The sequence below is a fragment of the Pseudomonas sp. A214 genome (assembly GCF_900156295.1).
In the GTDB taxonomy this organism is placed as follows: Bacteria; Pseudomonadota; Gammaproteobacteria; order Pseudomonadales; family Pseudomonadaceae; genus Aquipseudomonas; species Aquipseudomonas rhizophila.
The window spans coordinates 4,561,160-5,022,532 of the sequence record NZ_LT707062.1; the positions used below are offsets into that span (position 1 = coordinate 4,561,160).

General features: G+C 60.4%; 400 protein-coding genes, 1 tRNA gene, 1 other RNA gene and 6 pseudogenes (2 of these 408 only partly in view). 193 read left to right on the forward strand and 215 right to left on the reverse strand.

The genetic code is table 11. The features are described from left to right. From argE to BW979_RS20380, 11 genes are all read right to left on the reverse strand, one after another. A protein-coding gene (gene argE, locus BW979_RS20330) for an acetylornithine deacetylase (RefSeq protein WP_076385402.1) crosses the window boundary here: on the reverse strand, positions 1-788 show its 5' portion. It extends 370 nt beyond the left edge of the window; the window shows 788 of its 1,158 coding nt (coding positions 1-788); its start codon is at positions 786-788; its stop codon lies beyond the left edge, outside the window. Beyond that, on the reverse strand, positions 785-1,939 hold the full coding sequence (locus tag BW979_RS20335) for an NAD(P)/FAD-dependent oxidoreductase (RefSeq protein WP_076385404.1): 1,155 nt from the start codon (positions 1,937-1,939) through the stop codon (positions 785-787). The genes argE and BW979_RS20335 overlap by 4 nt, the downstream gene beginning before the upstream one ends. Next, positions 1,936-3,327 (reverse strand): FAD/NAD(P)-dependent oxidoreductase, encoded by a 1,392-nt coding sequence (locus tag BW979_RS20340; RefSeq protein WP_076385406.1) that lies wholly within the window; start codon positions 3,325-3,327, stop codon positions 1,936-1,938. Before BW979_RS20340 ends, BW979_RS20335 begins: the two co-directional genes overlap by 4 nt. Beyond that, positions 3,309-3,617 carry a (2Fe-2S)-binding protein gene (locus BW979_RS20345; protein WP_076385408.1) on the reverse strand — a complete coding sequence of 103 codons (309 nt, stop codon included), beginning with the start codon at positions 3,615-3,617 and terminating at the stop codon, positions 3,309-3,311. The genes BW979_RS20340 and BW979_RS20345 overlap by 19 nt, the downstream gene beginning before the upstream one ends. Further along, positions 3,614-5,458, reverse strand: coding sequence for an ABC transporter ATP-binding protein (locus tag BW979_RS20350; RefSeq protein WP_076385410.1), 1,845 nt, complete (start codon positions 5,456-5,458; stop codon positions 3,614-3,616). Before BW979_RS20350 ends, BW979_RS20345 begins: the two co-directional genes overlap by 4 nt. A gap of 1 nt (position 5,459) precedes the next feature. Then, positions 5,460-6,335: an ABC transporter permease gene (locus BW979_RS20355; protein WP_076385412.1), complete on the reverse strand. Its 876-nt coding sequence runs from the start codon at positions 6,333-6,335 to the stop codon at positions 5,460-5,462. Further along, on the reverse strand, positions 6,332-7,288 hold the full coding sequence (locus BW979_RS20360; RefSeq protein ID WP_076385414.1) for an ABC transporter permease: 957 nt from the start codon (positions 7,286-7,288) through the stop codon (positions 6,332-6,334). The genes BW979_RS20355 and BW979_RS20360 overlap by 4 nt, the downstream gene beginning before the upstream one ends. Positions 7,289-7,333: 45 nt before the next feature. Then, positions 7,334-8,977, reverse strand: coding sequence for an ABC transporter substrate-binding protein (locus tag BW979_RS20365; RefSeq protein ID WP_076385416.1), 1,644 nt, complete (start codon positions 8,975-8,977; stop codon positions 7,334-7,336). An 86-nt stretch (positions 8,978-9,063) separates the two neighbouring features. After that, a complete protein-coding gene (locus BW979_RS20370) occupies positions 9,064-10,338 on the reverse strand; it encodes an NAD(P)/FAD-dependent oxidoreductase (RefSeq protein ID WP_076385417.1) in 1,275 nt (424 codons plus the stop codon). A gap of 36 nt (positions 10,339-10,374) precedes the next feature. After that, a complete protein-coding gene (locus BW979_RS20375) occupies positions 10,375-11,043 on the reverse strand; it encodes a haloacid dehalogenase type II (protein WP_076385419.1) in 669 nt (222 codons plus the stop codon). Between the two features lie 430 nt (positions 11,044-11,473). After that, on the reverse strand, positions 11,474-12,358 hold the full coding sequence (locus tag BW979_RS20380) for a LysR family transcriptional regulator (protein ID WP_076385421.1): 885 nt from the start codon (positions 12,356-12,358) through the stop codon (positions 11,474-11,476). A gap of 94 nt (positions 12,359-12,452) precedes the next feature. Between BW979_RS20380 and BW979_RS20385 the strand changes: the two genes are divergently transcribed. The 3 genes from BW979_RS20385 (at position 12,453) to BW979_RS20395 (ending at position 15,713) form a co-directional block, all read left to right on the forward strand. Then, a complete protein-coding gene (locus tag BW979_RS20385; protein WP_076385423.1) occupies positions 12,453-13,589 on the forward strand; it encodes a DSD1 family PLP-dependent enzyme in 1,137 nt (378 codons plus the stop codon). Beyond that, positions 13,579-13,977, forward strand: a complete 399-nt coding sequence (locus BW979_RS20390) for a RidA family protein (RefSeq protein ID WP_076385425.1) — start codon at positions 13,579-13,581, stop codon at positions 13,975-13,977. The genes BW979_RS20385 and BW979_RS20390 overlap by 11 nt, the downstream gene beginning before the upstream one ends. Positions 13,978-14,252: 275 nt before the next feature. Further along, positions 14,253-15,713, forward strand: a complete 1,461-nt coding sequence (locus BW979_RS20395) for an aldehyde dehydrogenase family protein (RefSeq protein ID WP_076385427.1) — start codon at positions 14,253-14,255, stop codon at positions 15,711-15,713. Positions 15,714-15,728: 15 nt separating this feature from the next. On the opposite strand, the gene BW979_RS20400 is transcribed toward BW979_RS20395, so the two are convergent. Both BW979_RS20400 and BW979_RS20405 read right to left on the reverse strand, forming a co-directional pair. Beyond that, positions 15,729-16,121: a GFA family protein gene (locus BW979_RS20400; RefSeq protein ID WP_047227679.1), complete on the reverse strand. Its 393-nt coding sequence runs from the start codon at positions 16,119-16,121 to the stop codon at positions 15,729-15,731. A gap of 33 nt (positions 16,122-16,154) precedes the next feature. Continuing rightward, a complete protein-coding gene (locus tag BW979_RS20405; RefSeq protein WP_076385429.1) occupies positions 16,155-17,081 on the reverse strand; it encodes a LysR family transcriptional regulator in 927 nt (308 codons plus the stop codon). A gap of 131 nt (positions 17,082-17,212) precedes the next feature. On the opposite strand from BW979_RS20405, the gene BW979_RS20410 reads away from it, so the two are divergent. After that, on the forward strand, positions 17,213-17,617 hold the full coding sequence (locus BW979_RS20410; RefSeq protein ID WP_076385431.1) for a RidA family protein: 405 nt from the start codon (positions 17,213-17,215) through the stop codon (positions 17,615-17,617). Positions 17,618-17,778: 161 nt separating this feature from the next. On the opposite strand, the gene BW979_RS20415 is transcribed toward BW979_RS20410, so the two are convergent. The 3 genes from BW979_RS20415 to BW979_RS20425 are packed head-to-tail and all read right to left on the reverse strand — an operon-like array spanning position 17,779 to position 19,342. Then, positions 17,779-18,258: a VOC family protein gene (locus BW979_RS20415; RefSeq protein ID WP_047227682.1), complete on the reverse strand. Its 480-nt coding sequence runs from the start codon at positions 18,256-18,258 to the stop codon at positions 17,779-17,781. 60 nt (positions 18,259-18,318) lie between these two features. Continuing rightward, the gene (locus BW979_RS20420; protein WP_047227683.1) at positions 18,319-18,564 is read right to left on the reverse strand and encodes a hypothetical protein; all 246 of its coding nucleotides are present in this window, start codon (positions 18,562-18,564) and stop codon (positions 18,319-18,321) included. Beyond that, complete coding sequence (locus tag BW979_RS20425; protein WP_076385433.1) at positions 18,557-19,342, reverse strand: MlaA family lipoprotein; 786 nt, start codon at positions 19,340-19,342, stop codon at positions 18,557-18,559. The genes BW979_RS20420 and BW979_RS20425 overlap by 8 nt, the downstream gene beginning before the upstream one ends. Positions 19,343-19,603: 261 nt before the next feature. Between BW979_RS20425 and BW979_RS20430 the strand changes: the two genes are divergently transcribed. From BW979_RS20430 to kefC, 4 genes are all read left to right on the forward strand, one after another. Then, a complete protein-coding gene (locus tag BW979_RS20430) occupies positions 19,604-20,314 on the forward strand; it encodes a response regulator (RefSeq protein ID WP_076385435.1) in 711 nt (236 codons plus the stop codon). After that, positions 20,311-21,657 carry a sensor histidine kinase gene (locus BW979_RS20435; RefSeq protein ID WP_076385437.1) on the forward strand — a complete coding sequence of 449 codons (1,347 nt, stop codon included), beginning with the start codon at positions 20,311-20,313 and terminating at the stop codon, positions 21,655-21,657. Before BW979_RS20430 ends, BW979_RS20435 begins: the two co-directional genes overlap by 4 nt. A 102-nt stretch (positions 21,658-21,759) precedes the next feature. Then, the gene (kefF, locus tag BW979_RS20440) at positions 21,760-22,281 is read left to right on the forward strand and encodes a glutathione-regulated potassium-efflux system oxidoreductase KefF (protein ID WP_047227687.1); all 522 of its coding nucleotides are present in this window, start codon (positions 21,760-21,762) and stop codon (positions 22,279-22,281) included. A gap of 1 nt (position 22,282) precedes the next feature. Further along, entirely contained in the window at positions 22,283-24,109 is a 1,827-nt protein-coding gene (kefC, locus tag BW979_RS20445; RefSeq protein ID WP_076385439.1) for a glutathione-regulated potassium-efflux system protein KefC, read from the forward strand. A 14-nt stretch (positions 24,110-24,123) separates the two neighbouring features. On the opposite strand, the gene BW979_RS20450 is transcribed toward kefC, so the two are convergent. Continuing rightward, positions 24,124-25,200: a GlxA family transcriptional regulator gene (locus BW979_RS20450; protein WP_231990592.1), complete on the reverse strand. Its 1,077-nt coding sequence runs from the start codon at positions 25,198-25,200 to the stop codon at positions 24,124-24,126. Between BW979_RS20450 and BW979_RS20455 the strand changes: the two genes are divergently transcribed. Then, a complete protein-coding gene (locus tag BW979_RS20455) occupies positions 25,186-25,968 on the forward strand; it encodes an MBL fold metallo-hydrolase (RefSeq protein ID WP_076385441.1) in 783 nt (260 codons plus the stop codon). The genes BW979_RS20450 and BW979_RS20455 overlap by 15 nt on opposite strands. Here BW979_RS20455 and BW979_RS27480 read toward each other — a convergent pair. Continuing rightward, positions 25,968-26,171 (reverse strand): annotated as a pseudogene (locus BW979_RS27480) (aldo/keto reductase); the annotation flags it as partial. The gene BW979_RS20455 and the pseudogene BW979_RS27480 overlap by 1 nt on opposite strands. 131 nt (positions 26,172-26,302) lie before the next feature. Here BW979_RS27480 and BW979_RS20465 point away from each other — a divergent pair. Both BW979_RS20465 and BW979_RS20470 read left to right on the forward strand, forming a co-directional pair. Next, entirely contained in the window at positions 26,303-26,683 is a 381-nt protein-coding gene (locus tag BW979_RS20465; protein WP_047227689.1) for a RidA family protein, read from the forward strand. A gap of 290 nt (positions 26,684-26,973) precedes the next feature. After that, positions 26,974-27,528, forward strand: a complete 555-nt coding sequence (locus BW979_RS20470; protein WP_047227690.1) for a thioesterase family protein — start codon at positions 26,974-26,976, stop codon at positions 27,526-27,528. A 68-nt stretch (positions 27,529-27,596) separates the two neighbouring features. Here BW979_RS20470 and BW979_RS20475 read toward each other — a convergent pair whose 3' ends face one another. Beyond that, positions 27,597-27,932 carry a lipoprotein gene (locus BW979_RS20475; protein WP_047227691.1) on the reverse strand — a complete coding sequence of 112 codons (336 nt, stop codon included), beginning with the start codon at positions 27,930-27,932 and terminating at the stop codon, positions 27,597-27,599. Between the two features lie 237 nt (positions 27,933-28,169). Here BW979_RS20475 and BW979_RS20480 point away from each other — a divergent pair, with 237 nt between their 5' ends. Further along, the gene (locus BW979_RS20480) at positions 28,170-28,826 is read left to right on the forward strand and encodes a polysaccharide lyase family 7 protein (RefSeq protein ID WP_076386707.1); all 657 of its coding nucleotides are present in this window, start codon (positions 28,170-28,172) and stop codon (positions 28,824-28,826) included. 15 nt (positions 28,827-28,841) lie between these two features. Here BW979_RS20480 and BW979_RS20485 read toward each other — a convergent pair whose 3' ends face one another. From BW979_RS20485 to BW979_RS20495, 3 genes are all read right to left on the reverse strand, one after another. Next, positions 28,842-30,074: a nucleoside permease gene (locus tag BW979_RS20485; protein ID WP_076385443.1), complete on the reverse strand. Its 1,233-nt coding sequence runs from the start codon at positions 30,072-30,074 to the stop codon at positions 28,842-28,844. Positions 30,075-30,268: 194 nt separating this feature from the next. After that, positions 30,269-31,369: a sugar phosphate isomerase/epimerase family protein gene (locus tag BW979_RS20490; RefSeq protein ID WP_076385445.1), complete on the reverse strand. Its 1,101-nt coding sequence runs from the start codon at positions 31,367-31,369 to the stop codon at positions 30,269-30,271. Then, positions 31,366-32,532: a Gfo/Idh/MocA family protein gene (locus BW979_RS20495; protein ID WP_047227694.1), complete on the reverse strand. Its 1,167-nt coding sequence runs from the start codon at positions 32,530-32,532 to the stop codon at positions 31,366-31,368. The genes BW979_RS20490 and BW979_RS20495 overlap by 4 nt, the downstream gene beginning before the upstream one ends. 178 nt (positions 32,533-32,710) lie before the next feature. On the opposite strand from BW979_RS20495, the gene BW979_RS20500 reads away from it, so the two are divergent. The 4 genes from BW979_RS20500 to BW979_RS20515 all read left to right on the forward strand — a co-directional run bounded on the left by BW979_RS20500 (position 32,711) and on the right by BW979_RS20515 (position 37,278). Then, complete coding sequence (locus tag BW979_RS20500; RefSeq protein WP_047227695.1) at positions 32,711-33,730, forward strand: LacI family DNA-binding transcriptional regulator; 1,020 nt, start codon at positions 32,711-32,713, stop codon at positions 33,728-33,730. Between the two features lie 112 nt (positions 33,731-33,842). After that, positions 33,843-34,793: a TAXI family TRAP transporter solute-binding subunit gene (locus tag BW979_RS20505; protein WP_047227696.1), complete on the forward strand. Its 951-nt coding sequence runs from the start codon at positions 33,843-33,845 to the stop codon at positions 34,791-34,793. Positions 34,794-34,873: 80 nt separating this feature from the next. Continuing rightward, positions 34,874-36,901, forward strand: coding sequence for a TRAP transporter permease (locus tag BW979_RS20510; protein WP_076385447.1), 2,028 nt, complete (start codon positions 34,874-34,876; stop codon positions 36,899-36,901). Next, the gene (locus BW979_RS20515; RefSeq protein ID WP_076385449.1) at positions 36,898-37,278 is read left to right on the forward strand and encodes a DUF1850 domain-containing protein; all 381 of its coding nucleotides are present in this window, start codon (positions 36,898-36,900) and stop codon (positions 37,276-37,278) included. Before BW979_RS20510 ends, BW979_RS20515 begins: the two co-directional genes overlap by 4 nt. 114 nt (positions 37,279-37,392) lie before the next feature. Here BW979_RS20515 and BW979_RS20520 read toward each other — a convergent pair whose 3' ends face one another. Both BW979_RS20520 and BW979_RS20525 read right to left on the reverse strand, forming a co-directional pair. Beyond that, positions 37,393-38,484: an SMP-30/gluconolactonase/LRE family protein gene (locus BW979_RS20520; RefSeq protein ID WP_047227698.1), complete on the reverse strand. Its 1,092-nt coding sequence runs from the start codon at positions 38,482-38,484 to the stop codon at positions 37,393-37,395. Positions 38,485-38,581: 97 nt separating this feature from the next. Then, complete coding sequence (locus BW979_RS20525) at positions 38,582-39,712, reverse strand: sensor histidine kinase (RefSeq protein WP_076385451.1); 1,131 nt, start codon at positions 39,710-39,712, stop codon at positions 38,582-38,584. Between the two features lie 300 nt (positions 39,713-40,012). Here BW979_RS20525 and BW979_RS20530 point away from each other — a divergent pair, with 300 nt between their 5' ends. Further along, entirely contained in the window at positions 40,013-40,984 is a 972-nt protein-coding gene (locus BW979_RS20530; RefSeq protein ID WP_076385453.1) for an EamA family transporter, read from the forward strand. 56 nt (positions 40,985-41,040) lie between these two features. On the opposite strand, the gene BW979_RS20535 is transcribed toward BW979_RS20530, so the two are convergent. The 3 genes from BW979_RS20535 to BW979_RS20545 are packed head-to-tail and all read right to left on the reverse strand — an operon-like array spanning position 41,041 to position 43,505. Continuing rightward, on the reverse strand, positions 41,041-41,673 hold the full coding sequence (locus BW979_RS20535) for a Vgb family protein (protein WP_076385455.1): 633 nt from the start codon (positions 41,671-41,673) through the stop codon (positions 41,041-41,043). A gap of 34 nt (positions 41,674-41,707) precedes the next feature. After that, positions 41,708-42,934 carry an HTH domain-containing protein gene (locus BW979_RS20540; RefSeq protein ID WP_076385457.1) on the reverse strand — a complete coding sequence of 409 codons (1,227 nt, stop codon included), beginning with the start codon at positions 42,932-42,934 and terminating at the stop codon, positions 41,708-41,710. A gap of 37 nt (positions 42,935-42,971) precedes the next feature. Further along, a complete protein-coding gene (locus tag BW979_RS20545; protein ID WP_076385459.1) occupies positions 42,972-43,505 on the reverse strand; it encodes a cysteine hydrolase family protein in 534 nt (177 codons plus the stop codon). A gap of 201 nt (positions 43,506-43,706) precedes the next feature. On the opposite strand from BW979_RS20545, the gene BW979_RS20550 reads away from it, so the two are divergent. Then, entirely contained in the window at positions 43,707-44,141 is a 435-nt protein-coding gene (locus tag BW979_RS20550) for a GNAT family N-acetyltransferase (protein WP_076385461.1), read from the forward strand. 178 nt (positions 44,142-44,319) lie between these two features. Here the strand turns inward: BW979_RS20550 and BW979_RS20555 are convergent, their stop codons facing one another. Beyond that, positions 44,320-44,670: a hypothetical protein gene (locus tag BW979_RS20555; protein ID WP_047227705.1), complete on the reverse strand. Its 351-nt coding sequence runs from the start codon at positions 44,668-44,670 to the stop codon at positions 44,320-44,322. A gap of 142 nt (positions 44,671-44,812) precedes the next feature. Between BW979_RS20555 and BW979_RS20560 the strand changes: the two genes are divergently transcribed. The 8 genes from BW979_RS20560 to BW979_RS20595 all read left to right on the forward strand — a co-directional run bounded on the left by BW979_RS20560 (position 44,813) and on the right by BW979_RS20595 (position 48,973). Continuing rightward, positions 44,813-45,073, forward strand: coding sequence for a hypothetical protein (locus BW979_RS20560; RefSeq protein ID WP_047227706.1), 261 nt, complete (start codon positions 44,813-44,815; stop codon positions 45,071-45,073). 2 nt (positions 45,074-45,075) lie between these two features. Further along, on the forward strand, positions 45,076-45,411 hold the full coding sequence (locus BW979_RS20565; protein WP_076385463.1) for a DUF6388 family protein: 336 nt from the start codon (positions 45,076-45,078) through the stop codon (positions 45,409-45,411). 91 nt (positions 45,412-45,502) lie between these two features. Beyond that, positions 45,503-45,895, forward strand: a complete 393-nt coding sequence (tusD, locus tag BW979_RS20570; protein WP_076386709.1) for a sulfurtransferase complex subunit TusD — start codon at positions 45,503-45,505, stop codon at positions 45,893-45,895. Next, positions 45,895-46,257 carry a sulfurtransferase complex subunit TusC gene (tusC, locus tag BW979_RS20575; RefSeq protein WP_076385465.1) on the forward strand — a complete coding sequence of 121 codons (363 nt, stop codon included), beginning with the start codon at positions 45,895-45,897 and terminating at the stop codon, positions 46,255-46,257. The genes tusD and tusC overlap by 1 nt, the downstream gene beginning before the upstream one ends. Then, positions 46,257-46,550, forward strand: coding sequence for a sulfurtransferase complex subunit TusB (tusB, locus tag BW979_RS20580; RefSeq protein WP_076385467.1), 294 nt, complete (start codon positions 46,257-46,259; stop codon positions 46,548-46,550). The genes tusC and tusB overlap by 1 nt, the downstream gene beginning before the upstream one ends. After that, positions 46,547-46,882: a TusE/DsrC/DsvC family sulfur relay protein gene (locus tag BW979_RS20585; RefSeq protein WP_076385469.1), complete on the forward strand. Its 336-nt coding sequence runs from the start codon at positions 46,547-46,549 to the stop codon at positions 46,880-46,882. The genes tusB and BW979_RS20585 overlap by 4 nt, the downstream gene beginning before the upstream one ends. Continuing rightward, positions 46,879-47,880: a glycosyl transferase family protein gene (locus BW979_RS20590; RefSeq protein ID WP_076385471.1), complete on the forward strand. Its 1,002-nt coding sequence runs from the start codon at positions 46,879-46,881 to the stop codon at positions 47,878-47,880. The genes BW979_RS20585 and BW979_RS20590 overlap by 4 nt, the downstream gene beginning before the upstream one ends. Before the next feature lie 88 nt (positions 47,881-47,968). Continuing rightward, the gene (locus BW979_RS20595; protein ID WP_076385473.1) at positions 47,969-48,973 is read left to right on the forward strand and encodes a glutathione S-transferase family protein; all 1,005 of its coding nucleotides are present in this window, start codon (positions 47,969-47,971) and stop codon (positions 48,971-48,973) included. Between the two features lie 139 nt (positions 48,974-49,112). On the opposite strand, the gene cysG is transcribed toward BW979_RS20595, so the two are convergent. From cysG to BW979_RS20625, 6 genes are all read right to left on the reverse strand, one after another. Next, entirely contained in the window at positions 49,113-50,507 is a 1,395-nt protein-coding gene (gene cysG / locus BW979_RS20600) for a siroheme synthase CysG (RefSeq protein WP_076385475.1), read from the reverse strand. After that, positions 50,508-51,788, reverse strand: a complete 1,281-nt coding sequence (gene serS, locus BW979_RS20605) for a serine--tRNA ligase (protein WP_047227714.1) — start codon at positions 51,786-51,788, stop codon at positions 50,508-50,510. 15 nt (positions 51,789-51,803) lie between these two features. Further along, on the reverse strand, positions 51,804-52,178 hold the full coding sequence (gene crcB / locus BW979_RS20610) for a fluoride efflux transporter CrcB (protein WP_047227715.1): 375 nt from the start codon (positions 52,176-52,178) through the stop codon (positions 51,804-51,806). After that, on the reverse strand, positions 52,175-53,500 hold the full coding sequence (locus tag BW979_RS20615) for a replication-associated recombination protein A (RefSeq protein WP_047227716.1): 1,326 nt from the start codon (positions 53,498-53,500) through the stop codon (positions 52,175-52,177). Before BW979_RS20615 ends, crcB begins: the two co-directional genes overlap by 4 nt. Before the next feature lie 200 nt (positions 53,501-53,700). After that, a complete protein-coding gene (gene lolA, locus BW979_RS20620; protein ID WP_047227717.1) occupies positions 53,701-54,324 on the reverse strand; it encodes an outer membrane lipoprotein chaperone LolA in 624 nt (207 codons plus the stop codon). A 58-nt stretch (positions 54,325-54,382) separates the two neighbouring features. Then, complete coding sequence (locus tag BW979_RS20625; protein WP_076385477.1) at positions 54,383-56,788, reverse strand: DNA translocase FtsK; 2,406 nt, start codon at positions 56,786-56,788, stop codon at positions 54,383-54,385. Positions 56,789-57,106: 318 nt separating this feature from the next. Here BW979_RS20625 and trxB point away from each other — a divergent pair, with 318 nt between their 5' ends. The 4 genes from trxB (at position 57,107) to infA (ending at position 59,901) form a co-directional block, all read left to right on the forward strand. Next, the gene (gene trxB, locus BW979_RS20630; RefSeq protein WP_076385479.1) at positions 57,107-58,066 is read left to right on the forward strand and encodes a thioredoxin-disulfide reductase; all 960 of its coding nucleotides are present in this window, start codon (positions 57,107-57,109) and stop codon (positions 58,064-58,066) included. Positions 58,067-58,136: 70 nt separating this feature from the next. Beyond that, positions 58,137-58,817 carry a leucyl/phenylalanyl-tRNA--protein transferase gene (aat, locus tag BW979_RS20635; RefSeq protein ID WP_047227754.1) on the forward strand — a complete coding sequence of 227 codons (681 nt, stop codon included), beginning with the start codon at positions 58,137-58,139 and terminating at the stop codon, positions 58,815-58,817. Between the two features lie 57 nt (positions 58,818-58,874). Continuing rightward, on the forward strand, positions 58,875-59,582 hold the full coding sequence (locus BW979_RS20640) for an arginyltransferase (RefSeq protein WP_047227720.1): 708 nt from the start codon (positions 58,875-58,877) through the stop codon (positions 59,580-59,582). 100 nt (positions 59,583-59,682) lie between these two features. Beyond that, on the forward strand, positions 59,683-59,901 hold the full coding sequence (gene infA, locus BW979_RS20645) for a translation initiation factor IF-1 (protein WP_002553999.1): 219 nt from the start codon (positions 59,683-59,685) through the stop codon (positions 59,899-59,901). Between the two features lie 277 nt (positions 59,902-60,178). On the opposite strand, the gene clpA is transcribed toward infA, so the two are convergent. Then, positions 60,179-62,449, reverse strand: coding sequence for an ATP-dependent Clp protease ATP-binding subunit ClpA (clpA, locus tag BW979_RS20650; RefSeq protein ID WP_047227721.1), 2,271 nt, complete (start codon positions 62,447-62,449; stop codon positions 60,179-60,181). 29 nt (positions 62,450-62,478) lie between these two features. Then, positions 62,479-62,841 carry an ATP-dependent Clp protease adapter ClpS gene (clpS, locus tag BW979_RS20655; protein ID WP_015094394.1) on the reverse strand — a complete coding sequence of 121 codons (363 nt, stop codon included), beginning with the start codon at positions 62,839-62,841 and terminating at the stop codon, positions 62,479-62,481. A 227-nt stretch (positions 62,842-63,068) separates the two neighbouring features. Between clpS and cspD the strand changes: the two genes are divergently transcribed. Further along, positions 63,069-63,341: a cold shock domain-containing protein CspD gene (cspD, locus tag BW979_RS20660; RefSeq protein ID WP_047227722.1), complete on the forward strand. Its 273-nt coding sequence runs from the start codon at positions 63,069-63,071 to the stop codon at positions 63,339-63,341. An 81-nt stretch (positions 63,342-63,422) separates the two neighbouring features. On the opposite strand, the gene icd is transcribed toward cspD, so the two are convergent. Beyond that, positions 63,423-64,679 carry an NADP-dependent isocitrate dehydrogenase gene (icd, locus tag BW979_RS20665; RefSeq protein WP_047227723.1) on the reverse strand — a complete coding sequence of 419 codons (1,257 nt, stop codon included), beginning with the start codon at positions 64,677-64,679 and terminating at the stop codon, positions 63,423-63,425. A 481-nt stretch (positions 64,680-65,160) separates the two neighbouring features. On the opposite strand from icd, the gene BW979_RS20670 reads away from it, so the two are divergent. The 9 genes from BW979_RS20670 (at position 65,161) to aceA (ending at position 75,951) form a co-directional block, all read left to right on the forward strand. Further along, a complete protein-coding gene (locus BW979_RS20670; RefSeq protein WP_047227724.1) occupies positions 65,161-67,386 on the forward strand; it encodes an NADP-dependent isocitrate dehydrogenase in 2,226 nt (741 codons plus the stop codon). A gap of 198 nt (positions 67,387-67,584) precedes the next feature. Then, a complete protein-coding gene (locus tag BW979_RS20675) occupies positions 67,585-68,031 on the forward strand; it encodes an NUDIX hydrolase (RefSeq protein ID WP_047227725.1) in 447 nt (148 codons plus the stop codon). 59 nt (positions 68,032-68,090) lie between these two features. Then, on the forward strand, positions 68,091-69,215 hold the full coding sequence (gene mnmA / locus BW979_RS20680; RefSeq protein WP_047227726.1) for a tRNA 2-thiouridine(34) synthase MnmA: 1,125 nt from the start codon (positions 68,091-68,093) through the stop codon (positions 69,213-69,215). Beyond that, complete coding sequence (gene hflD, locus BW979_RS20685) at positions 69,212-69,835, forward strand: high frequency lysogenization protein HflD (RefSeq protein WP_047227727.1); 624 nt, start codon at positions 69,212-69,214, stop codon at positions 69,833-69,835. Before mnmA ends, hflD begins: the two co-directional genes overlap by 4 nt. A 258-nt stretch (positions 69,836-70,093) precedes the next feature. Further along, entirely contained in the window at positions 70,094-71,464 is a 1,371-nt protein-coding gene (gene purB / locus BW979_RS20690) for an adenylosuccinate lyase (protein WP_047227728.1), read from the forward strand. Positions 71,465-71,547: 83 nt separating this feature from the next. After that, the gene (locus BW979_RS20695; RefSeq protein WP_047227729.1) at positions 71,548-72,714 is read left to right on the forward strand and encodes a ribosomal protein uL16 3-hydroxylase; all 1,167 of its coding nucleotides are present in this window, start codon (positions 71,548-71,550) and stop codon (positions 72,712-72,714) included. Next, complete coding sequence (locus tag BW979_RS20700) at positions 72,707-73,132, forward strand: GNAT family N-acetyltransferase (RefSeq protein WP_047227730.1); 426 nt, start codon at positions 72,707-72,709, stop codon at positions 73,130-73,132. Before BW979_RS20695 ends, BW979_RS20700 begins: the two co-directional genes overlap by 8 nt. A gap of 274 nt (positions 73,133-73,406) precedes the next feature. Further along, a complete protein-coding gene (locus BW979_RS20705; RefSeq protein ID WP_047227731.1) occupies positions 73,407-74,168 on the forward strand; it encodes a secretin N-terminal domain-containing protein in 762 nt (253 codons plus the stop codon). A 457-nt stretch (positions 74,169-74,625) separates the two neighbouring features. Further along, positions 74,626-75,951, forward strand: a complete 1,326-nt coding sequence (gene aceA, locus BW979_RS20710) for an isocitrate lyase (protein WP_014337679.1) — start codon at positions 74,626-74,628, stop codon at positions 75,949-75,951. Positions 75,952-76,172: 221 nt separating this feature from the next. Here the strand turns inward: aceA and BW979_RS28190 are convergent, their stop codons facing one another. Together BW979_RS28190 and BW979_RS28195 are read right to left on the reverse strand one after the other, a co-directional pair. Then, complete coding sequence (locus BW979_RS28190) at positions 76,173-77,090, reverse strand: methyl-accepting chemotaxis protein (RefSeq protein ID WP_371516483.1); 918 nt, start codon at positions 77,088-77,090, stop codon at positions 76,173-76,175. Beyond that, positions 77,076-78,095, reverse strand: a pseudogene (locus BW979_RS28195) (methyl-accepting chemotaxis protein); the annotation flags it as partial. The pseudogene BW979_RS28195 and the gene BW979_RS28190, both read right to left, overlap by 15 nt. Positions 78,096-78,969: 874 nt before the next feature. On the opposite strand from BW979_RS28195, the gene BW979_RS20720 reads away from it, so the two are divergent. The 15 genes from BW979_RS20720 to BW979_RS20790 all read left to right on the forward strand — a co-directional run bounded on the left by BW979_RS20720 (position 78,970) and on the right by BW979_RS20790 (position 95,825). Further along, the gene (locus tag BW979_RS20720; protein ID WP_011062185.1) at positions 78,970-79,383 is read left to right on the forward strand and encodes an NADH-quinone oxidoreductase subunit A; all 414 of its coding nucleotides are present in this window, start codon (positions 78,970-78,972) and stop codon (positions 79,381-79,383) included. A 10-nt stretch (positions 79,384-79,393) separates the two neighbouring features. Beyond that, the gene (locus BW979_RS20725; RefSeq protein WP_024779314.1) at positions 79,394-80,068 is read left to right on the forward strand and encodes a NuoB/complex I 20 kDa subunit family protein; all 675 of its coding nucleotides are present in this window, start codon (positions 79,394-79,396) and stop codon (positions 80,066-80,068) included. 72 nt (positions 80,069-80,140) lie between these two features. Further along, positions 80,141-81,925 carry an NADH-quinone oxidoreductase subunit C/D gene (gene nuoC / locus BW979_RS20730; RefSeq protein ID WP_076385481.1) on the forward strand — a complete coding sequence of 595 codons (1,785 nt, stop codon included), beginning with the start codon at positions 80,141-80,143 and terminating at the stop codon, positions 81,923-81,925. Positions 81,926-81,927: 2 nt separating this feature from the next. Then, on the forward strand, positions 81,928-82,425 hold the full coding sequence (nuoE, locus tag BW979_RS20735) for an NADH-quinone oxidoreductase subunit NuoE (RefSeq protein ID WP_003203372.1): 498 nt from the start codon (positions 81,928-81,930) through the stop codon (positions 82,423-82,425). Further along, on the forward strand, positions 82,422-83,780 hold the full coding sequence (gene nuoF / locus BW979_RS20740) for an NADH-quinone oxidoreductase subunit NuoF (protein WP_076385483.1): 1,359 nt from the start codon (positions 82,422-82,424) through the stop codon (positions 83,778-83,780). The genes nuoE and nuoF overlap by 4 nt, the downstream gene beginning before the upstream one ends. A 139-nt stretch (positions 83,781-83,919) precedes the next feature. Continuing rightward, positions 83,920-86,634 carry an NADH-quinone oxidoreductase subunit NuoG gene (gene nuoG, locus BW979_RS20745; protein ID WP_076385485.1) on the forward strand — a complete coding sequence of 905 codons (2,715 nt, stop codon included), beginning with the start codon at positions 83,920-83,922 and terminating at the stop codon, positions 86,632-86,634. Then, entirely contained in the window at positions 86,631-87,638 is a 1,008-nt protein-coding gene (gene nuoH, locus BW979_RS20750) for an NADH-quinone oxidoreductase subunit NuoH (RefSeq protein ID WP_047227737.1), read from the forward strand. Before nuoG ends, nuoH begins: the two co-directional genes overlap by 4 nt. Before the next feature lie 11 nt (positions 87,639-87,649). Further along, positions 87,650-88,198, forward strand: a complete 549-nt coding sequence (gene nuoI, locus BW979_RS20755) for an NADH-quinone oxidoreductase subunit NuoI (protein WP_047227738.1) — start codon at positions 87,650-87,652, stop codon at positions 88,196-88,198. 9 nt (positions 88,199-88,207) lie between these two features. Next, positions 88,208-88,708, forward strand: coding sequence for an NADH-quinone oxidoreductase subunit J (gene nuoJ, locus BW979_RS20760; RefSeq protein ID WP_047227739.1), 501 nt, complete (start codon positions 88,208-88,210; stop codon positions 88,706-88,708). A gap of 4 nt (positions 88,709-88,712) precedes the next feature. Continuing rightward, positions 88,713-89,021 (forward strand): NADH-quinone oxidoreductase subunit NuoK, encoded by a 309-nt coding sequence (nuoK, locus tag BW979_RS20765; RefSeq protein ID WP_044463936.1) that lies wholly within the window; start codon positions 88,713-88,715, stop codon positions 89,019-89,021. Further along, positions 89,018-90,871 (forward strand): NADH-quinone oxidoreductase subunit L, encoded by a 1,854-nt coding sequence (gene nuoL, locus BW979_RS20770; protein WP_047227740.1) that lies wholly within the window; start codon positions 89,018-89,020, stop codon positions 90,869-90,871. Before nuoK ends, nuoL begins: the two co-directional genes overlap by 4 nt. Before the next feature lie 39 nt (positions 90,872-90,910). Next, positions 90,911-92,443: an NADH-quinone oxidoreductase subunit M gene (gene nuoM / locus BW979_RS20775; RefSeq protein WP_047227741.1), complete on the forward strand. Its 1,533-nt coding sequence runs from the start codon at positions 90,911-90,913 to the stop codon at positions 92,441-92,443. A 7-nt stretch (positions 92,444-92,450) separates the two neighbouring features. Next, positions 92,451-93,914 (forward strand): NADH-quinone oxidoreductase subunit NuoN, encoded by a 1,464-nt coding sequence (gene nuoN, locus BW979_RS20780; protein WP_047227742.1) that lies wholly within the window; start codon positions 92,451-92,453, stop codon positions 93,912-93,914. Positions 93,915-94,043: 129 nt separating this feature from the next. Continuing rightward, positions 94,044-95,147 carry an NAD(P)/FAD-dependent oxidoreductase gene (locus BW979_RS20785; protein WP_076385487.1) on the forward strand — a complete coding sequence of 368 codons (1,104 nt, stop codon included), beginning with the start codon at positions 94,044-94,046 and terminating at the stop codon, positions 95,145-95,147. A gap of 201 nt (positions 95,148-95,348) precedes the next feature. Beyond that, positions 95,349-95,825, forward strand: coding sequence for a hemerythrin domain-containing protein (locus BW979_RS20790; RefSeq protein ID WP_047227744.1), 477 nt, complete (start codon positions 95,349-95,351; stop codon positions 95,823-95,825). A 55-nt stretch (positions 95,826-95,880) separates the two neighbouring features. On the opposite strand, the gene BW979_RS20795 is transcribed toward BW979_RS20790, so the two are convergent. The 7 genes from BW979_RS20795 to BW979_RS20825 all read right to left on the reverse strand — a co-directional run bounded on the left by BW979_RS20795 (position 95,881) and on the right by BW979_RS20825 (position 102,617). Then, on the reverse strand, positions 95,881-96,759 hold the full coding sequence (locus BW979_RS20795) for a LysR family transcriptional regulator (RefSeq protein ID WP_076385489.1): 879 nt from the start codon (positions 96,757-96,759) through the stop codon (positions 95,881-95,883). A 250-nt stretch (positions 96,760-97,009) separates the two neighbouring features. Next, on the reverse strand, positions 97,010-97,645 hold the full coding sequence (ycaC, locus tag BW979_RS20800) for an isochorismate family cysteine hydrolase YcaC (protein WP_076385491.1): 636 nt from the start codon (positions 97,643-97,645) through the stop codon (positions 97,010-97,012). 58 nt (positions 97,646-97,703) lie between these two features. Beyond that, positions 97,704-99,542, reverse strand: coding sequence for an amidohydrolase (locus tag BW979_RS20805; protein WP_076385492.1), 1,839 nt, complete (start codon positions 99,540-99,542; stop codon positions 97,704-97,706). A 144-nt stretch (positions 99,543-99,686) separates the two neighbouring features. Next, positions 99,687-100,313: an antibiotic biosynthesis monooxygenase gene (locus BW979_RS20810; protein ID WP_047229367.1), complete on the reverse strand. Its 627-nt coding sequence runs from the start codon at positions 100,311-100,313 to the stop codon at positions 99,687-99,689. Beyond that, a complete protein-coding gene (locus BW979_RS20815; protein ID WP_047229366.1) occupies positions 100,306-100,719 on the reverse strand; it encodes a DoxX family protein in 414 nt (137 codons plus the stop codon). The genes BW979_RS20810 and BW979_RS20815 overlap by 8 nt, the downstream gene beginning before the upstream one ends. Continuing rightward, positions 100,716-101,663: a LysR family transcriptional regulator gene (locus BW979_RS20820; protein ID WP_047229365.1), complete on the reverse strand. Its 948-nt coding sequence runs from the start codon at positions 101,661-101,663 to the stop codon at positions 100,716-100,718. Before BW979_RS20820 ends, BW979_RS20815 begins: the two co-directional genes overlap by 4 nt. Before the next feature lie 132 nt (positions 101,664-101,795). Then, the gene (locus tag BW979_RS20825; protein ID WP_047229364.1) at positions 101,796-102,617 is read right to left on the reverse strand and encodes an alpha/beta fold hydrolase; all 822 of its coding nucleotides are present in this window, start codon (positions 102,615-102,617) and stop codon (positions 101,796-101,798) included. Between the two features lie 381 nt (positions 102,618-102,998). On the opposite strand from BW979_RS20825, the gene BW979_RS20830 reads away from it, so the two are divergent. Continuing rightward, entirely contained in the window at positions 102,999-105,809 is a 2,811-nt protein-coding gene (locus BW979_RS20830) for an ATP-binding protein (protein WP_047229363.1), read from the forward strand. Here the strand turns inward: BW979_RS20830 and BW979_RS20835 are convergent. Next, positions 105,756-107,234: an ATP-binding protein gene (locus BW979_RS20835; protein WP_076385494.1), complete on the reverse strand. Its 1,479-nt coding sequence runs from the start codon at positions 107,232-107,234 to the stop codon at positions 105,756-105,758. The genes BW979_RS20830 and BW979_RS20835 overlap by 54 nt on opposite strands. Before the next feature lie 183 nt (positions 107,235-107,417). Then, entirely contained in the window at positions 107,418-108,368 is a 951-nt protein-coding gene (locus BW979_RS20840) for a GlxA family transcriptional regulator (RefSeq protein WP_076385495.1), read from the reverse strand. A gap of 320 nt (positions 108,369-108,688) precedes the next feature. On the opposite strand from BW979_RS20840, the gene BW979_RS20845 reads away from it, so the two are divergent. Continuing rightward, entirely contained in the window at positions 108,689-109,411 is a 723-nt protein-coding gene (locus BW979_RS20845) for a pirin family protein (protein ID WP_047229360.1), read from the forward strand. A 29-nt stretch (positions 109,412-109,440) separates the two neighbouring features. Here the strand turns inward: BW979_RS20845 and BW979_RS20850 are convergent, their stop codons facing one another. After that, complete coding sequence (locus BW979_RS20850; protein WP_076385497.1) at positions 109,441-110,484, reverse strand: GlxA family transcriptional regulator; 1,044 nt, start codon at positions 110,482-110,484, stop codon at positions 109,441-109,443. Positions 110,485-110,763: 279 nt separating this feature from the next. Between BW979_RS20850 and BW979_RS28200 the strand changes: the two are divergent. Both BW979_RS28200 and BW979_RS28205 read left to right on the forward strand, forming a co-directional pair. Continuing rightward, positions 110,764-111,846 (forward strand): annotated as a pseudogene (locus tag BW979_RS28200) (HAMP domain-containing protein); the annotation flags it as partial. 93 nt (positions 111,847-111,939) lie between these two features. After that, positions 111,940-112,707, forward strand: a complete 768-nt coding sequence (locus BW979_RS28205) for a methyl-accepting chemotaxis protein (RefSeq protein ID WP_372241386.1) — start codon at positions 111,940-111,942, stop codon at positions 112,705-112,707. A gap of 134 nt (positions 112,708-112,841) precedes the next feature. Here BW979_RS28205 and BW979_RS20860 read toward each other — a convergent pair whose 3' ends face one another. After that, complete coding sequence (locus BW979_RS20860; RefSeq protein WP_076385501.1) at positions 112,842-113,744, reverse strand: glycine betaine ABC transporter substrate-binding protein; 903 nt, start codon at positions 113,742-113,744, stop codon at positions 112,842-112,844. A 359-nt stretch (positions 113,745-114,103) separates the two neighbouring features. On the opposite strand from BW979_RS20860, the gene BW979_RS20865 reads away from it, so the two are divergent. Beyond that, positions 114,104-116,140 carry an NADH:flavin oxidoreductase gene (locus BW979_RS20865; protein WP_076385503.1) on the forward strand — a complete coding sequence of 679 codons (2,037 nt, stop codon included), beginning with the start codon at positions 114,104-114,106 and terminating at the stop codon, positions 116,138-116,140. A gap of 284 nt (positions 116,141-116,424) precedes the next feature. Here BW979_RS20865 and BW979_RS20870 read toward each other — a convergent pair whose 3' ends face one another. Together BW979_RS20870 and BW979_RS20875 are read right to left on the reverse strand one after the other, a co-directional pair. Further along, positions 116,425-117,210: a pyrroline-5-carboxylate reductase family protein gene (locus BW979_RS20870; protein WP_076385505.1), complete on the reverse strand. Its 786-nt coding sequence runs from the start codon at positions 117,208-117,210 to the stop codon at positions 116,425-116,427. Then, entirely contained in the window at positions 117,200-117,904 is a 705-nt protein-coding gene (locus BW979_RS20875) for a TetR/AcrR family transcriptional regulator (protein WP_076385507.1), read from the reverse strand. Before BW979_RS20875 ends, BW979_RS20870 begins: the two co-directional genes overlap by 11 nt. A 226-nt stretch (positions 117,905-118,130) precedes the next feature. Between BW979_RS20875 and BW979_RS20880 the strand changes: the two genes are divergently transcribed. The 4 genes from BW979_RS20880 to BW979_RS20890 all read left to right on the forward strand — a co-directional run bounded on the left by BW979_RS20880 (position 118,131) and on the right by BW979_RS20890 (position 121,151). Then, complete coding sequence (locus BW979_RS20880) at positions 118,131-118,802, forward strand: class I SAM-dependent methyltransferase (protein WP_047229357.1); 672 nt, start codon at positions 118,131-118,133, stop codon at positions 118,800-118,802. Positions 118,803-118,932: 130 nt separating this feature from the next. Next, positions 118,933-119,196, forward strand: a complete 264-nt coding sequence (locus BW979_RS20885) for a hypothetical protein (protein WP_047229356.1) — start codon at positions 118,933-118,935, stop codon at positions 119,194-119,196. An 80-nt stretch (positions 119,197-119,276) separates the two neighbouring features. After that, positions 119,277-119,363 carry a hypothetical protein gene (locus BW979_RS28210; protein ID WP_442793071.1) on the forward strand — a complete coding sequence of 29 codons (87 nt, stop codon included), beginning with the start codon at positions 119,277-119,279 and terminating at the stop codon, positions 119,361-119,363. A gap of 210 nt (positions 119,364-119,573) precedes the next feature. Further along, positions 119,574-121,151, forward strand: a complete 1,578-nt coding sequence (locus BW979_RS20890) for a lactate dehydrogenase (RefSeq protein WP_231990593.1) — start codon at positions 119,574-119,576, stop codon at positions 121,149-121,151. Here the strand turns inward: BW979_RS20890 and BW979_RS20895 are convergent. From BW979_RS20895 to urtA, 9 genes are all read right to left on the reverse strand, one after another. Then, positions 121,096-122,202 (reverse strand): AAA family ATPase, encoded by a 1,107-nt coding sequence (locus BW979_RS20895; RefSeq protein WP_231990594.1) that lies wholly within the window; start codon positions 122,200-122,202, stop codon positions 121,096-121,098. The genes BW979_RS20890 and BW979_RS20895 overlap by 56 nt on opposite strands. Before the next feature lie 3 nt (positions 122,203-122,205). After that, the gene (locus BW979_RS20900; protein WP_076385510.1) at positions 122,206-123,249 is read right to left on the reverse strand and encodes an aliphatic amidase; all 1,044 of its coding nucleotides are present in this window, start codon (positions 123,247-123,249) and stop codon (positions 122,206-122,208) included. 14 nt (positions 123,250-123,263) lie between these two features. Continuing rightward, the gene (locus tag BW979_RS20905; protein WP_047229352.1) at positions 123,264-123,611 is read right to left on the reverse strand and encodes an FmdB family zinc ribbon protein; all 348 of its coding nucleotides are present in this window, start codon (positions 123,609-123,611) and stop codon (positions 123,264-123,266) included. Between the two features lie 36 nt (positions 123,612-123,647). Next, positions 123,648-124,877, reverse strand: a complete 1,230-nt coding sequence (gene fmdA, locus BW979_RS20910) for a formamidase (RefSeq protein WP_076385512.1) — start codon at positions 124,875-124,877, stop codon at positions 123,648-123,650. A 155-nt stretch (positions 124,878-125,032) separates the two neighbouring features. Next, entirely contained in the window at positions 125,033-125,722 is a 690-nt protein-coding gene (urtE, locus tag BW979_RS20915; RefSeq protein WP_047229350.1) for an urea ABC transporter ATP-binding subunit UrtE, read from the reverse strand. 10 nt (positions 125,723-125,732) lie between these two features. Beyond that, the gene (gene urtD / locus BW979_RS20920) at positions 125,733-126,491 is read right to left on the reverse strand and encodes an urea ABC transporter ATP-binding protein UrtD (RefSeq protein ID WP_047229349.1); all 759 of its coding nucleotides are present in this window, start codon (positions 126,489-126,491) and stop codon (positions 125,733-125,735) included. Next, positions 126,488-127,675 carry an urea ABC transporter permease subunit UrtC gene (urtC, locus tag BW979_RS20925; RefSeq protein ID WP_047229348.1) on the reverse strand — a complete coding sequence of 396 codons (1,188 nt, stop codon included), beginning with the start codon at positions 127,673-127,675 and terminating at the stop codon, positions 126,488-126,490. Before urtC ends, urtD begins: the two co-directional genes overlap by 4 nt. A 10-nt stretch (positions 127,676-127,685) precedes the next feature. Continuing rightward, positions 127,686-128,603 (reverse strand): urea ABC transporter permease subunit UrtB, encoded by a 918-nt coding sequence (gene urtB, locus BW979_RS20930; RefSeq protein ID WP_047229347.1) that lies wholly within the window; start codon positions 128,601-128,603, stop codon positions 127,686-127,688. A 110-nt stretch (positions 128,604-128,713) separates the two neighbouring features. Further along, a complete protein-coding gene (urtA, locus tag BW979_RS20935; RefSeq protein WP_047229346.1) occupies positions 128,714-129,958 on the reverse strand; it encodes an urea ABC transporter substrate-binding protein in 1,245 nt (414 codons plus the stop codon). Between the two features lie 320 nt (positions 129,959-130,278). On the opposite strand from urtA, the gene BW979_RS20940 reads away from it, so the two are divergent. Next, positions 130,279-133,671, forward strand: a complete 3,393-nt coding sequence (locus BW979_RS20940) for an ATP-binding protein (RefSeq protein ID WP_076385514.1) — start codon at positions 130,279-130,281, stop codon at positions 133,669-133,671. Continuing rightward, positions 133,646-134,338, forward strand: coding sequence for a response regulator (locus BW979_RS20945; RefSeq protein WP_047229344.1), 693 nt, complete (start codon positions 133,646-133,648; stop codon positions 134,336-134,338). The genes BW979_RS20940 and BW979_RS20945 overlap by 26 nt, the downstream gene beginning before the upstream one ends. Before the next feature lie 145 nt (positions 134,339-134,483). Here the strand turns inward: BW979_RS20945 and BW979_RS20950 are convergent, their stop codons facing one another. The 4 genes from BW979_RS20950 to BW979_RS20965 form a co-directional block, all read right to left on the reverse strand. After that, positions 134,484-136,106 (reverse strand): acyl-CoA synthetase, encoded by a 1,623-nt coding sequence (locus BW979_RS20950; protein WP_076385516.1) that lies wholly within the window; start codon positions 136,104-136,106, stop codon positions 134,484-134,486. Between the two features lie 123 nt (positions 136,107-136,229). Next, the gene (gene gcvPB, locus BW979_RS20955) at positions 136,230-137,786 is read right to left on the reverse strand and encodes an aminomethyl-transferring glycine dehydrogenase subunit GcvPB (protein ID WP_076385518.1); all 1,557 of its coding nucleotides are present in this window, start codon (positions 137,784-137,786) and stop codon (positions 136,230-136,232) included. Next, positions 137,783-139,186: an aminomethyl-transferring glycine dehydrogenase subunit GcvPA gene (gene gcvPA / locus BW979_RS20960; RefSeq protein ID WP_047229341.1), complete on the reverse strand. Its 1,404-nt coding sequence runs from the start codon at positions 139,184-139,186 to the stop codon at positions 137,783-137,785. Before gcvPA ends, gcvPB begins: the two co-directional genes overlap by 4 nt. A 36-nt stretch (positions 139,187-139,222) precedes the next feature. After that, the gene (locus BW979_RS20965) at positions 139,223-140,389 is read right to left on the reverse strand and encodes an ATP-NAD kinase family protein (RefSeq protein WP_076385520.1); all 1,167 of its coding nucleotides are present in this window, start codon (positions 140,387-140,389) and stop codon (positions 139,223-139,225) included. Between the two features lie 161 nt (positions 140,390-140,550). Between BW979_RS20965 and BW979_RS20970 the strand changes: the two genes are divergently transcribed. The 6 genes from BW979_RS20970 (at position 140,551) to BW979_RS20995 (ending at position 146,045) form a co-directional block, all read left to right on the forward strand. Then, the gene (locus tag BW979_RS20970; RefSeq protein WP_047229339.1) at positions 140,551-141,156 is read left to right on the forward strand and encodes a TetR/AcrR family transcriptional regulator; all 606 of its coding nucleotides are present in this window, start codon (positions 140,551-140,553) and stop codon (positions 141,154-141,156) included. Between the two features lie 198 nt (positions 141,157-141,354). After that, a complete protein-coding gene (locus tag BW979_RS20975; RefSeq protein ID WP_047229338.1) occupies positions 141,355-141,594 on the forward strand; it encodes a hypothetical protein in 240 nt (79 codons plus the stop codon). Positions 141,595-142,012: 418 nt separating this feature from the next. Further along, positions 142,013-143,119, forward strand: coding sequence for a hypothetical protein (locus tag BW979_RS20980; RefSeq protein ID WP_047229337.1), 1,107 nt, complete (start codon positions 142,013-142,015; stop codon positions 143,117-143,119). A gap of 91 nt (positions 143,120-143,210) precedes the next feature. Beyond that, positions 143,211-144,902, forward strand: coding sequence for an esterase/lipase family protein (locus tag BW979_RS20985; RefSeq protein ID WP_197685213.1), 1,692 nt, complete (start codon positions 143,211-143,213; stop codon positions 144,900-144,902). A 225-nt stretch (positions 144,903-145,127) separates the two neighbouring features. Continuing rightward, a complete protein-coding gene (locus tag BW979_RS20990) occupies positions 145,128-145,463 on the forward strand; it encodes a hypothetical protein (RefSeq protein WP_047229335.1) in 336 nt (111 codons plus the stop codon). 45 nt (positions 145,464-145,508) lie between these two features. Continuing rightward, complete coding sequence (locus BW979_RS20995) at positions 145,509-146,045, forward strand: hypothetical protein (protein WP_047229334.1); 537 nt, start codon at positions 145,509-145,511, stop codon at positions 146,043-146,045. A 539-nt stretch (positions 146,046-146,584) separates the two neighbouring features. Here the strand turns inward: BW979_RS20995 and BW979_RS21000 are convergent. The 9 genes from BW979_RS21000 to thrS form a co-directional block, all read right to left on the reverse strand. Next, positions 146,585-146,661 (reverse strand) — tRNA-Pro (locus BW979_RS21000). Between the two features lie 89 nt (positions 146,662-146,750). After that, entirely contained in the window at positions 146,751-147,107 is a 357-nt protein-coding gene (locus BW979_RS21005) for a MerR family transcriptional regulator (RefSeq protein ID WP_003179985.1), read from the reverse strand. Beyond that, positions 147,088-147,390: an integration host factor subunit alpha gene (ihfA, locus tag BW979_RS21010; RefSeq protein WP_002553164.1), complete on the reverse strand. Its 303-nt coding sequence runs from the start codon at positions 147,388-147,390 to the stop codon at positions 147,088-147,090. The genes BW979_RS21005 and ihfA overlap by 20 nt, the downstream gene beginning before the upstream one ends. 3 nt (positions 147,391-147,393) lie before the next feature. Beyond that, the gene (gene pheT, locus BW979_RS21015; protein ID WP_076385522.1) at positions 147,394-149,772 is read right to left on the reverse strand and encodes a phenylalanine--tRNA ligase subunit beta; all 2,379 of its coding nucleotides are present in this window, start codon (positions 149,770-149,772) and stop codon (positions 147,394-147,396) included. 36 nt (positions 149,773-149,808) lie between these two features. Beyond that, positions 149,809-150,825 carry a phenylalanine--tRNA ligase subunit alpha gene (gene pheS, locus BW979_RS21020; protein WP_047229332.1) on the reverse strand — a complete coding sequence of 339 codons (1,017 nt, stop codon included), beginning with the start codon at positions 150,823-150,825 and terminating at the stop codon, positions 149,809-149,811. A gap of 109 nt (positions 150,826-150,934) precedes the next feature. Then, positions 150,935-151,291: a 50S ribosomal protein L20 gene (gene rplT / locus BW979_RS21025; protein WP_002553161.1), complete on the reverse strand. Its 357-nt coding sequence runs from the start codon at positions 151,289-151,291 to the stop codon at positions 150,935-150,937. A gap of 30 nt (positions 151,292-151,321) precedes the next feature. Further along, positions 151,322-151,516, reverse strand: coding sequence for a 50S ribosomal protein L35 (gene rpmI / locus BW979_RS21030; RefSeq protein WP_002553160.1), 195 nt, complete (start codon positions 151,514-151,516; stop codon positions 151,322-151,324). A gap of 60 nt (positions 151,517-151,576) precedes the next feature. After that, on the reverse strand, positions 151,577-152,128 hold the full coding sequence (gene infC / locus BW979_RS21035) for a translation initiation factor IF-3 (RefSeq protein WP_169432615.1): 552 nt from the start codon (positions 152,126-152,128) through the stop codon (positions 151,577-151,579). Continuing rightward, a complete protein-coding gene (gene thrS / locus BW979_RS21040; protein ID WP_003203626.1) occupies positions 152,128-154,050 on the reverse strand; it encodes a threonine--tRNA ligase in 1,923 nt (640 codons plus the stop codon). The genes infC and thrS overlap by 1 nt, the downstream gene beginning before the upstream one ends. A gap of 373 nt (positions 154,051-154,423) precedes the next feature. On the opposite strand from thrS, the gene BW979_RS21045 reads away from it, so the two are divergent. After that, positions 154,424-154,726, forward strand: a complete 303-nt coding sequence (locus BW979_RS21045) for a hypothetical protein (protein WP_047229331.1) — start codon at positions 154,424-154,426, stop codon at positions 154,724-154,726. Between the two features lie 289 nt (positions 154,727-155,015). After that, complete coding sequence (locus BW979_RS21050) at positions 155,016-155,228, forward strand: cold-shock protein (RefSeq protein ID WP_047229330.1); 213 nt, start codon at positions 155,016-155,018, stop codon at positions 155,226-155,228. 66 nt (positions 155,229-155,294) lie between these two features. On the opposite strand, the gene BW979_RS21055 is transcribed toward BW979_RS21050, so the two are convergent. Together BW979_RS21055 and BW979_RS21060 are read right to left on the reverse strand one after the other, a co-directional pair. Next, complete coding sequence (locus BW979_RS21055) at positions 155,295-155,609, reverse strand: I78 family peptidase inhibitor (protein WP_047229329.1); 315 nt, start codon at positions 155,607-155,609, stop codon at positions 155,295-155,297. A gap of 163 nt (positions 155,610-155,772) precedes the next feature. After that, on the reverse strand, positions 155,773-156,078 hold the full coding sequence (locus BW979_RS21060) for a hypothetical protein (RefSeq protein WP_047229328.1): 306 nt from the start codon (positions 156,076-156,078) through the stop codon (positions 155,773-155,775). A 131-nt stretch (positions 156,079-156,209) separates the two neighbouring features. Here BW979_RS21060 and BW979_RS21065 point away from each other — a divergent pair, with 131 nt between their 5' ends. Further along, the gene (locus tag BW979_RS21065; RefSeq protein ID WP_047229327.1) at positions 156,210-156,407 is read left to right on the forward strand and encodes a hypothetical protein; all 198 of its coding nucleotides are present in this window, start codon (positions 156,210-156,212) and stop codon (positions 156,405-156,407) included. A gap of 44 nt (positions 156,408-156,451) precedes the next feature. On the opposite strand, the gene BW979_RS21070 is transcribed toward BW979_RS21065, so the two are convergent. From BW979_RS21070 to BW979_RS21105, 8 genes are all read right to left on the reverse strand, one after another. Next, on the reverse strand, positions 156,452-157,480 hold the full coding sequence (locus BW979_RS21070) for a nucleoside hydrolase (protein ID WP_076385524.1): 1,029 nt from the start codon (positions 157,478-157,480) through the stop codon (positions 156,452-156,454). 29 nt (positions 157,481-157,509) lie between these two features. Beyond that, positions 157,510-157,914: a D-ribose pyranase gene (gene rbsD / locus BW979_RS21075; RefSeq protein ID WP_076385526.1), complete on the reverse strand. Its 405-nt coding sequence runs from the start codon at positions 157,912-157,914 to the stop codon at positions 157,510-157,512. Then, positions 157,911-158,825 (reverse strand): ribokinase, encoded by a 915-nt coding sequence (gene rbsK, locus BW979_RS21080; RefSeq protein WP_076385528.1) that lies wholly within the window; start codon positions 158,823-158,825, stop codon positions 157,911-157,913. The genes rbsD and rbsK overlap by 4 nt, the downstream gene beginning before the upstream one ends. A gap of 23 nt (positions 158,826-158,848) precedes the next feature. Then, complete coding sequence (locus BW979_RS21085) at positions 158,849-159,868, reverse strand: LacI family DNA-binding transcriptional regulator (RefSeq protein ID WP_076385530.1); 1,020 nt, start codon at positions 159,866-159,868, stop codon at positions 158,849-158,851. A 3-nt stretch (positions 159,869-159,871) separates the two neighbouring features. Next, a complete protein-coding gene (locus BW979_RS21090) occupies positions 159,872-160,849 on the reverse strand; it encodes an ABC transporter permease (protein WP_076385532.1) in 978 nt (325 codons plus the stop codon). Next, positions 160,846-162,399 carry a sugar ABC transporter ATP-binding protein gene (locus BW979_RS21095; protein ID WP_076385534.1) on the reverse strand — a complete coding sequence of 518 codons (1,554 nt, stop codon included), beginning with the start codon at positions 162,397-162,399 and terminating at the stop codon, positions 160,846-160,848. Before BW979_RS21095 ends, BW979_RS21090 begins: the two co-directional genes overlap by 4 nt. Before the next feature lie 58 nt (positions 162,400-162,457). Beyond that, positions 162,458-163,414, reverse strand: a complete 957-nt coding sequence (locus tag BW979_RS21100) for a sugar ABC transporter substrate-binding protein (protein WP_047229320.1) — start codon at positions 163,412-163,414, stop codon at positions 162,458-162,460. Between the two features lie 168 nt (positions 163,415-163,582). After that, positions 163,583-164,029: a hypothetical protein gene (locus BW979_RS21105; RefSeq protein ID WP_047229319.1), complete on the reverse strand. Its 447-nt coding sequence runs from the start codon at positions 164,027-164,029 to the stop codon at positions 163,583-163,585. Positions 164,030-164,162: 133 nt separating this feature from the next. On the opposite strand from BW979_RS21105, the gene BW979_RS21110 reads away from it, so the two are divergent. Beyond that, positions 164,163-164,462 (forward strand): DUF1654 domain-containing protein, encoded by a 300-nt coding sequence (locus tag BW979_RS21110; RefSeq protein WP_076385536.1) that lies wholly within the window; start codon positions 164,163-164,165, stop codon positions 164,460-164,462. Positions 164,463-164,467: 5 nt separating this feature from the next. Then, positions 164,468-165,157, forward strand: coding sequence for an endonuclease (locus BW979_RS21115; RefSeq protein WP_047229317.1), 690 nt, complete (start codon positions 164,468-164,470; stop codon positions 165,155-165,157). 157 nt (positions 165,158-165,314) lie between these two features. Here BW979_RS21115 and BW979_RS21120 read toward each other — a convergent pair whose 3' ends face one another. After that, positions 165,315-165,680, reverse strand: coding sequence for an SPOR domain-containing protein (locus tag BW979_RS21120; protein WP_047229316.1), 366 nt, complete (start codon positions 165,678-165,680; stop codon positions 165,315-165,317). 248 nt (positions 165,681-165,928) lie between these two features. Between BW979_RS21120 and csrA the strand changes: the two genes are divergently transcribed. Next, complete coding sequence (gene csrA, locus BW979_RS21125) at positions 165,929-166,123, forward strand: carbon storage regulator CsrA (protein WP_003179932.1); 195 nt, start codon at positions 165,929-165,931, stop codon at positions 166,121-166,123. Positions 166,124-166,325: 202 nt separating this feature from the next. Here csrA and BW979_RS21130 read toward each other — a convergent pair whose 3' ends face one another. From BW979_RS21130 to BW979_RS21140, 3 genes are all read right to left on the reverse strand, one after another. Further along, the gene (locus BW979_RS21130; protein WP_076385538.1) at positions 166,326-166,781 is read right to left on the reverse strand and encodes a DUF2214 family protein; all 456 of its coding nucleotides are present in this window, start codon (positions 166,779-166,781) and stop codon (positions 166,326-166,328) included. A 193-nt stretch (positions 166,782-166,974) separates the two neighbouring features. Continuing rightward, positions 166,975-168,357, reverse strand: a complete 1,383-nt coding sequence (cysS, locus tag BW979_RS21135) for a cysteine--tRNA ligase (RefSeq protein WP_047229314.1) — start codon at positions 168,355-168,357, stop codon at positions 166,975-166,977. Positions 168,358-168,378: 21 nt separating this feature from the next. Further along, positions 168,379-170,076, reverse strand: coding sequence for a glutamine--tRNA ligase/YqeY domain fusion protein (locus BW979_RS21140; RefSeq protein ID WP_076385540.1), 1,698 nt, complete (start codon positions 170,074-170,076; stop codon positions 168,379-168,381). 249 nt (positions 170,077-170,325) lie between these two features. On the opposite strand from BW979_RS21140, the gene BW979_RS21145 reads away from it, so the two are divergent. After that, a complete protein-coding gene (locus BW979_RS21145) occupies positions 170,326-170,829 on the forward strand; it encodes a peptidylprolyl isomerase (RefSeq protein ID WP_047229369.1) in 504 nt (167 codons plus the stop codon). Further along, positions 170,826-171,575, forward strand: coding sequence for a UDP-2,3-diacylglucosamine diphosphatase (locus BW979_RS21150; RefSeq protein ID WP_076385543.1), 750 nt, complete (start codon positions 170,826-170,828; stop codon positions 171,573-171,575). Before BW979_RS21145 ends, BW979_RS21150 begins: the two co-directional genes overlap by 4 nt. A gap of 144 nt (positions 171,576-171,719) precedes the next feature. Here the strand turns inward: BW979_RS21150 and BW979_RS21155 are convergent, their stop codons facing one another. The 7 genes from BW979_RS21155 to BW979_RS21185 form a co-directional block, all read right to left on the reverse strand. Further along, positions 171,720-173,249 (reverse strand): DHA2 family efflux MFS transporter permease subunit, encoded by a 1,530-nt coding sequence (locus BW979_RS21155; RefSeq protein ID WP_076385545.1) that lies wholly within the window; start codon positions 173,247-173,249, stop codon positions 171,720-171,722. Positions 173,250-173,449: 200 nt separating this feature from the next. After that, the gene (locus tag BW979_RS21160) at positions 173,450-174,652 is read right to left on the reverse strand and encodes an efflux RND transporter periplasmic adaptor subunit (protein ID WP_047229310.1); all 1,203 of its coding nucleotides are present in this window, start codon (positions 174,650-174,652) and stop codon (positions 173,450-173,452) included. 15 nt (positions 174,653-174,667) lie between these two features. Continuing rightward, the gene (locus BW979_RS21165; protein WP_076385548.1) at positions 174,668-176,137 is read right to left on the reverse strand and encodes an efflux transporter outer membrane subunit; all 1,470 of its coding nucleotides are present in this window, start codon (positions 176,135-176,137) and stop codon (positions 174,668-174,670) included. Next, positions 176,134-176,607 (reverse strand): MarR family winged helix-turn-helix transcriptional regulator, encoded by a 474-nt coding sequence (locus BW979_RS21170; protein WP_047229308.1) that lies wholly within the window; start codon positions 176,605-176,607, stop codon positions 176,134-176,136. Before BW979_RS21170 ends, BW979_RS21165 begins: the two co-directional genes overlap by 4 nt. Positions 176,608-176,830: 223 nt before the next feature. Continuing rightward, on the reverse strand, positions 176,831-180,517 hold the full coding sequence (locus tag BW979_RS21175) for a translocation/assembly module TamB domain-containing protein (protein WP_076385550.1): 3,687 nt from the start codon (positions 180,515-180,517) through the stop codon (positions 176,831-176,833). Then, the gene (locus BW979_RS21180) at positions 180,514-182,241 is read right to left on the reverse strand and encodes an autotransporter assembly complex protein TamA (RefSeq protein ID WP_076385552.1); all 1,728 of its coding nucleotides are present in this window, start codon (positions 182,239-182,241) and stop codon (positions 180,514-180,516) included. The genes BW979_RS21175 and BW979_RS21180 overlap by 4 nt, the downstream gene beginning before the upstream one ends. 66 nt (positions 182,242-182,307) lie before the next feature. Then, positions 182,308-182,970, reverse strand: coding sequence for a GNAT family N-acetyltransferase (locus BW979_RS21185; protein WP_076385554.1), 663 nt, complete (start codon positions 182,968-182,970; stop codon positions 182,308-182,310). Positions 182,971-183,146: 176 nt separating this feature from the next. On the opposite strand from BW979_RS21185, the gene xthA reads away from it, so the two are divergent. The 7 genes from xthA to BW979_RS27900 all read left to right on the forward strand — a co-directional run bounded on the left by xthA (position 183,147) and on the right by BW979_RS27900 (position 191,382). Then, positions 183,147-183,959 (forward strand): exodeoxyribonuclease III, encoded by an 813-nt coding sequence (gene xthA / locus BW979_RS21190; protein WP_047229304.1) that lies wholly within the window; start codon positions 183,147-183,149, stop codon positions 183,957-183,959. A 215-nt stretch (positions 183,960-184,174) separates the two neighbouring features. Continuing rightward, entirely contained in the window at positions 184,175-185,509 is a 1,335-nt protein-coding gene (locus tag BW979_RS21195; protein WP_076385556.1) for a substrate-binding domain-containing protein, read from the forward strand. 354 nt (positions 185,510-185,863) lie between these two features. After that, on the forward strand, positions 185,864-186,205 hold the full coding sequence (locus BW979_RS21200; protein WP_076385558.1) for a DUF6124 family protein: 342 nt from the start codon (positions 185,864-185,866) through the stop codon (positions 186,203-186,205). 212 nt (positions 186,206-186,417) lie between these two features. Beyond that, a complete protein-coding gene (locus tag BW979_RS27895) occupies positions 186,418-186,720 on the forward strand; it encodes an IS3 family transposase (protein ID WP_047230570.1) in 303 nt (100 codons plus the stop codon). Continuing rightward, positions 186,717-187,553, forward strand: coding sequence for an IS3 family transposase (locus BW979_RS21210; RefSeq protein WP_047230569.1), 837 nt, complete (start codon positions 186,717-186,719; stop codon positions 187,551-187,553). The genes BW979_RS27895 and BW979_RS21210 overlap by 4 nt, the downstream gene beginning before the upstream one ends. Before the next feature lie 881 nt (positions 187,554-188,434). Further along, positions 188,435-190,798 (forward strand): NB-ARC domain-containing protein, encoded by a 2,364-nt coding sequence (locus tag BW979_RS21215; RefSeq protein WP_076385560.1) that lies wholly within the window; start codon positions 188,435-188,437, stop codon positions 190,796-190,798. A gap of 368 nt (positions 190,799-191,166) precedes the next feature. Next, a complete protein-coding gene (locus BW979_RS27900) occupies positions 191,167-191,382 on the forward strand; it encodes a hypothetical protein (protein ID WP_076385562.1) in 216 nt (71 codons plus the stop codon). Positions 191,383-191,629: 247 nt separating this feature from the next. Here the strand turns inward: BW979_RS27900 and BW979_RS21225 are convergent, their stop codons facing one another. The 4 genes from BW979_RS21225 to BW979_RS21240 form a co-directional block, all read right to left on the reverse strand. Next, entirely contained in the window at positions 191,630-192,808 is a 1,179-nt protein-coding gene (locus BW979_RS21225; protein WP_156893519.1) for a hypothetical protein, read from the reverse strand. 60 nt (positions 192,809-192,868) lie between these two features. After that, positions 192,869-193,150 carry a hypothetical protein gene (locus tag BW979_RS21230; protein ID WP_076385566.1) on the reverse strand — a complete coding sequence of 94 codons (282 nt, stop codon included), beginning with the start codon at positions 193,148-193,150 and terminating at the stop codon, positions 192,869-192,871. A gap of 224 nt (positions 193,151-193,374) precedes the next feature. Next, positions 193,375-194,652, reverse strand: coding sequence for a translesion error-prone DNA polymerase V subunit UmuC (gene umuC / locus BW979_RS21235; RefSeq protein WP_076385568.1), 1,278 nt, complete (start codon positions 194,650-194,652; stop codon positions 193,375-193,377). Beyond that, positions 194,645-195,070, reverse strand: a complete 426-nt coding sequence (locus BW979_RS21240; protein ID WP_076385570.1) for a LexA family protein — start codon at positions 195,068-195,070, stop codon at positions 194,645-194,647. Before BW979_RS21240 ends, umuC begins: the two co-directional genes overlap by 8 nt. 237 nt (positions 195,071-195,307) lie before the next feature. On the opposite strand from BW979_RS21240, the gene dusA reads away from it, so the two are divergent. Both dusA and tal read left to right on the forward strand, forming a co-directional pair. Further along, positions 195,308-196,303, forward strand: a complete 996-nt coding sequence (dusA, locus tag BW979_RS21245; protein ID WP_076385572.1) for a tRNA dihydrouridine(20/20a) synthase DusA — start codon at positions 195,308-195,310, stop codon at positions 196,301-196,303. A gap of 178 nt (positions 196,304-196,481) precedes the next feature. Continuing rightward, entirely contained in the window at positions 196,482-197,408 is a 927-nt protein-coding gene (gene tal, locus BW979_RS21250; protein WP_047227233.1) for a transaldolase, read from the forward strand. A gap of 188 nt (positions 197,409-197,596) precedes the next feature. On the opposite strand, the gene rssC is transcribed toward tal, so the two are convergent. The 3 genes from rssC to BW979_RS21265 form a co-directional block, all read right to left on the reverse strand. After that, entirely contained in the window at positions 197,597-198,079 is a 483-nt protein-coding gene (gene rssC, locus BW979_RS21255) for an anti-sigma factor antagonist RssC (RefSeq protein WP_047227232.1), read from the reverse strand. Next, complete coding sequence (gene rssB / locus BW979_RS21260) at positions 198,079-199,260, reverse strand: two-component system response regulator RssB (RefSeq protein ID WP_076385574.1); 1,182 nt, start codon at positions 199,258-199,260, stop codon at positions 198,079-198,081. Before rssB ends, rssC begins: the two co-directional genes overlap by 1 nt. 345 nt (positions 199,261-199,605) lie before the next feature. Further along, on the reverse strand, positions 199,606-200,295 hold the full coding sequence (locus BW979_RS21265; RefSeq protein ID WP_076385576.1) for an MlaA family lipoprotein: 690 nt from the start codon (positions 200,293-200,295) through the stop codon (positions 199,606-199,608). A gap of 199 nt (positions 200,296-200,494) precedes the next feature. On the opposite strand from BW979_RS21265, the gene BW979_RS21270 reads away from it, so the two are divergent. After that, positions 200,495-201,115 carry a phosphatase gene (locus tag BW979_RS21270; protein WP_076385578.1) on the forward strand — a complete coding sequence of 207 codons (621 nt, stop codon included), beginning with the start codon at positions 200,495-200,497 and terminating at the stop codon, positions 201,113-201,115. A gap of 109 nt (positions 201,116-201,224) precedes the next feature. After that, entirely contained in the window at positions 201,225-201,488 is a 264-nt protein-coding gene (locus BW979_RS21275; RefSeq protein WP_047227228.1) for a DUF4404 family protein, read from the forward strand. A gap of 169 nt (positions 201,489-201,657) precedes the next feature. Here BW979_RS21275 and queF read toward each other — a convergent pair whose 3' ends face one another. Beyond that, complete coding sequence (gene queF / locus BW979_RS21280; RefSeq protein ID WP_076385580.1) at positions 201,658-202,488, reverse strand: NADPH-dependent 7-cyano-7-deazaguanine reductase QueF; 831 nt, start codon at positions 202,486-202,488, stop codon at positions 201,658-201,660. Positions 202,489-202,549: 61 nt separating this feature from the next. After that, positions 202,550-203,071: a copper-resistant cuproprotein CopI gene (gene copI / locus BW979_RS21285; RefSeq protein ID WP_047227226.1), complete on the reverse strand. Its 522-nt coding sequence runs from the start codon at positions 203,069-203,071 to the stop codon at positions 202,550-202,552. A 151-nt stretch (positions 203,072-203,222) separates the two neighbouring features. Between copI and BW979_RS21290 the strand changes: the two genes are divergently transcribed. Beyond that, a complete protein-coding gene (locus BW979_RS21290; RefSeq protein ID WP_047227225.1) occupies positions 203,223-203,903 on the forward strand; it encodes a heavy metal response regulator transcription factor in 681 nt (226 codons plus the stop codon). Further along, positions 203,900-205,252 carry a heavy metal sensor histidine kinase gene (locus BW979_RS21295; protein ID WP_076385582.1) on the forward strand — a complete coding sequence of 451 codons (1,353 nt, stop codon included), beginning with the start codon at positions 203,900-203,902 and terminating at the stop codon, positions 205,250-205,252. Before BW979_RS21290 ends, BW979_RS21295 begins: the two co-directional genes overlap by 4 nt. A 193-nt stretch (positions 205,253-205,445) precedes the next feature. Here the strand turns inward: BW979_RS21295 and BW979_RS21300 are convergent, their stop codons facing one another. The 3 genes from BW979_RS21300 to BW979_RS21310 all read right to left on the reverse strand — a co-directional run bounded on the left by BW979_RS21300 (position 205,446) and on the right by BW979_RS21310 (position 208,695). Further along, a complete protein-coding gene (locus tag BW979_RS21300; RefSeq protein ID WP_076385584.1) occupies positions 205,446-206,690 on the reverse strand; it encodes a lipoprotein-releasing ABC transporter permease subunit in 1,245 nt (414 codons plus the stop codon). Between the two features lie 63 nt (positions 206,691-206,753). Continuing rightward, positions 206,754-207,437 (reverse strand): lipoprotein-releasing ABC transporter ATP-binding protein LolD, encoded by a 684-nt coding sequence (lolD, locus tag BW979_RS21305; protein ID WP_162843734.1) that lies wholly within the window; start codon positions 207,435-207,437, stop codon positions 206,754-206,756. A gap of 7 nt (positions 207,438-207,444) precedes the next feature. Then, a complete protein-coding gene (locus BW979_RS21310; protein ID WP_047227222.1) occupies positions 207,445-208,695 on the reverse strand; it encodes a lipoprotein-releasing ABC transporter permease subunit in 1,251 nt (416 codons plus the stop codon). A 94-nt stretch (positions 208,696-208,789) separates the two neighbouring features. Between BW979_RS21310 and BW979_RS21315 the strand changes: the two genes are divergently transcribed. Further along, a complete protein-coding gene (locus BW979_RS21315; RefSeq protein ID WP_076385586.1) occupies positions 208,790-209,386 on the forward strand; it encodes a PilZ domain-containing protein in 597 nt (198 codons plus the stop codon). Next, positions 209,383-210,105, forward strand: a complete 723-nt coding sequence (locus tag BW979_RS21320) for a glycerophosphodiester phosphodiesterase (RefSeq protein WP_047227220.1) — start codon at positions 209,383-209,385, stop codon at positions 210,103-210,105. Before BW979_RS21315 ends, BW979_RS21320 begins: the two co-directional genes overlap by 4 nt. A 42-nt stretch (positions 210,106-210,147) precedes the next feature. Here BW979_RS21320 and sthA read toward each other — a convergent pair whose 3' ends face one another. After that, the gene (sthA, locus tag BW979_RS21325; protein ID WP_047227219.1) at positions 210,148-211,542 is read right to left on the reverse strand and encodes a Si-specific NAD(P)(+) transhydrogenase; all 1,395 of its coding nucleotides are present in this window, start codon (positions 211,540-211,542) and stop codon (positions 210,148-210,150) included. Positions 211,543-211,752: 210 nt separating this feature from the next. Further along, positions 211,753-212,751 carry an FAD:protein FMN transferase gene (locus tag BW979_RS21330; protein ID WP_231990595.1) on the reverse strand — a complete coding sequence of 333 codons (999 nt, stop codon included), beginning with the start codon at positions 212,749-212,751 and terminating at the stop codon, positions 211,753-211,755. A gap of 225 nt (positions 212,752-212,976) precedes the next feature. On the opposite strand from BW979_RS21330, the gene BW979_RS21335 reads away from it, so the two are divergent. Then, positions 212,977-214,275, forward strand: coding sequence for an MFS transporter (locus tag BW979_RS21335; RefSeq protein ID WP_076385588.1), 1,299 nt, complete (start codon positions 212,977-212,979; stop codon positions 214,273-214,275). Between the two features lie 152 nt (positions 214,276-214,427). Here BW979_RS21335 and BW979_RS21340 read toward each other — a convergent pair whose 3' ends face one another. Then, on the reverse strand, positions 214,428-215,891 hold the full coding sequence (locus BW979_RS21340; RefSeq protein ID WP_047227217.1) for a glyceraldehyde-3-phosphate dehydrogenase: 1,464 nt from the start codon (positions 215,889-215,891) through the stop codon (positions 214,428-214,430). A 168-nt stretch (positions 215,892-216,059) separates the two neighbouring features. Between BW979_RS21340 and mfd the strand changes: the two genes are divergently transcribed. Genes mfd through BW979_RS21355 form a run of 3 tightly spaced genes read left to right on the forward strand, consistent with a single transcriptional unit; the run spans position 216,060 to position 222,791 of the window. Then, a complete protein-coding gene (gene mfd / locus BW979_RS21345) occupies positions 216,060-219,509 on the forward strand; it encodes a transcription-repair coupling factor (protein ID WP_047227216.1) in 3,450 nt (1,149 codons plus the stop codon). Between the two features lie 10 nt (positions 219,510-219,519). After that, the gene (locus tag BW979_RS21350; protein WP_047227215.1) at positions 219,520-220,086 is read left to right on the forward strand and encodes a CsiV family protein; all 567 of its coding nucleotides are present in this window, start codon (positions 219,520-219,522) and stop codon (positions 220,084-220,086) included. 11 nt (positions 220,087-220,097) lie between these two features. Then, entirely contained in the window at positions 220,098-222,791 is a 2,694-nt protein-coding gene (locus BW979_RS21355; protein ID WP_076385590.1) for a DEAD/DEAH box helicase, read from the forward strand. 1,396 nt (positions 222,792-224,187) lie between these two features. On the opposite strand, the pseudogene BW979_RS28215 reads toward BW979_RS21355, so the two are convergent. The 5 genes and pseudogenes from BW979_RS28215 to BW979_RS21370 form a co-directional block, all read right to left on the reverse strand. Further along, a pseudogene (locus tag BW979_RS28215) lies at positions 224,188-224,331 on the reverse strand (hypothetical protein); the annotation flags it as partial. 60 nt (positions 224,332-224,391) lie between these two features. Next, positions 224,392-225,132, reverse strand: coding sequence for an S-methyl-5'-thioinosine phosphorylase (locus tag BW979_RS21360; RefSeq protein ID WP_047227213.1), 741 nt, complete (start codon positions 225,130-225,132; stop codon positions 224,392-224,394). An 11-nt stretch (positions 225,133-225,143) separates the two neighbouring features. After that, positions 225,144-226,142: a beta-N-acetylhexosaminidase gene (gene nagZ, locus BW979_RS21365; RefSeq protein WP_172833827.1), complete on the reverse strand. Its 999-nt coding sequence runs from the start codon at positions 226,140-226,142 to the stop codon at positions 225,144-225,146. A gap of 8 nt (positions 226,143-226,150) precedes the next feature. Next, the gene (locus BW979_RS27975; protein WP_268990177.1) at positions 226,151-226,279 is read right to left on the reverse strand and encodes a hypothetical protein; all 129 of its coding nucleotides are present in this window, start codon (positions 226,277-226,279) and stop codon (positions 226,151-226,153) included. A gap of 46 nt (positions 226,280-226,325) precedes the next feature. Further along, a complete protein-coding gene (locus BW979_RS21370; RefSeq protein WP_047227211.1) occupies positions 226,326-227,033 on the reverse strand; it encodes a TetR/AcrR family transcriptional regulator in 708 nt (235 codons plus the stop codon). A gap of 240 nt (positions 227,034-227,273) precedes the next feature. Here BW979_RS21370 and lexA point away from each other — a divergent pair, with 240 nt between their 5' ends. Together lexA and sulA are read left to right on the forward strand one after the other, a co-directional pair. Further along, positions 227,274-227,882 carry a transcriptional repressor LexA gene (gene lexA / locus BW979_RS21375; protein WP_047227210.1) on the forward strand — a complete coding sequence of 203 codons (609 nt, stop codon included), beginning with the start codon at positions 227,274-227,276 and terminating at the stop codon, positions 227,880-227,882. 10 nt (positions 227,883-227,892) lie between these two features. Beyond that, positions 227,893-228,366 carry an SOS-induced cell division inhibitor SulA gene (sulA, locus tag BW979_RS21380; RefSeq protein ID WP_047227209.1) on the forward strand — a complete coding sequence of 158 codons (474 nt, stop codon included), beginning with the start codon at positions 227,893-227,895 and terminating at the stop codon, positions 228,364-228,366. Positions 228,367-228,437: 71 nt separating this feature from the next. Here the strand turns inward: sulA and BW979_RS21385 are convergent, their stop codons facing one another. From BW979_RS21385 to BW979_RS21420, 7 genes are all read right to left on the reverse strand, one after another. Beyond that, positions 228,438-228,671: a hypothetical protein gene (locus BW979_RS21385; RefSeq protein WP_047227208.1), complete on the reverse strand. Its 234-nt coding sequence runs from the start codon at positions 228,669-228,671 to the stop codon at positions 228,438-228,440. A gap of 106 nt (positions 228,672-228,777) precedes the next feature. Further along, the gene (locus tag BW979_RS21390; RefSeq protein ID WP_076385594.1) at positions 228,778-229,302 is read right to left on the reverse strand and encodes a DUF6586 family protein; all 525 of its coding nucleotides are present in this window, start codon (positions 229,300-229,302) and stop codon (positions 228,778-228,780) included. 247 nt (positions 229,303-229,549) lie between these two features. After that, complete coding sequence (gene topA, locus BW979_RS21395; RefSeq protein ID WP_076385596.1) at positions 229,550-232,162, reverse strand: type I DNA topoisomerase; 2,613 nt, start codon at positions 232,160-232,162, stop codon at positions 229,550-229,552. 115 nt (positions 232,163-232,277) lie between these two features. Then, positions 232,278-232,514: a DUF1653 domain-containing protein gene (locus tag BW979_RS21400; protein WP_047227205.1), complete on the reverse strand. Its 237-nt coding sequence runs from the start codon at positions 232,512-232,514 to the stop codon at positions 232,278-232,280. 109 nt (positions 232,515-232,623) lie between these two features. Then, positions 232,624-233,799 carry an acetyl-CoA C-acyltransferase FadA gene (fadA, locus tag BW979_RS21405; protein WP_025212747.1) on the reverse strand — a complete coding sequence of 392 codons (1,176 nt, stop codon included), beginning with the start codon at positions 233,797-233,799 and terminating at the stop codon, positions 232,624-232,626. Positions 233,800-233,829: 30 nt separating this feature from the next. Next, a complete protein-coding gene (gene fadB, locus BW979_RS21410; protein WP_047227204.1) occupies positions 233,830-235,977 on the reverse strand; it encodes a fatty acid oxidation complex subunit alpha FadB in 2,148 nt (715 codons plus the stop codon). A 489-nt stretch (positions 235,978-236,466) separates the two neighbouring features. Further along, complete coding sequence (locus BW979_RS21420) at positions 236,467-236,904, reverse strand: hypothetical protein (protein ID WP_076385600.1); 438 nt, start codon at positions 236,902-236,904, stop codon at positions 236,467-236,469. Positions 236,905-237,014: 110 nt separating this feature from the next. Here BW979_RS21420 and BW979_RS21425 point away from each other — a divergent pair, with 110 nt between their 5' ends. Continuing rightward, on the forward strand, positions 237,015-237,455 hold the full coding sequence (locus tag BW979_RS21425; protein ID WP_047227202.1) for a universal stress protein: 441 nt from the start codon (positions 237,015-237,017) through the stop codon (positions 237,453-237,455). A gap of 168 nt (positions 237,456-237,623) precedes the next feature. Here BW979_RS21425 and BW979_RS21430 read toward each other — a convergent pair whose 3' ends face one another. After that, positions 237,624-239,543, reverse strand: coding sequence for an ATP-binding cassette domain-containing protein (locus BW979_RS21430; protein WP_076385602.1), 1,920 nt, complete (start codon positions 239,541-239,543; stop codon positions 237,624-237,626). Positions 239,544-239,756: 213 nt separating this feature from the next. Between BW979_RS21430 and BW979_RS21435 the strand changes: the two genes are divergently transcribed. Beyond that, positions 239,757-241,685: a transglycosylase SLT domain-containing protein gene (locus BW979_RS21435; protein WP_076385604.1), complete on the forward strand. Its 1,929-nt coding sequence runs from the start codon at positions 239,757-239,759 to the stop codon at positions 241,683-241,685. 207 nt (positions 241,686-241,892) lie between these two features. On the opposite strand, the gene BW979_RS21440 is transcribed toward BW979_RS21435, so the two are convergent. Beyond that, positions 241,893-243,671, reverse strand: a complete 1,779-nt coding sequence (locus BW979_RS21440; RefSeq protein WP_172833801.1) for an ABC transporter transmembrane domain-containing protein — start codon at positions 243,669-243,671, stop codon at positions 241,893-241,895. Between the two features lie 249 nt (positions 243,672-243,920). Here BW979_RS21440 and BW979_RS21445 point away from each other — a divergent pair, with 249 nt between their 5' ends. Continuing rightward, positions 243,921-244,100, forward strand: a complete 180-nt coding sequence (locus tag BW979_RS21445; protein WP_003199629.1) for a PA1571 family protein — start codon at positions 243,921-243,923, stop codon at positions 244,098-244,100. Positions 244,101-244,304: 204 nt separating this feature from the next. On the opposite strand, the gene pdxB is transcribed toward BW979_RS21445, so the two are convergent. Further along, positions 244,305-245,447 (reverse strand): 4-phosphoerythronate dehydrogenase PdxB, encoded by a 1,143-nt coding sequence (pdxB, locus tag BW979_RS21450; RefSeq protein WP_076385608.1) that lies wholly within the window; start codon positions 245,445-245,447, stop codon positions 244,305-244,307. Positions 245,448-245,690: 243 nt separating this feature from the next. On the opposite strand from pdxB, the gene BW979_RS21455 reads away from it, so the two are divergent. Then, positions 245,691-247,133, forward strand: coding sequence for an MATE family efflux transporter (locus tag BW979_RS21455; RefSeq protein ID WP_223194611.1), 1,443 nt, complete (start codon positions 245,691-245,693; stop codon positions 247,131-247,133). Here BW979_RS21455 and tusA read toward each other — a convergent pair. Together tusA and rlmM are read right to left on the reverse strand one after the other, a co-directional pair. After that, positions 247,130-247,381, reverse strand: a complete 252-nt coding sequence (tusA, locus tag BW979_RS21460; protein ID WP_047227197.1) for a sulfurtransferase TusA — start codon at positions 247,379-247,381, stop codon at positions 247,130-247,132. The two genes, BW979_RS21455 and tusA, sit on opposite strands and share 4 nt — an antisense overlap. A 187-nt stretch (positions 247,382-247,568) precedes the next feature. Next, the gene (rlmM, locus tag BW979_RS21465) at positions 247,569-248,642 is read right to left on the reverse strand and encodes a 23S rRNA (cytidine(2498)-2'-O)-methyltransferase RlmM (RefSeq protein ID WP_076385610.1); all 1,074 of its coding nucleotides are present in this window, start codon (positions 248,640-248,642) and stop codon (positions 247,569-247,571) included. Between the two features lie 172 nt (positions 248,643-248,814). Between rlmM and acnA the strand changes: the two genes are divergently transcribed. From acnA to BW979_RS21480, 3 genes are all read left to right on the forward strand, one after another. After that, positions 248,815-251,556, forward strand: coding sequence for an aconitate hydratase AcnA (gene acnA / locus BW979_RS21470; RefSeq protein WP_047227195.1), 2,742 nt, complete (start codon positions 248,815-248,817; stop codon positions 251,554-251,556). Between the two features lie 125 nt (positions 251,557-251,681). Next, positions 251,682-252,470, forward strand: a complete 789-nt coding sequence (locus BW979_RS21475) for a CPBP family intramembrane glutamic endopeptidase (RefSeq protein WP_047227194.1) — start codon at positions 251,682-251,684, stop codon at positions 252,468-252,470. A gap of 76 nt (positions 252,471-252,546) precedes the next feature. Beyond that, on the forward strand, positions 252,547-254,112 hold the full coding sequence (locus BW979_RS21480) for a methyl-accepting chemotaxis protein (RefSeq protein ID WP_076385612.1): 1,566 nt from the start codon (positions 252,547-252,549) through the stop codon (positions 254,110-254,112). A 412-nt stretch (positions 254,113-254,524) separates the two neighbouring features. Here the strand turns inward: BW979_RS21480 and BW979_RS21485 are convergent, their stop codons facing one another. Then, positions 254,525-255,211, reverse strand: a complete 687-nt coding sequence (locus BW979_RS21485; protein ID WP_076385614.1) for an alpha/beta family hydrolase — start codon at positions 255,209-255,211, stop codon at positions 254,525-254,527. A 96-nt stretch (positions 255,212-255,307) separates the two neighbouring features. Here BW979_RS21485 and ccoN (BW979_RS21490) point away from each other — a divergent pair, with 96 nt between their 5' ends. The 20 genes from ccoN (BW979_RS21490) (at position 255,308) to BW979_RS21585 (ending at position 277,549) form a co-directional block, all read left to right on the forward strand. After that, on the forward strand, positions 255,308-256,732 hold the full coding sequence (ccoN, locus tag BW979_RS21490) for a cytochrome-c oxidase, cbb3-type subunit I (RefSeq protein WP_014339375.1): 1,425 nt from the start codon (positions 255,308-255,310) through the stop codon (positions 256,730-256,732). A gap of 10 nt (positions 256,733-256,742) precedes the next feature. Further along, a complete protein-coding gene (ccoO, locus tag BW979_RS21495; RefSeq protein WP_076385616.1) occupies positions 256,743-257,351 on the forward strand; it encodes a cytochrome-c oxidase, cbb3-type subunit II in 609 nt (202 codons plus the stop codon). 4 nt (positions 257,352-257,355) lie between these two features. After that, entirely contained in the window at positions 257,356-257,559 is a 204-nt protein-coding gene (locus tag BW979_RS21500) for a cbb3-type cytochrome oxidase subunit 3 (protein WP_047227189.1), read from the forward strand. Then, on the forward strand, positions 257,556-258,509 hold the full coding sequence (gene ccoP, locus BW979_RS21505; protein WP_047227188.1) for a cytochrome-c oxidase, cbb3-type subunit III: 954 nt from the start codon (positions 257,556-257,558) through the stop codon (positions 258,507-258,509). The genes BW979_RS21500 and ccoP (BW979_RS21505) overlap by 4 nt, the downstream gene beginning before the upstream one ends. A gap of 481 nt (positions 258,510-258,990) precedes the next feature. Continuing rightward, complete coding sequence (gene ccoN / locus BW979_RS21510) at positions 258,991-260,433, forward strand: cytochrome-c oxidase, cbb3-type subunit I (protein WP_047227187.1); 1,443 nt, start codon at positions 258,991-258,993, stop codon at positions 260,431-260,433. Then, positions 260,433-261,041 carry a cytochrome-c oxidase, cbb3-type subunit II gene (ccoO, locus tag BW979_RS21515; protein WP_014339380.1) on the forward strand — a complete coding sequence of 203 codons (609 nt, stop codon included), beginning with the start codon at positions 260,433-260,435 and terminating at the stop codon, positions 261,039-261,041. Before ccoN (BW979_RS21510) ends, ccoO (BW979_RS21515) begins: the two co-directional genes overlap by 1 nt. Positions 261,042-261,046: 5 nt before the next feature. Continuing rightward, positions 261,047-261,232 (forward strand): CcoQ/FixQ family Cbb3-type cytochrome c oxidase assembly chaperone, encoded by a 186-nt coding sequence (locus tag BW979_RS21520; protein WP_003183474.1) that lies wholly within the window; start codon positions 261,047-261,049, stop codon positions 261,230-261,232. Continuing rightward, entirely contained in the window at positions 261,229-262,212 is a 984-nt protein-coding gene (gene ccoP / locus BW979_RS21525; protein ID WP_076385618.1) for a cytochrome-c oxidase, cbb3-type subunit III, read from the forward strand. Before BW979_RS21520 ends, ccoP (BW979_RS21525) begins: the two co-directional genes overlap by 4 nt. A gap of 148 nt (positions 262,213-262,360) precedes the next feature. Then, complete coding sequence (locus tag BW979_RS21530; protein ID WP_076385620.1) at positions 262,361-262,615, forward strand: type II toxin-antitoxin system Phd/YefM family antitoxin; 255 nt, start codon at positions 262,361-262,363, stop codon at positions 262,613-262,615. Beyond that, positions 262,615-263,025, forward strand: a complete 411-nt coding sequence (locus BW979_RS21535; protein ID WP_076385622.1) for a type II toxin-antitoxin system VapC family toxin — start codon at positions 262,615-262,617, stop codon at positions 263,023-263,025. The genes BW979_RS21530 and BW979_RS21535 overlap by 1 nt, the downstream gene beginning before the upstream one ends. A gap of 90 nt (positions 263,026-263,115) precedes the next feature. Beyond that, positions 263,116-267,519, forward strand: a complete 4,404-nt coding sequence (locus BW979_RS21540; protein WP_231990596.1) for an RHS repeat-associated core domain-containing protein — start codon at positions 263,116-263,118, stop codon at positions 267,517-267,519. A gap of 6 nt (positions 267,520-267,525) precedes the next feature. Further along, positions 267,526-268,536 (forward strand): hypothetical protein, encoded by a 1,011-nt coding sequence (locus BW979_RS21545; RefSeq protein WP_076385624.1) that lies wholly within the window; start codon positions 267,526-267,528, stop codon positions 268,534-268,536. 487 nt (positions 268,537-269,023) lie between these two features. After that, entirely contained in the window at positions 269,024-270,439 is a 1,416-nt protein-coding gene (ccoG, locus tag BW979_RS21550) for a cytochrome c oxidase accessory protein CcoG (RefSeq protein ID WP_047227182.1), read from the forward strand. Positions 270,440-270,450: 11 nt separating this feature from the next. Next, a complete protein-coding gene (locus tag BW979_RS21555; RefSeq protein ID WP_047227181.1) occupies positions 270,451-270,990 on the forward strand; it encodes a FixH family protein in 540 nt (179 codons plus the stop codon). 147 nt (positions 270,991-271,137) lie between these two features. Continuing rightward, positions 271,138-273,588 (forward strand): heavy metal translocating P-type ATPase, encoded by a 2,451-nt coding sequence (locus tag BW979_RS21560; RefSeq protein WP_076385626.1) that lies wholly within the window; start codon positions 271,138-271,140, stop codon positions 273,586-273,588. Between the two features lie 24 nt (positions 273,589-273,612). Next, positions 273,613-273,831 carry a cbb3-type cytochrome oxidase assembly protein CcoS gene (gene ccoS, locus BW979_RS21565; protein ID WP_047227179.1) on the forward strand — a complete coding sequence of 73 codons (219 nt, stop codon included), beginning with the start codon at positions 273,613-273,615 and terminating at the stop codon, positions 273,829-273,831. Then, positions 273,824-274,507, forward strand: a complete 684-nt coding sequence (locus BW979_RS21570) for a sulfite exporter TauE/SafE family protein (RefSeq protein ID WP_076385628.1) — start codon at positions 273,824-273,826, stop codon at positions 274,505-274,507. The genes ccoS and BW979_RS21570 overlap by 8 nt, the downstream gene beginning before the upstream one ends. Before the next feature lie 207 nt (positions 274,508-274,714). Then, the gene (gene hemN / locus BW979_RS21575) at positions 274,715-276,097 is read left to right on the forward strand and encodes an oxygen-independent coproporphyrinogen III oxidase (RefSeq protein ID WP_047227177.1); all 1,383 of its coding nucleotides are present in this window, start codon (positions 274,715-274,717) and stop codon (positions 276,095-276,097) included. A 93-nt stretch (positions 276,098-276,190) separates the two neighbouring features. Beyond that, positions 276,191-276,925, forward strand: a complete 735-nt coding sequence (gene fnr / locus BW979_RS21580) for a fumarate/nitrate reduction transcriptional regulator Fnr (RefSeq protein ID WP_047227176.1) — start codon at positions 276,191-276,193, stop codon at positions 276,923-276,925. A gap of 75 nt (positions 276,926-277,000) precedes the next feature. Beyond that, positions 277,001-277,549 (forward strand): adenine phosphoribosyltransferase, encoded by a 549-nt coding sequence (locus BW979_RS21585; protein ID WP_041020481.1) that lies wholly within the window; start codon positions 277,001-277,003, stop codon positions 277,547-277,549. 132 nt (positions 277,550-277,681) lie between these two features. On the opposite strand, the gene recR is transcribed toward BW979_RS21585, so the two are convergent. The 4 genes from recR to dnaX form a co-directional block, all read right to left on the reverse strand. Continuing rightward, the gene (gene recR / locus BW979_RS21590; protein WP_047227281.1) at positions 277,682-278,284 is read right to left on the reverse strand and encodes a recombination mediator RecR; all 603 of its coding nucleotides are present in this window, start codon (positions 278,282-278,284) and stop codon (positions 277,682-277,684) included. 66 nt (positions 278,285-278,350) lie between these two features. Next, positions 278,351-279,385: an NADP-dependent oxidoreductase gene (locus tag BW979_RS21595; RefSeq protein ID WP_076385630.1), complete on the reverse strand. Its 1,035-nt coding sequence runs from the start codon at positions 279,383-279,385 to the stop codon at positions 278,351-278,353. Between the two features lie 273 nt (positions 279,386-279,658). Beyond that, entirely contained in the window at positions 279,659-279,997 is a 339-nt protein-coding gene (locus BW979_RS21600; RefSeq protein WP_003183512.1) for a YbaB/EbfC family nucleoid-associated protein, read from the reverse strand. Between the two features lie 64 nt (positions 279,998-280,061). Further along, positions 280,062-282,122, reverse strand: a complete 2,061-nt coding sequence (gene dnaX, locus BW979_RS21605; RefSeq protein WP_076385632.1) for a DNA polymerase III subunit gamma/tau — start codon at positions 282,120-282,122, stop codon at positions 280,062-280,064. A gap of 143 nt (positions 282,123-282,265) precedes the next feature. Here dnaX and BW979_RS21610 point away from each other — a divergent pair, with 143 nt between their 5' ends. Continuing rightward, the gene (locus BW979_RS21610) at positions 282,266-283,033 is read left to right on the forward strand and encodes a substrate-binding periplasmic protein (protein ID WP_076385634.1); all 768 of its coding nucleotides are present in this window, start codon (positions 282,266-282,268) and stop codon (positions 283,031-283,033) included. Here the strand turns inward: BW979_RS21610 and BW979_RS21615 are convergent. Beyond that, positions 282,985-284,727, reverse strand: a complete 1,743-nt coding sequence (locus BW979_RS21615) for a putative bifunctional diguanylate cyclase/phosphodiesterase (RefSeq protein WP_076385636.1) — start codon at positions 284,725-284,727, stop codon at positions 282,985-282,987. The two genes, BW979_RS21610 and BW979_RS21615, sit on opposite strands and share 49 nt — an antisense overlap. A 338-nt stretch (positions 284,728-285,065) precedes the next feature. Between BW979_RS21615 and BW979_RS21620 the strand changes: the two genes are divergently transcribed. Beyond that, positions 285,066-285,380: a helix-turn-helix domain-containing protein gene (locus BW979_RS21620; protein ID WP_076385638.1), complete on the forward strand. Its 315-nt coding sequence runs from the start codon at positions 285,066-285,068 to the stop codon at positions 285,378-285,380. A gap of 105 nt (positions 285,381-285,485) precedes the next feature. Here BW979_RS21620 and BW979_RS21625 read toward each other — a convergent pair whose 3' ends face one another. From BW979_RS21625 to BW979_RS21640, 4 genes are all read right to left on the reverse strand, one after another. Further along, entirely contained in the window at positions 285,486-285,776 is a 291-nt protein-coding gene (locus BW979_RS21625; protein ID WP_076385640.1) for a type II toxin-antitoxin system RelE/ParE family toxin, read from the reverse strand. Further along, positions 285,769-286,014 (reverse strand): type II toxin-antitoxin system ParD family antitoxin, encoded by a 246-nt coding sequence (locus tag BW979_RS21630; RefSeq protein WP_047227170.1) that lies wholly within the window; start codon positions 286,012-286,014, stop codon positions 285,769-285,771. The genes BW979_RS21625 and BW979_RS21630 overlap by 8 nt, the downstream gene beginning before the upstream one ends. Before the next feature lie 258 nt (positions 286,015-286,272). Further along, an RNA gene (ffs, locus tag BW979_RS21635) (signal recognition particle sRNA small type) lies at positions 286,273-286,369 on the reverse strand. A gap of 147 nt (positions 286,370-286,516) precedes the next feature. Further along, positions 286,517-287,677, reverse strand: coding sequence for a zinc-binding metallopeptidase family protein (locus tag BW979_RS21640; protein WP_047227169.1), 1,161 nt, complete (start codon positions 287,675-287,677; stop codon positions 286,517-286,519). Between the two features lie 419 nt (positions 287,678-288,096). Between BW979_RS21640 and BW979_RS21645 the strand changes: the two are divergent. Next, a pseudogene (locus BW979_RS21645) lies at positions 288,097-288,455 on the forward strand (DUF6124 family protein). Positions 288,456-288,633: 178 nt separating this feature from the next. Here BW979_RS21645 and ligA read toward each other — a convergent pair. The 4 genes from ligA to BW979_RS21665 all read right to left on the reverse strand — a co-directional run bounded on the left by ligA (position 288,634) and on the right by BW979_RS21665 (position 296,502). Beyond that, the gene (ligA, locus tag BW979_RS21650; protein WP_076385642.1) at positions 288,634-290,991 is read right to left on the reverse strand and encodes an NAD-dependent DNA ligase LigA; all 2,358 of its coding nucleotides are present in this window, start codon (positions 290,989-290,991) and stop codon (positions 288,634-288,636) included. 256 nt (positions 290,992-291,247) lie between these two features. Further along, complete coding sequence (gene zipA / locus BW979_RS21655) at positions 291,248-292,093, reverse strand: cell division protein ZipA (protein WP_047227166.1); 846 nt, start codon at positions 292,091-292,093, stop codon at positions 291,248-291,250. 258 nt (positions 292,094-292,351) lie between these two features. Further along, complete coding sequence (gene smc, locus BW979_RS21660; protein ID WP_047227165.1) at positions 292,352-295,840, reverse strand: chromosome segregation protein SMC; 3,489 nt, start codon at positions 295,838-295,840, stop codon at positions 292,352-292,354. A 2-nt stretch (positions 295,841-295,842) separates the two neighbouring features. Beyond that, a complete protein-coding gene (locus BW979_RS21665; protein WP_047227164.1) occupies positions 295,843-296,502 on the reverse strand; it encodes a GntR family transcriptional regulator in 660 nt (219 codons plus the stop codon). 382 nt (positions 296,503-296,884) lie between these two features. On the opposite strand from BW979_RS21665, the gene xdhA reads away from it, so the two are divergent. The 4 genes from xdhA to guaD all read left to right on the forward strand — a co-directional run bounded on the left by xdhA (position 296,885) and on the right by guaD (position 303,020). After that, on the forward strand, positions 296,885-298,339 hold the full coding sequence (xdhA, locus tag BW979_RS21670; protein ID WP_047227163.1) for a xanthine dehydrogenase small subunit: 1,455 nt from the start codon (positions 296,885-296,887) through the stop codon (positions 298,337-298,339). Further along, positions 298,332-300,725 carry a xanthine dehydrogenase molybdopterin binding subunit gene (gene xdhB, locus BW979_RS21675; RefSeq protein WP_076385644.1) on the forward strand — a complete coding sequence of 798 codons (2,394 nt, stop codon included), beginning with the start codon at positions 298,332-298,334 and terminating at the stop codon, positions 300,723-300,725. The genes xdhA and xdhB overlap by 8 nt, the downstream gene beginning before the upstream one ends. Before the next feature lie 128 nt (positions 300,726-300,853). Further along, the gene (xdhC, locus tag BW979_RS21680) at positions 300,854-301,696 is read left to right on the forward strand and encodes a xanthine dehydrogenase accessory protein XdhC (protein WP_076385646.1); all 843 of its coding nucleotides are present in this window, start codon (positions 300,854-300,856) and stop codon (positions 301,694-301,696) included. Between the two features lie 19 nt (positions 301,697-301,715). Then, positions 301,716-303,020: a guanine deaminase gene (guaD, locus tag BW979_RS21685; RefSeq protein WP_076385648.1), complete on the forward strand. Its 1,305-nt coding sequence runs from the start codon at positions 301,716-301,718 to the stop codon at positions 303,018-303,020. Positions 303,021-303,151: 131 nt separating this feature from the next. On the opposite strand, the gene BW979_RS21690 is transcribed toward guaD, so the two are convergent. Further along, on the reverse strand, positions 303,152-303,916 hold the full coding sequence (locus tag BW979_RS21690; protein ID WP_003183531.1) for a GntR family transcriptional regulator: 765 nt from the start codon (positions 303,914-303,916) through the stop codon (positions 303,152-303,154). 240 nt (positions 303,917-304,156) lie between these two features. Between BW979_RS21690 and BW979_RS21695 the strand changes: the two genes are divergently transcribed. Beyond that, entirely contained in the window at positions 304,157-305,347 is a 1,191-nt protein-coding gene (locus tag BW979_RS21695; protein ID WP_047227159.1) for a benzoate/H(+) symporter BenE family transporter, read from the forward strand. Positions 305,348-305,506: 159 nt separating this feature from the next. Here BW979_RS21695 and BW979_RS21700 read toward each other — a convergent pair whose 3' ends face one another. Further along, the gene (locus BW979_RS21700) at positions 305,507-305,851 is read right to left on the reverse strand and encodes a YggL family protein (RefSeq protein ID WP_047227158.1); all 345 of its coding nucleotides are present in this window, start codon (positions 305,849-305,851) and stop codon (positions 305,507-305,509) included. Between the two features lie 232 nt (positions 305,852-306,083). Here BW979_RS21700 and dacB point away from each other — a divergent pair, with 232 nt between their 5' ends. Continuing rightward, positions 306,084-307,550: a D-alanyl-D-alanine carboxypeptidase/D-alanyl-D-alanine endopeptidase gene (dacB, locus tag BW979_RS21705; RefSeq protein ID WP_076385650.1), complete on the forward strand. Its 1,467-nt coding sequence runs from the start codon at positions 306,084-306,086 to the stop codon at positions 307,548-307,550. A gap of 125 nt (positions 307,551-307,675) precedes the next feature. On the opposite strand, the gene BW979_RS21710 is transcribed toward dacB, so the two are convergent. Together BW979_RS21710 and rlmKL are read right to left on the reverse strand one after the other, a co-directional pair. Beyond that, complete coding sequence (locus tag BW979_RS21710) at positions 307,676-310,060, reverse strand: sensor domain-containing diguanylate cyclase (protein ID WP_076385652.1); 2,385 nt, start codon at positions 310,058-310,060, stop codon at positions 307,676-307,678. A 143-nt stretch (positions 310,061-310,203) separates the two neighbouring features. Then, the gene (rlmKL, locus tag BW979_RS21715) at positions 310,204-312,474 is read right to left on the reverse strand and encodes a bifunctional 23S rRNA (guanine(2069)-N(7))-methyltransferase RlmK/23S rRNA (guanine(2445)-N(2))-methyltransferase RlmL (protein ID WP_076385654.1); all 2,271 of its coding nucleotides are present in this window, start codon (positions 312,472-312,474) and stop codon (positions 310,204-310,206) included. Between the two features lie 531 nt (positions 312,475-313,005). Between rlmKL and rmf the strand changes: the two genes are divergently transcribed. Beyond that, positions 313,006-313,221 (forward strand): ribosome modulation factor, encoded by a 216-nt coding sequence (gene rmf, locus BW979_RS21720; RefSeq protein WP_003223300.1) that lies wholly within the window; start codon positions 313,006-313,008, stop codon positions 313,219-313,221. Positions 313,222-313,528: 307 nt separating this feature from the next. Here rmf and BW979_RS21725 read toward each other — a convergent pair whose 3' ends face one another. Then, positions 313,529-314,548 (reverse strand): quinone-dependent dihydroorotate dehydrogenase, encoded by a 1,020-nt coding sequence (locus BW979_RS21725; protein WP_047227154.1) that lies wholly within the window; start codon positions 314,546-314,548, stop codon positions 313,529-313,531. Between the two features lie 238 nt (positions 314,549-314,786). Between BW979_RS21725 and BW979_RS21730 the strand changes: the two genes are divergently transcribed. From BW979_RS21730 to cobA, 8 genes are all read left to right on the forward strand, one after another. Next, positions 314,787-315,998: a CmpA/NrtA family ABC transporter substrate-binding protein gene (locus BW979_RS21730; protein WP_076385656.1), complete on the forward strand. Its 1,212-nt coding sequence runs from the start codon at positions 314,787-314,789 to the stop codon at positions 315,996-315,998. A gap of 14 nt (positions 315,999-316,012) precedes the next feature. Then, on the forward strand, positions 316,013-316,588 hold the full coding sequence (locus tag BW979_RS21735; protein ID WP_047227152.1) for an ANTAR domain-containing response regulator: 576 nt from the start codon (positions 316,013-316,015) through the stop codon (positions 316,586-316,588). Positions 316,589-316,975: 387 nt separating this feature from the next. After that, complete coding sequence (locus BW979_RS21740) at positions 316,976-318,187, forward strand: nitrate/nitrite transporter (RefSeq protein WP_047227151.1); 1,212 nt, start codon at positions 316,976-316,978, stop codon at positions 318,185-318,187. 9 nt (positions 318,188-318,196) lie between these two features. Continuing rightward, positions 318,197-319,867 (forward strand): bifunctional protein-serine/threonine kinase/phosphatase, encoded by a 1,671-nt coding sequence (locus BW979_RS21745; RefSeq protein WP_076385658.1) that lies wholly within the window; start codon positions 318,197-318,199, stop codon positions 319,865-319,867. Between the two features lie 426 nt (positions 319,868-320,293). Next, positions 320,294-322,747, forward strand: a complete 2,454-nt coding sequence (gene nirB, locus BW979_RS21750) for a nitrite reductase large subunit NirB (RefSeq protein WP_047227149.1) — start codon at positions 320,294-320,296, stop codon at positions 322,745-322,747. Continuing rightward, a complete protein-coding gene (gene nirD / locus BW979_RS21755) occupies positions 322,744-323,061 on the forward strand; it encodes a nitrite reductase small subunit NirD (RefSeq protein WP_047227148.1) in 318 nt (105 codons plus the stop codon). The genes nirB and nirD overlap by 4 nt, the downstream gene beginning before the upstream one ends. After that, positions 323,061-325,778: a nitrate reductase gene (locus BW979_RS21760; RefSeq protein ID WP_076385659.1), complete on the forward strand. Its 2,718-nt coding sequence runs from the start codon at positions 323,061-323,063 to the stop codon at positions 325,776-325,778. The genes nirD and BW979_RS21760 overlap by 1 nt, the downstream gene beginning before the upstream one ends. 10 nt (positions 325,779-325,788) lie before the next feature. Next, positions 325,789-326,544 carry a uroporphyrinogen-III C-methyltransferase gene (gene cobA, locus BW979_RS21765; protein ID WP_047227146.1) on the forward strand — a complete coding sequence of 252 codons (756 nt, stop codon included), beginning with the start codon at positions 325,789-325,791 and terminating at the stop codon, positions 326,542-326,544. Positions 326,545-326,747: 203 nt separating this feature from the next. On the opposite strand, the gene BW979_RS21770 is transcribed toward cobA, so the two are convergent. The 8 genes from BW979_RS21770 to ppsA form a co-directional block, all read right to left on the reverse strand. Further along, complete coding sequence (locus BW979_RS21770; protein ID WP_076385661.1) at positions 326,748-327,782, reverse strand: OmpA family protein; 1,035 nt, start codon at positions 327,780-327,782, stop codon at positions 326,748-326,750. A 107-nt stretch (positions 327,783-327,889) separates the two neighbouring features. Next, complete coding sequence (sigX, locus tag BW979_RS21775) at positions 327,890-328,480, reverse strand: RNA polymerase sigma factor SigX (RefSeq protein ID WP_042729583.1); 591 nt, start codon at positions 328,478-328,480, stop codon at positions 327,890-327,892. A 91-nt stretch (positions 328,481-328,571) separates the two neighbouring features. Then, positions 328,572-329,396, reverse strand: coding sequence for a mechanosensitive ion channel family protein (locus BW979_RS21780; RefSeq protein ID WP_047227144.1), 825 nt, complete (start codon positions 329,394-329,396; stop codon positions 328,572-328,574). A 2-nt stretch (positions 329,397-329,398) separates the two neighbouring features. Then, the gene (locus BW979_RS21785) at positions 329,399-329,644 is read right to left on the reverse strand and encodes a hypothetical protein (RefSeq protein WP_014337331.1); all 246 of its coding nucleotides are present in this window, start codon (positions 329,642-329,644) and stop codon (positions 329,399-329,401) included. Between the two features lie 63 nt (positions 329,645-329,707). Next, a complete protein-coding gene (locus BW979_RS21790) occupies positions 329,708-330,703 on the reverse strand; it encodes a zinc transporter ZntB (RefSeq protein ID WP_047227143.1) in 996 nt (331 codons plus the stop codon). A gap of 25 nt (positions 330,704-330,728) precedes the next feature. Then, positions 330,729-331,220: a ribonuclease E activity regulator RraA gene (gene rraA / locus BW979_RS21795; RefSeq protein WP_047227142.1), complete on the reverse strand. Its 492-nt coding sequence runs from the start codon at positions 331,218-331,220 to the stop codon at positions 330,729-330,731. Between the two features lie 127 nt (positions 331,221-331,347). Further along, positions 331,348-332,337: an alpha/beta fold hydrolase gene (locus BW979_RS21800; RefSeq protein ID WP_047227141.1), complete on the reverse strand. Its 990-nt coding sequence runs from the start codon at positions 332,335-332,337 to the stop codon at positions 331,348-331,350. A gap of 213 nt (positions 332,338-332,550) precedes the next feature. Beyond that, on the reverse strand, positions 332,551-334,926 hold the full coding sequence (gene ppsA / locus BW979_RS21805) for a phosphoenolpyruvate synthase (protein WP_047227140.1): 2,376 nt from the start codon (positions 334,924-334,926) through the stop codon (positions 332,551-332,553). A 179-nt stretch (positions 334,927-335,105) separates the two neighbouring features. On the opposite strand from ppsA, the gene ppsR reads away from it, so the two are divergent. Next, complete coding sequence (gene ppsR / locus BW979_RS21810) at positions 335,106-335,924, forward strand: posphoenolpyruvate synthetase regulatory kinase/phosphorylase PpsR (RefSeq protein WP_003199510.1); 819 nt, start codon at positions 335,106-335,108, stop codon at positions 335,922-335,924. Between the two features lie 138 nt (positions 335,925-336,062). On the opposite strand, the gene BW979_RS21815 is transcribed toward ppsR, so the two are convergent. From BW979_RS21815 to BW979_RS21835, 5 genes are all read right to left on the reverse strand, one after another. Next, complete coding sequence (locus BW979_RS21815; RefSeq protein ID WP_047227138.1) at positions 336,063-336,290, reverse strand: MbtH family protein; 228 nt, start codon at positions 336,288-336,290, stop codon at positions 336,063-336,065. An 84-nt stretch (positions 336,291-336,374) separates the two neighbouring features. Continuing rightward, positions 336,375-337,787, reverse strand: a complete 1,413-nt coding sequence (locus BW979_RS21820) for an aspartate aminotransferase family protein (RefSeq protein WP_047227280.1) — start codon at positions 337,785-337,787, stop codon at positions 336,375-336,377. Between the two features lie 118 nt (positions 337,788-337,905). Continuing rightward, positions 337,906-338,412, reverse strand: coding sequence for a GNAT family N-acetyltransferase (locus BW979_RS21825; RefSeq protein WP_076385663.1), 507 nt, complete (start codon positions 338,410-338,412; stop codon positions 337,906-337,908). Between the two features lie 116 nt (positions 338,413-338,528). Then, positions 338,529-339,854, reverse strand: a complete 1,326-nt coding sequence (locus tag BW979_RS21830; protein ID WP_047227136.1) for an ATP-binding protein — start codon at positions 339,852-339,854, stop codon at positions 338,529-338,531. Continuing rightward, positions 339,851-340,531: a response regulator gene (locus tag BW979_RS21835; RefSeq protein ID WP_047227135.1), complete on the reverse strand. Its 681-nt coding sequence runs from the start codon at positions 340,529-340,531 to the stop codon at positions 339,851-339,853. Before BW979_RS21835 ends, BW979_RS21830 begins: the two co-directional genes overlap by 4 nt. 175 nt (positions 340,532-340,706) lie before the next feature. Here BW979_RS21835 and dsbD point away from each other — a divergent pair, with 175 nt between their 5' ends. The 3 genes from dsbD to dsbG are packed head-to-tail and all read left to right on the forward strand — an operon-like array spanning position 340,707 to position 344,046. After that, positions 340,707-342,434, forward strand: a complete 1,728-nt coding sequence (gene dsbD, locus BW979_RS21840) for a protein-disulfide reductase DsbD (RefSeq protein ID WP_076385665.1) — start codon at positions 340,707-340,709, stop codon at positions 342,432-342,434. Then, entirely contained in the window at positions 342,434-343,303 is an 870-nt protein-coding gene (locus tag BW979_RS21845) for a TlpA disulfide reductase family protein (RefSeq protein WP_076385667.1), read from the forward strand. The genes dsbD and BW979_RS21845 overlap by 1 nt, the downstream gene beginning before the upstream one ends. Further along, on the forward strand, positions 343,279-344,046 hold the full coding sequence (dsbG, locus tag BW979_RS21850; protein ID WP_076385669.1) for a thiol:disulfide interchange protein DsbG: 768 nt from the start codon (positions 343,279-343,281) through the stop codon (positions 344,044-344,046). The genes BW979_RS21845 and dsbG overlap by 25 nt, the downstream gene beginning before the upstream one ends. 122 nt (positions 344,047-344,168) lie before the next feature. Here dsbG and BW979_RS21855 read toward each other — a convergent pair whose 3' ends face one another. After that, positions 344,169-344,975 carry an alpha/beta fold hydrolase gene (locus tag BW979_RS21855; RefSeq protein ID WP_076385671.1) on the reverse strand — a complete coding sequence of 269 codons (807 nt, stop codon included), beginning with the start codon at positions 344,973-344,975 and terminating at the stop codon, positions 344,169-344,171. 198 nt (positions 344,976-345,173) lie between these two features. Next, positions 345,174-358,160: a non-ribosomal peptide synthetase gene (locus BW979_RS21860; RefSeq protein ID WP_076385673.1), complete on the reverse strand. Its 12,987-nt coding sequence runs from the start codon at positions 358,158-358,160 to the stop codon at positions 345,174-345,176. Positions 358,161-358,485: 325 nt separating this feature from the next. Here BW979_RS21860 and BW979_RS21865 point away from each other — a divergent pair, with 325 nt between their 5' ends. Then, positions 358,486-359,034, forward strand: a complete 549-nt coding sequence (locus tag BW979_RS21865; RefSeq protein ID WP_025212663.1) for an RNA polymerase factor sigma-70 — start codon at positions 358,486-358,488, stop codon at positions 359,032-359,034. Positions 359,035-359,170: 136 nt separating this feature from the next. Here the strand turns inward: BW979_RS21865 and BW979_RS21870 are convergent, their stop codons facing one another. The 3 genes from BW979_RS21870 to BW979_RS21880 all read right to left on the reverse strand — a co-directional run bounded on the left by BW979_RS21870 (position 359,171) and on the right by BW979_RS21880 (position 361,784). Next, positions 359,171-360,184 (reverse strand): GNAT family N-acetyltransferase, encoded by a 1,014-nt coding sequence (locus tag BW979_RS21870; RefSeq protein ID WP_076385675.1) that lies wholly within the window; start codon positions 360,182-360,184, stop codon positions 359,171-359,173. 70 nt (positions 360,185-360,254) lie between these two features. Continuing rightward, positions 360,255-361,037, reverse strand: coding sequence for a substrate-binding periplasmic protein (locus BW979_RS21875; protein WP_172833829.1), 783 nt, complete (start codon positions 361,035-361,037; stop codon positions 360,255-360,257). 123 nt (positions 361,038-361,160) lie between these two features. Then, a complete protein-coding gene (locus BW979_RS21880; RefSeq protein WP_047226408.1) occupies positions 361,161-361,784 on the reverse strand; it encodes a TetR/AcrR family transcriptional regulator in 624 nt (207 codons plus the stop codon). 181 nt (positions 361,785-361,965) lie between these two features. Between BW979_RS21880 and BW979_RS21885 the strand changes: the two genes are divergently transcribed. From BW979_RS21885 to ppnP, 6 genes are all read left to right on the forward strand, one after another. Further along, on the forward strand, positions 361,966-363,756 hold the full coding sequence (locus BW979_RS21885; protein WP_076385679.1) for an acyclic terpene utilization AtuA family protein: 1,791 nt from the start codon (positions 361,966-361,968) through the stop codon (positions 363,754-363,756). A gap of 43 nt (positions 363,757-363,799) precedes the next feature. After that, positions 363,800-365,416 (forward strand): geranyl-CoA carboxylase subunit beta, encoded by a 1,617-nt coding sequence (gene atuC / locus BW979_RS21890; RefSeq protein ID WP_076385681.1) that lies wholly within the window; start codon positions 363,800-363,802, stop codon positions 365,414-365,416. Positions 365,417-365,460: 44 nt separating this feature from the next. Then, the gene (gene atuD, locus BW979_RS21895; protein ID WP_076385683.1) at positions 365,461-366,618 is read left to right on the forward strand and encodes a citronellyl-CoA dehydrogenase; all 1,158 of its coding nucleotides are present in this window, start codon (positions 365,461-365,463) and stop codon (positions 366,616-366,618) included. Positions 366,619-366,699: 81 nt separating this feature from the next. Beyond that, the gene (locus BW979_RS21900; protein WP_076385685.1) at positions 366,700-368,670 is read left to right on the forward strand and encodes an acetyl/propionyl/methylcrotonyl-CoA carboxylase subunit alpha; all 1,971 of its coding nucleotides are present in this window, start codon (positions 366,700-366,702) and stop codon (positions 368,668-368,670) included. A 62-nt stretch (positions 368,671-368,732) separates the two neighbouring features. Beyond that, positions 368,733-369,275, forward strand: coding sequence for an exonuclease domain-containing protein (locus BW979_RS21905; RefSeq protein WP_047226403.1), 543 nt, complete (start codon positions 368,733-368,735; stop codon positions 369,273-369,275). Between the two features lie 95 nt (positions 369,276-369,370). Beyond that, on the forward strand, positions 369,371-369,655 hold the full coding sequence (gene ppnP / locus BW979_RS21910) for a pyrimidine/purine nucleoside phosphorylase (RefSeq protein ID WP_047226402.1): 285 nt from the start codon (positions 369,371-369,373) through the stop codon (positions 369,653-369,655). Between the two features lie 126 nt (positions 369,656-369,781). Here the strand turns inward: ppnP and BW979_RS21915 are convergent, their stop codons facing one another. Beyond that, entirely contained in the window at positions 369,782-370,591 is an 810-nt protein-coding gene (locus BW979_RS21915) for an MOSC domain-containing protein (protein ID WP_076385687.1), read from the reverse strand. Positions 370,592-370,662: 71 nt separating this feature from the next. Further along, positions 370,663-371,586 carry a chemotaxis protein CheV gene (locus BW979_RS21920; RefSeq protein WP_076385689.1) on the reverse strand — a complete coding sequence of 308 codons (924 nt, stop codon included), beginning with the start codon at positions 371,584-371,586 and terminating at the stop codon, positions 370,663-370,665. Positions 371,587-372,066: 480 nt separating this feature from the next. Here BW979_RS21920 and BW979_RS21925 point away from each other — a divergent pair, with 480 nt between their 5' ends. The 3 genes from BW979_RS21925 to BW979_RS21935 all read left to right on the forward strand — a co-directional run bounded on the left by BW979_RS21925 (position 372,067) and on the right by BW979_RS21935 (position 374,320). After that, positions 372,067-372,537, forward strand: coding sequence for a hypothetical protein (locus BW979_RS21925; protein ID WP_047226399.1), 471 nt, complete (start codon positions 372,067-372,069; stop codon positions 372,535-372,537). Between the two features lie 233 nt (positions 372,538-372,770). After that, the gene (locus BW979_RS21930) at positions 372,771-373,664 is read left to right on the forward strand and encodes a sensor histidine kinase (protein ID WP_076385691.1); all 894 of its coding nucleotides are present in this window, start codon (positions 372,771-372,773) and stop codon (positions 373,662-373,664) included. Further along, positions 373,661-374,320 (forward strand): response regulator, encoded by a 660-nt coding sequence (locus BW979_RS21935; protein ID WP_047226397.1) that lies wholly within the window; start codon positions 373,661-373,663, stop codon positions 374,318-374,320. Before BW979_RS21930 ends, BW979_RS21935 begins: the two co-directional genes overlap by 4 nt. Here the strand turns inward: BW979_RS21935 and yegS are convergent. After that, positions 374,304-375,221, reverse strand: coding sequence for a lipid kinase YegS (gene yegS / locus BW979_RS21940; protein ID WP_047226396.1), 918 nt, complete (start codon positions 375,219-375,221; stop codon positions 374,304-374,306). The genes BW979_RS21935 and yegS overlap by 17 nt on opposite strands. Positions 375,222-375,564: 343 nt before the next feature. Here yegS and BW979_RS27905 point away from each other — a divergent pair, with 343 nt between their 5' ends. After that, positions 375,565-375,873 carry a hypothetical protein gene (locus BW979_RS27905; RefSeq protein ID WP_225248412.1) on the forward strand — a complete coding sequence of 103 codons (309 nt, stop codon included), beginning with the start codon at positions 375,565-375,567 and terminating at the stop codon, positions 375,871-375,873. A 62-nt stretch (positions 375,874-375,935) separates the two neighbouring features. Here the strand turns inward: BW979_RS27905 and BW979_RS21950 are convergent, their stop codons facing one another. Beyond that, on the reverse strand, positions 375,936-377,123 hold the full coding sequence (locus BW979_RS21950) for a molybdopterin molybdotransferase MoeA (protein WP_160892037.1): 1,188 nt from the start codon (positions 377,121-377,123) through the stop codon (positions 375,936-375,938). A 22-nt stretch (positions 377,124-377,145) separates the two neighbouring features. Next, entirely contained in the window at positions 377,146-377,685 is a 540-nt protein-coding gene (gene moaB / locus BW979_RS21955; protein ID WP_047226393.1) for a molybdenum cofactor biosynthesis protein B, read from the reverse strand. Positions 377,686-377,763: 78 nt separating this feature from the next. On the opposite strand from moaB, the gene mobA reads away from it, so the two are divergent. Continuing rightward, the gene (mobA, locus tag BW979_RS21960; protein WP_076385695.1) at positions 377,764-378,366 is read left to right on the forward strand and encodes a molybdenum cofactor guanylyltransferase MobA; all 603 of its coding nucleotides are present in this window, start codon (positions 377,764-377,766) and stop codon (positions 378,364-378,366) included. A 76-nt stretch (positions 378,367-378,442) separates the two neighbouring features. Beyond that, positions 378,443-378,664 (forward strand): YgdI/YgdR family lipoprotein, encoded by a 222-nt coding sequence (locus tag BW979_RS21965; RefSeq protein ID WP_047226391.1) that lies wholly within the window; start codon positions 378,443-378,445, stop codon positions 378,662-378,664. Positions 378,665-378,743: 79 nt separating this feature from the next. On the opposite strand, the gene BW979_RS21970 is transcribed toward BW979_RS21965, so the two are convergent. The 3 genes from BW979_RS21970 to BW979_RS21980 form a co-directional block, all read right to left on the reverse strand. Next, a complete protein-coding gene (locus BW979_RS21970) occupies positions 378,744-379,634 on the reverse strand; it encodes a pseudouridine synthase (RefSeq protein WP_076385697.1) in 891 nt (296 codons plus the stop codon). Between the two features lie 70 nt (positions 379,635-379,704). Continuing rightward, positions 379,705-380,025, reverse strand: coding sequence for a transcriptional regulator (locus tag BW979_RS21975; protein WP_047226389.1), 321 nt, complete (start codon positions 380,023-380,025; stop codon positions 379,705-379,707). A gap of 92 nt (positions 380,026-380,117) precedes the next feature. Next, positions 380,118-380,357, reverse strand: a complete 240-nt coding sequence (locus tag BW979_RS21980; protein WP_047226388.1) for a glutaredoxin family protein — start codon at positions 380,355-380,357, stop codon at positions 380,118-380,120. Positions 380,358-380,548: 191 nt separating this feature from the next. Here BW979_RS21980 and BW979_RS21985 point away from each other — a divergent pair, with 191 nt between their 5' ends. Beyond that, positions 380,549-382,261 carry a cation:proton antiporter gene (locus BW979_RS21985; protein ID WP_076385699.1) on the forward strand — a complete coding sequence of 571 codons (1,713 nt, stop codon included), beginning with the start codon at positions 380,549-380,551 and terminating at the stop codon, positions 382,259-382,261. A gap of 2 nt (positions 382,262-382,263) precedes the next feature. On the opposite strand, the gene BW979_RS21990 is transcribed toward BW979_RS21985, so the two are convergent. Continuing rightward, positions 382,264-383,472, reverse strand: coding sequence for an ammonium transporter (locus BW979_RS21990; protein WP_076385701.1), 1,209 nt, complete (start codon positions 383,470-383,472; stop codon positions 382,264-382,266). A 337-nt stretch (positions 383,473-383,809) separates the two neighbouring features. Here BW979_RS21990 and BW979_RS21995 point away from each other — a divergent pair, with 337 nt between their 5' ends. The 7 genes from BW979_RS21995 to BW979_RS22025 all read left to right on the forward strand — a co-directional run bounded on the left by BW979_RS21995 (position 383,810) and on the right by BW979_RS22025 (position 393,964). Further along, on the forward strand, positions 383,810-384,124 hold the full coding sequence (locus tag BW979_RS21995; RefSeq protein ID WP_047226385.1) for a DUF883 family protein: 315 nt from the start codon (positions 383,810-383,812) through the stop codon (positions 384,122-384,124). A gap of 2 nt (positions 384,125-384,126) precedes the next feature. Beyond that, positions 384,127-384,516, forward strand: coding sequence for a phage holin family protein (locus tag BW979_RS22000; RefSeq protein ID WP_047226384.1), 390 nt, complete (start codon positions 384,127-384,129; stop codon positions 384,514-384,516). After that, complete coding sequence (locus BW979_RS22005) at positions 384,513-384,848, forward strand: hypothetical protein (protein ID WP_047226383.1); 336 nt, start codon at positions 384,513-384,515, stop codon at positions 384,846-384,848. The genes BW979_RS22000 and BW979_RS22005 overlap by 4 nt, the downstream gene beginning before the upstream one ends. Positions 384,849-384,932: 84 nt before the next feature. Then, on the forward strand, positions 384,933-386,261 hold the full coding sequence (locus BW979_RS22010; RefSeq protein ID WP_047226382.1) for a deoxyguanosinetriphosphate triphosphohydrolase: 1,329 nt from the start codon (positions 384,933-384,935) through the stop codon (positions 386,259-386,261). Positions 386,262-386,639: 378 nt separating this feature from the next. Beyond that, positions 386,640-387,266, forward strand: a complete 627-nt coding sequence (locus tag BW979_RS22015) for a response regulator transcription factor (protein ID WP_047226381.1) — start codon at positions 386,640-386,642, stop codon at positions 387,264-387,266. Positions 387,267-387,277: 11 nt separating this feature from the next. Then, positions 387,278-390,898 carry a transporter substrate-binding domain-containing protein gene (locus BW979_RS22020; RefSeq protein WP_076385704.1) on the forward strand — a complete coding sequence of 1,207 codons (3,621 nt, stop codon included), beginning with the start codon at positions 387,278-387,280 and terminating at the stop codon, positions 390,896-390,898. A gap of 117 nt (positions 390,899-391,015) precedes the next feature. After that, on the forward strand, positions 391,016-393,964 hold the full coding sequence (locus BW979_RS22025) for an HD domain-containing phosphohydrolase (protein WP_076385706.1): 2,949 nt from the start codon (positions 391,016-391,018) through the stop codon (positions 393,962-393,964). 69 nt (positions 393,965-394,033) lie between these two features. On the opposite strand, the gene BW979_RS22030 is transcribed toward BW979_RS22025, so the two are convergent. Together BW979_RS22030 and BW979_RS22035 are read right to left on the reverse strand one after the other, a co-directional pair. Beyond that, positions 394,034-394,516, reverse strand: coding sequence for a GAF domain-containing protein (locus BW979_RS22030; protein WP_047226378.1), 483 nt, complete (start codon positions 394,514-394,516; stop codon positions 394,034-394,036). After that, the gene (locus BW979_RS22035; protein ID WP_047226377.1) at positions 394,513-395,403 is read right to left on the reverse strand and encodes an ATP-binding protein; all 891 of its coding nucleotides are present in this window, start codon (positions 395,401-395,403) and stop codon (positions 394,513-394,515) included. The genes BW979_RS22030 and BW979_RS22035 overlap by 4 nt, the downstream gene beginning before the upstream one ends. 163 nt (positions 395,404-395,566) lie before the next feature. On the opposite strand from BW979_RS22035, the gene BW979_RS22040 reads away from it, so the two are divergent. Further along, complete coding sequence (locus BW979_RS22040) at positions 395,567-397,888, forward strand: hybrid sensor histidine kinase/response regulator (protein ID WP_076385708.1); 2,322 nt, start codon at positions 395,567-395,569, stop codon at positions 397,886-397,888. Here BW979_RS22040 and BW979_RS22045 read toward each other — a convergent pair. The 3 genes from BW979_RS22045 to msrB all read right to left on the reverse strand — a co-directional run bounded on the left by BW979_RS22045 (position 397,872) and on the right by msrB (position 399,395). Next, positions 397,872-398,333 carry a MarR family winged helix-turn-helix transcriptional regulator gene (locus BW979_RS22045; RefSeq protein WP_047226375.1) on the reverse strand — a complete coding sequence of 154 codons (462 nt, stop codon included), beginning with the start codon at positions 398,331-398,333 and terminating at the stop codon, positions 397,872-397,874. The two genes, BW979_RS22040 and BW979_RS22045, sit on opposite strands and share 17 nt — an antisense overlap. After that, positions 398,330-398,815, reverse strand: a complete 486-nt coding sequence (locus BW979_RS22050; RefSeq protein WP_047226374.1) for a glutathione peroxidase — start codon at positions 398,813-398,815, stop codon at positions 398,330-398,332. Before BW979_RS22050 ends, BW979_RS22045 begins: the two co-directional genes overlap by 4 nt. A 184-nt stretch (positions 398,816-398,999) precedes the next feature. Then, positions 399,000-399,395, reverse strand: coding sequence for a peptide-methionine (R)-S-oxide reductase MsrB (gene msrB / locus BW979_RS22055; RefSeq protein WP_047226373.1), 396 nt, complete (start codon positions 399,393-399,395; stop codon positions 399,000-399,002). A gap of 220 nt (positions 399,396-399,615) precedes the next feature. Here msrB and BW979_RS22060 point away from each other — a divergent pair, with 220 nt between their 5' ends. Then, entirely contained in the window at positions 399,616-400,827 is a 1,212-nt protein-coding gene (locus BW979_RS22060) for a pyridoxal phosphate-dependent aminotransferase (protein WP_047226372.1), read from the forward strand. A 299-nt stretch (positions 400,828-401,126) separates the two neighbouring features. Then, a complete protein-coding gene (gene htpX / locus BW979_RS22065; protein ID WP_047226371.1) occupies positions 401,127-402,014 on the forward strand; it encodes a protease HtpX in 888 nt (295 codons plus the stop codon). Between the two features lie 193 nt (positions 402,015-402,207). Here the strand turns inward: htpX and BW979_RS22070 are convergent, their stop codons facing one another. Next, a complete protein-coding gene (locus tag BW979_RS22070; protein WP_076385710.1) occupies positions 402,208-402,861 on the reverse strand; it encodes a thiopurine S-methyltransferase in 654 nt (217 codons plus the stop codon). Positions 402,862-402,965: 104 nt separating this feature from the next. Here BW979_RS22070 and BW979_RS22075 point away from each other — a divergent pair, with 104 nt between their 5' ends. Further along, entirely contained in the window at positions 402,966-403,733 is a 768-nt protein-coding gene (locus tag BW979_RS22075) for a DODA-type extradiol aromatic ring-opening family dioxygenase (RefSeq protein WP_076385712.1), read from the forward strand. 184 nt (positions 403,734-403,917) lie between these two features. Here the strand turns inward: BW979_RS22075 and BW979_RS22080 are convergent, their stop codons facing one another. Continuing rightward, complete coding sequence (locus BW979_RS22080; protein ID WP_047226368.1) at positions 403,918-405,591, reverse strand: DEAD/DEAH box helicase; 1,674 nt, start codon at positions 405,589-405,591, stop codon at positions 403,918-403,920. 338 nt (positions 405,592-405,929) lie between these two features. Continuing rightward, entirely contained in the window at positions 405,930-406,685 is a 756-nt protein-coding gene (locus BW979_RS22090; RefSeq protein ID WP_047226367.1) for a spermidine synthase, read from the reverse strand. Positions 406,686-406,820: 135 nt separating this feature from the next. Between BW979_RS22090 and BW979_RS22095 the strand changes: the two genes are divergently transcribed. After that, a complete protein-coding gene (locus BW979_RS22095; RefSeq protein ID WP_047226366.1) occupies positions 406,821-408,167 on the forward strand; it encodes a class II 3-deoxy-7-phosphoheptulonate synthase in 1,347 nt (448 codons plus the stop codon). 133 nt (positions 408,168-408,300) lie between these two features. Here BW979_RS22095 and BW979_RS22100 read toward each other — a convergent pair whose 3' ends face one another. Beyond that, complete coding sequence (locus tag BW979_RS22100; RefSeq protein WP_047226365.1) at positions 408,301-409,530, reverse strand: winged helix-turn-helix domain-containing protein; 1,230 nt, start codon at positions 409,528-409,530, stop codon at positions 408,301-408,303. A 64-nt stretch (positions 409,531-409,594) separates the two neighbouring features. Then, positions 409,595-409,816, reverse strand: coding sequence for a DUF1127 domain-containing protein (locus BW979_RS22105; protein ID WP_047226364.1), 222 nt, complete (start codon positions 409,814-409,816; stop codon positions 409,595-409,597). Between the two features lie 97 nt (positions 409,817-409,913). On the opposite strand from BW979_RS22105, the gene BW979_RS22110 reads away from it, so the two are divergent. Next, positions 409,914-410,768, forward strand: coding sequence for a LysR substrate-binding domain-containing protein (locus tag BW979_RS22110; RefSeq protein WP_171061402.1), 855 nt, complete (start codon positions 409,914-409,916; stop codon positions 410,766-410,768). On the opposite strand, the gene BW979_RS22115 is transcribed toward BW979_RS22110, so the two are convergent. Continuing rightward, positions 410,758-411,492, reverse strand: a complete 735-nt coding sequence (locus BW979_RS22115; RefSeq protein ID WP_047226362.1) for a sulfite exporter TauE/SafE family protein — start codon at positions 411,490-411,492, stop codon at positions 410,758-410,760. The two genes, BW979_RS22110 and BW979_RS22115, sit on opposite strands and share 11 nt — an antisense overlap. A 161-nt stretch (positions 411,493-411,653) precedes the next feature. On the opposite strand from BW979_RS22115, the gene BW979_RS22120 reads away from it, so the two are divergent. The 3 genes from BW979_RS22120 (at position 411,654) to BW979_RS22130 (ending at position 413,939) form a co-directional block, all read left to right on the forward strand. Continuing rightward, positions 411,654-412,115: a MarR family winged helix-turn-helix transcriptional regulator gene (locus BW979_RS22120; protein WP_047226361.1), complete on the forward strand. Its 462-nt coding sequence runs from the start codon at positions 411,654-411,656 to the stop codon at positions 412,113-412,115. A 355-nt stretch (positions 412,116-412,470) separates the two neighbouring features. Continuing rightward, entirely contained in the window at positions 412,471-412,890 is a 420-nt protein-coding gene (locus BW979_RS22125; RefSeq protein WP_047226360.1) for an organic hydroperoxide resistance protein, read from the forward strand. 35 nt (positions 412,891-412,925) lie between these two features. Continuing rightward, the gene (locus BW979_RS22130; RefSeq protein ID WP_076385714.1) at positions 412,926-413,939 is read left to right on the forward strand and encodes an alpha/beta hydrolase; all 1,014 of its coding nucleotides are present in this window, start codon (positions 412,926-412,928) and stop codon (positions 413,937-413,939) included. 208 nt (positions 413,940-414,147) lie between these two features. On the opposite strand, the gene BW979_RS22135 is transcribed toward BW979_RS22130, so the two are convergent. After that, positions 414,148-414,717, reverse strand: coding sequence for an elongation factor P (locus BW979_RS22135; RefSeq protein WP_003199385.1), 570 nt, complete (start codon positions 414,715-414,717; stop codon positions 414,148-414,150). A 48-nt stretch (positions 414,718-414,765) separates the two neighbouring features. After that, positions 414,766-415,899: an elongation factor P maturation arginine rhamnosyltransferase EarP gene (earP, locus tag BW979_RS22140; protein WP_047226358.1), complete on the reverse strand. Its 1,134-nt coding sequence runs from the start codon at positions 415,897-415,899 to the stop codon at positions 414,766-414,768. Between the two features lie 124 nt (positions 415,900-416,023). On the opposite strand from earP, the gene BW979_RS22145 reads away from it, so the two are divergent. Both BW979_RS22145 and BW979_RS22150 read left to right on the forward strand, forming a co-directional pair. Beyond that, on the forward strand, positions 416,024-416,410 hold the full coding sequence (locus BW979_RS22145) for a hypothetical protein (protein WP_076385716.1): 387 nt from the start codon (positions 416,024-416,026) through the stop codon (positions 416,408-416,410). A 2-nt stretch (positions 416,411-416,412) separates the two neighbouring features. Then, positions 416,413-416,895, forward strand: coding sequence for a GreA/GreB family elongation factor (locus BW979_RS22150; protein ID WP_047226356.1), 483 nt, complete (start codon positions 416,413-416,415; stop codon positions 416,893-416,895). A gap of 10 nt (positions 416,896-416,905) precedes the next feature. Here BW979_RS22150 and cysB read toward each other — a convergent pair whose 3' ends face one another. The 4 genes from cysB to BW979_RS22170 all read right to left on the reverse strand — a co-directional run bounded on the left by cysB (position 416,906) and on the right by BW979_RS22170 (position 420,469). Then, complete coding sequence (gene cysB / locus BW979_RS22155) at positions 416,906-417,880, reverse strand: HTH-type transcriptional regulator CysB (protein ID WP_018603112.1); 975 nt, start codon at positions 417,878-417,880, stop codon at positions 416,906-416,908. 111 nt (positions 417,881-417,991) lie between these two features. Beyond that, positions 417,992-418,492 carry a universal stress protein gene (locus BW979_RS22160; RefSeq protein WP_047226355.1) on the reverse strand — a complete coding sequence of 167 codons (501 nt, stop codon included), beginning with the start codon at positions 418,490-418,492 and terminating at the stop codon, positions 417,992-417,994. 96 nt (positions 418,493-418,588) lie between these two features. Continuing rightward, positions 418,589-419,494, reverse strand: coding sequence for a 5'-nucleotidase (locus BW979_RS22165; RefSeq protein WP_047226354.1), 906 nt, complete (start codon positions 419,492-419,494; stop codon positions 418,589-418,591). A gap of 21 nt (positions 419,495-419,515) precedes the next feature. Continuing rightward, entirely contained in the window at positions 419,516-420,469 is a 954-nt protein-coding gene (locus BW979_RS22170; RefSeq protein ID WP_047226421.1) for a putative 2-dehydropantoate 2-reductase, read from the reverse strand. A gap of 293 nt (positions 420,470-420,762) precedes the next feature. On the opposite strand from BW979_RS22170, the gene BW979_RS22175 reads away from it, so the two are divergent. Beyond that, complete coding sequence (locus BW979_RS22175; RefSeq protein WP_003199364.1) at positions 420,763-421,839, forward strand: 3-deoxy-7-phosphoheptulonate synthase; 1,077 nt, start codon at positions 420,763-420,765, stop codon at positions 421,837-421,839. A gap of 136 nt (positions 421,840-421,975) precedes the next feature. Here BW979_RS22175 and BW979_RS22180 read toward each other — a convergent pair whose 3' ends face one another. Then, the gene (locus BW979_RS22180; protein ID WP_047226353.1) at positions 421,976-422,257 is read right to left on the reverse strand and encodes a GNAT family N-acetyltransferase; all 282 of its coding nucleotides are present in this window, start codon (positions 422,255-422,257) and stop codon (positions 421,976-421,978) included. A gap of 632 nt (positions 422,258-422,889) precedes the next feature. Between BW979_RS22180 and oprI the strand changes: the two genes are divergently transcribed. Further along, positions 422,890-423,141, forward strand: coding sequence for an outer membrane lipoprotei OprI (oprI, locus tag BW979_RS22185; protein ID WP_011335311.1), 252 nt, complete (start codon positions 422,890-422,892; stop codon positions 423,139-423,141). Positions 423,142-423,268: 127 nt separating this feature from the next. Here the strand turns inward: oprI and BW979_RS22190 are convergent, their stop codons facing one another. The 3 genes from BW979_RS22190 to BW979_RS22205 all read right to left on the reverse strand — a co-directional run bounded on the left by BW979_RS22190 (position 423,269) and on the right by BW979_RS22205 (position 425,439). Further along, positions 423,269-424,240 (reverse strand): L,D-transpeptidase family protein, encoded by a 972-nt coding sequence (locus tag BW979_RS22190; protein WP_047226352.1) that lies wholly within the window; start codon positions 424,238-424,240, stop codon positions 423,269-423,271. Positions 424,241-424,483: 243 nt separating this feature from the next. Further along, entirely contained in the window at positions 424,484-424,777 is a 294-nt protein-coding gene (locus tag BW979_RS22200; protein ID WP_047226351.1) for a hypothetical protein, read from the reverse strand. Positions 424,778-424,833: 56 nt separating this feature from the next. Beyond that, entirely contained in the window at positions 424,834-425,439 is a 606-nt protein-coding gene (locus BW979_RS22205; RefSeq protein WP_047226350.1) for an arylesterase, read from the reverse strand. 10 nt (positions 425,440-425,449) lie between these two features. On the opposite strand from BW979_RS22205, the gene BW979_RS22210 reads away from it, so the two are divergent. Genes BW979_RS22210 through greB form a run of 3 tightly spaced genes read left to right on the forward strand, consistent with a single transcriptional unit; the run spans position 425,450 to position 429,169 of the window. Beyond that, a complete protein-coding gene (locus BW979_RS22210; protein ID WP_047226349.1) occupies positions 425,450-426,133 on the forward strand; it encodes an ABC transporter ATP-binding protein in 684 nt (227 codons plus the stop codon). Continuing rightward, on the forward strand, positions 426,133-428,637 hold the full coding sequence (locus BW979_RS22215; RefSeq protein ID WP_076385720.1) for an ABC transporter permease: 2,505 nt from the start codon (positions 426,133-426,135) through the stop codon (positions 428,635-428,637). Before BW979_RS22210 ends, BW979_RS22215 begins: the two co-directional genes overlap by 1 nt. A 34-nt stretch (positions 428,638-428,671) precedes the next feature. After that, positions 428,672-429,169 (forward strand): transcription elongation factor GreB, encoded by a 498-nt coding sequence (gene greB / locus BW979_RS22220; protein ID WP_047226347.1) that lies wholly within the window; start codon positions 428,672-428,674, stop codon positions 429,167-429,169. Positions 429,170-429,216: 47 nt separating this feature from the next. Here the strand turns inward: greB and BW979_RS22225 are convergent, their stop codons facing one another. The 3 genes from BW979_RS22225 to BW979_RS22235 form a co-directional block, all read right to left on the reverse strand. Further along, entirely contained in the window at positions 429,217-429,525 is a 309-nt protein-coding gene (locus BW979_RS22225) for a hypothetical protein (RefSeq protein ID WP_047226346.1), read from the reverse strand. A 252-nt stretch (positions 429,526-429,777) separates the two neighbouring features. Beyond that, on the reverse strand, positions 429,778-430,212 hold the full coding sequence (locus BW979_RS22230; RefSeq protein ID WP_047226345.1) for a DoxX family protein: 435 nt from the start codon (positions 430,210-430,212) through the stop codon (positions 429,778-429,780). 99 nt (positions 430,213-430,311) lie between these two features. Further along, the gene (locus tag BW979_RS22235; RefSeq protein ID WP_076385722.1) at positions 430,312-431,733 is read right to left on the reverse strand and encodes a transglycosylase SLT domain-containing protein; all 1,422 of its coding nucleotides are present in this window, start codon (positions 431,731-431,733) and stop codon (positions 430,312-430,314) included. A 235-nt stretch (positions 431,734-431,968) separates the two neighbouring features. On the opposite strand from BW979_RS22235, the gene BW979_RS22240 reads away from it, so the two are divergent. The 3 genes and pseudogenes from BW979_RS22240 to BW979_RS22250 form a co-directional block, all read left to right on the forward strand. Further along, entirely contained in the window at positions 431,969-432,775 is an 807-nt protein-coding gene (locus tag BW979_RS22240) for a TatD family hydrolase (RefSeq protein WP_076385724.1), read from the forward strand. Positions 432,776-432,984: 209 nt separating this feature from the next. Continuing rightward, positions 432,985-434,466 (forward strand): methyl-accepting chemotaxis protein, encoded by a 1,482-nt coding sequence (locus BW979_RS22245; RefSeq protein WP_076385726.1) that lies wholly within the window; start codon positions 432,985-432,987, stop codon positions 434,464-434,466. 254 nt (positions 434,467-434,720) lie between these two features. Continuing rightward, a pseudogene (locus tag BW979_RS22250) lies at positions 434,721-434,939 on the forward strand (terminase); the annotation flags it as partial. 8 nt (positions 434,940-434,947) lie between these two features. On the opposite strand, the gene BW979_RS22255 reads toward BW979_RS22250, so the two are convergent. From BW979_RS22255 to BW979_RS22265, 3 genes are all read right to left on the reverse strand, one after another. Next, on the reverse strand, positions 434,948-435,745 hold the full coding sequence (locus BW979_RS22255) for an acyl-CoA thioesterase (RefSeq protein WP_047226341.1): 798 nt from the start codon (positions 435,743-435,745) through the stop codon (positions 434,948-434,950). A 233-nt stretch (positions 435,746-435,978) separates the two neighbouring features. Then, complete coding sequence (locus tag BW979_RS22260) at positions 435,979-436,740, reverse strand: CHAD domain-containing protein (protein WP_076385730.1); 762 nt, start codon at positions 436,738-436,740, stop codon at positions 435,979-435,981. Positions 436,741-436,846: 106 nt separating this feature from the next. Further along, on the reverse strand, positions 436,847-437,137 hold the full coding sequence (locus BW979_RS22265; protein WP_039588883.1) for a hypothetical protein: 291 nt from the start codon (positions 437,135-437,137) through the stop codon (positions 436,847-436,849). Positions 437,138-437,345: 208 nt separating this feature from the next. Between BW979_RS22265 and BW979_RS22270 the strand changes: the two genes are divergently transcribed. Further along, positions 437,346-438,383, forward strand: coding sequence for a patatin-like phospholipase family protein (locus tag BW979_RS22270; RefSeq protein WP_047226339.1), 1,038 nt, complete (start codon positions 437,346-437,348; stop codon positions 438,381-438,383). Between the two features lie 101 nt (positions 438,384-438,484). Here the strand turns inward: BW979_RS22270 and BW979_RS22275 are convergent, their stop codons facing one another. The 6 genes from BW979_RS22275 to kdpF form a co-directional block, all read right to left on the reverse strand. After that, a complete protein-coding gene (locus BW979_RS22275; protein WP_076385732.1) occupies positions 438,485-439,183 on the reverse strand; it encodes a response regulator in 699 nt (232 codons plus the stop codon). Between the two features lie 48 nt (positions 439,184-439,231). Beyond that, on the reverse strand, positions 439,232-441,883 hold the full coding sequence (locus BW979_RS22280; RefSeq protein WP_076385734.1) for a sensor histidine kinase: 2,652 nt from the start codon (positions 441,881-441,883) through the stop codon (positions 439,232-439,234). 68 nt (positions 441,884-441,951) lie between these two features. Continuing rightward, positions 441,952-442,497 carry a potassium-transporting ATPase subunit KdpC gene (gene kdpC / locus BW979_RS22285; RefSeq protein ID WP_047226336.1) on the reverse strand — a complete coding sequence of 182 codons (546 nt, stop codon included), beginning with the start codon at positions 442,495-442,497 and terminating at the stop codon, positions 441,952-441,954. Positions 442,498-442,660: 163 nt separating this feature from the next. Beyond that, positions 442,661-444,715 (reverse strand): potassium-transporting ATPase subunit KdpB, encoded by a 2,055-nt coding sequence (gene kdpB, locus BW979_RS22290; RefSeq protein ID WP_076385736.1) that lies wholly within the window; start codon positions 444,713-444,715, stop codon positions 442,661-442,663. 10 nt (positions 444,716-444,725) lie between these two features. Continuing rightward, positions 444,726-446,420, reverse strand: a complete 1,695-nt coding sequence (gene kdpA / locus BW979_RS22295) for a potassium-transporting ATPase subunit KdpA (protein ID WP_076385738.1) — start codon at positions 446,418-446,420, stop codon at positions 444,726-444,728. Positions 446,421-446,428: 8 nt separating this feature from the next. Next, positions 446,429-446,518: a K(+)-transporting ATPase subunit F gene (kdpF, locus tag BW979_RS22300; RefSeq protein ID WP_047226333.1), complete on the reverse strand. Its 90-nt coding sequence runs from the start codon at positions 446,516-446,518 to the stop codon at positions 446,429-446,431. 405 nt (positions 446,519-446,923) lie between these two features. Between kdpF and eat the strand changes: the two genes are divergently transcribed. Continuing rightward, positions 446,924-448,288, forward strand: a complete 1,365-nt coding sequence (eat, locus tag BW979_RS22305; RefSeq protein WP_076385740.1) for an ethanolamine permease — start codon at positions 446,924-446,926, stop codon at positions 448,286-448,288. A gap of 119 nt (positions 448,289-448,407) precedes the next feature. Continuing rightward, on the forward strand, positions 448,408-448,575 hold the full coding sequence (locus tag BW979_RS22310; protein WP_014337248.1) for a DUF2897 family protein: 168 nt from the start codon (positions 448,408-448,410) through the stop codon (positions 448,573-448,575). 93 nt (positions 448,576-448,668) lie between these two features. Here BW979_RS22310 and BW979_RS22315 read toward each other — a convergent pair whose 3' ends face one another. From BW979_RS22315 to BW979_RS22355, 9 genes are all read right to left on the reverse strand, one after another. Next, on the reverse strand, positions 448,669-449,520 hold the full coding sequence (locus tag BW979_RS22315; protein ID WP_076385742.1) for an urea carboxylase-associated family protein: 852 nt from the start codon (positions 449,518-449,520) through the stop codon (positions 448,669-448,671). A gap of 160 nt (positions 449,521-449,680) precedes the next feature. Next, positions 449,681-450,016, reverse strand: a complete 336-nt coding sequence (locus BW979_RS22320; protein ID WP_076385744.1) for a ComEA family DNA-binding protein — start codon at positions 450,014-450,016, stop codon at positions 449,681-449,683. 114 nt (positions 450,017-450,130) lie between these two features. Further along, the gene (locus tag BW979_RS22325; RefSeq protein ID WP_076385746.1) at positions 450,131-452,125 is read right to left on the reverse strand and encodes a polysaccharide biosynthesis protein; all 1,995 of its coding nucleotides are present in this window, start codon (positions 452,123-452,125) and stop codon (positions 450,131-450,133) included. A gap of 102 nt (positions 452,126-452,227) precedes the next feature. Then, complete coding sequence (locus BW979_RS22330; RefSeq protein WP_076385748.1) at positions 452,228-453,256, reverse strand: MraY family glycosyltransferase; 1,029 nt, start codon at positions 453,254-453,256, stop codon at positions 452,228-452,230. Between the two features lie 475 nt (positions 453,257-453,731). Further along, positions 453,732-455,699, reverse strand: coding sequence for an acyltransferase family protein (locus BW979_RS22335; protein ID WP_076385750.1), 1,968 nt, complete (start codon positions 455,697-455,699; stop codon positions 453,732-453,734). A 601-nt stretch (positions 455,700-456,300) separates the two neighbouring features. Continuing rightward, positions 456,301-457,560, reverse strand: a complete 1,260-nt coding sequence (locus tag BW979_RS22340; protein WP_076385752.1) for an O-antigen ligase family protein — start codon at positions 457,558-457,560, stop codon at positions 456,301-456,303. A gap of 23 nt (positions 457,561-457,583) precedes the next feature. Next, on the reverse strand, positions 457,584-458,969 hold the full coding sequence (locus tag BW979_RS22345) for an undecaprenyl-phosphate glucose phosphotransferase (RefSeq protein ID WP_076385754.1): 1,386 nt from the start codon (positions 458,967-458,969) through the stop codon (positions 457,584-457,586). A gap of 166 nt (positions 458,970-459,135) precedes the next feature. After that, positions 459,136-460,554 (reverse strand): mannose-1-phosphate guanylyltransferase/mannose-6-phosphate isomerase, encoded by a 1,419-nt coding sequence (locus tag BW979_RS22350; RefSeq protein WP_076385756.1) that lies wholly within the window; start codon positions 460,552-460,554, stop codon positions 459,136-459,138. 136 nt (positions 460,555-460,690) lie between these two features. Further along, positions 460,691-461,373 carry the 3' portion of a glycosyltransferase family 4 protein gene (locus tag BW979_RS22355; protein ID WP_076385758.1) on the reverse strand. Its footprint extends 445 nt past the window's final position, so only the last 683 of its 1,128 coding nucleotides appear in the window; its start codon lies beyond the right edge, outside the window; it ends in the stop codon at positions 460,691-460,693.

Consider the following 461,373-nt stretch of genomic DNA (forward strand, 5'->3'; position numbering starts at 1 on the left):
GCCGGCAGGTTGCGCACTTCGAAATCCAGGGTGCACAGGTTTGGCACGATGTTCAGCGCCTTGCCACCGACAATCTGCCCGACGTGCACGGTGCTGTAGGGCACGTCGTAATCGGCGTCCCGGGCGCCCTGCTCTTGCAGCTGCTGCTGGCTCTGGCGCAACGCGGCGATGAAATCGCAGGCCACATGAATCGCATTGACCGAACGCGGCGCCAGGGACGAGTGCGCCTCCAGGCCACGGCAGTAAGTGCGATAAGAGCCTTTGCCCTTGTGCCCGAGCACGAACTGCATGTTGGTCGGCTCGCCGATCACGCACAAAAACGGCCGCACCGGTGCCAGGTGCAGCACGTCAAGCAAGCGGCGTACACCCACGCAACCGATTTCCTCGTCATGGGAGAGCGCCAGTTGCAGCGGTCGGTTCAGGGGATGGTCGGTGGCATCGAGCATGGCATCGATGGCCAAGGCGATGAACCCTTTCATGTCGCAACTGCCACGACCGTACACCCGCCCGTCCCGCACCGTCGCCTGGAACGCCGGAACGGTCCAGGCCTGCCCCGCCGCTGGCACCACGTCGGTATGTCCGGACAGCAGAATCCCCGGCAACTCCCGTGGGCCGATGCTGGCGAAGAGGTTGGCCTTCTTGCCGCTTTCATCCTTGACGATCAGCGACTCGATGCCCTTGCTCAGCAGCAGCTCGCGCACGTACTCGATCAGGGCCATGTTCGACTCTGAAGAGACCGTTTCAAACGCCAGCAGGCGTTCGAAAATAGCTAGCACGCGAGGTTTCATGAGGCTTTGCTCCGTTGCTCGGCAGTGGGGGCGAATCGGCGAATGGAGAACGGTTCGATCGAGGTGCTGGTACTGCCGGTGCTGATCAGCTCGGCCATGACGTCGCCAACCCCTGGCCCGAGCTGAAAGCCGTGGCCGCAGAAACCGAACGCATAATACAAGCCGTCCACGTTGCCGCTGGGGCCCATCACCGGCAGGGAATCGGGCAGATAACCTTCGATGCCGCTCCACACGCGAATGATGTTCAGGTTGCCGACGCCTGGGAGCAAGCGACGCATCTGGTCAAGCTGGTTGAGAATGCTGCGCGGCTCGACATAGGCCCGGCGGTTGAGCATGTCCGGCTTGCTGCGATAGCCGCCACCGATGACGATGTTGCCCCTGGGGATCTGCCGGAAATAGATCACTTCCTCAGGAATTTTGGTGTACACGCCGATCACCGTCGGCAAGGCATAAGGCACCGGTTCGGTGACGGCCATCTGTGGGCCGTTAGTGTCCAGCGGCACCGGCTCACCAAACTGCGCCGAGAGTTTCTGCCCCCAGGCACCCGCCGTAATCAGCAGTTGAGCGGCGCTGAACTGACGGCCATCGGTGGTTGTGACACTGAAATCACCATTGGCCTTCTGCACTTCAGCCACTTCGGTCCGCTCCTCGATGCGTGCGCCGAGTCGCCGCGCCGCCCTGGCAAACGCCGGGGCCGCCAGACGCGGGTTGGCGTGACCGTCGTGCGGCGCATAGGAGCCGCCCTTGACGTCTGGCCCGAGGAACGCAAAACGCTCGTGCAGCTCAGCGCCACGAAAGATCTTCAAGTCCAACTGCTCTGCCTCAGGGGCGTCGGCATAGGCTTGCAGTTCGGCGATCTCCTCTTCGCGATAACACACGCGCATATGCCCGCTGGCGATGAACTCCAGATCGTCGTCGATCAGTTCCGGCAGGCGCTTCCACAGCGCCCAGGAACGATTCGCCAGCTCCAGCTGGCCGAGAAAACGCCCCTGGCGCCGCACGTTGCCGAAGTTCACGCCACTGGCGTACTGACCGATCTGGTCACGCTCCAGCAGGATCACCGACTGGCCCCGCTGACGCAGGAAAAATGCCGCCGCCGAGCCCATCAAACCACCGCCGACGATGACCACATCAGCTTTATTGACCGTCATGGCGTCACCTCCCGAGTGAGCATCGAAAGCGGTTTGACCGGCGCCTGTCCGCGTTGCCGGCCCACTTCCTGAACGTGGACACCGGCGGCTGCGGCAATGACCTCGGCCCCGGCCTGAGAGCAATAACGCCCTTGGCAGCGGCCCATGCCCACCCGACTGAAGGCCTTGGCCCGGTTGACTTCACAGGCGCCCTTTTCACTGACGGTACGGCGCAATTCGCCGGCGCTGATCATCTCGCAGCGGCAGACAATGGCCTCATCCGGCAAGGCTTTGGCTTGCGCGGCGGGCCAGGGAAACGCCTGGGCCAGACCGAGACGAAATTGATCCATGACGTTGAGCGCCTGACGCTGCGCGGCGACCTGCGCGACGTCCACCGGTTGCTGCAAATCGCTCAACAACGCCAGGGCGACCAGGCGCCCGGCATGCTCGGCGGCATCAGCACCACGGATCTTCGACCCATCTCCGGCGGCATAAACACCGCTGACCGAGGTCCGGCCGTCTTCGTCCGTGTCCAGCCACCATTGGCCTGAAGCCTCGTCAAAACGCAGAGCACAACCGGCCAGGTCGGCCAGCTGGGTTTCCGGGCGCAGGTGATAACCCAGCGCCACCGCGTCGCAATCCACGGTCAAGGTTTCACCGGCCGCCGTGCTTACCCGCACGCCACTGACGCCGGAAGTCGCCTCACCCAACACTTGCAACGGAGAGACACCCAGGTGCACCGGGATTTTCGCCCGATACAATTGAGCCAACAGCTTCATGCCGGTAAACAGCAATCCGGGGCGCGCCATGAGTTTGGGCAAGGCTTTGATGCGCAGGCCCAGCGGCGCGGTGTCCAGCACCGCCGCCACGTTGGCACCGGCCTTGAGGTATTGGCTGGCAACCAGATACAGCAGCGGCCCGCTGCCCATGAACACCACGCGGTGGCCGATGGACACCGCCTGGGCCTTCAAGGCTATCTGCGCCCCACCGAGGCTGTAGGTACCGCCCAACTGCCAGCCCTCGATCGGCATCAAGCGGTCAGTGGCGCCGGTGCAAAGAATCAATGCATCGTAATCCACCGTCGAATGCAGGCCCTGGCTGACGCAGCACAGTTGCCCGGGCGTAAGGTTCCACACCAGCGTGTCCGGACGATAGTCAATCTGTGGGCGCAAACGGTCGAAGCTTTCGTGCAAGTCCCGGGCTTTGTCCGCCTCGGTGCCGTAAAGCGTGGCGTAGTTACGAGTGAAGCCTTCAGGCTGGCGCCGGTAGATCTGTCCGCCGTCACGACGGTTTTCGTCGATCAGGACCGGCTTGAAGCCCGCCGCGACCAGGGTTTGGGCGCAACGGATGCCGGCAGGCCCGGCGCCGACAATGGCGACTCGATGATTGCTCAGCCGCGCAGTGGCCATATCGCCTCCGGTTGCTTGGTGATGATGTCCAGCCCTTCGCGCACTTCATTGGAACAGGCACGCAGCCGTTCGCCGCTGCGGGTCCAGACCCAGCAATCCTGGCAGGCGCCCATCAGGCAGAAACCGGCCCGGCTGCCAGGATCGAACTCCGACTGGCGCAACGCCGGGCCCCGAGTCAGCAATGCGACCATGAGTGTGTCCCCCTGCAAGGCTTCGATGGGTTCGCCATCGACTTTCAAATGGACGATGGGCCGGCCCTGCTCGGCCAACCTCACGAAACGAGCGTTCATGCGTAGGCTCCCATGATCATGCTGTTGGCATCCTGTTGGCTCTTGAGCAGCTCGGCGCTGTCGTGATGGCAGAGGACTTCACTGCCGCCGTCGATGATTCGCCGGGGTGGCGCGGTGTGGTTGCACAGGCCATCGACCCGCACCGGGCAGCGATTGAGGAACGTGCAGAGCCCCGGCTCAGTGGCCTTTGCTCCCAAAGCGGGCAGCGTGCCGCAGGTGGTGGTGCCACAGTTTTCCAGCCAGCCCTGGCGCAATTCCGGCACCGAATGGATCAGCAGGTCGGTGTAAGGATGAAAGGGTGGCTGGGCGAACGATTGCCGGGTGCCCTCTTGAACCTTGTGGCCGCTGTACATCACCACAATGTCGTCGCACAGCGCCCGCACCGTGGAGATGTCGTGACTGATGAACAGGTACGAAACCCCCAATTGCTGGCGCAGGTCGCGCAGCAGCTCGAGGATGGCCGCGCCGACCACCGTATCGAGTGCCGAGGTCACTTCATCGCACAGGATCAGATCCGGCTTGGCCGCCAGCGCCCGAGCCAGGTTGACCCGCTGTTTTTGCCCGCCTGAGAGTTCGCTCGGGCGACGTTCGGCCAGGTCCCGAGGCAAACGCACCAGGTCCAGCAACTCGCCGATACGTTCACGTAGCGCCGCGCCCTTGAGGCCGAAATACATCTTCAGTGGCCGGCTCAGAATGTTGCTGACGCTGTGCATCGGGTTGAGCGCGGTGTCGGCGTTCTGGAAGACCATCTGGATGCGCCGGAATTGCTCGTCAGTGCGTTCGGACAGGCTGCCGCCCAAGGGTTGACCGTCAAACGTCAACCCGCCGAGGGCCGGGGTCAACAGCCCCGCCACCACCCGGGCCAGGGTTGATTTGCCCGAGCCCGATTCGCCGATCACACCGATGGCCTGGCCCCGGCGCACGGTCAGGTCGATGTCTTCCAACACCCGGATCGACGGCATGCCCTGTTGATTCTTGTTGCCGTAGCCAGCGGTCAAGCCTTGGATAGTCAGCAGCGGCGCATCGCCAGCCACGCCGCAGGGCGGACGAATCGTCGTATCCGGCCGCGCCGCCGCCAGCAGGCTGCGGGTGTAGGCGTGAGCCGGGCCTTTGAGCAGTGGCGCAGTGGCGCTCTGCTCGAAGATCTGCCCGCCGTTGAGCACCACGATCTGATCGGCCATCTGCGCGACGACCGCCAGGTCGTGAGACACATAGACCGCCGTCGCGCCCCGCTCGCGCACAACGCGCTTGAAAGCGCGCAACACGTCGATCTGGGTGGTCACGTCCAGGGCTGTAGTCGGTTCATCGAGCACCACCAGCAGCGGATCGCTGATCAGCGCCATGGCCGCCATCACCCGTTGCAGTTGCCCGCCGGAGACTTGATGGGGATAGCGTTGGCCGATGCGCTCGGGATCGGGCAGCGCCAGGTCGCGGAACAGTTCGATGGCCTTGGCTTCCAGTACGGGCCGGCTGCCCAGGCCATGAATCAACGCCCCTTCCACCACCTGGTCGATGAGTTTTTTCGCCGGGTTGAACGCCGCGGCGGCGCTTTGGGCGATATAGGACACACGATTGCCGCGCAGACTTTGCAGCTCGCCTTCGCTCAACGCCAGCATGTCATGTTCGCCAATCTGCACCACGCCACCGGCCAGGCGACAGCCGCGCCGGGCATAGCCGAGCAACGCCAGGGCTATGGTGGTCTTGCCGGAACCGGACTCGCCGATCAGCGCCAGCACCTCACCTTTCTCCAGGGAGAAGCTCACGCCCTTGACGATCTCCACCTCACTGCGCTCGCCGCAAGCGACTACCCGCAGGTTTTCGACTCGGATCAACTCGCTCATTTCAATGCCCCCCCGTACGTCGACTACGTCGCGAAGACAGGCGGTCGATAAACAGATTGACGCCAATGGTCAGGGTGCCGATGGCCAGGGCCGGAATCACGATGGCCGGCGCTCCCTGATTGAGCCCGCCAATGTTTTCGCGCACCAGCGAGCCCAGGTCGGCATCCGGTGGTTGCACACCCAGGCCGAGGAAGCTCATGCCGCTGAGCAGCAGCACGATGAAGCCGAAACGCAAGCCCAAGTCAGCCAGCACCGGGTTGAGCATGTTGGGCAGGATCTCCACGCAAGCGATGTACAGTCGACGTTCGCCACGGGTGCGGGCCACTTGCACGTACTCCAGCGCCTCGATGTTCACCGCCATGCTGCGGGCAATACGGAACGCGCCCGGCGAGTAGCTCAGCACCGCCGTACACACCAGCAAAGTCACCGACGAGCCAAATGCCGAGACCATGATCAACGCCAGCATCTTGCTCGGGATCGAAATAAAGGCGTCCATCAGGCGACTGATCAGCTCATCCAGCCACTTGGGTGATACCACCGACAGCAGTGCGCAACTGGTCCCCAGCCCACTGGCCAGGACCGCAGCCACCAGCGCCAGGCCCACGGTGAACTGTGCGCCGACCAGCACGCGACTGAGCATGTCGCGGCCCAGGTAATCGGTGCCTAACGGATAAGCGACACTGAGGCTGTCGAAAACATTGTCAGAGACCACTTCCCCCACCGGGTGCGGTGCCAGCCACGGACCGAAGATCGCCACCAGCAACCAGAAGACACACATCGCGGCGCCCACCAGTCCCAGCCAGGACGTGGCGTGAGCGTCTTTGCCCAACGCCAGAGCGACCGCCGCGGTCGGGGATTTTCCAATGAGATTGTTCATTGATTTCTCAGCCTCGGGTTGGAAAGGATCGCGCACAGATCAGCAATCAACACCAATGTCAGGTACGCGGTACAAAACAACATGGTGCAGGCCTGGACCAACGCCATATCACGGTTGGTCACGGCATCGACCATCAGGCTGGCAATGCCGGGATAGTTGAAAATTGTCTCGACGATCACCACCCCGCCCAGCAGGTAGGACAGACTCAAGGCGATGGCATTGGCGATAGGCCCGATGGCGTTGGGCAACGCATGACGCAGTACCACCCGCACCGGGCTCACACCTTTGAGACGGGCCATCTCCACGTAGGGGCTGTCGAGTTGATCGATCACCGCCGCCCGGGTCATGCGCGCCATTTGCGCGATGATCACGCAACACAGGGTCATGACCGGCAAGGCGTAGGTGCGCATGAATTGCCACGGTGAGGTGATCTCGCTGGAATAGGACAACGCCGAGAGCCAACCCAGGTTCACCGCGAAAATCAACACTGCCAGGGTGGCGACCAGAAACTCCGGTACCGCCACCATCATCAAGGTAAAAAAGCTGATGAAGCTGTCGACGCGACCACCACGCCCCATCGCCGAACCAATGCCCAGGGTCAGTGCCACTGGCACCGATACCAGCGCTGTGGCGGCCGCGAGCATCAGGGTGTTGGGCACCCGTCCGGCCATCAGTTCCGTGACCGGCACGGCGTTGGACACCGACACGCCCATGTCGCCGCTGAGCAGGCTCGTCAGCCAATGCAGGTAACGCAACACACCCGGCTGATCGAGGCCCATTTTCACCCTCAGGGCCGCCACCTGCTCCGGCGTGGCGAACTGTCCCAGGGCCTGTTGCGCCGCGTCTCCCGGCAACACCGCCGTGATGGCGAACACCACCATCGAGACGATCAACAACGTCACGATCGCGGCGCCCATGCGCCGGCCGATCAACCAAAGTGTGCTGCTATTCATCAGCCTGCCCTCCTGCCCTGTCACCCAGCCAATACCCGGCGTTCATCAGACGTCCAGCCAGACTTGCTCGGAGAACATGTAGCCCATGAAACCGCCCAGCGGGTTGGTGCCATAGCCTTTGACGCGCTGATCGACACCGTCGATGTTGCTGATAAACACCGGGATGCCGATGCCGCAGTGGTCATGCACCAGGGTCTGCATGTCGGCGTACATCTTGCCGCGCTTGACCTCATCAGTTTCGCCGCGGGCCTGGACCAATAGCTGATCGAACTGCGGGTTCTTCCAGGCGGACTCATTCCACGGCGCCGTGGACTGGAAGAACTGCGAGAACAGCATGTCGGCGTTGGGCCGCGGGTTGATATTGCCGAAGCTGATCGGGTGCTTGGCCCAGTGGTTGGACCAGTAGCCATCGCTCGGCAGGCGGTTGACATTGAGCTTGAGCCCGGCCTCCTTGGCCGATTGCTGCAGCAACACGGCAACGTCCACCGAGCCGGTGGCAGCCGGCGAGCACATCACCGGCATGGTGATACTTTCCATGCCCGCCTTCTTCAGCAGGAAACGCGCTTTTTCCGGGTCATAGGTCCGCTGTGGCAGGTCAGCATTGAAGAACCGTGCGCCGGGGGCGATCGGATGATCGTTGCCGACCCTGGCGTAACCACGGAAGATTGCCGACTTGATCTGTTCACGGTCCAACAGCAACTTCATCGCCTGAGTGAACTCCGGGCTCTGGCCCGGCATCTGGTCCTGACGAATGATCAAGTCAGTGTAGTTACCCGACGGCGAGTCCACGACCCGATGGCCAGCGCTGTTCTTGATACGAGTGGTGGAGCGCGGGTTGACCTCGTTGACGATCTGCACATCGCCCGATAGCAGCGCGTTGATCCGCGATGGCTCGTCAGGAATGCCGATGAACTCGATCTCGTCCAGATACGGCAGGCCGGGTTTCCAGTAATTGGTATTGCGCGCACCGATGGAACGCACTCCCGGCTTGAATTCCTTGACCTTGAACGGACCGGTACCGATGCCCTGGCTGAAATCGCTGGTGCCTTCAGGCACGATCAACAGATGGGAGATAGCCAGGACCGATGGCAGCTCGGCATTCGGGCCGCTCAGGCGTATCTGTACTTCATGGCTGCCGTTGGCCTTGACCTCGGCGAACTGCGACGCCAGCGGCAAGACCTTGGATCCCGTGATCGGATCCTTGTGTCGCAACAGGGAAAACACCACGTCAGCGGCGGTCAGCCCCTTGCCATTGTGGAAAGTCACTTCCTTGCGCAGGGTAATCACCCAGAGCGTGGCGTCTGTCGTGTCGATGCGCTCGGCCAGTTCGAGTTGCGGCACCATGTGACTGTCGAAGCGCGTCAGGCCGTTGTAGAACATGTAATGACGCACGTAGTCGGTGGACGATGAGCCTTTGGCCGGGTCCAGGGTGTCGGCGGTGGAACTGGAGATGCCGGCGACGCGGATACGCCCGCCCGGCTTGCCTTTGCCCGGGCTTGCCGCTTCTTCGGCGAACAGCTTGCCGGCGGCGCCGAAGAGGCTGCCTGCACCTGCTGCGGCCACACCTGCCAACCCCAGCATCTGCAATGCATTGCGGCGAGACATGCCGCGATTGAGCCCTTCGAAAACACGCAGACTTTCTGTACCGGTGATCAACTGGTCTTCAATGCCATTTTTGTTGTCAGTCATGTCAGTTCTACCTTTCGGAAAATGATAGGGCTCGATTGCGCACGATTAACGCAACGTGGTTGAAACGCCAAACAACGCCATGAAACTCAGTGCAGGTAGTCCTGCAGGCGGTAATACGCGCCTACCAGCGGCAGGAACCAGGGTTTGCCGAAATGCCCGGGAATGGCCGGCCAATCCAGCTCGCGCCAAGGGTTGGCCTCGACCTCGCCGGCCATGACCTGGGCCATGACCTGCCCCATGTGCACCGACATCTGCACGCCGTGGCCGCTGTAGCCCATGGAGTGATACACCCCCCCATGCTGGCCGGCCCGGGGTAAACGGTCGGACGTCATGTCCACCAACCCGCCCCAGCAATAGTCGATCCTGACGTGGGCCAGCTGCGGGAACATCTGCACCATCGCCGCTTGCAGCACCTTGCCGCTCTTGGCGTCGGAAACGCTGTCAGACATGGCAAACCGCGCCCGACCGCCAAACAACAGCCGGTTGTCCGGCGTCAGGCGAAAGTAGTTACCGATCATGCGGCTGGTGACGTAGGAGCGACGCGCCGGCAGCAAGCTGTCGATCAGCGCCTGGGGCAACACTTCGGTGGCGATGACGAAGCTCCCCACCGGTACGATTCGCCGCCGGTACCAGCCCAATCCACCTTGCTGACAGGTGCCGGTGGCCAGCAGGATCTGCGAGGCCTGCAGCGCGCCCTTGCTGGTGTTGACCTGATAGCCGCCTGTGTTCGCCTTCCAGTCCTTCACCGACACGCCCTGGAACACCAACGCCCCGTGACGGGCCGCCGCCTCGGCCAGGCCGACACCGAAGCGCCCGACATGCATCTGCACGCCGTTGCGCTGCAGCAGGCCACCGTGGAACTGGGCCGAATTGACCTCCGCCCGCACCGCTTGGGCAGACAGCAACTCGACGTCGGCATCGACTTCCTTGCGGATCAACTCACAGGTGCGCGCCAGTCCTTCGTAGTGCAACGCTTTGGCGGCCAGTTTGAGCTTGCCATGGCGAGTGAGATCGCAGGCAATCGCTTCCTGCTCCACCAGCGAAACCACACTCTGTACGGCGCTTTCATAGGCCAGGTAATAAGCCCGCGCTTTATCGGCGCCGAGGCTGGCGGTGAGTGACGCGTAGTCCTGGGCAACGCCGGTGTTGCACTGACCGCCATTGCGCCCCGACGCTTCGCCAATCACCCTGCCTGCTTCCAGCACCGCCACGCTGGCCCCCTTCAAGGCCAGGGCCCGGGCCGCCGCCAGACCGGTGAAACCACCACCGACAATGGCCACGTCTACCCGCCCGGGCAATCCGCCGAGCTGGGCACCGGTGAAGGCCGGTGCGGTATCGAGCCAATAAGACTCACTGCCCATGTCTAACCCCTTTTCACCTTGAAGAGTGCGCTCAACTCAGAGCCCGACCAGACCGGCCAAACCGCCGATGTCCGGGATTTGGTGGTAGCCATACACAGCGTTCGCCGGCTGCTCATGACCGCGGGCGACGAAGGCTTTGTTCTTGATCTTCATGTCGTGGGCCGACATCAGGTCGTAGCGAAAGCTGGACGAGACATGCAGCACATCCTCCGGCCCGCAGCCGAGGTTATCGAGCATGAATTCGAAGGCCGCCAGGCGCGGCTTGTAGGCCTGGGCCTGCTGGGCGGTAAAGACTTTATGGAAAGGCGCGCCAAGCTTGTCGACGTTGGACATGATCTGTTCGTCCATCGCGTTGGAAAAAATCACCAGGGGAATCTTGTCGGCGATTTTCGACAGACCCGCCGGTACATCGGCGTGAGGGCCCCACGTGGGCACGGCGTCGTAATAGAGCTGGCCTTCGCCCCGATATTCGACACCCCAGCGCTTGCAGACCCGCATCAGGGACGTCTTGATGATTTCATCATAGGGCCGCCACTCGCCCATCACCTGATCCAGACGATAAGCGGAGAAATCCTTGACGAACTGGTCCATCTGCCCGGCATCGACACGATCGGCGAACAGCTCGCGGGTCATGGTGCCCATTTGGAAGTTGGTCAACGTGCCGTAGCAGTCGAAGGTGATGTACTTGGGTCGAAGAAAGCTCATGAGTGCGGTCCTGGATTTGTTGTTGAAGGCAATGCCGAGGCAAACATTGATGCCGTTCGTGAAGCACCGGTACAACGCTGCATCACGTTTTTATTACAACACCATGAGACCGTGGATAAACGGTTAAAAATACCGGCCGCTTGGTACAAACCACCGTTTTGCAGGGCTCGCTCAGCAGACTTTGCGGGATGCTCCAGACACGGGCGTTGCACCCGTGTTTCTGTGGGTTTGCGGACAGTTATGGTGCGTCTGGCGACGCAGTGAAGGCCGCTTTGCGGCAGAATCTACGCCTGCAGCGGGCCGTTCCAGCATCCAGGTTGAACGGGCCGCCGCTATCGCGAGCAGGCTCGCTCCCACAGGGTTTTGATGGGGCAGCCACCTTTGTGTTTGCCACAGATTCATTGCCGGAGTGAGCCTGCTCGCGATGACGTCAGGCTTTCAACTCAGCCTCAAGAAAACTCACCAACGCCTGCACCCGAGCGCTGCGAACTTTGCGCGACGGCACCAGCAGGTTGATCGGTGCGCTGTCGAATTGCCAATCAGCGAGCACCCGGACCAGGTTGCCCTCGGCGATGGCTCTGCTGACATCCCATTGCGAGCGCAGCACCAGGCCCAGCCCCTCTTCGGCCCAGCGTCGGGCCACGCTGCCGTCGTTGCTCAGCAATGCTGGCTGGATGCGCAGGGTCTTGCGCTCCTGCTCATTGTGCAGATGCCACAGCGTGACGTCCTCATCGTTTTCGCGAATGCAAATACAGCGGTGCTCAGCCAGTTGCTCCGGTGAAGACGGCGTGCCGTGCCGCTCCAGGTAGGCGGGGCTGGCGCACAACCAGCGGGCATTGTGGCTCAGGGGCCGGGCGACCCACTGGCTGTCACTGAGGTTGCCGATGTGAATCACCGCATCACTGTCGTGACGATCAGGCCAGGGCGTTTCCCGTAGATCCAAGTGCAGGCACAACTGTGGGTGCAACCTGGCAAAACGCGCCAGCAACGGCGCGATGCGTTGCCGTCCATAGCCGAACGGCGCCGCCAGCCTGAGGGTGCCGGCCAGTTGATCGTCCGGCTGTTTGAACGATTCGGGAAGCGCCTCCAGTTGCTCCAGCAACAGCGCGCTCTGGCGGGAGAAGCGCTCGCCATCGGCGGTGAGGCTCAAGCGCCGAGCATCGCGGTTGGCCAGGGTCAGGCCGAGCAGTGTCTCCAGTTTGCGTAAGCGCATGGACAACGCAGGTGGCGAGACATTGAGGGCCCTGGCCGCTGCGCTCAACGACTCGGAGCGCGCCAGCGTCACGGCCATGCGCAGGTCTTCGATGCTAATCATTCAGTTCAACTTAATGATTGATGACGCAACATTGAACCACGACTTCACGATCACTGAGTAGAGTCGCCCTGTCCCTATCCATCGAGTGCTGCTCATGACCGCCTCAATTCCCCTCCTTGATACCCCTGTCGCGCTCATCGATGTACCGCGCATGCAGCGCAACATCCAGCGCATGCAGCAACGCATGGACACCTTGGGTGTGCGTCTACGGCCCCACATCAAGACCAGTAAATGCCTGCCCGTGATTCAGGCGCAGATCGCCGCGGGCGCCAACGGTGTCACCGTGTCTACCTTGAAGGAGGCGCAACATTGTTTCGCAGCCGGCATCCAGGACATTTTCTACGCCGTGGCCATGGCGCCCGGCAAACTGGCCCAGGCCCTGATGCTCAAGCGCCAAGGCTGTCGCTTGAGCATCCTCACGGACAGCCTGACGGCGGCCCGGGCCATCGTCGATTTCGGCCAGCAGCACGATGAGCGGTTCGAGGTCTGGATCGAGATCGATTGCGACGGCCATCGGTCCGGCGTGCGGGTCGAGGACGATTCACTCGTGGGCATCGCCCGGCTACTTGATGAAGGCGGCATGCAGCTTTGCGGCGTGATGACCCACGCCGGCTCCAGCTACGAACTCGATACGCCAGACGCGCTGCAAGCCTTGGCCGAACAGGAACGCAACCTCTGCGTTCGTGCAGCCCAACGCATTCGCGAGGCCGGGCTGGCCTGCCCTGAGGTGAGCATCGGCTCCACACCCACGGCGCTGTCGGCACAGAACCTGGAAGGCGTCACCGAAGTTCGCGCAGGCGTCTATGTATTCTTCGACCTGGTGATGCACAACGTCGGCGTCTGCCAGGCAGGCGAACTGGCGCTGAGCGTGCTGACCAGCGTCATCGGTCATCAACAGGAAAAAGGCTGGATCATCACCGATGCCGGCTGGATGGCCATGAGTCGTGACCGGGGTACGCAGCGCCAGTCACGGGACTTCGGCTATGGACAAGTGTGTAGCGAAACCGGCGACTGGATCGACGGCGCGCTGCTCACCAGCGCCAATCAGGAGCACGGCATCATCACCCTGACGAACGCCGAGCACGTGGATATCACCGCGCGGTTTCCCATCGGCAGCCGCCTGCGCATCCTGCCCAACCATGCTTGTGCCACTGGCGCACAGTTCCCTCATTACGTCGCCTGTGATGCCACGGGCCAAGTGCACAACTGGAGCCGTCTGCATGGCTGGTGAAATCGGGTTTATCCATACCACTCACGCCGCAGCGCCGGGTGGACATTACGCCCAGGCGCTGTCGTACCAGGGCGTCCTGTATGTGTCCGGGCAATTGCCGGTACGCGCCGATGGCAGCCACAGCGTCGACCAGCCCTTCGAGGTCCAGGCCGCCATCGCCCTGGAAAACCTGCTGGCGATTCTCGACGCCGCTGGCCGGGGACCGAGGGATCTGGTGAAGGTGACGGTCTATGTCGCCGGCATCGAACACTGGCCGGCCTTCGACCGAATCTATGCCCGCTATCTGGGCGAGCACCGCCCCGCACGCGCCGTGGTGCCCGTCCCGGCGCTGCATCATGGCTACCTGATTGAAGTCCAAGCGCTGGCGCGCGACGCAAGCCATTCCTAAGGGAAGTGGATGCCCCTGTGGAGCGGGATCGAAAGCCAATGCCTGAATCGGCCAGCGTCGCCAGCACTGGCAAGCTTGTCTGAACCCAAGGGCTACGCCCTGAAACGGATGCCGCTACGTTTTTGCCAAGTTAGCGCGCCAGATACAGCAGATTCTCCTTTGCCAAGGTCGAGAACGGCACAATTGATCAGGGCCGCTTTGTTAGTTTATTGAGCAGACACGGCATAGCGACCTGCTGCAGGCCATGCCATAAACGCTCTATGGGAGCCCGTTGGATGACAACCCGATCTTCGAACAGCTACACCCTTGATCCGCACACAACCAGACAGCTTTATATCAATGGTGACTGGTCGTCCCCGGCACATGCGGCCACCTTGCCGGTGATCAACCCGGCCACCGAAGAGGTTGTTGCCCAAGTCGCCCAAGGGTCGTGTGAGGATGTTGATCGGGCGGTCGCGGCGGCGCGTGCGGCCTTCCCCGGCTGGTCCTCGACTTCGCCAGCTTCGCGCGCGCTGGTGATCGGCAGAATCCATGAACTGATCCTTGAACGAAAGGAGGCGCTGGCCCAGGCGCTCTCTCTGGAAATGGGCGCGGCCATCGGTTTTGCCCGGGCGATGCAAGTGCCACTGGCGGCCGAGCACGTGCGCGTGGCCCGCGATGTGCTGTCCAGCTATTGTTTCCAGAAGGTCGAAGGCGGCACAGCCATTACCCGCGAACCCATCGGCGTCTGCGGTCTCATTACGCCGTGGAACTGGCCGCTGTATCAGATCACCGCAAAAGTCGCTCCGGCCATTGCGGCGGGTTGCACGGTCGTTCTCAAACCCAGCGAACTGTCGCCCCTGAGCGCCCTGCTCTTCGCGCAACTGGTGCATGACGCGGGCCTTCCTCCCGGTGTCTTCAACCTGGTGAACGGCAGCGGTGCCGAGGTCGGTGCGGCCATGGCGGCGCATCCCGATATCGACATGATCTCCATCACCGGCTCGAACCGCGCAGGCGCGTTGGTGGCCCAGGCGGCCGCCCCGACGGTGAAACGCGTGACCCAGGAGTTGGGCGGCAAGTCACCGAACGTGCTGCTGCCAGACGCTGACTTCGACAAAGCCGTGCCACCGGGGGTGATGTCGGCGTTTCGCAATGTCGGCCAGTCATGCAGCGCACCAACCCGCATGATCGTGCCAAGAAACAGGTTAGCGGAGGTCGAAGCCCTGGCTGCCGCCACCGCCAATGCGATCATCGTCGGTGATCCGCAATCGGAAGAAACCATCCTCGGTCCCATCGCCAATCAAGCCCAGTTCAAGCGCGTGCAGGCCATGATCGAAGTGGGCCTGAACGAGGGTGCAAAACTGCTGTGTGGTGGGCCAGGCCGCGTGCAGGGTTTTGCAAAAGGCTTCTACACGCGCCCCACTGTGTTCTCCGAGGTGGACAGCGCCATGCGCATCGCCCAGGAAGAAATCTTCGGCCCGGTGCTGTGCATCATCCCCTATGACACGGTGGATGAAGCGGTCGCCATCGCCAACGACACCGTCTATGGGCTAGGCGCTCACGTTCAGGGTCAGGACCTTGAACAGGCGCGCAGCGTTGCCTCGCGTATCCGCGCAGGGCAAGTGCTGTTGAACTATCCGGCGTGGAATCCGATGGCGCCGTTCGGTGGCTACAAGCGTTCCGGCAATGGCCGTGAGTATGGTCTCCATGGGTTTGAGGAGTACCTGGAGATCAAGGCGATTGTGGGCTTTGGCTAAGACCCGCTACCGCGCCTACTCCTCGGAGCGCCCCTTACCCTCACGATCATGCGGGTAGTGCCTGGTGAACGGAAACGCCGGCAACCAGGACTCACGGCGCACGGTCCAGCTTTCGTAGGTGGGCATCAGTTGATCCGGGGCATCCAGCGTTCCCAGGTTCACTTCCACCTCGTCGCCGCTACGGGCAAACACCGACGAGCCGCAGCGCGGGCAGAAGAAGCGCCCGGCGTAGTCCCGGGTTTCGCCCTCGATCGTCACGGCATCCTGGGGAAACACGGCGGAGGCGTAGAAGAGCGCCCCGTGATGCTTGCGGCAGTCGAGGCAGTGGCAAAGACCAACCCGGTACGGGCGCCCCGAGGCTTGGATGCGAACGTTGCCGCACAGGCAACCGCCGGTGAATTGGTCCATGGTACGTCTCCTCTGCAGTCATGTGGTCGGGTTTCATGACCCGGATCGGTCGAGAACAGGCGCATGCTGTGCCATCAACTCCACCACCCATTCAATGAACACCCGCAACTTGGCGCTGATGTGTCGGTTAGGAGGATAGGCCACGTAGAGCGGCATCGGGTCGAGGCGCCAGTCTTCGAACAGGCGCACCAACTCACCTCGCGCCTGGTGGGATCTGGACATGTACTCGGGTAGCCAGAGCACACCCAACCCCGCCAGGCCGGCCGCGAGGTAGGCGTTGCCATCATCGACGGCCAGTGCGTAGCGTCCTTTGATGTGCAAATGCTCGCCGTGGTTGTGCATGGCGTAAGGGAGCGGTTTGCCGGTGCGCGCCCAGAGGAAGCCGACGATGCGATGCTGGGAATCTTCCAGTTCTCGCGGATGCGCAGGCGTGCCCACGCGCTGCAGATAGCTCGGTGCGGCAAACACGCCAAGAGCCAGGTCGCCGACGCGCCGGGCGATCAGCGACTGATCCGTCAGCTCGCCGCCGCGCACCACGCAATCGACGTTTTCATCGAGCATGTCGACGATGCGGTCGCTTGCGCCCATGTCGATCTGAATGTCCGGGTATCGCGCGTAAAATTGCGGCAATGCCGGCATCAGGATCATGGTCGCCAACGGGCTTGGCACGTCCACTCGCAATCGCCCTCTGGGCAGTGCCTGAGCGCCGGACAGGCTGGTCTCGGCATCGTCCATGTCGGCCAGCAGGCGAATCACCCGCTCGTAATAAGCGGCGCCGTCAGCGGTGACGTTGACCTTGCGCGTGGTGCGGTTAAGCAACTTGACGCGCAGCCGGGCCTCCAGTTGCTGCACCAGTTGGGTCACGGTGGTCTTGCTCATGTGCAGTGTTTCGGCGGCCTTGGTAAAGCTGCCCGCCTCCACCACTCGAACGAATGCTTGCATCGCGTCGAAACGATCCATTGCTGCCCCGGGTGTTCGTCAGATTGTTTGGATTTTACAAACAGTGATCGCCAAGGTTGCTCGTTTATCGTCCGCGCACAAGCCCCTAGAGTGTTTTCAACATTGAATCCGACCCTTTGATGGAGGCACCCATGACACAGCGCGATGTAGTTTTCCCCGCCGGACGCCAGGCACTTTATGAGCGTAATCGCTATTCGCCGGCGATTCGTTCCAATGGCTTTTTGTTCGTATCGGGGCAAGTCGGCAGCACCGAAGACGGCTCGCCAGAGCCTGAACTGGAGGACCAGGTTCGGCGGGCGTTCAACAACCTGAAGGCGATTCTCGCCGCCGCCGATTGCACCTTTGATGATGTGGTTGACGTCACCGTGTTCATCGTCGACCCCAAATCGACATTCGAAACGATCTGGAAAGTGGTGCCCGAATTCTGGGGCAGCGCACCGCACCCGACGCTCACGGCGGTGGGGGTGACCTGGTTGTATGGTTTTCAGTTCGAGATCAAGGTGATTGCCAGGTTGCCTGAAACCGCCCAGGGGTGAGCTGACTGGCGGTGGGTCAGGTTGCGGCTGTTGAATGTCCCGCCGTCTTCGCGAGCAGGCTCGCTCCCACAGGGGATTGTGTTGACCCACCCATCGAGACCGACACAGATCCAATGTGGGAGCGAGCCTGCTCGCGATAGCGGACTGTCAGCCTGCGCCGCTCAACCTTTCAACGCTGCTTCGATGGCCGCGATGTCGATCTTTGTCATCTCCATCATGGCTTCGAACGCGCGCTTGGCCGCTGCCTGATCGGGATTGGCTATCGCGGCGGTCAGCACGCGCGGGGTGATCTGCCAGGACAGGCCCCACTTGTCCTTGCACCAGCCGCAGGCACTGGCCTGGCCGCCATTGCCGATAATCGCATCCCACAAGCGGTCCGTTTCGGCCTGGTCATCAGTCGCGACCTGGAACGAAAAAGCCTCGGTATGCTGGAACGCCGGGCCTCCGTTCAGCCCCAGGCAGGGAATGCCCATTACCGTGAACTCGACCGTCAGCACATCGCCCTGCTTGCCCATCGGGTAGTCACCGGGGGCGTGATGAACAGCCTGCACCGCACTGTCCGGGAACGTCGCGGCGTAGAACTGCGCAGCCTCCAGCGCAGCACCGTCGTACCAGAGACAAATCGTGTTTTTGTTATTCATCCGATCTCTCCGAGAGATAACTGGACGGTAAAGTCTAGCAGTCTCTGCGTTGGCGCAAGGCTAGCGGACCAGTGGACTCATCCGCTCCCCATGACTGACCATCCAGCGAATCATGCTCGCCAGAGGCACCCGGTAATTCTGGATGTCGCACGCGCCAACCTGGTCATGGCTGTACAACTCCAGGTAACGGCTGAGCAGTAAATGTCGGCCATCCTCCGTCAACTGCAACTCGATCTCCCGGCAATGCAGAATGCCTTGCTCAAGGTTTTTCACTCGCCGGTGCAGAACCAATACAGGGTTACTCATCCACGGTCTCTCCCTCCGGGCAGGCGTCGTCCCCCGCCACCGCGCCCAACTTGCCCTGGGCGACAAAATCGGCGCGCCGCTGCGCTACCGCGTCACGAAGCGCCACGTAGTAATCCGGCCGGGCCCGCAACTTGTCCGTCAGCGGGAGCGCCTCGGCACGACCATCAACGACCCCACCTACGGTATTGATCGTGCCTAACGTATCGACCGTATCGCTGTTGCTGCCGAACGGATCGACCGTAGAACTCAGCAGTTTGCCGGTTGCGTCGCGCAGGTTGGACGTTCCCAGCAACGGCAGTTCGACGATCGGCCCGGGAGCGATGTTCCAGACGCCGAACGTCTGGCCGAAATCGGCCTTGTGGCGCTCGATACCCAGTTTGCCCGACACATCGATCAGCCCGACGATGCCTGCGGTGGTGTTGATGACGAAGCGACCCAGGGTGTTGACCGAGCGTTGAGCGTTGCCTTGCAGCAGATCGTTGATGAAGACCTTGGGCTCACCGAAGTTCGCCACGAAGTTATGCACCCCCGTCTGCACCACGTCCGGAAGCTTGAGATAACCACGGGCAACCGGGGCCAGCGCATAGTCATCGACAGTCCGGTTGAAGGCGAAGATACCCCGGTTGACGGGCTCTGCCGGATCATCGACGGTGTAGCTCGCACGTTCACAACTGCCAGGGGTTGCAGCGGGCGTGCTGGTGCAGCCGCTGGCGAATGCCACGAGTCCTACGACAACAGTGCAACGAACAAACAGCGGAGCGGGCTTGGTGATCGGCATACAAGGCTATCTCGGCGAGGAATTGGGGCGATACCGGTCAGTTTGGGAAGACACCGCCGTACACAGCTCTGGTGGCGAGGGTTGTGTTGGGTTGGCCGTCGTTTAACTGACTGACATCGGGTGATCCTGCCCCTGATTCTTTGCCTGAAGATTTCCACAACATTGCTCGTCGGCAACTTTATTACCGAGTTGAAATATATGACGCAGGCCCCGGATTGACCCTAGTATCCCCTTCTGTATTCATTGCCCTGCGTGCCCACTGTGAGCCATCTATTACTGGTGGACGACGACCTCGAAGTCCTCGCCCTCTTGCGCAAATTCCTCGAGCAACATGGCTATAGCGTCGAAGTGGCCGCCGACGGTGCTGCCCTGTGGCAGGCGGTGGCGCGTCGCTTGCCGGACCTGATCATCCTCGATGTCATGTTGCCGGGAGACAGTGGACTGGTGCTCTGCCAGCGACTGCGGGCCGAGCATACGGTCGGCATCATCATGCTCACGGCCATGGGTGAGCTGAGTGATCGCGTCGTCGGTCTTGAGTTGGGGGCGGATGATTACCTGACCAAGCCGTTCGATGCGCGCGAGCTGCTGGCCAGGGTGCGCGCCGTGCTCAGGCGCACCGGCGAAGCCAGGGGCACATTGAACAACAACTCGCGCCTGATTCTGGAGTTCGAAAACTGGCAATTGGACGTCGCCCGCCGCGAGTTGCGCTCACCGGACAAAGTCATGATCCCGCTGTCCACCGGCGAGTTTGAGTTGCTGCTGGTCTTTGCCGAACACCCGCGCCGGGTCCTCACTCGCCAGCAATTGCTGGACCTGGCCCGCGGCGAAACATACGACGCCTTCGATCGCAGCATCGACGTCCAGGTCAGCCGGCTGCGCCGCAAGCTGGAGAGCGATATCACTGGCCCATCGATGATCCGCACCATTCGCAACAGCGGCTACCTTTTCAGCCCCCATGTGGTGAAGCGATGAAGCCCCGGCACTCAGCTTTCCATCGGCCACGCGATACGGTAGCCCGCTGGATTGCCCTGACCACCATGCTCGCCATGCTGACTTTACTGGCCCTGAACGAGCTGTTCGGCCTGTTGGCTGGGACCTGGGCACGCCCTCCCCTGATGGAAACCGGCCTGATGGAGAAAGCCGCCGCCATCACTCGTATCATCGACTCGGTGGCGCCCGGACAACGGCCCGATATCGCCAGGGCAGCCAGCGACCAGGCGTTCACCGCACAATGGTTGCCCCGTCGTGAAGACGCACGAGTGCCGGTGATCGACGACCCACAGTTCAGTGAGGGGGCGACGTTCCTGCGCAAGCAACTGGGCAGGCCCGAGGCCAGGATAGAGGCCTTCGAGCCCGGCGATTGGCCCGCCGACCAGCCAGACAGGCGCTACGCGGTCCTCATCCAATTGGCCGACGATTCCTGGGTGGAATTTTCCGTAGCCTCTCGCAGTTGGGGCCTGAAAGAGTGGATGCGCAACCTGATCATTATCGGGCTGATTCTTCTATCGACGTTTATCGTCGCCCTGATTGCTACACGGCATCTGGCGACACCGCTGGAACGCTTTGCCGAAGGCGCCAGGCGCTTTGGCGTGGACTTCAGGGCGCCGCCCATCCCGGTGGTCGGGCCTCACGAAATCCGTCAGGCGATCCTCGCGTTCAATGCCATGCAGGCCCAGCTGCAACACTTCGTCCAGGACCGCACGCAGATGCTCGCAGCCATCTCCCACGACCTGCGCGCCCCCCTGACCCGCATGCGCCTGCGTGGAGAGTTCATCGACGACGCCGAACAGCAATCGAGGCTGTTCAGGGACGTGGATGAAATGCAGGCGATGGTCAATAGTGCGCTGGAATTCTTCCGCGACGAAGCTCGGCTCGAACACGCCACCGCGTTCGACCTGGCCGAACTGCTGCACACGGTCGTCGACGACTTCAAGGATGCCGGCACCGAGGTTTCATTCGAGGGCGCTCCTCGTTTCGTTTACATGGGCCGGCCCATCGGGATCAAGCGAGCCCTGGTCAACCTGATCGACAATGCGAGCAAATATGGCAGCGAGCCGGGCGTTCAGCTCAAGGCGTTCATGGACCGTGTCGAAATTCGCGTCCACGACCGCGGGCCTGGTATCGCCCCGCAGTTCCACGAGCAAGTCTTCGCGCCCTTCTTTCGCATCGAAGGCTCGCGCAACAAGCACACCGGCGGTGTCGGGCTGGGGCTGTCGGCAGCGCGGGCGACGGTGCTGGAGCATGGCGGGACGCTGACCCTCAGGAATCGGCGGGGCGGCGGCCTGGAGGTCAAGGTCTCGCTGCCGCTCAATTGACCCCGGCACCATACGCCGGCAAACAATGTTCTAAACAACACGCGCCTTCCTCGGTAGGATGTCCGACCTTTTGACCAGGACCGGCCTACCGGAATTGCCCTGATGATTCTGATCATTTACGCCCACCCCTACCCTGACCAATCACGGGTCAACCAGCAAATGCTCCAGCGGGCATCCAGCCATCCGGACGTGGTCATACGGTCTCTCTACGATCTTTATCCGGACTTCGACATCGACGTCGAGGCCGAACAACGCGCCATCGAACAGTGCCAACTGCTCGTCCTCCAACACCCGATGTATTGGTACAGCATGCCGCCGCTGCTGAAATTGTGGATCGATAAAGTGTTCACCCATGGCTGGGCCTATGGCAGAGACGCCACAGCCCTCAAAGACAAGCCCCTGCTGTGGGCCGTCTCCACGGGTGGCAACCACGATCATTTCCAGATCGGCGCCTACCCGGGCTTCCAGGTGCTGGCCCAGCCCCTCCACGCAACGGCCGTCTACTGCCACATGCGCTGGCTGGAGCCGGTCGTGGTACACGGCGCGTATGCCGGCGCGTCCGAAACCCTGGATGCACAAATCGAACACTACAGCGCACGCCTGGCCTCCTGGAAGGAAGATTGATATGGAGACTCACAGCCTGATTGAACTGCTTATCTACCTGGGTTCGGCAGTGTTGATCGTGCCGATTGCCGTCAGGTTGGGCCTGGGCCCGGTGTTGGGTTATCTGCTGGCCGGGTGCGTGATCGGCCCGTGGGGACTCAAGCTCGTTACTGACGTAAAGGCGATTCTGGAATTCGCCGAAATCGGCGTCGTCCTGATGCTGTTCGTCATCGGGCTCGAGCTCGATCCCAAGCGGCTCTGGGCGTTGCGCAGGATGGTGTTCGGTGGCGGTGCCTTGCAGATGCTCGCCTGTGGCGGGGCAATCGCGGTGTTCTGTGCGGCCCTGGGGCTGAATTGGACGGCCGCGCTGCTGGTCGGCCTGACCCTGAGCCTGTCCTCCACGGCCATCGCCATGCAAGCCATGAACGAGCGCAACCTGACGTCGACCGCCGTCGGGCGCAGCAGCTTCGCCGTCCTGCTGTTCCAGGACATCGCGGCCATTCCCCTGGTTGCCATGATTCCGTTGTTGGCGGCCCACGGCGACACGCCGTCCGGCACCGCCCTGGTGCTTTCGATTATCAAGATCGTCGTGGCCATCAGCGTCGTCGTGCTGCTGGGACGCTACGTGACACGCCCGCTGCTGCGCTTCGCCGCGCGCTCGGGTCTACGTGAGATCTTCAGCGCCGTGGCGCTGTTTCTGGTGTTCGGCTTCGGGTTTCTGCTGGAAGAGGCCGGCTTGTCGATGGCCATGGGCGCGTTCCTCGCCGGGGTGCTGCTGGCCAGTTCTGAATACCGCCATGCCCTGGAAAGCGACATCGAACCGTTCAAAGGCTTGCTGCTGGGGTTGTTTTTTATCGGCGTCGGCATGTCGATCGATTTCGGCACGCTGATCAATGCACCGCTGAAGGTCATGACCCTGACCCTGGGTTTCATTCTGATCAAATTGCTGGTGATCAAGGCCGTCAGCCGTTTGCTGAACGTCCCTTCCGGCCAACGCTCATGGCAAGCGGTGTTGCTCGGCCAGGGCAGCGAGTTCGCCTTCGTGGTGTTCGGCGCCGCCACGCTGGCCGGCATTCTGACCGACCAGTGGGGCAAGAGCCTGACGCTGGCGGTGGCCCTGTCCATGTGCCTGACGCCGTTGCTGATCCTGCTGCTGGATCGAATAGAGTCCGCCACCAAGAAAGACCGCCAGGAATCCGACCTCGTCGATCAGCAGAACCCACGGGTGATCATCGCCGGGTTCGGTCGCTTCGGACAGATCGCCGGGCGTCTCTTGATGTCCTGCGGCGTCGAGGTGGTGGTGTTGGACCATGACCCCGACAACATCGAGACGCTGCGCAAATTCGGCGTAAAAGTGTTCTACGGCGACGCCACTCGCCTCGATCTGCTCCACGCGGCCGGCGCCGGCCAGGCGGTGGTGCTGATCAATGCGATTGACGACCAGCAGGACAACCTGACGCTGACCCGACTGGCCCAGGAGCACTTCCCCGCGTTGAAACTGATCGTCCGTGCGCGGGACATGGGGCACCTGATCACCCTGCGGCAGATGGGCGTAGAGACCGCCGAGCGGGAAACCTTCGAGAGCGCGCTGGCATTGGGCCGAAATGCGCTGGTGCAGATGGGCGTCGGGGCTTACGAAGCGCGCGAGCGCGCGGATCAGTTCCGTCGTTTGAATCTGCAGATGCTGGAGGAAATCGTCGCCCAGCCGGAAGACGACCTCAAGTTCAGGCACGACGCCTACCAGCGCGCCAACGCGTTGCTCACCGAAATGTTCAACGAAGACCGTGCGCGCCCCGTCGACAGTTGGCCTGACCATCATCGAAACGAAACGGATGAGGCGCGCAGCTGATCCGTCCCCCGGCGTCACACCCGCCCGAACTGGCGCCGGTACTCCACCGGCGTCAGCCCAGTCAGTGCCTTGAACATCCGTTGCAGGTTGGAACTGCTGCTGAAACCCAGCTCGGCGCCGATGCTGGCGAGGGATAATGATGTCAGCGTCAGGCGTTCGCTGACCTGGTTCAGCTTGATGCTCCGGGCGTACGCTGCGACGGTCTGGCCCGTTTCGCTGCCGACCTTGCGCGCGAGCGTGCGTTCGGACATGGCGAGCCGCTCCGCCAGCGCCTTGACCGTGATGTGCTCCGCTGGCATTTGCTCGATCAGCCCATGCAACCGACGCAGCAACCCATCGGGCTGCTGGACCAGGGCGATCCCTTGGAACGCCGCGTGAGACACCGCTGGGCGCGCAAGCACCATGAGCCGGGTAATGTCGCGCAGCACATCACGGCTGACGCTCTGTTCGATCAATTTTTCCGCGATGGGCAAATAACCATTCACCCCCGAAGCGGTGGCGGTTCGCTCATTGAACACGCAGTTCTGATCGCTTTGCCAACGGACTTTTCGATACTGCGCTTGCATCGCCTGAGCCAGCCACCACGTCACCGTCGCGCCCTGCCCGTCCAGTTGCCTGCAGGCGGCCAGCAGGCAAACGCCTGTGCAGTAAGCCCAGAGCTGAAGGTGTCGCGGACGTTTCGACAGTGCTTTCAACAGTTGGGTCTGCCCGGTAAGTACCGCGTTTACCTGCTCGGCCGATTCGGCCCAGAAACCGGGAACCAGGACGGCGTCGAGTTCGCAACTGCCCAGGGCCGCCTGCGCTTGCAGGCTTATGCCATGCGCACAGGTTACCGGGCCTGCTTGCAGTGCGACATAAGTCGCCTCGAACAACACCCGGCCGCTTCGGCGGTTGGCCGCATGCAGCAGATCGGCGAACGCAAACAGGCCGGCAGGCATGCAACCGGGAAACAAGAGTAGACCGACACGGAGTTTTTTGGGCATGGCTTGAAATGAATCAATGATGTCAGATTCGGCCATTATGCCCATCACCCCAGATCGACACCATGAAGCGCTCGCCCAAAAAAGGAACGCTCCATGAAAATTCAGCAAGTCCGTAACGCCACGATCATCCTTGAATCCGGCCCGTATCGCGTGCTCGTCGATCCGATGCTGGCCGGCAAAGGCATGCTGCTGCCGCTTCGGTTGTTCGGCGCCACCCAGCGCAATCCGCTGGTGGAACTGCCAGCCGCTACGACTGGCGACCTGGAGACCGTGACTCACTGCCTGATCACGCACTGCCAGAAAGGCCATTTCGATCATCTGGACCGAGCGGCCAAGCGGTGGTTGAGGGAAAAACAGATCCCGGTGATCTGCACGCCTCATGATGCCCCCTACCTCGCCAAGCGGGGCTTGAATGTCCAGCCGCTTGCCAAGGAACACCAACAGCCCGGCGCATTTTTGGGCGGCACGATCCGTACAGTCAGATGCACCCATGGGCAGGGCCTGGTGGGCAAGCTGATGGAACACGGCGTCGGTTACCTGATCGAGCTGCCTGGCGAACCCAGCGTCTACCTCACCGGCGACACCCTGCTTAGCCCCGCCGTGCGCGAGTTCGTCTTGCACCATCAACCGCAGGTCAGCGTGGTGCCGGCAGGCGGGGCCAGGTTCGATTTAGGCGGCGACATCATCATGGGCATCGAGGAAACCCTTGAGTTCGCCCGCTTGTCTCGCGGAACCGTGGTCGCCAATCACCTCGAAGCGCTCAGCCACTGCCCGACGACGCGCAAGGCACTGCGCGACGCCGCCGCGATGGCCGGCCTCGAAGGTCGGATACGGGTACCGGAAGATGGCGAGACGGTGGTGTTCCAGCCTGCCTGAACCAAGCCGTCCAACTCGGTCAGCATCTGCACTGGAATCCTCCGCTCGCTTGCCGTGAGGTTTTCCCGCAGGTGCGCCACTGACGACGTACCGGGAATCAACAGGATGTTTGGCGCGCGTTGCAGCAGCCACGCCAACGCCACGCACAACGGCGACGCCTCCAGGCGCGCCGCTACGCTCGAAAGAGCTTCCGACTGCAGCGGCACGCATCGACCCTGGCGTCCATGAGCAGAAAGGAAATCACGAAAGGCTCGACGATGGACGGTAAACTGGCCGCGCAAGGGCCGCTTGCGTCGCGACCGCCCCATTACCCTTTCCTGAACAAGAGGCTTTCATGGCAAACCAAGACATCACGTTCATCCCCGACCCGGACGCGGACTCCATCTCTTCCGACGTCGCCGGCTTCGGCGGCCTGCTGGTTTCCACCCAGATCCCCACTCGCCCTGACGGCAGCCTGGAGCTGGGTGACATCACCTTGCAAAGCGAATGCACATTGCAGGCGCTCAAGACAGCCCTGGAAGGCGCCGGCAGCTCCATGGACCGGGTCTTGCACCTGACCATCTACCTCACCGACATGGCCGACCGCGCGGCCTTCAACGAGGTGTATCAGCGTTTCTTCGCCAAACCCTGGCCGGTACGCGCCGCAGTGGGCGTGGCGGCGCTGGCGGTTGAAGGAATGCGAGTGGAAGTGACTGCGATGGCGGCCAAAGGCTGAGGTTACGGCTGTTTTGATCGTTCCCACGCTCTGCGTGGGAATGCATCCTGTGACGCTCTGCGTCACCTTCCAGAAGCGGAACGCGGAGCTCCCTGGCGACGTTCCCACGCAGGAGCGTGGGAACGATCAATAACATTCGGCGCGGCGTTTGAAGACAGGTTCTTGATGAGTTCAAACCCGCCGGACATGTCCCAAATGCGCGATTTCCACGAAAACAGTCATTTGCGCACCTAGCCCAGGCCTCGGCGCCTGTCTAAAGTGCGGCGTTTTCCACCCTCGCGGGCGTATTTATGAATCTCTGGTTCCGACTGTTGCTCATGCTGTTTCGTCGTCCCTGGCGCAAGCCGACCGGCCCCTTGGATACCACCGTGGTGCGCATGCGGGTGTGGCCGTTGGACCTGGACCTCAACCGCCATGTCACCAACGGCCGCTATTTCACCCTGGCCGACGTAGGGCGTATGGATTACGTGCTGCGCAGCGGCGCCTACAAAGTGGCCTTGCGCAACCGGGCAGTGCCGATCGTGGGGGATGTGTGGGGTAAGTTCCGCCGGGAGCTGAAGCTGTTCGAAGCGTTCGAGGTGCACACCCGCCTGCTGGGCTGGGACGAGAAGTGGACCTTCATGGAACACCGCTTCCTGAGCCAGGGGCGCGTGGTGGGCGTGGTGATGATGCGCGGCCTGTTCCGTTCGGCCCAAGGCACGATTGCACCGGGAGAGTTTATTCGCGCACTGGGGTTGGCCGAACACTCACCGGCCATGCCCGAATGGCTCAGCGCCTGGTCGCAAAGCTGCGATGACATGAGCCTTGGGCTTCGGGAGGAGGAAAGTGCTCGTACTGTTGACTAGCAGTGACTGGATCAGATCGATCCGCGCCAGCCGGCACTGCACATCCCTCCCCCACAACAGCGTGAGTCTTACTGAACGGTTTTCAGCTTGACCACATCACCGGACACCTTGGTGGTGTAACCGGTCAGGACCCAGGCCCAGAACCAGTCTTCCTGCACTTGGGTGTTGATCATGGCGTCGCCGCCCTTGGCCAGGATCGCGGCATTCTGAGCGCGCACGAAACGGTTGTTCTGGCGGATCGGGATCATGCCGAACAGCAGCAGGCCGGTGGCCTTCGCTTCACTGTGGCCGACCACGGTGTATTGGCTGCTGTCGTACTGCTTGGTTTTCATCGGGGTGCCGGTGCAACCCGCCAGGGCCAGGCCAACCAGTGCGCAGGCGACAATTTTGCTGAGGTGGTTCATTGAATACTCCATGAGAAAACGCCCGGGATCCATCTCTCGGGCGGCGCGTACTCTAACCGATCAGCGTCAAATTGACATCACTGCGCTCAACCGGCCGCAAGGCTCAGCGCAGAGCCATTCGTCAGTTGCCTCTGCAGCTAAACAGGCCCCCGTCGATACCATGGACACTGTGCCACGGAAGGTAATCTTGCCCATTCCGGCTGATGAATAATGGCCGGTTCCGTCGGAGCATTGACCATGATCGATTTGACTGTCTGGAACATCACCCTGCCCGTGCAGACCCCGGCGCAGGTCGTGGCGACCAAGGCCATGCCGACGCTGCAGAACAAGTATTTCAACCGATCCGGCGAGCGGATTGTCTTCTGGGCGCCGGTGACCGGCTCCCACACCGGTAAAAGTGACTACCCGCGCTCCGAATTGCGCGAAACCACCAAAGACGGCAAGTTGCGCAACTGGCGTTACAACAGCGGCGTCAACACCCTCAAAGGCACTTTGGCGGTGAACCAAGTCCCTTCCCAGGGCCGTGTAGTCGTGGCGCAGATCCACGCCAAGGATGCCCCTACGCCGCTGTTGAAGCTGGTGTATCGCTACGCCAAGGGCACCGGCAACATCGATGTGGAATATCGGGTAAAACCCAAGGACAAGAAGAGCCCGGTGATCTATACCGTGCCGAAAGTGGCACTGAACAAAACCTTCAGCTACTCCCTGCAAATGGACAAGCAAGGCAAGCTCACGGTGCTGATCAACAACGTTGGCAAGCAGGTGAAGCTGGACCGCGCCTGGCATGGCTACAACTTTTACTTCAAGGCCGGCGTCTACACCCTGGACAACGTCGGTTCTTCCAGCGAAGGCGGGAAAGTGACCTACACCAAACTGGACGTCAGCCATAAATGACTGACGTCCGGCACCTCAGGCCTTAGACGCGGCCACGACCGCCTGCCGGCCGTTGAAGGTAAACAGGAAGCAGACAAACACCAGCAGCGCAAAACCGGCCGGGAACAACCAGATGCTCTTCCACTCATGGCCGCCGTCCACGGCATAGTGATCGGTCACCTGCCCCGCCACCCAGAAGCCGATCAGCATGCCCACGCCATAGGTCGCCAACGTAATCAGCCCCTGGGCCGAGCTGCGAAAACGCTCCGGCGCCTTGGCATCGGTGTAGATCTGCCCCGAGACAAAAAAGAAGTCATAGCAGATGCCGTGCAGGGCGATACCGGTGAAGAGCATGAACGCCAGATCGCCGTTATTGCCGTAGGCGAACAGCACGTAACGCAGCGCCCAGGCCAGCATGCCTACCAGCAGCGCCAACTTGATGCCGAAGCGCTGGATGAACAGCGGCAACAGCAACATGAACAGCACTTCGGAGACTTGCCCGATGGCCATTTTCGCCGTGGGGTTGGTCATGCCGGTTTCGGCCAGGAACGGGTTGGCGTTCTGGTAATAGAAGGCCAGGGGGATGCAGATCAGGATCGAGGCGATGAAGAACACCAGGTAGCTGCGATCCTTCAACAGGCCCAAGGCATCCAGGCCCAGCAGCTGTTTGACGCCACCTGCGCTCGCTTGCGCCTTGAGCGGTGCGGTGGCCGGCAACGTGAAGCTGTAGAGCCCCAAGACCAGCGAGGCGATGCTGGCCATCAGGAAGGTATTGCGCAAGCCGCCCGCCGAGATCGCTTCGCGCGAATCCCAGGCAAACACAAAGCTGATCACCACGCCGGCGACGATCCAGCCGATCGTGCCCCACACCCGGATACGGGAGAACTCCAGCGCCGGGTCGCGCATCTGGCGGAACGCCACGGAGTTGACCAGGGCCAGGGTCGGCATGTAGATCACCATGTACGCCAGCACGTACGGGTAGAACACGTTGAAATCCGCCGCCGCATACAGCTGATACAACAACACCGCGCCCAACAGATGCAGCACCGCCAGGATGCGTTCGGCATTGAAGTAGCGGTCGGCGATCAGGCCGATCACGAAGGGGGCAATGATCGCTCCCCAGGACTGGGTGGAGAACGCCATGCCGATCTGCCCACCGCTGGCGCCCAGGGTGCTGGACAGAAAGGTCCCCAGGGTGACGAACCAGCCACCCCAGATAAAGAACTGCAGAAACATCATCACGCTCAAGCGTGCGTTCATCGTGGTCATGACAGTCACCGTTTTATTGTTGTTCTTGTGAAGAAAAATGCTCAGGAACGCTGTTGTGGCGAGCCGCTGTGGGAGCAAGGCTGGCCCGCGATGGCCGCGCCGCGGTCCAACCGTTGAATCGCGTTTTCGTTCATCGCGGGCCAGCCTTGCTCCCACAATGAGTTTCCTCGCCATAGGGTTTTGGGTTGGGCCGGTTACCTCAACAGGCCCAACAACCGCCGGTTGGAATCTTCATCGGCCGTTACCCCGGCAAAATCGTCAAACGCCTTTCGGGTCTTGCTGATCATGTGTCGCTCAATGAACGCCGCGCCTTCTGCGGCGCCCTGTTGCGAGTCCTTCAGGCAACACTCCCACTCCAACACCGCCCAGCCGCTGAAATCGTATTGGGTCAGTTTGCTGAAGATCGATTTGAAATCGATCTGGCCATCGCCCAGCGAACGGAACCGCCCGGGACGATCAACCCAGCCCTGATAGCCGCCGTACACGCCGGAACGAGCGTCGGGCCGGAACTCGGCGTCCTTGACGTGGAACATGCGGATGCGCTCGTGATAGCGATCGATGAAGCCCAGGTAGTCCATCTGCTGCAGGAGCAGATGGCTGGGGTCGTAGAGAATCGCTGCCCGAGGGTGATGATCGACGGCCTGCAAAAAGCGCTCGAACGAGGCGCCATCGTGCAGGTCCTCACCCGGATGGATCTCGTAGCACAGGTCCACGCCGGCTGCCTCGAAACAGTCCAGAATGGGCAACCAGCGTCGGGCCAGTTCGGCGAATCCCTGCTCCACCAGGCCAGAGGGGCGTTGCGGCCACGGGTACAGGTACGGCCACAACAGCGCACCGGAAAACGTCGCATGGGCGGTGAGGCCCAGTCGCTGGCTGGCGCGGGCGGCGAGCTTCAATTGCTCTATCGCCCATTCGGTCCGAGCCTGGGGCTGACCGCGCAGATGGGCCGGGGCGAAGTCGTCGAACAGTGCGTCGAACGCCGGATGCACCGCCACCAACTGGCCTTGCAGGTGCGTCGACAACTCACTGATCTGGACACCGGCCTGGGCGCAAATGGCCTTGAGTTCGTCGCAGTATTCCTGGCTCTCGGCGGCGCGGGCCAGGTCGATGTATTGCGTGCCCGACGTCGGCAGCTGGATGGCCTTGTAACCTTGTGCGGCCGCCCATTGAGCGATGTTCGCCAGGGTGTCGAAAGGCGCGTCGGCGGACATGAACTGCGCCAGGAAAATACCCGGGCCACGCAGGCCTGTCGGTGTTTGGGCAATGGGATTCACGGCGGGGCTCTCCTGATTCATTGTGTGCAGGCCAGTGCGGTCCACTTGGTATCGCCGCGATGGTTGGCAATGGCCGCTTCGATAAAGGCCATGCCCCGCAGACCGGTTTCGATGCCGGGTACGCCGGGGGCGTCTGGCCCTGGCGCGGCGGCCCGTATGGCACGGGCAAAATCGCCATAGAGGTTGGCCATGGCTTCCAGATAACCTTCAGGATGCCCGGCCGGCAGCCGCATCCGCTGGCGGGCGGCCTCACACAACCAGGGCTGGCCCACACCGGACCGCAAGACTCGCAGGGGTTGGTCGATGGGACGATGGATCAGGCTGGCCGGTTCTTCCTGGCGCCATTCCAAGCCACCCTTATCGCCATACAGGCGGATTTTCAGCGGGTTCTCTTCACCTGCGCAGACCTGACTGGCAATCAGCACGCCGCTGGCGCCACCGGCCATGCGCAACAGCATCGCCGCGTCGTCGTCCAGTTGCCGACCCGGGATGTGGGTGCCCAACGCCGCACATATCTGTTCGATGGGTTGGTCGGCGACGAACTCTGCCAGGGAAAACGCATGGGTGCCGATGTCGCCAATGCAGCCACCCAACCCTGACTGTTGAGGATCGTCGCGCCAACCGGCCTGTTTGTTGCCTTGCCCGGCGACGTCCTGACTGAGCCAGCCCTGGGGGTATTCGACCAGCACTTTGCGCACAGCACCGATCACGCCGGTGCGCACCATCTCCCGGGCCTGCCAGACCATCGGATAACCCAGGTAGGTGTGAGCCAGGCCGTAGAGCCGGCCGCTGCTTTGAAGCACTTGCTTGAGGGCCAGCAACTCACGCAGGTTCATAGCGGCGGGCTTTTCACTGAACACATGAAAACCCGCCTTCAGCGCCTGGTTGGCGATGGGGGCGTGCAGATGATTGGGAGTGACGATGACCAGCAGTTCCATGCGCAAGTGGGCCGGCAGCGCCGCTTCGCTGTCGAGCATGCCTTGCCAATCGCTGTAGCAACGGGACGCGGCCAGCCCCAGGGCCGCGCCGGTCTGCTGATTGTTGTGCGCATCACGGCTGAACGCACCGCACACCAGTTCAAAACCACCGTCCAGACCCGCGGCCTGACGGTGGGCCTGGCCGATGAAAGCGCCCTCTCCACCGCCGACAAAGCCCATTCTTATTTTGGCTGCTACAGGATTCATCGCGACTCTCTTATGCTGGGACTGATGACGATGTAACCGGTTACATCATGGCGGAAATCTAGGCTCAGTTTTGCGGCATGTCAAACCCGTTGGCCCATGCATGAGCATTTGTGCGACGCGCAACCTGCGGTAAGCTCCCCAACCGTGCCGGCATTCCTGGCGCCGAATCGAGGTGATTTTGTCCAATATCCGTGAAGTGGCCCGGCTGGCCGGAGTTTCGGTGGCCACGGTTTCCAGAACGCTGAAATCTCCCGAACGGGTGCTGCCCCAGACTCGCGACAAGGTTAACGCGGCGGTGGAACAGGCCGGTTATCGGCCCAACTTGATGGCCGTGCAGTTTCGCTCCCGGCGAACCGGCAACCTGGTGATTCTGGTCCCGACCATCGCCAACACCTTTTTCGCCCGGGTCATCAGCGGGGCCCAACAGGCTGCGCAGGCGGCCGGTTATCGACTGCTGTTGTGCGACACCCAGGGTCGAGAAGAAATCGAGCGCGAATTTGCCGCCCTCGTCTACGCGCACCAGGCCGACGGGGTGATCCAGTTGCGCGCGAGCAACCCTTTCGAATCGCTTCCCGCGGGCGCCGAATCCTTGCCGCTGGTCAACGCCTGCGAAGTGGTCAAAGGCGCCCCCTACCCGACCATCAGCCTCGACAACCGGGCCGCCGCCCAGGCCATGACCGAACACCTGATCGGACTCGGCCACCGGCGCATCGGCATCATCAAAGGGCCGCGAAGCAGTCCCCTGACCCTGGACCGCGTAGCCGGTTATCAGGATGCACTGCACCAGGCCGGTATCGCCGCAGACCCTGGCCTGATCTGTCACGGCGACTTCACGTTGAAGGCCGGTTACGACGGGGCCGGCGCGATGCTGGAGCTGGCCGAGCGCCCCAGCGCGCTGTTTTGTGAAAACGACGAGATGGCCATTGGCGCGCTCAAGCGCATCAAGCAAATGGGGTTGCGGGTGCCCGAGGACATTTCACTGGTGGGTTTTGATGACATTCCTTTCGCCGCCTACTGTGATCCGCCGCTGACCACTCTCTCACAACCTGCCGAAACCTTCGGCCAGCGGGCGGTGCAAATGCTGATCGCCCTGATCGAGAAAACACCGCTTGCCGAACGGCATGTCGTGCTGCCGTTCGAGTTGACCGTACGCGGCAGCAGCGCTGCGCCAGGCCCGGCGTTTAACAAGGATGCTTGAAAAAAACGACGCCCATCACCTTTTGATGCGCTATTGACTCGCCACCTGCCGGTCCGTTTCGACTACAGTGGCACTACTCTGCATAAAGCCATAACAAGACGGAGAGTTTCCCATGCGAGTCAACAAGCGCTTCACCCTTCTGGCCGCCGCGGCAGCACTGGTGGTCACGACCACAGCCCAGGCAGCACCGGTGTACATCAACATCCTGACGGGGGGCACCAGCGGGGTTTACTACCCGATCGGGGTCGGCCTGTCGCAGATTTACAGCAACGGGATCGAAGGCTCCAAGACGTCGGTACAGGCCACCAAGGCCTCGGTGGAAAACCTCAACCTGCTGCAGGCCGGTCGCGGTGAGCTGGCGCTGGCGCTGGGCGACTCGGTGGCGGACGCCAAGAACGGCGTGGAAGATGCCGGTTTCAAAGCCCCTCTGACCAAACTGCGGGCCATCGCCGGCGCCTACCCCAACTACATCCAGATCGTTGCCAGCCAGGAGTCGGGTATCAAGACCCTGGCCGACCTCAAGGGTAAATCCATCTCCGTGGGGGCGGCCAAATCCGGTACCGAGCTCAACGCGCGGGCCATCCTCAAGGCCGCAGGGTTGAGCTACAGCGACATGAAGGTCCAGTACCTGCCGTTCGCCGAATCGGTAGACCTGATCAAGAACCGCCAACTGGATGCCACGCTCCAGTCCTCCGGGCTTGGGATGGCGGCCATTCGTGACCTGGCCTCGACCATGGCGCTCAACTACGTGTCGATCCCGGCAGACGTGGTGGCGAAGATCGGCAACCCGGCCTACCAGAGCGCAAATATCCCGGCCAATACCTACGACGGCCAGGCCGAAGCCGTGCCGACCGTGGCCATCACCAACATCCTGGTTACCCGCGCTGACGTCTCGGACGAGGTGGCCTACCAGATGACCAAGCTGATGTTCGATAACCTCACCCGCCTGGGCAACGCCCATTCGGCGGCCAAGGACATCAAGCTGGAAAATGCCGCGAAGAACCTGCCTATCCCGCTGCATCCCGGTGCCGAGCGCTACTACAAGGAAGTCGGCGCGCTGTAGACCGACCCGGTGCAGCGGCGATGATCGCCGTTGCACCCTCCTGGTTCGCACCTTCGATGTAGACAAGAGGCTTTCAGTTAATGAGTGAAATTCAGCACGGTCTTCCCTCCGACCCACGAGACTGGCCCAAGACGCTGTTCTACGTGGCCCTGCTGTTTTCTGTATTCCAGATCATCACCGCCGCCTTCTCCCCCATTTCCAGCCAGGTGCTGCGTGCCGTGCACGTGGGTTTCCTGTTGTGGGTGGTGTTCCTCAGTTACCCCGCCTATGGCGCAAGCCGCCCCTGGCAACCTCTGGCATGGCTGTTGTCCCTGGCCGGCGTGGCCACGGCGGTGTATCAGTGGGTGTTCGAAGCCGACCTGATCCAGCGTTCCGGTGACCTGACGTCCGCGGACCTCATCATCGGTATCGTTTTGATCGTGCTGGTGTTCGAAGCGGCCCGACGGGTGATGGGGATTGCCCTGCCGCTGATTTGCGGGCTGTTCCTGACCTATGGGCTGTTCGGTGAATACTTGCCAGGCGACCTGTCCCATCGCGGCTACGGCTTCGATCAGATCGTCAATCAGTTATCCTTCGGCACCGAAGGCCTGTATGGCACGCCCACCTACGTATCGGCCACCTACATTTTCCTGTTCATTCTGTTCGGTTCCTTTCTTGAAAAGGCCGGAATGATCAAGCTGTTCACCGACTTTGCCATGGGCCTGTTCGGCCACAAGCTCGGCGGCCCGGCCAAAGTGGCGGTTGCCTCCTCTGCCTTGATGGGCACCATTACCGGTTCGGGCATCGCCAACGTGGTGACCACCGGGCAATTCACCATCCCGCTGATGAAACGCTTCGGCTACAAGGCCGCGTTTGCCGGCGGCGTGGAAGCCACCTCGAGCATGGGCAGTCAGTTGATGCCGCCGATCATGGGCGCCGTGGCGTTCATCATGGCCGAGACCATCAACGTGCCATTTGTTGAAATCGCCAAAGCGGCGTTGATTCCCGCGTGCCTGTACTTCGGCTCGGTGTTCTGGATGGTTCACCTGGAAGCCAAGCGCTCCAACCTCAAGGGCTTGCCCAAAGACCAATGCCCCAGCGCGCTGGGCGCCGTCAAAGAGAACTGGTACCTGCTGATCCCACTCGCCGTGCTGATCTACCTGCTGTTCTCCGGTCGCACGCCGCTCTTTTCCGGCATGGTCGGACTGGCACTCACCGCCATCGTGATTCTCGGTTCGGCGATCATTTTGCGGGTGTCGAGCTTTGCAATGCGCTGCGCTTTCTGGATCGCCCTGGGCATCTTGTGCGTGGGCTTTTTCCAGTTAGGCATTGGCGTCATATTCGCGGTGATCGCGGTGTTGGTGGCGATCTGCTGGTTCATCAAAGGCGCGCGGGAAACCCTGACGGTTTGCCTGCACGCACTGGTGGACGGCGCGCGGCATGCGGTGCCGGTGGGGATTGCCTGCGCCCTGGTGGGGATCATCATCGGCGTGGTGTCGTTGACCGGTGTGGCGTCAACCTTCGCCGGCTACATCCTGGCCATCGGCAAGGACAACCTGCTGCTGTCGCTGATCCTGACCATGCTCACCTGCCTGGTGCTGGGCATGGGCATTCCGACCATTCCCAATTACATCATCACCAGTTCGATCGCCGCGCCCGCCCTGCTGGAACTGGGCGTGCCACTGATCGTGTCGCACATGTTCGTGTTCTATTTCGGCATCCTCGCCGACCTGACGCCACCGGTCGCGCTGGCCTGCTTCGCCGCTGCGCCCATTGCCAGGGAAACGGGGCTGAAAATCAGCTTCTGGGCGGTGCGCATCGCCCTTGCCGGTTTCGTCATTCCATTCATGGCGGTCTATAACCCGGCGCTGATGCTCCAGGGCGACAGCCTATGGATGACTGCTTACATGCTGATCAAGACGATGCTCGCGGTCGGACTGTGGGGCATGGCGTCCACCGGCTACCTGCAACAGAAAATGCCGATCTGGGAACGCCTGATGTGCTTTGCCGCCGGGGCTTTGCTGGTCGTGGCGCTGCCGCTGACCGATGAGATCGGCTTCGTGTTGGGGGCTCTGCTGATCTTTCAACACGTGTGGCGCTCGCGGCGTACCGGACGGGCCTTGGCGTGATCGGTTTGTGCCTGGGCCTGGCCGGTGCGGTCTGGGCCCAGCTTCCTGTCACTGATTTCACCCTGGCGTGGAATCACACCATCGAGAAAATCCGCTGGGAGGAAGATTACCGCGTGACTGAACAAGGCCTGGTTCTGGGCGAAGCCAGGGTCAAGGGCAACGGCGCCGGCATGGAAGTTCCGGACGGTGCCCGGTTGAAAAACGGCAGCTGGCACTATCAGCGCCAGTTGCCGTCCCTGCAACCGCTGAAACTGGGGCGAACACCCGAAGCGGGTGATTACCAGTTGTGCGTCGACGGGGCTTGCCAGCCGATGAGCCACTGGCTCGGGCCGCCCAAGGCAAGTCAGCCAACGGTGGAATTGTGGAGTTGCGGATAACCAGGTCCCCTGGTCCAAACAGAACTCTGTGGCGAGGTTTTTTTGTGGGAGCAAGCCTTGCTCCCACAACTGCCCCCTCACCACAATCAAACCCAGGGTCTGAAGGTCAGTCACTCACGCAAACGTCGCCCCACGGGTATTCACAAACAGTGCATACAACGAGTGGCTGCCGGCCATGAACAGGCGATTACCCTCCCGTCCGCCGAAGCAGACGTTAGGGCAACGCTCCGGCAGGGAGATGTGGCCGATAGCCTTGCCCTCGGGGTTGAACACTCGCACACCGTCGAGCTTTTCCAGGTCGGCCTTGGGATCGCCATTCCCGCCCCACCCGCACCAGAGGTTGCCACTCTCGTCGCATTTGAGCCCATCGATGGCCGCGTAATCCAAGCCTTCGATGTGCTTGCGCCGTTCGCCCAGGGTGCCATCGTCCTTGACCGTGATCGCCCACACCAGGCGGTTCGGCTTGGCCCGGCCTTCGACCACGTAGAGGATCTTCTCGTCTGGTGAAAAGCACAGGCCGTTGGGCCCTGCCATGTCGTCGATCACTCGCGTGACCTTGCCGGTTTCACCGTCGATGCGATACACCGCGTGGGGCTGGGCAGGGGCGACTTTATGCCCTTCGTAGTTGTTGCCGGTCTGGAACGGTGGATCGGTGAACCAGACAGAACCGTCGCGCTTGCACACGATGTCGTTGGGCGAGTTGAAAGGCTTGCCCTCGAAACTGTCCGCCAGCACGGTGATGGTGCCGTTGTGCTCGGTGCGGGTGACGCGCCGGCCTTCAGTCGACGTGGTGGAGCCTTCGCAAACCAGCAAGCGCCCTTGGCGATCGCGGCACAGGCCGTTGGAAAAGTTGGAGTTCTCGCGGTAAACCGACAGGCTGTCGGTGACTTCATCCCAGCGCATGATGCGGTTGTTGGGAATGTCACTGACCAGCAAATAACGACCGTCGCCGACCCACACCGGCCCTTCCGCCCAGCGCAGGCCGCTGGCGAGCTTTTCAACACTGGCGTTGAACAGCCGCAGGTCCATGAAGCTGGGGTCGAGGATCTTGATCAGCGGGTCAGGGTAGCGCTGGCTCAAGGGCTCTGCCTGAGTCAGCCCGGGCAGGTTGCCCAGGGTTGCGGCGGCGGCCGAAACCACCAAGGATTTTTTCAGGAATACCCGGCGGCCCTGATGGGCAGTCGTTGCAGGTTGCGAAGCATCCATCGTGCGTCTCCGTTAATTATTATTGGACGGCGACGACAGTTTTACTCCGTGATAGGACATCGTACAAGTATGCGCTCTGCCCTGCGCAAGAAAAAATTCAGTTGGCGTGGAGCGGGATCCGTACGGTGAAGGTGGTGCCCGATCTGGCCTTGGAATGAACCTCGATAGTGCCCTTATGGGCGGATACGATGGCGGACGCGATGTGCAGGCCCAGCCCGAGCCCAGCCGCAGAGCCATACTGCATGTCACCGCTGCGCAATTGCCGGACCATCGGGTTGAAGATGCTGGCAATGGCGTCCTTCTCGATAAGCTTGCCCTGGTTGTTGATGGCAATCACCGCCGTATCCTCTTCGGTACTCAATGAAACAGTAATCGGCGCACCCTCGCTACCATGCTGGACGGCATTACCAATCAGGTTGGCGAACACCTGTTCCATGCGCGCCTGATCAAACAGGCCTTCCAGGGCGCCCGTCGTTTCAAAGATGATTCTGCTTTCCGGATGATAGGCCCGCGCCTCTTCCACCATGCCCTCGCAGGCCGCTACCAGGTCACCGTTGAAGCGCTGCACCGGAATGCCCGCCCCCAGTTGGGTACGGGTAAAGTCCAGCAGATCGCCGACAATCTTGTTGGCCCGTTTGACGCTGGTGTAGATGCGCGAAGAGATCTTGGTGGCTTTGGCGGGCAGGTCGCCTGCCCGCAGCAGCACTTCGGAACTCAGCAGGATCGCGCCCAGGGGGCTGCGCAAGTCATGCCCCAGAATCCCGAGGAAGATATTGCGGCCCGCATCGACGGCGCCCGAATAGCTGACCACGGACTCCGCCAAGGCCTGGTCTACGGCCTCGTTGAAGCGGATCACGTCGGACACCACTTGCTCGTGGTCCAGTTGGGTCTGCGGCATCCAGAGCATCAGCACGCTGGTGCGCAGCGCCCGGTATTCCGAAACCATCTGCTCCACCGTAAACCCCGAGGACTGGCGAATGACCGCATGGGTTTCGGCTGCGGTTTCAGCCTCTACCGCCGGCGCATCGCCCTGGGACTTGGCGATCTGTTCCTTGACCGTCTGCGGGGTGCGCAGGTCAGCGGCAATGGTGCGCAGCATCTGCTCGGCGTGATCGCGCAGAGCCACCGAATCCATGCCATGGGAGGCGGGCGTGATGGTTTTGGCGAAGTCTTCCCACGCCTGAAGAATCGGCTCGATATTGTCGAGGATGAAATCAGCCAGGCGCATGGGTTGCTCCGCAGGAAGGGATAATCGAGGGTTAGTGTCGCAAACAACGCATGAACAACCGGCCTCGCTTCCATTGTTGTACAGCAAACCCAGGGCGATAGGTGATTCATCGTGGCGCGTGAGCAGGCTGGCGCTGCACTGCGCAGGCGTTTTGGATAAACAGCCTTGCGCCAAAATAGGGCACTTGTCTCTTGCAACGCTATACGGTACAAATCAACTTCAAGTTGTACGACAACCTATAACTAAAATAGCCGTTCCGAAGCGTCTTGCTTCGGCGGCCTGCCTTTGAGACCCCCTGCCATGACCCGCTCCACGGCTGCACCTGACACCCCCACTCCGCTCCCTCGGCACCTCGCCGTGCTGGTTCTGCTGTGCATGGGATGTGCCTTCGCCGGCAACCATGTCGCCGCGAGGGCAGCATTTGATGACGGTGCCGGGGTCTTGCTGGCAATCCTGCTGCGCTCGGGCGGCACCCTGCTGGTGCTGGCCGCAATGGTGCTCTGGCAACGTCAGAACCTGCGCCTGCCGCAGGGGGTCTGGCGCTGGCAATTGGCTCTGGGGCTGTTGATTGCCGCCCAGAGTCTGTGTCTGTATTCCGCCGTGGCTCGGGTCCCGGTCGCCCTGGCGCTGTTGGTGGGCAATGTCTTTCCGATTCTGCTGGCGTTGCTGACCTGGGCACTCGGCGGGCCACGTCCGACCGCGCGCACTGCCGCGTTGATGGGCATGATTCTGGTTGGCCTGGTGTTCGTGCTGGAAGTACCGGCCCGGCTGTCGTCGCAAGAAAGCGTCGGCCCGCAGTGGTTGCTCGGCGTGGGCCTGGCCTTCTGTGCCGCCTGCGTGTTCGCCTGCGCGCTATGGATCACCGACCACAAACTGTCCCAGGTGCGCGGTTCGGTCCGCAGCCTGCTGACCATTTTCATCGTGTTCAGCAGCGTCAACCTCGCCGGCCTGACCGGCGCCCTTCCCGGTGGCTTCGACCTGCCGGCCACCAGCACCGGCTGGTTTGCCCTGGCGACCCTGGTGGTGCTCTATGGCACCGGGTTTATCGTGCTGTTCATTTCCGTGCCCCGCCTGGACATGCCGCGCAACGCCCCGGTGATGAACATCGAACCGCTGGCGACCCTGCTGATCGGCTGGCTGGTGCTGGACCAGATGCTCAACCCGGGCCAGGTGATTGGCGGCGCGATTGTGGTCACCGGCATCGTGTTGCTGACTTATCGCAAGGTCGAGCGCATCAAAGCGCCGGTTGCCGAAGCCGCTGGACGCAGCTGAAACACATCAGCATCCATCCCCGCTGTGTGGGAGCATAAGCTGCTCCCACACACGCTTCAGGCCGGCCGACGCACCGCCCTCACCTTCGCGCTATTGCCGCCGCCGCAAAAGAACCGCTCGCCGCCGTCTGACTCAAGCCCCGACACGCCAATCCCCGGCGGCATGGTCACGCTTTCCAGCACTTCTGCGGTTTGCGGGTCGATGCGCCGCAGATCGCTTTCATCGTTTTCCCAGGTGCCGTGCCAGAGTTCGCCGTCGACCCAGGTCACGCCCGTGACGAAGCGGTTGGATTCGAGGGTGCGCAGGATCTTGCCAGTGGAGGGATCGATCTGGAGGATTTTGCGCGCCTTGTACTGGCCGACCCAGAGTGATCCTTCGGCCCAGGCCAGTCCTGAATCATCACCACTATTGGGCGCCGCAATGGTCGCCAGTACCTGACCGCTGCGCGGGTCGATCTTGCGAATGGTGTCTCCGGCGATCTGGAACAGGTGTTCACCGTCAAAAGCCGTTCCGGCGTTTGCCGGAACGTCCAGCGAACGCAACATCTGGCCGCTGGCCGGATCGAGTGCATGCAGCTTGTCGCCGGAAGCAAACCAGACGAGCTCGCCGTCATGACTGACACCGTGCACGCAATCGACGCCGGGAAAAGGGCCATATTCACGCAGGATCTGCGCATCTGAACGTTTCATCTTGCAAGCCTCCTCGTTGGGGTGTGACTGCATCCTAACCATCGGGCAGCAGCGCGGTGAGTAACAATACCGTCGTGAATCCGGGCAACGGTGGCGCCAGCCAGCGACAGGCCCGCCCACGCCCGACCGACTGCACCTTGCCGGACGCGGCCAGCGTGTCGAGGGCCCGTTGCACGGTGCGCTGGCTGACCTCCAGGGCCAGCGCCAGGGCGGAACTGGACCAGGATTGGCCATCGGCCAGCAACGCCAGCACTGCGGCGTGGGGCTCTTCTACAGGACGCGCCAGCACCACCACTTCGCCCTCCCTGCGCGGCACCAGGGCAAACCCACGCCGGGTCGCCGTCACCTCGGCCAGCGGGCGCAGCGCCACCCGCAAGCGCCCGACTTCGACCCGCAGTCGGGCGCGATGGGAATCATCCGTCAGTTTCAAGCCAAAGGCCTGGGCAACGAGGGTTTCCCTGGACACATCGGCAGGCCAGGCTTGAGCCAATTGCCTGGCGAGGGTGAACAACACCGGGCGCCTGGCAAGAGAGATCCGCAGGCTCGCCCTGTTCACGCCATTGCGACATGCGTCCACCACCAACGCGTCGCTGGACAGGAGTGCTTCAACCTCCTCAAGGGTCAGCAAGCGCTCCTCGCCCCCTGCAATCAGACGCGCCGCCGGAGCCTGCAGGACGCGCCAGGCGCTTTCGACTTCGGCAGTCAGCGCGCCAATGCCGGCTTGTCGCGCAGCCTGGGTGGCATGTTCAAGTGCGGCCCGTGCGGTTTTCGTTCGTAACCGCCGCATGGCGATGCCCGCCACCACCAGTTCGCAAGCGGCTCTGGACGGCGGTGGAAGACAGCCCGGGTCAAGGTCAACCAGCCTCGCCTTGGCCTCGTCGAGATGGCCTAGCAGCAGTAATCGGCGGATTTCGATTGAGCGTGCGTGGGCGACGTTCGTCCGGTCGCCCTGGCGTTCAAGCACCGCCCGCGCAGCCTCCAGGCGCTTCACCGGCCAAGCCAGATCACGGGACGCCAGGGCGATCTCCCCTTCGGCCACCACGCACCGCGCCTGTGCCACGGCCTCCCGGGGCCCGAAGGCCCGAGCCGCCCGCCGCATCAGCACCCTGGCCCGCTCCAGCTCGCCCAGCTGCGCCATGGCAATGCCGCGAAGCGCCAAGGCCGGCGCATCGTCACGCAGGGAAACGCGATTGAGCGCGGCCACCGGATCCCCCGCCGCCAGTGCTCGTGCTGCGGCGCTGATCAACGCATCCGATGCCATCGTCCGGTTTCCCTCGCCACAGGTTTGGGTGTCGCGATCAGAGACGGATTTCCCCCGCCGGCAGCACATCGATCCGCGACACCGCGCTGCTCAGGCGTCCCAGCCGGTTGTTGTGATTGGCAATGATCTGCTCGGCCGCCATGCTGCCGTTGTCCACGGTGGAATGGGCGTCCGCGGCCAGCACCACGTCATAACCCAGGGCATGGGCCTGGCGTACGGTGGCGTTGACGCAATAGTCGGTTTGCAACCCGCAGATCACCACGCGATCAATCATCCGCGCTTGCAGCAGCGAAAGCAGGTCGGTCTGGTAGAAGGCGTCCGGCGTGGTCTTGCGTACTCGCAGGTCATCCGGTGCGGTCAACAGGCCATCGGCCAGTTGCCAGGCGCTGGAACCATAAGTCAGCGACCCCTCCAGCTCTTCGTGCTGGATCAGGATCACCGGCAAGCCGACGGCCCTGGCCCTGGCGCTGAGCTCGTTGATTGTCCGGATCATGCGTGGGCTGTCGAAACACTCCTCTTGGCCGCTGCACAGCGCGCTCTGGACATCGATGATCAGCAATGCGGTGTTCATGACGTTCCTCTTCAAAACGTGTTGGATCCCGACAACAGATTAACAACCTGGCGATCATTGCCTGTCGCGGATCGCTTCAAAACACTAGGCAGTATGGCCCGGTTTGCGTAGTACGCCTGTTCGCCGTCGCTTGGGTGACGCAAAAGCCAGGTTTGGGATAGGCTCGTGCGGCTCATCCCTCACCGCACAAGGACATTGCCGATGACGCTACGAATCGAACGTACGGACACCCCCACCGCAGAAGACCGCGAGGCGATCCTCGTCCCGCTGCGCGCCTACAACACGGCCAAGACCGGCGGGACGGTGCCTGAGTTGGTCGCCTGGCTGGTGCGCGACGAACACAGCGGCGAAACCGTGGGCGGGCTCTACGGTCGAGTGTTCTTTCAATGGTTTTATATCGAGTTGCTGGTGGTGCCGGAACAGGCCCGTGGCCAGGGCACCGGTTCGACGTTGATGCAGATGGCCGAAGACTTTGCCCGAGAGAAAAACTGCGTGGGCATGTGGCTGGACACCTTCGACTTCCAGGCGCCCGCGTTCTACAGGCAACTGGGCTTCACGGAAATCGGCCAGATCGACGATTACCCGCCGGGCCACCAGCGCTTCTTCTTCCAGAAGCGCCTGAGCCAGACCGAGTGAAATACAGGCTATTGTGGACTTACTCGCGATAGCGGTGGGTCAACTGCGGTGATGTGGGCTGTGCCGGCCTCATCGCGAGCAGGCTCGCTCCCACATGGGGTTGCGGGTGTTCACAGGATCTGCAAACGACACAAAAACCTGTGGGAGCGAGCCTGCTCGCGATAGCAGTGCAAGTGGTCTACAGACAAGTCGCCAACGCCGCCAACCGACGCTTGGCAACAAAGTCGTCATGCCGGGCGTAGTAGTTCAGCGCCGTGCCGGAAGCGCTGGTTTGCAGATCCACAAACGATTCGGCAGAGCGGGTGTACACGGTCATGCCACCCGTCTTGCCGGGTTGCAGATAGGCACCGGCATCGACGCCAAACACAGCTTCGTCCTGCCAGGAAAACTGCACACACTCGGCCACCACCTGCTGCGGTTTGTCCGAAGTCAATGTCTTATAGGGTGCTTGAGTACGGGCCTGGTTCATCGCCGAACCCGCGCAGCCAACCAGCAACGTTGCGGCCACGGCCACCATCAGCATTCGCATTGCGTTCACTCATAGAGAAAAAAACCGACTGTAGCACTGCGGCCTGGGCCTTCATGCTGCTTTACTGAAATTTATACGCGACACCGGGCGATGATTCGCGCAACCTGTCGCGCCATTGCCACTTGCCCGCGCGGAACAGCCCATGACACCCAATGCCGAGTTCTACAAACCCAGCACCGAATACGCTGACAAACTGATCAGCCAGATCGGCCAGACCCCGGCCTGGATCGCCAAGCGAATCGGCGTCACCGACAAGCGGATTCGCTACATCCTCGACGGCGAACGCACCGTCAAGGGCGAAACCACGCCGATACAGATGACCTACACCGAACAGTTCGCCCTCGAATGCCTGGCCGCTGCGGCCAAGGCCAGCAAGAAACAACCCCCGGCACCCAAGGAGTGACCATGGCGGCAACCGAACAGCAACATGAACGAGCGCTGGAAAAATTTCTCGATGCACGCCCCGACCTGCGCGTCGAGCTGGACAACCTCAACCCGCTGTTGGCCCAGGCCAAGGGCGAGACCGCCGCGCAGTATCGCGCCGAGCGCTTGCATGAAGCATTCGAAGCCGAGGCTGAGCACCAGGGCCTGTTCGCTTGGGAACTGACCCTGCAACTGACCGCCACCTCGCCTCAGGACTACGAAAACCAGCGCATGGAAGTCCACAAGGAGGTGGCGCAGATGGCGGGGATGGAGTGGGCGGAGTATTGCGAGTTGAATGGTCTCAAAAACCAAGGCTGAGTACTTCCTGTGGCGCTCGCCCCTTTCCTGGCAATCGCCCCCCCGTCCATAAAGCTTTATCATGGCCGCAGTTTTGCTGATCGGGTCTGTCATGAAGTTTGCCATCGCGTTGTTTTCCGCCGCCCATGCGCCCTCCTCGCGCCGCGCCCTGTTGTTTGCCCAGGCCGCGCTGGCCGGTGGGCATGAAATCGTGCGGCTGTTCTTCTATCAGGATGGCGTCTATAACGCTGCCGACAGCCTCGTAACGCCCCAGGATGAACAGGATCTGCCCCGACAGTGGCGCGCCTTTGTCAGCGACAACCAGCTCGACGGCGTGGTTTGCATCGCAGCGGCGTTGCGCCGTGGCGTGCTGAACGATGAAGAGGCGCAGCGCTACCAGCGTTCGGCGGTCAGCGTCGGCTCCCCTTGGGCCTTGTCCGGCCTGGGCCAGTTGCATGATGCGATCCAGGACGCCGACCGCTTGATCTGTTTCGGAGGCGCGTAATGGCCAAATCCTTGTTACTCATCAGCCGCCAGGCTCCCTGGTCGGGCCCCGGGGCCCGGGAAGCGCTGGACATCGTGCTGGCCGGCGGCGCGTTCGACCTGCCCATCGGCCTGCTGTTCCTCGACGACGGGGTCTTTCAGCTCGCCAACGGCCAGAACGCCAAGGCGCTCCAGCAAAAGGACCTGAGCGCGAACTTGCAGGCGTTGCCCATGTTTGGCGTCGAGGACCTCTACGTCTGCGCCGACAGTGCCGCCGAACGTGGCGTCGCAACCGCTAACCTGGCGCTGGACGAGCTGAAAATACTCAGCGCGCCGCAGATCGCCGCGCTCATTGATCGTTATGACCAGGTGATCACCCTCTGATGTCGACTTTGCATGTGTTGTCTCATTCCCCCTTCGGCGATAGCCGCTTCGCCAGTTGCCTGCGGGTACTGGGCGAGCCGGACGCACTGCTGCTGTGCGGCGACGCGACATACGCCTTGCGAGCCGCCACGGTGCCGTTTGCAGAACTGCAGCGCAGAGGCCTGAAGCTTTTCGTGCTTGGCGAAGACGCACAAGCCCGGGCCCTGGACATTCCGCAATGGGCCGAGGCCATCGACTACCCGGCGTTCGTCGCGCTATCGGTCCACCATGACAAGGTCAACACCTGGTTATGAACGTGCTGAACGTGGGCCAACGCGCCATTGCGCTGGACAAGGACGGCTACCTGGCCGATCTCAATGACTGGTCGGCCGAAGTCGCCACAGCCCTGGCGGCCGCCGAAGACATCGAATTGGGCCCCGAACACTGGGAGGTCCTCGAACTGCTGCGCGGCTTCTACGACGAATTCCAGCTCTCCCCCGCGACCCGGCCGCTGATCAAGTACACGGCGCTGAAACTGGGCGCCGACAAGGGCAACAGCCTGCACCTGAACCGATTGTTCAAAGGCACCCCCGCCAAACTCGCCGCCAAGCTGGCGGGCCTGCCCAAACCGACGAACTGCTTATGACCGACTTCCCACCGCTGACCCTTGAGACCCCGGCCGAACATCCGTTCGCCCAATTCGTGCGCATCCTCGGCAAAGGCAAGCGCGGCGCCCGTGACCTGACCCGCGAAGAAGCGCGGCAAGCCATGGGCATGGTGCTGGACGAGCAAGTCGAGGACACCCAGCTCGGCGCCTTCCTGATGCTATTGCGGCACAAGGAAGAAAGCGCCGAAGAAATGACCGGTTTTACCCAAGCCTTGCGTGAGCGCCTGCAGACCCCGGCGTTGGCGGTGGATCTGGACTGGCCGACCTACGCCGGCAAGAAGCGTCATTTACCGTGGTACCTGCTGGCAGCCAAATGCCTTGGGCAGAACGGTGTGCGGATTTTCATGCATGGCGGCGGCGCGCATACGGCGGGCCGGCTCTACACCGAGCAACTGCTTGGCTTCCTGAACATCCCTCTGTGCCGCGACTGGCAGCAGGTTGGCGCAGCGCTGGACGACGGTGGCCTGGCCTTCATGCCATTGGTGGACTGGGCACCGCAGATGCAACGGATGATCGACCTGCGCAACACCCTGGGCTTGCGTTCGCCGATCCATTCCCTGGCGCGGATCCTCAACCCCCTGGGCGCCCGTTGCGGGCTGCAAAGCATTTTCCATCCGGGCTACCAGGCGGTCCACCGCGATGCCAGCGGTTTGCTGGGAGACACCACCATCGTGATCAAGGGCGACGGTGGCGAGATCGAGATCAACCCGGACGCCGACAGCCACCTGTATGGCACCCGCGACGGTGTGAGCTGGGATGAGGAATGGCCGCGACTGGCCGAACAGCGCCACGTCAAACCGCAAAGCCTCGACCCTGAGCACCTCAAAGCCATCTGGCGAGGCGATGTTGAAGACAGCTACCCGCAACTGGCGCTGATCGCCACCATGGCCCTGGCCTTGCGCGGCCTGGGTCTGGCTCGGGAAGACGCGTTAGAGCAAGCCCGCCAATACTGGGCCGCGCGGGATCGATCGATTTAACCGATCATCAACGCCCAACCTTTGCGCTTTTTGTTCGAACCTATGGGAATAGACTCCTCTCCAACGTTTATTGGTAGAGGAGATCGAGATGGGTTTGTTAGTCGAAGGTCGCTGGCAGGACCAGTGGTATGAAAGCAAGGACGGCGCCTTCCAGCGTGAACAGGCGCAACGCCGCCATTGGATCACCGCCGACGGCAGCGCCGGCCCCACGGGCGACAGCGGATTTGCCGCCGAGTCCGGGCGCTACCATTTGTATGTATCCCTGGCCTGCCCCTGGGCCCACCGGACGCTGATCTATCGCAAGCTCAAAGGCCTGCAAGACCTGATCGATGTCTCGGTGGTCAGCTACCTGATGCTGGAAAACGGCTGGACCTTCGACAAGCGCCATGGCTCCACTGGCGACAAACTCGATCACCTGGATTTCCTGCACCAGCGCTACACCGCCGATACGCCGCACTACACCGGTCGCGTCACCGTGCCAGCGCTGTGGGACAAACGGCAACAACGCATCGTCAACAACGAATCAGCGGAAATCATCCGCATGTTCAACAGCGCCTTCGACGGCTTGACCGGAAACGACCTGGACCTCTACCCCGAGCACCTGCGCCACGATATCGATGCATTGAACGAACGCATTTACCCGGCAGTGAACAATGGCGTGTACCGCGCCGGGTTCGCCACCACTCAGGCAGCCTACGAAGAAGCGTTCGATGGTTTGTTCACTGAGCTGGACCGCTTGGAAGCATTGCTGCAAACCCGACGCTACCTGGCCGGTGAATACCTGACCGAAGCCGATATCCGCCTGTTCACCACCATCATCCGCTTTGACGCGGTGTATTTCGGCCATTTCAAATGCAACCTGCGGCGCATTGCGGATTATCCGAACCTGTCGAACTGGTTGCGGGAGTTGTACCAGTGGCCGGGGATTGCCGAGACTGTGGACTTCACCCATATCCAGCGCCATTACTACGGCAGCCACAAGACCATCAACCCCAACGGAATCGTGCCCAAGGGGCCGGAGCAGGACTTCAGGGTTGCCCATGATCGGGAGCGGTTGAGTGGGAAAGGGATTTGGCGGGGGGTTGAGAACTGATCCAGGATCTTTGTTGATTCTGAAGGCCAATCGCGAGCAGGCTCGCTCCCATATGTGATCGTTGTTCAACCATGAATCTGCGGTTGTACACGATCACTGTGGGAGCGAGCCTGCTCGCGATTGGAGCGACACGGTCTGTCTAGACCTGCCCCTGAGCCCCTTCAAACCACGCCAGTTTCTCGCGCAGTTGCACCACTTCCCCAACGATCACCAGGGTCGGTGCATGAACCTCATGCTCGGCCACCAGTTTCGGCAAATCTGCCAAGGTGCCGGTAAACACCCGCTGGTTGGAGGTGGTGCCTTGCTGGATCAGCGCCGCCGGTGTGTCCGCCGCGCGACCGTGCTTGATCAACTCGTCGCAGATGATCGGCAGCCCCACCAACCCCATGTAGAACACCAACGTCTGCGCCGGCGACACCAAGTCCGCCCACGGCAAGTCACTGGTGCCGTCCTTCAGATGACCGGTGATGAATCGCACCGACTGGGCATAATCGCGATGGGTCAGCGGGATCCCGGCGTAGGCCGCGCAGCCGCTGGCGGCGGTGATGCCCGGAACCACCTGGAACGGGATGCCATGGGCCGCCAGTTCTTCGATTTCTTCACCGCCACGGCCAAAGATGAACGGATCACCGCCCTTCAATCGCACCACACGTTTGCCTTGCCGGGCCAGATCGACCAATTGCTGGTTGATCTGCTCCTGGGGCACCGCGTGCTCTGAGCGACGCTTGCCGACGTAGATCCGCTCGGCGTCACGCCGGCACAGCTCAAGGATCGCCGGAGCCACCAGACGGTCGTAAAGCACCACGTCCGCCTGCTGCATCAGACGCAAGGCACGGAAGGTCAGCAGGTCCGGATCACCAGGGCCAGCGCCCACCAGATAGACTTCACCCGGTGCATTCGGCGCCTGGCCTGCAATCTTTTCACGCAACAGGCGCTCGGCCTCGGCGCCCTGCCCGGCCAACTGTCGATCAGCGATCGGCCCCTGGAACACCTCTTCCCAGAACGCCCGGCGTTGCTGCACATCCGGGAACAGCCCTTTGACCTGGCTGCGAAAACGCGCCGCCAGCCCGGCCAGTTGCCCATAGGTCGAAGGAATCCAGGTTTCCAGCTTGGCTCGGATCAACCGCGCCAGCACCGGCGCATCGCCGCCGCTGGACACCGCGATCACCAGCGGCGAGCGGTCGACAATCGCCGGGAAGATCACGCTGCACAGGGCCGGTGCGTCCACCACGTTGACCGGCACGCAACGCTTGTGGGCGTCGGCCGACACCTGGGCGTTGAGCGATTCGTCGTCGGTGGCGGCGATGATCAGGCCACAGCCGTCCAGGTCCGCTTCCACGTAGCCACGCAGGATGCATTCACCGCCGCTGCCACTGACCAGTTCCCGCAACTGCGGTTCGATATCGGGTGCGACCACCCGCAACAACGCGCCGGCATCGGCCAGCAGGCGAGACTTGCGCAAGGCAATCTCGCCGCCGCCGACCACCAGCACGCGGCTGCCGCGCAGGTTGTGGAACAGTGGCAAATAGTCCATTTAGCCGATGACCTCGATGCCGCCCATGTAGGGCTTCAACACCTCGGGCACACGGATCGAACCGTCGGCCTGCTGGTAGTTTTCCAGTACCGCCACCAGGGTGCGGCCCACGGCCAGGCCGGAGCCATTGAGGGTGTGGACCAGCTCCGGCTTGCCGGTTTCCGGGTTGCGGAAACGCGCCTGCATGCGGCGGGCCTGGAAATCGCCACAGTTGGAGCACGAAGAAATCTCGCGATACTTGTCCTGGCTCGGGATCCAGACTTCCAGGTCGTAAGTCTTCACCGCACTGAAGCCCATGTCGCCGGTGCACAGCGCCAGGGTGCGATATGGCAGCTCCAGCAGTTGCAAGACTTTCTCGGCGTTGGCGGTCAGGCTTTCCAGCGCTTGCATGGACACCGAGGGCTCGACGATCTGCACCATCTCGACCTTGTCGAACTGATGCTGACGGATCATGCCCCGGGTATCACGGCCCGATGCCCCGGCTTCACTGCGGAAACACGGTGTGTGGGCGACGAACTTGATGGGCAGTTGCTTGGCGTCGACGATCTCGCCAGCGACGATGTTGGTCAGCGACACTTCGGCGGTAGGGATCAGGTACAGGTCGGCCTCGCCTTCGCGGCTGATCTTGAACAGGTCTTCCTCGAACTTCGGCAACTGGCCAGTGCCCTGCAAGGCTGGCGCCTGAACCAGGTAAGGCGTGTAGGCTTCTTCGTAGCCGTGCTCGGTGACGTGCAGGTTGATCATGAACTGCGCCAGGGCGCGATGCAGACGGGCAATCGGCCCGCGCAACAAGGCAAAACGGGCGCCCGACAGCTTGGCGGCGGTTTCGAAATCGAGCCAGCCGAACTTCTCGCCCAGGGCGACGTGATCCTGCACCGGGAAATCGAAGACTTTGGGCGTGCCCCAACGGCGCACTTCGACGTTGCCGTCTTCATCTTCACCGACCGGGACCGATTCATGCGGCAGGTTGGGGATACCCAGCAGGATCGAATCCAGTTCGGTCTGGATCGCGTCCAGCTCGACCTTGCCAGCACTCAACTCACCCGCCATGCGCTCGACATCGGCCATCAGCGGTGCGATGTCTTCGCCGCGCTGCTTGGCCTGACCGATGGATTTGGAGCGCGCGTTACGTTCAGCCTGCAGGGCTTCGGTGCGGGTCTGGACGGTCTTGCGCTGTTCTTCCAGCGCTTCGATGCGCGCGACGTCCAGGGCGAAGCCACGGGATGCCAGGCGGTCCGCTACGTCCTGAAGGTTGCTACGTAACAGTTTGGAATCGAGCATGTCGGTCTCTCGTTATCAAAGTTTGGTCAGGGACAGGCCAGCCCAGGTGGCGAGCAGCCCGCCGAATACGCTGATGGCCGCGTAGCCCAGGGCCAGCGGCACCTGCCCGCTTTCCAGCAGGCGCACCGTATCCAGTGAAAAGGATGAAAAAGTCGTCAGGCCGCCAAGAAAGCCGACCAACAGCCCCGCGCGCACCTCGATGGGCACCTCGGGGCGAATCAAAAACAGACCGTATAGAACGCCGATCAGCAGACAGCCCACGATATTAACGGCCAGCGTGGCGGTATAGAAGTGCCGCGGCCAATTTGCGTTGACCCAATTGCCAGTCGCAAAGCGCAACAACGTGCCGGCAACGCCACCAGCAGAGACTGCGAGGATCAAGGGGATCAAGGTTTTCTCCGCTGCCTTGGACTCAGACGGTCCAGTTGTGCCAAATGATTGAGTTTCTCGCCGATCTTCAGTTCAAGGCCACGGGGCACCGGCTGATAGAACGGCTGGGGTTCGAGTTCTTCGGGAAAATAGTCTTCACCGGCGGCATAGGCGTCCGGTTCGTCGTGAGCGTAACGGTATTCATCGCCATAGCCCAATTGCTTCATCAGTTTGGTCGGCGCGTTGCGCAGGTGCAGCGGCACTTCCAGGGAGCCATGCTCGGTGGCGCTGCGCATCGCGGCCTTGAAGCCCATGTACACCGCATTGCTCTTTGGCGCGCAAGCCAGGTAGGTGATGGCCTGGGCCACGGCGAGTTCGCCTTCCGGGCTGCCGAGGCGCTCCTGCACATCCCAGGCGGCCAGGCACAGGCTCAGGGCGCGGGGATCGGCATTGCCGATGTCTTCGCTGGCCATGCGTACCACTCGACGCGCCAGGTACAGCGGATCGCAGCCGCCGTCGATCATGCGCGCAAACCAGTACAAGGCCGCGTCGGGGTTGGAGCCACGGATGGATTTGTGCAGCGCCGAAATCTGGTCGTAGAACGCCTCACCGCCCTTGTCGAAGCGTCTACGGGTATCGCCCAACAGGCTTTGCAGCAGTTCGACGCCAATCTCGCTGTTGTCTTCGGCCAGGTCCGAGGCGTTTTCCAGCAGGTTGAGCAAGCGCCGGCCATCGCCATCGGCGGCCGAAAACAGGATCTGGAAGCCTTCGTCGCTGAGGCTCAACTGGCGTTTGCCCAGGCCGCGTTCCTCGGTCAGCGCCCGGTGCACCAACTTGCGCATCGCCGCCTCGTCGAGGCTCTTGAGCACATAGACCCGCGCCCGGGACAGCAAGGCGTTATTGAGTTCGAACGAAGGGTTTTCGGTGGTCGCGCCAATGAAGATCAGCGTCCCGTCTTCGACGTAGGGCAGGAACGCGTCCTGCTGCGACTTGTTGAAACGGTGCACTTCATCGACAAACAGGATGGTGCGCTTGCCGTATTGCCCGGCCTGTTGCTTGGCGACTTCCACCGCCTGGCGGATTTCCTTGACCCCGGCCAGCACTGCCGAAACCGTCTCGAAATGGGCATCCGAGACTTCGGCCAACAGCCGCGCCAGGGTGGTCTTGCCCACGCCCGGCGGGCCCCAGAAAATCATCGAATGCAGCGCGCCCTGCTCCAGCGCTTCGCGCAGAGGCTTGCCGCGAGCGAGCACATGCTCCTGGCCGACGTACTCATCCAGGTTGGTCGCGCGCAGGCGGGCGGCCAATGGCTGGGCAATCGGGGCGCTTCGAAACAGGTCCATCACTACTTATGCAACCTCCGCTGGGTCCTGGTGCCGATCCTCTCTACCGGAGCAGATCTGTGGGAGCATCTGTGGGAGCAAGGCTTGCCCGCGATACAGACACCTCGGTGCGTCTGGTAGACCGAGGCGATGCAATCGCGGGCAAGCCTTGCTCCCACAAGCCTTGCTCCCACAGGCCATTTCCGACAGGGGCTTTATGTTTACTCCTGGATCACGTCCGCACCCTTGGGGATGTCGAACTTGAACTTGGACGCAGCGATCGGCTCGTTGGCCTTGACCCCGGTGAACAGGATATTGGTACGCTGACCGACACTGTCGATCAGTTGCATGTCGTTGACCAGACCGTTGCGAAAGGACAGGCGCAGGCTGTCGAACAGGCTGTCCCGGGTCTTGGGCTTGAGGGTGAAGTCAATCACGCCACCGGCCTCTTTGGAGCTGATGTCGAAACTCTGGCTGATCTTGGAAACATCGCCGGAGAGCAGCAACGCCGGGGTCTGGGTCAGGCGCTGGTCCAGGGTCTTGATGGTGACCTGTTCCAGGTCCGGGTCCCACAGCGAGACTTTCTTGCCATCGGAAACCATCAGTTGTTCAGCCGGTGCATCGGTGTGCCAATAGAACAGGCCCGGACGCTGCAAGGCCATCTCACCGGCGGTTTCCTGCAACTGGGTACCACTGCCGTCGAGGGTCAGTTGGGAGAAGCGAGCGGTCAGGGTCTGGGAACGTTCCAGCAACTGGGTCAGGCGGGCCACGTCCTTTTCATCGGCATGGGCCGACAAGGTGGTCAGGGCCAGTACGGGCAACAGCAACATGCGAATCAGGCGCATGGGAGTCCTCTTGAAGTCGTGGGAGGTCGAGCGGCGTGTCGCCAGGCCGCTCAGGTCATTAATCGCGCATCGGGCCCGGCGCCAGTACTTCGCGCGAACCGTTGGTGTTCATCGCCGTCACGACCCCGGCCATTTCCATGGCCTCGATCATGCGTGCGGCACGGTTGTAGCCGATCTTGAGCTTGCGCTGAACGGCGGAAATCGAGGCCCGGCGGCTTTCCAGGACGAACTGCACCGCTTCGTCATAGAGCGCATCGGTTTCGGCATCGTCATCGCCACCACCGCTGCTGCCCTCAAAGCCGCTGCCGGCTTCCTCGACACCGTTGAGGATGTCGTCGTTGTATTCAGGGGCGCCACGCAGTTTCCAGGCTTCAACGACCCGGTGCACTTCATCGTCGGACACGAACGCACCGTGCACACGAATCGGCAGGCTGGTGCCCGGCGGCATGTAGAGCATGTCACCGTGGCCCAGCAACTGCTCGGCGCCACCCTGGTCGATGATGGTCCGCGAGTCGATCTTGCTCGACACCTGGAACGCCATGCGGGTCGGAATGTTGGCCTTGATCAGGCCGGTGATCACGTCCACCGACGGCCGCTGCGTCGCGAGAATCAGGTGGATACCAGCGGCACGGGCCTTCTGGGCGATCCGGGCGATCAGTTCTTCGACCTTTTTGCCGACGATCATCATCATGTCGGCGAATTCGTCCACCACCACCACGATGGTCGGCAGCTTGTGCAGCAGCGGCGCTTCGTCGTGGATGTTCTCGCGGTGGTACAGCGGGTCGCTCAACGGCGTACCGGCCTCTTCGGCCTCCTTGACCTTGGCATTGAAGCCCGACAGGTTACGCACGCCCATCTTCGCCATCAGCTTGTAGCGGCGCTCCATCTCGGCGACGCTCCAGCGCAGGGCGTTGGCGGCGTCCTTCATGTCGGTCACCACCGGGCACAGCAGGTGCGGAATGCCTTCATAGATCGACAGCTCGAGCATTTTCGGGTCGATCATGATCAGCTTGGCGTCTTCCGGGCCGGACTTGAACAGGATCGACAGGATCATCGCGTTCACACCCACCGACTTACCGGAACCGGTGGTACCGGCCACCAGCAGGTGCGGCATTTTCGCCAGGTCAGTGATGACAGGCTTGCCGCCGATGTCATGGCCCAGGGCGAGGGTGACCGGCGACTTGTGGTTGTCGTATTCAGGGGTGGAGAGCACTTCGGAGAAGCGCACGATCTGCCGGTCTTCGTTGGGAATCTCGATGCCCACGGTGGTCTTGCCGGGAATCACTTCCACTACCCGCACGCTGGTCACGGCCAGAGAACGTGCCAGGTCCTTGGCCAGGTTGGCGATACGGCTGACCTTCACGCCGGCGGCCGGCTGGATTTCGTAACGGGTAATCACCGGGCCCGGGTGGATCGAATCCACCGAGACCTCGACGCCGAACTCCTTGAGCTTGATTTCCAGCAGGTGACCGACGGCCGCCAGGGATTCGGGGGAATAGTTGAGCTGTTTCTTTTCGGCCGGGTCCAGGATCGAGATCGGCGGCAAGGTGCCTTCCACCGCGCTGTCAACGAACAGCGGCGCCTGTTTCTCTTTCTGCACGCGCTTGCTCTGCTCCGGCGCCTTGGCCGGAGCCATGGTGATGACCGGCGGCACCTGTTTCTCGCGCTCGGACATGTGCTTGCTCAGGGCCTGTTCACGTTCGATCAGGCGTTCCTTGACCTTGGCCTGCTCGCGCTTGTCCGTGACGGTCGGGGCCACCACGTCGTGGACGCGGTCATCCACCTCGCGCAGTTGCGCCACCAGTTGCTTGCGCTCGGTGCGCGCCGCCCACCAGCGATTCATCGCTCCCTGGATCAGCTCGATCAGGTCCAGGGTGATCTTGCCGGTGACATCCATCACCTTGAACCATGACAAATCGGTGAACACCGTCAGGCCGAACAGGAACAGGGCGATGAACAGCAGCGTACTGCCCTGGATGTTCAGGGCGTTCTTGGCCAGCTCGCCAAGACTTTCCCCCAGCGCACCGCCCGCTCCGGCCGGCAGGCCGGTGGGTGCGTGAAAATGGATATGGGCCAGCGCGGCGCCCGACAGCACCAGGAACACCAGGCCGATCAGGCGCCAGGAAAACAGCCAGCCACTCCACTGCCAGGGCTCGTGGCGTTGACGGAAAATCTGATAGGCCTTGATCGCCAGCAAAAGCGGAAAGATGTAGGCGAAATAGCCCAGCACCATGAACAGGATGTCAGCGCTGTAGGAACCGGCCGGACCGCCGAAATTCTGCACATCGTCGATCTTGCTGTTGTGGCTCCAGCCCGGATCGTCCTTGCCATAGGTCAGCAAGGCCATCATCAGGAACAGGCACAAGGCGCCGATGGCGATCAACGCACCTTCCTTGAGCCGGTAGTGCAATTGCTGGCGCCAGAGCGGAACGACTGTTTTAGGTGCTGCGGTGGATTTCTTCAAAACGCTTCTTTTCCTGCGCCAAAGGCGCGTCCATCTGTTGAATGACTATAAAAAACTGCTCATCACGAGCAGGCAAAAAAGTGAATGTGCACAACCGGTACTACTTTTACCACTGTGACGTGCATCCAGAAAACCGCAGGTGTTGCCGAAGATTTTGATCTTTTGCCTCTCCTGCGTTCAAAACTCAAGCATTGTACGGGTTTGTCAGCCCCAAGGCATTGTCCGCACGATGGGCTACAGCATAGCCAAAAACCAGCTGTGTTGGCGTCAATTGGAGCATGCATTCTCTTTCGTGACAAAGGCTTATGAGGTGTTTTTATGAGCGAAGTGAAGCATTCACGCCTGATCATTCTCGGTTCCGGCCCTGCGGGATACAGCGCCGCTGTCTATGCCGCCCGTGCCAACCTCAAACCCGTTGTCATTACTGGCCTGCAGGCCGGTGGCCAGCTCACCACCACTGTCGAAGTCGACAATTGGCCCGGCGATGTCGAGGGTTTGACCGGTCCAGTGCTGATGAAACGCATGCAACGCCACGCCGAACGCTTCGACACGCAGATCGTCTACGACCATATCCACACCGCCAAGTTGCAACAGCGCCCTTTCGAACTCATCGGCGACAGCGGCACCTACACCTGCGACGCGCTGATTATCGCCACTGGCGCTTCAGCCCAATACCTGGGCCTGGCCTCAGAGCAGACCTTCGCCGGCAGGGGCGTTTCCGCCTGTGCAACCTGCGACGGATTCTTTTACCGCAATCAGGTAGTGGCGGTGGTCGGCGGTGGTAATACGGCGGTTGAGGAGGCTTTGTACCTGTCCAACATCGCCCGTGAGGTACACCTGATTCACCGCCGGGACAAACTGCGCGCAGAGAAAATACTGCAGGACAAGCTGTTCGAAAAAGCCCGCAACGGCAATGTGAAGCTGCACTGGAAGCAGAATCTGGATGAAGTGCTGGGCGATGCAAGCGGCGTCACCGGCGCGCGTCTGCGCCAAAGTGAGACCGGCCAGACCAGCACCTTGTCCCTGGCCGGCGTGTTTATCGCTATCGGCCATCAACCCAACACCGAGCTGTTCCAGGGCCAACTGACAATGCGCGACGGCTACCTGATCGTCCGCGGCGGCAGCGAGGGCAATGCCACTGCAACCGATATCGAAGGCGTGTTCGCCGCCGGCGACGTGGCCGATCACGTGTATCGACAGGCCATTACATCGGCCGGCGCCGGTTGCATGGCCGCACTCGACGCCGAGAAGTATCTCGATGACATTCCGGTGGTTTGACGGTTAACCTTTAGGCGGCCTCTTGTCTGCGCACAAGACCCGCCCTCCCCTTCTGCAAGCCCGGATGACCATGCTGACTTGGCTACAACGCAACACGTTCGATTTTCCGCCACTGGCCAAAGCCCTGAGCGACCCCAATGGCTTGCTGGCCGCCGGTGGCGACCTGTCCGCCGATCGGCTGATCCGGGCCTATCGCCACGGCTGTTTCCCGTGGTTCTCCGAAGGCCAGCCGATCTTGTGGTGGTCACCGGATCCACGCACCGTATTGTTTCCCGACGAACTGCATGTATCGCGCAGCCTGGGCAAGCTCCTGCGCAAGCAACGCTATGCCGTGACGTTCGACAAGGACTTTGCCGCTGTCATCGAGGCCTGCGCCGCGCCCCGGGACTATGCTGACGGCACCTGGATCACCGAGGCCATGCAAACCGCCTATCTGGAGCTGCATCGACGCGGTTTCGCCCATTCAGTGGAGGTATGGGACCAGGGTATATTGGTGGGCGGCCTGTATGGCCTGGCCATGGGGCAGCTGTTTTTTGGCGAGTCCATGTTCAGTCGGGCCGATAACGCCTCGAAATTCGGCTTCGCCACCCTGGTCCAACATCTCAAAGCGGCCGGTTTCGTGCTGATCGACTGCCAAATGCCCACCGAACACTTGCACAGCCTCGGCGCCCGGTCGATCCCAAGGGCTGAGTTTGCCGGCTACCTCAAGGCGCATCTGGACCAGCCCAACCACGCAACCTGGGTTTGCTGAGCGACAATGGCGCTCCTGGCTTACACTTAATCCAAAGCTTACTCCCGAGGGTTGATCATGACCGAGTTGGCGCGCTTGAAGTTTTATGCCACTCAACCCCACTCTTGCAGTTACCTGCCCGAGGAGCAGGCCACGACGCTGTTCCTCGACCCTAGCCAGCCCATGGATGTGCATGTCTACGCAGATCTGTCGGAGATGGGCTTCCGTCGCAGCGGCGATCATCTCTACCGGCCCCATTGCCAACATTGCAATGCGTGCGTGCCGGCGCGCATTCCCGTGGCTCAGTTTGTACCCAATCGCCAGCAGAAGCGGATTTTCAAGCGCAACGCCGACCTGCAGGTCCGGCCAGCCAAGCCGCAGTTCAGCGAGGAGTATTTCGATCTTTACCAGCGCTACATCGAGCAGCGCCACGCCGACGGCGACATGTACCCGCCCAGTCGTGATCAGTTTTCGACCTTTCTGGTCCGCGACCTGCCCTTTTCCCGCTTCTATGAGTTCCGCCTCGAAGGGCGACTGGTGGCCATCGCCGTCACAGACCTGCTGCCCAACGGGCTTTCGGCGGTGTACACCTTCTATGAGCCCGACGAAGAACGGCGCAGTCTGGGGCGTTTTGCCATCCTCTGGCAGATCAACGAAGCCCGGCGCCTCGGGCTGGAAGCGGTGTACTTGGGCTACTGGATCAAAAACTGCAAAAAAATGAATTACAAGACCCAATATCGCCCCATCGAATTGCTGATTAACCAGAGATGGGTCGTCCTCAGTTAGAACCCCTTGGCTTAAACCCCCTTTTTCGGGCACAATGCACGCCGCTTTTGCCTGGCGCAGTTGCACCGGGCCATTCACTGGATACCGAGGGCTTTACTGCATGTCGAAAGAAGACAGCTTCGAAATGGAAGGCACTGTCGTCGACACCCTGCCCAACACCATGTTTCGTGTGGAGTTGGAAAATGGGCACGTCGTAACCGCGCACATCTCCGGCAAGATGCGCAAGAACTACATTCGTATTCTTACCGGTGACAAAGTGCGCGTCGAGCTGACGCCCTATGACTTGAGCAAAGGGCGCATCACTTACCGCGCTCGCTAACAAGTCAATACAAAACGCCCGGCTGATGCCGGGCGTTTTTGTTTGTCCGCGCCAATAATCACCTCACAACCCTGGGGGAGCGAGCCTGCTCGCGATGAGGCCGGCGCATTCGACATTACAGCCAACTGACCCACCGCTTTCGCGAGCAGGCTCGCTCCCCCAGGAAATTTGTGGCGGATACAAATCCTGCAGTTATCCAGACCCGGAGGGGCCAGGTGTTTCTGAAGTCAGCAAAAAGGCGCCTTTCGGCGCCTTTTGCTTTTCCTGCGTGTAACGATCAGGCCATTTCAGCCGTGGTTTCGAAGTCGAAGGTCAGCTCGCCATCCTTGATGTCGATGTGGACCACACCGCCATGTTCGGCCAGTTCGCCAAAGAGGATCTCCTCCGCCAGTGGACGCTTGATCTTGTCCTGGATCAGGCGAGCCATCGGCCGTGCCCCCATCGTCACATCGTAACCACCGGCCGCCAGCCAACTGCGGGCCGCATCGGTGACTTCCAGCAGCACACGCTTGTCTTCGAGCTGCGCCTGAAGTTCGGTAAGGAACTTGTCCACCACACTCTTGATGACCTCATGGCTGAGGCGACCAAACTGGATAATGGTGTCCAGGCGGTTGCGGAATTCAGGCGTGAAGCTCTTCTTGATCACTTCCATCGCATCGGACGAATGGTCCTGATGGGTGAAACCGATCGAAGCGCGAGCCGCGGTTTCGGCGCCGGCGTTGGTGGTCATGATGATGATCACATTGCGGAAATCCGCCTTGCGCCCATTGTTGTCGGTAAGCGTACCGTGATCCATGACCTGCAGGAGCAGGTTGAAGACTTCCGGATGCGCCTTCTCGATTTCATCGAGCAAGAGCACGCAATGCGGCTGCTTGGTGATGGCCTCGGTCAGCAGGCCGCCCTGGTCGAAACCGACATATCCCGGAGGCGCACCAATCAGACGCGATACGGTGTGACGCTCCATGTACTCGGACATGTCGAAGCGAACCAGCTCGATCCCCATCGCCTTGGCCAATTGCCGTGCGGCCTCGGTCTTGCCGACACCGGTGGGACCTGCGAACAGGAAAGAACCCACTGGTTTGTCCGGCGACTTGAGTCCGGCGCGAGACAACTTGATGGCGGTGGACAGCGAATCGATGGCTGCATCCTGACCGAACACGGTCAGCTTCAGGTCACGCTCCAGATTACGCAGCAGCTCCTTGTCGGAACTGGTGACGTGCTTGGGCGGAATCCGCGCGATTTTCGCCACGATGTCTTCGACCTGTGGCACTTCGATGCGCTTGACGCGCTTCTCCACTGGCTGAAGCCGCTGATAGGCACCCGCCTCGTCGATAACATCAATGGCCTTGTCCGGCATATGCCGGTCATTGATATAGCGCGAGGCCAGCTCAGCAGCGGCGCGCAGGGCTTCATCGCTGTATTCGATATTGTGGTGCAGTTCGAAACGCCCCTTCAGCCCACGCAGGATACCGATGGTGTCTTCCACCGAAGGCTCCGACACATCGACTTTCTGGAAACGCCGGGCCAGGGCACGGTCTTTTTCGAAGATCCCGCGAAATTCCTGGAACGTGGTCGAACCGATGCAACGGATATCACCCGAAGACAGCAGCGGCTTGAGCAGGTTCGAGGCATCCATGACGCCACCGGACGCAGCACCGGCACCAATGATGGTGTGGATTTCGTCGATGAACAGGATCGCCTGCGGACGCTTTTTCAGCTCGCCCAGCAATGCCTTGAAGCGCTTCTCGAAATCACCGCGGTACTTGGTGCCCGCCAGCAAGGCCCCCAGATCGAGGGAATACACCACACTGTTGGCAAGCAGGTCCGGCACCTGGTTATCAACGATGCGCTTGGCCAGGCCTTCGGCGATCGCAGTCTTGCCCACGCCCGCCTCGCCCACCAGCAGCGGATTGTTCTTGCGGCGTCGGGCCAGGATCTGCGCGACCCGCTCGACTTCCGCCTCGCGTCCGACCAGTGGATCGATACGCCCCTGGCGCGCCAGTTCATTCAGATTGCTGGCATAGGCGTCCAGCGGATTGCCCGAAGAAGAAGACTCACCGCCCTCGTCATCCTGCATATCCTGTTCACCTTCGGAGTGATCGCCGTGCCCAGGTACCTTGGAAATGCCATGGGCGATGTAATTGACGACATCGATGCGCGCAACACTCTGCTGCTTGAGCAGGAAAACCGCCTGGCTTTCCTGTTCGCTGAAGATGGCGACCAGCACGTTGGCGCCGGTCACTTCACGCTTACCCGAGCTCTGTACATGAAAGACAGCACGCTGCAGGACACGCTGGAAGCCCAGGGTTGGCTGGGTTTCGCGATCCTCGTCATGAACGGGGATCAATGGCGTGGTGGAGTCGATGAACTCCTGCAAATCATGCTTGAGTTTATCGAGGTTTGCGCCGCAGGCACGCAAAACGGTGGCGGCAGCCTCGTTATCCAATAGGGCCAGCAGCAGGTGCTCGACGGTCATGAATTCATGACGCTTCGAACGAGCCTCCTTGAAGGCAAGATTGAGGGTGACTTCGAGCTCGCGGTTTAACATAGCTTCACCTCATACCCAAGTGGTCGGCGTTAACCGTCCTTCTCGATTTCACAGAGTAGCGGATGCTGGCTTTCCCGGGCGTACTGGTTGACCTGCATGGCCTTCGTCTCGGCGATGTCGCGGGTAAACACTCCACATACTGCCCGTCCCTCTGTATGGACGGCCAGCATGACCTTGGTCGCCAGCTCGCGATTCAGGTTAAAAAACACCTCGAGCACTTCGACGACGAAATCCATCGGTGTGTAGTCATCGTTGAACAAAACCACCTTGTACATCGGTGGCGCCTGTAATGCAGGCTTTGCTTCCTGAACAGCAATGCCTGCGGAATCGTCGTCATGTAGATCCGGGCGATCCTGATTGAATGTTAGTCGAATCTGGCTGATTGCATGCATGGAAAGAAAGGTTCGTTTAGTTGGCAAATACAGTGATGGGGGCGCTTGTAGGCGATTTCAACCACGTTCGCCGGGTCACCTTGACTATCGGGAAAACGGTGTTACAACCAATAGAGCCCATCGTGGGTTAAAAAGGTCCGTGGAATCGATCCTGTTTTCCAAGATTAGCCTGCGGATGGATTGGATGATACTCCACTGACGGAGTGTGTTGCAGAGGGATATGGCCTATGTCGGTCGTCAAGATGAGTGGCAAAGTCAAATGGTTCAACAATGCCAAGGGCTACGGTTTCATTATCGCAAACGGCAGGGATGAAGACCTTTTCGCCCATTACTCGGCGATTCAGATGGATGGCTATAAAACCCTGAGAGCCGGACAACGCGTCACGTTCGAAGTCATCCAGGGGCCCAAGGGCCTGCACGCGGTCAATATTGCACCCGACACCGTCGAAGATACCTCTTGCGCTACCCCCGTCAATGCCATGACCACTGAAGCCCATTGATCGGCACAAGCCTCCCCTGACAACAACAATGCCCGACTCGATCACTCGAGCCGGGCATTGTTTTGCTGACTGCCGATCCGCTTACATGTGCGAGATCAGTGCATCACCGAAGGCCGAGGAAGACAACAGCGTAGCGCCGTCCATCAGGCGCTCGAAGTCATAGGTCACGGTCTTGGCGGAAATCGCGCCGTTGGTGCCCTTGATGATCAGGTCGGCCGCTTCGGTCCACCCCATGTGTCGCAGCATCATTTCCGCCGACAGGATCAGCGAACCCGGGTTGACCTGGTCCTTGCCGGCATACTTGGGTGCCGTGCCGTGGGTGGCTTCGAACATCGCCACGGTGTCGGACAGGTTGGCGCCCGGCGCAATACCAATGCCCCCCACTTCCGCCGCCAAGGCGTCGGAGAGGTAGTCGCCGTTGAGGTTCAGGGTCGCGATCACGTCGTATTCGGCCGGGCGCAGCAGGATTTGCTGGAGCATGGCATCGGCGATGGCGTCCTTGACGATGACGTTCTTGCCGGTTCTCGGGTTCTTGAACTGCATCCAAGGCCCACCGTCGAGCAGGGTCGCGCCGAATTCCTCGGCCGCCACTTCGTAAGCCCACTCCTTGAAGGCACCTTCGGTGAACTTCATGATGTTGCCTTTATGCACGATGGTCAGCGAATCGCGATCGTTATCCACTACATATTGCAAGGCCTTGCGGGCCAGACGCTGAGTGCCCTGCTTGGAAACCGGCTTGACGCCGATGCCGCAATTCTCGTCGAAACGGATCTTGGTAACGCCCATTTCTTCTTTCAGGAACTTGATGACCTTGGTGGCTTCGGGCGAACCGGCTTTCCACTCGATACCGGCGTAGATGTCTTCGGAGTTCTCACGGAAGATCGTCATGTCCACGTCGCCAGGCTTCTTGACCGGGCTTGGCACGCCTTCGAACCAGCGCACCGGACGCAGGCATACATACAAATCGAGCTGCTGGCGCAGGGCGACGTTCAGCGAGCGAATACCACCACCGACCGGCGTGGTCAGCGGGCCCTTGATGGAAACCACGTAGTCTTTGACCGCGTCCAGGGTTTCCTGGGGCAGCCAGGTGTCCTGGTCGTAAACCTGAGTTGCTTTCTCACCGGCGTAGACTTCCATCCAGGAAATCTTGCGCTTGCCGCCATAGGCCTTCTGAACCGCAGCGTCCACCACCTTGATCATGACCGGGCTGATATCGACGCCAATGCCGTCGCCTTCAATGAAGGGGATGATCGGGTTGTCGGGAACATTAAGAGAATGGTCTGCATTGACGGTGATTTTGTCACCGACGGCTGGAACCTGAATCTTTTGATACCCCATGCTGAACTCCATTGCTTGGATTGAACATCTGGCTGCGTTCGAGCGTACCCCAGTTGTATCGGCGCGCAAACCCTACGTTAGGCTCATCCGGGGAAAAGCGTTGCAGTTCGCGGTGTACAACCCTGAAAAACAAGGGAAAAGCGCCAAACGTGAGCATAGCCTGCTCCTCTAGCACTGCGACGTTTAGACCAATGGACGAGTACGCAAGTATATGAACCATCGGCAGATCGCCAGCTACCTATGTATAATGCCGCCGCTGACCACAGGGTCACGACGGCTGATGGCTCTATCACAAGACTTTCGGCCCGTTGAAAGCCGGACCGTTACCGCGGCCCGACCGCTTGACGCTCGACTGATGCACCCAACATCACCGCGAAGAAACCTCGACATTCGACTCACGGATGACTTTGAACGAACGCGCTTACCCGGCGCCCCTCGAGTTTCTGCGCATGCTTTAGCAAAGAAGAGAGTTAATCCGAATATGCCCACCCGCTCGAAGATCATCTACACCTTCACCGACGAAGCTCCCGCCCTCGCCACCTATTCGCTGCTGCCGATCGTCGAAGCCTTTACCGCCTCGGCCGACATCGCCGTGGAAACCCGCGATATCTCCCTTGCAGGGCGCATCCTGGCCAGCTTCCCCGAGCAACTGGGTGACAAAGCCGTCGCCGACCACCTCGCCGAACTGGGCGACCTGGCCGTGACGCCTGAAGCTAACATCATCAAGCTGCCGAACATCAGCGCCTCGGTGCCGCAACTGCAGGCCGCGATCAAGGAATTGCAGGCCCAGGGCTATGCACTGCCGGACTACCCGGAAACCGTGACCAGCGACGCCGAGAAAGACGCACGCGCCCGCTACGACAAGGTCAAGGGCAGCGCCGTGAACCCGGTCCTGCGTGAAGGCAACTCCGACCGCCGCGCACCGCTGTCGGTCAAGAACTACGCGCGCAAGCACCCGCACAAAATGGGCGCCTGGGCAGCCGACTCCAAGTCTCATGTGGCCCACATGAGCACCGGTGATTTCTACGGCAGCGAAAAAGCCGCCCTGATCGACGCCGCCGGCAGCGTGAAAATCGAGCTGATCGCTCAGGACGGCACTGCCACTGTCCTGAAAGAAAAAACCACCGTACAAGCCGGTGAGATCCTCGACTGCGCCGTGATGAGCAAGAACGCCCTGCGCGACTTCATCGCCGCTGAAATCGAAGACGCCAAGCAAAAAGGCGTCCTGCTGTCGGTCCACCTCAAGGCCACCATGATGAAGGTCTCCGACCCGATCATGTTCGGTCAGATCGTCGCCGAGTTCTACAAAGACGCCCTGGCCAAGCACGCACAAGTGCTGGAGCAGATCGGCTTCAACCTGAACAACGGCATCGGCGACCTGTACGCCCGCATCAAGGCCTTGCCGGCCGAGCAGCAGGCGCAGATCGAAGCCGACATCCAGGCGGTCTACGCGGCGCGCCCATCCCTGGCGATGGTCAACTCCGATAAAGGCATCACCAACCTGCACGTACCGAGCGACGTCATCGTCGACGCCTCGATGCCGGCCATGATCCGTGACTCCGGCAAGATGTGGGGCACCGACGGCCAGTTGCACGACACCAAGGCCGTGATCCCGGATCGCTGCTACGCCACCATCTACCAGGCGGTGATCGAAGACTGCAAGCAACACGGTGCCTTCGATCCGACCACCATGGGCAGCGTGCCGAACGTCGGCCTGATGGCCAAGAAAGCCGAAGAATACGGTTCCCACGACAAGACCTTCCAGATCAAGGCCGACGGCGTGGTCCGTGTTTCGGACAATACCGGTCGCACCCTGCTGGAGCAGAACGTCGAGGCGGGCGATATCTTCCGCATGTGCCAGACCAAGGACGCGCCGATCCAGGATTGGGTCAAGCTGGCCGTCAACCGTGCCCGCGCCAGCAGCACCCCGGCGATTTTCTGGCTGGACCCGATGCGCGCCCATGACGGCGTGGTGATCGAGAAAGTCCAGGCTTACCTGAAGAACCACGACACTGCCGGCCTGGACATCCGCATCATGTCGCCGGTCGACGCGATGAAATTCACCCTGGCCCGCACCCGCGAAGGCAAGGACACCATCTCGGTGACCGGCAACGTACTGCGCGACTACCTGACCGACCTGTTCCCGATCATGGAACTGGGCACCAGCGCCAAGATGCTGTCGATCGTGCCGCTGATGAACGGCGGTGGCCTGTTCGAAACCGGCGCCGGCGGTTCGGCACCCAAGCACGTTCAGCAGTTGCTGGAAGAAAACTTCCTGCGCTGGGATTCCCTGGGCGAGTTCCTGGCCCTGGCCGCGTCCCTCGAACACCTGGGCGTGACCTACAACAACCCTAAAGCCCTGGTGCTGGCCAAGACCCTGGATCAGGCTACCGGTGAGTTCCTGGACCGCAACAAGTCGCCTTCGCGCAAGGTCGGCGGCATCGACAACCGCGGCAGCCACTTCTACCTGACCCTGTTCTGGGCCCAGGCATTGGCCGCGCAAAACGACGACGCAGCCCTCAAGGCCCAGTTCACTGCCCTGGCCAAGACACTGACCGACAACGAAGAAAAAATCGTTGCCGAGCTCAATGCCGTCCAAGGCAAACCGGTGGACATCGGCGGTTACTACTTCGCCAACCCGGAGCTGACCAGCAAGGCCATGCGCCCAAGCAACACCTTCAACGCGGCGATTGCTGCGCTGGTGTAAGGTTGTAAAGGAACACCACAAACCCCGGCCCTGGTGCCGGGGTTTGTGTTTCCAGACACAACGCATCCCCCCCGTGGGAGCGAACCTGCTCGCGATAGCGGTATAACATTCAACACTGACGCTGACTGACACACCGCTATCGCGAGCAGGCTCGCTCCCACATTTGACCGTGTTCAACCTTTGAATCGAGAACGCTTCATGGACTGGAACCCCCACATCACCGTCGCCACCATCGTCGAAGACAACGGCCGTTTCCTGATGGTGGAAGAATCCAAGGGCGGACGAGCGGTGCTCAACCAGCCTGCAGGCCACCTGGACCCGAACGAAACCCTGATCGAAGCCGCCGTGCGCGAAACCCTGGAAGAAACCGGCTGGGACGTCGAACCTACCAGCGTGGTGGGCATTTACCTGTACACCGCCCCCAGTAATGGCGTGACCTACCAACGGGTCTGTTTCGCCGCCAAGGCCTTGAACCACCGTCCGGACTATCCACTGGATGATGGCATCCTGGGCGCCAAGTGGCTGACCCGCAACGAGTTGCTCGAACAGCGTGAACACTGGCGCAGCGAGCTGATCATCCGTTGCATCGACGATTATCTGGCCGGTCATCGCCACAGTCTGACGCTGATCCGTCCTTCTCTTTAGCCTTGCGCGTCCGGGCCTGATAGAATCGCGTCCTTTTTCAAGACACTCATTGAACTGCTATGCGTGATCCAGCCCCTTCTGACACCACCAACAAGCGCGTCATTGTCGGCATGTCCGGCGGCGTGGACTCTTCCGTTTCCGCCCTTCTGCTGATCGAGCAGGGTTATGAGGTGGAAGGCCTGTTCATGAAGAACTGGGAAGAAGACGACGGAACCGAATACTGCACCGCCATGGACGACCTGGCGGACGCCCAGGCCGTCTGCGACAGGATCGGCATCAAGCTGCACACCGCCAACTTCGCCGCCGAGTACTGGGACAACGTGTTCGAGCACTTCCTGGCCGAATACAAGGCCGGCCGTACGCCGAACCCGGACATCCTCTGCAACCGCGAAATCAAGTTCAAGGCGTTCCTCGACTACGCCATGATGCTCGGCGCTGACCTGATCGCTACCGGTCACTATGTGCGCCGCCGCGACATCGACGGCCGCACCGAACTGCTCAAGGGCCTGGACCCGAACAAGGACCAGAGCTACTTCCTGCACGCCGTCGGCGGCGAGCAGATCGCCAAGACCCTGTTCCCGGTGGGCGAGCTGGAAAAGCCGCAAGTGCGCGCGATCGCCGAAAAACACGCCCTGGCCACCGCCAAGAAGAAAGATTCCACCGGCATCTGCTTTATCGGCGAGCGGCGTTTCAGCGACTTCCTCAAGCAGTACCTGCCGGCCCAGCCAGGCGAAATCAAGACCACCGAAGGCGAAGTCATCGGCCGCCACCATGGCCTGATGTACCACACCATCGGCCAGCGCCAGGGCCTGGGCATCGGCGGGCTGAAGGACGCCGGTGAAGAGCCGTGGTACGTGCTGGTCAAGGACCTGGAGCACAACGAGCTGATCGTCGGCCAGGGCAACGACCATCCGTGGTTGTTCTCCCGCGCCCTGCTCGCCTCCGACATCTATTGGGTCAACCCGATCGACCTCAGCCAACCGCGCCGTCTGACGGCCAAGGTTCGCTACCGCCAGAGTGATCAGCCCTGCATGCTGGAAAAAACCGCCACGGGCTATCGCGCGACGTTCGATGACCCACAACGAGCAGTCACACCCGGCCAGTCCGTGGTGTTCTACGACGGGGAAATCTGCCTGGGCGGCGGCGTGATCGAAGTCGCAGAGCCCTGGAGCAGCAAGGCATGAGCCCGACCCAGGAGCAACTGACGGCATTGGGCGGGGTGTTTCTCGCCGCCGTGCTGGTGGATCGGATCGCCAAGACCGGCCAAGCCACCGAAGCGGGCCTGAGCTGCATGCTCGGCAGCCTGCTGATTCGTGATCCCAAGGACACACTTGAAGTCTATGGCGGCGATGACCTGAACCTGCGCGAGGGTTATCGCGCACTGATCGGCGCCCTGGAGCGCGACCCCAGCACTCTGCAACGCGAGCCGCTGCGCTACGCCCTGTCGATGCTGGGCCTGGAACGTCAATTGGCCAAGCGCGACGACCTGCTGGATACCATCGGCAATCGCCTGCCGCAGATTCAGTCCCAGGTTGAACACTTCGGTCCCGCCCACGAAAACGTCATCGCCGCTTGCGGTGCGCTGTACCAAGACACCCTGAGCACCTTGCGCCAGCGCATCCAGGTACACGGCGACATGCGCAATCTGCAACAACCGAGCAATGCCTCGAAGATCCGCGCCCTGTTACTGGCCGGAATTCGCTCGGCGCGGTTGTGGCGGCAGTTGGGTGGTCATCGCTGGCAGCTGGTGATCAGTCGACGCAAATTGCTGAAAGAGCTTTACCCGTTGATGCGCAACGAATAAGTCGCCTCAACCCGTTTTTTTTGTGGCGAGGGAGCTTGCTCCCGCTGGACTGCAACGCAGTCCTTTGAGTCCGGCTGATCCACCGGACTGCCTGGACTCAGGGCCGCTTCGCGCCCCAGCGGGAGCAAGCTCCCTCGCCACAGGTGGTAAATAGTGTTCCGTTACGCGTAATACGCCGGTCAGTTGGCGACGGACCGGCGATTGTTTTCATGTATGATACGCGCCCCATTTCGTTGCCCGACTGTCCGAGAACACCCCATGCAGCTTTCTTCGCTCACTGCGGTTTCCCCTGTTGACGGCCGCTACGCCGGCAAAACCCAGGCCCTGCGCCCGATTTTCAGCGAGTACGGCCTGATCCGCGCTCGCGTCCTGGTTGAAGTGCGCTGGCTCCAGCGCCTTGCCGCTCACCCTGGCATTGCCGAAGTCCCGGCGTTTTCCGCGCAAGCCAACGCGGTGCTGAACGCCCTGGCTGAAAACTTTGTGCTGGAGCACGCCGAGCGCGTCAAAGAGATCGAGCGCACCACCAACCACGACGTCAAAGCCATTGAATACCTGCTCAAGGAGCAGGCGGCCAAGCTGCCGGAACTGGCCAACGTCAGCGAATTCATCCACTTTGCCTGCACCAGCGAGGACATCAACAACCTGTCCCACGCCCTGATGCTGCGCGAAGGCCGTGATGACGTGATGCTGCCGCTGATGCGCCAGACCGCCCAGGCCATCCGCGAGTTGGCAATCCGCTTCGCCGACGTTCCGATGCTATCGCGCACCCATGGTCAACCGGCTTCGCCGACCACCCTGGGCAAGGAACTGGCGAACGTGGTGTACCGCCTGGAGCGCCAGATCGCCCAGGTCGCCGCCGTGCCACTGCTGGGCAAGATCAACGGCGCCGTGGGCAACTACAACGCCCACCTGTCGGCCTACCCGGACATCGACTGGGAAGCCAACGCCCGCGCCTTCATCGAAGACGAGCTGGGCCTGAGCTTCAACCCGTACACCACCCAGATCGAGCCGCACGACTACATCGCCGAGCTGTTCGATGCGATCGCCCGTTTCAACACCATCCTGATCGACTTCGACCGTGACATCTGGGGCTACATCTCCCTGGGTTATTTCAAGCAGCGCACCATTGCCGGCGAAATCGGTTCCTCGACCATGCCGCACAAGGTCAACCCGATCGACTTCGAAAACTCCGAAGGCAACCTGGGCATCGCCAACGCGCTGTTCCAGCACCTGGCGAGCAAACTGCCGATCTCCCGCTGGCAGCGCGACCTGACCGACTCCACCGTGCTGCGCAACCTGGGCGTGGGCTTTGCCCACAGCGTCATTGCCTATGAAGCCAGCCTCAAGGGCATCAGCAAGCTGGAACTCAACGAGCAGAAAATCGCCGCCGACCTGGACGCCTGCTGGGAAGTCCTGGCCGAGCCGATCCAGACCGTGATGCGTCGCTACAACATCGAAAACCCGTATGAAAAGCTCAAAGAACTGACCCGTGGCAAGGGCATCAGTCCTGAAGCGTTGCAGACTTTCATTGATGGCCTGGACATGCCTGCCGAGGCCCGCGCCGAGCTGAAAAAGCTCACGCCGGCCAACTACATCGGCAACGCAGCGGCACAAGCCAAGCGCATCTGATCCACCGTTTTGCCCTGAGACGCCCGGCCGCGCCGGGCGTTTTTATTCGCGTCTGAAAAGTATATTTTTTCAATAGGTTACACATGAATCCTGATATTCCTCTGCAACTCCTGGGCGGCATCACGGCACGGGAGTTCCTGCGCGACTACTGGCAGAAAAAACCACTGCTGATCCGCCAGGCGATTCCAGACTTCCAAAGCCCGATCGATGCCGACGAACTGGCCGGCCTGGCCCTGGAAGAAGAAGTCGAATCGCGCTTGGTCATCGAGCACGGCGAACGTCCCTGGGAATTGCGTCGCGGCCCGTTTGCCGAAGACGAATTCAGCAAATTGCCGGAGCGCGAGTGGACCCTGCTGGTGCAGGCTGTCGATCAGTTCGTACCCGAAGTCAGCGAACTGCTGGAAAACTTCCGTTTCCTGCCGAGCTGGCGCATCGACGATGTGATGATCAGCTTCGCCGCCCCGGGTGGCAGCGTCGGCCCGCATTTCGACAATTACGATGTGTTCCTGCTGCAGGGCCATGGCCAGCGCAACTGGAAAATCGGCCAGATGTGCGACTCCGAGAGCCCGCTGCTGCAACACGCCGACCTGCGCATCCTCGCCGACTTCGAAGCCACCGACGAGTGGACCCTGGAACCGGGCGACATGCTTTACCTGCCGCCGCGCCTGGCGCACTGCGGCGTGGCCGTGGATGACTGCATGACCTACTCGGTAGGCTTCCGCGCGCCGAGCGCCGCCGAAGTGCTGACCCACTTCACCGACTTCCTCAGCCAGTTCCTGCCGGACGAAGAACGCTACACCGACGCCGATGCGCGCCCGGTGGCCGACCCGCACCAGATCCAGCACGACGCCCTCGATCGCCTCAAGGGCCTGCTGGCCGAGCACATGAGCGACGAGCGCCTGCTGCTGACCTGGTTCGGCCAGTTCATGACCGAGCCGCGCTACCCGGAGCTGGTGGTAGGCCCGGAACTGGAAGAAGACGACCTGCTGGCCGGCCTGGAACAGGGCGCAGTGATCATCCGCAACCCAAGCGCCCGCCTGGCCTGGTCGGAAGTCGATGATGACCTGCTGCTGTTTGCCAGCGGCCAGAGCCGTTATCTGCCGGGCAAGCTGCGCGACCTGCTGAAAATGATCTGCGCCGCCGATGCCCTGCACAGCGAAAACCTCGGCCCGTGGCTGGCCGACGAAGACGGTCGCGGCCTGATCTGCGAGTTGGTCAAGCAAGGCAGCCTGGGGTTCGCTGATGAATAAAATCCACGTTCGTGTCGCAGACTGGCAAAAGGATAACGCCGAGATCCGGCGCATTCGTGAGACTGTGTTCATTGCCGAGCAATCCGTCCCGCCTGAACTGGAATGGGATGCCGATGACCAGAGCGCGGTGCATTTTCTGGCGTTTGAAGGCGACTTCCCCATCGGCACCGCGCGCCTGTTGACTGACGGCCATATCGGTCGCGTCTCGGTCCTCAAGGACTGGCGCGGCCTGAAGGTGGGTGACGCGCTGATGCACGCCGTGATCGCCGAAGCCGAGAAGCGTGGGCTCAAGCAGCAGATGCTCAGCGCCCAGGTGCATGCCACGCCGTTCTACGAGCGATTGGGCTTTGCGGTGGTCAGCGAGGAGTTCCTGGAAGCCGGGATTCCGCATGTGGACATGGTGCGTCACTCGGGCTGAAACCAAACCCTGTGGCGAGGGGATTTATCCCCGCTGGGCTGCTCCGCAGCCCCCAAATCAATCACTGCGGTGTGTCAGGTTGATGTAATCGGCTTCATTGGGGCTGCTGCGCAGCCCAGCGGGGATAAATCCCCTCGCCACAAGAGCATCATGCAACCACAAAACGCCCCGCCATCCACCGATGCCGGGGCGTTTTGCCGTCTAACATTCAACTTGCCCCACCCCAGGCCGACAAACTGGCAATATCAAGCCTTTGTCTCGCGGAGAAATGGACATGTCCTTACGCACCCTGCTCGCCACCCTGCTGCTCGGCTGCAGCCTGTCGGTGATGGCCGCTACTGAAATCGTCCCGCTGAACTACCGAACCAGCGCCGACCTGTTGCCGGTGGCGCAGAATTTCATCGGCAAGGACGGCCAGGTCAGCGCCTATGGCAACCAACTGATCGTCAATGCCGAGCCCAGTAAAATCGAGGAGCTCAAGGCATTTCTCGCCCAACTGGACACCGCCCCCAAGCGCCTGCTGATCACGGTCGACACCAACGAAAACAACTTGCAGGGCGACCAGGGCTATTCGATCAACGGCGCCGCTCCCAGCCAGACCCGCATCATCAACCGCAGCACCGCCAGCCGCGAAGGCGGCGTGCAGCAGGTACAAGCCAGCGAAGGCCAGCCGGCGCTGATTCAGGTCGGCCAGAGCGTGCCGTTCACCAGCACCCAGACCGACACCTACGGCCGCCTGCAAAGCCAGACCGAATACCGCAACGTCACCCAAGGCTTTTATGTCACGGCCAGCGTCACCGGCGAGACCGTTCATCTGAACATCAGTACCAACCGTGACCGTATGAGCCAGGAACGTCCCGATGTAGTGAACGTTCAAAGTACCGACACAACGGTCAGCGGCCGCTTGGGTGAATGGATCACCCTGGCCGGGGTCAATCGCCAGACTCAGGCCGATAAACAGGGGCTGAGCCGCAGCTACTCGACCCAAGGCCGGGACGACATGATTCTGCGGGTCAAGGTGGATACCCTGAACTGAAGCACCAAAAACTGACTGACGAGTCGTATTAGACCAAAGATGTAGTGCTATAAAAAAAGCACTACAAAACGTTTGACGAGCCAAAAAACCGAAGGCATGATGGCCTCGCTCCCGCTAATCAGGGGCCCTGGCAAGGGCCTTCGGGTCGACGCTTGCAACTACCCTGCGAGCCGATTCGTGTCTGTACCGCCCACAAGGTGTGTTTGACGAGGTTGCGACTGGAACGAAGTTGTCCCGAGGGACGGAAGCGTAACTAGGTAACCCGGCATCATTCTGAGTTCGTATAAAGGCCCACGACGCCCGAATGCGCCCGCAGTTCGCCTCTACCTGCTCACTTTCCCCTCGAGCCCATCGTTCATCCCGTCGCCTCCCCGCCTGAACCGACTTGACCGTCCAACCCCTGGTCGGCAGGAGCAGGAATTTTCCACCCCAGACCTATGCGACGAGGTTTATCTCCATGGCACTGACACGCGAACAGCAAATTGCAGCCCTTGAAAAAGATTGGGCTGAAAACCCGCGCTGGAAAGGCGTGAAGCGCAATTACTCCGCTGCTGACGTCGTCCGTCTGCGTGGCTCGGTTCAACCTGAGCACACTTTTGCGAAAATGGGCGCCGAGAAACTGTGGAACCTGGTCACCCAGGGCGCCAAGCCAGCCTTCCGTCCCGAGAAAGATTTCGTCAACTGCATGGGCGCCCTGACCGGCGGCCAGGCTGTGCAGCAAGTCAAGGCCGGTATCCAGGCGATCTACCTGTCGGGCTGGCAAGTGGCTGCGGACAACAACTCCGCCGAGTCGATGTACCCGGACCAGTCGCTGTACCCGGTGGATTCGGTTCCAACCGTGGTCAAGCGCATCAACAACTCGTTCCGTCGTGCCGACCAGATCCAGTGGAAAGCCGGCAAGAACCCAGGCGACGAAGGCTACATCGACTACTTCGCGCCAATCGTGGCCGACGCTGAAGCCGGTTTCGGCGGTGTACTGAACGCCTACGAGCTGATGAAGAGCATGATCGAAGCAGGCGCCGCCGGCGTTCACTTCGAAGACCAACTGGCTTCGGTGAAGAAATGCGGCCACATGGGCGGCAAAGTTTTGGTGCCGACCCAGGAAGCCGTGCAGAAGCTCACCGCTGCCCGCCTGGCCGCCGACGTTGCCGGCGTACCGACCATCATCCTGGCCCGTACCGACGCCAACGCCGCTGACCTGCTGACTTCCGACTGCGACCCGTACGACCAGCCGTTCGTGACCGGCACCCGCACCCAGGAAGGCTTCTACAAGGTTCGCGCCGGTCTCGACCAGGCGATCGCCCGTGGCCTGGCCTACGCGCCGTACGCCGACCTGATCTGGTGCGAAACCGCCAAGCCGGACCTGGACGAGGCGCGTCGCTTCGCCGAAGCGATCAAGAAGGAATACCCGGACCAACTGCTGTCGTACAACTGCTCGCCTTCCTTCAACTGGAAGAAAAACCTGGACGACGCGACCATCGCCAAGTTCCAGCGCGAACTGTCCGCCATGGGCTACAAGCACCAGTTCATCACCCTGGCCGGCATTCACAACATGTGGCACAGCATGTTCAACCTGGCGCACGACTACGCCCGCAACGACATGACCGCCTACGTGAAGCTGCAAGAGCAGGAGTTCGCTGACGCCGCCAAGGGCTACACCTTCGTGGCTCACCAGCAGGAAGTGGGCACTGGCTACTTCGACGACATGACCACCGTGATCCAGGGCGGCACCTCCTCGGTAACCGCGCTGACCGGCTCCACCGAAGAAGAGCAGTTCCACTGATCCTCGGCATGCCTTGAGTCAACGGCCCTTGCGGACCGAATAAAAGCTAACCGCAAAGCCGACGTTCTGCAGCCCCGACTGGTTCGGGGCTTTTTTTCGCCGTTTTTCCAGCTTTCACCAACCGTTGATCGTCAAGGCCATGCGGTTTTTTGGTATGAGTGGGGATCGGAACGACCATTGCTGGAATTACCAGTTGGAGCATGGCCGCCAGCCCCCCCCTTTCACACCTTGAAGTGACTGACCAACTGCTGCAACTGGTTACCCAGGCGCGCCAATTCGATGCTGGAGGCTGCGGTTTCTTCGCTGGCTGAGGCGGTCTGTTCGGATACATCGCGCACACTCAGGACACTGCGACTGATTTCCTCGGCCACCGAGCTTTGTTGCACCGCGGCGGCGGCAATCTGTTGGTTCATGGCCTGAATGCCAGAAACCGCCTGGGTGATGTTGCCCAGGGATGTGCCGGCCTTGCATGCCAATTCCACGCTGCTGTCGGTCAGTTCACGGCTGCTCTGCATAATGCTCGATACCTGACGCGTGCCGCTCTGCAAGCCCGCCACCAGGCTCTCAATCTCTTCGGTGGAATGCTGGGTACGCTGGGCCAGCCCACGTACTTCGTCGGCGACCACGGCAAAACCGCGCCCGGCGTCACCCGCGCGAGCGGCCTCAATGGCGGCGTTAAGGGCCAGCAAGTTGGTCTGCTCAGCCACCGCCCTGATCACGTCCATGATCTTGCCGATGCGACCGCTTTCTTGCTCCAGCTCGTTCATGGCGTCGACTGAGCGCCCGACCTCGCTGGCCAAGCGCTCGATCTGAACGATGGCTTGCGCGACCACCTGGTCGCCAATACGGGCTTGCGCATCGGCCTCTGAGGCGGCTGCGCGAGCCTGTTCGGCATTACGCGCGACTTCATGCACGGTAACCGACATTTCGTGCATGGCGGTCGCCACCTGATCGGTCTCGATCTTCTGACTATTGACCCCGGCACTGGTCTGCTCAGTAACAGCCGATAGCTCTTCGGCGGCACTGGCGATTTGGGTGACACCATCGCGGATGCCACCGATCAGGTCGCGCAAGGTGCTGCCCATACGCTGAATACCCTGCTGCAAGACACCCAGCTCATCACGACGAGTCACGATCATGTGTTGCGTGAGGTCGCCTGCCGCAATGCGATCGACCACAGCCAATGTGTCTTGCAACGGCCGTGTAATCTGGCGGGTGATGATCAGGGCGGCGAAAATCCCCAACAACATCGCCAAGGCAGTACAGCTCAGCTGCAGAATGCGAGCCTGGGCGCTGTCTTCGTCACGGGAAACCAGTTGGCTGGCATACATTTCGTCAGACAGACGGGTGATGGTTTCACCCAAATCGGTGGTGTCCTGCACAGCCTTGCCTATGGCCTGATTACTGGCCGTGAAGTCCTGTACCGAACGACGGTAAGCAATCAGCGCGGTTTCCAACTGCTTGATGGTGTCGGCATAGGTTGGGCCGAAAGCGCTGTTGAGCGCTTCGATGCTCTTGAACGCATTTTCGAGCTGGCGGGTGGCGGCTTGTTCGGTGGCGCTATTGGGGTTGCCGGTATAGCCACGCACTTCATAACGCACCAGCGCCACGTCCTCTTTGGCCTTGAGAATAAGCTTGTAAAGGTCAAAGCGGCGCTCATCCGAGGCGGGCAGTGCTTCCACGTCAGCGATGACCCTGGCAATCAGCGCGGCGCCCTTGACCGCATTGACGCCCATTTCCTTGCGCATGGCTGCGTCATTGCGATAAGCCTCGCGCATCGTATTGAGTGCCACTTGATACTGCGTGCTGGCCTGCTCGATCAGAGCAAGTTTCTTCAGGTTTTCCGGTTTTCTCAGTTCTTTGGCGAGGCTTTTCTGCTGGGCGACAAACTGCTCCAGCGACGCTTGGATCAATGCACCCTTTTGTTCATCACCCCGGTCCAACTGGTACTGCAAGCGAGCTCTGCGCAGGTGATCAAGGCGGTTACCCAGTTCGGTAATGCTGGTCATTCGATCCGTGCGCTCGATCATTTTCCCCAGGCTGAACCAGCCGGTCGCGGCGAGAATAGCGGTCAGAAGCAGCACAACAGCAAAGCCCAAAGCCAGCTTGAGCATAACGCTCATATTCGCGATCCAAGAGTTCATGACTTTCCTTTGGTATCAGCCACGAACGATGAAAACTGACGCGGCTATCTAAGAAGGGGCCGAAAATCTAACCAGCATTGATATAGATGATTAGATGAATGAAGCATAAAGATAGCCATTTGATATCACCTCTTCAAGACCTTAAACCCAACCTCGTGCCGTTTTTTGCTCGCACGACGGTGGTCGCTTAAACACGAAATACCCTGGCCATAGGATCTGCGCGGGGCTAGCTGAGCGACATTGATCGGACGCCCACGGCTTTTTTGAGCCGTTTTTTTTCAAGCAATCTACTCTGTAGGAGCTAGCCTGCATCTGTGGGTGCCAAGCTTGCCCGTAATGAACGATTGCGCAGTCTGCCTCGGGACAGCGTTGCCGGCATCGCGAGCAAGCTTGGCTCCCACAGGAGCAGTCCCCATGCAGATCCAACCTTCACCGAGCCCGCCCCCCCAAAAAAACTGCGGCGCACGGTTAGAAAAATTGATCGAACGCAGTATTGGGCAGTCCGAAAAGGAGTAAAACGTCCGACGCTGACAATTGCAGTAGCGGCAATGTAAGGCTGCCCCTCGGACACAACACTAAGTGCGTAGCAGAAAGGCCGCCACAGATAATAATAATTATCATTTGAAAGCCATTATCATTGTTGCATTCCGCACGAAATATTATTGATCAACAGCCGGCCAACGCCCACGGGGCCGGGGCCGCAGGGTCCTGGAGGTACGCTATGTGCTTATTCCAATAAATAATTTCGCTATAGGAATTTTACTTGCCCGGTGTTTAGCCATAAAATCACCGCGATTGATTGCTGCGACATATCGTCACTGCGTTATTTCTTTTCAAGCTCAGAGACCTTTGCTCTCTGTTAAGGATTTCCAGCATGCCCGAAGCGACAGGACTCATGGCCCACAACTGGGGCTTTGCCATTTTCCTTCTGGGCGTTGTCGGCCTGTGTGCCTTCATGCTCGGCGTGTCGAGCCTGCTCGGGTCAAAAGCCTGGGGCCGCAGCAAAAATGAACCGTTCGAGTCCGGCATGCTGCCTACCGGTGGCGCCCGCTTGCGGCTCTCAGCCAAATTCTATCTGGTCGCGATGCTCTTCGTGATCTTCGATATCGAAGCCCTCTTTCTCTTTGCATGGTCTGTGTCCGTCCGCGAAAGCGGCTGGACCGGATTCGTCGAAGCTCTCGTTTTCATAGCAATTCTGTTGGCAGGTCTTGTCTACCTTTGGCGGGTGGGGGCTCTTGATTGGGCTCCGGAAGGTCGTCGTAAGCGGCAAGCGAAGCTGAAACAATGAGGCTTTGGCAATGCAATACAATCTCACCAGGATCGACCCCGATGCTCCTAACGAGCAGTATCCGATTGGCGAGCGGGAAACCGTTTCCGATCCGTTAGAAGATCAAGTCCACAAAAACATCTTCATGGGCAAGCTCGAAGACGTGCTGAACAGCACGGTCAACTGGGGTCGCAAGAACTCCCTGTGGCCGTACAACTTCGGCCTTTCGTGCTGCTACGTGGAAATGACCACCGCCTTCACGGCGCCCCACGACATCGCGCGCTTTGGCGCCGAGGTGATCCGGGCATCGCCGCGCCAGGCGGATTTCATGGTTATTGCCGGGACCTGCTTCATCAAGATGGCGCCGATCATCCAGCGTCTCTACGAGCAAATGCTCGAACCGAAGTGGGTTATCTCCATGGGTTCGTGCGCCAACTCCGGTGGCATGTACGACATCTATTCCGTCGTTCAAGGGGTGGACAAGTTCCTGCCCGTGGACGTCTACGTGCCTGGCTGCCCGCCTCGCCCTGAAGCTTTCCTGCAAGGCTTGATGCTGTTGCAGGAGTCGATTGGCCAGGAGCGTCGCCCACTGTCCTGGGTCGTTGGTGATCAAGGCGTCTATCGCGCCGAGATGCCATCGCAAAAGGAACAGCGTCGCGAACAGCGTATCGCAGTCACCAACCTGCGCAGCCCCGACGAAGTCTGATCCAGCTCTGCTCTGCATAAGAAACGAGAACCTGGCTTCATTCTTTACGTTGACCGAAAGCGATAAATAACCATGACTACAGGCAGTGCTCTGTACATCCCGCCTTACAAGGCAGACGACCAGGATGTGGTCGTCGAACTGAACAACCGTTTTGGCCCCGAGGCGTTCACCGCCCAGCCGACCCGCACCGGCATGCCGGTGCTTTGGGTTGCCCGCGCCAAACTCGTCGAAGTCCTGACTTTCCTGCGCAACCTGCCCAAGCCGTACGTCATGCTCTATGACTTGCATGGCGTGGACGAGCGTCTGCGCACCAAGCGTCAAGGGCTGCCCGACGGCGTCGATTTCACCGTGTTCTATCACCTGATGTCGATCGAGCGTAATAGTGACGTGATGATCAAGGTCGCCTTGTCCGAGAGCGACCTCAGCGTGCCGACCGTGACCGGTATCTGGCCGAACGCCAACTGGTACGAACGTGAAGTGTGGGACATGTTCGGGATCGATTTCCCCGGCCACCCGCACCTGACGCGCATCATGATGCCGCCGACCTGGGAAGGTCACCCGCTGCGCAAGGACTTCCCGGCCCGCGCCACCGAGTTCGATCCGTTCAGCCTGTCCCTGGCCAAGCAACAGCTCGAGGAAGAAGCCGCGCGCTTCAAGCCGGAAGACTGGGGCATGAAACGCTCCGGGGCGAACGAGGACTACATGTTCCTCAACCTGGGCCCGAACCACCCTTCGGCCCACGGTGCATTCCGCATCATCATGCAGCTGGACGGCGAAGAGATCGTCGACTGCGTCCCGGACATCGGCTACCACCACCGTGGCGCCGAGAAAATGGGCGAGCGCCAGTCCTGGCACAGCTACATTCCCTACACCGACCGCATCGATTACCTCGGCGGCGTGATGAACAACCTGCCGTACGTGCTTTCGGTCGAGAAACTGGCCGGGATCAAGGTGCCGGAAAAGGTCGACGTCATCCGCATCATGATGGCCGAGTTCTTCCGGATCACCAGCCACCTGCTGTTCCTGGGTACCTACATCCAGGACGTTGGCGCCATGACCCCGGTGTTCTTCACCTTCACCGACCGCCAGAAGGCCTACACGGTGATCGAAGCCATCACCGGTTTCCGACTGCACCCGGCCTGGTACCGCATCGGTGGGGTTGCCCACGACCTGCCGCGGGGCTGGGAAAAGCTGGTCAAGGATTTCGTCGAATGGATGCCCAAGCGCCTGGACGAATACACCAAGGCCGCCTTGCAGAACAGCATCCTCAAGGGCCGTACCATCGGGGTCGCCGCCTACAACACCAAAGAGGCCCTGGAATGGGGTGTCACCGGTGCGGGCCTGCGTTCCACCGGTTGCGACTTCGACCTGCGCAAGGCGCGTCCTTACTCCGGCTATGAAAACTTCGAATTCGAAGTACCGCTGGCAGTCAATGGTGATGCCTATGACCGCTGCATGGTTCGCGTCGAGGAGATGCGCCAGAGCATCAAGATCATCGACCAGTGCATGCGCAACATGCCGGAAGGCCCGTACAAGGCGGATCACCCGCTGACCACGCCGCCGCCCAAAGAGCGCACGCTGCAACACATCGAGACCCTGATCACGCACTTCCTGCAGGTTTCGTGGGGCCCGGTCATGCCGGCCAACGAGTCCTTCCAGATGATCGAAGCGACCAAGGGCATCAACAGTTATTACCTGACGAGCGACGGCGGCACCATGAGCTACCGCACCCGGATTCGCACCCCAAGCTTCCCACACCTGCAGCAGATCCCTTCGGTGATCAAAGGCAGCATGGTCGCGGATATGATTGCGTACCTGGGTAGTATCGATTTCGTTATGGCCGACGTGGACCGCTAAGCATGAATAGCACGCTTATCCAGACAGACCGTTTCGCCCTCAGCGAAACCGAGCGCTCGGCCATCGAGCACGAGCTGCATCACTACGAAGACCCGCGCGCGGCGTCGATCGAAGCCCTGAAGATCGTTCAGAAGGAGCGTGGCTGGGTGCCTGACGGCGCGCTCTACGCCATCGGCGAGATCCTCGGCATCCCGGCCAGCGACGTCGAAGGTGTTGCCACCTTCTATAGCCAGATCTTCCGCCAGCCAGTGGGTCGCCACATCATTCGCGTCTGCGACAGCATGGTCTGCTACATCGGCGGCCACGAGTCCGTGGTCGGCGAGATCCAGAACAAGCTGGGCATCGGCCTGGGCCAGACCACCGCAGACGGGCGCTTCACCCTGCTGCCGGTGTGCTGCCTGGGCAACTGCGACAAGGCCCCGGCGCTGATGATCGACGACGACACCTTCGGTGACGTCCAGCCTGACGGCGTCGCCAAACTGCTGGAGGGCTACGTATGACCCTGACTTCCTTCGGGCCCGCCAACCGCATCCAGCGTTCGGCCGAAACCCATCCCCTGACCTGGCGTCTGCGTGACGACGGCGAAGCGGTGTGGCTGGACGAATACCAGGCCAAGAATGGCTACGCCGCCGCGCGCAAGGCATTCACCGACATGGCCCAGGACGACATCGTCCAGACCGTCAAAGACTCCGGCCTCAAGGGTCGCGGCGGTGCCGGCTTCCCCACTGGCGTGAAGTGGGGCCTGATGCCCAAGGACGAGTCCATCAACATCCGCTACCTGCTGTGCAACGCGGATGAAATGGAGCCCAACACCTGGAAAGACCGCATGCTGATGGAGCAACTGCCCCATCTGCTGATCGAAGGCATGCTGATCAGTGCCCGTGCGTTGAAAACCTACCGTGGCTACATCTTCCTGCGCGGCGAATACACCACCGCCGCCAAGCACCTGAACCGTGCCGTGGAAGAAGCCAAGGCCGCTGGCCTCTTGGGCAAGAACATCCTGGGTTCGGGCTTTGATTTCGAGCTGTTCGTCCACACCGGTGCCGGGCGCTACATCTGCGGTGAAGAAACCGCACTGATCAACTCCCTGGAAGGCCGCCGCGCCAACCCGCGCTCCAAGCCGCCCTTCCCTGCCGCCGTCGGCGTGTGGGGCAAGCCGACCTGCGTGAACAACGTCGAGACCCTGTGCAACGTGCCGGCGATCATTGCCGACGGCGTCGACTGGTACAAATCCCTGGCCCGCGACGGCAGCGAAGACATGGGCACCAAGCTCATGGGCTTCTCCGGCAAGGTCAAGAACCCTGGCCTGTGGGAACTGCCATTCGGCGTAACCGGCCGCGAGCTGTTCGAAGACTACGCCGGCGGCATGCGCGACGGTTACAAGCTCAAGTGCTGGCAGCCCGGCGGCGCTGGCACCGGTTTCCTGTTGCCGGAACACCTGGACGCACAGATGTACGCCGGCGGCATCGCCAAAGTGGGCACCCGTATGGGTACCGGCCTGGCCATGGCGGTGGACGACAGCGTCAACATGGTTTCCCTGCTGCGCAACATGGAAGAATTCTTCTCCCGTGAATCGTGCGGTTTCTGCACCCCTTGCCGCGATGGCCTGCCGTGGAGCGTCAAGCTGCTGCGCGCCATTGAAAACGGCGAAGGCCAGGCCGGCGACATCGAGACCCTGCTGGGTCTGGTGGGTTTCCTCGGCCCGGGCAAGACCTTCTGTGCTCATGCACCGGGTGCCGTGGAGCCGTTGGGCAGCGCGATCAAATACTTCCGCTCTGAATTCGAGGCCGGCATCGCGCCAACGCGCGCAGGCGATCTCAATCAGGTGGTCACGCCGACCATGGTCGGCGCGTAACGACGCTTTAAAAGGCGAAGGGTCCGTGCCCTTCGCCTTTCGTCCGATGACGCCTTTGAAAGGCTGTTTGGATTCGGACGAATAACAAGATTCCATTAGCCACGCCCGCTGACACCGGGCCAACGAAGAACTTTGAACCATGGCCACTATCCACGTAGACGGCAAAGAGCTCGAAGTCGATGGCGCAGACAACCTGTTACAGGCATGTCTGTCCCTGGGCCTCGACATCCCTTATTTCTGCTGGCACCCCGCCCTTGGCAGCGTAGGCGCGTGTCGCCAATGCGCGGTCAAGCAGTACACCGACGAGAACGACAAGCGTGGTCGGATCGTCATGTCCTGCATGACCCCCGCCACTGACGGCAGCTGGATCTCCATCGACGACGAAGAAGCGAAAGTTTTTCGCGCCAGCGTCGTCGAATGGCTGATGACCAACCACCCTCACGACTGCCCGGTCTGTGAGGAAGGCGGCCACTGCCACCTGCAAGACATGACGGTGATGACCGGCCACAACGAGCGCCGTTATCGCTTCACCAAGCGCACCCACCAGAACCAGCAACTGGGCCCGTTCATCTCCCACGAGATGAACCGCTGCATCGCCTGCTACCGCTGCGTGCGTTTCTACAAAGACTACGCCGGCGGCACCGACCTGGGCGTGTTCGGCGCCCACGACAACGTGTACTTCGGTCGCGTTGAAGACGGCACCCTGGAAAGCGAGTTCTCCGGCAACCTCACCGAGGTCTGCCCGACCGGTGTGTTCACCGACAAGACTCACTCCGAGCGCTACAACCGCAAGTGGGACATGCAGTTCTCGCCGAGCATCTGCCATGGCTGCTCCAGCGGTTGCAACATCTCCCCGGGCGAACGCTACGGCGAACTGCGTCGCATCGAGAACCGCTTCAACGGTTCGGTGAACCAGTACTTCCTGTGCGACCGTGGCCGTTTCGGCTATGGCTACGTCAACCGCAAGGATCGTCCGCGCCAGCCATTGCTCGCCAACGGCGCCAAGCTGAGCCTGGACGAAGCGCTGGACAAGGCCGCCGAACTGCTGCGCGGGCGCAACATCGTCGGTATCGGTTCGCCACGGGCCAGCCTGGAAAGCAACTACGCGCTGCGTGAACTGGTCGGCGCCGAGCACTTCTACAGTGGCATCGAAGCCGGTGAGCTGGAGCGCATCCGCCTGGTGCTGCAAGTGCTCAAGGACAGCCCGCTGCCCGTGCCGACGATGCGTGACATCGAAGACCACGATGCGGTGTTCGTCCTGGGTGAAGACCTGACCCAGACCGCCGCGCGCATGGCCCTGGCCCTGCGCCAGTCGGTCAAGGGCAAGGCTGAAGACATGGCCGACGCCATGCGCGTACAGCCATGGCTCGACGCGGCCGTGAAGAACATCGGCCAGCACGCGCTGAACCCGCTGTTCATTGCCAGCCTGGCTGAAACCAAGCTCGACGACGTCGCCGAAGAATGCGTCCACGCAGCTCCGGATGACCTGGCGCGCATCGGTTTTGCCGTGGCCCACGCCCTGGACGCCAGTGCCCCGGCCGTCGAAGGTCTGGACAGTGAAGCGGCCGCGCTGGCCCAGCGTATCGCCGACGTCCTGCTCGCGGCCAAACGCCCATTGATCATTGCCGGCACCTCGTTGGGTTCCAAGGCGCTGATCGAAGCCGCCGCCAACATCGCCAAGGCGTTGAAGCTGCGCGAGAAGAACGGCTCCATCAGCCTGATCGTGCCGGAAGCCAACAGCCTCGGCCTGGCCATGCTCGGTGGCGAGTCGCTGGACGCAGCCCTGCAAGCGGTGATCGACGGCAGCGCCGACGCCATCGTGGTGCTGGAAAACGACCTGTACACCCGCACCGACAAGGCCCGGGTGGACGCTGCCCTGAATGCCGCGAAAGTGCTGATCGTTGCCGACCACCAGAAAACCGCCACCACCGACCGCGCCCACCTGGTGCTGCCGGCGGCGAGCTTCGCCGAAGGCGACGGTACGCTGGTCAGCCAGGAAGGTCGCGCCCAGCGCTTCTTCCAGGTGTTCGACCCGACTTACCTGGACGCCAGCATCCTGGTCCATGAAGGCTGGCGCTGGCTGCATGCCCTGCGCGCCACCTTGCTGAACCAGCCGATCGACTGGACGCAACTGGACCATGTCACCGCCGCCGTCGCTTCGAGCAGCCCGCAACTGGCTCGCATCGTCGATGCCGCGCCATCGGCCGCGTTCCGCATCAAGGGCCTGAAGCTGGCCCGCGAACCGCTGCGCTACTCCGGTCGCACCGCGATGCGCGCCGACATCAGCGTCCACGAACCACGGACCTCCCAGGACAACGACACTGCGTTCTCGTTCTCCATGGAAGGTTACTCGGGCTCCGCCGAACCGCGCTCGCAAGTGCCGTTCGCCTGGTCGCCGGGCTGGAACTCGCCGCAAGCCTGGAACAAGTTCCAGGACGAAGTCGGCGGTCACCTGCGTGCCGGTGACCCGGGCACTCGCCTGATCGAAAGCCAGGGCGATGGCCTGAGCTGGTTCGCCAGCGTGCCGCGCGCCTTCAACCCGGCACCGGGCACCTGGCAGGTCGTACCGTTCCATCACCTGTTCGGCAGTGAAGAGAACTCTTCCAAAGCCGCTCCGGTCCAGGAACGCATCCCGGCCGCCTACGTGTCGCTGGCCAAGTCCGAAGCCGATCGCCTGGGCGTCAACGACGGTGCCCTGCTGAGCCTGAACGTCGCGGGCCAGACCTTGCGTCTGCCGCTGCGCATCAATGAAGAACTGGGCGCCGGCCTGGTGGCCCTGCCGGCTGGCCTGGCGGGTATTCCACCGGCGATATTCGGCAAAACCGTCGACGGTCTGCAGGAGGCAGCGCAATGAGCTGGTTTACCCCTGAAGTGATCGACGTGATCCTGACGGTTCTCAAGGCCATCGTGATTCTGCTGGCCGTGGTGGTCTGCGGTGCGCTGCTGAGTTTCGTCGAACGTCGCCTGCTGGGCTGGTGGCAGGACCGCTACGGTCCGAACCGCGTCGGCCCGTTCGGCATGTTCCAGATCGCCGCCGACATGATCAAGATGTTCTTCAAGGAAGACTGGACGCCGCCGTTTGCCGACAAGGTGATCTTCACCCTGGCACCGGTCGTGGCCATGAGCGCCTTGCTGATCGCCTTCGCGATCATCCCGATCACCCCGACCTGGGGCGTGGCGGACCTGAACATCGGCCTGCTGTTCTTCTTCGCCATGGCGGGTCTGTCGGTGTACGCGGTGCTGTTCGCCGGCTGGTCGAGCAACAACAAGTTCGCCCTGCTGGGCAGCCTGCGGGCCTCGGCCCAGACCGTGTCCTACGAAGTGTTCATGGGCCTGGCGCTCATGGGCGTGGTGGTCCAGGCCGGCTCGTTCAACATGCGCGACATCGTCGAGTACCAGGCCCAGAACCTGTGGTTCATCATTCCGCAGTTCTTCGGTTTCTGTACCTTCTTCGTGGCCGGCGTGGCCGTGACTCACCGTCACCCCTTCGACCAACCGGAAGCGGAACAGGAACTGGCCGACGGCTATCACATCGAATATGCCGGCATGAAATGGGGCATGTTTTTCGTCGGTGAATACATCGGCATCATCCTGATCTCGGCACTGCTGGTGACGTTGTTCTTCGGTGGCTGGCACGGTCCGTTCGGCATCCTGCCGCAACTGTCCTTCGTCTGGTTCGCCCTGAAGACCGCGTTCTTCATCATGCTGTTCGTCCTGCTGCGCGCCTCGATCCCGCGCCCGCGCTACGACCAGGTGATGGACTTCAGCTGGAAATTCTGCCTGCCGCTGACCCTGATCAATTTGCTGGTGACCGCTGCGATCGTGTTGATGAACACGCCTGCGGCCGCGGTTCAGTGAGGATTTGACCCATGTTCAAATATATTGGCGACATCGTTAAGGGTACCGGTACCCAACTGCGAAGCCTGGTCATGATCTTCGGCCATGGCTTTCGCAAGCGCGACACCCTGCAATACCCTGAAGAAGCGGTCTACCTGCCGCCGCGTTATCGCGGCCGCATCGTCCTGACCCGCGATCCCGACGGCGAAGAACGCTGCGTGGCCTGCAACCTGTGCGCCGTGGCGTGCCCGGTGGGCTGCATCTCGTTGCAGAAAGCCGAAACCGAAGACGGTCGCTGGTACCCGGACTTCTTCCGTATCAACTTCTCGCGCTGCATTTTCTGCGGCCTCTGCGAGGAAGCGTGCCCGACCACCGCGATCCAGCTCACGCCGGATTTCGAAATGGCCGAGTTCAAACGTCAGGACCTGGTGTACGAGAAAGAAGATCTGCTGATTTCCGGTCCCGGTAAAAACCCTGATTACAACTTCTATCGTGTTGCAGGTATGGCCATTGCCGGTAAGCCAAAAGGCGCCGCGCAAAATGAAGCCGAACCGATCAACGTGAAGAGCTTGCTGCCTTAAGGAAGAAAGATGGAATTCGCTTTCTATTTCGCATCGGGTATCGCGGTGGTCTCCACGCTTCGAGTGGTCACCAACACCAACCCTGTGCACGCCCTGCTCTACCTGATCATCTCGCTGATCGCCGTGGCCATGACCTTCTTCAGCCTCGGTGCGCCGTTTGCCGGTGCGCTGGAAGTGATCGCCTACGCCGGCGCCATCATGGTGCTGTTCGTGTTCGTGGTGATGATGCTGAACCTGGGCCCGGCCTCGGTGCAGCAAGAACGTTCCTGGCTCAAGCCGGGCATCTGGGCGGGGCCGGTGATTCTCGCCGCGCTGCTGCTGGGTGAACTGCTGTATGTACTGTTCGCTCACCAGAGCGGCCAGGCCATCGGCCACACCACCGTAGACGCCAAGGCCGTGGGCATCAGCCTGTTCGGTCCGTACCTGCTGGTGGTCGAACTCGCCTCGATGCTGCTGCTTGCCGCAGCCGTCACGGCGTTCCATTTGGGCCGTAACGAGGCGAAGGAGTAATCACATGCCTGCTATCCCTCTCGAGCATGGTCTGGCGGTTGCCGGCATCCTGTTCTGCCTCGGTCTGGTCGGCCTGATGGTCCGCCGCAACATTCTGTTCGTGCTGATGAGCCTGGAGGTCATGATGAATGCCTCCGCCCTGGCCTTCATCGTCGCGGGCGCTCGCTGGGCGCAGCCGGATGGACAAGTCATGTTCATCCTGGTGATCAGCCTGGCAGCCGCTGAGGCCAGTATCGGCCTGGCGATTCTGTTGCAGCTGTATCGCCGCTTCCACACTCTCGATATCGACGCTGCCAGCGAGATGCGCGGATGAACCTACTCTTTCTGACTTTCGTATTTCCCCTCATCGGTTTCCTGCTGCTGTCGTTCTCTCGTGGACGCTGGTCGGAAAACCTTTCGGCGCTGGTTGGCGTGGGGTCCATCGGCCTGTCTGCCATCGTCACGGCCTACGTGATCTGGCAGTTCAACGTCGCCCCGCCTGAAGGTGGCGCGTACGTGCAGGTGCTGTGGCAGTGGATGGCGGTGGAAGGCTTCACGCCGAACTTCGCCCTGTACCTGGATGGCCTGTCGGTGACCATGCTGGGCGTGGTGGTCGGCGTGGGTTTCCTGATCCACCTGTTCGCCTCCTGGTACATGCGCGGCGAAGCCGGTTACTCGCGCTTCTTCGCCTACACCAACCTGTTCATCGCCAGCATGCTGTTCCTGGTGCTCGGCGATAACCTGCTGTTCCTGTACTTCGGCTGGGAAGGCGTGGGCCTGTGCTCGTACCTGTTGATCGGTTTCTACTACAGCAACCGCAACAACGGTAACGCGGCGCTCAAGGCGTTCATCGTGACCCGGATCGGCGACGTGTTCATGGCCATCGGCCTGTTCATCCTGTTCCAGCAACTGGGCACCCTGAACATCCAGGAGCTGCTGGTACGTGCTCCGCAGCACTTCCAGGCCGGCGACTTCTGGATCGTCCTGGCGACCCTGATGCTGCTGGGCGGCGCTGTCGGTAAATCCGCGCAACTGCCGTTGCAGACCTGGCTGGCGGATGCGATGGCTGGTCCTACCCCGGTTTCGGCACTGATCCACGCCGCAACCATGGTGACCGCCGGTGTCTACTTGATCGCCCGTACCCACGGCCTGTTCGCCCTGGCGCCAGACATCCTGCACCTGGTCGGCATCGTCGGTGGCGTGACATTGGTGCTGGCCGGTTTCGCAGCCCTGGTCCAGACCGACATCAAGCGTATCCTCGCCTACTCCACCATGAGCCAGATCGGCTACATGTTCCTGGCCCTGGGCGTCGGCGCCTGGGAAGGCGCGATCTTCCACCTGATGACCCACGCCTTCTTCAAGGCGCTGCTGTTCCTTGCTTCCGGTGCGGTGATCGTTGCCTGCCACCACGAGCAGAACATCTTCAAGATGGGCGGCCTGTGGAAGAAACTGCCACTGGCCTACGCCAGCTTCATCGTCGGCGGCGCGGCCCTGGCGGCCCTGCCACTGGTCACCGCCGGTTTCTACTCCAAGGACGAGATCCTCTGGGAAGCGTTCGCCAGCGGCAACCAGGGTCTGCTCTATGCCGGCCTGGTGGGTGCGTTCATGACCTCGCTGTACACCTTCCGCCTGATCTTCATCGCGTTCCACGGTGAAGCCAAGACCGAAGCCCACGCTGGCCACGGCATTGCCCACTGGCTGCCACTGTCGGTGCTGATCGTGCTGTCGACCTTCGTCGGCGCCCTGATCACGCCACCGCTGGCCGATGTCCTGCCGCAAAGCGTCGGCCATGCCGGCGGCGACGCCAAGCACAGCCTGGAAATCGCTTCGGGCGCCATTGCCCTGGCCGGTATCCTGCTGGCCGCCCTGCTGTTCCTGGGCAAGCGTCGCTTCGTCACGGCGATCGCCAACAGCGGCATCGGGCGATTCCTTTCGGCCTGGTGGTTCGCTGCCTGGGGCTTCGACTGGATCTACGACAAACTGTTCGTCAAGCCATACCTTGCGATCAGCCACATTCTGCGCAAAGACCCGCTCGACCAGACCATTGGCCTGATCCCGCGCATGGCCAAGGGCGGCCACACTGCCCTGAGCCGTACCGAGACCGGTCAACTGCGTTGGTATGCGGCTTCCATGGCGGCTGGCGCCGTGCTGGTTATCGGCGCCATCGTGCTGGTAGCGGTCTGATATGAACCTTGCGAACTTGCGAAAGGAAACGAGCCCGTCATGATTCTGCCCTGGCTAATCCTGATCCCCTTCATCGGCGGCCTGCTGTGCTGGATGGCGGAGCGTTCAAGCTCCACCCTCCCGCGCTGGATTGCGCTGCTGACCATGTCCCTGGAACTCGCACTCGGCCTCTGGCTCTGGGCGACCGGCGACTATTCATTTGCTCCGGCCCCTGGCGCCGATCCAACCTGGGCGCTTGAGTTCAAGCACATCTGGATCGAACGCTTCGGTATCAGCGTGCATCTGGCTCTCGACGGCCTGTCGCTGCTGATGATCCTGCTGACCGGCCTGCTGGGTATCCTCTCGGTCCTGTGCTCCTGGAAAGAGATCCAGCGTCACGTCGGTTTCTTCCACCTGAACCTGATGTGGATCCTGGGCGGTGTCGTCGGCGTGTTCCTGGCGCTGGACCTGTTCATGTTCTTCTTCTTCTGGGAAATGATGCTGGTGCCGATGTACTTCCTCATCGCGCTCTGGGGTCACAGTTCTTCGGACGGCAAGAAAACCCGGATCTACGCGGCGACCAAGTTCTTCATCTTCACCCAGGCTTCCGGCCTGATCATGCTGGTGGCGATCCTTGGCCTGGTGCTGGTCAACTTCAACAACACCGGCGTGATTACCTTCAACTACGCCGACCTGTTGAAAGTGCAGATGTCGCGCACCACCGAGTACGTGCTGATGCTGGGCTTCTTCATCGCCTTCGCGGTGAAGCTGCCGGTGGTGCCGTTCCACTCCTGGCTGCCGGACGCCCACGCCCAGGCGCCGACCGCAGGTTCCGTGGACCTGGCCGGTATCCTGCTCAAAACCGCCGCCTACGGCCTGCTGCGCTTCGCCCTGCCGCTGTTCCCCAATGCCTCGGCCGAGTTCGCGCCGATTGCCATGACCCTGGGTCTGATCGGGATCTTCTACGGTGCGTTCCTGGCGTTCGCCCAGACCGACATCAAGCGCCTGATCGCCTTCTCCAGTGTTTCGCACATGGGCTTTGTGCTGATCGGGATCTACTCCGGCAGCCAGTTGGCCCTGCAAGGCGCGGTGATCCAGATGCTGGCCCACGGCCTGTCGGCTGCGGCACTGTTTATCCTCAGCGGCCAGTTGTACGAGCGTCTGCACACTCGGGACATGCGTGAAATGGGCGGTATCTGGTCGCGCATCGCTTACCTGCCGGCCATCAGTCTGTTCTTCGCCGCGGCGTCCCTGGGCCTGCCGGGCACCGGTAACTTCGTCGGCGAGTTCCTGATCCTGATCGGCTCGTTCGTCAGCGCTCCGTGGATCACCGCCATCGCCACCTCTGGCCTGGTGTTCGGTTCGGTCTACTCGCTGATCATGATCCACCGCGCCTACTTCGGCCCGACCAAGTCGGATGAAGTGCTGCGCGGCATGGACGGTCGCGAACTGATCATGGTGCTCGGCCTTGCGGTGCTGCTGGTTTACCTCGGCGTCTACCCGCAACCGTTCCTCGACACCTCTGCCGCCACGATGCATGGCGTGCAGCAGTGGCTCGGCACCGCCTTCTCTCAACTCGCTTCGGCCCGGTAAGAGCGCTATGGAATTCACGATTCAACACTTTATCGCGCTTGCGCCGCTGTTGATCACCAGCGCCACGATCATCGTGGTGATGCTGGCGATCGCCTGGCGGCGCAATCACTCACAGACCTTCCTGCTGTCGGTGGCGGGGCTGAACCTGGCCCTGCTGTCGATTCTTCCGGCCCTGAAAGTCGCGCCGCTGGCGGTCACCCCGCTGTTGCAGATCGACAGCTTCGCCTGCCTGTACATGGCGCTGATCCTGGTCGCCACCCTCGCCTGCGTCACCCTCGCCCACGCCTACCTCGGCGATGGCGGTACGGGTTACCCGGGCAACCGTGAAGAACTGTACCTGCTGATCCTGATGGCCGCCGCCGGTGGCCTGGTCCTGGTCAGCGCGCAGCACCTGGCCAGCCTGTTCATCGGTCTGGAGCTGCTGTCGGTGCCGGTCTACGGTCTGGTGGCCTATGCCTTCTTCAACAAACGCTCCCTGGAAGCCGGCATCAAGTACATGGTGCTGTCGGCCGCCGGTTCCGCGTTCCTGTTGTTCGGCATGGCCCTGCTCTACGCCGAAGCCGGTACCCTGAGCTTCGTCGGCATCGGTCAGGCCCTGGCGGCCACCGGCCTGCCTAGCCCGATCGCGCAACTGGGCCTGGGCATGATGCTGATCGGCCTGGCGTTCAAGCTGTCGCTGGTGCCTTTCCACCTCTGGACCCCGGACGTCTACGAAGGCGCCCCGGCACCGGTGGCGGCGTTCCTGGCCACCGCGTCGAAAGTCGCAGTGTTCGCGGTGATGGTGCGGTTGTTCCAGATCTCGCCAGTGGCCAGCAGCGGTGTGCTGAGTGACGTGCTGACCATCATTGCCATCGCGTCGATTCTGTTCGGTAACCTGCTGGCGCTGACCCAGAGCAACCTCAAGCGTCTGCTGGGTTACTCGTCCATCGCCCACTTCGGTTACCTGCTGATCGCGCTGATCGCCAGCAAGGGCCTGGCGGTAGAAGCCATCGGCGTGTACCTGGTCACCTACGTGATCACCAGCCTCGGCGCGTTCGGCGTGATCACCCTGATGTCCTCGCCGTACAACGGCCGTGACGCCGACGCACTGTACGAATACCGCGGCCTGTTCTGGCGCCGTCCGTACCTGACCGCCGTGCTGACCGTGATGATGCTGTCCCTGGCCGGCATCCCGCTGACCGCCGGCTTCATCGGCAAGTTCTACATCATCGCCACCGGCGTCGAGGCTCACCAATGGTGGCTGGTCGGCTCCCTGGTGCTGGGCAGTGCCATCGGCGTGTTCTACTACCTGCGCGTCATGGTCACCCTGTACCTGATGGAACCGAACCTGCGTCGCCACGATGCCGAGTTGCACTGGGAACAGAAGGCAGGCGGCGTGATGCTGCTGGCTATCGCCGTACTGGCGTTCTTCCTCGGTGTGTACCCGCAGCCGTTGCTGACCCTGGTTCAGCAGGCCGGCCTGACGGGTTGATCACCCGAACGCTGTAGCATCAAAAAATGCCCGTATCGCTTGATACGGGCATTTTTTTTGGGCTGTAGAAGTCGCCTACCTCGGGCTATCCTGAGGCGCTTGAACATACGACTCCAAGAGGGAAAGGCTTTGGGCATGGACATCGATTGCGTGGTGGTGGGCGCGGGCGTGGTCGGGCTCGCCGTGGCTCGGGAACTGGCCCAGGCCGGTCACGAAGTGCTGTTGATCGAAGCCGGCGAAGCCATCGGCATGGGCACCAGCTCGCGCAATTCCGAAGTCATCCATGCCGGCATTTATTACCCTCCGGGGAGCCTCAAGGCGCAACTGTGCGTCGAAGGTCGCCAACAGTTGTACGCGTATTGCGCGAGTCACGGGGTCGCGACCCACAGGCTTGGCAAATTGATCGTTGCCAAGGATCAGTTTCAGGTGGAGGGGCTCAAGGCCTTGTTTGAGCGAGGATTGAAGAACGGTGTCGACGACCTGCGTCTGCTCGATCAGCAGCAGGCGCTGGAGCTGGAGCCCGCTCTGGCGTGCGTGGCCGCGCTGTATTCGCCTTCCACCGGTATCGTCGACGCGCACGCACTGATGCTGGCCTTGCAGGGGGATGCCGAAGCGGCCGGTGCCGACATCGTATTCCACACGCCCTTGCTGAGGGCACGGACCATCACCGGAGGTTTCATGCTGGAGCTGGGTGGTACGGCGCAGATGAGTCTGTCCTGCCGCCGACTGATCAACGCCGCCGGCCTCCAGGCGCCCGCCCTCGCCCGCCGTATCGAAGGCTTGGCGCCGCACTCGGTGCCCCGCGATTATCTGTGCAAGGGCAACTACTTCAGCCTGACTGGACGCGCGCCTTTTCGGCATCTGATCTACCCCGCTCCGGAAGCTGCCGGCCTGGGCATTCACATGACCTTGGATATGGCGGGCCAGGCCCGATTCGGCCCGGACACCGAGTGGCTCGAGCGCGAGGACTACCGCGTGGACCCGGCCCGCGCCGAAGCCTTCTACCCGGCGATTCGCAATTATTGGCCAGGCTTGCCGGACCAAAGCCTGCAACCGGGCTACAGCGGCATCCGTCCGAAAATTTCCGGCCCCGACGAGCCGGCCCGGGACTTCCTCATCAGCAGCCCCGCCGAGCATCAGGTCCCGGGGCTGATCAATCTGTTCGGGATCGAATCGCCAGGGCTGACCTCCTGCCTGGCCCTCGCCGGGCGGGTGCGGCAACTGATCGTCTAGCGGTGGGGGCAGCGCAAAGTGCAATGCATTTTTCCATGCCCTCATGCAGGCTGCACGACCCGCAAAAAACAGACTCATATAACCTGTTGTTTTAAAACGAGTTTATATAAATCCTTGGCTGGCACGACTGATGCAATTTCCCTGTAACGCGGCGTTGGCGCTTGAAGCCGGCCCGCATCCGTGAATTGCCAGGAGCTACATATGAACGCCATCGACCTGTTGAAAGCCGACCATGAACGCGTCAAGGCCATCCTTGCCCAGCTGAGCGAATCAACCAGCCGAGGCATCAAGAAACGCACCGACCTATTGGCGAAGCTGGAAATGGAAATCTCCATTCATACCCGACTGGAAGAAGAAATTCTCTATCCGGCCTACAAGCAGGCCGGCGGCAAGGAGCAGGCCGAGATGTACTACGAGGCCAAGGAAGAGCACCGCACCGTCGACTCGCTGGTGCTGCCGGACCTGAAGAACACCGACCCGTCCACCCCAGAATTTGCCGGCCGGGTGAAAGTGGTCAAAGAGTTGCTTGAGCACCATATCGAAGAAGAGGAAACCGAGATGTTCCCTCAAGCCAAAAAACTGCTGGGCAAAGCGACGCTGGAGTCGTTGGGCGAGCAGATGGAAGCCATGAAGGCGCAGTACAAAAAAGAAATGAGCAGCTCCAGCCTGGCCGCCTGATCAGGCGCTGCCGATGCGTTCAGCCGTTTGCCACGGCTGAACGCAGCCGGGCAGCTCACTGCATCTGTTCTCGCAAGAACTCCACCAGCGCCTGCACCGGGCGTGAACTTTGCCGATGTTGCGGATAGACCGCCGACAGCGCCAAGGCCTCTGTCTCGAAGCCTTCGAGCACCTTGATCAATCGACCGTCCTTCAATGCCTCTCCGACAATGAACGTCGGCAGATACGTGATGCCCATGCCCGCGACAGCCGCGTCCCTGAGCAAATCGCCGTTATTGGCACGCATGCGTCCGGCGACCTCCAGGGTCAGCGGTTTGCTGCGTCCACCGAACCGCCATTGCACCTGACGGCTATGCCCATAGGGCAGGCAATCGTGATTGCGCAGGTCTTCGGGCCGTTCGGGCGTACCGCGTTGCGCCAGGTAGGCGGGGCTGGCGCAGTACACTCGCTCAATGGTCGCGATGCGCCGGGCGATCAACGTCGAATCCTCCAGCACGCCAATGCGCAGCGCAATGTCGTAGCCTTCCCCCAGCAGGTCAACCGAGCGATCACTCAAATCCACTTCGACACTCACCTCTTGGTGGCGCTGCAAGAACAGCGGTAACAGGCTGCCCAGGTGCGCGACCGCGAACGAAAGTGGTGCGCTAAGACGAATGGTGCCGCGAGGCTCGCTGGTCTGGCCGCTGATGCCCTGCTCCACCTGTTCGACTTCACTGAGCAGGCGCAGCGCTGCTTCGTAATAGCGCTGGCCCAGCGGTGTCACATCCAGCCGTCGTGTCGAGCGATTGAGCAAACGCACGCCCAGCCGTTGCTCCAGTTCCATGAGTTTGCGGCTGACGAACTGCTTGGACAGCCCGAGCTTTTCCGCCGCCGCGGTGAAACTGCCCGACTCCATGACCTGGGCAAAAATGCGCATTTCTTCGAAGGGGTTCATTGTCATTCCAGGGTGGACAGTCAGGATGTTCTGGTGGGTATTGTGAATGGGGTACGACAGGTTGCATAGAGAGTGAAAGTGCCACCGTCATCGCGAGCAAGCTTTGCTCCCACAAGGATCTTGTGGTCACCCTGAATAAATGTGGGAGCGAGCCTGCTCGCGATGACGGCCGATCAGCTTGCCGAAAAGTGGATGCCAGGCGCAAAAACGCCCGCACAAGGCGGGCGTCATCCAGCAGCAACCACTCAGCTTACTTGGCGGTCAGCGCCGAATAGCTGTTCATCAGGTTGCGGTAGTTGGGGATACGCTGGGACAGCAGATTGCCCAGGCCTTCGATGTCGTTGCGCCAGTCGCGGTGCAACTCACAGGCCACCGAGAACCAGTTCATCATCTGCGCGCCGGCAGCCGTCATGCGCACCCAGGCCGCCTGTTGCACGGTTTCGTTGAACGTACCCGAAGCGTCGGTGACGACAAACACTTCGAAACCTTCGGCCAATGCCGACAGCGTCGGGAATGCCACGCAGACGTCGGTTACCACGCCAGCGATGATCAGTTGCTTGCGGCCGGTGGCCTTGATCGCCTTGACGAAGTCTTCATTGTCCCAGGCGTTGATCTGGCCTGGGCGCGGAATGTACGGCGCGTCCGGGAACATTTCCTTGAGCTCTGGCACGATCGGACCGTTAGGGCCGTCTTCGAAGCTGGTGGTCAGGATGGTTGGCAGCCCGAAGAATTTCGCCAGGTCAGCCAGGGCCAGCACGTTGTTCTTGAACTCGTTGGGCGAGAAGTCCTGGACCAGGGAAATCAGACCCGTCTGGTGATCGACCAGCAGAACGACTGCGTCGTCCTTGTTCAGGCGATTGTAAGCGTAAGCAGGAACGTTGCTCATGGGATGACTCCTTTGGATGGATGTATTGAAAAACAATGTGGGAGAATCGGTGTGTCAGTCAAAAGGCAAAGCAGGAGCAGCCAAACGCGCCCCAGAAGCCCTGAAAATCGCTGACTGGAACGTTCGACAGCCGCGCCCGTTCATGGCTATGGGCGTGCACCGTGCACGGGCCGCTGCACTGGTGGACTTGCGCCTGCAACGGTGAAGTCGGACGCCAGTGGCCGGGCACCTTGACCACCGGCGACCAGTCCGGGAGTACCGGCACGCTGGCGGGGCCGAGTTTTTCGAAGTCGCCGGCGGCGTACACCACCTTGCCGTCGACCACTGTCAGCACCGACTCGATCCACTTGATGGCCTCTTCCTCGACGCTGAAGAAATCCGCGCTCAGTGCCGCCAGGTCCGCCAGTTGGCCAACCTTGATCTGGCCTTTCTTGCCCTGCTCCGAGGAGAACCAGGCGCTGCCATGGGTGAACAGTTCCAGCGCCGTCAGGCGCGGCAGGCCTTCTTCGTGCAACGAGAGGCCACCGACGGTGCGGCCGCTGACCATCCAGTACAGCGAGGTCCAGGGGTTGTAGCTCGACACCCGAGTAGCGTCGGTACCAGCCCCCACCGGCACGCCTTCGGCCAGCATGCGCTTGATCGGTGGCGTGGCCTCGGCGGCCTTGGCACCGTAGCGGTCGACGAAATATTCACCCTGGAAGGCCATGCGGTCCTGGATCGCGATACCGCCGCCCAGCGCTCGCACGCGTTCGATGTTCTTCGGTGTGATGGTCTCGGCGTGGTCGAAGAACCACGGCAGGCCGTTAAACGGAATGTCGCGGTTGACCTTCTCGAACACATCGAGCATGCGGCTGATGGATTCGTCATAGGTGGCATGCAGGCGGAACGGCCAGCGCTGTTCCACCAGGTGTCGAACCACCGGCTCCAGATCTTGCTCCATGCCCGGTGGCAGGTCCGGACGCGGTTCGAGGAAGTCTTCAAAATCCGCTGCCGAAAACACCAACATCTCACCGGCGCCGTTATGCCGCAGGAAGTCATCGCCCTGGTGCAATTTGACGCTGCCGGTCCAGTTCTTGAAGTCGGTGAGTTCTTCCTTGGGTTTCTGGGTGAACAGGTTGTAGGCGATGCGCACCGTCAACTGCTGCTCGCGTGCCAACTGCTCGATCACCGCGTAATCATCCGGGTAATTCTGGAAGCCGCCGCCGGCATCGATGGCGCTGGTCAGGCCCAGGCGATTGAGTTCACGCATGAACTGGCGCGTGGAGTTGACCTGGTACTCCAAAGGCAGCTTCGGCCCTTTGGCCAAAGTCGAGTAAAGGATCATTGCGTTGGGCCGCGCCACCAGCATGCCGGTGGGTTCGCCCTTGCTGTCGCGCACGATCTCGCCGCCCGGCGGGTTTGGCGTGTCCCGGGTGTAGCCGGCCACTCGTAGCGCCGCGCGGTTGAGCAAGGCACGGTCATACAGGTGCAAGACGAATACCGGGGTGTCCGGGGCTGCCTGGTTGAGTTCTTCCAGGGTCGGCATGCGTTTTTCGGCAAACTGGAATTCGTTCCAGCCGCCCACCACCCGCACCCATTGCGGCGTCGGTGTGCGATCGGCCTGGTCCTTGAGCATGCGCAAGGCATCGGCCAGGGACGGCACGCCTTCCCAGCGCAGTTCCAGGTTGTAGTTCAGGCCACCACGGATCAGGTGCAAGTGCGAGTCGTTGAGCCCGGGAATGACGGTGCGGCCCTTGAGATCGATAACCTGGGTGCCGCTGCCGCGCAGGGCCATGGCCTCGGCGTCGGTCCCTACCGCGACGAAGCGCCCCTGGCTGATGGCGACCGCACTGGCGCGGGGCTTCTCACGGTCGACGGTATGGAACTGGCCATTGAATAGAATCAGATCGGCGTTCATCGGACTTCCTTTGGCGAAAAATGTGCAGGTGAATCAATCGGTGCTGGCATTTAGAAGGGGCTGCTCCGCAGCCAGCGGGGATAGATCCCCTCGCCACAACCCCCCCTCGCCACCACAGTGTTTGTCACAACAGCTCGGCGCTGCTTAGGGCTCCAGGTGTTCGTGGGTTTGAGAGGCTTCTAGCCACGGCGCGAACAGGCGGGTGGCCAGCGGCATGCACACGTACACCACCGACAGCACGATGGTCAGGGTGATCAGGAATGTGGCGACTACGTAGTTGGAAAGAAATGCGTGAAGTTGCAGCACAGGCCCCCAGATCAGCGGTACCAGCAAGGTGTGGGGCAGGATGACCAACAGCGTCACCACCGCCTGTTTCCAGCGTGGCGGAGGAATGGCGGCATCGGCCAGCGGGGCGAACCAGAACTCCTTGTGGGGGGCGACTTCGGTCTGGTCGCCATCAGCCAGCAGCGGCGCGGCCTCTTCCACCAGCTCGCGGCGCTGGGGCGAGTCCAGCCAGCGTTGCATCGCCTCGGTGGAGCAGAAACGCAGCACGCAGGTAAACAGCGACAGCCCGCCCAGCTTGCCCCGCACCACATCCACACCCAAGTGCCCAGGCCACTGACCAGCCACCCGCACGGTGCGGCGCAACCAGGCCTCATAAGCCGCGTCCTGGCCGGACTTGATCCGATGCTTGATCACCAGGGTGACGATTTCGTCGAAGCCGGGTTTTGCAGGGCCGCTGGTGGATTCAACGGTTTGAGGTTCAGACATGACGTAGCACTCCAACAAAACGCGTGTTCATCGCCAGGCGCCCAGGCCCGGCAATCAACACGCTGGTAAATACAATCAGCAGCAGCCAGCCGAACTGCCCTTCTTCCAGGGTCCACTGCGGGTGTACCACCACAAGTGCGACGGCCAGCAGAAACAGGATGGGCACGCACGCCAGACGCACGAGGCCCCCGGCCATGATCAACAGGGGGCAAAGCACTTCGGCGAAAATCGCCAGCATCAGGGTGGGCGCGGCGCCCAGGTGAAACGGATCCTCGATGCGCGTCAGCTCAACGCTGTAATGCAACAGCTTGGGCAGCCCGTGGACCCACAGTAAAAACAGCCCACCGCTCAGGCGCAGAAACAGCAAACCCAGATCCTGCAGGGAACGTTCGTGCACATTGCTCATCGCTGTACTCCATCCAGATCCGCATAGGCGGCGGCCGGTAACGATTGAGACATGTGGGTGGCAATGCGCGAGCGCAGCCAGCGCTCGGCCGGATCGTTGTCATGCACACCGCTCCAAACCATCGACAACTCGGCGGCATTGATCTGGAACGGCGGATCCTCCGCGCGCAACGCGCAGCCTTCCACCAGCGCGCAGGCGGCGTAGTCAGGCACGGTGGCGATCAGTTCGGTGCCTGCCAGCAAGGCTCGCAGACCGCTGAACTGCGGCACCGCCAACACCACTTTGCGCGTTCGACCAATGCGGGCCAGGTCCAGGTCGATATTGCCGCTCAGGTCGCCCGAAAACGAAACCATGGCATGGGGCCGCGCGCAGTATTCGTCCAGGGTCAGCGGCCCAGGGCGCTGGTCGCCGCGCAAGACCTTGCAGGGAATGTCGCGCAACTTCTTGCGCTTGGCATTGGCCGGCAGGTCGGTGGTGTAACTCACGCCGACGCTGATTTCACCACTGGCCAGCAGCGAAGACATCAGCAGAAAATTGGCCCGGCGCACTACCACAATGATGCCGGGTGCTTCTTCGCGCAGTTGACTGAGCAAGGGTGGAAACAGGCCGAATTCGGCATCGTCGGACAAACCGATGCGGAACACGTCGCAACTGGTGGATGGATCGAAAGCCTTGGCCCGGCTGACCGCGCCCGAGATCGTGTCCATGGCCGGCTGCAGTTCCTGCAGGATCGCCAGGGCCCGCGGCGTCGGCTCCATGCCGCGACCGTTGCGGATCAGCAGCGGATCGTCAAACAGATCCCGCAGCCGTCCCAGTGCAGCGCTTACCGCCGGCTGGCCCATGAACAGCTTTTCGGCGACACGGGTCAGGTTCTTCTCGAACATCAGCGCCTCGAAGATCACCAGCAGGTTCATGTCGAGGCGGCGTAAATCATTGCGGTTCATGGGTGTTGTTCCTGTTGAATACCGGTCCTGTGGGAGCGAGCCTGCTCGCGAATGTGGTAACACAGTCGACATAAGTGCCAGCTGACCCACCGCTTTCGCGAGCAGGCTCGCTCCCACAGGCTTGCGGCTTGGTCAACCCTGGATAAACGCCAGCAGGTCCGCGTTCAGGCGGTCCTTGTGGGTATCGGTCAGGCCATGCGGCGCGCCGGGGTAGATCAGCAGCTGCGAGTTCTTGAGCAACTTGGCGGCGGCGATACCGGCGGTTTCGATGGGGACCACCTGATCATCATCGCCATGCACCACCAGGGTCGGCACATCGATATTGCGCAGATCTTCGGACAGATCCGTCTCCGAGAACGCCTTGATGCAGTCGTAGGTGTTCTTGTGACCGGCGAGCATGCCCTGCATCCAGAACCAGTCGATCATGCCCTGGGAGACCTTGGCGCCCGGCCGGTTGGCACCGAAGAACGAACTGGCCACATCTTTGTATAGCTGAGATCGGTCAGCCAGGGAGGCCTGGCGGAAACCGTCGAACACCTGCACGGGCAAGCCACCCGGGTTGGCCGGGGTCTTGAGCATCAACGGGGTCACCGCCGAAATCAGCCCGAGTTTGGCGACGCGGGCGGCACCATGACGACCCATGTAGCGGGCGACTTCGCCACCGCCGGTGGAGAAGCCCAGCAACACCGCTTCCTTGAGGTCCAACCGCTCGATCAGCTCGGCCAGGTCATCGGCATAGGTGTCCATGTCGTTGCCGTCCCAAGGCTGGCTGGAGCGCCCGTGCCCGCGGCGGTCATGGGCGATCACGCGGTAACCGTTGGACGCCAGGAACATCATCTGCGCCTCCCAACTGTCCGAGTTCAACGGCCAGCCGTGGCTGAAGACCACTGGTTGACCACTGCCCCAATCCTTGTAGTAAATCTCGGTGCCGTCGCGGGTGATGAAGGTGCTCATGACGTGACTCCTTGAGGTGGGTGGATTGCTCAATGGTCCGGTCAGAGGGGGCATTTGCGTGAGTTAAACGTTGTTAATTTTTTTGGAACCGGCGTGTTAAGCCGCGATGAAGACGGCTTTTTTGTGGCGAGGGGATTTATCCCCGCTGGACTGCAAAGCAGTCCCGAGACTGACACCTGGGTGTGTCAGATTCATGGGGGATTGGGCTTTTGGGGCCGCTTCGCGACCCAGCGGGGATAAATCCCCTCGCCACAAGGTTCTAGCAACCAGAGGGTTGTGTGTTTGCCAGTGAGAAGGCCCTTCACCGTTGCGCTTGAAACAAAACCTGAGGAATATGCTCGGGAAAAGCCCCTGCACCGGGATCAGAACATTGAGAGCAACATGAGCCAATACCTCAACCTGCCTGTCGAACAGACGGTGCATTTCGGCCCCTACCGCGTCCATCCTCGCCAGCGGCTGGTGCTGGAGGCCGGGCAGCCGTTGCGCCTGGGACGCCGGGCAGTGGAGATCCTGCTGGTATTGCTCGAACACGCTGGAAACGTGGTGAGCAAGCACGAACTGATGGCCCGTGTCTGGCCCAAGAGCGTGGTGGAAGACACCAACCTGCGGGTGCACGTGGCGGCGCTGCGCAAGGCCCTGGGAGACGGCCAGTCCGGGCAGCGTTACATCATCACTGTGGCGCAGCGCGGTTACAGTTTCGTCGCACCGGTGTCCCTGGAGCCGGTCGAGCAACTGGCGCGCATCCCGCACCCTTCCCTGGCCCACAACCTGCCGCCGCGCCGCACCCGGCTGATCGGACGCCAGGGCCTGGTGGAAAACCTGGTGGCCCAGCTGCCGAGAAAACGTTTCATCACCCTGGTGGGGGCCGGCGGGATCGGCAAGACCACCGTCGCCTTGCGTGTCGCTGAGCGGTTGATCGGTCACTACCGCGACGGTGCCTACCTGCTGGACCTGGCGTCGCTCAACGATCCGTGCATGATTGCCCCAAACCTGTGTGCGCTGCTGGACCTGCCACTGCATGAAGGCGACCCGCTGGATGCCATCACCCGGCGACTCAAAGAGCGACACCTGCTGCTGGTCATCGATAACTGCGAGCACCTGATCGATGCCATCGCCCAGCTCAGTGAAACCCTGCTGCGCGGTGCGCCTCACTTGCACATCCTGGCCACCAGCCGCGAAGGTCTGCGGGCCGAAGGCGAGCACGTGCAGCATCTGGATTCCCTGGCGTTCCCCCCCCGGGAGATGCCCATCAAGGGGTATCCGGCCCTGGAGTTCCCGGCGCTGCAGTTGTTCGCCGAACGGGCAATGGCCAGTCATGACAGCTTCGAGCTGACGGATCAGGACATACCGCTGGTGGTCGACATCTGCCGTCGGCTGGACGGTATCCCCCTGGCCATCGAACTGGCCGCCGGTCAGATCGGGGTATTCGGACTGGAGGCACTTCACCGGCAACTGCAAGACAGCGTCGCCCTGCTCCACAACGACACCAACGTCGCCGCACCACGCCAGCAAACCCTGCGGGCCACGCTGGACTGGAGTTTTGCGCTGCTTACCGACTGCGAGCAAACCTGCCTGCGACGGCTGGCGGTGTTCATGGGCAGCTTCAATCTGGCGTCGGCCGCAGCGGTGATCGTGGGTCAACATATCGCGCCGGACCAGGTGCTGATGTCGGTCAGCCAGCTGGTCGCCAAATCGCTGCTCAACGTCGAGGTCGGCGATGAAGAGGTGCGTTATCGCCTGCTGGACACGACCCGCAGCTATGCCCTGGAAAAACTGACTGAAGCCGGGGAACTGGCTGCCAGCCACCAGCGTCACGCCGAGCGCTGCCTGACGCTGATGGAGCATGCCGAAAAAGACTGGGAAACGACCCCCACGCGGCAGTGGATCGCCCGCTACGCCCTCTATCGCGACGACATCCGTGCCGCGCTCGACCGGGGGCTGGGCCCGCAGGGGTCGCACGCGGTAGCGATCCGCCTGACTGCCCGCACCCTGCCCCTCTGGCAGGAGTTGTCGCTGCTCAGGGAGCACGGGCTTTACGTGAGCAAGGCGCGGGCGTTATTGCGCCACAGCCCCGTGCCGTGCCCACGACTGACCCTGGCCCTGGAACTGGCCCATGCCAGTTTCAATTACCATACCCAAGGCGGCACGCCTGCCACTGTCGAAGCCTTCATCACGGCCCGGGGCCTGGCGCAACAATGCCAGGACCTGGCTGGCGAGCTGCGAGCCGTGTCGGGGCTCATGACCGTCAACCTCAGCTGCGGCAACTACCAAGAGGCGCTGGAGCAAAGCCTGGATTTCGACCGACTGGGCATGCACGGCGACCCGACCCTGTCCTTGAGCACCCAACGCCTGCGGGTGCTGGCGCAGCATTTCACCGGCGACCAGACGGCCGCCCGGCGTGATGCCGAACAAGTGATCCAGCGCCTGGCCCAGAGCGGCCACCTCAGCCGTTTCTCCCACGGCTTCGGCGTGCAATACGATCAGAGCGTGGCGGCACTGACCGTGCTGGCGCGCATTCTCTGGCTGCAAGGCTTTGCCGAAAAAGCCCGGCGCACCGCCGATCTTGCGCTGCAGATTGCCTTGCAGATCAACCACGGCATCTCGATCTGCTACACCCTGGCGCTGAGCGGTTGTGTGATTGCGCACTACAACGGCGATCATTCACGCGCCCGGGAAAGGCTCGAACTGTTGAAGCACCAGGCGAAAAAACATTCGGTCATGCTGTTCCATGACTGGGCCAGCCACTATGCCCGCGCTTTCGATGACGAAACCCTGGAAGCGAGTTCGACCAACGCCGGACTGATCCAGGACATCGTTGTCACCCTGCGCATCGATTGCGTCAACCAGGCACAGGTCGAACGCGCCCGCAACGGTGCGGCAGGCTGGTGTTCGGCGGAGATCCTGCGGGCCGATGCCGAAGCCCTGCTGGCGCAAAACGACCCCGCCCTTGAGCGCTGCGCCGAAGAGCAACTGCTGAGCGCCCTGACGGTGGCCCGGCGGCAAAATGCCTTGGCTTGGGAATTGCGCAGCGCCATGTCCCTGGCCCGGCTGTGGCAACGCCGGGGCATGGACCATGCCGCCCAGGATCTGCTCGGGCCGGTCTATCGTCGTTTCAGCGAAGGGTTCGACACCCCCGACCTACAGCAAGCTGGCGCGCTCCTGCAAAAACTGGCCCGACGGCTGGGGCCTTGAACGACGCACCTCCCAAGCTTCTTGCAACGCGTGGCGCCGACTGAAAACAGCCCACTGACCACTGCGCCGCAATTTTTCCAGGGCATAGGCGCGCGTGGTGTGGAGCAAGTGGAACCGAACCCCGTCCACGCACTGCTCAACCATGACCAGCGATTGGTTCGCCAGCCGTGACAGCAGACCAGGCAGTTGCCCTGCTTCCAGCTCGGCACAACTGATGACGGCCAGCGCAGCCTTGAGCGTAAACGGCCCATCGAAAACGGCCAGGCGCTGGAACACGGCTTGCTCATCGTCACTCAAACGCTCGAAACTCCAATCCAGCATGGCCTCCAGGCTTCGATGGCGCGCCACAGCCGTGCGGCGCCCATGGTTCAAGAGTGACAGCCCACAATCCAACTGTTCCAAGACCCCCGCCACGCCCAACACACCCACCTGGGCCGCCGCCAGTTCCAGCGCCAGCGGTAACCCGTCCAGGCGTTGGCATATCTGGACAATCACCGCCAGCTCACGGTCATTGGGCTCGAAACCCTGCTGCCGGGCAGCGACCTGATCGATCAACAACTGCACGGCCGGACACGCCAATATCTGGTGCGCCGGCTCACCGGGCGAGGCCACTGTCAGCCCCGGCAATTGTACGACGCGCTCATCCGTCAGACTCAAGGGCTCGCGGCTGCTGAACAACAGCGAGACCTGCGGGGCCGATACGCCCAACGCCCGGGCCAGGTCCCGGCAGGCGTCGAGCAGATGGTCGCCGCCATCGAGCACCAGCAAAACCCGCCAGGATTTCAGTTGCTGGCCCAAGGCGCCATGTCCCAGGCCCAGGGTGCGGGAAACCTGCCTCGTCACCTGCGACGGGTCGCTGATGGCGGACAGGTCCACAAACCAGGCACCGTGGTCAAAGTGTTCCAGCAACAGTTCGGCCACCCGCAGCACCACGGTGGTCTTGCCGACCCCACCCGGTCCGGTCACGGTGGTCAGGCGCTGACGGGGCACCTCGCTGAGCAACCGGCCCAGCACTTTGTCGCGACCGATCACCGGGCTCAGGCGCGCGGGCAGGTTGTGGCGCTCGATCGGCTGCTCGACGTCAGCATCCACGACCACGGGCGCGGCAAAGCAATAGCCCTGCCGGGGATGATTGAGGATGTAGCGCGCCCCCTGCGCCGCGTCACCGAAAGCCCGCCGCAGCGCCGCGATGTGCACCCGCAGGTTGATGTCTTCCACCACGCTGTCAGGCCAGACGCGCGCGATAAGCGCTTGCTTGCTGACGAAGTGACCGGCGTTCTCCAGCAACACTTGAAGAATGTCCAGGGCGCGACCGCCCAATACCAGGGGCTCGCCGTCACGCGTGACAAGTCGCTGCTGGCGATAAAAGCTAAACGGGCCGAAGCACACCGCCGGCTCGGTGTCGGGTCTGGCGAAACTGTTCATGGGCGATCCAGCGCCGGATAACCATCGCGGGCATGACACTACGGCGATCCGAACGCGTCTGCCCTGGCTCCTGCGCATCCTTTCCAGAGGGTTCGCGGTTATCTTGGCAGCCATCGCCCAGAGGACAATGCTGGCACAGGGCGCATCACGGACATTGCGGTGCCCTGGACGGACACCGACGGCTCAACTGAACTGCTGGCGGTATTGCACGGGGGTCAGGCCAAGCTTTTCACTGAACAGCAAGCGCATGTGCCGCACACTGCCGAAGCCGCTGCGAAACGCCACGGTCTTGAGGGGCAAATCCGTGGATTCCAGCAACTGGCGGGCGCGGTCGATGCGCGCGCCTTGCAGGAATTCCATGGGCGTCATCTTCACTTCGCGAACGAACATCCGGGCGAAATGGCGCGAACTCATGGCGGCGATCGCGGCCATGCGTTCGATGGTGAACGGTTCCTCCAGGTGCTCCATCACATGATGCTGCACCCGGGTAATGGCAGACTCTTGAGCCGCCACCGCCGCCACCAGCGGGCTGAACTGCGCCTGGCCGCCCTGGCGCTTCATCACCACCAGCAACACCTTGGCCACATCCAGCGCGACTTTACGACCGTGGTCCTGAGCGACGATGGACAGCGCCAGGTCGATGCCGGCGGTGACCCCACCGGACGTAAACAAGCGTCGATCCTGCAGGAATATTTTGTCGGTCTCCACCCGTGCCTTGGGGAAACGCTGAATCAGGCGTTCGGTGTAGTGCCAATGGGTGGTGACGCGATAGCCGTCAAGCAGCCCTGCCTCGCCTAGCACAAATACGCCGGTGCAAATGGAACCGTAGCGCGTGGCCCGCGGCGCTGCCGCGCGCAACCAGGTGTGCAATCCCGGATGCTGGTCGTTATAGGCGCCCGGGCCACCCGGCACCAGCAACACGTCATAGGCCGCCCAAGCCTGGTCGATGTGAATATCGGCCTGTACCGCCACGCCATTGGACGCTCGCAACGCGCCGCGCTCGGTTCCCAGGGTCAGCAATTGATAACGAAGATCGGGTTCAAGGTAACGATTGGCGATGGAAAACACTTCAAGAGGCCCGGCCATGTCGAGCAATAAAAAATCCGGGAACAGCACCATTGCAACGGTTTTCATCGAAAATACGCCAAAATATTCAGGACCTGCAGATGCCACTTGTGGGAGCGAGCCAGCTCACGATAGCGCACTGGCAACCAACAAAGGGCCAAGCTGAAGCGGCTCTACGCACACAGGTTCGCTCCCACAGGGTTGTGTAGCCTGCAAAACCAACATTATGTCGAAGCCACGTGCCTGCGGGTAGGCACTGCTTATTGTCCACTTAGAACGGACAGTATTTCGTTTTCCACCTGCTTATTGAACAATTCAATAACCATTAACCTTCTTCTGAACCTGGCGAACGCCCAACGCCGCCGCCCATACACATCAGGAGAGCTACCATGCTGACCCTTCGCAAAGCTTCAGACCGCGGCATAGCCCGCCACGGCTGGCTGACCTCGTTCCATACCTTTTCCTTTGCCAGCTACCGCAACGTCAATGAACAAGGCTTCTCCGACCTGCTGGTCATCAACGACGACCGGGTCGCAGCGGCCAAGGGCTTCGGCCAGCATCCTCATCGGGACATGGAGATTTTTTCCTATGTACTTGAAGGCGCGCTGGAGCATAAGGACACCTTGGGTACCGGCTCCGTCATTCGCCCCGGTGATGTGCAACTGATGAGCGCCGGCAGCGGTGTGGCCCATAGCGAGTTCAACCACAGCGCCGAGGAGCTGGTGCACTTCCTGCAGATCTGGATCGTGCCCAACGTCAGTGGCGCCACACCGCGCTATCAACAGGAGCACTTCAGCGCCGAACAGAAACGGGGTCGCCTGCAATTGATCATTTCCCCGGACGGCGCCAACGGCTCGCTCCAGGTGCGCCAGGACGCACGGGTCTATGCCGGGCTGTTCGACGGCAAGGAAAACGCTACCTTGACATTGGCGCCTGATCGTTATGCCTACGTGCATGTGGCCCGCGGCAGCATCGAGCTCAATGGGGTGCCGTTACAGGAAGGTGATGGCGTACGGGTGCGCGAGGAACAGCTGCTGACGTTGAGCAACGGTCAGGATGCCGAGGTCCTGGTGTTTGATCTGCGGCCACAGGAATTGCCGCAGATGCCCTGAGGGCGGCCCCTGTCCGAACAGGTCGCGTGCTATCCCCGAACGCCCTGTTTTCGCTCAAACGTCGAACGATAACTGCCGGGCGGAACGCCGAAGAAATCGCGAAAACGACGCTGAAAGTGCGGCGAGCTGACAAAGCCCGTCGCCACGGCGATTTCTGTGACGGATCGATTGGTCTGCTGGATAAGTTGGCGCGCACGGGTCAGGCGCAGTTCCAGGTAATAACGTGTCGGGGTTGCGCCGAGGAAACTGCAGAAGCGCCGTTCCAACTGCCGCTTGGAAATCTTCACGCATGCCGCCAGCTCATCGATGGTCAACGGCTCCTCGATGTTTTGCCACATCAACTCCAACGCCAGCTTGAGACTTTCTGGCAGCGTCGGATCGGTTTCGACGAAGACCGGCGGCAGATCCGACGCGTCGCCCGACTCATCACACCGCAGGATCTCCTCGATCGCCCCCACCAGCGCTTCGCCTCCCGTCTGGCGGATCAACTGAAGCATCATGCGCAGCGAGCTGTTGGCACCTGCGCAACTGACCCGCTGCCGGTCCACCACATAAGCGCGGCTGGAAACTTTCACATGGGGAAAAACCTCCGCCATCATGGCGCGACTTTCCGGGTGAACCGCGCACTCGAAACCATCGAGCAAACTGGCATCGGCGACGAAAAAAACGCCGTTCCACAACCCGCCCAGTATTGAACCGGACGCGGCGTTGGCGCGCAGCTTGCGTCGCAGCAGCGGCATGCCCTGCAACTTCACGCGAAAGCCACCGGCGACGATCAGGACGTCCTGGTTTTCCGGCAACTGCGCCAACTCGATATCGGCCGAGATGACGATCCCCAGGTCACTGGTCACCTGACTCCCCGAGGCCCCAACCGTCAGCACCTCATACAGAGGCCTGTCGCTCATCAGGTTGGCCGTCACCAGCGCATCCACCGCACCGGTAAAGGACATCATCGAGAAGTTGTCCATCAATACGAACGCGACACGAACCGGAGCCTGGTCAGCACCTGAGGATCCGAGCGGCCGGTAAGCCATGTTTTTGTTTTTAAGTACGCTCTCGAATGCGCTTGGCATAGGGCCTCGTCAATACATGAAGGCATCAGGACTTGCATCACGCTCGCGCTTTAAGCAGCAGAGCAATTGGCACATCTTCCAGATTAACCACGACGGCTGCAATCGACTCGCGACACCGCAGGGTCATCGCCCCCTCCTCGACCTCAAGTACCGTCGATTCTGGTCGATATCGTGTAGGTACGCATGGGCGCTTCCCCCGTTCCAGAAACTCGCAACGCGCACCGCTACTGTTTCCTGTTTCCGCCGTTTCAACACCTATAAATATCCGCGGGAGAAGTCATGAATATCAAACAGAAGCTGACATGGGCGTTCGCGGCCATCGCCTGCCTGCCAGTTATCCTGGTGGCGGTGCTGGTCGTGTTGAACCTGCGCGACGCCGCACAAACCAACTTCCTGGACAGCAGCGGCCGTGAAATCCGCCAGATCGACAACGGCATGAAGCAGTTCTTCGATGGCATCAGCCAGAACGTCGAGTTCTTCGCCAAGGACCCACGGATTATCGCGGCCAAGGATCTGAAAAATTATTCCGGTGCCGACGCTGCACAAATTCCGCTGCCTGAGAACAACAAACAGCTGCTGGACATATTCGACAGATTCGCCAAAAGCCATCCGACCACCGCCTATCTTTCTCTGGGGCTGGCCGACGGCGGTTACGCCAGCTGGCCTGACGACCCCAAAATTTCCAATTACGACCCCCGCGTACGCCCCTGGTACAAGGCCGCCATCGCTTCGCCGGGCACCACCGTGCGCACAGACGCCTATTACTGGGCACCGGACGACGTGTCGCTGATCGGCATCGTCCATACGGTCTCCGACGCCGCCGGCAAGCTGGTGGGTGTGGTGGGCCTGGACGTGTCGCTCAAGCAACTGACCGAACTGGTCAAGAACATCAAGCTGGGCGACAGCGGTTACCTGATGCTGGTCGAAGCCAATGGCAACGTCCTGGTCGATCCCAGCGATGCCAAGCACAACTTCAAGCCCATGGCAGAAATTGGCCCCAACTATGCCGAACTGGCCAAAAGCGGTGATGGCGTGACTCAGATCGAGATCGATGGCGTGCCCTACATGGCCAACGTCGTCAGTTCCAAAGGCCTGGGCTGGCGCTTCATCGGTCTGATCAAACGCGACGAAGTCATGGCCGAAGCCGCGAGCCTGACCTGGTTGATCGCCATCATCGCCGCCGCGCTGGCAGTGGTGTTCGCCATCGTCGGCGCCAGTTTCGCCAGCGTGATCGTGCGACCGATTCGCGGTGTTGCCAATGGCCTGCAGGAAATCGCCGAAGGTGAAGGCGACCTCACCCGCAAGCTCTCGGTGCAAGGCAAGGACGAAACCGCCACTCTGGCCAGTTGGTTCAACCAGTTCCTGGGCATGATCGCCCAACTGGTGCAGCGCATCGGCAGCGCCTCCTCCGACCTGCAAAGCGCCGCCGCCGATACCAGCGAAGTGGCGCAAAACATGAACGAAGCCGCCGGACGTCAACGCCAGGCCGTTGAACTGGTAAGCACCGCGTTCAACGAAATGGTCGCCACCGCCAATGAGGTCGCCCGCTCTTGCAGCCAGGCGGCCTCCAGCGCGGACGAAGGTTATCGCGACGTGCACGACGGCCAGCATCACATCGGCGAAGCCACGGGCAGTGTGCTGAAATTGAGCGAGGATCTGCAAAAGTCGACCCAGACCATGCAGGCGCTGGAGCAGGACAGCAAGAACATCAACACCATCCTCGACACCATTCGCTCGATTGCCGAACAGACCAACCTGCTGGCCCTCAACGCCGCCATCGAGGCCGCGCGGGCCGGCGATCAAGGTCGTGGGTTCGCCGTGGTGGCCGATGAAGTCCGCGCCCTGGCCCGGCGTACCGCCGACTCCACCGGCGAGATCGACAGCCTGCTGGGCAACCTCGCGCGCCGGACCCAGGAAGTCACCCTGCAGATGCAAGGCAGTCTGCAGGGCTCCAAAACCAGCGTTGAACGCATCCAGCAGGCCCGCGACAGCTTCGACAAGATCCGTATCTCGGTGGACTCGATTCGCGACCAGAACACCCAGATCGCCACGGCGGCCGAGGAACAGCACCAGGTGGCCGAGGACATCAACCGGCACATCTCGCAAATCCATACCGATGCACAACTGGTGGAAGAATATGCCCACTCGGCGCAGACGGGCTCGGGGCGCTTGACGGATATTTCCGGGCAGCTCAAAGGATTGGTGGGGCGGTTCAAGTTCTAGTTGTAGAGCCTGAGACAGCCCCCCAAATGTGGGAGCGAGCCTGCTCGCGATGGCGGTGGCTCAGCTTGCATTGATGTTGAATGTGCTGACGCTATCGCGAGCAGGCTCGCTCCCACACTTGCTGTGTCACCGAGTCATTGCGGCCCTGTTGTCACCGATGCGGTTTGCCCGCCAAACATGGCCTCGAAGCGCGGTTTGTTGGCTGCGTAGTACTCGGCGACCACCTTGTCTGCCGAACTGTCCCGCGCCGCCGCCATCAATCTCTCAAGGTCAGCTTGAGGAATATTGAAGTGAGTGAAGAAGCGGGCGACGTCGGGATACTCCGCGCTAAAACCTTTGCGGGCCACCGCGTGAATCTGCTCTGCGCCCCCAAAAATCTTCTTGGGATCATCCAGATAGCGCAGCGACCATTTGGAGAACATCCAATGCGGGCTCCAGGCGTTGACCAAAGACCATTTGTCACGCTTGAGGTTACGATCCAACTCACTCAACATCCCGGATTCGGACGAAGCAACCATTTTGTAGCCATCGAGTTTGTATAGCTCAATGGCTTTTTCTGTCAGCTTGTATTGGCCGTTGCCCACTTCTGAAGTGAGGATTTTGCCGCCGAGCTTTTCCCGCACATCTGGTTTGTTGAGATCCTCGATGCTGGCGATCTCACTGGCGGCAATGGAAGTTGGCACCGCCATACCGATCCGACCTTCATACAACACGCCAAGGTCTTCGAGCTTGTCGCTGTACTTGTCATAGAAGGCTTTGTGAGTGCTCGGCAGCCAGACCATCGGGATCAGGTCGATATTACCGTTAGCCAGCGCCTGGAACTGAATGCCGATATCGGCCAGCACCAGTTTGACCGGTTGCTTGAGGTGGTCTTGCAGGGCGGTGCTTGCCAGCTTTACAGCGATTTCCGTATCCGACCAATTCACCCATCCAATGCGCACAGGCGCAGGCTCCTCGGCATGGGCAAGCAAGCTGCAAAAGACCATACACAGGCCTGCAAGCCAGCCGCTAAAAGTCTTACTGGATAACGTAACCATAGTGCCTCTCCGCGTTCTGTGTGAGTTGTTGTTGGCAGGACAGCAGAAGCAATCACCTTCACTCATGAGCGCAAAAGCGCCCTCATCTTCAGGCGGTTTTGATCTCTACGTTCACGTTGGGGTCAATGGCGCCGTTCACTGCGGCAGACATTTTCAGTGCCTCTAGCCCTCTTGAGCCCAAGCCTGGAGTCCCTCACCCCGAGCAAGCCAAATCACCTCGCTGCGAGCCGATCTTAATCCTGGCATTTTGACGGCGCAAGAAAAATGTACACCACTGTCTGAATCATTGACACACATGAACATCCAACTTACCGTTATGTCAAAACCACGCCTGACGTTCTGCTCCGGAGCGCAACACCATGTCCAGCGACCCCTTGCTGCAGCCTTACAAGATCAAACACCTGACACTCAGAAACCGGATCATGACCACCTCCCATGAGCCCGCTTACCCCGTCGATGGCATGCCGAAGGACCTGTACCGGGCGTATCACGTTGAACGGGCAAAGGCCGGCGTGGCGTTGACCATGACCGCAGGTTCCGCTGCCGTTTCCCGTGACAGCCCGCCGGTGTTCAACAACGTGCTGGCGTACAAGGATGAGGTGGTCAAATGGATGAAGGACCTGACCGACGAGTGCCATGAACATGGCGCCGCGGTGATGATTCAACTGACCCACCTGGGACGGCGTACACGCTGGGACAAGGCCGACTGGCTCCCGGTCGTATCGCCCTCTCATCGCCGCGAAGCGTCCCACCGGGCCTTTCCGAAGAAACTGGAAGACTGGGACATCGACCGGATCATTGAGGACTACGTGGATGCCGCCGAACGCATGAAGGCCGCAGGCCTTGATGGATTGGAGTTACAGGCGTACGGGCACCTCATGGATCAATTCTGGTCGCCGCTGACCAACGACCTCGACGGCCCCTACGGCGGCTCGCTGGAAAACCGCTTGCGCTTCACTTTTGATGTGCTGCGTGGCATCCGCCAGCGCTGCGGCGAGGACTTCCTGCTGGGAGTGCGCTACACCGGCGATGAAAACCTGCCGGGCGGCTTCGGTGCCAAAGACGGCATCCAGATTTCCCACATGCTCAAGGACAGCGGGCTGGTGGATTTTCTCAACGTCGTTCGCGGTCACATCGATACCGATGCGGGCCTCACCGATGTGATTCCGATCCAAGGCATGCGTAACTCGCCGCACCTGGATTTTGCCGGCGAGATCCGCTCGGCCACCGGTTTCCCGACGTTCCATGCGGCCAAGATCCCGGACGTGGCCACGGCACGCCACGCCATCGCCTCGGGCAAGGTGGACATGATCGGCATGACGCGGGCGCACATGACCGATCCACACATCGTGCGCAAAATTATCGAAAAACGCGAAGAAGACATCCGCCCCTGCGTCGGCGCCAACTACTGCCTGGACCGTATCTATCAGGGTGGCGCCGCGTATTGCATCCACAACGCCGCCACCGGGCGCGAAACCACCATGCCCCACGAGATCCCCAAGGCACCCACCAAGCGCAAGGTGGTGGTGATCGGTACCGGCCCGGCGGGCCTGGAGGCAGCGCGGGTCGCCGGCGAGCGCGGCCACGACGTCACGGTGTTCGAGGTGGCTGACCAACCCGGCGGCCAGATCCGCTTGACCGCGCAGAGCGAACGGCGTCGCGAGATGATCAGCATCATCGATTGGCGCATGGCGCAATGCGAACGCTTGGGCGTGAAGTTCCATTTCAACACTTGGGCCGAAGCCGAGACCGTCATCGCCGAGGAACCGGACGTGGTGATCGTCGCCACAGGCGGCTTGCCGCACACCGAGGTGCTCAAGCAGGGCAATGAACTGGTGGTGTCGACCTGGGACATCATTTCCGGCGACGTCAAGCCTGGCAAGAACGTGCTGATCTTCGACGACGCCGGCGACCACGCGGCGCTACAGGCTGCCGAAATCATCGCCAACAGCGGCGCACAACTGGAGATCGTCACGCCGGACCGGTCGTTTGCGCCGGAGGTGATGGCGATGAACCTGGTGCCTTACATGCGCAGCCTGCAGGACCTGAACGTCACCTTCACGGTCACCTATCGCGTCGACTCCGTAGAGACGCGCGACGGTCAGCTGGTGGCCAGCTTCGGCAGCGATTATGGCCAGGTGCACAAGCAGCGCGTGGTCGATCAGGTGGTGATCAACCACGGCACCCTGCCCCTGGACGATCTGTACTTCGACCTGCGCCCGCATTCGAGCAACAACGGCGCGGTGGAGCAGCACAATCTGATCGCCGGGAAAACCCAGAATATCGTGACCAACCCTGAAGGCCGTTTCCAGCTGTTCCGGATCGGCGACGCGGTGTCGGCACGTAATACCCATGCCGCTATCTACGATGCACTGCGGCTGGTGAAAGACGTCTGAAGGTCATGCCCCTGACCCCATGAGTCAGGGGCAATTTTTGAGACTTAACATTGACTTTCACCCCGTGCGAGCCTGCTGGCGATAGCGGTGGTTCAGCTACATGGATGCCGGATGTGCTGTTGTCATCGCGAGCCGGCTCGCTCCCACAGGGGATCTGTGTTGGACATGAATTTTAGATCGACTGAAGATTGAATGTGGGAGCGAGCCTGCTCGCGATACGGTGGTAACTGCTACCCCAGCAACCGATACACACACGAGCCCCGATCGCGCAGGGGCTGCTTTTTTCAGGCTTGAAGCCCCTGACGAGCAACCGCTGCACCTGCCTGCAACGCCCTGCCCACCTGCTCCTCGAAGTGCCCATCGATCATCGCTTGCAAGGCGGCAGCCGTCACCCCACGGTAGACCACCAGGGCGTCGATCATGTGTTGGGCATCGTGACTGGCCAACAACTGGCTGCTGCTTACCACCACATTTTTCGCGGCACGGTGGGCGATATCGCAGGGAATGCCGGCAGCCATCGCCTGATTGGCCAGCGTCGTCATCAACAAGGCAGGGAAAGCCGGGCCCGTACCCGAGAGCGCCGAGAGGTAATCGATGAAGTCCTCTTGCTGCACCTCTGCCGCCGTGCCTACACACTCGAACAAGCGCTGCACGAGGCTTTTCGTCGTTGCCGCTACCTCTGCAAAGCAATACCAAGGCGTAAAGGACTGCCCGATCTCCACCGCCGCATTGGGCATCGCCCGCACCACTGCCGCAGCCGAGGTCTGTGCAGCAATTGTCTGTGCGCCAATCCCAGCCATCAGAGAAATAACGGTTTTACCCGTCGCGTTGATGTTCAGGCTGGCGAAATGCTCGGGGCGAACGGCGATGATCACGACGTCGCTGCGATCCACCAGGCCCTGGTTGTCCGCGACCAGGCAAGCACCTTGCTGAGCCAACGGGTGGTTTCCCGAACGATTGGAAATGACCAGGTTCGCCGCCGGCAACAGTCCCTTCGCCAACACCGCCTTGGCAATCGACCCGCCCAGCCAGCCGGTCCCGCCAATGATCCCCACGGTCTCATTGATCATCGGCGCTGCCTTCGAAAGTGTCGGTCAAGGGAACAAAGATCCCAGGCTCCTTTTCGGCATAGCCGAACTTCCCATAGAAGCGATCCAGCTCGCGCTGCTTGGGGACTTTGCCGGTGAAAATACTCACGTAATGCGGAATGCGCTGGAAGCGCACAGTAATCAGCTCACTCGTATTCATGGTGATATAGCCGATCTGCGTCAGATAAATCGTTCGGGCCCGGGTATCAGCGCCTTGGCTGTCATAACCGAAGCGCTTGAACATGCTCGCCAGAGCATTCATCCGCTGCTCGTCTACGGCAGCGACCTCTTGGGCCACTTCAGCGGACTGTAGCGCCCAACTGCGCACGGCAAACTCGAACTGCGAGTCGAACAACTGCGGGTTGAGCCAGCACTCGAACACATTCAGGATCGCCTCGGAAATGCTTTCGGCATAACTTTCGCTTTGCCTGATCAAGCCCCCGGTATTGGTCTCCCGCCACCGAGACAACAAAGCCGCCAGCAACTGCTCGCGGTCCTCGAAGAACCAGTAGAAGCTGGTGCGTGACAAGCCCAGGCGCTTGGCCAGCGGCATGACCCGAACAGCATCGATGCCCGACTCCTTCAGAGCCTCGTAGGCCGCTTCCAGCCACCCCTCCGGCGACCCCCGCCAGCCTGCGTCTTGAGCCTTGCCACGTGCTTTCCCTAACTGGGACATCCCATGCCTCCTTCAAAATACATAAACCAATGTACCTCTACGACCCTAAAATGTACATGTGAGTACATTTTGTTGACATGAACAGACATATGTCTTGAAGTCGACCATCAGCCTTATCGCCATCGTTTCTCGGTCACACGAATTGCCTGAGCGGTATCTCTGGCAGGCAAAGCCTCCATTAGCATTTGTCCTATCCTTGCATTAACCACCCACCCGGAGAGTCGAAATGCCCACCTGCGAATCCGCCCTCCTCCAAAGCTGGCACCACAACGCCCAATCCTGGATCGAAGCCATCCGCACCGGCACCCTCGAAAGCCGTATCAAGGTCACCAACCAGGCCATCATACTGGCGGTGCTAGGCCGTCAACCCGAGCGTGTGCTCGACCTGGGTTGCGGTGAGGGCTGGTTGTTGCGTGCCCTGACTGAACGAGGTATCGAGGTGGTGGGTGTAGATGGCGATGCGACGCTGGTTGAGGCCGCGCGGGCCGCCGGTTCTTCGCGGGTATATTTGGCCAGCTACGAAGAGCTGGCGCAGGCCAAGGTGGACATCGGCAGCGACTACAACGTGATCTGCGCCAACTTCGCTCTGCTGCATCAAGACATCGTCCCTTTGCTCGCAGCCATGAACGCCCTGCTCGCCCCTGGCGGTACGCTGGTGATTCAGACGCTGCACCCGTGGGTCATGGCAGCGGACGACTACCAGGATGGTTGGCGGGAAGAGACTTTCACCGGTTTCAAGGGACAGTGGCAACCCATGCCGTGGTACTTGCGAACCTTATCCAGTTGGCTCAACGCACTGGACATGGCCGGCTTTCGTCTCGCCGGCCTACAGGAGCCACAGCACCCGCAAAGTGCGATGCCGCAGTCGTTACTGTTAGTAGCCGAGCGGCGAGACTAAGGGCGTTTGCTACGGGGCAGACTTCAACCGCACGCCACTCATCAATAAACCTCAACAACACAAAAAAACTGCCGATACCCAAGGTAAGACCCCAGTGACTGGGTTTCAGGATTGAACGGCGGACCAGGTAATGACAGAGATTTATCTGCTGATAGCACACGGCACGGATCAGGGCGAAGCGTACGTCCTGGGTTGGTTCGATGACAGGACCAAAGCCAGGGAAGTGGCCGAGCAGAAAGAATGGGAAGCCTACCGGGCGAGCCTGAAGGCGGAGCATCCATGGTCAACCCACAAACCCCTGGCGCCGGACCAGACCGACTATCGGCGCTACTGGATCAAGACCGTTTCGAAGTTTGATCAGGTGCCTGTTCCGAGGTCTTGGGCGGTTCATTGATCACCGTGGGTGAAATTCAACGAAACGAGCGTTGTCGAGGGTGGTCTAGAAAATTAAGCCCATCCGATGAGAGCATCATTATGTTGAAATTTCTTGGCGGCACCGTAGGTATCATTTTCATAATCGGCCTGATCGTGGTCATCGCCCTGTTCAAGCTGGTCTTCTGACGGCGACAGTGTCGACCACAGGCCTGGGAACGCCGTTTCTCAAGGCGTGAAAAAAGCCCAATCTTTGCAGATTGGGCTGAACCGCTCCGGGAATTCGCTAACGGGCAAATGCATAATAGCTCTTTGCCATTTATTTCACCCACCCCGCTTTCAATCGGGTGGTGTATTCACTACATTGAGTGTAACTCTGCTCTGTTGACACGGACTGTCATGACTACCCTATCCTCGATCACTTCCGCCATTCCCCTCCAGACTCGCTCCGCTGTCGCGGCATCGCCTGCAACAGCGATAGACAGTGCTGATGTCTTCCCGGCTCGACCGTCGGCAATCGTCAGCCTGGGCAGCCCGGTGGTCGATGTTGAATCACAGACCTATTCCCGCCTCGGGCAACTGCCTGGCCAGGAGAATGTTCGTGTTTGGGAAAAGGAAGGTCAGGACGCTATCACCAACATCATGGGAACCAACCCCAGATCGCTGTCGATAGCCAACCGCTTTCACCGCCTGGGTGCGGTCTTGGTGGAGCAGTTCGCCAAGAATGGTTCGAGCATTTCCCAGTCAGTGCTCCATACCACCACGGACAGGGCTTACGACGTCGCCGGGATAAAATCCGAACAGACGCTACTGCACAATAAAGCCGACAACCTGATCAGTCTCAGCATCAAGACCGCCAGCGGCAAGACGGTCACCTTCAGCCTGACAAGCCAGGACGATGGTCTTGGCGTCCAGGCTACCGTGAATGGTGGCCCGCTGAGCGAGGAGGAACTCAAGGCGATTGGCGCTCTGAGCAGTGCCTTTCAGGCGGCTGTCGACGGGTTGACGGCCGAGCCGCCCAAGCTCGACCTGGGCAAGCTGACGCAGTTTGACTCCAGCGTATTGGCATCCATTGACCTGAACGCCAAGCTTAAGGGCGTGGACGGTGAAGATCTGACCCTCGCCTTTAGCGCCGACAACCAACGCCGCACCACGCAAATGAGCGGTCCGGATGGCAAACTGAACCTGAGCGTTGACCTGAAGAACAGCACAATCCTGGGCGATGCCAAGCAACAGGCCAACGCACTGAACAGCTACCTTGCCCAGTTTGACCGAGTGCAGGAGCGTGGCAACGCCAAGGCGGCCCTGATGGAGATGTTCAAGGATGCGTTCAGCGCCATGAACAGCCACTACCCAGAGGGCATTACCCTACCTGACCGATTGACCCGTAATGCGGCGGACAAAGGCCTATTGACCGGACTGGCAGACTTCGAGGCGTCCATCACTCAGACTAACAAGGCGTCCAACCCGATGCACCTGTCTGAACTCGATAGTTTTGCCTATACCCTCTCGCAAAAGACTGTCGTCGCGGGCTCCATCATGCGTGACCGCAAGATCGATCAAACCCAGCAATCGAGTCTATCGGCCAGCTTTCACAAAAGCCTGAAGGGCGGGAAAGCACCTGCGCTGGGCAAAGATTACGAATCGCAGAACTATCTCTACGTACAAGTGAATGACAAGGCCAGCAGCTCGGCCAGCCTCGCCTACAAGGATGGCCGACTGACCAAAGCCTCCGTCACGCAACACGCCAGCCAGGACACACGGACACAGAAGTACGTCACGGGCAAACTGATTGAAGAGACCGTGGTGCCGAAGGAAGCTTCAGCCAGCCGCAGTCACTTGGTATTGCTGGAGTACGCCGCCAAGGAGAGCAAGAAATCCAAGGATGCGCAGGAGCAATCCTTACTGAAGGAAGCGCTCGCTACCCTCCACAGTTCGGTGATGTTGCAGGAAAATCCTTTGGCGTTGATGCGTTGAACACAGTGCTTTGCGCTGGAACAACCGTGAGCCGGTTTGATTCGACCGTCGCAGTCATCTGCATTGCCTGCGGATGAGCCAGCATACACTCAGCGATCGCAGGCTCCAGCTCAACCCGCACTCGCCTTGTCAGAGCCCGAGCACCAAAGCGTGGGTCATGCTTTCGGCACAGCCAGTCGCTTGCCGCAACGTCCAGGACCAGCGTACGACGATGCTGACCGAGACGTTGGTTGAGTTTGTTCAGTTCGATCTGCAACAACGCTTCCAGCCATTGGGTTTCGATGCGCTGGAAAACCAGAATGCGATCAATACGGTTTAGAAATTCCGGTTCGAACCACGCGTGCAGCGCTTGTTCCAACATGGCCTGCTCACCTTGGGGGGCGATGCCGAGCCAGCGCCGCCAACCGCGTGAAAAACGTTCCCTGTAGGTAGTCGCTTGCCGGGCTCCAATGTTGCTGGTCATGAAGATCAGGCTATTGCGAAAATCCAGCGTTCGGCTACCGCCCGCCAAGGTCAGTTGGCCGTTCTCAAGAATGCCCAACAAGCTGCGCACCACTTCCTTGCTGGCCTTTTCCAGTTCATCGAACAGCACGATGCCTGGGCGACTGTAGGTACCTTGAATCAATTCGCTATTGAACAGACTGACGCCCTCTTTACTCCCCACATAACCAGGTGGCGCTCCGGTGAGCGCCGCCGAGTAATGCTCCTGGGCCAGGGTGTGCATGTCGATGCGACAAAAAGCATCGGAGCGACCGTGTATGGCCTGTGCCAGCAGACGGACGATTTCGGTCTTGCCGACACCGGTTGGCCCCATGAACAGGTTCACCGTCAACGGCCTCTCACGTTCACCAATATCGACCTTAACCACGTTTAGCAACGCCTCGACCGCGCTCATGGCTTGTTCTTGGCCGACAATTCGACTGCGCAACAACGCCATGACCTGAGCGGGATTGAAGACGAAGCGTGAGGTCAACAAATCTGCTGCCGGTGATGCGTTGGTCAGGCTAGGCCGTGGGTGGTTTGGGTCGATGCGATCATTCACGAAAGGCATGGTTTAGCCTGCGTGTTTTTCTTTACCGTCGTGGGGAATCTCTCCCACCGGGCAATGAGCCACGCCGACGGTGCGACGGGTAAGTTTTTCGACATTTTCCTGGGCTTTCTGCGCATCCAGTACCCAGGTGCGGTAAAAGTCGAACGGGCAGTCAGCCACTCCCTTGTCGCCGTCCCCGGATTTATAGACCCCGGTGTAACCGCGATGCAGCAGCTTGAACAAATGATTCTGTGATTGGTCGTTCGCTCGCGCATCGCGGATTTGCGAAACGGATAATTGTGCGTACTGAATGCCCATTTCCTCTTCACCGCATTCGCCCAGAGTGCGACCGTCGAAGCCAATGATCGCCGAGTGACCAAAGTAGGAGTAAACCCCATCGAAGCCGGCGGCATTGGCCACTGCCACATAACAATTATTGGCCCAGGCCATGCTTTTGGACATCATCACCTGCTGCTCTTTGGCCGGGTACATATAGCCCTGGCAGCGGACGATCAACTCCGCCCCTTTCATTGCACAGTCGCGCCAGATCTCCGGGTAGTTACCGTCATCACAAATGATCAAGCTGATCTGCAAGCCCTTCGGCCCCTCGCAGACATAGGTCCGATCACCCGGATACCAGCCTTCTATGGGGCACCAGGGAATGCACTTGCGATACTTCTGGACGATTTCGCCCTGGTTATTGATCAACACCAACGTGTTGTACGGGGCTTTGTGAGGGTGTTCCTCATGCCGCTCACCGGTCAGGGAAAACACCCCCCACGTGTCTGCCGCACGGCACGCGGCGGAAAAGATCGCAGTCTCTTCGCCTGGAATGCTGGCGGCAGTCGCCATCATCTCATCGTGGTCGTACATGATGCCCATGGTGCTGTATTCAGGAAACACCACCAGGTCCATGCCGGGGAGACCGCTTTTCATACCAGTGATGATGTCGGCAATCTTGCGGGCGTTTTCAATGACCTCGGCTTTTGTATGCAGCCGCGGCATTTTGTAATTGACGACCGCGACACCCACGGTATCCGGGCTGCTGGAAATATCACCATGACGCATGAAATTTACCTCTGTTAATGGCTGATCATCCAAGGTCTGGAGCCGGTTTTACTCTTGAGCCCCTGAGGATTGGCTTTGGTCGGGGCCAGCGGTTTGCTCGGTGCGCAACAACTGCACCCACTGGGGTGACGACGGTTCTGCTGGTACTCACCAAGGGTCTGCGGTGAGTGGGCACTTCGCTCGTTGGTCGCCATGGCCTGGCGTTGACTGCTCGACAACGTCGTCAGCGCCGGCGCAGACAACAGCAACGGCCCTCCTGGGCCCGCGCAAAACGGGCACTGGCACGGCTCGTGCCGTTGGGCCATAGGCCGCAACATTGTGAAACAGCCACAGGTTTGGCATTCGTACTCATAGGTCGGCATGGCGCTCTCCGGACATTGATCGGGCTCGGGCGTGTCTCACAGGTCCGGGGCGATCGGCAGATCGATACTGTCGTCGAGGTGTTTGATGGGGCCGTTGGCGTTGGGGTTGATGTCGAACTCGAAGATTTCGGTGGGTAACCAGAGCGTCGCGCAGGCGTTGGGGATGTCGACCACGCCGCTGATATGCCCTTGCACCGGCGCAGAACCCAACAGTGCATAGCCCTGGGCGGGCGAATAACCAAACTTGGTCAAGTAGTTGATCGCATTCAGGCAGGCCTGGCGGTACGCGATATTGACGTCCAGGTAGTGCTGCTTGCCGGCTTCATCCACCGAGATACCTTCAAAGATCAGGTAGTTCTGGTAGGTCGGGATAATCGGGCTGGGTTTGAACACCGGGTTCTTGATTGCGTACTTGGCCATGCCGCCCTTGATCAGCTCGACTTTCATATGCACCCAGCCGGCCATCTCGATTGCACCGCAAAAAGTGATCTCGCCGTCGCCCTGACTGAAGTGCAGGTCTCCCACCGACAACCCGGCGCCGTTGACGTAGACCGGGAAGAAAATCTTCGAGCCCCGGGACAGGTCCTTGATATCGCAGTTACCACCATGTTCACGCGGCGGCACGGTGCGTGCGCCGGTGGCCGCGGCATCATCCCGGGCCTGGCCTTTGAGCTTGCCCATGTGCGCGGTGGCGGCCAGCGGGGCGTTGGCCAAGGGCGGCACGCGGGTCGGGTTGGTATCGATCAGCTCCTGCTCACGGCGGTTCCAGTCGGCGAGCATTACCGGGTCGGGCAGGCAACCGATCAATCCGGGGTGGATCAGGCCGGCAAAGTTGACCCCGGGAATGTGCCGCGAGCTGGTGAACATGCCTTTGAAATCCCAGATGGCTTTCTGTGCGCTGGGAAAGTGATCCGTGAGGAATCCGCCGCCGTTCTGCCGCGAGAAGAAACCGTTGAAGCCCCACATGGATTCGGCCTTGGCACCGATGTCCAACAGGTCGACCACCAGCAGATCCCCCGGCTCGGCGCCATGCACGCCCACTGGACCGGACAGGTAGTGCACGGTGGACAGGTCGACGTCACGCACATCCGAGGCGTCGTCGTTGTTCTTGATCGCGCCGGCGGTCCAATCGTAAGTCTCAAGAATAAAGTCATCCCCTGGCTTGACCCAGCAAGCCATGGGAATGTCCGGATGCCAGCGGTTATGGATCTGTTCGTTCTCGGTGGCGGGCTGGTTGAGGTCGACTTTGATCAAGGTATCGGTCATGGCGAAGCTCCTGAACATTGGGGGTGTACCGCGTTGGAACCAGTCTCGAATGGCGGCCCGAATCGGCCAATACGTTGGATGACGTACCCCTGTAGGAGCTGGCTTGCCAGCTGCAACAAAGGGGGCCGATAAACCATCGCGCCGCCCGGCCGCACCTACACAGAGAGGTAGCGACTGATGGTGGCTTCGTCGACCTTGTCCCGGGTCTCTTCAATCACGAAGCGGCCCTTCTCGATCACCAGGAAGCGGTCGGCGATTTCCAGGGTGAATGACAGCACCTGCTCGGAGACCACAATGGTCAGGTCGCGCAGGTTGCGGATCTCTTTCAAAGTGCGGGCGATGTCCTTGATGATCGACGGCTGGATGCCTTCGGTAGGTTCATCGAGCAACAACACCTTGGGATTGGTCGCCAGCGCCCGGGCGATGGCCAGTTGCTGCTGTTGCCCGCCCGAGAGATTGCCGCCCTTGCGCGAGCGCATGTCGTGAAGCACCGGAAACAACGCATAAAGATCTTCGGGGACCTGGCCCCGGGCCGATGCTGGCAGGCCGGTCTGAATATTTTCCAACACCGTCATGCTGGGGAAAATCATCCTCCCCTGGGGCACATAGGCGATGCCGAGTTCCACCCGCTCGTGGGTTTCCAGGTTCGAGACCTCCTGGCCATCGATGCTGACCTGCCCCCGCCACTGCGGAAGGATGCCCATCAAACTCTTGAACAGCGTGGTCTTGCCCATACCGTTGCGTCCCATCACGGCGACGATTTCGCGTTTGGCCACGGCCAGGTCGAGGTCGTGGAGGATCTGGCTCTGGCCGTAACCACAGGACAGCTTGTCTACGTTGAACATGCCTGCTTCCTCAATGGCCTAAATAGACTTCGATGACTTTCGGGTTGCTCTGCACCGACTCCATGCTGCCCTCGGCCAGGACCTTGCCCTGGTGCAGCACCGTGACCTTATGGGCGATGCTCTTGACGAATTCCATGTCGTGTTCGATCACCAGCACCGAGCGTCCCTGGCTGATGCGCTTGAGCAGTTCTGCGGTCTGGACGCGTTCGTTGACGCTCATCCCGGCGACGGGTTCATCGAGCATCAACAGGTCAGGGTTCTGCATCAGCAGCATGCCGATCTCCAGCCACTGCTTCTGGCCGTGGGACAGCAGGTCGGCCTGTTGCTGCAACAGCTCACCGAGAAAAATCTCCCGCGCCACCTCTTCAACCCGGGCAATCACTGCGGCACTGCGTTTGAAGAACAACGCGCCCAACACCTTGCGCCCCGCCGGGTAGGACATCTCCAGGTTCTCGAACACCGTGAGGTTTTCGTAGATCGACGGGTTTTGGAATTTGCGCCCGACACCGGCACGGACAATGTTGTACTCGCGCATCTTGGTCAGCTCCTGACCATCGAACTGAATGCTGCCGCTGGTGGCGCGGGTCTTGCCGCAGATCAGGTCGAGCACCGTGGTCTTGCCTGCGCCGTTGGGCCCGATTACCACCCGCACTTCATTGCGGTCGATGTACAGGTTGAGGTTGTCCACGGCCTTGAAACCGTCGAATGACACCGTCAGCCCCTCGATAACCAGCACCGGCTTGTTCATTTGAAAACCCACGGCGGTCATGGCTGCGTCTCCAGCGAAGGACGTTCAGGAGCCGAGGCTGGCGGCGCGGTGCGCGGCGCCTCTGGCAGGGGTTCGGCAACGGCAGCTTGCTGCGAGGGACGCCGCAATAGACGGCCAAGGGTCTGGCGGCCATGGCTGTCCCAGAGTCCGGCCAAGCCATTGGGGAAGTACATGACCACGGCAATGAACAGCCCGCCCATCAGGTACAGCCATAATTCGGGGAACGACTCGGAGAAATAGGTCTTGCCGTAGTTCACCAGTAAGGCCCCATACACCGCGCCGAGCAGCGACATGCGCCCGCCGACAGCGGCAAAGATCACCATCTCGATGGACGGCACGATGCCGACGAACGAAGGCGACATGAAGCCCACCTGCAAGGCGAACATGGCGCCGCCAATGGCCGAGAAGGCGGCGGCGATGCAGAACACGAAAATCTTGAAACTGGCTACGTCATAACCAGAGAAACGCACCCGTTCCTCTCTATCGCGCATCGCCATCAGCAGCCGCCCGAGCTTCGACGCGAGGACGAAACGGCCGATGAAAATGCAGCCGAACAACAAGGCCGCGTTGATGAAGTACAGCAGCAGCTTGGCGCTGTCGCTGCGCAGGTCCCAGCCGAGCAGAGTCTTGAGATCGGTGATGCCGTTGACCCCGCCGGTCAGGCCCTGCTGGCCGACGATCAGCACCGTGAGAATCAGCGCGATGGCCTGGCTGACGATAGAGAAATAAACATCCCCCACCCGCCGCTTGAACAGCGCCATGCCAATGATGAAGGCCAGCACCACCGGCACCAGGATCACCGCTAGCAGTGTGAAGCTGAAACTGTGGAACGGCACCCAGAGCCACGGCAGTTCGGTGATCTGGTTCCAGTCCATGAAATCCGGAATGCCCGGCGTCGACTGGATTTTGGTGCTCTGCGGGTCGGAGGCTTCGAGCTTGAGAAACATCGCCATGCAGTAGCCGCCGACGCCGAAGAACACCCCTTGCCCGAGGCTGAGAATGCCGCCATAGCCCCAACATAACACCAGGCCGACAGCGACGAAGGCATAGGTCAGGTACTTGCCCACCATGTTCAGGCGAAAGGCATCCAGGGTCAGCGGGAAGACCACGAAGATCAGCAGCGCCAACAGGGCCACGCCCAACAGGTTCTGCTTGCCCGCCAGCATCTTGTCTAAAAGCTTCATTGGCTCGCCTCTACTTGCGCACTTTGATGGAGAACAACCCTTGAGGGCGCAACATCAGGATCAGAATCACCCCGGACAGGGTCAGCACCTTGGCCATCGAACCACTGAGGAAAAACTCCGAAATCGATTGGGTCTGGGCAATGACGAACGCCGACGCAATGGTGCCGAACAGGCTTTGTGCGCCGCCGAAGACCACCACCAGGAAGGTGTCGACGATGTACTGCGAGCCCGCGGTGGGACCGGTGGAGCCGATGGTGGTAAAGGCCGCGCCGGCCACCCCCGCGACACCACAACCGAGGGCAAAGGTCATTCGGTCGACCTTGCGTGTATTGATGCCCACGGCTCGGCTCATCAGTCGGTTTTGCACCGTGGCCCGCACTTGCAGGCCCCAGCGTGAGCGGTAGAGCAAGAGAAAAATGGCCCCGGTGAGCAGCAGGGTCAGGGCCATCATGAACAGACCGTTGCGCGGGATCTCGATGGACTCAGTGAAGTTGAACGAGCCCATCAGCCACTCCGGCGGCGTCGCGCTGACTTCACGGGCGCCGAACACCGAACGGAAGGTCTGCTGCATCACCAGGGACAGCCCCCAGGTCGCCAGCAATGTGTCCAGTGGACGCTTGTAGAGCCGACTGATCATCGCCCACTCCACCAGCCAGCCGATGGCCCCGGCCATCAGGAACGACAGGGCGATGGCGATGAAAAAATAATAGGGTTGAAACCACGGAGCGAAATGACTGGTCAGGCTCGAGCAGACATAGGTGGTGTAGGCGCCGATCGTGAGGAACTCGCCGTGGGCCATGTTGATGACCCCCATCTGGCCGAAAATGATCGCCAACCCCAATGCCATCAACAGCAGCACGCAGAACACGGACAAGCCGTTGAACCCCTGCATCGCCGCGATGGCACCAAATTCCGATAGCCATTCCATGATGATGGACTCCTGCTTGGAGGGAGGATGTGGAAAACGATGGACTTCCATCGCCGGCAAGCCAGCTCCTACAAAGTGTTGGAGTCGGCTTGCCGCGATAGGCCCGGACCTTACTGATAGCCTTTAGGAAACGGATTCGGTTCGATCAGATCGGACTCGTACACCACTTTGAACTGGCCATCGGGTTGCACTTCACCGATGCGGGTCTTGCTCCACAGGTGATGGTTTTCATGCACTTTGACGTAGCCTTCAGGCGCGGTTTTCAACTCGATGCCCGGCGAGGCTGCAACCACTTTGTCGATATCGAAGCTGCCGGCCTTCTCCACCGCAGCCTTCCACAGCCATGGGCCCAGATACGCGGCCTGGGTCACGTCGCCGATCACCGAATCCTTGCCGTACTTGGCCTTGAAAGCGTCGACGAAGGCTTTGTTGTTGGGGTTGTCCAGGCTCTGGAAGTACTTCATCGAGGCGTAGAAGCCGGCCATGTTTTCGCCGCCGATGCCCAGCAATTCATCCTCGGTCACCGACAGGGTGAGCAAGGTCTGCTTGGCCGAATTGACGCCCGCCGCATTGAGTTGTTTGTAGAAGGCCACGTTGGAGCCACCTACCACGGCGGCGAACACAACGTCGGGCTTCTTCAGCTTGACTTTGTTGATCAGCGAGCCGAACTGGGTGTTGCCCAGCGGGTAGTAGTCTTCGCCGACCACGGTGCCGTGCAGCACGTTCTCAATGTGTTTGCGCGCAATCTTCATCGAGGTGCGTGGCCAGATATAGTCCGACCCCACCAGGTAGAAGGTTTTGGCGCCTTTGGTCTTGGCGATCCAGTCGAGGCTGGCGAGGATTTGCTGGGTGGCTTCCTGGCCGGTGTAGATCACGTTCTTCGACTGCTCCAGCCCCTCGTAGAAAGTCGGGTAGTAGAGCAGGCCGTTTTCTTTCTCGAAAATCGGCAGCACAGCCTTGCGCGAGGCCGAGGTCCAGCAACCGAACACCGTTGCCACCTTGTCGTTGACCAAAAGCTTCTTGGCCTTCTCGGCGAAGGTCGGCCAGTCGGAGGCGCCGTCTTCCTGGATCACCTTGATCTGCCGACCGAGGATGCCGCCTGAAGCGTTGATCTGCTCGATGGCCAGGCGTTCGGCCTGGATCGAGCCGGTCTCGGAAATCGCCATGGTGCCGGTGGCCGAGTGCAACTGGCCGACCGTGACTTCAGTGGCGGTCACCGCCAGGCCGGTGCTGTTGGCCTCGTCCGCCCATACACCCTGGCTGAACACACTGGCAGCCAATAACGACAGGGCCGCCGCCCCCAGAGCCAGGCGGCGCGGCAACAGGCCTTTAGTACGGATCAATCGTGGTTCCATGCTGCTACTCCTCTGCGGTGACGCTGACAGCTCGCCTTGAGGCGGCCGGCAACGGTGGTGGCATCAGCATGGCGGCGCGGATCGGTGACGGGTATACGCAGCCTGACGTAAGCGCATACGTCATTTGACGTAGGGAAAAATGCACCAAGGCGGCGCAGGCTATCGCCCCAGGCCCCGCCTGAACGGCACTGCGCGGACGCGCGCGCAGGCAACAGCTGGCGCGGCAAGACGGCGTGGTGCAGGGCATGAAAATTGCTCGGCTATCCGCCACGGGCACACCCGACAGGCACGGAGCGCCTTGACCCCAGGAGTCTTTCGCCGTGCTTCCACCTGGCACCCAGCGCATCGCCAAGATCCGTCGCGACTACAACAGTTGGGTCGCCGACGAAACCATGGAAGACTACGCCCTGCGTTACACACCAAAGTCCTTCCGCAAGTGGTCGGAGCTACGCATCGCCAACACCGCCCTGGGCGCGGTGTCGTTCCTGGCCCTGGAGGCGATTGGCGGGGTATTGGCCCTGAGCTACGGCTTCACCAACACCTTCTGGGCGATCCTCGCCGTGAGCCTGATCATCTTCCTCACCGGCCTGCCCGTCAGCTACTACGCCGCCCGCTATGGCGTCGATATGGACCTGTTGACCCGCGGTGCCGGCTTCGGCTACATCGGCTCGACCATCACCTCGCTGATCTATGCCAGCTTCACCTTTCTGTTCTTCGCCCTGGAAGCAGCGATCATGGCCCTGGCCTTGGAGCTGTACTTCCATATCCCATTGGCCTTTGCCTATGTGATCTGCTCCGTGCTGGTGATCCCCCTGGTGGCCTATGGGGTGACCCTGATCAGCCGCCTGCAACTCTGGACCCAGCCATTGTGGCTGGTGCTGCTGGTGCTGCCCTATCTGTTTGTGCTGCTGAAAAACCCCGAGGCCTTCAGCGACTGGACCAGTTTCCGGGGCCGTGATGCCAGCGGCGACTTCAATCTGCTGGCGTTTTGCGCAGCCTGTACCGTGGCCCTATCCCTGGTGACGCAGATCGGCGAACAGGTCGACTACCTGCGCTTCCTGCCGGAAAAAACCGCGGCCAACCGCAAGCGCTGGTGGGCCGCCCTGCTCTGCGCCGGCCCCGGCTGGATCCTGCCCGGCGCCCTGAAAATGTTCGCTGGCGCCTTCCTGGCGTTTCTCGCTCTGCAACACGAGATCCCCATCGAGCGCGCTACGGAACCGACCCAGATGTACCTGGTGGCCTTCGGTTATGTGTTCGCCTCGCCGGAATGGGCCCTGGCGGCCATGGTGCTGTTTGTCTTCGTCTCGCAGATGAAGATCAACCTGACCAACGCCTACGCCGGCTCCCTGGCTTGGTCGAACTTTTTCGCCCGGGTCACCCACAGTCACCCCGGCCGCGTAGTTTGGCTGGTGTTCAATGTGGCCATTGCCCTGATGCTGATGGAGTTGGGGGTATTCGACGTCATCGACCAGGTGCTCGGTCTCTACGCCAACATCGCCATCGCCTGGATCGGCTCGGTGGTCGCCGACCTGGTGATCAACAAACCCTTGGGGTTGTCACCGAAGTACATCGAGTTCAAGCGCGCTCACCTCTACGACATCAACCCTGTGGGCGTCGGCTCCATGCTGATTGCCTCGCTGCTGTCGGTCCTCGCCCACTTCGGTCTATTTGGTGCACTGGCCCAGGCCGCTCCGCCCTTCGTCGCCCTCGGCACCTCGCTGGTCATGACCCCGCTGCTGGCCTGGGCCACCCGTAGCCGCTATTACATCGCCCGCACCAGCGATCCGTTACTGCTGCAACCGGTAGCTGCGAGCACGCAGATCACCTGCGGCCTGTGCAGCAACCCATTCGAAACCGCCGACATGGCTTTCTGTCCGGCGTACAGCACGCCCATCTGCTCGCTTTGCTGTTCGCTGGACGCGCGTTGCGGCGATCGCTGCAAACCCCACGGGCGTCTGTCGGCGCAATTCGAAGCGCTGTTGCATTGGTTGTTGCCCAATGCCTCGGTGCCACGCCTGCACACCCGGCTAGTCCATTACCTGGGCCTGCTGCTCGCGCTGATCCTGATGCTCAGCGGCGCTCTGGCGCTGATCTATGGCCAGGCCTCCCAGGGGCTGCCCCACTCGCCGCAAGCCCAGGCGACGCTGTACCAGGCATTTTTCCAGGCCTTCCTGACGCTCTCGGTACTGGCGGCCATCCTCGCCTGGTGGGTGGTCCTGACGCGGGAAAGCCGCCGCGTGGCCCAGGAAGAATCGGACCGCCAGACCCTGCTGTTGATGCAGGAAATCGAAGCCCACCGCTTGACCGACCAGGCCCTGCAAGATGCCAAGGAGGCTTCCGAGGCGGCCAACGCGGCCAAGAGTCGCTACGTCACCGGACTGTCCCACGAACTGCGTACGCCGTTGAACAGCATCCTCGGTTTTACCCAGATCCTGCAGCGCGATGCGGCCATGCCGGAGCAGCATCAGGATGCCCTGGCGACCATCCTGCGCAGCGGCTCGCACCTGCTGTCGCTGATCGACGGCCTGCTCGATGTAGCCAAGATCGAGGCCGGCAAATTGCGCCTGGAACCGACGGAAATCCCCTTCCCGGAACTGATCCACGATCTGGAGCTGATGTTCACCCCACAAGCCCGGGACAAAGGGTTGCGCTTTCGCCTGGAGCTGATCGGCAAGATACCGGCGGTAGTGCGGGGCGACGAAAAGCGCGTCCGGCAGATCCTCATTAACTTGTTGGGCAATGCGGTCAACTTCACCGACAGCGGCGAGGTCTGCCTGCGGGTCAGTTACATGCGCGAGACGGCAACCTTCGACATCATCGACACGGGTATCGGCATCGACCCCGAGCACATCGAGCGAATCTTCCAGCCTTTCGAGCGCGGTGATCTGATGCGCCAGGACAAGGGCGTTGGCCTGGGCCTGACCATTACCCGCATGCTCACCTCGCTGATGGGCGGCGAGTTGCAGGTCAAGAGTCAGCAGGACAAGGGCACCTGTTTCCAGGTGCGCCTGTTTCTCTCGCAAGTACGGGTGCCGCAAGCGGTGATCCATGTCGAACACGACATCATCGGCTACCAGGGGCCGCGGCGTCTGGTGCTGGTAGTGGACGACCATGTGGACCATCGCAAGGTCCTCAGCGGCATGCTTACGCCCCTGGGCTTTGAAGTGATCCAGGCCAGCAACGGCCAGGAAGCGATTCGCCAGGTCGCCCTGCGGGGGCCGGACCTGATCCTCATGGACCTGTCGATGCCGACGATGGATGGCTGGGAAACCAGCCGACTGATCCGCCGCAATGCGTTGTCCACAGCACCGATCATCGTGATATCGGCCAATGCCTTTAACGACGAGCGCGAGCGCAGCCTGGCCAGTGCCTGCAACGACTACCTTGCCAAGCCGGTAAACACCCCGGAGCTGCTCGAACGGATCCAGCAGCAACTCGACCTGCACTGGCTGCGCCGCGAAAAACCAGCCCCTGCGACATTCCCCGTACCGGGGGTATTGCCCTCACAGCCTGACCTCATCGCCCTCGGCGAACTCAGCGCCATTGGCTACGTACGCGGTCTGCACGAAAAACTTGACGCCATCCAGGCCGAGACGCCAGCCACCGCCCCTTTCATCAGTTCCCTACGCAAGCTGCTGAAAAACTTTCGCCTGGACGAAATCAACCGCGCCCTCAAGGAGGCAGAAGATGAATGTATTGACCACAGTCGCTGAACCCGGTGTCGTGCTGATTGTGGACGACACCCCGGACAACCTCGCCATGCTCTCCGACGCCCTCAACGATGCCGGCTACATGGTCCTGGTGGCCCTCGACGGGCTCAGCGCCCTGAACCGCATCGAACGCCGGCGTCCGGACCTGATCCTGCTGGATGCGATGATGCCGGGCCTGGACGGTTTCGAGACCTGCCGGCGGATCAAGGAGCAACCGGCCAACGCCGATATTCCGGTGCTGTTCATGACCGCGCTGACGGAAAGCAGGCATGTGGTCCAGGGCTTTGAAGTCGGTGGCAGCGACTACGTGACCAAGCCGATCCAGACCGACGAAGTGCTGGCCCGGGTCGCCGCACACCTGCGCACCTCGCGCATCCTGCTGTCGGCCCGAGCGGCGTCACAGCCAGCCGCGCCGAGCCTGGACGACGAGCCGGCGCAGAGGGTGCTGTCGGCACGCTTTCAGCTCACCGGTCGGGAAGTCGAGGTTCTGCGCTGGGTGGCCTGCGGCAAGACCAACCGCGACATCGGCACCATTCTTGATCTGAGCCCACGCACCGTGAACAAACATCTGGAGCATGTGTATGTGAAGTTAGGTGTAGAAACGCGCACAGCAGCGACCTCCGTGGCCTTGTCGGCCATGACCGATTCTCGCAACAGTGTTTCAAGGTAAGCCGCGATAACCAGACGTATTGCTGGATGAGCACTAGCTGGTGGATGAAGCAGGAACGTTGGAAACGGCTCTCGCCAAATTACGTTTGTATCGCGGCAATGTCTTTGATGATGTGCCGACGGCTTATCGGTCAAGCGGGTTCCTTTCAGAGTGCCTTGGCCCAGCCGCGCAGTACGTACTTCTGGATTTTGCCCGTCGAAGTTTTCGGCAACTCGCTGAACACGACGGTTTTCGGGAGTTTGAACCCTGCCAGATGCTCACGACAGAAGCGAATGATCTCGGCTTCCCGAGTGTCCTGGCAGTCAGCTTTGAGAGTGATGAAGGCACACGGAGTTTCACCCCATTTTTCGTCCGGACGGGCGACCACCGCAGCTTCCAGTACCGCCGGGTGACGATACAAAACGTCCTCAACCTCGATGGTGGAAATGTTCTCTCCTCCCGAGATGATTATGTCCTTGAGCCGATCCTTGATTTCGACATAGCCGTCCGGGTGACGAACCGCCAAGTCGCCGGTGTGAAACCAGCCGCCCCTGAACGCCTCACGGGTGGCATCGGGGTTCTTCAGATAGCCTTTCATCACTGTGTTGCCGCGCATGAAAATTTCGCCAACGCTGATCTCATCGCAAGGCACCGGCTCCATGGTCTGCGGATCGGCAACCATCAGGCCCTCCAGGGTCGGGTAGCGCACGCCTTGGCGTGACTTGATCTTCGCCCGTTCGTCGAGCGGGCGCTCATCCCATTGCGCGTGCCAGGCACAAACAGTCACAGGACCGTAAACCTCGGTCAATCCATAGACGTGGGTGATCTTGATGCCCATCTCCTCGACCGCACCGATGACCTTGGCCGGCGGCGCGGCGCCCGCCACCATGGCGTTGACCGGGTGATCGAAAACGACCTTGGCCGAGTCTGGCAGGTTGACCAGCGCGTTGAGCACAATGGGCGCACCGCACAGGTGGCTGACCTGATGCTGGTTGATCAGGGTGAGAATTTTTTCCGGGTCCACGCGGCGCAAAAACACATGAGTACCGGCCAATGCGGTGACGGTCCACGGGAAGCACCAGCCATTGCAATGGAACATCGGCAGAGTCCAGAGGTACACCGGATGGTTGCCCATCGCCCAGGTCATCTGATTGCCCAGTGAATTGAGATAGGCACCACGGTGGTGGTAAATCACGCCTTTCGGGTTGCCGGTGGTGCCGGACGTGTAGTTGAGGGCGATGGCTTGCCACTCGTCCTCAGGCCATTGCCAGGCGAATTGCGGGTCGCCTTCAGCGAGGAAGGCTTCATAGTCCAGATTGCTGAGCGCTTGGCCTTCGCCATACTCCGGGTCGTCCACATCGACCACCAGGGGAGGATTGGACAGCAGGCTCAAAGCTTCACAGATCACCCCGTGGAATTCACGGTCGGTGATCAACACCCTGGCTTCACCGTGTTCCAGCATGAAGGCAATGGCTGGCGCATCCAGCCGTACATTGAGGGTGTTGAGGACTGCACCAATCATTGGCACAGCGAAGTGCGCTTCGAGCATGGCCGGGATGTTGGGCAGCATCACCGCGACCGTATCGCCCTTGCCGATACCCCGCCCGTTGAGCGCGCCGGCCAGGCGTCGGCAGCGCTCATAAGTCTGTTGCCAGTTGCGCCGTACCGCGCCGTGGATCACCGCCGGATACTCACCGTAGACCGAGGCCGTGCGCTCAATGAAGCTCAGTGGCGAGAGCGCGACATAGTTGACTGGCGAGGGCGCCAGGCCCGTTTCGAAAATCGACATAAGATATTCCTGTGAGGAAGTTCCCAGCCGCGTAGCACGGCTGGATACTTCCAATGGCTGATTGTTGGCTCTGCTCAGGTGTACATCACGCCCCTGGGACGCTGCATCAGTGCAACCGCTGGTTCAAACCGTGCGCTTATCGTTTTTGCGCACGTACGAGCGCCATGTCATGGCCCACTGCTGCGGGTCTTCCAACTGCGCGCTCTTGAGCCGGTGGATCGCCTGGTTATGCGGCGAGGTTTTGACAATCTCGGGATTAGAGTAGGCCTCGTCAGAGATCCGCGCGAGCACCTGGATCCAGGTGTCCAGCGCTTCCTTGCCATACATTTCGCCCGGCTCTGGGGTGAACGGCTCAGGTATCAGCCAAGGGTGGTGGCTGCTCCACATCGGATCAATACCGAAATCGCTCATGCGGTTCTGCACGTCGTGGACATCGACCCCGGTGTCCTCCTTGAGTTGCTCAAGGCTGTAGCGGGTCATCTCCATTCGCGCACTTGTGGCCTCGGGATGGGAACGGGTGACACCGCGAATGGCCAGCAGGCCTTTTTCCATGTAGTTGTTGGCCAGCACGGAAATATCCGAAGCCTCAGACATGCCCGCTGCACCCATGGCGCGGGACCAGGCGTAGGCCTTGAGAATCACTGGGACATTGCCCCAGAACTCGCGAATCTTGCCGCAGCTCTGTGGACGGTCGTGATCGAGGCGGTAGCGCTCACCGTCAAAGGCGACCACTGGCGCGGGCAAGAACGGCGCAAGTTCCGCCGAGCAGCCATACGCTCCAACAGCGGGCCCGCCGACACCACTCTTGGGCGCGCCGAAGGTCTTGTGCAGCATAAACATGCAGGCATCAAAACCGAGTTCGCGTGCACGGATTTTGGTCATCACGCCATTGAAGTTGGCGTGATCGTAGAAGCACAGGCCGCCGGCCTCGTGCACCACGCGCACCCATTCGCGGATCTCGGGATTGTAGACGCCCATGTCGTCGGGGTTGTTCACCATCAATGCGGCGGTGCGGTTGGACACGGCAGCCTTGAGCGACTCGAGCGACGGATAGCCATTCTCCTCAATCATCAGGGTGATGACTTTGAACCCCGCCGCAGCGGCCGTCGCGGCACTGCTGGGGTGTGTCTGGATGGTGGTGATGATCTCATCACGCTGGGCCAGTTCACCACGGGACGCATGGTAGGCGCGGGTCACGGCGCAACTGGTATAGGCCGCGTCGGCACCACCGCCCGCCTGGAAGATGAACTGATCCATCCCGGACAATTCACGCAAGATCGTGTCCATGCCGTGTACCACTTCCAGCGCACCTTGCAGGGTGTCTTCGTCCTGATACGGATGTACGTGGGTGATTTCCGGGCGCCAGGCCATGGCCTCGTTGATCTGCGCGTTGTACTTCATGGTGCAGGTGCCGAACAGGCTGATGTTCATCATGCCCAGGGTCTGCTGCGACAAACGCAGGTAGTGGTACAGCACCTCGGGCTCGGACATTTGCGGCAACGCCGGTTTGCGCGAGCGGCGCATAGTCGCGGGAATCAAATCAGCGGCGCTGCCGACAGCTGTTTGAACGTCGGCTTCGACATCGGAAAAAATCACTCCGCGACGGCCGGGATAGCCCATTTCCAAAATGACAGGTTCGCTCCAGACGGGGGCGTGGTATTCCCTGAGTGTGGTGCTCATTGTGCGATTACCTTTTTGAGTGCAGCGGTCAGACGCTCAAGGTCTGCCTGGGTGTGAATCTCGGTGACGCAATACAGGGCACTGGCGCCCAGCTCCGGGAAGTCCTGCGTCAGGTCTTTGCCTCCGAAGATCCCGAGTACGAGCAACTGCTTGTTGATGTCTTTCACACTGAGCCCGGTGGCGTCGAAATTGACCACGAACTCTTTGAAAAAACCGGACGCAAATGTCACGCCTACCCCTGGAATTTCAGCCAACAGCTTCGCGGCGTAGTGAGCCCGTTGCAGAATGACCTTGCCGACGTCTTCAAAACCTTGCGGCCCCATCATGGCCATGTACACGGCGTTGGCGATGGCCCACATGTACACCGAGTGGCCGGTCCAGTCGTTACCCTTGTCACGCAAGCCATAGGACGATTGCTCGAACAGGCTCAGGCCAAAACCGTATTCGCCGGGCTTGATGGTCTCACCGATACTGATGAACAACGTCGGGTACTGGTGGGCGTAGAGTTCTTCATCGCGGGTTGCAATGAAGCCACTGACACCGCCGCCACAATTCATGTGCACACCGAGCGGCTGAGTGGTACCGACCACGATGTCCGCGCCGAAATCGATGGGCGCGGCCAGCACGCCCAGGGAGATAGGGTCGACACCGACGATCACTTCGGCACCCGCCGCGTGGGCAATCGCCGCAATCTCGGCGCCTTGCTGTTCAATCACCCCGAAGTAGGACGGGGTTTCGAAATACACGGCAGCGGTTTGTGCACCGATTGAGGCGCGTAGGTGATCGAGGTCGAGCAAACCGGTGTTCGGGTCATAGTCGACGAGGCGCACGACGATGTGGCTCGGCATGTCGACCGGTTCGCAGTAGTTGCGAATAATCGACAGCCGCTCCGGGTCGATGGCGCGGACCACCGCCACTTCGTGACGCCCGGTGATGCGTGTGGCCATACGGATGGCGTGGCCGGCGGCGCAACCCCAACTGCGCACAGGCAAGCCGACCAGGTCCATATTCAGTAGCTCGCCGAGCTGGCTGCAGAATTCGAACCAGGCCTGGTTGCGCCCGTGATCGGAACTCGGTTCGCCGAACACCGACGTCAGCCATTCGTTGCGCCGTACCACCTCGTCGCAGGCCGCCGGGACGTGATGCTGCCAACAGCCGGCGCCGAGGAAGTTGAGGTTCTGCTCGCAGGTCTTGTTCTTCGACAGCGTACTGACCAGGTGTCGGCGCAGCTCACTCTCGTTCAGTGCCGGCGGCAGGTTGATCGGCCGCTGCAGGCGATGTTCCTCGGGGATTTGCTGGAACAGTGCCTCGATGCTGTCAACACCAATCGAGTCCAGCATCTCCTGCTTGAGGGCGGGGACGGAGTTCGCCATGTAGGGGTGGGCGACATGATTGCTCATGGGGTTATCCTCGGTTTTTTCGGATGGAACAGATGGTCAGGATCGAACCCTGAAAAAGACGGACCGGTCAGGTCCTGTGTGCACGCGTATATGGCCGCTGAGCGCGGCGTCGACTTGGGCGTCGCCGGTGTCGACGCGCAAGCAACCGGCGTCGAGGGAGAGCAGCTTGTCCATCGAGGCGATCACGATGAGGTGCTCGCGTCCTACCCGGCGGATGACCTCGGCGCTGATCTGCTGATTGCCACGGCCGAACAAGCTGCCATGCCCGCCAAGAACGCCGACGATGATGCGGGTCTCATAGCCCTCCATCAGCCGGATCAACTGGTGTTCGTTGAGGTCAGAGCCCACCAGCGCGCCGTTCAGTACGGCATCGACACCCAGCAGCGTCGATGGCAGGCCGAGTTCGGTCATCACGCGCCGCGTGGTGGTGCCGGGCCCCAACAGGTACAGGCAGCCTGGCTGCATCTCTCGAACGACCTGCCGACAGGCGGCGTCCAGCGCCAAGCTGTCACTGGCGACAGAGCTGGACTTGGCGTTTTGTACGAGGTGACGTTCATAAGGGCTGCGTGCGTAGCCATAGAGTTGCGCCGACACTTGGTCACTTCGCGTGGCGGCTTCATCGATGTCCATCACCTCGGCCTCGCGAAAGCGCACTGAAGGCTCGCCAGCAATAAAGCGTGCGGCGAGGCTTCCGACGTTTTCGGGATTGGTACCGAAGACGGCGGAATACATTTTCACGCCCGTTGGGATACCGAGGATCGGCACCCGGTCGCTGACCATTCCCAGCACATCCCGCGCCGTGCCATCACCGCCGGCGAAAAGCAGTAGATCAACGTTGGCGTAAGCCATGACAATCGCCGCGCTTCGCGTGTCATCAGCTTCGCTCGATTCGGATATTGAGCGGTAGACGACGATAGGATCGAGACCGGCGGCGCGTGCAACGTCTTCGCCCAACGCACCAGAGCCGGTGAGCAAGCGAAAAGGCATGGACGAGGCAGCCAGGCGTTTGAGCGCAAGCACGGCGCGCTCGCTGGAGACCGGCCGCGCACCACGGCGTCGCGCCTCTAGCAGGACATCGGGGCCATCGGTGCCCTTCAAACCCACCGGGCCGCCCATGCCCGCCACAGGATTGACGATCAGCCCGAGGGTTTTGCCCTGGCCGACGCTGGTGACTGAACTCTCGGGATCGCGCTGCTCACACATTGCTCGGTATCCTGTGCTGAAGAGCGGCGTCACCGGCACTGAAGAAACAGATCTCCATGCCGATTGCATACGCCGCGTATGTGAGCAACAATACGACATACACAGCGTATGTCAACTGACATACGCCATGCATGTTGAATTTTTGATGAGGAAAACGATCGATGGCGCAGAAGCGTGCGGACATGATTTCGGAGACCCGCGGCAAGCTGATCAAGGCAGCACGGGAAGCCTTCGCGACGAAAGGCTATGCGGACAGTTCGATGGACGATCTGACCGCGCAAGCGGGGCTCACCAGGGGCGCGCTATACCATCACTTCGGTGACAAGAAAGGGTTGCTGCAGGCAGTCATCACCCAGATCGACGAAGAAATGATGGCGCGCCTGTCCGTCATCATCGATGAGGCGGCCACGATCTGGGACGGCTTCATTGATGAATCCATCGCGTACATCAAGATGTCCCTGGAACCTGAAATCCAACGCATCGTGTTCCTCGACGGGCCATCGGTGCTGGGCGATCCTTCGCAATGGCCCAGCCAGAACGCCTGTATCCGCAGCACCCAACGCAGCATCCAACGCCTGATTGATGAAGGGACGATTCGTAAGGTCAACACCGAAGCGACGGCGCGCCTGATCATGGGCGCCCTGCTCGGCGCGTCCTTGTGGATCGCCAACGCCGATGATCCGCACACAGCGTCCGAGCAAGTGGTGGAGAGTTTTGTCGCATTGGCGTCGGGATTGCTGCTGGCGTCTGAGGCTGAAAATCGGTAGCGGTCAGGGGTTGCAGGATGAGAGGCAACCGCAAGGCCGTCATGGAACGTTCTGCCAAGTGAGTCAGCTCGGTGCCGCCAGCGTGCTGCTCTTTCCGCTGTACCGTCAAGAGGCTGTGGTCTTAGAGGGGGAAAACCGAAGCAAACAAAAAAGGCACCTGCTATAGCTATATTTCCAGGAAAACGAAGAGAGTAAGTTATGAACACTAATTTTGGTGTGAACGCATGGGGAATCAGCACGGTTGTACTTGCGATTGCGGCGCTCTTAGTTGTTATATTGGACGGTGCCTTTCTAGGGCTTGACGGAAAGTTTGTGGAGGGAACACCTAGGTGGATCTCGTCGCTCCAGCAGTGCGGAAATATAGTGGCGGGGATCTTAGGATTCAGTGGATTGGCGTGGTCGAACTTCTACAAGGCTTTTACCGGTGCTAAAAACTAGTCGGATCAAGGTCTGAATAGACCAGGCAACGAAAAAAAGCCCGGCGCTAGACCGGGCTCTGTTCACTGTTACGTCAGCAAGTCCTCTTCTCTGGTCTGCCACATGACCTAATGCAAAAAGTTGACGCCAATAATAAATCGACACTTACACTGAACAAACCTTCCACCACTTGAGCTTGCTTATTTGTTTAGGTAGCTATGCAATTTAATAGCGCTTATTGGTTTCTGAAATTTTTTCTATAAAAAACTTGCGCTCAGAAAAAACCGAGCTAATTTCTACATCACTCTTCTAGCACTCCTTTGGCTGTCGGCATTCTTAGGTAACGAGTCTGCATCTCGTAAACAGATGAGCGCGTGTGTAACTGATTTCGGTCCACTTGTACCAATTGGTTCTCACCTGACTTCAGGAGATGCACATAATGTCCAACTGTTTTCATTACCTCGCGTCAGTGGCTTTTGGGACTATCCTGGCAGGCTGTTCGCAGAACCTTCAACACAACGAAGGTGCAGTTCAGATCGCTCACTCCACTGACGGCATCCACGTCGTAAGCGTATTCCTCCTTCCCTCGCAAAAAGCCCCCGCGCCGATCACAAAAGGCGAAGCGATCTCAGTGAAACTCACTGCTGCCTATATCTGCGATTTCCGCGAGCGCCTTACCCCTCGAGACTGGTTCTCCAGCAGCAATACCGGGGCCGTGCCATGCAACGGAGGCGACGGGAATGCCAGTGGCTTGGGGTCGGCGCAGAACACCAGAGGTGAAATAGCCATTCTGGCGAACGTCGCAGAGCGCACCACGACCACGGGGCTCACCTTTAACCCCGCCGATATCCAACGCAACGGCCGCGTTGTTTATTACAACGAAGACGTTCGCGAAAGCGGACAGTTGATCAATGCCCTGAATATCCCCCTCTATGGCCCCAAAACCTACGAGGGCGGCACGTTCTTCATGGATGTAGCAATCATGGAGCTGGACAATGACGAAAACGAACAAGGTCGCCATTTGCTTCAGGAACTTGCAAAAGTCGGCAGCGCCGCCTATGCGCCTGGTACCCCCGTACTTAACTTGCTCAATACTTTGGGCGGCGCACTGTTAGGGGCTAATGGCGACGACGTTGAGCTTCGCTATCAAATGGAGTTCGACCCCACCTACACCGGCAAGACCCTCGCCTCGTCCCAGACTGTACTAGCGCCACGAACCAGCCGCGCGCCCCTACAGGAAGGCTATTACGCAATCATCAGGATGGAGCGCCGAGACGAACTTCCCGACTTTGCGTCTATGAGAATCACCGAGGGCAGCCATAGCCCCTATATCAGCGATCCCACCGGTACCTTATTCAAAGGCGGCTCTTGGCTGCTGATCAGAGTCGCCCGAGAAGACCATATCCAAGCGGCGCCTCAAGACTTCGCCACCAAATTGACCGACGTCCTCAATCCATCGGGCAAGACCGAAGCCACCCGCAGTGCGGAGTTAGAGGCCATCGTAAAGGCTGTCGAGGGTGTCCATACAGCGCCCGACAAAAAGTAGGAACTGGTAGCGACTTCGTCGTCAATGTCGAAATTACGCCGTTGCTGAGTGCACCTGTTGCCGTCGGACGTGAACAAAAATGGAGCCCATCGTGAACAAACATCACCCTTACCACCCGATCATATACGTGCGCGGGTTTGCTGCCACTAACGATGAAATAGAAGAAACCGTCGCCGATCCCTACATGGGTTTTAACATCGGCTCATCCAAGTCACGTCAGCTGTGGAACGGCAAGGTTCAGAAATTTTTCTTTGAGTCGCCCATGGTTCGCCTCAAAGATGAGATCGTCTGGCTCAACCAAGGCACACAACAAAGTGATCGCCGCTACGATGATATTTACGTCAACGGCCAGGACCTCACCGAGCCCGACCCGGAGAATCCGACACAACCATTGCTGCGCGGTATCGCACTGCCCTATCAATCGATCATTATCTTCCGTTACTACGACGAAGCTTCCGAGACTTTCGGGAGCGGCAACACTCCACCCATTCAGCATTTTGCCCAAGGCCTGAGCGATCTGATTCTCAGGGTACGCGCGCTCGTATGTCGCAAAGGCGATGATCCCATTACCGGCAAACCGTTAGATAATGGCGTTTCCGAAAAAGACTTTCGCTGCTATCTGGTCGCTCACTCCATGGGCGGCCTGGTTGCCCGAGCGTTTCTGCAAAATCCGAAGTTAGGGAGCCCCGAGGCTCGCCAGGCCGTCGATAAACTCTTCACCTATGCCACCCCTCACAACGGCATCGATCTGCGAATCGTACGCAACGTTCCGGCATGGGCCACTTTTGGAGACGCCAACAACTTCAATCGCCAGCGTATGGCTGACTACTTTGCCATTCCTCCGTCACAGTTAATCCCCTCCAGTGACCCAGACGTTTGTGTACTCACCAACTTCCCCGCCGAACGGGTGTTCAACCTCGTGGGCACCAACCCCAGCGACTACACCGTTATGAAGGGTATGAGTGCATGGGCCGTGGGCGATGCAAGTGATGGTTTGGTCAGAATCGACAACGCCACTACTTTCTCGCACAACGGCAACCAGGTTATTCGTTCACCTGCTGCCTTTGCCCATCGTAGTCATTCGGGACACTACGGCGTCGTCAACTCCGAGGAGGGATACCAGAACCTGACACGTTTCCTGTTCGGGAGTCTGCGCATTGACGGGATACTGGATATCCACAGCCTGACTTTACCCGCTGACATTCAAGTTGAAAAAGACAAGGGCAAACAGATTCGGGGTTCTTATCAATTCGAAATCGTCGCCAGCGTACGAGGAAGCCAATGGCAAATACATCGTCGGGTCGTACGCGAAAACTCAGCAATCCATCGGATGTACGACGAACTCTTTCCACTTGTCAACGGCGCAGCCACTCCGGACAGGAGCGCCAGCCCTCAACTGTTCTCAGTGTTCCTTGATGAAACCAAAAGTGTCAGTCAAGCCAAGTCTGTCGCGTTCGCGTTCGATCTGGCAGTGTTGGTACCTGACTATATGGTTGAGAACACGTTCTGGCCAAACCAGCATTACGAAGGCAGCTACATCTACAGAGAGCTGATCCTGGTGGAAGCCATTCCTGATGCCGCGGAGCCCATTGGGTACAAAATATTACATGGCTACCAAAGCAAGACACCTAACTTGGCAACGACTCCGTGCGTAACGCAGGACCTACCAGGTGGAGCGGGAGTGAGTTTCGATATCCCGGTAAAGACCGAAGACGGCATCCGGCCTGGCATTTCGGCGACCTTGCGTGTAGAGGTTCGTCTGTGGAACCGGGTCACTGTATAGAGGCCGCCTCATAGAGCGGGCAGTAACTTCATGTGCGGCCACCCGGCCTCATTTTTCCGCGCCCCGAACTTTAGATCAGCACGCTGGACATTCGCTAGTGCCCAATAAATAGCGCAAACGAAAAGAGTGCCGATTTCCCCCGTGCTGCTTCTGGAGCAGCTTGGGGCAGATCATAAAACTGCACATTGTTCAATGATAGATAGATCGCCACGATGGAGTGTCACGATGAGCCTGCACAGAACCACCGTCCTACTAGCCGTGCTGCTTGCGTCCTTCGAGACGTACTCTGCAGAAATTACTGGTTTGGCAGTTTCGCCTACCGCCGACGTTAATAGCCCAATTGGCGTAGGCCCCAAAAAACCCCGCCGCTGCTGTATCACTTGGAAGCCAAGTCCAGATGAGAACCCTGAAGAGTACCGTTTGCGTTTAGAGGAACAGCGCAAGGGCGTCGAAATATTACGGCGCTCGGATGAACTGAAGCCTGGGAACGGGCAACCGTCCTATCAAGATTTAATCGAAGGGTATAAAGGCGGTATTGAATCGTACAAAGGAATGCAATAAGCGCAGCCCGCCGCGACACTCAACTGTCATTAATTGGAAAACCGCATGGAAAGTCTTAATCCACTGCTGCACTCCCTCACCTATATGGCAGGTCCGTCGCTTGCCGCCATAATATTGAATATCGCCATGTGCTTGGCGATATTAAAGCTATCCCGGCATAAGCTTGAGCCGGGACACACACCACTCATAATAGCGTTGTGCTTTCTCGGAACGATTTTGGGCGTGATCGCAGGCGGCAGTGCAACTCCGCTTGGACAGTCATTAGTCACAGGGATCCTAGGCATCGTTGCCACCCTCCTCACTTACTTGCTTAGTAAAGAGTCAGCAGCCGATTGGCGCAACCTGATGCCTTTTGCGATGATAGCGCTATTGGTCGCGGCGTTCGCCGGCCTAATGATCGGCGGCAACTATAAAGCAGTACGGCAAAGTAACGAAGAGTCTATGGCGCAATGGCAAAAATACTACGAAGTCGTCATGCTACCCATTTGCACCAAGGAGCTGGAGCTACTCCTTAATCACAAAGCACTTCCCGAAAACTATATCAGTCAGTGTGATCAAGCGAAGTCAATCATTGAACAATAACCCCCCAATAATTAAATAAAAAATCGTCATACCTAACCATCCAATCACACTAATGGGAGGGGTACACCGATAGCTACCCTGTGCCGTCTTGTCAGACATCCATTCATGGTCGCTCACGCATCAGCTGCGACGAGACAAAAACGGGGGAAAAATTTCAATTTCTTCTGCCTGCTGGAACCGTGCTAAAGCCCAGTCGAAATGTTTTCGGAGAGAACGATCTTCACTGTACTTACAGGCTTCAGGTTTAGCACGCTTTGCGGCGAGACTCAGCATCAACCGCCACCACCAGCACCAAGCACGGCATCAATTACTACCTTCGCCCGAAGGTTGCCTCGCGAACTGTTCAATCGGCAACCTTTTAGCAAGCATCTTCCCGCCGTCGGGCTCTTGCACTGATACGTGTTGCCGGGGGAACGAAGGTCGAACGCCTATCGGATGGCAAAGCTACCGAGATCCAAGATATTTGTGGGAGTAAACGTGGCGTTTCCAGACATGAAAAAGCCCAACCTTCTCAGATTGGGCTAAATCATTGAAAAATATGGTCGGGACGGAGTGATTCGAACACTCGACCCCTAGCACCCCATGCTAGTGCGCTACCGGACTGCGCTACGCCCCGACTAGGCGTGAATCTTGTTCCGTCTCTCAACGGAACGCTCAGGAATATATCGCAAGCTTTTGAAAACTGGAAGATTTAAAAGCAGAAATTTATTTCTTGAGCACCACCAGCACATCTTCAAGCTCGGCGATCATCTGGCGGATCATCTGTTTGTACTGGGTTGTATCGTCTTTGGCCTCATCACCGGAGAGGCGCAAGCGCGCTCCGCCGATGGTGAACCCCTGGTCGTACAGCAGCGCGCGGATCTGCCGGATCATCAGCACGTCTTGTCGCTGATAATACCGGCGGTTACCGCGGCGCTTGACCGGGTTGAGTTGAGGAAACTCCTGCTCCCAATAGCGCAGCACATGCGGTTTTACCGCACACAGCTCGCTGACTTCACCAATGGTGAAGTAGCGTTTGCCTGGGATGACGGGTAGCTCGTCGTTATGACTTGGTTCCAGCATAAGCCTCAACTCGGGCCTTCAACTTCTGCCCTGGACGAAAGGTGACCACACGGCGAGCCGTGATCGGGATTTCTTCACCCGTTTTCGGATTGCGGCCAGGCCGCTGGCGTTTGTCCCGCAGGTCGAAATTGCCGAAACCGGACAATTTGACCTGTTCGTTGTCTTCCAGAGCGTGCCTGATTTCTTCGAAAAACAGTTCGACCAATTCTTTGGCCTCCCGTTTATTCAGGCCCAGCTCCTCATACAGACGTTCCGCCATCTCAGCTTTCGTCAGAGCCCCCATACGTCACTTCCTTAACGTGGCGTTCAACCTGTTTTCGAGCGAGGTGAGGATATTCTGCGTTGCGGTATTCACCTCATCGTCATTAAGAGTGCGCGATGGATGCTGCCAGGTCAAGCCGACTGCAAGGCTTTTTCTATGCGGATCAATGCCTTTACCCTGATACACGTCAAATAGCCTGAGGTCCGTGAGCCATTCGCCTGCATTTTCACGGATTACATCCAGTACGGCGCTGGATGCAACGTCGCGATCGGCCAGCAGCGCAAGGTCACGCCGCACTTCAGGAAAGCGCGATAACTCCTGGAATTTCGGCATTTTCCCCAGTACCACTTCGCCCAGAACCAGCTCGAAAACAAACACAGGACGATCAAGACCCAGGGTCTTGGACAGTTCAGGGTGAATCGCGCCGACATAGCCGACTTCACGCCCATCACGCTCAATGCGTGCTGTCTGCCCAGGATGCAGCGCCGGATGCTTGCCCGGCACGAAGGTGAACGCGTCGAGCGCACCGGCGAAGCCCAGCACCGCTTCCACGTCAGCCTTGACGTCGAAGAAGTCGACGACATCGCGACCTTGCGCCCAGCCTTCCGGCAAACAACTGCCGCAAACGACACCGGCCAGCATCGGCTCTTGCTTCAAGCCTTCCAGCTGACCAACGAAACGCAGGCCGCTTTCGAACAGACGTACGCGGTCCTGTTGGCGGTTCAGGTTGTGCTGGAGCGACTTGACCAGGCCCGGCCACAGGGACGAGCGCATGGCGGCCATGTCGTTGGAAATCGGGTTGGCCAGCAACAGCGGCTCGACACCCGGATTGAACAGCTCGAACTGACGCGGATCGATGAAGCTGTAGGTGATCGCTTCCTGATACCCACGAGCCACCAGCAGACGGCGCAGTTCCGGCAGGTCGCTACGGGCTTCGGCCTTGGCCTGTGGGGCCAGGCGCGCCTGCGGGTAGCGAACCGGTAAACGGTTGTAGCCGTACAGACGGGCCAGCTCTTCGATCAGGTCGACTTCCAGGCTGATATCGAAGCGATGGCTTGGCACTTCGACACGCCACTGCCCTGCCCCGTCGGCGCTGATGTTCAGGCCCAGGGCGCTGAGCAGGCGCTCGACTTCAGCCGGGTCCATTTCCATGCCGAGCATCTGCGTAATGCGCTGGGCACGCAGGGTGACCGGTGCGATTTTGGGCAGGTGCTGTTCGCTGACGGTTTCGATGATCGGGCCAGCTTCGCCGCCAGTGATTTCCAGCAGCAGGCCAGTGGCGCGCTCCATGGCTTCACGGGCCAGTTGCCAGTCCACGCCGCGCTCGTAACGGTGCGAGGCGTCGGTGTGCAGGCCATAGGAACGGGCCTTGCCAGCCACCGCAATCTGGTCGAAGAACGCACTTTCAAGGAACACATCACGGGTCGTCGTGGAGACGCCGCTGTGCTCGCCGCCCATTACGCCGGCAATCGCCAGGGCACGGGAGTGGTCGGCGATGACCAGCGTATCGCTGCGCAGGGTCACTTCCTGGCCATCGAGCAGTACCAGCTTCTCGCCTTCCTCAGCCATGCGCACGCGGATGCCGCCGTTAATTTCGGCAAGGTCGAACGCGTGCAGCGGCTGACCCAGCTCCAGCATCACGTAGTTGGTGATGTCGACGGCAGCGTCGATGCTGCGCACGTCGGCGCGACGCAGGCGCTCGACCATCCACAGCGGGGTCGGCTTGGACAGGTCGACATTCCGGATAACGCGCCCCAGGTAACGTGGGCATGCCGCCGGCGCCAGCACTTCAACCGAGCGCACTTCATCATGCACCGCGGCAACGGTCGCGACCGCTGGACGTGCCACTGGGGCGGCATACAACGCACCCACTTCACGAGCCAGACCGGCCAGGGACAGGCAGTCGCCACGGTTCGGGGTCAGGTCGACCTCGATGCTCGCATCGTCCAGGCTCAGGTACTCACGGATGTCCTGGCCGACTGGTGCGTCAGCCGGAAGCTCCATCAGGCCATCGTTGCCTTCGCCAATCTGCAGTTCAGCCTGGGAGCACAACATGCCGTTGGACTCGACGCCACGCAGCTTGGCTTTCTTGATCTTGAAGTCGCCCGGCAGTTCGGCACCGATCATGGCGAACGGGATCTTCAGGCCCGGGCGCACATTTGGCGCGCCACAGACCACCTGGAAGGTTTCCGCGCCATTGCTGACCTGGCACACCCGCAGCTTGTCGGCGTCCGGGTGCTGCTCGGTGCTCAGCACCTCGCCCACCACCACACCACTGAATTCACCGGCGGCCGGCGTCACGCTATCGACCTCAAGACCGGCCATCGACAGACGAGCAACCAGCTCGTCCCGGCTTACCTGCGGGCTTACCCAGCCGCGCAGCCATTGTTCACTGAATTTCATCCTGCTCTCCTATTAGATTCGTTACGGGTCTGCGGCTTAGCGAAATTGCGCAAGGAACCGCAAGTCGTTGTCGAAGAACAGGCGCAAGTCATTTACACCGTAACGCAGCATGGCCAGACGCTCGACGCCCATGCCGAAAGCAAAACCCGAGAACTCTTCCGGGTCGATCCCGGACATACGCAGCACGTTCGGGTGAACCATGCCGCAGCCCATGACCTCCAGCCAGCCGGTCTGCTTGCAGACGCGGCAGCCTTTACCGCTGCACATCACGCATTCCATATCGACTTCAGCGGATGGCTCGGTGAACGGGAAGTACGAAGGACGGAAACGCACCGCCAGTTCTTTCTCGAAGAACACCCGCAGGAACTCTTCGATAGTCCCTTTCAGGTCGGCGAAATTGATGTCGCGATCCACCAGCAGGCCTTCGACCTGATGGAACATCGGCGAGTGGGTGATATCGGAGTCGCTACGGTACACACGGCCTGGGCAGACAATGCGGATCGGCGGCTGCTGCGATTCCATGGTGCGGACCTGTACCGGCGAGGTATGGGTGCGCAACAGCATGTTCGCGTTGAAATAGAAGGTGTCATGCATCGACCGGGCCGGGTGATGGCCTGGGATGTTGAGCGCCTCGAAGTTGTGATAGTCGTCTTCGACCTCAGGGCCTTCGGCAATGCCGTAGCCGATGTGGGTGAAGAACTGCTCGATACGTTCCAGGGTCCGGGTAACCGGATGCAGACCGCCGGAAGTCTGGCCGCGGCCAGGCAGGGTCACGTCGATGGATTCGGCGGCGAGCTTGGCAGCCAGATCCGCTTCCTCGAACAAGGCCTTGCGCGCATTAAGGACTTCTGTAACACGCTCCTTGGCAACGTTGATCAGCGCACCGACCTGCGGACGCTCTTCGGCCGGCAGGTTCCCCAGGGTCTTCATCACCTGAGTCAACTCGCCCTTCTTGCCAAGGTAGTGAACCCGGATTTGCTCCAGGGCATTGATATCTTCAGCGCTTTGCACAGCCTCTAGTGCTTGAGAGACCAGCGCGTCCAGGTTTTCCATGTACAGACTCCAGATACAAAATAGGGGAAGAGCTTGAAGGCTCTTCCCCTATTTATGACGTTTAACACCTGGCCCCACAGAGGTGAGGCCGGGTGACTGTCGGGGGTACTTAAGCCAAGGTGGCTTTAGCTTTCTCGACAATCGCAGCAAACGCCGCTTTTTCGTTCACTGCCAGATCAGCCAGAACCTTACGGTCGATCTCGATGGACGCTTTTTTCAGGCCGGCAATGAAACGGCTGTAGGACAGACCGTTAACACGAGCACCAGCGTTGATACGAGCGATCCACAGAGCGCGGAACTGACGTTTTTTCTGACGACGGTCACGGTAGGCGTATTGGCCTGCCTTGATTACCGCTTGCTTGGCAACACGGAATACGCGGGAACGCGCGCCGTAGTAGCCTTTAGCAAGTTTCAGAATTTTTTTGTGACGCTTACGGGCAATGACGCCACGCTTTACACGAGCCATGAGTTACTTCCTCTATTCTTGATCCAAAAATTAACGAAGGCGCAGCATGCGCTCGACTTTTGCCACGTCAGACGGATGCAGCAAGCTGCTACCGCGCAGTTGACGCTTACGCTTGGTCGACATTTTGGTCAGGATGTGGCTCTTGAAAGCGTGCTTGTGCTTGATACCGTTAGCAGTTTTCAGAAACCGCTTAGCAGCACCACTTTTAGTTTTCATCTTTGGCATGTTCGGATACTCCGCATTCAGTTGATAAACATAATCGCAAGGCCTGCCGTGCCCTGTTGATTACTTCTTCTTTTTCGGGGCGATGACCATGATCAGCTGGCGTCCTTCCATCTTAGGATGCTGTTCGACCGAACCGTACTCGAGCAGGTCTTGTTCAACCCGCTTGAGGAGTTCCATCCCCAGCTCCTGGTGGGCCATCTCACGGCCGCGGAATCGCAAGGATACCTTGGCCCTGTCCCCGTCACTCAGGAAACGTACCAGGTTGCGCAGTTTTACCTGGTAATCCCCTTCCTCCGTCCCTGGACGAAACTTGATTTCTTTTACCTGAATCTGCTTCTGGTTTTTCTTCGCCGCGGCAATCTGCTTCTTCTTTTCGAAGATCGACTTGCCGTAGTCCATCACCCGGCAAACCGGCGGGACTGCGTCTGCGGAAATTTCTACCAGATCAAGCTTGGCTTCTTCAGCAATACGAAGCGCTTCATCAATCGAGACGATGCCAATCTGCTCGCCGTCAGCGCCAATTAACCGAACCTCGCGTGCCGAGATATTCTCGTTGATCGGGGCTTTCGGTGCAGCTCGTTTATCTTGTCTCATTTCACGCTTAATAATAATTACTCCAAATCTGGGCGACCACGCCGGGAAACCGCTTGCGCGAGGAACTCAGCGAATTCGGCGACGGGCATCGAGCCCAGGTCAGCACCTTCACGAGTACGCACAGCGACAGTCTGCATCTCGACCTCCCGATCTCCAATAACCAAGAGAAAGGGAACCTTGAGCAAAGTATGCTCGCGGATTTTAAAGCCGATCTTTTCATTTCTCAAGTCGGACTTGGCACGAAATCCGCTTTGGTTGAGAGTTTTTTCGACCTCGGCGGCAAAATCTGCCTGTTTATCAGTGATATTCATGATCACTGCCTGGGTCGGCGCCAACCACGCGGGGAACGCACCCTCGTAGTGTTCGATCAGAATCCCGACGAAGCGCTCGAACGAACCGAGGATCGCGCGGTGAAGCATGACCGGGTGCTTGCGGCTGTTGTCTTCGGACACGTATTCGGCGCCCAGACGGATCGGCAGGTTAAAATCGAGCTGCAGGGTACCACACTGCCACACGCGACCAAGGCAATCTTTGAGCGAGAACTCGATCTTCGGCCCGTAGAAAGCCCCTTCGCCCGGTTGCAGATCGTACGCAAGGCCCGCGCTATCGAGGGCAGCGGCCAGCGCTGCTTCGGCGCGATCCCACAACTCATCGGAGCCGACGCGTTTTTCCGGACGAGTGGACAGCTTCATCTCGACTTCGGTAAAGCCGAAGTCCCGGTAGACGTCCATGGTCAGCTTGATGAAGGCAGCGGATTCGGCCTGCATCTGCTCTTCGGTGCAGAAGATATGCGCATCGTCCTGGGTGAAGGCACGCACGCGCATGATGCCGTGCAGCGCACCCGATGGCTCGTTACGGTGGCAGGCACCGAACTCGGCCAGGCGCATCGGCAGCTCGCGGTAGCTTTTCAGGCCCTGGTTGAACACCTGCACGTGGCAAGGGCAGTTCATCGGCTTGATGGCGTAGTCGCGGTTTTCCGACTGGGTAGTGAACATGTTGTCGGCATAGTTGGCCCAGTGCCCGGATTTCTCCCACAGGCTACGGTCAACCACTTGCGGCGTCTTGATCTCCAGGTAGCCGTTTTCACGCTGGACCTGGCGCATGTACTGCTCGAGCACCTGGTACAGGGTCCAACCGTTCGGATGCCAGAACACCATGCCCGGGGATTCTTCCTGGGTGTGGAACAGGCCCAGGCGCTTGCCGATCTTGCGATGGTCACGCTTCTCGGCTTCCTCGATACGCTGGATGTAAGCCGCCAGTTGCTTCTTGTCGGCCCAAGCAGTGCCGTAGACGCGCTGCAACTGCTCGTTCTTCGCATCGCCACGCCAATAGGCGCCGGACAGCTTGGTCAGCTTGAAAGACTTCAGGAAGCGGGTGTTCGGCACATGCGGGCCACGGCACATGTCGACGTATTCTTCGTGGTAGTACAGGCCCATGGCCTGCTCGTCCGGCATGTCTTCCACCAGACGCAGCTTGTAATCCTCGCCACGCGCCTTGAACACTTCGATGACTTCGGCACGCGGGGTCACTTTCTTGATGACGTCGTAATCTTTCTCGATCAGCTGCTGCATGCGCTGTTCGATGGCCGCCATGTCTTCCGGCGTGAAAGGACGCTCAAAAGCGATGTCGTAATAGAAGCCTTCGTCGATGACCGGCCCGATGACCATCTTCGCGCTCGGGTACAGCTGCTTGACCGCATGGCCCACCAGGTGCGCGCAAGAGTGGCGAATGATCTCCAGCCCCTCTTCATCCTTTGGCGTGATGATTTGCAGCGTGGCGTCGCTGTCGATGACATCGCTGGCATCGACCAGTTTGCCGTTGACCTTGCCAGCCAGGGTGGCCTTGGCCAGGCCCGCGCCGATGGATGCTGCGACCTCGGCTACGGAAACCGGGTGATCGAATGAACGTTGACTGCCGTCGGGAAGAGTAATAGTTGGCATGGCGCCTCCTCTCCTAGTGGTGACCCCTACCAAAGGTCACGTGGGTTGGGATGAGCCAGTACAAGATCCAGTCCAGGCCATTCAATGACGAACGCCTGCCTTACAGCGGCAGGAGCCTTGCGGCCAACCGGGAAAACCGAACCAGAGTGACTGGGATTCAAATCAGGGTTAATCGAACATTTGCCGCAGCCGGGACCTGTTGTCCTCCGGAGCCTGAAAATACCCGAGCCCGGCATGCTAGCACAGATGAACGGTCATCGCCGCGCCCGGATTGAAGCGGACGTAAATCCACGGTTTTTATGCCAGAGTGCTGAACTGTACCGCCCGCTACGCCTCAGATAACAAGACATCGACCCGAAAGGAGCATCTTCGCATGCGTCTGAACACATTATTTGCAGTAGTCGCCCCCCTCGCCCTGCTGCTCCCGCTGACCGCCCACGCCGAATGGCCCAAGGGGGAACGTGAGAAATACATGGCCCAGTGCACCGAGGCGGCCACGCCACAGATCGGCGCGGCAGCGGCCAAATCCCATTGCGCCTGTGGCGCCGATGCGATCAAGTCCTACCCGGCAGCCGACATTCAAGCCTTGATGGACAATAAGGCGACACCGCAGCTGCAGCAAAAAGCACTGGGGCAGATTGCAAAATGCAAGGCCGATAACAAGGCCAAAAAGTAAGAAAACAGGTCTTTGCACGGAGCCGTGCATCGATAAAAAACGCTGATTTCGGGCCTTTTTGACCGATTTATTCAGGTTTTACAGCTTTTTTTATCGTCTTTACGTTCGGCTGAAAGCCTTTAAAACCGGGCCTTTCAGCCGGATCAGGCAGTAAAGAAAACACGACTGATTGGCAAACAGCGCGTGCGGGGGGCTCCCAAATCGAACATTTCGACTATGATACCCCGGTGTGCCCAGTTGGCCTGAGCAGCACAGTACACTGAAAATATATGTTTCTTGGAGATACACCATGTCTAATCGCCAAACCGGCACCGTTAAATGGTTCAACGATGAAAAAGGCTTCGGCTTCATCACTCCTACAGGTGGCGGTGACGACCTGTTCGTACACTTCAAAGCTATCGAAAGCGACGGTTTCAAAAGCCTGAAAGAAGGCCAGACCGTTTCCTTCGTGGCTGAGAAAGGCCAAAAGGGTATGCAAGCTGCACAGGTTCGCCCAGAGTAATTACTCGGCGAGCACAAAAAACCCCGTCCATGTGACGGGGTTTTTTATGGGCGATTGAAAAATCAATCAGCCGCAGTTCACCCGATTGATGATCAGATTGGCGTCAGTGTTGAGATTCAGGCGATCCGAGCGGTACTCAAGCGTCACCATATCGTTGGGCTTGAGGATCCGCGCATATTGCGCACCGGCGCGGGTGCGGGCTTGTTCCAGCAGTTGCGGCGAGGCCTTCTTGCCGATGGCGAACTCGGCAGCTGTTGCTTCGCAGCGGCTGTAGCCTGTTTCTGTTGCTACCGGATCAGGGGTCGATTCAGAGGTGCTGCTGCAACCGCTCAAGAGCGCGACGGCCAGCAAAGTACCCAATGACGCGAGCTTCCAAGGCATGAAGCCTCCTTTTGTTGATGATTAAACAGAGAGCGTGCGACAGCCCAAACGAAGCTTGGTTTCAACCCAAGGGCTATCATGGTGCCCTCATCAGGAAAACAGGCAGTTTGCCTGAGCCGACATCCCGCTTCAGGGGTGAATCGTGACTGAATATGAATGGTGTTCAGTAAACGTCGATGTAGTCAAAGGGCGGATTGGGCCAGTTGTCCTTCAACGCATTGTAGATCTGCATGACCCAGACCTCGTCACTGGCGGCGACCAGCCCGACGTAGCCTGAACCTTTTGCCCACGTTTCCAGCCGAAACGATAGCCCGTCGATGTCCACACCGCCCACCACGCCCGAAGACAAATAGGCGATACCCGCCTTGGTCACGCGCAGTTGGGTGTGCTCGTCATCACTGGCCGAAGCCAGCAACCGACGAACCGCGTCGAGGGTCAACCCGTCAGGAGCGTTCAAATCGATCTGCACGGCGGGGGCCTCTTCAGAAAGTCAAAAAGCAAGTGTCGCACAGCCCTTCCCTGATGCCTAAGTCGCAGTGCAAAACCCCAGGCAAAAATGGTTAACTCACCCTACAGACCTCCCAACTCGCGAGCCCGACCATGAGCACCGTCAGCATCGAAGCCACCATCAATGCCAAATGGTCGGAGGGCCACAGCTCCTATAGCCCTGGCAGCCCCGAAGAACTGGCAATCATCGGTATAGAACTGTTGGTCAAGGAACTGGGAACGAAGGCGGCCCTGAACTTTATCCAGCAAGCGTTCGAACGCTACCCCAGCAGCATTGAAGCGGTGGATTGAAACACACCCGCAAGCCCTGACCTGCGGGTGCTCGACAAGACCGATTACTTCAGACGCGCAAGGCGCTCGGTCAGCAGGTCAAAAAAGCCCTGAGCGTCGCCATCCTGCACCCAGTAGGCATTTTTGGGTGCCTTCAGGCCGTCGTACCAGTCAACGATGGTCTGGCCAAAGGTCGGCCCTTCACGGCTGTCCACCACGACGTTGACCGAACGCCCGGTAAACAACTCTGGCTTGAGCAGGTAGGCAACCACCGTGGCATCGTGCACCGGTCCGCCCGTCATGCCGTAATGCTCCATATCACCTTTGACGTATTCGTTGAGAATGTCGCCGACGATCTTGCTGGCCTTGTTGTCCACGGCAGCGATCTGCTTCAGGCGTGCTTCGCTGGTGAGGATCTTGTGGGTCACATCCAGCGGCAGGTAAGTGAGCTTCACACCGCTCTTGAGCACCACTTCTGCGGCCTGTGGATCAGCGTACAGGTTGAACTCGGCCACCGGAGTGATGTTGCCGCCATTGAAGTGCGCACCGCCCATGATCACCACTTCCTTGATGCCCTGGACAATTTCGGGCTCCTGTATCAATGCCAGGGCCAGGTTGGTCTGCGGGCCAAGCATGGCAATGGTGATGCTATGGGGCTTGGCAGCCTTGAGGGTGTCGATCAGGTAGTTGACGGCGTTGCCCTTGGCCAGCCCCTTCTTCGGCTCATACACCTCGACACCCGACAGGCCTTCCTTGCCATGGATGTTTTCCGCGTAGATAGGCGTGCGCATCATCGGCTTCGGCGCACCGGCATACACCGGCACGTCTTCGCGCCCCGCCCATTCCCGGGCCAGGCGAGCGTTGCGCGATGTCTTGTCCAGACGCACGTTGCCAGCGACGGTGGTCAACGCGCGGATATTCAGCTCTTCGGGGGAAGCCAGGGCAAACAACAGGGCAACCACATCGTCGGCCCCCGGATCAGTGTCGATGATCAGGTCGATTTTTTCCGCCGCCTGGGCGCTCGTAGCAGTGATCAGTGACAAAAGCAGCAGACTCCGGAACAGTTGACGCATTTTCTGAGCATAGCGGTGCATGGCGCATTCCTTGTGCAGGGTTGAGAAGGTTAGAACGTTACTCCGGCAATCAACACGATGTTGCAATACGGGGAGCATTCTCCCGTGCGAATAATCGCCCGAGCTTGCCTGCTGACCGCCTTGAATTGTTCATGGCTGACCAGCTCCCGCGCCCCCAGCGCGCCATCGGCATGCAGTGCCTCCAGTGTCGCCAGGGCCGCAGGTTGTTTATCGAAAATCTCTTCAGCGAGTATGTGGCTCTCCACCTGCATTTCGCTGAGCAGCACTTTCAGGGTGCTGACAAAATCCGGGATGCCGTGGGTCAGGGCCAGGTCGATCAACTCGACCTGTGGAGGCACCGGCAAACCCGCATCACCGATGACCACCTTGTCGCCATGGCCAAGGGAAGCGATCAGTCGCGACAGCGCGATATTCAACAACGGCGTCTTTTTCATGATTTGAAAGCCTGTACTTCCAGCAGGGTGGGAATGGAGGGCTGCGCCCCCACGCGGGTGACCGATAACGCGGCGGCGACCTGACCAAAACGAATCGCCTCGACCTCGCTTTTGCCGTCAGCCAAGGCTGCGGCGAAGCCGCCGACAAAAGTGTCTCCGGCCGCCGTGGTGTCCACCGCCTTGACCAACGGCGCCGGGAAGTGCTGGAAACTCGCGCCGTTGGCGAACATCAGACCCTGGGCGCCCAGGGTCACGATCACCTTGCCGGCACCAGCGGCGAGCAATTGCGTCGCGGCCGCTTCGGCGGTTTCCAGAGAGTCCACCGCCAGCCCGCTCAGCACGGCGGCTTCGCTCTCATTGGGAATCAGATAGTCGATACAGGCGTACCAGTCGGCCGGCAAGGGCCGGGAGGCCGGCGCCGGGTTCAGGATGACGGTCTTGCCCAGTTCCCGACCGCGCTTGAGTGCATGCCCGACGGTCGCGTCCGGCACCTCGAGCTGGCAGATAATGACGTCGGCGCCGCGCAGCACCTCATCGAACCGGTCCAGGACATCAGGGGTAAGCACGCCGTTGGCCCCGGCGACGATAACGATCGCATTCTGGCTGTTGTCGTCGACAACGATCAGCGCAACGCCGCTGGAGCCGGCCACGACACTGACCGACTGGCAATCGATGCCCTCGGCCAGCAGCGCCCCGCGCAATTGCTGGCCATAGGCATCACTGCCCACGCAACCGACCATGGACACCTTCGCTCCCAGGCGCGCCGCGGCCACAGCCTGATTGGCGCCCTTCCCGCCCGGGATGGTGCAGAACGATTCACCAATCAGCGTTTCACCGCCCCTGGGCAGACGCGGTGCACGGGTCACCAGGTCCATGTTCAGGCTGCCTACTACCACTACTTTTGCTGGCATACGTCTTCACTCATCAATTCGGTTCAGCGGTATTGGGCGAATGTACCTGACAGCGGTGCAGTCGACTCTCGCAAGACAATGCTGGGTGTCACGATGCGCTGATCGGTGGCCAGCCCCGGCGTTGCGATCCGCCGCAACAGCACTTCAGCGGCCATCTCACCGAGCTGCAGGATCGACTGCCCCACCGTGGTCAGCGCCGGATAGACATAACGGCTCATCTGAATGTCATCGAAACCAATGACCGACAGTTCACTGGGCACGCGCACGTTGCGCTCGGCGGCGGCGCGCAGCACACCGATTCCGATCATGTCGTTGGCCGCAAAAATCGCACTGGGCGGCCGTTGTTCGAGCAGCCTGGCCGCCGCCTGATAACCACCGGTGCTGGTGAAATCGCTTTCGAGCATGCGTTCGACGGGCAGCTCGACCCCGGCTTCTTTCAGGGCGCGGCAGTAACCGGCCAGACGCATCTGCGCCACGCTGGTGTCCGCCGGGCCACCGATAAAGGCGATATCACGGTGGCCAAGCTCCAGCAGGTGCCGGGTGGCGAGGTAGGCGCCGTGTTCATGGTCGATGCGCACCAGGTCCGCGTCGACACCGTCGAGCCCACGGTCGACGATGACCATGGGCGTACGCACGCTGGTCAGCCCCTGGGCGAGACCGGCATCGCCGCCGGCGGAAGCGACGATCAGACCGTCGATGCGTTTTTCCAGCAGCACCCGCAGATAACTGCGCTGCTTGTCCGGGTTGTCGTCGGAGTTGCACAGGATCACGCAGTAGCCGTTGCGCTCACAGTAATCCTCGATCCCCCGGGCCAGTTCGGCAAAGTAGGGGTTGAGGCTGTTGGGCACCAGCAAGCCAATGGTTGCAGTGGTCTTGGCCTTGAGCGAGCGGGCCACCGCGCTGGGCACGTAGTCGAGCTGCTCGATGGCGGCCTCGACCTTGCGCCGCACCTCTTCGCTGACCGGTCGCGTCTTGTTCACTACGTGGGAGACGGTCGTGTAGGAAATTCCCGCGAGCGCCGCCACATCCTTGATCGTCGCCATGGTTCAGGCCCGCCGACTGGCGCGCTGACTGCGGTAAGTATCGAGCACCACCGCAACCACAATCACCGCGCCGGTAATGATGCGCTTGGTCGGTTCGGTGGCGCCAATCTGCGCCAGGCCCGCGGCCAGCACGGAGATGATCAGCACGCCAAAGAAGGTGCTGATGACCGAACCGCGCCCGCCCATCAGGCTCGTGCCGCCGATGACCACAGCAGCGATGACCTGCAGCTCGAGCCCCGAACCAGCGTTCGGGTCGGCCGCTTCCAGACGGGAAATCTGGAACAGCGCGGCCAGACCGGCCAGCAACCCCATCAGGCTGAACACCAGGATCTTGTATGGTTTTGGATTGATACCCGCCAATCGCACGGCTTCTTCATTGGTGCCGATACCGATCAGATAACGGCCAAACACGGTGCGGGTCAGCACAGCCTGGGCGATGAAGATCACCAGCAAGGCAATGATGAATGACGGCGAAATACCGAAGGCGATTGGATTGGATAGCCAAGCGAAGGAATCCCCGATGTAGGCCGTCCGCGAGCCGGTCATCTGGTACGCCAGGCCTCGGGCCATTTCCAGCACGCCGAGGGAAACGATGAACGATGGGATCCGCCACGCCACGGTAATCGAACCGGTAACGGTGCCGGCCAGGGCCGCCACGGCCATTCCCAACAACGCCGCCGGCCCGACGCTCCAGCCCCAGCCCAACACCGCCACGCTCACCGTCGATGCGGCCAGGGCCAGCACCGACCCCACCGATAGATCGATACCGCCGATGATCAGGATGAAGGTCATGCCGACCGCCAGCACCATGAGGTCTGGAATCTGGTTGGCCAGGGTGCTGAAGGTGTCATACGAAAGAAAATGGCTGCTCAGGACCGAGAACAACGCGATCATCGCCAACAAGGCCCCGGCCAGTCCCAGGTAGGTGCCCAGGCCATAGAAGTTGCCACTCGGTTTGCCGACGGCCGATACGGTTTTCATGAGAAGTCCCTAGGCGCTGCTTCGTTGAGCAACGCATCACGTTTCTGGTAGCCGGCGAATGCGGCGGCAAGCAAGTCATCCTGGGTCCAGCTGTCGCGCTCGAAGGTGTCAATCAGGCGGCCGGCGGACAGCACGCCGATCCGGTCACAGATCAGCATCAATTCCCGCAGGTCGCTGGACACCACAACCAACGCCTTGCCCTGGCGCGTCAGCTCACCGAGCAGCGCATAGATGTCGAATTTGGCGCCGACGTCGATGCCTCGGGTCGGCTCGTCGAACAGCAATACCGAGCAATCGCGTTCCAGCCAGCGGCCGATCACCACCTTCTGTTGATTGCCGCCCGACAGTTCGGACACCAACTGTGTCGGACTGGAGCTGCGGATTCGCATGGCGTCGATCTGTCGCTGCGCCAACGCGAACTCTTCGCTGCCATTGACGAAGCCGGCGCTGGAGATTTCCGGCATGTTGCCCAAGGCAATGTTGGCGGCGATGGATTGAGTCAGTAGCAGGCCTTCGCCCTTGCGGTCCTCGGTGATCAGCGCGATGCCGTGGGCCACCGCATCGGACGGCGAGCGAATGCTGACGACATTGGCCGGCGAACCCAGCGCCACCGTGCCGCTGTCGGCCGCATCGGCGCCGAAGATCAACCGCAGCAGCTCGGTGCGCCCTGCCCCGATCAACCCGGAAATACCGAATATCTCGCCGCTGTGCACCTCGAAGGACACATCGCGGACCTTGTCCGAACGGCTCAAGCCGTTGACGGTCAACGCCGGCGCGCCGATCTGGCGCGGGCCCAGGTCGATGTGCTCGCCCAGCTCCCGCCCGACCATCAGCGTCACCAACTGCTCGCTGTTGTAGTTGGCCATCGGCTCGACGCAGACCAGGTTGCCGTCGCGCAGTACCGCAATGCGCTGAGCCACCCGAGCCAGTTCTTCGAGGCGATGGGAAATATAAATGATCGACACGCCCCGCGCCTGCAGACGAGTGATCTGCTCGAAGAGCATCTCCACCTCACGAGCGGTCAGCATCGCAGTCGGCTCGTCGAGAATCAGCACATGGCAATCGCCGATCAGGTTGCGGGCGATTTCGACCATCTGTTGGTGACCGATGCCCAACTCACTGACCAGTGTGTCAGGGTCGATTGCATCGAGCCCCACCTGGGCCATGGCCTCGACCGCCGCTTTGCGCAGTTGCTTGCGACTGATCCAGCCGCCACGACTGGGCAGGTTGTGGAGGAACAGGTTTTCGGCCACGGAAAGTGTCGGCAGCAGGTTGAGCTCCTGCATGACCATGCGCACGCCCAGCTCTTCAGCCTGGGTACGACTACCGGGACGATAATCCTGCCCCTGGAATTGCATCTGCCCGGTGGTCGGCGTCACCAGCCCGCCGATGATCTTGGACAGGGTGCTCTTGCCGGCGCCATTTTCGCCGGTCAGCGCCAGCACTTCGCCGCGCATCAACGTCAGGTCGATGTCGCTCAGTACCGGTTGGGCATAGGTCTTGCCGATGCCGCTGACCGAAAGTACAGCGTTCGGGTCGCGAACGGACATAAAAAACTCTCCAATACGCTCGCCAGCAAGGACGAGCGTCGTTGTGTCGCCAGGATAACTACTGGGTCACCAGCTCGACCGGAGTTTCGATAACGCCGTTAGTGCCGCTGTCGACGGCTTCGCCCTTGAGGATCTTCAGGGCCGTCTCGATGCCGAAAACAGCCTGTTTGGCGGCGAACTGATCGGCAGTCGCCAGGACGCGACCGTCCTTGAGCATGGGCTTGATGGCGTTGATGTTGTCATAACCGACCACTTTTACCTTGCCCGCCTTGCCGGCAGCGCGGATGGCCGATACCGCGCCGACCGCCATGCTGTCGTTACCGGCCAGCAGTGCCTTGATGTTCGGGTATTCGCTGAGCATCGAGGCGGCAACCTGATTGCCCTTGTTGATTTCCCAGTCGCCCGATTGCAGGGAAACGACCTTGATCTGCGCCGCTTCCATTGCATCCTTGAAGCCGGCGGTGCGTGCCTGGGCATTGGTGGTGGTGGACACGCCTTCAATGATACCAACCTCATCACCAGCCTTGAGCTGCTTGGCCAGGTACTCACCCACCAGGCGCGCGCCCTTGCGGTTGTCCGGGCCTACGAACGGCACGGTGATGTTTTTGCTTTTGACCACGTCCGGATCGAGCTGGTTATCGATGTTGATCACGGTGATGCCGGCGTCGACGGCTTTCTTGATCACCGGCACCATGGCCTTGGAGTCGGCTGGTGCGATGATGAGGGCATCGACCTTGGACACGATCATCTGCTCGACAATGCGGATCTGGTTGGCGGTGTCGGTTTCATCCTTGATCCCGTTGGAGATCAGGTCGAAATCGGCGGAGTGTTCCTTCTGATAGGCCTTGGCGCCATCTTCCATGGTCAGGAAGAACTCGTTGGCCAGGGATTTCATGACCAGGGCAACCTTGGGTTTTTCCGGGGTCTGGGCAAATGCCGAAGAGAAAGGCAGCGCAGCGGATGCGGCGGCGAGCATGGCGACGGCGAGAAGGCGTCCAGCGAATGGCAACTTCATGGGTTCACTCCGATTTTATGATTATTTTGAGCAAAATCGTTGCACGGGAAGTCGTTCCACAGGCCGTCGCCAAGCATCAACGAAGGCTGCGCAAACGTTTGCGTGAAAGGAACTATGGTAAAGCTTCCGGGTTTTGTCAACGTGCGGATTTCACCGCAAGGCTGGGGATCAGACGGTCGTGTTGACCAGGGCACCCGAGCCGGAGCCCTTGGCCAGCTCTGTGATCAGATGGCCAGTGACTTCCAGCAACGCACCGCTGGTGTCGGCAATCTGGCCTTGTATCGCCATGACCGCAGTGGTTTTGGCTTCGGGTGTCGGATAGACCTGCTTCTGCGCAGCAGACAACTGCTGTTGCTGTTCTCTGAGCTGCTGTTGCAGCTCTTGCATGCGTTTGAGCAACACCTGCACGGCAATGCTCTGGGTGCTCCCGCTCTTTTCGGTCTTGCCTTCGGACGCAGGGCTCATGCTCGTACGAACCTGGCCTGGCGCCTGCGTTTGACCAAGGGTCTCATCGGCTGCCTCAGCGCTCGCTTGGCTCAAGGCCTTGAGCGTGGCCGCGGACTGGCCGCCGATGGTGACGGCAGCTGCATTTGGAAAGCCGACGGAAAACGACATAACAAAACTCCATGGATAAGATTCCTACGAAGGCCATCGACTGCTTGAGCGGCTTCTTTAGCTTAATTTTTCCTACACCAAAACGGAAAAAGCGTTGTCAGAGGATTTTCTTGAATTTTAAGCAGTTGCGTAAATGCCTACGGTTAAATACTGTACGCACGTACAGCTCAATAAGGATAATCCTGTGGCAACGCCGTCCGCTGCAACTACCCCCTTAGATTCCTATACCCGCCTCGGCCTGCGGGTCTCGAAAATCATCAACTCCCCCACCGCACAAAAAGCCAAGGCGGCCCTGATCTTCCGGCTTCCCGAGGAGCCGGTGGATGAGTGGGAGCGCCTGCTGGAAGAAATCGACGAGAACGACAATGTGACCCTCGCCTATCGCGACGATGGCGGTGTGCAGGTGTTCTGGGTTGTGCCGAAGGAAGATTGAGCCTGATGAGTGTTCGTTGTTTTGCTTTATTGCTTGCGATTGTCGCCATGGGCGCGCAGGCCGATGCGCCCCGCACGTTCAGCGAGGCCAAGAAAGTCGCCTGGAAACTCTATGCCCCCCAATCCACCGAGTTCTACTGTGGCTGCAAATACTCAGGCAATCGCGTGAACCTGGCAGCCTGCGGTTATGTGCCGCGCAAAAACGCCAATCGCGCCGCGCGTATCGAGTGGGAGCATATCGTCCCGGCGTGGCAGATCGGGCATCAGCGTCAATGCTGGCAACAAGGCGGGCGGAAGAATTGCACCCGCCACGACCCGGTCTATCAACGGGCCGAGGCCGATCTTCATAACCTGGTGCCCAGCATCGGGGAAGTGAACGGCGACCGCAGCAACTTCAGCTTTGGCTGGCTGCCGGCGCAGACGGGCCAGTACGGCTCATGCCTGACCCAGGTGGATTTCAAGGCCAAGAAAGTCATGCCCCGCCCTTCCATCCGTGGAATGATCGCCCGGACGTATTTCTACATGAGCAAACAATACGGCCTGCGCCTTTCGAAACAGGACCGGCGCCTGTATGAAGCCTGGGACAAGACATACCCGGTACAGAGCTGGGAGCGCCAGCGCAACCAGAGCGTGGCGTGCGTGATGGGGCGTGGCAACGAGTTCGTGGGCCCGGTGAATTTGAAGGCCTGCGGTTGATCTCGCATGGGTAAACAGCGCCAATCAACTGTGGGAGCTTGTTTGCTCGCGATAGGGGCATGCCCGTCAACGTCAACGTTGGCTGAGCCACTGCTATCGCGAGCAGGCTCGCTCCCACAGGTGTTGTGGCTTACCTGACTGTTCTGCTCTGCGGGGTTTATTGAGCGCTTGGGTAATCCACCACCAGCGACTCGATGTTGCGCTTTTTCGCTCGAACCAGGGCGGCGTTCAATTGCTCCTGCTTCGCCTCGGCTTCAGCCTTTGAATTGAAAGGCCCGACCAGAACCCGGTCCTTGCCATTGTCTTTCACCACACTCGATACAAAACTGTGCTCGATGAGCCAGGCGGTCAGGTCGCTGACCGCTTGCGGGATTTCGCCCCGGACCTCGACGCCCCATTGCGGCGCAGCGGCGGCGCTCGGTGCAGTGGTTGCCGCCACCTTTGGCTTCGGTGTGTCGACGTCACGCCCTTCACCGCATCCTGCCAGCGCCAATACCGCGATTACCCAAGCCAATTTGCGCACAACGTTTTACCCCGGAAGACATGGAGCGGGGATTTTAACACTCAAGCCCGTCAATAACGCCGTAAACAGCGCTCAAAACACGAGAAACCTGCACGGCGTCTCTGTATAGTCGCACCCTGGGAATTAATGCTGCGTCTGCGCGTCAGAAAGAGGCACCCACATTGTGACACTTGGCACTAATCTATAAGCAGTACCGACATCTGCACTGCCTGAATCAGGTGCCCTATAAAGCAATCAAGGAGAACACCATGCTGATACTCACCCGCAAAGTCGGTGAAAGCATAAACATTGGTGACGACATCACGATCACCATTCTGGGCGTTAGCGGCCAACAAGTCCGTATCGGCATCAACGCTCCGAAAAACGTTGCGGTGCATCGCGAAGAGATTTATCAGCGCATTCAGGCGGGCCTTACCGCCCCTGACAAGCCGCAAACGCCCTGAGCCCTGTAGCAGTCCGTAGCCAGCCCTTCTGCATCGTCGCAAGGCTGGCTAAAGATTCATGCCGACTGTCCCTCATCATCCCCGCTCCATCTCGCCTTTGATTTTTTCGTTCATCCCGTCAAACCGATACTAATGACATGGCTCATAGCATGGCTGTCAGACGTTTCGTTTTAATGGCGATGAAGCAGGTATTCGTGGCGGCTCAACCCAGCCCCACGCCGCGAGCCATTCCTGTGGCAGCGACCACCATCAGCACCAGCAACAAAGCTTCAATGTGACTGATCCGCGCAAACCGGCCAGCTTTCGAAGGATCGATCGCACGCCCTTTGCCCAGCGCCATCCGCCATTTGATCAGCGCGATCATCGGCGCGATTTCAAGCAACAGGATCAGCACGAACAACGTCATCTTCAGGTGAAACAGCGGTTGGTGCAGGTAATAGTCCGTGCCTTTTTCAAACCCACCAAAAGCACGCATCCCGCCGGTCACCAGCAGGACCACCGCCGATAGCCCCCACAGGTTGTCCGCCATCAAGACATTTCGAACCGCGTCCGTCCCGCCCGCCAGGCGTCGCAACGCCGTGCCACGGGTAAGTACCGCCCAGAACCCCAGGGCGAAAGCCAGAAGATGAATTGCCGCAAGAGACCAATGAGCCAACATGGAAGATTCCTGTCAGAGGATGTCGAATCGACCTGACAGTACTAGCTCATAACAGGATGATTGCCAGGATAGGCATACAAAAAACTGTGGGAGCGAGCCTGCTCGCGATAGCGGTGTATCAGTCGACAACAATGTTGTCTGACACTCCGTCATCGCGAGCAGGCTCGCTCCCACAGGGGTATTGCGTAAGGACTCAGTCAGCCAAGCGCCAGGTCGTCCCGCCCTTGCCGTCTTCCAGCACCACGCCCATGGCGGTGAGCTGGTCGCGGATGCGGTCGGATTCTGCCCAGTCCTTGTTGGCCCGCGCAGTCAGGCGCGCCTGGATCAACGCTTCGACCTCGGCGGCGTCCACGCGACCTTCGGCACCGGCCTGAAGGAAATCATCCGCCTCGAGCTGCAACACACCCAGGACGCCGGCCAGTTCTTTCAGACGCGCCGCCAGACCCGCCGCCGCGTTGAGATCACTCTCCCGCAGACGATTGATCTCGCGCACCATCTCGAACAGCACCGCGCAGGCTTCCGGCGTGCCGAAGTCGTCGTTCATCACTTCAGTGAAGCGCGCGACGAAGGCTTCGCCACCGGCGGCCGGGACCTTCGGCAGGCCCTTCAACGCATGGTAGAACCGCTCCAGGGCGCCCTTGGCGTCCTTGAGGTTGTCTTCCGAATAGTTGATGGCGCTGCGATAGTGACTGGACACCAGCAGGTAACGCACGACTTCCGGGTGGTACTTGTCGAGCACGTCGCGGATGGTGAAGAAGTTGTTCAAGGACTTGGACATCTTCTCGCCGTTGATCCGGATCATGCCGCAATGCATCCACGCATTGGCGTAGGTCTTGCCGGTGGCCGCTTCACTCTGAGCGATTTCGTTTTCGTGGTGCGGGAATTCCAGGTCGCTGCCGCCGCCATGAATGTCGAAGGTCTCGCCCAGGCAGCAGGTCGACATCACCGAGCATTCGATGTGCCAGCCCGGACGCCCGGCGCCCCACGGCGACTCCCAGCTCGGCTCACCCGGCTTGGCGGCTTTCCACAGCACGAAGTCCAGCGGGTCCTGTTTCGACTCGTCGACTTCGATGCGCGCGCCGATGCGCAGGTCTTCGATTTTCTTGCGCGACAGCTTGCCGTAGCCCATGAACTTGGCGACGCGGTAGTACACGTCGCCATTGCCCGGTGCGTAGGCGTAACCCTTGTCGATCAAGGTCTGGATCATCGCCAGCATGCCTGGGATGTGGTCCGTGGCACGGGGCTCCAGGTCCGGCTTGAGGATATTGAGGCGCGCCTCGTCCTCGTGCATGGCCTTGATCATGCGCTCGGTCAGCGCATCGTAAGGCTCGCCGTTTTCCCGGGCACGGTTGATGATCTTGTCTTCGATGTCGGTAATGTTGCGCACGTAGGTCAGGTCATAACCACTGAAACGCAACCAGCGGGTCACCAGGTCGAAAGCGACCATGCTGCGACCATGGCCGATGTGGCAGTAGTCGTACACGGTCATCCCGCAGACGTACATGCGGACCTTGTTACCGTCCAGCGGCTTGAAGACTTCTTTGCTCTTGGTGAGCGTGTTGTAGATCGTAAGCACAGGGTTTCCCTTAAGACTTGATCACTGACCCCAGGAATCGCGCAAGGTCACGGTACGGTTGAATACCGGAGCACCGGGTTTCGAGTCCTTGATATCCGCGCAGAAGTAACCTTCGCGCTCGAACTGGAAACGGTCTTCCGGCTGTGCGTTGCCCAACGAAGGCTCGGCACGACAACCAGTGAGTACTTGCAGGGAGTCAGGGTTGATGTTGTCCAGGAAGCTGGCGCTGTCCTCGGCCTTTTCAGGGTTCGGCGAACGGAACAGGCGATCGTACAAGCGCACTTCGCACTCGACGCTGGCAGCGGCCGGCACCCAGTGGATCACGCCCTTGACCTTGCGACCCTCCGGGTTTTTGCCCAGGGTCTCGGGATCGTACGAGCAATGCAGTTCGACGATGTTGCCGTCGGCGTCCTTGATCGCTTCGTCGGCGCGGATCACGTAGCTGCCGCGCAGGCGCACTTCACCGGCAGGCTCCAGGCGCTTGTAGCCTTTTGGCGGCTCTTCCATGAAGTCTTCACGGTCGATGTAGATTTCCCGGGCGAACGGCAGGACGCGCACGCCCATGTCTTCTTTCGGGTGGCAAGGCAGCTCGAGGTTCTCGACTTTGTCTTGCGGGTAGTTGGTGATCACCACTTTCAACGGACGCAGCACGCACATGGCGCGTGGGGCGCTGTGGTCCAGGTCGTCGCGGATACTGAATTCCAGCATGCCGAAGTCCACCACGCCGTCGGAACGGTTGGTGCCGACCATCTCGCAGAAGTTGCGGATCGATTTTGGCGTGTAGCCACGACGACGGAAGCCCGACAGCGTCGACATGCGCGGGTCATCCCAGCCGTTGACGTGCTTTTCGTCCACCAGTTGCTTGAGCTTGCGCTTGCTGGTGATGGTGTAGTTCAGGTTCAGGCGGCTGAATTCGTACTGGCGCGGCTGAGCCGGCACCGGCAGGTGCTCCAGGAACCACTCGTACAAAGGACGATGGCTTTCGAACTCCAGGGTGCAGATCGAGTGGGTGATGCCTTCGATGGCGTCCGACTGACCGTGGGTGAAGTCATAGTTGGGGTAGATGCACCATTTGTCGCCGGTCTGGTGGTGATGGGCGTGACGGATGCGGTACATGATCGGGTCGCGCAGGTTCATGTTCGGCGAGGCCATGTCGATCTTCGCGCGCAGCACCCGTGCGCCGTCCGGGAACTCGCCGCCGCGCATGCGGGCGAACAGGTCCAGGTTCTCCTCGACGCTGCGATCACGGAACGGGCTGTTCTTGCCCGGCTCGGTCAGGCTGCCACGGTATTCCTTGGCCTGCTCGGGGGTCAGGTCGCACACGTAGGCCTTGCCGGCCTTGATCAGCTCCACCGCCCAGTCGTGCAACTGGTCGAAATACTGCGAGGCATAGCGCACCTCACCGGCCCATTCAAAACCCAGCCATTTAACGTCGCTTTCGATCGCGTCGATGTACTCCTGGTCTTCCTTGGCCGGGTTGGTGTCGTCGAAACGCAAGTGCGTGACGCCGCCAAACTCCTGGGCCAGGCCGAAGTTCACGCAAATCGACTTGGCGTGACCGATGTGCAGGTAGCCGTTGGGCTCCGGCGGAAAACGGGTGACGATCTGCGTGTGCTTACCCGAATCCAGGTCCGCCTGGATGATCGGGCGCAGGAAATTGACCGGCACGGCCGGGCCGGTCTTGGAATTCGAGGTAGGGTCGACAGTGGGCTTGCTCATAGGATCCTTGAACGTACAAGTGCGCGGCCGGGTGCGGCCTGATAAATCAAAGCCCGTATCATAGCCGATGCTGTCAAGCACCTGACAGGCCAGGTCGGTAAACGATTGAATTTAATCGACGACCCGATGAAAAACAGCCTCGAAAAACCCGCTCGGCGCGCTAAACTGCCCAGCCTGGCCGATTAAAGCCAGACCGGTTGCGGGCAGCAAAGCCCCGAAACCCACGAATTCCTTGAAAGAGTAGCGATCATGACTCAAGTCAAACTGACCACCAACCACGGCGACATCGTCCTGGAACTGAACGCCGAGAAGGCACCGATCACCGTTGCCAACTTCGTTGAATACGTCAAGGCCGGCCACTACGAAAACACCGTTTTCCACCGTGTAATCGGCAACTTCATGATCCAGGGCGGCGGTTTCGAGCCAGGCATGAAAGAAAAGAAAGACAAGCGCCCAAGCATCCAGAACGAAGCCGACAACGGTCTGGCGAACGAGAAGTACAGCGTCGCCATGGCCCGCACCATGGAACCGCATTCGGCTTCCGCGCAGTTCTTCATCAACGTGGCCGACAACAGCTTCCTGAACCACAGCAGCAAGACCACCCAGGGCTGGGGTTACGCGGTGTTCGGCAAAGTGGTTGAAGGCACCGACGTGGTCGACAAGATCAAAGGCGTTTCCACCACGTCCAAGGCCGGCCACCAGGACGTGCCAGCAGAAGACGTGATCATCGAGAAAGCCGAGATCATTGAGTGATACTGCTGATTTCAGACTTGCATCTGGAAGAGGAGCGCCCGGACATTACCCGGGCGTTTCTGGATTTGATCGCCACACGCGCCCGCTCGGCGCAAGCGTTGTACATCCTGGGCGACTTTTTTGAAGCCTGGATCGGCGACGATGCCATGACGCCGTTCCAGCGTTCCATCTGCCAGGCCCTGCGCGAATTGAGCGACAGCGGCACGGCCATTTTCCTGATGCACGGCAATCGTGACTTCATGCTCGGGCAAGCCTTCTGCAAAGCGGCCGGCTGCACCCTGCTCAAGGACCCCAGTGTCGTGCAGTTCAACGGCGAACCGGTGCTGCTGATGCACGGCGACAGCCTCTGCACCCGCGACGAAGGCTACATGAAGTTGCGGCGCTGGCTGCGCAACCCGGTCACGCTGTTCATCCTGCGTCACCTGCCATTGGGCAGTCGCCAGAAACTGGCGCGCAAACTGCGCAGCGAAAGCCGCACGCAGACGCGAATGAAAGCCAATGACATCGTCGACGTCACGCCCGAAGAGATCCCGCGGATCATGCAGGAATACGGCGTGAAGACCTTGATCCACGGCCACACCCACCGCCCCGCTATCCATAAGCTGCAACTGGGCGAACACGCTGCCCGGCGCATTGTGCTGGGGGATTGGGACAAGCAAGGCTGGGCGTTGCAGGTGGATGAACAGGGGTTTGCCTTGGCGCCGTTTGGTTTTGGCAATACGCAGTTGGCGTTGCCAAGCAACTGAAGAACGCAGATATCCCTTGTGGGAGCAAAGCTTGCTCGCGATGCAGGCGACACGGTTCCACTGCAAGACCGTGTCATCGTTCATCGCGAGCAAGCTTTGCTCCCACAGGCTCGCTCCCACAGTGGATTGCATTTCACTTCTGAATCAATGCCCCGCCGACGCAGGCCCCGCCTTCGCCGCAAACGGCGGTTTCGCCAGCCACACCAACACGATCAAGCCCATGAACGCCCAACCCAGCAGCGTGAAGTAATCCACGGTGGAGAGCATGTACGCCTGGCTGTTGAGGATCTGGTCGAGCTGGGCATAAGCCGGTGTGCTCGCGCCACCGAGATGGTTAAGCGCCTCGCGGGTGGCCGGCTCATAGGTGCTGATGCTTTCACTCAGGTAGGCATGGTGCTGGTCGGCCCGGCGTATCCAGATCCAGGTGGTCAGCGATGCGGCAAAGCTACCGCCCAGGGTGCGCAGGAACGTCGCCAGTCCCGCACCATCCGCGATCTGTTGTGGCGGCAGGTCCGACATCAGGATGCTCAAGGTCGGCATGAAGAACAGCGCCACGCCGATCCCCATGAACAACTGCACTAGGGCGATGTGCCGGAAATCCACTTCGTTGGTGAACCCGGCGCGCATGAAGCAGCTCAGGCCGATGGCCAGAAACGCCAGCCCGGCCAGCAGGCGCAGGTCGAACTTGTGGGCGTATTTGCCAACGAAGGGCGACATCAATACCGGCAGGATGCCAATGGGCGCCACCGCCAGCCCGGCCCAGGTGGCGGTGTAGCCCATCTGGGTCTGCAACCACTGCGGCAGGATCAGGTTGATGCCGAAGAACCCGGCGTAGCCCCCCACCAGCACAATGGTGCCGATGCGAAAGTTGCGGTAGGCGAACAGCCGCAGATTGACCACCGGATGGCGGTCGGTCATTTCCCAGATCACAAACACCGCCAGGGCAATGACCGAGATCAGCGCTCCGATAATGATGAAGTTCGACTCGAACCAATCCAGGTCGTTGCCTTTGTCGAGGATCACCTGCAGCGCACCGACACCGATGATCAGCGTGATCAACCCCACGTAATCCATTGGCTGGTGGCTGGTGACCACCGGCCGCGCCTTCAGTTGCTGGCGCACCACCATCACGGCGAAGATCCCGATGGGCACGTTGATAAAGAAGATCCACGGCCAACTGTAGCTGTCGGTGATCCAGCCGCCGAGAATCGGCCCGGCGATCGGCGCCACCACCGTGACCATCGCCAGCAACGCCAGGGCCATGCCGCGCCTGGCCGGCGGATACACGGCAATCAGCAAGGTCTGGGTCATGGGGTACAACGGCCCGGCCACCAGCCCCTGAAGGACACGAAAGCCAATCAGCTCCGGCATCGAAGTGGAGATACCGCACAGAAACGAGGCGAGCACGAACAGCAGGGTCGCCCACAAAAACAGCTTCACCTCGCCAAACCGACGGCTGAGCCAGCCGGTCAGCGGCAGCGCGATGGCGTTGCTCACCGCGAACGAGGTGATGACCCAAGTGCCCTGCTCCGAACTGACACCCAGGTTGCCGGAAATGGTCGGCAAGGCGACGTTGGCAATGGTGGTGTCGAGCACTTGCATGAACGTCGCCAACGACAGCCCGATGGTGCTGAGCAGCAGGCTGGGCGGCGTGAAGGACGCGTTATTGCTCATTGCGAAATCCTATGAAGCGAAGCGGACATGACAAAGTTGCGCAAAAGTCCCGGTTGAAATGGGGGACAAAACTGTGGGAGCGAGCCTGCTCGCGATGGCGGATTTTCAGTCGCCATCAACACGGGCTGATCCACCGCTATCGCGAGCAGGCTCGCTCCCACAGGTTCAGGTCATTACCCAAGTCGCCAGGCATGGCTACCTCAGCGCTGGGCGGTCTTGCTGGCAGCGGCACTATTTTCGTGGATCAACCGGCTGATCATCGCGTCGGCGTCGACCAGTTGCCGGTCATAGACCTGGGTGCTGAAAGAGGCTTGTTTCGGTGGTTGCTGGGCCAGCACCGGACCACTCTGGTCGCGCAGGTTGACGTCGACCTGGGTCGACAGGCCGACCCGCAGCGGATGCTTGGCCAGTTCCTGGGCGTTGATATGAATACGCACCGGCACCCGCTGCACGATCTTGATCCAGTTGCCGGTGGCGTTCTGCGCTGGCAACAAGGCAAACGCGCTGCCGGTGCCCGCACCGAGGCTGTCGACGGTGCCGCTGTACTTCACGTCGCTGCCATAGAGGTCGGTTTCGATGTCCACCGGCTGGCCGATGCGCATGTCCCGCAGCTGGGTTTCCTTGAAGTTGGCGTCAATCCATAACTGATCCAGCGGAATCACCGCCATCAGCGCCGTGCCCGGCTGCACCCGCTGGCCCAACTGCACCGTGCGCTTGGCGACGTATCCGGTGACCGGCGCGATCAAGGTGCTGCGGGCGTTGGTCAGGTAGGCCTGACGCAATTGCGCGGCGGCCGATTGCACGTCTGGATGGGAAGCCACCACGGTGTCATCCACCAAGGCACTGGAGGTCTTGAGTTGCTGTCTGGCGTTGGCCAACGCATTCTGCGCCGAGGTCAAATCGTCACGGGCGTGGGACAGTTCCTCCCGGGAAATCGCCCCGCCGGCCGCCAGGTTCTTGCGTCGGTTGTAGTTCTCCTGGGCCTTCTGTACTTCGGCCTCCTGGGCTTTGACCTGGGCGCGCATGCCATCGACGTTGCTGTACAAGCCACGCACCTGGCGCACGGTACGGGCCAGGTTGGCCTGGGCACTTTGCAGCCCGACCTCGGCGTCGTTCGGGTCGAACTGCACCAGCACCTGGCCTTCACGCACCAGATCACCGTCGTCGGCACCGATGCTCACCACAGTGCCGGTGACCTGCGGCGTGATTTCCACCACGTTGCCGTTCACATAGGCGTCGTCGGTGCTCTCGCTCCAGCGGCCATACAGTTCGTGCCAGGCCCAGACGCCCAGGCCACCCAGGACGACAATCAGTGCCAGTCCCAGCAGCATCAGCTTGCGCTTGCGCGGGTTGCTGCTGTCCTGGGCAGTTTCAGAGGGTTGGGTAGTTTCGGCAGTAGCCATGACAAGTACCTCGAATCAGTTGTGCGACGTGGTGGAGGCCGGCGCGGCCGAAGCCAGGGTGTCGGCCTCGAAGCCACCGCCCAGGGCCTGCATCAGTTGGATCGACAGGTCGATCTGCTCGGCATTCAGGTTCGCCAGTTGGCGCTGGGCCTGGAGCAATTGCTGCTCGATGCTCAGCACGTCCAGGTAATTTCCGATGCCGGAGCCATAGCGCTGGACCACGGTGTCGTAAGAGTTCTGCGCGATATCGGTAGCGTGTTGCTGCGCGGCGATCTGCCGAGCGATGTCGCGCAACTGGTTGATGGTGTCGCTGACATCTCCAAGGGCCTTGACCAGACTCTTGTTGTACTGCGCCACCGCCATGTCGTAATCAGCATCCCGGGCATCCAGGTCCGCCCGCAGTCGCCCACCGTCGAAGATCGGCAGCGACACCGTCGGCGCTACGTTGAAAAAGCGGCTGGCCGAACCGAACATCGCGTCTCCCAACAACGACTGCACCCCCGCCGCCGCGCTCAGGTTGAGGTTGGGGTAGAACTGAGTCTTGCCGGCTTCAATGTCCTTGCCCGCCGCCTCGACTCGCCAACGACCGGCGACCAGATCCGGACGACGGCCCAGCAATTCGGCTGGCAGGTTCGACGGCAGGGCAACGGCGCTGGCTTGCAGCACGTGAGGGCGAGCAATTTCATTGCCGCGGTCCGGCCCCTTGCCCAACAGCACCGCCAAGGCGATTTTTGCGCTTTGCAGGCGTTTTTCTGCGTCGATCCGGCTCGCATCGGCGCTGGCTTCCAGGCTTTCGGTCTGCTGGAACTGATATTCGCTGTCGATCCCGGCGCTGAGGCGGCGCTCGCCCAGATCGAGCATTTGCCGGGTGCGCTTGAGGTCCTCGGAGGCCAGGTCATAAATGATATGGGCCTGCCCCAGATCGCTGTAGGCCCTCGCCACGTCAGCGGCGAGTGTCAGGCGAGCGGCCTGCCGGTCGATCTCGGCGGCGCGGGCCTCGCCCAGGGCCGCTTCCCAGGCCGCACGCTGGCCGCCCCAGAGGTCGAAGTTGTAATTGAAATCCACGCCCAGCGAACGCAGGGTGCTGTACGCCCCGCCCTGCCCTTGCGGGTCCTGGTCACGGGCCAGCCGCGAACGGCTGACACTGGCGCTGGCGTCCAGGGTCGGCATGCGCGCCGCATTGGCGGCGTAGGCAGCGGCACTGGCCTGATGCACCCGAGCGCTGGCGATCTGCATGTCCGGGCTGTCGCGCAACGCTTCGTGGATCAGACCGTCGAGTTGTGGATCGCCGAGGCTTTTCCACCAATCGCTTTTCGGCCAGGAAGCGGGTGACAGCGTGACGCCGTTGAGAGATTGCCCGGCCTTGAGGTTTTGAGCCTCAAGGCGGACGCCTTCGGTGTTCAGGCCGCTGTAACTGGCACAACCGGCCAGGCTCATGGCCAGCAACACCAGGCTGATGCGGGTACGCAAGGTTTTACGACTCATTTGTCCCCCAACCGCAACACGGTGATGGGATCACCGGCGGCGAGCAGAATTTTCTTGAGGATTTGTTCGAGGATTTGCAACTCCTCGCGGCTGATGGCGCCCGCCAACTGGTTCATGGCATCGGCGCCGATAACAGGCAGGCGATCGGCCAGGGCCTGGCCGGCTTCGGTCAGCACCAGTCGCACCTGCCGACGGTCATCCGCCGAGCGCTGGCGGATCAGAAAACCTTTCTGCTCCAGACGATCGACCATTCGCGTCATTGAGCCGCTGTCCAGGGACAGGTACCGACACAGCTCGACCGGCGTATCGATGCCGTGCTGGGCCATGATGATCAACACCTTGAACTGCGCGGCGGTGATGCCGACGGGTTCCATGTGGGTATCGATGATTCGGTCTTTGAGCAGCGCGGCACGACCGAGCAGCATGCCAAGGTGGCAATTGTGGAAATCGTCCGGGGTGAAATGTTTCATCTGACCACCTTTTACTGCCTAGGCAGTGAATGTATGTCGAGATGTTACTGCCTAGGCAGCAAATGTCAAACAAATAGTTAGCTTGCTATGCACAACCCGACAAACGCAGATAAAAAATGTGGGAGCGAGCCTGCTCGCGATAGCGTCGTGACAGTCAACATTGAGTCGGCTGATACATCGCTATCGCGAGCAGGCTCGCTCCCACAGGAGGTGGCGCGAAGGCTTAGAAATCGCGCTTGTAGAAGATATCCAGGGAGCTGGCGACGCCGCTGGCGGCTTCCAGGTACACCCGCTTGCTGAGTTTGTAGCGCAGGGCGATGGTGTTGGCCGGTTCGAACACGCCGACGCCGTAACGCAGGCTGAGTTTTTCCGTCAGATTGCCGCTGGCCACGACGCTGGTGGCATCGCCGCTGCCCTGGGTGTCGAGCTGGAAATCCTCGATCCCCAGATTGTTGGCGAGGCTGGTGGTCACCCCCGCACTGCCCATCAGCCCCAGGCCCAGCGCCGCCTGGGCGAGCATGTTGTTGTCCTCGCCCGTGGTGCTCAGCGGCCGGCCGAGTACCAGATAAGACAACGCCTGCTCCTGGCTCATGGCCGGTTCAGAGAAGATTTGCGTGGTCGGCTGTTCGGCACTGCCGCTCAAACGAATACCGGCGATCACGTCGTCGGTCTGGCGAATCGCTTCGATATCCAGGTAGGGTTGGTCGATCGGCCCGGCGAACAGCAGCCGCGCCCGACGCACCGTCAGCCGTTGCCCATAGGCCCGGTAGCGACCGTCGTTGAGCCAGAGTTCACCGCGAGTGTCCATGTTGTCGCCGATGTGCACCTGGCCCTGGACGTTGGCCGTCAGGCCGAAGCCCGAAAACGCGAGCTTTTCCTGGCCCACGATTACATCGATGTCCATCGCCATGGCCATCGGTGTCTTGCCCTCCTCGGTCTGGTGGCCGACGATCACCGTGTCATCCGACACCTTGACGGTAGACGGCGGCAGTTCGCGCACGGTGATTTCGCCTTTGGGCACCAGGACCTTGCCAGCGATGGAAAGCCGCTCGCCCTGCATCGTGATGGTCAGGTCCGGCGCCACCTCCAGCACCGCGTAAGGCTCGACGGTGACCGGCAATTGCGAACCCTTGAGCGCCAGGTTCATGCTCAGGGCTTCGCCCCAGCCGATGTCCCCGGTCAAGCTGCCTCGGCCGCCCTTGCCGCTTTTCCAGTCACCGTTGAGGCGCACCGTTTCACCGGCAATCGTTGCGCGCATCTGCAAGTCTTCGAGGCTGACCGGCAGTTCCGGGCCGGACACTTCGCCATCGCTGATCATCAGGTTGCCGTTGACCTGGGGCGCCAACAAACCACCCGACAGCGTGCCGCTGCCATTCAGGTGACCGGTGAGGGTTTCCATCATTGGCAGGAATGGCCGCGCCACGGACAAGTCCAGGCCGCTCAGGCGGAATGAGCCGCTCAGCGGTTTGCTGGCGGGCAATGGGTTGATCTGCGCCTGGAGCATCAGTTCGCCCAGCTTGGCCCCAACGAAATTCAGGCTGGTGTCGATCCGCTTGGGCGTCAGGCGACTGTCGAGGGTCAAGGTCTGGTAGGGGAAGTCCAGCCATTGCTCAGTGTCGCGGTCCTTGTCCCGGATCCGCAAAGTGCCGCCGCTGGCGTCCACCAGAATGCGCCCGTTCGGGCCGCTGGCCGGCAGGTCCAGTTGCAGGTCGGCGTTGAGTCGGCCCTGCCAGGCAAAATCCTTGGGCATCCACTGGGCCAGGCTTTCGATGGGGAATTGCTTGAGGTGATAGCGCAGCTTCGGCTCCGGCATCAGGCGCTGATCCTCACCACACAGGCTGGCCTCGCCGGAACGCCAACAGTGGGCCCCCAGGTTGAGCGTGCCGTTGGCCAGGCGCTCCAGCTTGGCCGGGGCTTGCAGACGCCAGGCCTGGCCGCCGGCCTGCACATTGCCAGTGCTGAGACGCCCGCGCCAGTTGCCTTGGTCGAGCACGCCATCGAGCGCCAGGGCCGTTTCCAGCTGTGGCCCTTGCAGGTCGAGGGTCAGTTTTTGCTGCCTGATGTCGCCCTGCCCGCTCACCGTCAGGACACCGAGCGACGTGTCACCCGCCCGAATGCCGCTGGCCTTGAGGTCAACCTTGCCGCGCTGCGCGCTGTCGAGGGTCGCATCCAGGTTCAGGCTTTGCAGGCGGTTGTCCTGCAGCGCCAGTTGCGTGCCTTGCAGGTCGAGCTTGCCTTGGGGGGCCTTGAGGGTCCCGGCCACGTTGAGGCGACCCACCAACTGGCCGCGCAATTGCGGCCAGAGTTGGGCCAGGCGCGAGAGTTTGATATCGATCTGACCGCTGAGTTTTTCTTGCAGGCTGCCCGTGCCGTTGATGCGGTTGTCACCCAGGCGAATGTCCAGCGCGCTGAGGTTCCACTGCTCGCCAACACCGTTGGCCTTGGCTTGGAACAGCGCCGGTTGGCCGCGCAACTTGCCCTTGAGGTCCAGGTCCGCATCAAGCTCCAGACGGTCATTTTTCATCGAACCCTTGCTGCGCAACGGCCCGGCCAGGGTGCCGGGCAGCTCCCCCAGCCAGTACGCCGGGTTGATGGCCGACAGTTCCAGCGCCGTGTCCCAGGCGATGCCGTCGGCAAACTCCAGGTTCAGATGGCCTTCGGCCTTGCCCTGCCCGGCGGCGAGTTTGAGTTCCGGCAAATGGATCGTCGTCAGGTCGCCGCTGAACGGGCTGTCCAGGCTGAACGCTCCGGCGGGACCGTCCAGCGCCGCCTGGAAATTACCCAGGTATTTGCCATCGGTATACGACACTTCACCGTTGAAACTGCGCAGCGTCACTTGCGGCTCGTCGATCAGCGGATAGAGGCGATGCCAGGGGAAGTCCAGCCAGGCGATTTTCGCCTCGGCGCTCAGGCCTTCGCGCCAATCCAGCTGGCCGGTGAGCTTGAGGTATTGCTGATCACTGGCGTTGAGGTCCAGGCCGGCGATCTGCGCACCGTTGGCGTCCACTTTGCCTTGCAGCAGCAAGGCCACCGGGCCTTTTTCGGCGGGCAACGTTGCCTTGCCAAGCAACTGGTAGCCGCTGTTCAGATCGCCTTCGCCCGTCAGCTCCAATTGATTGAGCATCAGGGTATCCGGCAGATCGGCGCTGGCCCTGAAGCCGTCAGCGGTGATGCGTACCTTGGCCGGCAGGTTGTCCGCCAGCGGTTGCAGCTCACCGACCAACCGGCCTTGCAGATAACCACTGCTGTCGGCGTTGAGGTTGAGGGTTTTGAGCAGATTGCCATCGATGTTCAGGTCCAGCGTCCAAGGCGTGGCGCCTGGCGCCGGCAAGGTCAACCGGCCCTGGGCCTTCAGCGGCCAGTCGCCGCCGGGTTGCAGCAAACCGGACAGCGTCAGGCTCAGCTCGTCGCGCTGCAGCTGCACCGAGTCGATCTGCAGACCCTGGGCGGTCCAATGCGCGGCCAGTTGCAAGCCCTTGAGCTGTTCGCTGCCATTGAACAACAGGCTGCCGACCTGCACGTCGCCCAGTTCCAGGGCAAGCGGCAAGTTCAGGTCCGGCAAGGTGATCGGACCGCTGCTCGGTTCGTCAGCGGACGGAGGAAATTGCAGGCTGACCTTGTCGGCCTTGAGCTGATCGATGCACAGGGTCATGCGCGCCAGGCATAGCGGCGACCAGGCGAAAATCACCTGATCGAGTTCCACTCGGCTGCTGTCCTGCTGCCACAACAGGTGGTCGGCACTCCACTGGCCGCCCAACCGTCCCTGAAAATTATCCGTACTCAAACCCGGCACAACACCAAGCGCCCAACGGCTGCCCCATTGCGTGCCGAGCACGATGCCCAGGGTCAGCAAGACCACCAGCAGCAACGTGCCGAGCGCCAGCAGCGCTATTTTCAAACCGCGATTCACAACTCGGGCCCCATGGAAAAGTGCAAGCGAATGCCGCCGTCGTCGTCCAGCGCATGGGCGAGGTCGAGGCGGATCGGCCCCACCGGCGACACCCAGCGCACACCGACGCCGACACCCGTCTTGAGGCTCGGCAGCTCAAGGCTGTTAAAGGAGTTGCCTTGGTCGACGAAGGTCGCCACCCGCCATTTTTGCGCAATCGAATACTGATACTCGAGGCTGCCGGCGACCATGTAGCGACCACCGATGCGATCCCCTTCGGAGTTTTCCGGTGACAGGCTCTGATAATCGTAACCGCGCACGCTCTGGTCGCCACCGGCGAAGAAGCGCAGGGATGGCGGGATGGATTTGTAGCCATTGGTGGCACTGCCACCGACCTGGGCCCGGGCCAGCAGACGATGCTTGTCGAACACCGTAGTCAGGCCCTTGACCATGGCCGTGCCATATAAAAGGTTGTTGTCCGATCCAAGCCCTTCCTTGGCGACCTTGGTGTCGAATTGAATGCGATAGCCGTTGCGCGGATCGATGCGGTTGTCACTGCGCAGGTAGGAATAGCTCACGCCCGGCATCAGCAAGGTGCTCAGGCCCGAATCGTCGCCGAGCCGATACTCCTCGCGCTGCCACTTGAGCGACACCACCCGTTGCCAGCCACTGGGCAACTTGCTGTGCCATTCGGGGCCCACGGTCAGCAGCTTGCTGAGGCTATCGGTGCCGGACAGCTCTTCATATTGATAGCCACCGGCGTAGCGCATCTTGTCGGTCAACGGCGGGTCCAGGGGGACGTCGTACCACAGGCCAACGTTCTGCCGGGGCGCCGACACTTCGGCTTCCCAGCCATAACTGTGGCCCTGGGGATTGACCCAGTGGCGCGTCCAATTGGCCTTGGCCCGCGGGCCGACGTCGGTGGAGAACCCCAGGCCCAGGCCCATGGTGCGCGGCTTTCGGGTCTCGAGCTTGACCGCCACCGGGATCACGTTATCGGTGGCGGCGGTCGGTGCCGCGTCCACCCGAACGCCTTCGAAATATCCGCTCGATTGCAGGGCCTGGTTGAGTTCTGCGATGAGTTCCGAGTCGTACGCCTCGCCCGCCTTGAACGGCACCATGCGCTGCAACAACTCTTCATCAAAGGGCGTGTCACCCTCGAAACTCACCGGGCCCAGGGCGTAGCGCGGGCCGCTGTCGTAGACCAGCTCGATGTCGGCCACGCCGGCCTGGGGGTCCACCAACAGCTTCTGGCTGACAAATCGCCCGCTGAAAAACCCATAGCGCGAGGCTTGGTTCTGGATGATCCGTTTGGCGTCTTCATAGCGCCCATGATTAAGCACCGCGCCAGGTTTGAGCGCGGCGTTGTCGGGTACGCGAAAAGCCTTGAGGGAAGCGGCCGGGCCATCGATGCGCACGGTGACATTGCGCAGGTGCACGGGCTCGCCAGGGTCGATGGTCAGGATCAGACGCGGGGTCTTGCCGCCCTCGACCTCACTGTCGATCTGCGGCTGGTAGTAACCCAACGCCTGGGCGGCTTTGCGCGCCTGTTCTTCGGCGCCCCGACTGAAACGCAGCAAGGCCTCTTCGTCACGATCGCCCACGCCGCCGATATAGCCTTCAACGTTAGCCTTGAGGCGGTCGTTGGACGGCTTGACCCGTACATCCAATTCACTTTGTGCCAGTGCCGCGCAGCTGAGGGACAGCAAGAGCGCACCACTGGTCATTCGTCCTGGGAAATTCATGGCGCGGATGCTATCACGAGCTTGGAAGCCTGATAGAGCCGGACATGTCTCAAAAGTTTCCCCGGATTACGCCGTTGCGCTCTGCAATACCTGCGGGTTGGCGTGAAAGAAGACATGTTCGCGGACGGGTCCTACCGCAATCTCGCCGATTTCCTCATAACCCTGACGTTTATAGAACTCCAGGTAACGTGGGTTGCCGGTGTCTAGCACCACGCCCTGGGAGTTCTCGTCCACCGCACACCAGTTATGCACCGCCGCCAGTAACTGTTCGCCGAAGTGTTGGCCTTGAAACTGCGGATGCACCCCCAGCAGTGGCAATACATGGACAGAATCCGACGGCAGGCAAGCCGTCACTGCGGCATGGTAGTCCAGGTAGCGCCGGGTGCAGCGAAAGCCGGTGCTCAACACCATGCGCAGGCGCCAGGCCCAGCTTTCAGTGATACCCAGGCGGCGCTGCGGGGGAGCAATCAAGGCAATGCCGATCAGGCGGTCGTTGACCAGCAAGCCGATGGCCGGCAGATCCTGGAGAAAATGCTGTTTGACCAACTCACGCACCGTGGCCCGTACCCGATGTTCATAACCGGGCCGCTCGGATTCGAACAGGAAGCTGAAGGTCGGTTCATGACGATAGGCCTGGTAGAGCAATGAACGTGCCTCGCGGGAATAACCGCTGTCGAGCATATGGATGTCGGCGATGGCGGTGGCGGTGGCGGTGGCGGTTTCTGGCATGACGGTCAATCTCCTGGGCGAGGCTCGGTGAGGCCCCGCTCTTATTGAGTACGAACCCGATTGGGCTCTGATCGTTCCTACATGCACAGGACATTAGCAGCGCATTTGTCCTACTGCCACGCTGGCCGTGCTCCTACATGTCAGCTAGCATCGCAGTTTTGCCAGGACAGCCGACCATGAAGATCGTCTCCTTCAACATCAACGGGCTGCGCGCCCGCCCCCATCAGCTGGCGGCGCTGATCGAGAAGCACCAGCCGGACGTGATCGGCCTGCAGGAAACCAAGGTCCACGACGAGCAATTCCCCCTGGCCGAGGTGCAGGCCCTGGGTTATCACGTGCATTACCATGGGCAGAAGGGCCACTACGGCGTCGCCCTGCTCTCCCGCCAGGCTCCACTGACGTTGCACAAAGGCTTCGAGAGCGACGAGGAAGACGCCCAGCGGCGTTTCATCTGGGGCACCTTCGCCGATGCCAACGGCGTGCCGGTGACCATCATGAACGGTTACTTCCCCCAAGGCGAAAGCCGCGACCACCCGACCAAGTTCCCGGCCAAGGAGCGTTTCTACAACGACCTGCAACAACTTCTGGAAAGCCGTTTCAGCAACGACCAGCCCGTGGTGGTGATGGGCGACGTGAACATTTCCCCGGAAGACAGCGACATCGGCATCGGCCCGGACAACATGAAACGCTGGCTGAAAACCGGCAAATGCAGCTTCCTGCCGGAAGAGCGCGAGTGGATGGCACGCCTGAAGAACTGGGGCCTGGTGGACAGCTTCCGGCACCTGAACCCGGACGTCACCGACCGCTTCAGCTGGTTCGACTACCGCAGCCGCGGGTTCGAAGACGAGCCCAAGCGTGGCCTGCGCATCGACCTGATCCTCACCTCCCATGGGCTGCTGCCACGGGTCAAGGATGCCGGGGTGGATTATGAACTGCGCGGCATGGAGAAACCTTCGGACCATGCGCCGATCTGGCTGCAGTTGAGCTAAATCCAGGACATACACAAACCTTGTGGGAGCGAGCCTGCTCGCGATGACGGCGGCACATTCAAAATCAATGTGGCAGTTGCACCGCTATCGCGAGCAGGCTCGCTCCCACAAGGGATCTTCGGCGAACTGCGGCTGACAAGTCGCACGCCTGTCACTTTTCAGTAACCTGACTGACTTAATCTTCCGGCACGTTCTTAGGTTCAGAAGGTGTCGGCATGCGGCTGCGCGTTGTTTTTTTCATGGGCCTCTGGCTGCCGCTCACGGCATGGGCCAGCGGCCTGCCGATTCCCGAACACGGCCCCGCGCTGCGCCTGCAAGGCTCGAACACCATCGGCGCTACGCTGGGGCCGGCGCTGGTCAAGGCGCTGATGGTGGATCAGGGGCTGCTCAAGGTCCGTACCGAAATCACCGACCGCGAGAACGAGCAGCGTATCGTCGGCCAGGCCGCCGATGGTCGGCGGGTGGAAATCGACATTGCCGCCCATGGCTCCAGCACCGGGTTTTCCGCCCTCAAGCACGCCAGCGCCGAACTGGCGGCCTCTTCGCGACCAATCAAGGACAGCGAGGTCAAGGAGCTGGCACATCTGGGGGACCTGAAAAATCCCAGCGCCGAACAGGTCATCGCCATCGATGGCCTGGCGATCATTCTTCATCCACAAAACCCGCTGCGCCAGCTCGACACCCGGCAACTGGCGAAGATATTCAGCGGCGAGGTAAACACCTGGGAATCGGTGGGCGGCGCCGGCGGCCCGATTCATCTCTACGCCCGGGATGAGCAATCCGGCACCTACGACACCTTCAAGGAACTGGTGCTCAACCGACAGGGAAAACGCCTGGCCCCTTCTGCCCGGCGCTTCGAATCCAGCGAACAGCTTTCCGACGCCGTCAGCCAGGATCCGCAAGGCATCGGTTTCATCGGTTTGCCCTACGTGCGCCAGGCCAAGGCGCTGGCGATTGTCGACGGCGACTCCCAGCCCATGATGCCGCTGACCCACCTGATCGCCACCGAAGACTACCCTTTGTCGCGCAGGCTGTTCTTTTACCTGCCACCGCAAGAAACCAACCCGTGGGCCGAGGCACTGGTTGAGTTCACCCAAAGCGAAAAGGGCCAGGCCATCGTCGCGGCCAACGGGTTCATCGCGCAAACCGTCCAGGCCATGGCCGTCACCCCCAATGCGCTGATGCCTGAGGGTTATCAGGCCCTGAGCCGCCATGCCCAACGGCTGTCGGTCAACTTCCGCTTCGAAGAAGGCAGCGCCAGCCTCGACAACAAGGCCCAGCAGGACCTGGGGCGTGTGCTCGCCTATATAAAGCAGCACGACAAGCTCGACCGCCGAGTGACGCTGGTTGGGTTTGGCGACGCCAAGGACGACCCGGCACGCGCCGACCTTCTGTCCCGATTGCGGGCCATGGCGGTGCGGCGCGAATTGGTCAAACACGGTGTGGCGCTGCGCGAAGTACGCGGCTTCGGCGCCCTGATGCCGGTGGCGGCCAACAGCGAGGATGAAGGCCGGGTGAGGAATCGGCGGGTGGAGGTCTGGGTTTACTGACACCGAAAGGCCAAATGTTTATCCCGCCAGCCTAAGCGTAGGACCTGACCGCCTCGCCTTGCGCCGTTGCCTACAACTACGCCAGAATCCGCCGGCTTGTGCGCCTTGGGGTGGGGCTTTATCGTTTTCCGGTCGCTGACGAATCAGCGATCGGGTTTGGTAGCCCGGTTTTCCTGGTGCACGTGCAACCTGACGCAGGGGATTTCTATGCCCTCTGTTTTATGGTGGTCATGCGCAGGGCGTCCTCGGACGCGCCGGGTTGCCAGGTAACCGGTCTACCAACCTTCGTATGGCCACCTCCCTTCGTTTGGTAGCGAAAGGGATGGCTCCAATTTCTTACCTGGAGTTTCATCTATGTTCAAACCAACACCTAATCCGCCAGACACCGATCCAACCACCCTCAACACCAAAGAATTCGACAAAGCCGCCGACCGCGCCCTCGACTTCTACCTCAAGCCCAAACCCACCAAGCCCGAGCCTGCTCCAAGCCAAGTCTTCACCGTCGTCAACGGCATCGACACCGAAGCCCTGCTCGCCAACCTCAGCGAAACCCTGGCCTCGGCCAATGCCATGGTCAGCGACCTGGCCTTCGATCTGGAAGGTTCCCGGCGCCACGTCGCCCTGGGCATTCAGCAACTGATCGAACTGGGCGGCTTGCTGGCGAACCGAGCGCTGGATAACGTCGACCCACGCTAGCCGCTACCACACACTCCCACTGTGGGAGCAACTGTCTTGGATGGTTTATTTAGCCATCCTTTCCAGGGACAGCGAGGCTCCCACAGCTCTGGGTATGTAAGTCTGAGGGGGGACTCTCGTAATCACAATTTAGGCGACTTGTGAACTGGCCTAATGATTTTGGACACTTCAATCGGGCGCTATGATGGCGCCCAAATCTGAGGTGTTTGGATATGCGCAAATCTTACTCCAGTGAGTTCAAGCTCAAGGCTGCCAGCATGGTGCTGGACGAGGGCCAGTCCGTTCCCGAAGTCTGTGCCAGCCTGGATATTGGCCCTACCGCCTTGCGCCGTTGGGTCGACCAGGTTCGCAAAGAGCGCTTGGGTTCGACCCCCGAGGGGGCTAAGGCGATTACCGCCGATCAGCGAGAGATTCAGCAGCTCAAAGCGTTGCTCAGGCAAAAAGACCTGGACATTGAAATCCTAAAAAAGGCCAGTGCTCTCCTGCTTTTGGACTCCAAAGATCATTCTCGTTGATCAACGAGCTGGACGAGCAGTACGGCGTTAACAATTGCTGTCGGGCGTTTGGGGTCAACCGCAGCAGCTTTTACGCCTGGCGTCAGCGCCAAGGCAAGGTGAAGCCTGAGCGGGAGAAACTCAAAGCCGTGCTGGTCGAGCATCACAAGGAATCCAGAGCATCCGCCGGGTCTCGCACCCTTTCCAAGGAACTGCAAGCAAAGGGGCATCGTGTCGGGCGACATCTGGCTCGCAGTTTGATGCGCGAAGCCGGTGTTGCCAGTCATCAGCGGCGGCGGCACAAGTACAAATCTTCCGGCGTGGAAGCGCTGGTAGCGCCGCATGTGCTCAAGCGCAAGTTTGATGTCACGGCGATCAACCAGGTGTGGTGTGGAGATGTGACGTACATCAAGGTGGGTAAGCGCTGGATGTATTTCGCGGCAGTGTTGGATTTGTTTGCTCGCCGGATCGTGGGGTGGTCGTTTTCAATGATTTCCGATGCCACGCTGACCTGCGAAGCGTTGCGAATGGCGGTTCAATTGCGAGGCTGTCCAAAAGAGGTGCTGTTTCATTCTGACCAAGGTTGCCAATACACCAGCCACAAATTCAGGAATGAGATGCGCAAGCATGGACTCCTGCACAGCATGAGTCGTAAAGGTGAGTGCTGGGACAACGCCCCGATGGAGCGTTTCTTTGGGAGCCTGAAATCAGAGTGGGTGCCAGACGATGGCTACAGCTCGGAGCATGAAGCCCGCGTGGATGTGCAACGTTATGTGATGCGATACAACAACGTCAGGCTCCATAGCTACAACGACTACCGGTCGCCGGTAGCCATGGAGAAACTGGCGGCGTGAAACCTTAACTGGTGTCCAGAATTACTTGACCAGTTCATTGGCCCTCCTACTCAGAACCATCTCGGATCATTGCGTTTAGACGTACCAACAAGACCCGCATACATGCGATGAGCGCAACCTTGGCGCATTTACCTTTCTCGCGTAGCGCCTTATACCTCGCATTTGTCACCTCAGATTCCTCATGCCCTCACACACAGCATCACCACAAGCCCTCTCCCGCCGGTTCGGCGTTGCGCCGATGATGGATTGGACGGATAAGGCGCGATCCCTCCCGCCTTTACTGCGTTTGGCAACCATCCAAAATCCGCTTGTAGCAAATTTTTAGCAAGACCATCTTTACCGTACCAGTTTGTTTACATCACGCCGCTGGGCGAGAATCACACCGCTATGTCGAAGGGTGTCTCTTGAGTTTTCAGGGTCAATGAAATCGGGAAGTTAGCACCCTGCGCAAACTCTCCGCGTCCTATCGAAACGCGGCTACTGTTACGAAAATTGGTACGGAAAACCGAGGGAGACGATAGGCGCCTTCGTAGATGGTTGGAGACACCTTGACCCAACCGAGATGGGGTAGCTCCCAGACTTACTCGGAGCTAAAAGATCACGACATCACTCAATTTGATATCGCCGCTCGGCCAAGGGAGTAAAGCAAAGCCTCGCATTTGCGGGGCTTTTTAGTAAAAAAAAGCAAAAAATCGTGCGCGAGCATTGAAAGTGGTTCCTCAAAACTTTAGTAATCGGTTAAGCAAAAGCCCTTCCCCTACCATACTCTGGGCTACTTGGTTTCGGACTGGCCACTGTGCCATCATAGGGCCATCTGAGTCTCAGACCATCTCCCGCATGGTTTGATCAAACTCCAAAGTCGCGGAGCAAGGACTACTGCTATGGCTTACAGCTTATCGAGAATGACCGTCTATGCCCTTTTAAGCGGTCTAGAGGAGGATCTCAGGATTGCAATTAAAGGTCGTCTCGGCGGTGAAGACTATAGTGACGATAGATTCGACCAACAATTAATATCAAGATCAAAGGCACGATTAGAGAAAGAAATTGGCGCTCAATATGAAGAGTCAACCTTAGACAACTTGGTCGACTATTTTGATCTTGGTGATACCTACCAAATAATTAATTCAAACCAATTATCCTTCGACACAGATTTCAGCCAAGCAATTAAGACAAGAACGAAACAGTTCGAAAAAATCATCCCTATACGCAATAGGGTAATGCATGTTCGGCCTTTGAATTTCGATGACCTCCCATTAATTTCCGATTTCTGCTCAGACCTAATTAGTAATAGTTTCTACTCTTGGGACAACCTTGAAGAAACCTTCAAACGCCTGCACGACGACCCTAGCTTTGTTCTAGATTTAAAGATCCCTGTAATAGACTCCGACAAAGACAAAATCCCTCATAATCTACCACTACCAGACTTTGATGAAACAGGGTTAATAGGGCGGGATGCTCTGGTTAAGCAAGTTAAAAAATTATGTCTGGGAGGCTTCCCAGTCATATCAATTGTCGGAGAAGGCGGCGTCGGAAAAAGCGCTCTGGCACTAAAGGTCGCCTACGAACTGTTGGAAGAAGAGGTAAATCCATTTGACGCCGTTGTGTGGGTGACATCCAAAACAACTCAAATAACCGTCAATGAAATTCGCGACATCAAAGGAGCCATAACAAGTTCTATCGGGGTTCTACAAGAAATTTCGTCTCAATTGAGCGGCATTGATTCTGGCGATCCACTAGCCGAAATAATCGAGTATCTAGGAACTTTCAAAATCGCGTTATTCATCGACAATCTTGAAACAATTATGGATCAAAACATTCATAAATTTGTTAGTTCCCTACCCGATGGTAGCAAGCTGATCATTACCTCGAGAATCGGACTCGGGGCATATGAGTACCCGATCAAACTCGGTGGCATTGAGGAAAACTATGCTGCAAAATTGATACGTACACTTGGCCAATTAAGAAACGTCAGCAGCATAGCAACTCAAGACGAAGCCACCTTACGTCGATATGCGAACAGGATGTACCTTAATCCAGGTTACATCAAATGGTTTGTCAGTGCGATTCAAACCGGAGTTGCCGCAGAAGCAGTACTTCAGAACTCATCTCTCTTCCTAGAGTTCTGCATGAGTAACGTGTATCAATTTTTGTCCCAAGATACCCGCGATCTGACAACGACAATGCAGTGTGCTCCGGGATGGAAGGATATTGCAGAGCTATCCTATTTATCCGGCTTCGAGGCGATCAGAATTCAAAAAGCTCTTCAGGAGCTTATGACTACTAACATGCTGGCAGAATCTTCCAAACCAACAGGTGGTAGCGTTAAGACAACGTACCAGTTAGCGGAATTAGCACGAGCTTATCTCAATAAGCATCATCGCCCTTCAAATGCGTTTCAACAGAAGGTAAAAGGCAATCGAAACAAACTTAACTCTGTCGTGGAAATGCGCAGCGCTACAAATGGCAACAGATACTCCCCGCTCAACATAAAAGTCAGATCAAAAGCGGATCGCGTAATTGTCAAGATGCTTCATGACGCAATGAGACATTTAAGAGTCGCGGCAAACGAGCCAGCTTATGAAATACTTGAAGAAGCAAAACGGCTAGCCCCAGACTATTTCGAAGTACCTCGAGTACTAGCGTACTTCCATCAAAAAAACGGAAATTATCCAGAGGCACGAGAAAGCCACGAACTCGCGATAGCACTTGCACCTAACACAGCTCAATTACATTACTGGTTCGGTAAATTTATCCTGCACGAAGAAGAGTCCGTTGACGAGGCCGTTGACCAATTTGAAATAGCAAGAAAACTTGATATTACCTCGCCAGAAATCGCGATAAGTTTAAGCCGCGGCTATATGTTTCAGCACAAGTTTAACGAAGTTCGAGCGTTAATCGACGAGTTAAGCGAAAAAATAGAATTACTCGATGACACCTTAAGAAAGACTTATTACGATACTCGCGTACAGCTAAATTACCGGGAAGCGGACTTCGCGTGTCAGGCAGGTGATATCGGTGGAAGTATTAATGCAATTAAAAAGATGCGTGAAGAATTTGACCATTTACCGCCTGAACATAAAGACACTTACATGCGATCAAAATTAGGCAAAGCAGTAATTACTGTTCAAAGACTCCTCAGGATGACCTCGGGGACTGACGACCACGCATATATAGTAGATCTATTAGACTGGATCAATCATGAATCGGAGAAGTCGATAACCAGGCCAAAACCTCGGCGACTGTAAGTACCAACAAGATCACTCATAACACTTCTACGAGTCAAGTCAGGCCTTGACAATGAAGGCCTGACGGTGACATCTCGTATACTTTTTCGCTTTCAATTCCCAATGCATATCATGTGCCTTCGGGATTCTAAAAGTTCATCTTGCGCCTCATCTGTAAAGCACAATTGCACATTCAGTCTCTCCCCAACGATCATCGATGCGTCGGTACGATGATGGATTGGGGGCTTAGTGCTCCTCAAACGCCTAGGAAAGACTGGGGCAACCGGATCCATCCCTACGCCCTTACAATTTCTAAGCAAGCCTCACTCGCCGCCTTACGAGGCTGCTACCTATTCTATACTTTATAGTTTCTGGTGGGAGTCGATGCCATGCCTAGCGAATATTCTCTATCGGATTTGTTGGAGAGGCTCTATCACAATCAGCTGGCTCTGGAGGCCGCCATAATGGAGCTCACGCCATCGATAGAGCTACACTCGCCACAGCTAGGCGACAACGTTCGCGGGACCCTTCAGACGATTGGCGAAAAGGCCGGATTCATCAAGCAAGGTTTGGCTCGGCTAAAAAAATCAGATCCTACTAAATGAGCGACAGCTTCAGGCCTAGGCTGTGTAAAAACGCAGGCGCCGTTTTGAAGTCTACATTGCTACGTTAAATTTGCCTGCACTTGGTTAGTCAGCAGACCTAAAATTTGCATAGGATCGCAATTTTCGTTCTGGTTTTGACCGTTGAATCTGCCCTAAAACGTTTTTACACAGCCTCGGCCAAAAGCAGTCGTTCACGGGAGGCAATATCGACCCATAGCGGTCGTTAGCTGCAGGAAGCTTAGCGCCTCTACATTGGAATATTATCTGTAGCCGCAATCCAATCAGACGGAACTTCCATTACCCTACCAAAATCACCTTTATCCTCAAAAAATAAACTCAAGTGTTTTTTGTGCTGTTTTATTGCCCATGTTAAACTCTGAAATTCAAATACGACTCTCAAAAATGACTGCGCTGACACCCTAAAGCCTCCATCCAAAATATTACCAGTCGATGAAATCTGGGCATACCAGTTCTCGTCCTGCAAGAAAGTAATATGCAGGCCGCCCCTCTTAAATCTTCTCTTTAGCACTTGCAAATCAAGAATCACCACAATGGTTAAATTACCACTAATAAAATTAAAAAGATGTTCGGGATTTAACGATAGGTGAAAAGGCGTATAAGGATGCCAATTCATTGCTGTTTTATATTCGTTCAAATTAAATACGCGAGCGTATTTTAAAGGTATTTGATCAAGAGCTCCCTTTTTGAACTTCGTTATGGCTAGATAGTGAATACCATTTTCTGGCGAGACATGACTAGTTCCTTTCTCGTAGGAACTACTTATGCACGCATTAATAGCTTCCAAGTGATAGCGTTCTTTTCCTATGTGCTCCCGTCTTATTACGGGTCCAGCACCTCTGAAGTTTTCTGCCTCATCCTTTGTGAAAAATCCGCTTAATTCACCTATACTTCTAAGCTGTTTTTCTCCTCGCCTATCAAGCTTCTTTGATGCTTTTACCTCAATGGGGTAAGGATCATTGCTACCTAGTAGGCATACATCGCCATGCCTTAGCGTATTTGTCAGATCGCAAAGCACTGCTGGCACATTATTTTTTGCGGCAGCTTTTAGGAGCGCTATCTCGGCTTTTATCCCGTCCTTTCCGGAAATAAACCCCGCCGTTTCTTTTACGTGAAACTTGTCATCATAAAGAAAATGTTTAATTGCATACTTATCGCAGAAGTGAAATACAATACTCTCAACATACATCTTCCAGATATAGATTATATATCTGTAACTCTCAACTTTATGATTAAATTTCCTGATAAGGTTTTTTATCTCGTTTGCTCGTTCTCTGGTTGGTCTGTCATTTGCTTTTTCAAGGCGCAGCTTTTGAATTATTTCTTTTGCGTGCGAGATCGCTCTTTCTGCCTCTTTGACCTTCTTCAGAATCAATAATTGAAAATCTACAATTGCTCCTGCCGGCAATTTTTTTTCGTTTTTATGATTTGAAGCATTATTGTGAACTGTTCAATACTTTTTCGATACCTAGCAACCATTTTCATTCCCCAACCAAACACTCTCTAGACCATGTTCAAAAGTTAACATAGAGGTCAGCAGTCCTGTATTTTTCGCCAGCCACCCATGTTTTCGCGCAACAGGTGGCGAAATCATAGCTGTCGTTTTGAAGCAGCTTTCAGCCAGAAAAAGCTCTTCGATGCTCTTACCAGAATTCTTATCGCCCACGAAAATATTGACGCCGTCGTTAAACTCTAAGGGGTCATCGCGTTTTTTTTTGAAGTTGATCAGCTTGATCGATTTTACGTGCACTCTAAGTCCCTCTAGACACCACTTAAGGATGGCGGGTCGCAATCTCAATCGAACGGTATCTCGGGTGATACATACTGTCCATATGGCCATCAGATGAAAAAAGTCCAAGGGAGTTTTGCATCACCTTGAGCGTAGCCGCATCCGATGTCTGCTTCTGGCCGACAGCTGCCCGTCACCTTCATCAACGTGGCTTAGATGTTCGTCTCTTGGTGGGAGTTTGCCAACTAATTACAAGCAACAACCCATAACTGGTCCAGCCTCGTCGTAAAACTCCGACTCATCACCTCTCGACGCATTCCCCAATCTGGATTGATGGGCACGCTGGCTGGCCTCAGCGTTCCCCTGCCCCAACGCCCATTGATTTGGTCCAACACTGTCATCAATACCGTGGCATCGGCAGCTTGGGAGGTTGCAAATAGATCGTCGGTGAACTCCCCTGGCTGGCAGAGATTCATCAACAGCACCTCAGCCTTACTGTACTTGAACCCCTGGCGATACATCCGGTCGAGCGCCTCTACCGCCGCCTTCGTCAGCAGACGCACGTCGTCGGTGGGATACGGCAGATCGACCAACACGCCATTGGCGTACTTCGCCTCTTCCGAGTTGAACATGCCGGTGCGGATGCTGACGCGGATCTTCTTGCACAGTGACTTCTGCGCCCTGAGCTTTTCCGAAGCACGCATCATGTACGTGGCTACCGCCTCCTTGATGGGAGCCAATTCCGTGAGCCGCTTACCAAACATCCGGCTACAGCAGATCTCCTGCTTCGGCGGGTCCGGCTCGTCCAGCTCCAGGCACGGCGTGCCGCCCAGCTCGCGGGCAGTCTTCTCGATCACCACGCTGAATTTCTTGCGTAGCGTCCACGGGTCAGCCTTTGCCAGGTCCATCGCTGTCTTGATGCCCATGGCGTCTAGGTGCAGTTTCATCTTACGGCCGACGCCCCAGACCTCGGCCACGTCCGTATTGCGTAACACCCAGTCGCGCTTAAACGGGTCGCAAATGTCGACCACGCCGCCTGTTTGCACCTGCAGGCGCTTGGCCGTGTGGTTCGCCAGCTTTGCCAGGGTTTTGGTGTGAGCGATCCCTACCCCGACTGGGATGCCGGTGCAGCGCAGCACATGACTGCGGATCTTGCGGCCGAGGGCATCCCGGCCGTCAATGCCGGTCAGATCCGCGAAGGCTTCGTCGATGCTATAGACCTCAACGGCAGGCACCATCGATTCAATGAGTGTCATGACGCGCTCACTCATGTCCCCATAGAGCGCGTAATTCGACGAGAACGGAACGATACCGTGCTTCTGCAGCTTGTGCTTGATCTGAAAATACGGTTCGCCCATCTTCACATAGGGCTTGGCGTCGTAACTGCGAGCGATCACACAGCCGTCGTTGTTGCTCAGCACCACGATGGGCACGCGGGCCAGGTCCGGGCGGAACACTCTTTCGCAACTGGCGTAGAAGCTGTTGCAGTCAATCAGGGCGAAAACGGGCTGGGCTTTAGACATGGCTGCGCACGCTGCAGGTGATGACGCCCCAGATGATCAGCTCGTCGCCCTCGAGCACGTACCTCGGTGGATACTTTGGGTTCTCCGACAGGAGAATCACCTCCTTCCCACGAATGCAAAGGCGTTTACACACGGGTTCGTTGTTCAGCAGCGCCACGACGATGTGGCCATGCGCAGGTTCCATCGCACGGTCCACAACGGCTAGGTCCCCTTCAAAGATCCCAGCGCCCTGCATGCTCTCCCCGGCGATGGAAACCAGGTAGACATGCGGGGCACGAATGTTCAGAACCTCATCCAATGAGATGTGCGCTTCGATGTGGTCCGCTGCCGGGGAAGGAAACCCGGCGGGTACGCGAAACGAACACAAAGGCAGCTTCAAGCCACCCGTAGCGATAGGGCCTAGAACTGAAAAGCTCATGACGCACGACTTCCAAAATACTGTACGAACATACAGTTAACTTTGTACAAGTTTCTTGGTCAATTTGTATAGGAAAAATCTGACAGGCGGGTCAGCCCATCCGCGGGTGATTCTTGCAGTACGGGGGGATGAAGGGGTCATCGATTTAACTCTGGCCCAACCGATTGGCTCTCTCCATCCTCGCCATCCCATTCCTGTTAAACTGCGCTCCCATCGCATTTGTCACTTCAGATCCTCATGCCCTTACACACAGCATCACCGCAAGCCCTTTCCCGCCGCTTCAGCGTGGCCCCCATGATGGACTGGACTGACCCCCACTGCCGGTTCTTCCTACGCATCCTCTCCAAACACGCCCTGCTCTACACCGAGATGGTCACCACGGGCGCGTTGCTCAACGGCGATCACGAGCGTTTCCTGCGCCACCACGAAGCCGAGCATCCCCTGGCGCTTCAACTCGGCGGTAGCGTCCCGGCCGATTTGGCCGCGTGCGCGCGGATGGCTCAAGAGCATGGCTATGATGAGGTCAATCTCAACGTCGGCTGCCCAAGCGATCGCGTGCAGAACAACATGATTGGTGCATGCCTGATGGGGCATCCTGAGCTGGTGGCCGATTGTGTGAAGGCGATGCGTGATGCTGTGTCGATTCCGGTGACGGTCAAGCATCGGATCGGGATCAACGGGCGGGACAGTTACGAGCAGTTGTGTGAGTTCGTCGGGACGGTGCGTGACGCCGGTTGTACGAGTTTTACCGTGCATGCGCGGATTGCGATTCTGGAAGGGCTGTCGCCCAAGGAGAACCGTGAGATCCCGCCGCTGCGGTATGACGTGGCGGCACAGTTGAAGAAGGATTTCCCGGAGCTGGAGATTGTGCTCAACGGCGGGATCAAGACGCTGGAAGCCTGCCACGAGCATTTGCAGACATTCGACGGTGTGATGCTGGGACGCGAGGCGTATCACAACCCGTATCTGCTGGCCGAGGTGGATCAACAACTGTTTGGCAGCAGCGCGCCTGTCATCAGTCGGGCCGAGGCGTTGGCGCAGTTGCGGCCTTATATCGCCAAGCACCTGGACGCCGGCGGGGCGATGCATCACATCACTCGCCATGTACTGGGGCTGGGTACCGGGTTTCCTGGGGCGCGCCGTTTTCGGCAGTTGTTGTCGGTGGACATCCACAAAACCAAAGACCCGTTGGCGCTGCTGGATCAGGCGGCGGGCATGCTGGAAGGACGCTAACTGTCACTTGCTTTGAACCTGAGTCCTGTTTTGGCATCGTATCTACCGATACCCGCCCCGGCCTTTCAAACATCCGTTTTCAGGTTGTTGCCGCTGGGGCCATCGATCCCCCTTCACGCCCTTGAGTGGCTGCCGGCCCTCGGGTAATGTCAACAGACCCATAGGACAGAGCACGCTCATGACTTCCAAGCTGGAACAACTCAAACAATTCACTACCGTAGTGGCCGATACCGGCGACTTCGAAGCCATCGCCCGCGTTAAACCCGTGGATGCCACCACCAACCCTTCCCTGCTGCTCAAGGCCTCGGCCATTCAAGGCTACGCCGAGCTGCTGAACGCCTGTGTGGCCGATTGCAAGGGCGATGTGGGCCTGGCCAGCGACCGTTTTGGCGTGGCGGTCGGGCAAGAGATTCTCAAGGTGATTCCGGGGCGTATTTCCACTGAAGTGGATGCGCGTCTGTCGTTCGACACCGAGGCCATGTTGAAACGTGCGCATCGCCTGATCGACCTGTACGAAAAGGCCGGCGTTGGCCGCGATCGCGTGCTGATCAAGATCGCGTCCACCTGGGAAGGTATTCGCGCCGCCGAGCAGCTGGAGCGTGAAGGCATCCAGTGCAACCTGACGCTGCTGTTCTCCTTCGCCCAGGCTGCGGCTTGCGCCGATGCCGGCGTGTTCCTGATTTCGCCTTTTGTCGGCCGCATCTACGACTGGTACAAGAAGGCCAACGGCAACGACTACACCGGTGCCGATGATCCGGGCGTGCAGTCGGTGACGCGTATCTACAACTACTACAAGGCCAATGACTACAAAACCGTGGTCATGGGCGCAAGCTTCCGCAACCTCAACCAGATCGAGCAACTGGCCGGCTGCGACCGTTTGACGGTCAGCCCGGATCTGCTGGAGAAACTGGCCGCCGACGAGGGCAAGCTGGAACGCAAGCTGGCACCTGGGCAAGCCGGTGAGGCGCGCTTGAGTCTCAATGAAGCGCAGTTCCGCTGGTTGTCCAACGAGGACGCCATGGCGACCGAGAAACTGGCTGAAGGCATTCGTCAGTTCGCCCGGGACCAGGAGAAGCTTGAGGCGTTGCTGCAAGCCAAGCTTTGAGGTGATTTCGAAGTAATAAAGAGGGCGAACCTGGGTGGGTTCGCCCTTTTTTATAGGCTTGGGAAGGTGGCGGCTGGCCGGGCGCCATCGCGAGCAAGCTCGCTCCCACAGGGGGCGCTGGGCAGATAAACATTGTGGGAGCGAGCCTGCTCGCGATGAGGCCCGCTCAGTCTACGCAAACCTATGAATCAGGGCCGCTCCAGCGCACTCACCAGGTCATGGAACGCTTCACGATTGGAGTCGTTCAGCCCCATGAGGATCTTATGGGCCTCAAGCACCTTGATCCGCACTTCCTCTTCCGATTGATCCTGATCGGGCAGATCGTCCAGGCACTCAGGGCATGGCACGGGATCGCCGACGATATTGAATACCTGGTCAAAGCCCATGGATTGCAGCAACCGGGTGATGTCGTTGTGGGTGGTGACCACGGTCGGCAGCAGGCCGACCTTTTGCCGCGACAGGATCGACAGCTTGGCCAGCAGGCCCAGGGTGGTACTGTCGATGCTGCGGGTTTCGGTCAGGTCGATCACGATGGCGTTGAAGTTCAACGCGGTGAAGATCCGCTCAATAGTCGCATCCAGCGCCGAACAGAGGGTCAGGCGCACTTCACCGACAAACTTCAGGACAAAGGTGCCGTCCTGCTCGGCGAACTGGATTCTACCGGTGCTCATCAAAGATTCCTGCTCAACACTAACAGGGCGATATCATCCGGCATCTCCCCTAGCGTGGCTAATCCAAACACTTGACGCAAGCCTTCCAGGCTGCCGCCCGCTGCGCTTACCCGTTCAGGCAAGGCCGCTTCTTTCTCTTTGAGTGTAGGTTCTGACAAAAGGTCCAGAATGCCATCAGACATCAGCGTCAAACTGAAGGTCGGTGGCAGTTCCAGTACGTGGTCTTCGTAGGTGGCCTCGTTGAAAAGGCCCACCGGCAAACCACGCCCTTCCAGGTAACGAACACTGTCAGGCGTATACAACACAGGCAACGGCAGATGACCGCCGATGCTATAGGTCAACAAACCCGTCTCCTCGTCGATGACCCCACCGACCATTGTCACGTGTTTGCCCAGCTTACAACTGATCAGGCCCCGGTTGATATGACCAAGGACTTCTGATGGCTTGAACTCAGGCAACGTGCCGTTGCGCTTGGATTCGAACAGCAGGCGCGTGGTCATGAACTTCAACAGTACCGTCACGAACGCTGACGAAGCGCCATGGCCGGAAACGTCCGCCAGATAGAACGCCACTCGACGTTCATCGACCCGGAAATAGTCGACGAAATCCCCCGACAGATACAAAGACGGGATGATCTGGTGGGCAAAACGGAAATCGTCGGCGGTCCAGGGACTGACCGGCAACATGTTCATCTGCACCTGGCGGCCGGCGTTCTGGTCTTCCTGCAACAGGTTCAGGCTGGCTTCCAGCTCGCGGTTGGCGGTTTCCAGCTTTTCGCGATAACGCTGGTTCTCCACCAACAGGCGCGAACGGTCCAGGGCCCGGCGCACCGAATGCTCGAGCACGGCCAAGTCTTCAAGGGGCTTGATCAGGTAATCGGCCGCGCCCAGGCGCAACGCCTCAACCGCGTCGTTCATCACGCCCGCACCCGAAACCACGATGACCGGGGTCTGCGAGGAAAGCTCGGTGACTTGGCGAATGAGTTCGAGTCCGCCCATCTGCGGCATGCGCAGGTCGCAGATGACCAGGTCGGGCTTGTCTTGCTCGAATACCTGAAGACCCTGTTGACCGTTGCTGGCCTGCAGGACGCTGAAACCACTGTCTTCCAAGTAGGCTGCGAGGCTGGCTCGCACCACTTCGTCATCATCGATTATCAGCAGCGTGGCACTGGTTTTTGGCATGTGGGCAAACGGCGCCAGAATTAGGTTGGCGTAGCGGGCTGGGCAACTGGGCCTGGCGCTCACTACTGGATTCGCTTTCTAGCCTCTCTGTCGTACCGGATGTAGGCCCTTGTCCTACACACAGTTACATCAGAGGTGCCCTTCTAAGGCGCAGACGGTACTCCCATCCGCGGGGCGTTTCAAGCTCATGCAGATAGCCGCTTGCCGTCTTGGTTTGTCAAAGTACAGAGAGTTATAAGAACCGAGCGAAGCGTAACTCAATGGAAGGTTCGATCCCTGCTTAAACAGTGCCTCAAAACAAAGAAGGCGGCCCTGAGGCCGCCTTCCTGGGGTTACCGGGCGAAATTAAAAATCATCTTCGACCTGGCCATCCTTGACCTTGAATTCACGGTTCTGCAGGAAGGCGTTGCGGATAAACACATACTTGTCGCCACTCACCAGTTTTTCGGCGGACAACAGGCTGGCGCGGGTATCGACGATGTTCAGACCGAAGATCGAGTTACGCACCGAAACGTTGTCGATGTAACGATAAGGGGCCGTGTAGTCATCGACAAGCTTGGCCGGCGCGTCACGCAAGGTGCTTGGTCCCAACAACGGCAGCATCACGTACGGGCCACTGCCGACTCCCCAATAACCCAGGGTCTGGCCGAAATCTTCATCGCTGCGTTGCAGGCCCATCCGAGTGCCCACGTCGAAGAACCCCAACAGGCCGAAGGTGGTGTTGAAGATCAACCGGGCCGTGTCGACCCCGGCTGCGGCCGGCTTGGCCTGCAGTACATTGTTGGCCAGATTGCCCACGTCGCCGATGTTGCGGAACATGTTGTGGATGCCGTCTTCGAGAAATTGCGGCGTCACGTACTGATAACCCTGAGCCAGCGGCTTGAGTGCGTAGGTATCAACGGTGTCGTTGAAGGTAAAGATCGGGCGGTTGATGCTTTCCCAAGGATCGTCTTCCGTTGCGGCCTGGGCGGCGAAGGGAACCAGCAGGACGCAGGCAGACAAACACAGCTGAGCTAGACAATGGCTCCAGCGCATAGGGAAAACTCCTTGGATTATTCAGGCAAGGGCGCCGAGCCCAGGCGGTAAGGGCGCTAGTATAAAGCGGAACGCTTGGATAGACAGCACTGAAAGAGAAGCTGCTCGTAGGATTTTTCCGCACCCGGCGCCTTCATTTCACTGTCATTGGACTGTCATTGAGGCACGTTAGGCTGCGGGATATTTCAAGGACGTTCCCATGCCCCGCGCCGAAACCCTGCCCCTGCCCGCCCCCAGCCTGACCGCCGTACTGTTTGGCTTGAGCGGTTGTCTGGTGGATTTCGGGGCAAGGGCGCGACAGTCAGGAGCAGTGCCCACCGAGCATTCGCAGCCAACCCCCGGCGCCCTCGAAAGCCTGCGCCTTTTGCAGCTTCAGGAGATTCCCTGCGCCTGGCTCGACGAACTGCCACCTGCCATCAGTCATAGCCTGGCTGCTTCGTTACCGGCGTGGATCAAATCGCCGCAACTTCCAGCAACAAATTATCCGTGGCCGGCCCCGCATGCCTGCTGGCAGGCCTTGATGGCGTTGAACGTCCAGCAATTGGACGGTTGCGTGCTGGTCAGCGGCGAGCCGCGCTTGTTGCAGTCGGGGCTCAATGCCGGCTTGTGGACCATCGGGCTGGCGTCCTGCGGCTCGCTGTGTGGCCTGGCGCCGAACGAATGGCAGCTCCTGAGCCAACAGGAACGAGAGACCAAGCGCGCCAAGGCCACCGTGCAGTTGTTCGGCCTGGGGGTGCATTCGGTGATCGATCACCTGGGTGAACTCGACACCTGCCTGGCGGATATCAGCCTGCGTCGGCTCAAAGGTGAAAAGCCCTGACCGAGATCATGCAGGGTGCACGAGGGTGGATTACTCTTAAGGCAAGCCACGGACTTTTGACGCACCGTCGCGGTCCATGGCTGTGCCTATCAATAAAGGGAGTACGCCAATGCCTGCCCGCGAATTGCAGAAACAACTTGATGAACTGCGCGAGCAATTGGAACAGAACCCGCCGCTTTCCGAACCGGAGCGCGAGAATCTGCATCAACTGATGATTCAGCTCGAAGCCGAGATCGAACTGGATAATTCGCTTCAGAATGCCGACCTGGTCGATGGTGTGAACCTGGCCGTCGAGCGCTTCGAACTGGATCACCCCACTATTGCCGGGACGTTACGCAACATCGTGCAAGCCTTGGGCAACATGGGGATCTAAACCCGCCAGATGCAAAAAAGCCCCGCTATTGATAGCGGGGCTTTTCATTTTTCACGATATGAAATCCAATCCCCTGTGGGAGCGAGCCCGCTCGCGATAGGTGGCTCAGCCAACATCAATGCTGAATGTGCCTGACTCATCGCGCGCAGGCTCGCTCCCACAGGATTATTTATTGCCGGACCAGGCGATGGTTCGGCAGCTGTACCTCTTCGGTACTGCGATACGGATTGATGTCCAGCCCACCCCGCCGCACATAGCGCGCATACACCGTCAATTTTTCCGGTTTGAGCAAGCGTTGCAGGTCGAGAAAGATCCGCTCCACGCACTGTTCGTGGAAATCCGAATGCTGGCGGAAGCTGACGATGTAGGCCAACAGGCTGGCAGGGTCCAGCGCCGCACCGCGATATTGCACCGCGACGCTGCCCCAGTCCGGCTGGCTGGTCACCGGGCAATTGGATTTGAGCAGATGGCTGTGCAGGCTTTGCTCCACGATGCGCGAATCATCGCAGCGCAGCAGCTCCGGGCGCGGATGCTCGTAGGAGTCGACGGTGATGTCCAAGTCATCGATGCACACGCCGGGTAATGCCACGACCCCTTCACTTTCGACGTCCTTCAGGCTGCGGATGCGCACGCCCACCGGTGTACCGGCGGCCGCCGACAGGTCCTGACGCAGGGTCGCTTCCAGGCTCGCGGTATCAGCGAAGGGCGTCTGGTTCAGCGAGTTAAGGTACAGCTTGAAGGATTTGGATTCGATGATGTTTGGTGAATCCGCCGCGATTGCGAATTCACCAATGGCCACCACCGGTTTGCCGGACGGCAGCAGCCATGACAGCTCGAAACAGTTCCAGAAATCCACGCCCTTGTACGGCAGGGTCTCGGCCGTCAGGCCCAGTTCCGCCCATTTCGCGGTGCGCGGGATCGGAAACAGCAGTGACGGCGTGTACGTGGCGATGTATTCGCTGGATTTGCCCAGCGGCGAATGTTCGGCTGCGGGATGCATGACGGAAACCTGACTGAAGAATCAGCCGATTCTATCAGCCTTTGCCCCAGCCTTTGAGTGCTTACTGACTGACTGTCAGCTTGCCTTTCATCCCGGCCTGGTAGTGGCCAGGCACATTACAGGCGAACTCCAGCCGCATGGCCTTGTTGAAGGTCCAGGTCAGCTCGGCGGTTTTGCCCGGCTCCACCAGCACACTGTTGGGGTCTTCATGGCGCATGCCGGCCTCCCCGTGCCCCATGGAGTCATGGGCCATCCCTTGCTTCATTGCGGTCGGGGTCAGTTGTCCGCTCTGTTGCATCTTGAGCATTTCCTGCTGATGCTGGGCGTGCATCGCGGCATTGCCCAGGTTGAACTCATGCAGCAACTGACCTTTATTGATCAGCACGAACCGAACGGTCTCGCCAGCCTTGATATCAAGTGCACCGGGGTCGAAGGTCATGTCCCCCATCACCACATCGATGCTGCGACTGGCCTTGGCCGCCGAGGCAGGCTGGCCGAAATCAAAATGGCCCGGTGACGCCCACGTGGGCGTACTGAGCACCAGTGCAAAGGCGGTCAGGATCAAGCGGTTTGCCATTAACATGTCCATACTCCTGTCAGATTCAGCGTGTGAGAACTCTATCTCTGCACACCTGCCAATCGGCTTACGGATCGATTACAACTTTGTCAGGTAGAGCCACGGCTACGTCCGACGCGGTATAACGCCCTCGTTCCAACAACGCCTTGAGCTGCCTATGAAACTGCTGATCGTCGAAGACCAAACCAAAACCGGCCAATACCTGCGCCAGGGCCTGACCGAAGCCGGGTTCAACGCCGACCTGGTGGCCGATGGCATTACCGGCCAGCAATTGGCCTTGAGCGGTGAATATGCCTTGCTGATCCTCGATGTGATGCTGCCCGGCCGCGATGGCTGGCAGATTTTGCAGGCCGTGCGCGGGGCCGGCCTGGATACGCCGGTGCTGTTTCTCACCGCGCGGGATGCGGTCCAGGATCGCGTGCATGGCCTGGAGTTGGGCGCCGACGATTACCTGGTCAAACCCTTTGCCTTTTCCGAACTGCTGGCGCGAGTCCGCAGCCTGTTGCGCCGCGGCAGCTCGACGCCCCAGGAAACCAGCCTGCGACTGGCGGACCTGCGCCTGGACCTGATCCGCCGCCGCGTCGAACGCAGCGGCCAGCGCATCGACCTCACGGCCAAGGAGTTCGCGTTGCTGGAAATGCTCCTGCGTCGCCAGGGCGAGGTCCTGCCCAAATCCCTGATTGCTTCCCAGGTCTGGGATATGAATTTCGACAGCGACACCAACGTCATCGAAGTCGCGATACGGCGCCTGCGAATCAAGATCGACGACGATTTCCCCAGCAAGCTGATCCACACCGTGCGGGGCATGGGGTATGTCCTTGAAGAGCGCAACCTGTGAGGGGGCGTTGGTCGCTGAGCAGCCGGCTGGCGCTGCTGTTCGCCGCCTGCACCGCCGTGGTCTCCCTGTTTGCCGGCGTGCTGTTCAGCCGTGGCAGCGAGGCGCACTTCATCGAGCTGGATCAGCAACTGCTCGAAGGCAAACTGATCGGCCTGCGTCGCGCCCTGCAGGGGCTTGATGCCGAGCAAACCCAAAACCGTCTGGCAGATGAACTCAGTCGCCAGGCCGACCTGGCCTTGCGCATCAAGGATAGCGATGGCGTGCGCTGGTACGACAGTTCGCTGCGGATTCCGGCTCAGTTGCCGGAGCGTCCCGGCCTGTCCACCCTCAGCGATGCCGACACTGACTACCGGGTATTGAATGCACCGCTGTACCCCGACCGCCCGGACTCGCCGCAACTGACGCTGCTGCTGGACATCACCCACCACCAGCATTTCCTGCAACGCATGCAGCGCCTGATCTGGCTGACGGTCGGCCTCTCGGCCCTGGCTACCGCCCTGCTCGGGGCCTGGGCCGCCCGGCGCGGCTTGCGACCGTTGCGGCGTATGGGGGCCATCGCCGGCAGCGTCTCGGCCCGCTCTCTCAATGCCCGACTGCCGGAAGAACACATGCCCGCCGAACTGGCGGAACTGGCCCACAGCATCAATGACATGCTCCGACGTCTCGATGATGCGTTTCAACGGCTCTCGGCGTTCTCTGCCGACATCGCCCATGAACTGCGCACCCCTTTATCGAACCTGCTGACCCACACCCAGGTCACCCTCACCCGCGAACGCTCGCTGGAGGATTATCGCGAAGCACTGCACAGCAATCTTGAAGAGCTGCAATGGATGGCGCAGCTGGTCAACGACATGCTCTACCTGGCCAAGGCTGACCACGGCTTGCTGGCACCCAGCCGCGAACCGCTGGAACTGGCTCAGGAAGTGGATCTGCTGCTGGAGTTTTTCGCCCCGCTGGCCGAAGACGCCCACGTCCGCTTGAGCCGTGAAGGCAACGGCCGCATCGACGGAGACCGCAGCATGCTGCGCCGGGCCCTGTCCAATTTGCTGGACAATGCTTTGCGCTTCACGCCTGACGGTGGCGAAGTACGAGTACATATTGTCGAGGGCGTTGGGCAGATGCATGTAAACGTGGAGAACAGCGGTGACGGGATTTCAGCGCACTTGCTGCCGCGTCTGTTCGACCGTTTCTATCGCGCCGACCCGGCCCGCCAGGAAGGCAGCAGTGAACACGCCGGGCTGGGGCTGGCCATCACCCGCTCCATCGTCCGCGCCCATGGCGGGCAGATCCGCTGCGAATCGGCCGATGGCTGGACGCGGTTTTTGATCGAGTTGCCGAAGGGGGATTAAGCCCGACGCAAACCCTGGTGGCAAAGAGACTTATCTGTGGGAGCAAGGCTTGCCCGCGATGCAGGCGCCTTGTTTCCCCCGCAGACCGCGTCGTCTGCATCGCGGGCAAGCCTTGCTCCCACAGACACCTCGCTAAATCCCGTCGCCACCAGAGTCTTCAACAAGCCCTTCTGCCACAGAGGTCTGTGCAGTATCAGGAATAGCGCAACGCCTGTGCCGGCTCGACCTTCGCCGCACGCCAGGCCGGGTAAACCGTGGCGAGGAAGCTCAGGATGAACCCGGCCGAGCAGATCAGCACTACATCACCGCGTTGAAGCTCCGAAGGCAGGTTGCTGACGAAATACACGTCGGAACTGAAAATATGCTGGCCAGTGACCCTTTCCACCCAACCCACTAAATCACTGACGTTCAGTGCCGCAATCACCCCCAGCACGCCGCCAATCAGCGTGCCGACCACGCCAATCACCGTGCCCTGGACCATGAAAATCGCCATGATCTGCCGTGGCGTGGCGCCGATGGTGCGCAGGATCGCGATATCCGCGCCCTTATCGTTCACCACCATGATCAGGGTCGCGATGATGTTGAAGGCCGCCACCGCGACAATCATCAACAACAGCAAACCGATCATGGTTTTTTCCATCTTCATGGCACTGAACAGGCTGCCCTGAGTGTGGGTCCAGTCGTCGGCCTTGTAGTCCGCGCCGAGGCCCGTGGCGATGTCGCCGGAAACTCGCGGCGCGGCGTACAGGTCCTTGACCGCCAGGCGCACACTTTGCACCTGGTTTGGCTGCCAATGTTGCATTTGCGCGGCGTCGGCCACGTGGATCAGCGCCATGGAGCCATCCAGTTCGGCGCCTACCTTGAACACGCCGACCACATTCAAGCGCTGCATCCGCGGGGTGATGCCACCCGGCGCGGTGCTGATTTCCGGCACGATCAGGGTCAGTTTGTCCCCGACGTTCAAACGGAAGCGCCGAGCAGTGATTTCGCCGATCACCACGCCAAACTCGCCCGGTTTCAAGGCATCGAGACGCCCCTGGACAATATGCTGGGCGACAATGGACACCTTGCCCTCCTGGGCCGGGTCGATGCCGCTGATCTGGATCGGTTGCATCGCGCCTTTATGGCTGAGCATGCCTTCCATTTCAGTGAACGGCACGGCAGCGATCACCTCAGGATTTTTCAGCGCCGCGGCAGCCACCGGCTGCCAGTCGTCGATCGGCTTGACGCCGATGATGGTGGCGTGGGGCACCATGCCCAGGATGCGCGAGCTCATTTCGCGCTGGAAGCCATTCATCACCGACAGCACCACGATCATCGCCAGCACCCCCAGGGCGAGGCCGATCATCGAGGTCATGGAAATGAACGAAACAAAGCGATTGCGGCGCTTGGCGCGGGTATAGCGCGTGCCGATGAAGATCGATAACGGTCTGAACATTCGCGGGGCACCGTATGAAAATAAAAGACCCGGCGCTTGCAGCAAGCGCCGGGTTTCGGTCGGTCAAATGGGCGTCAGGCAACCTTCCTGCAAGTGCAGGACGCGGTCCATCTGCCGGGCCAGGTTCATGTCGTGGGTCACCACCAGGAACGCGGTACGCATCGAGGTACTGAGTTCCAGCATCAGGTCCTGAATGCCTTGGGCGGTGTGGGAGTCGAGGTTGCCGGTCGGCTCGTCGAGCATCACCAGCCCCGGCTTGTTGACCAGGGCCCGAGCAATCGCCACGCGCTGGCGCTCGCCACCGGACAACTCCGCCGGCTTGTGCTCCAGACGATGGCCCAACCCGACCCGCTCCAACAACGCCGTGGCCCGCTGGCGGGCTTCAGGGATCGCGGTGCGACCGATCAGCAGCGGCATGCAGACGTTCTCCAGCGCGGTGAACTCCGGCAGCAAATGGTGGAACTGGTAAACGAAGCCCAGGGAACGGTTGCGCAGCAGGCCACGGGCCTTCTCGTTCAGCGCCGAGAGTTCCTCGCCGGCCAGCCAGACACTGCCGGCAGTCGGTGTATCGAGGCCGCCCAACAGATTGAGCAGGGTACTTTTGCCCGACCCGGACGTACCGACAATCGCCACACGCTCGCCCGGATGCAGCTCCAGCTGCAAGCCCGACAACACCACCACCGATTCCGGCCCCTCCTCGTAGGATTTGCCCAGGTTACGGCAGCTCAAGATTGCTTTTTCACTCATACCCGACTCACTCATAACGTAACGCCTCCGCAGGCTGGGTGCGCGCGGCACGCCAGGCTGGATACAGGGTGGCGAGGAAACTCAGGACCAACGCGGCGCCGCAGACCATCAACACATCGTCTGTCTGCAACTGCGACGGCAGGTAGTCGATGAAGTACACGTCGGCGTTGAGAAACTTGTGCCCGATCAGGCCTTCGAGAGCGGCAATCGCGGCGCTGACGTTCAGCGCGGCAAACATCCCGACCAAGGCGCCGACCACCGTACCGATCACGCCAATGACCGTGCCCTGGACCATGAAGATCCGCATGATCTGCCCCGGCGTGGCGCCAAGGGTGCGCAGGATGGCGATGTCACCTTTCTTGTCGTTCACCACCATCACCAGAGTGGAGATGATGTTGAATGCCGCCACCGCGACGATCAGCAACAAAAGCAGACCGATCATGGCTTTTTCCATGCGGATCGCCTGGTACAGGTTGCCGTGGGTGCGGGTCCAGTCTCGGGCGTAGTAGCGGTCTTCGCCGAGCTGCTGGGCGATGGTCCACGCGACGCGCGGCGCCTGGAACAGATCATCGAACTTCAGCCGCAGGCCCTGGACCTGATCCGGCTTCCAGCGATGCAGGCGCGCCAGGTCCTGAAGGTTGGTGACGCCCAGGTAACCGTCCAGCTCGCCGGCGCCGACATGGAAGATGCCGACCACGGTAAAGCGCTTCATGCGCGGGAACATACCGCCCGGGGTCACGGTGACTTCCGGTGCCACGAAGGTCAGCTTGTCGCCGATGGCGGCGCCGAGCTTGGCAGCGGCCTTGTCACCGATGACGATGCCAAAGCTGCCTGGCGCCAGGTCGTCGAGTTTGCCCTGCTTCATGAAGTTGTCGATGATCGACACCTGCCGCTCAAGCCCAGGGTCAATGCCATTGAGCAAGACCTTGGAAACCTTGCCATTGTGGGTCAGCAGCCCCTGCATCTGGGTGAACGGCGCAACCGCCAGCACCTGCGGGTTCTGCTTGACCTTGGCGGCCAGGCTCGGCCAGTCGCTGATGGCTTCGCCGGTTTCGAGGGTGGCGTGGGGCACCATGCCCAGCACGCGAGTGCGCATCTCATGGTCGAACCCGTTCATCACCGACAGCACGACGATCATCACGACCACGCCAAGGGCCAGCCCGATGATTGAAGTCAGGGAAATGAACGATACGAAATGATTGCGACGTTTTGCACGGGTATAACGCGTGCCGATAAATACGAAGAGAGGTCTGAACATGTCGGGGCTTGTTCGGAGGGAAAAGGAACGTCCTTGTGGCGGGGGTCACAAACCAGCTTTACACTCAGACCACCGCCGCTACCATGGGTTCGCCATGTCGACATTAGATGAAGAAGATCGCCGCGAATACTACCGTATCGAGGACACGATCGCACTGGAAATTCGGCCCCTCTCCATTCCTGAAGCTGCTGGCCAGGAAGTGTTGCAGGATGCTTCTCCACTATTCAATCTGCTCAGCGAATTACACCTGAGCGAATTCGAATCGCAACACCTGCTGCGCCAGATCAGCGAGCGCGAGCGCAGCATCGCGGCTTACCTCAAGGCGATGAATAAACGCATCGACCTGCTCAGTCAGGTCATTGCCCTGACGGCGCTCGGCGAAATCGGCGAACCGCAGCCGGTGATCATCTCCGAGGGCGGCATCGACTTCCAGCACGCCACGCCTGTCGGCGTTGGCACGCACCTGTCGATCAAGATGGTGCTGATGCCCCAGGCCCTGGGGCTGTTGCTCCGGGCCCGGGTCACTCATTGCGACCCCAAGGGCGACGGCTATGACGTGGGCACCGAGTTCGAACGCCCCACCGACGCCCAGCGCCAGTTACTGGCCCGCTACATCCTGCAGAAACAGGCGCAAGAGCGACGCCTGGCGCGGGAACTGAACGAATCCGGCATCAATAAGGAAGAACCGTGACCCTCATTTATGGCCACCGTGGCGCCAAGGGCGAAGCGCCAGAAAATACCCTGACCGGTTTTCAGGAGTGCCTCAAGCACGGCGTGCGCCGATGCGAGCTGGACCTGCACCTTTCAATGGACGGCGAGTTGATGGTGATCCACGACCCGACCCTCAAGCGCACCACCGATCGCCGGGGCAAGGTGGTGGAGCATTCGGCCGCCGAGCTGGTGACCTACGATGCGCGCAAGGGTGGCCCGGGCTGGATCAAGCCGTGCCCGATCCCGCGCCTGGAGGAGCTGTTCGAAAAATGTGATTTCGAGCATTGGCAACTGGAGGTCAAGAGTGCCTCACGCACCCGCGCCGCCGCCACCGTGCTGGGGATCCGCGAAATGGCCCAGCGTTTCGGGTTGCTGGACAAAATCACCATCACATCCAGCTCCCGGGAAGTGCTCAAGGCTGCCCTGGACCTGACCCCGGACATCTCCCGCGGGCTGGTGGCCGAATACGCCTGGCTCGACCCACTGAAGGTCGCCCAGAGTTACGGCTGCGAGATTCTGGCGCTCAACTGGACGCTGTGTACGCCGGAACGCCTGATCAAGGCCCAGCGTCAGGGGTTGCATGTATCAGTGTGGACGGTCAACGAACCCGCGCTGATGCGCAGGCTCGCCGACTTCGGCGTTGACAGCCTGATTACAGACTTTCCCGGTTTGGCCACTGCCACCCTCGAGAATTGCTGAAATCGGTCTCCCCGGCCGGCTCAGGCCACCGGCCGGAGCCGCTCAAAAAAGCCGGTTGAGCCCGTCATAGGCCGCTACCCGATAGGCTTCGGCCATGGTCGGGTAGTTGAAGGTCGTGTTGACGAAGTATTTCAGCGTGTTCAGCTCGCCCGGCTGGTTCATGATCGCCTGGCCGATGTGAACGATCTCCGACGCCTGGTAACCGAAACAGTGCACGCCCAGCACTTCCAGCGTCTCGCGGTGGAACAGGATCTTCAGCATGCCCTGCGGCTCTCCGGCGATCTGCGCCCGCGCCATGCTCTTGAAGAAGGCCTTGCCCACTTCGTACGGCACCTTGGCCTGGGTCAGCTCCTGCTCGTTCTTGCCGATCGAGCTGATCTCCGGAATGGTGTAGATGCCGGTCGGTACGTCGTTGACGAAGCGCCAGCTCCCGTTGTCGACAATGCTGCCGGCCGCTGAACGGCCCTGGTCATGGGCGGCGCTGGCCAGGCTCGGCCAACCGATCACGTCACCGGCGCCGTAGATGTTCGTCACACAGGTGCGGTAGTTCTCGTCAACTTCGATCTGGCCACGGCTGTTGACCTTCACGCCGATGTTTTCCAGGCCCAGGGTGTCGGTGTTGCCGGTACGGCCGTTGCACCAGAGCAAGGCGTCGGCCTTGATCTTCTTGCCGGACTTGAGGTGCAGGATCACGCCGTTGTCCACGCCTTCGACGCGGTCGTAGTCCTCGTTGTGACGCACGGTGATGTTGTTGTTGCTGAAGTGATAGCTCAGGGCCTGGGAGATTTCCGAGTCCAGGAAGCTCAGCAACTGGCCACGGTTATCCACCAGTTCCACCAGCACACCCAAGCCGCTGAAGATCGAGGCGTATTCGCAACCGATCACCCCGGCGCCGTAGACAATCAGCTTACGCGGGGTGTGGCCCAGGCTCAGGATCGTGTCGCTATCGTAGATACGTGCGTGGTTGAAATCGATATCGGCCGGACGATACGGGCGCGAGCCGGTGGCGATGATGATGTGCTTGGCCACCAGCTTTTCGACCACGCCATTGCCGCAGACCACTTCAACGGTCTGCTCATCGGCAAAGCTGCCGGTGCCAAAGAACACGTCGACCCGGTTGCGGGCGTAGTAACCGGTGCGCGAGGCGACTTGCTTGGAGATCACCTTCTCGGCGCTCTTGAGCACGTCCGGGAAGGAGAACCAGCGCGGCTCGCCGATGGCGCGAAACATCGGGTTGGTGTTGAACTGCATGATCTGCCGGACCGAGTGACGCAAGGCCTTGGACGGGATGGTGCCCAAGTGGGTGCAGTTGCCACCGACCTGCCGACGGCTGTCGACCATCGCGACCTTGCGCCCTGCCTTGGCGGCGTTCATTGCCGCGCCCTCTCCCGCCGGGCCGGAACCCAATACCACCACGTCGTAGTTGTAGACAGCCATGCGTACTCCTCAGAACAGGCCGCGGCGCTACATTTGGCACCACGGCTAAATCATGCCGGCCAGCGACATGAAGGAACAATTTGGGGCCGGTTCATGAGCCCGGCCACAGTCTATAGAAGCGTCAACGCCGCGCACATTACCCCTTGGTCGCGTCGTAGGCTAGTTTTGCCTGCGCTATTTCGCCACAGGTGCGCTTTCAGCGCGCTGTCATCATTGGGTTTTTCCGCCAGTCATCCGTTCAAATGCTTCATTGGTGCGAACGATGAAACGGTCATTGTCCCGCAATACGAAAAATACCCCGATGCCATGCTTCTGGGCATAGTCCCAACCCCGTTCAGGACCGAGAATGAGCAACAGCGTCGATAGTCCATCGGCCATCAACGCCGAAGGATGAATCACCGTGACTGACGCGAGGTTGTGTAGGACCGGTGCACCGGTGCGCGCATCAAAGGTGTGGGAATAACGCCTGCCGCCCTGTTCGAAATATTTGCGGTAGTCGCCCGAGGTGGAAACCCCGTAGCCGTTGACCTCGATGACGCGCTCAGCCACCCGCCGGTCGTCCCGGGGTTCTTCCAGGGCGATACGCCAGGCGGCACCATCGGGTTTGCGTCCGGCGGCCTTGAGTTCGCCAGTGACCTCGGCCAGATAGCTGTCGATGCCCAAGGCCTTGAACCGGCTGGCGATCCGGTCGACGGCATAACCGGCGGCGATACTGTTGAAGTCGACTTCCACCGCGGCGTCTTTGCACAAGCGGTCGCCGTCGATGCGCAGATGAGCATGCCCGACGCGTTGGCGCACCTGGGCCAGGGCTTCTGCGGTCGGTACTTTCTCTGCTCGGGACTGGGGACCGAAGCCCCACAGGTTGAGCAGCGGCTCCACCGTCAGATCGAAAGAACCGTCGCTTTGGGAGGACAACTGCTCACCCACGCGGATCAACTCCAGGACAGGGCCAAGCATGATCTGGCAGCTATTGGCCGGCAACGCATTGAACCGTTCGATGTCCGAATCGCTGCGATAGGTCGAGAACAGTCGATCCACTTCGGCGAGGATGCTTTCCACCTCGGCCCGCACCGCTTTCGGTCCAGGTGCGGCGGAATGCCTGACGTACTGAATCGAATAGTGGCTGCCCATGGTCGGGCCGTCGAAGCGCTCCAGGGTGTCGCCGTTGCCGCAACCGGACAACACGCCGAGCAGCACCACAAGCCCCATCCATCGTCCAGTTAACAAATCTTCATCCCCCCTCGAAACCGCGCCGGCCATTATGGGCTTCAGCGCCCTTCAGTCCAGATGCAAAAAACTGTGGGAGCGAGCCTGCTCGCGATAGCGTCGGATCAAACGACATTGATGTGACTGACACACCGCTATCGCGAGCGGGCTCGCTCCCACAGTGGGTGCAGCGCTTTCATACAAGATTGTCAGAGTGAGTACCTACCCATGCCTTCCAACACCAGCAACGGCAAGGCGATCTTTCGCGTTGTCAGCGGCAACTTCCTGGAGATGTTCGACTTCATGGTCTATGGCTTCTACGCCACGGCCATTGCCAAGACGTTCTTCCCGACCGACAGTGCTTTCGCCTCGCTGATGCTGTCCCTGGCCACATTTGGCGCCGGGTTCTTGATGCGCCCGCTGGGGGCGATTTTTCTCGGGGCCTACATCGACCGGCACGGCCGCCGCAAAGGCTTGATCATCACCTTGGCGATGATGGCCGCCGGCACCGTGCTGATCGCTTGTGTGCCGGGTTACACCACCCTCGGCGTGGCGGCACCGCTGCTGGTGCTGCTGGGGCGATTGCTGCAGGGCTTTTCCGCCGGTGTTGAGCTGGGCGGCGTATCGGTGTATCTGGCGGAAATTTCCACACCGGGGCGCAAGGGTTTCTTTGTCAGTTGGCAATCCGCCAGTCAACAGGCCGCCGTCGTGTTTGCCGGCCTGCTGGGCGTTGGCCTCAATCACTGGCTGAGTCCCCAGGAGATGGGCGAATGGGGCTGGCGCGTGCCGTTTCTGGTGGGTTGCATGATCGTGCCGGTGATATTCGTGATCCGTCGCTCCTTGGAAGAAACACCTGAATTCCAGGCGAGAAAACATCGCCCTACCCTGTCGCAAATCATCCGTTCCATCGGTCAGAACTTCGGCATCGTCCTGGCGGGCATGGCGTTGGTGGTGATGACCACGGTGTCGTTTTACCTGATCACGGCGTACACGCCGACCTTCGGTAAAGCCGAACTGAACCTGTCGGACCTGGATGCGTTGCTGGTGACGGTATGCATCGGGCTGTCGAACTTCTTCTGGCTGCCGGTGATGGGCGCATTTTCCGACAAGATCGGACGCAAGCCCTTGCTGCTGGGTGCGACGATTCTGGCGATCCTCACGGCATATCCGGCGCTGTCCTGGCTGGTGGCGAACCCCAGCTTCAGCCATCTGCTGATCGTGGAGTTGTGGTTGTCGTTCCTGTATGGATCGTACAACGGTGCCATGGTAGTCGCCTTGACGGAAATCATGCCGTTGGAAGTGCGCACCACCGGCTTCTCCCTGGCCTACAGCCTGGCAACAGCGACCTTCGGCGGGTTTACGCCAGCGGCCTGTACTTATCTGATTCATGTGCTGGGCAACAAGGCCGCGCCGGGGATATGGCTCAGTGGCGCGGCGGTGTTGGGGCTGATTGCTACCTTGGTGTTGTTCAGGGGCAATCGCCATGAACTGCGGACTGCACAGGCCTTGGCGGCGAGCGGCGCCTGACAGATTGCTATCGCGAGCAGGCTCGCTCCCACAGGATTTACTCGGTCCATTGTGGGAGCGAGCCTGCTCGCGATGAGGCCAGCCCGGGCGACAAAAAACCCAGACAAAAAAACGCCCCGACAAGTCGGGGCGTTTTCATGTGCAGCTAAGGCTTAGCGCGGGAATGCTGGCGGGTTTACACCGGCCATGTCTTCCATCACGCGAACGACCTGGCAGCTATAACCGAACTCGTTGTCGTACCAGACGTACAGCACAACGCGGTTGTCCTGAACGATGGTCGCTTCAGCGTCGACCACGCCGGCATGGCGCGAGCCAACGAAGTCGGTGGACACCACTTCCTGGGAATTGACGAAATCGATCTGCTTGTGCAGGTCGGAGTGCAGCGCCATATAGCGCAGGTACTCGTTCATCTCTTCACGGGTGGCGGCTTTCTCAAGGTTCAGGTTGAGGATGGCCATCGACACGTTCGGCGTCGGTACACGGATCGCGTTGCCGGTCAGCTTGCCGGCCAGCTCAGGCAAAGCCTTGGCAGCAGCGGTGGCGGCACCGGTCTCGGTGATCACCATGTTCAGCGCGGCGCTGCGGCCACGACGGTCGCCTTTGTGGAAGTTGTCGATCAGGTTCTGGTCGTTGGTGTACGAGTGAACGGTTTCAACGTGACCGTTGATGATGCCGAACTTGTCGTTCACAGCCTTGAGCACCGGCACGATGGCGTTGGTGGTGCACGAAGCGGCGGAGACGATCTTGTCGTCAGCGGTGATTTCGTTGTGGTTGATGCCGTGAACGATGTTCTTGAGCTTGCCCTTGCCAGGTGCGGTCAGAACAACGCGGTCGACACCCGGGCATGCCAGGTGCTGGCCCAGGCCATCGGCGTCACGCCATACACCGGTGTTGTCCACCAGCAGTGCGTCCTTGATGCCGTACTGGGTGTAATCCACCTCGGTCGGGTTCTTCGCGTAGATCACCTGGATCAGGTTACCGTTGGCCGTGATGGTGTTGTTTTCTTCGTCGATGGTAATGGTGCCGTTGAACGAACCATGGACCGAATCGCGACGCAGCAGGCTGGCGCGCTTGGTCAGGTCGTTCTCCGCGCCTTTGCGCACCACGATGGCACGCAGGCGCAAACCATCGCCACCACCGGTTTTCTCGATCAGGATGCGCGCCAGCAGACGACCGATACGACCGAAGCCGTAGAGCACGACGTCGGTGCCTTTGCGTGCCGAAACGTTTTGCTGGCCAACCACATCAGCCATCTCTTCGCGAACGAACTGCTCGGCGCTACGGCCGTTGCCTTCGTTACGGAATTTGAACGCCAGCTTGCCCAGGTCCACCGAAGCCGCGCCGAGCTTGAGCTCGCTCATGGCCTTGAGCAGAGGGAATGTTTCGTGGACGGAGAGTTCGCTGTCGTCGGAAGAACGGTGGCGAGCAAAGCGGTGAGCCTTGAGAATCGCGATGACAGACTGGTTGATCAGGCTGCGGCCATAGATCGAGCTCACCACGTTGTTATTGCGGTAGAGCTGACCGATGAGAGGGATCATCGCTTCTGCGAGTGCTTCACGATCGATCCATTCACCAAGACACTGGTCGGGCTTCTGAGTCACGGGAACCTTCCACATGTAGGGGCTGAAAAAAGGGGCTACATTATGCCGCCGACTCTTCGGCGGAGCAATGCGCGCCTGTCGCACCGTGGTTTTCCTGTTCGCCAGGGTAGTCTGCGACTGACAGCCGCCCCCTTCCCCCGCTACAATTGCCGACTTTGTCGCAACGCTGGAGCTCAACCTTCCGTGCCCGTTCTGCGTCTCCCGCTTCTCCCTGCCGCGGCAGGTAAACAGCACTGGGGCAACCTGCCCGGTGCCGCCCTGAGCCTGGCCATTGCCGAGGCTGCCAGCGCTGCAAAGCGCTTTACCCTGCTGCTGACCGCCGACAGCCAAAGCGCCGAGCGGCTCGAACAGGAACTGAGTTTCTTCGCCCCGGATTTGCCCGTGCTGCATTTCCCGGACTGGGAAACCCTGCCCTACGATCTGTTTTCGCCCCACCAGGACATCATTTCCCAGCGAATCGCCAGCCTTTATCGGTTGCCGGAGCTCAGTCATGGCGTTTTGGTAGTGCCGATCACCACGGCCCTACATCGTCTGGCACCGACCCAGTTTTTGCTCGGCAGCAGCCTGGTGCTGGACATCGGCCAGAAGCTCGACGTCGAGCAAATGCGCAGCCGTCTTGAAGCCAGTGGCTATCGTTGCGTCGACACGGTGTACGAGCACGGCGAGTTCGCGGTACGCGGCGCGCTGATCGATCTGTTCCCGATGGGCAGCAAGTTGCCTTACCGCATCGACCTGTTCGATGACGAAATCGAAACCCTGCGCACCTTCGACCCGGAAAACCAACGTTCCATCGACAAAGTACAGTCGGTGCGCCTGCTGCCGGCCAAGGAATTCCCGCTGCAAAAAGACGCCGTGACCCGCTTCAAGGCGCGCTTTCGCGAACGTTTCGATGTGGATTTCCGTCGCTGCCCGATCTTCCAGGACCTGAGCAGCGGGATCACTCCCGCCGGTATCGAGTACTACCTGCCGCTGTTTTTCGAAGAAACCTCCACCCTGTTCGATTACCTGCCCCAGGACACTCAGGTGTTTTCCCTGCCCGGCATCGAGCAGGCGGCGGAAAACTTCTGGAACGATGTGCGCAATCGCTACGAAGAGCGCCGCGTCGATCCTTCCCGTCCTTTATTGCCACCGGCCGAGCTGTTCCTGCCGGTGGAAGACTGCTTCGCCCGGCTCAAGAACTGGCCACGCGTGGTGGCAAGCCAGCAGGACGTGGAAACGGGCGTCGGCCGCGAACGCTTCCCGGCCAAGGCCTTGCCGGACCTGGCGATCGAAGCCAAGGCCACGCAGCCACTGGCGGCCCTGGCCGGTTTTCTCGACGGTTTCCCCGGCCGCGTGCTGTTCACCGCCGAATCCGCCGGTCGTCGTGAAGTGCTGCTTGAACTGCTTGAACGCCTGAAACTTAGGCCGAAAACCGTCGATAGCTGGCCAGACTTCGTCGCCGGCAAAGACCGCCTGGCGATTACTATCGCGCCGCTGAACGACGGCCTTGTCCTGGAAGACCCGGCCCTGGCGCTGGTGGCCGAAAGCCCATTGTTCGGCCAGCGCGTCATGCAGCGTCGGCGTCGCGAGAAACGTGCCGACGCCGCCAACGACGCGGTCATCAAGAACCTCACCGAGCTGCGCGAAGGCGCGCCAGTGGTGCACATCGACCACGGCGTAGGCCGCTACCTGGGTCTGGCGACCCTGGAAATCGACAACCAGGCCGCCGAGTTCCTCACCCTTGAATACGCCGAGGGTGCCAAGCTCTACGTGCCGGTGGCTAACCTGCACCTGATCGCCCGCTACACCGGTAGCGACGACGCCCTGGCGCCGCTGCATCGGCTGGGTTCGGAAACCTGGCAGAAAGCCAAGCGCAAGGCCGCCGAACAGGTGCGCGACGTGGCCGCCGAGTTGCTGGACATCTATGCCCGGCGCGCCGCCCGCGAGGGGTATGCCTTCGCCGACCCGAAAGCCGACTACGAGACCTTCAGCGCCGGGTTCCCCTTCGAGGAAACCGTCGACCAGCAAACCACCATCGAGGCCGTGCGCGCTGACATGCTCGCGCCCAAACCGATGGATCGGCTGGTGTGCGGCGATGTCGGTTTCGGCAAGACCGAAGTGGCGATGCGCGCCGCATTCATTGCCGTGCACGGCGGCAAGCAGGTGGCAATCCTGGTGCCGACCACCCTGCTTGCCCAGCAGCACTACAACAGTTTCCGCGACCGCTTCGCCGACTGGCCGGTGACCGTGGAGGTGATGAGCCGCTTCAAGTCCACCAAGGAAGTGAACGCGGCGGTGGCCGATCTGGCCGAGGGCAAGATCGACATCGTCATCGGCACGCACAAACTGCTGCAGGACGATGTGAAGATCAAAAACCTGGGGCTGGTGATCATCGACGAAGAGCACCGCTTTGGCGTGCGCCAGAAAGAACAGCTCAAGGCCCTGCGCAGCGAGGTCGACATCCTGACCCTGACGGCCACGCCGATCCCGCGCACGCTGAACATGGCGGTGTCGGGCATGCGTGACCTGTCGATCATCGCCACGCCGCCGGCCCGTCGCCTGTCGGTGCGCACCTTCGTCATGGAGCAGAATAAAAGCACGATCAAGGAAGCCCTGCTGCGCGAGCTGCTGCGGGGCGGCCAGGTCTATTACCTGCACAACGACGTCAAGACCATCGAGAAATGCGCCGCCGACCTGGCCGAGCTGGTGCCGGAAGCCCGCATCGGCATCGGCCACGGGCAGATGCGCGAACGTGAACTCGAACAGGTGATGAGCGATTTCTACCACAAGCGCTTCAACGTGCTGATCGCCTCGACCATCATCGAGACCGGCATCGATGTGCCGAGCGCCAACACCATCATCATCGAGCGCGCCGACAAATTCGGCCTGGCCCAGTTGCACCAGTTGCGCGGTCGGGTCGGGCGCAGTCACCACCAGGCCTACGCCTACCTGTTGACGCCACCGCGCCAGCAGATCACCCCGGACGCGGAAAAGCGCCTGGAAGCCATCGCCAACACCCAGGACCTGGGCGCCGGTTTCGTGCTGGCCACCAACGACCTGGAAATCCGCGGTGCAGGCGAGTTGCTGGGCGACGGCCAGAGCGGCCAGATCCAGGCCGTGGGTTTTACCCTGTACATGGAAATGCTCGAACGGGCGGTCAAGTCGATCCGCAAGGGTGAGCAACCGAACCTCGACCAACCGTTGGGCGGCGGGCCGGAAATCAATCTGCGGGTGCCGGCGCTGATCCCGGAAGACTACCTGCCGGATGTCCACGCACGGCTGATCCTCTACAAACGCATCGCCTCGGCCACTGACGAAGAAGGCCTCAAGGACCTGCAAGTGGAGATGATCGACCGCTTCGGTCTGCTGCCGGAGCCAACCAAGAATCTGGTGCGTACCACCTGGCTCAAGCTCAAGGCCGAGCAACTGGGCATCAAGAAAGTCGACGGCGGCCCCAATGGTGGTCGTATCGAGTTCGAAGCCCAGACGCCGGTCGATCCGCTGGTACTGATCAAGCTGATCCAGGGCCAACCCAAACGCTACAAGTTTGAAGGTGCCACGATGTTCAAGTTCATGGTGCCCATGGAACGCCCGGAAGAGCGTTTCAATACCGTAGAAGCGCTGTTCGAGCGCCTCACTCCGACCCCTGCTTGAAGGACGCCCCATGCGCCTGTTTCGCTCACTGACCTTGTTGATGACCCTGGTCGCTCCCCTGGCGTTTGCCGATGACCTGTATCAGGTTGAAATGATCCTGATGCGCCAGAACGCCGAACCGGCGATTGTCAGCCGCGCCGCACCGGAGGACTGGGACGCGGGCGCGCAACGCCTGGACGCGAAGAGCCAGCGCACGCCTGCATTGGGTCACATCGTGGAAAAACTCAACGCCAGTGGTCAGTACACGGTGCTGATGCACAAAGCCTGGCAGCAGAACCTGGGCGAACAGGGCAGCCGAATCGCCGTCAGTGATGGCGCAGAACAGTTCGGCCAGTTTCCCATCGAAGGAACCCTGGAACTGAAACTGGGGCGGTTTACCGACGTGGACGCCGACTTCTGGATCAACCAGATCGACACCAATGGCCTGGTCACTTCCAGCGAACGCCTCAAACAGCAGAGCCATACCAAAAATGGCCAGTTGAATTTCCTCGACAACGGCCACCTCGGCCTGCTGATCAAAATCACCTCGCTGACTGCGCCTGCGCCACGGCAGGCGCCTGACGTCATTCCGGACTGATCGGCGCGCCTATGCCCTCGCCCCTGAGCAAACCCCTGGCACCCTCCTGGGTCAATCGATTCAAGGAACAGAGCCTGGAGCGCGGGCGCCGTTACGCGCTGGAAAACCGCGTCAGGATCGTCGAGGCCGGCGACAGCACCATCACCGCCAGTTGTGAAGGCTCTGGGGGTAACGTTTACCGCCAGACGATTCGCCTGAAAGAGTCAGCCAAAGGCACGTTGATTCTGCTTGAAGCCGCCTGTACCTGCCCGGTGCGCATCAACTGCAAGCACTGCGCGGCGGTGCTGCTGCAAGTCCAGGAAACCCTGGCCTACCCGGCCGCCGAGAAAGACGCGCAGTTGCTGGAGAAACTCCAGGCCGTGCTGGAAAACCGCAGCCCCAAGGCCCCGCCGCAAGTGCTGGTGGACAACGTCCAACCAATGCCGCGGCTGTGGCTGGCGAGCATCGAGTTCAGCGCTTTCGAGCCGCGCAATGGCAAGATGCAGCGCTACATCCAGCACCGCGCCGCCCTGTCTTTCAGCTACCTGGACGAATACGTCAGCGGCCAGCGCAACACTGACGTACTGATTCGCCAGGACACACAGACGCTGCGGATAAAACGCCAGACAGAAGTGGAGCAGTCCTACCGCGAACAGCTTCGAATCCTCGGCTTCAAAATCGCAACCCGCCAAAGCAAGGCCCTGCCCGAAAGCGCCGGTGAGCTGTACGAGATGGTCAACGACAGTGCCTGGCTGACGTTCACCCTCAACGATCTGCCGAAACTGCGTAGCCAGGGCTGGGAGTTGCAGATCGACGAGGATTTCGGTTTCGACCTGACGGCGGTGGACGAATGGTACGCCACGGTCGAAGAAACGCCGGAACGGGACTGGTTCGATCTGGAACTGGGGATCATCGTCAACGGTGAACGATTGAGCCTACTGCCGATTCTGCTGAACCTGATGCGTTCGCACATCGAGCTGTTCAACCCGGAACGCCTGGCCAGGCGCCGCGATGACGAACTCATTCTGGTCAATTTGCCTAACCGTCCGAACTCCGAGTTCGGCCCGCAGCAAGTGGCCCTGCCCTATGGCCGGCTGAAACCGGTGCTGGCCACCCTGGGCGAGTTTTACCTGCAAGAACCGGGCACCACCAAACTGCGCTTGAACAGCGCGGATGCCCTGCGCCTGAACCCGCTGCAAGACATGCCCCTGCGCTGGGAAGGCGGCGAGCACATTCGTGGCCTGGCCCAGCGCCTGCGGGACATCAAGGACTACACCAGCACGGCGCCAGACGGTCTGAACGCCACGCTGCGGCCTTATCAGCTCGAAGGTTTAAGCTGGATGCAATCGCTCAGGCAACTGGAAGTCGGCGGCATCCTCGCGGACGACATGGGCCTGGGCAAAACCCTGCAAACCCTGGCGCACATCCTCAGCGAAAAAAACGCCGGGCGCCTCGACCGCCCTTGCATGGTGGTCATGCCCACCAGCCTGATCCCCAACTGGCTCGACGAGGCCGCCCACTTCACCCCGCAACTCAAGGTGCTGGCCTTGTACGGCGCCGGGCGCAAGAAGCACTTTGACCGGCTGAACGATTACGACCTGGTCCTCACCACCTATGCGCTGTTGCCCAAGGATGTCCAGCGCCTGGCGGAGCAGCCGTTGCATGTGCTGATCCTCGATGAAGCCCAGTACATCAAGAACCCGAACAGCAAAGCCGCCGAGGCCGCCCGCGAACTCAACGCCCGACAGCGGCTGTGCCTGTCCGGTACGCCGCTGGAAAACCACCTGGGCGAATTGTGGTCGTTGTTCCACTTCCTGCTGCCGGGATGGCTCGGGGACGTCAAGAGCTTCAACCGCGACTACCGCGTGCCGATTGAAAAGCGCGGCAGCGATGTGCGACTGCAGCACCTCAACGGTCGGATAAAACCTTTTCTGCTGCGCCGGACCAAGGAGCAAGTGGCGACAGAACTGCCACCCAAGACCGAGATCATTCATTGGGTCGAGCTCAGCGATGCCCAGCGGGACGTCTACGAAACCATGCGCCTGGCCATGGACAAGAAGGTACGCGACGAGATCACCCGCAAAGGCGTGGCTCGCAGCCAGATCATCATTCTCGAGGCGCTGCTCAAGCTGCGCCAGGTCTGTTGTGACCTGCGCCTGCTCAACGATGCCGCCTTGCCTGCCCGCGGCAGCACCTCGGGCAAGCTCGACAGCCTGATGGAGATGCTCGAAGAGCTGTTTGAAGAAGGTCGCCGGGTGCTGCTGTTTTCTCAGTTCACATCGATGCTGTCGCTGATCGAAGACGAACTGAAGAAACGCGGCGTCGATTACGCCATCCTGACCGGCCAGACCCGGGACCGACGTACGCCGGTCAAGGAATTCCAGAGCGGCAAGCGTCAGATCTTTCTGATCAGCCTGAAGGCCGGCGGCGTAGGCCTGAACCTCACCGAGGCCGACACGGTGATCCACTACGATCCATGGTGGAACCCCGCCACCGAAAACCAGGCGACCGACCGCGCCTATCGCATCGGCCAGGAGAAGCCGGTGTTCGTCTACAAAATGATTGCCCGAGGCACGGTGGAAGAGAAGATTCAGCTGCTGCAGAAGGAAAAATCCGACCTCGCAGCCGGCGTATTGGACGGGCGCGTGGCCGGAGACTGGAAACTGCAAAGCGACGATATCGAGGCACTGTTCGCGCCATTGCCGGACAAGCTGGAAAAACGCTGATTCACAGCAATCCCTGTGGGAGCCGAGCCTGCTCGCGATAGCGGTGATTCAGATGTTGAAGATGTGGCTGTGCCGCCGTCATCGCGAGCAAGCTCGCTCCCACATGGTCCTGAGGTGAGCGCAGCATAGGTCTGCACCCCGAATCTCCTGTGGGAGCGAGCCTGCTCGCGATAGCGGTGGTTCAGTTGTTGGAGATCTTGGCTGTGCCGCCGTCATCGCGAGCAGGCTCGCTCCCACATTGCCCTGAGGTGAGCGCAGCATAGGTCTGCACCCCGAATCTCCTGTGGGAGCGAGCCTGCTCGCGATAGCGGTGGTTCAGTTGTTGGAGATGTTGGCTGTGCCGCCGTCATCGCGAGCAGGCTCGCTCCCACATGGTCCTGAGGTAAGCGCCGGATAGGTCTGCACCCCAAATCTCCTGTGGGAGCGAGCTTGCTCGCGATAGCGGTGATTCAGATGTTGGAGATGTTGGCTGTGCCGCCGTCATCGCGAGCAGGCTCGCTCCCACATGGTCCTGAGGTAAGCGCCGGATAGGTCTGCACCCCGAATCTCCTGTGGGAGCGAGCTTGCTCGCGATAGCGGTGGTTCAGTTGTCGGAGATGTTGGCTGTGCCGCCGTCATCGCGAGCAAGCTCGCTCCCACATTGCCCTGAGGTAAGCGCCGGATAGGTCTGCACCCCGAATCTCCTGTGGGAGCGAGCCTGCTCGCGATAGCGGTGGTTCAGTTGTTGGAGGTCTTGGCTGTGCCGCCGTCATCGCGAGCAAGCTCGCTCCCACATTGCCCTGAGGTGAGCGCTGGATAGGTCTGCACCCCGAATCTCCTGTGGGAGCGAGCCTGCTCGCGATAGCGGTGGTTCAGTTGTTGGAGATCTTGGCTGTGCCGCCGTCATCGCGAGCAAGCTCGCTCCCACATTGCCCTGAGGTGAGCGCCGGATAGGTCTGCACCCCGAATCTCCTGTGGGAGCGAGCCTGCTCGCGATAGCGGTGATTTAGATGTTGAAGATGTTGGCTGTGCCGCCGTCATCGCGAGCAGGCTCGCTCCCACATTGCCCTGAGGTGAGCGCAGCATAGGTCTGCACCCCGAATCTCCTGTGGGAGCGAGCCTGCTCGCGATAGCGGTGGTTCAGTTGTTGGAGATGTTGGCTGTGCCGCCGTCATCGCGAGCAGGCTCGCTCCCACATTGCCCTGAGGTGAGCGCTGGATAGGTCTGCACCCCGAATCTCCTGTGAGAGCGAGCTTGCTCGCGATAGCGGTGGTTCAGTTGTTGAAGATATTGGCTGTGCCGCCGTCATCGCGAGCAAGCTCGCTCCCACATGGTCCTGAGGTGAGCGCAGGATAGGTCTGCACCCCGAATCTCCTGTGGGAGCGAGCTTGCTCGCGATAGCTGACTAACCGGTAGATACCTTGTCACTTTGAAAATCCCTCACCGGCGTGCGCCGATCCGTGGTGCTGCCGGTCAACAACGAATAGTCAAGGCTGCGCTTTTGCAGCTCCTCCTCAATCAAGGCCAGCATTGAGGTGAACTGGGAAAACAACAGAATCTTGCCCGAATAGCCCTTGCTGGCAGCAGGAAACCTTTGCGCCCGTTTTCACTGCCTGTTCCGCTAGCCAGCCATCAATACCCGCGCCAACGTCGACTTCACCTTCCCCATCCCGTCATGCAGCGCCTGCTCGATTTCCGCCATGGTGATCACAGCCGTGGACTTGCCCGCCGCCGGATTCACCACCAGCGCCAGGCAGGCGTAATCAAGCTCCAGTTCACGGGCCAGCGCCGCTTCCGGCATGCCGGTCATGCCGACGATGTCGCAACCGTCGCGCTCCAGGCGGGCGATTTCGGCCACGGTTTCCAAGCGCGGGCCCTGGGTGCAGGCGTAGACGCCATGGCTGCTGTAGCCACAGCCTTCGGCGGCCAGGGCGGCGATCAGTTGCTGGCGCAGCGCCTCGCTGTAGGGGTAGCTGAAATCAATGTGGGTAACCGCCTCCAGGTCATCGGCAAAATAGGTGTGCTGACGGCCGCTGGTGTAATCGATCAATTGGTGAGGCACGCAGAAATGCCCGGTCCCCATCGCGGCGTGAATCCCGCCCACGGCGTTGACCGCCAGGATCGCCTCGGCGCCGGCCTGCTTCAGGGCCCAGAGATTGGCGCGATAGTTCACTTGGTGAGGTGGAAAGCGATGAGGATGGCCGTGACGGGCCAGAAACAGCACTTCGCGCCCGGCGTAGTCACCGATCTGCACCTCAGCCGATGGCGCACCATAGGGCGTTTCTACTGCCAGGGACTGGCGAATGGTCAGACCTTCGAGCTGGGTCAGGCCAGTGCCTCCGATAATTGCGTAAACGGTCATGACAAATGTCCTTAATCGATCAGTTGGGCGGCTTTCAGCGCGCCGATTGCCGTCAGCCAGCATGGGTCCTGGCGGTACTCGGTGGAGGCGAAGGCCTGCCCGCGCATGCGTGCGATGCGCGCCGATGGTTTGACCTTCAACCGCTGGGCGGCGCTCAAGGCCAGTTCGGCGGCGGCGCGGTCGTTGCACACCAGCCCCATGTCGCAACCGGCCGACAACGCCGCCTCGATACGACTGGCGGCATCACCCACCACATGAGCACCCGCCATCGACAGATCATCGCTGAAAATCACACCATCGAACTGCAATTCGCCACGCAGAATGTCCTGCAGCCAGCGCCGGGAAAAACCGGCCGGATTGGCATCGACCTGCGGATAAATGACATGGGCCGGCATGACGGCCGCCAGTTGCTTGCTCAGTTTGGCGAACGGAACCAGATCGTGGGCGCGGATCTGTTCAAGGCTGCGCTCATCGTTGGGAATGGCCACATGGGAATCGGCTTCGGCCCAGCCGTGGCCGGGGAAATGCTTGCCGGTGGCGGCCATACCGGCGGCGTTCATGCCCCGAATGAAGGCACCTGCCAGCAGCGCTGCGCGCTCGGGGTCGCCTTCGAAGGCACGACTACCGACCACCGCGCTACGTTGATGATCGAGGTCCAGCACCGGGGCAAAACTCAAATCGAGGCCGACCGCCAGCACTTCAGTGGCCATGATCCAGCCGCACTGCTCGGCCAGGTATTCGGCATTCGGGTTGTCGGCAATCGCCCGCATTGCCGGCAAACGCACAAACCCCTGGCGCAGGCGCTGCACACGCCCGCCTTCCTGATCGACCGCCAGCAGCAGGTCGGGGCGGATGGCGCGAATCGAGGCGCTCAGCTCGCGCACCTGGCGTGGATGCTCGATATTGCGAGCAAAAATGATCAGGCCACCCACTTCGGGCTGGCGCAACAGGTGGCGATCTTCGGCCGTCAACCAGGTACCGGCGACGTCCACCATCAACGAGCCTTGCAGGCCAGCAGTCATAATATTTCCTTGATAACAATGAACCCGCACAGCGGCGCACGCACGACCGCGCCGCCGGGCTCCAGGCCCGGCAGGTCACGGTTATGCAATGAAATATAAAGCGGGTTCGAAACGAGAGTCGGCATGGGCCGCTAGCTTAGCGGATGTAGGCAGCCGCGCCCACCCGTGCACTCAGGCCTTGGCGAGCGCCGGGGTTGATTTGCTGCGCGGGCGCAACTGCGCGGCAGCCATGGCCTCATCGGTGACGCCACTTTCGGCGCGCATGCCAGCAGCCAGGAATGGCACCATCAGACGCATCACTTGCTCAATCGAGGTATTCACACCGAAATCGGTTTCAGCGATGGCCCGCAGCGCCTTGATGCCGGACATGCTGAAGGCAGCGGCGCCGAGCATGAAATGCACGCGCCAGAACAACTCGATCGGCGGAATGCGCGGCGCGGCCTCGTTGACCAGAAGCATATAGCGGCGGAAAACCTTGCCGTACATGTCTTCCAGATACCGCCGCAGGTGGCCTTGGCTCTGGCTGAATGCCAGGCCCAGCAAGCGCATGAAAATGGAAAGGTCGTTACCGCTGCGTGGCTGCACGACAAGGGCTTGCTCGACCAGGATCTCCAGCAGCTCTTCCAGGGTTGGCTTGACGTCAGGCTTGGCCTGACGCCGCTCCAGCTCACGATCCAGGCTGACACAGAAAGGCCCGAGGAAACGCGAGAACACGGCCTGGATCAGCGCTTTCTTCGAACCGAAGTGATAATTCACCGCCGCCAGGTTCACCCCGGCCTTGCTGGTGATCAGACGCAATGAGGTTTCAGCGAAACCTTTTTCCGCGAACAATTGCTCGGCAGCATCGAGAATGCGTTCTACGGTTTCCGACTGGGCCATGGCTACTCCGCCTGACAAACACTTGTTTGAAACATACGTTTCAGCCTTGGGGTTGTCAAGCCTGCCGGGACGTTTTGCGAACGCTCGGTCAGATATTTAACCACACCTGCGGCCCGCTGTAGCCCATGACGTTTTTGCGGCCCGACCGACCGTCCAGCGGCCTGTGCGAAAAGGAGGATTGCCAAGCCGCGCCCACTGTATATAATCCCAGTCACTGTATAAAAAGACAGAGCGATCAATATGCTAAAGCTGACGCCACGCCAAGCAGAGATTCTAGCCTTCATCAAACGCTGCCTCGAAGACAACGGCTACCCGCCGACCCGCGCGGAAATCGCCCAGGAACTGGGTTTCAAGTCGCCCAACGCGGCTGAAGAGCACCTCAAGGCGCTGGCTCGCAAGGGCGCTATCGAAATGACCCCGGGCGCGTCCCGTGGCATTCGCATCCCCGGCTTCGAGGCCAAGGCCGACGAAACCACCCTGCCGATCATCGGCCGGGTAGCAGCAGGTGCTCCGATCCTCGCCGAGCAGCATGTCGAGGAATCCTGCAACATCAACCCATCGTTCTTCCATCCACGAGCTGACTACCTTCTTCGCGTGCACGGCATGAGCATGAAGGACATCGGCATCTTCGACGGCGACCTTCTTGCGGTCCACACCACTCGCGAAGCCCGCAACGGCCAGATCGTGGTGGCGCGAATCGGTGATGAAGTGACCGTCAAGCGTTTCAAGCGCGACGGCAGCAAGGTCTGGCTGATTGCCGAGAACCCCGAGTTCGCCCCCATCGAAGTCAATCTTAAAGATCAGGATCTGGTCATCGAAGGCTTGAGTGTCGGCGTTATTCGCCGCTAAAGGAGGCTTTATGCAGTTCCCACACACACCACAACACACTCAACTTCCGCTGTTCGAGGCGTTCATGGCCCAACCGCTGGTTCCCGCCCTCAAAGAGGTGATCGAGTCACCTTGGGGCGCCGAGCCCGAGGCCTTCAGCGAACTGTCGTTACGTGGTGCCGCCGGGAACTGCCTGAACCTGCTGGCGCCGATCCTGCGCGAGCTGAGCCAGGACCAGGACGCTCGCTGGCTGACGCTGATCGCACCACCGGCCAGTGTCACCCAGGCCTGGCTGCGAGATGCGGGCCTGAACCGTGAGCGCATCCTGCTGCTACAGCCGCGAGGCACTCAAAGCGCCCAGCAACTGACCTGCGAAGCGTTGCGCCTGGGCCGCAGCCATACGGTGGTCAGTTGGCTCAATCCGTTGACCACGACCGCACGGCAACAGTTGATCAGCGCCGCGCGCACCGGGGACGCACAAAGCCTGAATATTCGATTGGGCTAAAAAACGCAGGGCTTCTCCAGGACAGAGAAGCCGGCCAGGAACACTATCGTCCAAAAAGCCGACAGGCGGGATCAATGAAGAACCCGCGGCCCCTCTTCCTTGTTGAATTCGCCTTCAACCAGACGACCTGCCATCTGCACGCCCACACTCAACATCGCCTTGGCGACTTCGACGTGCTGGCCTTGCAGGAAGGCCTTGGCGTCCTCGGAGAAGTTCAAGGTAACCAGAGAACCCTCGTCCTCGGCCCTGCGCAGCTCGATGCGGCCATCAGGAAGTTCGACAATTTCTAGAAAGGACGTTGGCATAAAAGTCTGTTCTCCACGAAAGGCGAGGATTATATAGTCATCGGCCAGGCTTCGCTCGGGATCTTGACCAAGCGTTATGGGCGAATATTACGGATCGGGGGAAAACTCAGCACTCGTTCAGCCCTTCGCGAAAGCGGATTGCCAAGCTCTTGAGGTTCTGGCGCCAGCTTTCCAGCTCCTCTCGGCTCAATGCCTGCTCGGGCTCTTCTTCGTCCAGATTGACCGCCATGATCAAAGGTTGGGTCACGTCGCCCTTAGGCTTGCGAGGAGCACGGGGTGGCTCGAACAGTGCCGCGTGTGCCGCCAACAGTTGCGCCAGCCAGGTTTGCGGGTTGTGCGCCAGCTCGACCATTTCGGCCAGTTCCGGAATGGCGATGGTTTCCAACACTTCTTGTGTCAACAACAGTTCGGCCCGGGGCGCATTTGCCTGCGGCAGACGGTAGAAACCGGCAATTTCGTGGCAAAGCCCCAACAACGCGCCGTACAGATGAAACAGCGCTGATTCGCGCCCAGCCTGGGTCAGCGCGGGGGAATTCATCGCACGCCCATCCTCTGCCCTGGCGAGCGCTTCGAGCGACAGGCCGGCGAAATAAATTTTCTGATTGGTGCGGGTGTAGAGTTCGTGGGCCATGGCGGCATTCTCCCCAACGAAATAAAAGCTTCACGCAAGGGCGACAGTGTCGTGGAACAACCGAGGCCACTGCAAGGCAAAAACAAAAAGGCCGCATGAAAACCTACGGGTTGTCATGCGGCCTTTTGTTTACTTGAGGCTATTGGGACGGCTGCGCCCGAAATATCGGACTGGTCCAGCGGGAGCAAGCTCCCTCGCCACAGGGAGCCCTAAAGCAAGCCCCCCCTCTTCAGACAAGCCTTGGTGATCAGCGCTTGTCTTCAACCTTCCATTTGCCGCCGTCGTAGTACGCCTTCCAGCCGGTTGGCTTGCCGTCGACTTCGGTCTGCACGTACTGCTCCTTGGTCTTGCGGCTGTAACGAATCACCGCCGGCCGACCCTCCGGATCCTTCTGCGGAGCTTCGCAGAGGAAATGGTACTTCGGATCGATTTCATCCTTGTGCGGCACGATCTCCAGCACCAGCGGCGCACGGGTCTCGCGGTTTTTCGGGAACTGGCTCGCCGCCAGGAACAGGCCGGACGCGCCGTCGCGCAGGATGTAGGTGTCGTTGACCTTCTCGCACTTGAGTTCAGGCATCTTCACCGGGTCCATCTTCGGCGGCGCCGCATCGCCGCTCTTGAGCAGTTTGCGGGTGTTCTTGCAGGTTGGATTGGTGCAGCCGAAGAACTTGCCGAAACGGCCGGTCTTGAGCTGCATCTCACTGCCACACTTGTCGCACTCAAGGCTCGGACCTTCATAGCCCTTGATGCGATAGGTGCCCTCTTCGATCTCGTAACCGGCGCAATCGGGATTGTTACCGCAGATGTGCAGCTTGCGCTTCTCATCCAACAGGTAGGCATCCATCGCTGTGCTGCAGATCGGGCAGCGGTGCTTGCCGCGCAGCACCAGGGATTCCGATTCCCCCTCGTCGTCCGCGGCGATTTCGTCGCCCGGCACCAGGTTGACCGTCGCCTTGCAGCGCTCTTTGGGAGGCAGGCTGTAGCCCGAGCAACCCAGGAACACGCCAGTCGAGGCGGTACGGATCTGCATCGGACGACCACACGTCAGGCATGGGATGTCGGTCATGACGGGCTGGTTGGCCCGCATGCCGTTCTCGGCACTTTCGGCTACTTCGAGCTTTTTCTTGAAGTCGCCATAAAACTCGTCGAGGACGTTTTTCCAGTCCCGCTCACCCTGGGCCACATCGTCGAGATTCTCTTCCATGCCGGCGGTGAAGCCGTAGTCCATCAGGTTGGAGAAGCTCTCGGACAAACGTTCGGTAACGATGTCTCCCATCTTTTCCGAATAGAACCGACGGTTGTGCAGCGCCACATAACCGCGGTCCTGGATGGTGGAAATGATCGCCGCGTAGGTCGAAGGACGACCGATGCCACGCTTTTCCATTTCCTTGACCAGGCTGGCTTCCGAATACCGGGCCGGCGGCTTGGTGAAGTGCTGGGTCGGATCAAGCTTGAGCAGCTTCATCACATCGCCCTGGGCCATGTCAGGCAGGACGTCGTCGTCACCCGGCTTGGTGATTTGCGGCATGACGCGGGTGTAGCCGTCGAACTTCAGGATGCGGCCCTTGGCGCGCAGCTCGAAGTCGCCGGCACCGACGGTGACCGTGGTCGACAGGTATTGCGCCGGCAGCATCTGGCAGGCCAGGAACTGGCGCCAGATCAGCTCGTAGAGGCGCTCGGCATCGCGCTCCATGCCAGACAGCTTGCTTGGCTCGGTGTTGGCATCGGAGGGACGAATCGCTTCGTGAGCCTCTTGTGCGCCTTCCTTGCTGCTGTAGACGTTCGGCGTCTCCGGCAGGTATTTCTTGCCGAACTCGCTTTCTATATAAGTGCGCGCCATTGTCACGGCATCGGCCGAGAGGTTGGTCGAGTCGGTACGCATATACGTGATGTAGCCCGCTTCGTACAAACGCTGGGCCATCATCATGGTTTTCTTCACGCCGAAACCCAGGCGGTTGCTCGCGGCCTGTTGCAACGTGGAGGTGATGAACGGTGCCGACGGCTTACTGCTGGTCGGCTTGTCTTCGCGCTTGACGATGCTGTAGCTGGAAGCCTTGAGCTTCTCCAGCGCAGCCATGGCCTGGGCTTCGTTGAGCGGCTTGAAGGCTTCACCCTTCTCGCGCGCCACGTCGAAGCGCACGGTGGCGCCCTTGGCGGTGCCGAGGTCGGCGTGGACTTCCCAGTATTCTTCAGGGATGAACGCACGGATCTCCCGCTCGCGTTCCACCACCAGCTTCACGGCGACCGACTGCACACGCCCGGCCGACAGGCCACGGGCGATCTTGGCCCACAGCAGAGGCGAGACCATGTAGCCCACCACGCGATCAAGGAAGCGCCGCGCCTGTTGGGCGTTGACCCGATCGATGTCCAGCTCGCCTGGCTGGGAGAAGGCCTCCTGGATGGCCTTCTTGGTGATTTCGTTGAACACCACGCGCTTGTAGCGGCTGTCATCCCCACCGATGGCTTCTCGCAGGTGCCAGGCAATGGCTTCCCCTTCGCGGTCCAAGTCCGTCGCCAGATAGATGGTGTCGGCATCCTTGGCGAGCCGACGCAGTTCTTCGATGACCTTTTCCTTGCCCGGGAGGATCTCGTACTTGGCTTTCCAGCCGTGTTCCGGATCAACCCCCATGCGCGAGACCAGCTGCTTGCGCGCCTTGTCCTTGGGCGACAGCGCCGGCGCTTCACCGGCAGCAGCCTTGCCGCGCTTGGCGGCTGGCTCCTTGCTGGCGCTAGCCGAACCGCTGGTGGGCAGGTCTCGGATATGGCCGATACTCGACTTCACCACGTATTGGTTGCCCAGATACTTGTTGATGGTCTTGGCCTTAGCCGGGGATTCCACAATGACCAGCGATTTGCCCATGGATCAGAAAATTCCTGAATTCTAAAAAGTGAAAGGCGGTTGGCGCCTGACGCGGCACCGCTATATATAGTGGCTGCAAGGTGAGGTCAAGCGCAGGGTTGCCCCGGTATCGGCCTCAAGGCTTGGAAAAAAGGCTCTCTTCGGCCTGCACCAAAGCAAAGCGTGGCACCTGCTCGCCGTCAACTTCGACAGACTCCTGGAACATGCTCAACGGTCGCACCCAAAAGCCGTAATCGCCATACAGGGCTTGATAGAAGACCACTTCTTCCTCGGTCTCGGAATGCCGCGCGATGCTGAATACGCGGTACTGCGGACCTTTGTAATGTTGGTAGAGCCCAGGTTGTATCGGCATGCTTCGGCCCTCGCTCAAATATTTTTTAAATAAAAACAAAATCTTTTTTTTCTAAACCCGGAAAAACAAAAACCGGGGCACTTGGCCCCGGCTTCCATCGACGTAACGCTTAGACGCGTTCGAAGACAGTGGCGATGCCCTGGCCGAGGCCAATGCACATAGTGGACACCCCAAAGGTGCCGCCGTTCTGCTTCATGACGTTGAGCAGCGTGCCGGAGATACGCGCACCGGAGCAACCGAACGGGTGACCCAGGGCGATCGCGCCGCCGTGCAGGTTAACCTTCTCGTTCATCTTGTCGAGCACTTTCAGATCTTTCAGCACTGGCAGGGCCTGTGCGGCGAAAGCTTCGTTGAGCTCGAAGAAGTCGATATCGGAAATACTCAGACCCGCACGCTTCAAGGCTTTCTGCGTCGCCGGTACTGGACCATAGCCCATGATTGCCGGATCAACACCGGCCACGGCCATCGAACGAATCACCGCCATCGGCTGGATGCCCAGGTCCTGGGCACGCTGGGCCGACATCACGATCATGCACGAAGCACCGTCGGTGATCTGCGAAGAAGTACCGGCTGTCACGGTGCCGCCCTTTGGATTGAAGGCCGGCTTGAGGGCCGCCAGGCTTTCCAGGGTGGTTTCCGGACGAATGGTTTCGTCGTAGTCGAACAATTTCAGGAAACCGTTCTCGTCATAGCCCTGCATCGGGATGATTTCGTCCTTGAACTTGCCTTCCACGGTCGCCTTGTGGGCGAGCTGGTGGGAGCGCACGCCGAAGGCGTCCTGCTGTTCGCGGGTGATGCCGTGCATTTTGCCGAGCATTTCCGCGGTCAGGCCCATCATGCCCGAGGCTTTTGCCGCGTACAGCGACATGTGCGGGTTCGGATCGACGCCGTGCATCATGCTCACGTGGCCCATGTGCTCGACACCGCCGACGACGAACACATCACCGTTGCCGGTCATGATCGCCTGAGCAGCGGTATGCAGCGCGCTCATGGACGAACCGCACAGACGGCTGACAGTCTGTCCGGCCGCGGTGTGAGGGATCTGGGTCATCAGCGAAGCCATGCGGGCGATGTTCCAGCCCTGCTCCAGGGTCTGGTTCACACAGCCCCAGATTACGTCTTCGACTTCGTTGGGGTCGACCTTGACGTTACGTTCCAGCAGCTTGCTGATCAGGTGCGCCGACATGTCTTCGGCGCGGGTGTTGCGGTGCATGCCGCCCTTGGAGCGGCCCATCGGCGTACGACCGAAGTCGACAATCACGACGTCTCTAGGATTCAAGCTCATAAATGTTCTCTCGCTCTAGTCGTTGGGCGCTTAACCGAAGAAGCTCTGGCCGTTCTTGGCCATTTCACGCAGCTTCGCGGTCGGGTGGTACAGCGCGCCCAAATCAGCGTACTGGTCTGCCAGGGCAACGAACTCGGCCACACCGATCGAATCGATGTAGCGCAGCGCACCGCCACGGAATGGAGGGAAACCGATACCGTAGACCAGACCCATGTCGGCTTCGGCGGCGGTTTCAACAATGCCGTCTTCCAGGCAACGCACGGTTTCAAGGCACAGCGGGATCATCATCCAGTTGATGATGTCCTCGTCGGTGACTTCGCGCTGCTCGTAGACGATCGGCTTGAGCACTTCCAGCACCGACGAGTCGGCCACTTTCTTCTGCTTGCCGCGCTTGTCGGTCTCGTAGGCGTAGAAGCCCTTGCCGTTCTTCTGGCCCAGGCGCTTGGCTTCGTAGAGCACGTCGACGGCCGACCGGCGGTCGTCTTTCATGCGGTCCGGGAAGCCTTCAGCCATGACATCGCGACCATGGTGGCCGGTGTCGATGCCGACCACGTCCATCAGGTACGCAGGGCCCATTGGCCAGCCGAATTTTTCCATGATCTTGTCGATGCGCACAAAGTCCACACCGGCGCTGACCAGCTTGGCGAAACCGCCGAAGTACGGGAACAGAACGCGGTTGACCAAAAAGCCCGGGCAGTCGTTGACGACGATCGGGTTCTTGCCCATTTTCTTGGCGTAGGCCACGGTGGTGGCGATCGCTAGTTCGCTGGACTTCTCGCCACGGATCACTTCCACCAGCGGCATCATATGCACCGGGTTGAAGAAGTGCATGCCGACGAAGTTTTCCGGACGCTTGAGGGCCTTGGCCAGCAGCGAGATGGAAATGGTCGAGGTGTTCGAAGCGAGGATAGTGTCCTCTTTGACCTTGTCTTCGACTTCAGCCAGTACCGCCTGCTTGACCTTCGGGTTCTCGACAACGGCTTCGACCACCAGGTCGACATGGCCGAAATCGCCGTAGGACAGGGTCGGACGAATGCCGTTGAGCACTTCGGCCATCTTCGCCGCGGTCATGCGACCTTTATCGACGCGGCCAACCAGCAGCTTGGCCGCCTCGGCCAGGCCTTGCTCGATACCGTGCTCGTTGATGTCTTTCATCAGGATCGGCGTGCCTTTGGACGCCGACTGATAGGCGATACCGCCACCCATGATACCGGCGCCGAGTACGGCGGCCTGCTTCACGTCACGGGCGATTTCGTCGTAGGCCTTGGCCTTTTTCTTCAGTTCCTGGTCATTGAGGAACAGACCGATCAGGCTTTGTGCAGCCGAGGTCTTGGCCAGTTTGACGAAGCCGGCGGCTTCGACTTCCAGGGCCTTGTCGCGACCGAAGTTCGCGGCTTTCTGGATGGTCTTGATCGCTTCGACCGGCGCCGGGTAGTTCGGGCCTGCTTGACCTGCGACGAAACCCTTGGCGGTTTCGAAAGCCATCATTTGTTCGATGGCATTGAGCTTGAGCTTTTCAAGCTTCGGCTGGCGCTTGGCCTTGTAGTCGAACTCGCCACTGATGGCGCGCTTGATCGTTTCGAGGGCCGCTTCCTGGAGTTTGCCTGGCTCGACCACGGCATCCACGGCGCCGACTTTCAGTGCGTCTTCAGCACGGTTTTCCTTGCCGGCGGCAATCCACTCGATAGCGTTGTCGGCACCGATGAGGCGCGGCAGACGCACGGTACCGCCAAAGCCTGGGTAGATGCCCAGCTTGACTTCCGGCAGGCCGATCTTGGCCGTGCTGGACATGACGCGGTAATCCGCTGCCAGGCACATCTCAAGGCCGCCACCCAGGGCGATGCCATTGATGGCCGCGACGGTCGGTACGTTGAGGTCTTCGAAGTCGCTAAAAATACGGTTCGCTTCGAGGTTGCCAGCGATCAGTTCGGCATCGGGCAGCTTGAAGTTATCGACGAATTCGGTGATGTCGGCGCCGACGATGAAGACGTCCTTGCCGCTGCTGACGATCACACCCTTGATCGAAGCATCTGCCTTGATAGTGTCCACAGCCTGACGCAGTTCATTCAGGGTTAGACGGTTGAACTTGTTGACGGACTCACCCTTGAGATCGAACTTCAGTTCGACGATGCCACTTTCAAGAGCCTTAACCGTGATGGCTTTACCTTCGTAAATCATCAACTGATCTCCACGATATGGAAGCTGAACAGTACACGTTGAACGCTGACTGCTGGTTCGGCATTGACGTTTACCGCCGATGCTACGCCAATCCGCCAGGCACACCCGTCAACGCGATAGTCGGGGTTCTGTAGGAACGTTCGGAAAATACAAACGCTCAATTCATACGCCCGTTTGATTTGGGTACGCCACCTTCACGGAATTTCCGACAATTGTCAATCGCCCTAAACAGGGGCTTGAACGCGACTTCCCGGTCATTTGCGTACCGCACGGATCCCAACACGGCGCTGCATGTACAGCCATTCATAGGATCAATAATTAGAAAAGTCGCCCTAATTCCAAGCGCGCTGGATTCAACCGACTACTCTGTCGGGAGCGCGATTGAAGATTTTGAGCAAAGGACGTTACGAACGAACGTCCGGATAGGCGTTTTGATTACCGGCCTGCCTGGCCAACCCGCCCGATGAGACTGTCGGGCTTTTTTATGCCTCAGGCCAGCGCCTTGAGCACCGCGCAAATATCCTGCAACACAGCGGCTTCGCCCTTCTCGCCCCAATACAAGGCGATCATTTGCCCATCGGCCTCGATTTTGTAGACGTTGGCTGGCAATTTTTCGAAATGATTGAGCAACGACTCATCCTGGCAGACTTCGCGCCACTGATTGACCCATACGCCCGGCGCGGTTTGCCAGTAGGTCCAGATAGCCGGCTGCTTGCCCCGTCGGGGCCGATGGTACTGGGCGCAGGGGTTTGGCGCCTGCTGCCCGAGCCAGTGGGGCCACTCCTGCGGAGCCAGTTGCATGGCCAGGCCAAGGCGTCGCGCCTCCATGCGCAACGCCATGCGACCGCTCTGAACACGGGACGGGCGCAACCATGCCAGGGGGCTTAATACCACCAACAGGATTGACACCACTATCCAGACCGTCATATTCGTACTCCCCGAATTCTGATGAGCCCATTGACGATTGACCCACGTCGCCGTCGATGCGCTTGAAACCAGCCATACTTACCGTATCGCAATTCTCTGGAGTGCCTTCCATGTACTACGAACACGTCCTGGTCGCCGTCGACCTCACTGAAGAATGTGATCCCGTCGTCAAGCGTGCTCTGGCCCTTTGCGAAGGTCGAGACACCAAACTGTCGCTGGTTCACATCGTCGAACCCATGGCCATGGCCTTCGGTGGTGATGTGCCGATGGACCTTTCCCAGTTGCAACAACAACAATTCGATCAAGCCAAGGAACGCCTTGACCGGCTGATCGTGAAATACCCCGCCCTGAAAAAGGAATACAGCCACCTGACCTACGGCCAGCCGCGTCAGGAGATCCATCACCTGGCCAAGGAACAGGGTTGCGACCTGATCGTCGTGGGCAGCCATGGCCGTCATGGCCTGGCACTGCTGTTGGGCTCTACAGCCAACGACGTGCTGCATGGCGCGCCTTGCGATGTGCTCGCGGTGCATCTGGTCAAGCGCACATAAAACCTAAACCTGTGGGAGCGAGCCTGCTCGCGATAGCGTTGGGTCAGCCAATACCCATATTACTGACCCACCGCTATCGCGAGCAGGCTCGCTCCCACAGGGGAATAGCGTTTCAAATAGAAATCCCGGCGTTCATCTCTGAGCACCGGGATTCTTTACAACAGTGGATCAAGCGTCCAGTTCAGCCCAGCGCTCGACCAGTGCATCCAGCTCGGCCTGCAGCTGCTCCAGATGCGCGATCACCTTGGCGGTTTCAGCCGCAGGGCGCTGGTAGAAGCCAATGTCAGCCATTTCGGCTTGCACCGCTGCGATCTGCTGTTCCTTCGCGTCGATATCACCCGGCAATGCTTCCAGCTCACGCTGCAACTTGTAGCTGAGCTTCTTCTTTGCCGGTGCCGCCGCCGGTGCAGCAGCAACCGGAGCAGGCTCGGCCTTGACCACCGCCGAATTCAGGTCGGCCTTGCCGGACTTGCTCTCAGTCACGCCCAGCAAGCGCGGCGAGCCACCCTGGCGCAGCCAGTCCTGATAACCACCGACGTATTCACGCACCAGGCCTTCGCCTTCGAACACCAGGGTGCTGGTAACCACGTTGTCGAGGAATGCCCGGTCGTGGCTGACCATCAGCACAGTACCGTTGAAGGTCAGCAGCACCTCTTCCAGCAACTCGAGGGTTTCCACGTCCAGGTCGTTGGTCGGTTCGTCGAGCACCAGCAGGTTCGCCGGCTTGCTGAACAGTTTGGCCAGCAGCAGACGGGCACGTTCACCGCCGGACAGCGCCTTGACCGGGGTACGAGCACGTTGAGGGCTGAACAGGAAGTCGCCCAGATAGCTCAACACATGGCGGCTCTGGCCATCGATGTCGATGAAATCGCGGCCTTCGGCAACGTTGTCGATGACGGTTTTTTCAAGGTCCAACTGATGGCGCAACTGGTCGAAGTAGGCGACGTCGATCTTCGTGCCCTCCTCCACCTTGCCATTGGTCGGTACCAGACCGCCGAGCATCAGCTTGAGCAAGGTGGTCTTGCCGGTACCGTTGGCGCCCAGCAGACCAATGCGGTCACCACGCTGCAGCACCATGGAAAAGTCCTTGATCAGGAACGGGCCGCCAGGGTGCGCAAAACTCACGTTCTCAAGAACCATCACCTGCTTGCCGGACTTGTCAGCGGTATCCAGCTGAATATTGGCCTTGCCGGTGCGCTCGCGACGCTCACTGCGCTCCATGCGCAGCGCCTTGAGCGCTCGTACACGGCCTTCGTTGCGGGTGCGACGGGCCTTGATACCCTGGCGAATCCAGACTTCTTCCTGGGCCAGCTTCTTGTCGAACAGCGCGTTCGCGGTTTCTTCCGCCGCCAGCGCCGCTTCCTTGTGCACCAGGAAGCTGGCGTAGTCGCCATTCCAGTCGATCAGGCCGCCGCGATCCAGTTCGAGGATACGGGTCGCCAGGTTTTGCAGGAAAGAACGGTCGTGCGTGATGAACAGCACCGCGCCCTGGAAATCCTTCAGGGCTTCTTCAAGCCAGGCGATGGCGCCGATGTCCAGGTGGTTGGTGGGCTCGTCGAGCAGCAGCAGGTCCGGCTCGGACACCAGGGCCTGGGCCAACAACACCCGGCGACGCCAGCCACCGGACAGCTCGGCCAGGGTCTTGTCGGCCGGCAGTTGCAGACGACTCAGGGTGCTGTCCACCAACTGCTGCAGGCGCCAGCCATCGCGGGCCTCGAGGTCGTGCTGCACATGCATCAACTTGTCCAGGTCGGCATCGGTGACGATGTTCTGGCTCAGGTGGTGATACTCGGCCAGCAGCGCGCCGACACCGTCCAGGCCTTCGGCGACCACGTCGAACACCGTCCGCTCGTCGGCCACCGGCAGTTCCTGGGGCAATTCGCCGATTTTCAGGCCTGGCGCGCGCCAGACCGAGCCGTCATCGGGCTTCTGATCGCCCTTGACCAGCTTCATCATGCTGGACTTGCCAGTGCCGTTGCGGCCGATGATGCACACCCGCTCACCACGGGCGATCTGCCAGGACACCTTGTCCAACAACGGCATAGCGCCGAAAGCAAGGGACACATCGCTGAATTTGAGCAGGGTCATGAGCTTCTCCAAAAACCGGGCGCGCATTCTACCTGAGATGAGGCCTCAGAAGTCCGCCAATTTCGCCCTCGAAGCACTCTTCATAACAAATGTTGCGAACTTGCGCGGATGACCCCGCAAAGCTTTCGCCCATTGCTGGCAAAAGGCTAAGCTACAGACAGTTACCCTGGGTCAAACCTTGGGCTTGTCATGTTTTTTCTGCCCGGACGTATCATGCGCAGTCGCCTTTTCAGTGTTTTATCTTGCTTGTTTGTATGTGCCACTGCCGTTCAAACCGCCCAGGCGGTGGATATCTCCACCCAGCGTCAGTATTACGATGAAGCCAAGCGTGCCTTGGCCAAAGGTGATTCCGGCCCCTATTTTCGCTACAGCCAGGCCCTGCGTGACTATCCGCTGGAACCCTACCTGGCCTACGACGAACTGACCGCTCGCCTCAAGAGCGCCAGTAATGCCGAAATCGAGAAATTTCTCGCCGAACATGGCGACCTGCCCCAGGCCAACTGGATGAAGCTGCGCTGGTTGCGCTGGCTGGCCGACCGTGGCGATTGGGCGACCTTCGTCAAGTACTACGACCCCAAGCTCAACTTCACCGAACTGGACTGCCTCAACGCCCAGTATCAGCTCAGTCATGGCCTCAAGGCCGAAGGCTACGCCAACACCGAAAAGCTTTGGCTCACCGGCAAATCCCAACCGGCCGCGTGTGATGCGCTGTTCGGCCTGTGGGCGACCCAGGGTCAACTGACTGAACAGAAACGCTGGGAGCGTGCCAAACTGGCCGCCCAGGCCCGCAATTATCCACTGGCTAAAAGCCTGATCAGCGGCCTGAGCACCCTCGCCCCTCGCGGCCAACTGCTGATAGACGTGGCGCAAAAACCGGAACTGCTCAATCAGCCATCGCGTTTCCGCCCGGCCGATGAGCCGATGGCCGATATCGTCAGCCTCGGCTTGCGGCGCCTGGCCCGTCAGGATCCAGAGAAAGCCATGGCGCTGTTGGACGGCTACGCCAGCACCATGCATTTTTCCAAGCCTGAGAAAGTCGCCATCGCCCGGGAAATTGGCCTGACCCTGGCCAAGCGTTTCGACAGTCGCGCCTTGGGCGTGATGACAAAATATGACCCGGAACTGCGCGACGATACCGTCTCGGAATGGCGCTTGCGCCTGCTGTTGCGCCTGGCCCGCTGGGACGACGCCTATGAGTTGACCCGCCGCCTGCCCGAGACGCTGGCCAGCACCAGTCGCTGGCGTTACTGGCAGGCCCGCAGCCTGGAGCTGGCGCAGCCTCAGAATCCCGAGGCGCTGACGCTTTACAAGCATCTGGCCCGTGAGCGGGACTTCTACGGTTTCCTGGCCGCCGATCGTTCTCAATCGCCCTATTCGCTCAACAACAAGCCGCTGGTGATGAGCCAGGCGCTGATCAATAAAGTGCGCAACACACCGGGTATTCGTCGGGCCCTGGAGTTTCATGCCCGGGGTCAGATCGTCGACGGTCGCCGCGAGTGGTATCACGTCACTCGCCACTTCAACCGGGACGAGATGGTCGCCCAGGCGAAACTGGCCTACGACCTGAAATGGTACTTCCCGGCGATCCGCACCATCAGCCAGGCCAAGTATTGGGACGACCTGGATATTCGCTTCCCAATGGCCTACCGCGACACCCTGGTGCGTGAAGCCAAGGTTCGCGGCCTGCATTCAAGCTGGGTGTTCGCCATCACTCGACAGGAAAGTGCCTTCATGGAAGATGCGCGCTCCGGTGTCGGCGCCAGCGGCCTGATGCAGTTGATGCCGGCCACCGCCAAGGAAACCGCGCGCAAGTTCAACATCCCGCTGGCCTCGCCCAAGCAAGTGCTGAACCCGGACAAGAACATCCAGCTGGGCGCGGCGTACCTGAGCCAGGTTCACAGCCAGTTCAACGGCAACCGCGTCCTGGCCTCCGCTGCCTACAACGCCGGCCCTGGTCGGGTGCGCCAGTGGCTGCGCGGTGCCGACCACCTGAGCTTCGATGTCTGGGTGGAAAGCATCCCCTTCGACGAAACCCGGCAATACGTGCAGAACGTGTTGTCGTACTCGGTGATCTACGGCCAGAAACTCAACTCGCCGCAACCGTTGGTGGACTGGCATGAGCGCTATTTTGATGATCAGTGAGTGGGCAGCAGCAAGCCATAAGCTTCAAGCGGCAAGTTGTTCCTGAAAAAAATGCCCGCATCTTTCGATGCGGGCATTTTTTTGCTCGGTTGCCGACCCTGTGGGAGCGAGCCTGCTCGCGATAGCGGTATGACAGTCGACCTCATGGTTGCCTATCTGCCCTATCGCGAGCAGGCTCGCTCCCACATTGGTTTCGGCTCGTCCGGCTCAATGAACAGAATCACCCTGCTGATTGAACTGCAACGCTGCCAATCGCGCATACAACGCGTTACTGGCCACCAGTTCCTGATGGGTGCCCACGGCGACTACTTTGCCCTGGTCCATCACCGCGATCCGGTCGGCATTTTTCACCGTGGCCAGGCGGTGGGCGATGACCAGGGTGGTGCGATTTTTCATCAGGCTGGGCAGCGCTTGCTGGATCAAGTGTTCGCTTTGCGCGTCGAGGGCGCTGGTGGCTTCGTCCAATAGCAGGATCGGTGCGTCCACCAACAGCGCTCGGGCGATGGCCAGACGCTGGCGTTGACCGCCGGATAACCCCAGACCGCCGTCACCCAAGTGGGTCTGGTAACCCTCCGGCATTTTTTCGATGAAATCGTGGGCATGGGCAATCTGCGCGGCTTCGCGCACCTGCTCGGACGTCGCCTCGGGATTGCCGTAGCGGATGTTCTCTTCAACCGTGCCGAAAAACAGCGCCGGGTTCTGCGAAACCAGGGCGAAGTGGCGACGCAGGTCCAGTGGATCGAGCTGGGTCAGCGGCACATCATCGATGAAAATCCGCCCTTGCGCCGGGTCGTAGAAGCGCAGGAGCAAATCATACACCGTGGATTTCCCGGCACCGGACGGCCCGACCAGGGCCAGGGTCTCGCCAGCCTGGACGCTCAGGTCCAGGCCGTCGACCGCATAGCTGTCCGGCCGGGACGGATAAGAGAAGCGCACGCCTTCGAGACGCAAATCACCCCGTACCCGCTCAGGCAGGGTCACCAGGCCAGAAACCGGCGGCTGGATGATGTTTTCCGAGCGCAGCAATTCGGCAATGCGCTCAGCCGCACCAGCCGCCCGCTGCAACTCGCCGATGACTTCGCTCAGGGTGCCGAAGGCGCTGCCGACGATCAGGCTGTAGAACACAAACGCCGCCAGCTCACCCCCGGAAATCCGTCCGGCGATCACATCCATGCCCCCGACCCAGAGCATCACCCCCACCGCCCCCAGCACCAGCACGATCACCAGTGTGATCAGCCAGGCCCGCTGGGCGATGCGCTTGCGGGCGGTGTCGAAGGCCTGCTCCACGGTCACGGCAAAGCGCCGTTCATCCTGGACTTGATGGTTGTAGGCCTGCACGGTTTTGATCTGGCCGAGGGTCTCGGAGACGTAGCTGCCGACATCGGCAATGCGGTCCTGGCTCTGGCGCGACAGGCTGCGCACCCGCCGCCCGAATATCAGGATCGGCGCCAAGACCAACGGTAGTGCGATCACCACGATACTGGTGAGTTTGGGGTTGGTGATGAACAACAACACAATGCCGCCGACCACCATCAAGGCGTTGCGCAAGAATAGCGACAACGACGAGCCGATCACTGACTGCAACAAGGTCGTATCGGCGGTCAGGCGCGACTGGATTTCCGAGCTGCGGTTGTTTTCGTAAAAGCCCGGGTGCAGATACACCAGATGGTTGAAGACCTGCCGGCGGATATCGGCCACCACTCGTTCGCCAATCCAGGACACCAGGTAGAAACGGGAAAAAGTGCCGATCGCCAATCCCACTACGAGCACCATGAACAGGCCAATGGACTGGTTGAGCAGGTGCGGGGAGCGCGTCATGAAGCCCTGGTCTACCAGCAACCGGATGCCTTGCCCCATGGACAAAGTGATTGCGGCGGTGACGATAAGGGCCAGTAAGGCGCCAGCAACCTGCTTGCGATAAGGAGCAATGAAGCCACTGGCCAGGCGTATGGCACGGCGTTGTTGGGAAGAGAGCATCAGAAGCATCCGATAATGCAGCAGGAAATGGACCGCCCGGCGACACCGAAGCGCAGCGGAACTTGGTTGAATCAGAATGAGTCAGGTTAAATATGACCGTAGCGACTAGAGGCTAGATGTTATCGGTCTAAAGTCTGGCTGGAAACGCGACCGTGTTTCTGATTGAGTGGAGCTGTCGCCATGAACCTACAAGGAGTGTCATGGCTCGGTCACCTGGCGACACTAAAATAGGCACACAACCTGATGAGGAGACAGGCCATGTCCTTGCAACACAGCAGCGACGACAAGATTCAAGTGATCCGCACGCAACCGGACCAGTCTCTGGGCTGCTCGTTCATCGACGCCCAAGGGCGCGAAGTACCGATCACCGAAGACATGATCCAGAAAGCCTGCAGCGAGCTGGAAAAACGACTGGTCAAGCCTGCCGAACAAAAGTGATACAGCCCGTCTTCATTGAACCCGACCATGATGTCGGGTTTTTTATGCCCGCAGCCTTTGCGGGCTCCTGTGACCTGGCGCTTGTGGGTTGGCTCTTGTGGCGAGGGAGCTTGCTCCCGCTCGGCTGCGCAGCAGACGCCAGGTTTTGGGCCTGCTTCGCAGTCCAGCGGGAGCAAGCTCCCTCGCCACAAAAGCGATCCACGATTAAAGGCTGGTGGCGCCCAGAGCGCTCACGATCTGTTGCAACGCCGGCGACTGCCCCTCGATGCGAACCTTCAGGCTGTCGATCTCCCGACGCGGCGGATAATGCTTGCGCAGGGCATCGAAAGCGCTGCGTTGGTCGCTGACCGTTCCCACCAGGCTGCGACGAAAATCCGCGTCGTCACGACGTGGGTCATACACGCCACGGCACAACATCGCCAGCGCCCAGGCCGGATCAGTGTCAGCGTCCAGCGTGATGCCGCCCAGCCATGGCCGGGGCAGCAGATCGCTCAACCGGACCGCAACCGGTTGCTCGAGGAATGCGCACAAGGATTCGTAGATCTGCGCCGTACCACGCTGGCGACCATCGAGGCTGTAGCCGGCAATGTGCGGGGTGGCGATCACGCACAGGTCGGCCAGATCCGCATCCACGCTCGGCTCATGCTCCCAGACATCCAGCACCGCTTGCAGGTCTTCGCGTTCCAGCAACACCTCGCGCAGCGCCGTGTTGTCGATCACCGGTCCACGGGCTGCGTTGATCAGCCAGGTACCGGGCTGGAGCCGGCGCAGGCGCTGCTCATCGAACAGGTGCCAGGTCGGTTGCGCGCCGTCGCGAGTCAACGGTGTGTGCAGGCTGATCACATCGCACTGCTCGATGATCTGTTCCAGACTCACGTAGTCGCCGCCTTCGGCAGCCTGACGGGGTGGATCGCAGACTTTCACCGTCCAACCCAGGCCCTTGAGCACCTCAACCAACCGCCCGCCCACCTGCCCGGCACCGACCACGCCAAAGGTGCGTTGCTTGAGGTCCGCGCCTTCGATTTCAGCCAGGGTCATCAGGCTGCCCAGCACGTAGTCCACCACGCCACGGGCGTTGCAACCCGGTGCGCTGGCCCAACGAATACCGGCCTCGGCGAAATAATCCAGATCCAGGTGATCGGTGCCGATGGTGCAGGTGCCGACGAACTTCACCTTGCTGCCTTCCAGCAGCGTGCGGTTGACCTGGGTGACGGAGCGCACCAGCAACACATCGGCCTGCTCGACCATTGTCCGGTCAATCCCCCGGCCCGGAACCCGGCGGATCTCGCCAAACCCTTGGAAAAACGCATCGAGCAGGGGAATATTTTCGTCGGCGACGATCAGCATGGCAGAGCTCCTTTGGCGGGATGGGCAGTGTAGGCGTTCCGTTAGGCCTGTGCATTACCCGAAGCAAATGATGTTGTGGCGAGGGGATTTATCCCCGCTGGGTGCGCAGCCCCCCAACGACTTTGCGACTGCTGCGCAGTCGAGCGGGGATAAATCCCCTCGCCACAAGGTATTCGCAAGCCAGCTAAACGATTACAAATCCACAACACAGGTTTTTTCCTGACCACTGTGTCAAGGCGTAGAATGCGCCGCCTCGCGCTTATTTTTTCGGACGTTTCGCCTGTGAATCCTGTGATCGACCACGCCACCACCCTCTCCCGCCCGGCCCGGGTTCGCCTGGAGCTCAAGACGCTCCTGGCCCTGGCATTGCCGATCATGGTGGCGCAGCTGGCGACCACTGCCATGGGCTTTGTCGACGCGGTGATGGCCGGCCGGGTCGGACCACGGGACCTGGCGGCGGTGGCACTGGGCAATTCGATCTGGGTGCCGGTGTTCCTGTTGATGACCGGCACACTGTTGGCCACCACGCCGAAAGTCGCCCAGCGCTTCGGCGCCGGCACGTTCGACGAGATTGGTCCGCTGGTGCGCCAGGCGTTGTGGCTGGCGCTGGTGGTGGGGTTGATTGCCACGCTGGCGCTGCTCGGCGCCGAACCGATCCTGCACATCATGAACGTGGACCCCGAACTGATCGGACCCTGCATGGAGTACCTGCAAGGCATCGCCACCGGCCTGCCGGCGGTGGCGCTGTATCACGTGCTTCGCTGCTTCAGCGACGGCCTGGGCCGAACGCGACCGGCGATGGTCCTGGGTTTGTGCGGGCTGGCGCTGAACATCCCGCTCAATTACATCTTCATTTACGGGCATCTGGGCCTGCCCGCCATGGGCGGCGTCGGTTGCGGCTGGGCCACGGCCCTGGTGATGTGGTTCATGGCCCTGGGCATGGCCGGTTGGGCGCGCTGGGCGCCGGCCTACCAGTCGAGCCGGTTATTCAACCGCTTCGACTGGCCACAATGGACCGTCATCAAGCGCCTGCTGGGTATCGGCCTGCCGATTGGCATCGCGGTATTTGCCGAATCGAGCATTTTTGCGGTGATTGCCCTGCTGATCGGCAGCCTCGGCGCCACCGTGGTGGCCGGGCACCAGATTGCCCTGAACTTCAGCTCCCTGGTGTTCATGATTCCCTATTCGTTGGGCATGGCTGTGACGGTGCGGGTCGGCCAGGCCCTGGGCCGGCGCCAGCCGCGCGAAGCGCGCTTCGCCGCCGGAGTCGGCATGGGTACGGCGCTGGCTTATGCCTGCCTGTCGGCGAGCCTGATGTTCTGGCTGCGCGGGCCCATCGCGGCGATCTATACCGGCGATCCGGTGGTGATCGAAGTGGCGTCGATGTTGATCGTCTATGCGGCGTTGTTTCAGTTTTCCGACGCGATCCAGGTCACGGCGGCGGGCGCGTTGCGCGGCTACCAGGACACCCGGGTGACGATGATCCTGACGCTGTTCGCCTACTGGGGCATTGGCCTGCCCGTGGGTTACATCCTGGGCCTGACCGACTGGCTCGGCACCGCCAGCGGTCCGAGCGGGTTGTGGCAGGGCCTGATCGTGGGCTTGAGCTGCGCGGCGCTGATGCTGTCGATCCGCCTGGCACGCAGCGCACGCAAGCAGATCCGCATCAGCCGTTCGGCGGACTAAGCGAGCTTTTTGCGGATCCAGTAGCGGTAGGTGCCATCGACCTCGTCCTGAGCCACCAGTTCGTGGTCGAGGAACACACAGAACTTGGGAATGTCGCGACGGGTCGAGGGGTCAGTGGCAATCACCTTCAACAACCCGCCGGGCATCAGGTCGCGGATGTGTTGGTGCAGCATCATCACCGGCTCCGGGCAATTGAGGCCGGTGGCATCCAGCGTACCGTCGACCGGCGTATCGTTCATTTCACTCATGTTCTACTCCTGAAACTGGCGGGCATTGTCGCGCAATGTCGGTGCAAGGTCACCTCTGGCTTAACACTGCCCCCTGTGGGAGCGAGCCTGCTCGCGATAGCGTCGGGCCACCCAACATCGATGTCCACTGATGCACCGATATCGCGAGCAGGCTCGCTCCCACAGGGATTTCATTGCCTTTCAAGCGCTAGCGGGACTTGGGCTTTTTGGCGTCCAGCCGCCGCAGATGGCACGTCACTTCCTCACGGTCGTGGTACAGCTGCTTGCAGCCGATCTCGACCTTGATGCCCCGGGCCTTGAAGCCGTCGGCGATACGTTCGAGCAGGCGTTTCACTTCGGCGTAACGCTGCTTCATCGGCAGCTTGAGGTTGACCACCGCCTCGCGGCAGTGCCCTTCGCCGATCCACTCTTCCAGCATCGCCGCATTACGCGCCGGCTTCTCGACGATGTCGCAGACCATCCAGTCCACCGGCTGCTTGGGCTTGAACGTAAAGCCGTCCGCCATCAGGTGCTGCACCAGCCCCGTGTCCATCAGGCTTTCGGCCATCGGCCCGTTGTCGATGGCCGTCACCAGCATGCCGCGGTTGACCAGTTGCCAGGTCCAGCCGCCCGGCGCGGCGCCTAGGTCCACACCGGTCATGTCGCTGTGCAGGCGCTCGTCCCACTGATCCCGAGGAATAAAGTGGTGCCAGGCCTCTTCAAGCTTGAGGGTGGACCGGCTCGGCGCCTCCCGAGGAAATTTCAGGCGTGGAATGCCCATCGGCCACATGGCCGAATTATCGGCCTGCGCCAGGCCCAGGAAGACTTCGCGACCGCTCTTGAAGGTCAACAGCAGGCGTGGCTTGTACGGGTCATCCACCAGTTTGCCGGCGCCGGTCAGCGCCTTGCGCAGCGGCCCTTCGAATTTCTTGCAGAAGTTCGACAGCTCTTTACCGTCATTGGTGTCCACCACCTCCAGCCACAAGCTACCGCAGGTCGGGAAGGCGCTCATGTGGGCCAGGATGACACTGATGCGGTCTGTTTCCGGCAGATCGATGAAGCTGCCACGCGCCCACTGGCGCGGAAAAATCAGCTCGGCGAAACGCTGGCCGCGCATCAGTCGCTCGGCACCGTCGTCTTCGGTACAGACAAATTCGGCGCAGGCGCTGGCCGGCTTGGCCTTGGCGTAGCCGGCCACGTTCAGCCGTGCGGCGTGTTCGGCGATCTCGGAACAGACCTCGCCTTCGAAGCCTGGTCGGCAGTGCATGAAAAGCGTGTTCATTGAAACTCCGTAGCAAAGCCTGTCACGAAAACCGGCGCATGATAGCGGAGTTCGGAACCCCAAACCCGCTCGTAGAGTCCAGTGATTAGTCATACGCTCAAAACAGGGCTAGGTTAAAGGCTCTGTCCGTCCCGTCAGTCCGTAGCCGTGCGGACTCAAAGGAGTCATTTCAATGCCGTCCCTCGATAGCCTGAAAACCCTTAAAACGCTGCAAGTCGACGCCAGGATTTACCACTATTTCAGCCTGCCCGACGCCGCCCGAAGCCTGGGAGACCTGGACCGGTTGCCCATGTCCCTCAAAGTGCTGCTGGAGAACCTGCTGCGCTGGGAAGATGAAAAAACGGTCACCGGCACCGATCTCAAGGCCCTCGCCGGCTGGCTGAAGGAGCGTCGTTCCGACCGGGAAATTCAATACCGTCCTGCTCGGGTACTGATGCAAGACTTCACCGGCGTTCCGGCCGTGGTCGATCTGGCCGCCATGCGCGCCGCCATGGAAAAGGCCGGTGGCGATCCGCAGCGGATCAACCCGCTGTCACCCGTGGACCTGGTGATCGACCACTCGGTGATGGTGGACAATTTCGCCAGCAGCCAGGCGTTCGAACAGAACGTCGACATCGAAATGCAGCGCAACGGAGAGCGCTACGCCTTCCTGCGTTGGGGCCAGAGCGCCTTCGACAACTTTAGCGTGGTGCCGCCGGGCACCGGCATTTGCCACCAGGTCAACCTCGAATACCTGGGCCGCACCGTGTGGACCAAAGAGGAAGACGGACGGACCTATGCGTTCCCGGACACCCTGGTGGGCACCGATTCCCACACCACCATGATCAACGGCCTCGGTGTACTGGGCTGGGGCGTCGGCGGGATTGAGGCCGAAGCGGCCATGCTCGGCCAGCCGGTGTCGATGCTGATTCCAGAAGTCATCGGTTTCAAACTCATCGGCAAGCTGCGCGAAGGCATCACCGCCACCGACCTGGTGCTGACGGTCACCCAGATGCTGCGCAAGAAAGGTGTGGTGGGCAAATTCGTCGAGTTCTATGGCGACGGCCTTGCCGACCTGCCGTTGGCCGACCGCGCCACCATCGCCAACATGGCCCCGGAATACGGCGCCACCTGCGGTTTCTTCCCGGTGGACGACGTGACCCTGGACTACCTGCGCCTGTCCGGACGTCCGACCGAAACCGTGAAGCTGGTGGAAGCCTACTGCAAGGCTCAGGGCCTGTGGCGGCTGCCCGGCCAGGAACCGGTATTCACCGACACGCTGGAACTGGACATGGGGAGTGTCGAGGCCAGTCTCGCCGGGCCCAAGCGTCCTCAAGACCGGGTCTCACTGCCGAATGTCGGCCAGGCTTTCAGCGACTTCCTGGGCCTGAACGTCAAACCCACCAGCAAGGAAGAAGGCCGCCTGGAAAGCGAAGGCGGCGGTGGGGTCGCGGTAGGCAACGCCGATCAGGTGGGGGAAAGCGAATACGAGTTCGAGGGCCGGACCCATCGCCTGAAAAACGGCGCAGTGGTGATTGCGGCCATTACCTCTTGCACCAACACCTCCAACCCCAGCGTGATGATGGCCGCCGGGCTGCTGGCGAAAAAAGCCGTGGAGAAAGGCCTGACCCGTAAGCCGTGGGTCAAGAGTTCCCTGGCACCAGGTTCGAAGGTGGTCACCGATTACTACAAGGCCGCCGGGCTGACCGAGTACCTGGACAAACTGGGTTTCGATCTGGTGGGTTACGGTTGCACGACCTGTATCGGCAACTCGGGGCCGTTGCCCGAGCCGATCGAAAAAGCCATCCAGAGCGCCGACCTGACGGTGGCCTCGGTGCTGTCGGGTAATCGTAACTTCGAAGGCCGCGTGCACCCGTTGGTAAAAACCAACTGGCTGGCGTCGCCGCCCCTGGTGGTCGCCTATGCCCTGGCCGGCACGGTGCGCATCGACATCAGCAGTGAACCGCTGGGCAACGACCGCGACGGCAACCCGGTGTACCTGCGCGATATCTGGCCCAGCAGCCAGGAAGTCGCCAACGCGGTGGCCCAGGTCAACACCAGCATGTTCCACAAGGAATACGCCGCCGTGTTTGCCGGTGATGAGCAATGGCAGGCTATCGAGGTGCCGCAAGCCGCGACTTACGTCTGGCAATCGGACTCAACCTACATCCAGCACCCGCCGTTCTTCGAGAACATCAGTGGGCCGCCACCGGCCATCAACAATGTCGAAGGCGCACGAATCCTGGCTTTGCTCGGCGACTCGGTGACCACCGACCACATCTCTCCGGCCGGCAATATCAAGACCGACAGCCCGGCAGGCCGTTATCTGCGCGAACAGGGCGTGGAGCCCCGGGACTTCAACTCCTACGGTTCAAGACGCGGCAACCATCAGGTCATGATGCGCGGCACCTTCGCCAATATCCGGATCCGCAATGAAATGCTCGGCGGCGAAGAAGGCGGCAATACGATCTACATCCCCAGTGGCGAGAAAATGCCGATCTACGACGCCGCCATGTCGTATCAGGCCATGGGCACGCCTCTGGTGGTGATCGCCGGACAGGAATATGGCACCGGCTCGAGTCGGGACTGGGCCGCCAAGGGCACCAATCTGTTGGGGGTCAAGGCGGTGATCGCCGAGAGCTTCGAGCGCATCCATCGCTCCAACCTGGTGGGCATGGGCGTGCTGCCGTTGCAGTTCAAGCTCGATCAGAATCGCAAGAGCCTGAACCTCACCGGCAAGGAAACCCTGGACATCCTGGGCCTGAGCGACGTCGAACTGACGCCACGCATGAACCTGCCGCTGATCATCACGCGCGAGGACGGCCGCCAGGAGCGGATTGAAGTGTTGTGCCGGATCGACACCTTGAATGAAGTGGAATATTTCAAGGCTGGGGGGATTTTGCACTACGTCCTACGGCAATTGATTTCAGAATAAAAAGAAGCGTCTTACGAAAACACCGCCTGTTAATAGGCGGTGTTTTCGTATGGGTCTGCCTATAATCCCGCCGGTCCTGCCATCACCATCGCCACAAACGGTTCTTCAGTCTCAAAGGATGTGATATGCCTGCCCTGCCCTGGCCATACCTGGCCTTCCTTTCCATCGGCTATGCCTTGGCCCTGGCCTTCGGTCAACTGGCCTGGACTGCTGCGATCTCGGTCGCGCTGCTGCTGTTCGCCGGGTATGCGGTGCGCCAGCAGCAGACACCGGTCGGGCAGTTTCTCGGCCACGCCCTGTTTGTGGTGATGGCCCTGGCGTTGGCCTTGCACTGGATGCCGGGTTTTTTCAATGGCCGGGCAATCGCGCCGCAACGTTTTACCGACGATGCCGTGCCGTTTGCCATGTACCTGAACCAGGACAAGCCACTGATCGGCTTCTGGTTACTGCTGGCGTGTCCCTGGATCGTCGGCAGGCGCTCGTTTCGCCTGTCGCTACAGGCCACGGCCCTGGGGCTGACCCTGAGCGCCGTGCTGGCGCTGGGCGGGGCGATGCTGCTGGGAATGATCCATTGGGCACCGAAGTGGCCGGAGTCGGCCTGGATATGGGTACTCAATAATCTTTTATTGGTGACGTTGGTGGAGGAAGCGCTGTTTCGTGGCTACATTCAGGGTGGCCTGAGCCGACGCTTCAAACATCTGAACTATGGCGACAATCTGGCATTAATCCTGGCCTCACTGCTGTTCGGCCTGGTGCATGCCGGGGCGGGATGGCAATGGGTGTTGCTGTCGGGCATGGCGGGGGTCGGTTATGGCCTGGCTTATCGCTTTGGTGGGCTGGGCGCGGCGATTGCCGCCCACTTTGGCCTCAATCTGCTTCATTTCGCCCTATTTACCTACCCGATGCTGGCGTGATACCGACCGGAAAAATAACTTCAATAAAAACCTGACGGCGCCGACAACCTTTCAAAGCCTTGCGGATCTACACACCATGCGTAACAACCAGCCCGTCACACAACGCGAAAGGACCTTCCCGGCCCAACAACGTCTGATTTCCACTACCGATGCCAAAGGCGTGATCACCTATTGCAACGACGCGTTCGTTGAAATCAGCGGGTTTTCCAAGGAGGAACTGATCCGCTCGCCCCACAACCTGGTACGCCATCCCGATGTGCCGTCGGCCGTGTTCGCCCATATGTGGAACACGCTCAAACAAGGCTTGCCATGGATGGGCATCGTCAAGAATCGCTGCAAGAGCGGTGACCATTACTGGGTCAACGCCTATGTCACCCCCGTGTTCGAAGGTAACCAGGTGATCGGCTACGAGTCGGTGCGGGTCAAGCCCAGCGCCGAGCAGATCAGCCGGGCCGAAGCGCTCTATCAACGCATCAATCAGGGCAAGCCGGCGATCCCGCGCAGCGACAAATGGTTGCCGATCCTGCAGGACTGGCTGCCGTTTATCCTGGTCAGCCAGTTGAGCTTCGTCGTTGGTGCGTTTCTCAATTCCTCCTGGGGCTTTGCCCTGGCTGCCGTGCTCTCGGTGCCCCTGGGCCTGATGGGCCTGCAATGGCAACAGCGCGGGATCAAGCGCCTGCTGCGTCTGGCCGAGCAAACCACCTCCGACCCGTTGATCGCCCGGATGTACACCGACAGCCGGGGCGTCCAGGCGCGCCTGGAGATGTCGATCCTCAGCCAGGAAGCTCGCCTGAAAACCTGCCTGACCCGGTTGCAGGACACTGCCGAACACCTCAACGAGCAGGCGCGGCAGTCGAACTCGCTGGCCCATAACAGCTCCAGTGGGCTGGAACGCCAGCGAGTGGAGACCGAACAGGTGGCCACCGCCGTCAACGAGATGGCCGCGACGACCCAGGAAGTCGCCAGCCACGTGCAACGCACCGCCGACGCCACCCAGGAAGCCAATCGCCTGACCAGTCGTGGACGCGACATCGCCGGGGAAACCCGTGAAGCCATCGAGCGCTTGTCGGTGGTGGTGGGCGAGACCGGGCAGACCGTGACCCAGCTGGCCAAGGACAGCGACGAGATCGGTGGCGTGGTGGACGTGATCAAAGGCATTGCCGACCAGACCAACCTGCTGGCCCTCAACGCCGCCATCGAAGCGGCCCGCGCCGGAGAGATGGGTCGCGGCTTTGCCGTGGTGGCCGACGAAGTGCGCCAACTGGCGCAACGTACCAGTGAGTCCACCGGGCAGATCCACGCCCTGATCGCCAAGCTCCAGCAAACCGCCACCAATGCCGTGCAGACCATGGATGCCGGCCACCGCCAGGCTGAAGAAGGCGTGGCTCGGGTCATGGAGGCGGACGCAGCGCTGGTGGGCATCAGTGAAGCGGTGGCCAACATCACCGACATGACCACCCAGATCGCTGCCGCTACCGAAGAGCAGAGTTCGGTGGCCGAAGAGATCAGCCGCAACATCAGCAACATCTCGGAACTGGCCGACCAGACCTCGGGCCAGGCCCACAGCTCGGCGCTACTGAGCGAAGAACTGACCCGCACCGCCAATACGCAGTATTCGCTGGTGGAGCGGTTCAACCGCTGATAGAGGCCTGCCTCATGAAAAACCCGGACAGCGCAAGCTTCCGGGTTTTTTGTTGCCTGACAGGCCGCTATCGCGAGCAGGCTCGCTCCCACAGGGGGCCAAGGTTGCTCATTCAAAGGCATTCCAATTGTGGGAGCAGGCTTACTCCCTCAGGGGGTCAAGGTTGCTCATTCAAAGGCATTCCAATTGTGGGAGCAGCCTTACTCCCTCAGAGGGTCAAGGTTGCTCATTCAAAGGCATTCCAATTGTGGGAGCAGCCTTACTCCCTCAGAGGGTCAAGGTTGCTCATTCAAAGGCATTCCAATTGTGGGAGCAGGCTTACTCCCTCAGGGGGTCAGGTTGCTCATTCAAAGGCATTCCAATTGTGGGAGCGAGCCTGCTCGCGATGAGGCCTTGATAGCCAGCAAGGAACCTACTGAAGAAACCCGGCCACGCTGCCCGCCGCCGCCTCCAAATGCTGCTCGTGACTAAACCCCGAGGCCTTCAGCGGTTTCAGATCATGATCCCCCGCCACCAGCCACATCACCTCGATACTCGGTGACAGCACGTAACCCTGCACCGCCTCGCGGTTACCCAAGGCATCGCGCTCGCCCTGGACGATCAAGGTCCGGGTCTTCAAGGCTGCCAAGTGCTCGACCCGCGGTTTCTCCGGTTTGCCCACCGCGTAGAAGGGATACCCCAGGCACACCAGGGCATCAGCTTTCAGCTCATCGGCCAGCAAACTCGCCATGCGCCCGCCCATGGACTTGCCGCCAATGGCCAACCGCCCAGCGACATAAGGCCGCACCGTGGCGTACACCTCACGCCAGCATTCCAGCAACTTGGGAGCCGGGTTCGGCGGACGCTTACCGCCGTCCAGGCGTCGTTGAGCCATGTAGGGAAACTCAAAGCGCAACACGTTGATGCCATGTCCGGCAAGGCGCGCGGCCATTTCGTTCATGAACCCGCTGTCCATCGGCGCGCCGGCGCCATGGGCCAGGATCAGGGTCGGTGGCTCGGCGCTGACACCCGTTTGCGCCGCCGTCCATAGCCAACCGTGTTCGGCCACACATCGCGCCCATTGATCCCCGTCAATACTGGCCTTGTGCTGTTTGTCCATGCTTGCCTCGCTTTTAGTCTGCCTATAACTCCAGGCGAAGAATGCCGCGCTGCCTTGCGCAAGCGCTCACTTCGGCTGAACCGTGGATGGGGAACCATGAACACATCTATCAGTACCGCCTACAACTACAAGGTGGTCCGCCAATTCGCCATTATGACGGTGGTGTGGGGCATCGTCGGCATGGGGCTCGGGGTTTTTCTCGCGGCCCAATTGGTCTGGCCACAGCTCAACTTCGATTTGCCGTGGACCAGCTTCGGCCGCCTGCGCCCGTTGCATACCAACGCGGTGATCTTCGCCTTCGGCGGCTGCGCCCTGTTCGCCAGTTCGTTCTACTCGGTGCAACGCACCTGTCAGACACAGCTGTTCGCGCCGAAAATCGCCGCGTTCTGCTTCTGGGGCTGGCAATTGGTGATCCTGCTGGCGGCCATCAGCCTGCCGCTGGGCTACACCAGCTCCAAGGAATACGCCGAACTGGAATGGCCGATCGACATTCTGATCACCATCGTCTGGGTCGCCTACGCCATCGTGTTCTTCGGCACCGTGGCCAAGCGCAACACCAAACACATCTATGTCGGTAACTGGTTCTTCGGCGGGTTCATCCTGACCGTGGCGATCCTGCATATCGTCAACAACCTGGAATTGCCGGTGAGCTTCACCAAATCCTACTCGGTGTATGCCGGGGCCACCGATGCGATGGTGCAATGGTGGTACGGCCACAACGCCGTGGGCTTTTTCCTCACCGCCGGCTTTTTGGGGATGATGTATTACTTCGTGCCGAAGCAGGCCGAGCGTCCGGTGTATTCCTATCGGTTGTCCATCGTGCACTTCTGGGCGCTGATCACCCTGTACATCTGGGCCGGCCCGCACCACCTGCACTACACCGCGCTGCCGGACTGGGCACAGTCCCTGGGCATGGTGATGTCGCTGATCCTGCTGGCGCCAAGCTGGGGCGGCATGATCAACGGCATGATGACCCTGTCGGGTGCCTGGCATAAATTGCGCAGCGACCCGATCCTGCGGTTCCTGGTGGTGTCCCTGGCGTTCTACGGCATGTCGACCTTCGAAGGCCCGATGATGGCCATCAAGACCGTCAACGCCCTCTCCCACTACACCGACTGGACCATCGGCCACGTACACGCTGGTGCCTTGGGTTGGGTAGCGATGATTTCCATCGGCGCGCTGTATCACATGATCCCGAAAGTCTTCGGCCGCCCCCAGATGCACAGCATCGGCCTGATCAACGCGCACTTCTGGCTCGCGACCATCGGCACCGTGCTGTACATCGCCTCCATGTGGGTCAACGGCATCGCCCAGGGCCTGATGTGGCGTGCGGTGAACGAGGACGGCACCCTGACCTACTCCTTCGTTGAAACCCTGGTGGCCAGCCACCCCGGCTTCGTCGTACGGCTGGCGGGCGGGGCGATCTTTCTCCTCGGCATGCTGCTGATGGCCTACAACACCTGGCGCACCGTGCGGGCCTACCAGCCTGCCGAAGCCGCCGCTGCCGCGCAGATGGCTTGAGGAGTCCGCCATGAAACACGAAACAATCGAAAAAAACGTCGGCCTGCTGATGCTGCTGATGGTTCTGGCCGTGAGCATTGGCGGCCTGACCCAGATCGTGCCGCTGTTCTTCCAGGACGTGACCAACAAACCGGTGGACGGCATGAAGCCCTACACCGCCCTGCAACTGGAAGGTCGCGACATCTATATCCGCGAAGGCTGCGTCGGCTGCCATTCGCAGATGATCCGTCCGTTCCGCGCCGAGACCGAGCGCTACGGCCACTACTCGGTGGCCGGTGAAAGCGTCTGGGACCACCCGTTCCTGTGGGGCTCCAAGCGCACCGGGCCGGACCTGGCCCGGGTCGGCGCGCGCTACTCCGATGACTGGCATCGCGCCCACCTGTACAACCCGCGCAACGTCGTGCCTGAGTCGAAGATGCCGGCCTATCCGTGGCTGGTGACCCAAGCGGTGGACAGCAGCCACACCGAAGGCAAGCTGCGCGCCATGCGCACCCTGGGCGTGCCGTACACCGACGACGACATCGCCGGCAGCGTGGCCTCGCTCAAGGACAAGACCGAGATGGACGCGCTGGTGGCCTACCTGCAAGTGCTCGGCACTGCCATCAAGAGCAAGAGGTGAGCCTATGTTTCTTGAAATGAGCACTGGAATGATCCGCGGCCTGGGCACGGTCGTGGTGTTCGTGGCCTTCATCGGCCTGACCCTGTGGGTATTCAGCAGCAAGCGCAACTCGGAGTTCGCTCAGGCGCGCCTGCTGCCGTTCGCCGACGAGCCATCCGCCGACATCGCCAACCCCCAAGACCCTGCAACAAGGAGCACCCGGCCATGACCACCTTCTGGAGTACGTGGATCAGCGTACTGACCATCGGCAGCCTGATCGGTCTGACCTGGCTGCTGATCGGCACCCGCAAGGGCGAGACCAAGGGCAGCGTCGACCAGACCATGGGCCACAGCTTCGACGGCATCGAGGAGTACGACAACCCGCTGCCGCAGTGGTGGTTCCTGTTGTTCGCCGGCACTTTGGTGTTTTCCGTCGGCTACCTGGTTCTCTACCCGGGCCTGGGCAACTGGAAAGGCATCCTGCCCGGCTACGAAAATGGCTGGACCGGCGCCCATGAATGGGAAAAGGAAATGGCCAGGGCCGACGCCAAGTTCGGGCCGATCTTCGCCAAATTCGCCGCCATGCCGGTGGAAGAAGTCGCCAAGGACCCACAGGCCTTGAAGATGGGTGGCCGCTTGTTCGCCTCCAACTGCTCGGTCTGCCACGGCTCGGACGCCAAGGGTGCCTTCGGCTTCCCGAACCTGGCCGACAGCCACTGGCGCTGGGGCGGCAGTGCCGAAACCATCAAGGCCACCATCATGGGCGGTCGCATGGCCGCGATGCCGGCCTGGGGCGAAGTGCTGGGCGAAGCCGGCGTCAAGAACGTGGCCGCGTATGTGCGCCATGATCTGGCGGGCCTGCCGCTGCCGGCAGACAGCGGCGCCGACCTGCAAGCAGGCCAGCAAGCGTTCAACACCACTTGCGTTGCCTGCCACGGTGCCAACGGTAAAGGCACCGAAGCCATGGGCGCGCCAGACCTGACCTTGCCGGCCGGCTTCATCTACGGCACCAGCCTGGCGCAACTGCAACAGACCATCCGTCATGGCCGCCAGGGCCATATGCCGGCGCAGAATGAGCTGCTCGGCAATGACAAGGTGCAACTGCTCGCGGCTTACGTCTACAGCCTGTCCCACGCGGCGGGCGCCGAGCGTCTGCAAGCTGAACGCAAAAGCGAATAAATCCTGACCAGGCGAACAGCCGCATCCATCTGGATGCGGCTGTTTCGTGCCCCTGCGCGACGCATTGTCGCACCCTCCCTTCGTCTTCCTTTCGGTTCCCCGGAATCAAGTCTAAGCTTGCCTCTGCGTGCGCTGGCGACTGCCGGTTTCAGGTCGACCCGACCCGATGCGTTCGACAATCGTTCGACAAAAAGGCCGCAAAGGCAGGTGAATACCGGCTGTTGCGACAGTTACCTAGCATCACCCGAACGCCGTGCTCGAACACACCCCGTTACAACCGACCTGCCCCCCTCGCCTCTTTCCTTCGTTGCGACATTTTACCGAGGGCCAATTTTGTCCCTACTCAGCACATGGAAAGGCCGCAGAATCTGCTTTGGAAAGCATTGACCCAGGTCATGGCGCGTTGCAATGACCCCCCGCTTTCTCCATACTTGCGACCGATTTTTATCCTAATAAAACACCCAAACCGTGGAACCTTAGAATGAGCACAGCAATCAGTCCGACTGCTTATAACTATAAGGTAGTCCGCCAGTTCGCCATCATGACGGTGGTCTGGGGGATCCTTGGCATGGGGCTCGGTGTATTCATCGCCTCGCAACTGGTCTGGCCGGAGTTGAACTTCGATCTGCCATGGACGACGTTTGGACGCCTGCGCCCGCTGCACACCAACCTGGTGATCTTCGCCTTCGGTGGTTGTGCGTTGTTTGCCACTTCCTATTACGTCGTGCAGCGAACCTGCCAAACGCGACTGATTTCCGACAGCCTCGCCGCCTTCACCTTCTGGGGTTGGCAAGCGGTCATCGTCGGTGCGATCGTGACCTTGCCGATGGGTTTCACCACCACCAAGGAATACGCAGAGCTGGAATGGCCCCTGGCTATTCTGCTGGCCATCGTCTGGGTGACCTACGGTCTGGTGTTCTTCGGCACTATCGTCAAGCGCAAGACCAAGCACATCTATGTCGGTAACTGGTTCTACGGTGCCTTCATCGTCGTGACCGCCATGCTGCACATCGTCAACCACGCGTCCCTGCCGGTCAGCTTCTTCAAGTCTTACTCGGCCTACTCGGGCGCCACCGACGCGATGATCCAGTGGTGGTACGGCCACAACGCCGTGGGCTTCTTCCTGACCACCGGCTTCCTGGGGATGATGTATTACTTCGTGCCGAAACAGGCCGAGCGTCCGATCTATTCCTATCGCCTGTCCATCGTCCACTTCTGGGCGCTGATCACCCTGTACATCTGGGCCGGCCCGCACCACCTGCACTACACCGCGCTGCCGGACTGGGCACAGTCCCTGGGCATGGCGATGTCGATCATTCTGCTGGCTCCGAGCTGGGGCGGCATGATCAACGGCATGATGACCCTCTCGGGCGCCTGGCATAAGCTGCGCACCGACCCGATCCTGCGGTTCCTGGTGGTTTCCCTGGCGTTCTACGGCATGTCGACCTTCGAAGGCCCGATGATGGCCATCAAGACCGTCAACTCCCTGAGCCACTACACCGACTGGACCATCGGTCACGTACACGCCGGGGCCTTGGGCTGGGTTGCGATGATTTCCATCGGCGCGATCTACCACATGATCCCGAAACTGTTCGGTCGTGCGCAGATGCACAGCACCGGCCTGATCAACACTCACTTCTGGCTCGCCACCATCGGCACCGTGCTCTACATCGCCTCGATGTGGGTCAACGGCATCACCCAGGGCCTGATGTGGCGTGCAATCAACGACGACGGCACCCTGACCTACTCGTTCGTTGAAGCGCTGCAAGCCAGCCACCCTGGTTTCATCGTCCGTGCCCTGGGCGGCGCGTTCTTCGCCAGCGGCATGCTGTTCATGGCCTACAACGTGTATCGCACCGTTCGTGCCTCTGACCCGGCTGAAGCTGAAGCCGCCGCCAAGATCGCCGTAGTTGGAGCTCACTGATGAAGCACGAAACAGTAGAGAAGAATATTGGCCTGCTGGCCTTCTTCATGGTCATCGCCGTCAGCATCGGCGGCCTGACCCAGATCGTTCCGCTGTTTTTCCAGGACGTGACCAACAAGCCGGTCGAAGGCATGAAGCCACGCACCGCCCTTGAACTGGAAGGTCGCGACGTCTACATCGCCAACGGCTGTGTCGGCTGCCACTCGCAGATGATCCGTCCGTTTCGCGCCGAAACCGAACGCTATGGCCACTACTCGGTTGCCGGTGAAAGCGTCTGGGACCACCCGTTCCTGTGGGGTTCCAAGCGTACCGGCCCGGACCTGGCCCGTGTGGGCGGTCGCTACTCCGACGACTGGCAGCGTGCGCACCTGTACAACCCGCGCAACGTAGTGCCTGAGTCGAAAATGCCGGCTTACCCGTTCCTCGTAGAAAACAAGCTCGACGGCAAAGACACCGCCAAGAAAATGGAAGTCTTGCGTACCCTGGGCGTGCCTTACACCGATGAAGACATCGCCGGTGCCAAGGATGCCGTGAAGGGCAAGACTGAAATGGACGCGCTGGTGGCCTATCTGCAAGGCCTGGGCACCATCATCAAAAGCAAACGGTGATTTAGATGGATATCGGGATGATTCGTGGCCTGGGCACCGTCGTCGTGATGGTGGCCTTTATCGGTCTGGCGTTGTGGGTGTTCAGCCCCAAGCGCAAGTCGGAGTTTGACGACGCGACCTTGCTGCCGTTCGCGGATGATCCCGAAGCCATCAAGCACGTCGAGCAAGCTTCTAGGAGTAACAAAGAATGACTACGTTCTGGAGTCTGTACGTCACAGTCCTCAGTCTGGGTACGATCTTCGCCCTGACCTGGCTGCTGCTGTCGACCCGTAAGGGCCAGCGCGCCGAACAAACGGACGAGACTGTTGGTCACTCGTTCGATGGCATCGAAGAGTACGACAACCCACTGCCTAAATGGTGGTTCATGTTGTTCGTGGGCACCATTGTCTTCGCCTTGGGTTATCTGGTGCTCTACCCGGGCTTGGGCAACTGGAAAGGCCTGCTGCCAGGGTATAACTACCTGGACACCGAAAAGCAGACCCCTTTCGCCAATGGCCAGACCGGCTGGACCGGCGTTCACGAGTGGGAAAAGGAAATGGCGCGTTCGGATGCCAAGTTCGGCCCGATCTTCGCCAAGTTCGCCTCCATGCCGATTGAAGAAGTCGCCAAAGACCCGCAAGCCCTGAAGATGGGTGGCCGCCTGTTCGCCTCCAACTGCTCGGTCTGCCACGGTTCCGACGCCAAGGGTGCCTATGGCTTCCCGAACCTGACCGACGCCGACTGGCGCTGGGGTGGTGAGCCGGAAACCATCAAGACCACCATCATGGGCGGTCGTCATGCCGTGATGCCGGGCTGGGCTGCCGTGGTTGGCGAGCAAGGCGTTGCCGACGTCTCCGCCTACGTGGTGACCAGTCTGCACGGCCGTAAACTGCCGGAAGGCGCCAAGGCCGATCCGGCCAACGGCCAGAAGCTGTTCGCGGCTAACTGCGTGGCCTGCCACGGCCCAGCTGGCAAGGGCACGCCTGCCATGGGCGCACCTGACCTGACGCACCCGGCCGGTTTCATCTACGGTTCGAGCTTCGCTCAGCTGCAGCAGACCATCCGTTACGGTCGCCAGGGCCAGATGCCTGCCCAGGCCGATCTGCAGGGTAACGACAAGGTCCACCTGCTGGCTGCGTACGTCTACAGCCTGTCTCATGGGGAACCGGCGCCAGCCGCCGATGCCCAGTAAGGCACACGCCTGATGTACCAAAGGCCCCGTCAACCCATGTTGGCGGGGCCTTTTTTATTGGTGGGTATCCAGGAGCGAAGCTGTTTAACTTGCTCGCCGCCCACGCCAGTAGTAACGTGCCTACATTGTAGTTTATGAGGGCACTGCCATGTCCATCACGACCATTTCCAGCCGCGAATTCAACCACGACACAAGTGGTGCCAAAAAAGCCGCCCGCCAGGGGCCAGTCATCATCACTGACCGTGGCAAGCCGGCCCACGTACTGCTAAGCATTGAGCAGTACCAGAAACTGACCGGCATTGGCACCAGCATTGTCGAGTTGCTGGTCATGCCTGACGCGCCGGATACCGATTTCGATACCGAACGTGCCGTCATCACTCCCCGGCCAGTGGACCTGTCCTGATGTTTCTACTCGACACCAATGTCATTTCGGAACTGCGCAAGCCGCATGCAGATAAAAACGTACAGGCCTGGGCACGGAGCGTGTCCGCCCCCAACCTGTATGTCTCGGCAATCACCGTATTGGAGCTGGAAACTGGTGTAATGCGCTTCGAACGCAAAGATCCGGTGCAAGGCAGCCGCCTGCGCGCGTGGCTGGATAACCACGTCCTGCCCGCATTTTCCGGCAGGATCCTGGCGGTCGACCGCACCGTCGCGCTGCGCTGCGCTCGCCTGCATATACCGGATCGCAGCAATGAATGCGATGCACTGATTGCCGCCACCGCGCTGGTCCATGGCCTGACCGTGGTCACCCGCAATGTGAGTGATTTTCAAAGCAGCGGCGTGGCCTTGCTCAATCCATGGTCAAGCTAATATAACGTCGCGACGGACCATCAATTACCGCCAAGGAGATAGGCGCAATGGGCATCGAAACACTTCAGCGCGCAACGATGAGCCCCCGGCATGTCTGACGCGCTCTGGGCCGCTCGCCTGGGCGATGCACTGAACCACACCTCCATGATGGCCGACATTCTCGGCGGCGTGCTGGAAGTGGCGGCCAACATCGCCATCACCGCCCTGGCGACGGCAGCGGTGGTGGCCGCCACCGGCATCACCGTCGCCACGGGTGGCTTGGGTTGTTTCCTGCTCGGTGCGGTGGTGGGGGCGGTCGTGGGCATTGCCATGAGCAAGACCGGGGCCGACGAAGGCCTGAGCAATATCTGCGAAGGCATCGGCAACGCGCTCTTCCCGCCCACGGTGCAGGCCAACATCCTCACCGGCTCCAAGGACACCTTTACCAACAACATCCCCTCGGCCCGCGCCGCCGGAGCGGTTGTTTCCCATGTCGCGCCGGCCGGCACCGAACTGGACATGCCCGAGCCGGAAGAAGAAGCCGAGCCCAGTTACCTGGACATGGCCGGCAACTTCTTCTCGCAGATGTGGCGCCCCACCGTCGCCTCGCCCGCCCCCGGCACAGAGACTCGGCCGGAAGACCTGGTGATCTGCACCAAGCACCCCCCGATGCCGCCGCAGTTCATGGCTGAAGGCTCGGACAAAGTCACCATCAATGGCCAGCCCGCCGTGCGCAGCGGCGACCGCAGCACCTGCGATGCGACGGTGGTCTCGGCCGGGTTGATTTCCCCGGACGTGACCATCGGCGGCGGCTCAGTGGTGGTGCGTGAGATTCGCAGCGGCAAGACCCCGGGCGTGGGGCTGGCGGTCACCGCGTTGCTGATGCTCAAGGGGGGCAAGGGCAAGTTCTTCAGCAAACTGCCGTGCATGCTGGCCGGTGGCGCGGCGTCGATGGCGGTCAGCAGCGCTATGGGCGCCGCGGCCAACGCCGCCATGGGTTCGTCGAACCCGGTGCATGCCGCCACCGGCGCCAAGGTGCTGGGCCGCGATGAAGAGCTGGACTTCGTTTTGCCCGGTGTTCTGCCAATCGACTGGCAACGCTTCTACAACAGCCGCGACGAGCGCCGCGAAGGTATGTTCGGTGCGGGCTGGAGCGTGGTCTACGAGGTGCAGGTGGAGATCCTGGCCCATCCCGAGGGCGGCGAGACCCTGCTCTACACCGACGAACAGGCCCGGCCCATCGACATGGGTTCGATCCCGTTGGGCGGCGCGGTGTTCAGTGCTGGCGAAGGCCTGGCCGTGCGACGTCATCTCAACGGGCAGTTGCTGATCGAAAGCGACGACGGTGTGTATCGCCTATTCGAACCCACGCCGGGCCACACATCCCTGCTGCGCCTGAGCCAACTCGGTGACCGCAACGACAATCGCATCTTCCTCGACTACGACGCCGCCGGACGACTGATACGCCTGCGCGACACCTTCGATCTGGTGCAAGTCGAGCTGATCCGCGAGCGCGAACGCGTCACCCAGATAGAACGCCTCTACCCCGACCAACAGCGCGAAGTGCTGGTCAGCTACGCCTACGACACAGCGAACAACCTGAGCGAAGTACGCGACGCCACCGGCCAGGTGCAACGGCGTTTCAGCTACGACGCCGGCCAGCGAATGCTGGAACACCAACTGCCCACTGGGCTGCGTTGCTTCTACGAATGGGCCTTGGTCGAAGACCAGGAATGGCGCGTGGTCCGGCACTGGACCGACGAGGGCGACACCTACCAGTTCGACTATGACCTCAAGGCCGGTGTAACCCGCATTACCGACGGTTTGCAGCGCGTCAGCACGCGCCACTGGAACAGCCAACACCAGATCACCCGATACAGCGACAACCTCGGCCAGACCTGGCTGTTCGAGTGGAACGACGAACGCCAACTGCTCAGCGCCACCGACCCACAGGGCGGGCGCTATGAATACAGCTATGACGAGGCCGGTAACCTGATCGGCGAAACCGATCCGTTGGGCCGCAGTGATTCGACGTTATGGCTCGAGCACTGGGCGCTGCCGCTGGTGGACACCAATGCCGCCGGCCACAGCTGGAAATACCGCTACGATCAACGCGGCAACTGCACCGCCGAAACCGATCCCCTGGGCCACGTCACCCGCTACCGCTATGACGCCCACGGTCAGGTCATCGAAATCATCGACGCCACCGGCAAGCTTAAAAAGCTGCGCTGGAATCCGTTCGGGCAGTTGGTGGAGCACATCGATTGCTCGGGTTACCCGACACGGTTCAGCTACGACCAGCGCGGCTACCTGCAGACCATCACCGACGCCCTCGGCGAGCGCACCCAGTTCAGCTACGACGCCCAAGGCCGTTTGCTCAGCAGCCAATTGCCGGATGGCCGCACCGAACAGTACCAGCGCGACCTCGCCGGGCAGTTGACCGGCTACACCGACCCGGCCGGGCACACCACGCTCTACCAGCACAACCGTCGCGGTCAGGTCCGCCAACGCACCGACGCCCACGGCCGGCAGGTACAATTCGCGTACGACAGCTACGGGCGGCTGCAGGCGCTGACCAATGAGAATGGCGGGAGCTACCGGTTTGCCTGGGATGCGGGGGATCGGTTGGCCGAACAGCGCAACCTTGATGGCAGCGCCAAAGGCTACACGTACGACGTCCTCAACAACGTAAAACGAGTCGAAACCATCGCAGCGCCGCGAGGTGATCATCAGCCCAGTGAAAGGACCATTGTTCATCATCTCGAACGTGATGCCATTGGCCGGCTGACCACCCGAATCACACCTGATGGACAGTCCCGGTACAGCTATAGCCCGTTGAATCAGTTAATCGAAGCCACCGTCATCGCTAACGACGGCAACGAACAACGACTGGGCTTTGCTTATGACGCGCTGGGTTATCTGATTGAGGAGCAGAGTTCAGCGGGCGTTCTGAAGCATCACTACGACGAACTCGGCAACCTGATCCAGACCCACCTACCCGACGGCCGTTGGGTCAGCCGCCTGTACTATGGCAGTGGTCATCTGCACCAAATCAACCTCGACGGCCACGTCATCAGCGACTTCGAACGCGACCGGCTGCATCGAGAGGTGCTGCGCACCCAAGGCCAAATCAGCACACGGAGTGAATATGACCGTAGCGGGCGCTTACGCAGCCGCCAACGCCGGCATACCAGCCAGCCGTCGTTGATGCCTGCCGCAGATCAAACCCATTTTGAGTTTGATCCTGGCGACCACCTGGTGGCGCGCCTTGAACGGCAGCCAAAAGGTCAACAACGCCAATTGCTGCACTACGATGTGACCGGCCGCATCCTGGCAAGCCAGGGCACTCGACAAGGCCAGAATGAAACATTTTCCTTCGATGCCGCCGCCAATCTCCTCGACAGTTCACCTGGTACAGGTGGGCGGGTTACGCACAACCAACTCAAGCGCTATCAGGATAAGCACTATCGCTACGATGATTTTGGCCGAATGATTGAAAAGCGCAGTGGGCGACATGGCCTGCAGCGCTTCAGTTACGACTCGGATCACCGGCTGGTTGAAGTTCGAACCCAGAAATCCGACGGTGGAAACGTCGTCAGGATGCGCTACGACCCGTTGGGCCGAAGGATTGAGAAAACCGAACATGACGACAACGGGCGTCTCATCGCCCGCACGCGTTTCGACTGGGATGGCCTGCAATTACTCAAGGAACATAAAAATAGCCTGACCAGCCTGTACCTCTATATTGGCGACAGTCACGAGCCCTTGGCCCGGGTCGACGGCATCGGTGAACATCAACGCATCCGCTATTACCACAACGACCCCAATGGTCAGCCACAGGCCTTGACGGAAAGTGACGGCTATCCGCTATGGCACGCTCACTACCAGGTATGGGGCAATACCACTGATGAAGTCCGTGAGCCGTACTACATCGAAGAACAGAACCTGCGTTTTCAGGGGCAATACCTGGACCGGGAAACAGGCCTGCACTACAACACCTTCCGCTTCTATGATCCCGACATAGGCCGCTTTACCACGCCCGACCCCTTGGGCCTGGCCGCAAGCCTGAATCTTTATCGCTACGCACCGAATCCATTTACCTGGATCGACCCGCTGGGGCTTAAAGAGAATGAGATTATCCGGTACATGGGCGAGAGCGAAACCGTCTCGTCCAAGGCCGCCAACGGAGGCAAAGGCGGCTTGGTTCCGAATATCCGAGGAGAGAAAGCGGTCTGGGTCAACCAGGACAGTAACCCTGGATTCAACCCAGGCAATGAGAAGTATCGGGTAGTGGCCACCGTCAATAACGAAGGGGTCAGCATGCTCAATAACCACAAGGACATCTCTACCGTTGACTATAAAGAGACGGGCCTGAAAGATGGCGTGCTGTCCAAGACGAATGAGCCCAAGGCCAGAGGCATCGGTTTCCGATTATTGGATAAATTCAATAAAACCATTACGTCATTTCGTGTCGAGAAGAAAGGCCCGAACGGAAAATGGAAGACCTGCGGATAAAGCCAGATGGACATATTCGATCTTCTCTCATACAAGCTTGAAAATTTCCTGAACGTCCGGCCGTATCCGAAGGCGTTGGGTGCTGTTTTTTACAAAGAAGACGAGCCTTCGCTACTGAACGTCGTCGCGAAAAAACACAATGGCGCTCCCTTCAGCGTTAGCCGCTGGCGGGACTTGTTTTCCACCAGCGCTTTCGAAAAAGCCATGCTGAAGAACGGCTTCACGGAACCCGACTGCTACGCCCTCCTCCTGGTCCTGTCGCGCTTTGGCTACCTGCTTGAAATCGACAACCGTCAACGAACCAACAAGGAATATTTTATTTTCTTCTACCTGATCCAACTGATCAGCTTGAAGAACAGCACCCTGGATGCGGATGCGCGCCTCAGGAACTACATGCTTAGGTTCCTCCTCTTCGAATTGAGCATCGATGACGAGGCGTATCGTCGGTTCAGCATCGAGGGCAATCAGTTGATGATGGCGACCGATGGGCTGGGGTCCGTGGCTTTTCTGGATGTGATTGATCTGGTTTACAAAGCGATCAAGGCCGACAGCAGGAAAGAGCATCAACTGCTGAGTACGTTGAAAACGTTTCAAACAAGCACAGTCAGATTACTCAGCGAGCCCGACGATACCCATTACCGCTGCGCGATCAATGATCGTCACAGCGAGCTTATGTACCCCGACGTTTTTTTGCCCACCTATGCTCAGGACAGGCAAAAAATATTTGATGCTTTGATCGACGCGGTCAATCCGCTTCAGTCAACGGCAAACCTGTTCGTCTCCAATATGGTTGTGATGAATTACGCCTTTCACGTCCTGAAAGACAAGCCTCACGAAATTCTAAAACTGAAAAAACACGTCCGTGATGAAGCGCTGTTCGGCCAATTGCTGGAGGTGATCATCATGCGTCGGATGGCAGTCAACAAAGCGCTGTTCGAAAAAATTCCCACGGGGCACGATCTGTCCTTGATCAAGGATGAGCAAACCGCGTTCTACAACATTTTGTACCGCCGGTAGAAACTTGATGCATTTGTGCGCCTGACGCCTCTCTTTGCAGCGCACAAAAATAATCAGAGCCGGGATTCGGCTGTGCTCAAGAAAACCCTGGCGGCTAGATCAAATTGGAAAACAAGCAGTTCGATCTGGCGCTTGCGAACAAATGACCAGGCGCAGGTTAAGCGCAAATCCCCGTGGCGAGGGAACTTACCCCCGCTGGGCGCGGAGCCGCCAAAAATAGTGGCACAAAACAATCAGGAGGGGCTGTCGAACGAGTCGGCAGGCCCATGGTTTTTTCGCCAACGCCATGGAATGTCTATAGTCAATTGATCTGGGTCATGACTTGTTACATCCGCTACACCATTCTATGCAGAGTCCCAACGCGACCAAAGGTCGCACCCTTGAGCTAGACCTACAGGCGTATCATTGCACCACTGCAATACCCTTTCTGACCGTGGTCGGCACGTACTGATCCCGGCACTTTTCCACTGCCGTGGGATGCATTTTGATGAGTAACCAGATTCCGGTACATGACGTCACCCCGCCTGCCAAGGACGCGAACCAAAGCGTCGACCTGTATGCCTCTCGGGAAAAAATCTACACCCGTGCCTTCACCGGCCTGTTCCGCAACCTGCGGATGGTCGGCGGTGGCGTGTTGTTCCTGCTGTATTTCGGTACGGTCTGGCTGAACTGGGGCGGGCATCAGGCCGTCTGGTGGAACCTGCCCGAACGCAAATTCTTCATTTTCGGTGCGACCTTCTGGCCCCAGGACTTCATCCTCCTGTCCGGACTGCTGATCATTGCCGCCTTCGGCCTGTTTTTCATTACGGTCTATGCCGGGCGAGTCTGGTGCGGCTACACCTGTCCGCAAAGCGTGTGGACCTGGATTTTCATGTGGTGCGAGAAGGTCACCGAAGGCGACCGCAACCAACGCATCAAGCTCGACAAGGCGCCCATGAGCGGGAACAAGTTCCTGCGCAAGTTGGCCAAGCACAGCCTGTGGCTGCTGATCGGTTTTGTGACCGGCATGACCTTCGTCGGTTATTTCACGCCGATTCGCGAACTGGTGTTCGAATTCTTTACCGGCCAGGCCGATGGCTGGTCGTATTTCTGGGTCGGCTTCTTTACCCTCGCCACCTACGGCAACGCCGGCTGGCTGCGCGAGCAGGTGTGCATCTACATGTGCCCTTACGCCCGTTTCCAGAGCGTGATGTTCGACAAGGACACCCTGATCGTTTCCTACGACCCGCGTCGGGGCGAAAGCCGTGGCCCGCGCAAGAAGGGCGTTGACTACAAGGCCCTGGGCCTGGGGGACTGCATCGACTGCACCATGTGCGTCCAGGTCTGCCCCACCGGTATCGACATTCGCGATGGCCTGCAGATTGAATGTATCGGCTGCGCGGCGTGCATCGACGCCTGCGACAACATCATGGACAAGATGGATTATCCGCGCGGGCTGATCAGTTACACCACCGAACATAACCTCTCGGGGCAGAAAACCCATAAACTGCGCCCACGCCTGATCGGTTATGCCCTGGTGCTGCTGGCAATGATCAGTCTGCTGGTGACCGCGTTCTTCATGCGTTCGCTGGTCGGTTTCGACGTCAGCAAGGACCGCGTGCTGTACCGCGAGAACGCCGAAGGCCGGATCGAGAACGTCTACAGCCTCAAGATCATGAACAAGGACCAGCACGACCATACGTACGTGCTGGAGGCCTCCGGCCTGCCGGATCTCAAGCTCCAGGGACGACGGGAAATCAAGGTCGCGGCCGGTGAGATCTTCACCCAGCCGGTAGAACTGTCCAGTGCACCGGACCAACTGCCGTCGAGCACCAACGAGGTGACGTTCATCCTCAAGGATGCCGATGACGACAGCGTTCATGTTGAAGCCAAGAGCCGGTTCATCGGCCCACAAATTCGTTGAGAGAACTGAACATGCCTGCAGCAACCGCCACCAGCCCCTGGTACAAGCATCTCTGGCCGTGGATCATCATTGCGATCCTGGCCTGCTCGGTGACGCTGAGTCTGACCATGGTGACCATCGCCGTGAACAACCCGGACAACCTGGTCAACGACAACTACTACGAAGCCGGCAAGGGCATCAACCGCTCCCTGGAGCGCGAACTGCTGGGCCAGACCCTGCAACTGCATGCCAACGTGCAACTGGATGACGTCACCGGCGAAGTGAACCTGCGCCTGAGCGGCGACAGCCGGCCCCAGACCCTGGAACTGAGCCTGATCTCGCCCACCCAGCCGGAGAAGGATCGCAAGATCGTCCTGACGCGCAACGACAGCGAGCCGGGACGGTATGTCGGTCAATTGACGGACAAGATCGAAGGCCGGCGCTTTGTCGAATTGCTGGGTGTGGAGAACGACAAGACCTGGCGCCTGTTCGAAGAAGAGCAGATCAACCATGACCAGGCCATCCTGCTCGGCGATGAACCGCTGCAAGGCGCTGAAGACCTGAAGAAATAGACGGCTGCGCTGCGCGCAATCGCGAGCAGGCTCGCTCCCACATTGAGGTGTCGTTAGGTTCAATTCACAACGACGCAGACCTGTGGGAGCGAGCCTGCTCGCGAAAAGGCCTTCAGATGCCAGAAAGTTTCGATATGTGAATACCTCATGACCACCCCACTGCCTTGCTACCACTGCGCCCTGCCCGTCCCCCCGGGCAGTCGCTTCACCGCCGTTGTCCTGGGTGAAACCCGTGAGCTGTGCTGCCCGGGCTGCCAGGCGGTGGCCGAGGCCATTGTCGCTGGTGGTTTGGAAAGCTATTACCAGCATCGCAGCGAAGCGTCGGCCAACCCCGAAACCCTGCCGGTCCAGTTGATCGATGAGCTGGCGCTGTACGACCGCCCGGACGTGCAGCAGTCGTTCGTGCGCCATGAAGGCGAGCTGGCCGAAACCACGCTGCTGATCGAAGGCATCAGTTGCGCCGCCTGCGGCTGGCTGATCGAAAAACAACTGCGCAGCCTGCCGGCCGTGGCCGAGGCGCGGCTGAACCTGTCCAATCACCGCCTGCACGTGAGCTGGGCCGACGCTCAATTGCCGCTGAGCACCTTGCTGGCCGAACTGCGCCAGATCGGCTACGTCGCCCATCCCTACCAGGCCGATCAGGCCAGCGAACAGTTGGCCGCGCAAAATCGCCTGGCCCTGCGCCAATTGGGCGTAGCCGGTTTGCTCTGGTTCCAGGCGATGATGGCGACCATGGCCACCTGGCCGGAATTCAACATCGACCTGAGCCCGGAGATGCACACCATCCTGCGCTGGGTCGCGCTGTTCCTCACCACACCTATCGTGTTCTATAGCTGCGCGCCGTTCTTCAAGGGCGCGATGCGCGACCTGCGCACCCGACACCTGACCATGGACGTTTCGGTGTCCCTGGCCATTGGCGGTGCCTACGTGGCCGGGATCTGGACGTCCGTCACCGGGGTGGGCGAGCTGTATTTCGATGCCGTGGGCATGTTCGCACTGTTCCTTCTGGCCGGTCGCTACCTGGAACGCCGTGCCCGGGAGCGCACCGCTGCCGCCACCGCACAACTGGTCAATCTGCTGCCGGCCTCGTGCCTGCGCCTGGAGGATAACGGCCAGAGCGAACGAATCCTCCTCAGCGAATTGCGCACCGGCGACCGGGTCCTGGTGCATCCCGGAGCGGTTCTGCCGGCCGACGGCAGAATCCTCGACGGCCAGTCCAGCGTGGACGAATCACTGCTGACCGGCGAATACCTGCCACAACCTCGCCAAGTGGGCGACACGGTGACGGCCGGCACCCTTAACGTAGAAGGCGCATTGACGGTCCAGGTGTTGGCACTGGGGCAAGACACCCGGCTGTCGGCCATCGTCCGGTTGCTGGAACGAGCCCAGGCCGAAAAGCCGCGGCTGGCGGAAATCGCCGACCGCGCCGCGCAATGGTTCCTGCTGTTCTCCCTGGTCGCTGCGGCGGCCATCGGTCTGCTGTGGTGGCAACTGGATGCCTCTCGCGCCTTCTGGATCGTGCTGGCGATGCTGGTCGCTACCTGCCCTTGCGCACTGTCCCTGGCCACGCCAACCGCTCTTACCGCCGCCACCGGCACGCTGCACAAGCTTGGCCTGCTGCTGACTCGCGGCCATGTGCTGGAGGGCCTGAACCAGATCGACACGGTGATTTTCGACAAGACCGGCACCCTCACCGAAGGGCGTCTGGCGTTGCGCGCCATTCGAACGCTGACGGCCCTGGACAGTGATCAATGCCTGGGCCTGGCCGCTGCCCTGGAAAATCGCTCCGAACACCCCATCGCCCGTGCCTTTGGCCGCGCGCCACTGGCCGCCGAGCATGTGCAAAGCACCCCGGGGCTGGGTCTGGAAGGGCTGGTGGGTGACCAGCGCCTGCGCATCGGCCAACCCGGTTTTGTCTGCGAACTCAGTGGCGCAGCGGTGCCGGTGATGCCGGATGAGCCCGGACAATGGTTGCTGCTGGGTGATGACATCGGTCCGTTGGCCTGGTTCGTCCTCGACGACCGCTTGCGTACCGACGCCCCGGCATTGCTGGCCGCCTGCAAAGCGCGGGGCTGGCGCACACTGTTGCTGTCGGGCGACAGTTCGCCCATGGTTGCCAGTGTCGCCGCCGAACTGGGCATCGATGAGGCCCGCGGCGGTTTGCGCCCGGACGACAAACTGGCCGTGTTGCAACAGTTGCACCAGCAGGGCCGCAAGGTGCTGATGCTCGGCGACGGGGTGAACGACGTGCCGGTGCTGGCGGCGGCGGACATCAGTGTCGCCATGGGCTCGGCCACCGATCTTGCCAAGACCAGCGCCGATGCAGTGCTGCTGTCCAACCGTCTCGACGCCCTGATCCACGCCTTCAGCCTGGCCCGGCGCACACGGCGGGTGATCATCGAGAACCTGGTGTGGGCGGCACTGTACAATGGCCTCATGTTGCCGTTCGCCGCCCTCGGCTGGATTACGCCGGTGTGGGCCGCGATCGGCATGTCCATCAGTTCGCTGACCGTGGTGTTGAATGCGCTGAGGCTGACTCGCCAGCCCAAGATGCAGGTTTTCGATGCCTCGCCCGATACCCGCCCGCTGCCGGCCTGAGCCGCGCGGGCATGGAGTTCCGACATGCCAGCTCTTTACGTGATGATCCCGGCCGCACTGCTGATCGTGGCCATTGCCGTCTACATCTTCTTCTGGGCCGTGGACAGCGGGCAGTACGATGACCTCGACGGTCCGGCCCACAGCATTCTGTTCGACGATCAGGATCCGAACCACAAGGCAGCGGTGGACGAAGCCAGCGGCGAGCCCCGCAAGCCGGACGACAAGGCCCCGCCCCATGCTTGATCTGGCGCCATTGTTGGTCTCGGCGCTCATCCTGGGTTTATTGGGCGGCGGCCATTGCCTGGGGATGTGCGGCGGCCTGATGGGCGCCCTGACCCTGGCAATCCCCAAGGAACAGCGCAGCCGGCGCTTTCGATTGCTGCTGGCCTACAACGTTGGGCGGATTCTGAGCTACGCCAGCGCAGGGTTGCTGATCGGCCTGGCTGGTTGGGCCGTGGCCAATAGTCCGGCGGCGATGGTCATGCGCGTGTTGGCCGGCCTGCTGTTGATCGCCATGGGCCTGTACCTGGCGGGCTGGTGGAGCGGCCTGACCCGCATCGAAGGCGTCGGTCGTGGCCTGTGGCGGCATATCCAGCCCGTCGCCAACCGTTTGCTGCCGGTGTCGAGCCTGCCCAGGGCCTTGCTGCTCGGCGCGCTCTGGGGCTGGCTGCCGTGCGGGTTGGTCTACAGCACCCTTCTCTGGTCGGCCAGCCAGGGCGATGCGCTGGACAGCGCGTTGCTGATGCTCGCCTTCGGCCTCGGCACCTGGCCGGTGTTGCTCGCCACGGGCATGGCCGCCGAACGCATCACCGCCCTGTTGCGCAAACGCAGCGTGCGCATGGCCGGCGGGCTGTTGGTGATTGTCTTTGGTATCTGGACCCTGCCAGGGCCGCATCAGCATTGGCTCATGGGGCATTGACCGAGTCGCCGCCATCGCGAGCAGGCTCGCTCGCACACTGGATCGCGGCTGACCCAAACCTCATGAACACCGCAAATCCCTGTGGGAGCGAGCCTGCTCGCGATTGGCCCTCGCCCAGACTCCACCCCCCGTTGACGCAAATCAAAACCGCCCCGCGCCCTCCCTCTTAAACTCTCGCCCATGCCAGCCTATCCGGGAAACGCCCGCATGCTCGACGCCATTCGTTGGGACTCAAACCTGATCCACCGTTACGACCTGGCGGGGCCCCGCTACACCTCGTATCCGACCGCGGCGCAATTTGGCAGCCAGGTGGGGACCTTCGACCTGCTCCACGCCCTGCGCGACAGCCGCAAAGCCTTGAGGCCACTGTCGTTGTATGTGCATGTGCCGTTCTGCGCGAACATTTGCTACTACTGCGCCTGCAACAAAGTCATCACCAAGGACCGTGGCCGCGCCCACGCCTATCTGCAACGCTTGGAACAGGAAATCCAGCTGATCGGCTGCCACCTCGACCCGGCCCAGCGCGTAGAACAATTGCACCTGGGCGGCGGCACCCCGACGTTCCTCAACCATGACGAACTGCGCCAGTTGATGGCCAGGTTGCGCCAACACTTCAACCTGCTGGAGGACGATTCCGGCGACTACGGGATCGAAATCGATCCCCGGGAAGCCGACTGGTCCACCATGGGCCTGTTGCGGGAACTGGGTTTTAACCGCGTCAGCATCGGCCTGCAGGACCTTGACCCGGCCGTGCAGCGCGCCGTCAACCGCCTGCAAAGCCTGGAAGAAACCCGCGCGGTGATCGAAGCCGCCCGGACCTTGCAGTTCCGTTCGATCAACATCGACCTGATCTACGGGCTGCCCAAACAGACCCCGGAAAATTTCGCCCGCACGGTCCAGGAAGTCATCCAGCTGCAGCCGGACCGGCTTTCGGTGTTCAACTACGCCCACTTGCCGGAACGCTTCATGCCCCAACGCCGCATCAACAGCCAGGACCTGCCCAACCCGGCGCAGAAACTAGCGATGCTGCAAGGCACCATCGAACAACTGACCGCGGCGGGTTATCGCTATATCGGCATGGACCACTTCGCCCTGCCCGACGACGAACTGGCGATTGCCCAGGAAGACGCCACCCTGCAACGCAACTTCCAGGGCTATACCACCCATGGTCACTGCGACCTGATCGGCCTTGGCGTGTCAGCCATCAGCCAGATCGGCGATTTGTACTGCCAGAACAGCAGCGACCTGAACCATTACCAGAACACCCTGGCCGACGGTCAACTGGCGACCAGTCGCGGGCTGCTGTGCAATGCCGACGATCGGCTGCGGCGCGCCGTGATCCAGCAGTTGATCTGCCATTTCAATCTGCTATTCACCGACATCGAACAAACGTTCAACATCGATTTTCGCGGTTACTTCGCACCGTTGTGGCCACAACTGCAAGAGATGGCCGCGGACGGCCTGATCGAATTGGACAGCAGCCACATCAAGGTACTGCCCGCCGGGCGCCTGCTGGTGCGCTCGGTGTGCATGGTCTTTGATGCCTATCTGGAAGGACACAACCGACAGCGCTTCTCCCGAGTCATCTGAGCGCGACAATTTGACGATGAAAGCCCACTGGCCGGAGTACCTTAGCTGAGTTACCCTTACGGCTTATGTGTGTTTCCCACAAGGATTTAAGAAATGTCCGAGCCAGTCAAACTGCGCGCCCACAACCAGGCCCATTGCAAGGATTGCAGCCTGGCTCCGCTCTGCCTGCCACTTTCATTGAATCTGGAGGATATGGACGCGCTGGACGACATCGTTAAACGGGGCCGACCGTTGAAAAAAGGAGAATTCCTGTTTCGCCAGGGCGACACCTTCGATTCCGTCTATGCCGTGCGCTCGGGCGCCTTGAAAACCTTCAATCTGAGCGATGGCGGCGAAGAACAGCTCACCGGCTTCCACCTGCCCAGCGAGCTGGTGGGTCTGTCGGGCATGGACACCGAAACCCATCCGGTCTCGGCCCAGGCGCTGGAAACCACCTCTGTGTGCGAGATCCCCTTCGATCGCCTGGACGAACTGGCCTTGCAACTGCCGCAACTGCGTCGTCAGTTGATGCGAGTCATGAGCCGGGAGATCCGCGACGATCAGCAAATGATGCTGCTGCTCTCGAAGAAAACCGCCGACGAACGCATCGCCACGTTCCTGGTCAACCTCTCGGCACGTTTCCGCGCTCGCGGGTTTTCGGCCAACCAGTTCCGCCTGAGCATGTCGCGTAACGAAATCGGCAACTACCTGGGCCTGGCGGTGGAGACCGTGTCCCGGGTATTCACCCGTTTCCAACAGAACGAGTTGATCGCCGCCGAAGGCAAGGAGATCCATATTCTCGACCCGATCCAGCTCTGCGCCCTGGCGGGTGGCTCGATCGACGGCTGATGAGCATGCGCGCGGCCCAGGTTCGCCTTGCCGCGCTATACTCCGGCGTTTGCAGCCTGCCAGGACACCTAGACGATGGTCTTCGACTCCTTCGATATCAAATCCCTGATCCGCCCCGTGATCGATTTCCCCAAGCCGGGCGTGATCTTTCGCGACATTACCCCACTGTTCCAGTCCCCCACCGCGTTGCGGCTGGTGATGGACAGCTTCGCCCATCGTTATGTCGAGGCCGAGTTCACCCACATCGGCGCGATGGATGCGCGAGGCTTCCTGATCGGCTCAATCCTGGCTTATCAGTTGAACAAGCCCTTGGTGCTGTTTCGCAAGCAAGGCAAGCTGCCGGCGGATGTGCTGGCCGAGGGTTACCAGACCGAATACGGCGAAGCCTTCCTTGAAGTTCACGCCGACAGCCTGTGCGAGGGTGATTCGGTGGTGATGTTCGATGACCTGATCGCCACCGGCGGCACGCTGATCGCCGCCGCCAACCTGATCCGCCGCATGGGCGCCAAGGTCCACGAGGCCGCGGCGATCATCGACCTGCCGGAGTTGCTTGGCTCGCAGCGCCTGGAAGACATGGGGATACCGACGTTCTGCCTGACGCAGTTTTCGTTGAGCGAAAGGTAACGCCCGTCAATAGCACACACACCCCATGTGGGAGCGAGCCTGCTCGCGATAGTGGTGTGTCAGCCGACATCAATGGTGGCTGATCTGCCGCTATCGCGAGCAGGCTCGCTCCCACAGGGTTATTCGTGGCAGTTATAAAGCGATCGGTTTGCGCCCGGCAAACGAATGCGCCAGCGTCCCGCCGTCCACCAGTTCCAGCTCGCCGCCCAGCGGCACGCCATGAGCGATGCGTGAGGCGATCAGGCCCTTGTTGTTGAGCAATTGCGCGATGTAGTGGGCGGTGGCTTCGCCTTCGACCGTCGGGTTGGTGGCGAGGATGACTTCGGTGAAAGTCCCGGCCTCTTCGATCCGCGCCATCAGTTGCGGAATGCCGATGGCTTCCGGCCCCAGGCCGTCGAGCGGAGACAAATGCCCCTTGAGCACGAAATAACGGCCGCGAAAACCGGTCTGCTCCACGGCGTACACATCCATGGGTCCTTCCACGACGCATAGCAGGCTGTCGTCCCGACGCGGGTCGGCGCATTGCGGGCAGAGGTCGTCTTCAGTGAGGGTGCGGCATAAGCGGCAATGCCCTACCCCTTCCATGGCCTGGCTCAGGGCCAGAGCCAGACGCGAACCGCCGCTGCGATCACGCTCAAGCAATTGCAACGCCATGCGCTGAGCAGTTTTCTGACCCACACCCGGCAAAGTTCGCAGGGCGTCGATCAGTTGGCGAATCAAAGGGCTGAAGCTCATGGAGGAAATGTCCGACATAACAACGAGACGCGGTTTATACCCGCGCCTCCGATTAGCGTCAAATACTCAATCCTGCGCCACCCGCACCACCAGCTTGCCGAAGTTGCGCCCTTCCAGCAGGCCGATAAAGGCCTGTGGTGCATTCTCAAGGCCATCGACCACGTCTTCGCGGAACTTGACCTTGCCGTCACGCACCCAAGGCGCCATGGCGCTGATGAACTCCGGCTGACGACCACTGAAATCGTCGAACACGATAAACCCCTGGATCCGCACGCGCTTGGTCAGCAAGGTGCGCTGCAATTGCGGCAAGCGATCCGGGCCGCTAGGGGCTTCATGCTCGTTATAGGACGCGATCAGGCCACAGAGGGGAATGCGCGCCTTGGCGTTGAGCAGCGGCACCACGGCGTCGAACACCTTGCCACCGACGTTTTCGTAATAGATGTCGATGCCCTTGGCGCAAGCCCGGGCCAGTGCCTCGGCAAAGTCATCGCGCTTGTGATCGACACAGGCGTCGAACCCCAACTCGTCGACCACGTACTTGCATTTCTCGGGGCCGCCGGCCACACCGACCACCCGCAGGCCCTTGATCTTCGCCACCTGGCCGACCACCGAGCCGACTGCGCCCGAGGCTGCCGCGACCACCAGGGTTTCCCCGGCCTTGGGCTGACCGATCTCCATCAAGCCCATGTACGCGGTCATGCCCGGCATGCCCAGCACACCCAGCGCCATCGACGGGCTGGGCAGCCCGGACGGGATCGGAATGACATTGCGGCCATCGCTGACAGTGTGGCTCTGCCACCCCGTAGCGCCCACCACCAGATCCCCCTCCTGAAACTTCGGATGCATAGAACGCTCGACCCGGCTGACAGCACCACCGGTCATCACCTCATCGATTTCCACCGGCGCGGCGTAGGAAGGTGCGTCGCTCATCCGTCCGCGCATGTAAGGGTCCAATGAGAGAAACAGCGTCTTGAGCAGGATCTGCCCCTCCTGCAGCTCCGGCAACGTCACCTGCTCCAGACGGAAGTTGTCCGGGGTGGGAGCACCTGTGGGGCGGGAGGCGAGGACGATGCGCTGGTGGGTGGTCGATGCTTGTGACATGGAAGCGTCTCCTTGATCGTTGAGTGGCACTTACAGGAAGCAGACCATTGCCGGCTGGGCGGCGTTCGATGTTTGTTCAGTGGGTACTGGTGGGAGCAAGGCTTGCCCGCGATGCAGACGCCTCGGTTCGTCGCAGCGGCACGTCATCGTCCATCGCGGGCAAGCCTTGCTCCCACAGGTAAAGTTTCTAGCGCACTCGCCTTGTGACACAAACAAAAATGCCAGGCGCGATGCCTGGCATTGTATGTAGCCCATCCCGATCGGGATGGCGAGTCAGAACGGCAGTTTCATGCCCGGCGGCAGTTGCATGCCAGCGGTCATGCCGGACATTTTGTCCTGGCTGTTGGCTTCGATCTTGCGCACTGCGTCATTGACGGCGGCGGCGAACAGGGCTTCGAGCATTTCCTTGTCGTCTTCGCTCAGGCCTTCGACCACGCTCGGGTCGATGCTGACACGCTTGATGTCGTGGCGACCGGTCATGACCACGGTCACCATGTCGCCGCCGGACTTGCCGGTGACTTCGGCGTTGGCCAGTTCTTCCTGCATCTTGGCCATTTTTTCCTGCATCTGCTGCGCCTGCTTCATCAGGCCGGCCATGCCACCTTTCATCATGGGAATCACCTCGAAAGTACTTGGATAAACACCGCGCCCGGCCCGTTCGGCCTGACGCTTTCAGTTATGAGCCCTGGGTCACCGGGGCCTCGACAGGTTCGATAGTATCGTGACGGACCACGGCACCGAACTGTTGCATCATTTGCTGGATGAACGGATCACCGTGGATCGACTCCTCGGCTTCGCGCTGACGGTCGGCACGGCGGCGGGACGCAGCCTGGGCCGGCGTCTCCTGCTCAGGCTTGATCAGCTCAATGCTCAGCGTCAGCGTGCGCTGGTGATACTGGTTCAGTGCATCGTTGAGACGGCGCTGCTGCGTGGCGTTGAACAGCGCGCTGTGGGCCGGGTCCAGGTGCAGCAGCCAGTGGTCGCCCTCCACGGAGATCAGCGTGCAGTTGGCGGCAATGCTGCCGGTCATGCCGGTAATCGGCAGGTTCGGGAACAGCTCCAGCCATTGCAGGGCCAGCCCGGTAGCCGGCATCGCCGCCGGTTCAGGCTCGGGCTCCGGGGCCGGCTCGGCGGCGTGCTCGCTGGCCAGTTCATCCAGATAGCTGTAGGCCGAATCCATGTCCGGCTCGATGTAATCCTCGTCCAGTGGCGGCTCATCATCCAGGTCCATGCCTGGCGTGGCGACATCAACGTCCGCCACCGTGGGCTCAGGCAACGGTGCAGCCACCCACTCGGGCGCGTCGGGTACCACGCTGTCGGGCGTGGGCATAGGCATCGGTGGCAACTCGGGTTGCTCGGCGACGGTTTCCAGCACCGGTTCCACGGCAGGCTGCTGGACGACCTGGGTCTCGACCGGGTCGTTCCAGGGCAGGTCGACCACTTCTTCAGCGACCGGCTGCGGCAACGCCTCGACGACAGGCTCGGGCTCAGGCGCCGCGACGACAGGCACCGGGGCCGGTTGCTCAACCGCTGCCGGGGCAGAGGCCACTGCCGGCGCAACGACGGGCGCGGCAGCCACTGGCTTGGCGGAATCAGCTGTGGCCTGGCTGATCCCCACTGGCTTTAGCGGTTGCCTCGGGGCGTTGTCCGTGTCGGCTGGCCGGAACGCGAGCATTCGCAGCAGCACCATTTCGAAACCACCGCGCGGATCCGGCGCCAGGGGTAGGTCGCGCCGACCGATCAGCCCCATCTGGTAGTAGAACTGCACGTCTTCGGCCGGCAGCGCCTGAGCCAGTGCCAGCACCCGATCGCGGTCGCCATGACCGTTGTCGACACCCTCGGGCAAAGCCTGGGCGATGGCGACACGGTGCAACACGTTGAGAATTTCCGAAAGCACGCCATTCCAGTCCGGCCCCTGCTCGGCCAGGTGACGCACCGCTTCGAGCAACGCCTTGGCGTCACCGTCGATCAGCGCATGCAACACGTCGTAGACCTGGCCGTGGTCGAGGGTGCCAAGCATGGCCCGCACATCGGCGGCCATGACCTTGCCTTCACCAAAGGCAATGGCCTGGTCGGTCAGGCTCATGGCGTCACGCATCGAACCATCGGCGGCGCGACCCAGCAGCCACAGCGCATCGTCTTCGAACGGTACGTTCTCGACACCCAACACGTGGGTCAGATGCTCGACCACCCGCTCCGGGGTCATGTTCTTGAGGGAGAACTGCAGGCAGCGGGACAAAATCGTTGCAGGAAGCTTCTGCGGGTCGGTGGTCGCCAGGATGAACTTGACGTAGGGCGGCGGCTCCTCGAGGGTCTTGAGCAGCGCATTGAAGGAATGGCTGGAAAGCATGTGCACTTCGTCGATCAGGTAGACCTTGAAGCGCCCACGGCTTGGCGCGTACTGCACGTTGTCGAGCAGTTCACGGGTGTCTTCGACCTTGGTGCGGCTGGCGGCGTCGATCTCGATCAGGTCGACGAAACGGCCTTCGTCGATTTCCCGGCATACCGAGCACTCGCCACACGGCGTCGAGGTAATACCGGTTTCACAGTTCAGGCACTTGGCGATGATCCGCGCGATGGTCGTCTTGCCGACGCCGCGCGTGCCGGTGAACAGGTAGGCGTGATGCAGCCGCTGGCTGTCCAAGGCATTGATCAGGGCCTTGAGCACATGGGTCTGGCCGACCATTTCGCGGAACGAGCGCGGACGCCATTTACGTGCAAGAACCTGATAACTCATCGAAAACCATCGCCACTGGGAAGCAGAAGCGGCTAATGCTAGCGGAGCAGGGGCGAAATTGCATCCGGTGTACTCGTCTAATCTGTCTAAGCTTGGGTCAGGGGCCTGGTTGCCGACAGGATTTTGCACCATCAGGAGAGTTTATGCGTTCGGCCATGGGGGCTTTGCTGTTATTGGGTTCAGGGTGTTTTGCTGGCGAGATTCCGTTGCGTTTCGCCATTACCGATAGCTGGGCCATGCCCATGGTGCAGACTGAAGAAGGTCGCCCGATCCAGGGTATCATCCCCGACGTAATGACCCGCCTGGCGGCCCAGGTGGGGATGCCGGCGCAGTTTCATGTGCTGGCCCGCGCCCGGCTGGACAATGCCATGAACCACGGCGAAGTCGACGTACGGTGTTATGTCACCCCCGAGTGGGTAAAGGATACGGGGGGCAATTACCTGTGGAGCGTCCCGCTGTTTTTCCAGCGCGACGTGCTGGTGGGCACGGCCAGCTCCCCCAAGGTGGTGACGCCCGCCACCCTGCCCCACCAGCCGGTCGGGACCGTCCTCAGCTATACCTACCCGACCTTGCAGCCGTTATTCGACGGCGGGCATCTGCGACGTGACGATGCACGCAGCCAGGAACAAGTCCTGGCCAAGCTTCTGGCCGGGCGCTATCGCTACGCGGTGAGCAATCAATGGGCGCTGGACTGGTTCAATCAACGACATCCCCCAGACCGGCAACTGCGTGCCGTGGCGGTTCTCCAGGAGCGCGGGCTGGGCTGTTATGTACGCGATGATCAAAACATTCCGGCCCAACGCATTCTGCGCACCTTATTGAAGATGAAAACGTCGGGGGAAATCGACGCGATCATCCAGTCCTACACCGGACATAAAGAGTCGCCGCAAGCCGGATCCGATTCGCCCTGAACGTCCGACTGATGCTGCCATTGCGGCGGCGAAACAAATCCTTTCACCCAGCCAGGCACCTGGTCGGGTGGCATGGGTCGGGCGATGAAATAGCCTTGGGCCACTTCGCAGCCCAGGCGCAGCAGCAATTGACCATGCTCCAGGCTGTCCAGCCCCTCCGCCACCACCTGGCGCCCAAACGCCCTAGCCAAACCGATGACCGCTTCGGTCAGCGCCAGATCATCGCGGTCATTGAGTATGTCGCGGACAAAGGTCTTGTCGATCTTGATGGTCTGCGTGCGCAGGTGTTTGAGGTCATTGAGCGAACAGTATCCCGTGCCGAAACCGCCCAGGGAAAACCCCACGCCCAAGGCCTGGCACGCCTGGAGACAGGCGCTGACGTGGGCAAGGTTTTCCACCGCCAAGGATTCAACGATCTGCAGATCCAGCATGCGCGGCGACACCGCCGGGTGCCGTTGCAGCACCTGCCGCAACCGCTCGACGAAATCTGCCCGCTGGAAATGCCGCGCCGAGATATTGATGCTCACCGGCCAGACTTGCCCCGCGTGCTGCCATTGCTGCAACTGAATCAGCACCTGCTCCATGACCCACTCACCGATCTCGACGATCAGGTCGGTTTCCTCCACCAGCGGCAGGAACTCCCGGGGCGGTACCAGGCCCCGTTGGGGGTGTTTCCAGCGCAGCAGCGCCTCGAGCCCCACCACCGCGCCATGGCGCATGTTGACCTTGGGCTGAAAATGCAGGCGCAATTCGTTGCCGGCCATGGCCTGCCGCACCCGCTCGACGGTCTGGTAAGTGGCCCGCACTTCCTGGTCCCGGGACACGTCGAACAAATGAAAGCGATTGCGGCCGCTCTGCTTGGCCACGTACATCGCCTGGTCGGCGTGGCGCAACAAGGTATCGGCGTCTTCGTTGTCACCGGGAAACAGGGTGACGCCAATGCTGGCGAAAACCTTGATGGCCTTCCCATCAATGGCATACGGCATGGAGACGGCAATCAGCACCCGGTTCAACGCGGCATGCAATTCCTCAAGCCCGCATACATGGCGCAGTACCAGCACAAACTCATCGCCGGCCAACCGCGCCACCACATCCTCCCCCCGCACGATGCTGCGCAGACGCCGGGCGACCTCCACCAGCAACTGGTCACCACTGGCATGGCCGTGGCCGTCGTTCACAGCCTTGAAGCCATCCAGGTCAAGCATGCACACCGCCAGGGGCAAGCTCTGCGCCCTGGAAAATTCCAGGGCCTGATCCAGCAGGTCGGACAGGTAGGTGCGGTTGGGCAACCCGGTCAACACGTCGTGACCGACCCGCCATTGCAGCGAATGCAACAACTGACGCTTCTCGCTGACATCAAAACGAATCGCCAGATAGCGCTCGATCTGACCGGTCGCATCGTCGATCACCGGCACCAGAGTGGTATCGACCCAATGCAGCGTACCGTCCTTGGCCCGGTTGCAGATCTCACCCTTCCAGACCTGCCCCAGGGCGATGGTGCGCCACATGGCGCTGAAGAACTCGTCCGGGTGTTGGCCGGAGTTGATCAGGCGATGGTTAGCCCCCAACAGCTCATCGCGCGGGTAGCCAAAAAGCTTACAGAACTGGTCGTTGACGTAGGTAATGCGCCCGCTCAGATCGGTTTCAGAAAAAATCGCGGCGGCGTCAACGGCTCTGCGGTACTTCTTATCCATCGAAGCAGTCATCCATGAGTCAGGCTCATTTGTCGCGCGCGGTTGCACCGCCCCAGGACAGGCGAAAAATCAACTAGGCTCAAACACCTTGAGATACGCTGGAGCGCGGGCCGTGGCGGTGCTACCTGAAGGCGCCAAGCGTCGCCTTGTGTACAACAAGAAAACGCAAGGCTCGCCTTTTTCGCACATCCAGGCTTCTGAAGCAGGTCACCAAATGCCCGTGCCAAAGGCCGATTCTACGAAACACATCACATTTTGCAAAGCAAGGTGATGGATCATGCGGTTGCCTAATGCAAAAATCTATCGTTAAGTTCTTGATTCTAAATGGGAATTAAGCGATGCAAATTTCAAGTTTGGGTCCGGCCATCAGACGCTATCGCAAAGTAGCGGGGCTTACTCAGGCTGAACTTGGCGAAAAAACCGGTTTTGACCCCAAAACCATCAGCCGCTTCGAAACCGGCACCTACACCCCGAGCATGGAAACCTTGGTCTTGCTTGCCGACAAACTGGATGTGCAGCTCAAAGCATTTTTTGCCGACATGGACGATGAGGACGAACAGCGAGCGTACCTGTTTGGTGTCATACACAGAGCCACCGCGAAGGATCTGGGGAAGCTGATTGCGGCGGTAGACCAGGCACTGTCGAAGCCTTGAAGCAGGCATGAAAAAAGAGGAGTCCGGGCTGTCGGTGTGCGACGGATCGGGTTCCTCTTTGGCTTTTTTGCTTGTTCGCTGTCCGGCTCTATTGAAAGGCTACTGTCACAAATTCCGAAGTGTATCCATCCGATCATGCAAGACACGAATCACCGCAATCCCATAAGCCGTGATCCGAAAGTAAATCATGTGTCGTTCGACACTACGTCGGCGATAACCAGTTCGAACATGGTCACAGGCTGGAGCTATCTTAGGCTGCTGCGCCAGTTCAGAAAACGCCGCAATGATGGTATCAACGTATCGATTGGCCTGCGCCACGCCCCATCGTTGGGCGGTATAGGTCCAGACAATTTCAAGATCACGCTCGGCGGCAGGTGTAAGGCGGTATTCAGCCATGCGCTGTCAGCATTCTCTTCTTGAACGCATCGGGATCGAATGGTTGAGGTTTTCCACTGGATTCACCCTCTTTCAGGGCGGACCGGATAGCCTCAAGTTCAGCGCTACGCTCCTGCTCGCGCCGAATCAGATCGCGAATGTATTCGCTATCATTGGTGTAGTGACCCGCTTCGATCTGAGCCTTGATCCAGCCGTCTTGTTGGTCGGTGACGGTGATGGTTTTTCGAACGGTACCCATGATGAGCCTCCGGGAAAATGATCGACTCACGCAAAATTATCATACTATTGGTGCGATATCGAGAATGAGCACTGCAAAGGCCCGTACGCAAATCCTTTGCCCCCTCCAGTCAAAAAGCCCCACTGCGCAGCAACGCACTGGAGCTCTTTGCTTTCCATCAGGCAGCAGAAAATATCGACCGGTAATCGATCAACAAACAAAGTAGATAAGAAAATTCGACAAACCTTGCGAACGAAGGCCTGGGCGTTATGGAGGCAACCCCACCAGCCACACCCCGGCACACAATGTTCCCGCTGTGGCTGCTTCCTTCCGGATCTGACCAGGTTCACGGGTAATCGTTGCGGGGGGACCGATGGGGTCACCATAACGACGCCCGCCTGACGGCGAGCCGCGCCATTGTACCTATCTGACGAGAAGTTACAACCGTTCGCGCCGGATTAAAAAACTGAAGATGTTCAAGCACTTGCCTGTGAGAACAAAGCTTGCTCCCACAAGTCGGCGGTTACAGCAGCACCTCGTCAGCCCGGCCGCCCTCCTCCTGAATCACCAGATGGATGAAATGCAGCTTGGTGATCACCGCGGCGGGTACGACGAACGGGTAGAAATCCGGTTGGCCCATGCTGCGCGACAGTTCGTTGAGCATGCCGGCCAGTTCGATCCAGGCGTTGACGAACGAAAGAAAGGCCACGCCCCCCGTATGTTCAGGGTCGAACAAGGTCTCGGGCGGGAACGGCTGGTAGTCGAAATCCATTTCCCCGGCGCTCATGCCAAAACCCAGGGCCGTGTCCACCGCGTCCATCATATGCAGGTAATGCGCCCAGGTTTCCGCCCAGTCTTCCCAAGGATGCATGGTGGCGTAGGCGCTGACGTAGTGGGTTTGCCAGTCCAGCGGCGCGCCTTGCTGATAGTGACGCTCCAGGGCATCGCAATAGCTGGCCCGCTCGTCACCAAACTGCTCGCGAAATGCATCGAGCCAATGGCTGTTGGCGATCAACCGGTCCCAGTAGTAGTGCCCCACCTCATGACGAAAATGCCCGAGCAAAGTGCGATACGGCTCGCGCATCTGCTGGCGCACATGCTCGCGGTGGGCATCGTCGGCCTCTTTGATGTCAAGCGTGACCAACCCGCTGGCGTGGCCGGTGGTCGGAGGCGTGCCATCGAGGTCGACGCCGATGAAATCGAAGGCCAGCCCCTCACTTTCACTGACGGTTTTCGGGATGACAGGCAAACCGAGGGTGATCAATTGCGCCACCAGCCGCCGCTTGGCGGTTTCGACCTTGCACCAGCGTTCGGGGTTTTCCGGGATCGACAGGTCGGGAATGGTGCGATTCAAGCTGCAGGCGATGCACAAGGTGTCGTGCCCATTGGCCGGCAGCAGCCAATTGCAGGCCGCCGGCGTGTCGAGGTTGGCGCAACGGCGAAACAACCCGGCTTGTGGGTCGGCATCCAGGGTCCAGGTGCCAGGCTGCTCGCCGGGTTGCAGGGACGACAAACGGCTTTGCTCGGGCTGATAGCCCAACACCGCCTGGCAGGCCAGGCACTGGCTGTTGCGAAAAAACAGCGACTGGCCGCAGCGACACGGCCAGATCTTGCTGTTACGCGAGCGATCGCCCGTAAAGGGCGCGGCGATGCGTGAACTCAGTTGCTCGAAGAAGCGGTACATGGTGATCTCCGGGGGCCTGCAAGACTAGATCCCCTCCTGTGCGTGATCGTTCCCAGGAGCGTGCGAATCATCCGAAGATTGTGAGCATTGTGTAGGACGCTGCCGGGCCGGGCTACCCCGCCTTGCGCCATTGCCTACAACTGCGCCAGAATCCGCCGGCTTGTGCGCCTATGGGCCGGACTTTATCGTTTCCGGGTCGCTGACGAATCAGCGATCGGGTTTAGCGACCCGGATCATTCTAGGTGCATAAGCGGCCCATGCTTCGTTGCAGGTCTAACTGCAATGACGTTATGGCGGCTGTATGTGGGAGACCTTCGAGTCTGCCGGGTGCCTATGACCGGTTCGCTAACCTGCGTGCAGCCGCCACCATTTCTGTTTAGCGACAGGCCTTGGTGGCTCCATCCCATAGGAGCGTCACCATGTTCAAAGCAACCCCCAACCCACCGGACACCGATCCAACATCCCCGCACAAAACCGCCGCCGCTAAAAACTCGACGAAGCCGCCGAGCGCGCCCTCGACTTCTACCTGAAGCCAAAACCGGAAACGCCGGAAGCTGATCCCGCACCCGCTCAGCTCTTCACCGTGATCAACGGCATCGACACCGAATGCCTGCTCGCCAACCTCAGTGAAACCCTGGCTTCGGCCGATGCCATGATCAGTGATCTGGCGTTCGAGCTGGAGGGTTCGCGGCGGCATGTGGCGCTGGGTATTCAGCAGTTGATCGAGCTGGGAGGGTTGCTGGCGAATCGGGCACTGGATAACGTCGACCCGCGCTAGCCGACTCGCCACATAACCCTGTGGCGAGGGGATTTATCCCCGCTGGGCCGCGCAGCGGCCCCAATCCTGTCGACTCAATCAGCCAGACAGACCGAGATGGCAGATTTTAGGGCTGCTGCGCAGCCTAGCGGGGATAAATCCCCTCGCCACAATGGGTCCGAGTTTCCTGGCGACATGACTAAACCGTAATGCCGTGCTGACTCAAGAACGCCACAAACGCTTCTTCATCCAGCACCTTGAGCCCCAGCTCATTGGCCTTGGTCAGTTTCGACCCGGCCCCCGGCCCGGCGACGACGCAATGGGTTTTCGCCGACACGGAACCGGCCACCTTGGCCCCCAGGCTTTCCAGTTTGTCCTTGGCGACATCGCGGCTCATCAACTCCAGCGATCCGGTCAGCACCCAGGTGTGCCCGGCTTCGGGCAAACCTTCGACGACTTTTTTCTCGCTCTGCCAGTGCATGCCGAAGGCCTGCAGTTGCTTCTCGGCGGCTTCGGCTTGTTGGCGGTTGGCGGCGATGGCGAAGAACTCGCGCACGGCGTTGGCCTGTTTTTCCGGCAGGGCCTGGCGCATGTCCAGCCAGTCGGCGTTCATCACCGCTTCGAGCGAACCGAACTTGTCCGCCAGCTTCTGCGCCCCGCCCGGCCCGACCGAGGGAATGTTCAGCTTGTCCAGGAAACCGCCCAGGGTGGTGCTGGCGGAGAACTCGGCGCCCAGTTCGCCCTGGTCCTGGATATCCAGGCCATGGCGCAGCAAGCCCTCGATCACCTGGCGGTTGTGCGAGTCTTCGAAGAAGCTGTGGATCTCGTGGGCCACTTCCAGGCCGACGTCCGGCAAGTACGTGAGCACTTGCGGCAAGGCCGCTTGCACACGCTCCAGTGAGCCGAGGGAGCGGGCCAGGACCTTGGCGGTTTCCTCGCCCACGTCCGGGATGCCGAGGGCGTAGATGAAGCGCGCCAGGCTCGGCTTCTTGCTGTCGACGATGGCCGCCAACAGGTTCTTGCTCGACAGTTCGGCGAAGCCTTCCAGGTCGACCACTTGCTCGAAGGTCAGGGCATACAGATCCGCAGGCGAGCCCACCAGCCCCTCGTCCACCAACTGTTCGACGCTCTTCTCGCCCAGGCCTTCGATGTCCATGGCCCGGCGCGACACGAAATGAATGATTGCCTGCTTGAGCTGCGCACCACAGGCCAGACGACCAACGCAGCGGTACACCGCGCCTTCGCTGATGGTTTCACGACCCTTGCTGCGCTTGACCAGTTGCGTACGCTCCACATGGGAGCCACACACCGGGCACTGTTGCGGGATTTCAACGGGACGGGCGTTTTCCGGGCGACGCTCGGTGACCACTTGCACCACTTGCGGGATCACATCACCGGCGCGGCGGATAATCACCGTGTCGCCGATCATCAGGCCCAGGCGCGCCACTTCGTCCATGTTGTGCAGCGTGGCGTTGGCCACGGTCACACCGGCTACCTTGACCGGCTTGAGCCGCGCCACGGGTGTCACGGCGCCGGTGCGGCCGACCTGGAACTCGACGTCCAACAGTTCGGTGAGTTCTTCGCTGGCCGGGAATTTATGGGCGATGGCCCAGCGCGGTTCCCGGGCGCGGAAACCCAGTTCGCGCTGGGAGGCGATGCTGTTGACCTTGAACACCACGCCGTCGATTTCATATGGCAGTGCGTTACGCCGCTCGCCGATGTCGCGGTAGTAATCCAGGCACTCGTCGATGCCGTGGGCCAGTTTCAGTTCGCGACTGATGGGCAAGCCCCAGGCCTTGAGCTGCTTGAGATTGCCGATGTGGGTGTCGGCAATGTCCGCCGTCACCTGGCCGATGCCGTAACAGCAGAATTCCAGCGGACGATTGGCGGTGATCTTCGAATCCAGCTGGCGCAGGCTGCCCGCGGCCGCGTTGCGCGGGTTGGCGAAGGTCTTGCCGCCCGCCTCCAGTTGCGTGGCGTTGAGACGTTCGAAGCCGGCCTTGGACATGTACACCTCGCCGCGCACTTCCAGCACCGGCGGCCAGCCACTGCCCTGCAGCTTGAGGGGGATGTTGCGCACCGTGCGCACGTTAACGCTGATGTCTTCGCCGGTGGTGCCGTCGCCGCGCGTGGCGCCGCGCACCAGCAGGCCGTCCTGGTACAGCAGGCTGACCGCCAGGCCGTCGAGCTTCGGCTCACAGCTGTACTCCACCGCAGCGCCACCGCCCAGCAAGTCGCCCATGGGCAGGTCGAGGCCTTCGGTCACCCGGCGGTCGAATTCGCGCATGGTGGTTTCGTCGAAGGCGTTACCCAGGCTGAGCATCGGGATTTCGTGGCGGACTTGGCTGAAGGCCGACAGTGCAACACTGCCGACACGCTGGGTCGGGGAGTCGCTGGTCACCAGCTCCGGATGCTGCTCTTCCAGGGCCTTGAGCTCATGGAACAGGCGGTCGTACTCGGCGTCCGGGATGCTCGGTTCGTCGAGGACGTGGTAGCGGTAGTTGTGCTGATCCAGCTCGGTACGCAGCTGTTGGATGCGGGTTTGGACGGCAGTCATGGATGTTCTCTCATAAAGCAAAAGAGCAGCCTAGGCTGCTCAATTTTTTGAAATCATCGGCAGTCGGACCTGAGCCCGCCGAACATACAACCTGTGGCGAGGGGATTTATCCCCGCTGGGCTGCGAAGCAGTCCCAAAGCTAACGACTCAACTAGCTGATAAGGCCAAGGGGCCAGGATTTAGGGCTGCTGCGCAGCCCAGCGGGGATAAATCCCCTCGCCACAAAAGCCCTTCAGCCAGAAAAATTCTGCCGACTTTAGCGCTTCTGGGTCAGCGCCCGGCGTTCGAATTCGACGATGCGCTGGCGGTAGTGTTCGATGGTCTGGGCGGTCAGCACGCTGCGCTGGTCGTCCTTCAGCTCACCGTTGAGTTCCTGGGACAGCTTGCGCGCCGCGGCCACCATCACGTCAAAGGCCTGCTTGGGATGACGCGGGCCGGGCAGGCCAAGGAAGAAGCTCACCGCCGGGGTGCTGAAATGGTCGATGTCGTCCAGGTCGAACACGCCTGGCTTGACCGCGTTGGCCATGGAGAACAGCACCTCGCCGTTGCCGGCCATGCTTTCATGGCGGTGGAAAATGTCCATCTCGCCAAAACGCAGGCCGCTCTCCAGGATGTTCTGCAACAGCGCCGGGCCCTTGAAGCCGGCCGGGTCGCGGCAGATCACGCTGATCACCAGCACTTCCTCGGCCTGGGCCTGGTCCTTGTCGCCGCGCACGGGTTTGTTCTCGTCCGGGAAGTCGTCGTCGCGGCTGCTGAAGCTCGGGCCGCCGTCCAGGTCGAGATTGAGGTTCAGGTCGCCCTGGGACGGTTCGCTGTTGCGCTTGCCGCGCTTGGAACCCGTTTCCCGTGGCTCGCGCACTGGCGCGCTCATCGACGGCAGGTCGTGCTCATCCAGTTGCGGCTCCTTATGGGTATCCAGCACCCGGGGCGGGCCCAACAGCTCGGCATTGCCATCGTCATCCGGCAGGTTCGACAGGCTGCGGTCGAGACGAAACTTGAGTTTCCCCTTGCCGCCGCGCATGCGGCGCCAGCCGTCGAAAAGAATACCGGCAATGACAATAATGCCGATGACGATCAGCCACTCGCGCAGACCGATTTCCATGTAATCCCGTGCCTCTATAAAAATGCTGAAAAATAAGGGGCTTAGCTATGTGCAAACCGCTTTAAAACGTGGCGCCAACTCTATGTTCTGAATGGCGTTTTGCCCACGCATACGAAAAATTGACATTAAACTAGCACGACCAAAGATAACTTTACACCGTCTGTCGCGTAGGCTTGCGCCATTCTGTGAATTGAACGACAAGCCCAAGGCTCATAAAAATCCTACAGCATCCTAAATAGATGCCCTACAAGCAGTGTTTCACGCGTCCACCATCGCCATCGCCTCCTCCACATCCACGGCCACCAGACGCGAGCAACCCGGCTCATGCATGGTCACGCCCATCAACTGGTCGGCCATTTCCATGGCGATCTTGTTGTGGGTGATGTAGATGAACTGCACAGTCTCAGACATCTCTTTTACCAGCCGCGCATAACGCCCCACGTTGGCGTCGTCCAGCGGCGCGTCCACCTCATCGAGCATGCAGAACGGCGCCGGGTTCAATTTGAAAATGGCAAAAACCAGGGCCAATGCCGTCAGCGCTTTTTCACCCCCGGAGAGCAAATGGATGGTGCTGTTCTTCTTGCCCGGGGGACGCGCCATGATGGTCACCCCTGTATCGAGTAAATCTTCGCCCGTCAGTTCCAAGTAAGCGCTGCCGCCACCGAAAACTTTCGGGAAAAGTGCCTGCAAACCGCCGTTGATCTGATCAAAGGTATCCTTGAAGCGATTACGGGTTTCCTTGTCGATCTTGCGGATGACGTTTTCCAGGGTCTGCAACGCTTCCACCAGATCGTCGTTCTGGGCATCCAGATAGCGCTTGCGCTCGGACTGCTGCTGGTACTCGTCGATGGCCGCCAGGTTGATAGCGCCCAGACGCTGAATGCGCGCGGCGATGCGTTCCAGCTCTTCTTCGGCGTCTTTCTCGTTGGCCCCGGCCACCAACGTGGCGAGCACGCCGTCGAGGTCGTAGCCGTCTTCCAGCAATTGGTCCTGCAAGGCTTTGCGGCGCACCGTCAGGGCCTGCCATTCCATGCGTTGCTGTTCCATCTGGCTGCGGATCAGCTGGGATTGCTGTTCGGCCTGGCTACGACGCTTTTCGGCGTCGCGCAGTTCGCGGTCGGCATCTTCCAGGGCAATTTGCGCAGTCTTGAGTTCTTCATCAACGCTCATGCGCTTGTCGAGCAACTCTTCGAGTTTGAGGCGCAACTCTTCCAGCGGCGCTTCGCCCTCCTCCAGGTTCAGGCTCAATTGCTCGCGCTTTTCGGTCAGGCGTTCGGACTGCATTTCCAGCCGCTCCAACGCTTGGCGCGTGGAATCGTACTGGGCCTTGAGCGAGCCCAGGCGCACCGCCAACTGATGGGCGTGATCCTTATGCTGGCGGGCATCCTGGCGCACCCGGTCGAGGCGTTCGCGCAGACTGTCGCGCTGAGCCAGCAGCAACTCGCGCTGCTCGGTGTCCACGGCCATGGCATCGAGGGCTTCCTGCAGTTGCAGGCGCGCTTCACCGATCTGCTCATGCTCCAGCGCCCGCTGCTCGCCCAGCTCGGCGATTTCTTCCTCAAGGCGCGTGCGGCGCAAGGCCAGTTGTTCAACCTTGGCCTTGCCGGCGGACAACTGCGCCTTGAGCTCGCCCTGCTGGCGTGCTTCGTCCTGCAACAACCGACGCAAGTGTTCGCGACCATTCTCCTGCTGGCGCTGTTGCGCCCGCAGATTCTGTAATTCGGTTTCCAGGGCTTCGACGCTCGCTTCGCGTTCTTCACGCTCGGCGCTCAGGCGCTGGATTTCCTGGCCTCGGGCAAGCATGCCGCTCTCGGCTTCGCTGGCCCGGCGCACCCGCAGGAAATGCCGACCGACCCAATAGCCGTCCCGGCTGATCAGGCTTTCCCCGGCCGCCAGTTGTCCGCGCAGGGCCAAGGCCTGTTCAAGGCTGTCCACCGGTTTCACCTGCCCCAACCAGGGAGACAGGTCGACCTGGGCCTCGACTTTATCCAGCAAGCTGCCCGGCATCCGCACGCCATCGCCAGGCGGGCTGAGCAGGCGCAGATCGCCCTGAGTGAAGCCCGACAGATCGAAGCCTGCGAAGTCATCCACCAGCACCGCTTGCAGATCGGCGCCCAGCACGGTTTCCACCGCCAGTTCCCAACCGGCATCGACCTTCAGGCCTTCGGCCAGTCGCGGACGCTCGGCCAGATGCTGGTCGCGCAGCCATTCGGCAGCGCCGGTGCCGGGGTCCAGCGCCGCTTGCTGCAAGGCCTCCAGCGAAGCCAGACGGCCATTGAGGCGCTGCAATTCACCCTGGGCCTGCTGCTGATTCTGCAGGGCCAGTTGCAAGGCCTGGCGCAGTTGCTCGAGCCGCTCGACCTGGGCATCTTCGCTGGCTTGCAAGTCTTCAAGGGTGGCTTCGCTGGCAGCCAGTTGTTCGCTCAGATCGACAATCGCCGCGTCTTCAGGGTCCGCCGCGAGCAAGGCGCGCTCTTCGGCCAAACGGCGCTGACGCTCGGCCAGGCGTTCCATGCTGGCTTCCAGTTGCTGGATGCGCGACTGCTGGACTTCGGCCTGACGCCGCGGCTCGGCAGAGCTCAGGTTGAAACTGTCCCACTGCTCTTGCCAGCCATGCATGCTCAGCTCGGCTTCTTCCAGGGCGGCGGCAGCCTCTTCGGCGGCGGCGCTGGTGAGTTCCTGCTCGGGCGTGAGCCGGTCCAGTTCTTCGCCCAGGGTCAGCAGCAACGTGCGGTCGTGGCCCAGGTGGGATTCGGTTTCCAGGCGCGCGCGCTCGGCCTCTTTCAAATCATCCTGCAGCTGGCGCAGCCGTTGCTGACCGTGCTGGATGCTCTGTTCGACCCGGGCGATGTCGCCACCCACCGAATAGAAGCGCCCTTGCACCAGGTTGAAGCGTTCGGACAGGTCGTGGTGGCCGTCACGCAGGCGCTCGATGGCGGCGTCGGCATTGCGCTGCTCGGCCACCAGGGCTTCAAAGCTGACTTCCTGATTGCCAATGATCGCCTCGCGCTGGCCGACCTGCTCGTTCAGCGCCTGCCAGCGCAGGGCCGAAAGCTGGGCCTTGAGCTGACGTTCTTCGCCTTTGTATTCCTGATATTTCTTGGCGGCTTCGGCCTGGCGGTGCAAGCGCTCGAGCTGGCGTTCGAGCTCTTCGCGCAGGTCGGTCAGGCGGGCCAGGTTTTCGTGGGTGCGACGGATGCGGTTTTCGGTCTCGCGCCGCCGCTCCTTGTACTTGGAGATGCCGGCGGCTTCTTCGATGAAGTTGCGCAGGTCTTCGGGCTTGGCCTCGATCAGCTTGGAGATCATGCCCTGCTCGATGATCGAATAGCTGCGCGGGCCGAGGCCGGTGCCGAGGAAAATATCGGTGATATCGCGACGTCGGCACTTGGCGCCGTTGAGGAAATAACTGTTCTGGCTGTCGCGGGTCACTTTGCGGCGAATGGAGATTTCCGCGTAGGCCGCGTACTCGCCAATCAGGGTGCCGTCGGAATTGTCGAACACCAGCTCGATGCTCGCCTGGCTCACCGGTTTGCGACTGGTGGAGCCGTTGAAGATGACGTCGGTCATCGACTCGCCGCGCAGGTTCTTGGCCGAGCTCTCGCCCATCACCCAGCGTACGGCGTCGATGATGTTCGACTTGCCGCAACCGTTGGGCCCGACCACCGCCGCCATGTTACTGGGGAAGTTCACCGTGGTCGGGTCGACGAAGGATTTGAACCCCGCCAGTTTGATGCATTTGAGCCGCACGTTCAGGCCGCCGTCAGGGCAGAAACCACCAGATCGCAACTGCGCTGGGCATAAGCCGTCAGCACGATGCGGATCTGCGGCAAATCACGGGCCAGCACGGCGGTCAGCAAGCGCTGGAACAGGTCGAGGAATTCGCTCATCTCGGCCTTGCGTTGTTCCAGGGCCAGGAAGTAGGCGCGGCTCATGGCCGGTTGCAGGTTCTCGACGGTTTCCTGCAAGTACGGGTTGTTGGCGAAGGGATACGCGGCGCGCATCACGCTGAAACTTTCATCGACGAAGGTGCGGATGTCCTGGCGCGCGAAGGCGTCCTGAAGACGCTGCTGGATCTCGATGAACGGCGCCATGTCGGCCTGTTCCTGCCAGCCATGAGCCACGGCGTTGCCCAGCAGGATGTACAGCTCGCTCATCAGCGCACAGAGGCTGCGCACCTTGTGTTCGCTCAATTCGGTGACGTGTGCACCACGGCGAGGCAGGATCGCGATCAGATGCCGGCGCTCCAGTATCAGCAAAGCCTCACGGACCGAACCGCGACTCACGTTGAGCGCCAGCGTGACCTTCTGCTCCTGGATGCGCTCGCCCGGCTTCATTTCACCACGAATGATGCGCTCGGCCAGGTGATGGGCGATTTGCTCGGCGAGGCTGTCCGGGGCCTTGAACGTCATGGTTGTCCTTCAAACTCTTCGATTTGCACAAGCGGCGCAGTGTAGCGCACTCAATACGTCATGGCGCAGGGCCTGCAGCGGGTTTTTGGCACGATCCAAGCAAAAAAGTTTGAGCCCTCATCCTGAAACAGAATCTGTGGAAGAACCTGTGGGAGCCGAGCTTGCTCGCGATAGCGGTCTGTCAGCATGCATCCATACTGAATGTACCGCCGTCATCGCGAGCAAGCTCGGCTCCCACAGGGTTCTACAGTGTCTATAGACCGTTGTTCATCGACCAAGCGGATTTTCTTGACCTTTAAGTCAGAAAATCGTTGACCGCAAAGTCAGACCTGCTAAATTCAGCCCAAGTCGATACAACAATAATGAGTCTGCGAGGCCTTCCGTGATCCAGTTTTTACTCAACCAGGAACTCCGTAGCGAGCACGCCCTGGACCCGAACCTGACCGTGCTCAACTATTTGCGCGAACACCTCGGCAAATCCGGCACCAAAGAAGGCTGCGCCAGCGGCGACTGTGGTGCGTGCACCGTGGTGGTGGGCGAGTTGCAGACCGACGAGGACGGCCGTGAACGCATTCGTTATCGCAGCCTCAATTCGTGCCTGACCTTCGTCTCGTCCCTGCACGGCAAGCAGTTGATCAGCGTCGAAGACCTCAAGCACCAGGGCCAGTTGCACAGCGTCCAACAGGCGATGGTCGATTGCCACGGTTCGCAATGCGGCTTCTGCACACCGGGCTTCGTGATGTCCCTGTTCGCCCTGCAAAAGAACAGCGAACAGCCCGACGCCCATAAGGCCCACGAAGCCTTGGCCGGCAATCTGTGCCGCTGCACCGGCTACCGGCCGATTCTGGCGGCCGCCGAGCAGGTCTGCTGCGCCAGGCAAGCGGACCAGTTCGACGCCCGCGAAGCCGAGACCATCGCTCGCCTCAAGGCCATCGCACCGACTGACACGGGTGAGCTCAACAGCGGCGACAAACGCTGCCTGGTGCCCTTGACCGTGGCCGACCTGGCCGACCTTTACGACGCTTATCCCCAGGCGCGCCTGCTGGCCGGCGGCACGGACCTGGCCCTGGAAGTCACCCAGTTCCATCGCACCCTGCCGGTGATGATCTACGTGGGCAACGTCGCTGAGCTCAAGCGTATCGAGCGTTTCGCCGATCGCCTGGAGATTGGCGCCGCCACCGCACTCTCCGACTGCTACGAAGCCTTGCAGGCTGAATACCCGGACTTCGGCGAACTGCTGCAGCGCTTCGCTTCGTTGCAGATCCGCAACCAGGGCACCTTGGGCGGCAACATCGGCAACGCCTCGCCGATTGGCGACTCGCCGCCCTTGCTGATCGCCCTCGGCGCGCAGATCGTCTTGTGCAAGGGCCAGACCCGCCGCACCCTGGCGCTGGAAGACTATTTCATCGATTACCGGGTCACCGCCCGCCAGGAAAGCGAATTCATCGAGAAGATCATCGTGCCCCGGGCCAACGCCGAGCAAGCGTTCCGCGCCTATAAGGTCTCCAAGCGCCTGGACGATGACATTTCCGCCGTATGCGCGGCGTTCAACCTGCGTATCGAGCATGGCGTGGTCCAGGACGCCCGGGTGGCCTTCGGTGGCATGGCCGCGACGCCCAAGCGCGCCAAGCATTGTGAAGCCGCGTTGATCGGTGCCGCGTGGAACGACAACACCGTCGAACGTGCCTGCGCCGCACTGGCCGAGGACTTCACACCGCTGTCGGACTTCCGCGCCAGCAAGGAATACCGCCTGCTCAGCGCCCGCAACCTGCTGCGCAAATACTTCATCGAACTGCAAACGCCGCACATCGAGACTCGGGTGACCGCTTATGTCTAACCATCACGCCGTAGAGAAGACTCAAGCCGAGCTGGCCGAACTGTTCGCCCGCGACCTGACCACCGGCGTGGGCCGCAGCGTCAAGCATGACAGCGCCGCCAAGCATGTATCCGGCGAAGCCCAGTACATCGACGATCGCCTGGAATTTCCGAACCAGTTGCACGTTTACGCCCGCCTGTCGGACCGCGCCCACGCCCGGATCTTGCGCATCGACACCGCGCCTTGCTACGCCTTTGAAGGCGTGCGCATCGCCATCACCCATGCAGACGTGCCCGGCCTCAAGGACATCGGCCCGCTGCTGCCCGGTGACCCGTTATTGGCCATCGATGACGTGCAGTTCGTCGGCCAACCGGTGCTGGCCGTTGCCGCCAGGGACCTGGAAACCGCGCGCAAGGCAGCGATGGCGGCCATCATCGAATACGAAGATCTGGAACCGGTGCTGGACGTGGTCGAGGCCCTGCGCAAGCGGCATTTCGTGCTGGATAGCCACACCCACCAGCGCGGAGATTCGGCGGCGGCACTGGCCAGCGCCGAGCACCGTATCCAGGGCTCGCTGCACATTGGCGGCCAGGAACACTTTTACCTGGAAACCCAGATTTCCTCGGTGATGCCCACCGAAGACGGCGGCATGATCGTCTACTGCTCCACACAGAACCCCACCGAAGTGCAGAAACTGGTGGCCGAAGTGCTGGACGTTTCGATGAACAAAGTCGTGGTGGACATGCGCCGCATGGGCGGCGGCTTTGGTGGCAAGGAAACCCAGGCCGCCAGCCCGGCGTGCCTGTGCGCGGTCATCGCCCACCTCACCGGCCAGCCGACCAAGATGCGCCTGCCCCGGGTCGAAGACATGCTGATGACCGGCAAGCGCCACCCTTTCTACATCGAATACGACGTCGGCTTCGACAGCACCGGGCGCCTGCACGGTATTGCCCTGGAGCTGGCCGGCAACTGCGGTTGCTCGCCGGACCTGTCGGCCTCGATTGTCGACCGGGCGATGTTCCATGCCGACAACGCCTACTACCTGGGCGATGCAACCATCAACGGCCATCGTTGCAAGACCAATACCGCGTCGAACACCGCTTACCGTGGCTTCGGCGGGCCGCAAGGCATGGTCGCCATCGAAGAGGTGATGGACGCCATCGCCCGGCATCTGGGGCTGGATCCGCTGGCGGTGCGCAAGGCCAACTACTACGGCAAGACCGAGCGTAACGTCACCCACTACTACCAGACCGTCGAGCACAACATGCTCGAGGAGATGACCGCCGAACTCGAGCAAAGCAGCCAGTATGCCGAGCGCCGCGAAGCGATCCGCCGCTACAACGCCAATAGCCCGATTCTGAAAAAAGGCCTGGCGCTGACCCCGGTGAAATTTGGTATTTCCTTCACCGCCAGCTTCCTCAACCAGGCCGGGGCGCTGATTCATGTCTATACCGACGGCAGCATCCACCTGAACCATGGCGGCACGGAAATGGGCCAGGGCTTGAACACCAAAGTCGCGCAAGTGGTGGCCGAAGTGTTCCAGGTGGAAATGGACCGGGTACAGATCACCGCGACCAACACCGACAAGGTGCCGAACACCTCGCCCACCGCTGCCTCCAGCGGTGCCGACCTCAATGGCAAGGCTGCGCAGAATGCCGCCGAAACCATCAAGCAGCGCCTGGTGGAGTTCGCCGCGCGGCAGTACAAGGTCAGCGAAGAAGACGTGGCGTTCCACAACGGCCATGTGCGGGTGCGCGATCACATCCTGACGTTCGAGGCGCTGGTGCAGCAGGCGTATTTCGCCCAGGTTTCGCTGTCGAGCACCGGTTTCTACAAGACCCCGAAAATCTACTACGACCGCAGCCAGGCCCGAGGGCGGCCGTTCTACTACTACGCCTATGGCGCGGCGTGCGCCGAGGTGATCGTCGACACCCTGACCGGCGAATACAAGATGCTGCGCACCGACATCCTCCACGACGTCGGCGCCTCGCTGAACCCGGCCATCGACATCGGCCAGGTCGAGGGCGGTTTCATCCAGGGCATGGGCTGGCTGACCATGGAAGAGCTGGTATGGAACGACAAAGGCAAGCTACAGACCTGCGGCCCGGCCAGCTACAAGATTCCGGCGGTGGCCGACATGCCGTTGGATCTGCGGGTCAAGCTGGTGGAAAACCGCAAGAACCCGGAAGACACGGTGTTCCATTCCAAAGCCGTGGGCGAACCGCCGTTCATGCTCGGCATCGCCGCGTGGTGCGCCATCAAGGATGCCGTGGCGAGCCTGGGAAATTACCAGCACCAGCCGAAAATCGATGCACCGGCGACCCCGGAGCGGGTGTTGTGGGGGTGTGAGCAGATGCGTGGGTTGCGGGTGGCGAAGGTTAAGGAAGCCGAGTCCGAAGCCATTTGATGATCGTTCCCACGCTCTGCGTGGGAATGCAACCCCCCGACGCTCTGCGTCGAAGTTTGAAGAGCGGACGCGGAGCGTCCAAAGATGCATTCCCACGCAGAGCGTGGGAACGATCAGTTGAGGTGAATATGTACAACTGGATCAGCGCCCTCGCCGACCTGCAAGATCGCGGTGAACCCTGCGTGCTGGTGACGATCATCGAAGAACTCGGCTCGACCCCACGCAATGCCGGTTCGAAAATGGTGATCAGCGTCAGCCAGACGTTCGACACCATCGGTGGCGGCCACCTGGAATACAAGGCTATGGAGATCGCCCGGCAGATGCTCGCCAGCGGCCAGCAAAGCACCCATCTGGAGCGCTTCAGCCTCGGTGCCAGCCTGGGCCAGTGCTGCGGCGGCGTCACCGTGCTGCTGTTCGAACCCATGGGCCAGGTCCAGGCGCAGATCGCCGTATTCGGCGCCGGCCACGTCGGCCGCGCCCTGGTGCCGCTGCTGGCGAGCCTGCCCTGCAAGGTGCGCTGGATCGACTCCCGGGAAGCGGAGTTTCCTGAACACCTGCCCCACGGCGTGCGCAAGATCGTCAGCGAAGAGCCGCTGGATGAAATCGACGAACTGCCCGCCGGCAGCTACTGCATCGTCATGACCCACAACCATCAGCTCGACCTGGAACTGAGCGCCGCGATCCTCAAGCGCAACGACTTCGCTTACTTCGGCCTGATCGGTTCGAAAACCAAACGGGTCAAGTTCGAACATCGCCTGCGCGATCGCGGCTTCGACAGCAGCACCTTGCAGCGCATGCGCTGCCCGATGGGCATTGGCGACGTCAAAGGCAAGTTGCCTGTGGAAATCGCCATCTCCATCGCCGGTGAAATCATCGCCACCTATAACGCGGATTTCGGCCAGCACACCACGCGCGCCGAACCGATTGCCAAGCTGTTGCCGGCCTCGCGCCGCAGCCAGGCGAACCGTTGAACAATCGTTGAGAATTCCCATGCCCCTGACACGTAAAGCCTACCGCGCCGCCCTGCTCCACAGCCTCGCCGACCCTGCCGAAGTCGGCATTGAAGCGTCCTATGAATATTTTGAAGACGGCCTGCTGGTGGTGGAAAACGGCCAGATCAGCGCCATCGGCCACGCCAGCGAATTGCTGCCCACCCTGGCGGCCGACATCGAGATCACTCATTACCAGGACGCGCTGATCACGCCCGGCTTCATCGACACCCACATCCACCTGCCGCAGACCGGCATGGTCGGGGCTTACGGCGAGCAATTGCTGGACTGGCTCAACACCTACACCTTCCCCTGCGAAAGTCAGTTCGCCGACAAGGCTCATGCCGACGCCGTCGCCGATATTTTCGTCAAGGAACTGCTGCGCAACGGCACCACCACCGCGCTGGTGTTTGGCAGTGTGCACCCGCAATCGGTGAACGCGTTTTTCGAGGTGGCCGAGAAACTCGACCTGCGGATGATCGCCGGCAAAGTGATGATGGATCGCAACGCCCCGGACTACCTGACCGACACCGCCGAATCCAGCTACACCCAAAGCAAAGCGCTGATCGAGCGCTGGCATGGCAAGGGCCGCCTGCATTACGCCGTGACCCCGCGTTTTGCGCCGACCAGCACGCCGGAACAACTGGCCCTGGCCGGTCAGTTGCTGGGGGAATATCCCGACCTGTACATGCAGACTCACATCAGTGAGAACCTGCAGGAAGTGCAATGGGTCAAGGAACTGTTCCCCGAGCGCAAAGGTTATCTGGACGTCTACGACCACTACCAACTGCTCGGCGAACGCTCGGTGTTCGCCCACGGCGTGCACCTGTGTGACGACGAATGCGCGCGCCTGGCCGAGACCGGTTCGGCCATCGCGTTCTGCCCGACCTCGAACTTTTTCCTCGGCAGCGGCCTGTTCAACCTGCCAATGGCCGAGAAGCACAAAGTGAACGTGGGGTTGGGTACGGATGTGGGGGGCGGCACCAGTTTTTCGCTGCTGCAAACCCTGAACGAAGCCTACAAGGTGATGCAGTTGCAGGGCGCCCGCCTGAGCCCGTTCAAGTCGCTGTACCTGGCCACGCTTGGCGGCGCCCGGGCCTTGCGCCTGGAAGACCGGATCGGGACCTTGCAGCCGGGCAGCGATGCGGACTTTCTGGTGTTGGACTACAACGCCACGCCGCTGTTGAGCTATCGTCTCAAGCAGGCCCGGGACATTGCCGAGAAGTTGTTTGTGTTGATGACGCTAGGGGATGACCGGACGGTGGCGCAGACCTTTGCGGCTGGCCGGTTGGTGCATCAGCGCTAGATTTCTAGCGCCTGTCAGACTGCCAATCGCGAGCAGGCTCGCTCCCACAGTGGATTTGTGTCAATCACATAACCCTTGTGGGAGCGAGCCTGCTCGCGATGAAGGCAACTCGGTATGACTGATTCAACTCATCAAAGCTTGGCCGTCGACCGCCCTGGCTTCTTGCTCTGCAACAAATGCGAAAACACCGCATGCAAATCATCCGACGCGCTTTCTTCGTCGAGGTTGAGCTTGCTGTCGATGTGGTCCATGTGGTGCATCATCAGGTCCACCGCCAGGGTGGCATCGCGGGCCTCGATGGCGTCGATCAATTGGGTGTGTTCGTCGTAGGAACAGTGGGAGCGGTTGCCGCTTTCATACTGGGCGATGATCAGCGAGGTCTGCGACACCAGGCTGCGCTGGAAGCTGATCAGCGGGGCGTTCTTCGCCGCCTCGGCCAGCTTGAGGTGGAACTCGCCTGACAGGCGGATGCCGGCGCCACGGTCACCACGGGAAAAACTGTCGCGCTCGTCGCTGACCATCTGCCGCAGTTCGGCAAGCTGCTCGGCGGTGGCGTGCTGCACGGCCAGTTCGGTGATGGCCCGCTCCACCAGACGCCGGGCCATGAATACCTGGCGGGCCTCTTCAACACTCGGGCTGGCCACCACGGCGCCGCGATTGGGCCGCAACAGCACCACACCTTCATGGGCCAAGCGCGACAACGCGCGGCGAATGATGGTGCGACTGACCCCGAAAATCTCCCCCAACGCCTCTTCGCTCAACTTTGTACCGGGCGCCAGACGCTGTTCGAGGATGGCCTCGAAAATATGCGCATAGACAATATCGTCCTGGGTTCCGCTGCGGCCGGCTTTGCCTGCTCGCGGTTGTTTCTTGAGGGGCTGCAACTGTTCGTTCATGGGCACTCGAGTCGGAGAACTGCGGCGAATTGACCGTGACTGTAATACGCCTCAGCGGGTCGCTGACAAGTATCACGTAAATAATACGTCGATTGTACACAACCTCTGATGGCAACACGACTGTACGGCTGTTTACGGACGTGGCTGTATTGCAATTGGCAACGGAGTTGAGTTTAGGCTTAAACCCCGAATCTGTGGCCCCCGCCCTCCTGCAATTTACAACAAGGACCACCGCCCACCATGACCGAAGTCACGACCACGCCACTTCGTCCGTTGGCCGATACATCGCCATCGGCGATCGTCGCCGGTTTCATCGCCATGATGACCGGCTACACCAGTTCGCTGGTGTTGATGTTCCAGGCCGGACAGGCGGCAGGGCTGACCAGCGGGCAGATTTCTTCGTGGATCTGGGCGATTTCCATCGGCATGGCCGTGTGCTCCATTGGCCTGTCGTTGCGGTATCGCACACCGATCACCATCGCCTGGTCGACACCCGGCGCGGCGCTGCTGATCACTAGCCTGGGCGGGGTCAGTTATGGCGAGGCCATCGGCGCCTACATCACCTGCGCGGTGCTGGTAACGATCTGTGGCCTGACCGGCAGCTTCGAGCGCCTGGTCAAGCGCATTCCGGCCTCGCTGGCGGCGGCGTTGCTGGCGGGGATCCTGTTCAAGATCGGCAGCGAGATTTTCGTCGCCGCCCAGCATCGAACCGGTCTGGTGCTGGGGATGTTTTTCACCTACCTGATCGTCAAGCGCCTGTCGCCGCGCTACGCAGTGCTGGCGGCGTTACTGATCGGTACAGCTCTGTCAGGCTTGATGGGGCTGCTGGACTTCAGCGGCTTTGCCCTGGAAGTCGCCACACCGGTATGGACCACGCCGCATTTCTCCCTGGCGGCCACCATCAGCATCGGCATTCCATTGTTCGTGGTGGCGATGACCTCGCAAAACATGCCTGGCATCGCGGTGCTGCGGGCCGACGGTTACAACGTACCGGCCTCGCCGCTGATCACCAGCACCGGCATAGCCTCGCTGCTGCTGGCACCGTTCGGCTCCCACGGCATTAACCTGGCGGCCATCAGTGCGGCCATCTGCACTGGGCCCCACGCCCATGAGGATCGTAACAAACGCTACACGGCAGCAGTCTGGTGCGGGGTTTTCTATGGGCTTGCCGGGGTGTTCGGCGCGACACTGGCGGCGTTGTTCGCGGCGCTGCCCAAGGAGTTGGTACTGTCCATCGCGGCGCTGGCGCTGTTCGGCTCAATCATCAATGGCTTGAGCATCGCCATGAGCGAAGCCCGGGAACGGGAAGCGGCACTGATCACCTTCATGGTCACGGCATCGGGGTTGACGCTGTTTTCCATCGGCTCGGCGTTCTGGGGGATTGTGGCGGGGGTGTTGACCTTAGTGATCCTGAACTGGCGTAACGCCTGAAGGCATCGCGAGCAGGCTCGCTCCCACAGAAGGATCTGTGTCGTTCACAACAATCCTGTGGGAGCGAGCCTGCTCGCGATGGCAGCCTGAAGGGCAACACCTACCCAACCGACAGGCACAAAAAAACCGGCCCCCAAATGGGCTGCCGGTTTCAGACCATCAAGCGACCGGATTGATCGGCTTTTCCGGGTACCAGACGTCCATCAGCGGGCTGACTTCAACGCTGGTCAGCTCAGGACGCGCCTTGAGCCAGGCTTCAACGGCCGCACGCTGCTCTTCGGACACCGAGCCACGCTTCTGCAGGCAAACCAGACCGTAGTCGTCGCCGCCAACATAGCCCAGGCCATTGGCTTCCATGGCTTCTTTCAGGAAAGCGTCGAGGAAAGCGTCAACGGCCTCATCGGCCAGATCTTCTTTGAAATCCAGGTTCAGTTCGAAACCCAGCTCTTGAAATTCATCCACGCACAGTTTTTTGCGCAGACGCTGGGAACGGTTAGTCGCCATTGGAACAATCCTCATAAGTAATAACGGCCGGCACTCTACCAGTTTGGTGCACTGTTTGCCCGCCTGATCGGGTGTGTGGGCCTACCGTCGGTAAAAAATAGCGCCCTGAAGGGCTCAGGCACGGCACAAGCCGTTGCACCTTGGGGCATAATGCCGACACTTTCATGACGTTGAGGGCGTTCATTTTCATGTCCTCGTTTTTTCCCCCCTCGCCCGTAGGGTTTTATTTCAAATGATCAGATCTTTGCGTCCACTGCTTTTGGCCAGCCTTCTTCTTCCCCTGGCCCTGCCCGCATCCACCAGCGCCGCCACTATCAACACGGCCCTGACGCCCAATGTGCAAAAGGCCCTCAAGAACAGCAAGCTGCAAAACAACGCCTTGTCCCTGGTGATGATCCCACTCAACGGCCCTGGCACCCCGACCCTGTACAACGCCGACGTCTCGGTGAACCCGGCCTCCACCATGAAGCTGGTGACCACCTATGCCGCCCTGGAGATGCTGGGGCCCAATCACCAGTGGAAAACCGAGTTCTATACCGACGGCACCCTCAGCGGCGGGATTCTCAACGGCAACCTGTACCTCAAGGGCGGCGGTGACCCCAAGCTGAACATGGAAAAACTCTGGCTGCTGATGCGCGACCTGCGGGCCAATGGCGTGCAACAGGTGACCGGGGATCTGGTGCTGGACCGTGGTTTCTTCATCAAACCGCAGTTGCCTGAATTCAACGACGACGGCAACGACAAGAACAAACCGTTCCTGGTCAAGCCCGACTCCTTGCTGGTCAACCTCAAGGCCCTGCGTTTTGTCGCCCGCAATGACGCCGGCCGGGTGCTGGTGTCGGTGGAGCCGCCGATTGCCAGCATTCGCATCGAAAACCAGGTCAAGGCACTCAACTCCAAGCAATGCACCGGTGGCGTGCGCTACAACCCGGTGCCCCAGGCAGACGGCAGCGTGACCGTGACCGTCGGCGGCCAGCTCGGTGACGGTTGCAGCTCCCAGACTTACCTGGCGCTGCTGGACCACCCCACCTACACCGCCGGAGCGGTGCGGGCGATCTGGAAGGAACTGGGCGGCAGCATTCAGGGCAAGGACCGCCTGGCGGCGACCCCGAGCAGCGCCAAGGTGCTGGCCCGGGCGTTCTCGCCGGACCTGGCGGAGATCATTCGCGACATCAACAAATACAGTAACAACACCATGGCCCAGCAATTATTCCTGAGCCTGGGCGCAGAGTTCCGCAACGAAGCCGACGGTGACGACGCCAAAGCGGCACAGCGGGTGGTACGCCAGTGGCTGGCCAGGAAAGGCATCACCGCGCCGCACCTGGTCATGGAAAACGGCTCCGGCCTGTCCCGCGCCGAAAGGGTGAGTGCCCGGGAAATGGCGGCAATGCTGCAAGCCGCGTGGCGCAGCCCGTACTCCGCCGAATTCATCAGTTCGATGCCCATCGCCGGCACCGACGGCACCATGCGCAAACGTCTCAAGACCACCGCCATGGCCGGCGAAGCCCACGTCAAGACCGGCACCCTGAACACCGTTCGCGCCATCGCGGGCTACAGCCGTGACATCAACGGCAACACCTGGGCCGTCGTGGCGATTCTCAACGATCCGCGGCCATGGGGCGCTTCGTCGGTGCTGGACCAGGTGCTGCTGGACCTGTACCGCCAGCCGAAACTGCCGCAGACGGCTTCGGTGCTCTAAACCCGTACCAAATTGAATGTGGGAGCGAGCCTGCTCGCGATGCGTCAGCCAGTGAACAGCGATGTTGAATGGCACACCGTTATCGCGAGCAGGCTCGCTCCCACATCGATCACCGGCGCGAACGACTACCCCAACTGCACCTCAACCCGATCCCGTCCGGCCTGCTTGGCCGCGTACACCCCCGAGTCGGCCCGCAGCAGCAGCGCATCCGCCCCCTCCCCGACCCGCCAGGTGGCGATACCGAAGCTGGCCGTGATGACACCCACGTCCTCGATCGGCGCGCTGCGCAGCCCTTCCCACAACCCCGTGGCCAAGGCCTGGGCACTTTCGCCGTCGGTGTCCGGGCACAGCACCACGAACTCTTCACCGCCCAGCCGACAGAACACGTCGGTACGTCGCAGCCGCTGGGTGATGCGCTGGCAAACCGCCTGCAACACCCGATCACCCACTGCATGACCATGCTGATCGTTGATGCGCTTGAAGTGATCGATGTCGAGCATGATGACCGCCAACTCGCCGGTGCCCCGCTCCACCCGCGCCATCTCCGTGGTCAGGCGCTCCTGGAAATAGCGCCGGTTGCGAATACCTGTCAGGGCGTCGGTCACTGACAAGGCTCGCAGTTCTTCTTCCACCCGCTTGAGATCGGAAATGTCGGAAATATAACCGTGCCACAACACCCCGCCGCCTGGCAGCTCCTCAGGCGTGGCCTCGCCGCGCACCCAACGCAACCCACGCTGCGGCAGTTGCAGGCGATACTCCTCGCGCCATGGGCTCAGAGTGTCGGCCGAGGTGCGGATCGATCTGCGCACGCGCGCACTGTCCAGCGGATGGATGCGCGAGAAAATCGATTCGGCGTTGCGCACCAGTGTCTCGGGCTCCAGTTCATAGATATCGCGAATGCCATCACTGGCATAAATCACGCTGAAACGCCCATTGAAATCCATCTTGAACTGGTAGATGCCCCCAGGCACGTGGGCACTGAGCTTTTTCAGCAACAGGTCCCGGGCGGCCAGGGCCTCATGAACGCGCTTGCGTTCGGTGATGTCGATGCAGATCGCCAGATGCCCGACCCACAGCCCCTGATCATCGAGCATCGGTGTCGCCAGCATGTTCACGGTCAGATGGCTGCCATCGCGGCGCACCAGGGTCCACTCCCGGGCCTGCTGGCCACCCTGTTCGCCGCCCTCGACCAACATTGCGTGGCACGTGGGAATCGGTTTGCCATAACGCGCAGCAAGTTGTACGGCCCGGGCCTGGAGCTCGCGCGGCAAGTGAAGGCTTTCGAGGGTCATGCAGTGCAGAACCTCGCCGCTGTCGTAGCCAAGCATCTGCTCGGCGCCCGCATTGAACGTGGTGATCACCCCGCGAAGATCCGTGGCGATGATCGCAACCTGGGTCGCGGCATTCAGCACACCACGCAACTGACCATGAGTGCCCCGCAGTTCCTGCTCACGCTCGCGCAGCTCTCGGGTCCGCAGCTCGACCAACTGCAGGGCCCGCTGTCGCTGGCTGACCAGCACATACAGCAGCGCACTGAGGAGCAGGCTGAGCAAGCCCCCCAATACCACCAGGCTGGCCACCGAGGAAGGGTTGGTGGACAGGAACATGTGACTGGGCCGCAACTCTATCCGATAGTCACGATCGGCCAGGCGCAACAGGCGGGTCGCCGACAAGTCACTTTCGCCCGGTGGATCGAGTGACTCGAACAGCACTTCCTCCCGATCGTCCGTGGACAGGTCCATGACCCGCATCGAAAGGTTGTCCTGACCGGGCGCCGGCAGGCCATCACCCACCAGTTGGCGCATGCTGACGGCAGCCACGACGTAACCGAAAGGTTCCTTGGACCACGCCTTGGAGACCGGCGCGACCAGCAACACCCCGCGGGTGGCGGTGGCGGCCTCTCCCGCCAGGTCCAAAGGTTGCGATACCACTATGGTCTCCCGATGGCGAGCGCGCTCAAGGGTGGCACGGCGCAAGGGATGGGCGAGCAGGTCCAAGCCCCGTGGAGCCTTGAAGGAAGGTTGATTCTGGAGGTACAACACCGGCACGTATTCGTCCCGTTCGGCGGCCAGACGCAAGCCACCGGAGTCGTCCGGCTCACGGATGGAAAACGTATCGCCCCCCTCTGTGCGGGCTTGTTGTTCGAACGATGATCGTTCGTCGCGCAGCACCCGAGGCGCCCAGGCGAACGCCTGGGTGCGCCGCAGCAACGCTTCGGCATAGCCATGGAATTCCCTCTCGGAAACCCCGGCCGAGTTGGCAAAGAAACGCCTCAGGCTGTCGAGACGTTGCTCCTGGTCCTGAAAACGTTCCTCGATGCGGCTAAAGCGTTCATCGGCTTGCAGTTCAAAGCGCTGGCGCAATTGCTGGTCAAACAGATTAGCCATCGCCCAGGTCAACAAACCGGTCAGGAACGCACCGGCCAGCAGCACCAGCGAAGCCACCAGCCAGGCCGACACATCTTCGCTGATAAAACCCAGGATTCTGGGGCGTACCTGATGCAATGCCATAAATACAACTCAGAAAGGGGCAGGCAGTAGGTACTGCCCTGTCCACAGGCTTAAGTTATAGCTATTAGCCATCACTTTGACCAGCACAAAAACGCCTGAAAGCCTTGAGTTTCAAGGCTTCCATGGATCCAATCGGCTACAGGTCAGCGGGCCATGATTTTCCAGGCACGGTGAATCTTGCCATTGCGGGCAAAATCCGGATCGATGGTCTTGGCGGTGATTTCCTCCACCGCGTAACGCTCGGCCAGATTGTCCTCGAGCTGGAACTTGCGGAAGTTGTTGGAGAAGTACAGCACACCACCCGGCGCCAGGCGGGCCATGGCCAAGTCCAGCAGTTGGACGTGGTCGCGCTGTACGTCAAACACCCCTTCCATGCGCTTGGAATTGGAGAATGTCGGCGGATCGATGAAGATCAGGTCGTATTCGTCACGGCTGGCTTCAAGCCAAGCCATCACGTCGCCCTGCTCCAGGCGATTCTTGTCCGAAAAACCATTGAGCGACAGATTGCGCCGCGCCCAGTCCAGGTAGGTTTTCGACAGGTCGACACTGGTGGTGCTGCGCGCACCGCCCTTGGCGGCGTGGACACTGGCGGTCGCGGTGTAGCAGAACAGATTGAGGAAGCGCTTGCCGGCCGCCTCTTTCTGGATCCGCAGGCGCATCGGCCGGTGGTCGAGAAACAGCCCGGTGTCCAGGTAGTCGGTGAGGTTGACCAGCAGCTTCACGCCGCCTTCGTTGACCTCGGTGAACTTGCCCTGGGTGCTCTGGCGCTCGTACTGCTTGGTGCCGCTCTGCCGCTCGCGACGCTTGATCACCACGCGGCTCTTGTCGACGTTCAGTGCCTGGGGAATCGCCGCCAGGGCGTCGAACAGCCGGGCCGAGGCCTTTTCCGGGTCGATGGATTTTGGCGCGACGTATTCCTGGACGTGAACCCAATCGTGGTACAGGTCGATGGCCATGGAGTATTCCGGCATGTCGGCATCGTAGACCCGATAGCAGTCCACGCCCTCACGCTTGGCCCATTTACTCAGCAGCTTGAGGTTTTTTTGCAGGCGATTGGCGAACATCTGCCCGCCTTCGCTCAAACGGGCCTGCTCGACCACAGGAGCCGGAGCCGGTGCCGGCTTGATCGGGTTACCGTTCTTGTTGTACTGGCGCTCTTGCGGTACTTCCGGCGCCTGATCGTACTCAGCCTGCTCACGCTCGGCCTGGCGCTGTTCCGGGGTACGACGCTCGCCGGTGACGAACTGATCGGGCAGGACCTTGATCAGCAGCAATTTGCACGGCAAGGCGCCGTTCCAGAACGAATACTGCTTGTGACTGCGAATGCCCATGCGCTTGCCCAGGTCCGGCGCGCCGGTGAACACTGCCGCCTCCCAGTTCAGGCAGGCCTGGCGCAGACGCTCGCCGAGGTTCTGATAGAGATAGAGCAAGCTGGCTTCGTCGCCCAGACGCTCGCCGTACGGCGGGTTGCAGATCACCAGGCCTTTCTGGTTCTGGTCCGGGCGGGGTTCGAAGGTGGCGACTTCCCCCTGATAAATCTTGATCCACTCGCTCAGGCCCGCCCGCTCGACGTTGTTGCGGCCCGGCTGGATCAGCCGTGGGTCGGCTTCGTAGCCGCGAATCCACAATGGTGGCTTGGCCAGGCCGGCAGCGGCACGCTCGGTGGCTTCTTCGTGGAGCTTCTTCCACAACGCCGGCACATGGCCGAGCCAGGCGGTAAAACCCCACTGCTGGCGACGCAGGTTCGGCGCCATGTCGGCGGCGATCATGCCGGCTTCCACCAGGAAGGTGCCGACGCCGCACATCGGGTCGGCCAGCGCCCCGCCTTCAGCGGCGATACGCGGCCAGCCGGCGCGGATCAGGATGGCGGCAGCGAGGTTTTCCTTCAGCGGCGCGGCACCTTGCTGCAGGCGGTAGCCGCGCTGGTGCAGGCTGTGGCCGGAAAGGTCCAGGGAAAGGATCGCTTCGCCGCGGTCCAGACGCAGGTGGATGCGCAGGTCCGGGTTGAGCTTGTCGATGGATGGCCGCTCGCCTGTCGGGGTACGCAGCTTGTCGACAATGGCGTCCTTGACCTTCAAGGCGCCGAAGTGGGTGTTGTCGATACCCGAGCCATGGCCGCTGAACTCCACCGCCAGGGTGCCATCGGCGAGCATGTGGTCTTGCCAATCCACATCCAGCACGCCGTGATACAAGTCTTCGGCATCCTTCATCGGGAAGCGCTTGAGCACCAGCAATACGCGGTTGGCCAGGCGCGACCACAGGCACAGGCGATAAGCCGTTTCCATGTCGGCCATGCCGCGCACGGCCGAGGTGTGCTCACGCGCCTCTTCAAGGCCAAGCCCGACGGCTTCCTCGATCAGCAGGCCTTCAAGACCTTTGGGGCAAGTGAGGAAGAGTTCGAAACGATCGGACATGGGATTTCCAGAGCCTTTGGCTAAGTGGACCGGGCAACGCATTGCCGGGCCGGGTTCAATCAGGTGCTTTTCTCAAGAACACCCGTGTGGCACGAAAGTGTGCCGTGCCACCCTCGCCGCTCAGGTTAAAAGAGCTTAGAGGCGAGGGCAGATAAAAAATTCTGTGCAACAAATTGTGAAAACTCGACCCTTTCGTCGAATAGTACCCGAGTGCAACGGGGGGACATTCTCATTCGCCTGAGGGCTGCACCCTTCGATGCAGGGCCGATCATACAGGGGTCTTGCCTGAAAGCGGGTGACGAACATCATGTTACTTATCGCCCTAACATCTTTATTGTTACGTGCTTATGACAAAACGATCATTCCATCCATGTGACGCTTTGGTTAGAACTCAACACAGGTTGACGTCGCAACGGCGTCAACACCTTGGCTCGTCACGCCGGCAACGAGCCGCCAACGGCAGAATGATTCTGCCCCGGCCTCGATAGAGGTCGACGCTAAGCAACAGTCAACAAGTGAGGGCAACACCCTATGAGAAGACTTAAGCGTGATCCGTTGGAAAGAGCATTTTTACGCGGTTACCAATATGGCGTTGGTGGTAAATCCCGTGAGCTTTGCCCCTTTACTCTACCGTCGGTACGTCAAGCCTGGATCAATGGCTGGCGAGAAGGACGCGGCGACAACTGGGACGGTATGACCGGCACTGCGGGTATCCATAGACTCAACGAACTTCACGCCGTCGGCTGACACAGGGCTTAACACTCAAGAACTCGACAATTTGATACTCACATCGATTTAACCACGCACGTCCCATCCGGACGGCGGGCTTCGGCCCAGGGGGCTCCTTCGAGGAGCCCTTTTTAATGCCTGGGTTTCATGAACACTGCAAAAAGCTGGGCTGTGAATACAGTTGTGGCGAGGGGATTTAACCCCGCTGGGCTGCGCAGCAGCCCCTCAGAGTGTCAGGTTTAACGAGTGAGCTGTTTGGGGCCGCTTCGCGCCCCAGCGGGGTTAAATCCCCTCGCCACAGTTGAATCGCGTTGCACCTTGAGAATCAACGCAGTGCAGCAATCGCATCCACCGATTCCCGAATCAACGCCGGCCCCTTATAGATAAAGCCCGAATAAATCTGCACCAGGCTCGCGCCTGCGCTGATTTTTTCGGCAGCATGCTTGCCCTCGGTGATGCCACCCGCCGCGATGATCGGCAAGCGCCCCGCCAGTTCGGCGGCCAGCACTTTCACGGTATGGGTGCTCTTGTCCCGCACCGGCGCACCGGACAGCCCGCCCGCCTCGTCGGCGTGTTCCACCCCTTCGACGCCTTCGCGACCCAGCGTCGTGTTGGTGGCAATCACCGCGTCCATTCCGGTGTCGATCAGGGCCTGGGCCACCTGTGCGGTCTCTTCGTCGGTCATGTCCGGGGCGATCTTGATGGCCAGTGGCACATGCTTGCCATGGATCACCGCCAATTCGGCGCGACGTCGAGCCAGGTCAGCCAGCAGTTGCTTGAGCGAATCACCAAATTGCAGGCTGCGCAGCCCCGGAGTGTTCGGGGAACTGACGTTGACGGTCACATAACTGGCGTGGGCGTAGACCTTGTCCAGGCAGATCAGATAATCGTCAACCGCGCGCTCCACCGGTGTGTCGAAGTTCTTGCCGATGTTGATGCCCAGCACGCCCTTGTACTTGGCGGCAGCCACACGCCCCAGCAAATGGTCGACGCCCAGGTTGTTAAAGCCCATGCGGTTGATGATCGCCTCGGCTTGCGGCAGGCGGAAAATCCGTGGCTTGGGGTTGCCCGGCTGGGCACGCGGGGTAACGGTGCCGATTTCCACGAAACCGAACCCCAACTGGGCAAAACCGTCGATGGCCGCGCCATTCTTGTCCAGGCCCGCCGCCAGCCCGACCGGGTTGGGGAACTCAAGCCCCATCACATTCACCGGCAATTTAGCCGGCGCCTTGCACAGCAGACCATTGAGGCCCAAACGTCCACCCGCACCGATCAGGTCCAGGGACAGATCGTGGGAGGTTTCCGGGGAAAGTTTGAACAGCAGTTCACGGGCCAGGGTGTACATGGGCGGCTTGGACTCAGGCGACGAAATGAGGCGGCGATTATAGCCGGGCTACGACGACGCACGCGAGGCGCCTGCACAAAACAGCGGCGATGGCATATGCCTTGCACCACTTGCGTTCATCGGCACCCATGCCAACGACGGAATGAGTGCCACACTGTATTTGAAGGACAACGGCGTCGTCATCCGGCCTTGCAAACGTCCGGATACGGCGCCTTTTTTTGTGGAAAGGTGATGCGCGATGAATGAAATTCCAGCCAACCCCCTGGCCTGGGTCAACGGCAGCGATGCCCCGGAAAAGAGCGCGATCAATCTTGGCTTCATGGCCTTGAGCGACTGCGCGCCGCTGGTGGTGGCCGCCACCCAGGGCTTTGCCCAGCCTTACGGGCTGACTTTGAACCTCAAGCGCCAAGCGTCCTGGGCCAACCTGCGGGACAAGCTGGTCAGCGGTGAAATCGATGCCGCCCACAGCCTTTATGGCCTGATCTACGCGGTGCACCTGGGCATCGGCGGGGTCGCGCCGACCGACATGGCGGTGTTGATGGGGCTGAACCAGAACGGCCAGAGCATCAACCTTTCCCATGGCTTGCAGGCCCAAGGCGTGACCAGTCCTGAGGCACTGGAACAGCATGTGCACCAAACTCGCCCGAAACTGACTTTCGCCCAGACCTTCCCCACTGGCACCCACGCCATGTGGCTCTATTACTGGCTCGCCGCTCAAGGCATCCATCCGCTGTCGGATGTCGACAGTGTGGTGGTACCGCCGCCGCAAATGATCGCCCACCTGCAGGCCGGACGGATCGACGGGTTCTGCGTGGGCGAGCCGTGGTGCGCCAGTGCGGTCAAACAGAACCTGGGCTTCACCCTGGCGACGACTCAAACCATCTGGCCCGATCACCCGGAAAAAGTCCTCGGCTGCACCCGTGCATTCGTCGAGCAATACCCCAATACCGCCCGCGCACTGGTGATGGCGATCCTGCAAGCCAGTCGCTTCATTGAGCAAAGCACCGAGAACCGCCGCAGCACCGCACAACTATTGAGTGCCCCCGAATACCTGGACGCACCGCTGGATTGCATCGAGCCGCGCCTGTTGGGGATTTACGCCGACGGGCTGGGCAACAGCTGGCAGGACCCTCACGCGATGCGTTTCCACGGCAACGGCGAAGTGAACCTGCCCTACCTGTCCGATGGCATGTGGTTCATGACCCAGTTCCGCCGCTGGGGCCTGTTGCGTGAAGACCCGGATTATCTGGCCGTGGCACAGCAAGTCCAGCAGCTCACGCTCTACCGTCAAGCCTGCGCGGCACTGGACATCGCCGCCCCCCGCCAGGACATGCGCAGCAGCCAATTGATCGACGGCACCATCTGGGACGGCTCGGATCCGGCCGCTTATGCCAAAAGCTTCAAACTGCACGCTTTGAGCGATGCGGCTCCCCTCTTCGCCAGCCGCTGACAGGAGCCACGACCATGCTGCGTATCCTGCTGATCAACGACACCGCGAAAAAAGTCGGCCGTCTCAAAGCGGCCCTGATTGAGGCCGGGTTCGAAGTCATCGATGAATCCGGATTGACCATCGACCTGCCGGCACGCGTCGAAACAGTGCGTCCGGACGTGATCCTGATCGATACCGAGTCACCCGGGCGCGATGTCATGGAGCAAGTGGTGCTGGTCAGCCGCGACCAGCCACGACCGATCGTCATGTTTACCGACTCCCACGACCCGGATGTAATGCGCCAGGCGATCAAGTCGGGCGTGAGCGCCTACATCGTCGAAGGCATCCACGCGGCGCGCCTGCAACCGATCCTCGACGTGGCCATGGCCCGCTTCGAAAGCGACCAGGCCCTGCGCGCCCAGCTCCTGGCCCGGGACCAGCAACTGGCCGAGCGCAAACGCATCGAACTGGCCAAGGGCATGCTGATGAAGATGAAAGAATGCAACGAAGAACAGGCCTACACCCTGATGCGCCGCCAGGCCATGAGTCGCCAGCAGAAGCTGATCCAGGTGGCCGAGCAGATCATTGCGATGAATGAGCTGCTCGGCTGAAAGCCTTGCAGCGCCTGGCCCGGCGCTATCGCGAGCAGGCTCGCTCCCACAGATCCTGTGGCCACTGGAACTCCAATGTGGGAGCAGGCCCGCTCCCACAGGTTTCATGGCCACTGAAGATCCACTGTGGGAGCGAGCCTGCTCGCGATAGGTCTCACACTGCTCCCCTGTTGGCACAGTTCTCGCTTTAGCAAAGCCACAGGTAACCAACGGCGGTTGCCCCACCTACGACAAAGACGTCGCACACCCTCCTCGCCCCCTGGCGATTCGGGTTGCGGCGTTTTTTTGTTTTGATCCCACAGTCCGGGGTCGGTGGTGCAGCCACAGGCGGCGCACTGCTTCAAGGCACTGACTCATTTCTCGAGACTTTTACAGCTGAGGTGCGCGATGAATTCAAGCTTCTGGAAATCCGGCCACACCCCGACACTGTTCGCGGCCTTCCTCTATTTCGACCTGAGTTTCATGGTCTGGTACCTGCTCGGTCCACTGGCGGTGCAGATCTCTGCCGACCTGCACCTGACCACCCAGCAACGCGGCCTGATGGTGGCTACGCCGATCCTGGCCGGTGCCGTACTGCGCTTGTTCATGGGCCTGCTGGCCGACCGGATTTCACCGAAAACCGCCGGTATGGTCGGTCAGGTGATTGTGATCGGTGCACTGTTCTGTGCCTGGAAACTGGGCATCCACAGCTACGAACAAGCCTTGCTGCTGGGGCTGTTCCTGGGCGTGGCCGGTGCGTCATTCGCCGTGGCCCTGCCGCTGGCCTCCCAGTGGTATCCGCCACAGCACCAGGGCAAGGCCATGGGCATTGCCGGCGCTGGTAACTCGGGCACCGTACTGGCTGCGCTGATCGCACCGGTAATGGCAGTGGCATTCGGCTGGAGCAACGTGTTCGGTTTCGCGCTGATCCCGCTGATCGTGACCCTGATCCTCTTCGCCTGGCTGGCCAAGAACGCTCCCGAGCGGCCAAAAGCCAAATCCATGGGCGACTACCTCAAGGCCCTGGGCGACCGGGACAGCTGGTGGTTCATGTTCTTCTACAGTGTGACTTTCGGCGGCTTCATCGGCCTGGCCAGCGCACTGCCCGGCTACTTCAACGACCAGTACGGCCTGAGCCCGGTGACCGCCGGTTACTACACCGCCGCTTGCGTCTTCGGGGGCAGCCTGATGCGTCCACTGGGCGGCGCCCTGGCGGATCGTTTCGGTGGCATTCGCACCCTGTTGGGCATGTACACCGTGGCCGCTGTCTGCATCGCGGCAGTGGGCTTCAATCTGCCAAGCTCCTACGCGGCCCTGGCCCTGTTCGTCTGCACCATGCTCGGTTTGGGTGCGGGCAACGGCGCGGTATTCCAACTGGTGCCACAACGCTTCCGTCGCGAGATCGGCGTGATGACCGGATTGATCGGCATGGCCGGCGGCATCGGCGGTTTCGCCCTGGCGGCAGGCATGGGCGCGATCAAGCAAAGCACCGGCAGCTATCAACTGGCACTGTGGTTGTTCGCCAGCCTCGGCGTCCTGGCTTGGTTCGGCCTGTACGGCGTCAAGCGTCGCTGGAGGACCACCTGGGGTTCGGCCGCTGTCACCGCGGCTCGGGTATAAATAGCCTCCATGAGCCTGCAACTGAGTTTTGCCGAAGCCAGTGCCATTGGCCCTCGGGAAGAAAACCAGGACGCCCTGCGCCTGGTGACCCCGGCGCCGGCCCTGGCCGCGAGCAAGGGGTACCTGTTCGCCATCGCCGACGGTGTGAGCCAATGCGCCGATGGCGGGCTGGCCGCCCGTTCGACCTTGCAGGCCCTGGCCCTGGACTACTATTCCACGCCGCAAACCTGGGGTGTGGCCCAAGCGCTGGACCGGCTGTTATTGGCACAGAATCGCTGGCTGCAAGCCAACGGTGGCGGGCAACCGCTGCTCACCACCGTCAGCGCGCTGGTCCTGCGGGGCCGGCGCTTCACCCTGGCCCACGTGGGCGATTGCCGGGTCTACCGCTGGCACGACAATCATCTGCAGCGGGTCAGTGAGGATCACGTCTGGGAACAACAGGGCATGCAGCACGTGCTCAAGCGTGCCCTGGGGCTGGATCAGCACCTGATCCTGGACTTCCTCGATGGCGAACTGCGCGCCGACGAGACCTTCGTACTGCTCAGCGATGGCGTCTGGGCGGTTCTGGGGGACACGGCCATCGCCGGTATCCTTCGCGACCAGCCGGACCTGGACATTGCCGCGCAAACCCTGGTCAACGCTGCGCACCTGGCCGGCAGCCAGGACAACGCCAGCGCACTGCTGGTGCGGGTCGATGCGGTGGGTGAAGCGAGCATAGGCGATGCGCTGGCCCAGTTACAGCAATGGCCCCTTCCCCCGGCATTGAAACCGGGGCAAGTGTTCGAGGGCTGGCAGATCGAAAGCCTGCTCGGCCAGAGCCAGCAATCGTTGCTCTACCGGGTACACGATGGCCAGGGCCAACCGTGGTTGCTGAAAACCTTGCCGGGGCATCTACGGGACGATACTCAGGCCGGGCAGTCGTTGCTGTCGGAAGAGTGGTTCCTCAGGCGGGTCGCCGGGAGGCAGTTTCCGGAAGTCCACGGCGTTGCCCAGCGTCAGCATTTGTACTACGTCATGCGGGAATATTCGGGCAAGACCCTGGCCGAGCTGTTCAACCAGGGCGGCCCGTTGCCTCTGCCCCAGTGGCAGGATCTGGCGCAGCGGCTGGTGCACGCGGTGGGCCTGTTGCATCGAAGACAGATCTTTCACCGCGATATCAAGCCGGAGAACCTGCACCTGGGCGAGGATGGGGAACTGCGCTTGCTGGATTTCGGCCTGGCGTACTGCCCGGGATTGTCCGAAGACCAGGCCAACGTGCTGCCCGGCACGCCCAGCTATATCGCCCCGGAAGCCTTCGGGGGTGCGCCGCCGACGGCGCAACAAGACTTGTATGCGGTCGGCGTGACTTTGTATTTCCTGCTCACCGGACACTATCCCTACGGCGAAATCGAGGCGTTCCAGCGACCGCGCTTTGGCATACCGGTCAGTGCCCATCGCTATCGACCGGACCTGGCCGAATGGCTTGGGCAAAGCCTGGAGCGTGCCGTGGCGGCGGATCCTGGGCAACGCTTTGAAACCGCCGAGGAATGGCTGTTGCTGCTGGAACAGGGTGAACGGCGCAGCTTGAGCGTCAGGCCTCGGCCGCTACTGGAAAGGGAGCCGCTGAAGGTCTGGCGCACGTTGGCGCTGGTGTCTTTGGTGGTGAATCTGGTGCTGCTGTATTTAGCGTTTCACGGCTGAAACCCAGTCGCGTCTATCGCGAGCAGGCTCGCTCCCACAGGTTTTGTGTCCACCGCAGATCCAATGTAGGAGCGAGCCTGCTCGCGATGGCGGCCTGATGGTCCCTGCAACTGCGCCTGCGGGACGCTCCATTACCGGGCAACACGCTTTGATTCGGTGCAATAAATCCCGCTCCAATCCGCACAACCCGCCTCCCCTCCAATAAATCCGCGCCCTCAAGCCAGTTGGCACAACCACTGCATAACCTCTCTCACCATACATAAAGCAACGCCTCCAACGATGAGGGCGGTGCTTCCCGAGAGAACGGGACAAGGACAAAGGCGTCCTCGCTAGGCAACTAGCGGGACGCCTTTTTTTGTTTTCGTAAAAGTATCGAGCCAGTCCGAGCACCGTGATGAACCGGGCCTGAGCTTGTGGAGAACCCTGATGAAGAAACTCAAACTGGTGATGATCGGCAACGGCATGGCCGGGGTTCGAACCCTTGAAGAACTGCTCAAGCTGAGCAATGAGCTATACGACATCACGGTGTTCGGCGCCGAGCCTCATACCAACTACAACCGAATCCTGCTCTCGCCCGTGCTCGCCGGCGAGCAGACGTTTGAAGAGATCGTGCTCAACGACCTGAGCTGGTACCTGGACAACAACATCAAGCTGCTGCTCAACCGCAAGGTCGTGGAGATCGACCGAGTCAAGCGCCGGGTCATCGCCGAGGACGGCAGCGAAGCCGAATACGACCGTCTGCTGATCGCCACAGGCTCCACGCCATTCATCCTGCCGATCCCCGGCAACACCCTGGATGGCGTCATCGGCTACCGCGACATCGCCGACACCCAGGCGATGATCAACACCGCCAAGACCCACAAACACGCCGTGGTGATCGGCGGCGGGCTGCTCGGCCTGGAAGCCGCCAACGGCTTGAAACTGCGGGGCATGGACGTGACAGTGGTGCACCTGGGTGAATGGCTGCTGGAGCGTCAGCTGGACAAGACCAGCGGTCAGTTGCTGCAAACCGCCCTGGAAAATCGCGGGCTGAAATTCCGCCTGAGCGAACAAACGCAAGCCCTGCACGACGCCGGCAATGGCCGGGTCGGCTCGGTGCAATTCAAAAACGGTGACATCATCCCGGCCGATCTGGTGGTGATGGCCGCCGGTATCCGCCCCAATACCGAACTGGCGGAAAAGTCCGGCATCCCTTGCAACCGCGGGATTCTGGTCAACGACACGATGCAAACCTACGACCCGCGCATCTATGCCATCGGTGAATGCGCCAGCCACCGTGGAACCGCCTACGGCCTGGTGGCACCGCTGTTCGAGCAAGCCAAGGTCTGTGCCAACCACCTCGCGCAACTGGGCTTCGCCACCTACAAGGGGTCAGTGACCTCGACCAAACTCAAAGTCACCGGCATCGACCTGTTCTCCGCCGGGGACTTCATGGGCGGCGAAGGCACCGAGACCATCACCCTTTCCGACCCGATTGGTGGCGTCTACAAAAAACTGGTGATCAAGGATGACGTGCTGGTCGGCGCCTGTCTGTACGGCGATACGGCAGACGGTGGCTGGTATTTCCGTCAGATCCGTGAGAACCACACCATCAGCGAGATCCGCGATCACCTGATGTTTGGGGAAAACGCCCTGGGAGACGTAGGACACCAGGGCCAGGACAAAGCCATGAACATGGCCGACACCGCCGAAGTCTGCGGCTGCAACGGCGTGTGCAAGGGCACCATCGTCAAGGCGATCCAGGAGCATGGGCTGTTCAGCGTCGATGATGTGAAAAAACACACCAAGGCCGCCAGTTCCTGTGGCTCCTGCGCCGGTTTGGTGGAGCAGATCCTGATCAACACCGTGGGCGGCGCGGCGGACGTCAAACCGAAAAGCGAAAAAGCCATCTGCGGTTGCAGCGATCTCAACCATGGGCAGATTCGCCAGGCGATCCGCGACCAGCATCTGCTGACCATCGCCGCAACCATGAGCTACCTGAACTGGCGCACCCCAAACGGCTGCGCCACCTGCCGCCCGGCGCTCAACTACTACCTGATTTCCACCTGGCCCGGCGAAGCGCACGACGATCCGCAGTCGCGCCTGATCAACGAGCGTGCCCACGCCAACATCCAGAAAGATGGCACTTACTCCGTCGTCCCGCGGATGTGGGGTGGCGTGACCAATCCGTCTGAGTTGCGGCGCATTGCCGATGTGGCCGACAAATACAACGTGCCGATGGTCAAGGTCACCGGCGGCCAGCGTATCGACTTGCTAGGGATCAAAAAGCAGGATCTACCCGGAGTCTGGAAAGACCTGGACATGCCGTCCGGCCACGCTTATGGCAAATCCATCCGCACCGTAAAAACCTGCGTAGGCAGCGAATTCTGCCGTTTTGGCACGCAGAACTCCACCCAATTGGGAATCGAGCTGGAGCACGACCTCTTCAACATGTGGTCGCCCCACAAAGTGAAGCTGGCCGTTTCCGGTTGCCCCCGCAACTGCTCGGAAGCGGGCATCAAAGATGTCGGCATTATCGGCGTCGATTCCGGCTGGGAGATGTACATCGGCGGTAACGGCGGGATCAAGACTGAGGTCGCCGAATTCTTCGTCAAACTCAAGACCGCCGAAGAAGTGCGCGAATACAACGGCGCATTCCTGCAGTTGTACCGCGAAGAAGCCTTCTACCTCGAACGCACCGTGCACTACATGCAACGGGTCGGCATGGAGCACATCAAGAAAGCGGTACTTGAAGATCCGCAACGACGCAAAGCCTTGCATGACCGCCTGAAGTTCTCCCTGTCGTTGGAACAGGACCCATGGAAAGAACGCCTGGAACAGCCCCAGCTGAAGAAAGAGTTTGAAGTCATCACCGTGAAAAACCTGGAGGTACCGGCATGAACTGGCTGGATATCTGCGCACTGGAAGAGATCAACGCCCTGGGCTCGCGCATCATCAATGGCCCGAAAGGCGATATCGCGATTTTTCGTACCAGCGACGATGAGGTTTTCGCACTCGATGACCGCTGCCCGCACAAGGGTGGCCCGCTGTCCCAGGGGTTGATCTATGGCAAGCGCGTGGCCTGCCCGCTGCACAACTGGCAGATCGACCTGGAAACCGGCCAGGCCCAGGCCCCGGATGTGGGTTGCGCTCATCATCATGCGGCGCGGGTCGAAAACGGCCGGGTGATGCTGGCATTGCGGGAAGCAAGCTGATGAGCCGTCAAACCACCGCCTCGACCTGCTGTTATTGCGGGGTCGGTTGCGGCGTGCTGATCGAACATGACGACGAGCGTATCCTCGGCGTCAGTGGCGATCCCGCCCACCCGGCCAACTTCGGCAAACTGTGCAGCAAAGGTTCGACCCTGCACCTGACCGGCGACCTCGCCGCGCGCGCCTTATATCCCGAACTGCGCCTGGGCAAGGGCCTGTCCCGCGCCCGCACCGATTGGGACAGCGCGCTGGATCACGCGGCCAGCATCTTCGCCGATACCATCGCCGAACACGGCCCCGACAGCGTGGCGTTCTACATCTCCGGGCAACTGCTGACCGAGGACTACTACGCCTTCAACAAACTCGCCCGGGCACTGGTGGGCACCAACAACATCGACAGCAATTCCCGGCTGTGCATGTCCTCCGCCGTGGTGGGCTACAAGCGCAGCCTCGGTGCCGACGCCCCGCCCTGCAGCTATGAAGACCTGGAGCTGAGCGACTGTGTGATGATTGTCGGCAGTAACATGGCCTACGCCCATCCGATCCTGTTTCGCCGCCTCGAGGACGCCAAGTCCCGCCGACCACAGATGAAAATCATCGTCATCGACCCACGGCGAACCGACACCTGCGACCTTGCCGACCTGCATCTGGCGATCCTGCCGGGCACCGATGTCGCCTTGTTCCATGGGATTTTGCACCTGTTGTTGTGGGAAGACTGGGTCGACCGCGGCTTCATCAAGGCCCACACCGAAGGCCTGGCGGACCTCAAGAACCTGGTGCGCGACTACACCCCGGCCATGGTCGCCCAGATCTGCGGCATCAGCGTCGAGCAACTGCACCAGTGCGCCGAATGGGTCGGCACGTCGCCCAGCTTCCTGTCGTTGTGGTGCATGGGCTTGAATCAGTCCACCGCCGGCAGTGCGAAGAACAGCGCGTTGATCAACCTGCACCTGGCCACCGGCCAAATCGGCCGGCCGGGCGCCGGGCCCTTCTCTCTGACCGGTCAGCCCAATGCCATGGGCGGTCGGGAAACCGGTAGCTTGTCGAACCTGCTGCCGGGTCATCGCGACGCCGCCAACGCCGAACATCGCGCCGAAGTCGCCCGCTACTGGGGTGTTGAACAATTGCCCGCGACCACGGGTTTGAGCGCCATCGAACTGTTCGAACAGGTTCGAAGTGGCAAGATCAAGGCACTGTGGATTGCCTGCACCAACCCCGCGCAGTCGATGCCTGACCAGACGGCGGTCCGGGAAGCCCTGCAAGCCTGTCCATTCGTGGTGCTGCAAGAGGCCTTCCGGACCACCGAAACCGCCGCGTTTGCCGACCTGCTGCTGCCAGCGGCCAGTTGGGGCGAGAAAGAAGGGGCGGTGACCAACTCCGAACGGCGTATTTCCCACGTCCGCCGGGCGATTGCCGCACCGGGTGAGGCACGGCCGGACTGGGCAATTACCGTGGATTTCGCCCAACGCCTGGAGAAACGCCTGCGCCCGGGTCAACCCAGCCTGTTCGCCTTTGAAACCCCGGCTCAGTTGTTCGATGAATACAAGCAACTGACCCGTGGCCGCGACCTGGACTTGTCCGGTATCAGCCATGCCCTGATCGATCAACTCGGTCCTCAGCAATGGCCCTTCCCGCAAGGCGCCAGCAGCGGAACACCGCGCCTGTATCTGGACGGGATTTTTCCTACCGACAATGGCCGCGCGCGGTTTGTCGCAGAACCGTATCGCGCCGCCAAAGAGTTGCGCGACGCCCGCTACCCATTGACCCTCAACACGGGTCGCCTGCGGGACCAATGGCATGGCATGAGCCGCACCGGCACCGCCGCGCAATTGTTCGGTCATGTGAACGAAGCCGTGCTCAGCCTGCACCCTGACGAACTGCTTCGCCATCGGCTGCAAGCCGGTGACCTGGTCAGCCTCAAGAGCCGTCGTGGCGCCGTGATCGTGGCGGTGGACAGCGACGACAGCGTGCGCCCCGGGCAGGCGTTTCTGCCCATGCACTGGGGCGACCGCTTTCTCAAGGGTGGGGTCAATACCCTGACTCAACCGGCCTTCGACCCCCTGTCAAAACAGCCGGAACTCAAACACAGCGGCGTGCGCCTGGAACCGGTGAACCTGCCCTGGCAGCTTTTCGCCCTGGTCGAAGGCGATGTTCAACAGCACTTGGAGACTTTGCGACCACTGTGCGAGGCGTTTGCCTACGTCAGCCTGAGCCTGACTGGGCGCGAACGTCCCGCGTTGCTGATTCGCGCGGCCAGCGCCGTCGCCCCCGAACCGCAGTTGCTGCAGGCGATCGACGAGCAATTGGGGCTGATCGAAGGGCCGGTGCTGGCCTATGACGACCCGCGTCGTTCCATCGGTAAACGGGTGCGAATCGAGAACGGTCGCATCACCGCCATTCGCCTGGCCGGCGAAACCCTGGCCCGCCACTGGCTGCAAAACCTCTGGCTGGAAGGCCGCGCCGATGAGCAGTTGCGGCGCTGGCTGCTGGCGCCTTTGAGCGCCCCACCAGGCAATGCCGGCGCCGCCGTTGGCGGCAGCAAAACACTGTGCAACTGCATGAACGTCAGCCAGCGTGCGATCTGCGCCGGCATTGAACGTGGCCTGGACTTGCAGGGGCTGAAACAGGAACTGGGCTGCGGCACGCAATGCGGCTCCTGTGTACCGGAAATCAAACGCCTGCTGGTTGCCACTGCGCAACCGGTGGCCGCTGTCTCGTGAGGAAAACACTATGAACGCAAAAGTCTGGCTGGTGGGTGCAGGTCCTGGCGACCCTGAATTGCTGACCCTCAAAGCCGTGCGTGCCTTGGGCGAAGCCGACGTGGTGTTGATCGACGATCTGGTCAACGATGCAGTGCTGGAGCACTGCCCTGGCGCGCGGATCATCGCCGTCGGCAAGCGCGGCGGATGCCGTTCCACGCCACAGGCTTTTATCCATCGGCTGATGCTGCGTTATGCCCGTCAGGGCAAATGCGTGGTACGCCTCAAGGGCGGCGACCCGTGCATCTTCGGCCGAGGCGGCGAAGAGGCGCAGTGGCTGCGCGAGCATGGCGTCGAAGTGGAACTGGTCAATGGCATTACGGCCGGCCTCGCGGGTGCGACGCAATGTGATATTCCGCTGACGCTGCGTGGGATTGCCCGGGGCGTGACGCTGGTCACCGCCCACACCCAGGACGGTAGCAGCCTGAACTGGCAAGCCTTGGCACAAAGCGGGACCACCTTGGTGGTGTACATGGGGGTGGCGAAACTGAGCGAGATCCGCGAGCAACTGCTGGCCGGAGGCCTGGCGGCGGACACGCCGGTGGCGATGATTGAAAATGCCTCCCTGCCCCATCAGCGCGACTGTCGCAGTGACCTGACCTCGATGGAGGCCGATGCAGGCGCATTTCAACTCAAGAGCCCGGCGATCCTGGTGATTGGCGAGGTGGCCAGAGCTGCTGAGCTGGCAGGCGCGCAACCGGCCTGGGTCCAGGCTTCGGCGCTATAGCACAGACACCAGCAAACCTGTGGGAGCGAGCCTGCTCGCGATGGCGGTGGATCAGCAACATTGATGCTGACTGACACACCGCCATCGCGAGCAGGCTCGCTCCCACAGTTTTTTGTGTTTCTCCAGCCCCGCCCCTGATTTTCATAAATCGCAGGCAAAGAAAAGCCCGGCCTAAGCCGGGCTTTTCCAAAGCTGTGGGCTAATTACTTAGCTTCGGCTTCAACCTGCGCTTCTACGCGACGGTTAACAGCACGGCCAGCGTCAGTAGCGTTGTCGGCAACTGGGCGGGATTCGCCGTAGCCAACAGACTGAACGCGGGACGATTCAACACCGTACTGGTTGGTCAGGACTTGCTTAACGGCGTTTGCACGACGCTCGGACAGAGCCTGGTTGTAAGCGTCAGGACCGACGGAGTCAGTGTGACCTTCAACAGTAGTGGTGGTGGATGGGTACTGCTTCATGAAATCAGCCAGGTTCTTGATGTCGCCGTAGCTGTTTTCTTTAACGACCGACTTGTCGAAGTCGAACTTGACGTCCAGCTCAACACGTACGACTTCAGCAACAGCTGGGCAGCCATCAGCGTCAACGGTTACGTTGGCTGGGGTGTCAGGGCACTTGTCGACGTTGTCGCACACGCCATCGTTGTCGCTGTCGGAGCAGACTTCAGCCGGAGCTGGAACTGGAGCAGCAGCAGGCTTGGAGCCGCCACCGAAGTTCACACCGATACCGACGCTTGGAGCCCACTCGGTGTCGCCCTGGTCGATGTTGTACTGAGCTTCAACGCCGGCACGGGCGTAGAAGTTGTCAGTGAAGTACAGCTTGGCACCGCCGCCAACGTTGGCGAAGGTGGAGCCGTTGCGACCGCTACGGCCGTTCTGACCGATGCTCTGATCGGAGAAACCAGCCGATACGTAAGGACGCAGCATGTCGCCTGGGTTGTTGAAGTGGTACAGAGCGTCCAGAGCGGTGTTGGAGCCCTTGATGTTACGACCGTCTTCGGCACGTGCGTTGTGCACTTCGTCGTAGGCCAGACGCAGTTCTACGTCGTCGGTCAGGAAGTAACCAATCGAGCCGCCGAACAGGTTGCCGTTGTTCTTGAAGTCGCGAGCGCTGTCGAACATTTCTTTCTTGGCGAAGCCTTCGATTTCAACTGCGCCTTGGCCTTGTGCCAGAGCGCCGAACGAAGTGGCAGCAATCAAAGAACCAATGGCAAAGCCCAAGGTGTTTTTCAGTTTCATCCGTTAAATCCCCATCTGGTGATTGTAAAGCAGTCCCGCAAACCGGGGGACAACTCGGCGACAAGTCTATCAGAACTTGCCTACACGTAAGAGATATTTGCGCCGAACTAAGTTTCAGCAATACCCGCAAATTTCTCACGCAATTTATCAAGAGCGCGCTTGTAACGCATTTTTGTCGCGCTCAACCCCATGTGCATTATGTCTGCGATCTCTTGGAATTCCAGCTCTGCGACAAATCGTAGCACCAGAATTTCCCGGTCGATCGGGTTCACATGGACAAGCCAGCGATCCAGCCCACCCTTTTCCTCTGGTTTGGGCGCCTTTTCTTCAGACGCTTCCTCCAGAGGATCCAGGCTCAAAGCATCCATCAAGCGACGCTTTCGCCGTTCCTTGCGGTACTGCGTGATGCATTCGTTGTACGTGATGCTATAGAGCCATGTCTTGAACTTCGATTTCCCCTCGAAGTTCTTCAGGCCATACAGCACCTTCAACATCACCTCCTGACAGACATCGTCAGCATCACGATCGTTCCCCAGATAACGCGCACAAACGTTAAATAATGTTCTCTGGTAACGGCGCATCAATTCTTCGTAAGCACGCGTTACGTGGAAAAGTTCCGTATGCGCGCGCGCGACCAACTCCTCATCGGAGAGATCACGGGGGTCGTAGCGCGTGGATAGCGATTGGGGTTTGTTCAAAACAAGTCGGGCCGACAGTCTAGGTCAATGTGCGCCGCAGCCTGCGTTAACGGGCATTTTGCGGCGGCATACATTAGCAGGGTTTGCCGGGTTAGCGGCTACTCACATGCTGTTCCAGTAGGATCCGATTGGAGAGCGATACCAATTCACCCTCCTCGGTCAGCAATGTGGTCTTCACCGTGCCGATCTCTTCGATCTGGCCTTCGACCTCGCCAACACGCACTTGTTGCCCAACCTCATACAATTCACGCACATAGATTCCCGCAAGAATCTGGCCGGCGATTTCCCGGCTTCCCAACCCCATTGCCAGCGCAACCGCCAGACCAACGGTAATCAATACGATGACGATCACATGGTTGAGCAGGTCAGTCTTGACCTCCAACTGGCTGATCGCGACCGAAATACTGATGATGATCACCAGGCCCTGGGCAATTCGCCCCAAGCCCTGGGCGTAGTCAAGCCCGACACCTTCGGCCGCGCCGCGCACCAGCCCGTTGGCCAATTGCGCCAGCAGAACGCCCACCAGCAATACCAGCGCGGCACCGAAAACCTTCGGCAAATACAGCGCTAGCATATCGAGCGTAGCTGAAACTCGCTCAAGGCCCAGGGATTCAGCGGCAGAAACCAGGAAAATCAGCAGAACGAACCAGTAGACGATCTTGCCGACCAAGGTCGAGATCGGAACCTGAATGCCACCGCGCGACAGCAGCTTGGTCAGGCCGGTGCCGCCCATCAGGCGGTCGAGCCCCAATTTGGCGAGCAGTTTTGAAAGCAGGGTGTCCAGCAGCTTGGCCACCACGAACCCCAACAACAGCACCACCAGGGCGCCGAAGAGGTTGGGGATGAAATTAGCCACCTTGGTCCACAACGCGGTCATTGCCGTGACGAGGCTCTGGGTCCAGAGATCAAGTTCCATATTCAATCAGCCTTATCAGCGGTGCGAGTAACAGGTTTACGACGGGAAACCGGCGAAACGTGGGCCGACCCGTTATTCAGGGCGATCATCAGCGCGGGCAACCAGCGGCCCAGCAGGCTGAACAGATCGCCGGCGCCAACCTGGCGGTTGGCGGTTTTCAGTACACGTCCCAGGCATGCATCGTCGTCCCGGCTGGACGGCGAAGCCTTGAGCATGTCGCGCAAAGACTGTTCAAACGGATCGTGCATACGCACCTCTCGTGATGTCTGTGAAAGACGCGATCAAATTTCGGCAGGTCACATGGCGCCCCGTCAAACCCAGCGCAAACGGCGGAACAGCCACCACTGACCGAGGGCCACGCCGACCATCAACAGGCATGCAACCAGGAAGCCATAAGGGCTTTCGGAGAACGGAATACCGCCGACGTTGATGCCCAAAAGACCGGTGAGAAAACTCATCGGCAGAAAAATCCCGGTGATGATGCCGAAGCGGTACATGGTGCGATTCATACGCACCGACAGACGCCGGTCCTCGGCCTCCAGCACAAGCCCCACGCGCTCTCGGGTCAATTCCAGCTCTTCGAGGTAGCGGGTCAGGCTGTTGTTCAATTCATTCCAGTAATCGCCATCATCCTCGACAAACCACGGCAGTTTGAGCCGTGTCATCTGGCCGAAAATATCCCGCTGGGGGGCCAGGAACCGCTTCAGCCCGGCCGCCCTTCTGCGAATGTGCAAAATGGCATCATGCTCGGGGGTATACCGTTCGTCGGTATCAATCTTTTCTTCTTCGCTATCGACGATTTCCGAGAGCTGGGTGACCAGATCCTGCACCTTGTTGGTCAGGTACTGCGCCATATAAAGGATGAGTTCCGACGCAGTCCTTGGCCCCTCGCCCTCGGCCAGTTGCGTCAACAGTTCATCGGTGGCGCGCAACGGACGCAGGCGCAGGGAGATCACTCGCTGGGGGGACGCGAAGATCCGCACCGACACCATGTCCTCCGGTTCTGCGCCCGGATTGAGGTTGACGCCGCGCAGAAACAGCAGCAGTTCGGCGTTGGGCAGCGGCAACAGGCGCGGCCGGGTGTTCTCCTCCAGCAGCAGGTCGCAGTTGAATTCGCTCAGGCCACTGGACTTGCGCAGCCAGGTGTGGGTTTGCGGATGACTGCGATCCCAGTGCAGCCACAAGCTTTCGTGGGCCTGTAACTGCAAATCGTCGAGTTCTGTCCGGGCTATCGAACGCGCGCCACCATTACCGTCCAGCACCAGGGCATGCACCAGCCCCCATTGCGCGTTTTCTTCCTCGAACATCCTCATCCCTTATGGCTTTGACGCTTCATTCAGGCATTTTCAGCGGGCTGGGCGACACAATCACGCCGTTGTTGTCCGCATAGACATACTCGCCTGGACGAAACGTCACGCCGGCAAAGGTCACCGCGACATTGAGATCGCCGATGCCACGCTTGTCGGTTTTCATCGGATGGCTGGCCAGGGCCTGGACACCAAGGTCTGTCTGGGCAATGACGTCGACGTCGCGGATGCAACCGTAAATCACCAGCCCTTCCCAGCCGTTTTTCGCGGCTTTTTCGGCCAGCATGTCACCCAGCAATGCCCGGCGCAGTGAGCCGCCGCCATCGACCACCAACACTTTGCCGTTGCCCTTGAGTTCCACCTGCTCCTTGACCAGGGAGTTGTCCTCGAAGCATTTGATGGTCACGATTTCGCCGCCGAAGGAATCGCGGCCACCGAAATTGCTGAACATCGGCTCCAACACTTGCACCAACTCCGGGTAGGCGTCGCACAGGTCGGGCGTGAGGTAATGGTTCATTGAACAACTCCTGTAAAGGCTGGAACGTCAGGCTGAGTGAGCAACCGTTTGTGACCGGAACCGCGTATCGCGTCATATCTTAGCCGCAAGCCGACAAGAGCGAAATGCCCTTGTCAGAGCCTTCGCTTCAAACCGCTTCGGCCAGCCTGGATGGATCCGCCAGTAGCGGTGCATGCTGATCTGCCAGCCAACGCGCCACCAGCGGCCAGACCTCAGCATGGGCCGCTTTGCTGACCAGCATCTCGACATGGCCGAAATCGTCGGTAAAGCCCTGCTCCCGGCCCAGGCAGACAAACTGCTTGTGCGCAGAGCCGACCTGCTCGAAGAGTTTGCGGCAAGCCCAGGTCGGATCCTGCTGGTCGCCGGCCGCGCTCACCGCCAGTATCGGCACCTGCACATCGGCCAGCCCCGCCCACCAGTTCTTCTGCGCATCACCAAAACGCCCGAACAGGCCATACCAGCGCATGCTCTCCAGCGCCAGGCCGATGGGCTCGTCCTCCGGGCCGCGCTTGAGCCGCGAACCGGACAACTGGGCAAAACGCTTGAGAATGAAACGTCCGCTCCATTCCACCGGCGGGATCTTCAACGGCCAATAGGTGCGGCTGACCTGGGTGCCAAAAAACGCCGCCGAAGCCACCGCCGGCTCGCCCAGATAGTGACCGCCCAACGCCGCCGCCAGGGTGATGCCGCCCAAAGAGTGGCCGATCCAGTGTGGCACCTGCCCGCTCTGCTCACGCACGAAGGCACCGATGGCCGGCAGGTCGTAACGAGCGTAATCGGCCACGCGGTTCTTGCGGTAGTCGTGATTGCGCTGGGACAGGCCATGGCCGCGCATTTCGGGAATCCACACGTCAAAGCCCAGCCGCGCAAGATAGGCCCCCAGTCCCAGGCCCTTGGGCGAATACCAGAAGCGCCGGTTGGAAAAACTGCCGTGCAGCAGGATCACGGGAACGCCGCGAACCTCGCTGCCGTCGGCCATGCCCAGTCGGGTGACGGCCAGTTCAACGCTGTAGTCCGGGCTGTTGCCGGGCTTCAGACGATAGACGTCTTCGCTCAGATCACCACGCCGCTCGGCGCTGATCAGGGCGACAGGAAAAAGGTTGCTGCTGCTTTGCATAATGCTCTTGCACAAAAAAGGGCGGCATCCGCCTGGAGCCCGCCCTACTTCAATCAAAAGGGGCTGCCGCGCAACCTGTGGGAGCGAGCCTGCTCGCGATGGCGGTGGATCAGCAAATCAACGTTGACTGACACTCCGCCATCGCGAGCAGGCTCGCTCCCACAAGGGCTGCGCTCACCGACTGACATCAGCCGGTGAGGCCCCTTCACTCGATCAGACCGCAGCCTGACCTTCAGCCAGGAAGAACCAGGTCTCCAGCACGGAGTCGGGGTTCAACGAAACGCTTTCGATGCCCTGCTCCATCAGCCACTTAGCCAGGTCCGGGTGGTCCGAAGGGCCCTGACCGCAGATGCCGATGTACTTGCCGGCCTTGTTGCAGGCGGCAATGGCATTGGCCAGCAGCTTCTTGACCGCCGGGTTCCGCTCGTCGAACAGGTGCGCGATGATGCCGGAGTCACGGTCCAGGCCCAGGGTCAGCTGGGTCAGGTCGTTGGAGCCGATGGAGAAACCGTCGAAGAATTCAAGGAATTCTTCAGCGAGGATCGCGTTGGACGGCAGCTCGCACATCATGATCACGCGCAGGCCGTTGTCACCACGGGCCAGGCCGTTTTCCGCCAACAGGTCGACAACCTGGCTCGCTTCGCCCAGGGTGCGCACGAACGGCACCATGATCTCGACGTTGGTCAGGCCCATCTCGTTGCGCACACGCTTGAGGGCGCGGCACTCGAGTTCGAAGCAGTCACGGAACGATTCGCTGATGTAACGCGAAGCGCCTCGGAAGCCCAGCATCGGGTTTTCTTCTTCCGGCTCGTAGAGCTTGCCGCCAATCAGGTTGGCGTATTCGTTGGACTTGAAGTCCGACAGGCGCACGATGACCTTTTTCGGCCAGAACGCAGCCGCCAGGGTGCTGATGCCTTCCACCAGTTTTTCGACGTAGAAACCGACCGGATCGTTGTAACCGGCAATGCGCTTGTCGACGCTGTCCTTGATCTCCGGCGGCAAGCCGTCGTAGTTCAGCAACGCCTTGGGGTGCACGCCAATCATGCGGTTGATGATGAATTCCAGGCGGGCCAGGCCCACACCCGCGTTCGGCAGTTGCGCGAAGTCGAAGGCGCGATCCGGGTTGCCGACGTTCATCATGATCTTGAACGGCAGGTCCGGCATGGCGTCCACGGAGTTCTTCTTGATGTCGAAGCCCAGTTCGCCTTCGAAGATATAGCCGGTATCGCCTTCGGCGCAGGACACGGTGACGCCCTGGCCGTCCTTGAGCAACTGAGTGGCGTTGCCGCAACCGACCACAGCCGGAATGCCCAGTTCACGGGCGATGATCGCCGCGTGGCAGGTACGTCCGCCGCGGTTGGTGACGATGGCGCTGGCGCGTTTCATCACCGGTTCCCAATCCGGGTCGGTCATGTCGGAAACCAGCACATCGCCGGCCTGGACCTTATCCATCTCCGAGACGTCCTTGATGATCCGCACCTTGCCGGCGCCGATGCGCTGGCCGATGGCACGGCCTTCCACCAGCACGGTGCCGGTTTCCTTGAGCAGATAGCGCTCCATGACATTGGCCTGGGTACGGCTCTTCACGGTTTCCGGACGGGCCTGCACGATATACAGCTTGCCGTCGTCACCGTCCTTGGCCCATTCGATGTCCATCGGGCACTTGTAGTGCTTCTCGATGATCATCGCCTGCTTGGCCAGCTCGCTGACTTCGGCGTCGCTCAGGCAGAAGCGCGCGCGCTCGGCCTTGTCCACGTCGACGGTCTTGACCGAACGACCGGCCTTGGCTTCGTCGCCGTAAATCATTTTGATGGCCTTGCTGCCCAGGTTACGGCGCAGGATGGCCGGACGACCGGCTTCCAGTGTGCCTTTATGGACATAGAACTCATCCGGGTTCACCGCGCCTTGTACGACGGTTTCACCCAGGCCGTAGGCGCCAGTGATGAACACCACGTCACGGAAACCCGACTCGGTGTCGAGGGTGAACATTACCCCGGCGGTGCCGGTTTCGGAGCGGACCATGCGCTGAACACCGGCAGACAGGGCGACCAGTTTGTGGTCGAAGCCCTGATGCACACGGTAGGAAATGGCACGGTCATTGAAAAGGGAAGCGAAGACTTCCTTGGCGGCACGGATGACGTTTTCCACGCCACGGATATTCAGGAAGGTTTCCTGCTGGCCGGCGAAGGAGGCATCCGGCAGGTCTTCGGCGGTGGCCGAGGAGCGCACGGCGACGGCAACGTCGGGATTGCCTTCGGACAGTTTGGCGAAGGCGGTGCGAATTTCGGCGTTCAGCTTCTCGGGAAACTCGGCTTCCATGATCCATTGGCGGATCTGGGCGCCGGTCTTGGCCAAGGCGTTGACGTCATCGACGTCCAGGGCATCGAGCGCGTCGTGGATCTGTTTGTTCAGGCCGCTCAGTTCCAGAAAGTCACGATAAGCCTGAGCCGTCGTGGCGAAGCCACCTGGCACCGATACGCCGGCACCGGCGAGGTTACTGATCATCTCGCCCAGGGATGCGTTCTTGCCCCCCACATGCTCTACATCATGGACGCCGAGCTTATCGAGGGAAACTACGTACTCTACCAAGGTGATCTCTCCACTAACTGTGTTGGAAAAGCTCAAGGCACCGGTGGCTCCAGGGGAGCGAATACCGGCGATATGGCCTGGACCTGGAAAATAAGTGAGAATGCGGGCCACTGGCGGCCGGCAAATCGCGCCTATCATATCCAAGAATCGTCACTAGCTCACTAGGGCCCAAGGCGCAAATGAAACGATCTGCTTTCTTTATCTCCGACGGCACCGGCATTACAGCCGAAACACTGGGCCAAAGCCTGTTGGCGCAATTCGAAAACATTACCTTCGCCAAATTCATACGTCCGTACATCGACAGTGTCGACAAGGCGCGGGCCATGGTACAGCAAATCAATAAAGCCGCCGAAACCGACGGTTTCCGCCCGATTATCTTCGATACCATCGTCAATCAGGACATCCGTGAGATTCTCGCAACGTCCAATGGTTTCATGATCGACATTTTTTCCACCTTCCTGGCGCCTCTGGAGCAGGAGCTGAGCGAGCATTCGTCCTACTCGGTCGGCAAATCCCATTCCATTGGTCATAACTCCAACTACATGGAACGCATCGAGGCGGTCAACTTCGCCCTGGACAACGATGATGGCGCCCGTACGCATTATTACGACAAGGCCGATTTGATCCTAGTGGGTGTGTCGCGCTGTGGTAAGACGCCGACGTGCCTGTACATGGCGATGCAATTTGGTATCCGCGCGGCCAACTATCCGCTGACCGAGGACGACATGGAGCGCCTGCAACTGCCCAGCGCCCTGCGCGCCCACCAGCACAAGCTGTTCGGCCTGACCATCGATCCGGATCGCCTCACCGCGATCCGCAACGAGCGCAAGCCCAACAGCCGCTATTCGAGCTACGCCCAGTGCGAATTCGAAGTACGCGAGGTAGAAAACCTGTTCCGGCGGGAGAACATTCCCCACATCAACTCCACGCATTTTTCCGTGGAAGAGATTTCGGCGAAGATCCTGGTGGAGAAAGGGGTGGAGCGGCGGTTCAAGTAACCCGCAACAACACAAAACCCTGTGGGAGCGAGCCTGCTCGCGATAGCGGAGTGCCAGCCAACATTAATGTCGCTGATCCACCGCTATCGCGAGCAGGCTCGCTCCCACAGGGGTTGAGGCGTCCTTACATGCTCTGCATTAATGGACTACCGCCACCTGCTCATCCATTTTCTTGCGCAGGCTCAAGGGACGCATGTCGGTCCAGACTTCTTCGATGTAGGCCAGGCAGTCCTTTTTGAAGCCGCTTTTGCCAACCGCACGCCAACCTTCGGGGATGGCTTTGTACTCAGGCCAGATCGAATACTGTTCTTCGTGGTTGACCACGACCTGAAAGACGATGTCCTCGCGGTCGAATACTGAAGTCATGGGTGTCTCTCCATCTTTGTTCGAGGTTCACTGCGGCGCATGCGCAGCCAGGGTATGAAAGGAACGTTTGGAGCCGGGTGAAAATTAGGCTTGGGCAACGGCAGCCTTCAAGGCGCGTCCGAAAATCTCGGCAACCCGGTCGATCTCCGTCGCTGTGATGGTCAGCGGCGGCAGGAAACGCACCACGCCGCCCTGCCGGCCACCCAACTCCAGGATCAACCCGCGTTTGAGGCATTCACGTTGCAACCGTGGCGCCAAGCGCGCATCTACCGGCGGGTGGCCCAAGGCATCCGGCATTCCGGCCGGGTCAACCAGTTCGACGCCAAGCATCAGCCCGCGTCCACGGATATCGCCCAGTTGCGCAAAATCCCGCTGCAGGACGTGCAGGTGTTCGCTCAAGCGATCGCCCATGGCGCTGGCGTGGGCCGGCAGGTTGTGTTCCACCAGATAGCGCATCACCGCGGAACCGGCAGCCATGGCCATTTGATTGCCACGGAAGGTCCCGGCATGGGCTCCCGGCAGCCAGGTATCGAGCCAGTCGCGATAAACCACCACCGCCAGCGGCAGGCTGCCGCCGATGGCCTTGGACAGCACCACCACATCTGGAATGATGCCGGCGTGTTCGAACGCGAACATTTTACCGGTGCGGCCAAAACCACTCTGGATCTCGTCGACAATCAACGCCACGCCCGCCTGCTCGGTGATGCGCCGCAACCCGCGCAACCAATCCAGATCGGCCGGTATGACCCCGCCCTCGCCCTGCACCACCTCTACGATCACCGCCGCCGGCAATTGCACGCCGGCCTCGGGGTCGGTCAGCAGGTTTTCCAGATAATGCAGATTGGCCTTCACCCCCGAGGCACCGCCCAAACCGAACGGACAGCGGTAATCGTAGGGGTAAGGCATGAATTGCACACCGTTACCGAGCAAGGCGCCCAAGGGTTTCTTCGGTCCCAGGCTGCCCATCAGGCTCAGCGCCCCCTGGCTCATGCCGTGATAACCGCCCTGAAACGACAACACGGTGCTGCGCCCGGTGGCCGTGCGCACCAGTTTGAGAGCAGCTTCCACCGCATCAGTGCCGGTGGGGCCGCAGAACTGGATCTTCGCCTCGGCGGCAAGGTCCGCCGGCAACAGGCCGAACAGGTCCTGAACGAAGCGATCCTTGACCGGCGTGGTCAGGTCCAGGGTATGCAAAGGCAACTCATCGCTCAGCACCTGCTGGATCGCCTCGATCACCACCGGATGGTTATGCCCCAGGGCCAGGGTGCCGGCCCCGGCCAGGCAGTCGATGAAAGTGCGACCCTCGACGTCCTCGACATACAAACCCCTGGCGCGCTTGAGGGCCAAGGGAATGCGCCGTGGATAGCTGCGGGCGTTGGACTCCTGCCGGCTCTGGCGGGCCAGCAGCGGCGACTCGTTGAATTGGTAGAGCGTCTCGGTCGGCGCGCAACTGACCCGCGCCGGCTGTGCTTCGATAAGACTATTGGCGACTGACATCTCTCGACCCCGCAATACACTGTAGTAGTGACCCAAATGGCACACCGGGCAGGTGCGCATCCGGTCGGGGCGCACGTGCAGGTTTCCTGTTGTGGAAACGCACCGGCGCGGCAAGGATTTACTCTGGAATCGAACTTTCCCCCGCAGGCTCGACCAGTGGCTTGTGCATGGCAATGGCGGTGACACCGCCGATGGCGAACGCCTCGGCGCTTTGCCTGAACCCCAGATGTCGATAGAACCCATGGCTGCTGCGTGTGCTATTGAGTGTCACCTGGACGACCCCGCGACCGCGCAACCACCCCTCGATATCCCGTACCAGCGCTCGCCCGGCACCGCGGCGAAACCATTCCGGTTGCACATAGCAGAACGCGATCCGGCCTGAAACCGAGGCCATGGCGGTGCCCACCAGCCGCCCCTGCAAACGCGCCAGGGTCAGGCGCAACCTTGGGTCGAGCAGTAAGGGTTGTAGGTGAGCGAGGGTGTTGTGGCGTATCCAGGCTGCCACGATGCGCGGGTCGTTACGGTGTTCGGCGGCACATCCGAGGCGGATGGAGCGTTCGGCGATCCGGCTGATGATGCCGGCATCGCTGGGGGTGGCGGTGCTTATTTCAATGAGTGGTTCCATGGCGCGGTGTTCCTCAGTCCTTGAGTCGAGCTGAGAAAAACATAGCCCCGGATGAGGTGGGTGCGCCAATGGCAGGTCGTTACAACGGATGTATGCAGCTCCCCGGTAGACCTGGGTTAACCCACCTGTACAGGCATCGTCAATTCAACCCGCAATCCGTCCGGACGGCTGTCGAAATGCAGACCGCAACCACAACGCTGGACGATGGCCTGGACAATCGCCAACCCCAGTCCGCAGCCGGTGCTCTGGCCATTGCGCCAGAAGCGCTGGGTCAGGTACTGGATATCGTCGGCGTCAATGCCGGGACCATGATCGCGAACCTGGAAGCGTACACGCTGGCCAATCATTTCCAGGCTCAATTGCACCTCGGTCCCGTCCGGCGTATGACGCAAGGCGTTGTCCAGCAGATTGCGCAAGGCGGCGATGGAAAGCACCGCCGGCATTTGCACCGGCGCGTCGGACACCCCGGGTGCCAAATGCAACTTGATCCGCTGGGGAGCTCCGCCGGTCGCATCCTGGATCGCCAGTCGCGCCACTTGCTCGGCGTTGCATTGCACGCCATCGTCGAACGACAGGCTGCCCTCGACCCGGGCCAGCAGCAACAACTGTTCGAGGGTGCGGTGCAAGCGGTCGGCGCCCTCCTCGGCCCGGGCCAGGGACTGATCGCGGGCGACGCCTTCGGTCATGCGCGCCACTTGCAGGTGAGTCTTGATAGCCGTCAACGGGCTGCGCAACTCATGGGCGGCATCGCCGGTCAGCCGGCGCTCGCGCTCAATGGTCTTACCGATACGCTGGAACAGCTGGTTCTGGGTCTCCAGCAACGGCCGCAGCTCACTGGGCAGCGGATGGATCTGCAGAGGCTCCAGGGAGTCGGCATTGCGTCGCATCAATGCATCGCGCATGCGATTGAGCGGTGCCAGGCCCTGGCCGATGCCCAGCCATAACAGGCACAGGCAGCCCAGCAGCGCCACGCCGACCGGTACCGAGGCCGCCAACAGCACCGACATGTTCAAGGCTTCGCGTTCGATCTGGCGGTCGGCGGTGGTGATGCGCAAATCCCCTCGGGCCAGGGTGAAACTGCGCCAGGGCGCGCCGTCGATCATCTGGTCGTGAAAGCCCAGCTTCTCGGCTTCCAGGGTTTGGTCTGGGGTGCCATGGCTGCGGGCCAGGATCTCCCCCCGCAAGGAGCTGACCTGGCAAGCCATGCCCCCCGGAATACTCACATGCTCGGTCCTCAGGTGCGTGCCTTCACCTTTGCTGGGCAATGGCGGCATCTGCTCCAGCAGCCCGGCGACCATCCGCGCCGAAGCCACCAGTCGCTGGTCAAGGGAAAACATCATCTGGTTGCGCAGATCACTGAGCATCCACGCCGCCGCCAGGGCCCAGATCAGGGCGAAGGCCGCGCCGAGGGTCAGACTCAGGCGCAATCGCAGGCTCATCACTTGGAGGACTCCCCGTCGTCGGCCGGCCCCAGCCGATAACCCAGCCCGCGGACCGTCTCGACAATGCCATTGCCGAGCTTGCGCCGCAGGTGATGGATATGGACGTTGAGGGCGTTGCTTTCCAGTTCGTCATTGAACCCGTAGACGCTGTCCTTGAGTTGCTCGGTGGACAGGACCCGACCGCGACTGTGCAACAGCGCCTGCAGCAATGACTGCTCACGCCGGGAAAGGTCCACCGGCTGTCCGCCGAGGGTGGTTTCCCGGCTGCTGGGGTCGTAGGTCAGGCGACCGTGCTCGATCAGATTGACGCTGCGCCCCGCCACGCGCCGTAGCAAGGTGTGCAGGCGCGCCGCGAGTTCACGCAGATCAAAGGGTTTGAGCAGATAATCATCGGCACCGGCCTGCAAGCCGTCGACCCGGTCGGTCACCGAGTCCCGGGCGGTGAGGATCAGCACCGGTATTTCCAGACCTTGCTGGCGCAATTGGCGCAACAATTTAAGGCCGTCCTCGTCGGGCAGCCCCAGGTCCAGCACCATGACGTCGAACCGGGCCACGCCGACCATCGCCCGCGCCGCCGACGCCGTGGCGACGTGTTCGACGGTCAGGCCCTGGGCCGTGAGCCCGGCGACGATCCCGCTGGCGATCAACTCATCGTCTTCGCAGACCAGTACGTGCATGGTAAGCCCCGTGGAAAAAGGTACATTAGGCCGCCGGCCGATTAAGCCGACATTATGCGACGAGTACGGCAAACATGGGCGATCATTGCTACCTGCCGATCGTCGCCGGGTTAATCGACGGTTAATCGCCAGTCGCCATCGTGCATTCCACTTGCTCCGTTCTAAGGCTTTATCCATGCGTCGATTGTTTTTGCTGTGGCTGCTCCTGATCTCGGGCCTGGCCCAGGCCGCCAATCCCTTCGAGACCAAAACCGATTTCCTGCCGGTGGAAAAGGCCTTCGTGTTTACCTCCGAACGCCTGGACTCCGGTGAAACCCAGTTGTTCTGGCAGATTGCCGACGGCTACTACCTGTATCAGCAGCGACTCAAATTCGACGGTCTTGCCGAGGCGCAAAAGCCGAAGTTGCCGGAGGGTGAAGCCCATAGCGACGAGTTTTTCGGCGATCAACAGGTTTATCGCCAGGCGCTGGAACTAAAGATTCCCGCCGGTGCCACCGGCAAGATCAAGGTCGGCTTCCAGGGCTGCGCCGACGCGGGCTTGTGTTATCCGCCCCAGACCCAGGTGGTGGACCTGGGTGGCACTGCACCAGCGGTTGCCAATGGTGAGGCGCCGGACCAGGCCTTGGCCAGCGGCCTGCAGCAACGGGCCTTGGGCTGGAGCCTGCTGGTGTTCTTTGGCCTGGGCCTGTTGCTGGCGTTTACGCCGTGCTCGCTGCCCATGTTGCCGATCCTGGCCGGGGTGGTGGTGGGCAGCGGCGCCAGCCCTCGGCGTGGATTGGCATTGGCCATCAGCTACGTGATCAGCATGGCCCTGGTGTATGCCGCCATGGGCGTAATCGCCGCGCTGCTGGGGGCCAACCTTCAGGCACTGCTGCAACAACCGTGGCTGCTGGGCACTTTCGCGGCGATCTTCGTGGTGCTGGCGCTACCGATGTTCGGTTTCTTCGAATTGCAGTTACCGGCCGCCCTGCGCGACCGCCTGGAAAGTGCCGGACGCCAGCGCCGCGGCGGCAGCCTGGTGGGCGCCGGTATTCTCGGAGCCTTGTCCGGCCTGTTGGTGGGCCCGTGCATGACTGCCCCGCTGGCCGGTGCGCTGCTGTACATCGCCCAAAGCGGCAATGCGTTGCACGGCGGGCTGATCCTGTTCGCCATGGGCGTGGGCATTGGCCTGCCGCTGTTGCTATTGGTGACCGTGGGCAATCGTTTCCTGCCCAAACCCGGCGCCTGGATGAATGTGCTCAAGGGCGTGTTCGGTTTCCTGTTCCTGGGCACCGCGATCCTCATGATTCGCCCGGTCATCGACGGCTCGCTGTGGATCGGCCTGTGGGGCACGCTGTTGTTGATTGCCGCCTATAGCGCCTGGCGGCAGACCGAAGGTTTCGGTCGCACAGCCTATGTATGCGGCAGCGCGTCGCTGCTGTTCGGTCTGTGGGGCAGCCTGCTGGTGATCGGCGCGGCGGGTGGCGGCGATGATTTCTTCCAGCCCCTGGAGGTCTATGCAGGCACCTCGGAAAGCTCGGCCGTCAGCACCCATGATGCCTTTATCACGGTCAGCGAGCCTGCCGCCCTGCAGCGGGAACTGGATGCGGCCAAGGCCCAGGGCCAATGGGTCTTGCTGGACTACTACGCCGACTGGTGCGTGTCCTGCAAGATCATGGAAAAACAGGTGTTCGGCCGCGCCGATGTGCTGGACGCCTTGAAAGACGTACGTCTGGTGCGTCTGGACGTCACCGCCGACAATGCCGCCAGTCGCGAACTGCTGGGCCGCTATCAAGTGCCGGGGCCACCGAGCCTGCTGTGGATTGGCGCCGACGGTCAAGAGCGGCGCAGCCAGCGGATCACCGGGGAAGTCAATGCCAAGGAATTCCTGGAGCACTGGAACATGACTCGGAACGCGCGCTGATGCTGACGTTTACCCTCGGCACCTTTGCCATTGCGCTTAACCATCTATTGCTGATCAGCGCGTTGGCACTGGCGACCCTGGTAGGCTGGCGAGTAGCCAAGCGCGGTGGCGAAAACCCGGAATCGGTGCTGTTCGTGCTGTTTTTGCTGGGGCTTCTGGCCGCACGGATCGGCTTCGTCGCCGCCTACTGGAACCATTACCAGGATGACCTGTGGCAGATCGTCGACCTGCGCGACGGCGGTTTTCTGGCCTGGCCGGGGATCGTCGCGCTGGTGATTGGCGCGTTGCTGTGGGGCCGGCACCGACCGGCCTTGCGCCGGCCGTTGGGTTTCGGCGTGGGCAGCGGCCTGTTGTTCTGGCTGGTGGCGACGATGTCGTTGACGATCTATGAACAAGGTACCCGACTGCCGGAAATCAATCTGCGTAACGCCAACGGCGAGACGGTGAAACTCACCGATTATCAGGGCGGGCCCCTGGTGATCAACCTCTGGGCCACCTGGTGCCCACCCTGCCGGCGCGAAATGCCCGTGCTGGAAGAGGCCCAGCAGCAGCGCCCGGACCTGACGTTCCTGTTCGTCAACCAGGCCGAAAGCATGCAAAGCGTCAGCACTTATCTGGCCACCCAGGGCTTGAGCCTGGACAACGTGCTGTTTGATGGCAGCGGTCGCCTCGGTCAAGCCGTCGGTTCCATGGCACTGCCAACCACCTTGTTCTACAGCGCCGACGGCCGCCTGCTGGACAGTCACTTGGGCGAATTGTCAGAAGCGAGCCTGGCCCGCGCCCTGGAGAACTTCGAAACGCCGGATTCAACCTCGGCTCCCCACTCCGCCACAAGGAAACCCTCATGCCCCGCCTCCGCCACTTGCTGACCCTGGCCGTCGCCGCCACGCTGTCGCAGGCACCGCTGCTGCACGCCGAAGAACTGCCCGCGGCCATCAAGAAAATCGAAGCCAAGGGCGCGAAAATCGTCGGCACGTTCGAGGCGCCGGACGGATTGCGCGGTTACGCGGCGCAATACCAGAACCGTGGGATGGCGCTGTACCTGACACCCGATGGCCAGCATGTCTTGCTGGGCAACCTGTACGACGCCGACGGCAAGGACCTGAGCGCCGAGCCGCTGCAAAAGCTGGTCTATGCCCCAATGGCCAAGGCCATCTGGGGGAAGATGGAAGCGAGCAACTGGATCGCCGACGGCAGCAAGGACGCGCCGCGCACCGTCTATCTGTTCAGTGACCCGAACTGCCCGTACTGCAACATGTTCTGGGAACAGGCACGGCCATGGGTCAAAGCCGGCAAGGTGCAGTTACGCCACATCATGGTGGGCATCATCCGTGAAGACAGCCCAGGAAAATCCGCCGCATTGCTGGCGGCCAAGGACCCTGAGCAGGCCTTGGAAACCCACGAGAAGGCCGGCAAGGGCAGCGCGCTCAAACCCCTCAAAAACATACCGCCGGCCATCCAGGCAAAACTGGACGCCAACCTGCAGTTGATGGAAGAACTGGAACTGTCCGCCACCCCGGCGATTTTCTACCTGGATGACAAGGGCGAACTGCAACAGCAGCAAGGCGCACCGTCGCCGGACAAGCTGGTGAAGATTCTCGGGCCGAAGTGAGATCGACCTAGAGGGCCTCATCGCGAGCAGGCTCGCTCCCACAGGGGATGTGTGGCGACGACAAATTCAGCGTCAGGCACAGATCAAAATGTGGGAGCGAGCCTGCTCGCGATGGCGTCAGGTCAGCTGCGCAGAAACTCCAGCAAGGCTCGGGTGACGAATTCCGGGTTTTCCAGGTTGGAGATATGCCCAGCCTCTGGAATCAGCACATGCGGGCAGCCAATCAGCTCAGCCATTTCCAGCGCCTCGGACGGTGGTCGCGGTTTGTCCTGGTCGCCGCACATCACCAGCGTGCGCCCGGCGTCGAGCTCAGGCAGGCGCGGCAGGATGTCGTCCCGACCAAAAATGATCCGTCCCAACGGCACGATACTGTCGCGCAGGCGGTCGGCCGGCAGTGCAGCCAGCGTGGCGCGGAACTGCTGGTAGAGCGCTGACTGCGGATCGATGCCCGACCGGAAAAAGATCGGCACGACAATGTCCAGCAACGGCTCGGGGATGCTGCCGCTGGCTTCGATCTTGTCGAACAGCGAAAAGTAATACTGGCGAGTCGGTTCAGGTTCGACCCCCACGTAAGTGTCCATCAACACCAACGCCTCAAGCCGCTTGGGCGCCATCAGCGCCAGCCGTGCGCCCCACATCCCGCCCACCGAAAGCCCCACCAGACTGAAGCAATCGACCTCCAGATGATCCATCAACGCCAGTGCCTGGCGGGCCAGATCGTCCAGGGATTTCATGCCCTCAGGCAAACGCCCGGACTGACCGTGGCCCCAAAGGTCCAGGGCGATCACCCGGTAATGCCGGGACAGTGCCTCGATCTGCGGCGCCCACATGGTGTGATCCCACAGGTAGCTGCTGCCCAGCAGCACCACCGGGCCCTGGCCTTGGTCCAGGTAGTGAAGTGATTGCCCATCAAGGGTTGCAAAAGGCATTAAGACCTCCTTGTGTTGAATGGAGAAAAAGCCTTGGGAGACTGAGCCGTACGGGGCGAGGCGTCAACCGTGGGCTTTGCGGTGTTAGTAATGACGCCATCGCGAGCAGGCTCGCTCCCACCGGGGATTTGCGTCGATCACAAATCCATTGTGGGAGCGAGCCTGCTCGCGATGAGGCCTCTTATAGACGCCGCAGAACTACAATCCTTCCAATTGCGCCATCAAATCATTCAACCGATCCACCTTCTCCTCGGTGATTTCACTCGCCGCCAGCCCATCGATGTATTCGGCCAGTTCCTGCACCGTGCTGCACTCGAACATCGCCCGCAGCGGCACATTGCGTTGCAGGGCCTTTTGTACCCGCGAGGCGATTTGCGTCGCCAGCAACGAGTGGCCGCCCAGTTCGAAGAAATTGTCTCGCACCCCCACCCGCTCGACCTTGAGCACCTGGGCCCAGATGTCCGCCAGGGTCTGCTCCAGCTCATTGCCTGGCGCCTGGTAATCCTGGCTGTGCAACTGGCCGATTTCCAGGGCCGGCAAGGCGTTGCGGTCGAGTTTGCCGTTGGCGTTGAGGGGCAAGCGCTCAAGCCACAGCCAGTGCAGCGGTACCATGTACTCCGGCAGTTCGGCGCGCAGACGCTGCTTGATGCGTTCCAGGCGTTCGGTCGGCTTCAATGCCGAATCGGCGGCGACCAGATAGCCCACCAGATGCTTGCCGTTGGCGCCTTCCTGCACCCCCACCGCGCCATCGCGCACCTCGGGCTGTTCATGCAAGCGCGCTTCGATTTCCCCCAGTTCGATGCGGTAACCACGAATCTTTACCTGATGATCGATGCGTCCGACGTACTCCAGCACGCCATCGCGACGCCGCCGCGCCAGGTCACCAGTGCGGTACAAGCGCTCCCCTGGCGCCCCAAACGGGTTGGGCACAAACACTGGGGCAGTGCGCAATGGATCACTGACGTAACCGCGCCCTACCCCGGTGCCTGCCACGCACAACTCGCCCACCGCACCCAGCGGCACCAGGTCCAGCGCACCATCAAGCAAGTACAAACGGTTGTTGTCGGTGGGCGTACCAATCGGCAGGTAGCTGCCACGGGTCGAGGCCATGTCGACCCGGAAGAACGCCACGTCATCGGAGCATTCCGCCGGGCCATAGGCGTTTACCAGGCCAATGTCCGGGTAACGCAACAACCATTGATGGGCCAGCTCCGGCGGCATCGCTTCACCAGTGGGCAGCATCCAGCGCAGGCCGTCCAGGCCGATGCGGTCCTGGGCGAGCATGCCCTGGATCAGTGACGGCACGCTTTCCAGCACCGTGATGGCCTGGCGTTGCACATGCTCGAGCAGCCCTTGCGGGTCGTGGGCGATAACGTTGGGCACGATGTCCACCCGGGCGCCGAACAACGGCGCGGCGAGGAACTGCCAGACGGAAATGTCGAAACTCTGGGAGGCGGTCTGGGCGATCACGTCAGTCTCGCTCAAGGCCAGGTACGGCACCTTGCTGAGCTGGTTGTTGAGCATGCCGCGTTGTTCCACCATGACGCCTTTGGGCAACCCGGTGGAGCCCGAGGTGTAGATCACGTACGCCAGGTTGTCCGGGCCGCTGTAGATGCCAGGGTTTTGCTGCGAAACATCGCTGGCCTGGATACTTTCCCACACCAGCAACTTCGGTCGCCCGGAACAGGCGAACTCGTCCAGCAGCGCCAGCGCCTGGGCATGACAGGCCTGGGTGCAGACCAGCAGCGGCGTGCGGCTCAGCTCAATGATGCGGCTCAGACGCTGACTCGGCAGGCCTGGGTCCAGCGGCAGGTAACCGGCACCGGCCTTGAAGCTGCCGATGATCATGCCGAGCAGGTCCAGGTCGCGCTCGGCCAGCAACGCCACCGGTTGATCGAGGCCCACGCCCGACGCGATCAAGGCATGGCCGAGGCGGTTGCTCCGTGCATTCAACTCGGCGTAGCTGTACGTCCTGTCCAGGCAGGTGGCGGCCACCCGTTGCGGATGGGCCGCGACCCGGGCCTCGAACAGCTCGACGTAACTTTGCTCCAACGCATAGGCACGCTCGCTCTGGTTGCAGCCTTCGATCAGGAAGTCCTGCTCCTGGGCGCCAATCAGCGGCAGCTCGGCCATGTCACCGTGAAAACCTTCCATCAGTGCCAGCAGCAAGCGCTTGAACTCACCCAGCAAGCCCTGGACAGTGGATTCATCGAAGTAACGCTGGTCGTAGGACAGATGCAACCCCAAGTCATCCCCCGGGTAGCAGACCGCCGTGAGCGGGAAGTTGGTGTGGGTGCGGCCCGAGTCAGAGGTGGCGTTGAGGCTTTGGGCGCGATCCAACACCGAAACTTCCACCGGCGCGTTCTCAAACACGAACAGACTGTCAAACAACGGTTGGCCCTTGGGCAGTTCGCTGACTTCCTGGATGCTCACCAATGGCAGGTATTCGTACTCGCGCAGTTGCATGTTGCTGTCGAGCAACTCACTGAGCCATTGGCGCACACTGCAACGCTGATGATCGTCGGGCATCCGCACGCGCAAGGCGATGCTGTTGATGAACAGGCCGACGGTGCGTTGCATTTGCGGCAGTTCCACCGGGCGTCCGGCCACGGTGACGCCGAACAGCACGTCCCGATCGCCGCTCACCCGCCGCAGCACCAGCGCCCACGCGGCCTGGGCGAAGGTGTTGACCGTCAGTTGGTGAGCCTGGGCCAGTTCGCGCAACCGGGCACCGTCGTGGACATCGAGGCGGGTGTAGCAGTCACCGACAATCATGCCGCCGCTGTCACCGGCGTGTTCACGCAGCAACGGCCGGTCGGTGGGGATCGGCGTGGTCCGTTCGAAACCTTGCAGGTTGCGCGTCCACCATTGCCGCGCCTCGGCCAGACTCTGGTGTTGTAACCAGCCGATGTAATCGCGATAACGCGGCGGCTCGGCCAGTCGCGGTTCGCGGTGTTCGCCAAGGGCGGTGTAGATCTCGAAGAAATCCTCCATCAGCAACGAACGGCACCAGGCATCGATCAGGATGTGGTGGTTGCTCATCATGAACCAGTAACGCGCCGCGCCAACCCGGATCAGGCGCAAGTGGAACGGGGCCTGGTTCAACAGATCGAAACCGGCCTCGCGCTCGTGCTTGAGCAACGCCTGGAGTTTGGCGTCCTGCTGATCCTCGGGCACTTCACACCAGTCCAGATAATCCACTGGCGTGCTGCCAGGCTTGTGGATGATTTGCAGCATTTCTTCGCCGACATTCCAGCAGAACGACGCGCGCAAGGCTTCATGACGAGCGATCACGGCTTGCCAGGCTTGAGCGAAACGTTGCCGATCCAGTTCGCTGTTGATGCGGTAGCGGTCCTGCATGTAGTACAGGCCCGTGCCTGGCTCCAGCAATGTGTGCAGCAGCATGCCCTCCTGCATCGGCGTCAGCGGGTAGACATCTTCGATCTGCGCGGCCGGCACCGGCAGGCTGTCGAGTTGGGCCTGGGTCAGTTTCGCCAGGGGGAAGTCCGAGGGCGTCAGGCCGCCCGCCGCGTCCGTCAGGCAATGTTCGATCAGGCCCTGCAGCTCATCGAGATAGGCATCGGCCAGCGCAGCGATGGCCTGGCGGTCGTGCCGCTCAGCGCTGAACGTCCAGCGCAGCACCAGCTCGCCGCCGCTGACCTGACTGTCGACACTCAGCTCGTTGGGCAGCGGCGCATCGGGGTCGTGGATCGCCCCCAACGCAGCGTCCAGCGGCTGGAACAGCGCGTCGTGGCCCAGGGTCTGATCGAGCTGCCCCAGGTAGTTGAAGGTGATCGCCGCGTGCGGCAGGCCGGCCATCGCCTGGCGCGTCGCGGCGTCAGCCAGGTAGCGCAGCACGCCGTAACCGAGGCCCCTGTGAGGCACCGCGCGCAGTTGTTCCTTGATGGCCTTGATCGAGGTGCCGAGGTCGTCACCCGCCGGGCTCAGGCGCAACGGATAAACGCTGGTGAACCAACCCACCGTACGGGTCAGGTCGATGTCGTCGAACAGCGCCTCACGGCCGTGCCCTTCGAGCTGGATCAGCGCCGATTCGTGGCCGCTCCAGCGACACAGCACCCGGGCCAGGGCGGTGAGCAGCAAGTCGTTGACCTGGGTGCGGTAGGCCCGCGGTGCCTGTTGCAACAGTTGCCCGGTGCGCTCGGCGTCCAGGCGCACGCTGACGGTTTCAGCGTGACGTTCCTCAAGCCCGCCGTCAGGATGGGCGCAGGGCAGCGCCACATCCGGGCCGCTCAACCGCGCTTGCCACCAACCCAGTTCCTCGCGCAGCGACTCGCTGCCGGCGTAGGCCTGCAAGCGCGCGGCCCAATCCCGGAACGGGCTGGTCTTGGCCGGCAGGTCTGCGGTTTGCCCGGCGCTGATCTGGCGGTAGAGCGTTTGCAGGTCATCCATCAATACCCGCCACGACACACCATCAACGACCAGGTGATGGATCACGATCAGCAGACGTTGGCGGCCATCGGGCAACTGCGCCAACACCGCGCGCAGCAAAGGCCCGCTCGACAGATTCAGGCTGCGCTGCGTCTGGGCAAACACCGTTTCACAGGCCTGCTCACTCTCCACGTCCACCTGCCGCAACAGCGCCGCTTCGGACAATGGTCGGTGCTCGGCGCACCAATGCCCGGCCATGTCGGCAAAGCCCAGGCGCAACGCATCGTGCTGTTGGAAAACGCTGCGCAATGCCTGTTCCAGCACGGAGGGTTGCAGGGTAATGGCCGGCTCCAGCAACAACGCCTGGTTCCAGTGGTGACGGTTGGCAATCCTGCTATCGAAGAACCAATGCTGGATCGGCGTCAGCGCCGACTCACCGGCGAGCAGCCCCTGCTCAGCGCTCACTGACTGACTGTGGCTGGCAACACAGGCCAGGGCCTGCACGGTCTGGTGCTGGAACAGGTCGCGGGGCGTGAAGTGAATGCCCTGTTGCCGGGCACGGCTGACGACCTGGATGGACAGGATCGAGTCGCCGCCCAGTTCGAAGAAGTTGTCGTTCAGGCCGACCTGCTTCACGTTCAGTACGTCGCACCAGATCGCCGCGAGGGCCTGCTCCAGGGCACTGCTCGGTGCCAGGTAATGTTGGCGATTGAACTCAGGATCCGGCATTGGCAAGGCACGCCGGTCGAGCTTGCCATTGGCGGTCAGCGGCATGCTCGCCAGCAGGATCAGGTGGGTGGGCACCATGTAGTCCGGCAGTTGGGCCTTGAGGTGATTTTTCAGCGCTTCGCGCAGGGCCGCTTGTTGCTCGGTGTCCTGTTCAACGACGTCGGTCACTAGGTAGCCGGCCAGTTGCTTGCCGCCCGGCAGATCGAGCGCCAGTACCACCGCCTCGCGCACGGCGTCATGTTCCAGCAGGCGGCTTTCGATTTCCCCCAGTTCGATGCGGAAACCGCGGATCTTCACCTGATGGTCGATCCGTCCCAAATACTCCACCTGACCATCGACGCGCTGGCGCACCAGGTCACCGGTGCGGTACAGCCGTCCGCCATCGGCGGCAAACGGATCGGCGACGAAGCGTTCGGCGGTCATGCCCGGACGCTGGTGATAGCCCTGGGCCAATCCCGCGCCGCCGACGTACAACTCCCCGGTGGCGCCTTGGGGCACCAGGGCCATGTCGGCATCGAGGATATAGGCCACCCGCGCGCCGACCACGCTGCCAATCGGCACACTCGCCGCGCCCTCTTCCAGTTGCTCAGGGGCCAGGCTCGCCAGTGGCATGACCACGGTTTCGGTCGGGCCATAGGCGTTGAAGAACAGGCTCGGCTTGAACGCCGCCCGGATGCGTTGCAAATGCTCGCCGGTCAGGGCTTCGCCACCGGTGATGCACATGCGCACCGGCAGGGTTTGTCCCTGGGTCGCCAGCCATTGCGCCAACTGGCTGCCGTAGCTGGGGGTGAAGCCGAGGATGTTGATGCGCTGTTCGCGAATCAGCCCGCAGATCTGTTCGGCGTCCCACTGCCCTTGTGCGCGCAGCACCACCTGGGCACCGCTGAGCAGCGGCACCAGCAGGCGCTCGGTGGCGGCGTCGAAGTTGATGGAATAGAAATGCAGCTCGCAATCGTCCGGGCGCATGCCGAAACGCTGGATCACCGCCTTGCAGTGCATGGCGATTTCACCGTGGGACACCACCACGCCCTTGGGCTTGCCAGTGGAACCTGAGGTGTAGATCAGGTAGGCCTGATGCTGCGGCAGGTTGATCAGCGGCGGTGCCTGGTCCGGGTAGCCGGCCAGGGCCGGGCTATCGTCCTCCAGGCACCAGCCCTCTACACCGGCCGGCAATGGGCCCAAGGCCTGGAACATCGCCCGGTCGCTGAGCAGCAGACCGAGGCCACTGTCTTGGATCATGTAATGCAAACGGTCCAGCGGGTATTCCGGGTCCAGCGGCACGTAGGCGCCGCCGGCCTTGAGGATCGCCAACAGGCCAACGACCATCTCCAGCGACCGTTCCAGGGCCAGGCCCACCCGTACCTGCGGCCCGACGCCGCGCTCGCGCAGCATCCAGGCCAGACGGTTGGCACGGCGTTCGAGTTCGGCGTAACTCAGGGTCTGCCCGGCAAAGGTCAGGGCCGGTGCGTCGGGGCGCGCCAGGGCCTGTTCGCTGAACAGTTGATGGATGCATTGATCCAGGCGGTGTTCGCCGGGTTCGACGCCGAGGCTGTCGAGCATCTGTTGCTGCTCGCGGGCATCGAGCAACGGCAATTCGCTTAGCCGCTGGGTCGGATCGGCCAGCAGTGCCTCCAGCAGATTGCGCCAGTGTCCGGCCATGCGGGCGATGCGCGGTTCGTCGAACAGGTCGGTGCTGTAGGTCAGGCAGCAACCCAGGCGATGGTCCAGGTCGGTGACTTCCAGATTCAGGTCGAACTTGGTGGCCCGGGCATCGTTGGCCAGGTATTCGACGCTCATCCCGGCCAGCGTGCGGCTCTGCTGGAACTCCCAGCGCTGCACGTTGCACATCACCTGGAACAGCGGGTTGTACGCGGCACTGCGCGGTGGTTGCAGGGCTTCGACCAGATGATCGAACGGCAAATCCTGATGGGACTGGCCTTCGATCACCGTCTGACGCACCTGCTCGAACAACTCAGCCACCGACATTTGCCCGTCGAGCCGGCAGCGCAGCACCTGGGTATTGAGGAACGCACCGATCAGCCCTTCGCTTTCCGGACGGATGCGGTTGGCCACCGGCGCGCCGATGCGCAGGTCGGTCTGGCCGCTGTAGCGATAAAGCAGCACGGCCAGGGCGGCGGTCATGGTCATGAACAGGGTTAAGCCCTGTTGCGCGTTGAAGGCGCGGACTCGGGAGGCGAGATCATCACTGAGGTCGAATCGGAACAATTCACCGCGATGGCTTTGCACCAGCGGACGCGGACGGTCGCCCGGCAATTCGAGCAACGGGTGTTCGCGACCCAGTTGTGCGGTCCAGTAGTCCAGTTGCCGTTGACGCTCGCCAGACTCCAGCCACTGGCGCTGCCAGACGCTGTAGTCCAGGTACTGCACCGGCAAGGGTTCCAGTGGCGATTCACGGTCGTCGATAAAGGCTTCGTACAGCGCACTCAGTTCCCGGGCAAAAATATCCATTGCCCAGCCTTCGGTGACGATGTGGTGCAGGGTCAGCACCAGGTAATGTTCCTGCTCGGCGGTCTTGACCAGACAGACCCGCAGCAATGGCCCGGTTTCCAGGTCGAAGGGTTTGTGGGCTTCGCTGTCGGCCAGTTGCTGCACCCGCTGTTGGCGAATATCGACGGCCAACGTCGAGAAATCTTGCCAGTCCATGCGCAGGCCGGTGTTGGCGTGCACCTGTTGCCGGGGCACGCCATCGACGCTGGGGAAAGTGGTGCGCAGGGTTTCATGGCGCAGGACCAACGCCTGCAACGCCGCCTCGAAACGCCCGACATCCAGCACCCCGCGCAACCGCGCCATGCCGCCGACGTTGTAGGCCGGGCTGTCGGGCTCCATTTGCCAGAGGAACCACATGCGCTGCTGGGAATAAGACAACGGCACCGGTTGGCTGCGATCGACCTTCTCGATCGGCGGTTGCCGGTTGGTCTGGCCGCTGGCCTTTATCAAGCGCACCTGTTCGGCGAACGCACCCAACTCGCTGGCCTCGAACAAGGTGCGCAACGGCAGCTCGATATCGCAGGCCTGGCGGGTGCGGGAAATGATCTGGGTCGCCAGCAGCGAATGACCGCCCAGTGCAAAAAAGTCGTCCCGCAGACCGATGCGGTCGAGCCCCAGCACGTCGCGCCAAATGCCAGCGACCTGCTGCTCGAGGGCACTGACCGGCTCGACGTGTTCACGTACTTGCCAGTGCGGTTCGGGCAAGGCACGACGGTCGAGTTTGCCGCTGGGGCTCAGGGGCATGGCGTCCAGGCGCAGCAATTGCGCGGGCACCATGTAGTCCGGCAGTTCGGCGGCCAGGGCGGCGTTGAGTCGGGCGTTTTGGAGGTCCTGATCTTGCCCGACATCGCAAGCGGTGTAATAGCCGATCAGTTGCGGGCCGGCCGAGGTCTCGCGTACCAGCACCGCCACTTGGGCCACGCCGTCCTGGGCCAGCAGCCGCGCTTCGATTTCCTGTGGTTCGACCCTGAAGCCGCGCAGCTTGACCTGTTGGTCGAGACGGCCAAGGTATTCGATCACGCCATCGGCGCTCCAGCGCACCCAGTCACCGCTGCGATACAACCGCGTGCCCGCCACGCCCAGCGGGTCGGCGATAAAGCGCTCGGCGCTCAAACCCGGACGCCCGAGGTAACCCCGAGCCAGCCCCAGGCCGCCGATACACAATTCACCCGACACACCGGCGGGCACGGGGTTGAGTTCACTGTCGAGCACGCGGCACACCACATTGCCCAGCGGCCGGCCGATGGGCGAGCGCTCGCCGTCGGCGACGCTGCAATGCCAGTGGGTGACGTTGATGGCGGTTTCGGTCGGGCCATAACGGTTGTGCAATTGCGCCGACGGCAGCTGCGCCAGCACGCGGTTGCGCAGTTCGGCCGGCAAGGCCTCACCGCCACAGAAGACCCGGCGCAGGCTGGTGCAGCGGGCGCTCAGGGGCTCGTCGATAAACAGGCTGAGCAGCGGCGGCACGAAGTGCAGCGTGGTCACGCCAAATTGCTGGACCAACTGCGCGATGCGGTGCGGGTCACGGTGTTCGCCAGGGCCGGCCAGCACCAGTTGGCAACCGGTGATCAGCGGCCAGAAACACTCCCACACCGACACGTCGAAACTGATCGGCGCCTTTTGCATCAACACATCGGTTTCGTCCAGCCCGTAAGTGTCCTGCATCCATTGCAGTCGCTCGGCCAGGGCGGCATGGGTGTTGCCGACGCCTTTGGGTTGGCCGGTGGAGCCGGACGTGTAAATCACGTAGGCCAGGTGATCGCCATCCAGGTGCAAGCCCGGCGGGTTGCTCGGCCATTGCTCCAGGTGCAAGGCATCCATGGCGATGACGCTGACGCCCTCGCAGAGGGGCAAGCGTTCAAGCAATGCAGTTTGCGTCAGCAGCAGATCGACGCCGCTGTCCTTGAGCATGTAGGCCAAACGCTCGGCCGGGTAATCGGCATCCAGCGGCACGTAGGCGCCGCCGGCCTTGAGGATCGCCAGGACACCGATGAGCAACTGCGGCGAACGCTCGGCGGCAATCGCCACGCACACGTCCGGACCGACGCCTTTGTCGCGCAGGTAATGGGCCAGGCGATTGGCCTGGGTGTGCAGCTCGGCGTAATCCAGGCAGCCATCGTCCCACAGCAGCGCATTGCGTTGCGGCGTGCGCCGGGCCTGCTCGTTCAACAGCTCCGGTAGCCATTGGCGGGCCGGCGCGCACGGGGCCGCGCCCCACTGCTGCTGTTGGGTGTATTCATCGGCGCTCAATAACGGCACATCGCCGATGGCCTGCTGCGGATCGGCACAGACCGCGTGCAACAGGTTGCAGTAATGCATCGCCAACCGCGCGATGGTCGGCGCCTCGAACAGCTCGTCGGCGTAGTCGAACGACAGCGTCAGCCGGCCGTTGCGATCCTCTTCGCTGTGCAGTTGCAGGTCGAACTTGGCTTCGCGGCTGTGCCACGGCAACTCCTCGGCCAACAGCCCCGGCAAACGACGCAAGGCGCTCAGGTCTCGCTGTTGATGGTTGAACATCACCTGGAACAGACCTTGCTCGCGCGCCTGGGGGAACGCTTCGAGCAGTTGTTCGAACGGCAGGTCCTGATGGGCCTGGGCACCGAGCGTGGCCTCCCGGGCCTGGGCCAACAGCGCGGCAAACGGCTGGCGCGAATCGACCTGCCCGCGCAGCACCTGGGTATTGATGAAAAAGCCGATCAGCCCCTGGGTCTCCAGGCGTGGACGGTTGGCGTTGGGCACGCCGATGCGGATGTCGGACTGATCGGTGTAACGCTGTAACAGCGCCTGGAAGGCCGCCAGCAACAGCATGAACGGGGTTGCATCGTGGGCCTGGGCCACTTGGCGCAAGGCATCGCCGAGGCCTTTGTCCAGGCGCAGGCTATGGCGGGCGGCGCTGCGCTGGCGTTGCGCACTGCGGGGATGGTCCGTGCTCAGGGCGAGGGTCGGATGTTCGTCGCCCAGTTGCTGTTTCCAGTATGTCAGTTGCCGCTCGGCCTCCCCTTGAGCCAACCACTGGCGCTGCCAACTGCCGTAGTCGGCGTACTGCAACGGCAACGGCGCCAGCGCGGCGACCTGCCCCTGGCATGCAGCAGCGTACAACCGGGAAAACTCATCGATCAGTACGCTCATCGACCAGCCGTCGGCGATGATGTGGTGCAGCGTGACCAACAATTGGTGGTCACCCTCATCGAGACGCATCAAGGTGACCCGCCACAGAGGGCCCTTCTGCAAATCGAACAGCAGCGCCGCTTCATCGTCACGCATCTGCCGCGCCTGGGCTTCGCGCTGGTCGGCGGGCAGGTCGCTGAGGTCGATCACGCGCAGCTTGAACTCACCGGCCGGATCGACCTGTTGCAGGGCGACCCCCTCGCGCTCCAGAAATCGTGTGCGCAGGGCTTCGTGGCGTTCGAGCAGTTGCTGGAAACTGGCCCTTAGTGCGTCTTCGTCCAACTCACCGCGCAGGTGCAAGCCGCCGGGGATGGTGTAGGCGCTGCTCGCCGGATCCAGTTGCCAGGTGATCCACAACCGATTCTGGGCAAGGGATTGCGGCAACGCTTCGTGGCGCGGCAACGGGCTGATCACGCCTTGGGCCTCGCCACCTACCTGTTGCTGATTCGCCACCGCTGCCGTGAACGCTGCGAGGGTCGGCGCTTCGAACAACAAGCGCAGATTCAGCGCCAGCCCCAGCCTTTCTTGCAGCCGCGCGACCACTTGAGTGGCGGCGATGGAGTTACCGCCCAACAGGAAGAAATGATCGTCGCCATGGACGTGTTCAATCTGCAACTGCTCGCACCAGGCTTGGCCGATCAATGTCTGCAACGGCGATGACGAGCGGGCGTCAGGGCTTGCTTCAACCTCGACTGAAGGGAACTGCGCATAGCTGTCGAGACTGCCGTCGGCCCATCGGGTCCGGCACGCCGAGCGTTGCAACTTGCCGCTGGAGGTCTTGGGCAACGCGCCCGGATTGAGCAACACCACCACACTCGGCGCTTGCTGACAGGCTTCGGCCACCGCCTGGCGAATGGCTTTGATCAACGCTTCGGGTGGCAGGATCTTCTGCACGCTGCGGCTGATTTCCGCCGCGATGCCGATGCCTTCCTCGCCGCCAGCGTCGACCGCGAACGCCGCCACCCGGCCCTTGCGCACGACTTCCACTTCCCGCTCGATGGTTTGCTCGATGTCCTGGGGGTAGAGGTTATGACCGCGCACAATCATCAGGTCCTTCAGGCGGCCGGTAATGAACAGCTCCCCCTCACGCAGGAAACCCAAGTCGCCGGTGCGCAGCCAGGTGCAGCCATCGTACTGGACGAATGTCTTGGCGCTGGCCTCAGGGTTTCGCCAGTAGCCATGCGCAATGCTCGGCCCGCAGGCCCAGACTTCGCCGACCCGGTTGTCGGTCAGCGGCTGCAACGTGTTGGGCTCGACGATCAGCACCGCATGCCCGGGCTGGCTCACGCCGCAACTCATCACTGTACTGCCCTGCCCTGGCTCGGCACGATGGTGCGCCAGTGCCGTGTTGTCCATTTGCAACGACGGGATGCCTTGACTGCGCGGTGTGCCCGCGACGAACAAGGTCGCTTCAGCCAGGCCATAGGACGCCATGAAACTGTCCGGCGTGAAGCCGCACGGCGCGAATTTCTCGGCAAAGCGTTCCAGACTGTCGAGACGGATCGGCTCGGAGCCTGAATAAGCCACGCGCCAGCCGCTCAGGTCGAGGCGCTTGAGGGCTGATTCACTGACCCGCTCGCTGCACAGCCGATAGGCGAAGTCCGGGCCGCCGCTGATGGTGCCGCCGTATTCGCTGATCGCCTCCAACCAGCGCAACGGCCGGGCTAGGAAGTACGCGGGCGACATCAGCACGCAGGGCACGCCGCTGAAAACCGGCTGCAACAGGCCGCCGATCAGGCCCATGTCGTGGTACAGCGGTAGCCAGCTGACGATCACGTCGTCAGGGTTCAGATCGATGCCGAAGCCGTGGCGGATCAATAATTCGTTGGCCACCAGGTTGCCATGGCTGACCTGCACCCCCTTGGGCAATGCGGTGGAGCCGGAGGTGTATTGCAGGAAAGCGATGTCATGGTCCTGCAGATTCGGTTGCAGCCATTGCCCGGCGCGGGCCGGATCAAGGGTATCGACGCACAGCACCGGCGGTGCCGACTCGATGGCTTGCAGCGGCTCGCGCAGATCGCTGCGGGTTAGCAACAGGCGCGGCTCGGCATCGGCAATGATCGACAGCAGGCGTTCCTGGTGGTGGCGACGGGCGGACTCCGGCGGATAGGCCGGCACCGCGATCACACCCGCGTACAGGCAGCCAAAAAACGCCGCGACGTAGTCCGGGCCACTGGGAAACAGCAAAACCGCACGGTCACCGAGCGCCGCTTCGGCCTGCAAGGCGGCGGCGATGGTCCGGGCACGCAGGTCCAGGTCGCGATAACTCAGTACAACACTTTGCTCCGGGACGTCGGCAAGGAAGCGCAAGGCCACACGGTCCGGCGACAACGCGGCGCGGCGCTGAAGGGCATGAGCCAGGGTGCTGGGGAGTTCGAACGCGTCGGTCATGAGGTTTCCTGCCTGAAATTCGGCTTGCTAGTGGTATCTGGTGGCCTGCGGAATGCGGTTCGGCATCGGGACTGCCGCCCGAAACCTTCATCCCTGAGAACGGATACCGCCGGCAAATAATTAGTCAGCGGCCTCTTGATCCAGACCCGCCGGAAAGCAGAACACCGCGGCAACGGGTCGCAGTTCTCACGCTGGACTTATCAGCATCAATAATTCTTCTTCTCAATTGACAATCATTATCATTCAGCCTAATTTGTCGCTCGATATGCAGGACGAGTCGGACAGATCCCTCGTCCTGCTAACTTTTTGCAACAAGGTGAATTCCATGACGGAACAAGTATCCACAAGCAGGTGCGACTCACCGTTACTTCAGGCATTCGTGGATAACCGGATGATCCTGGTCAAGATCGCAGCACGAATCACCGGTTGCCGGTCCCGGGCAGAAGACGTGGTGCAGGATGCGTTTTTCCGGCTGCAATCGGCGCCCCAGATCACCTCGTCCTTCAAGGCTCAGCTCAGCTATCTGTTTCAGATCGTGCGCAACCTGGCGATCGACCATTACCGCAAGCAGGCGCTGGAACAGAAATACTCCGGGCCGGAAGAGGAAGGGTTGAATGTGGTGATCCAGGGGGCTTCGCCAGAAACGTCACACATCAATTTCTCGACGCTGGAGCACATCGCCGACGCGCTCACCGAACTGCCCAGCCGCACCCGCTATGCCTTCGAGATGTACCGCCTGCACGGTGTGCCACAGAAGGATATCGCCAAGGAGCTGGGGGTCTCGCCGACCCTGGTGAACTTCATGATCCGCGACGCCCTGGTGCATTGCCGCAAGGTGTCGGGAGTGCGTGGGGATACCTTTGCCCGGCGGTGATTTTGCACTGATTTTTCGGGCCTTATCGCGAGCAGGCTCGCTCCCACAATGGATCTGCGCACTCACAAAGTCTGTGCTGTGCGCAATCCCTGTGGGAGCGAGCCTGCTCGCGATGGAGCCCTAGGGGCTTACAACCTCACCTCAACCCACACCGATCAAAAAACCGCTCACGCCCCAGAATCATCAGCGCCGCGCGCTTGTGGGGGAAATCGAATTCCTTTTCACAGTGGAAACACTGGTTGTGCAGATGACCGATCATCCGGGCGTTGTCGGCTCGAGGTTCGGCCACCACCCGCTCGGTGCGCGGGTCGTCGAGAAACAGGTAATGCACCAGCGCCGACAGCCAGCTCGCCACCTTGTGCGGGCCGCGGTGTTGCTCCTCGCCCACCAACATGTGAATGCCGCGATCATAATTGTGCACGTCATAGAACGGCGCGATCCGATCCTCCTTGGCCCAATAGGCTTCGAAGTAGGCGAAAGGCTGGTCGTCGAAACAACCGATCAAGGTCAGCACCCGGGGATCGCGCTGCAGTGTGCTCAGATACTCGCGATGTTGTTCCAGGCTGCCCTCCTCCTGCCAGAAACTCGCCACCCGAGGACTGTTCTGCCAGCGGTTGAAGCGCGTCAGGTCCTGTTCGATTTCCAGGGTGCGCAAGGACACCCAGGCTCCCAGGCGCGCATCGAAGCGCCGATACACCTCACCTCGCGGCTTCGTGGGCCGGCGCGGATGACGCTTGCCATCGGTGATGATCATCTGTTGCGGATAGCTGCCGTTGAACGACTCCCCCAGCCAGGGTTGCGGCAGTTGCCAGAACATCGTGCGCTCGCAGATGTATTCGTCGGCACACTCGCCGGGCGTCAGCAGTCCGCTGAGCAAGGCTTCACCGGGACGCTCGGGCAGATGCCAGGTCAGGCGCCGGCATTCAGGATCGCGGGCGAACAGCCAATAGCAGGCCGCCCAAAGCGCCGGGCCTACGGGCCGATCGTTGATTTCCTGCAAATGCACATGCAGCTCGGTACCACGCTCCAGGCGCAGCCGGATCAGCGGCGCGCCCTCAAGCATCAGGCTCAGGTGGCGTTCGGTTTCATCGGCGCCGAGACGGCGACCGCCGGGTAAAGGCAGCATCGTCGGGTGCTTGAGATTGGACATGGGCGGGGCTCACGTAGTCGTCGGTAGTCAACGTGTGACGTGAGCCAGGCAGGGAAATTTAGTGCCCCGTTCAATGATCGTGCGCTGGCACCAGCTGTATCTGGTAGGGCTTGAAAATCGCCAGCATCTGCCCGTCGTCCCGCAGCTTTTGCAGCAGTCGCTCGAACGCTTCGCCAGAGATCGGCGCCTGGGGGCGGATCAGCGCGTAATGGTGGTAAATCTGATCGATACGTTCGGATATCAGCAATTGAGGGTCGACGTCAGGATTGCGCAGCACGTAGTCGATGAGGTACGAACGGGTGACCAGCGCAATGTCCGCACGCCCGCGCAAGACCATCAGCAGGTTGCTGTCATGGGAATACGTCAGCGTGGCGTTGTATTGGCCGGTCAGGAACTTGGGGTCGGCGTTGAATTCGGCAAAGGCGTAGTGGTAGCCGCTGAAGAGCGCCAGGCGCTTGCCCCTCAGATCAGAGAAATAGTCTTGCTGACGATCCGGTTGACGCTGGGCAACGAAGATTTCCGCATCTTCCAGACCCATGTCTACCGCAGTATGAGGCACATCCTTCCAGCCCCAGTCCGGGTTCTCGAAAATGGCCATGTCGACCCGGCCCTGCTTGAAATCATTGAAGCGGCGCGGAATCGACGTCGGAACCAGCACGAATTGATAGTCGCTTTGGGACCGGTTCAAGGCCTCGACCAACTGCGGCAGCAAACCGGTATCCGCGCCAGTTTCGGGGCGTATCGTGTAGGGCGGAAAATGCGCTGCGCCAATCCGGACCAGTTGCGCAGCCGTGGCCGGCAACGCGAACACCGCAATAAACGCAGCCAGCAAGACGCGCGAGGCTATCCCCATCGTTGAAAACGTCAAGACAGCTCACTCCCCAGAAAGTTAATCATCAGTGAATCCAACCAGGCATCTCAATGCACATTACGCAGGGCACGCAAGGCGACCACTCAGCGGCATTGCTGCCTCTTTTTATTTTTCTTCAAGCACCAGAATCAAGGCTTGCTCGGCCAACTCATCAAGACTCAGGCTGCCCTCGGCGCGAAACCAGGTGGTGGTCCAGGACAGGGCGCCGGTCAGGAAACGACGGGTGATGAACACGTCGCCCCGAATATACCCCGCGTCCTTGGCCTGCCCAAGAACCTCAAGCCACAGGGCCTCATAAATATCACGCAAAGCCAGCACCTGTCTTTGACCTTGCTCAGACAACGAACGCCATTCGTAGACCAGGACCGCCATCGCCTCGCCGCTGCCGCCCATGATCGATTGCAACTCGCAGCGAATCAGCGCCAGGACCCGCTCGCGCACACTATCGGCCTCGGCCAGCGCCGCGCGCATCAACGCCGTGTTGTAGCGAATGGTCTCTTCCATCACCGCCCGCAGGATCTCGTCCTTGCTTTTGAAGTGATGAAAGATACTGCCCGACTGGATGCCCACCGCGCTCGCCAGGTCGCGCACCGTGGTGCGCTCGAACCCTTTGTTGCGAAACAGATGGGCGGCGGTCTGGAGCAGTTTGCCGCGAGCGCTGTCAGGATCGGTCAGTTGCCCGTTATCGACCAGCTCACGCATCACGTTCAGGGCTTTTTGCTCATCCACCCATTCTCTCCTACAGTCGATCGATCAACGTCGGGCCACGCTTGCGGAACCGACGAGGTGGCGCGGGCAATTTAAGCTGGCCGGGGCACCCAAGCAAGCGCTTGGATCGAAGAACCGGCGGTCGTTTACAAACCAAGCGCTTGCTTGGTAGTCTCGGGCGACGTCGGCCGGAGGGAGCACCATGCCAAAAACGATACGTATCGGTTGTGCCAGCGCCTTCTGGGGCGACACCTGTACCGCTGCGGCGCAACTGGTCGAAGGCGCCGAACTGGACTACCTGGTGTTCGATTACCTGGCCGAGGTCACGATGTCGATCATGGCCGGGGCGCGCATGAAAGACCCTCGGGGCGGCTATGCCACGGACTTCATCGAAGTGCTCTCACCGCTGCTTGCTCGTTTGCATGAACGCAAGATCCGCGTCATCAGCAATGCCGGCGGGGTCAACCCCCAGGCCTGCGCCGCCGCTCTGCAAGCGGCCTGCGACAAGGCCGGCGTGCCCTTGAAGATCGCGGTGCTGCTGGGAGACGACCTGCAACCACGATTCGAACAGCTCGCCAGCCAGGGCATTGTCGAGATGTTCAGCGGCGCGCCCCTGCCGGCGGTGTGCGTGTCCACCAACGCTTACCTGGGTGCCCCCGGCATTGTCGAGGCCTTGCGTCTGGGAGCCGACATCGTGATCACTGGCCGAGTGGTGGACAGCGCCGTGGTCAGCGCGGCCCTGGTGCATGAGTTTGGCTGGGCCTGGCACGACTACGACAAACTGTCCCAGGCCGCATTGGCCGGACACCTCATTGAGTGCGGGGCTCAATGCACGGGCGGTAATTTCACCGACTGGCGGGAAGTACCGGATTACGAGCACATCGGTTTTCCCATCGTTGAAGTCAGCGCCGACGGCCAATTCATCGTCACCAAGGCCGAAGGCACCGGCGGGCTGGTCACGCCGCTGACGGTCGGGGAACAACTGCTCTATGAAATCGGCGATCCCCAAGGCTACCTCTTGCCGGACGTGATCTGCGACTTCAGCCAGGTCAGGTTGATCCAGCAAGGCAAACACGCGGTGCGCGTCCAAGGCGCCAAGGGCTTGCCGCCCACCGATCAATACAAGGTCTGCGCCACCTGGGCCGACGGTTTTCGCTGCACCGCCCTGTGCCTGATCGCCGGCATCGATGCGGTGGCCAAGGCCGAACGGGTCAGCCAGGCGATCATCGCCAGGACTTCGCAGCTGTTCAGTTCGCGCGGCTGGGCGCCCTACAGCGAGGTGAACATCGAGCTTCTGGGCAGCGAAGCCACTTACGGCCAGCACGGCAGGCGCCAGGACAGCCGTGAAGTGGTGATCAAACTGGCGGTGCGCCACCCCGACAAACAGCCGCTGGTGCTGTTTTCCAGGGAAATCGCCCAGGCCGCTACCGGCATGGTGCCGGGGCTGACCGGCCTGATGGGCGGTCGCCCGACGGTGTATCCGTTGATTCGCCTGTTCTCGTTCCTGATCGACAAATCCGCTTGCCGGCTCGACATTGAACTCGACGGGCAGAGTCATCCTTGCCTGCTGCCCGCCGTTGAAGCGCTGCAAACCCGCGACTTGCCGGTCGCTCCCGACCCGCCCAAACCCCAGGGCCGGGCTGATGCCAGCGTGCCGTTGGTCAAACTGGCGGTGGCGCGCTCCGGCGACAAGGGCAACCACAGCAACATCGGTGTGCTCGCCCGCGCCCCCGAATACTTGCCGTGGATCGCCGAGGCGCTGACGCCCCAAGTGTTGGTTGACTGGATGAGCCACGTGCTCGACCCACTGCTGGGGCGCGTCGAGCGCTGGTATCTGCCGGGCACCCACAGCCTGAACTTCGTGCTGGAAAATGCCCTTGGCGGCGGTGGTGTCGCCAGCCTGCGCATCGACCCGCAGGGCAAGGCGTTCGCTCAGCAGTTGCTGGAGATCCAGATACCGGTGCCACAGAGCATCGCCGATCAGGTCAATTAAAGGACGATCGCCATGGCGTTCGGTTCGAGCACAAGGAACACCCATGCCAGTCATCGAATCGCACCTTGACCCACACAGCGCCGACTTCGCCCGCAACCACGCGGCCATGTTGGCTGGCGTCGCACACCTGCGTCAGATCGAACAGGCGGTGCTGGAGAAAGCCGCCCAGGCCCAGGCCAGGTTCGAGCAACGCGGCCAACTGCTGCCACGCGAGCGTCTGAACCTGCTGCTGGACCCCGGCGCGCCGTTCCTGGAACTGGCGAGCCTGGCCGGCTACAAACTCCATGACGACAAGGACGGCAGCCAGGCCGGTGGTGGTTTGATCGCGGGGATCGGCTACGTCTCCGGCGTTCAGGTCTTGGTGGTGGCGAACAACAGCGCGATCAAGGGCGGGACCATCTCCCCCAGCGGCTTGAACAAGACCCTGCGTCTGCAACAGATCGCCATGGAGAACAAACTGCCGGTCATCACCCTGGCCGAAAGCGGCGGCGCCAACCTCAATTATGCCGCGCAGATTTTTGTCGAAGGAGCACGCAGCTTCGCCAATCAGGCGCGGATGTCCGCCATGGGCTTGCCGCAGATTACTGTGGTGCATGGTTCGGCCACGGCGGGCGGGGCCTACCAGCCGGGGCTCTCGGATTACGTAGTAGTGGTGCGCGACAAAGCACGGCTGTTTCTGGCCGGCCCTCCGTTGCTCAAGGCCGCCACTGGCGAAGTCGCCACGGAAGAAGAACTGGGCGGTGCGCAAATGCATGCGCAGGTGGCCGGCACCGCTGAATACCTGGCCGAGAATGACGCCGATGGCATACGCCTGGCCCGGGAGATCGTCAGCCTGTTGCCCTGGAACGAGCAACGGCCGACACCGCCTGAACGCACCTGGAAAGAGCCACTCTACCCGGCCGATGAGTTGCTGGGGTTGATCCCCGACGACCCGAAAAAGCCCTATGACGTGCGGGAAATCGTCGCCCGCATCGCCGATGGTTCGGACTTCCTGGAATTCAAAAGCGAGTTCGATCAACAGACGATTTGTGGCCACCTGCGCATTCGTGGTCATGCCTGTGGCCTGATCGGCAACAACGGCCCGATCACGCCCAAGGGCGCGAGCAAGGCCGCGCAGTTCATCCAGCTGTGCGACCAGAGCCGCATACCGCTGCTGTTCCTGCACAACACCACCGGCTTCATGGTCGGCACCGAGTCGGAACAACAAGGGGTGATCAAGCATGGGGCGAAGATGATCCAGGCCGTGGCCAACGCCCGAGTGCCGAAGCTGACGGTTGTGGTGGGCGGCTCCTACGGCGCCGGCAACTACGCCATGTGCGGCCGAGGGCTGGACCCACGCTTCATCTTCGCCTGGCCCAACAGCCACACGGCGGTGATGGGTGGAGCCCAGGCCGGCAAGGTTTTGCGCATCGTCACGCAGGCGACGCAGATCAAGAATGGCCTCACCCCCGACCCGAAGATGCTGGACCTGCTCGAACACACCACCGCGCAGACACTCGACAGCCAGTCCACTGCGCTATACGGCAGCGCCAACCTGTGGGATGACGGGCTCATCGACCCGCGCGACACCCGCACGTTGCTAGGCTACCTGCTGGACATCTGCCACGCGGCTGAGCTTCGCCCGCTGCAACCCAACAGTTTCGGTGTGGCCCGTTTCTGAACGTGTGAAGGACTTTTGATCGCTGCTCACAGGAGAACAATAAAATGATCTTCACCCAGGAACACGCAGCTCTGCGGCGCACCGTTCGCCAGTTTGTCGACCAGCAGATAAACCCCTATGTCGACGAATGGGAGAAGGCCGGACGGTTTCCCATCCACGAGGTTTTCCGCAAGGCCGGTGAACTAGGGTTGCTGGGTATATCCAAGCCGGAGCAGTTCGGCGGCATGGGCCTGGACTACAGCTATTCGATCGTCGCCGCCGAGGAGTTCGGCACCATTCATTGTGGCGGCGTGCCGATGTCCATCGGCGTGCAGACCGACATGTGCACCCCGGCCCTGGCGCGTTTCGGCTCCGATGAGCTGCGTGAAGCATTCTTGCGCCCGGCCATCAGCGGTGAGCAGGTCGGTTGCATCGGCGTCTCGGAAGTCGGGGCCGGCTCTGATGTCGCCGGGCTCAAGACCACGGCCCGTAAGGATGGCGATGACTACGTCATCAACGGCAGCAAGATGTGGATCACCAATTCACCGAGTGCCGATTTCATGTGCCTGCTGGCCAACACTTCGGACGACAAGCCCCACATCAACAAATCACTGATCATGGTGCCGATGAACAGCCCGGGTATCAGCCTCGGCGGGCACCTGGACAAACTCGGCATGCGCAGTTCGGAAACCGCCCAGGTGTTCTTTGACGACGTACGGGTGCCGCAACGCAATCGCGTTGGCCAGGAAGGCGCCGGGTTCATGATGCAGATGTTGCAGTTCCAGGAGGAACGCCTGTTCGGCGCGGCGAACATGCTCAAGGGGCTGGAGCACTGCATCGACAGCACCATCGAGTACTGCAAGGAGCGCAAGACCTTCGGCACCGCCCTGATCGACAACCAGGTGATCCACTTTCGCCTGGCGGAACTGGCCAGCGAGATCGAATGCCTGCGGGCGCTGGTCTACCAGGCCACCGAGCAGTACATCAACGGCCAGGATGTGACGCGGCTGGCGACCATGGCCAAGCTCAAGGCCGGGCGCCTGGCCCGGGAAGTCACCGACAGTTGCCTGCAATACTGGGGCGGCATGGGTTTCATGTGGGACAACCCGGTGGCGCGGGCGTATCGCGACGTGCGACTGGTGTCCATCGGCGCCGGTGCGGACGAGATCATGCTGGGCATCATCTGCAAACTCATGGGCATTTTACCGGGCAAGAAAAAATGACTGTGTTCACTCTCCATTGTGGGAGCGAGCCTGCTCGCGATGAGGCCCTGACTGCCACCGAAAAACCCAGGAATGACCACCATGCCCGCCTTCAGCAAGATCCTCATCGCCAACCGCGGTGAAATCGCCTGCCGGATCCAGCGTACCGCCCAGGCCCTGGGCTATCGCACCGTGGCGGTGTTCAGCGAGGCCGACGCCGACGCGCTGCACGTGCGCATGGCCGATGAAGCGGTACTCATCGGTGCAGCACCGGTGCCGCAGTCCTACCTCAATCAGCCGGCCATTCTCGATGCGGCCCGGCGTACTGGCGCCGACGCCATCCACCCTGGCTACGGTTTTCTCTCGGAAAACGCCGGATTCGCCAAGGCCTGCGCAGAGGCCGGTATCGTGTTCATTGGCCCCAGCCCCGACGCCATCGACCTGATGGGCAGCAAACGTCGCTCGAAAATCGCCATGATCGCCGCCGGCGTACCGTGCATCGCCGGTTACGAAGGCACCGATCAGGACGACGACACCTTGTGCCGTGAAGCCGAACGCATCGGCTATCCGTTGATGATCAAGGCCAGCGCCGGCGGTGGTGGCCGAGGCATACGCCTGGTTTGGCGGGCTGAAGACCTGCTGGAACAGTTACGCACCGCGCGCTCCGAGGCGCTGCATGGTTTTGGCAACGATGAGTTGATCCTCGAACAGGCCTTGATCAATCCACGGCATGTGGAAATCCAGATTTTCGCTGACCACCACGGCAATCTGCTCCATTTGGGCGAAAGGGATTGCTCGATCCAGCGACGCCACCAGAAAATCATTGAAGAAGCGCCCTGCCCGGTCATGACCGCCGATCTGCGCCAGGCCATGGGTGACGCCGCGCTCAAGGCTGGCCGCGCGGTCAATTATGTGGGTGCCGGGACCGTGGAGTTTTTGCTCGCCCCGGACGGCGGTTTTTACTTTCTGGAGATGAACACGCGCTTGCAGGTCGAACATCCGGTCACCGAGCTGATCACCGGACTGGACCTGGTGGCCTGGCAACTGGATGTGGCCGCCGGCCTGCCACTGCCCCTGCGCCAGGACCAGGTCCAGTTCAGTGGTCACGCCATGGAGGTGCGGTTGTATGCCGAAGACCCGGCTGCGAACTTTCTGCCGCAAACCGGCCATTTACTCAGTTGGGAACCCCCTATCCGCGACGGTGTACGAATCGACCATGGTTTGCTTGAAGGCCAGACCATCAGCCCGTTCTACGACCCGATGCTGGGCAAAGTCATCGCCCACGGCGCTACCCGTGAAGAGGCCCGACGCAAATTGCTGCGAGCCGTGGAGGACTGCGTGCTCCTGGGTGTACAGGCCAATCAACGCTTGCTGGCGGGGTTGCTGGCTCATCCACAATTCATTGATGGAGATTTCGGCACCGATTTCATCCAGCAACACTTCGCCGATCATCCTGCCTTGCAGGCCCCCGCCCCCTCGGCTGAGCAGCTCGCCATCGCCGCAGCCTTGTTCTATCAGGCCATGCATGCACGTCATGCGCCCGGCCTGGGAGGATGGAGCAACAATAGCGGCGCGGTGCGGCGCTATCGCATTGGCCTGGGCGAGCGCGACTGGACCCTGACCCTGACCGCCGGAACCGGCGGCACGCTGCATATCCGGATAGCCGAGCGTGTGATCGAGTTGAAATTGCTCGAAGCTGATCAGTGCGGCGTAACGCTGATGATCGACGGTATTCGCCAACGCCATGCCTGGCACCTCGATGGTAATGACCTGTGGCTGTTCACTCGCCCAGGCGGCCTGCATTTACAGGATCGGACCCAGGCCCCCGTCGCCGCCAGGGCCAGCGTCAGCGATGGCACCCTCAAGGCGCCGATGGACGGCGCTATCGTCGAAGTGCTGGTCAGCGAAGGGACGGCAGTACGCCAGGGACAGCTACTGATGGTGCTCGAAGCGATGAAAATGGAGCACCCACTCAAGGCAGGTATTGATGGAGTGGTCAGGACCTTACACGTCAAGCCAGGCGATCAGGTGAAAAACCGCCAGTTATTATTGCAGGTTGAAACAGCGCACTAGGCGGATGCGCAGGGTTTGACTACGCTCAAACCCATCAGCACGCCGATACCGGGAACCTTGCGATGCCTCACTGGCTGGTGATTGATCTGGAGGCCACCACCGATGAAGGTGGCTGGCCGGTAACCGAAATGGAAATTATCGAAATCGGCGCCACGCTGGTGAATCGGGATGGCCGCGAGCTGGACCACTTCCAGCGGTTCGTAAAGCCGTTGAGGCGCCCGTTGCTCACACCTTTCTGTCGCGAGCTGACCCATATCACCCAGGCCAATATCGACAGCGCCGCGCCTTTGACCGAGGTCTGGCCGGCGTTCGAACGCTGGCTGGCGCAGTACCACGCGAACCTGGAGAGCTGGGTCAGTTGGGGCGATTACGACCGCAAGCAATTGCTTCAGGAATGGCAGCATCAGCGGTTGCACAGCTTTCTCGGCCAAGTGCCGCACATGAACCTCAAGCAGCGCTTCGCCAAAGCCCGCCGGCTGGAGCGCCCCCTGGGGCTCAACGGGGCGCTGCAACTGGCCGGCCTGCAATTCTGCGGTCAACAACACCGGGCCCTTGAAGATGCGCGCAATACAGCGCGGTTATTACCCCTGGTACTCCCAGGCTGAACGCGAGCCACGACTGCGGCGCGGCAGATGACGAACGTTGAAGCCTTGTGCATACTGGCCGGCCTTTTCCAGCCCCTTTTTTCGAGGAATCGCCCATGTTTAAAGTCAACGAGTACTTCGACGGCACCGTCAAGTCGATCGCTTTCGGCACTGCCGAAGGCCCTGCGACCATCGGCGTCATGGCTGCGGGCGAATACGAATTCGGCACGGCCCAGCGGGAAATCATGCACGTCGTCTCCGGCGCCCTGACCGTGAAACTGCCCGACAGCACCGACTGGGAAACCTTCGAGGCCGGCAGCCAGTTCAATGTACCGGCCAATAGCAAGTTCCAGCTCAAGGTCGCCGTCGACACCGCCTACCTGTGTGAATACCGCGGCTAAGCCTGTGGCGAGGGGCGGTGCGACGTTTCGCTAAATCCCCTCGCCACAAAAGCCCCGGCGTGGCATCGGGTAATGAAAAATGCCCGTGTCCAGTGGACACGGGCATTGTTTTTTCAAAAGCGGTGTTTATTCGAGCACTTCAACCGGCATACCCACTTCAAGCCAACCATTGCTGTCATTGACCAGGTTCTGGCCGAACATCGCACCGTCCGGTGTCGAACGATACTGCTGCAGCGTGGCGAAGGGTTCGCGGTCAGGGTCGCGTTCGCCGGTTTGCGGGTCGACCGTGGTCATGATGCAGCGTGAGCAGGGCTTGACCAGCCGGAACTCCACATCGCCGATACGAATGCGCTTCCAGCCATCCTCGGCAAATGCCTCACTGCCCTCGATAACCAGGTTGGGACGAAAGCGCAGCATCTCCAAAGGGCGGCCGACCCGATCGGACACGTCCTGCAAAGAGGCCTGGCCGATCAGCAGCAAGGGGAAACCGTCCGCGAACGCCACCTTGTCGTCATCCTTGCCGTAACCGGCGGCGGTGGTGCGCGCCAGTTCCACCGGAACGTGAACCAGCCGGGTGGGCTTGCCGATGAACTCGCTGACCCAGGCCGCCGCCTCGTCACCGGCATCCGGTACGCGCAAGGTGTCGCGCCAGATGATCACACCGCGCCGTTGCTCTTCGTCAACAGGTGGCAGGGGCACATCCAGGGTGGCAAAACCTGGCGCACTGAGCGTCAGACCGCCGGCCTCATTCCACAATGCCGAGAGCTGGCTCATCTGGGTCACCGCCCGCTGGGTCAGGAAGCGCCCGGTGCCCTCGTCCACCAGCATCCAGCGCCGGTCACCGTCCAGGCCCAGCTTGTCCAGGCCTATGCCTTGCAGGAGCTGGCCTTTGCCGGACTTCAACGGATAACGATACAGCGCGCTCAGCCGCAACATGGTCGACTTCCCCGGTGACGAAAAAACGCCACCTTATACGAGCCGGCCATTGAAGCAAACCATGATCAGCCTCAGTCGAGCATCAGTCGCTGGCGCACCACATCAACCAGCTTGTCCGGCTGGAACTTGGAGAGGAAGTTGTCGCAGCCGACCTTCTTGACCATTGAATCGTTGAAGCTGCCGGACAGCGAGGTGTGCAGCACCACGTAGAGCCCGCGCAAACGTGGGTCGTTGCGGATCTCGGTAGTCAGGCGATAGCCGTCCATTTCCGGCATTTCCGCGTCGGTGAAAATCATCAGTAATTTGTCGGTCATCACTTCGCCAGTATCGGCCCAGGCCTTGAGCATGTTCAGGGCTTTCAAACCGTCGCTGGCAACGTGCATCTTCACACCCAACTGACCCAGCGTATCGCGCAGTTGAGAGAGCGCGACATTGGAGTCGTCCACCAGCAGCACTTCGCGTCCACGGGCGCGCTCCAGTACCGGATCTTCGAGCTTGTCCCGGGAAACCTTGGCGTTGTAAGGCACGATTTCGGCCAGGACCTTTTCCACGTCGATGATTTCCACCAACTGGTCGTCAACCTTGCTGATCGCCGTCAGGTAGTGCTCACGCCCAGCGCTGGTCGGGGGCGGCAAGATGGCTTCCCAGTTCATATTGACGATGCGGTCCACGCCGCCCACCAGGAACGCCTGAACCGAACGGTTGTATTCAGTGACGATAATGGTGCTGTTAGCTCCCGGCACCAGCGGACGCATACCGATGGCCTGGGACAGGTCGATCACCGGCAATGTCTGGCCCCTCAGATTGACTACACCGCACACAAACGGATGGCGCTGCGGCATCAACGTCAGCTTCGGCAACTGCAGCACTTCCTGGACCTTGAACACGTTAATGGCGAACAACTGCCGCCCTGCCAGGCGAAACATGAGAATTTCCAGGCGATTCTCACCCACCAGTTGGGTTCGTTGATCTACTGTGTCGAGAATGCCGGCCATCTATGACTCCTGGGCTTGTTCGGATGAATCCATGAAGGAGATATCGGCCGTGCAGACGGGATCTTGACCCCTGTATAAAATCTCGCGCAGGGCATTGATGTCACATTAGCATCATGCTTTACTTGCTTCACGGATTTCATCCCCCAGCTCTGCCGCTGCGCGACCTCAGTTTGCGCACAAAGTTCCCCCGCCTAGGGGTTTCCCCTAGGGACAATCAGGTCCAACCTGATATTCCCGCTATCCAATAGCCATTAATGTGACGCCATTCTCATTGCTGAACGGAGTCAGGCTTTTGTGCGCGACCGCAGGACACCGGACTTCCAGCCATTTGGCCGATCCCGCCAGTGCAATCGTTTGCGCGCATGCCTTTGTCTACGGGCGAAAGAGTGCCTGCGGGTCTTCGTTAGTTGCCGGCCGAGAAGTCCAGCCGTTCGCCACACGCGATTTTCTTGCGTCTGACATGATGTTGTGGAGATAAGCATGCCGAACGATCGTAAAAACTGGAATCAGCGCCTTCCCGAATTTCTGATCGAGGCCGAAACGCTTTTGGCCAAGTCAGAGGAATGCCTGACCCATCTGCAGCTGATCAACGACGACAGGGACGCCATTGATTGCATGCTCAGCACCTTGCTGAAGCTGGCAAACAAGGCCGACGCCCTGGCGCTGGAAGCCATTTCAGAATTTTCGCTGCATATCCATGGCTTGCTCAGCAACGCGCAGAGTCACGTTGAATTGCATGAGCAGGCGCTGGGCGCGCTGAAGGATTGCTTCACCCTGATGGCCTGGCAACTGGAACTGGTCGATCACACCACCGGCCAGCTCAGCCTGGACAGCAGCGAACAGACCTCGTTGATCGAAGCCTTTGCCTTCCAGGTAGGCCAGAGTCCTGGCCAGACATTGCCTGCTTCGCGCCCCCTGGGTTTGGTGCCCTACTCACAAAAGCAGGCCTGAGGCCGATGAGTGCGGTTCGACCCGATGCGGCTGACACTTGGCACTTTCACGCCACCATGCTGAACGCGACCAACGAAATATGAAGTGGTACTATCTCCCGCGTCAGAGGCTTCAAGATAGTGGCATTAAGCCGCCAACTGAGGCCATCTTCGACCTGAAACGTTTATCCGTCCCGGCCTGTCAGATACGCTGACCAGCCTGCCCGCAGCGAACATTCATTGGCTCCATCCGTCATGTACGCCAGCCTCAAGTCAATCATCACCTGGCCACCCTCCCGAGAAAATGCCCGCCGTTTCACGTTGTTGTTGTGCGTCTGCTCGACCCTTGGCTGCCTGCTGGCCTATCTGTTCGCCTCGACCGTCCCGTTGAGTTTGCTGGCGCTCAATAGCGCAGCCATGACCTGTGTCTGGATCCAGCATCGCCTGTCACACAAATCCATCAAGTTCCAGCCCCAGGAATTGGCCGATCGGTTGCTTGAGGTCCAGGAAAACGAGCGTCACAGGCTCAGCCGTGAATTGCACGACGATATCGGCCAGTTGCTGACCGCGGCCAAACTGCAAAGCGAATGGCTCAAGCGCCGTATTCCGGAAGAACTGCACGGCCAGTGCACGATCCTCTGCGAGACGCTGGACGAAACGCTCAATAAGGTTCGCGACGTATCAGCCATTCTCAACCCAAGACAACTGACCAGCCTGGGACTTGAAGCCAGCCTGCGCGCGCACCTGCTCAAGACGCTGGCTAATACGCCGCTGAAATGGAGCCTGGACTGCCAACAACGCATGACCGGCATCCCTGAGGAAATGACGGTCGCCGCGTTTCGAATCACCCAGGAAGCCGTGACCAATATTTTGCGCCATGCCCAGGCGAAAAACCTGCTGGTGCGCCTGCAACGCTTGCCCGAAGGCCTGACCCTGTTGATCAGTGACGATGGCAAGGGATTCGTCCCGGCCTCCCACCCCGCTCACGAAGGACAACGCGGCATGGCCGGCATGTCAGAGCGGGTTGAACAACTGGGCGGCACCTTGAAGGTCATCAGCGAGGCCGGCAAAGGTACCCATATTGAGGCAAGCTTTCCCTGGACACCTCGCGCCCTGGAACGGGCCAGCAAGAATAAGGTTCTCCATTGATTTGTAATTTGCTTCTGATAGATGACCACTCGCTGATCAGGGCCGGTGTGCGCGCCCTGGTCATGGATCTGCCCGGATATGCCGTGATCGGCGAAGCCAGTGACGGGACGCAATTGCTGGAACTGGTTGAACGGCTGGTTCCAGATATCGTCTTGCTGGATATCTCCATGAAAGACACCTGCGGCCTGGACGCGCTGCAACAGCTCAAGCGCGTGCGTCCCCAGAGCAAAGTGTTGATTCTGTCGATGCACACCGATCCGGCGTTAATCATGCAGGCGCTGGAATCCGGAGCCCATGGCTATCTGCTCAAGGACACCACCGCCACCGAGCTGGAACACGCGCTGGAAGCGCTGCGCAACAACGAACGCTACCTGAGCCCTGCCATTGCCCACACCGTGATCAACCAGGCACTGACCCGTACCCAGAAACCGCAACCCGATCCTGGCCAAGCTCATAATCTGACCGCCCGCCAGTTGGAGATCCTGCGGCTGATCGTGCGTGGCAAGTCCACCCGGGAAATCGCCAACGGCCTGAGCTTGAGCATCAAGACCATAGAAACCCACCGGGCGCAAATCATGAAACGCCTGCAGATCCATGATGTGGCCGGACTGGTGCTGTTCGCCGTGCGCGAGCAGATCATCAGCCTGGACGATTAAGCGCCACCGAGGTACTCAGCAAAGGCGAATCGGCGGGCAGGTGAACACGCAGCGCTTTGGCCTGCACAGTGAAACGCAAACTGTCGACCTGCAACGGTTCGCCATCAAGATTGATATCCAGGCCTTGAGCGACCTTGATTTCCACCCATGGCAGGCGTGCGCGCACGAACATGTTGTCGATCCCCAGGCCACCGGCCAGCAAATCCTTCAGGGTGCTGACCACTTCCTGAGGCGCCGGCAGGACACTGATGTCCAGCAATCCATCATCGACCAGCGCCTCAGGGCACAGTACATGCCCCCCTCCGGCCTGCCGGCCATTGCCGATGCCCAGCGCCAGCAAATCGCCCTGCCAGTGGAAATCCGGGCCCTGCAGCTCACCGTAGGCCGCACTCAGTTCACTGAAACGTGATAAACCGGTGAACAAATAGGCGGCGCCACCCAAGACCTTTTTCAAGTCCTCGGAGGTGTTCGCCGTCACTTGGCTGCCAAAACCACCCGTGGCCATATTCAGGAAGATCTGACCGCCCACTTCGCCCAAATCGATAGCCTGGGGCGTGACATCCAGCAGATCCAGGGCCTGCTCCGGCTCCAGCGGGATACCGGCGGCACGGGCAAAGTCATTGGCCGTACCCAGCGGCAGCAATACCAGGCTGACCTCACTCGATTTACGCACGATCGCCTCGGCGATATCACGCAAGGTCCCGTCCCCACCGCCGGCGATCAGCGTCGTGTAACCGGCATCCAGCGCCTCATCGACACAGCGTCGGGCATCGCCAGCCTCCCACGTCACTCGGACCGCAAGGTCCCAGCCCTGCTTGCGCTTGAGCATCACTGCGGCGCGAACCTCATCGTTGAGCGCTTGCTTGCCATGCAAAATCAACAGCGCCTTGCCTTTGCTCATTGTTATCTCCGTCATGGGAAGGTTCAGAGAATGGGACCACTCACACGGCCGAAAAAGCCCGGACCGATTCAAATTAAATAAAAGACTGCGCCGCGCGCCCATGGGGAAAACCGGCGGACAGCCCCCGCCGCCCACTTCTCGACTCGAAGAATTTTCTTACAAGAACTGGCGAATCAGCTCAATTGACCCGTCAACGGTATTGAGACACTTTGGTGCTCTGTTGTGCTGGATCGTTTAAATGCTCATTACACAAGGATGTCTTAACCCATGGATGGATACATCACGGCCCGCAGGGGCCGGAACAGTGGTTCGAACAGTTATGGCCAAAGGGATGAAACGCCCCATGCATAGCCATAAATACAAGCTGTCGCCCCGGCAGCTCGCATCATTTGGAAGCGAACAGGCCAACGTTCAAAACGAATGCAAAAGTTGCAGTAATCCCGCAGGAGGAATTGATTTGGAACCGCGCGTCGTTGAACTGGAAACTCACCTTAAATACATCCGTAAAGACATGGATGAAATCCGAACCGATGTGAAGGTCATCCGCCACAGGCTCGCCTATTCAGCAGGCGCAGCAGCGGTGGTCTTTGGCCTGCTGGGCTGGATTGCGAACAGTCGATTCGATCAACTGGTCATGCTGCTCTCGCGATAAAGCCGATGGGCATGAAAAGCCCGAGCACTCGACTCGGGCCGGATACTCCCACTGCCGCAGCGCTAGCCCAGGACCTCGCTCAAGGGAATAAAACCCACTTCGTCGCCTTCGACCAGGGTTCGCCCCTCAAGCACCTCAACCAGTCCTTCAGCCCAGGCCGCGCTGCGCAGCACACCGGAGCTTTGATTGCGGTAGATGATCGCCCGACCGTTCTCGAGGCGACCTCGCAAGTATTCTCGTCGACCGCCTGCCTTCGGCCAGTCGAAGCCAGCCGGTACCTTGAACTTGAGCGGCGTTACCGCCTGAACACCCTGGCGGCGTAACAAGTAAGGCCGGGCTAACAATGCGAACGTCACCAAGGTCGAGGCAGGGTTTCCGGGCAGGCCGATCACAGGCACACCACGAAAATGCCCGAACGTCAGCGGTTTCCCAGGCTTGATGGCAAGCTTCCAGAGCGCGAGTTCACCCTCTTCGCGCAAGGCGGTCCCCAGGAAGTCAGCCTCCCCCACCGATACGCCGCCAGTGGACAGGATCAGATCGACATCCGACAACTGCCCCAGACGCTGGCGGGTGGCGGGCAAGTCGTCGGGCAGAATACCTGCGTCGACCACCTCACAACCCAGCTGCTGCAACCAGCCACAGAGCAGTACGCGATTGCTGTTATAGATCTGGCCAGGGCCCAGCGCCTGACCTGGCTCTACCAGTTCGTCACCGGTGGAGAGCACTGCAACACGCACCTTGCGCACCACCTCCAGCGACGCGCAGCCAAGAGACGCCGCCAGCCCCAGCTCGATCGGCCCCAGGCGAGTACCGCAGGAAAGAACCGTTTCTCCGACAGTTGCCTCCTGCCCCTGCGGGCGGATGTTTTGCCCGCTCACCATCAGCTCGGTAAAGCGTATGCGCAGGTCATCTTCAACCACGGCGTTTTCCTGCATCTCGACGCAGTCAGCGCCGGCAGGGACAGGCGCTCCGGTGAAGATCCGTGCACAGGTTCCTGCAGCCAGCGGCTCCGGGGCCTGGCCGGCGAAAATTCGCTGACTGACCACCAGGGGCTCACCTGTGCAGTCAGCCAGCCGCAACGCGTAGCCGTCCATGGCGCTGTTGGGCCATGGCGGCAAATCAAGGGTCGATACCAGATCTTCTGCAAGCACCCGGCCTTGCGCCGCGGCCAAAGGCAAACGTTCACGCTGGACAATCGGCGTAGCCGCCGCCATCTCGAGCAAACGCTCCAACGCCACCTCCACGGCCATCAAGGCACCGGCCTTGCCCGGTTTACCCACGGGATTCACAAGGCGCTGCCTGTTTCAGATGGGCCACGAAGTTACACGGACGATGCCGCGCATCCAGTTGCTCGGCCAGTATCCCGTCCCAGCCAGTACGCACCGCGTTGGTTGAGCCAGGCAGGCAACAAACCAGCGTGCCATTGGCCAGACCTGCCAGCGCCCGAGACTGGACGGTGGAAGTGCCGATGTCCGCCACCGATATTTGGCGAAACAGTTCACCGAAGCCGTCGACCTGTTTGTCCAGCAGGCACGCGACGGCTTCCGGAGTGCTGTCGCGCCCCGTGAAACCGGTGCCGCCAGTAATCAGCACCACTTGCACCACGTCCTCGGCGATCCAGTTCGCGACTTGCGCGCGGATCTTGTACAAATCATCTTTGAGCAGAACCCGCGCCGCCAGGTTGTGACCGGCCGCCGTGAGCCGATCGACAAAAACCTGCCCCGACGTATCGGTTTCAAGGGTGCGGGTATCACTGACTGTCAGCACCGCGATATTGAGCGGCACGAAAGGTACATCAGCCTTGGCTTTCATAGGCTCGTCCAGTTGTAGAGGAAACAGCCCGGTGTTATATCACAGCGCTTCATTTTTTCGCCCGTGCGGAGACACACCATGACCTCGAATACTTCCCCGCCATCATGCTCCATCCTGCTGCTGGCGGGGGGGCGCGGACAACGCATGGGCGGGCAGGACAAAGGCCTGTTGCAGTGGCAGGGCGAACCGTTGATCGCCCATCTGCATCGACGGACGCGCGCACTGAGCGACGATCTGATTATCTCCTGCAACCGCAATCCGGAACGCTATGCGCTGTATGCCGATCAATTGGTGCATGACGATGAAGGGGGCTTCCCCGGTCCGTTGGCAGGCATCCGGGCGGGCCTCAAGGTGGCACGATACCCTTCTCTGCTGGTGCTGCCGTGTGATGTACCGCAGATCGACTCCAGCCTGCTCGACAGCATGCTCAGCGAGGCGAGCCAGCATCCCGACAAGCCACTGATGGTACGTCATGGTGAACATTGGGAACCGTTGCTGTGCGTCATTCCTGTGGCGCTGGCCCCGGCTTTCGAACAGGCCTGGAGCGAAGGCGAACGCAGCCCGGGCCGCATCATGCGGGCGTTGCATGCGACTGCACTGCAATGCCCTGCCAACGATATTCGCCTGGCAAATCTGAACACGCCTGAACTGCTCAGCGGCTACAAAGGTGTGTCAGATTGACACTAGCCAGGAACTTGCGCGCGCTGTATACGTCTGAAGGTCAGTAACTTGAAGAATCCTATTTCGGAGAAACACCATGACTCAACGGACCCTCGCCACTTTCATGCTCGCACTGGGCCTCGCCACTCTCGCCGGGTGCGCATCGCCAACAGTGATTACCTTGAATGACGGTCGCGAAATCCAGGCCGTCGACACCCCCGAGTACGACGAAGACACCGGCTTCTACGAATTCGAGCAACTGGACGGTAAAGAGACTCGCGTGAACAAGGATCAGGTTCGTACCGTTAAAGACCTGTAACCTTCAACGCCACAGCCAGCTACAGAAAAGCCCGCGATACTTGCGGGCTTTTTGATGCCTGTTCGAAAGTCAGCTCCGATCACCACTGCAAGCTGATATCGCTTTGAAAAGCACGTTCCTGGCCGGTGACAGGATCGATAAAACTCAACCCCTGGGCCAGCAGCTTGAGCGGGTTGGCGTAATCGTCCTCTACGTCCCGCAGCACGTCCGGGTAGAACGGATCGTTACAGATAGCCGCCCCGAGGGCATTCATATGCACTCGCAACTGGTGCTTCTTGCCCGTGACCGGAGACAGACCGTAGCGCCACAACTCGCCATTCTTTTCCAGGACTTCGATGGCCGTTTCGGTATTGGGCTCGCCCGGCCCTTCCTGCATCCGGAAGAACGGCTCGCCATCGATCATTCGGCTCTTATGCACCCGAGGAAAGGTCATCTGAGGTAACGCAGGGGCTATGGCCTGGTAGCGTTTCTCGATTTTGCGCGTTGGAAACAGCGACTGATAAGCCGAACGGGTCTGCGGGTTGGCTGAAAACAGCACCAGCCCCGCCGTATGCCGGTCGATACGGTGCAAGGGCACCAGATGGGGATTGTCCAGACGTCGGATCAGACGTCGCAACAGGGTCTGCTCGACATACTCGCCCGCTGGAGTGACAGGCAGAAAATGCGGCTTGTCTGCTACCACCAGATGTTCGTCGGCATACAGAATCGATTCCACGACCGGGATCGGCTTCTCGTCAGGCACCTCACGAAAGTAGTGGATGCGCAGGCCTTCCCGGTACGGCAGGTCGGCAGCAATGGCCCTGCCCTCGCCGTCCAATACCCGCCCCCGGGTGATGCGGTCCAGCCACTGCTCGCGACTGATGGTGCTGAAATGCTCGCACAGGCACTCCAGCACCGTCTGCCAGGAGCCGGGCGGAAGATACAAGGTACTGGCCTGATGGTGAGCGGCGCAAAATGATGACCGGGACATTGAAAACTCTAATCTTTTGGCAGGGCGGCATTATCCGCCAGCCGCCCATGTCAGCCCAGCAATGATTGCTTCACGCCGGGATCGACGTCGTCTTTGCTGCCGCTTCAGTGAACTCCTTCAACCAGCGCAGCACTTCCACCGCCTCCCAGCGACCCGGATCGTACAACGCATACAACAGGCCCTGGTAACCCACCACATCCAGTTGCTTGTGGTAGCCGGCACGCTGGAACAGTGCTTCGATCTCGGCGAAGCAGGTGTTGAAATGCAGTTTGTTGAAGGGCGTCTTGCCTTCGGTTACCAGCCCGTCCAGGCGCAACTCCTGGACCGCCTCGCGCACAACGTCCACGGACATCCTGTTCACGCTGTTTTTCAGTTGTTCGACATTGACCAAGGGACGCACTCCAGATAACTGTATGGGCATACAGTAACCGAAGAAGGGAGTTTTCGCCAATGGCAGTGCCTGGATTCGACGTATGGCAGGGTTCAACTCAGGAAAGCGGCCACCTGATCAGCATCGTCAAAAGGCCAATCCAGTTCCGCGCCCGTATCGATCCGGCGCAGGACCGGGATTCGCAGCCCATAACGTTCGGACAAAACCTCGCTCTCGGCGATATCCACCAGCTCCACCAACAATCCATGCTCGACGAAAGACATCAATACACCTTCGGCAACTTCACAAAGATGACAACCCAGGGTGCCGAACAACTGGCATTCAGGAGGCATGGCAGGTAGACCCACTAAAGAGAGACGGTCATTCTAGGCCCACCCTGCAAAACCGTCGAGCCGGGTAGAAAATCTGACAGTGCTTCGGTAAAACGCTGTGCAAATCATTGAGCGCCAATACTTTTCCGGCAATGCCCGGCGCTTATTTTCCTTCTACGCTGTGTGGCGCAAACCTTGAAACGGAGTACCCCTTGTTTGCCAATCTGCTGATCATTCTTGCCTCGTCCCTGGTGGTCATCGCCCTGTTCAGGCGACTGCGCCTGCCGCCGGTACTGGGTTATCTCTGTGTCGGTCTGGCGGTCGGCCCCACCGCCCTGGACTGGGTGAACGACAGCGAGGAACTGCCAGACCTGGCCGAGCTCGGGGTGGTTTTCCTGTTGTTCTCGCTGGGGCTGGAGTTCTCCCTGGCGAAGATGATCGAACTGCGCAGGGTCGTGTTCGGCCTTGGCAGCCTGCAGGTGCTGTGCTCAGGGATACTGCTGGGCAGTCTGCTGCTGCTCTTCGGCGCCCCGCCTGTCGCCGCCATGCTGCTCGGCGCCGGGCTGGCCTTGTCATCCACCGCTATTGTCAGCAAGGAGCTGACCAGCCTGGGGGAAATATTCAGCAGCCATGGCCAGAACGCAATCGGTGTGCTGCTGTTCCAGGATGTCGTCGCGGTGTTGCTGTTGACCCTCGTCCCCGTGTTCGCCGGCAGCAGCGAGCAACCATGGTACTGGGCGTTGCCCCTGACCCTGGGCAAGACCCTGGTGCTGTTCGGCGGTTTACTGCTGGCCAGTCGTCTACTGCTGCCGCGGCTGTTCCATGAAGTGGCCGAATCCCGGTCCGCTGAGCTGTTCGTGCTGCTGGCCCTGGTGATCGTATTGCTGACGGCTTGGCTGACCCATCTGCTGGGTCTGTCACCGGCCCTCGGGGCGTTTCTGGCGGGCATGTTGTTGGGGGAAAGCCATTACCGACATCAGATCGAGGCAGACATACGGCCGTTCCGCGACATTCTGCTGGGGCTGTTTTTCGTCAGCATCGGCATGCTGATCGATCTGCAGTTGTTTGTGGAGGACGGCTTGCTGATCCTCGGGTTGACCCTGGGATTGATGCTTATCAAAGGCTGCGTGGTCGCAGTGCTGGTGAAATGGCAAGGGGACGACGGCGAAACCTCCTGGCGCAGTGGCCTGGCCCTGGCCCAGGGCGGCGAGTTCTGTTTTGCCCTGATGGCACTGATGCAGCAGAACCGCCTCATGCCCGCCGACATCAGCGGCCTGCTGCTGGCAGCGACCTTCTGCTCGATGCTGCTGACGCCACTGCTGCTGCGTGCCGCGCCGCACATTGCAGCCCGCCTGCACCGCAAACCCAACGAAGAGGCACAGCTGGACCAGATAAGCGCACTCAATGCCGATTTGTCCGGCCATGTGGTTATTTGCGGGTATGGCCGCGTCGGCCAGTCAATCGGCAGGTTTCTACGCAGGGAACACCAGGCGTTCGTGGCCCTGGACGACGATCCGGTCATCATTCAGGAAGCCAGCGTCGGGGAAAGCTGCGTGCACTATGGGGATTCACGCCGAGGCGACCTGCTGGCCGCCGTCGGACTGAGTCGCGCCAAGCTGCTGGTGATCGCCGTGGACAAAACCGACATCGCCATCAGCGTGCTCAAGGAAGCCCGTCGGCTCAATCCCCAGGTGCCGATTCTGGTGCGTACCCGCGATGACAGCCAATTGGCGGAGTTGCAGGCTGCCGGGGCCAGCGAAGTGGTCCCGGAGCTGCTGGAGTCAAGCCTGATGCTGGCCTCCCACGCCCTGATCATGCTCGGGCTGCCGAACCAGCAGGTCCAGCAGCATGTGGATCAGGTCCGCCACGACCGCTATCGCTTGCTACACGGTTTTTATCCTGGGAATCAGGACAAAGAGCCTTAGGATCAGTCCTGACTGACCGCGCCGATCTTGTGGATCGAAAGGTCGGCGCCGTAGTACTCCTGCTCCTGAGTCAGCCGCAGTTCCACCACAGCCTTGATCGCACCATAGACCGCGAACCCGCCGCACAGGGCAACGACAACGCCCAGCGTGGTGCCGATCAGTTGGCTGATCAAACTGACCCCGCCCAGGCCGCCCAGAGCGCTCTGGCCGAAGATCCCGCAAGCAATGCCGCCCCAGACACCACACAACCCGTGGAGCGGCCAGACACCGAGCACATCGTCGATCTTCCACTTGCCCTGGGCCGCGGTGAAAAACCAGACAAACAAGGCACCGGCGATAGCGCCGGTCACGAGTGCGCCGATCGGGTGCATCAGGTCCGAACCGGCACAGACCGCTACCAGCCCGGCCAACGGACCGTTGTGCAGAAAGCCGGGGTCATTGCGTCCGACGACCAACGCCGCCACGGTCCCGCCGACCATGGCCATCAATGAATTGATCGCCACCAACCCGCTCACCGCCGGCAGCGTCTGGGCGCTCATCACGTTGAAGCCGAACCAGCCGACAATCAGGATCCACGAACCCAAGGCCAGGAAAGGAATACTCGATGGCGCGAACGCCACCAGACGACCGTCGCGGTAACGGCCGTTACGCGGCCCCAGCAAGAGCACGGCCGCCAGCGCCAGCCATCCGCCCATGGCATGCACGACCACCGAACCGGCAAAATCATGGAAGCCAGCGCCGAACTGGGCTTGCAACCAGGCCTGCAGGCCGAAATTGCCATTCCAGACCACGCCTTCGAAGAATGGATACACAAACGCGACGATCAACACCGTGGCACACAACTGAGGGGCAAATCGGGCACGCTCGGCAATACCGCCGGAAATGATCGCCGGGATCGCGGCGGCGAACGTCAACAGGAAGAAAAACTTCACCAGGCTGTAACCATGATCGACGTTGAGCGCCGCAGCAGGTTGCAGGAAGGTCACGCCGTAGGAAACCCAGTAGCCCACGAAGAAATAGGCCAGGGTGGAGACGGCGAAATCACTGAGAATTTTCGACAGTGCATTGACCTGGTTCTTCTGTCGGACAGTTCCCACTTCAAGGAACGCGAAACCGGCGTGCATCGCCAGAACCATGACCGCACCGAGCAAAATGAACAGCGTGTTGGAGCTGTGGACCAGAGTGTCCACAGCGCTTTGCATATTTTCCATGGTTGGCAGACCTGAAAAGTTGAAAAAAGCACCAAACCGGTTCGCCCACCCAGACGACGCACCAAGTCGAGACATCTCATCTGACTACCGAAAAACCGATGAACCGAATGAGTGCACAAAAAATCGACAATGCGGTGTTGCGCTTGGAGTGCTTCGCGGATTTTGTTTTTCTGGGTTAAGGTTTTGCGGGCTGACGCCCAGCTTCAGCGCACAGGCGCAGGGGGACGCACCAGTACATGGCAAAACCCTGAGCAAAAGTTGTACCAGTCAGTTTCACTGAACCTTCCGGTATGGCTCATACTCGAACGCTTCAGACGTCACTTACGGAGATTCCCCCATGGCCAGAACCCAGGCAAAGACTGCTCAAGAAATCCTGATGGAAGATTTTCAGACGCTGGTCAGCGACACCGAACGGCTGTTGGATCACACCGCGACACTGGCTGGCGACCAGGCCGATGAGCTGCGCAGTCAGATCCATGAAACCCTTCTGCGCGCCCGCGAGACCCTGAAGTTGACCGAAGACTCGGTGCGTGAGCGCGGCCAGGCGGCGGTGATCGCCACCGAGGAATACGTTCAGGCCAATCCTTGGCAATCCGTCGGCATCGCCGCGGGCGTGGGCTTTCTGATCGGCCTGCTGGCGACACGGCGCTAATGATGGGCATTGACGAATCCGGCTCGTCCGAAGCGGGCACACAACCTACAGCACGCCGCCTGGGCGCCGCGTTCCTTGGCTTGCTGCACAGTCATGTCGAATTGTTCGGCATCGAATTGCAGGAACAGAAAGCACGCACAGTCAGCCTGTTGTTGTTCGCCGGGCTGGCGCTGGTATTTGCGTTGTTGCTACTGGTGGGGCTGTCGGCGCTGGTACTGATCCTGGTATGGGATACCTATCGTCTGGCGGGGATTATTGGCTTGTGCCTGTTTTATCTGCTGGCCGCCCTGTTCTGCGGCCTGCGACTCAAGGCAGCGATCTATGACGAGTCCTCCCCTTTCCATGCCACTTTGGAAGAATTGGCCAACGACCGGGAGCGCCTGTTGCCATGAGCCTGCCTGATATTCCTCAAGCCCGGACCCGCCAGGAAATGCGCAAGGCGCTGGTACGTCTGCGCATGGAAATGCACCGACAGGAAATCCGCCAGGAAACCCGTCAACTGTTGCAACCTCTGCAGCGGGTGCGCGGTTTCACGCAGAGTTGGCACGAGGGCTTCGGCATCAAGCACGCGCCGCTCTGGGGCGTGGCGGCGGTGTCCTTGCTCGGTTTTCTCACCGGCAAACGGACCCGCAGCGGCCGCACCAGCAGCCTGACGGGACTGATCCGGCTGGCAACGACCCTGCTGCCGCTCATCAAGCTGGCCAAAAGTGTGCGCAAACCCTGACGTAGCAATAGCCTATAGGTCTTGCGAGGTGCCCCGCGAACCGCGAAGCTAGGACATCGACCTTATCAAACGGAGCAACCAGCCTTGGATTGGCACACCTTGCTGACTCGCGAGCGCCTCGGAAAAACGCTGCACAGCCCGGAAGAGTTGGGCCGCAGCCCGTTCCACAAAGACCATGACCGCATCATTTTTTCCGGCGCGTTCCGGCGCCTGGGACGCAAGACCCAGGTGCATCCGGTCTCCAGCAACGACCACATCCACACACGCCTGACCCATTCGCTGGAAGTCAGTTGCGTCGGACGCTCCCTGGGCATGCGGGTGGGAGAAACCATCCGCAGCGCCCTGCCTGAGTGGTGCGAGCCAAGTGACCTGGGCATGGTGGTGCAATCGGCCTGCCTGGCCCATGACATCGGCAACCCGCCATTCGGTCATTCCGGTGAAGACGCCATCCGCTATTGGTTCCAGCAGGCCGCAGGCCGCGGTTGGCTCGACGCCATGACCGAGGCCGAGCGCAACGACTTTCTCAATTTCGAAGGCAACGCCCAGGGGTTCCGGGTGCTCACCCAGCTTGAATATCACCAGTTCGACGGTGGTACGCGGTTGACCTATGCCACCCTCGGCACTTACCTCAAATACCCCTGGACCGCCCGTCACGCGGACTCCCTGGGCTACAAGAAGCACAAGTTCGGTTGCTACCAGAGCGAACTGCCGTTGCTGGAACAGATCGCCCACAAGCTCGGCCTGCCTCAGCTCGAAGACCAGCGCTGGGCACGGCATCCGCTCGTTTACCTGATGGAAGCCGCCGATGACATCTGCTACGCGCTGATCGACCTGGAAGACGGCGTGGAAATGGAGCTGCTGGAATACCCGCAAGTGGAGTCGCTGCTTCTGGACCTGGTGGGCGACGATCTCCCGGACACTTACCGTCAACTTGGACCACTGGACTCGCGAAGACGCAAACTGGCGATCCTGCGGGGCAAGGCCATCGAACATCTGACCAACGCCGCAGCCAGGGCTTTCGTCGAGCAGCAGCAAGCATTGCTGGCCGGTACGCTGCCAGGGGACCTGGTGGAACACATGCATGGCCCAGCCAAACGTTGCGTATTGAATGCCAAGGACATGGCGCGCAAGAAAATCTTCCAGGACAAGCGCAAGACCCTGCATGAGATCGGCGCCTACACCACGCTGGAAATCCTGCTCAACGGATTTTGCGGCGCCGCCCTGGAGCAACATGGCGGTCGCACGCCTTCGTTCAAGAATCGGCGAATTCTCGACCTGCTGGGTAACAACGCGCCCGATCCGAACGGTTCGTTGCATGGTGCATTCTTGCGGATGATCGATTTTATCGCCGGGATGACTGACAGCTACGCCAGCGAAATGGCTCAGGAGATGACGGGCCGTACTCGCCAATGAGAGGGCGTCGGCGGCAAGCCTGGATGCGAAGGCACAGTCATTGAGGTTTGGCAGGCCCGCCCCTCGGGGCGGGGTAAACGGCAATGAAGCGTCGTACTCGTTTCTGAAAAGTCGATGGCCTGCCATTTAATACTGAATAAAACCCTTCCTCTATTTGTTTGTATAAACAACATCCTGAAAGAAATCTCCCCTTCAAAACGGGCAATAATTCCCCTTCCTAGTTCATTCACCTACTAAAAACCCAATCACATCGTAGTACCCCGCCTCTTTTTTTGTAGGAAACTTCTGAAATTGAATATGTATGCCTGTCTCCTCATACGACCCCGGCATTAACTGGGCTAAGGTGCGCGCTTTATTAAGCTCGTAGGGACTTTATTCATGAACTCCGTTTTCATTGTCGACGACCACCCGGTCATCCGCCTCGCCGTTCGCATGCTCCTGGAGCATGAGGGCTATAAAGTCGTAGGGGAAACTGACAACGGTGTGGATGCGATGCAAATGGTGCGCGAATGCATGCCGGACCTGGTCATTCTGGACATCAGCATCCCCAGGCTTGACGGGCTGGAAATTCTCTCACGGTTCAACGCCATGACCACGCCCCTTAAAACATTGGTGCTCACCGCTCAGTCCCCAACGCTTTTCGGTATCCGGTGCATGCAATCCGGTGCCTCTGGATACGTTTGTAAACAGGAAGACCTCAGCGAGCTGGTCAGCGCAATCAAGGCCGTTTTGTCCGGTTATAACTATTTCCCCAGCCAGGCACTGAACCCGGTCCGCCAGGATGATCCTCGCAGCATAGAGCTGGATCTGTTCAAAAGTGTCAATGACCGAGAGTTGATGGTGCTGCAACTTTTTGCTCAGGGCCGTACCAATAAGGAAATAGCCAAAGGTATGTTTCTCAGCAATAAGACTGTCAGCACTTACAAAAAAAGATTGATGCAAAAACTCAAGGTCAAGTCCCTGGTAGAACTGATTGAAATGGCGAAGCGCAACGCGCTGGTGTGAGAAAAGACCGGATGCTCAAATGCATAAGTAGATGCCTCCTGCTATTAAGCGCGGGGTTATATGCGCACGTCCTCATGGCGACGCCGGGCACGCCCGAGCACTACACGCTTTTGGGTCGTTCGACGGCGGCTCATGTCGAGGTCCTGCTGGATGACGCTCACCGTAGCCTGTTACAGGACCGGCAGGAATTGGTACTGGGAACGTCTGCCCCTGATTATCCGCCCTTCGATCTGTCCACCAGCGGGCAAGACTACGAGGGCATGACTGCCGACTACGCCGGCGTCATCGCCAGGGCGATCGGTCTGCCAATGCGGGTTTTGCGTTTCGCTTCCCGGGACGAGGCCATTGCGGCCCTCAAGAATGGAAAAATCGACCTGCTCGGCACCGCCAATGGTTTCGAAGCGCGCACCCCCGGCATTGTGCTATCGACCCCTTATGCAGTGGACCAGCCCGTTCTCGTCACCCGGACGAATGAAAGCCGTTCCCTGACCGAAGATCTCCAGGGATTGCGGCTGAGCATGGTTTATCACTACCTGCCGCTGCGGGAAATCGAAAAGCTTTACCCCAAGGCAATCATCAGCACCTACCCCTCCTACCAGAACGCCATAAACGCCGTCGCTTTCGGCCAGGCGGATGTCTTTCTCGGCGATACCATTTCCACCCACTACATGATCAGCAAGGGTTACCTGAGCAACATCCGCATGGCCAGCTTCGGCAAGCATGAGTCCTATGGATTCGGTTTCGCGGTTCGAAGTCACGATACCCGGCTGCTGGAGGCCATCAATGCCACGCTGAACCAGATTTCCATCACCGAGCAAGCGGCCATTTCCAAACGCTGGAGCGCTGGCAGCGACTTGTATCTCACGGAACACAAGATACAACTGACCGCCCGGGAGCAACGCTGGCTGGCACGGCACCCGGTGGTGCGAGTCATGGTCAACGAAACCGCGGCGCCCTTCACTTTTTTCGACTCCGATGGTGACTTTCGCGGCATCAGTGCCGACCTGCTGGAGCTGATCCGGTTGCGCACCGGCATCCGCCTGGAGATCCAGCGCACTCAGAATGATAGCGAAATGATTGCCGCGGTCCTGAACGGTCAGGCCGACATGATTGCAGCGCTTTTGCCGAGCAGCGCGCGGCAGCAACAGTTGAAGTTCAGCCGCCCCTACGTCGACAGCTCATTCGTCCTGCTAACCCGCAAGCAATCTGACACCCCGGCAACCCTCGACCAGTTCGGCGACCGAACCCTGGCCATCACTCAAGGCAATCCGGTCATTGAATGGCTACGCAGCCAGTATCCGGACATCAAGATCATCGAAACCGACGACCCTCTCCATGCCGTTGAAATGCTCGCCAAGGGCCAGATCGATGGCAGCGTGAACTCTCTGGTCATGGCCAACTACTTCATCTCGTCGCACTCGTTGCGAGACACCTTGCAAATCAGCAGCACCGTAGGAACCCGCCAGGCCATGTTCTCGTTGGCCACTGCCAAAGACGCCGTGGAGCTGAACTCCATTCTCGACAAAGCCCTCACCAGCATCGACCCGGACGAACTGGGCGTGATCAATAATCGTTGGCGAGGTTACGTGTCGGCATCGGAACACGCGTGGCGCACCTATAACCGCCTGTTTTTCCAGATCGTCGCCGGCGTCGGCCTCTTGTTGCTGCTGTCGCTGGCATGGAATGCCTACATGCAGCGCCAGATCAGGCAACGTCAACGGGCGGAGCTGGCCCTCAATGACCAGCTTGAGTTCATGCACTCGCTGCTCAACGGCACCCCCCACCCGATCTACGTCAGAGATCGCAACGGTTTCCTGCAAAGTTGCAATGACAGTTACTTGCAGACGTTCAACGTGAAACGCGAAGAGGTCATCGGCAAGAACGTCATGCCTGGGTCCATGAGCAATGCTTTCGAAGCGCAGGAGTACCAGGCGGACTATCAGCGGGTCATGGCCGAAGGCACTCCGCTGGTCCTGGATCGCCCGTTACATATCGGGGCTGACAAGCTGACCATCTACCATTGGATTCTCCCCTATCGCAACTCAAACGCCGAAGTACAGGGCATCATTGGCGGCTGGATCGACATCAGCGAACGACGCCAATTGTTCGACGAACTGCGCGCCGCCAAGGAGCGGGCCGACAATGCGAACCGCGCCAAAAGCACGTTCCTGGCGACCATGAGCCATGAGATCCGCACCCCCATGAACGCGGTGATCGGCATGCTGGAGCTGGCTTTGAAACATGCCGACAAGGGCCATCTGGACCGTTCGACCATAGAAGTGGCGTACGAATCGGCTTCCGGCATGCTCGAGCTGATCGGCGACATCCTGGACATTGCACGGATCGAGTCAGGTCACCTGAGCCTGGCGCCCGAGCGGGTCAATCTCAGGGCCTTGCTGCAATCAGTCATACGGGTTTTCGAAGGCGTTGCTCGACAGAAGAACCTGGCATTGTCGCTGCTGTTCGACCCGGCCGAAGGCAACCCGGACGTCCTGATAGATCCCTTGCGATTCAAACAGGTGCTCTCGAACCTGATCAGCAATGCCCTCAAATTTACCGAACAGGGTCAAGTTCAAATCAAGGTCCAACTGTCTCCGGCCGCCCCGGATGACACCCTGCACATGCAACTGGAGGTCAGCGACAGCGGCATCGGCATCAGTGCGGCAGACCTGCAACGTCTGTTCGAGCCGTTTTCCCAGGTCGACAACACCGGCCGGATGGCGCGAACGGGCGCAGGACTTGGCCTGGTGATCAGTCGCAACCTGTGTCAGATGATGGGCGGCAGTCTGCACATGAGCAGTGAGCCGGGCATCGGCACCCGGGTCCAGATTTCACTGCAACTGACTACCCTGCCGACCACCACGGTTTGCGTGCCCCAGGAACCTGTCGTTGAAACGGCCACGGCCGCCTTGAGCGTTCTGGTCGTGGATGACCATCCGGCCAATCGCTTGTTGATGTCGCAACAACTGGAGTACCTGGGTCATCACCATCAGGTCGCCCATGATGGCGCACAAGGACTCAAAGCCTGGCATGAAGGGGATTTCGACCTGGTCATCGCCGATTGCAACATGCCCATCATGAGTGGCTACGAACTGGCCAGTTCGATTCGTCGCCATGAGTGCGAACGCGAACTGCCGCGCTGCACCATCCTGGGGTTTACCGCCAACGCACAACCGGAGGAAAAACAACGCTGCCGGGACGCCGGAATGGACGACTGCCTGTTCAAACCGATCAGCCTGAGCGCCCTGAGCCAATGGATGAAAACAGTCAGATCCACCAGCCGGCCCAAGGCTTTCAATGTGCAAAGCCTGCAGACCTTGACCGGTGGCAACCCCTTGTCCATCCGGCGCCTGTTGGAAGAACTGCTCAGCAGCAATCGCTCGGACCGCCGGGAGTTGCTCGATATTGCCCGCAGTGGGGACCGACAGGCACTGACCGAGGCCGCGCACAAAATAAAAGGCGTCGCCCGAATCGTGCAGGCGACCTCGTTGATACAAAGATGTGAGGCGCTGGAACACGCCTGCCACCAGGCACAGGGTGCGCAACCCATTGGCGAATGTACCGAGGCGCTCGACCAGGCCATGACCGAACTGGAGCGCGCCCTGGAAACAGAGATCGCCAAGGCAAAATAATCCAGCGTTTACTATGCTGATCGCTCAGCAGTGCGCACCAGGGGCGTTCTCGATTGGTTTCCCCCGGCGCGGCAGGGAATGAGTTGGGAACGCCCATCAACACTTGGAGTGACTGCAATGCCCAGCGCACCGCGTCCGCAACAACGCCGGTTCCCCTTGCACGTACACATCAGCGTGATGTTTACGTTGCTCCTGCTGCTGACCGGTGTGGTGCTAGGCATTTTCAACTATCACCAAACCACACAAATCATCCTGTCCAGCAGTGAAAAACTGTTCAACCGCATCGAGCAGGACGTACGCCTGGATTTGTATGACACCTATGAACCCATCCGCCACCTGTTGGGCCTGCTAGCCGATTACCCGGCGACACGTGAACCCAGGATCGCTCAGCGCCTGGCCCTGCTCGCCCCCTTCAGCCAGGCGCTGCGGGACAACCCGAACCTGGCGTCGCTGTACCTGGGCGACAGCAATGGCGACTTCCTGATGGTCCGTCCCTTGCGTACCGAAGCCCTGAAGACCGCGCTGAAAGCACCGGCCAACGCGGCCTACCAGGTCTGGACCGTGGATAGGACAGCTACCCCCGGCCAGGTTCGTGCCCAGTCGCTGTTCTACGACCAGAGCCTGACGCTCGTCAGCCGTCAGGACATTGCCGACGAATCCTACGATCCACGCAACCGAGGCTGGTTTCGCAGCGCGCTGGGAAGCGCCGAGCAAATCACCACCGAACCCTACGTATTCTTCTCCACCCAAAACCTGGGCACCACCCTCGCCCGGCGCAGTGGCGAACAGGCGGTCATCGCTGCCGACCTGACCCTGGCGTCCCTGTCCCAGACCCTGGCCAAGCACAGGGTGACCGCCGGCACCGAAATTGTGCTGCTCGACCCCCAGGGCAATACAGTCGCCTACCCCGACAGTCATCGGCTGATCACCGACACCCAGTCGGCACGCCTGATCAAGGCACGCGACCTCAGCCCGGCCATCGCCGCCGCACTCGACGACAACACCGACACCCCACGCCTGGAGGCTGGTGGACGCCAATGGATCGTTTCGCGCAGCCACATGCAGGAAGGCGGGCCGCAGGGCCTGGAACTGGCGTTGCTGGTCCCTGAGGATGAGTTGCTGGCCGATGCCTATCGCATGCGCTGGCAAGGCGCGCTGATTACCCTCGCCACTCTGCTCCTGTGCCTGCCCCTGGGCTGGTTGACCTCCAGGATTCTGGTCAAGCCCCTGCGCGCACTGGTGCAGGAGGCGGACGCCATCCGCAGCTTCGATTTCAACTACCCGGTGTCCCGTCGCTCCCCCGTGCTGGAGGTCGATCAGTTGGGCGTCTCGATGGCGCGAATGAAAGAGACCCTGGCAAGCTTCTTCGAAATCACCGCCAGTCTGCGCGCCGAAACCCGCTTTGCCCCGTTGCTGGAGCGGGTGCTGTTCGAAACAGTGAAAATCGGCCAGGCCCAGGCCGGCCTGATTTACCTGCGCGAGAACGATGACGATCAGGTCAGGCCCTATGGGTTGGTCATCGATGGAAGGCCTCGGGACCTTGCTGCCTTCGGCTTGCAAGGTCATGCGCTCAAGGCACAGGACAGCCCGCCATGGCTGCAGCAACTGGACGCCTCGGACAACCTCGTCACCTCGTTGGGCTTCGAGCAGGTCGGCGACCTCAAGAGTGTCCTGCTGGCACTGGATGCGCCACGGGTTCACCTGATCGGCATCCGCCTGCGCAATCGTCACCAGGAAACCGTCGGGGTTCTGGTGTTGCTGATAACCGACAGCGGCACCGAAGCCGACCTGGAAAAACTGCAGCCAGACCGCATCGCCTTCCTGCAGGCCGTGTCCGGCGCCGCCACCGTGAGCATTGAAGGCCAGCGCCTGCAAGCCCGGCAAAAACAACTGCTCGATTCGTTCATTCAACTGCTGGCTGGGGCGATCGATGCCAAGAGTCCTTACACCGGCGGTCATTGCCAGCGGGTGCCAGCCCTGACGCTGATGCTCGCCCAGGCCGCCGCTGCCAGCCAGGCGTCGGCATTCCAGGCCTACCGTCCCACGGAAGATGAGTGGGAAGCGCTGCACATCGCCGCCTGGCTGCACGATTGCGGCAAGGTCACCACCCCCGAATACGTGGTCGACAAAGCCACCAAACTGGAAACCCTGAACGACCGGATCCACGAGATCCGCACGCGCTTCGAGGTGCTCAAGCGCGACGCCTGGGTCGATTATTGGCAGGCCCTGGCAACGGGTGGCGAGCCGTCATCCCTGGCCCAGCGACGCGACGCCACACTGGCCAGCCTCGATGACGACTTTGCTTTCGTCGCCCGCTGCAACCTCGGCTCCGAGGCCATGGCCGACGCCGACCTGCAACGTTTGCAAGATATCGCCCAACGCCCCTGGACCCGGACCCTGGATGACCGCCTGGGGGTTTCCTGGGAAGAGAACCGGCGCCAGGCACGCACGCCCAAGCCTGCGCTTCCAGTCACTGAACGGTTGTTGGCGGACAAGCCCGAGCACCTGCTGGAGCGGCACGAAGCCGAGCTGATCCCGACAGACAACCCGTGGGGGTTCCAGCTCGACGTGCCGCCCTGGAAGTACAACCGCGGCGAGCTTTACAACCTCAGCATCAAACGAGGCACGCTGACGCGTGAAGAGCGTTACGTCATCAACCATCACATGGTGCAAACAATCCTGATGCTCAGCCAGTTACCCTTTCCCAGCCATTTGGGCAACGTGGCGGAGATCGCTGGCGGGCATCACGAGAAGATGGACGGCACGGGATATCCCAAGCGGCTCAAACGCGAGGAGATGAGCCTGCCGGCACGCATGATGGCGATTGCGGACATTTTCGAAGCACTGACGGCTGCCGATCGTCCTTACAAGAAGGCCAAGAAACTGAGTGAAGCCCTGGGCATCATGGCCACCATGTGCCGTGACGCCCACATCGATCCAGAGCTGTTCGGGCTGTTCATCGATGAAAAGATCTACCTGAGCTACGCCAACCAGTTTCTCGATCCGCGCCAGATCGATGAGGTCGACCCGGACAGCCTGTTGGACAAGGCCGGACTGAAGGCATGAAAGCCGCCGTTGTAGGCGCTGCCGAGCCGAACGCGGTCCGAGCTTTGGCCAACTGCTACGGCAAGCGGGTCAGCAGTCTGTCAGGCGCAGGAAGATATCGGCCAGTTGCTCGATACCGGCCCGGTCATGCTCGGTAAAACGTGCCAGTTTCGGACTGTCCAGGTCGAGCACGCCGATCAGGCGCCCGCCCTTGACCAGCGGCACCACCAGTTCGCTGTTCGACGCGCTGTCGCAGGCGATATGCCCGGCAAAGGCATGGACGTCTTCAACACGCTGAGTCTGGCGGGTCGCCGCCGCTGTCCCGCACACACCACGGCCAAAGGGAATTCGCACGCAGGCGATCTGCCCCTGGAATGGGCCCAGCACCAGTTCTTCGTTGCGATTGAGGTAAAAGCCGGCCCAGTTCAAGTCGTCCAACTGACTGAACAGAAAGGCCGAAAACTGCGCGGCATTGGCGATGAAGTCCCGCTCATCGGCCAGCAAGGACTCAAGCTGTGCCGCTAACAAGCCATAGCCGTCGAGACCTTCGCCGGTGCCTTTCAAATCGATCATGCCTTATTCTCCAGAAGTTTGAGGCCCACCCAATATCGGGCAAACTGATAAGCGCAACGTCCGTTGCGGTTGCCGCGCCCGGTGGCCCAACGCACTGCCTGCACATCCAGCGCTTCATCACGCTGCCAGGCCAGCCCGGCCTTGGCCGCCAGCTCGCCGATCCAGTGCTCCACCACGTTGAGGAAATGCTCCTGGGTAAACGGATAAAACGACAGCCACAACCCGAAACGGTCAGACAGGGCGATCTTGTCCTCTACGGCCTCGCTGGGGTGAAGCTCGCCATCGACCCGCTTCCAGTTCTCGTTGTCGCTTTCCTTTTCCGGCACCAGGTGACGGCGGTTGGAGGTGGCGTACAACAGCACGTTGTCCGGCGCCTGTTCCAGAGACCCGTCCAACACGCTTTTAAGAACGCGGTAATCGCCCTCCCCGGACTCGAACGACAGGTCATCGCAGAACAGCACAAAGCGCTGCGGCAGCTTTGCGATTTGTTCGACCACCCGCGGCAGATCGGCCAGGTGATCGCGCTCGATCTCGATCAACCGCAAGCCATGCTGGGCATGTTCGGCCAGCAACGCGCGCACCAGAGACGACTTGCCAGTGCCACGCGAGCCCCACAGCAACGCATGGTTGGCCGGCATGCCATCGATGAACTGGCGGGTGTTGCGACCCAGCTGTTCAACCTGACGATCCACGCCAATCAGGTCCGACAGGCGCATGTCGAGGCTGACTTCAAGCGGCAGCAGGTAACCACTGCGCCCGTCGCGCTGCCAACGGGCCGCCAGCGTTCGGGTCCAATCGATAGCCGGCCGTGGAGCAGGCAACAAGGGCTCTATGCGAGCCAGCACCGCATCGGCACGCTCAAGAAAAGCATTCAATCGAGAGTCCATGTCTTCTCCTCGGACAGGTTCACAGTGATGATGGCGCTACAGCGACGAAACGCCGTACCCAATGGCGGGTCTATCCCACACAACATAAACCGGCTGCATCGGTATTCAGAGATGATCAGCTATGCTTGAGCGGCGAAGGGAAACGTAAGTGGTTCATCATTCCATGGACATCAGATTCACCCAACGGCTGTCCTACAAGCAGGCCCGGCTGACCGTTCTGGTGGGTTTCGTGCTGGGTACTTTGCTCAGCCTGATGCAGATCGGCATCGATTATGCCAGCGAAGACGCGTCGATCAACCGTGAAATCCTGTCGCTGCTGGAAATCAGCCACAACCCGGCATCGCGTATCGCCTATAACATCGATGCCGAACTCGCCCAGGAGCTGTCCTTGGGCCTGTTGCGCTCACCGGCCATCATCGGTGCCCAACTGATCGATAACAACAACACCGTGCTGGCCAGCGTCAAACGCCCCGAACTGCAGAGCAGTTACCGGTTCATCAGCGACTTTCTCTTCGGTGCCCAGCGCCAGTTCGAAGACCGCCTCTATCTGGACCACCTGCCGGCCGAGTCCCTGGGCGTGCTGCGGCTGGAGGTCGACACCTATGCTTTCGGCAGCCGGTTCCTGCGCCGGGCCGAAGTGACGCTGCTCAACGGTTTCGCCCGCAGCCTGATCCTGACCGGTCTGCTGCTGGCGTTGTTTTATGTGATGCTGACCAAGCCGCTGGTTCGGGTCATCCGCGAACTGAGCAGCCGCGATCCCAGCAGCGGCGAGCAGAGTCGTCTGGAATGCCCCTCCGGCCACCAGCAGGACGAGATCGGTGTACTGGTCTCGGTGGCCAACCAGCAGTTCGAAAATATCGCCACCGAGATCCAGCAACGGCGCACGGCCGAAAATCGCCTCACCGATTACCTGGCGCAGTTGGAAAACATTGTCTCGGCCCGTACCGCCGAACTCAAAGCCATCAATGCCCGCCTCAGCCAGTCCAACGAGGAGTTGGAAGTGGCCCGGCGCACCGCCCTGGATATGGCCGAAGCCCGCTCCGTCTTTCTGGCCAACATGAGCCATGAGATCCGCACGCCGCTCAACGGTCTGTTGGGAATGATCGCGCTGTCACTGGATGGCCCCCTGACGGCCGAACAACAGCAACAGCTATCGATCGCCCATGACTCGGGCAAGGTGCTGGTTGAACTGCTCAACGATATCCTTGATCTGTCGAAATTCGACGCCGGTCAACTGGAACTCGAACGCATCCCGTTCGACCTTGGCTCGCTGGTCGAAGACACCGCCAACCTGCTTTCCCAGAACGCCGCTCCCAGCGTCGAGCTGGCCTGCCTGATCGACCCGGCGCTTCCAGCACAGGTCCTGGGTGACCCTACCCGGGTGCGCCAGATCGTCAGCAACCTGCTGTCCAATGCGCTGAAATTCACTCGCTTCGGCCGGGTCGACGTACGTTTGAGTCCACATGAAGACGGCGTGCGAATCGAGATCTGTGACACCGGCATCGGCATCCCCCAGGAAGCCCAAGCACGAATTCTCCAGCCGTTCACCCAGGCCGGTGTTGGCATTACCCGCCAATTCGGTGGCACCGGGCTGGGCCTGGCGCTGACCTACAACCTCTGTGAAGCCATGCAAGGCCAGTTGACGATCACCTCCGAGGCCGGTTTCGGCAGCCAGTTCTGCGCTGACCTGCCCCTGCCCTGCCATACCCCGGCGACGCCCGTCGAGCCCTTGCGCGGCAATATTGTGGCCATCACCGACCGCAGCAGCGGCCTGGCCGAATTGCTCAACATGCTATTGCCCGGCTGGGGGCTGGACTATGAAAGACGTTCGGTGGATGACGGATTGCTGGGCCTCAAGCCTGATGTCCTGATTACCGACTGCCCGGAATGCCTGTTCACTATGCGTCCCACCTTCGACGCGCCCATCCTGCTGGTCACCGCATATGGCAGTTTTCTGCCCAGCGAAGAAGCCGCCGCCCTCGCCCCCTTGTTACAGCAGGCCCGGCCCCTGGCGCGCCATGCCCTCTATCAGATCCTGCGTCGCGCCTTGCAAAGCGACGCCACCACCATCAATGACGCTCAGATCGAAACCCTGGCGCCGTCCAAACGCGGGCGGGTGTTGCTGGTGGAAGACAATCCGGTCAACCAACTGGTGGCCAAGGGCATGCTGGTGAAGCTCGGTTGCGAAGTCATCGTCGCGGCCCATGGCGCCGAAGCCCTGGACCTGCTCGAACAGAGGGATTTCAATTTGGTCCTGATGGATTGCAACATGCCGGTCATGGACGGTTACGAAGCCAGTCGCCAGATCCGTCGCAGCGGGCGCTGGCCGGATCTGCCGATTGTCGCACTGACAGCCAACGCCATGCCTGAGGAACGTGAGCGATGCCGGGCCGCCGGCATGAACGATTACCTGTCCAAGCCGTTTCGGCGCGAAGAGCTGGCGGCGTTGCTGGACCAGTGGGTGCCGCTTACGTCAGCGCTTTGATCTGCCCCAACAGATGATCGAGACCGTCTCGCAACTCTCCCAGGCGGTCCAGGTCAAGCCCGCTGTCGCATAACAGGCGGGCCTTGAGCGGACCGACCTGCTCACGCAATTCCCAGCCGGTTTGCGTAAGGCTCAGATGCACCTCCCGCTCATCGCGGGCCGAACGCTGGCGCTGAACCAGGCTCAGTTGTTCCAGGCGCTTGAGCAACGGCGTCAGCGTGCCCGAATCCAGCAGTAGCCGTTCGCCCAGAGCCTTGACCGTGGGTTGTTCCGGCGCATTTACCTGCCACTCCCACAGCACCAGCATCGCCAGGTATTGCGGATAAGTCAGGCCGAGCTGATCGAGCATGGGCTTGTAGCCGCGAATGACCGCCCGCGACGCGGCGTACAGTTTGAAGCACAACTGGCTGTCGAGTTTCAGCGCATCGACTGACAGATCATTCATTTGAGTAAGGCTTCGATCTCACCGGTCAGGTCCTGGGGTTTGGTGGTCGGCGCAAACCGCTTGACCACCTGGCCGTCCTTGCCGATCAAGAACTTGGTGAAATTCCACTTGATGCCCTTGGACCCCAGTACGCCGGGCGCCCGCTGCTTGAGCTGGACAAACAGCGGATGGGCATTGGCGCCGTTGACCTCGATTTTCTTGAACAGCGGAAAACTCACACCAAAGTTCAGCTCGCAGAACTCGGAAATTGCCCCCTCGTTGCCCGGCTCCTGCTTGCCAAATTGATTGCAGGGAAAGCCCAGCACCACCAGGCCCTGGTCCTTGTAGGTCTGCCACAACGCCTCAAGCCCCTTGTACTGGGGAGTGAAGCCGCACTGGCTGGCAGTATTGACCACCAGCACAGCCTTGCCGGCGAAATCGGCGAGGGTCTTTTGCTCCCCCTTGATCGTGGTGCACGGGATGCTCAGCAGGTTGTCGCTCATGGCAAGGCTCCAGATGGGAAGAAGAGGACACTGAAGATAGCGAGCAATTAAATTGCATGCAATTTAATTATCCAAAAATACCCGCATCACAGATTGTGGGAGCCAGGCTTGCCCGCGATGAAGGCGACACGGTCTTTCAGAGATCGAGGTGCCTTCATCGCGAGCAAGCTTTGCTCCCACAGAGTTACCCTCGGGGCACCAGATCCAGGCACACCGAATTGATGCAATAACGCAAGCCCGTGGGTGGCGGGCCGTCAGGGAAGACGTGGCCCAGGTGCGCGTCACATTTGGCGCAGACCACTTCGGTGCGGATCATGCCGTGGCTGACATCGCGCACTTCCACCACTGCGCTGCCTTCGATCGGCGCGTAGAAACTGGGCCAGCCGCAACCGGAATCGAATTTGGTCTGCGAATCGAACAATGGCTCGTTGCAGCAGATGCAGTGGTACACACCATCAGTCTTGGTGTCGTTGTATTTACCGGAGAATGGCCGTTCGGTGCCCTTTAGCCGACAGACGTTGTACTGCTCCGGGTCAAGCATGGCGCGCCATTCTTCAAGGGTTTTCTGCAACTTTTCCATCGTCCTACCTCGGCAATTGAAAAAGCCCGATCCGACGCTTTTCCGCAGATCGGGCGGCACGTATGATTGCGCCTCGTCAGACGCCAGTCTGGCAGTCACGTCATGCGCATTCAAACGGATTGTCACGCATGTACCGCGTCAAGCCTGGGCACAGACGCAGGATCCCCAGTACGGTAGTTCACTCGCCGCCTGGATCGTTCATTTTCGGGAACACATCGCCATGCAGGTCAGCAAATCGAACAAGCTCGCCAACGTCTGCTACGACATTCGCGGCCCGGTGCTCAAGCACGCCAAACGCCTGGAAGAGGAAGGCCATCGCATCCTCAAGCTGAACATCGGCAACCCGGCACCCTTTGGTTTCGAAGCGCCCGATGAAATCCTCCAGGACGTTATCCGCAACCTGCCGACCGCCCAGGGCTACAGCGACTCCAAGGGCCTGTTCAGCGCCCGCAAGGCCGTGATGCAGTACTACCAGCAGAAACAGGTCGAAGGTGTCGGCATCGAAGACATCTACCTGGGCAACGGCGTGTCCGAACTGATCGTGATGTCGATGCAGGCCTTGCTCAACAACGGCGATGAGGTGCTGGTGCCGGCCCCGGACTACCCATTGTGGACCGCCGCCGTGAGCCTGTCGGGCGGCAACCCGGTGCATTACCTGTGCGATGAACAGGCCAACTGGTTTCCCGACCTGGCGGACATCAAGGCCAAGATCACCCCGAACACCAAGGCACTGGTGATCATCAACCCGAACAACCCCACTGGCGCGGTGTACTCCAGGGAGGTCCTGCTGGGCATGCTGGAACTGGCTCGCCAGCATAACCTGGTGGTGTTTTCCGACGAGATCTACGACAAGATCCTGTACGACGATGCCGTGCACGTCTGCACCGCGTCACTGGCGCCGGACCTGTTGTGCCTGACCTTCAACGGCCTGTCCAAATCCTATCGGGTGGCGGGTTTCCGCTCCGGCTGGATCGTTATTTCCGGTCCCAAGCATCACGCCCAGAGCTACATCGAAGGCATCGACATGCTGGCCAATATGCGCCTGTGTGCCAACGTACCGAGCCAACACGCGATCCAGACGGCGCTGGGTGGCTACCAGAGCATCAACGACCTGGTCCTGCCCCAGGGCCGGTTGCTGGAGCAACGCAACCGTACCTGGGAATTGCTCAACGACATTCCTGGTGTCAGTTGCGTCAAGCCAATGGGTGCGTTGTACGCCTTTCCGCGGATCGACCCGAAGGTCTGCCCGATCCACAACGATGAAAAATTCGTCCTCGACCTCCTGCTGTCCGAAAAGCTGCTGGTGGTCCAGGGCACGGCGTTCAACTGGCCATGGCCGGATCACTTCCGCGTCGTGACCCTTCCCCGGGTCGACGACCTGGACCAGGCCATTGGCCGGATCGGCAACTTCCTCAAGTCCTACCGCCAGTAATCCAGGTGGCGTGCGAGGGGACGACTCGCACGCTGTTTGATTCAGCAACACATCCGTTTCGCCCGTTGCGGCAGGCCTTCTACACTGAAGGCGCGGCAGACGGTGCGCGGCGCGACTCAACGTTCACGGGGTACGGGCGCTCCTTTTCTTTTCCGCGGTCACTTTCAGAAAAGTCTTTCAAACATTTGCGACGCGTGTAGGACACAGTTTGAAATAGTCGGCGTGTTGAATAGCCTGCGGCGGCACCTTATATACCCCGCATAACGCTACATCTTTAGCATGAGGAGATTTCCACAACCATGATGCGCATCCTGCTGTTTTTGGCCACTAACCTGGCGGTCGTGCTGATTGCCAGCATCACCCTGAGCCTTTTTGGCTTCAACGGGTTCATGGCGGCCAACGGGGTTGACCTCAACCTCAGTCAGCTGCTGATCTTCTGTGCGGTGTTCGGTTTCGCCGGTTCCCTGTTCTCGCTGTTCATCTCCAAGTGGATGGCGAAGATGAGCACCAGCACCCAGATCATCACTCAGCCGCGCACTCGCCACGAACAATGGCTGCTGCAAACCGTCGAGCAGCTGTCACGCGAAGCCGGCATCAAGATGCCGGAGGTGGGCATCTTCCCAGCCTACGAGGCCAACGCCTTCGCCACCGGCTGGAACAAGAACGACGCGCTGGTCGCTGTCAGCCAGGGCTTGCTCGAGCGGTTTTCGCCGGATGAAGTCAAGGCTGTGCTGGCCCATGAGATCGGTCACGTCGCCAACGGCGACATGGTGACGCTGGCGCTGATCCAGGGTGTCGTGAACACCTTCGTCATGTTCTTTGCCCGCATCATCGGCAACTTCGTCGACAAGGTGATCTTCAAGAATGAAGAAGGCCAGGGCATCGCCTACTACGTGGCGACCATTTTCGCCGAGCTGGTATTGGGCATCCTCGCCAGTGCCATCGTCATGTGGTTCTCGCGCAAACGTGAGTTCCGCGCAGATGATGCCGGTGCACGCCTGGCTGGCACCAGCGCCATGATCGGCGCCCTGCAACGCTTGCGTGCCGAGCAAGGTTTGCCGGTACACATGCCCGACACCCTCAATGCCTTTGGCATCAACGGTGGCATCAAGCAAGGCCTGGCTCGCATGTTCATGAGTCACCCGCCACTGGAAGAGCGTATCGACGCACTGCGTCGTCGCGGCTGACAGGTTCAAGCTTCAAGAAAAAGCCCGCAGCGATGCGGGCTTTTTTCTGCCTGATTTATGAGTTGCCTGGTCTGGCCCCATCGCGAGCAGGCTCGCTCCCACAGGGCGTCTTCGGCGAGTGCCAATTCATAGTTCGCAACGGATCAACTGTGGGAGCGAGCCTGCTCGCGACAAGGCCAGCGGGCACGCCACATCAACGACTGGAAACCCGATACACCCGCTCATCCAGCCTTTTGACGCCAGCCTGCAAGAACTTCCAGCTTTCCCCCAGCACATCCTGCTCCTGCAATACCTCCAGCCGCCAGACCTCGCCCAGCAGCCTCTGCACTTCGTCATCCCCTACGGAAAACGGCGGGCCAGGCATTTCACCCTGTGAGTAATCCAGAGTAATGAGCAATCCGACACACTGCGGCAGAATCTTCTGCAGATGAGCCGCATACCGCTCCCGCATCGGCCCAGGCAGGGCGATCAATGCAGCGCGATCGTACAGCGCCGTGCAATCGCTCACATCCTCCGGGCTCAGGGCAAAGAAATCACCGCAGCGGATTTCAATGTCAGCGGCACGGAACACCTTGAATGCGCCCTCTTCACTCACGCTCGGCTCAAGCTGATGCTCAAGGAAGAAATCCGCGGCGGCTTTTTCCGACAGCTCCACCCCCAGTACCGAATACCCCTGTTGGGCAAGCCACAAGAGGTCGAGCGTCTTCCCGCATAGGGGCACCAGCACCCGACTGCCCCGCTCCACCCCCAGTTGCGGCCAGAAACGTTGCAGATAGGGATTCACCTCTGGCAAATGAAAACCGATCTGATTCGTTGACCAGCGCTTGTGCCAAAACTCAGGCTCCATCACTCACTCCAGAAAAACCGATTAAAACGGGCTAAAACTTATATTAGATTTAGATCATAGACCTGACAGAAGATGGCGACATCTTAACGCTCAGGAGTCCGTTCATGCTGCCCAGCCTGTTTATCTCCCATGGCTCACCGATGCTGGCCCTGGAACCCGGTGACAGCGGCCCGGCACTGGCTCGCCTCGCCGCGCAACTGCCCACACCCAAAGCCATCGTCATCGTGTCCGCGCACTGGGAAAGCAGTGAACTGCTGGTCAGCGCCAATCCGCATCCACGGACCTGGCACGACTTCGGCGGCTTCCCGCCGGCTCTGTACGAGGTGCAATATCCGGCGCCGGGCGATCCACAATTGGCGGGGCAAGTGGCGGCCCTGCTCAACGCCGCACACCTGCGGGCACGCCTGGACACAGAGCGACCCTCCGATCATGGCGTGTGGGTGCCGTTGTCCTTGATGTACCCCAAGGCCGAGATTGCCGTCGTGCAGATCTCCCTGCCCAGCCGACAAGGGCCGGCCCTGCAAACCCAGGTCGGCCGGGCCTTGGCGAGCCTGCGCCAGCAAGGCGTGTTGCTGATCGGCTCAGGCAGCATCACCCATAACCTGCGCGACCTGAACTGGAACGCCGGCCCCGAAAGCATTGAGCCCTGGGCCAAGGCTTTTCGTGACTGGATGGTGGAGAAATTGGCAGAGGACGACGAAGCCGCGCTGCATGATTACCGTCGCCAAGCCCCCCACGCCGTGCGCAGCCATCCCAGTGACGAGCACTTGTTGCCGTTGTATTTTGCCCGGGGTGCGGGAGGTGAATTCAGCGTTGCCCATCAGGGGTTCACCCTGGGGGCTTTGGGGATGGACATCTATCGGTTTGACTGATGAACCGAGTCGCGTTCAATCGCGAGCAGGCTCGCTCCCACATTTGACTGCATTTACCTGTGCCACTGTGGGAGCGAGCCTGCTCGCGATGGGCTCGCCCTGAAAAGACACCCAGCTTCAGGCAAAAAAAATCCCCGAACCAGTCGGGGATTTTTTATGTTCGATCAATCAGCCCGAGAGCGGATCAATCTTCGCGATAGCGACGCAGTTTAAGCTGCTTGCCGGCGACACGAGTGTCCTTCAGTTTGGTCAGCAACTTCTCCAGACCATCTTCCGGCAGCTCTACCAGGCTGAAGCTGTCACGTACCTGGATGCGACCGATGGCCTCACGAGCCAGACCGCCTTCGTTGAGGATGGCGCCCAGCAGGTTCTTGGCCGCGATGCCGTCACGGGCACCCAGCGCAGTACGGCAGCGCGCACGGCCTTCGGCCAGCGGGATCGGCGCACGACGCTCGCGATCACCACGGTCCGGACGATCACCGCTACGCTCTGGACGATCGCCACGCGGTGCGTTGTTCGGCACCAGTGGACGTTCTTTCTCGATCGCAGCGAGGGTCAGCGCCTGGCCATTGGTGGCCTTGCGCAGCAGAGCAGCGGCCAGGGCACGTGGGGTGCAACCGATGTCGGCGGTCAGGCGATCGAGCAGATCACCGTGGGTCGATTCGGCGTCAGCCACCAGTGGCGACAGGCTGTTGGTGAGCTTCTTGATGCGGGCATCGAGAACTGCCTGGGCGTCCGGCAGGCGAACCTCGGCGACCTTCTGACCGGTTACACGCTCGATCACTTGCAGCATGCGGCGCTCACGCGGGGTGACCAGCAGCAGTGCACGACCTTCGCGACCGGCACGGCCAGTACGGCCGATACGGTGAACGTAGGATTCCGGATCGTACGGCATGTCCACGTTGAACACGTGGGTGATGCGCGGAACGTCCAGGCCACGGGCGGCAACGTCAGTGGCCACAACGATGTCCAGACGGCCATCCTTGAGGGAGTCGATCACACGCTCACGCTGGTTCTGGGCAATGTCACCGTTCAGCGCAGCGGCTTTGTAGCCTTTGGCTTCCAGGGCGCTGGCCAGGTCCAGGGTCGCTTGCTTGGTACGTACGAACATGATCAGGGCGTCGAAATCCTCGACTTCCAGCAGGCTCAGTACGGCCGAGGTCTTCTGGTCGGCGTGAACCAACAGGTGAGCCTGTTCGATCGCGGTGACGGTCTGGGTCTTGGTCTGGATCTTTACGTGTTGCGGATCGCGCAGGTGGCGCTCGGCAATGGCGCGGATCGACTGCGGCAGAGTGGCCGAGAACAATACAGTCTGACGGGTCGCTGGCAGGGCCTTGAAGATGACTTCCAGGTCATCCATGAAACCCAGCTTGAGCATTTCGTCGGCTTCATCGAGAACCAGGTGGTTCACGGTGGCCAGGACTTTTTCGTCACGACGCAGGTGGTCGCACAGACGGCCCGGAGTGGCGACAACAATCTGCGCGCCGTTACGGATGGCTTTGAGTTGCGGGCCCATTGGAGCGCCGCCGTAAACAGCCACAACGGTTACACCAGGCATCTGCTTGGAGTAGGTTTCAAAAGCGGTTGCTACTTGCAGCGCCAACTCACGAGTTGGCGCCAGGATCAGGGCTTGCGGTTCGCGCTTAGCAGGATCGATGCGATGCAGGATCGGCAGGGCGAACGCGGCGGTTTTACCCGTACCGGTTTGCGCCTGACCAATCATGTCGTGACCGGCCATGATGATCGGGATCGATTGCTGCTGAATAGCCGAAGGTTCTTCGTAACCGGTCGCAATGACGGCTGCAAGAATGTTCGGATTAAGATTAAAAGCGACGAAGCCGCCGGTTTCCTGGGTCATGGGTCTGCCTCTAAGTGCATCCGCAAAGACCCATGCTCCAAAGCTGCGCATGCCGTGTTGAGACTCAAGAGTCGCCCTGGCTGCTTTGTCGGCGGGGATTTGCGAAAACGAATGAATGAAAAAGAACGTCGTGGAAGCATCCGTTGTGCGGACATGCAACCGAAGCTGGCTTCGGGGAATTGCGCTACCTTGACGCGGCCCGGCTAAAGGCCGGCGCGCACTATACCGGAAATCGCCCGAAAAGGGAGATTTTTTATTGCCAAACCCGGTTATGGGACTGGCTGTCATGGGCGTCGGGACAGCCGGCTTAAACGATTTACCTTCCGACAGCTTGCCTATCAAGTCGCCGGACGAATGGCCTTGATCAACGACTGCAACGAATAACCCAGCCGCGGCGCCAGCCCTTCGGCCCGGGCGACCAGTCCTTGCATGTCCAGTTCCTGGTCCAGATCCGCCGGCACGATCAGGATGACATTGCCTTCTTTAACCGGCAGCTCCCAGTAATGCCGGTGGTACAAGCCGCGCAGCAGCGCCGCGCCCAATGGCTTGCCGTCGTCGGTGGCCCATTGGTTGATCACCAGCCAGCCGCCGGGGTTGAGGCGTTTCTGGCAGTTCTCCAGAAAACCCCAGGCCAGGTGCCCGACGCCAGGGCCGACGTCGGTATAGAGGTCGACAAAGATCAAATCCGCAGGCTCGGCGGTTTCAAGCAGCTCCAGGGCATCGCCGACGCGGATGTACAGCCGCGGATCGTCGTCCAGCCCCAGGTATTGGATGGCCAGGCGCGGCACATCGGGGCGCAGTTCGATGGCTTCGACATCTTCCAGCGGCAGAAACTTGAGGCAAGCCTGGGTCAGCGTCCCGGCGCCCAGCCCAAGAAACAGCGCGCTTTCCGGCTGCTCGTGGCACAACGCGCCAATCAACATGGCGCGGGTGTAATCATATTCGAGCCAGCTCGGGTCGGCCGTGAACACGCAGCTCTGTTCGATGGCATCGCCAAATTCCAGAAAACGGTAGTCCGCCACTTCGAGAACCCGGATAACACCGAACTCGTCATGCACTTCGGCGAGCAAATGCTCGACGCGCTCCTCTGTCATTTCATCTCCTGTGGCTGCGCTGACCCTGAACATAACCGGGGCAAAAGCGCGATTGTCCGCGAAGCGACGCAAACAGGTCACGCACTAATTTGCTGATAACATGGCAGCCCGAGCGTAAACCACCTAGAGATCATGATGAGCCAACCCTGGAGCCCTGACAGCTGGCGCGCCCTGCCGATCCAGCAGCAACCCCAATACCCCGACGCGGCGCATTTGCTGCAGGTCGAGCAGACCCTGGCCAGTTATCCGCCGCTGGTGTTTGCCGGTGAAGCCCGGGAGTTGCGCCGTCAGTTCGCCGAAGTCACCCAAGGCCGGGCCTTCCTGCTGCAGGGCGGCGACTGCGCCGAGAGCTTTGCCGAGTTCTCGGCGGCGAAGATCCGCGACACCTTCAAGGTGTTGCTGCAAATGGCCATCGTCATGACCTTCGCCGCCGGTTGCCCGGTGGTCAAGGTCGGTCGTATGGCCGGACAGTTCGCCAAACCGCGCTCGGCCAACGATGAGACGATTGGCGGGGTAACCCTGCCGGCCTATCGCGGCGACATCGTCAACGGCATCGGCTTCGACGAAAAAAGCCGCGTACCGGACCCGGAGCGGCTGCTGCAGTCCTACCATCAGTCCACCGCCACCTTGAACCTGCTAAGGGCCTTCGCCCAGGGCGGATTCGCCGATCTGCATCAGGTGCACAAGTGGAACCTGGACTTCATCGCCAACTCGGCCCTGGCTGAGAAGTACAGCCACCTGGCCGACCGTATCGACGAAACCCTGGCCTTCATGCGCGCCTGCGGCATGGACAGCTCGCCGCAATTGCGCGAAACCAGCTTCTTCACCGCCCACGAAGCGCTGCTGCTCAATTACGAAGAAGCTTTCGTGCGCCGCGACAGCCTGACCAACGACTACTACGACTGCTCGGCCCACATGCTGTGGATCGGTGACCGCACCCGTCAGTTGGACGGTGCCCATGTCGAATTCCTGCGCGGGGTGAACAACCCGATCGGCGTCAAGGTCGGCCCGAGCATGAACCCCGACGACTTGATCCGTCTGATCGACGTGCTCAATCCGGACAATGATCCGGGGCGGCTTAACCTGATCGCGCGAATGGGCGCGAACAAGGTCGGCGATCACCTGCCGCAGCTATTGCGCGCCGTGCAACGAGAAGGCAAGCAGGTGCTGTGGAGTTCGGACCCGATGCACGGCAACACCATCAAGGCCAGTAGCGGTTACAAGACCCGGGACTTCGCGCAAATCCTCGGGGAAGTGAAACAGTTCTTCCAGGTTCACGAAGCCGAGGGCACCTATGCCGGCGGCATCCACATCGAAATGACCGGGCAGAACGTCACCGAGTGCATTGGCGGCGCGCGGCCGATCACCGAGGACGGGCTGTCGGACCGTTACCACACTCATTGCGATCCGCGGATGAATGCCGATCAGTCGCTGGAACTGGCGTTTTTGATTGCCGAGACGTTGAAGCAGGTGAGGCGGTGAGTCAGTAAGTCATTCGCCGTTTGTTGGATTGCTATCGCGAGCAGGCTCGCTCCCACATTGACCGCGGCGTTCACAAATCCTGTGTTCACCAAAGGTCAACTGTGGGAGCGAGCCTGCTCGCGATGAGGCCAGTTCAGTCACCCCCCACCTCAGCCAACGCCCCCGCCAGCCGAACCCCACCCGCCCGAGCGCAATTGAGCTGGACCCGCGCCAACCCCAGCCAGTCGGCCAAGCGTCGCAGGTTCACCGCCAAAGCCTGCATCCCTTCCTCGTCCAGCCCCGGCGCCTCCTCGTGCACGGCATGCACCGCCAATCGACCCAAAGCCCGCTCCGCCCGCAGATCCACCCGCGCGGCGATACGTTCGTTGTGCAGGAATGGCAGCACGTAGTAGCCATACACCCGCTTGTGAGCCGGGGTATAAATCTCCAGTCGATAACGGAAATCGAACAGCCGCTCGGTACGGCTACGCTCCCAGACCAATGAATCGAAGGGCGACAACAACGCACTGGCCGCCACCTTGCGGGGAATCTTCGCGGTGGGTCGGCACCAGGCCGGTTGCTTCCAGCCTTGCACCTGGCAGCGCACCAGTTCACCGGCCTCCTCCAGTTCGGCCAGTCGTCCACGGCTATCGGCCGGATCGAGTCGAAAATAGTCGCGCAAATCTTTCTCGGTGCCCACACCCAAGGCTTGGGCGGCATGCAGCAGCAAGGCGCGCTGGGCCTGGGGCTCGTCAGGCAGCGGTTGTTGCAGGACCGAGGACGGAAACACGCGTTCCGGCAAGTCGTAAAGCCGCTCGAAGCCCCGCCGCCCCGCCACCGTCACTTCACCCGCCGCGAACAGCCATTCCAGCGCATGCTTCTCGGCGCTCCAGTCCCACCAGGGGCCGGCCTTTTCCTGGCGCGTGGACAAGCTGCCCGCCCCCACGGCGCCTTGCTCGCGGACCGAAGCCAGTACGCGACGAATGACATCCTGACGCTCCTGACCGAACTGCGCCAACTGTCGATAAATGCCCTCACCGCGGGACGCACGCTCCATGCGCCAGCGCATCAGCGGATACATCGCCAGCGGCAGCAATGAGGCTTCATGCCCCCAATATTCGAACAGCGTACGGCGTCGGCCCTGGCTCCAGGCTGCCTGGTCGAGCAAATCAGGGGGGTAGTGACCGAGACGGGAAAACAGCGGAAGGTAGTGCGAACGCACCAATGCATTGACCGAATCAATCTGCAGGACGCCGAGGCGTTCAATCAGGCGGTTAAGGCGCGCCGGTTGCACCGAAGCTGACGTCGGCCGCCCGTCGAATCCTTGGGCGGCCAGCGCCAGACGCCGGGCCTGTTTGAGGGTAAAGGACAGAGTCGCGGGCATGAAGATCTCCTTGTCTGCTCGCAACCTACCTCACCATTAAGCGGTTTGTGTAGGGAAGGATGGCTCATTTGTGCATCGGGTCATCCCAGAATGGCCGAACCACTTCCTTTTCGACGTCGGCACGGCTGACGCCGATGTCCTTGAGCGCCTCATCGCTCATTCCGGCAAGCAGTTCACGTTCGTGGTGCAATTCGTACCAGCGGCTAAACTTGTGCAGCAGAGCGCTGATGGAAAAGCCATGGGATGAGAGTTTTTCTATCAGTAGATAACCTTTTTGACCTTTCATCGTGATGTCCTCCGTTGGGGATGGCTCAAGTCTCACGCTAACGCTAAGATCAATCCAACGAATGTTTCTTATGCAATACATCTCGGAGATTGATCAATTGTCGAGTTACCCGAGCATCGATACGGAAGTGCTGCGTACCTTTGTCGCCATCGCTGACCAGGGCGGTTTCACCCGTGCCGGTGAGTTGGTCAATCGCACCCAGTCCGCCGTCAGCATGCAGATGAAGCGACTGGAAGAGGATGTATTGCAGCGGCGGCTGTTCGAGCGTGACGGGCGCCAGGTCAAGCTGACCGCCGAAGGCCAAGTGTTGCTCGGCTACGCCCGACGGATCCTCAAGCTGCACAGCGAAGTGTTCAACACCCTGCGTGAGCCGCACATGGTCGGCACGGTGCGCATCGGCACCCCGGACGATTATGTGATGCGTTTTTTGCCGGGGATCCTGCAGCGCTTCGCCCAGTTCTATCCCTTGATCGAAATTGAAGTGCACTGCGAGTCGTCCAAGCAGTTGCTGCTGCGCCAGGATCTGGACCTGTCCATCGTCACCCGCAAACCGGGGGACGAAATCGGCCAGTTATTGCGCAAGGAGCGCTTTGTCTGGGCCGAAGCGGCATGCTTCAACGTCCACGAACAAACACCGTTGCCGCTGGCGATGTTCAACAGTGATTGCTTCTGCCGGCAATGGGCCTGCAATGCACTGGATGCCATGGGCCGCGATTATCGCGTGGCGTACAACAGCTCGAGCCTGTCGGCGCTCATGGCAGTGGTTGGCGCGGGCCTGGCGATCACCGCGCAACTGGAAAGCCTGCTGACCCCGGACATGCGCGTGCTGGGCGAGGCGGAAAACCTGCCGCAGTTGCCCGAAGCGAGCATCATGCTGATCCGCAACCTGCATAATCCGTCGCCGATCACCGAGTGCCTGGCCGAGCACATCGTCGAAGGTTTCAAACTTTAAAGGCGAGCAAGATCGCGCACAGCACCAGGAAACCGCAGAACAGCCCGCGCAGCAGCCGCTCCGGCATGGCGTGGGCGACTTTTACCCCCCAACTGATACTGAGCAGGCCACCAGCGGCCAGCGGCAGGCCGATCCACCAGTCCACTTGGTGATGCACCGCATACGTGGCGAGGGTCACACCAGTACTGGGCAAGGCCAACGAGAGAGACAACCCCTGGGCGACCACCTGACTGGTACCGAACAGGCTGGTCAGGAACGGCGTCGCGACGACCGCCCCGCCGACACCGAACAATCCGCCCATGGTCCCCGACGCCGCCCCCAACACGGCGAGCCACGGCCAGCCATAACGCATCTGCGCCGAAGCCGGGGGGCTGGCGGCAAACATGCGAATCAGGTTGTAGGCCGCCAGCACGATCAGGAAGGCCACGAAGCCGATTCGCATGCTTTGCGCGTCGATACCCACCGCCCAGATCGAGCCAAGCCAGGCAAAGCAAAAACCCATGGAGGCCAGTGGCAGTACATGACGCATTTCAATGCGATTGCGCTGGTGGTAGCGCCACAAGGCGAGCATCACGTTTGGCACGACCATCACCAGGGCCGTGCCCTGGGCGATCTGCTGATCGAGGCCGAACAACAGGCCCAGCACCGGAATGGCGATCAACCCGCCACCAATCCCGAACAATCCCCCCAAAGTGCCCAATGCGGCACCGAACGCCAGATACATCACACCTTCGATCACAGCCGATTCCCCCTTGATCAGGGCGCTTATCCTACGCAGTCGGCGCTCGCGGGGGAACGCAACTTCCGATCAGAACGTCAGAATTATCTGGCGCATTAAAGGTTCGCCCGCTAGATTCGTAGCGATCATTGATTGAAGGTTCTGCCATGAGCACCCAACGCGACACCCCCGACCCCTGCGAAGCCCTGTTGCTCGACAACCAGGTGTGCTTCGCCCTGCACTCCACGTCGCTGCTGATGACCAAAGTCTACAAGCCGCTGCTGCAAGCCCTGGGCCTGACTTATCCGCAGTACCTGGCGATGATGGTGCTGTGGGAAAAGGACGGCCTGACTGTCGGGGAAATCAGCAACCGCCTGCTCACCGATCCGGGTTCACTGACCCCGTTGCTCAAGCGCCTGGAGGCCGAGGGCTTGCTGAGCCGCACCCGCAGTCGTGAGGATGAACGCGTGGTCATCGTCGAGCTCACCGAACAGGGACGCGCCCTGCAGGAAAAGGCCCTCAACATTCCCCAGTGCATTCTCGGCGCCAGTGGCCAGACCCTGGAGCAATTGAAGAAGCTGCAGCATGACCTGCAAGAGCTGCGCGGGAATTTGCAAGACAGCCTCTGAAACGCAGCCTGTCCAGCAGCACCGTCAACTGCCCCAACGCTATCGCGAGCAGGCTCGCTCCCACATTTTGATCTTTGGTGAACGCACTTTTTGTGTTTAACACAGATCGTTGTGGGAGCGAGCCTGCTCGCGATGGCACCAGTCCGATCACCTCCTGCCCCCTCTCTTAAAAAAAAATTTTCAGCTGATGAAACCGCTCTATCTCAAGGGATCTACGCCGTTAGAGCGAGCGAAATTCAATTCCCCTTAAAAATTTATCTTGCGCGCAAAATATTAGCGCTATACATTTGCATCACACCTACTTAGCGCACAAACATTTAGCGCTGTAACAGCAACCAAAACCGAGGCTCTCACCATGCAAACGCTCTACACCGCAATCGCAACTTCCACCGGTGGCCGTGATGGTCGTGCAATCTCCAGCGACAACATCCTGGACGTCAAACTCGCCACCCCCAAAGAACTCGGCGGTGCAGGCGGCGCGGCAACCAACCCGGAACAACTGTTCGCTGCCGGCTACTCGGCCTGCTTTATCGGTGCCCTGAAATTCGTCGCAAGCCAAAGCAAGCGCAAGATTGCGGATGACGCCTCGATCACCGCCCATGTCGGTATCGGCCAGATTCCCGGTGGTTTCGGCCTCGACATCGACCTGCACATCAGCTTGCCCGGTCTGGACCTGGCCGATGCACAGAGCCTGGTGGACGCAGCTCACCAAGTCTGCCCGTACTCCAACGCCACTCGTGGCAACGTCGATGTGCGCCTGCACGTCACCGTTTAACCAACGCCTTCCAGCCTGCACTTAAGGAGATGCACATGAACACCTTCAGCAAAGCCTTGACCGGCACCCTTCTGGCACTGAGCGTCGGCAGCGCGTTCGCCGACGGCATCGTGGAACACAACACCCAGGCGTTTCTCGACGCGCTGAATGCCGGCACCGGCAAGCCATTGGAGCAACTGTCGCCCAAGGACGCCCGCGCGGTACTGGTCGGCGCCCAGGCCGGGGTGAAACTGAGCTTGCCCAAGGCCGACGTCAGCGAGAAAACTATTGAGGTCGATGGCCAGCCGATCAGCCTGACCATCGTCCGGCCGGCCGGCGTCAAGGGTGAACTGCCGGTGTTCATGTTCTTCCACGGCGGTGGTTGGGTATTGGGGGATTTCCCAACCCACGAACGGCTGGTTCGGGATCTGGTGGCCGGATCAGGTGCCGTCGCAGTGTTCGTCAACTACACGCCTTCGCCGGAAGCGCATTACCCGGTAGCGATCAATCAGGCCTACGCCGCGACGAAATGGGTGGCCGAGCATGGCAAGCAAATCAATGTCGACGGCAAGCGCCTGGCCGTGGTGGGCAACAGCGTCGGCGGCAACATGGCAGCGGTCGTGGCGTTGATGGCCAAGGACAAAGGTACCCCGGCGATCAAATTCCAGGCCTTGTTGTGGCCGGTGACCGATGCCAGTTTCGAGACGGCGTCCTACAACCAATTCGCCGAGGGACACTTCCTCAGTAAAAACATGATGAAGTGGTTCTGGGACAACTACACCACCGATGCCGGGCAACGCAGCGAGATCTATGCCTCCCCGTTACGCGCCAGCACCGCGCAACTCAAGGGCCTGCCGCCCGCGCTGGTACAGACCGCCGAGGCCGACGTGTTGCGCGATGAGGGTGAAGCCTACGCCCGTAAACTGGACGCGGCTGGCGTGCCGGTCACGGCGGTGCGCTACAACGGCATGATTCACGATTATGGTTTGCTCAATGTGGTGAGCCAGGTGCCAGCGGTGCGTTCGGCGATGTTGCAGGTATCCCAAGAACTGAAACAACATCTGAAGTGACTTGTGGCGCAACCCTGTGGGAGCAAGGCTTGCCCGCGATGAACACAGCGCGGAACCGAGGCGCCTGGATCGCGAGCAAGCCTTGCTCCCACAGGGCAGGATTAAATCCCCTCGCCACCGTCTCCATCCTGCCCTCTGTCTGAACATGATCCGCAGGCATGAAAAAGCCCGACTCAATGGTCGGGCTTTTTCATACACAAGACTTCGCTTATTTAGCGCGGCCTTTGTAGGAACCGCCTTCGCGGGTATCGATCTCGATCATGTCGCCGATTTCGATGAAGTCAGCAACCGACAGCTCGGTACCGTTCTTCAGTTTGGCAGGCTTCATTACCTTGCCGGAAGTGTCACCGCGAGCGGAACCTTCGGTGTAGTCAACCTGACGCACGATGGTGGTCGGCAGTTCTACGGAGACCAGACGCTCTTCGAAGAACACGGCTTCGCAGACGTCGGTCATGCCTTCTTCGATGAACGGCAGAACGCTTTCGATGTCTTCGGCGTTCAGCTCGTACATGGTGTAGTCAGTGGTGTCCATGAACGTGTAGGTGTCGCCGCTGATGAAGGACAGGGTCGCTTCTTTGCGGTCGAGGATCACGTCGTCCAGTTTGTCATCGGCGCTGTAGACGATCTCGGTTTTGTAACCGGTCAGCAGGTTCTTCAGCTTGGTCTTCATGATCGCGCTGTTACGACCCGACTTGGTGAACTCAGCTTTCTGAACCAGCCAAGGATCGTTTTCGAGACGGATCACGGTCCCGGGTTTCAGTTCTTTACCAGTTTTCATTGCGAATATCCGAATTTGGATGGGATTTACAAAAATCTAGGCCGCGTATCATATCCAATTTACATAAAACTTCACCAGCGCTGCGGCAAGATCGGGTCGCGAGGCCTGTTCCAGACACCATGCCTGGGCATGATCAAGCAGTTCCTGCTGCTGTTGATCGACCATTTTCCAGTGTTCGGCCATGTCCTGGCCAGCATTCCAGGATCGCCAGAGACCGCTGATCGCTTTTTCAGCCGGCTCCGAAAGGCCGTGGGTGTACAGCCTGAGAAATGCCTCGAGTTTTTCCAGATGAACGTCTTCTTCCTGCTGGTAGATATGCCAGAGCAGCGGCCGACCCGCCCATTGGGCGCGCACGAAGGAGTCTTCACCCCGCACGGCGTTGAAATCGCAGCACCATAGCAGTTGATCGTACTGATCCTGGCGGACGAACGGCAGCACCTGCACCGTCAGGGCACCACGTTGTTGTACCGCACCGGCCTTCAGGCCATCGATGCCCAGCCAACGCTGGACATCGCCGAGCACCCGACCTTCGGGAATCAATACATGAGAGGCCTGGGTATCGGTCGCCATGGCATCGAACCAACTGGCAAGCCCGGCGTTTTCGTAGGCAAACAGCGAGATCAGACGCGAGCCCGGCGTCCGATGGACGCCCAACGCCTCCAGGAAAATCCGTTGCGCCTGGGCATCCTGCTGAAACTGCCGACGCCGCTCCAGCAGGCCGGCTTCACGCAGCAGCCCGCCCGTGCCCTCGCGGAAGCCCGGAAAAAAGAAATATTTCTGCACGTGCTTGTATTTGACCGAGGGTAATCCGTGGCACCCGATCACCCAATCTTCCGCACTCAGGTAATCGAGGTTCATCCACAACGGCGTGGTCTGCCGCTCGGCCATCGCATCCATGTAGGCGCTCGGCAACTGGCAGGCAAACGCGGCGATGACTACATCGGCGGCGTCGGTGGACGGCCAGACCTCAGGCCAATGGCAGACTTGCACACCCTGCTGCCATTGCTCGGACAGCGTGATGTCGATTTGCGGACACAGTCGTTCAAAGGCCCGCAGGTCATCTACCCATAACCGCACCGCACATTGATGCTCGGCCACCAATTGCCGAGCCAGGCGCCAAGTGACGCCGATGTCGCCAAAGTTATCGACGACGGTGCAAAAAATATCCCAGCGCACGGTCATTCCCGACTCCCTGTGGCAAAGGCCTGATTGTCCCGCATTAAACCGATGATGCAGAAGAGCCGACGGCGATTAATCTTCATGCGACAATCGCCGCCTATCACGTGTTCATTGCCAGGAAGCAGCCATGTCCGATCACCCGCCAGCGCCACGCCTTACAGCCCTGCAATTGACCGTCAGCATTGCCCTGGGCCTGTGGCTGGGGTTTCTCGCCATCGTATTGACCGGTTGGCTGCTGTCCAGATTCCTGTTCAACGAACAACTGGCGCCAGTGGCCGCGGCCGTGCAGCAACTGGGGCAACCGCCGGCGGTGCAACCGACCCCGGAGCCGCCACCCCCCATGTTCGAGCAGTACCAGCAAAATCTGCAACGAAACGAACAACGACAGGCCCTGGATCAAGCTCGCAGCGATCCTCGCAACCTGTCCAACCCCAAGTGTCAGTTCTGGTTGCAACAGGACCAGAACGCGCCCAGTGAAAAGAGCCGGGCCAACGTTTTGCAGTTTTGCGATTGATCATGAACAAACAGATCGTCCACCAACTGATTCTCGACAAACTCAGGATTGACCTGGGTATCGCCGAGCGCGCCGCGCAAACGGCCTACGAAACCGCGACCCACGAGGAAAACATCGCCGAGAACAAATACGACACCCTGGGTCTTGAAGCGTCTTACCTCGCTGCCGGGCAAGCCAGGCGTGTCGAAGAAATCCGCCAGGCCCTCGCCCTCTGCCAGAACCTGATACTCAGGCCCTACGACGAACAGCGCGGCATTCAGATTGGCACCCTGATCGGGCTGGCGGATGAGGATGATCGTCAGCAATGGTTGTTTCTGGGACCGGATGCCGCGGGGTTGAAAGTGTCGCTGGTGGGCCAGCCGATCACCGTCATCACCCCTCGCTCGCCGCTGGGACGAAGCCTGCTGGGCAAGTTCGAAGGGGATGAAGTAGAGATCGTCGTCGCAGGCGCCCGGCAACAGTTCGCTGTCACCGAGGCGATCTAGCACTCACTGTTCAGTGCACCGGTAATTCCACACCGTCGAACAGCTCTTCGAGTTCCTGCTTGTTGTGGCACTGGATGGCCTTGGCCATGACTTCCCGGGTCAGGTGTGGGGCGAACTTTTCGATGAAGTCGCACATGAAACCACGCAGGAAGGTGCCACGCCGGAAACCGATCTTGGTCACGCTGGACTCGAACAACTCGCTGGCATCCAGCACCACCAGATCGCCGTCCAGCTTGGTATCGACGGCCATTTTCGCCACGATGCCCACGCCCAGACCAAGGCGGACATAGGTCTTGATGACGTCGGCGTCGGCGGCGGTGAACACCACTTTCGGGGTCAGGCCGCGATGGCTGAAGGCTTCGTCGAGTTTCGAACGGCCGGTAAAACCGAATACGTAAGTCACGATGGGGTATTCGGCCAAGGCTTCAAGCGTCAACTTTGGCAGCTTGGTCAGCGGATGGCCCTGAGGCACAACCACGCAGCGGTTCCAGCGGTAGCACGGCATCATCACCAGATCGCCGAACAGTTCCAGAGCCTCGGTGGCGATGGCGAAATCCACGGTACCGTCCGCCGCCATTTCGGCGATCTGCATCGGCGAGCCCTGGTGCATATGCAAGGCCACGTCCGGGTATTGCTTGATGAAGTTGCTGATCACCGGAGGCAGTGCATAACGGGCCTGGGTGTGGGTGGTGGCAATCGACAGCGTGCCTTTTTTCTCGTTGGAAAATTCCTGGGCAATCTGCTTGATGCTTTCGACCTTGCGCAGGATCTCCCCGGCCGTGGTGATGATGCGCTCACCGGCCGGAGTCACGCGGGTCAGGTGCTTGCCGCTGCGGGCGAAAACTTCGACACCCAGCTCATCCTCCAACAGGCGGATCTGCTTGCTGATGCCGGGTTGCGACGTGTAGAGGCTTTGGGCAGTAGCGGAAACGTTGAGGTCGTGGTGCGCCACTTCCCAGATGTAGCGCAGTTGTTGAAGCTTCATATGTATCCCTCAAAGCAGTTGGACGCCACGGGCATCAGCGACGATATATAACTATATGAATGGTTGTATTAATTAATCTAGAACTTTTTATAAAAAAGCCACTACTTTGCCTCAAGCCTCCCCCTGACGTCGCCGCTGCACCAGCGGCACCAGGTAGACCGGTACCCGGGATAACTGCAATACCCGCGCAGCGGTCCTGCCCAGCGGTGTTTCACCGCTAGCCCCTTGACAGTGACTGCCTACGATCAGCAAATCGACTGAGAGTTTCGCAGCCTGATCGAGAATGACCTGGGATGGATCGCCCTGGAAAACCCGCACCGACTTGATCAGCTTCAAGTCCTGCTGCCCCTCGCCCAACTCTTCGCGAAAGCTGTCGAGTACCCGCTGTTCAATGTTGGCCATCACCGTATTCAGACCCTGGCGATGAAATTCGTTCAGCGCTTGCTCATCGAGATAACTTTGCAACACCGACTCCGCGAACAGCCCCATCGGCTCTACCGCATGCACCACATACAACTCGGCTTCGAACGTCCGTGCCAACGCCAAGGCATGCTGCATCACATAAGGGGCGTAAAGTCCCAGGTCTGTGGCGTACAGCATCGAACGAATCATGTGACCTCCTCGCGTGCCAGAATGGCGGAGATGGATTCAGCTTAGCAGCGCCTTGAGGAGTACGACGTCCAGCGTAACGCCCTAAACAACGGGCAGTCAGAGCTTCACTTCATTGCTGATGCCGTGGGGCACATGACCCGTGGCGACCACCTCGCGAGCCAGTTCGCAGTGGCCGGTCTGGTCGTCGAAAAAGACGTCGGCGGCGAAGGCTTCGAGAAATGCCGATTTGGTCAGGCCACCGAGAAACAGCGACTCATCCAGACGAATGTCCCATTCGCGCAACGTCCGGATGACGCGCTCGTGGGCCGGTGCCGAACGGGCAGTGACCAGCGCCGTGCGAATCGGGCAGGCGTCTTCGGGGAACTCGCGTTGCAGTGCATTGAGTGCCGCCAGAAACCCCTTGAACGGCCCGCCTCGCAGCGGCTCACGAGCCGCTTGCCGTTCGCTGGCCTGGAATGCAGCCAGGCCGCCGCTCTGATAGACACGCTCGGATTCGTCGGAAAACAGCACCGCATCGCCGTCGAAAGCGATACGCAGTTCCTCGCTGGCGGCGCGGCTGGCGCCACCCGACAGAATGGTCGCAGCGGCGAATCCGGCGTCCAGGGCACTGCGCACATCTTCAGCGTGGGTGGACAGAAACAGATCACAGCCGAACGCCTTCAGATAGGGGTAAGGACTGCGGCCGCCGACGAACGCCGCGCGGGAAATCGCCAGCCCGTAATGATGAATCGAGTTGAACACCCGCAGGCCGGTGTCGGCGCTGTTGCGCGAAACCAGAACCACCTCGACTCGCGCACGCCCCAGATGCTCGTTGAGATTCAGCAGCTTTTGTACGAGAGCGAAGGCGTCGCCGGGTTCGAGGACTTCGTCCTCATGCTCAATCTGATATTGCCGGTAAGCCTCGACGCCGCCCGACAGATACACCTTATGGCTGTCACTCAGATCGAACAGCGCCCGCGAGGAAATCGCCAGCACCAGTTTGTCGTCGATGTTGTTTGCCATGTCGCTCCCCCTTTCGCCTGATCAGCGGTTTCGTCGGTCCATAAATGCCAACGCCTGATACAAGGCTTCGATTTTCGGCAGCTCACAACCGGCTTTTTTCGCCGCCGCCAATGGTCGGCTGTAAATAGCCTCCAGCTCCAGCGCGCGCTGGTGGGAATAATCGTGATACATACTCGGCCAGTAGTCGGGCATCTTTTCGGTCATCGCAAACAGATACTCGGCATAGCCCGGCGCAATCTGGTGACCGCAAGCCTGAGCACCCCGCACCACCTCCCCCATCAGGGCCTGGATCAAGCCTCGGCTGTCACTGTCGGCCATCAACGGCGTGGTACTGGCACCCAACAGAACCGAAAGACCGTTGTAGGGCACGTTCCACACCAGTTTCTGCCAGCGCGCCTGCCGCAGGTCGGGCATGGCCTGGGAATCCAGGCCGGCGGCACGGAACAGCCCGGCCCCCTGCTCGACAATCGCCATGCGTTGCGCCTGATCGTGGCAAGGACCGCTGTGGTAACCGAGGTTGACTGCACCGAGGGCCTGGTGGGCAATGACGCCGGGACCGACCCGATGCACACAGATCAGGCACAGGCCGCCCAGCAGATGCAGCGAATCGGGCAGCAACGGTCGGAGGTCGTCCTCAACATCCAGGCCATTTTGCAGCAACAGGACTTTTGCACCCTGAGCGGCAGCTTGAATGATGGCCGGGGCCAGGTCGGCATTGCTGGTGGTCTTGGCACCGACCAGTAGCCAGTCGCAGGGCGGCATGTCCGCCGCCGAACGATACGCCTGGACCGGGTTGAGCGTCAGGGCGCCGTGAACCGCGCTGTCGACTCGCAAGCCGCCCTCGGCCACCGCCCCAAATTCGCTGCGCAGTAAAAAATGCACGTCAAAACCGGCGCGAGCCAGCATCACGCCATAGAACCCACCGATCGCACCGGTGCCGATCATCCCGATCCGCGGTTTAACGCCTGCCTGCATCATTGCCACTCCTCAACTAACAGTCCATGCGCATCATTACATAGGTGCGGGCCAACGTGGCGAGACAGCCGGGTTCCGCCGGGCCGGTTCACGTTCGGGCGCAGCAGGTCCTTTTGTGAAGGCTGCGCCGTCAAGCGCGAGCAAGCTCCCCCGCCGCAATTAACCCGTCCCTGCCCATTGTCGAGCAACCTCGTAACGCGCTAAGGTTCCGCTCCCCGACGCGCTTAAATCCGCTGTGCACCGCCGCGCGGGGATCGCTGGCGGCCGGCACCCGTGACCTGACGAGTAACACGATGGCTGATTTACCGATCAATGACCTTAACGTCGCCTCCAACGAGACCCTCATCACGCCTGACCAGCTCAAGCGCGATATCCCCCTGAGCGACGCTGCCCTGCGCACCGTGACCAAGGGCCGGGAAGTCATTCGCAACATTCTCGACGGCACCGACCATCGCCTGTTCGTGGTCATCGGGCCCTGCTCGATCCATGACATCAAGGCCGCCCACGAATATGCCGAGCGCCTGAAAGTGCTGGCGGCGGAAGTTTCCGACACCCTGTACCTGGTAATGCGGGTGTATTTCGAAAAGCCGCGCACCACCGTCGGCTGGAAAGGCCTGATCAACGACCCGTACCTGGACGACTCCTTCAAGATCCAGGATGGCCTGCACATCGGTCGCCAATTGCTGCTGGATCTGGCCGAAATGGGCCTGCCCACCGCCACCGAAGCCCTGGACCCGATTTCCCCGCAATACTTGCAGGACCTGATCAGTTGGTCGGCCATCGGTGCGCGGACCACCGAATCCCAGACTCACCGTGAAATGGCCTCCGGCTTGTCCTCGGCCGTGGGTTTCAAGAATGGCACCGACGGCGGCCTCACCGTGGCGATCAACGCCTTGCAGTCGGTTTCCAGCCCTCACCGCTTCCTGGGCATCAACCAGGAGGGTGGCGTCTCGATCGTCACCACCAAGGGCAACGCTTATGGTCACGTGGTGCTGCGCGGTGGCAACGGCAAACCGAACTACGATTCGGTCAGCGTCGCGCTGTGTGAGCAGGCACTGAACAAGGCCAAGATCAAACCGAACATCATGGTCGACTGCAGCCACGCCAACTCCAACAAGGATCCGGCGCTGCAACCGCTGGTGATGGAAAACGTGGCCAACCAGATTCTGGAAGGCAACCAGTCGATCATCGGCCTGATGGTCGAAAGCCATTTGAATTGGGGCTGCCAGGCGATCCCCAAGGATCTGGCGGACTTGCAGTACGGTGTGTCCATCACCGATGCCTGCATCGACTGGAGCGCAACCGAGAACACCCTGCGCAGCATGCATGCCAAGCTCAAGGACGTGTTGCCTAAACGTCAGCGTGGCTAAAAGGATCGCAGCCTCGTTGCACTCGACGGCGCCTAGGCCGGCTATGTGTAGGCGAAGGCTGCGACCTTTGCTCTTTTCAAGGCTAAAAAAACGCCGGGCTTTTCAGCCCGGCGTTTTTATTGGGGAATCCGTAAGGTCAGAGCTTGGCCGCGTGACGCTGGTGACGCTCCATGTAGCGCTCCACGTAGGAGCAGGACGGGATCACCGTGTAGCCCATTTCGTCGGCGTATTGCAGCGCCCTTTCGGTCAGCGCCGCCGCAATGCCGCGTCCGCGCAAGGCATTGGGCACGAAGGTGCGATAGATATCCAGGGTCTGTTTGCCCAGGTCCATATAAGTCAGATAGGCACGATGACCGTCCACATTGGTCTCGAACTGATGACCAGCCTGGTCATGGTGGATGGACAACGCCTCGCTCATCACTACTCCTCGCGGGTCTGAATGCTGACCCCTACCTTACCGATGTTTTTCCGGCGAAGGAACATCTACGCCACCCCGTGCCTGTCTGGTCACCGAGCGCCAACACCCACCGCTCAACCCCGAGCACGTCGTGAATAGTAGGCACCAATGACGCAAATGCTCAAGGCACGCCCGTCAATGGGGGTAAAACCCGGTCGGGTTTATCGATTGAGCGCCACCGTCACGCGCTAGTCGGCCAAGGCGCAATAGCTGAACATCGCCAGTTGTTGAGTCGTGAGACGAGCGCCGGTTATTAAAGTCACCGCCAACACCAATAAAGATAGCCGCCCCCCTGAGCAAAAAACGCTCAAAAGTGTAGATGAATCAATAAACAACGACGTTAACGGCTTAAGGAAAGTTCTCCCGCGCACGGAACTTTTGCTCAATGACGCGCTCAAGCCAGGTGCCGGAGGCTGCATATTTTTTAAACAACACCCCAAAAAGTTGCTCGAAAAAGAATCACCGCCTACAATTTTTTTGCTTCTTGCGCGACGTCAGTTTACTTACTACAAGTAATGGGTAGTATGTACGCCGGCTAACTCCTCGCTGTGAGGAGACAGTCACTTAATAGAAAGTCCTTGAAGGGGAACACGATGAACAACGTTCTGAAATTCTCTGCTCTGGCCCTGGCCGCAGTTCTGGCTACCGGTTGCAGCAGCGCATCGAAAGAAACCGAAGCACGTCTGACTGCTACCGAAGACGCAGCAGCTCGCGCCCAAGCTCGTGCAGACGAAGCTTACCGTAAAGCTGATGAAGCTCTGGCTGCTGCTCAAAAAGCACAACAGACTGCTGACGAAGCTAACGAGCGTGCTCTGCGCATGCTGGAAAAAGCTAGCCGCAAGTAATAGTCCTCCGGGATTGTTATCGAGCCGACCCATTTTTTGGGTCGGCTTTTTTATTGCCCGGCGTTTCCCCAGGCGATAAAAAAACCCGCCGACATCGCGAAACGCCGGCGGGTCTCTATTGCAGGTTTTACTGTTGCAGATCGATCGGCGCGCTGGAGACCATCGGTGCCGAAGTATTCGGAACGGCGATCTCGACCGGCAGGCCGTCTTCGGCCGCCACCACATCACGCACCACATCCCAGTCCATGCGCAGGTTGCTGGTGATGTCCTCACGCTTGAGCATCGTGTTGATCACCGCGGTGTGCTTGTCCACCACCGATGGGTTGCCGTTGTCGTCCAGCGGCGTGTGGGCCTCCAGATAAACCTTCCCGCCGCTCACACCCAGCTTGTAGGGATCGTTGATGATCCGTACCGAGGTGCCCACCGGCACCATGCCGGCCATCTGCAGTACGTTGTTGTTGAACATGCGGAAGCAGCCGTGGCTGGTGCGCATGCCGATGCCGAACTTCTTGTTCGAACCGTGGATCAGGTAACCCGGGGTGCCCAGGGTGAACTTGAACGGACCCAAGGGATTATCGGGACCGGCCGGCACCACGTTCGGCAACGGATCGCCGTCGGCGGCATGCTCAGCCTTGATCGAGGCCGGCGGAGTCCAGGTCGGATTCGGGGTCTTGGCAATGATGCTGGTGTGGGCGATCGGCGATCCCCAACCTTCACGGCCAATGCCCAGCGGGAAGGTGTAGACCACATTCCGGCCCTTGGGGAAGTAGTAGAGACGGTACTCGGCGAGGTTAATCACGATGCCTTCGCGCGGGCCAGGCGGCAGGATGAAACGGGTCGGCAGCACGACCTCGGTGCCCGCACCCGGCAACCAGGGATCGACGCCCGGGTTGGCAGCGACCATCTCGGTGTAGCCCAGGTCGTAGGTAGTGCCCAGGTCGGCGAAGGTGTCTTCGTATTTGGCCTTGATGACCTGCACCTGGCCGACAATGTCTTCGCCTGGCGGTGGCAGAGGCAGCTCCAGGGCGGCAACGGGACCAGCCATGCACAGGGCGGCAAGAGACAGGCAGCGGGTGACGGCAGGCAAGCGCAGCAACATCCGGGAAATCCTTTGCAGGTCGAACAGAGGGTATGAAGATTGTGATTGTACACCGCCCCCCGTTATTTCGGGGAGGGCGACAATGAGGCGTCCGATGCCTAGCATGTCTGGAGACTGAAATAAAAACCTGTGGGGGCGAGCCTGCTCGCGATAGCGGCGGCACATCCAACATCAATGCAAGCAGGCCCACCGCCATCGCGAGCAGGCTCGCTCCCACAAGGGGCATGCCGGGGATCTGGGGAATTACAATTCGAACCGCAGTTCCGGCCAGATCGGCGAGGTGCCGCGCTTCTGGGACTCCAGGATCGCCCGGCACAATGAACACAGGCGATGGTCCTGGAATATCTTGCGGTCAACAGCCGACCAGCGCGGCTGGGCCGGCAGCAGGCTGCCGCACAGGGTCCGGTCGGCCGAGCCACCGAGTTCCAGTTGCCGGGTCACCAGATGCACCCGCACTTCCTGGCAGGCGAACAGGTCCAGCTGTTCGTCAGGCTCGATCAGTTGGTAGGCAAACAGGGACCAGGCGGGACGCGGCATCGGGGGCTCCAAATCGGGGGCGCCACATTAGCCGAAAGACCGCCTGTAGAAAAGCGTCACAGCAGCGGTTTTAGCGTCGGCCAGACATTTTCCAGCAACTTGCCCTGGGCCGCGACGGACGGGTGCAAGCCATCGCCCTGCATCATCCCCGGAACACCGCCAACGTCCTGAAGGAAAAACGGCACCAGCGGCACGTTTTTCTCCTCGGCCAGGGTGCTGTAGACCCGGGCAAAGGCATCGGTGTAGCGCTGCCCATAATTGGGCGGCAACTGCATGCCCAGCAGCAGTACCTTGGCACCGCTGGCGCGCGAGCTGTCGATCATCGCTGCAAGGTTTTGTTGCAATTGCGTTGGCGGCTGTCCACGCAAGCCATCGTTGCCCCCCAGTTCCAGGATCACCAGGTCCGGCTTATGGGCTGCAAGCAGCGCCGGCAGCCGCGCCTGGCCGCCTGCACTGGTGTCACCACTGATAGAAGCATTGACCACTTTGTCGTCGAAACCTTCGGCCTTGAGCCGTTGTTCGAGCAAGGATACCCAACCTTGCCGGGTATCCAGGCCGAAAGCGGCGCTGATACTATCGCCAACGATCAGGACTGTACCCGCCGCTGCGTTCTGGGCCATGCACATCAGGGCCAGGCCGGCACTCAAAAACCACACACGCATCGGATTCTCCATGGGCTCAAGCATTCTCACCGCGAAGGACCTTAGCAAAGTGGTTCCCAGCGCGGAAGGTGAACTGACTATCCTGCACGAACTCAGCCTGGAACTGAACAAGGGCGACAGCCTGGCCATTGTCGGCGCATCCGGTTCCGGCAAATCCACCCTCCTGGGCCTGCTGGCCGGCCTCGACCTGCCCAGCAGCGGTGAAGTGACCCTCGCAGGCCAAGCCCTCAGCGTTCTGGATGAAGACCAGCGGGCCCGGATCCGCGCCGAGCATGTCGGCTTTGTCTTCCAGTCGTTCCAGTTGCTCGACAGCCTCAATGCGTTGGAAAACGTCATGCTGCCATTGGAGCTTGATGGTCGCCGGGATGCCCGCGAACGCGCTACGGAATTGCTGCAGCGGGTCGGCCTGGGCCAGCGCCTGACCCATTCGCCCCGCCAGCTCTCTGGCGGCGAGCAGCAACGCGTGGCGATTGCCCGTGCCTTTGCGGCCGAGCCGGACGTGCTGTTTGCCGACGAACCCACTGGCAACCTCGACAGCCACACCGGTGAGCGCATCAGCGATCTTCTGTTCGAGTTGAACAAGGAAAGCGGCACGACCCTGGTGCTGGTCACCCATGACGAACGCCTGGCCCATCGTTGCCGGCGCCTGATTCGACTTGAAGCCGGCCAGATGGTCGCCCCCCTGGAGCCTTGATGGCACGCTTGCCGCTGTTGCGTCTGTTCAGTCTCGCTGTCCGCCAATTGCTGCGCGATGCCCGCGCCGGCGAACTGCGGGTGTTGTTCTTCGCCCTGCTGGTGGCGGTGGCGGCAAGTACCGCCATCGGCTACTTCGGAGCCCGTCTCAACGGCGCGATGATGATGCGCGCCACCGAGTTTCTTGGCGCCGACCTGCTGCTCGAAGGCAGCTCGCCAGCCCGCCCCGAACAGATTCGCGGCGGCACCGATCTGGGCCTCGAACATGCCCGGGTGGTGGAGTTCTCCAGCGTCGTGGCCACCGACAATGGCATTCAGCTCTCCAGCGTCAAGGCCGTCGATGACATCTACCCCCTGCGCGGCGAACTGAAAAGCGCCCCTGCCCCGTTCGCCCCGGAAGAAACCGGCGGGCGACCAAACCCTGGCGAGGCCTGGGTCGAAGCACGACTGCTGACCGCTCTGGATCTGAAAATCGGCGACAGCATCGACGTCGGCAACCAGCCCCTGCGCCTGAGCCGTGTGCTGACCTACGAACCGGATCGCGCCGGCAATTTCTATAGCCTCACGCCCCGGGTCATGATCAACCTCAAAGACCTGGACGCTACCGGCGTCGTGCAGCCCGGCAGCCGCGTCAGTTATCGCGACCTGTGGCGCGGCCCGGCACCAGCGCTGCAAACCTACCGCGACCTGATCAAGCCGGGCCTGGAGCCCAATCAGCGGCTGCAGGATGCACGCGATGGCAACCGGCAGATCGGTGGCGCCCTGGGCAAGGCCGAACGGTATCTGAACATGGCCAGCCTGGTGGCGGTGCTGCTGTCCGGCGTCGCCGTCGCCCTCTCGGCCAACCGCTTTGCCACCCGACGCTTTGATGCCAGCGCACTGCTGCGTTGCCTGGGGTTGTCACGCCGGGAAACCATGGTGCTGTTCAGCCTGCAATTGACCGTGCTGGGCCTGCTGGCCAGCCTCAGCGGTGCGCTGCTTGGCTGGGTCGCCCAACTGGGTCTGTTTGCACTGCTGCATGACCTGTTACCCACGACCGTCCCGCCGGGTGGCCTGCTGCCGGCCATTGCCGGAATCGGCACCGGAATGGTGGCGTTGGCCGGCTTCGCCCTGCCCCCTCTGGCCGCGCTGGGACGGGTACCCCCCTTGCGCGTTTTACGCCGGGACATGCTGCCGATTCCTTCCAGCACCTGGGTGGTCTATGGGGCCGCCCTGGGTGCCCTTGGCCTGATCATGTGGCGCTTGAGCCTGGACCTGGTCCTGACGTTCGCCCTGCTCGGCGGTGGCGTCATCGCAGCACTGGTGCTCGGCGGCCTGCTGTTGCTGCTGCTCCAAAGCTTGCGCAGGATGCTGGCCCGCGCCTCGTTACCCTGGCGGCTCGGCCTGGGCCAGTTGCTGCGCCACCCCTTGGCGGCGGCCGGCCAGGCGTTGGCATTCGGCTTGATTCTGTTGTCCATGGCGCTGATCGCCCTCTTGCGCGGCGAGCTGCTGGACACTTGGCAAAACCAGTTGCCGAAAAACGCCCCGAACTATTTCGCCCTGAATATCTTGCCCAACGACAAGCAGGCCTTCACCGACAAGCTGCTAGCGTTGTCGGCGCAATCGGCGCCGCTCTACCCCGTGGTACCGGGACGCCTGATCAGTATCAACGGCGAGCCGGCCAAGGAGTTTGTCACCAAGGACTCGGCTGGTGACCGGGCCCTGCAGCGCGACCTGAGCCTGACCTGGGCTGCGGACCTGCCGGCGGGCAACGTCGTCACGGCCGGGACCTGGTGGCCGCAGCAACCGCCGGACGATATTCCGGGCGTTTCGGTAGAAGGCAAGGTGGCCGAGAACCTCAAGATCCAGCTGGGGGACCGTCTGGTTTTCAACGTGGGCGGCGTCAATCGTGAGGCGAAGGTCACCAGCTTGCGAGAAATCAACTGGGACAACTTTCAGCCTAACTTTTTCATGATCTTCCAACCCGGCACGCTGAAGGATCTACCGGCCACCTATCTGACCAGCTTCTATCTGGCGGCAGGCCACGACCAGCAGATTGTCGACCTGTCCAGGGCCTTCCCGGCGGTGACGATCCTGCAAGTCGAAGCCCTGCTCGAGCAGTTGCGCAGCATCCTGGCCCAGGTCACCCTGGCCGTGGAATATGTGTTGCTGTTTGTACTGGCTGCGGGAATGGCCGTGCTGTTCTCCGGCCTGCAAGCCACCCTCGATGAACGGATCCACCAGGGTGCGCTGCTCCGCGCCCTGGGTGCCGAACGAGCCCTGTTGGTCAAGGCCCGGCGCATCGAGTTCGGGCTGTTGGGTGCGGTCAGTGGCTTGCTCGCGGCCTTGGGTTCGGAACTGGTGAGCCTGGTGCTTTATCGTTACGCGTTCGACCTGCCCTGGCATCCGCATCCATGGCTGCTGGTACTGCCTTTGGTGGGAGCGTTATTGATCGGGGCAGCCGGTGTGTTCGGTACGCGTCGAGCCCTCAATGCCAGCCCGCTGACAGTCTTGCGCGAGGGTTGATAGACTCCCGGCTTCGCCACCACAAGAAGTTGCCATGAGCCGTTATCGCCCACCCCGCACCGCCGGCACCGCGTTGATCACCCCTGAGGGCGAGGCGCGGATGCGCGCTGAATTTCATGAACTGTGGCATGTGCGCCGCCCTCAGGTGACCCAAGCGGTCAGCGAGGCGGCGGCCCAGGGGGATCGTTCGGAAAACGCCGAATACACCTATGGCAAGAAAATGCTGCGGGAAATCGACAGCCGCGTGCGTTTCCTCACCAAGCGCCTGGAAGCCCTCAAGGTGGTCAGTGAAAAACCCAGTGACCCGAACAAAGTGTATTTCGGCGCTTGGGTCACGGTTGAAGATGAGGACGGCAAAGAGTCTCGCTATCGCATCGTCGGCCCCGACGAACTGGACCTGAAAAAGAACCTCATCAGCATCGACTCGCCCTTGGCGCGGGCGTTGATCGGCAAAGCGCTGGATGCTGAGATCAAGGTTCAGACACCCGCAGGTGAACAACTTTTATATGTCACTCACATTGAATACATATAAAGCTTCACCGGCCCACGGCCCGAAAAACCCAGTCATCTCAGCTCACCTCAGCGGCGGGTAATCAGCCCCTGTCGGGCCACGCGGGTCAATTGCCGGATCATTTCGCTGGCGTGCGCCGCACTGGGGGACTGGATAACGGCCAGATCGAAACTGTCATCGGCAAAACGCGCCAGAGACTCACCGTCTTCGACAAACTGGATAAGGAACGCCGCCGGCCCGTGGTTGCGTCGCGGCCAGCCGTCGAGATAGCGCAATAACGTAGGCTGGTGAGTACCGCCCAGAAGGATTTTTGGATTGCGTTGCAGAAGGTTCGCCGTGATCGGCGCAAGACGTACAAGGGGGCTGGATGCGTTCATCGTGTCGTGTCTCTGCCTCAAAAGTCTGCATGGCAGGTGAGAGGCAACACCGAACCAGCGCTTTAGCGGTATTTCGAAGCCCCGTGTAACCGGCTTCTATCGGTGACTGAATGAGTCACCTGGCGCCCCGCAAGTAGCTGTTTAAATCGGCGCATGAGCGGCATCCTAGAGAAGCTGACCGGCCAGTGTCAAGAATCTGCGCGCACAAAAAAGGCCCGTTCCAGACGGGCCTTCAATGATTCAGGTATGCAATCAGCGGGCGATGGCCTGGTCGACCGACAACTTGCCAGCACCTTCGATCAGCACCGCGACGCTGCCTGCCAGCAAAGCCAGGGCAAACTCATAACCGTTGTTGGCCATGAACAGACCGTTGCCGATGTGCACGGAGAAAATCGCCACCAGCGACAGGAAGGCCAGTCCCAGCGCCGCTGGACGGGCCAGCAGACCGATGATCAAGGCCAGCCCGGCGAAAAACTCGGTGCCGCCGGCCAGTGTCGCCATCAGATAACCTGGGGTCAGACCAATGCTTTCCATCCACTGCGCCGTCCCCGTCAGGCCGTAGCCACCGAACAGGCCGAAGAGTTTCTGGGAGCCGTGGGCGGCGAAGATGATCCCGACAACGATGCGCAGGACAGTCAGGCCATAGCCAGCGCGAGTAAACAGAACTTTGTTGATGAAAGTGCTCATTAGGTTCATTCCTTGGGATAAGTGGGTTGGCCGCTATATTAATCAACAAAATGCATGATAAAAGCGGAAAAAATCCGTGATACCAATCAGTTTACTCGATCATTTACGCACAACAACCTTTTGTTCCCTGGGCTCCAGCGACTCCCGTTCACGATCAAATGCCAGATAGTATTTGTTCACACTATTAACGTAGCTTACTGCGCCCATTCCCACCTGCTCCATGGCAATGCGTTCGACCTGGAAGAACCACTGATTGGGATTGAGCCCCCGCCGCCTGGCCTCGGCCCGCATGCCTTGGACACGCTCAGGCCCCATGTTGTAGGCGGCCAGGACGAAGGCCATTCGCTCGCGCTCATTGAGCTTGGGGCTGGCGAAAAACTTTCGGCGTATCAAGGCCAGGTACTTGGCGCCAGCCTGCACGTTGGCGTCCAGGTTCTGGATGTTGCGCACCCCGACCCTCTGGGCTGCTGAAGGGGTAATCTGCATAAGACCCGTAGGGCCGCTGCCACTGCGGGCATTGGGTTGCAGGGAAGACTCCTTGAACGCCAGTGCCGCCAGGTTCAGCCAATCCATGCCTTGGGCCGTGGCATGTTTTTGCAACACCGGGCGCAGTGTCTCAAGACGCTGGCGATTGGCACGGGCCAGCGGATAGTGAACCCGGTACAAGCGGCGATAGATGCGCAGAAACGCCGCGTCCTGATTGGAAGGCGCCTTATAAGTCGTCAGGAAGCGGTCGATGCTCGCTCGCAGCATGGCGGCGTCACGACGGACAAACCAATACTCGTCAGCCGGCTCGCCAATGAGCACCTGCCGGTCGAAACGCAGCTTGGGCAGGATCTTGCTCCAGCGTTCGGCAATGGGCTGCTCGACGATGGTCAGATGGAAAATCCCGGCCTGAACCATTTCCAGCACATCTTCCACCGCCAGGGTCGGGTCGACCCACTCGATCTTCACCGGCGGTAATTTACGCAGCGCCAACTTCTGGTTGATCTGACTCAGGGCTTCCCCTGCGGCGCTACCGTTGGGCAGGGCCAGGGTCTTGCCCGACAGTTGCTCTACGCGGGTGTAGCGCCGCTGGCCCTTGGCTCCCACCAGAAGCAACGGCACGTCGGTGCGAATCGGATTGCTGGCGCTGACCGCAAGGCCAGCCAGGGGCTCGAGCAACTCGCCGGGCGCGACCAGATCGCCTTCTCCGCGTTGCAAGGCGCCCAGCAGTTGGTCCTTGGCCTTGGGAATGATCTTGAGGGTGATTTTCTGGTCATCCCGAGCGTGGCCGTTGAGGTATTGCTCGAAGGCACGTAAGCGATGATATTCGACGCCAATGGGTTGCCCCTTGACTTCGCCAGAGCTGTTGCGGCTCTGGTTGACCAAAACTTTCAGCACCCGGCTGCTGCGGATTTGCGCAAGGTCGCGCACCGTAGTCGGCGCTACCACCTGTACCGGGCCGGGCAGCCGCGCCTCGGCCGGCATCGGCAGCAACAGCGAACAACACAGCAGCAACAACACTTGGGGACGTGTCATCCACTCTCCGAAAGGATACCGCGGCCCGCAGCCTTGAAATATCGAAGCTGGGGTCGACAGAAACAGAGCACCTGGGGCGCTGAAAAGTGCGAAAGACTGGCACAGTGCTGGCGTTTATACCAACCCGACCGGTCTGGCGGCCTCAACAGACAGCCTCAACTCGTTGTAGTTCTTGGCTTTTCTTATAAATCTACAGCTCTGATATGCTTTGCGGCCTTTGGGTCGAGGTAGCACCATGCAACTCATCGATATCGGCGTCAACCTGACCAACCCCAGTTTTGCCGACAAACACGAGGCCGTGCTTGAGCGCGCCTATGCGGCCGGTGTCTGCCAACTGGTCTTGACCGGTACCAGCGTCGACGGCAGCGAACAGGCGTTTGAGCTGTGCCAGCGCCTCGATGACACCGGGGAGCGGCTGTTTTCCACCGCCGGTGTTCACCCCCATAGCGCCAGCGACTGGACCGCCGATAGCGCCAGGCACCTCAAAGACCTGCTGAAACAAGACCGCGTTCGCGCAGTGGGTGAATGCGGGCTGGATTTCAACCGGGACTTCTCCCCGCGCCCGCAGCAGGAAAAAGTCCTGGAAGAACATCTCGCCCTGGCGGTGGAGTTGCAATTGCCGGTCTTTCTTCACGAACGTGATGCCGATCAGCGACTGCTGGAAATCCTGCGGGATTTTCGCGACCAATTGCCCGCAGCGGTGGTGCACTGCTTTACCGGTGAGAAAAAGGCCCTGTTCAGCTATCTCGACCTGGACTTACATATAGGCATCACAGGCTGGATCTGCGACGAGCGCCGGGGCACCCATCTGCATCCATTGGTACGGGAAATTCCTCGCACTCGCTTGATGCTTGAAAGCGATGCACCGTACCTGTTGCCTCGCACACTGCGCCCCAAACCCAAGAATGGTCGTAACGAACCGGCCTACCTGACGGAAACGTTGCGCGAAGTCGCCTTGCACCGGGGCGAAAGCCAGGAAGACCTCGCTGCCCATAGCACCGCCTGTGCCCGCGCGTTTTTTGGCTTGCCCACCCTCTCCTGACCCAATGAAAACCTGTTGGAGCGAGCCTGCTCGCGATAGCAGTGGATCAGCTTGCCCATAGGCCGACTGATACACCGTTATCGCAAGCAGGCTCGCTCCCACAGGGGATAGGCGTTGTCTGTTGACCCATATCAACACCCCGCACCTTGGATAGCGGCACAATAATGGCACCTTGCCAAAACTGTTTCCGCTATCAGAGAAGACCTTCCATGGGTGCCTGGCTTAGCAATATCTCACTGAAATACAAATTCTGGGCGGTCAATGCGGTCGCCTTTGTCACGACCTTGCTGCTCGTACTCTACGCGGTGCAGCTCGAACAACAGGCGCGCAACCATGCGGCCCAGGCAAACGCCCAGGCCCAGGCACGCTTGCTCAGTGCCTGGCCTGCCGGGCAGCCATTGCCCAAGGCCGATCACCTGCTGGCATTCCAGCGCGGCCAGATTCCCACATTGAACGATCAATCATTGCCTTCAATAGCAGAGGCCAACGGCTGGGTAGCACTCTCGGCCAGCCCCCTGCTGGGCGACAACCCACTGCTGGGCGCCGAAGTAATCCGTGGCGGTGACGGCCAACAGTTGGCCGTGCTGGCCCAAGGCGCAAGCCTGAGCCAGGTGTTCAGGGAACGCTTCAGCCTATACGCCGTGGCGGTGTTCGTGTTGATGCTGGCCATGCTGGGCGCATCGCAGCTGCTAATCCGGTTTCTGCTCAGCCAGCTCAACACCCTGAAGGATGTGATGCTGCACGTGGAAAAAACCGGTGACCTGTCCGCCCGCGTCCCCTTGGCCTGCAAGGACGAAGTGGGCCAGATGGCGGCGGCGTTCAATGCCATGCAAGCCGGATATCAACGTGTGGTTGACACCGTTGCCAGCACTGCTCGGCAACTGGACAGCGGTGCAGCACGCCTGGCATCGAGCATGAACGATGTTCGCCACGGCATGCTCGGCCAGCAAAGCGAAACCGATCAGGCGGCGACGGCGATCAACGAGATGTCCGCTACGGTTTATCACATCGCCCAACATGCCGGCGCCACCCGCGACCTGTCGAAAAGCGCCGATACCTTGGCCGGCAATGGCCGCGAAGTAGTCAGCCGGGTGCAACAGTCGATCACCGGACTCTCCCGCGGCGTGCAGCAGACCGCCGAAATGATCCAGCGCCTGGCCGAGGACAGCCAGAAGATCAACAGCGTGGTCAGCGTGATCCACAGCATCGCCGAACAGACCAATCTACTGGCCCTCAACGCGGCCATTGAGGCGGCGCGAGCCGGGGAAATGGGTCGAGGGTTTGCAGTGGTGGCCGACGAAGTACGCAACCTGGCCAAGCGGGTACAGACCTCTACGGATGAAATCACCGCCATGGTGTCGGCCTTGCAGGCGGGAACCCGGGACGCGGTGGATTTCATGCAGGAAAGCTCCTACAAGGCCGACGATTGCGTGCAACAGGCCCGGGAAGCCGGTGAGGCTCTGGAGCAAATCACCGGGGCGGTGGCGCAGATGCGCGAGAGCAACACCCAGATCGCCGTGGCGGCCGAGCAGCAAAGCCAGGTTGCCGAGGAAATGAACCGGGCGGTCGTGAGTATTCGTGACGTGACTGAAAACACCGTGCGCCAGACGGTGGACTCGGCCACCACCAGCCATGAGCTGGCGACGTTGGCCGGTGAGTTGAACAAGGCGATCGGGCAGCTCAGGCTCTAGGGCCCCGCTGCCAATTGACCTGCCTGGGAGAGTTCTTGCGGCCGGGGGTTTATCTGTGGGAGCAAGGCTTGCCCGCGATGAAGACAATATGGTCTCCCTGGGGAACGAGGCGCCTGCATCGCGGGCAAGCCTTGCTCCCACAACGGTGAAAGGCTATGGCCACCTATCACGTCGATAGCCAACCGCGATTCGTCGCGCTGCCCGGCCGGGCTTACGCTTGGGTTACTCGGTTAGCGAACTCAAGGATCAGCATCATGGGCAAACGTCACCCCCACTTCCCGGCCTGGCAATGGCGCACCTGCCTTGACCATCATGGTCACCCGAGCAATCCGGTGTTGCACCAGATTGCCGTACCGCTGTTCATCGTCGCGTTTTTGCTGATGGTATCGGGGGTGTTCAGCCTCAGCCTGGCCAATGTCGCCATCGGCTCCCTCGGCATGATTGCCGCACTCGTGTTGCAGTGCCACGGTCATGAAGAGCCTTAGGCGAAAACTGTCACTGTCTGCCGGCTCAGGGCGATCAAGCGACCATCCGCGCTCCAGAACCTGGCGGCGACATGGCCGTAACCGTCCTGAGCATGCTCGATCTCGGCCAGGTATTTACACCAGTCCAGTGTCGTGAGTTCCAGCAGTGGCTGGACGAACTCAATGGTCCAGGTGAGCGTACTGCCCGGTGCCATTTGAGTGAGATGGGGTAGCAACGCCGGAGGCCAGGCATCGACCAATGCCAGGATGTGCCCCTCGTTCAGCGGCTCCTCTTTGACATCACCACGCAAGCGCACCCAGCCCCCCATGCTGCGGGATTTGTTGCCGGTAAACGGCAGGCCACCAACACTCCAGCACAGCGCCAGGTGACGCATGAATTCCGGCGTAGCGCCCTTGATGTAGGGCAGTTCCTGGCATTGCTCCACGCTTTTGAACTCAGGCGCGGGGTCGGCCTGGACCGCCACCACGGAAGAGCGCGAGGCGCCGAAGCTGCCTTGTACCACGGTCACTACCTGACCGTTCTGTACCGCTCGCCCCAATACTTGGCTGACCGCCTTGCCTTCACGCAATACGTCGACTTCGAAACTGACGGGTACGTCGGCCGCTACCGGCCCGACGAAGGTGATCGCCAGCGAACGCACCGGGCGATCCGCCGGAACCCGCGCACGCATCGCTTCATATTGCAGCGCCGCCACCAGACCGCCAAAACTGGCGCGTCCCTGGCCCCATTCAGGCGCGATGATCACGCAGTCAGGCTGACGGCGCACGGCATCGATCAAATCGGAAAAGCGCATGACAACCTCGAAAACATGGGAAAAAGATGCAGGAATCTTAACCAGCCCAGACGGGTGGCACAGCGCTCATTCTGGCCAAAGAGACTGACAGATAGGCCGCGGCATCCCAACCCCCGCCAATCTACTGTGGGAGCGAGCCTGCTCGCGATAGCGGTGAGTCAGCTTGAATAACTGGTGACTGACGCGGCGCTATCGCGAGCAGGCTCGCTCCCACAAGGGAATATCTGCAGGACTCAGGATTTTTTGAAGCAACTGGCAACGAGTTTATCGAGCACTTTATCGGACTTGGCCTCGGCCTTTTCCATGGTGCTGAGCCAGACCGGCACGCAGGATTGCAAGTCGCTTTCCTGCTTGGCCCTGGCCAGCCATTGCCAGCAATCGTGCCAGTCCCCCAAGGCGCCTTGGGCGGACTTGAGCCGTGGCATGGCCGCTTCGGGTAGGCGGTCAAGTTCGGGGTAGGCTTCGATGGCGTAGCGCACACGCTTGATCAGCAGCCGCAAACGGTGGCGATCATGGGCCGGATCGCCCAAGGCTTCGCCGAGTTTCTTCCATTGTTTGTCCAGGCGCTTTTCGATGCGTTTGCGCAGACCTTTAAGCAGGTCCTGACGTTGCGCCGCGCGAATGAAGCGCGGGAAAGCATCAAGCACCATCAGCAATTGGGCCAGCTCCGGGCTGCCGGCAACGGCGGGATAAGCATCGGCCATTTGCACCTGGCGCCGCCGCGCGGCTTCGATCTTGCCGTGCTGCTCAAGGTAGGCGGCCAGCACTTCCCGGTCACGCAGGGGCGTGGTCAGCGCGCCGACCGCCGAGGCCGCCGTTTCCAGCTGCTCGACACCGGGCAAACCGCGCAACGGACGAAGCAAGCTGCGCAAACGGCGAACCGTGGTCCGCAGGTCATGCAGGGCTTCACTGTCGGTATGGGCATTGAGGCGGGCCTGACAGGCCAGCAGCCGGACTTCCAGGCCCAGTATCCGGGCCACCAGCCGATCAATCATGGGGACGTACTCCGTACGTAGCGTTGAGCGTCAAGCTGCAAGCTTCAAGTGAGGAGCAGAGTGCTCCCCTAACTTGTAGCTTGCCGCTGACAGCTTGTCGCTGCTATTAACGCCCTGCGCGGGATTCGCGGATGTAGAAACGGGCCTTCTCGGCCTTTTTGGTGCACCCCTCAAACGCTTCGAACTGCTGCTGGGTCTTGGCGCCGGTCAACAACGACAGGGCCTTGGAATAACTCACGGTGCCGGCAAAACCTTCGGCCTTGGCCAGGTCCAGTTCGCGCCAGGCACTGTCGAGCTGGCTGCCGCAGCTATCGCGGTAAGCGGTCTTGCCGGCACAACCGGCCAGGGCCAAAACCATCAAGGATGCCACCAGGGGCAGACAAATCCGGGCTTTCATCAATTACACCTCAAGTCAGGTCAACAGTCGTGCAAGTAAGACGGTCCAGCCCGCAAAAAGTGCCAATGCCCGACCGCGTAAATACAAGTGTGGGCGAGCATACGCAAATGCCGGCACGGCGTATCAAAAAACGACACCTGCGCCACAACGATTGAGCCCAGCCGTCGATAAGTGCATTGTTAAAGTCTGTTTTACAAGAGGCCGGGTCATGACAAAACGTGTCGCATTGGTACTGGGATCGGGTGGCGCCCGGGGCTACGCCCATATCGGGGTGATCGAAGAAATCGAACGACGTGGCTACGACATCGCTTGCATCGCCGGCTGCTCCATGGGTGCCGTGGTGGGCGGAATCTATGCCGCGGGCAAGCTCGACGATTATCGTAACTGGATTGAAAGCCTGGATTACCTGGATGTGCTGCGACTGGTGGACGTCAGCTTTCGCCTGGGGGCGATTCGCGGCGAGAAAGTCTTCGGGCAAATTCGCAAGATCGTCGGCGAACTCAATATCGAAGACCTGCGTATTCCCTACACTGCCGTGGCCACCGACCTGACCAATCAGCAGGAAATCTGGTTCCAGGAAGGTTGCCTGCACCAGGCAATGCGCGCCTCGGCGGCGATTCCCAGCCTGTTCACCCCCGTGATGCAAGGCAACCGCATGCTGGTGGATGGCGGCCTGCTCAATCCGTTACCCATCGTGCCGGTGGTGTCGAGCCATTGCGACCTGATCATCGCGGTCAACCTCAACGCCACCAACCAGAAACAGTACCGACTGCCGGTCATCCAGCGCCCGGCAGCGTTCAAGCGTCGCTTCGACACCCTCGTCAGTTCCCTGGGCTCGCGTCTACCGTTCCGTCGCAAGCAAGCCGAGCAGTTGCTGCTGCTGGAACAGGAGGCGCTAAAAGCTGAAGCCGCCGAGATCAATCCATGGCTGGAATCCGCCGAGCCCGAGGGCCAACAACCGGCCGCCGCGCCGGAATCCGAAGGTGCGCCGAAATCGGCGACCGGTTCGTTCATCATCGACAACGTTGGCCCGGCCTCGCTGCTGGATCTGATCAACCAGAGTTTCGAGGTGATGCAGACGTCCCTGGCCCAATACAAAATCGCCGGGTATCCACCGGATGTGCTGATCAACGTGCCGAAACGGGTGTGCCGGTTTTTCGAGTTCTACAAGGCGCCGGAGCTGATCGCCCTGGGGCGGGAGATTGCCAGCGATACGTTGGATCGCTATGAGAATGAGCAGAACTGAATGTGGCACTAAACTCTGTGGCGAGGGGATTTATCGAAACGTCGCACCCCAGCGGGGATAAATCCCCTCGCCACAATAGCGCTTGGCTTGAAACCTTGTGGTTAAACACCACCCTCCCCCAACAACCGATACCCAACCCCCGCCTCGGTCGCAATGAACCGGGGCCGGGTCGGGTCGTCCGCCAGTTTTTGCCGCAGATGACCGACCACGATCCGCAAGTAATGGGTGTCTTCGGTGTGGGTCGGGCCCCAAATGTCCTTGAGCAATTGCTGCTGGGTAATGACCCGCCCTGGATGGCGCGCCAATTGCGCCAGCACGGCGTATTCCTTGCGGGTCAGGGCCACTTCAGTGCCATCGAGCAGAACCCGGCGATAAGCCAGGTCCACCGTCAGCGGACCAAACGTCAGCGCCGCTTCCCGCGCCTCGCCTGCCGGGGCCTGACGCAACAAGGCACGAATGCGCGCCAGAAACTCCTGGATGCCGAACGGCTTGGTGACGTAATCATTGGCGCCGTTGTCCAGCGCCTCGACTTTCTGCGCTTCGCTGGCCCGCACCGAGAGCACCAGCACCGGCACCGTGGACCATTGGCGAAACTCGCGCAGTACCTGCTGGCCGTCCATGTCCGGCAGGCCCAGGTCGAGCACCAGCAGATCGGGCTTGTTCAGCGCCGCCTGGGCCAGGCCTTCGGCGCCGGTGCCGGCTTCGAGCACCTTGTAGCCTTGGGAAGTCAGGCTGATGCGCAGGAATTTGCGAATCTGCGGTTCGTCATCGATGACCAAAAGGGTCGCGGTCTGGCTCATGAGGTCCGTTCAATGCAATCAGGTGGAAAGAGAGTAACCCAGCGCCGCTCAGGCTTCATCGTCCAGGCCCGGTTGTGTCTGTAATGGCAGGTGCAGGGTGATGCAGGTACCGCGTCCGTCCAGGCCGGTGTCCACGCTGATCCGCCCGCCATGGGCACCGACCATGCCCTGACAGATCGCCAGCCCCAGCCCCGTGCCCTGCCCGCCGCGATCCCCGCGCGCAGCGGTATAGAACATGTCGAAGATTTTCTCGCGCTCTTCTTCAGGGATCCCGGGTCCCTCGTCGGCCACGGCGAAAAAAACTTCGCTGTCCGTCGCCCCTGCGCTGAGCAGCAATCGCCCGTGAGTCGGTGAAAATCGTGCGGCGTTCTCCAGCACGTTCACCAAGGCCTGTTCGATCAACGCCGCGTGAACATACAACAACGGCAACTCGGCCGGCACTTCGATGCCCACCGTCAACGGTGCCAGCACCGCCCGCAACCGGTTCAACGCGCTGCCGACGATATCGGCCGGCGACACCCAGTCCCGCGCCAGCTTCAGAGCCCCATGGCCGAGACGAGTCATGTCCAGCAAGTTCTGGATGTAGCGATCCAGGCGCTCAGCTTCATCACGGGTGCCTTCCAGCAGTTCGCGGCGATCGGCCAGCGGGATCGCCTCTCCCAACGCCAACAGGCTGTCGATACTGCCGCGCATGGAGGTCAGCGGCGTGCGCAAATCGTGGGACACCGACGCCAACAACGCACTGCGCAGTTGCTCGGTTTCGCCGTGCAGGCGCGCTGCTTCCAGATCCTGGGCCAGTTGCGCCCGCGCCAGGGCCTGCGCCAGTGGCTGACTGAGAGCTGCCAGCAGACGACGCCGCTGGCCGCTCAACGGCTTGCCTTCTTTCGGGCAAACGCCCAGCAACGCCAGCGGGCCCTCCTCTGTCGACAACGGCCACCACCACCAGCGCCCGGACGGCAGCGTCCCGGTGCCGGCGCCGGCCGGTTGGTCGTGTTGCCAGGCCCAATCGGCGGCCGCGCGCTCAGCTTCAGTGAAGGTCAATGGTTCAGCTGTCTCAACCTTCCAGCCGTCCTGGCCGTCACGGTTGAGCAGGCACAGTTGCAGGTCGTGCCAGCCGTTGAGGTGTTGCGCGGCGGCGCTGATCACCGCCTGGCGGTCGGTCGCGGCGGTGAGTTTGCGGGACAGATCAAGCAGCTCGCCGGTTTCCTGCTGGGTCTCGCGCAGCGCCTGCAACTGTCGTCGCTGGCGGGCCGCAAGGTTGCCGGTCAGGGCCGCCATGAGCAAGAAAAACACCAGGGTGAGTACATCTTCTTCACGCTGGATGGTGAAGGAAAAATTCGGTGGGATGAACAGAAAGTCATAGGCCAGGAACGACAGCGCCGCGCAGGCCAGCGCAGGGCCGAGGCTGCTGCGAACCGCCACCAGCAACACCGCCATCAGAAACACCAGGGAGATATTAGGCAAGGGAAGAAGCCCGGAGACCCCCCAAGCCAGCGCACTGGCCGCCGCCGTCGCCAACAGCGCCAGCACGTAGTCGAAACCAGCCAGGGCGGCGTTTGAACGCTCACGGGCCGCAGGGGGCTGTTCATCGCGATCCAGTACGTTGATTTCCAGCCCCCTGGCATCGCGCAGCAAACGCGAAGCCAAGCCACCACCGAACAGCCGCCGGCGCAGACGCCGCCTGGACTGTCCCACCAGCACCAGCGTGGCGCGACGTTCGGTGGCGTGCTGGATCAAGGTCCTGGCGACTTCACCGGCCCGTAGCAGCACCACTTCCCCACCCAGGCGTTCGGCCAATTGCTGGGCATTTTGCAGGCGCTGGCGCGATGGCTCGTCCCGCGTGCTGCCGTTGTCCACGTGTACCAGGCTCCAGGGAAGATGCCGACGCTGGGCGACGCGGCTGGCGTGGCGCACCAGACGTTCGGCCTGGGCATCACCGTCAACCCCCACCAACAATCGTCCCCGCACCGCCGGAGCCGCCTGGCCCAGTTGGCGATAGCCCTGGGCAAGATCGTTGTCCACCTGTGCAGCGGCAGTTTGCATGGCCAGCTCACGCAATGCGGTGAGGTTGGTCTGGCTGAAAAATGCATCGATCGCAGCGCGCGCCTGTTCCGGCACATAAACCTTGCCATCGCGCAGGCGCTCCAGCAGCTCGCGCGGTGGCAGGTCGATCAACAGCAGTTCATCGGCCTCCTGCAGGACCCAGTCGGGCAGCGTCTCGCGAACTTGCACGCCGGTGATACCGCGCACCTGATCGTTGAGACTTTCCAGGTGCTGGACATTGACGGTGGTGTAGACATCGATGCCGGCGGCCAGCAACTCCTGAATGTCTTGCCAGCGTTTGGCATGTCGGCTGCCGGGCGCGTTGCTGTGGGCCAGTTCGTCCACCAGCACCAAGGCCGGTCGAGCCGCGAGCAGACCATCAAGGTCCATTTCCTCGAGCATCACACCGCGATACTCCGAACGCACCAGCGGCTGCTGCACCAGACCACCGAGCAGCGCTTCAGTCTCACTGCGGCCGTGAGTCTCCACGACGCCGGCAACCACCCTGACACCTTGGCGCAGTTGCGTGTGGGCCGCCTGCAGCATGGCGTAGGTCTTGCCGACACCCGGCGACGCACCCAGGAAGACCTTGAGCCGGCCCCGGTCATTGCGGGGCAGCTTGGCTAACAGTGCATCGGCGCGGCCGGAGTCGCTCATGTGTTCGGGTTCTCTTTCAGATGTTGATCAAACGCCCTGTGGGAGCAAAGCTTTGCTCCCACAGGGGTCTACAGTTTTTCCAGCGCCAGGTTCAACGCCAGCACATTCACCACCGGCGGCCCCACCAGCGGTTGCTCGATGTGAGCGTCGAGCAGTTGCTGCACGGACGATACCGGCAGATTGCGTGCGGCGGCGACACGCGCCAGTTGATAGGCAATCGCTGCCGGTGGCAAGTGGGGATCCAGTCCGCTGCCCGAGGTGGTCAGCAGCGCCAACGGCACTGGGCCTTGACCCGGCACTTGCAAGGCCTGGGCGTCACCGATCACCCGTGCGGCCAGGGCCGGATTGCTCGGGGAAAAGTTGCTCGCGCCGCTGGCTACCGTGGCGAAAGCACCCGCCGATGGACGTGGATGGAACCAGGCATCGCCCTGGAAATCCTGGGCGATCAACAGAGAGCCGCGGACCTTGCCGTCGGCATCAACGATCAGGCTGCCGTTGGCCTGGGCGGGAAACGCGACTTGCGCCACGCCCGTAACCAGCAAGGGGTACGCAACGCCGGTGATCAGGGTCATCAGAAGCAATAGGCTCAAGGCCGGGCGTATCAGAGTGAACATCCAGAAATCCTCGAATTGAATGAAAAAATTACCTGTGGGAACCACTTTGTGGGAGCAAAGCTTGCTCGCGATGCGGTTACCTCGGTCTGAACCAACACCGCGTCATCGTTCATCGCGGGCAAGCCTTGCTCCCACAAGGTGAAGGCGAGCGTCGGTTATCCGCTCAAACCAGCCCCAACGCCGTCAGCAACATGTCGATCGCCTTGATCCCCACGAACGGCACCACGATCCCACCCAGGCCATAGATCAGCAGATTGCGCCGCAGCAGCGCCGCCGCGCTGGCGGCCTGCACCCGCACGCCACGCAACGCCAACGGGATCAGCACCACGATGATCAAGGCGTTGAACACAATGGCCGACAGAATCGCACTCTGCGGGCTGCTCAGGTGCATCACGTTCAGCACACCCAGTTGTGGATAAATCGAGGCAAATAGCGCCGGCAGGATGGCGAAGTACTTGGCGATGTCGTTGGCGATGGAAAACGTCGTCAAGGCCCCACGGGTCACCAGCAGTTCCTTGCCGATTTGCACCACGTCCAGCAACTTGGTCGGATCGCTGTCCAGATCGACCATGTTGGCCGCCTCTCGCGCCGCCTGGGTGCCGTCGTTCATCGCCATGCCGACGTCAGCCTGGGCCAGGGCCGGCGCATCGTTGGCACCGTCACCACACATCGCCACCAGACGACCGTCATTCTGCTCATGACGGATGCGCGCCAGTTTTTTCTCCGGTGTGGCCTCGGCCAGCACGTCATCGACGCCGGCCTCGGCAGCAATGGCGGCGGCGGTGAGTGGGTTGTCGCCGGTGACCATCACCGTGCGAATCCCCAACTTGCGCAACTCGGCAAAGCGCTCGCGGATACCGGGCTTGACCACGTCCTTCAGATGAATCGCCCCCAGCAGCTTGCCGTCAACGCACACCAGCAAGGGGGTACCGCCGCTCTGGGCGATCTTGTCCACCTCCCGCGCCAGTGCAGGTGGCAGTTCGCTTTTCGACAGGCCGATAAAACTCAGCAGCGAATCCACGGCACCCTTGCGATACACCCGGCCCTGGTAATCGACACCGGACAAGCGGGTTTCAGCACTGAACGGCACAGCGGTCAGCAGTTCGGCGCCAGGCTCGGGTTGCGAGTGCAAACCCCGCAGGTACTCGACAATGGACTTGCCCTCCGCCGTGTCGTCGGCCAACGAAGCGAATAACGCGCCTTCGGTCAACTCCTTGACGCTCACGCCGGGCGCGGCGTGAACCGCGGCACAACGACGATTGCCGAAGGTGATGGTGCCGGTCTTGTCCAGCATCAGCACATGCACGTCCCCCGCCGCTTCCACGGCGCGGCCGGACTTGGCGATCACGTTCAGGCGTACCAGTCGATCCATCCCGGCGATGCCGATGGCCGACAACAGCCCGCCGATGGTGGTGGGAATCAACGTCACCAGCAGCGCCACCAGAAACACCAGCGGCAAATTACCGTTGGCGAAATGCGCGAACGGCTGCAGCGTCACCACCACCAGCAGGAAGATCAGCGTCAGGCCGATCAGCAGAATATCCAACGCCACTTCGTTGGGCGTCTTCTGCCGCTTGGCGCCTTCGACGAGGGCGATCATACGGTCCAGGGTGGATTCACCGGGGTTACTGGTGACGCGCACCAGCAGCCAGTCGGAGACCAGGCGCGTGTTGCCGGTGACGGCTGAACGGTCGCCGCCGGACTCGCGGATGACCGGGGCCGATTCGCCAGTAATCGCCGCCTCGTTCACTGCGGCGATGCCTTCGATCACTTCACCATCGCCAGGAATCATCTCCCCCGCCTCGACGCGTACCACGTCGCCTTTTCGCAGGCGGGTGGCGGCTATCACCTCAAAGCCGTTGGCCGTCTGGCGACGTGCGCTCAGGCCTTCGCTACCGGCCTTGAGACTGTCTGCCCGGGCCTTGCCGCGACCTTCGGCCAGGGCTTCGGCAAAGTTGGCGAACAGCACCGTGAACCACAGCCACAGGGCAATTTGCGCGGCGACAAAAGTCGGCACGCTGCTGTCCGGAACGAAACACAACACCGTGGTGAGAATCGCGGTCAGCTCCACCACCAGCATCACTGGGGCACGGTGCAACTGGCGCGGATCGAGCTTGACGAAAGCTTGCACCAGCGCTGGCCGCCACAAGGCCGAAATCGCGGTTTTCGGTTGCTCCGACGCCTTGGCGACGACGGTTTTGCTCATTGGCATATTCATCATCAGATCCTCAGAAACCCAGGCTCAGGTGTTCGGCAATCGGCCCCAGGGCCAGGGTCGGCAGGAAGGTCAGGCCGCCCACCAACAAAATGGTCACGGTGAGCAGGGTCACGAACAGCGGGCCGTGGGTCGGGAAGCTGTTCGGGCCGATCGGCGCGGTTTTCTTCAGCGCCAGGCTACCGGCCAAGGCCAGAACCGGCAGGATGTAGCCGAAACGACCGATCAACATGCCCAGGCCCAGCATCAGATTGTGAAAGGGTGTGTTGGCACCAAAACCGGCGAAGGCCGAACCGTTGTTCGCACCCGCCGAGGTGTAGGCATACAACAACTGGCTGAAGCCATGGGCACCAGGGTTGCTCACCGCTGCAGCAGGTCCGGGCAGGCTCGCAGCAATGGCCCCCAGCCCCAACACGCTCACCGGCATGACCAACAGGGTTATCACCAGCAGTTGCACTTCCCTGGCAGCGAGCTTTTTGCCCAGGTATTCCGGGGTACGGCCAATCATCAATCCAGCCAGGAACACCGCGATCAGCACGTTCAGCAGCATCCCGTAGAGCCCCGCGCCGACGCCGCCAAAAATGACTTCGCCGACCATCATGTTCACCAGCGAGACCATGCCGCTCAGAGGATTGAGGCTGTCATGCATGCCATTGACCGAGCCATTGGAGGCCGCCGTGGTGGTGACGGACCACAGCACCGTGGCCGTGGTGCCAAAGCGCGCCTCCTTGCCCTCCAGTGGCGCGGTCTGCTCCACCGAAGCGTTATGCAGCGCCGGATTGGGTTGGGATTCGGCCCACAACGAGGTAGCGCCGCCGATCAGAAACAGTACTAGCATGCAGGCGATGATCGCCCGACTCTGGCGCAGGTCCTTGACGTAATGGCCGAAGGTGAACACCAGCGCGGCGGGAATCAGGATGATCGAGGCAACTTCGAACAGGTTGCTCCAGGCCGTCGGGTTTTCGAAGGGGTGTGCCGAATTGACGCCGAAGAAACCACCACCGTTGGTGCCCAGTTGCTTGATCGCGATCTGGCTCGCGGCCGGGCCCAATGGAATCACTTGATCCGCGCCTTGCATCGTCAACCCATGCACATAGTGCGCGAAGGTTTGCGGCACGCCCTGCCACACCAGGAACAGGGCCAGCAACAGGCACAGCGGTAACAGCCCGTAGAGGGTGGCGCGGGTAATGTCGCCCCAGAAGTTACCCAGCGTTGCAGCGGATTTGCGCCCGATTCCGCGACACAGCGCCACCAGCACGGCCAGGCCGGTAGCTGCACTGACAAAGTTCTGCACAGCCAGGCCAAGCATCTGGCTCAGGTAGCTCAACGACGCTTCACCGCTGTAGGACTGCCAATTGGTATTGGTGGTGAAACTCACCGCCGTATTGAATGCCTGGGTCCATTCCATACCCGGCACTTTTTCGGGGTTGAGTGGCAAATGCCCCTGTAACAACAGAATCGCGAACAACAGCGAAAAGCCGGCCAGGTTGAAAGCGAGCAAGGCCAGGGTGTACTTCTGCCAGCTCTGCTCAACGGTGTGATCGACGCTGGCCAAGCGATAGCAACCACGCTCCACCGGGCCAAGAACAGGTGAAAGCCAAGTGCGCTGGCCTTCCATCACCCGGTAGTAGAAACGCCCCAGAAACGGTGCAGGGATCAGCACCAGCGCAAAGAAGGCGAGGATCAGCCCGTAGTCATAACCGTGCATAGCCACTCCTAGTTCCGATCCGCGCGCAACAGCGCAATCAGTAGATAAATGAACAGCGCCGCTGCCAGCAGCAGCGACACCCCGTCCAGAAGGCTCATGGGATTTCTCCGTCGTACGGCGTCATGCCGTGTGTGGAGTGATTGTCGGCAGGGAGGGCGTAAAGGAACGAGATCGAGAGAGGGGGCGAGGGATAAAGAATGTGTAAAAAAGGGGTTGGTGATTGGCTGGGTGGGCCTCATCGCGAGCAGGCTCGCTCCCACATTTGATCTGTTGTGAATAGAGAATTTGCCTCCACTGAAGATCCCCTGTGGGAGCGAGCCTGCTCGCGATGAGGCCCGCCCTGGCGCTGACGCTCCGAACTGGAGCACAAAATCGAGCCATCAGGCAGCGAACATCCCCGATACGACACAATTTCACCCATTACGACCACCGCCGCCACACTGGCACGCCCACTGCACTGCCCCACCCCAGCGCTTTTGCTATGGATCGAGGGGGAGCCACCGATGAACACACAACTCAAACCCACCCTGGGCACCCTGCATTTATGGGGCATTGCCGTCGGGCTGGTGATCTCCGGCGAGTACTTCGGCTGGAGCTACGGCTGGGGCGTTGCCGGAACGCTGGGCTTTCTGGTGACATCATTCATGGTTGCGGCCATGTACACCTGCTTCATCTTCAGCTTCACCGAGCTGACCACCGCCATCCCCCACGCTGGCGGACCATTCGCCTACAGCCGTCGGGCCTTTGGAGAGAAAGGTGGGTTGATCGCCGGCCTGGCGACGCTGATCGAATTCGTCTTCGCCCCACCGGCCATCGCTCTGGCCATCGGTGCCTACCTGAACGTGCAATTCCCGGCCCTGGACCCGAAACACGCAGCGGTCGGTGCCTATATTGTGTTCATGGGCCTGAACATCCTCGGGGTGAAACTGGCGGCGACCTTCGAACTGATCGTCTGCGTGCTGGCGGTGGCCGAACTGCTGGTGTTCATGGGCGTAGTCGCCCCGGCGTTCAGCTTCAGTAGCTTCGCCTTGAACGGCTGGGCCGGTTCCGATGTGTTCGGCGCGCCGGCCATCGCCGGGATGTTCGCCGCAATCCCCTTCGCCATCTGGTTTTTCCTGGCCATCGAGGGAGCGGCCATGGCCGCCGAAGAAGCCAAGGACCCGAAACGCACAATTCCCAAGGCCTACATCAGCGGCATCCTGACCCTGGTGTTCCTGGCCATGGGCGTGATGTTCTTCGCCGGTGGCGTAGGCGACTGGCGCACCCTGTCCAACATCAACGACCCGCTGCCCCAAGCCATGAAAACCGTAGTCGGGGAGAGCTCCGGCTGGTTGCACATGCTGGTGTGGATCGGCCTGTTCGGCCTGGTGGCAAGCTTCCACGGCATCATCCTCGGCTACTCGCGCCAGTTCTTCGCCCTCGCCCGCGCCGGCTACCTGCCCGCCTCCCTCGCCAAACTCTCACGCTTCCAGACCCCGCACCGGGCCATCATCGCCGGCGGCCTGATCGGCATCGCGGCGATCTACAGCGACGGCATGATCAACCTCGGCGGCATGACCCTGACCGCCGCCATGATCACCATGGCGGTGTTCGGCGCGATCGTCATGTACATCATGAGCATGCTCAGCCTGTTCAAACTGCGTAAAACCGAACCCAACCTGGAACGCACCTTCCGCGCGCCGGGCTATCCGATCATCCCGGGTATCGCCCTGGTACTGGCAGTGGTGTGCCTGGTAGCGATGGCCTGGTTCAATGCCCTGATCGGGCTGATCTTCCTCGGTTTCATGGCGGTAGGCTTCCTGTACTTTGTGCTGACCGCACAACTGCGCGCCGATGCCCCGGCCGATGCGATGCTCACCGGGCTTTGAGGTGAACCCGGCACAACGGGCGTAATATGGAACCACTGCGAACAACCTTCGCTCATAAGTGGTAGGTGCGGTGGACAGGCGAAACGTTCGTCGTCCATCGCCCCCTCAAGGAGAACCCTATGCCCTGGTACGCCTGGTTAATTCTGATTGTTGCAATCGGCTCGATCGTGGGTGGCTTGATGATGCTGCGCGACACCGCCCACAAGGTCGAACTGACGGATGAACAACGCAAGCGTGTTGCCGAGCGCAATGCCGAGATGGATGCGAAGGAGGCCAAGGATCGTTGATTGCGGCCCTGCCCAACACTTTGGCGGTGAGTTTGTGGCGAGGGGATTTATCCCCTCGCCACAACGGCCTGCACATAGACGGCCAACGCCGCGCTACTTCTCCCAATCAGCCTTGGCAATCTGCAAGCCATGAAGCCCCTTGTACGCCGCCCTCTCAGGCTGGCTCCAGCCCGACAGCAATGAATCCTCCAATCGATAGATCTCCACCCCCAACGGACGACAGACACTGAGGGGATCCTGCGCATCCGGCCCCCACATCGCGAGCGACAGATCGCCGCCGGGGCAAGTGGACAAGGCACACAGCAAATCGATCTCGGCAAAAAACTCCAAATAATCGCCCTTCTTCGCCGGACAGGCCTTCATGAAGTACATGTCGTCATGATTGAGCCCAGTACACTGGAAAATATTCAGCACATCGTGCACATCGAACTCGGTCAGCCCATGGGGTAATACCGCACGGGTCAGGTTCGAGTGGCAGTGATGGTGAAAATCCTCGCCGGTCAGCATCCTGTTCACGTACGGATCACAGCGCGTCCCCAGCAGGTCGTGCAATCGTCCACCATGCTCGTCGATGCCATAATCGGCCAGACTGTCATCGGTAATGGTCACCAATGGACGCAAGAATGGCAGGTTCGACCACAACCGATCATGAGTGCTGACATGAGCGCCCTGCAGCTGACGCGTGCGCGCAGCCCACAGGCGTTCCCGTGGATCGTGGGCATTCCACACGTTGAAGTCCCCCACCTGCGGGCCCACCGGAGTCGTAACGCGGAACACATGCCCGGCGGGTACGTGCCAAGCGCGGCCGGTACGGATGGGGACCTCGAACTGTTCGATCAGGGTGCGCTTGTCCTGCTGGGTTCGGATGCGGTCGTAGAAGGGTTTGTCCACTTGCAGGGCCGAGCCTTTGCTGACTTGGTAGGCGGCTGGGTAGTTTTTGTGCATGGGGTGGGTCCTTGATCTGAGGTGGTTGGCGGGGACGAAGCTCCAAAAGGCGGATGGTCGAACCTAGACCAAGACGCATCCGATCATCGTTTTAAGTGGCATTGGGCCAAAATGCAAAAAGGCCAGTCATATTTCGACCGGCCTCTTTCACCATCACACCTCAGTTCACTTCCAGCTTGTCACGATTCCTGTCGAGAATCGCCTTGCCAATCCCCTTGACCTCCAGCAACTCCTCTACTGAAGAGAAGGCTCCATTACTCTCGCGATACGCAACAATCGCATCAGCCTTGGCCTTGCCTATCCCCGCCAGTTCGCGTTGCAGCGTAGCGGTGTCCGCCACGTTCAGATCCACCTTGACGCCTTGCGGTTTAGCCGACAGTTCCAATGCCTGCGGCGCCGCCGTCGTCTCGGGCTTGACCGCGGGCGCAGCGATAACAGCTATAGAGGCGCTGGTTAGAAGGGCAAAAACCAGAGAGTAGAAATAGCCTGTACGCATAAGTGACGCTCCATGACATCGTTAAGAGAGAAGCAGCTTTTCCGAAGCTGCTTCTCAAACTTAGGCGATGATGGGGGGCTGTCAAAAGTGTGTACGTTACAGCGTGTGTAACAATCAGGGTTCCAGTCGGCGCTGTTGATTCATCCAGTCGACAATCTCGCCATCAGGTGTGTAGCCATTAACCGACTCGCGCAACAACTGACGCACCCGCCCATAATCATCAGCCTTTACGGCGATGAGCAGATCATTCAGTTTCAGCTTCAAAACATCCCAAGGCAGATGGTCTTCATTGGCCTTCATGATCATGGGATGGTCGGTCGCAGCGACGTTATCGCCAATCAACAGTTCTTCATACAGCTTCTCGCCGGGCCGCAGACCGGTGAACTCAATGGAAATATCTCCTTGAGGATTGCGCTCCGAACGAATGCTCAAGCCTGACAGGTGAATCATCTTCTCCGCCAACTCGACGATCTTGATCGGCTCCCCCATATCCAGCACGAACACATCCCCGCCCTGTCCCATGGAGCCAGCCTGAATCACCAACTGTGCAGCCTCTGGGATAGTCATGAAGTAGCGGGTGATTTTCGGGTGCGTGACCGTCAGAGGGCCACCGGATTTGATTTGGCGATGAAACAAAGGAACAACAGAGCCCGATGAGCCCAAAACATTGCCGAAACGAACCATCGTGAACCGGGTTTTGTTGACCCGAGAAATGTTGGCTGCATCACCAAACAGTGCCGGCGCAACCTCTTTACTCAGCGCTTGAAGCGTCAACTCGGCCAAACGCTTGGTACTGCCCATGACATTCGTCGGCCGGACGGCCTTGTCCGTAGAAATCAGTACGAAGTTTGAAACCCCCGACTGCAGGGCGGCTTGAGCAGTGTTAAGCGTGCCGATGACATTATTCAACACGCCCTCGGCAATATTGTGCTCGATCATAGGCACATGCTTGTAGGCGGCAGCATGATAAACCGTATCCACACTCCAGGTTTCCATCACATCAAGCAGCTTCTTTTGATAGCGGACGGACCCTAGAATGGGCACCAGCTTGACCGACGTAGGCTCCCGAGAGGCGGGTGGGTCCAGCTCAGAAAGAATGCTGTAGAGATTGAACTCGCTGTGCTCAAACAACAGAAGCGTGCTCGGCCCCAAGGAAAAAATCTGTCGGCACAACTCCGAACCAATGGACCCGCCAGCCCCCGTCACCATCACCGTCTTGCCTTTGATACAGCGCTCAAGCAAATCGGCCTGGGCCGGTACGGCATCGCGACCGAGCAAGTCAGCGATATCCACTTCCTGGATATCGTCCACCTTCACCCGTCCACTGGCCAGATCCGTGAAATTCGGCACGCTACGCACGTGAAGCGGAAAGCTTTCCAGGAAATTCAGAATCTCCCTACGACGCGCACGAGTAGATGACGGTAGGGCCAGGAGGATTTCCTCAGCACCGGTGGCATCGATCATCTGTTGGATGTGTTTAGGTTTGTAGACATGGAGGCCTGAGATAGAGCGATGCGCGATACTTGAGTCGTCGTCGATGAACGCTACGGGACGCATCACTCGGCCCATGCGCAACGCAGCAACCAGCTGATTACCCGCCACCCCCGCACCATAGATGGCAACTTTGGTCAAACCATCATCCCGGCTGGTGAACGGCACGTGCTGAGCGGCGGTGAACCAGTCGCCCATGAAGTACTGGCGCATACACAGACGTAGCCCGCCGAGGATCACCAGGCTCAGCCACCAATAATTGAAGATGATGGAGCGCGGGACGATGGCTTGGTGGTTGCTGTACCAATAAACGACAACCGCCAGGATCAGGGATGACAGACTCACTGCTTTGACGATAGCGATCAGCGCATCATTACCGAAATAGCGCATGACGGCGCGGTACATGCCAAAGCGTATGAAAAGCGGGATAGCAACGAGCGGGGCAAAGGCGAAAAGCCATAGATGAGCACGAAATGGGTTGTACATGTCATCAATGCCAAGCCGGACAATGAATGCCAGAAATAAAGCAAGCCACACCAACACCGTATCGGTGGCAACCTGGATCAATCTTTTTTGCCACCAGCGGAGTTCAAGTAAATACACCCTGACTGTATCCATATCCGCCTACCACCTCAGCAATCTCTCTTATTTTGGCTGTATCGCTCAATTAAGCATCCGGTAAAGAAATGGGACTTTAAAGAAAAGTAGCAAAACGATTCGTCAGTTTTTTAACGAATTGCTCTCCGGTTGACCTGCCTGATACTTCATTGCCAACATAATCAGCGGTGCATAAGCCAATACGATTCCGCCGATTCCGTCCAGCTTGTAATACACCACACAAAACGCTATTGGCAGCAACCAAAACAAATTAATAAAGCCCACCGCCAAAGTGACAGGCAGATGCTTGCCATATCGACGCGATGCAAATTGATAAGCATGACTGCGATGCGCTTCGTAAATTTTATCCCCCCGAACAAAACGACACAGCAGCGTGAACGTCGCATCGACGATGAAAACGCCTAAAAGTATCAACCAGCCCCAAAAAAGACTGGGCGAAAGCCAGGCCGCCTGAAGCGTTAACATACCGATCATCAGCCCCAGAAATCCACTCCCAGCATCCCCCATAAAGATTTTTGCCGGTGGCAAATTCCAGCAGAGAAACCCTGCGACGCAAGCAACCAGCAGAACCAAGGGCCCAATGTGATCCGACGCATTGCTCACCCAGTATAGTAGACAACCTCCAAGGCAGACCGTGATTGCTTCAACAGCGGCGATGCCATCGATGCCGTCCATGAAATTGTAAAGATTGAGCATCCAGACCAGATATATCACTGCCAGTAGAGACCCGTACCAACCCAGCTCCAAGCTGACACCAAACAGGCTGATAGGCGGCAATCCTCCAAGCCAGTAAATTCCCCAGATCGCCGCAAAAAAATGTGCCAACAAACGCCATCGCGCAGCGACATGCCGATGATCATCGAGAAAGCCGATAACGGCGGTTAGTGCTCCAGCACCCGCCAAGGCAGAAAAAGTTGTGCGGGCAATCAGGTCTCCCGTGAACAGAACCATCAAAGCTACGAGAAACGTCAGTACGATCGCCACGCCGCCACCACGCGGCGTGGATACCGAATGGGAACTACGGTCATTCGGGACATCCAGCAAACTTCGAGAAAGGGCATAACGGCGCAAAATGGCAGTAAGCACATAGGAGAGAACGAATAAAGCCAGAATAAGCCATCCATAACACATGGTTTCCAGGGCTCCAAAATAAGATCCTGACCATCACCGGATATAAGAGTTTATTCGAAGATGATGGATGGTGGAAAACAAGTCACAATGAACTCAATAGAAATATCCATTTCTAAGCTGCACTTAGTACTGACCACACCGAAGAGCAGTAGTACCCCTCGATTAAACCAGCACCGAACAAATCACCATAATCCTCTTGCAAAGATTATAAAAACCACGCGCACCGACTTCGCGAAAAATAATGTCGCACACCCTGAGCAGGAAAGCCAGTGACAACATCGTGGGTAGCTTCTGCAGAGTTTTCGCCACCATGGTTGGAGCTTTAATCGGTCAAAAAACGATGTAAATCGAGTTCAGGTTTACGCTTCTGCTCCCTAGATGATCAGAGGCTGAGTTCTGGCCCTGCTATCGGCGCCTCATACTCAACCTCAATTTCAAGTTGGCAGAACTGATCAGACAATCAAAAAATAGGCAATCACATTATCTGCTTTAGTAATGGCTGAGACTTTAGGTATCCAGAGAACTCTGAAATCCCATGGTTCGTGAGATGCTGAAGGTCAAACAGTAGAGGATCCCCATATCTGTTATCGACCCACAGTCTGCATTGCTTGGAGGGGCAGAAAAAATCCAATACGTTGACAAAAAATATATTATGTTTTTCAGCCATTTTACGGGCGTCATTAACGAGATCTTGATAGCTCCACCGAATAATTTTCTTGTTATCCTCAGGAAAAAACAAAGGTATAGCGCGGTCATTAGGCAAGGATTTTATGTAGTCCGCTGAGGTCATACCTAATACCGGGGAGACTCCCAACATGATTACGTTCTTAGTGATGGATTTTGCCGCCAACACTCCGGACTCCACATCTACCCATTCTCGAGGCCGGTACTGGAAATTTATTACAACAGCCTTTATGTTTATTGCTCCCGCAAGGCGCCTGAGCAACTCAGCCGATTGTGAAAAACACTTAGTTTTAACATCGCCCGGCGGACAGCTTGACTGATGGAGCATTATAAAATTCGTATCTGGAAATGCTCTTCTCAATGCATGTAGAGTGTCTCGCCCAACACTGTCCCCCATAACGAGAACGTTTTCCGCTTTGGCTTGAGAGGTTAGACACAGAAATAAACGGTCATTCGTATTGCCCTGATCGTAACTGCATGTCCACCCACTATGAATTTTAGAATCATACTGCGGAATCTTACCGTGAAAGTTCACATTCAGACTAGACATATAAATGGCAGTTTCCTCTTCAATCCGAGAAATCATAGTTGCCCTGTCGCCGCTGTATAACTTTGCACGAGTCTCGGTGAACGCAGCCAGCTGAACGCCTGCGAAATTTGGAGTTGAACTTCCATACACGAGCGCTGCAGCCCCAATTAAAAAGGTTGCCGCCATTGCGTATGCTTGACGCGTTGAACCGATAACAGCTTTCTTTCTGATTGGCTGCTCAATGAGAAAGTACGAGGCAACCGAAAGCAAAAAAGCAAACAATAGACCAGCTGCCAGATCGCTCCAAGTAGCTGCGGGTTTAGCTGTACGGATGGCAACGAGGATCGGCCAGTGCCATAAATATAGAGAATAGGAAACTAAACCGACCCAAACGAAAGGCTTAGACTTTAGGATCGTCGCGACAATCCTCCCGTGCCCCTGAGCAGAAATTATCAGCGCAGTTCCCACCGTCGGGAGCAATGCCGCAGCCCCTGGAAATACTGTGTCTTTTGAGTAGGTGACAACAGGTACCAGTATCAGCAACAACCCCGTAATCTCGAGGGCATCAACGATTAATACCTTACGAGGTGCCCGAAGTCCTGAAATAGCAAGTATTGCTCCGATTAAAAGCTCCCAAAACCTTGATAATGAGCTGTAAAAAGCAGTTTCCCGCTCAAATCCTTCAATCAAATATATAGAATATATAAGCGAAACAAACGCCAAAAATACACTTATTGAAAGAAGCCGCTTGCGGCAAACTTTACATACCGCCAGCAGAAGCACCGGAAAAACAAAATAAAATTGTTCCTCTACAGAGAGCGACCATATATGAAGTAACGGAGTTAGCTCCCCAGGACCATCAAAATACGCAACCTCTGACAAAAAGAACCAGTTAGAAACAAACCCGAGGGCAGCATATACACTTCGGCAAAAATCACCGAACTGCTGAGCATTAAAAAGAAAAAATGAAAACAACCATGCCACGATAAAAACCGGGATAAGAGGCGGCAGTAAACGGCGGGCGCGACGTTCATAAAAGTTCAAAAATGAGAACCGCCCCCCATCCAACTCTTTAACAATCATGGATGTAATCAGATAGCCAGAGATTACAAAAAAAACATCTACACCTACAAAACCTCCCGGCAAGAAACTAAAACCTGCATGGAATAATAGAACACTGACTACCGCTATCGCCCGTAGCCCGTCAATCTCCGATCTGTAGCCTATCATTCTGCCGCCGACTCCTTTGATACGGCACCCACCCCATGGTCAGATGCATATTCCACAAGAAAACCGCTCCCCGAATACACAAGGGGCTTACCTATATCAATTGTTTTTAAACCTAACGACATCTACAGACAGTATATTAACGAAAGGGAACCCTCCATGCAAAAAAAGGCGCCATCATACCCCCAAGCAAACGCAGGGTACTCATTTTTTAATACCAACTTACTGTATAGATGAACAGATCTATAGACTCGCAACGTTCTGTGCACGGAGTAAAAGCTTCAGGCAGGACTTGCAGGGACATTCTACAGGGACGCCCAGCGCTGGTTGGCGTCAGACACTTACGTATCAAGAAACAATGACTGCTGTCTTTGCTAAGTCAGGGTGTAACCAAGAGGGATGGTTTGACCAGAACACATGCAGATGAAAAAGCCACTTAAAAGTGCAGTCATTAATAAGCTGCGACGCACCATATGAATAAACTGATACACCGTGAAGTGATTTTTTCAGCCGCTTTCGAACTCTAGCCGAGTGCTCTTCCATCCCAAATTATCGAGTAACTCAGCGAAGGTATTGTCCCAAATAAGACAACTACACTCCACCGTCACCCCGCAGATGAACCATCCAATGCAAGCCTTTTGGATTTAGTTTGCACGGCGAGCAAAATAGCGATAGGTAACCAAAATACAGTCCAGTAATTACCAGGACGGGTGAAGATGCGTTCGACGTCAGTCAGCATCACGATCAAAGCGTAAACAAGCGCTGGAAATGCCAATCGAACCCAAGGATTACTTCGGTCACACCAAGCCTTATAACACACGCCAAGCAGGCCTGCTCCCAGCAACGCTATTGATATCAAACCACTGTCATATATCTGCTGAAGATAAAGACTGTGGGCATGAGGCGAAGAAGTTTTTCCATTGGGCCAATCATAGTTAAATGGTGTTCCCAGGCCGTATCCAAATACCCAATGATCCTGCATCACAGTGAAATAGTAATTCCAAATTGGGCCTCTACCGGACAGCTGGCGCTTAAATAACTCGTTGAGCAGGTGTTCCCACCAAATAACAGTCGCGGTTACTGCCACCAAAGAGCATAGCCCCAGAATCCACCAGCCTCTTCGAGAATTTTGCAACGCAACAGCAACAAAACAACCTACACCTACACCGACCCACGCTCCACGGGCATACGTCAAAAGCACATACAGTACCAGTACGGCAAAGGCCAAAAACCAAAACAGCGCCTTCCGCAGACTAACGCGCTGATCAATGGCAACTCCGAAGACCCACGTAGCTATGGCACCATGAAAAATACCGGCGGCTACTGGATATCGATAGTTTGCAATTTCTCCAATACCTAGACGATCAATGCGAAAAGTCCGGTAGGTCAATGGACGATCTAGCCACCAGAATTGATAAATCAGTGTTGCCAAAGCCCCTAATGCAACGAGCAATATCCCACCTAACAGAGCCCTACGAAGTAAGACCTCTCCTCTATCCATTAGCAGGAATACGGCAAGCAGGAACAAAGCAATGAAAAGCCCACGTTTAGCAAAGGATAGTGAGCTTGTTTCGGAATTGAATGCCCAGGTACTACTTAGCGCTACCCATACCAGAAAAGCAATCCAAGGTATGTACTGAGCACCTATACGCCGCTCGGCTCCTTTTAAAACTGTACAAATAAAAAAAATCAACGCCGGAAGCAACAACCAAAGATAAACTTGCGCGTTCCGCGCACTCCCTGAAACTATCCATACCCTACCACTTATTTGGATAAATAGGCCTATCGCCAGCGCCCAAAGCATTATGACCTGCCACTTAGCGCTTACAGGCTTGTCGCCAAGAAGCCGAACACCACTTACCATATCAACACCTTAATTCAAAATACTCAAAACGCATTTTTATTGACAAAGCCTTTGAATACCGTAAGAAATATTATTTTTATATCTATCCACAACGACCAATTATCTATATACCAAAGGTCGTACTCAACGCGCTTCTGCATCTTATCCAAGGTATCCGTTTCACCTCGATAACCGCTAACTTGCGCCCAGCCAGTAATACCTGGCTTGACCTTGTGTCGCTGCATATACGACTCAACTAAATCTTTGTAATACTCATTATGAGCCAGCGCGTGAGGACGTGGCCCAACGATAGACATACGTCCTTGCAGTACGTTAAAAAACTGCGGTAACTCGTCCAGACTAGTACGCCGCAGAAACGCTCCGACGCGCGTCACTCGACTATCATTGCGAGAGGCCTGCGTGACGTCACCGCCACTTTCATTATGAACAACCATTGAACGAAACTTATAAACCTTAAAGTGCTTACCATTAATACCCATACGGTATTGCTTGAACAACACGGGCCCAGGCGAACTTAATTTAATAGCGATACCAATCATGAAACATAATGGCAGTATCAACAAGCTGATCAATCCACCAATCACCAAATCCTCAAGCCGCTTCAATACCTGTGCCGGCCCGTCGATGGGGCTGCAGCTCAAGTCCAGGGAATAAAGGCCGGCAATATGGCTTACCCGATGATTAAGTAATCTAATATCTCCCCATTCGGGAATAAAACGTACGGCAACCGTATGGTGGCGTAAAGCATAAAGAATTGAACGTATGGCCCCTCCCTCGCTAAGAGGCAAACAAAGCCAAACTTCGTGCACACTATGCTCATCTACCCTCTCAGCCAAGCACTGCAACCAGTCTTCATCAGGCCTATACTTAAGATTCGTCGCAACTCTAAACCCATAGCCATCCAATGTTCGGCCGCTGCGCAACTGCCCAGCAGACTCGCCTCCCGAGTCCACCAGCAATACTGTTTTCAAGTTCATTCCAGACGAACGCAAACGGCGTAATAACAAATACACTCCCAAGCGCAGCAACAGGCAAAAGACTCCCCCAGTCGCTAGCATCAACGAAAACCAGATTCTGGAATAATTGTCTGACACTTTGAGGAAGAATGACGATGACAGAAGTATGCCGGCGGCCGAGAACCAACAAACCAACAACACACTCAATTGTCGCCAGAATGTATACCCTCGCTGCGAACCATAAACGCCGCCAGAGGCCATACAAACAACGACAACAATAGCAGTAATCATGGTTGCCGTATTATACCGCCCCATCATGTCAAAGGTGCCGAAACGGTACTCATGGGCCACCAACCCTGCGGCGATTACAATGAGCATATCCAGAAGCGCCACAAAAAAGGGCACAGGGTAGCGCTCCGCAAAGGTAGGCTGATAGCGATGAATGACTTGCATGTCCTTTACACAATCTCCGATATTATAGGGGCCGAATAACGCATACTAAACCCCGGCAATCTGAATACTCAAATACAAACAAAAAATAACTGGGTCAAGCATTCTACCTACCAAGACATGAGCCAGATTGCAAATTCAAGAACTGCCCCCATAACTCCGTTAGGGGTCATTTTGGCTTAACCCGCCCGTATTTGTCTTCCAAACGTACAATATCATCCTCACCAAGATAGGATCCAGATTGCACCTCAATGAGCTCGAGCGGGATGACGCCCGGATTTTCGAGAGCATGGACCTGACCAATAGGGATATAGGTCGATTGGTTTTCAGTGACCAAATAGGTCTTTTCACCATTGGTGACCTGCGCGGTGCCGCTCACGACAATCCAATGCTCGGCGCGGTGGTGATGCATCTGAACAGACAGCTTCGCACCTGGGTTAACAGTGATGCGCTTGACCTGATAGCGGGGGCCGTTATCAATGCAATCGTAGCCCCCCCAAGGGCGATAAACCTCACGGTGGTTGGCATGCTCGTGACGCTTTATGCTTTTAAGTTGCTCAACGATTTTCTTCACATCCTGTACCTGGCTTTTATGGGTCACCAACACTGCATCCTTGGTTTCCACTATCACCAAATCGGTTACCCCTACAGCAGCAACCAGGCGGTGCTCAGCATACACGTAACTACTGCTAATCCCCTCATGAAGCACATCACCTACAAAGACATTTCCATCGCTATCCTTCGGACTAACGTCCCAAAGTGCAGACCATGAGCCGATGTCACTCCAGCCGGCCTCCAAAGGCACCATGATCGCATCGGCGGTCTGCTCCATCACAGCGTAATCAATCGAGTCCTCAGGGCACTTCATGAAGGACTCTGCATCGATCCGAGTAAAATGCATGTCCTGTTCTGCCCCCAGGAGAGCCTCCCGACAGGCGTTGACAATTTCAGGTCGATGCAGCGTGAGCTCTTCCAGATAGCGGCTAGCACGAAACATGAACATACCGCTATTCCAAAAATAATCCCCGGAGGCAAGATAACTCTGAGCAACTTGCAGATCGGGTTTTTCAACAAAGCGGTTGACCGTATAGCCACCTTGTCCGACCGATTTACCCTTCTCGATATAGCCATAGCCCGTTTCTGGAGAGGTCGGAACCACACCAAAGGTAACTAACTTACCTGCCTCCGCGAAAGCCAACGCAGCCTGAACACTTGAATGAAAAGCTGGTACATTCTGAATGAGATGGTCAGCTGCCAGCACGAACAGTATTGGATCCTGATCTTCACTTATGGCCTGCAACGCAGCCAATGCAATTGCCGGAGCTGTATTGCGCCCCACGGGCTCTAGGATAATATTGGCCTGATCCATCCCCAACTGACGCAACTGCTCTGCTGCGAGAAAGCGATGCTGTTCGTTACAAATCAAGCGAGGTAAGTCTGCCTCCAAACCTTCAAGTCGCCTGATTGTCTCTTGTAGCATCGAATACTCAGAGTCAATAAGCGATAAAAATTGTTTAGGCTTGAGTTGCCGAGATAGCGGCCAAAGGCGCGATCCAGAGCCACCAGCCATAATTATCGGACACAACATAAAAATTCACCTTATATAATCACTTCATGCAGATGAGTAGTGAGACTCATACGCGTTATGCAACTGCCAGGGAGCACCGCTCGTGAGCAACGCTTTTAAGAGGAGCCTAATTTAAACTTGGCATATAAAGTCGGAGCTACTCAACAAACTTTTGAAATTTAAAAAAATCGGAAGATTTCTGATCCACGAATGCCTTTAATTTACGCCTAAAAACCTCAGTTGCAAATGTTTCAGCATGAGCACGAATAGCAAGCGGATCAAAAACGAAGTCCGTCTCAAATTTATTTACGGCATTCTTTATTGAGCTTTCGGTCTGTTCCTGAAAGAAAACTCCTGTCTTTCCTTCCAGGACAGTTTCAAGCGCCCCGCCTTTACCATAGGCTATTACCGGGGTACCGCAAGCCTGCGCTTCAACGGGAATAATTCCAAAATCTTCCTCAGCTGCGAAGACGAATGCCTTTGCACGTTGCATGTGATCGCGTAAAACATTAAAAGGTTGATACCCCATAATAGTCACGTTTGGACCAGCAGCCTGCTTAACCTTATTAAACTGAGGACCATCACCTATAACAATCAATTTTTTATCCGGCATTTCCGAAAAAGCCTTGACGATCAGATCCATCTTTTTATAAGGAACCATTCGTGATGCGGTAAGGTAAAAATCACTCTTACCTTCAACCACCTCAAAATCCTCAACCGCGACATTAGGATGAATAGTTACAGACTCACGCTTATAAACCTTACTAATCCGGCGGCCAATATAGTCGCTGTTCGCGACAAAGAACTCTACGTTATTTGCTGTCCTGCTATCCCACCCTC

Coding starts and splice junctions, on each gene's coding strand:
- BW979_RS21930 (WP_076385691.1), top strand. CDS start 372,771: ATGTACGCCAGCCTCAAGTCAATCATCACCTGGCCACCCTCCCGAGAA.
- guaD (WP_076385648.1), top strand. CDS start 301,716: ATGCCCCTGACACGTAAAGCCTACCGCGCCGCCCTGCTCCACAGCCTC.
- pheS (WP_047229332.1), bottom strand. CDS start 150,825: ATGGAAAACCTGGACGCGCTGGTCTCTCAAGCACTAGAGGCTGTGCAA.
- BW979_RS22260 (WP_076385730.1), bottom strand. CDS start 436,740: ATGATTGATCGGCTGGTGGCCCGGATACTGGGCCTGGAAGTCCGGCTG.
- BW979_RS22235 (WP_076385722.1), bottom strand. CDS start 431,733: ATGACACGTCCCCAAGTGTTGTTGCTGCTGTGTTGTTCGCTGTTGCTG.
- fadB (WP_047227204.1), bottom strand. CDS start 235,977: ATGATTTACGAAGGTAAAGCCATCACGGTTAAGGCTCTTGAAAGTGGC.
- BW979_RS22350 (WP_076385756.1), bottom strand. CDS start 460,554: ATGTTGTGTCCGATAATTATGGCTGGTGGCTCTGGATCGCGCCTTTGG.
- urtE (WP_047229350.1), bottom strand. CDS start 125,722: ATGTTCAACGTAGACAAGCTGTCCTGTGGTTACGGCCAGAGCCAGATC.
- BW979_RS21905 (WP_047226403.1), top strand. CDS start 368,733: ATGCCTCACTGGCTGGTGATTGATCTGGAGGCCACCACCGATGAAGGT.
- BW979_RS21625 (WP_076385640.1), bottom strand. CDS start 285,776: ATGGCTGAATACCGCCTTACACCTGCCGCCGAGCGTGATCTTGAAATT.
- BW979_RS20520 (WP_047227698.1), bottom strand. CDS start 38,484: ATGGATGCTTCGCAACCTGCAACGACTGCCCATCAGGGCCGCCGGGTA.
- clpS (WP_015094394.1), bottom strand. CDS start 62,841: ATGCATGCAATCAGCCAGATTCGACTAACATTCAATCAGGATCGCCCG.
- kdpF (WP_047226333.1), bottom strand. CDS start 446,518: ATGAGCCTTCTGGACGGGGTGTCGCTGCTGCTGGCAGCGGCGCTGTTC.
- BW979_RS20700 (WP_047227730.1), top strand. CDS start 72,707: ATGAATAAAATCCACGTTCGTGTCGCAGACTGGCAAAAGGATAACGCC.
- rpmI (WP_002553160.1), bottom strand. CDS start 151,516: ATGCCAAAGATGAAAACTAAAAGTGGTGCTGCTAAGCGGTTTCTGAAA.
- BW979_RS21185 (WP_076385554.1), bottom strand. CDS start 182,970: ATGCCAGAAACCGCCACCGCCACCGCCACCGCCATCGCCGACATCCAT.
- BW979_RS21050 (WP_047229330.1), top strand. CDS start 155,016: ATGTCTAATCGCCAAACCGGCACCGTTAAATGGTTCAACGATGAAAAA.
- BW979_RS20865 (WP_076385503.1), top strand. CDS start 114,104: ATGTCCAGCGACCCCTTGCTGCAGCCTTACAAGATCAAACACCTGACA.
- BW979_RS20530 (WP_076385453.1), top strand. CDS start 40,013: ATGACCCGCTCCACGGCTGCACCTGACACCCCCACTCCGCTCCCTCGG.
- BW979_RS21845 (WP_076385667.1), top strand. CDS start 342,434: ATGCTGACGTTTACCCTCGGCACCTTTGCCATTGCGCTTAACCATCTA.
- BW979_RS20880 (WP_047229357.1), top strand. CDS start 118,131: ATGCCCACCTGCGAATCCGCCCTCCTCCAAAGCTGGCACCACAACGCC.
- BW979_RS21855 (WP_076385671.1), bottom strand. CDS start 344,975: ATGCCTTTTGCAACCCTTGATGGGCAATCACTTCACTACCTGGACCAA.
- BW979_RS22060 (WP_047226372.1), top strand. CDS start 399,616: ATGCAGGTCAGCAAATCGAACAAGCTCGCCAACGTCTGCTACGACATT.
- BW979_RS21920 (WP_076385689.1), bottom strand. CDS start 371,586: ATGGCCGGCATTCTCGACACAGTAGATCAACGAACCCAACTGGTGGGT.
- BW979_RS22315 (WP_076385742.1), bottom strand. CDS start 449,520: ATGCACAAAAACTACCCAGCCGCCTACCAAGTCAGCAAAGGCTCGGCC.
- BW979_RS22255 (WP_047226341.1), bottom strand. CDS start 435,745: ATGCGCTTTTCCGATTTGATCGATGCCGTGCGCCGTCAGCCTGACTGC.
- BW979_RS21340 (WP_047227217.1), bottom strand. CDS start 215,891: ATGTGGAAGGTTCCCGTGACTCAGAAGCCCGACCAGTGTCTTGGTGAA.
- BW979_RS21160 (WP_047229310.1), bottom strand. CDS start 174,652: ATGGCTACTGCCGAAACTACCCAACCCTCTGAAACTGCCCAGGACAGC.
- dsbD (WP_076385665.1), top strand. CDS start 340,707: ATGCGTCGATTGTTTTTGCTGTGGCTGCTCCTGATCTCGGGCCTGGCC.
- BW979_RS22005 (WP_047226383.1), top strand. CDS start 384,513: ATGAGCCTGCCTGATATTCCTCAAGCCCGGACCCGCCAGGAAATGCGC.
- BW979_RS22330 (WP_076385748.1), bottom strand. CDS start 453,256: ATGTGTTATGGATGGCTTATTCTGGCTTTATTCGTTCTCTCCTATGTG.
- BW979_RS21835 (WP_047227135.1), bottom strand. CDS start 340,531: ATGCACGTACTGGTCTGCGAAGACGATGAGTTGATCGCCAGCGGGATC.
- BW979_RS20705 (WP_047227731.1), top strand. CDS start 73,407: ATGTCCTTACGCACCCTGCTCGCCACCCTGCTGCTCGGCTGCAGCCTG.
- cysG (WP_076385475.1), bottom strand. CDS start 50,507: ATGGACTATTTGCCACTGTTCCACAACCTGCGCGGCAGCCGCGTGCTG.
- BW979_RS22340 (WP_076385752.1), bottom strand. CDS start 457,560: ATGGTAAGTGGTGTTCGGCTTCTTGGCGACAAGCCTGTAAGCGCTAAG.
- rlmM (WP_076385610.1), bottom strand. CDS start 248,642: ATGAACACGCTTTTCATGCACTGCCGACCAGGCTTCGAAGGCGAGGTC.
- BW979_RS20380 (WP_076385421.1), bottom strand. CDS start 12,358: ATGATTAGCATCGAAGACCTGCGCATGGCCGTGACGCTGGCGCGCTCC.
- cysB (WP_018603112.1), bottom strand. CDS start 417,880: ATGAAGCTTCAACAACTGCGCTACATCTGGGAAGTGGCGCACCACGAC.
- oprI (WP_011335311.1), top strand. CDS start 422,890: ATGAACAACGTTCTGAAATTCTCTGCTCTGGCCCTGGCCGCAGTTCTG.
- BW979_RS20970 (WP_047229339.1), top strand. CDS start 140,551: ATGGCGCAGAAGCGTGCGGACATGATTTCGGAGACCCGCGGCAAGCTG.
- BW979_RS21310 (WP_047227222.1), bottom strand. CDS start 208,695: ATGTTCAGACCTCTCTTCGTATTTATCGGCACGCGTTATACCCGTGCA.
- gcvPB (WP_076385518.1), bottom strand. CDS start 137,786: ATGAGCACCACACTCAGGGAATACCACGCCCCCGTCTGGAGCGAACCT.
- BW979_RS22280 (WP_076385734.1), bottom strand. CDS start 441,883: ATGAGCGACTCCGGCCGCGCCGATGCACTGTTAGCCAAGCTGCCCCGC.
- lolD (WP_162843734.1), bottom strand. CDS start 207,437: ATGAGTGAAAAAGCAATCTTGAGCTGCCGTAACCTGGGCAAATCCTAC.
- BW979_RS22090 (WP_047226367.1), bottom strand. CDS start 406,685: ATGACAGAGGAGCGCGTCGAGCATTTGCTCGCCGAAGTGCATGACGAG.
- BW979_RS22175 (WP_003199364.1), top strand. CDS start 420,763: ATGGCTGATTTACCGATCAATGACCTTAACGTCGCCTCCAACGAGACC.
- dacB (WP_076385650.1), top strand. CDS start 306,084: ATGATCAGATCTTTGCGTCCACTGCTTTTGGCCAGCCTTCTTCTTCCC.
- aat (WP_047227754.1), top strand. CDS start 58,137: ATGCTGACTTGGCTACAACGCAACACGTTCGATTTTCCGCCACTGGCC.
- BW979_RS22145 (WP_076385716.1), top strand. CDS start 416,024: ATGTCCGATCACCCGCCAGCGCCACGCCTTACAGCCCTGCAATTGACC.
- nuoC (WP_076385481.1), top strand. CDS start 80,141: ATGACTACAGGCAGTGCTCTGTACATCCCGCCTTACAAGGCAGACGAC.
- BW979_RS21385 (WP_047227208.1), bottom strand. CDS start 228,671: ATGCCAACGTCCTTTCTAGAAATTGTCGAACTTCCTGATGGCCGCATC.
- BW979_RS21925 (WP_047226399.1), top strand. CDS start 372,067: ATGCCGAACGATCGTAAAAACTGGAATCAGCGCCTTCCCGAATTTCTG.
- BW979_RS20335 (WP_076385404.1), bottom strand. CDS start 1,939: ATGACGGTCAATAAAGCTGATGTGGTCATCGTCGGCGGTGGTTTGATG.
- BW979_RS20355 (WP_076385412.1), bottom strand. CDS start 6,335: ATGAACAATCTCATTGGAAAATCCCCGACCGCGGCGGTCGCTCTGGCG.
- ccoN (WP_014339375.1), top strand. CDS start 255,308: ATGAACACATCTATCAGTACCGCCTACAACTACAAGGTGGTCCGCCAA.
- nuoM (WP_047227741.1), top strand. CDS start 90,911: ATGATTCTGCCCTGGCTAATCCTGATCCCCTTCATCGGCGGCCTGCTG.
- BW979_RS21820 (WP_047227280.1), bottom strand. CDS start 337,787: ATGTCAGTCGCCAATAGTCTTATCGAAGCACAGCCGGCGCGGGTCAGT.
- BW979_RS20385 (WP_076385423.1), top strand. CDS start 12,453: ATGACCGCCTCAATTCCCCTCCTTGATACCCCTGTCGCGCTCATCGAT.
- nuoJ (WP_047227739.1), top strand. CDS start 88,208: ATGGAATTCGCTTTCTATTTCGCATCGGGTATCGCGGTGGTCTCCACG.
- BW979_RS22320 (WP_076385744.1), bottom strand. CDS start 450,016: ATGCGTACAGGCTATTTCTACTCTCTGGTTTTTGCCCTTCTAACCAGC.
- BW979_RS21695 (WP_047227159.1), top strand. CDS start 304,157: ATGACCGAAGTCACGACCACGCCACTTCGTCCGTTGGCCGATACATCG.
- BW979_RS22240 (WP_076385724.1), top strand. CDS start 431,969: ATGCAACTCATCGATATCGGCGTCAACCTGACCAACCCCAGTTTTGCC.
- lolA (WP_047227717.1), bottom strand. CDS start 54,324: ATGCGCCTGATTCGCATGTTGCTGTTGCCCGTACTGGCCCTGACCACC.
- BW979_RS20640 (WP_047227720.1), top strand. CDS start 58,875: ATGACCGAGTTGGCGCGCTTGAAGTTTTATGCCACTCAACCCCACTCT.
- kefF (WP_047227687.1), top strand. CDS start 21,760: ATGATTCTGATCATTTACGCCCACCCCTACCCTGACCAATCACGGGTC.
- atuC (WP_076385681.1), top strand. CDS start 363,800: ATGCCAGTCATCGAATCGCACCTTGACCCACACAGCGCCGACTTCGCC.
- nirB (WP_047227149.1), top strand. CDS start 320,294: ATGAAGAAACTCAAACTGGTGATGATCGGCAACGGCATGGCCGGGGTT.
- BW979_RS28190 (WP_371516483.1), bottom strand. CDS start 77,090: ATGATCGTGACTCGTCGTGATGAGCTGGGTGTCTTGCAGCAGGGTATT.
- nuoK (WP_044463936.1), top strand. CDS start 88,713: ATGCCTGCTATCCCTCTCGAGCATGGTCTGGCGGTTGCCGGCATCCTG.
- BW979_RS21915 (WP_076385687.1), bottom strand. CDS start 370,591: ATGTTGCGGCTGAGCGCGCTGTATCGTTATCCGTTGAAGTCCGGCAAA.
- BW979_RS21780 (WP_047227144.1), bottom strand. CDS start 329,396: ATGGAACTTGATCTCTGGACCCAGAGCCTCGTCACGGCAATGACCGCG.
- BW979_RS21005 (WP_003179985.1), bottom strand. CDS start 147,107: ATGCTGGAACCAAGTCATAACGACGAGCTACCCGTCATCCCAGGCAAA.
- BW979_RS22040 (WP_076385708.1), top strand. CDS start 395,567: ATGGACATCAGATTCACCCAACGGCTGTCCTACAAGCAGGCCCGGCTG.
- ccoP (WP_047227188.1), top strand. CDS start 257,556: ATGACCACCTTCTGGAGTACGTGGATCAGCGTACTGACCATCGGCAGC.
- BW979_RS21595 (WP_076385630.1), bottom strand. CDS start 279,385: ATGTCACAAGCATCGACCACCCACCAGCGCATCGTCCTCGCCTCCCGC.
- BW979_RS20510 (WP_076385447.1), top strand. CDS start 34,874: ATGAGTGAAATTCAGCACGGTCTTCCCTCCGACCCACGAGACTGGCCC.
- BW979_RS21700 (WP_047227158.1), bottom strand. CDS start 305,851: ATGGCGACTAACCGTTCCCAGCGTCTGCGCAAAAAACTGTGCGTGGAT.
- BW979_RS20545 (WP_076385459.1), bottom strand. CDS start 43,505: ATGAACACCGCATTGCTGATCATCGATGTCCAGAGCGCGCTGTGCAGC.
- BW979_RS20565 (WP_076385463.1), top strand. CDS start 45,076: ATGGCGGCAACCGAACAGCAACATGAACGAGCGCTGGAAAAATTTCTC.
- BW979_RS22345 (WP_076385754.1), bottom strand. CDS start 458,969: ATGCAAGTCATTCATCGCTATCAGCCTACCTTTGCGGAGCGCTACCCT.
- serS (WP_047227714.1), bottom strand. CDS start 51,788: ATGCTCGATTCCAAACTGTTACGTAGCAACCTTCAGGACGTAGCGGAC.
- ppnP (WP_047226402.1), top strand. CDS start 369,371: ATGTTTAAAGTCAACGAGTACTTCGACGGCACCGTCAAGTCGATCGCT.
- BW979_RS20350 (WP_076385410.1), bottom strand. CDS start 5,458: ATGAGCGAGTTGATCCGAGTCGAAAACCTGCGGGTAGTCGCTTGCGGC.
- BW979_RS21990 (WP_076385701.1), bottom strand. CDS start 383,472: ATGGAAAATATGCAAAGCGCTGTGGACACTCTGGTCCACAGCTCCAAC.
- BW979_RS21360 (WP_047227213.1), bottom strand. CDS start 225,132: ATGACCGTTTACGCAATTATCGGAGGCACTGGCCTGACCCAGCTCGAA.
- xdhB (WP_076385644.1), top strand. CDS start 298,332: ATGTCTAACCATCACGCCGTAGAGAAGACTCAAGCCGAGCTGGCCGAA.
- BW979_RS20525 (WP_076385451.1), bottom strand. CDS start 39,712: ATGCGCCTGGCTGATTTCATCCTCGACAATATCGAGCCGATTCTTCAG.
- BW979_RS21165 (WP_076385548.1), bottom strand. CDS start 176,137: ATGAGTCGTAAAACCTTGCGTACCCGCATCAGCCTGGTGTTGCTGGCC.
- BW979_RS21095 (WP_076385534.1), bottom strand. CDS start 162,399: ATGTCCGTTCGCGACCCGAACGCTGTACTTTCGGTCAGCGGCATCGGC.
- BW979_RS20675 (WP_047227725.1), top strand. CDS start 67,585: ATGGACTGGAACCCCCACATCACCGTCGCCACCATCGTCGAAGACAAC.
- BW979_RS21330 (WP_231990595.1), bottom strand. CDS start 212,751: ATGGGGCTTGTGGTGCTGCTCGGCGTGTTGTCCGGTTGCGGCAACGGC.
- BW979_RS21480 (WP_076385612.1), top strand. CDS start 252,547: ATGCGTAACAACCAGCCCGTCACACAACGCGAAAGGACCTTCCCGGCC.
- BW979_RS27895 (WP_047230570.1), top strand. CDS start 186,418: ATGCGCAAATCTTACTCCAGTGAGTTCAAGCTCAAGGCTGCCAGCATG.
- BW979_RS20805 (WP_076385492.1), bottom strand. CDS start 99,542: ATGAACGCCGATCTGATTCTATTCAATGGCCAGTTCCATACCGTCGAC.
- BW979_RS20390 (WP_076385425.1), top strand. CDS start 13,579: ATGGCTGGTGAAATCGGGTTTATCCATACCACTCACGCCGCAGCGCCG.
- BW979_RS20465 (WP_047227689.1), top strand. CDS start 26,303: ATGGCAAACCAAGACATCACGTTCATCCCCGACCCGGACGCGGACTCC.
- kdpA (WP_076385738.1), bottom strand. CDS start 446,420: ATGCACGGTTATGACTACGGGCTGATCCTCGCCTTCTTTGCGCTGGTG.
- BW979_RS20870 (WP_076385505.1), bottom strand. CDS start 117,210: ATGATCAATGAGACCGTGGGGATCATTGGCGGGACCGGCTGGCTGGGC.
- rssC (WP_047227232.1), bottom strand. CDS start 198,079: ATGAGCACCGGTAGAATCCAGTTCGCCGAGCAGGACGGCACCTTTGTC.
- BW979_RS21435 (WP_076385604.1), top strand. CDS start 239,757: ATGCGCAGTCGCCTTTTCAGTGTTTTATCTTGCTTGTTTGTATGTGCC.
- tusA (WP_047227197.1), bottom strand. CDS start 247,381: ATGAGTGAAATGAACGATACGCCGGTCGACGGTACGCTGGATGCCACC.
- rplT (WP_002553161.1), bottom strand. CDS start 151,291: ATGGCTCGTGTAAAGCGTGGCGTCATTGCCCGTAAGCGTCACAAAAAA.
- BW979_RS22035 (WP_047226377.1), bottom strand. CDS start 395,403: ATGGACTCTCGATTGAATGCTTTTCTTGAGCGTGCCGATGCGGTGCTG.
- BW979_RS20485 (WP_076385443.1), bottom strand. CDS start 30,074: ATGACCACGATGAACGCACGCTTGAGCGTGATGATGTTTCTGCAGTTC.
- tusB (WP_076385467.1), top strand. CDS start 46,257: ATGTCGACTTTGCATGTGTTGTCTCATTCCCCCTTCGGCGATAGCCGC.
- BW979_RS20595 (WP_076385473.1), top strand. CDS start 47,969: ATGGGTTTGTTAGTCGAAGGTCGCTGGCAGGACCAGTGGTATGAAAGC.
- BW979_RS20990 (WP_047229335.1), top strand. CDS start 145,128: ATGAGCCTGCACAGAACCACCGTCCTACTAGCCGTGCTGCTTGCGTCC.
- BW979_RS21055 (WP_047229329.1), bottom strand. CDS start 155,609: ATGCCTTGGAAGCTCGCGTCATTGGGTACTTTGCTGGCCGTCGCGCTC.
- BW979_RS21585 (WP_041020481.1), top strand. CDS start 277,001: ATGGTCTTCGACTCCTTCGATATCAAATCCCTGATCCGCCCCGTGATC.
- BW979_RS22075 (WP_076385712.1), top strand. CDS start 402,966: ATGCTGCCCAGCCTGTTTATCTCCCATGGCTCACCGATGCTGGCCCTG.
- ppsR (WP_003199510.1), top strand. CDS start 335,106: ATGAAACGATCTGCTTTCTTTATCTCCGACGGCACCGGCATTACAGCC.
- pheT (WP_076385522.1), bottom strand. CDS start 149,772: ATGAAATTCAGTGAACAATGGCTGCGCGGCTGGGTAAGCCCGCAGGTA.
- copI (WP_047227226.1), bottom strand. CDS start 203,071: ATGTTAATGGCAAACCGCTTGATCCTGACCGCCTTTGCACTGGTGCTC.
- BW979_RS20480 (WP_076386707.1), top strand. CDS start 28,170: ATGATCGATTTGACTGTCTGGAACATCACCCTGCCCGTGCAGACCCCG.
- BW979_RS21800 (WP_047227141.1), bottom strand. CDS start 332,337: ATGCAAAGCAGCAGCAACCTTTTTCCTGTCGCCCTGATCAGCGCCGAG.
- rmf (WP_003223300.1), top strand. CDS start 313,006: ATGAGAAGACTTAAGCGTGATCCGTTGGAAAGAGCATTTTTACGCGGT.
- greB (WP_047226347.1), top strand. CDS start 428,672: ATGAGCCGTTATCGCCCACCCCGCACCGCCGGCACCGCGTTGATCACC.
- BW979_RS20825 (WP_047229364.1), bottom strand. CDS start 102,617: ATGAGCACCTTCATCACCCGCGACGGCACCGAGATTTACTACAAGGAT.
- BW979_RS21270 (WP_076385578.1), top strand. CDS start 200,495: ATGCCCCGCGCCGAAACCCTGCCCCTGCCCGCCCCCAGCCTGACCGCC.
- BW979_RS21420 (WP_076385600.1), bottom strand. CDS start 236,904: ATGACGGTCTGGATAGTGGTGTCAATCCTGTTGGTGGTATTAAGCCCC.
- hemN (WP_047227177.1), top strand. CDS start 274,715: ATGCTCGACGCCATTCGTTGGGACTCAAACCTGATCCACCGTTACGAC.
- BW979_RS21570 (WP_076385628.1), top strand. CDS start 273,824: ATGCTTGATCTGGCGCCATTGTTGGTCTCGGCGCTCATCCTGGGTTTA.
- nuoL (WP_047227740.1), top strand. CDS start 89,018: ATGAACCTACTCTTTCTGACTTTCGTATTTCCCCTCATCGGTTTCCTG.
- BW979_RS20875 (WP_076385507.1), bottom strand. CDS start 117,904: ATGTCCCAGTTAGGGAAAGCACGTGGCAAGGCTCAAGACGCAGGCTGG.
- BW979_RS20995 (WP_047229334.1), top strand. CDS start 145,509: ATGGAAAGTCTTAATCCACTGCTGCACTCCCTCACCTATATGGCAGGT.
- dsbG (WP_076385669.1), top strand. CDS start 343,279: ATGCCCCGCCTCCGCCACTTGCTGACCCTGGCCGTCGCCGCCACGCTG.
- BW979_RS21195 (WP_076385556.1), top strand. CDS start 184,175: ATGCGGCTGCGCGTTGTTTTTTTCATGGGCCTCTGGCTGCCGCTCACG.
- BW979_RS20980 (WP_047229337.1), top strand. CDS start 142,013: ATGTCCAACTGTTTTCATTACCTCGCGTCAGTGGCTTTTGGGACTATC.
- nuoH (WP_047227737.1), top strand. CDS start 86,631: ATGAGCTGGTTTACCCCTGAAGTGATCGACGTGATCCTGACGGTTCTC.
- mnmA (WP_047227726.1), top strand. CDS start 68,091: ATGCGTGATCCAGCCCCTTCTGACACCACCAACAAGCGCGTCATTGTC.
- BW979_RS21275 (WP_047227228.1), top strand. CDS start 201,225: ATGCCTGCCCGCGAATTGCAGAAACAACTTGATGAACTGCGCGAGCAA.
- BW979_RS22095 (WP_047226366.1), top strand. CDS start 406,821: ATGAGCCAACCCTGGAGCCCTGACAGCTGGCGCGCCCTGCCGATCCAG.
- BW979_RS21530 (WP_076385620.1), top strand. CDS start 262,361: ATGTCCATCACGACCATTTCCAGCCGCGAATTCAACCACGACACAAGT.
- ccoS (WP_047227179.1), top strand. CDS start 273,613: ATGCCAGCTCTTTACGTGATGATCCCGGCCGCACTGCTGATCGTGGCC.
- trxB (WP_076385479.1), top strand. CDS start 57,107: ATGAGCGAAGTGAAGCATTCACGCCTGATCATTCTCGGTTCCGGCCCT.
- BW979_RS21390 (WP_076385594.1), bottom strand. CDS start 229,302: ATGGCCCACGAACTCTACACCCGCACCAATCAGAAAATTTATTTCGCC.
- BW979_RS20345 (WP_076385408.1), bottom strand. CDS start 3,617: ATGAACGCTCGTTTCGTGAGGTTGGCCGAGCAGGGCCGGCCCATCGTC.
- csrA (WP_003179932.1), top strand. CDS start 165,929: ATGCTGATACTCACCCGCAAAGTCGGTGAAAGCATAAACATTGGTGAC.
- BW979_RS22170 (WP_047226421.1), bottom strand. CDS start 420,469: ATGCAGGCAGGCGTTAAACCGCGGATCGGGATGATCGGCACCGGTGCG.
- dnaX (WP_076385632.1), bottom strand. CDS start 282,122: ATGAGTTATCAGGTTCTTGCACGTAAATGGCGTCCGCGCTCGTTCCGC.
- BW979_RS20405 (WP_076385429.1), bottom strand. CDS start 17,081: ATGGATCGTTTCGACGCGATGCAAGCATTCGTTCGAGTGGTGGAGGCG.
- lexA (WP_047227210.1), top strand. CDS start 227,274: ATGCTAAAGCTGACGCCACGCCAAGCAGAGATTCTAGCCTTCATCAAA.
- BW979_RS21475 (WP_047227194.1), top strand. CDS start 251,682: ATGCCTGCCCTGCCCTGGCCATACCTGGCCTTCCTTTCCATCGGCTAT.
- fnr (WP_047227176.1), top strand. CDS start 276,191: ATGTCCGAGCCAGTCAAACTGCGCGCCCACAACCAGGCCCATTGCAAG.
- BW979_RS20890 (WP_231990593.1), top strand. CDS start 119,574: ATGACTACCCTATCCTCGATCACTTCCGCCATTCCCCTCCAGACTCGC.
- ihfA (WP_002553164.1), bottom strand. CDS start 147,390: ATGGGGGCTCTGACGAAAGCTGAGATGGCGGAACGTCTGTATGAGGAG.
- hflD (WP_047227727.1), top strand. CDS start 69,212: ATGAGCCCGACCCAGGAGCAACTGACGGCATTGGGCGGGGTGTTTCTC.
- BW979_RS21600 (WP_003183512.1), bottom strand. CDS start 279,997: ATGATGAAAGGTGGCATGGCCGGCCTGATGAAGCAGGCGCAGCAGATG.
- BW979_RS21870 (WP_076385675.1), bottom strand. CDS start 360,184: ATGTCCAATCTCAAGCACCCGACGATGCTGCCTTTACCCGGCGGTCGC.
- eat (WP_076385740.1), top strand. CDS start 446,924: ATGAACACACAACTCAAACCCACCCTGGGCACCCTGCATTTATGGGGC.
- BW979_RS22230 (WP_047226345.1), bottom strand. CDS start 430,212: ATGAGCACTTTCATCAACAAAGTTCTGTTTACTCGCGCTGGCTATGGC.
- BW979_RS21335 (WP_076385588.1), top strand. CDS start 212,977: ATGCCTTCCAACACCAGCAACGGCAAGGCGATCTTTCGCGTTGTCAGC.
- rbsD (WP_076385526.1), bottom strand. CDS start 157,914: ATGAAAAAGACGCCGTTGTTGAATATCGCGCTGTCGCGACTGATCGCT.
- BW979_RS22125 (WP_047226360.1), top strand. CDS start 412,471: ATGCAAACGCTCTACACCGCAATCGCAACTTCCACCGGTGGCCGTGAT.
- BW979_RS20375 (WP_076385419.1), bottom strand. CDS start 11,043: ATGAGCTTTCTTCGACCCAAGTACATCACCTTCGACTGCTACGGCACG.
- BW979_RS20720 (WP_011062185.1), top strand. CDS start 78,970: ATGCCCGAAGCGACAGGACTCATGGCCCACAACTGGGGCTTTGCCATT.
- BW979_RS21815 (WP_047227138.1), bottom strand. CDS start 336,290: ATGACTTCAGTATTCGACCGCGAGGACATCGTCTTTCAGGTCGTGGTC.
- nuoG (WP_076385485.1), top strand. CDS start 83,920: ATGGCCACTATCCACGTAGACGGCAAAGAGCTCGAAGTCGATGGCGCA.
- pdxB (WP_076385608.1), bottom strand. CDS start 245,447: ATGCTGATCGTCGCCGACGAAAATATTCCCCTGCTCGATGCGTTTTTC.
- BW979_RS21630 (WP_047227170.1), bottom strand. CDS start 286,014: ATGGGTACCGTTCGAAAAACCATCACCGTCACCGACCAACAAGACGGC.
- yegS (WP_047226396.1), bottom strand. CDS start 375,221: ATGAGCAAAGGCAAGGCGCTGTTGATTTTGCATGGCAAGCAAGCGCTC.
- BW979_RS20820 (WP_047229365.1), bottom strand. CDS start 101,663: ATGAACCGCAATGATTTACGCCGCCTCGACATGAACCTGCTGGTGATC.
- BW979_RS20835 (WP_076385494.1), bottom strand. CDS start 107,234: ATGAACAGTTTCGCCAGACCCGACACCGAGCCGGCGGTGTGCTTCGGC.
- BW979_RS21315 (WP_076385586.1), top strand. CDS start 208,790: ATGTCGACATTAGATGAAGAAGATCGCCGCGAATACTACCGTATCGAG.
- aceA (WP_014337679.1), top strand. CDS start 74,626: ATGGCACTGACACGCGAACAGCAAATTGCAGCCCTTGAAAAAGATTGG.
- sthA (WP_047227219.1), bottom strand. CDS start 211,542: ATGGCTGTCTACAACTACGACGTGGTGGTATTGGGTTCCGGCCCGGCG.
- nuoI (WP_047227738.1), top strand. CDS start 87,650: ATGTTCAAATATATTGGCGACATCGTTAAGGGTACCGGTACCCAACTG.
- BW979_RS22130 (WP_076385714.1), top strand. CDS start 412,926: ATGAACACCTTCAGCAAAGCCTTGACCGGCACCCTTCTGGCACTGAGC.
- BW979_RS21085 (WP_076385530.1), bottom strand. CDS start 159,868: ATGGCGACGATCAAGGATGTGGCGGCGCTCGCGGGAATTTCCTACACG.
- BW979_RS21140 (WP_076385540.1), bottom strand. CDS start 170,076: ATGAGCAAGCCCACTGTCGACCCTACCTCGAATTCCAAGACCGGCCCG.
- BW979_RS20475 (WP_047227691.1), bottom strand. CDS start 27,932: ATGAACCACCTCAGCAAAATTGTCGCCTGCGCACTGGTTGGCCTGGCC.
- icd (WP_047227723.1), bottom strand. CDS start 64,679: ATGGGGTATCAAAAGATTCAGGTTCCAGCCGTCGGTGACAAAATCACC.
- BW979_RS22050 (WP_047226374.1), bottom strand. CDS start 398,815: ATGAGCGACAACCTGCTGAGCATCCCGTGCACCACGATCAAGGGGGAG.
- BW979_RS21350 (WP_047227215.1), top strand. CDS start 219,520: ATGCGCCTGTTTCGCTCACTGACCTTGTTGATGACCCTGGTCGCTCCC.
- BW979_RS20415 (WP_047227682.1), bottom strand. CDS start 18,258: ATGAATAACAAAAACACGATTTGTCTCTGGTACGACGGTGCTGCGCTG.
- BW979_RS21560 (WP_076385626.1), top strand. CDS start 271,138: ATGACCACCCCACTGCCTTGCTACCACTGCGCCCTGCCCGTCCCCCCG.
- BW979_RS22100 (WP_047226365.1), bottom strand. CDS start 409,530: ATGCCCGCGACTCTGTCCTTTACCCTCAAACAGGCCCGGCGTCTGGCG.
- BW979_RS22135 (WP_003199385.1), bottom strand. CDS start 414,717: ATGAAAACTGGTAAAGAACTGAAACCCGGGACCGTGATCCGTCTCGAA.
- xdhC (WP_076385646.1), top strand. CDS start 300,854: ATGTACAACTGGATCAGCGCCCTCGCCGACCTGCAAGATCGCGGTGAA.
- BW979_RS20360 (WP_076385414.1), bottom strand. CDS start 7,288: ATGAATAGCAGCACACTTTGGTTGATCGGCCGGCGCATGGGCGCCGCG.
- BW979_RS22160 (WP_047226355.1), bottom strand. CDS start 418,492: ATGATTCGTTCGATGCTGTACGCCACAGACCTGGGACTTTACGCCCCT.
- BW979_RS20455 (WP_076385441.1), top strand. CDS start 25,186: ATGAAAATTCAGCAAGTCCGTAACGCCACGATCATCCTTGAATCCGGC.
- BW979_RS20845 (WP_047229360.1), top strand. CDS start 108,689: ATGCTGACCCTTCGCAAAGCTTCAGACCGCGGCATAGCCCGCCACGGC.
- rlmKL (WP_076385654.1), bottom strand. CDS start 312,474: ATGTCCGATCGTTTCGAACTCTTCCTCACTTGCCCCAAAGGTCTTGAA.
- BW979_RS20540 (WP_076385457.1), bottom strand. CDS start 42,934: ATGGCATCGGATGCGTTGATCAGCGCCGCAGCACGAGCACTGGCGGCG.
- BW979_RS22070 (WP_076385710.1), bottom strand. CDS start 402,861: ATGGAGCCTGAGTTTTGGCACAAGCGCTGGTCAACGAATCAGATCGGT.
- dusA (WP_076385572.1), top strand. CDS start 195,308: ATGCCCTTACACACAGCATCACCGCAAGCCCTTTCCCGCCGCTTCAGC.
- BW979_RS21535 (WP_076385622.1), top strand. CDS start 262,615: ATGTTTCTACTCGACACCAATGTCATTTCGGAACTGCGCAAGCCGCAT.
- queF (WP_076385580.1), bottom strand. CDS start 202,488: ATGCATCCCGCAGCCGAACATTCGCCGCTGGGCAAATCCAGCGAATAC.
- BW979_RS21615 (WP_076385636.1), bottom strand. CDS start 284,727: ATGGATAAGAAGTACCGCAGAGCCGTTGACGCCGCCGCGATTTTTTCT.
- BW979_RS20435 (WP_076385437.1), top strand. CDS start 20,311: ATGAAGCCCCGGCACTCAGCTTTCCATCGGCCACGCGATACGGTAGCC.
- BW979_RS20905 (WP_047229352.1), bottom strand. CDS start 123,611: ATGCCGACCTATGAGTACGAATGCCAAACCTGTGGCTGTTTCACAATG.
- nuoF (WP_076385483.1), top strand. CDS start 82,422: ATGACCCTGACTTCCTTCGGGCCCGCCAACCGCATCCAGCGTTCGGCC.
- rbsK (WP_076385528.1), bottom strand. CDS start 158,825: ATGCCAGCAAAAGTAGTGGTAGTAGGCAGCCTGAACATGGACCTGGTG.
- BW979_RS21240 (WP_076385570.1), bottom strand. CDS start 195,070: ATGAGCTTTTCAGTTCTAGGCCCTATCGCTACGGGTGGCTTGAAGCTG.
- BW979_RS20695 (WP_047227729.1), top strand. CDS start 71,548: ATGAATCCTGATATTCCTCTGCAACTCCTGGGCGGCATCACGGCACGG.
- BW979_RS21065 (WP_047229327.1), top strand. CDS start 156,210: ATGAGCACCGTCAGCATCGAAGCCACCATCAATGCCAAATGGTCGGAG.
- BW979_RS20560 (WP_047227706.1), top strand. CDS start 44,813: ATGACACCCAATGCCGAGTTCTACAAACCCAGCACCGAATACGCTGAC.
- rssB (WP_076385574.1), bottom strand. CDS start 199,260: ATGCCAAAAACCAGTGCCACGCTGCTGATAATCGATGATGACGAAGTG.
- BW979_RS21200 (WP_076385558.1), top strand. CDS start 185,864: ATGTTCAAACCAACACCTAATCCGCCAGACACCGATCCAACCACCCTC.
- BW979_RS21440 (WP_172833801.1), bottom strand. CDS start 243,671: ATGCTTCTGATGCTCTCTTCCCAACAACGCCGTGCCATACGCCTGGCC.
- BW979_RS22045 (WP_047226375.1), bottom strand. CDS start 398,333: ATGAATGATCTGTCAGTCGATGCGCTGAAACTCGACAGCCAGTTGTGC.
- BW979_RS21215 (WP_076385560.1), top strand. CDS start 188,435: ATGGCTTACAGCTTATCGAGAATGACCGTCTATGCCCTTTTAAGCGGT.
- BW979_RS20410 (WP_076385431.1), top strand. CDS start 17,213: ATGACACAGCGCGATGTAGTTTTCCCCGCCGGACGCCAGGCACTTTAT.
- kefC (WP_076385439.1), top strand. CDS start 22,283: ATGGAGACTCACAGCCTGATTGAACTGCTTATCTACCTGGGTTCGGCA.
- BW979_RS21545 (WP_076385624.1), top strand. CDS start 267,526: ATGGACATATTCGATCTTCTCTCATACAAGCTTGAAAATTTCCTGAAC.
- BW979_RS20810 (WP_047229367.1), bottom strand. CDS start 100,313: ATGTCTGAACCTCAAACCGTTGAATCCACCAGCGGCCCTGCAAAACCC.
- BW979_RS22080 (WP_047226368.1), bottom strand. CDS start 405,591: ATGACCCAGGAAACCGGCGGCTTCGTCGCTTTTAATCTTAATCCGAAC.
- msrB (WP_047226373.1), bottom strand. CDS start 399,395: ATGGAAAAGTTGCAGAAAACCCTTGAAGAATGGCGCGCCATGCTTGAC.
- zipA (WP_047227166.1), bottom strand. CDS start 292,093: ATGGAAATCGGTCTGCGCGAGTGGCTGATCGTCATCGGCATTATTGTC.
- BW979_RS22115 (WP_047226362.1), bottom strand. CDS start 411,492: ATGTATCTGGCGTTCGGTGCCGCATTGGGCACTTTGGGGGGATTGTTC.
- BW979_RS22165 (WP_047226354.1), bottom strand. CDS start 419,494: ATGGCAAACAACATCGACGACAAACTGGTGCTGGCGATTTCCTCGCGG.
- acnA (WP_047227195.1), top strand. CDS start 248,815: ATGCCGTCCCTCGATAGCCTGAAAACCCTTAAAACGCTGCAAGTCGAC.
- BW979_RS21995 (WP_047226385.1), top strand. CDS start 383,810: ATGGCCAGAACCCAGGCAAAGACTGCTCAAGAAATCCTGATGGAAGAT.
- BW979_RS21540 (WP_231990596.1), top strand. CDS start 263,116: ATGTCTGACGCGCTCTGGGCCGCTCGCCTGGGCGATGCACTGAACCAC.
- BW979_RS20535 (WP_076385455.1), bottom strand. CDS start 41,673: ATGAAACGTTCAGATGCGCAGATCCTGCGTGAATATGGCCCTTTTCCC.
- BW979_RS20830 (WP_047229363.1), top strand. CDS start 102,999: ATGAGCCAATACCTCAACCTGCCTGTCGAACAGACGGTGCATTTCGGC.
- BW979_RS27900 (WP_076385562.1), top strand. CDS start 191,167: ATGCCTAGCGAATATTCTCTATCGGATTTGTTGGAGAGGCTCTATCAC.
- tusD (WP_076386709.1), top strand. CDS start 45,503: ATGAAGTTTGCCATCGCGTTGTTTTCCGCCGCCCATGCGCCCTCCTCG.
- infA (WP_002553999.1), top strand. CDS start 59,683: ATGTCGAAAGAAGACAGCTTCGAAATGGAAGGCACTGTCGTCGACACC.
- umuC (WP_076385568.1), bottom strand. CDS start 194,652: ATGTCTAAAGCCCAGCCCGTTTTCGCCCTGATTGACTGCAACAGCTTC.
- sulA (WP_047227209.1), top strand. CDS start 227,893: ATGCAGTTCCCACACACACCACAACACACTCAACTTCCGCTGTTCGAG.
- BW979_RS20420 (WP_047227683.1), bottom strand. CDS start 18,564: ATGAGTAACCCTGTATTGGTTCTGCACCGGCGAGTGAAAAACCTTGAG.
- BW979_RS20945 (WP_047229344.1), top strand. CDS start 133,646: ATGAATGTATTGACCACAGTCGCTGAACCCGGTGTCGTGCTGATTGTG.
- BW979_RS21045 (WP_047229331.1), top strand. CDS start 154,424: ATGCGTCTGAACACATTATTTGCAGTAGTCGCCCCCCTCGCCCTGCTG.
- BW979_RS20615 (WP_047227716.1), bottom strand. CDS start 53,500: ATGGACCTGTTTCGAAGCGCCCCGATTGCCCAGCCATTGGCCGCCCGC.
- fmdA (WP_076385512.1), bottom strand. CDS start 124,877: ATGACCGATACCTTGATCAAAGTCGACCTCAACCAGCCCGCCACCGAG.
- BW979_RS21425 (WP_047227202.1), top strand. CDS start 237,015: ATGTACTACGAACACGTCCTGGTCGCCGTCGACCTCACTGAAGAATGT.
- clpA (WP_047227721.1), bottom strand. CDS start 62,449: ATGTTAAACCGCGAGCTCGAAGTCACCCTCAATCTTGCCTTCAAGGAG.
- BW979_RS20490 (WP_076385445.1), bottom strand. CDS start 31,369: ATGAATCAGGAGAGCCCCGCCGTGAATCCCATTGCCCAAACACCGACA.
- BW979_RS21725 (WP_047227154.1), bottom strand. CDS start 314,548: ATGTACACCCTGGCCCGTGAACTGCTGTTCAAACTTTCCCCGGAAACC.
- BW979_RS21735 (WP_047227152.1), top strand. CDS start 316,013: ATGCTGCGTATCCTGCTGATCAACGACACCGCGAAAAAAGTCGGCCGT.
- BW979_RS20400 (WP_047227679.1), bottom strand. CDS start 16,121: ATGGACCAATTCACCGGCGGTTGCCTGTGCGGCAACGTTCGCATCCAA.
- BW979_RS22200 (WP_047226351.1), bottom strand. CDS start 424,777: ATGCCGCGTCCCGCCTGGTCCCTGTTTGCCTACCAACTGATCGAGCCT.
- BW979_RS21130 (WP_076385538.1), bottom strand. CDS start 166,781: ATGTTGGCTCATTGGTCTCTTGCGGCAATTCATCTTCTGGCTTTCGCC.
- nuoN (WP_047227742.1), top strand. CDS start 92,451: ATGGAATTCACGATTCAACACTTTATCGCGCTTGCGCCGCTGTTGATC.
- BW979_RS20900 (WP_076385510.1), bottom strand. CDS start 123,249: ATGCGTCATGGTGATATTTCCAGCAGCCCGGATACCGTGGGTGTCGCG.
- kdpC (WP_047226336.1), bottom strand. CDS start 442,497: ATGTTCACTCTGATACGCCCGGCCTTGAGCCTATTGCTTCTGATGACC.
- BW979_RS20340 (WP_076385406.1), bottom strand. CDS start 3,327: ATGGCCACTGCGCGGCTGAGCAATCATCGAGTCGCCATTGTCGGCGCC.
- BW979_RS20425 (WP_076385433.1), bottom strand. CDS start 19,342: ATGCCGATCACCAAGCCCGCTCCGCTGTTTGTTCGTTGCACTGTTGTC.
- BW979_RS20950 (WP_076385516.1), bottom strand. CDS start 136,106: ATGTCGATTTTCGAAACGGGCCTGGCGCCCTCGCCAGTCAACTATGTC.
- atuD (WP_076385683.1), top strand. CDS start 365,461: ATGATCTTCACCCAGGAACACGCAGCTCTGCGGCGCACCGTTCGCCAG.
- BW979_RS20470 (WP_047227690.1), top strand. CDS start 26,974: ATGAATCTCTGGTTCCGACTGTTGCTCATGCTGTTTCGTCGTCCCTGG.
- BW979_RS22150 (WP_047226356.1), top strand. CDS start 416,413: ATGAACAAACAGATCGTCCACCAACTGATTCTCGACAAACTCAGGATT.
- BW979_RS21110 (WP_076385536.1), top strand. CDS start 164,163: ATGCCTACGGTTAAATACTGTACGCACGTACAGCTCAATAAGGATAAT.
- BW979_RS21485 (WP_076385614.1), bottom strand. CDS start 255,211: ATGGACAAACAGCACAAGGCCAGTATTGACGGGGATCAATGGGCGCGA.
- BW979_RS21105 (WP_047229319.1), bottom strand. CDS start 164,029: ATGTCGTTTTCCGTCGGCTTTCCAAATGCAGCTGCCGTCACCATCGGC.
- BW979_RS21730 (WP_076385656.1), top strand. CDS start 314,787: ATGAATGAAATTCCAGCCAACCCCCTGGCCTGGGTCAACGGCAGCGAT.
- ccoN (WP_047227187.1), top strand. CDS start 258,991: ATGAGCACAGCAATCAGTCCGACTGCTTATAACTATAAGGTAGTCCGC.
- BW979_RS22275 (WP_076385732.1), bottom strand. CDS start 439,183: ATGAGCCAGACCGCGACCCTTTTGGTCATCGATGACGAACCGCAGATT.
- BW979_RS20550 (WP_076385461.1), top strand. CDS start 43,707: ATGACGCTACGAATCGAACGTACGGACACCCCCACCGCAGAAGACCGC.
- BW979_RS22335 (WP_076385750.1), bottom strand. CDS start 455,699: ATGATAGGCTACAGATCGGAGATTGACGGGCTACGGGCGATAGCGGTA.
- BW979_RS20790 (WP_047227744.1), top strand. CDS start 95,349: ATGAACGCCATCGACCTGTTGAAAGCCGACCATGAACGCGTCAAGGCC.
- BW979_RS21145 (WP_047229369.1), top strand. CDS start 170,326: ATGACTCAAGTCAAACTGACCACCAACCACGGCGACATCGTCCTGGAA.
- earP (WP_047226358.1), bottom strand. CDS start 415,899: ATGACCGTGCGCTGGGATATTTTTTGCACCGTCGTCGATAACTTTGGC.
- BW979_RS21155 (WP_076385545.1), bottom strand. CDS start 173,249: ATGAGCAATAACGCGTCCTTCACGCCGCCCAGCCTGCTGCTCAGCACC.
- mobA (WP_076385695.1), top strand. CDS start 377,764: ATGACCTCGAATACTTCCCCGCCATCATGCTCCATCCTGCTGCTGGCG.
- BW979_RS21455 (WP_223194611.1), top strand. CDS start 245,691: ATGCGCCGCCTCGCGCTTATTTTTTCGGACGTTTCGCCTGTGAATCCT.
- BW979_RS22225 (WP_047226346.1), bottom strand. CDS start 429,525: ATGAACGCATCCAGCCCCCTTGTACGTCTTGCGCCGATCACGGCGAAC.
- fadA (WP_025212747.1), bottom strand. CDS start 233,799: ATGAGCTTGAATCCTAGAGACGTCGTGATTGTCGACTTCGGTCGTACG.
- BW979_RS21710 (WP_076385652.1), bottom strand. CDS start 310,060: ATGGCATTGCATCAGGTACGCCCCAGAATCCTGGGTTTTATCAGCGAA.
- BW979_RS21640 (WP_047227169.1), bottom strand. CDS start 287,677: ATGTACCGCTTCTTCGAGCAACTGAGTTCACGCATCGCCGCGCCCTTT.
- urtD (WP_047229349.1), bottom strand. CDS start 126,491: ATGACCGCCGTGGGTTTTCAAATGAACAAGCCGGTGCTGGTTATCGAG.
- BW979_RS20975 (WP_047229338.1), top strand. CDS start 141,355: ATGAACACTAATTTTGGTGTGAACGCATGGGGAATCAGCACGGTTGTA.
- BW979_RS20840 (WP_076385495.1), bottom strand. CDS start 108,368: ATGAAAACCGTTGCAATGGTGCTGTTCCCGGATTTTTTATTGCTCGAC.
- BW979_RS21900 (WP_076385685.1), top strand. CDS start 366,700: ATGCCCGCCTTCAGCAAGATCCTCATCGCCAACCGCGGTGAAATCGCC.
- BW979_RS21770 (WP_076385661.1), bottom strand. CDS start 327,782: ATGAAACTGAAAAACACCTTGGGCTTTGCCATTGGTTCTTTGATTGCT.
- htpX (WP_047226371.1), top strand. CDS start 401,127: ATGATGCGCATCCTGCTGTTTTTGGCCACTAACCTGGCGGTCGTGCTG.
- nuoE (WP_003203372.1), top strand. CDS start 81,928: ATGAATAGCACGCTTATCCAGACAGACCGTTTCGCCCTCAGCGAAACC.
- BW979_RS21170 (WP_047229308.1), bottom strand. CDS start 176,607: ATGAAACATTTCACCCCGGACGATTTCCACAATTGCCACCTTGGCATG.
- BW979_RS20505 (WP_047227696.1), top strand. CDS start 33,843: ATGCGAGTCAACAAGCGCTTCACCCTTCTGGCCGCCGCGGCAGCACTG.
- BW979_RS21400 (WP_047227205.1), bottom strand. CDS start 232,514: ATGCCGATACAACCTGGGCTCTACCAACATTACAAAGGTCCGCAGTAC.
- BW979_RS21100 (WP_047229320.1), bottom strand. CDS start 163,414: ATGAAGTTGCCATTCGCTGGACGCCTTCTCGCCGTCGCCATGCTCGCC.
- BW979_RS22015 (WP_047226381.1), top strand. CDS start 386,640: ATGAACTCCGTTTTCATTGTCGACGACCACCCGGTCATCCGCCTCGCC.
- BW979_RS22120 (WP_047226361.1), top strand. CDS start 411,654: ATGAGCACCCAACGCGACACCCCCGACCCCTGCGAAGCCCTGTTGCTC.
- BW979_RS21290 (WP_047227225.1), top strand. CDS start 203,223: ATGAAACTGCTGATCGTCGAAGACCAAACCAAAACCGGCCAATACCTG.
- BW979_RS20555 (WP_047227705.1), bottom strand. CDS start 44,670: ATGCGAATGCTGATGGTGGCCGTGGCCGCAACGTTGCTGGTTGGCTGC.
- BW979_RS21825 (WP_076385663.1), bottom strand. CDS start 338,412: ATGGAACCACTCATTGAAATAAGCACCGCCACCCCCAGCGATGCCGGC.
- BW979_RS21740 (WP_047227151.1), top strand. CDS start 316,976: ATGAATTCAAGCTTCTGGAAATCCGGCCACACCCCGACACTGTTCGCG.
- xthA (WP_047229304.1), top strand. CDS start 183,147: ATGAAGATCGTCTCCTTCAACATCAACGGGCTGCGCGCCCGCCCCCAT.
- BW979_RS20885 (WP_047229356.1), top strand. CDS start 118,933: ATGACAGAGATTTATCTGCTGATAGCACACGGCACGGATCAGGGCGAA.
- ccoO (WP_014339380.1), top strand. CDS start 260,433: ATGAAGCACGAAACAGTAGAGAAGAATATTGGCCTGCTGGCCTTCTTC.
- BW979_RS22215 (WP_076385720.1), top strand. CDS start 426,133: ATGGCACGCTTGCCGCTGTTGCGTCTGTTCAGTCTCGCTGTCCGCCAA.
- BW979_RS20850 (WP_076385497.1), bottom strand. CDS start 110,484: ATGCCAAGCGCATTCGAGAGCGTACTTAAAAACAAAAACATGGCTTAC.
- ligA (WP_076385642.1), bottom strand. CDS start 290,991: ATGACTGCCGTCCAAACCCGCATCCAACAGCTGCGTACCGAGCTGGAT.
- tusC (WP_076385465.1), top strand. CDS start 45,895: ATGGCCAAATCCTTGTTACTCATCAGCCGCCAGGCTCCCTGGTCGGGC.
- BW979_RS20895 (WP_231990594.1), bottom strand. CDS start 122,202: ATGCCTTTCGTGAATGATCGCATCGACCCAAACCACCCACGGCCTAGC.
- BW979_RS20585 (WP_076385469.1), top strand. CDS start 46,547: ATGAACGTGCTGAACGTGGGCCAACGCGCCATTGCGCTGGACAAGGAC.
- BW979_RS28205 (WP_372241386.1), top strand. CDS start 111,940: ATGAACGAAGCCGCCGGACGTCAACGCCAGGCCGTTGAACTGGTAAGC.
- BW979_RS21665 (WP_047227164.1), bottom strand. CDS start 296,502: ATGACGTTCAAGGCCCCGGACAGCCTCGCCGAGCAAATCGCCCATCAC.
- BW979_RS22190 (WP_047226352.1), bottom strand. CDS start 424,240: ATGTTGCTGCGCTTGCCTGCCGTCACCCGCTGCCTGTCTCTTGCCGCC.
- BW979_RS28210 (WP_442793071.1), top strand. CDS start 119,277: ATGTTGAAATTTCTTGGCGGCACCGTAGGTATCATTTTCATAATCGGC.
- BW979_RS20370 (WP_076385417.1), bottom strand. CDS start 10,338: ATGGGCAGTGAGTCTTATTGGCTCGATACCGCACCGGCCTTCACCGGT.
- BW979_RS20395 (WP_076385427.1), top strand. CDS start 14,253: ATGACAACCCGATCTTCGAACAGCTACACCCTTGATCCGCACACAACC.
- BW979_RS21115 (WP_047229317.1), top strand. CDS start 164,468: ATGAGTGTTCGTTGTTTTGCTTTATTGCTTGCGATTGTCGCCATGGGC.
- tal (WP_047227233.1), top strand. CDS start 196,482: ATGACTTCCAAGCTGGAACAACTCAAACAATTCACTACCGTAGTGGCC.
- BW979_RS21090 (WP_076385532.1), bottom strand. CDS start 160,849: ATGAAAACCGTATCGGCCGTCGGCAAACCGAGTGGCAACTTCTATGGC.
- BW979_RS21555 (WP_047227181.1), top strand. CDS start 270,451: ATGCCTGCAGCAACCGCCACCAGCCCCTGGTACAAGCATCTCTGGCCG.
- BW979_RS22020 (WP_076385704.1), top strand. CDS start 387,278: ATGCTCAAATGCATAAGTAGATGCCTCCTGCTATTAAGCGCGGGGTTA.
- BW979_RS21785 (WP_014337331.1), bottom strand. CDS start 329,644: ATGCACGATCCGTTTGAACAGTCTTTGCGCGACATGCTCAAGGCTTCG.
- BW979_RS22025 (WP_076385706.1), top strand. CDS start 391,016: ATGCCCAGCGCACCGCGTCCGCAACAACGCCGGTTCCCCTTGCACGTA.
- nirD (WP_047227148.1), top strand. CDS start 322,744: ATGAACTGGCTGGATATCTGCGCACTGGAAGAGATCAACGCCCTGGGC.
- BW979_RS20725 (WP_024779314.1), top strand. CDS start 79,394: ATGCAATACAATCTCACCAGGATCGACCCCGATGCTCCTAACGAGCAG.
- purB (WP_047227728.1), top strand. CDS start 70,094: ATGCAGCTTTCTTCGCTCACTGCGGTTTCCCCTGTTGACGGCCGCTAC.
- cobA (WP_047227146.1), top strand. CDS start 325,789: ATGAACGCAAAAGTCTGGCTGGTGGGTGCAGGTCCTGGCGACCCTGAA.
- BW979_RS20495 (WP_047227694.1), bottom strand. CDS start 32,532: ATGAATCCTGTAGCAGCCAAAATAAGAATGGGCTTTGTCGGCGGTGGA.
- urtC (WP_047229348.1), bottom strand. CDS start 127,675: ATGAAGCTTTTAGACAAGATGCTGGCGGGCAAGCAGAACCTGTTGGGC.
- urtB (WP_047229347.1), bottom strand. CDS start 128,603: ATGGAATGGCTATCGGAATTTGGTGCCATCGCGGCGATGCAGGGGTTC.
- BW979_RS22265 (WP_039588883.1), bottom strand. CDS start 437,137: ATGAAAGCCCGGATTTGTCTGCCCCTGGTGGCATCCTTGATGGTTTTG.
- ccoO (WP_076385616.1), top strand. CDS start 256,743: ATGAAACACGAAACAATCGAAAAAAACGTCGGCCTGCTGATGCTGCTG.
- BW979_RS22000 (WP_047226384.1), top strand. CDS start 384,127: ATGGGCATTGACGAATCCGGCTCGTCCGAAGCGGGCACACAACCTACA.
- BW979_RS22205 (WP_047226350.1), bottom strand. CDS start 425,439: ATGCGTGTGTGGTTTTTGAGTGCCGGCCTGGCCCTGATGTGCATGGCC.
- kdpB (WP_076385736.1), bottom strand. CDS start 444,715: ATGAATATGCCAATGAGCAAAACCGTCGTCGCCAAGGCGTCGGAGCAA.
- BW979_RS20365 (WP_076385416.1), bottom strand. CDS start 8,977: ATGACTGACAACAAAAATGGCATTGAAGACCAGTTGATCACCGGTACA.
- BW979_RS21300 (WP_076385584.1), bottom strand. CDS start 206,690: ATGTTCAGACCGTTATCGATCTTCATCGGCACGCGCTATACCCGCGCC.
- BW979_RS22210 (WP_047226349.1), top strand. CDS start 425,450: ATGGGCTCAAGCATTCTCACCGCGAAGGACCTTAGCAAAGTGGTTCCC.
- BW979_RS21760 (WP_076385659.1), top strand. CDS start 323,061: ATGAGCCGTCAAACCACCGCCTCGACCTGCTGTTATTGCGGGGTCGGT.
- BW979_RS27975 (WP_268990177.1), bottom strand. CDS start 226,279: ATGCCGACTCTCGTTTCGAACCCGCTTTATATTTCATTGCATAACCGT.
- BW979_RS22325 (WP_076385746.1), bottom strand. CDS start 452,125: ATGGATACAGTCAGGGTGTATTTACTTGAACTCCGCTGGTGGCAAAAA.
- gcvPA (WP_047229341.1), bottom strand. CDS start 139,186: ATGAGCAATCATGTCGCCCACCCCTACATGGCGAACTCCGTCCCCGCC.
- moaB (WP_047226393.1), bottom strand. CDS start 377,685: ATGAAAGCCAAGGCTGATGTACCTTTCGTGCCGCTCAATATCGCGGTG.
- BW979_RS21070 (WP_076385524.1), bottom strand. CDS start 157,480: ATGCACCGCTATGCTCAGAAAATGCGTCAACTGTTCCGGAGTCTGCTG.
- BW979_RS20965 (WP_076385520.1), bottom strand. CDS start 140,389: ATGTGTGAGCAGCGCGATCCCGAGAGTTCAGTCACCAGCGTCGGCCAG.
- BW979_RS21355 (WP_076385590.1), top strand. CDS start 220,098: ATGCCCTCGCCCCTGAGCAAACCCCTGGCACCCTCCTGGGTCAATCGA.
- BW979_RS21970 (WP_076385697.1), bottom strand. CDS start 379,634: ATGTCCCGGTCATCATTTTGCGCCGCTCACCATCAGGCCAGTACCTTG.
- BW979_RS20860 (WP_076385501.1), bottom strand. CDS start 113,744: ATGGTTACGTTATCCAGTAAGACTTTTAGCGGCTGGCTTGCAGGCCTG.
- BW979_RS21500 (WP_047227189.1), top strand. CDS start 257,356: ATGTTTCTTGAAATGAGCACTGGAATGATCCGCGGCCTGGGCACGGTC.
- BW979_RS21885 (WP_076385679.1), top strand. CDS start 361,966: ATGCCAAAAACGATACGTATCGGTTGTGCCAGCGCCTTCTGGGGCGAC.
- topA (WP_076385596.1), bottom strand. CDS start 232,162: ATGGGCAAATCGCTGGTCATTGTGGAATCCCCGGCTAAGGCCAAGACC.
- BW979_RS21370 (WP_047227211.1), bottom strand. CDS start 227,033: ATGGCCCAGTCGGAAACCGTAGAACGCATTCTCGATGCTGCCGAGCAA.
- BW979_RS21790 (WP_047227143.1), bottom strand. CDS start 330,703: ATGTTCGAGGAAGAAAACGCGCAATGGGGGCTGGTGCATGCCCTGGTG.
- ccoG (WP_047227182.1), top strand. CDS start 269,024: ATGAGTAACCAGATTCCGGTACATGACGTCACCCCGCCTGCCAAGGAC.
- BW979_RS21690 (WP_003183531.1), bottom strand. CDS start 303,916: ATGAACGAACAGTTGCAGCCCCTCAAGAAACAACCGCGAGCAGGCAAA.
- BW979_RS27905 (WP_225248412.1), top strand. CDS start 375,565: ATGCATAGCCATAAATACAAGCTGTCGCCCCGGCAGCTCGCATCATTT.
- BW979_RS21180 (WP_076385552.1), bottom strand. CDS start 182,241: ATGAATTTCCCAGGACGAATGACCAGTGGTGCGCTCTTGCTGTCCCTC.
- BW979_RS21610 (WP_076385634.1), top strand. CDS start 282,266: ATGCGTTCGGCCATGGGGGCTTTGCTGTTATTGGGTTCAGGGTGTTTT.
- BW979_RS21980 (WP_047226388.1), bottom strand. CDS start 380,357: ATGCCTCCTGAATGCCAGTTGTTCGGCACCCTGGGTTGTCATCTTTGT.
- thrS (WP_003203626.1), bottom strand. CDS start 154,050: ATGCCAACTATTACTCTTCCCGACGGCAGTCAACGTTCATTCGATCAC.
- BW979_RS21430 (WP_076385602.1), bottom strand. CDS start 239,543: ATGACCCTGCTCAAATTCAGCGATGTGTCCCTTGCTTTCGGCGCTATG.
- cspD (WP_047227722.1), top strand. CDS start 63,069: ATGTCGGTCGTCAAGATGAGTGGCAAAGTCAAATGGTTCAACAATGCC.
- ycaC (WP_076385491.1), bottom strand. CDS start 97,645: ATGAGCAACGTTCCTGCTTACGCTTACAATCGCCTGAACAAGGACGAC.
- BW979_RS20590 (WP_076385471.1), top strand. CDS start 46,879: ATGACCGACTTCCCACCGCTGACCCTTGAGACCCCGGCCGAACATCCG.
- rraA (WP_047227142.1), bottom strand. CDS start 331,220: ATGAACCATTACCTCACGCCCGACCTGTGCGACGCCTACCCGGAGTTG.
- BW979_RS21520 (WP_003183474.1), top strand. CDS start 261,047: ATGGATATCGGGATGATTCGTGGCCTGGGCACCGTCGTCGTGATGGTG.
- BW979_RS21745 (WP_076385658.1), top strand. CDS start 318,197: ATGAGCCTGCAACTGAGTTTTGCCGAAGCCAGTGCCATTGGCCCTCGG.
- BW979_RS22105 (WP_047226364.1), bottom strand. CDS start 409,816: ATGAAAGGTCAAAAAGGTTATCTACTGATAGAAAAACTCTCATCCCAT.
- BW979_RS21965 (WP_047226391.1), top strand. CDS start 378,443: ATGACTCAACGGACCCTCGCCACTTTCATGCTCGCACTGGGCCTCGCC.
- urtA (WP_047229346.1), bottom strand. CDS start 129,958: ATGGAACCACGATTGATCCGTACTAAAGGCCTGTTGCCGCGCCGCCTG.
- BW979_RS22310 (WP_014337248.1), top strand. CDS start 448,408: ATGCCCTGGTACGCCTGGTTAATTCTGATTGTTGCAATCGGCTCGATC.
- BW979_RS22245 (WP_076385726.1), top strand. CDS start 432,985: ATGGGTGCCTGGCTTAGCAATATCTCACTGAAATACAAATTCTGGGCG.
- BW979_RS21620 (WP_076385638.1), top strand. CDS start 285,066: ATGCAAATTTCAAGTTTGGGTCCGGCCATCAGACGCTATCGCAAAGTA.
- BW979_RS20670 (WP_047227724.1), top strand. CDS start 65,161: ATGCCCACCCGCTCGAAGATCATCTACACCTTCACCGACGAAGCTCCC.
- BW979_RS20815 (WP_047229366.1), bottom strand. CDS start 100,719: ATGAGCAATGTGCACGAACGTTCCCTGCAGGATCTGGGTTTGCTGTTT.
- BW979_RS22030 (WP_047226378.1), bottom strand. CDS start 394,516: ATGATCGATTTGAAAGGCACCGGCGAAGGTCTCGACGGCTATGGCTTG.
- BW979_RS21860 (WP_076385673.1), bottom strand. CDS start 358,160: ATGACCGACGCGTTCGAACTCCCCAGCACCCTGGCTCATGCCCTTCAG.
- BW979_RS21445 (WP_003199629.1), top strand. CDS start 243,921: ATGTCCTTGCAACACAGCAGCGACGACAAGATTCAAGTGATCCGCACG.
- BW979_RS21265 (WP_076385576.1), bottom strand. CDS start 200,295: ATGCGCTGGAGCCATTGTCTAGCTCAGCTGTGTTTGTCTGCCTGCGTC.
- BW979_RS21950 (WP_160892037.1), bottom strand. CDS start 377,123: ATGGCCGTGGAGGTGGCGTTGGAGCGTTTGCTCGAGATGGCGGCGGCT.
- BW979_RS22180 (WP_047226353.1), bottom strand. CDS start 422,257: ATGAGCGAGGCGTTGTCCATCCACCATGACCAGGCTGGTCATCAGTTC.
- BW979_RS22270 (WP_047226339.1), top strand. CDS start 437,346: ATGACAAAACGTGTCGCATTGGTACTGGGATCGGGTGGCGCCCGGGGC.
- BW979_RS20795 (WP_076385489.1), bottom strand. CDS start 96,759: ATGAACCCCTTCGAAGAAATGCGCATTTTTGCCCAGGTCATGGAGTCG.
- recR (WP_047227281.1), bottom strand. CDS start 278,284: ATGAGCTTCAGCCCTTTGATTCGCCAACTGATCGACGCCCTGCGAACT.
- BW979_RS21875 (WP_172833829.1), bottom strand. CDS start 361,037: ATGGGGATAGCCTCGCGCGTCTTGCTGGCTGCGTTTATTGCGGTGTTC.
- BW979_RS21865 (WP_025212663.1), top strand. CDS start 358,486: ATGACGGAACAAGTATCCACAAGCAGGTGCGACTCACCGTTACTTCAG.
- ccoP (WP_076385618.1), top strand. CDS start 261,229: ATGACTACGTTCTGGAGTCTGTACGTCACAGTCCTCAGTCTGGGTACG.